The 461373-nt window shown below is 58.7% G+C and carries 396 protein-coding genes, 2 tRNA genes, 9 pseudogenes and 1 riboswitch (2 of these 408 cut by a window edge); of the genes and pseudogenes, 230 read left to right on the top strand and 177 right to left on the bottom strand.

Going from position 1 to position 461373, the window contains the following annotated elements; genetic code table 11:
* On the bottom strand, nucleotides 1–147 hold the 5' portion of the coding sequence (locus ACYZTM_RS09585) for a hypothetical protein (protein WP_131059403.1). 117 nt of this gene lie to the left of the window's left edge; 147 of the gene's 264 nt are visible here — the first part of the coding sequence; it begins with the start codon at nucleotides 145–147; its stop codon lies beyond the left edge, outside the window.
* Complete coding sequence (locus ACYZTM_RS09580) at nucleotides 137–928, bottom strand: MlaA family lipoprotein (RefSeq protein ID WP_461988354.1); 792 nt, start codon at nucleotides 926–928, stop codon at nucleotides 137–139. The genes ACYZTM_RS09585 and ACYZTM_RS09580 overlap by 11 nt, the downstream gene beginning before the upstream one ends.
* A gap of 168 nt (nucleotides 929–1096) precedes the next feature.
* Between ACYZTM_RS09580 and ACYZTM_RS09575 the strand changes: the two genes are divergently transcribed.
* Genes ACYZTM_RS09575 through ACYZTM_RS09565 form a run of 3 tightly spaced genes read left to right on the top strand, consistent with a single transcriptional unit; the run spans nucleotide 1097 to nucleotide 3541 of the window.
* Nucleotides 1097–1807, top strand: coding sequence for a response regulator (locus ACYZTM_RS09575; RefSeq protein WP_131059401.1), 711 nt, complete (start codon nucleotides 1097–1099; stop codon nucleotides 1805–1807).
* Nucleotides 1804–3144, top strand: coding sequence for a sensor histidine kinase (locus ACYZTM_RS09570; protein WP_461988352.1), 1341 nt, complete (start codon nucleotides 1804–1806; stop codon nucleotides 3142–3144). Before ACYZTM_RS09575 ends, ACYZTM_RS09570 begins: the two co-directional genes overlap by 4 nt.
* A 28-nt stretch (nucleotides 3145–3172) precedes the next feature.
* Nucleotides 3173–3541 carry a PH domain-containing protein gene (locus ACYZTM_RS09565; protein ID WP_131059399.1) on the top strand — a complete coding sequence of 123 codons (369 nt, stop codon included), beginning with the start codon at nucleotides 3173–3175 and terminating at the stop codon, nucleotides 3539–3541.
* A gap of 132 nt (nucleotides 3542–3673) precedes the next feature.
* Here the strand turns inward: ACYZTM_RS09565 and ACYZTM_RS09560 are convergent, their stop codons facing one another.
* From ACYZTM_RS09560 to ACYZTM_RS09540, 5 genes are all read right to left on the bottom strand, one after another.
* Nucleotides 3674–3895, bottom strand: coding sequence for a formate dehydrogenase subunit delta (locus ACYZTM_RS09560; protein WP_131059398.1), 222 nt, complete (start codon nucleotides 3893–3895; stop codon nucleotides 3674–3676).
* Nucleotides 3892–6774, bottom strand: a complete 2883-nt coding sequence (gene fdhF / locus ACYZTM_RS09555; protein ID WP_461988349.1) for a formate dehydrogenase subunit alpha — start codon at nucleotides 6772–6774, stop codon at nucleotides 3892–3894. Before fdhF ends, ACYZTM_RS09560 begins: the two co-directional genes overlap by 4 nt.
* Entirely contained in the window at nucleotides 6771–8330 is a 1560-nt protein-coding gene (locus tag ACYZTM_RS09550; protein WP_461988347.1) for a formate dehydrogenase beta subunit, read from the bottom strand. Before ACYZTM_RS09550 ends, fdhF begins: the two co-directional genes overlap by 4 nt.
* Nucleotides 8330–8806, bottom strand: coding sequence for a formate dehydrogenase subunit gamma (locus tag ACYZTM_RS09545; protein WP_461988345.1), 477 nt, complete (start codon nucleotides 8804–8806; stop codon nucleotides 8330–8332). The genes ACYZTM_RS09550 and ACYZTM_RS09545 overlap by 1 nt, the downstream gene beginning before the upstream one ends.
* Nucleotides 8807–9445: 639 nt before the next feature.
* Complete coding sequence (locus ACYZTM_RS09540) at nucleotides 9446–9757, bottom strand: DUF3077 domain-containing protein (protein WP_131059395.1); 312 nt, start codon at nucleotides 9755–9757, stop codon at nucleotides 9446–9448.
* Between the two features lie 160 nt (nucleotides 9758–9917).
* On the opposite strand from ACYZTM_RS09540, the gene ACYZTM_RS09535 reads away from it, so the two are divergent.
* The 4 genes from ACYZTM_RS09535 to ACYZTM_RS09520 all read left to right on the top strand — a co-directional run bounded on the left by ACYZTM_RS09535 (nucleotide 9918) and on the right by ACYZTM_RS09520 (nucleotide 13004).
* A complete protein-coding gene (locus ACYZTM_RS09535; RefSeq protein WP_461988342.1) occupies nucleotides 9918–10244 on the top strand; it encodes a hypothetical protein in 327 nt (108 codons plus the stop codon).
* 245 nt (nucleotides 10245–10489) lie between these two features.
* Nucleotides 10490–11626, top strand: coding sequence for an ImmA/IrrE family metallo-endopeptidase (locus ACYZTM_RS09530; RefSeq protein WP_461988340.1), 1137 nt, complete (start codon nucleotides 10490–10492; stop codon nucleotides 11624–11626).
* The gene (locus ACYZTM_RS09525) at nucleotides 11623–12120 is read left to right on the top strand and encodes a DUF4411 family protein (RefSeq protein WP_461988338.1); all 498 of its coding nucleotides are present in this window, start codon (nucleotides 11623–11625) and stop codon (nucleotides 12118–12120) included. The genes ACYZTM_RS09530 and ACYZTM_RS09525 overlap by 4 nt, the downstream gene beginning before the upstream one ends.
* 215 nt (nucleotides 12121–12335) lie before the next feature.
* Nucleotides 12336–13004 (top strand): hypothetical protein, encoded by a 669-nt coding sequence (locus tag ACYZTM_RS09520; RefSeq protein ID WP_461988336.1) that lies wholly within the window; start codon nucleotides 12336–12338, stop codon nucleotides 13002–13004.
* A gap of 293 nt (nucleotides 13005–13297) precedes the next feature.
* On the opposite strand, the gene ACYZTM_RS09515 is transcribed toward ACYZTM_RS09520, so the two are convergent.
* Entirely contained in the window at nucleotides 13298–13627 is a 330-nt protein-coding gene (locus ACYZTM_RS09515) for a hypothetical protein (protein WP_461988334.1), read from the bottom strand.
* Nucleotides 13628–13776: 149 nt separating this feature from the next.
* Nucleotides 13777–13861 (bottom strand) — tRNA-Leu (locus ACYZTM_RS09510).
* Between the two features lie 107 nt (nucleotides 13862–13968).
* Between ACYZTM_RS09510 and queA the strand changes: the two genes are divergently transcribed.
* The 6 genes from queA (at nucleotide 13969) to ACYZTM_RS09480 (ending at nucleotide 20055) form a co-directional block, all read left to right on the top strand.
* Entirely contained in the window at nucleotides 13969–15018 is a 1050-nt protein-coding gene (queA, locus tag ACYZTM_RS09505) for a tRNA preQ1(34) S-adenosylmethionine ribosyltransferase-isomerase QueA (protein WP_131059390.1), read from the top strand.
* Between the two features lie 14 nt (nucleotides 15019–15032).
* Complete coding sequence (tgt, locus tag ACYZTM_RS09500; protein ID WP_161781309.1) at nucleotides 15033–16148, top strand: tRNA guanosine(34) transglycosylase Tgt; 1116 nt, start codon at nucleotides 15033–15035, stop codon at nucleotides 16146–16148.
* A gap of 43 nt (nucleotides 16149–16191) precedes the next feature.
* Nucleotides 16192–16530: a preprotein translocase subunit YajC gene (gene yajC / locus ACYZTM_RS09495; RefSeq protein ID WP_131059389.1), complete on the top strand. Its 339-nt coding sequence runs from the start codon at nucleotides 16192–16194 to the stop codon at nucleotides 16528–16530.
* 63 nt (nucleotides 16531–16593) lie between these two features.
* Nucleotides 16594–18462 carry a protein translocase subunit SecD gene (gene secD, locus ACYZTM_RS09490; RefSeq protein ID WP_461988331.1) on the top strand — a complete coding sequence of 623 codons (1869 nt, stop codon included), beginning with the start codon at nucleotides 16594–16596 and terminating at the stop codon, nucleotides 18460–18462.
* A 9-nt stretch (nucleotides 18463–18471) separates the two neighbouring features.
* Complete coding sequence (gene secF / locus ACYZTM_RS09485) at nucleotides 18472–19386, top strand: protein translocase subunit SecF (protein ID WP_461988329.1); 915 nt, start codon at nucleotides 18472–18474, stop codon at nucleotides 19384–19386.
* Nucleotides 19387–19506: 120 nt separating this feature from the next.
* Nucleotides 19507–20055 carry a glycine zipper 2TM domain-containing protein gene (locus ACYZTM_RS09480; protein WP_010457893.1) on the top strand — a complete coding sequence of 183 codons (549 nt, stop codon included), beginning with the start codon at nucleotides 19507–19509 and terminating at the stop codon, nucleotides 20053–20055.
* A gap of 251 nt (nucleotides 20056–20306) precedes the next feature.
* Here ACYZTM_RS09480 and suhB read toward each other — a convergent pair whose 3' ends face one another.
* Nucleotides 20307–21125, bottom strand: a complete 819-nt coding sequence (gene suhB / locus ACYZTM_RS09475; protein WP_008014726.1) for a type III secretion system regulator SuhB — start codon at nucleotides 21123–21125, stop codon at nucleotides 20307–20309.
* Between the two features lie 305 nt (nucleotides 21126–21430).
* Between suhB and trmJ the strand changes: the two genes are divergently transcribed.
* The 21 genes from trmJ (at nucleotide 21431) to ACYZTM_RS09370 (ending at nucleotide 40376) form a co-directional block, all read left to right on the top strand.
* Nucleotides 21431–22201 carry a tRNA (cytosine(32)/uridine(32)-2'-O)-methyltransferase TrmJ gene (gene trmJ, locus ACYZTM_RS09470; RefSeq protein WP_461989121.1) on the top strand — a complete coding sequence of 257 codons (771 nt, stop codon included), beginning with the start codon at nucleotides 21431–21433 and terminating at the stop codon, nucleotides 22199–22201.
* 2 nt (nucleotides 22202–22203) lie between these two features.
* Complete coding sequence (gene cysE, locus ACYZTM_RS09465; protein ID WP_131059385.1) at nucleotides 22204–22980, top strand: serine O-acetyltransferase; 777 nt, start codon at nucleotides 22204–22206, stop codon at nucleotides 22978–22980.
* Between the two features lie 267 nt (nucleotides 22981–23247).
* A complete protein-coding gene (gene iscR / locus ACYZTM_RS09460) occupies nucleotides 23248–23739 on the top strand; it encodes a Fe-S cluster assembly transcriptional regulator IscR (protein WP_008042436.1) in 492 nt (163 codons plus the stop codon).
* A 50-nt stretch (nucleotides 23740–23789) separates the two neighbouring features.
* Nucleotides 23790–25004: an IscS subfamily cysteine desulfurase gene (locus tag ACYZTM_RS09455; RefSeq protein WP_131059384.1), complete on the top strand. Its 1215-nt coding sequence runs from the start codon at nucleotides 23790–23792 to the stop codon at nucleotides 25002–25004.
* A gap of 84 nt (nucleotides 25005–25088) precedes the next feature.
* A complete protein-coding gene (iscU, locus tag ACYZTM_RS09450; protein ID WP_007929523.1) occupies nucleotides 25089–25475 on the top strand; it encodes a Fe-S cluster assembly scaffold IscU in 387 nt (128 codons plus the stop codon).
* Nucleotides 25476–25509: 34 nt separating this feature from the next.
* The gene (iscA, locus tag ACYZTM_RS09445) at nucleotides 25510–25833 is read left to right on the top strand and encodes an iron-sulfur cluster assembly protein IscA (protein ID WP_003227904.1); all 324 of its coding nucleotides are present in this window, start codon (nucleotides 25510–25512) and stop codon (nucleotides 25831–25833) included.
* Between the two features lie 8 nt (nucleotides 25834–25841).
* Entirely contained in the window at nucleotides 25842–26363 is a 522-nt protein-coding gene (gene hscB / locus ACYZTM_RS09440; RefSeq protein WP_461989120.1) for a co-chaperone HscB, read from the top strand.
* 51 nt (nucleotides 26364–26414) lie between these two features.
* Nucleotides 26415–28277: a Fe-S protein assembly chaperone HscA gene (hscA, locus tag ACYZTM_RS09435; protein WP_461988322.1), complete on the top strand. Its 1863-nt coding sequence runs from the start codon at nucleotides 26415–26417 to the stop codon at nucleotides 28275–28277.
* A gap of 2 nt (nucleotides 28278–28279) precedes the next feature.
* Nucleotides 28280–28621: an ISC system 2Fe-2S type ferredoxin gene (gene fdx / locus ACYZTM_RS09430; protein ID WP_131059381.1), complete on the top strand. Its 342-nt coding sequence runs from the start codon at nucleotides 28280–28282 to the stop codon at nucleotides 28619–28621.
* Nucleotides 28622–28635: 14 nt separating this feature from the next.
* Complete coding sequence (gene iscX, locus ACYZTM_RS09425) at nucleotides 28636–28836, top strand: Fe-S cluster assembly protein IscX (protein ID WP_008147746.1); 201 nt, start codon at nucleotides 28636–28638, stop codon at nucleotides 28834–28836.
* Nucleotides 28837–28928: 92 nt separating this feature from the next.
* A complete protein-coding gene (gene ndk / locus ACYZTM_RS09420; RefSeq protein ID WP_007916882.1) occupies nucleotides 28929–29354 on the top strand; it encodes a nucleoside-diphosphate kinase in 426 nt (141 codons plus the stop codon).
* Nucleotides 29355–29382: 28 nt separating this feature from the next.
* On the top strand, nucleotides 29383–30525 hold the full coding sequence (gene rlmN / locus ACYZTM_RS09415; protein WP_054045377.1) for a dual-specificity RNA methyltransferase RlmN: 1143 nt from the start codon (nucleotides 29383–29385) through the stop codon (nucleotides 30523–30525).
* 17 nt (nucleotides 30526–30542) lie between these two features.
* Entirely contained in the window at nucleotides 30543–31301 is a 759-nt protein-coding gene (gene pilW, locus ACYZTM_RS09410; RefSeq protein ID WP_461988320.1) for a type IV pilus biogenesis/stability protein PilW, read from the top strand.
* Nucleotides 31301–32335 (top strand): RodZ domain-containing protein, encoded by a 1035-nt coding sequence (locus ACYZTM_RS09405; RefSeq protein ID WP_461988318.1) that lies wholly within the window; start codon nucleotides 31301–31303, stop codon nucleotides 32333–32335. The genes pilW and ACYZTM_RS09405 overlap by 1 nt, the downstream gene beginning before the upstream one ends.
* A gap of 3 nt (nucleotides 32336–32338) precedes the next feature.
* A complete protein-coding gene (gene ispG, locus ACYZTM_RS09400; protein ID WP_461988316.1) occupies nucleotides 32339–33448 on the top strand; it encodes a flavodoxin-dependent (E)-4-hydroxy-3-methylbut-2-enyl-diphosphate synthase in 1110 nt (369 codons plus the stop codon).
* A gap of 37 nt (nucleotides 33449–33485) precedes the next feature.
* Entirely contained in the window at nucleotides 33486–34775 is a 1290-nt protein-coding gene (gene hisS, locus ACYZTM_RS09395) for a histidine--tRNA ligase (protein WP_131059376.1), read from the top strand.
* A 42-nt stretch (nucleotides 34776–34817) separates the two neighbouring features.
* Nucleotides 34818–35459 carry a tetratricopeptide repeat protein gene (locus ACYZTM_RS09390; protein WP_131059375.1) on the top strand — a complete coding sequence of 214 codons (642 nt, stop codon included), beginning with the start codon at nucleotides 34818–34820 and terminating at the stop codon, nucleotides 35457–35459.
* Complete coding sequence (gene bamB / locus ACYZTM_RS09385; protein WP_131059374.1) at nucleotides 35452–36603, top strand: outer membrane protein assembly factor BamB; 1152 nt, start codon at nucleotides 35452–35454, stop codon at nucleotides 36601–36603. The genes ACYZTM_RS09390 and bamB overlap by 8 nt, the downstream gene beginning before the upstream one ends.
* Before the next feature lie 140 nt (nucleotides 36604–36743).
* Nucleotides 36744–38213: a ribosome biogenesis GTPase Der gene (gene der / locus ACYZTM_RS09380; RefSeq protein ID WP_008147761.1), complete on the top strand. Its 1470-nt coding sequence runs from the start codon at nucleotides 36744–36746 to the stop codon at nucleotides 38211–38213.
* Nucleotides 38214–38448: 235 nt separating this feature from the next.
* Entirely contained in the window at nucleotides 38449–39597 is a 1149-nt protein-coding gene (locus ACYZTM_RS09375; protein WP_131059373.1) for a pyridoxal phosphate-dependent aminotransferase, read from the top strand.
* A complete protein-coding gene (locus ACYZTM_RS09370) occupies nucleotides 39585–40376 on the top strand; it encodes an amidohydrolase (RefSeq protein ID WP_461988312.1) in 792 nt (263 codons plus the stop codon). The genes ACYZTM_RS09375 and ACYZTM_RS09370 overlap by 13 nt, the downstream gene beginning before the upstream one ends.
* 186 nt (nucleotides 40377–40562) lie before the next feature.
* Here the strand turns inward: ACYZTM_RS09370 and leuA are convergent, their stop codons facing one another.
* A complete protein-coding gene (leuA, locus tag ACYZTM_RS09365) occupies nucleotides 40563–42242 on the bottom strand; it encodes a 2-isopropylmalate synthase (RefSeq protein ID WP_131059371.1) in 1680 nt (559 codons plus the stop codon).
* Nucleotides 42243–42407: 165 nt separating this feature from the next.
* Here leuA and ACYZTM_RS09360 point away from each other — a divergent pair, with 165 nt between their 5' ends.
* The gene (locus ACYZTM_RS09360) at nucleotides 42408–42641 is read left to right on the top strand and encodes a hypothetical protein (protein WP_461988310.1); all 234 of its coding nucleotides are present in this window, start codon (nucleotides 42408–42410) and stop codon (nucleotides 42639–42641) included.
* Nucleotides 42638–42994: a hypothetical protein gene (locus tag ACYZTM_RS09355; protein ID WP_131059369.1), complete on the top strand. Its 357-nt coding sequence runs from the start codon at nucleotides 42638–42640 to the stop codon at nucleotides 42992–42994. The genes ACYZTM_RS09360 and ACYZTM_RS09355 overlap by 4 nt, the downstream gene beginning before the upstream one ends.
* Nucleotides 42995–43127: 133 nt before the next feature.
* Here the strand turns inward: ACYZTM_RS09355 and ACYZTM_RS09350 are convergent, their stop codons facing one another.
* The 3 genes from ACYZTM_RS09350 to ACYZTM_RS09340 all read right to left on the bottom strand — a co-directional run bounded on the left by ACYZTM_RS09350 (nucleotide 43128) and on the right by ACYZTM_RS09340 (nucleotide 46385).
* Complete coding sequence (locus ACYZTM_RS09350; protein WP_461988308.1) at nucleotides 43128–43949, bottom strand: peptidoglycan DD-metalloendopeptidase family protein; 822 nt, start codon at nucleotides 43947–43949, stop codon at nucleotides 43128–43130.
* Between the two features lie 3 nt (nucleotides 43950–43952).
* The gene (gene xseA / locus ACYZTM_RS09345) at nucleotides 43953–45332 is read right to left on the bottom strand and encodes an exodeoxyribonuclease VII large subunit (RefSeq protein ID WP_461988306.1); all 1380 of its coding nucleotides are present in this window, start codon (nucleotides 45330–45332) and stop codon (nucleotides 43953–43955) included.
* 102 nt (nucleotides 45333–45434) lie between these two features.
* Nucleotides 45435–46385: a LysR family transcriptional regulator gene (locus ACYZTM_RS09340; protein WP_461988304.1), complete on the bottom strand. Its 951-nt coding sequence runs from the start codon at nucleotides 46383–46385 to the stop codon at nucleotides 45435–45437.
* A gap of 100 nt (nucleotides 46386–46485) precedes the next feature.
* Between ACYZTM_RS09340 and ACYZTM_RS09335 the strand changes: the two genes are divergently transcribed.
* From ACYZTM_RS09335 to guaA, 4 genes are all read left to right on the top strand, one after another.
* On the top strand, nucleotides 46486–47253 hold the full coding sequence (locus ACYZTM_RS09335; protein ID WP_461988302.1) for a sulfite exporter TauE/SafE family protein: 768 nt from the start codon (nucleotides 46486–46488) through the stop codon (nucleotides 47251–47253).
* 194 nt (nucleotides 47254–47447) lie between these two features.
* Nucleotides 47448–47996 carry a sugar ABC transporter ATPase gene (locus ACYZTM_RS09330; protein ID WP_461988300.1) on the top strand — a complete coding sequence of 183 codons (549 nt, stop codon included), beginning with the start codon at nucleotides 47448–47450 and terminating at the stop codon, nucleotides 47994–47996.
* Nucleotides 47997–48244: 248 nt separating this feature from the next.
* The gene (gene guaB, locus ACYZTM_RS09325; RefSeq protein ID WP_109634587.1) at nucleotides 48245–49714 is read left to right on the top strand and encodes an IMP dehydrogenase; all 1470 of its coding nucleotides are present in this window, start codon (nucleotides 48245–48247) and stop codon (nucleotides 49712–49714) included.
* Between the two features lie 98 nt (nucleotides 49715–49812).
* The gene (gene guaA, locus ACYZTM_RS09320; protein WP_131059363.1) at nucleotides 49813–51390 is read left to right on the top strand and encodes a glutamine-hydrolyzing GMP synthase; all 1578 of its coding nucleotides are present in this window, start codon (nucleotides 49813–49815) and stop codon (nucleotides 51388–51390) included.
* Nucleotides 51391–51477: 87 nt separating this feature from the next.
* Here the strand turns inward: guaA and ACYZTM_RS09315 are convergent, their stop codons facing one another.
* Both ACYZTM_RS09315 and treR read right to left on the bottom strand, forming a co-directional pair.
* Nucleotides 51478–54522 (bottom strand): membrane-targeted effector domain-containing toxin, encoded by a 3045-nt coding sequence (locus tag ACYZTM_RS09315; protein WP_461988298.1) that lies wholly within the window; start codon nucleotides 54520–54522, stop codon nucleotides 51478–51480.
* Nucleotides 54523–54621: 99 nt separating this feature from the next.
* Nucleotides 54622–55326, bottom strand: a complete 705-nt coding sequence (treR, locus tag ACYZTM_RS09310; RefSeq protein WP_461988296.1) for a trehalose operon repressor — start codon at nucleotides 55324–55326, stop codon at nucleotides 54622–54624.
* Nucleotides 55327–55562: 236 nt separating this feature from the next.
* Here treR and treP point away from each other — a divergent pair, with 236 nt between their 5' ends.
* The 7 genes from treP to tadA all read left to right on the top strand — a co-directional run bounded on the left by treP (nucleotide 55563) and on the right by tadA (nucleotide 65128).
* On the top strand, nucleotides 55563–57005 hold the full coding sequence (treP, locus tag ACYZTM_RS09305) for a PTS system trehalose-specific EIIBC component (protein WP_461988294.1): 1443 nt from the start codon (nucleotides 55563–55565) through the stop codon (nucleotides 57003–57005).
* A gap of 111 nt (nucleotides 57006–57116) precedes the next feature.
* Nucleotides 57117–58763, top strand: coding sequence for an alpha,alpha-phosphotrehalase (treC, locus tag ACYZTM_RS09300; protein WP_461988292.1), 1647 nt, complete (start codon nucleotides 57117–57119; stop codon nucleotides 58761–58763).
* 105 nt (nucleotides 58764–58868) lie between these two features.
* Nucleotides 58869–60092 carry a carbohydrate porin gene (locus tag ACYZTM_RS09295; RefSeq protein WP_461988290.1) on the top strand — a complete coding sequence of 408 codons (1224 nt, stop codon included), beginning with the start codon at nucleotides 58869–58871 and terminating at the stop codon, nucleotides 60090–60092.
* A 62-nt stretch (nucleotides 60093–60154) separates the two neighbouring features.
* The gene (gene ptsP, locus ACYZTM_RS09290) at nucleotides 60155–62689 is read left to right on the top strand and encodes a phosphoenolpyruvate--protein phosphotransferase (RefSeq protein ID WP_461988288.1); all 2535 of its coding nucleotides are present in this window, start codon (nucleotides 60155–60157) and stop codon (nucleotides 62687–62689) included.
* Between the two features lie 2 nt (nucleotides 62690–62691).
* Nucleotides 62692–62982, top strand: a complete 291-nt coding sequence (locus tag ACYZTM_RS09285) for a PTS transporter subunit EIIB (RefSeq protein ID WP_461988286.1) — start codon at nucleotides 62692–62694, stop codon at nucleotides 62980–62982.
* A gap of 272 nt (nucleotides 62983–63254) precedes the next feature.
* On the top strand, nucleotides 63255–64631 hold the full coding sequence (locus ACYZTM_RS09280; RefSeq protein ID WP_461988284.1) for a multicopper oxidase family protein: 1377 nt from the start codon (nucleotides 63255–63257) through the stop codon (nucleotides 64629–64631).
* Entirely contained in the window at nucleotides 64631–65128 is a 498-nt protein-coding gene (tadA, locus tag ACYZTM_RS09275) for a tRNA adenosine(34) deaminase TadA (RefSeq protein ID WP_461988282.1), read from the top strand. The genes ACYZTM_RS09280 and tadA overlap by 1 nt, the downstream gene beginning before the upstream one ends.
* 133 nt (nucleotides 65129–65261) lie before the next feature.
* On the opposite strand, the gene cmoB is transcribed toward tadA, so the two are convergent.
* The 10 genes and pseudogenes from cmoB to ACYZTM_RS09225 form a co-directional block, all read right to left on the bottom strand.
* The gene (gene cmoB / locus ACYZTM_RS09270) at nucleotides 65262–66218 is read right to left on the bottom strand and encodes a tRNA 5-methoxyuridine(34)/uridine 5-oxyacetic acid(34) synthase CmoB (RefSeq protein ID WP_131059353.1); all 957 of its coding nucleotides are present in this window, start codon (nucleotides 66216–66218) and stop codon (nucleotides 65262–65264) included.
* Nucleotides 66215–66994, bottom strand: a complete 780-nt coding sequence (cmoA, locus tag ACYZTM_RS09265; RefSeq protein ID WP_461988280.1) for a carboxy-S-adenosyl-L-methionine synthase CmoA — start codon at nucleotides 66992–66994, stop codon at nucleotides 66215–66217. Before cmoA ends, cmoB begins: the two co-directional genes overlap by 4 nt.
* A gap of 169 nt (nucleotides 66995–67163) precedes the next feature.
* Nucleotides 67164–67652, bottom strand: a complete 489-nt coding sequence (locus tag ACYZTM_RS09260) for a hypothetical protein (protein ID WP_461988278.1) — start codon at nucleotides 67650–67652, stop codon at nucleotides 67164–67166.
* 146 nt (nucleotides 67653–67798) lie between these two features.
* The gene (locus tag ACYZTM_RS09255; RefSeq protein WP_461988277.1) at nucleotides 67799–68449 is read right to left on the bottom strand and encodes a lysoplasmalogenase; all 651 of its coding nucleotides are present in this window, start codon (nucleotides 68447–68449) and stop codon (nucleotides 67799–67801) included.
* Between the two features lie 2 nt (nucleotides 68450–68451).
* Entirely contained in the window at nucleotides 68452–68844 is a 393-nt protein-coding gene (locus ACYZTM_RS09250) for a protease inhibitor I42 family protein (RefSeq protein ID WP_461988275.1), read from the bottom strand.
* 159 nt (nucleotides 68845–69003) lie between these two features.
* Nucleotides 69004–69465, bottom strand: coding sequence for a hypothetical protein (locus tag ACYZTM_RS09245; protein WP_461988273.1), 462 nt, complete (start codon nucleotides 69463–69465; stop codon nucleotides 69004–69006).
* Nucleotides 69466–69636: 171 nt separating this feature from the next.
* A complete protein-coding gene (gene lon / locus ACYZTM_RS09240; protein ID WP_461988271.1) occupies nucleotides 69637–72054 on the bottom strand; it encodes an endopeptidase La in 2418 nt (805 codons plus the stop codon).
* A gap of 328 nt (nucleotides 72055–72382) precedes the next feature.
* A pseudogene (locus tag ACYZTM_RS09235) lies at nucleotides 72383–72759 on the bottom strand (DUF6124 family protein).
* A gap of 486 nt (nucleotides 72760–73245) precedes the next feature.
* Nucleotides 73246–75657, bottom strand: a complete 2412-nt coding sequence (locus tag ACYZTM_RS09230; RefSeq protein ID WP_461988269.1) for a glucose/quinate/shikimate family membrane-bound PQQ-dependent dehydrogenase — start codon at nucleotides 75655–75657, stop codon at nucleotides 73246–73248.
* A 216-nt stretch (nucleotides 75658–75873) separates the two neighbouring features.
* Nucleotides 75874–77256: a carbohydrate porin gene (locus ACYZTM_RS09225; RefSeq protein WP_131060938.1), complete on the bottom strand. Its 1383-nt coding sequence runs from the start codon at nucleotides 77254–77256 to the stop codon at nucleotides 75874–75876.
* 360 nt (nucleotides 77257–77616) lie between these two features.
* Here ACYZTM_RS09225 and ACYZTM_RS09220 point away from each other — a divergent pair, with 360 nt between their 5' ends.
* From ACYZTM_RS09220 to ACYZTM_RS09210, 3 genes are all read left to right on the top strand, one after another.
* Complete coding sequence (locus tag ACYZTM_RS09220; RefSeq protein WP_131060937.1) at nucleotides 77617–77847, top strand: VF530 family protein; 231 nt, start codon at nucleotides 77617–77619, stop codon at nucleotides 77845–77847.
* Nucleotides 77848–77849: 2 nt separating this feature from the next.
* Entirely contained in the window at nucleotides 77850–78503 is a 654-nt protein-coding gene (locus ACYZTM_RS09215; RefSeq protein WP_461988266.1) for a Pr6Pr family membrane protein, read from the top strand.
* Between the two features lie 195 nt (nucleotides 78504–78698).
* A protein-coding gene (locus ACYZTM_RS09210) for an IS3 family transposase (RefSeq protein WP_461983481.1) occupies nucleotides 78699–79879 on the top strand; the annotation gives its coding sequence in 2 pieces (ribosomal slippage) (nucleotides 78699–78951 and nucleotides 78951–79879; 1182 coding nt in all).
* A 93-nt stretch (nucleotides 79880–79972) separates the two neighbouring features.
* Here the strand turns inward: ACYZTM_RS09210 and ACYZTM_RS09205 are convergent.
* Together ACYZTM_RS09205 and ACYZTM_RS09200 are read right to left on the bottom strand one after the other, a co-directional pair.
* Nucleotides 79973–80758 (bottom strand): siderophore-interacting protein, encoded by a 786-nt coding sequence (locus ACYZTM_RS09205; RefSeq protein ID WP_131060934.1) that lies wholly within the window; start codon nucleotides 80756–80758, stop codon nucleotides 79973–79975.
* The gene (locus tag ACYZTM_RS09200) at nucleotides 80755–81333 is read right to left on the bottom strand and encodes a PadR family transcriptional regulator (protein WP_131060933.1); all 579 of its coding nucleotides are present in this window, start codon (nucleotides 81331–81333) and stop codon (nucleotides 80755–80757) included. Before ACYZTM_RS09200 ends, ACYZTM_RS09205 begins: the two co-directional genes overlap by 4 nt.
* 510 nt (nucleotides 81334–81843) lie before the next feature.
* Between ACYZTM_RS09200 and ACYZTM_RS09195 the strand changes: the two genes are divergently transcribed.
* The 5 genes from ACYZTM_RS09195 (at nucleotide 81844) to ACYZTM_RS09175 (ending at nucleotide 87551) form a co-directional block, all read left to right on the top strand.
* Nucleotides 81844–82335 carry a CS1 type fimbrial major subunit gene (locus ACYZTM_RS09195; protein ID WP_131060932.1) on the top strand — a complete coding sequence of 164 codons (492 nt, stop codon included), beginning with the start codon at nucleotides 81844–81846 and terminating at the stop codon, nucleotides 82333–82335.
* Between the two features lie 114 nt (nucleotides 82336–82449).
* On the top strand, nucleotides 82450–84972 hold the full coding sequence (locus ACYZTM_RS09190; RefSeq protein WP_461988263.1) for a TcfC E-set like domain-containing protein: 2523 nt from the start codon (nucleotides 82450–82452) through the stop codon (nucleotides 84970–84972).
* Nucleotides 84973–85010: 38 nt separating this feature from the next.
* Complete coding sequence (locus ACYZTM_RS09185; protein ID WP_461988261.1) at nucleotides 85011–85751, top strand: molecular chaperone; 741 nt, start codon at nucleotides 85011–85013, stop codon at nucleotides 85749–85751.
* 5 nt (nucleotides 85752–85756) lie between these two features.
* The gene (locus ACYZTM_RS09180; RefSeq protein ID WP_131060929.1) at nucleotides 85757–86248 is read left to right on the top strand and encodes a CS1 type fimbrial major subunit; all 492 of its coding nucleotides are present in this window, start codon (nucleotides 85757–85759) and stop codon (nucleotides 86246–86248) included.
* A 70-nt stretch (nucleotides 86249–86318) separates the two neighbouring features.
* Nucleotides 86319–87551 (top strand): hypothetical protein, encoded by a 1233-nt coding sequence (locus ACYZTM_RS09175; RefSeq protein WP_461989119.1) that lies wholly within the window; start codon nucleotides 86319–86321, stop codon nucleotides 87549–87551.
* Between the two features lie 44 nt (nucleotides 87552–87595).
* On the opposite strand, the gene ACYZTM_RS09170 is transcribed toward ACYZTM_RS09175, so the two are convergent.
* The 3 genes from ACYZTM_RS09170 to ACYZTM_RS09160 form a co-directional block, all read right to left on the bottom strand.
* Entirely contained in the window at nucleotides 87596–92416 is a 4821-nt protein-coding gene (locus tag ACYZTM_RS09170; protein WP_461988259.1) for an NEL-type E3 ubiquitin ligase domain-containing protein, read from the bottom strand.
* Nucleotides 92417–92825: 409 nt separating this feature from the next.
* Nucleotides 92826–95942, bottom strand: coding sequence for a transglycosylase domain-containing protein (locus tag ACYZTM_RS09165; RefSeq protein ID WP_131060926.1), 3117 nt, complete (start codon nucleotides 95940–95942; stop codon nucleotides 92826–92828).
* A gap of 379 nt (nucleotides 95943–96321) precedes the next feature.
* Nucleotides 96322–96780: an REP-associated tyrosine transposase gene (locus tag ACYZTM_RS09160; protein ID WP_131060925.1), complete on the bottom strand. Its 459-nt coding sequence runs from the start codon at nucleotides 96778–96780 to the stop codon at nucleotides 96322–96324.
* A 649-nt stretch (nucleotides 96781–97429) separates the two neighbouring features.
* On the opposite strand from ACYZTM_RS09160, the gene ACYZTM_RS09155 reads away from it, so the two are divergent.
* Nucleotides 97430–98851, top strand: a complete 1422-nt coding sequence (locus tag ACYZTM_RS09155) for an amino acid permease (RefSeq protein WP_461988256.1) — start codon at nucleotides 97430–97432, stop codon at nucleotides 98849–98851.
* Nucleotides 98852–99026: 175 nt separating this feature from the next.
* Here ACYZTM_RS09155 and ACYZTM_RS09150 read toward each other — a convergent pair whose 3' ends face one another.
* Entirely contained in the window at nucleotides 99027–100154 is a 1128-nt protein-coding gene (locus tag ACYZTM_RS09150) for an OpgC family protein (RefSeq protein ID WP_131060923.1), read from the bottom strand.
* Nucleotides 100155–100402: 248 nt separating this feature from the next.
* Between ACYZTM_RS09150 and ACYZTM_RS09145 the strand changes: the two genes are divergently transcribed.
* Entirely contained in the window at nucleotides 100403–101908 is a 1506-nt protein-coding gene (locus ACYZTM_RS09145) for a glucosyltransferase domain-containing protein (RefSeq protein ID WP_461988254.1), read from the top strand.
* Between the two features lie 119 nt (nucleotides 101909–102027).
* Complete coding sequence (locus tag ACYZTM_RS09140; RefSeq protein WP_131060921.1) at nucleotides 102028–102402, top strand: GtrA family protein; 375 nt, start codon at nucleotides 102028–102030, stop codon at nucleotides 102400–102402.
* Nucleotides 102403–102452: 50 nt separating this feature from the next.
* Here ACYZTM_RS09140 and ACYZTM_RS09135 read toward each other — a convergent pair whose 3' ends face one another.
* Both ACYZTM_RS09135 and ACYZTM_RS09130 read right to left on the bottom strand, forming a co-directional pair.
* Nucleotides 102453–104072 (bottom strand): FMN-binding glutamate synthase family protein, encoded by a 1620-nt coding sequence (locus tag ACYZTM_RS09135; RefSeq protein ID WP_461988252.1) that lies wholly within the window; start codon nucleotides 104070–104072, stop codon nucleotides 102453–102455.
* Between the two features lie 178 nt (nucleotides 104073–104250).
* A complete protein-coding gene (locus ACYZTM_RS09130; RefSeq protein ID WP_131060919.1) occupies nucleotides 104251–105051 on the bottom strand; it encodes a helix-turn-helix transcriptional regulator in 801 nt (266 codons plus the stop codon).
* A 124-nt stretch (nucleotides 105052–105175) separates the two neighbouring features.
* Here ACYZTM_RS09130 and ACYZTM_RS09125 point away from each other — a divergent pair, with 124 nt between their 5' ends.
* Together ACYZTM_RS09125 and ACYZTM_RS09120 are read left to right on the top strand one after the other, a co-directional pair.
* The gene (locus ACYZTM_RS09125) at nucleotides 105176–105997 is read left to right on the top strand and encodes a carbon-nitrogen hydrolase family protein (RefSeq protein WP_461988249.1); all 822 of its coding nucleotides are present in this window, start codon (nucleotides 105176–105178) and stop codon (nucleotides 105995–105997) included.
* A gap of 183 nt (nucleotides 105998–106180) precedes the next feature.
* Nucleotides 106181–107506, top strand: a complete 1326-nt coding sequence (locus tag ACYZTM_RS09120) for an APC family permease (protein WP_461988247.1) — start codon at nucleotides 106181–106183, stop codon at nucleotides 107504–107506.
* 184 nt (nucleotides 107507–107690) lie between these two features.
* Here ACYZTM_RS09120 and ACYZTM_RS09115 read toward each other — a convergent pair whose 3' ends face one another.
* The 5 genes from ACYZTM_RS09115 to ACYZTM_RS09095 are packed head-to-tail and all read right to left on the bottom strand — an operon-like array spanning nucleotide 107691 to nucleotide 116080.
* The gene (locus ACYZTM_RS09115) at nucleotides 107691–109097 is read right to left on the bottom strand and encodes an ATP-binding protein (RefSeq protein ID WP_461988245.1); all 1407 of its coding nucleotides are present in this window, start codon (nucleotides 109095–109097) and stop codon (nucleotides 107691–107693) included.
* On the bottom strand, nucleotides 109094–110905 hold the full coding sequence (locus tag ACYZTM_RS09110) for a DAHL domain-containing protein (protein WP_131060915.1): 1812 nt from the start codon (nucleotides 110903–110905) through the stop codon (nucleotides 109094–109096). The genes ACYZTM_RS09115 and ACYZTM_RS09110 overlap by 4 nt, the downstream gene beginning before the upstream one ends.
* Nucleotides 110902–111861, bottom strand: a complete 960-nt coding sequence (locus ACYZTM_RS09105) for a cytochrome-c peroxidase (protein ID WP_461988243.1) — start codon at nucleotides 111859–111861, stop codon at nucleotides 110902–110904. The genes ACYZTM_RS09110 and ACYZTM_RS09105 overlap by 4 nt, the downstream gene beginning before the upstream one ends.
* A 44-nt stretch (nucleotides 111862–111905) precedes the next feature.
* Nucleotides 111906–113780 carry a putative bifunctional diguanylate cyclase/phosphodiesterase gene (locus ACYZTM_RS09100; RefSeq protein ID WP_461988241.1) on the bottom strand — a complete coding sequence of 625 codons (1875 nt, stop codon included), beginning with the start codon at nucleotides 113778–113780 and terminating at the stop codon, nucleotides 111906–111908.
* Complete coding sequence (locus ACYZTM_RS09095; RefSeq protein ID WP_461988239.1) at nucleotides 113777–116080, bottom strand: EAL domain-containing protein; 2304 nt, start codon at nucleotides 116078–116080, stop codon at nucleotides 113777–113779. Before ACYZTM_RS09095 ends, ACYZTM_RS09100 begins: the two co-directional genes overlap by 4 nt.
* Before the next feature lie 254 nt (nucleotides 116081–116334).
* On the opposite strand from ACYZTM_RS09095, the gene ACYZTM_RS09090 reads away from it, so the two are divergent.
* The 4 genes from ACYZTM_RS09090 to ACYZTM_RS09075 all read left to right on the top strand — a co-directional run bounded on the left by ACYZTM_RS09090 (nucleotide 116335) and on the right by ACYZTM_RS09075 (nucleotide 119548).
* Nucleotides 116335–117714, top strand: a complete 1380-nt coding sequence (locus ACYZTM_RS09090) for an HD domain-containing phosphohydrolase (protein ID WP_461988237.1) — start codon at nucleotides 116335–116337, stop codon at nucleotides 117712–117714.
* A 220-nt stretch (nucleotides 117715–117934) separates the two neighbouring features.
* Nucleotides 117935–118369 (top strand): NUDIX hydrolase, encoded by a 435-nt coding sequence (locus ACYZTM_RS09085; protein WP_131060910.1) that lies wholly within the window; start codon nucleotides 117935–117937, stop codon nucleotides 118367–118369.
* Nucleotides 118370–118409: 40 nt separating this feature from the next.
* Complete coding sequence (locus ACYZTM_RS09080; protein WP_131060909.1) at nucleotides 118410–119048, top strand: LysE family translocator; 639 nt, start codon at nucleotides 118410–118412, stop codon at nucleotides 119046–119048.
* A gap of 2 nt (nucleotides 119049–119050) precedes the next feature.
* The gene (locus tag ACYZTM_RS09075; RefSeq protein ID WP_131060943.1) at nucleotides 119051–119548 is read left to right on the top strand and encodes a GNAT family N-acetyltransferase; all 498 of its coding nucleotides are present in this window, start codon (nucleotides 119051–119053) and stop codon (nucleotides 119546–119548) included.
* A 104-nt stretch (nucleotides 119549–119652) separates the two neighbouring features.
* Here ACYZTM_RS09075 and metR read toward each other — a convergent pair whose 3' ends face one another.
* On the bottom strand, nucleotides 119653–120570 hold the full coding sequence (gene metR / locus ACYZTM_RS09070) for a transcriptional regulator MetR (protein ID WP_461988234.1): 918 nt from the start codon (nucleotides 120568–120570) through the stop codon (nucleotides 119653–119655).
* Between the two features lie 120 nt (nucleotides 120571–120690).
* Here metR and metE point away from each other — a divergent pair, with 120 nt between their 5' ends.
* Complete coding sequence (gene metE, locus ACYZTM_RS09065) at nucleotides 120691–123003, top strand: 5-methyltetrahydropteroyltriglutamate--homocysteine S-methyltransferase (protein ID WP_461988232.1); 2313 nt, start codon at nucleotides 120691–120693, stop codon at nucleotides 123001–123003.
* Between the two features lie 239 nt (nucleotides 123004–123242).
* Nucleotides 123243–124277 (top strand): alpha/beta fold hydrolase, encoded by a 1035-nt coding sequence (locus ACYZTM_RS09060; RefSeq protein WP_131060906.1) that lies wholly within the window; start codon nucleotides 123243–123245, stop codon nucleotides 124275–124277.
* Between the two features lie 139 nt (nucleotides 124278–124416).
* On the opposite strand, the gene ACYZTM_RS09055 is transcribed toward ACYZTM_RS09060, so the two are convergent.
* Nucleotides 124417–124785, bottom strand: a complete 369-nt coding sequence (locus tag ACYZTM_RS09055; RefSeq protein ID WP_131060905.1) for a DUF6124 family protein — start codon at nucleotides 124783–124785, stop codon at nucleotides 124417–124419.
* 579 nt (nucleotides 124786–125364) lie between these two features.
* Between ACYZTM_RS09055 and ACYZTM_RS09050 the strand changes: the two genes are divergently transcribed.
* Nucleotides 125365–126030, top strand: coding sequence for a DsbA family oxidoreductase (locus tag ACYZTM_RS09050; RefSeq protein WP_131060904.1), 666 nt, complete (start codon nucleotides 125365–125367; stop codon nucleotides 126028–126030).
* A gap of 59 nt (nucleotides 126031–126089) precedes the next feature.
* Here the strand turns inward: ACYZTM_RS09050 and ACYZTM_RS09045 are convergent, their stop codons facing one another.
* The 9 genes from ACYZTM_RS09045 to ACYZTM_RS09005 all read right to left on the bottom strand — a co-directional run bounded on the left by ACYZTM_RS09045 (nucleotide 126090) and on the right by ACYZTM_RS09005 (nucleotide 135253).
* Complete coding sequence (locus ACYZTM_RS09045; protein ID WP_178083837.1) at nucleotides 126090–126419, bottom strand: GlpM family protein; 330 nt, start codon at nucleotides 126417–126419, stop codon at nucleotides 126090–126092.
* Nucleotides 126420–126427: 8 nt separating this feature from the next.
* Nucleotides 126428–127756, bottom strand: coding sequence for a two-component response regulator AauR (gene aauR / locus ACYZTM_RS09040; RefSeq protein ID WP_461988228.1), 1329 nt, complete (start codon nucleotides 127754–127756; stop codon nucleotides 126428–126430).
* Complete coding sequence (gene aauS, locus ACYZTM_RS09035; RefSeq protein ID WP_461988226.1) at nucleotides 127753–129654, bottom strand: two-component sensor histidine kinase AauS; 1902 nt, start codon at nucleotides 129652–129654, stop codon at nucleotides 127753–127755. The genes aauR and aauS overlap by 4 nt, the downstream gene beginning before the upstream one ends.
* Before the next feature lie 259 nt (nucleotides 129655–129913).
* The gene (locus ACYZTM_RS09030) at nucleotides 129914–130648 is read right to left on the bottom strand and encodes an amino acid ABC transporter ATP-binding protein (protein ID WP_131060900.1); all 735 of its coding nucleotides are present in this window, start codon (nucleotides 130646–130648) and stop codon (nucleotides 129914–129916) included.
* The gene (locus tag ACYZTM_RS09025) at nucleotides 130645–131316 is read right to left on the bottom strand and encodes an amino acid ABC transporter permease (protein WP_253405805.1); all 672 of its coding nucleotides are present in this window, start codon (nucleotides 131314–131316) and stop codon (nucleotides 130645–130647) included. Before ACYZTM_RS09025 ends, ACYZTM_RS09030 begins: the two co-directional genes overlap by 4 nt.
* Nucleotides 131316–132062, bottom strand: a complete 747-nt coding sequence (locus tag ACYZTM_RS09020) for an amino acid ABC transporter permease (protein WP_131060898.1) — start codon at nucleotides 132060–132062, stop codon at nucleotides 131316–131318. The genes ACYZTM_RS09025 and ACYZTM_RS09020 overlap by 1 nt, the downstream gene beginning before the upstream one ends.
* 193 nt (nucleotides 132063–132255) lie before the next feature.
* Nucleotides 132256–133170, bottom strand: a complete 915-nt coding sequence (locus ACYZTM_RS09015; protein ID WP_131060897.1) for a glutamate/aspartate ABC transporter substrate-binding protein — start codon at nucleotides 133168–133170, stop codon at nucleotides 132256–132258.
* 324 nt (nucleotides 133171–133494) lie between these two features.
* Nucleotides 133495–133905: a DUF4440 domain-containing protein gene (locus tag ACYZTM_RS09010; RefSeq protein WP_131060896.1), complete on the bottom strand. Its 411-nt coding sequence runs from the start codon at nucleotides 133903–133905 to the stop codon at nucleotides 133495–133497.
* On the bottom strand, nucleotides 133886–135253 hold the full coding sequence (locus ACYZTM_RS09005) for an MFS transporter (RefSeq protein ID WP_461988223.1): 1368 nt from the start codon (nucleotides 135251–135253) through the stop codon (nucleotides 133886–133888). Before ACYZTM_RS09005 ends, ACYZTM_RS09010 begins: the two co-directional genes overlap by 20 nt.
* A gap of 105 nt (nucleotides 135254–135358) precedes the next feature.
* Between ACYZTM_RS09005 and ACYZTM_RS09000 the strand changes: the two genes are divergently transcribed.
* Complete coding sequence (locus tag ACYZTM_RS09000; protein ID WP_461989118.1) at nucleotides 135359–136246, top strand: LysR family transcriptional regulator; 888 nt, start codon at nucleotides 135359–135361, stop codon at nucleotides 136244–136246.
* Between the two features lie 62 nt (nucleotides 136247–136308).
* Here ACYZTM_RS09000 and glpD read toward each other — a convergent pair whose 3' ends face one another.
* From glpD to ACYZTM_RS08980, 4 genes are all read right to left on the bottom strand, one after another.
* On the bottom strand, nucleotides 136309–137847 hold the full coding sequence (gene glpD, locus ACYZTM_RS08995) for a glycerol-3-phosphate dehydrogenase (RefSeq protein WP_131060894.1): 1539 nt from the start codon (nucleotides 137845–137847) through the stop codon (nucleotides 136309–136311).
* 297 nt (nucleotides 137848–138144) lie between these two features.
* Nucleotides 138145–138900 carry a DeoR/GlpR family transcriptional regulator gene (locus ACYZTM_RS08990; RefSeq protein ID WP_007916700.1) on the bottom strand — a complete coding sequence of 252 codons (756 nt, stop codon included), beginning with the start codon at nucleotides 138898–138900 and terminating at the stop codon, nucleotides 138145–138147.
* Between the two features lie 83 nt (nucleotides 138901–138983).
* On the bottom strand, nucleotides 138984–140489 hold the full coding sequence (gene glpK, locus ACYZTM_RS08985) for a glycerol kinase GlpK (protein ID WP_461988220.1): 1506 nt from the start codon (nucleotides 140487–140489) through the stop codon (nucleotides 138984–138986).
* 75 nt (nucleotides 140490–140564) lie between these two features.
* A complete protein-coding gene (locus tag ACYZTM_RS08980) occupies nucleotides 140565–141416 on the bottom strand; it encodes an MIP/aquaporin family protein (RefSeq protein WP_131060892.1) in 852 nt (283 codons plus the stop codon).
* Between the two features lie 370 nt (nucleotides 141417–141786).
* Here ACYZTM_RS08980 and ybaK point away from each other — a divergent pair, with 370 nt between their 5' ends.
* On the top strand, nucleotides 141787–142257 hold the full coding sequence (gene ybaK / locus ACYZTM_RS08975) for a Cys-tRNA(Pro) deacylase (RefSeq protein WP_461988218.1): 471 nt from the start codon (nucleotides 141787–141789) through the stop codon (nucleotides 142255–142257).
* A gap of 106 nt (nucleotides 142258–142363) precedes the next feature.
* Nucleotides 142364–143146: a PhzF family phenazine biosynthesis protein gene (locus tag ACYZTM_RS08970; protein ID WP_461988216.1), complete on the top strand. Its 783-nt coding sequence runs from the start codon at nucleotides 142364–142366 to the stop codon at nucleotides 143144–143146.
* A 115-nt stretch (nucleotides 143147–143261) separates the two neighbouring features.
* On the opposite strand, the gene ACYZTM_RS08965 is transcribed toward ACYZTM_RS08970, so the two are convergent.
* Entirely contained in the window at nucleotides 143262–144371 is a 1110-nt protein-coding gene (locus ACYZTM_RS08965) for an ABC transporter ATP-binding protein (RefSeq protein ID WP_131060890.1), read from the bottom strand.
* Nucleotides 144368–145288: an ornithine carbamoyltransferase gene (gene argF / locus ACYZTM_RS08960; protein WP_131060889.1), complete on the bottom strand. Its 921-nt coding sequence runs from the start codon at nucleotides 145286–145288 to the stop codon at nucleotides 144368–144370. The genes ACYZTM_RS08965 and argF overlap by 4 nt, the downstream gene beginning before the upstream one ends.
* A gap of 493 nt (nucleotides 145289–145781) precedes the next feature.
* Here argF and ACYZTM_RS08955 point away from each other — a divergent pair, with 493 nt between their 5' ends.
* The 5 genes from ACYZTM_RS08955 (at nucleotide 145782) to grxD (ending at nucleotide 149423) form a co-directional block, all read left to right on the top strand.
* On the top strand, nucleotides 145782–145988 hold the full coding sequence (locus ACYZTM_RS08955) for a hypothetical protein (RefSeq protein ID WP_131060888.1): 207 nt from the start codon (nucleotides 145782–145784) through the stop codon (nucleotides 145986–145988).
* Nucleotides 145969–146304, top strand: coding sequence for a hypothetical protein (locus tag ACYZTM_RS08950; RefSeq protein WP_131060887.1), 336 nt, complete (start codon nucleotides 145969–145971; stop codon nucleotides 146302–146304). Before ACYZTM_RS08955 ends, ACYZTM_RS08950 begins: the two co-directional genes overlap by 20 nt.
* A 146-nt stretch (nucleotides 146305–146450) precedes the next feature.
* Entirely contained in the window at nucleotides 146451–146741 is a 291-nt protein-coding gene (locus tag ACYZTM_RS08945) for a hypothetical protein (protein ID WP_131060886.1), read from the top strand.
* Between the two features lie 134 nt (nucleotides 146742–146875).
* A complete protein-coding gene (locus ACYZTM_RS08940; protein ID WP_461988212.1) occupies nucleotides 146876–148984 on the top strand; it encodes a molybdopterin oxidoreductase family protein in 2109 nt (702 codons plus the stop codon).
* 97 nt (nucleotides 148985–149081) lie between these two features.
* Nucleotides 149082–149423, top strand: a complete 342-nt coding sequence (grxD, locus tag ACYZTM_RS08935; protein WP_010457686.1) for a Grx4 family monothiol glutaredoxin — start codon at nucleotides 149082–149084, stop codon at nucleotides 149421–149423.
* 176 nt (nucleotides 149424–149599) lie between these two features.
* On the opposite strand, the gene bfr is transcribed toward grxD, so the two are convergent.
* Nucleotides 149600–150073: a bacterioferritin gene (gene bfr, locus ACYZTM_RS08930; RefSeq protein ID WP_010457685.1), complete on the bottom strand. Its 474-nt coding sequence runs from the start codon at nucleotides 150071–150073 to the stop codon at nucleotides 149600–149602.
* A 199-nt stretch (nucleotides 150074–150272) separates the two neighbouring features.
* Nucleotides 150273–150491: a bacterioferritin-associated ferredoxin gene (locus ACYZTM_RS08925; RefSeq protein ID WP_131060883.1), complete on the bottom strand. Its 219-nt coding sequence runs from the start codon at nucleotides 150489–150491 to the stop codon at nucleotides 150273–150275.
* 313 nt (nucleotides 150492–150804) lie between these two features.
* Between ACYZTM_RS08925 and ACYZTM_RS08920 the strand changes: the two genes are divergently transcribed.
* A complete protein-coding gene (locus tag ACYZTM_RS08920) occupies nucleotides 150805–151407 on the top strand; it encodes a peroxiredoxin (RefSeq protein ID WP_131060882.1) in 603 nt (200 codons plus the stop codon).
* A gap of 77 nt (nucleotides 151408–151484) precedes the next feature.
* Here ACYZTM_RS08920 and rnt read toward each other — a convergent pair whose 3' ends face one another.
* Together rnt and pyrC are read right to left on the bottom strand one after the other, a co-directional pair.
* Nucleotides 151485–152162, bottom strand: a complete 678-nt coding sequence (gene rnt, locus ACYZTM_RS08915; protein WP_131060881.1) for a ribonuclease T — start codon at nucleotides 152160–152162, stop codon at nucleotides 151485–151487.
* The gene (gene pyrC, locus ACYZTM_RS08910; RefSeq protein ID WP_131060880.1) at nucleotides 152159–153205 is read right to left on the bottom strand and encodes a dihydroorotase; all 1047 of its coding nucleotides are present in this window, start codon (nucleotides 153203–153205) and stop codon (nucleotides 152159–152161) included. The genes rnt and pyrC overlap by 4 nt, the downstream gene beginning before the upstream one ends.
* 157 nt (nucleotides 153206–153362) lie before the next feature.
* Between pyrC and ACYZTM_RS08905 the strand changes: the two genes are divergently transcribed.
* On the top strand, nucleotides 153363–154271 hold the full coding sequence (locus ACYZTM_RS08905) for a flagellar protein MotY (protein ID WP_461988208.1): 909 nt from the start codon (nucleotides 153363–153365) through the stop codon (nucleotides 154269–154271).
* A gap of 129 nt (nucleotides 154272–154400) precedes the next feature.
* Nucleotides 154401–155618: an argininosuccinate synthase gene (locus ACYZTM_RS08900; RefSeq protein WP_007898502.1), complete on the top strand. Its 1218-nt coding sequence runs from the start codon at nucleotides 154401–154403 to the stop codon at nucleotides 155616–155618.
* Between the two features lie 181 nt (nucleotides 155619–155799).
* Here the strand turns inward: ACYZTM_RS08900 and ACYZTM_RS08895 are convergent, their stop codons facing one another.
* Nucleotides 155800–156369, bottom strand: coding sequence for a hypothetical protein (locus ACYZTM_RS08895; protein WP_461988206.1), 570 nt, complete (start codon nucleotides 156367–156369; stop codon nucleotides 155800–155802).
* Nucleotides 156370–156976: 607 nt separating this feature from the next.
* On the opposite strand from ACYZTM_RS08895, the gene ACYZTM_RS08890 reads away from it, so the two are divergent.
* Nucleotides 156977–157603 (top strand): response regulator, encoded by a 627-nt coding sequence (locus ACYZTM_RS08890; RefSeq protein ID WP_461988204.1) that lies wholly within the window; start codon nucleotides 156977–156979, stop codon nucleotides 157601–157603.
* Nucleotides 157604–157674: 71 nt separating this feature from the next.
* Here the strand turns inward: ACYZTM_RS08890 and ACYZTM_RS08885 are convergent, their stop codons facing one another.
* From ACYZTM_RS08885 to metG, 8 genes and pseudogenes are all read right to left on the bottom strand, one after another.
* Nucleotides 157675–157854, bottom strand: coding sequence for a PA3496 family putative envelope integrity protein (locus ACYZTM_RS08885; RefSeq protein WP_007898493.1), 180 nt, complete (start codon nucleotides 157852–157854; stop codon nucleotides 157675–157677).
* 107 nt (nucleotides 157855–157961) lie between these two features.
* A complete protein-coding gene (gene nth, locus ACYZTM_RS08880) occupies nucleotides 157962–158600 on the bottom strand; it encodes an endonuclease III (protein ID WP_131060877.1) in 639 nt (212 codons plus the stop codon).
* 25 nt (nucleotides 158601–158625) lie between these two features.
* Nucleotides 158626–159135 (bottom strand): Rnf-Nqr domain containing protein, encoded by a 510-nt coding sequence (locus ACYZTM_RS08875; RefSeq protein ID WP_131060876.1) that lies wholly within the window; start codon nucleotides 159133–159135, stop codon nucleotides 158626–158628.
* Entirely contained in the window at nucleotides 159128–159739 is a 612-nt protein-coding gene (locus ACYZTM_RS08870; protein WP_461988201.1) for an RnfABCDGE type electron transport complex subunit G, read from the bottom strand. Before ACYZTM_RS08870 ends, ACYZTM_RS08875 begins: the two co-directional genes overlap by 8 nt.
* A complete protein-coding gene (locus ACYZTM_RS08865; RefSeq protein ID WP_131060874.1) occupies nucleotides 159736–160719 on the bottom strand; it encodes an RnfABCDGE type electron transport complex subunit D in 984 nt (327 codons plus the stop codon). The genes ACYZTM_RS08870 and ACYZTM_RS08865 overlap by 4 nt, the downstream gene beginning before the upstream one ends.
* Nucleotides 160720–161320: 601 nt before the next feature.
* A pseudogene (gene rsxB, locus ACYZTM_RS08860) lies at nucleotides 161321–161695 on the bottom strand (electron transport complex subunit RsxB); the annotation flags it as partial.
* Nucleotides 161696–161712: 17 nt separating this feature from the next.
* Nucleotides 161713–162282, bottom strand: a complete 570-nt coding sequence (locus ACYZTM_RS08855; RefSeq protein WP_461988199.1) for an electron transport complex protein RnfA — start codon at nucleotides 162280–162282, stop codon at nucleotides 161713–161715.
* Nucleotides 162283–162425: 143 nt separating this feature from the next.
* The gene (metG, locus tag ACYZTM_RS08850; RefSeq protein ID WP_131060871.1) at nucleotides 162426–164477 is read right to left on the bottom strand and encodes a methionine--tRNA ligase; all 2052 of its coding nucleotides are present in this window, start codon (nucleotides 164475–164477) and stop codon (nucleotides 162426–162428) included.
* 368 nt (nucleotides 164478–164845) lie between these two features.
* Between metG and apbC the strand changes: the two genes are divergently transcribed.
* The gene (gene apbC / locus ACYZTM_RS08845) at nucleotides 164846–165940 is read left to right on the top strand and encodes an iron-sulfur cluster carrier protein ApbC (protein WP_461988196.1); all 1095 of its coding nucleotides are present in this window, start codon (nucleotides 164846–164848) and stop codon (nucleotides 165938–165940) included.
* A gap of 132 nt (nucleotides 165941–166072) precedes the next feature.
* Here the strand turns inward: apbC and ACYZTM_RS08840 are convergent, their stop codons facing one another.
* Nucleotides 166073–166831 carry an SDR family oxidoreductase gene (locus tag ACYZTM_RS08840; RefSeq protein WP_077749886.1) on the bottom strand — a complete coding sequence of 253 codons (759 nt, stop codon included), beginning with the start codon at nucleotides 166829–166831 and terminating at the stop codon, nucleotides 166073–166075.
* Between the two features lie 166 nt (nucleotides 166832–166997).
* On the opposite strand from ACYZTM_RS08840, the gene ACYZTM_RS08835 reads away from it, so the two are divergent.
* From ACYZTM_RS08835 to groL, 4 genes are all read left to right on the top strand, one after another.
* Nucleotides 166998–167729 (top strand): HugZ family pyridoxamine 5'-phosphate oxidase, encoded by a 732-nt coding sequence (locus ACYZTM_RS08835; RefSeq protein ID WP_131060869.1) that lies wholly within the window; start codon nucleotides 166998–167000, stop codon nucleotides 167727–167729.
* A gap of 66 nt (nucleotides 167730–167795) precedes the next feature.
* Nucleotides 167796–168272, top strand: coding sequence for an FxsA family protein (locus tag ACYZTM_RS08830; protein ID WP_131060868.1), 477 nt, complete (start codon nucleotides 167796–167798; stop codon nucleotides 168270–168272).
* A 248-nt stretch (nucleotides 168273–168520) separates the two neighbouring features.
* The gene (locus ACYZTM_RS08825) at nucleotides 168521–168814 is read left to right on the top strand and encodes a co-chaperone GroES (protein ID WP_007948593.1); all 294 of its coding nucleotides are present in this window, start codon (nucleotides 168521–168523) and stop codon (nucleotides 168812–168814) included.
* A gap of 49 nt (nucleotides 168815–168863) precedes the next feature.
* Nucleotides 168864–170507: a chaperonin GroEL gene (gene groL, locus ACYZTM_RS08820; protein WP_129438004.1), complete on the top strand. Its 1644-nt coding sequence runs from the start codon at nucleotides 168864–168866 to the stop codon at nucleotides 170505–170507.
* 174 nt (nucleotides 170508–170681) lie between these two features.
* On the opposite strand, the gene ACYZTM_RS08815 is transcribed toward groL, so the two are convergent.
* Nucleotides 170682–171425 (bottom strand): phosphatase PAP2 family protein, encoded by a 744-nt coding sequence (locus tag ACYZTM_RS08815; RefSeq protein ID WP_461988194.1) that lies wholly within the window; start codon nucleotides 171423–171425, stop codon nucleotides 170682–170684.
* Between the two features lie 219 nt (nucleotides 171426–171644).
* Between ACYZTM_RS08815 and colR the strand changes: the two genes are divergently transcribed.
* The 5 genes from colR (at nucleotide 171645) to ACYZTM_RS08790 (ending at nucleotide 175366) form a co-directional block, all read left to right on the top strand.
* The gene (colR, locus tag ACYZTM_RS08810; RefSeq protein ID WP_007938890.1) at nucleotides 171645–172328 is read left to right on the top strand and encodes a two-component system response regulator ColR; all 684 of its coding nucleotides are present in this window, start codon (nucleotides 171645–171647) and stop codon (nucleotides 172326–172328) included.
* Nucleotides 172318–173592 (top strand): sensor histidine kinase, encoded by a 1275-nt coding sequence (locus ACYZTM_RS08805; RefSeq protein ID WP_131060866.1) that lies wholly within the window; start codon nucleotides 172318–172320, stop codon nucleotides 173590–173592. Before colR ends, ACYZTM_RS08805 begins: the two co-directional genes overlap by 11 nt.
* Before the next feature lie 157 nt (nucleotides 173593–173749).
* On the top strand, nucleotides 173750–174418 hold the full coding sequence (locus ACYZTM_RS08800) for a class I SAM-dependent methyltransferase (protein WP_461989117.1): 669 nt from the start codon (nucleotides 173750–173752) through the stop codon (nucleotides 174416–174418).
* Nucleotides 174419–174422: 4 nt separating this feature from the next.
* Nucleotides 174423–175136, top strand: a complete 714-nt coding sequence (locus ACYZTM_RS08795) for a lipopolysaccharide kinase InaA family protein (protein ID WP_131060865.1) — start codon at nucleotides 174423–174425, stop codon at nucleotides 175134–175136.
* A gap of 2 nt (nucleotides 175137–175138) precedes the next feature.
* Nucleotides 175139–175366 (top strand): hypothetical protein, encoded by a 228-nt coding sequence (locus ACYZTM_RS08790; RefSeq protein WP_131060864.1) that lies wholly within the window; start codon nucleotides 175139–175141, stop codon nucleotides 175364–175366.
* 189 nt (nucleotides 175367–175555) lie between these two features.
* Here ACYZTM_RS08790 and ACYZTM_RS08785 read toward each other — a convergent pair whose 3' ends face one another.
* From ACYZTM_RS08785 to ACYZTM_RS08750, 8 genes are all read right to left on the bottom strand, one after another.
* Nucleotides 175556–178591, bottom strand: coding sequence for a multidrug efflux RND transporter permease subunit (locus tag ACYZTM_RS08785; protein WP_131060863.1), 3036 nt, complete (start codon nucleotides 178589–178591; stop codon nucleotides 175556–175558).
* Nucleotides 178592–178604: 13 nt separating this feature from the next.
* On the bottom strand, nucleotides 178605–179753 hold the full coding sequence (locus ACYZTM_RS08780) for an efflux RND transporter periplasmic adaptor subunit (RefSeq protein ID WP_131060862.1): 1149 nt from the start codon (nucleotides 179751–179753) through the stop codon (nucleotides 178605–178607).
* A 206-nt stretch (nucleotides 179754–179959) separates the two neighbouring features.
* A complete protein-coding gene (locus ACYZTM_RS08775; RefSeq protein WP_461988189.1) occupies nucleotides 179960–181057 on the bottom strand; it encodes a DUF1513 domain-containing protein in 1098 nt (365 codons plus the stop codon).
* 14 nt (nucleotides 181058–181071) lie between these two features.
* Nucleotides 181072–182136, bottom strand: coding sequence for an imelysin family protein (locus ACYZTM_RS08770; RefSeq protein ID WP_461955458.1), 1065 nt, complete (start codon nucleotides 182134–182136; stop codon nucleotides 181072–181074).
* Nucleotides 182137–182162: 26 nt separating this feature from the next.
* On the bottom strand, nucleotides 182163–183590 hold the full coding sequence (locus tag ACYZTM_RS08765; RefSeq protein ID WP_461988187.1) for a di-heme oxidoreductase family protein: 1428 nt from the start codon (nucleotides 183588–183590) through the stop codon (nucleotides 182163–182165).
* Between the two features lie 199 nt (nucleotides 183591–183789).
* A complete protein-coding gene (locus ACYZTM_RS08760) occupies nucleotides 183790–185172 on the bottom strand; it encodes an IS4 family transposase (protein ID WP_461983473.1) in 1383 nt (460 codons plus the stop codon).
* 127 nt (nucleotides 185173–185299) lie between these two features.
* Nucleotides 185300–186649 carry an imelysin family protein gene (locus ACYZTM_RS08755; RefSeq protein WP_461988185.1) on the bottom strand — a complete coding sequence of 450 codons (1350 nt, stop codon included), beginning with the start codon at nucleotides 186647–186649 and terminating at the stop codon, nucleotides 185300–185302.
* Nucleotides 186650–186882: 233 nt separating this feature from the next.
* Nucleotides 186883–188934 (bottom strand): putative bifunctional diguanylate cyclase/phosphodiesterase, encoded by a 2052-nt coding sequence (locus ACYZTM_RS08750; RefSeq protein ID WP_461988183.1) that lies wholly within the window; start codon nucleotides 188932–188934, stop codon nucleotides 186883–186885.
* 519 nt (nucleotides 188935–189453) lie between these two features.
* Between ACYZTM_RS08750 and ACYZTM_RS08745 the strand changes: the two genes are divergently transcribed.
* Nucleotides 189454–190755, top strand: a complete 1302-nt coding sequence (locus ACYZTM_RS08745) for an IS4 family transposase (protein ID WP_461988181.1) — start codon at nucleotides 189454–189456, stop codon at nucleotides 190753–190755.
* A gap of 914 nt (nucleotides 190756–191669) precedes the next feature.
* Nucleotides 191670–192110, top strand: coding sequence for a DUF6124 family protein (locus tag ACYZTM_RS08740; RefSeq protein WP_461988179.1), 441 nt, complete (start codon nucleotides 191670–191672; stop codon nucleotides 192108–192110).
* 227 nt (nucleotides 192111–192337) lie between these two features.
* Here the strand turns inward: ACYZTM_RS08740 and ACYZTM_RS08735 are convergent, their stop codons facing one another.
* From ACYZTM_RS08735 to ACYZTM_RS08725, 3 genes are all read right to left on the bottom strand, one after another.
* Nucleotides 192338–192934, bottom strand: a complete 597-nt coding sequence (locus ACYZTM_RS08735; RefSeq protein WP_010457614.1) for a superoxide dismutase — start codon at nucleotides 192932–192934, stop codon at nucleotides 192338–192340.
* Nucleotides 192935–193110: 176 nt separating this feature from the next.
* Nucleotides 193111–193713 (bottom strand): LysE/ArgO family amino acid transporter, encoded by a 603-nt coding sequence (locus ACYZTM_RS08730; RefSeq protein WP_109634398.1) that lies wholly within the window; start codon nucleotides 193711–193713, stop codon nucleotides 193111–193113.
* Nucleotides 193714–193718: 5 nt separating this feature from the next.
* A complete protein-coding gene (locus tag ACYZTM_RS08725) occupies nucleotides 193719–194120 on the bottom strand; it encodes an ACT domain-containing protein (protein ID WP_131063266.1) in 402 nt (133 codons plus the stop codon).
* Nucleotides 194121–194216: 96 nt separating this feature from the next.
* Here ACYZTM_RS08725 and ACYZTM_RS08720 point away from each other — a divergent pair, with 96 nt between their 5' ends.
* From ACYZTM_RS08720 to ACYZTM_RS08705, 4 genes are all read left to right on the top strand, one after another.
* A complete protein-coding gene (locus ACYZTM_RS08720) occupies nucleotides 194217–195110 on the top strand; it encodes a LysR family transcriptional regulator ArgP (RefSeq protein WP_461988176.1) in 894 nt (297 codons plus the stop codon).
* A 54-nt stretch (nucleotides 195111–195164) separates the two neighbouring features.
* Entirely contained in the window at nucleotides 195165–196157 is a 993-nt protein-coding gene (locus ACYZTM_RS08715) for an NAD-dependent epimerase/dehydratase family protein (protein ID WP_131063264.1), read from the top strand.
* Between the two features lie 120 nt (nucleotides 196158–196277).
* On the top strand, nucleotides 196278–197150 hold the full coding sequence (locus ACYZTM_RS08710) for an ATPase (protein WP_461988173.1): 873 nt from the start codon (nucleotides 196278–196280) through the stop codon (nucleotides 197148–197150).
* Between the two features lie 220 nt (nucleotides 197151–197370).
* A complete protein-coding gene (locus ACYZTM_RS08705) occupies nucleotides 197371–198219 on the top strand; it encodes a cache domain-containing protein (protein WP_461989116.1) in 849 nt (282 codons plus the stop codon).
* A 123-nt stretch (nucleotides 198220–198342) separates the two neighbouring features.
* On the opposite strand, the gene ACYZTM_RS08700 is transcribed toward ACYZTM_RS08705, so the two are convergent.
* The gene (locus tag ACYZTM_RS08700) at nucleotides 198343–199860 is read right to left on the bottom strand and encodes an MDR family MFS transporter (RefSeq protein ID WP_461988171.1); all 1518 of its coding nucleotides are present in this window, start codon (nucleotides 199858–199860) and stop codon (nucleotides 198343–198345) included.
* Nucleotides 199861–199940: 80 nt separating this feature from the next.
* Complete coding sequence (pobA, locus tag ACYZTM_RS08695) at nucleotides 199941–201125, bottom strand: 4-hydroxybenzoate 3-monooxygenase (RefSeq protein ID WP_461989115.1); 1185 nt, start codon at nucleotides 201123–201125, stop codon at nucleotides 199941–199943.
* A 188-nt stretch (nucleotides 201126–201313) separates the two neighbouring features.
* Here pobA and ACYZTM_RS08690 point away from each other — a divergent pair, with 188 nt between their 5' ends.
* Nucleotides 201314–202210 carry a helix-turn-helix domain-containing protein gene (locus ACYZTM_RS08690; RefSeq protein WP_131063260.1) on the top strand — a complete coding sequence of 299 codons (897 nt, stop codon included), beginning with the start codon at nucleotides 201314–201316 and terminating at the stop codon, nucleotides 202208–202210.
* A gap of 9 nt (nucleotides 202211–202219) precedes the next feature.
* Here the strand turns inward: ACYZTM_RS08690 and ACYZTM_RS08685 are convergent, their stop codons facing one another.
* Both ACYZTM_RS08685 and ACYZTM_RS08680 read right to left on the bottom strand, forming a co-directional pair.
* A complete protein-coding gene (locus tag ACYZTM_RS08685; protein ID WP_165557521.1) occupies nucleotides 202220–202396 on the bottom strand; it encodes a hypothetical protein in 177 nt (58 codons plus the stop codon).
* A gap of 257 nt (nucleotides 202397–202653) precedes the next feature.
* Entirely contained in the window at nucleotides 202654–203559 is a 906-nt protein-coding gene (locus ACYZTM_RS08680; RefSeq protein WP_461988168.1) for a LysR family transcriptional regulator, read from the bottom strand.
* A 114-nt stretch (nucleotides 203560–203673) separates the two neighbouring features.
* Here ACYZTM_RS08680 and ACYZTM_RS08675 point away from each other — a divergent pair, with 114 nt between their 5' ends.
* From ACYZTM_RS08675 to ACYZTM_RS08665, 3 genes are all read left to right on the top strand, one after another.
* Nucleotides 203674–204561, top strand: a complete 888-nt coding sequence (locus tag ACYZTM_RS08675) for an MBL fold metallo-hydrolase (RefSeq protein WP_461988166.1) — start codon at nucleotides 203674–203676, stop codon at nucleotides 204559–204561.
* Between the two features lie 170 nt (nucleotides 204562–204731).
* Nucleotides 204732–205346, top strand: a complete 615-nt coding sequence (locus ACYZTM_RS08670; RefSeq protein WP_461988164.1) for an NAD(P)-dependent oxidoreductase — start codon at nucleotides 204732–204734, stop codon at nucleotides 205344–205346.
* A 96-nt stretch (nucleotides 205347–205442) separates the two neighbouring features.
* Nucleotides 205443–206825 carry an IS4 family transposase gene (locus tag ACYZTM_RS08665; RefSeq protein ID WP_461986711.1) on the top strand — a complete coding sequence of 461 codons (1383 nt, stop codon included), beginning with the start codon at nucleotides 205443–205445 and terminating at the stop codon, nucleotides 206823–206825.
* Between the two features lie 113 nt (nucleotides 206826–206938).
* Here the strand turns inward: ACYZTM_RS08665 and ACYZTM_RS08660 are convergent, their stop codons facing one another.
* Nucleotides 206939–207820: a LysR substrate-binding domain-containing protein gene (locus ACYZTM_RS08660; RefSeq protein ID WP_461988162.1), complete on the bottom strand. Its 882-nt coding sequence runs from the start codon at nucleotides 207818–207820 to the stop codon at nucleotides 206939–206941.
* A gap of 159 nt (nucleotides 207821–207979) precedes the next feature.
* Here ACYZTM_RS08660 and ACYZTM_RS08655 point away from each other — a divergent pair, with 159 nt between their 5' ends.
* The 6 genes from ACYZTM_RS08655 to ACYZTM_RS08630 all read left to right on the top strand — a co-directional run bounded on the left by ACYZTM_RS08655 (nucleotide 207980) and on the right by ACYZTM_RS08630 (nucleotide 215633).
* Entirely contained in the window at nucleotides 207980–209617 is a 1638-nt protein-coding gene (locus ACYZTM_RS08655; protein ID WP_461988160.1) for a 5-guanidino-2-oxopentanoate decarboxylase, read from the top strand.
* Nucleotides 209614–211074, top strand: coding sequence for an aldehyde dehydrogenase family protein (locus tag ACYZTM_RS08650; RefSeq protein WP_461988158.1), 1461 nt, complete (start codon nucleotides 209614–209616; stop codon nucleotides 211072–211074). The genes ACYZTM_RS08655 and ACYZTM_RS08650 overlap by 4 nt, the downstream gene beginning before the upstream one ends.
* Nucleotides 211075–211369: 295 nt before the next feature.
* Complete coding sequence (locus tag ACYZTM_RS08645) at nucleotides 211370–212473, top strand: extracellular solute-binding protein (RefSeq protein ID WP_131063254.1); 1104 nt, start codon at nucleotides 211370–211372, stop codon at nucleotides 212471–212473.
* 195 nt (nucleotides 212474–212668) lie between these two features.
* Nucleotides 212669–213577 (top strand): ABC transporter permease, encoded by a 909-nt coding sequence (locus ACYZTM_RS08640; RefSeq protein WP_461988156.1) that lies wholly within the window; start codon nucleotides 212669–212671, stop codon nucleotides 213575–213577.
* A complete protein-coding gene (locus tag ACYZTM_RS08635) occupies nucleotides 213574–214422 on the top strand; it encodes an ABC transporter permease (protein ID WP_131063252.1) in 849 nt (282 codons plus the stop codon). The genes ACYZTM_RS08640 and ACYZTM_RS08635 overlap by 4 nt, the downstream gene beginning before the upstream one ends.
* Nucleotides 214423–214577: 155 nt before the next feature.
* The gene (locus ACYZTM_RS08630) at nucleotides 214578–215633 is read left to right on the top strand and encodes an ABC transporter ATP-binding protein (RefSeq protein ID WP_131063251.1); all 1056 of its coding nucleotides are present in this window, start codon (nucleotides 214578–214580) and stop codon (nucleotides 215631–215633) included.
* Between the two features lie 124 nt (nucleotides 215634–215757).
* On the opposite strand, the gene ACYZTM_RS08625 is transcribed toward ACYZTM_RS08630, so the two are convergent.
* Entirely contained in the window at nucleotides 215758–216687 is a 930-nt protein-coding gene (locus ACYZTM_RS08625; RefSeq protein WP_461988153.1) for an AraC family transcriptional regulator, read from the bottom strand.
* 334 nt (nucleotides 216688–217021) lie between these two features.
* Here ACYZTM_RS08625 and ACYZTM_RS08620 point away from each other — a divergent pair, with 334 nt between their 5' ends.
* Entirely contained in the window at nucleotides 217022–217375 is a 354-nt protein-coding gene (locus ACYZTM_RS08620; RefSeq protein WP_131063249.1) for an antibiotic biosynthesis monooxygenase family protein, read from the top strand.
* A gap of 41 nt (nucleotides 217376–217416) precedes the next feature.
* A complete protein-coding gene (locus tag ACYZTM_RS08615; protein WP_131063248.1) occupies nucleotides 217417–217647 on the top strand; it encodes a hypothetical protein in 231 nt (76 codons plus the stop codon).
* On the opposite strand, the gene ACYZTM_RS08610 is transcribed toward ACYZTM_RS08615, so the two are convergent.
* The 9 genes from ACYZTM_RS08610 to ACYZTM_RS08570 all read right to left on the bottom strand — a co-directional run bounded on the left by ACYZTM_RS08610 (nucleotide 217648) and on the right by ACYZTM_RS08570 (nucleotide 237840).
* Entirely contained in the window at nucleotides 217648–218277 is a 630-nt protein-coding gene (locus tag ACYZTM_RS08610) for a flavin reductase family protein (RefSeq protein WP_131063247.1), read from the bottom strand.
* A gap of 239 nt (nucleotides 218278–218516) precedes the next feature.
* The gene (locus ACYZTM_RS08605; protein WP_131063246.1) at nucleotides 218517–219836 is read right to left on the bottom strand and encodes an MFS transporter; all 1320 of its coding nucleotides are present in this window, start codon (nucleotides 219834–219836) and stop codon (nucleotides 218517–218519) included.
* Nucleotides 219837–220137: 301 nt separating this feature from the next.
* Nucleotides 220138–221463 (bottom strand): sigma-54-dependent transcriptional regulator, encoded by a 1326-nt coding sequence (locus ACYZTM_RS08600; RefSeq protein ID WP_131062226.1) that lies wholly within the window; start codon nucleotides 221461–221463, stop codon nucleotides 220138–220140.
* The gene (locus ACYZTM_RS08595) at nucleotides 221457–223223 is read right to left on the bottom strand and encodes a sensor histidine kinase (protein ID WP_461988149.1); all 1767 of its coding nucleotides are present in this window, start codon (nucleotides 223221–223223) and stop codon (nucleotides 221457–221459) included. The genes ACYZTM_RS08600 and ACYZTM_RS08595 overlap by 7 nt, the downstream gene beginning before the upstream one ends.
* A gap of 86 nt (nucleotides 223224–223309) precedes the next feature.
* On the bottom strand, nucleotides 223310–226057 hold the full coding sequence (locus ACYZTM_RS08590; RefSeq protein WP_461988147.1) for an RHS repeat-associated core domain-containing protein: 2748 nt from the start codon (nucleotides 226055–226057) through the stop codon (nucleotides 223310–223312).
* A gap of 25 nt (nucleotides 226058–226082) precedes the next feature.
* Complete coding sequence (locus ACYZTM_RS08585) at nucleotides 226083–228743, bottom strand: RHS repeat-associated core domain-containing protein (protein ID WP_461988145.1); 2661 nt, start codon at nucleotides 228741–228743, stop codon at nucleotides 226083–226085.
* A gap of 57 nt (nucleotides 228744–228800) precedes the next feature.
* Nucleotides 228801–231569, bottom strand: coding sequence for an RHS repeat-associated core domain-containing protein (locus ACYZTM_RS08580; protein ID WP_461988143.1), 2769 nt, complete (start codon nucleotides 231567–231569; stop codon nucleotides 228801–228803).
* Entirely contained in the window at nucleotides 231566–236080 is a 4515-nt protein-coding gene (locus ACYZTM_RS08575; RefSeq protein WP_461988141.1) for a SpvB/TcaC N-terminal domain-containing protein, read from the bottom strand. The genes ACYZTM_RS08580 and ACYZTM_RS08575 overlap by 4 nt, the downstream gene beginning before the upstream one ends.
* A gap of 236 nt (nucleotides 236081–236316) precedes the next feature.
* Nucleotides 236317–237840: a fumarate hydratase gene (locus ACYZTM_RS08570; protein WP_461988139.1), complete on the bottom strand. Its 1524-nt coding sequence runs from the start codon at nucleotides 237838–237840 to the stop codon at nucleotides 236317–236319.
* A 497-nt stretch (nucleotides 237841–238337) separates the two neighbouring features.
* On the opposite strand from ACYZTM_RS08570, the gene ACYZTM_RS08565 reads away from it, so the two are divergent.
* The 3 genes from ACYZTM_RS08565 to ACYZTM_RS08555 are packed head-to-tail and all read left to right on the top strand — an operon-like array spanning nucleotide 238338 to nucleotide 241153.
* Nucleotides 238338–239444 (top strand): GGDEF domain-containing protein, encoded by a 1107-nt coding sequence (locus ACYZTM_RS08565; protein ID WP_461988137.1) that lies wholly within the window; start codon nucleotides 238338–238340, stop codon nucleotides 239442–239444.
* The gene (locus ACYZTM_RS08560) at nucleotides 239437–240372 is read left to right on the top strand and encodes an iron-sulfur-binding ferredoxin reductase (RefSeq protein ID WP_461988135.1); all 936 of its coding nucleotides are present in this window, start codon (nucleotides 239437–239439) and stop codon (nucleotides 240370–240372) included. Before ACYZTM_RS08565 ends, ACYZTM_RS08560 begins: the two co-directional genes overlap by 8 nt.
* A 31-nt stretch (nucleotides 240373–240403) precedes the next feature.
* Nucleotides 240404–241153, top strand: coding sequence for an enoyl-CoA hydratase-related protein (locus ACYZTM_RS08555; RefSeq protein WP_461988133.1), 750 nt, complete (start codon nucleotides 240404–240406; stop codon nucleotides 241151–241153).
* A 206-nt stretch (nucleotides 241154–241359) separates the two neighbouring features.
* Here ACYZTM_RS08555 and pyk read toward each other — a convergent pair whose 3' ends face one another.
* Nucleotides 241360–242811 carry a pyruvate kinase gene (gene pyk / locus ACYZTM_RS08550; protein ID WP_461988131.1) on the bottom strand — a complete coding sequence of 484 codons (1452 nt, stop codon included), beginning with the start codon at nucleotides 242809–242811 and terminating at the stop codon, nucleotides 241360–241362.
* Between the two features lie 232 nt (nucleotides 242812–243043).
* Here pyk and ACYZTM_RS08545 point away from each other — a divergent pair, with 232 nt between their 5' ends.
* The 3 genes from ACYZTM_RS08545 to ACYZTM_RS08535 all read left to right on the top strand — a co-directional run bounded on the left by ACYZTM_RS08545 (nucleotide 243044) and on the right by ACYZTM_RS08535 (nucleotide 244540).
* The gene (locus ACYZTM_RS08545) at nucleotides 243044–243334 is read left to right on the top strand and encodes a hypothetical protein (protein WP_461988128.1); all 291 of its coding nucleotides are present in this window, start codon (nucleotides 243044–243046) and stop codon (nucleotides 243332–243334) included.
* 219 nt (nucleotides 243335–243553) lie between these two features.
* Nucleotides 243554–243937: a tetratricopeptide repeat protein gene (locus ACYZTM_RS08540; protein ID WP_461955420.1), complete on the top strand. Its 384-nt coding sequence runs from the start codon at nucleotides 243554–243556 to the stop codon at nucleotides 243935–243937.
* 243 nt (nucleotides 243938–244180) lie between these two features.
* Complete coding sequence (locus ACYZTM_RS08535; protein WP_461988126.1) at nucleotides 244181–244540, top strand: PilZ domain-containing protein; 360 nt, start codon at nucleotides 244181–244183, stop codon at nucleotides 244538–244540.
* Between the two features lie 147 nt (nucleotides 244541–244687).
* On the opposite strand, the gene ACYZTM_RS08530 is transcribed toward ACYZTM_RS08535, so the two are convergent.
* Entirely contained in the window at nucleotides 244688–245059 is a 372-nt protein-coding gene (locus tag ACYZTM_RS08530) for a DUF6124 family protein (protein ID WP_461988124.1), read from the bottom strand.
* 462 nt (nucleotides 245060–245521) lie between these two features.
* On the opposite strand from ACYZTM_RS08530, the gene ACYZTM_RS08525 reads away from it, so the two are divergent.
* From ACYZTM_RS08525 to ACYZTM_RS08505, 5 genes are all read left to right on the top strand, one after another.
* Nucleotides 245522–248656 carry an Ig-like domain-containing protein gene (locus ACYZTM_RS08525; protein WP_461988122.1) on the top strand — a complete coding sequence of 1045 codons (3135 nt, stop codon included), beginning with the start codon at nucleotides 245522–245524 and terminating at the stop codon, nucleotides 248654–248656.
* A gap of 123 nt (nucleotides 248657–248779) precedes the next feature.
* The gene (locus ACYZTM_RS08520; RefSeq protein WP_461988120.1) at nucleotides 248780–252412 is read left to right on the top strand and encodes a Tc toxin subunit A; all 3633 of its coding nucleotides are present in this window, start codon (nucleotides 248780–248782) and stop codon (nucleotides 252410–252412) included.
* A 53-nt stretch (nucleotides 252413–252465) separates the two neighbouring features.
* A complete protein-coding gene (locus tag ACYZTM_RS08515) occupies nucleotides 252466–256569 on the top strand; it encodes a Tc toxin subunit A-related protein (RefSeq protein ID WP_461988118.1) in 4104 nt (1367 codons plus the stop codon).
* Entirely contained in the window at nucleotides 256562–261331 is a 4770-nt protein-coding gene (locus tag ACYZTM_RS08510; RefSeq protein ID WP_461988116.1) for an Ig-like domain-containing protein, read from the top strand. The genes ACYZTM_RS08515 and ACYZTM_RS08510 overlap by 8 nt, the downstream gene beginning before the upstream one ends.
* A 141-nt stretch (nucleotides 261332–261472) precedes the next feature.
* Entirely contained in the window at nucleotides 261473–262444 is a 972-nt protein-coding gene (locus ACYZTM_RS08505) for a hypothetical protein (protein ID WP_461988114.1), read from the top strand.
* Nucleotides 262445–262549: 105 nt separating this feature from the next.
* Here the strand turns inward: ACYZTM_RS08505 and ACYZTM_RS08500 are convergent, their stop codons facing one another.
* Genes ACYZTM_RS08500 through ACYZTM_RS08475 form a run of 6 tightly spaced genes read right to left on the bottom strand, consistent with a single transcriptional unit; the run spans nucleotide 262550 to nucleotide 269263 of the window.
* A complete protein-coding gene (locus ACYZTM_RS08500; protein ID WP_461988112.1) occupies nucleotides 262550–263878 on the bottom strand; it encodes a DUF58 domain-containing protein in 1329 nt (442 codons plus the stop codon).
* Complete coding sequence (locus ACYZTM_RS08495; protein ID WP_109634332.1) at nucleotides 263875–264876, bottom strand: AAA family ATPase; 1002 nt, start codon at nucleotides 264874–264876, stop codon at nucleotides 263875–263877. Before ACYZTM_RS08495 ends, ACYZTM_RS08500 begins: the two co-directional genes overlap by 4 nt.
* Entirely contained in the window at nucleotides 264873–266036 is a 1164-nt protein-coding gene (locus ACYZTM_RS08490; RefSeq protein WP_461988109.1) for a DUF4350 domain-containing protein, read from the bottom strand. The genes ACYZTM_RS08495 and ACYZTM_RS08490 overlap by 4 nt, the downstream gene beginning before the upstream one ends.
* On the bottom strand, nucleotides 266033–267577 hold the full coding sequence (locus ACYZTM_RS08485) for a DUF4129 domain-containing protein (protein ID WP_131062245.1): 1545 nt from the start codon (nucleotides 267575–267577) through the stop codon (nucleotides 266033–266035). The genes ACYZTM_RS08490 and ACYZTM_RS08485 overlap by 4 nt, the downstream gene beginning before the upstream one ends.
* Nucleotides 267564–268541: a stage II sporulation protein M gene (locus ACYZTM_RS08480; protein ID WP_461988107.1), complete on the bottom strand. Its 978-nt coding sequence runs from the start codon at nucleotides 268539–268541 to the stop codon at nucleotides 267564–267566. Before ACYZTM_RS08480 ends, ACYZTM_RS08485 begins: the two co-directional genes overlap by 14 nt.
* Nucleotides 268538–269263, bottom strand: a complete 726-nt coding sequence (locus ACYZTM_RS08475) for an RDD family protein (protein ID WP_461988105.1) — start codon at nucleotides 269261–269263, stop codon at nucleotides 268538–268540. Before ACYZTM_RS08475 ends, ACYZTM_RS08480 begins: the two co-directional genes overlap by 4 nt.
* Nucleotides 269264–269445: 182 nt before the next feature.
* Between ACYZTM_RS08475 and sbcB the strand changes: the two genes are divergently transcribed.
* On the top strand, nucleotides 269446–270876 hold the full coding sequence (gene sbcB, locus ACYZTM_RS08470) for an exodeoxyribonuclease I (protein ID WP_131062248.1): 1431 nt from the start codon (nucleotides 269446–269448) through the stop codon (nucleotides 270874–270876).
* Between the two features lie 99 nt (nucleotides 270877–270975).
* On the opposite strand, the gene mvaT is transcribed toward sbcB, so the two are convergent.
* Nucleotides 270976–271353, bottom strand: coding sequence for a histone-like nucleoid-structuring protein MvaT (gene mvaT / locus ACYZTM_RS08465; RefSeq protein ID WP_007933316.1), 378 nt, complete (start codon nucleotides 271351–271353; stop codon nucleotides 270976–270978).
* Between the two features lie 340 nt (nucleotides 271354–271693).
* Here mvaT and purU point away from each other — a divergent pair, with 340 nt between their 5' ends.
* Nucleotides 271694–272542, top strand: a complete 849-nt coding sequence (purU, locus tag ACYZTM_RS08460) for a formyltetrahydrofolate deformylase (RefSeq protein WP_461988102.1) — start codon at nucleotides 271694–271696, stop codon at nucleotides 272540–272542.
* A gap of 86 nt (nucleotides 272543–272628) precedes the next feature.
* Nucleotides 272629–272805, top strand: coding sequence for a hypothetical protein (locus ACYZTM_RS08455; RefSeq protein ID WP_165557493.1), 177 nt, complete (start codon nucleotides 272629–272631; stop codon nucleotides 272803–272805).
* On the opposite strand, the gene ACYZTM_RS08450 is transcribed toward ACYZTM_RS08455, so the two are convergent.
* The 5 genes and pseudogenes from ACYZTM_RS08450 to ACYZTM_RS08430 form a co-directional block, all read right to left on the bottom strand.
* Nucleotides 272792–273787, bottom strand: coding sequence for a lysylphosphatidylglycerol synthase transmembrane domain-containing protein (locus ACYZTM_RS08450; protein ID WP_461988099.1), 996 nt, complete (start codon nucleotides 273785–273787; stop codon nucleotides 272792–272794). The two genes, ACYZTM_RS08455 and ACYZTM_RS08450, sit on opposite strands and share 14 nt — an antisense overlap.
* Nucleotides 273784–274560, bottom strand: a complete 777-nt coding sequence (locus ACYZTM_RS08445) for a DUF2334 domain-containing protein (protein ID WP_461988097.1) — start codon at nucleotides 274558–274560, stop codon at nucleotides 273784–273786. Before ACYZTM_RS08445 ends, ACYZTM_RS08450 begins: the two co-directional genes overlap by 4 nt.
* The gene (locus ACYZTM_RS08440; protein ID WP_131062252.1) at nucleotides 274553–275674 is read right to left on the bottom strand and encodes a glycosyltransferase family 4 protein; all 1122 of its coding nucleotides are present in this window, start codon (nucleotides 275672–275674) and stop codon (nucleotides 274553–274555) included. The genes ACYZTM_RS08445 and ACYZTM_RS08440 overlap by 8 nt, the downstream gene beginning before the upstream one ends.
* Before the next feature lie 193 nt (nucleotides 275675–275867).
* Nucleotides 275868–276632 carry a methyl-accepting chemotaxis protein gene (locus tag ACYZTM_RS08435; RefSeq protein ID WP_427701491.1) on the bottom strand — a complete coding sequence of 255 codons (765 nt, stop codon included), beginning with the start codon at nucleotides 276630–276632 and terminating at the stop codon, nucleotides 275868–275870.
* Nucleotides 276633–276725: 93 nt separating this feature from the next.
* Nucleotides 276726–277757: pseudogene (locus ACYZTM_RS08430) on the bottom strand (HAMP domain-containing protein); the annotation flags it as partial.
* 188 nt (nucleotides 277758–277945) lie between these two features.
* Here ACYZTM_RS08430 and ACYZTM_RS08425 point away from each other — a divergent pair.
* Nucleotides 277946–279433 (top strand): helicase HerA-like domain-containing protein, encoded by a 1488-nt coding sequence (locus tag ACYZTM_RS08425; RefSeq protein WP_131062254.1) that lies wholly within the window; start codon nucleotides 277946–277948, stop codon nucleotides 279431–279433.
* Nucleotides 279434–279539: 106 nt separating this feature from the next.
* Here the strand turns inward: ACYZTM_RS08425 and ACYZTM_RS08420 are convergent, their stop codons facing one another.
* On the bottom strand, nucleotides 279540–279995 hold the full coding sequence (locus ACYZTM_RS08420) for a DUF721 domain-containing protein (RefSeq protein WP_461988094.1): 456 nt from the start codon (nucleotides 279993–279995) through the stop codon (nucleotides 279540–279542).
* A gap of 307 nt (nucleotides 279996–280302) precedes the next feature.
* Here ACYZTM_RS08420 and secA point away from each other — a divergent pair, with 307 nt between their 5' ends.
* From secA to ACYZTM_RS08400, 4 genes are all read left to right on the top strand, one after another.
* Entirely contained in the window at nucleotides 280303–283038 is a 2736-nt protein-coding gene (gene secA / locus ACYZTM_RS08415) for a preprotein translocase subunit SecA (protein ID WP_131062256.1), read from the top strand.
* Between the two features lie 122 nt (nucleotides 283039–283160).
* Entirely contained in the window at nucleotides 283161–284378 is a 1218-nt protein-coding gene (argJ, locus tag ACYZTM_RS08410) for a bifunctional glutamate N-acetyltransferase/amino-acid acetyltransferase ArgJ (protein ID WP_461988091.1), read from the top strand.
* A 180-nt stretch (nucleotides 284379–284558) separates the two neighbouring features.
* The gene (locus tag ACYZTM_RS08405) at nucleotides 284559–285191 is read left to right on the top strand and encodes a glutathione S-transferase family protein (RefSeq protein WP_461988089.1); all 633 of its coding nucleotides are present in this window, start codon (nucleotides 284559–284561) and stop codon (nucleotides 285189–285191) included.
* Nucleotides 285188–286138, top strand: coding sequence for a Nudix family hydrolase (locus tag ACYZTM_RS08400; protein ID WP_131062259.1), 951 nt, complete (start codon nucleotides 285188–285190; stop codon nucleotides 286136–286138). The genes ACYZTM_RS08405 and ACYZTM_RS08400 overlap by 4 nt, the downstream gene beginning before the upstream one ends.
* A gap of 99 nt (nucleotides 286139–286237) precedes the next feature.
* On the opposite strand, the gene ACYZTM_RS08395 is transcribed toward ACYZTM_RS08400, so the two are convergent.
* From ACYZTM_RS08395 to ACYZTM_RS08385, 3 genes are read right to left on the bottom strand one after another with little or no spacing between them, the layout of a single operon-like run.
* On the bottom strand, nucleotides 286238–286819 hold the full coding sequence (locus ACYZTM_RS08395) for a cob(I)yrinic acid a,c-diamide adenosyltransferase (RefSeq protein ID WP_461988086.1): 582 nt from the start codon (nucleotides 286817–286819) through the stop codon (nucleotides 286238–286240).
* Between the two features lie 3 nt (nucleotides 286820–286822).
* Nucleotides 286823–288859 carry a sensor histidine kinase gene (locus tag ACYZTM_RS08390; protein WP_131062261.1) on the bottom strand — a complete coding sequence of 679 codons (2037 nt, stop codon included), beginning with the start codon at nucleotides 288857–288859 and terminating at the stop codon, nucleotides 286823–286825.
* Nucleotides 288860–288904: 45 nt separating this feature from the next.
* Nucleotides 288905–289822, bottom strand: a complete 918-nt coding sequence (locus ACYZTM_RS08385; protein WP_131062262.1) for a putative 2-dehydropantoate 2-reductase — start codon at nucleotides 289820–289822, stop codon at nucleotides 288905–288907.
* A gap of 139 nt (nucleotides 289823–289961) precedes the next feature.
* Here ACYZTM_RS08385 and ACYZTM_RS08380 point away from each other — a divergent pair, with 139 nt between their 5' ends.
* Nucleotides 289962–290447, top strand: a complete 486-nt coding sequence (locus ACYZTM_RS08380) for a YajQ family cyclic di-GMP-binding protein (protein WP_054045015.1) — start codon at nucleotides 289962–289964, stop codon at nucleotides 290445–290447.
* A gap of 202 nt (nucleotides 290448–290649) precedes the next feature.
* The gene (locus ACYZTM_RS08375) at nucleotides 290650–291492 is read left to right on the top strand and encodes a mechanosensitive ion channel family protein (RefSeq protein ID WP_461988083.1); all 843 of its coding nucleotides are present in this window, start codon (nucleotides 290650–290652) and stop codon (nucleotides 291490–291492) included.
* A 143-nt stretch (nucleotides 291493–291635) separates the two neighbouring features.
* Here the strand turns inward: ACYZTM_RS08375 and ACYZTM_RS08370 are convergent, their stop codons facing one another.
* Nucleotides 291636–292997: an OprD family porin gene (locus ACYZTM_RS08370; protein WP_461988081.1), complete on the bottom strand. Its 1362-nt coding sequence runs from the start codon at nucleotides 292995–292997 to the stop codon at nucleotides 291636–291638.
* Nucleotides 292998–293873: 876 nt separating this feature from the next.
* On the opposite strand from ACYZTM_RS08370, the gene ACYZTM_RS08365 reads away from it, so the two are divergent.
* Together ACYZTM_RS08365 and ACYZTM_RS08360 are read left to right on the top strand one after the other, a co-directional pair.
* Nucleotides 293874–294299, top strand: coding sequence for an HIT domain-containing protein (locus ACYZTM_RS08365; RefSeq protein WP_461989114.1), 426 nt, complete (start codon nucleotides 293874–293876; stop codon nucleotides 294297–294299).
* A 3-nt stretch (nucleotides 294300–294302) separates the two neighbouring features.
* Complete coding sequence (locus ACYZTM_RS08360; protein WP_010457497.1) at nucleotides 294303–294509, top strand: SlyX family protein; 207 nt, start codon at nucleotides 294303–294305, stop codon at nucleotides 294507–294509.
* A gap of 61 nt (nucleotides 294510–294570) precedes the next feature.
* On the opposite strand, the gene ACYZTM_RS08355 is transcribed toward ACYZTM_RS08360, so the two are convergent.
* Nucleotides 294571–295173 (bottom strand): cold-shock protein, encoded by a 603-nt coding sequence (locus tag ACYZTM_RS08355; protein WP_074879478.1) that lies wholly within the window; start codon nucleotides 295171–295173, stop codon nucleotides 294571–294573.
* Nucleotides 295174–295480: 307 nt separating this feature from the next.
* Here ACYZTM_RS08355 and ACYZTM_RS08350 point away from each other — a divergent pair, with 307 nt between their 5' ends.
* The 19 genes from ACYZTM_RS08350 (at nucleotide 295481) to nadA (ending at nucleotide 310611) form a co-directional block, all read left to right on the top strand.
* Nucleotides 295481–295951 (top strand): Dps family protein, encoded by a 471-nt coding sequence (locus ACYZTM_RS08350; protein ID WP_461988079.1) that lies wholly within the window; start codon nucleotides 295481–295483, stop codon nucleotides 295949–295951.
* Between the two features lie 261 nt (nucleotides 295952–296212).
* Entirely contained in the window at nucleotides 296213–296551 is a 339-nt protein-coding gene (locus ACYZTM_RS08345) for a ribbon-helix-helix domain-containing protein (protein WP_461988077.1), read from the top strand.
* A gap of 136 nt (nucleotides 296552–296687) precedes the next feature.
* Nucleotides 296688–296909, top strand: coding sequence for an FmdB family zinc ribbon protein (locus ACYZTM_RS08340; protein ID WP_010208103.1), 222 nt, complete (start codon nucleotides 296688–296690; stop codon nucleotides 296907–296909).
* 96 nt (nucleotides 296910–297005) lie between these two features.
* The gene (gene aspS / locus ACYZTM_RS08335) at nucleotides 297006–298781 is read left to right on the top strand and encodes an aspartate--tRNA ligase (RefSeq protein ID WP_461988075.1); all 1776 of its coding nucleotides are present in this window, start codon (nucleotides 297006–297008) and stop codon (nucleotides 298779–298781) included.
* 119 nt (nucleotides 298782–298900) lie between these two features.
* Nucleotides 298901–299647: a YebC/PmpR family DNA-binding transcriptional regulator gene (locus ACYZTM_RS08330; RefSeq protein WP_056741401.1), complete on the top strand. Its 747-nt coding sequence runs from the start codon at nucleotides 298901–298903 to the stop codon at nucleotides 299645–299647.
* A gap of 135 nt (nucleotides 299648–299782) precedes the next feature.
* Nucleotides 299783–300307, top strand: a complete 525-nt coding sequence (gene ruvC, locus ACYZTM_RS08325) for a crossover junction endodeoxyribonuclease RuvC (protein ID WP_131059806.1) — start codon at nucleotides 299783–299785, stop codon at nucleotides 300305–300307.
* Between the two features lie 114 nt (nucleotides 300308–300421).
* A complete protein-coding gene (gene ruvA, locus ACYZTM_RS08320) occupies nucleotides 300422–301036 on the top strand; it encodes a Holliday junction branch migration protein RuvA (RefSeq protein WP_461988072.1) in 615 nt (204 codons plus the stop codon).
* Nucleotides 301037–302098: a Holliday junction branch migration DNA helicase RuvB gene (gene ruvB, locus ACYZTM_RS08315; protein WP_131059804.1), complete on the top strand. Its 1062-nt coding sequence runs from the start codon at nucleotides 301037–301039 to the stop codon at nucleotides 302096–302098.
* 127 nt (nucleotides 302099–302225) lie between these two features.
* Entirely contained in the window at nucleotides 302226–302693 is a 468-nt protein-coding gene (ybgC, locus tag ACYZTM_RS08310; RefSeq protein ID WP_131059803.1) for a tol-pal system-associated acyl-CoA thioesterase, read from the top strand.
* Nucleotides 302683–303378 carry a protein TolQ gene (gene tolQ, locus ACYZTM_RS08305; protein ID WP_008147369.1) on the top strand — a complete coding sequence of 232 codons (696 nt, stop codon included), beginning with the start codon at nucleotides 302683–302685 and terminating at the stop codon, nucleotides 303376–303378. Before ybgC ends, tolQ begins: the two co-directional genes overlap by 11 nt.
* A gap of 23 nt (nucleotides 303379–303401) precedes the next feature.
* Nucleotides 303402–303854 (top strand): protein TolR, encoded by a 453-nt coding sequence (tolR, locus tag ACYZTM_RS08300; protein WP_161807482.1) that lies wholly within the window; start codon nucleotides 303402–303404, stop codon nucleotides 303852–303854.
* Entirely contained in the window at nucleotides 303854–304933 is a 1080-nt protein-coding gene (tolA, locus tag ACYZTM_RS08295) for a cell envelope integrity protein TolA (RefSeq protein WP_131059802.1), read from the top strand. The genes tolR and tolA overlap by 1 nt, the downstream gene beginning before the upstream one ends.
* Before the next feature lie 29 nt (nucleotides 304934–304962).
* Complete coding sequence (gene tolB / locus ACYZTM_RS08290) at nucleotides 304963–306231, top strand: Tol-Pal system beta propeller repeat protein TolB (RefSeq protein WP_218568837.1); 1269 nt, start codon at nucleotides 304963–304965, stop codon at nucleotides 306229–306231.
* Between the two features lie 52 nt (nucleotides 306232–306283).
* Complete coding sequence (gene pal / locus ACYZTM_RS08285) at nucleotides 306284–306781, top strand: peptidoglycan-associated lipoprotein Pal (RefSeq protein WP_131059800.1); 498 nt, start codon at nucleotides 306284–306286, stop codon at nucleotides 306779–306781.
* A gap of 6 nt (nucleotides 306782–306787) precedes the next feature.
* Nucleotides 306788–307633, top strand: a complete 846-nt coding sequence (gene ybgF, locus ACYZTM_RS08280) for a tol-pal system protein YbgF (protein ID WP_131059799.1) — start codon at nucleotides 306788–306790, stop codon at nucleotides 307631–307633.
* 166 nt (nucleotides 307634–307799) lie between these two features.
* Nucleotides 307800–308447: a 7-carboxy-7-deazaguanine synthase QueE gene (gene queE / locus ACYZTM_RS08275; RefSeq protein ID WP_131059798.1), complete on the top strand. Its 648-nt coding sequence runs from the start codon at nucleotides 307800–307802 to the stop codon at nucleotides 308445–308447.
* 1 nt (nucleotide 308448) lies between these two features.
* A complete protein-coding gene (queC, locus tag ACYZTM_RS08270) occupies nucleotides 308449–309141 on the top strand; it encodes a 7-cyano-7-deazaguanine synthase QueC (RefSeq protein WP_131059797.1) in 693 nt (230 codons plus the stop codon).
* 63 nt (nucleotides 309142–309204) lie between these two features.
* Nucleotides 309205–309280, top strand: a tRNA-Lys gene (locus ACYZTM_RS08265).
* A gap of 272 nt (nucleotides 309281–309552) precedes the next feature.
* Nucleotides 309553–310611 carry a quinolinate synthase NadA gene (nadA, locus tag ACYZTM_RS08260; RefSeq protein WP_131059796.1) on the top strand — a complete coding sequence of 353 codons (1059 nt, stop codon included), beginning with the start codon at nucleotides 309553–309555 and terminating at the stop codon, nucleotides 310609–310611.
* 135 nt (nucleotides 310612–310746) lie between these two features.
* On the opposite strand, the gene ACYZTM_RS08255 is transcribed toward nadA, so the two are convergent.
* The 12 genes from ACYZTM_RS08255 to arcD (ACYZTM_RS08200) all read right to left on the bottom strand — a co-directional run bounded on the left by ACYZTM_RS08255 (nucleotide 310747) and on the right by arcD (ACYZTM_RS08200) (nucleotide 325366).
* The gene (locus tag ACYZTM_RS08255; protein WP_131059795.1) at nucleotides 310747–311235 is read right to left on the bottom strand and encodes an RDD family protein; all 489 of its coding nucleotides are present in this window, start codon (nucleotides 311233–311235) and stop codon (nucleotides 310747–310749) included.
* 95 nt (nucleotides 311236–311330) lie between these two features.
* The gene (locus ACYZTM_RS08250) at nucleotides 311331–311543 is read right to left on the bottom strand and encodes a cold-shock protein (RefSeq protein ID WP_002552288.1); all 213 of its coding nucleotides are present in this window, start codon (nucleotides 311541–311543) and stop codon (nucleotides 311331–311333) included.
* A 403-nt stretch (nucleotides 311544–311946) separates the two neighbouring features.
* Nucleotides 311947–313071 (bottom strand): glycine cleavage system aminomethyltransferase GcvT, encoded by a 1125-nt coding sequence (gcvT, locus tag ACYZTM_RS08245; RefSeq protein WP_461988066.1) that lies wholly within the window; start codon nucleotides 313069–313071, stop codon nucleotides 311947–311949.
* A 38-nt stretch (nucleotides 313072–313109) separates the two neighbouring features.
* On the bottom strand, nucleotides 313110–314486 hold the full coding sequence (locus ACYZTM_RS08240; protein WP_461988064.1) for an L-serine ammonia-lyase: 1377 nt from the start codon (nucleotides 314484–314486) through the stop codon (nucleotides 313110–313112).
* 159 nt (nucleotides 314487–314645) lie between these two features.
* Nucleotides 314646–317498, bottom strand: coding sequence for an aminomethyl-transferring glycine dehydrogenase (gcvP, locus tag ACYZTM_RS08235; protein ID WP_461988062.1), 2853 nt, complete (start codon nucleotides 317496–317498; stop codon nucleotides 314646–314648).
* 11 nt (nucleotides 317499–317509) lie between these two features.
* Nucleotides 317510–317893: a glycine cleavage system protein GcvH gene (gene gcvH / locus ACYZTM_RS08230; RefSeq protein ID WP_131059791.1), complete on the bottom strand. Its 384-nt coding sequence runs from the start codon at nucleotides 317891–317893 to the stop codon at nucleotides 317510–317512.
* Nucleotides 317894–318335: 442 nt separating this feature from the next.
* On the bottom strand, nucleotides 318336–319844 hold the full coding sequence (locus ACYZTM_RS08225) for a sigma-54-dependent transcriptional regulator (RefSeq protein WP_131059790.1): 1509 nt from the start codon (nucleotides 319842–319844) through the stop codon (nucleotides 318336–318338).
* A 224-nt stretch (nucleotides 319845–320068) separates the two neighbouring features.
* The gene (locus tag ACYZTM_RS08220; protein WP_461988059.1) at nucleotides 320069–320431 is read right to left on the bottom strand and encodes a DUF5064 family protein; all 363 of its coding nucleotides are present in this window, start codon (nucleotides 320429–320431) and stop codon (nucleotides 320069–320071) included.
* 12 nt (nucleotides 320432–320443) lie between these two features.
* Complete coding sequence (gene arcC / locus ACYZTM_RS08215; RefSeq protein ID WP_461988057.1) at nucleotides 320444–321373, bottom strand: carbamate kinase; 930 nt, start codon at nucleotides 321371–321373, stop codon at nucleotides 320444–320446.
* Nucleotides 321374–321564: 191 nt separating this feature from the next.
* A complete protein-coding gene (locus ACYZTM_RS08210; protein ID WP_131059787.1) occupies nucleotides 321565–322575 on the bottom strand; it encodes an ornithine carbamoyltransferase in 1011 nt (336 codons plus the stop codon).
* Nucleotides 322576–322645: 70 nt separating this feature from the next.
* On the bottom strand, nucleotides 322646–323902 hold the full coding sequence (arcA, locus tag ACYZTM_RS08205) for an arginine deiminase (RefSeq protein WP_131059786.1): 1257 nt from the start codon (nucleotides 323900–323902) through the stop codon (nucleotides 322646–322648).
* A 36-nt stretch (nucleotides 323903–323938) separates the two neighbouring features.
* A complete protein-coding gene (gene arcD, locus ACYZTM_RS08200; RefSeq protein ID WP_461988055.1) occupies nucleotides 323939–325366 on the bottom strand; it encodes an arginine-ornithine antiporter in 1428 nt (475 codons plus the stop codon).
* Between the two features lie 429 nt (nucleotides 325367–325795).
* Here arcD (ACYZTM_RS08200) and arcD (ACYZTM_RS08195) point away from each other — a divergent pair, with 429 nt between their 5' ends.
* Nucleotides 325796–327223: an arginine-ornithine antiporter gene (gene arcD / locus ACYZTM_RS08195; protein WP_461988053.1), complete on the top strand. Its 1428-nt coding sequence runs from the start codon at nucleotides 325796–325798 to the stop codon at nucleotides 327221–327223.
* Nucleotides 327220–328083 carry a DNA-3-methyladenine glycosylase family protein gene (locus tag ACYZTM_RS08190; protein WP_131059783.1) on the top strand — a complete coding sequence of 288 codons (864 nt, stop codon included), beginning with the start codon at nucleotides 327220–327222 and terminating at the stop codon, nucleotides 328081–328083. Before arcD (ACYZTM_RS08195) ends, ACYZTM_RS08190 begins: the two co-directional genes overlap by 4 nt.
* A gap of 121 nt (nucleotides 328084–328204) precedes the next feature.
* On the opposite strand, the gene ACYZTM_RS08185 is transcribed toward ACYZTM_RS08190, so the two are convergent.
* The 9 genes and pseudogenes from ACYZTM_RS08185 to gap form a co-directional block, all read right to left on the bottom strand.
* Nucleotides 328205–329536, bottom strand: coding sequence for a CoA transferase (locus ACYZTM_RS08185; RefSeq protein ID WP_461988050.1), 1332 nt, complete (start codon nucleotides 329534–329536; stop codon nucleotides 328205–328207).
* A gap of 177 nt (nucleotides 329537–329713) precedes the next feature.
* Nucleotides 329714–330241 (bottom strand): annotated as a pseudogene (locus ACYZTM_RS08180) (methyl-accepting chemotaxis protein); the annotation flags it as partial.
* A gap of 330 nt (nucleotides 330242–330571) precedes the next feature.
* Nucleotides 330572–331588: pseudogene (locus ACYZTM_RS08175) on the bottom strand (methyl-accepting chemotaxis protein); the annotation flags it as partial.
* 464 nt (nucleotides 331589–332052) lie between these two features.
* Entirely contained in the window at nucleotides 332053–332442 is a 390-nt protein-coding gene (locus tag ACYZTM_RS08170) for a YbaN family protein (protein WP_461988048.1), read from the bottom strand.
* 116 nt (nucleotides 332443–332558) lie between these two features.
* Entirely contained in the window at nucleotides 332559–333161 is a 603-nt protein-coding gene (locus ACYZTM_RS08165) for a biliverdin-producing heme oxygenase (RefSeq protein WP_461988046.1), read from the bottom strand.
* A 115-nt stretch (nucleotides 333162–333276) separates the two neighbouring features.
* Complete coding sequence (locus tag ACYZTM_RS08160; RefSeq protein ID WP_131059778.1) at nucleotides 333277–335841, bottom strand: TonB-dependent receptor; 2565 nt, start codon at nucleotides 335839–335841, stop codon at nucleotides 333277–333279.
* Between the two features lie 122 nt (nucleotides 335842–335963).
* Nucleotides 335964–336872 carry a FecR family protein gene (locus ACYZTM_RS08155; RefSeq protein WP_461988043.1) on the bottom strand — a complete coding sequence of 303 codons (909 nt, stop codon included), beginning with the start codon at nucleotides 336870–336872 and terminating at the stop codon, nucleotides 335964–335966.
* A gap of 195 nt (nucleotides 336873–337067) precedes the next feature.
* A complete protein-coding gene (locus tag ACYZTM_RS08150) occupies nucleotides 337068–337586 on the bottom strand; it encodes an RNA polymerase sigma factor (RefSeq protein ID WP_109634254.1) in 519 nt (172 codons plus the stop codon).
* Nucleotides 337587–337812: 226 nt separating this feature from the next.
* Entirely contained in the window at nucleotides 337813–338814 is a 1002-nt protein-coding gene (gene gap, locus ACYZTM_RS08145) for a type I glyceraldehyde-3-phosphate dehydrogenase (RefSeq protein ID WP_010457403.1), read from the bottom strand.
* Nucleotides 338815–339034: 220 nt separating this feature from the next.
* Here gap and edd point away from each other — a divergent pair, with 220 nt between their 5' ends.
* From edd to ACYZTM_RS08090, 11 genes are all read left to right on the top strand, one after another.
* Nucleotides 339035–340861, top strand: a complete 1827-nt coding sequence (gene edd / locus ACYZTM_RS08140; protein ID WP_461988040.1) for a phosphogluconate dehydratase — start codon at nucleotides 339035–339037, stop codon at nucleotides 340859–340861.
* Nucleotides 340858–341808, top strand: a complete 951-nt coding sequence (locus ACYZTM_RS08135; protein ID WP_461988038.1) for a glucokinase — start codon at nucleotides 340858–340860, stop codon at nucleotides 341806–341808. Before edd ends, ACYZTM_RS08135 begins: the two co-directional genes overlap by 4 nt.
* A gap of 158 nt (nucleotides 341809–341966) precedes the next feature.
* Entirely contained in the window at nucleotides 341967–342695 is a 729-nt protein-coding gene (locus ACYZTM_RS08130) for a response regulator (RefSeq protein ID WP_131059773.1), read from the top strand.
* A complete protein-coding gene (locus tag ACYZTM_RS08125) occupies nucleotides 342685–344154 on the top strand; it encodes an ATP-binding protein (protein ID WP_461988036.1) in 1470 nt (489 codons plus the stop codon). Before ACYZTM_RS08130 ends, ACYZTM_RS08125 begins: the two co-directional genes overlap by 11 nt.
* Before the next feature lie 262 nt (nucleotides 344155–344416).
* Nucleotides 344417–345676: a D-mannose isomerase gene (locus ACYZTM_RS08120; RefSeq protein WP_131059771.1), complete on the top strand. Its 1260-nt coding sequence runs from the start codon at nucleotides 344417–344419 to the stop codon at nucleotides 345674–345676.
* Nucleotides 345677–345793: 117 nt separating this feature from the next.
* Nucleotides 345794–347095 (top strand): ABC transporter substrate-binding protein, encoded by a 1302-nt coding sequence (locus ACYZTM_RS08115; RefSeq protein WP_131059770.1) that lies wholly within the window; start codon nucleotides 345794–345796, stop codon nucleotides 347093–347095.
* 155 nt (nucleotides 347096–347250) lie between these two features.
* Entirely contained in the window at nucleotides 347251–348159 is a 909-nt protein-coding gene (locus ACYZTM_RS08110; protein WP_010457390.1) for a carbohydrate ABC transporter permease, read from the top strand.
* Entirely contained in the window at nucleotides 348152–348997 is an 846-nt protein-coding gene (locus tag ACYZTM_RS08105) for a carbohydrate ABC transporter permease (protein ID WP_033056821.1), read from the top strand. The genes ACYZTM_RS08110 and ACYZTM_RS08105 overlap by 8 nt, the downstream gene beginning before the upstream one ends.
* A 2-nt stretch (nucleotides 348998–348999) precedes the next feature.
* Nucleotides 349000–350160 carry an ABC transporter ATP-binding protein gene (locus ACYZTM_RS08100; protein WP_461988033.1) on the top strand — a complete coding sequence of 387 codons (1161 nt, stop codon included), beginning with the start codon at nucleotides 349000–349002 and terminating at the stop codon, nucleotides 350158–350160.
* A gap of 174 nt (nucleotides 350161–350334) precedes the next feature.
* Nucleotides 350335–351681, top strand: coding sequence for a carbohydrate porin (locus tag ACYZTM_RS08095; RefSeq protein WP_131059768.1), 1347 nt, complete (start codon nucleotides 350335–350337; stop codon nucleotides 351679–351681).
* A 107-nt stretch (nucleotides 351682–351788) separates the two neighbouring features.
* Entirely contained in the window at nucleotides 351789–352643 is an 855-nt protein-coding gene (locus ACYZTM_RS08090) for a D-hexose-6-phosphate mutarotase (RefSeq protein WP_131059767.1), read from the top strand.
* 143 nt (nucleotides 352644–352786) lie between these two features.
* On the opposite strand, the gene ACYZTM_RS08085 is transcribed toward ACYZTM_RS08090, so the two are convergent.
* Complete coding sequence (locus ACYZTM_RS08085) at nucleotides 352787–353647, bottom strand: MurR/RpiR family transcriptional regulator (protein WP_178083825.1); 861 nt, start codon at nucleotides 353645–353647, stop codon at nucleotides 352787–352789.
* A gap of 228 nt (nucleotides 353648–353875) precedes the next feature.
* On the opposite strand from ACYZTM_RS08085, the gene zwf reads away from it, so the two are divergent.
* The 4 genes from zwf to ACYZTM_RS08065 all read left to right on the top strand — a co-directional run bounded on the left by zwf (nucleotide 353876) and on the right by ACYZTM_RS08065 (nucleotide 357735).
* Nucleotides 353876–355345, top strand: a complete 1470-nt coding sequence (zwf, locus tag ACYZTM_RS08080; protein ID WP_461988032.1) for a glucose-6-phosphate dehydrogenase — start codon at nucleotides 353876–353878, stop codon at nucleotides 355343–355345.
* On the top strand, nucleotides 355332–356045 hold the full coding sequence (pgl, locus tag ACYZTM_RS08075) for a 6-phosphogluconolactonase (protein ID WP_461988030.1): 714 nt from the start codon (nucleotides 355332–355334) through the stop codon (nucleotides 356043–356045). The genes zwf and pgl overlap by 14 nt, the downstream gene beginning before the upstream one ends.
* 17 nt (nucleotides 356046–356062) lie before the next feature.
* Complete coding sequence (locus ACYZTM_RS08070; protein ID WP_461955353.1) at nucleotides 356063–356728, top strand: bifunctional 4-hydroxy-2-oxoglutarate aldolase/2-dehydro-3-deoxy-phosphogluconate aldolase; 666 nt, start codon at nucleotides 356063–356065, stop codon at nucleotides 356726–356728.
* Nucleotides 356729–357009: 281 nt separating this feature from the next.
* Nucleotides 357010–357735 carry an intradiol ring-cleavage dioxygenase gene (locus ACYZTM_RS08065; RefSeq protein WP_461988028.1) on the top strand — a complete coding sequence of 242 codons (726 nt, stop codon included), beginning with the start codon at nucleotides 357010–357012 and terminating at the stop codon, nucleotides 357733–357735.
* A gap of 2 nt (nucleotides 357736–357737) precedes the next feature.
* On the opposite strand, the gene ACYZTM_RS08060 is transcribed toward ACYZTM_RS08065, so the two are convergent.
* Nucleotides 357738–358919, bottom strand: a complete 1182-nt coding sequence (locus ACYZTM_RS08060) for an aminotransferase class V-fold PLP-dependent enzyme (RefSeq protein ID WP_461988026.1) — start codon at nucleotides 358917–358919, stop codon at nucleotides 357738–357740.
* Nucleotides 358920–358941: 22 nt separating this feature from the next.
* Nucleotides 358942–359178, bottom strand: a complete 237-nt coding sequence (locus ACYZTM_RS08055; RefSeq protein WP_007949456.1) for a DUF3820 family protein — start codon at nucleotides 359176–359178, stop codon at nucleotides 358942–358944.
* A 203-nt stretch (nucleotides 359179–359381) separates the two neighbouring features.
* Here ACYZTM_RS08055 and ACYZTM_RS08050 point away from each other — a divergent pair, with 203 nt between their 5' ends.
* The 4 genes from ACYZTM_RS08050 to ACYZTM_RS08035 all read left to right on the top strand — a co-directional run bounded on the left by ACYZTM_RS08050 (nucleotide 359382) and on the right by ACYZTM_RS08035 (nucleotide 363070).
* Nucleotides 359382–359849 carry a ferritin-like domain-containing protein gene (locus ACYZTM_RS08050; RefSeq protein ID WP_461955350.1) on the top strand — a complete coding sequence of 156 codons (468 nt, stop codon included), beginning with the start codon at nucleotides 359382–359384 and terminating at the stop codon, nucleotides 359847–359849.
* Between the two features lie 168 nt (nucleotides 359850–360017).
* Entirely contained in the window at nucleotides 360018–362006 is a 1989-nt protein-coding gene (locus ACYZTM_RS08045) for an FUSC family protein (protein WP_461988024.1), read from the top strand.
* Nucleotides 361993–362199, top strand: coding sequence for a DUF1656 domain-containing protein (locus ACYZTM_RS08040; protein ID WP_008151119.1), 207 nt, complete (start codon nucleotides 361993–361995; stop codon nucleotides 362197–362199). The genes ACYZTM_RS08045 and ACYZTM_RS08040 overlap by 14 nt, the downstream gene beginning before the upstream one ends.
* 10 nt (nucleotides 362200–362209) lie before the next feature.
* Entirely contained in the window at nucleotides 362210–363070 is an 861-nt protein-coding gene (locus tag ACYZTM_RS08035) for an efflux RND transporter periplasmic adaptor subunit (protein ID WP_461988022.1), read from the top strand.
* A gap of 116 nt (nucleotides 363071–363186) precedes the next feature.
* On the opposite strand, the gene ACYZTM_RS08030 is transcribed toward ACYZTM_RS08035, so the two are convergent.
* The gene (locus ACYZTM_RS08030; RefSeq protein ID WP_131059757.1) at nucleotides 363187–363657 is read right to left on the bottom strand and encodes a MaoC family dehydratase; all 471 of its coding nucleotides are present in this window, start codon (nucleotides 363655–363657) and stop codon (nucleotides 363187–363189) included.
* A gap of 42 nt (nucleotides 363658–363699) precedes the next feature.
* A complete protein-coding gene (locus ACYZTM_RS08025) occupies nucleotides 363700–364644 on the bottom strand; it encodes an alpha/beta hydrolase (protein WP_131059756.1) in 945 nt (314 codons plus the stop codon).
* A 247-nt stretch (nucleotides 364645–364891) separates the two neighbouring features.
* Here ACYZTM_RS08025 and fadD2 point away from each other — a divergent pair, with 247 nt between their 5' ends.
* Together fadD2 and fadD1 are read left to right on the top strand one after the other, a co-directional pair.
* The gene (gene fadD2 / locus ACYZTM_RS08020) at nucleotides 364892–366580 is read left to right on the top strand and encodes a long-chain-fatty-acid--CoA ligase FadD2 (protein WP_131059755.1); all 1689 of its coding nucleotides are present in this window, start codon (nucleotides 364892–364894) and stop codon (nucleotides 366578–366580) included.
* Between the two features lie 414 nt (nucleotides 366581–366994).
* Entirely contained in the window at nucleotides 366995–368695 is a 1701-nt protein-coding gene (gene fadD1, locus ACYZTM_RS08015) for a long-chain-fatty-acid--CoA ligase FadD1 (protein WP_461988019.1), read from the top strand.
* 473 nt (nucleotides 368696–369168) lie between these two features.
* Here fadD1 and ACYZTM_RS08010 read toward each other — a convergent pair whose 3' ends face one another.
* A complete protein-coding gene (locus ACYZTM_RS08010) occupies nucleotides 369169–369546 on the bottom strand; it encodes a hypothetical protein (protein ID WP_461988017.1) in 378 nt (125 codons plus the stop codon).
* A gap of 199 nt (nucleotides 369547–369745) precedes the next feature.
* On the opposite strand from ACYZTM_RS08010, the gene ACYZTM_RS08005 reads away from it, so the two are divergent.
* The 3 genes from ACYZTM_RS08005 (at nucleotide 369746) to def (ending at nucleotide 371601) form a co-directional block, all read left to right on the top strand.
* The gene (locus ACYZTM_RS08005; protein ID WP_131059753.1) at nucleotides 369746–369937 is read left to right on the top strand and encodes a CsbD family protein; all 192 of its coding nucleotides are present in this window, start codon (nucleotides 369746–369748) and stop codon (nucleotides 369935–369937) included.
* Nucleotides 369938–370108: 171 nt separating this feature from the next.
* Nucleotides 370109–371065, top strand: a complete 957-nt coding sequence (locus ACYZTM_RS08000) for a YihY/virulence factor BrkB family protein (RefSeq protein ID WP_131059752.1) — start codon at nucleotides 370109–370111, stop codon at nucleotides 371063–371065.
* Nucleotides 371062–371601 (top strand): peptide deformylase, encoded by a 540-nt coding sequence (gene def / locus ACYZTM_RS07995; protein ID WP_461988014.1) that lies wholly within the window; start codon nucleotides 371062–371064, stop codon nucleotides 371599–371601. The genes ACYZTM_RS08000 and def overlap by 4 nt, the downstream gene beginning before the upstream one ends.
* 119 nt (nucleotides 371602–371720) lie before the next feature.
* Here the strand turns inward: def and ACYZTM_RS07990 are convergent, their stop codons facing one another.
* Nucleotides 371721–372146 carry a GNAT family N-acetyltransferase gene (locus tag ACYZTM_RS07990; RefSeq protein WP_131059750.1) on the bottom strand — a complete coding sequence of 142 codons (426 nt, stop codon included), beginning with the start codon at nucleotides 372144–372146 and terminating at the stop codon, nucleotides 371721–371723.
* Nucleotides 372147–372528: 382 nt separating this feature from the next.
* Between ACYZTM_RS07990 and ACYZTM_RS07985 the strand changes: the two genes are divergently transcribed.
* The 4 genes from ACYZTM_RS07985 to ACYZTM_RS07970 all read left to right on the top strand — a co-directional run bounded on the left by ACYZTM_RS07985 (nucleotide 372529) and on the right by ACYZTM_RS07970 (nucleotide 376217).
* On the top strand, nucleotides 372529–373470 hold the full coding sequence (locus ACYZTM_RS07985) for a fatty acid desaturase (protein ID WP_461988012.1): 942 nt from the start codon (nucleotides 372529–372531) through the stop codon (nucleotides 373468–373470).
* 172 nt (nucleotides 373471–373642) lie between these two features.
* Nucleotides 373643–374434 (top strand): phosphate/phosphite/phosphonate ABC transporter substrate-binding protein, encoded by a 792-nt coding sequence (locus ACYZTM_RS07980; protein WP_461988010.1) that lies wholly within the window; start codon nucleotides 373643–373645, stop codon nucleotides 374432–374434.
* Nucleotides 374435–374673: 239 nt separating this feature from the next.
* Nucleotides 374674–375207, top strand: coding sequence for a sigma-70 family RNA polymerase sigma factor (locus ACYZTM_RS07975; protein WP_461988008.1), 534 nt, complete (start codon nucleotides 374674–374676; stop codon nucleotides 375205–375207).
* Nucleotides 375204–376217, top strand: a complete 1014-nt coding sequence (locus tag ACYZTM_RS07970) for an ABC transporter substrate-binding protein (RefSeq protein WP_131059746.1) — start codon at nucleotides 375204–375206, stop codon at nucleotides 376215–376217. Before ACYZTM_RS07975 ends, ACYZTM_RS07970 begins: the two co-directional genes overlap by 4 nt.
* 142 nt (nucleotides 376218–376359) lie before the next feature.
* Here ACYZTM_RS07970 and gstA read toward each other — a convergent pair whose 3' ends face one another.
* Complete coding sequence (gene gstA, locus ACYZTM_RS07965) at nucleotides 376360–376959, bottom strand: glutathione transferase GstA (RefSeq protein WP_461988006.1); 600 nt, start codon at nucleotides 376957–376959, stop codon at nucleotides 376360–376362.
* 99 nt (nucleotides 376960–377058) lie between these two features.
* Between gstA and ACYZTM_RS07960 the strand changes: the two genes are divergently transcribed.
* The 3 genes and pseudogenes from ACYZTM_RS07960 to ACYZTM_RS07950 all read left to right on the top strand — a co-directional run bounded on the left by ACYZTM_RS07960 (nucleotide 377059) and on the right by ACYZTM_RS07950 (nucleotide 379636).
* Entirely contained in the window at nucleotides 377059–377955 is an 897-nt protein-coding gene (locus ACYZTM_RS07960) for a LysR family transcriptional regulator (protein ID WP_461988004.1), read from the top strand.
* A 361-nt stretch (nucleotides 377956–378316) separates the two neighbouring features.
* A pseudogene (locus ACYZTM_RS07955) lies at nucleotides 378317–379093 on the top strand (PAS domain-containing protein); the annotation flags it as partial.
* A complete protein-coding gene (locus tag ACYZTM_RS07950) occupies nucleotides 379067–379636 on the top strand; it encodes a methyl-accepting chemotaxis protein (protein WP_371928408.1) in 570 nt (189 codons plus the stop codon). The pseudogene ACYZTM_RS07955 and the gene ACYZTM_RS07950, both read left to right, overlap by 27 nt.
* Nucleotides 379637–379808: 172 nt before the next feature.
* On the opposite strand, the gene ACYZTM_RS07945 is transcribed toward ACYZTM_RS07950, so the two are convergent.
* The 3 genes from ACYZTM_RS07945 to ACYZTM_RS07935 all read right to left on the bottom strand — a co-directional run bounded on the left by ACYZTM_RS07945 (nucleotide 379809) and on the right by ACYZTM_RS07935 (nucleotide 381649).
* Nucleotides 379809–380357 carry a hypothetical protein gene (locus ACYZTM_RS07945; RefSeq protein WP_461989113.1) on the bottom strand — a complete coding sequence of 183 codons (549 nt, stop codon included), beginning with the start codon at nucleotides 380355–380357 and terminating at the stop codon, nucleotides 379809–379811.
* Between the two features lie 170 nt (nucleotides 380358–380527).
* A complete protein-coding gene (locus ACYZTM_RS07940; protein ID WP_131059741.1) occupies nucleotides 380528–381160 on the bottom strand; it encodes a glutathione S-transferase family protein in 633 nt (210 codons plus the stop codon).
* Nucleotides 381161–381217: 57 nt separating this feature from the next.
* A complete protein-coding gene (locus ACYZTM_RS07935) occupies nucleotides 381218–381649 on the bottom strand; it encodes a PACE efflux transporter (protein WP_461988002.1) in 432 nt (143 codons plus the stop codon).
* A 121-nt stretch (nucleotides 381650–381770) separates the two neighbouring features.
* Here ACYZTM_RS07935 and ACYZTM_RS07930 point away from each other — a divergent pair, with 121 nt between their 5' ends.
* Nucleotides 381771–382643, top strand: a complete 873-nt coding sequence (locus ACYZTM_RS07930) for a LysR family transcriptional regulator (RefSeq protein ID WP_461988000.1) — start codon at nucleotides 381771–381773, stop codon at nucleotides 382641–382643.
* A 133-nt stretch (nucleotides 382644–382776) separates the two neighbouring features.
* On the opposite strand, the gene gntR is transcribed toward ACYZTM_RS07930, so the two are convergent.
* Nucleotides 382777–383808, bottom strand: coding sequence for an HTH-type transcriptional regulator GntR (gene gntR, locus ACYZTM_RS07925; RefSeq protein ID WP_131059738.1), 1032 nt, complete (start codon nucleotides 383806–383808; stop codon nucleotides 382777–382779).
* Between the two features lie 374 nt (nucleotides 383809–384182).
* Here gntR and ACYZTM_RS07920 point away from each other — a divergent pair, with 374 nt between their 5' ends.
* Together ACYZTM_RS07920 and ACYZTM_RS07915 are read left to right on the top strand one after the other, a co-directional pair.
* Nucleotides 384183–384716: a gluconokinase gene (locus tag ACYZTM_RS07920; RefSeq protein ID WP_131059737.1), complete on the top strand. Its 534-nt coding sequence runs from the start codon at nucleotides 384183–384185 to the stop codon at nucleotides 384714–384716.
* Between the two features lie 82 nt (nucleotides 384717–384798).
* Nucleotides 384799–386151 carry a GntP family permease gene (locus ACYZTM_RS07915; protein WP_461987998.1) on the top strand — a complete coding sequence of 451 codons (1353 nt, stop codon included), beginning with the start codon at nucleotides 384799–384801 and terminating at the stop codon, nucleotides 386149–386151.
* Between the two features lie 117 nt (nucleotides 386152–386268).
* Here ACYZTM_RS07915 and alaC read toward each other — a convergent pair whose 3' ends face one another.
* Nucleotides 386269–387486 carry an alanine transaminase gene (gene alaC / locus ACYZTM_RS07910; protein WP_131059735.1) on the bottom strand — a complete coding sequence of 406 codons (1218 nt, stop codon included), beginning with the start codon at nucleotides 387484–387486 and terminating at the stop codon, nucleotides 386269–386271.
* Nucleotides 387487–387624: 138 nt separating this feature from the next.
* On the opposite strand from alaC, the gene ACYZTM_RS07905 reads away from it, so the two are divergent.
* The 11 genes from ACYZTM_RS07905 to ACYZTM_RS07855 all read left to right on the top strand — a co-directional run bounded on the left by ACYZTM_RS07905 (nucleotide 387625) and on the right by ACYZTM_RS07855 (nucleotide 398890).
* On the top strand, nucleotides 387625–388287 hold the full coding sequence (locus ACYZTM_RS07905; RefSeq protein WP_461987995.1) for a LysE family translocator: 663 nt from the start codon (nucleotides 387625–387627) through the stop codon (nucleotides 388285–388287).
* A 68-nt stretch (nucleotides 388288–388355) separates the two neighbouring features.
* The gene (locus tag ACYZTM_RS07900; protein ID WP_131059733.1) at nucleotides 388356–388841 is read left to right on the top strand and encodes a GyrI-like domain-containing protein; all 486 of its coding nucleotides are present in this window, start codon (nucleotides 388356–388358) and stop codon (nucleotides 388839–388841) included.
* A 263-nt stretch (nucleotides 388842–389104) separates the two neighbouring features.
* Nucleotides 389105–389203 (top strand): K(+)-transporting ATPase subunit F, encoded by a 99-nt coding sequence (gene kdpF, locus ACYZTM_RS07895; RefSeq protein ID WP_095130908.1) that lies wholly within the window; start codon nucleotides 389105–389107, stop codon nucleotides 389201–389203.
* Between the two features lie 167 nt (nucleotides 389204–389370).
* On the top strand, nucleotides 389371–391077 hold the full coding sequence (kdpA, locus tag ACYZTM_RS07890; protein ID WP_131059732.1) for a potassium-transporting ATPase subunit KdpA: 1707 nt from the start codon (nucleotides 389371–389373) through the stop codon (nucleotides 391075–391077).
* 10 nt (nucleotides 391078–391087) lie between these two features.
* The gene (kdpC, locus tag ACYZTM_RS07885) at nucleotides 391088–391783 is read left to right on the top strand and encodes a K(+)-transporting ATPase subunit C (RefSeq protein WP_461987993.1); all 696 of its coding nucleotides are present in this window, start codon (nucleotides 391088–391090) and stop codon (nucleotides 391781–391783) included.
* Nucleotides 391780–393849 (top strand): potassium-transporting ATPase subunit KdpB, encoded by a 2070-nt coding sequence (kdpB, locus tag ACYZTM_RS07880; protein ID WP_461987991.1) that lies wholly within the window; start codon nucleotides 391780–391782, stop codon nucleotides 393847–393849. The genes kdpC and kdpB overlap by 4 nt, the downstream gene beginning before the upstream one ends.
* Before the next feature lie 54 nt (nucleotides 393850–393903).
* Nucleotides 393904–396597 (top strand): DUF4118 domain-containing protein, encoded by a 2694-nt coding sequence (locus ACYZTM_RS07875; RefSeq protein WP_461987989.1) that lies wholly within the window; start codon nucleotides 393904–393906, stop codon nucleotides 396595–396597.
* A complete protein-coding gene (locus ACYZTM_RS07870; protein ID WP_131059728.1) occupies nucleotides 396594–397286 on the top strand; it encodes a response regulator in 693 nt (230 codons plus the stop codon). Before ACYZTM_RS07875 ends, ACYZTM_RS07870 begins: the two co-directional genes overlap by 4 nt.
* A 406-nt stretch (nucleotides 397287–397692) precedes the next feature.
* Nucleotides 397693–398211: a GNAT family N-acetyltransferase gene (locus ACYZTM_RS07865; RefSeq protein WP_461987987.1), complete on the top strand. Its 519-nt coding sequence runs from the start codon at nucleotides 397693–397695 to the stop codon at nucleotides 398209–398211.
* 78 nt (nucleotides 398212–398289) lie between these two features.
* On the top strand, nucleotides 398290–398556 hold the full coding sequence (locus tag ACYZTM_RS07860; protein ID WP_046049521.1) for a prevent-host-death protein: 267 nt from the start codon (nucleotides 398290–398292) through the stop codon (nucleotides 398554–398556).
* Nucleotides 398549–398890 (top strand): hypothetical protein, encoded by a 342-nt coding sequence (locus tag ACYZTM_RS07855; RefSeq protein WP_131059726.1) that lies wholly within the window; start codon nucleotides 398549–398551, stop codon nucleotides 398888–398890. The genes ACYZTM_RS07860 and ACYZTM_RS07855 overlap by 8 nt, the downstream gene beginning before the upstream one ends.
* A 54-nt stretch (nucleotides 398891–398944) precedes the next feature.
* On the opposite strand, the gene ACYZTM_RS07850 is transcribed toward ACYZTM_RS07855, so the two are convergent.
* Both ACYZTM_RS07850 and ACYZTM_RS07845 read right to left on the bottom strand, forming a co-directional pair.
* Nucleotides 398945–399550 (bottom strand): pyridoxamine 5'-phosphate oxidase family protein, encoded by a 606-nt coding sequence (locus ACYZTM_RS07850; RefSeq protein ID WP_131059725.1) that lies wholly within the window; start codon nucleotides 399548–399550, stop codon nucleotides 398945–398947.
* A 7-nt stretch (nucleotides 399551–399557) separates the two neighbouring features.
* Nucleotides 399558–400043 carry a GNAT family N-acetyltransferase gene (locus tag ACYZTM_RS07845; RefSeq protein ID WP_461987984.1) on the bottom strand — a complete coding sequence of 162 codons (486 nt, stop codon included), beginning with the start codon at nucleotides 400041–400043 and terminating at the stop codon, nucleotides 399558–399560.
* Between the two features lie 140 nt (nucleotides 400044–400183).
* Between ACYZTM_RS07845 and ACYZTM_RS07840 the strand changes: the two genes are divergently transcribed.
* The 3 genes from ACYZTM_RS07840 to ACYZTM_RS07830 all read left to right on the top strand — a co-directional run bounded on the left by ACYZTM_RS07840 (nucleotide 400184) and on the right by ACYZTM_RS07830 (nucleotide 402381).
* Nucleotides 400184–400609, top strand: a complete 426-nt coding sequence (locus ACYZTM_RS07840) for a YybH family protein (protein WP_131059723.1) — start codon at nucleotides 400184–400186, stop codon at nucleotides 400607–400609.
* An 81-nt stretch (nucleotides 400610–400690) separates the two neighbouring features.
* Nucleotides 400691–401035 carry a YciI family protein gene (locus ACYZTM_RS07835; RefSeq protein WP_131059722.1) on the top strand — a complete coding sequence of 115 codons (345 nt, stop codon included), beginning with the start codon at nucleotides 400691–400693 and terminating at the stop codon, nucleotides 401033–401035.
* Nucleotides 401036–401145: 110 nt separating this feature from the next.
* Nucleotides 401146–402381, top strand: a complete 1236-nt coding sequence (locus tag ACYZTM_RS07830; RefSeq protein WP_461987981.1) for an RNA polymerase sigma factor — start codon at nucleotides 401146–401148, stop codon at nucleotides 402379–402381.
* 93 nt (nucleotides 402382–402474) lie between these two features.
* Here the strand turns inward: ACYZTM_RS07830 and ACYZTM_RS07825 are convergent, their stop codons facing one another.
* Nucleotides 402475–403329, bottom strand: a complete 855-nt coding sequence (locus ACYZTM_RS07825) for a LysR family transcriptional regulator (protein ID WP_131059720.1) — start codon at nucleotides 403327–403329, stop codon at nucleotides 402475–402477.
* A gap of 90 nt (nucleotides 403330–403419) precedes the next feature.
* Here ACYZTM_RS07825 and ACYZTM_RS07820 point away from each other — a divergent pair, with 90 nt between their 5' ends.
* Entirely contained in the window at nucleotides 403420–403857 is a 438-nt protein-coding gene (locus tag ACYZTM_RS07820; protein WP_461987978.1) for a multidrug/biocide efflux PACE transporter, read from the top strand.
* Nucleotides 403858–403869: 12 nt separating this feature from the next.
* On the opposite strand, the pseudogene ACYZTM_RS07815 reads toward ACYZTM_RS07820, so the two are convergent.
* Nucleotides 403870–403992: pseudogene (locus ACYZTM_RS07815) on the bottom strand (SDR family NAD(P)-dependent oxidoreductase); the annotation flags it as partial.
* Nucleotides 403993–404158: 166 nt separating this feature from the next.
* Here ACYZTM_RS07815 and ACYZTM_RS07810 point away from each other — a divergent pair.
* Nucleotides 404159–405010: pseudogene (locus ACYZTM_RS07810) on the top strand (LysR family transcriptional regulator).
* A gap of 110 nt (nucleotides 405011–405120) precedes the next feature.
* Here ACYZTM_RS07810 and ACYZTM_RS07805 read toward each other — a convergent pair.
* The 4 genes and pseudogenes from ACYZTM_RS07805 to ACYZTM_RS07790 all read right to left on the bottom strand — a co-directional run bounded on the left by ACYZTM_RS07805 (nucleotide 405121) and on the right by ACYZTM_RS07790 (nucleotide 409295).
* Nucleotides 405121–405813, bottom strand: coding sequence for a TylF/MycF/NovP-related O-methyltransferase (locus tag ACYZTM_RS07805; RefSeq protein ID WP_461987976.1), 693 nt, complete (start codon nucleotides 405811–405813; stop codon nucleotides 405121–405123).
* Nucleotides 405762–406304 (bottom strand): annotated as a pseudogene (locus tag ACYZTM_RS07800) (hypothetical protein); the annotation flags it as partial. The pseudogene ACYZTM_RS07800 and the gene ACYZTM_RS07805, both read right to left, overlap by 52 nt.
* 131 nt (nucleotides 406305–406435) lie before the next feature.
* Complete coding sequence (locus tag ACYZTM_RS07795) at nucleotides 406436–408052, bottom strand: inorganic phosphate transporter (RefSeq protein WP_461987974.1); 1617 nt, start codon at nucleotides 408050–408052, stop codon at nucleotides 406436–406438.
* 220 nt (nucleotides 408053–408272) lie between these two features.
* Nucleotides 408273–409295, bottom strand: a complete 1023-nt coding sequence (locus ACYZTM_RS07790) for a transporter (RefSeq protein ID WP_131059717.1) — start codon at nucleotides 409293–409295, stop codon at nucleotides 408273–408275.
* A gap of 467 nt (nucleotides 409296–409762) precedes the next feature.
* Here ACYZTM_RS07790 and ACYZTM_RS07785 point away from each other — a divergent pair, with 467 nt between their 5' ends.
* Together ACYZTM_RS07785 and ACYZTM_RS07780 are read left to right on the top strand one after the other, a co-directional pair.
* Entirely contained in the window at nucleotides 409763–411385 is a 1623-nt protein-coding gene (locus ACYZTM_RS07785; RefSeq protein WP_461987972.1) for a methyl-accepting chemotaxis protein, read from the top strand.
* Nucleotides 411386–411619: 234 nt separating this feature from the next.
* Nucleotides 411620–411967 carry a hypothetical protein gene (locus ACYZTM_RS07780; protein WP_461987970.1) on the top strand — a complete coding sequence of 116 codons (348 nt, stop codon included), beginning with the start codon at nucleotides 411620–411622 and terminating at the stop codon, nucleotides 411965–411967.
* Here the strand turns inward: ACYZTM_RS07780 and ACYZTM_RS07775 are convergent.
* The 3 genes from ACYZTM_RS07775 to ACYZTM_RS07765 form a co-directional block, all read right to left on the bottom strand.
* Complete coding sequence (locus ACYZTM_RS07775) at nucleotides 411938–413155, bottom strand: GAF domain-containing sensor histidine kinase (protein ID WP_461989112.1); 1218 nt, start codon at nucleotides 413153–413155, stop codon at nucleotides 411938–411940. The genes ACYZTM_RS07780 and ACYZTM_RS07775 overlap by 30 nt on opposite strands.
* Before the next feature lie 137 nt (nucleotides 413156–413292).
* Nucleotides 413293–413598, bottom strand: a complete 306-nt coding sequence (locus ACYZTM_RS07770; protein ID WP_010457288.1) for a PepSY domain-containing protein — start codon at nucleotides 413596–413598, stop codon at nucleotides 413293–413295.
* 247 nt (nucleotides 413599–413845) lie between these two features.
* Nucleotides 413846–414979: a glycerophosphodiester phosphodiesterase gene (locus ACYZTM_RS07765; protein ID WP_461987967.1), complete on the bottom strand. Its 1134-nt coding sequence runs from the start codon at nucleotides 414977–414979 to the stop codon at nucleotides 413846–413848.
* A gap of 234 nt (nucleotides 414980–415213) precedes the next feature.
* On the opposite strand from ACYZTM_RS07765, the gene ACYZTM_RS07760 reads away from it, so the two are divergent.
* Nucleotides 415214–415540 (top strand): DUF2025 family protein, encoded by a 327-nt coding sequence (locus tag ACYZTM_RS07760; RefSeq protein ID WP_461987964.1) that lies wholly within the window; start codon nucleotides 415214–415216, stop codon nucleotides 415538–415540.
* A 128-nt stretch (nucleotides 415541–415668) separates the two neighbouring features.
* Here ACYZTM_RS07760 and ACYZTM_RS07755 read toward each other — a convergent pair whose 3' ends face one another.
* Nucleotides 415669–415998, bottom strand: a complete 330-nt coding sequence (locus ACYZTM_RS07755; RefSeq protein WP_461987962.1) for an antibiotic biosynthesis monooxygenase family protein — start codon at nucleotides 415996–415998, stop codon at nucleotides 415669–415671.
* Nucleotides 415995–416702 (bottom strand): CTP synthase C-terminal region-related (seleno)protein, encoded by a 708-nt coding sequence (locus ACYZTM_RS07750; RefSeq protein WP_131059712.1) that lies wholly within the window; start codon nucleotides 416700–416702, stop codon nucleotides 415995–415997. Before ACYZTM_RS07750 ends, ACYZTM_RS07755 begins: the two co-directional genes overlap by 4 nt.
* A 15-nt stretch (nucleotides 416703–416717) precedes the next feature.
* Between ACYZTM_RS07750 and ACYZTM_RS07745 the strand changes: the two genes are divergently transcribed.
* Complete coding sequence (locus ACYZTM_RS07745) at nucleotides 416718–417659, top strand: LysR family transcriptional regulator (RefSeq protein ID WP_131059711.1); 942 nt, start codon at nucleotides 416718–416720, stop codon at nucleotides 417657–417659.
* Between the two features lie 7 nt (nucleotides 417660–417666).
* Here the strand turns inward: ACYZTM_RS07745 and ACYZTM_RS07740 are convergent, their stop codons facing one another.
* Both ACYZTM_RS07740 and ACYZTM_RS07735 read right to left on the bottom strand, forming a co-directional pair.
* Nucleotides 417667–418206: a DUF1003 domain-containing protein gene (locus ACYZTM_RS07740; RefSeq protein ID WP_461987959.1), complete on the bottom strand. Its 540-nt coding sequence runs from the start codon at nucleotides 418204–418206 to the stop codon at nucleotides 417667–417669.
* A gap of 139 nt (nucleotides 418207–418345) precedes the next feature.
* Complete coding sequence (locus ACYZTM_RS07735) at nucleotides 418346–418954, bottom strand: TetR/AcrR family transcriptional regulator (RefSeq protein ID WP_131059709.1); 609 nt, start codon at nucleotides 418952–418954, stop codon at nucleotides 418346–418348.
* Nucleotides 418955–419166: 212 nt separating this feature from the next.
* Here ACYZTM_RS07735 and ACYZTM_RS07730 point away from each other — a divergent pair, with 212 nt between their 5' ends.
* Nucleotides 419167–420240, top strand: a complete 1074-nt coding sequence (locus ACYZTM_RS07730) for an MBL fold metallo-hydrolase (protein ID WP_131059708.1) — start codon at nucleotides 419167–419169, stop codon at nucleotides 420238–420240.
* A 116-nt stretch (nucleotides 420241–420356) separates the two neighbouring features.
* Nucleotides 420357–421886, top strand: coding sequence for an amidase family protein (locus tag ACYZTM_RS07725; RefSeq protein ID WP_131059707.1), 1530 nt, complete (start codon nucleotides 420357–420359; stop codon nucleotides 421884–421886).
* 90 nt (nucleotides 421887–421976) lie between these two features.
* On the opposite strand, the gene ACYZTM_RS07720 is transcribed toward ACYZTM_RS07725, so the two are convergent.
* The 3 genes from ACYZTM_RS07720 to ACYZTM_RS07710 all read right to left on the bottom strand — a co-directional run bounded on the left by ACYZTM_RS07720 (nucleotide 421977) and on the right by ACYZTM_RS07710 (nucleotide 423439).
* Nucleotides 421977–422249, bottom strand: coding sequence for an XRE family transcriptional regulator (locus ACYZTM_RS07720; protein ID WP_131059706.1), 273 nt, complete (start codon nucleotides 422247–422249; stop codon nucleotides 421977–421979).
* A gap of 11 nt (nucleotides 422250–422260) precedes the next feature.
* Nucleotides 422261–422578, bottom strand: a complete 318-nt coding sequence (locus tag ACYZTM_RS07715) for a helix-turn-helix domain-containing protein (protein ID WP_131059705.1) — start codon at nucleotides 422576–422578, stop codon at nucleotides 422261–422263.
* Nucleotides 422579–422671: 93 nt separating this feature from the next.
* Nucleotides 422672–423439: an AraC family transcriptional regulator gene (locus ACYZTM_RS07710; protein WP_461987956.1), complete on the bottom strand. Its 768-nt coding sequence runs from the start codon at nucleotides 423437–423439 to the stop codon at nucleotides 422672–422674.
* 112 nt (nucleotides 423440–423551) lie between these two features.
* Between ACYZTM_RS07710 and ACYZTM_RS07705 the strand changes: the two genes are divergently transcribed.
* From ACYZTM_RS07705 to ACYZTM_RS07695, 3 genes are all read left to right on the top strand, one after another.
* The gene (locus ACYZTM_RS07705; protein WP_461987954.1) at nucleotides 423552–424367 is read left to right on the top strand and encodes a sulfite exporter TauE/SafE family protein; all 816 of its coding nucleotides are present in this window, start codon (nucleotides 423552–423554) and stop codon (nucleotides 424365–424367) included.
* Between the two features lie 72 nt (nucleotides 424368–424439).
* The gene (locus ACYZTM_RS07700) at nucleotides 424440–424808 is read left to right on the top strand and encodes a hypothetical protein (protein WP_461987952.1); all 369 of its coding nucleotides are present in this window, start codon (nucleotides 424440–424442) and stop codon (nucleotides 424806–424808) included.
* Nucleotides 424809–424838: 30 nt separating this feature from the next.
* A complete protein-coding gene (locus ACYZTM_RS07695; RefSeq protein WP_461987950.1) occupies nucleotides 424839–425534 on the top strand; it encodes a DUF6933 domain-containing protein in 696 nt (231 codons plus the stop codon).
* Nucleotides 425535–425564: 30 nt separating this feature from the next.
* Here the strand turns inward: ACYZTM_RS07695 and ACYZTM_RS07690 are convergent, their stop codons facing one another.
* The 4 genes from ACYZTM_RS07690 to ACYZTM_RS07675 form a co-directional block, all read right to left on the bottom strand.
* The gene (locus ACYZTM_RS07690; protein WP_461987948.1) at nucleotides 425565–426551 is read right to left on the bottom strand and encodes a hypothetical protein; all 987 of its coding nucleotides are present in this window, start codon (nucleotides 426549–426551) and stop codon (nucleotides 425565–425567) included.
* Between the two features lie 181 nt (nucleotides 426552–426732).
* On the bottom strand, nucleotides 426733–428496 hold the full coding sequence (locus tag ACYZTM_RS07685; RefSeq protein ID WP_461987946.1) for an ATP-dependent nuclease: 1764 nt from the start codon (nucleotides 428494–428496) through the stop codon (nucleotides 426733–426735).
* 145 nt (nucleotides 428497–428641) lie between these two features.
* Nucleotides 428642–429361 (bottom strand): HNH endonuclease, encoded by a 720-nt coding sequence (locus ACYZTM_RS07680; RefSeq protein WP_461987944.1) that lies wholly within the window; start codon nucleotides 429359–429361, stop codon nucleotides 428642–428644.
* 110 nt (nucleotides 429362–429471) lie between these two features.
* Entirely contained in the window at nucleotides 429472–430005 is a 534-nt protein-coding gene (locus ACYZTM_RS07675) for a BRO-N domain-containing protein (protein ID WP_461987942.1), read from the bottom strand.
* 810 nt (nucleotides 430006–430815) lie between these two features.
* On the opposite strand from ACYZTM_RS07675, the gene ACYZTM_RS07670 reads away from it, so the two are divergent.
* The 4 genes from ACYZTM_RS07670 to ACYZTM_RS07655 are packed head-to-tail and all read left to right on the top strand — an operon-like array spanning nucleotide 430816 to nucleotide 433526.
* The gene (locus ACYZTM_RS07670) at nucleotides 430816–431052 is read left to right on the top strand and encodes a hypothetical protein (RefSeq protein ID WP_461987940.1); all 237 of its coding nucleotides are present in this window, start codon (nucleotides 430816–430818) and stop codon (nucleotides 431050–431052) included.
* A gap of 24 nt (nucleotides 431053–431076) precedes the next feature.
* Nucleotides 431077–431634 carry a hypothetical protein gene (locus tag ACYZTM_RS07665; protein WP_461987938.1) on the top strand — a complete coding sequence of 186 codons (558 nt, stop codon included), beginning with the start codon at nucleotides 431077–431079 and terminating at the stop codon, nucleotides 431632–431634.
* A complete protein-coding gene (locus ACYZTM_RS07660; protein ID WP_461987936.1) occupies nucleotides 431624–431851 on the top strand; it encodes an ABC-three component system middle component 6 in 228 nt (75 codons plus the stop codon). Before ACYZTM_RS07665 ends, ACYZTM_RS07660 begins: the two co-directional genes overlap by 11 nt.
* A complete protein-coding gene (locus ACYZTM_RS07655; protein WP_461987934.1) occupies nucleotides 431838–433526 on the top strand; it encodes a DUF2326 domain-containing protein in 1689 nt (562 codons plus the stop codon). The genes ACYZTM_RS07660 and ACYZTM_RS07655 overlap by 14 nt, the downstream gene beginning before the upstream one ends.
* A 65-nt stretch (nucleotides 433527–433591) precedes the next feature.
* Here the strand turns inward: ACYZTM_RS07655 and ACYZTM_RS07650 are convergent, their stop codons facing one another.
* A complete protein-coding gene (locus ACYZTM_RS07650; RefSeq protein WP_017340233.1) occupies nucleotides 433592–434842 on the bottom strand; it encodes a ribonucleotide-diphosphate reductase subunit beta in 1251 nt (416 codons plus the stop codon).
* Between the two features lie 539 nt (nucleotides 434843–435381).
* Entirely contained in the window at nucleotides 435382–435645 is a 264-nt protein-coding gene (locus ACYZTM_RS07645) for a DUF2790 domain-containing protein (protein ID WP_010457261.1), read from the bottom strand.
* 476 nt (nucleotides 435646–436121) lie between these two features.
* Here ACYZTM_RS07645 and acs point away from each other — a divergent pair, with 476 nt between their 5' ends.
* From acs to argR, 7 genes are all read left to right on the top strand, one after another.
* Nucleotides 436122–438077, top strand: a complete 1956-nt coding sequence (acs, locus tag ACYZTM_RS07640) for an acetate--CoA ligase (RefSeq protein WP_131059699.1) — start codon at nucleotides 436122–436124, stop codon at nucleotides 438075–438077.
* A gap of 696 nt (nucleotides 438078–438773) precedes the next feature.
* Nucleotides 438774–439547 carry an ABC transporter substrate-binding protein gene (locus tag ACYZTM_RS07635; RefSeq protein ID WP_131059698.1) on the top strand — a complete coding sequence of 258 codons (774 nt, stop codon included), beginning with the start codon at nucleotides 438774–438776 and terminating at the stop codon, nucleotides 439545–439547.
* A gap of 90 nt (nucleotides 439548–439637) precedes the next feature.
* Nucleotides 439638–440327, top strand: a complete 690-nt coding sequence (locus tag ACYZTM_RS07630) for an ABC transporter permease (RefSeq protein ID WP_131059697.1) — start codon at nucleotides 439638–439640, stop codon at nucleotides 440325–440327.
* On the top strand, nucleotides 440324–441022 hold the full coding sequence (locus ACYZTM_RS07625) for an ABC transporter permease (protein ID WP_131059696.1): 699 nt from the start codon (nucleotides 440324–440326) through the stop codon (nucleotides 441020–441022). The genes ACYZTM_RS07630 and ACYZTM_RS07625 overlap by 4 nt, the downstream gene beginning before the upstream one ends.
* 1 nt (nucleotide 441023) lies before the next feature.
* Complete coding sequence (locus tag ACYZTM_RS07620; RefSeq protein WP_131059695.1) at nucleotides 441024–442148, top strand: M14 family metallopeptidase; 1125 nt, start codon at nucleotides 441024–441026, stop codon at nucleotides 442146–442148.
* Between the two features lie 27 nt (nucleotides 442149–442175).
* Nucleotides 442176–442940: an ABC transporter ATP-binding protein gene (locus ACYZTM_RS07615; RefSeq protein ID WP_131059694.1), complete on the top strand. Its 765-nt coding sequence runs from the start codon at nucleotides 442176–442178 to the stop codon at nucleotides 442938–442940.
* A gap of 248 nt (nucleotides 442941–443188) precedes the next feature.
* A complete protein-coding gene (gene argR / locus ACYZTM_RS07610; RefSeq protein ID WP_131059693.1) occupies nucleotides 443189–444169 on the top strand; it encodes a transcriptional regulator ArgR in 981 nt (326 codons plus the stop codon).
* Nucleotide 444170: 1 nt separating this feature from the next.
* Here argR and ACYZTM_RS07605 read toward each other — a convergent pair whose 3' ends face one another.
* Entirely contained in the window at nucleotides 444171–449036 is a 4866-nt protein-coding gene (locus ACYZTM_RS07605) for a dermonecrotic toxin domain-containing protein (RefSeq protein WP_461987930.1), read from the bottom strand.
* A 286-nt stretch (nucleotides 449037–449322) separates the two neighbouring features.
* On the opposite strand from ACYZTM_RS07605, the gene ACYZTM_RS07600 reads away from it, so the two are divergent.
* The 7 genes from ACYZTM_RS07600 (at nucleotide 449323) to astE (ending at nucleotide 457187) form a co-directional block, all read left to right on the top strand.
* The gene (locus tag ACYZTM_RS07600) at nucleotides 449323–450543 is read left to right on the top strand and encodes an aspartate aminotransferase family protein (RefSeq protein WP_131059691.1); all 1221 of its coding nucleotides are present in this window, start codon (nucleotides 449323–449325) and stop codon (nucleotides 450541–450543) included.
* Between the two features lie 204 nt (nucleotides 450544–450747).
* Complete coding sequence (gene aruF, locus ACYZTM_RS07595) at nucleotides 450748–451767, top strand: arginine/ornithine succinyltransferase subunit alpha (RefSeq protein ID WP_461955279.1); 1020 nt, start codon at nucleotides 450748–450750, stop codon at nucleotides 451765–451767.
* A gap of 84 nt (nucleotides 451768–451851) precedes the next feature.
* Nucleotides 451852–452877 carry an arginine N-succinyltransferase gene (gene astA / locus ACYZTM_RS07590; protein WP_461987927.1) on the top strand — a complete coding sequence of 342 codons (1026 nt, stop codon included), beginning with the start codon at nucleotides 451852–451854 and terminating at the stop codon, nucleotides 452875–452877.
* Nucleotides 452874–454343, top strand: a complete 1470-nt coding sequence (gene astD, locus ACYZTM_RS07585; RefSeq protein ID WP_461989111.1) for a succinylglutamate-semialdehyde dehydrogenase — start codon at nucleotides 452874–452876, stop codon at nucleotides 454341–454343. The genes astA and astD overlap by 4 nt, the downstream gene beginning before the upstream one ends.
* Before the next feature lie 167 nt (nucleotides 454344–454510).
* Entirely contained in the window at nucleotides 454511–455857 is a 1347-nt protein-coding gene (astB, locus tag ACYZTM_RS07580; protein ID WP_131059687.1) for an N-succinylarginine dihydrolase, read from the top strand.
* Nucleotides 455858–455876: 19 nt separating this feature from the next.
* Complete coding sequence (locus ACYZTM_RS07575) at nucleotides 455877–456164, top strand: hypothetical protein (RefSeq protein ID WP_033056735.1); 288 nt, start codon at nucleotides 455877–455879, stop codon at nucleotides 456162–456164.
* Between the two features lie 12 nt (nucleotides 456165–456176).
* Nucleotides 456177–457187 carry a succinylglutamate desuccinylase gene (gene astE, locus ACYZTM_RS07570; RefSeq protein WP_461987925.1) on the top strand — a complete coding sequence of 337 codons (1011 nt, stop codon included), beginning with the start codon at nucleotides 456177–456179 and terminating at the stop codon, nucleotides 457185–457187.
* A gap of 122 nt (nucleotides 457188–457309) precedes the next feature.
* Here astE and ACYZTM_RS07565 read toward each other — a convergent pair whose 3' ends face one another.
* Nucleotides 457310–457819: a 6,7-dimethyl-8-ribityllumazine synthase gene (locus ACYZTM_RS07565; RefSeq protein ID WP_131059685.1), complete on the bottom strand. Its 510-nt coding sequence runs from the start codon at nucleotides 457817–457819 to the stop codon at nucleotides 457310–457312.
* 101 nt (nucleotides 457820–457920) lie between these two features.
* Nucleotides 457921–458091: riboswitch (FMN riboswitch) on the bottom strand.
* 195 nt (nucleotides 458092–458286) lie between these two features.
* Here ACYZTM_RS07565 and ltaE point away from each other — a divergent pair.
* Nucleotides 458287–459291 (top strand): low-specificity L-threonine aldolase, encoded by a 1005-nt coding sequence (ltaE, locus tag ACYZTM_RS07560; RefSeq protein ID WP_131059684.1) that lies wholly within the window; start codon nucleotides 458287–458289, stop codon nucleotides 459289–459291.
* 146 nt (nucleotides 459292–459437) lie between these two features.
* On the top strand, nucleotides 459438–461373 hold the 5' portion of the coding sequence (gene alaS / locus ACYZTM_RS07555; protein ID WP_461987923.1) for an alanine--tRNA ligase. 683 nt of this gene lie beyond the right edge of the window; the window shows 1936 of its 2619 coding nt (coding positions 1–1936); it begins with the start codon at nucleotides 459438–459440; its stop codon lies beyond the right edge, outside the window.

Here is a 461373-nt window from a genome sequence, read left to right as displayed (position 1 = left end):
CGGGCCGTAGTGTTCGGCGTAGCGGCTGAGCACCAGTTGGCGACAGTCCGGTGACAGGCGCAGGGTGATTTCCCGGCAGTGCAGATTGGCTGCGTCGTGTTGGGTCACCCGTTGTTGCAGAGTCAAACTATTGCCTTCAGAAACCATCGGCCGGTGCTCCTTCGCATAGAGGTTTGGTTGTTTGCGCTGAGCCTTGCTTGCCATCCGCCACGTAAGCAGCACGATGCTCGGCGACTACGTTGCGCAAGGCGCTGTAGTAATCCGGCAGTTTTTGCAGGCTGTCGGTCAGCGGTAACGCTTCTGCTCGACCATCGACGATGCCGCCGACCGTGTTGATGTTGGACAGCGTGTCCACGGTATCGCTGTTGCTGCCGAGCGGGTCGACCACAAAACTCAGCACTCGCCCGGCGGCGTCGCGGCTGTTTGAAGTGCCGAACACTGGCAGCTCGACGATCGGACCGTTGCCAATACCCCACACGCCAAACGTCTGGCCAAAGTCCGCGTCGTGACGCGGGATGCCGGCCATGCCGGAAACGTCGATCAAGCCCACCACGCCGACCGTGGTGTTCAACGCGAAACGCCCAAAGGTGTTGACCGAACGCATCGGGTTGCCTTGCAGCAGGTCATTGATAAAGACCTTCGGCTCGCCAAAGTTCGCCACAAAGTTATGCACACCCGTCTGGAAAAAGTCCGGCAAGTAACGATAGCCACGAGCGACCGGCGCCAGAGCGTAGTCGTCGACCACTCGATTGAACGCGAAGATGCCGCGGTTGAACGGTTCCACCGGGTCGTACACCGAATAGCTGATTTCGGCGCAGGTCACGGTGGCGGACGAAGGCGGTTGGCTGCTGCAACCGGCCAGCCCTGCGGCGAACATGGCGATCGAAGTGTTGCGGGCCAGCCAGGGAACACATTTGAAAGGCAACATGGACGCGAGTCTCGGGGAGGAATTCGCCGAGATGCTGAACCCCGAGCCTTGCGCAAAGATGTCTGGTTTATTGCGGCGCTGACGTTTTATTGCAGGATTGAAATATATGACGCGCTGCTGTGAATGGTTTTAGATGGCGGTTCCATTCGCTCCCTCAAGTGACCTTCGGTGAACAGCCTTTTAATTGTGGACGACGACCTTGAAGTCCTCGATCTGCTAAAAAAATTCTTCGTGCAGCACGGCTACAGCGTCGAAGTCGCCACCGACGGCGCGTCGCTGTGGGCGGCCATCGAGCGACAGCCGCCAGACCTGATCATTCTCGACGTGATGTTGCCCGGGGACAGCGGGCTGATCCTGTGTCAGCAACTGCGGATTCGCTACGCCATGCCTGTGATCATGCTGACCGCCATGGGCGAACTCAGTGATCGGGTCGTCGGGCTCGAGCTGGGCGCCGATGATTACCTGACCAAACCCTTCGACGCCCGTGAGCTGCTGGCCCGAGTGCGCGCCGTGTTGCGCCGCGTGGACGAGCGCCGCCCGGTCGTGCAGGAGCGCCCACGGCCGCTGATCGACTTCGCCGACTGGCATCTGGACGTCACGCGCCGTGAACTGCGCTCCCCAGACAACGTGATGATCCCGCTCTCGGCCGGCGAGTTCGACTTGCTGCTGGTCTTCGTCGAACACCCCCAGCGCATCCTCACCCGCGAGCGGTTGCTGGACCTGGCGCGCGGGCATTGCCATGACGCGTTCGATCGCAGCATCGATGTGCAAGTCAGCCGCCTGCGGCGCAAACTCGAATCCGACAGCAAACGTCCGGCGATGATTCGCACCGTGCGTAATGGCGGCTACCTGTTCACCCCCAGCGTGACCCGACGATGAGCTGGCTGAAGCAGATTCGCCGGGACACGGTGGCGCGCTGGATCGCTTTGACGATCATTCTGGCGATGCTCATTTCACTGGCGCTCAACGGGCTGTTTATCCAACTGGCCGGCGTGTGGGCGCGCCCGCCGCTGACCGAAACCGGGTTGCTGGAAAAAATGGCCGCCATCACCCGTATCATCCAGGCCGCCCCGGCACCACTGCGCAGCCAGCTGGCGCAATCCGTCAGCGATGACGGCTTCACCGTCAGTTGGCACCTTGATCGGCGCGAGCTCAATCTGCCGACGGTGGAGGATCTGGATTCGGAAGTCGGCTCGACCGTCCTGCAACCGTTGCTTAAATTCGCCGGTCGTATCCAGGTCTATGAGCCGGCCGACTGGACGGAAAACTCGGCGGACGGGCATTACGCGCTGCTGATCGAGTTGCCGGACGCCTCCTGGCTGTTGTTCGCCGCACACTCGCGCAATTGGGGCCTCGACGATACGCCACGCTACCTGATCGTCATCTTGTTGGTACTCATCTCTACCACCCTCGTCACACTGATCGCCACCCGCCGCCTCGCCACACCTTTGCAACACTTCGCCGACGGCGCCCGGCGTTTCGGCGTGGACTTCCGCGCGCCGCCCATCGAACCCCTCGGCCCCCAAGAAATTCGTCAGGCGATCCTCGCGTTCAACGCCATGCAGGCCCAACTGCAACACTTCATCCGCGACCGTACCCAAATGCTCGCCGCCATCTCCCACGACCTGCGAGCACCCCTGACGCGGATGCGTTTGCGCGGGGAATTCATTGAAGACAGCGAGCAACAGCAGCGGCTGTTTCGTGATGTGGATGAAATGCAGGCGATGATCAATTCGGCGCTGGAGTTCTTCCGGGATGATGCCCGGCTTGAGCCGGCGACCCAGTTTGATCTGGCGGAATTGCTGCAAACGTTGCTGGATGATTATCGGGATCAGGGTGTCGACATCGCGTTCAGCGGGCCGCTGCGACTGGTGTATTTCGGGCGACCGTTGGGGCTTAAGCGGGTGATGACCAATCTGCTCGATAACGCGATCAAGTACGCAAGTGAGCCGGCTATTGAACTGATACCTGCTGCCGGGGACGTGCGGATCAAAGTACTGGATCGTGGGCCGGGGATTCCCGAGTCGAGTCATGAACAGGTATTCACGCCGTTCTTTCGCCTGGAAGGATCGCGTAACAAACGTACCGGGGGAGTCGGGTTAGGATTATCGGCGGCGCGGGCTATTGTGTTGGAGCATGGCGGGGAATTGAAACTGCGCAATCGGTCGAAGGGCGGGTTGGAGGCGTTGGTGGTGTTGCCCGTGCATCCGGCTTAGATGTTCATTTGAAAACAGGGAATGGCAGATGATTGATTTCAACAACAAAGGCTTCTTCAAACTCAAGCAGAACGACGAATACGCCGAACGCGTTACTTCGCTGCTATTGGATGGGGAGCAGGTGATCGACTCCTACAAATCCATGCGCGATGGCGTGGTGTTTACCAACAAACGGATCATCGCGGTCAACGTCCAGGGCCTCACCGGCAGCAAGAAAGACTTTACCTCGTTGCCGTATAAAAACATCGTGGCGTATTCGGTGGAAACGTCCGGGACGTTTGACCTGGATTCCGAGTTGGAAATTTATTTTTCGTCGTTGGGGAAGGTGAAGTTCGAGTTCACCGGCAGGACTTCGATGGTGGAGATCTCGAAGCTGATCTCCCAACATCTGCTCTGAACACACACCCCCTGTGGGAGCGGGCTTGCTCGCGAAAGCGGAGTGTCAGTCACTGTAATGTCGCCTGACACTCCGCATTCGCGAGCAAGCCCGCTCCCACAGGTTTTCGGTCAATCTTGAGGTTGTGTGAACCTAAGCCTCCCACCCCGCCCCACTGACCGCCGCCTGCGCCAGCGGATGCAAGTCCGCCCCCTGATGCTCCGTCTGCCAGGCCAGCAACTCCTTGCGCATACCGGGCGTCCAGTACATCTGCAGATGATTACGCACACCAAGCACGGCCTGTTGCTGGTCCGGTTCGGTGGCGAAATACAGGGCGATCTGGTTGACCATCTTGATCAGGTTCTCCGTACTCATCGGCGTACCTCCGCTTTAGCGCCACGGGCCTGACGGCGATCCTTGAGCAGACGGTCCTGCTCGTCGCTGAAGGCCTGGTAGCGTTTTTGCCACTCGGAAGGGTGGTAGACGCGACTGACTTCCACGGCGGTGACCTTGTACTCCGGACAGTTGGTGGCCCAGTCGGAGTTGTCGGTAGTGATGACGTTGGCCCCCGATTCCGGGAAGTGGAACGTGGTGTACACCACGCCCGGGGCGACCCGTTCGGTGACCCGCGCACGCAGTACGGTCTGCCCGGCGCGGCTGCCGATGCCGACCCAATCACCTTCGTTGATGCCACGGCTCTCGGCGTCAGTCGGGTGGATTTCCAGGCGGTCTTCATCGTGCCAGGCGACGTTTTCGGTACGCCGAGTCTGGGCGCCGACGTTGTACTGGCTGAGGATGCGCCCGGTGGTCAGCAGCAGCGGATAACGATTGTTGACCTTTTCCTCGGTGGGCACGTAGCCGGTGAGCATGAAGCGCCCTTTGCCGCGCACAAATTGATCGATGTGCATGGTCGGCGTGCCGTCCGGCGCGGCGGCGTTGCACGGCCATTGCAGGCTGCCGTGGCTGTCCAGTGCGGCGTAGCTGACGTTGGTGAAGGTCGGCGTCAGGCTGGCGATTTCATCCATGATTTGCGATGGATGCGTGTAGTTCATCGGGTAGCCCAGCGCATTGGCCAGGGCCACGGTGCCTTCCCAGTCGGCCTTGCCGCCCAGAGGCTCCATCACCTTGCGCACCCGGGAGATGCGCCGCTCGGCGTTGGTGAAGGTGCCGTCTTTTTCCAGGAACGAACTGCCCGGCAGGAACACGTGGGCGAACCTGGCGGTTTCGTTGAGGAAAATGTCCTGCACCACCACACATTCCATGGCCGACAGGGCTGCGGTGACGTGCTGTGTATTCGGGTCGCTCTGGGCGATGTCTTCGCCCTGGCAATACAAACCCTTGAAGGTGCCGGCCAAGGCCGACTCAAACATATTGGGAATGCGCAGGCCCGGGTCGGGTTGCAAGGTGACGTTCCAAGCCTGTTCGAACTGCGTCCTTACCACCTCGTTGGAGATGTGCCGGTAGCCGGGCAGTTCGTGGGGGAAGGAGCCCATATCGCAGGAGCCCTGCACGTTGTTCTGTCCGCGCAGCGGGTTCACGCCGACGCCTTCGCGACCGATGTTGCCCGTGGCCATGGCGAGGTTGGCGATGCCCATGACCGCGGTGCTGCCCTGGCTGTGCTCGGTGATGCCCAAACCGTAGTAGATCGCCGCATTGCCAGCGCCCGCGTACAGACGGGCGGCGGCACGGATGTCGGCAGCGTCTACGCCGCAAATGTCGCCAAGCACTTCCGGCGCGTTTTCCGCGCGGCTGACGAATTCGCTCCAGCGGGCGAAATCGCTGCCTTCGCAACGTTCGTCGATAAAGGCCTGATCGAGCAGACCTTCGGTCACGATGATATGGGCCAAGGCGTTGAGCATGGCGACGTTGGTGCCCGGGCGCAGGGCCAGGTGCAGTTCGGCGCGGGCATGCACCGAATCCACCAGATCAATGCGCCGTGGGTCGATGACGATCAGCCGCGCGCCTTCACGCAATCGGCGTTTGAGCTGGGAGGCGAACACCGGGTGGGCGTCGCTGGGGTTGGCGCCCATCACCAGGATCACGTCGGCCTGCATCACCGAGTCGAAACTCTGGGTGCCGGCGGACTCGCCCAAGGTTTGTTTCAAGCCATAGCCGGTCGGCGAGTGGCAGACCCGCGCACAGGTGTCGACGTTGTTGTTGCCGAAGGCGGCGCGCACCAGCTTCTGCACCAGATAGGTTTCTTCGTTGGTGCAGCGGCTGGAGGTGATGCCACCAATGGAGTCGCGGCCGTACTTTTGCTGCAACCGGCGGAATTCACTGGCGGCGTAGGTCACCGCTTCGTCCCAGCTGACTTCCTGCCACGGGTCGTTGATGTGGCTGCGGATCATTGGCTTGGTGATGCGATCCGGGTGAGTCGCGTAACCCCAGGCAAAGCGGCCCTTGACGCAGGAGTGGCCGTGGTTGGCCTGACCGTTCTTGTCCGGAACCATGCGCACCAACTTGTCGCCTTTCATCTCGGCGCGGAACGAACAGCCCACGCCGCAATAGGCGCAGGTGGTGATCACGCTGCGTTCCGGCTGACCCAGTTCGACCACGCTTTTTTCCATCAGCGTCGCGGTCGGGCAAGCTTGTACACAGGCGCCGCAAGACACGCATTCCGAGTCGAGGAAATTCTCGCCACCGGCCGCTGCGACCCGGGATTCGAAACCGCGCCCGGTAATGGTCAAGGCAAAGGTGCCTTGGGTTTCTTCGCAGGCGCGCACGCAGCGGTTGCAGACGATGCACTTGCTCGGGTCGTAATCGAAGTAGGGGTTGGACGTGTCCTTCACGTCCGCCAGATGGTTGTCGCCTTCATAGCCATAACGCACTTCCCGCAGGCCGACCTGGCCGGCCACGGTTTGCAGCTCGCAGTTGCCGTTGGCCGAGCAGGTCAGGCAGTCCAGCGGGTGATCGGAGATGTACAACTCCATGACGTTGCGGCGCAGGGTCGCGAGTTTCGGCGTCTGCGTGTGCACGCTCATGCCTTCAGTGACCGGCGTGGTGCAGGACGCCGGATAGCCGCGCATGCCGTCGATCTCCACCAGGCACATGCGGCAGGAGCCGAAGGCTTCCAGGCTGTCGGTGGCACACAGTTTCGGAATGGTGGTGCCCAGCAGCGCGGCGGCGCGCATCACCGAGGTCCCTTCGGGCACGCTGATGCTGCGGCCATCGATGTTCAGCGTGACTTGCACGTCGCTGTCGCAAGCCGGGGTGCCCAGATCGATATCGGTTTTCGGGTCGAAGAGAGTAATCATTGCTCGGCCTCCGAGGCTTGCAGACCGAAGTCGGCGGGGAAGTGCTTGAGGGCGCTGGCGACTGGAAAGGAAACCATGCCGCCCAATGCGCACAGCGAACCGTATTGCAGGGTGTCGCACAGGTCCTTGAGGATGATCACCTGCGCATCGCGACCGCTCTGATCAGGTGCGGCCAGCAGACGGTCGATCACCTCCACGCCCCGGGTCGAGCCGATGCGGCAGGGCGTGCATTTGCCACAGGATTCCTCGGCGCAGAACTGCATGGCGAAACGCGCCATGTGGGCCATGTCCAGGCTGTCGTCCGCCACCACGATACCGCCGTGACCAAGCATCGCGCCGATGGCGGCGAAGGCCTCGTAATCCAGCGGCGTATCAAACTGCGAAGGCGGCACCCAGGCGCCGAGCGGGCCGCCAACCTGCGCGGCCTTCAGCGGACGGCCACTGGCGGTGCCGCCGCCGTAGTCTTCCACCAGTTCCCGCAGGGTCAGGCCAAAAGCCCGTTCCACCAGGCCGCCGTGACGAATATTGCCCGCCAGTTGAAAGGGCATGGTGCCCAGGGAACGGCCCATACCGTAATCGCGATAGAACTGCGCACCCTTAGCCAGAATCAGCGGCACCGAGGCCAGAGTCAGTACGTTGTGCACCAGCGTCGGTAGACCAAACAGGCCCTTCAACGCAGGGATCGGTGGCTTGGCGCGGACGATCCCGCGCTTGCCTTCGAGCGAGTCCAGCAGCGCTGTTTCCTCACCGCAGATATAAGCGCCGGCACCGACCCGCACTTCCATATCAAAAGCCTGACCGCTGCCGCCGACATTGGCGCCGAGGTAACCGGCGGTCCGGGCGATGTCCAGCGCCTGGCGCAGTGTGGCCACGGCGTCTGGATATTCCGAGCGTACATAGATGTAGCCGTAAGTGGCACCGACGGTGATGCCGGCAATGGCCATGCCTTCGATCAGCAGGAACGGGTCGCCTTCCATCAACATGCGATCGGCGAAGGTGCCGGAGTCGCCTTCGTCGGCGTTGCACACAATGTATTTTTGCGCAGCCTGGGTGGCGCGCACCGTGCGCCATTTGATCCCGGCGGGGAAGGCCGCGCCGCCACGTCCTCGCAGGCCTGAATCGAACACCTCAGTCGCAGCCCGTTCACCACCGAGGGTGACGGCTCTTTTCAAACCCTCGAAGCCGCCATGATCCACGTAATCTTCGAGATCCAGCGGCCGGGTAATGCCGGCGCGGGCGAACAGCAGGCGTTGTTGAGTCTTCAGATAGGGCAACTCTTCCACCAGGCCTAGGGCCAGTGGATGTGCGGACGGGTCGACTTGCAAGGCATCGAGCACTGACGGCACATCATCAGCCGTCAGCGGGCCGAAGCCGATTCGGCCTTGCGGGCTGTCCACTTCCAGCAGCGGTTCCAGCCAATACAGGCCGCGAGAGCTGGTGCGTTGCAACTCCAGGGGCACAACGCGTCCCTGGGCGTGGATGATAAAGGCCTCCGCAACCTCTTCGGCACCCACGGCACGGGCCAGCGAATCACGGGACAGATAGAAAGCCGGCATCAAGCGTCCTCCCTGCAAGCATCGAGCAGCGCATCCAGACGCTCAGCACTCAGCCGCGCATGCACCCGGCCATCCAATTCCAGAGCGGGCGAGCAGGCACACGCTCCGAGGCAATACACCGGCCGCAAACTGATGCTGCCATCGGCGCTGCTGCCGTGATCATCCAGTTGCAGACGTTCACGCAACTGCGCCGCAAGCTGCTCGGCACCGCGGCTTTTGCAGGACTCAGCCCGGCACAGACGCAGAATATGCCGGGCCGGCGGCGCGGTACGGAAGTCATGGTAAAAGCTGATCACCCCGCGAATCTCCGCCTGACTCTGATTGAGGGCGTGGGCAATCTCGGGGATGGCCGCATCGGGGATGTAACCGATGCGTTCCTGAATATCATGAAGGATGGGCAACAGTGCGCCCGGAGAGCCCTTGTGGCGCTCCAGCAGGGTGTTGACCACAGGCAGGTGCAAACTCTCATCAGGCATTCAGCAATCCTCACGGTCACGGACAAACCAGATGGTCGTCGGTCGTCCGAAAGTGTCGGCTGCGGCACTCACACCACGTCACGGTATCGTGGCAATTTCAGGCCGGTGGCCAGGGCACCCTGAGCGGGCATCTTGTTGTGCCCGACGCGGTCTTCGCCGCGCCTCTTAAAGGGCATAAAAGGCAGATTGCCACGCTGCCATTGATTTAACTGCACCAAAGCGACGTGTTCAGTTCTGCCTACGACTATCCATTAAGTCTAGATGAGTGGGGCGCGAGGCGTTCACACACTGGCCTAATGCCCGGAGGGCCTGTCGATGGGTGATGTATAGCAAGCATTACAGGTGAGAAACAGCATCAGATCCGTGGGCAATTCAGGGAGCAGATGCGTTGGTCTATCCCGCTGTAAACCAAAAGCCATTCACCCTGGGCTGAATAATAAAAAGCCCCAAAAACCTCGAGGCAAATCCCAAACCCCAATCAGCACACAAAACCCCTGTAGGAGTGAGCCTGCTCGGGATAGCGCCAGCCCAGACAACATCAATCCCAATGCGCCCGGCGCCACCCCAAGCAGCTCACTCCCCCAGAACGTCATACCAGCCACCGACCGGCATCAAAACCATCCCGCGATTGTTCAGCCACTACGATTCAGGCTTCTCCGCCGACCGCTTATCTGTCGATGCAGAACTCCGACCCCGCGTAAGCACCTTCACCGCATCATCAACCACCGCCTTACTCATCGCCGTCAAATAATGCGCGGCCCAGGCGTGGCGGTCGGTGTCTCTAGCGTAGGCAGCATCTTCGTTCAGCTTCTTCGCGAGAAACAGAAAGTCAGAAGCCATGGATAACGCATCGCCGAGGGGAACGCCGCGAGTGACGTGGAACAGGGCTTGGTCCGCGCAGTAGATGGCGGGAGTTAGGCCTATGGTTTTCAGCTCTGATTGATCGGTCATTTGCCACCTCCGATGACGGAGAGGCGATGAGAGAGGGTGGACAGTGGGGCATTACGCAACTGGGAGTCGCGTTGAGGGAAAAGCAAAAATTTGTACGGATTGATGCTGCGCATTATCAGACTCCTTGATATGTGAAGCTGCCGCATTCGTTTCCACACGAATGGGTGACAGCTGTGCGCAGGGTGGAAAACCGGGAATCAAGGAAACCGGCACGCCCGAAGACGTCCCACGCACAGCCGCCATAACTCACGCCGCAGGCATAAAAAAAGCGCCGGCAGACGTGATGGGGGCGCTGTTGCGCCTTGAATTACACGGGTTTCCACACCCGGTCGCTGAATTGGCAGCGACGGTGGGAGGTTATCGTGCAGTTCCTTTTCCTGCAACCTTCGAGAGTGCTGGGGACTATGTGGCCGGTCACCGCGGATACTCGGGTGATGAAGAGATGGCGGGCTGGAAAGAGATGTACTTGCGTCATGAAACGCATTGAAACAGGTCAATACCATCTGTCTACGGGTTACATATTTGCGCTTCGGGTCGTTGCGAATTTACCTCATAATCGCGCGCTCACCGTCGGTAGCTCCGCTTCTCGACTAATCTGTAGTCGCTGCAACCCGACCTTAAACAGCCAAGGAGAAAGGCAATGCCAGATAACTGGAACCAGCGTCAGTCGGCAGCATCTGCCAAGGATGCTCTCGAACGTTTGCTGGCCCCATCTGAATTGCCTGCGACCCTATGAGCCAAGCCGCCTTAGTCAATCCAAGTCTGCTCACATGGTCTCGTGAGCGTGCGGGTCTCTCCACTGAGCAGGTTGCTAAAAAGCTGCCAGTGAAACCTGATCGAGTACAGGAATGGGAGGCTGGCGAGACCAAGCCAACATTCCTTCAGGCTCAAAAGTGGGCGAGTCTCGCTCACGTCCCTTTCGGCTTCCTGTTTCTTCAGCAGCCGCCCGTCGAACAACTGCCTTTACCTGATCTGCGGACCGTCGGTGGGATTGCGCCTCAACGTCCCAGTCTGGAACTGTTGGACACCGTCAGGGATTCCATACGTAAGCAGGACTGGTACCTGGAGTATCTGCAACACCAAGAGCATCAGCCGCTGGCATTTGTGGGTCGCTTCAATTGCCGATCTCAAGTCGCAGAGGTAGTGGACGATATCCGTCGGATCCTCGGCGTGAACCCTGACATTGCTCGTTTGGATTACGACAAATACAGCCGTGCCTTGATCGAGGCAGCAGAAGCGGCTGGGATTTTGGTTATGCGCAGTGGCATTGCGCTAGGAAATACTCATCGCAAACTTGCAGTTAGCGAGTTTCGGGGCTTTGCCATCAGTAATGCCTACGCCCCCATTGTATTCATCAACAGTTCCGACGCCCCAACCGCCCGGCTGTTCACTTTGCTTCACGAACTGGCCCATATCTGGATTGGCAGCAGTGGCGTGTCTGACGGAAACACCGCCAATGGTCGAGACGAGGAAAGATTCTGCAATGCAGTTGCAGGTGAATTTCTGGCTCCCGAAGCCCAGTTCCGCGCCCTGTGGAACGCAGATGTTAACTGGGAAGACAATTTAGCTCCGCTTGCCACTCGGTTTCACATTAGTAAATTAGCTATCGGTCGCCGCGCGTTGGATCTGGGTTATATAAGCCAAACGCATTACAGCGCTTACTATCGAATGATCCTCAAGGCTTTCCAGGATGACAAAGGTGGAGCGGGTGACTATTACCGTAACGCCACCGCGAAAAACAGCCCTCGCCTAAGCAAGGCAGTGCTGACTGAAGCAATGAGTGGCCGGATGCTGCTACGCGAGGCGGGAAATTTGCTCGGCGTGCAACCTGCTAAATTAAGGACTCTCGCCAACAAGATTACGGAATGAATCATTTACTCGACGCTAACACGCTGATCGAAGCAAAGAACCGTTACTACGGGATGGCTATCTGTCCTGGATTTTGGCAATGGTTACTACTTAAGAATAAAGCATTGGCTTTAGCTAGCATTGCACCTGTAATGGATGAGTTAACAAAAGGGCATGACGATCTTGCGGGTTGGGCGAAGGACAATTCCGATTTCTTTCATTCCACTACCGATCAGGATACGCAACTGGCATTCGCGCAAGTTGCGGGGCTTGTGGCTGACCAATCGCCTAAGATGAAAATAGGCGCTATGGAAGAATTTTTAGCGGGTGCTGACCCTTGGTTGATTGCGAAAGCGATGACTACAGGGGCTACAGTCGTTACTCATGAAGTGCTGAATTTCGAGGCTAAGCGAAAATTCATAATTCCCAATATTTGGAAGGAACTGAATGTTCCTTTTTTGAATACGTTTGAGTTGTTGCATAGGCTTGAAGCAAGGTTTGTGTTGTCTGCTTGAAAAAAGTGCATTGCTGAAATCGTTTGGGCTTGAAATTCTTAACAGAGTGAATGGAAATAAATCTGTGCCCTTTTTCGCCTTTTTTCTGTCCCCTTTTTTCGGGCAGTTTGCATTTCATCTGGCGCAGAATCGTGGTGCTAGGAAACTGGTTTACCCGCGCGGGACGAAGTATCTTCTGACTCGCAAGGCAACCGAATCAATCGAAAGGGATATCCATGATCAATGATGAACTCGTTAGCGCGGTCACTTGGCATCTTGAGAGCGCCGCATTGTCTGCAACTGAAATCAATGCGTTCCGACCTCCAGCTGATAGCTTCCAAATGCGAATGCATTATTCACTTTACGTGACGAACCTTTTGTCGGCAGCCGACATGGTGAAGGAAGCACATGGTGAATCCTTTGAATCGGCTATAAAGGATAGTCTTCATGTTGCCAATTTTTCAGGAGAGGAGGTTCTCGGTTACCTTCGTGAGCTTCGGAACGGCATCGTGCACAGAGGAATTGATCCCACCGCTGGTGGAGAGGTGGTAGATGGAGTGGTTTGTGCAATAGCTCCGCCTCAAGTAGCGAACCGTAGCGGCAACATCACATATGCTGCCCCCATCCGGCGATTAGCGGATGTGTTTCGTCATTGCGATACAGCGATGAAGCCAGTGCTTGAGCGATTCCTTGAACCAATGCTTTTTGCTTTTACCTCGGTTTCGCCAGAAACATTGCTTGCGGAAGCTCGCGATGCATTGGGCTCCGTAACACATATGCCTGATTGGGCGGCAGAGCTGGCGCGTGAGAATCTTAACGTCGAGCTGCTAGAGGCAGCTCGACGCCATCAAAGTGAAAAGCTGAGAGGATTGTTACGGACGTCCTTCGGTAATCTATCCGCATAAGACCTTTCCTCGTGGGCCATCTAGCATTCATTTCAATAAGGTTCGTTTCACACTTGTTGTAGGTCCATAGCCTTAGCAACTGATGCTGGTGACAACCTCTACACTGAGGGCGCAGGCATCCCAGCAATTTCTGTCCGGCCTCGTCCTGAAACAGGTGTAAACCTATTTCGGGACGAGACATCCAAAGAAAAAGAGGAAATAAGGAAATGGGGATAGATTTACTATTGGATTGGGCGTGGCCACCAATGTCGGTCCAGTTGTCAGGCCCTACCGCTTTTTTATGTCGCCCGCCTTCATTGAATGTCTTTTAGATAACCCTTGAGGGCGATAAGCGGGGCATCAATCTGCTCCATGGTCCGGGCAGCACTGAAATCTGCCGCCAACCTATGCAGCTCACACCCCAGAACCGTATCCACACCGCCGATGGCTTCCAGTGCTAGCCCCACACACTCATCCACTTTCGCCTGAATCCCCTCAACATCCCCCCGACGCACCAACAACCCAAAAACCTCCCGCTCATAATCACTCATCATCAGATCATCCCGAAGAATCGGACTCGAATCCTCCGTCTCATAAGCAAGCTTGAGGCAGAACAGGGCGACGGTTTCCAGCAGCAGTTCCATGGGGTGAATCCTTGAGAAATGTCGTACCGGTCGTGAATGCGAAGATCAAAAGATCGCTGGCGAGCCAGCTCCTTCAGGACGGCGGTGGGTGAGGGCACTTTTCTACAGACGAAAAAAAAGGCCTTGCAAAGCAAGACCTTTCTTAATTTTGGTGCCCCGAGGGAGACTCGAACTCCCACTTCTTGCGAAAACGGATTTTGAATCCGCCGCGTCTACCAATTCCGCCATCAGGGCTCAATGGCGGCGAAGTATAGAGATGAGATTACCGTCGGTCAATCAGGTACATAGAGAATTTTCACTATTTCGGCTAGACTTCCGGCCCCTGCTAGACGAACCCCATCATGCGCGTTGCTGACTTTACTTTCGAACTCCCTGATTCGCTGATTGCTCGCCACCCTTTGGCCGAGCGTCGCAACAGTCGCCTGTTGACCCTTGATGGGGTCAGCGGCGCCCTGGCGCACCGTCAATTCACTGATTTGCTTGAGCATTTGCGCCCGGGCGATTTGATGGTGTTCAACAATACCCGGGTGATTCCGGCGCGGCTGTTTGGCCAGAAGGCTTCCGGCGGCAAGCTGGAAATCCTGGTGGAGCGGGTGCTCGACAGTCACCGCGTGCTGGCCCATGTGCGGTCCAGCAAGTCGCCGAAGCCGGGTTCGAAGATCCTGATCGACGGCGGTGGCGAAGCCGAGATGCTGGCACGTCACGATGCGTTGTTTGAGTTGGGCTTTGCCGAAGAGGTGTTGCCGCTGCTCGATCGCGTCGGGCACATGCCGTTGCCTCCTTATATAGACCGCCCGGATGAAGGCTCGGACCGCGAGCGTTATCAGACGGTGTACGCCGAGCGTTTGGGCGCGGTGGCGGCGCCGACGGCGGGGCTGCATTTCGATCAGCCGCTGATGGAGGCGATTGCCGCCAAGGGCGTCGAGACGGCGTTCGTGACGTTGCACGTGGGTGCTGGCACGTTCCAGCCGGTGCGGGTCGAGAAGATCGAAGATCACCACATGCACAGCGAATGGCTGGAAGTCGGCCAGGGCGTGGTCGATGCCGTCGCGGCTTGCCGCGCTCGCGGTGGTCGGGTGATTGCCGTGGGGACCACCAGCGTGCGCTCCCTGGAAAGCGCCGCGCGCGATGGCGTGCTCAAGCCGTTCAGTGGCGATACAGACATCTTTATCTACCCGGGCCGGCCGTTTCATGTGGTCGATGCCCTGGTCACCAACTTTCATTTGCCCGAATCCACGCTGTTGATGCTGGTTTCGGCGTTCGCCGGTTATCCCGAAGCCATGGCCGCTTATAAAGCCGCCGTCGAGCATCAATACCGCTTTTTCAGCTACGGTGATGCGATGTTTATCACCCGTAATCCCGCACCACGTGGCCCTGAGGACAAAGAATGAGTCGCCAAAGTCGTATGTCGTTTGAGTTGCTTGCTACTGACGGCAAGGCTCGTCGCGGTCGTTTGACCTTCCCGCGCGGTACCGTCGAGACCCCGGCGTTCATGCCGGTGGGTACTTACGGCACCGTCAAAGGCATGCTGCCGCGGGACATCACCGCGACCGGCGCGGAAATCATTCTGGGCAACACCTTCCACTTGTGGCTGCGTCCTGGCACCGAAGTGATCAAGAAGCACGGTGACCTGCACGATTTCATGCAGTGGAAAGGCCCGATACTGACCGATTCCGGTGGTTTCCAGGTGTTCAGCCTGGGCGCGATGCGCAAGATCAAGGAGGAGGGCGTGACCTTCGCCTCTCCTGTCGACGGCGCCAAAGTGTTCATGGGGCCGGAAGAGTCGATGCAGGTTCAGCGTGATCTGGGCTCGGACATCGTGATGATTTTCGACGAATGCACGCCGTACCCGGCTGACGAAGACGTCGCGCGGATTTCCATGGAGCTGTCGTTGCGTTGGGCCAAGCGTTCGAAAGAAGCCCATGGCGACAACACGGCGGCGCTGTTCGGCATCGTTCAGGGCGGCATGCACCAGGACCTGCGCATGCGCTCCCTGGAAGGTCTCGACAATATCGGCTTCGATGGCCTGGCTATCGGCGGTCTGTCGGTGGGCGAGCCGAAACACGAGATGATCAAGGTCCTGGATTATCTGCCGGGTCAGATGCCGGCTGACAAACCTCGTTACCTTATGGGCGTTGGCAAACCGGAAGATCTGGTTGAGGGTGTGCGCCGCGGTGTGGACATGTTCGATTGCGTGATGCCAACCCGTAATGCCCGCAATGGGCATCTGTTCATTGATACAGGCGTGCTGAAGATCCGTAACGCGTTCCATCGCCATGATGATTCGCCGCTGGATCCGACCTGCGATTGCTACACCTGCCAGAACTTCTCCCGTGCTTATCTGCACCATCTGGACAAGTGCGGCGAAATGCTGGGTAGCATGTTGAATACCATCCACAATTTGCGCCATTACCAGGTGCTTATGGCTGGTTTGCGCGAGTCTATTCAACAGGGTACATTGGCCGCCTTTGTCGATGCCTTCTACGCCAAACGCGGGTTACCTGTTCCGCCTTTGGACTGAGTTTTCTGACCCCAAGATTCAACATTTGCAACTGGAGTGCTAAATGAGCTTTTTTATCTCTAATGCCATGGCTGACGCTGCTGCACCGGCTGCTGCCGGCCCAATGGGTGGCGGTTTCGAGTGGATTTTCCTGGTCGGTTTCCTGGTCATCTTCTACCTGATGATCTGGCGTCCACAGGCCAAGCGCGCCAAAGAGCAGAAAACCCTGCTGGGCAGCCTGCAAAAAGGCGACGAAGTTGTGACCACCGGTGGTATCGCCGGCAAGATCACTAAAGTGGCTGACGATTTCGTGGTGCTGGAAGTCTCCGACACCGTCGAAATGAAGTTCCAGAAAGGCGCCATTGCCGCCACGCTGCCAAAAGGCACGCTGAAAGCGATCTAAGTTTCAACTTCTACTCAATCGACGGGGCGCGCAAGGCGCCCCGCGTCATAAGCGGGCGGCGTGATGCTGAACAAATACCCTCTGTGGAAATACATTCTGATCCTGGCGGTGCTGGCGGTCGGTCTGATTTATTCCGCTCCCAATTTATATCCTGATGACCCGGCCATTCAGGTCAGCGGTGCAAGCACTGCACTGCAAGTCAATCAGGCTGATCTGGATCGTGTGAGCGTTGCGCTCAAGGAATCCGGGATCAACGTCAAGGCGGCCACTCTGGCTGCGAATGGCAAGGGCGGTCTGATTCGTCTGACCAAGGCTGAAGACCAGCTGCCGGCCAAAGACGTCGTGCGCAAGGCATTGGGTGATGACTACGTCGTTGCACTGAACCTGGCGCAAACCACCCCGCAATGGCTGCGCAGCCTCGCCGCGCACCCGATGAAGCTGGGTCTGGACTTGTCCGGTGGTGTGCACTTCCTGCTCGAAGTGGACATGGACAAAGCCCTCGACGCACGCTTGAAAGTGTACGAAGGCGATGTGAAGAGCCTGTTGCGTAAAGAGAAACTGCGCTATCGCAGCCTGCCGCAAATCGACGGTGCCATTCAGTTGGGCTTCACCGATGAAGCCGCTCGCGAGCAAGCCCGCACGCTGATCCGCAAGAACTTCAACGATTTCGACATTGTTCCGGCCGACCTCAATGGTCAACCGGTGCTTCGTCTGGCGATGACCCCGGCCAAGCTGGCGGAAATCCGCGAATACTCCATCAAGCAGAACTTGACCACGGTACGTAACCGCGTCAACGAGCTGGGTGTTGCCGAACCGATCGTTCAGCGTCAGGGCGCCAACCGCATTGTGGTCGAGCTGCCGGGCGTGCAGGACACCGCAGAAGCCAAGCGTATCCTCGGCAAAACGGCCAACCTTGAGTTCCGTCTGGCGGCTGAGCCTGGTGCGTCGAAAGCCACCTCGGAAAGCTTCGAATTTCGTGAAGGCAATCGTCCGCCGGCACAGATCGAGCGCGGTCTGATCATCACCGGTGACCAGGTTACCGATGCCAAAGCTGGCTTCGGTGAGCAAGGCACGCCGGAAGTGAACATCCGTCTGGATGGCCACGGTGGCGAGCTGATGAGTCGTGCGACTCGCAGCAACGTCGGTCGCAGCATGGCGGTGATCTTCATCGAGCAGCGTCCGGTCACCACGTACACCAAGCAAATGGTGAACGGCGTCGAGAAAGACGTAGCGGTACAAACCTTTAAAGAAGAGAAGAAGATCATCAGCCTGGCGACCATTCAGTCGCCGCTGGGTGCTCAATTCCGCATCACTGGCCTGAACGGTCAGGGCGAGTCGTCCGAACTGGCGCTGCTGTTGCGTGCCGGTGGTCTGGCTGCACCGATGTACTTCGCTGAAGAGCGCACCATTGGCCCGAGCCTGGGTGCGGACAACATCGTCAAAGGTATCGATGCATCGCTGTGGGGCATGCTGTTTGTCTCGCTGTTCATCATCGCCATCTACCGCTTCTTCGGCATCATCGCCACTGTCGCGCTGACCGTGAACATGGTGTTGCTGCTGGCCCTGATGTCGCTGCTGGGTGCAACGCTGACCCTGCCGGGTATCGCCGGTATCGTATTGACCATGGGTATGGCGGTCGACGCCAACGTACTGATCTTCTCGCGGATTCGTGAAGAGATCGCGGCGGGCATGACCGTACAGCGGGCAATCAACGAAGGCTTCGGCCGGGCATTCACCGCGATTCTCGACGCCAACCTGACTACGTTGCTGGTCGGCGGGATTCTCTTTGCGATGGGCACCGGTCCCGTCAAAGGTTTCGCAGTGACCATGTCCCTCGGGATCTTTACCTCGATGTTCACGGCCATCATGGTGACCCGCGCGATGGTCAACCTGATCTTCGGCGGTCGTGACTTCAAGAAGTTGTGGATTTAAGGGGCTGCCATGTTACGTACAATCAACTTCATGGGCGTTCGCAACTTTGCGTTCGGCGTCACATTGTTCCTTACCGTGCTGGCTTTGTTCAGCGTCGCCACCAAGGGCATGAACTGGGGTCTGGACTTCACCGGCGGTACGCTCATCGAGCTGACCTACGAGCGTCCGGCCGATGTCACCAAGGTGCGTGAGCAACTGTCCACTTCGGGTTATCACGAGGCAATCGTGCAGAGCTTCGGTGCGACTACCGATTTGCTGGTGCGTATGCCGGGTGAAGACCCGCAGCTGGGCCATCAAGTGGCAGAAGCGCTGCTGAAAGTCGGCGGCGACAACCCGGCGACGGTCAAACGCGTCGAGTTCGTCGGCCCGCAGGTGGGTGAAGAGCTGCGCGACCAGGGCGGCCTCGGCATGCTGATGGCGCTGGGCGGCATCCTGATCTACCTGGCTTTTCGCTTTCAGTGGAAGTTCGCGGTCGGTGCCATCGTTTCGCTGATCCACGACGTGATCGTGACCATCGGTATCCTGTCGTTCTTCCAGATCACCTTCGACCTGACGGTGCTGGCGGCGGTACTGGCGATCATTGGTTACTCGCTCAACGACACCATCGTGGTATTCGACCGGGTTCGTGAGAACTTCCGTGTGCTGCGCAAGGCCAGTCTGATCGAGAACATCAACATCTCGACCACGCAAACCCTGCTGCGGACCATGGCGACATCGATCTCCACCTTGCTGGCGATCGCGGCCCTGCTGTTCTTTGGTGGCGACAACCTGTTTGGCTTCTCCATCGCGCTGTTTATCGGTGTGTTGGCAGGTACCTACTCGTCGATCTACATCGCCAACGTCGTGCTGATCTGGCTGAACCTGAGTACTGAGGATCTGATTCCTACAGTGGCTACCGATAAGGAAGTCGACGACCGTCCATAACGGCCATCGCTTCTCCAGTTGTCAGCCGAAAAAGGCGCGAGTTGAACTCGCGCCTTTTTTTATGCTCCAAGGCTGGGAGAAGCGCGGACATGTTCCGCGGGTGATGGTCAGGAGGTTCATGTGAACAAGTCGTTACTGGTTGGTGCGGTATTGGGTGCTGTCGGTGTAACTGCCGGGGGTGCTGTTGCCACCTACAGCCTGGTTAAAAGCGGCCCTGAGTATGCGCAAGTGCTAGCCGTTGAACCGGTCAAGACACAAATCAAGACGCCACGTGAAGTGTGCAAGGATGTAGCAGTGACCCGGCAGGCGCCGGTGAAAGATCAGCACCAGATCGCCGGTACGGTGGTGGGTGCGCTGGCGGGCGGTCTGCTGGGTAACCAGATCGGCGGCGGCACCGGCAAGAAAATTGCCACGGTTGCGGGCGCGGTTGGCGGCGGATATGCCGGCAACAAGGTGCAGGAGGGCATGCAGGAGCGTGACACCTACACCACGACGCAAACTCGCTGTAACACGGTGAATGACATCAGCGACAAGGTCGTTGGCTATGACGTTCGTTATTCGCTGGATGGCAAGGAAGGCAAGGTGCGGATGGATCGCGATCCGGGTAACCAGATTCCGGTCGACAAGGAAGGCAAGCTGGTTCTGTCGCAGAATGAGCAGGCTCATTAAATAGCTGCAATACAGTGTCAAAAAGAAGCACCCGGACGGGTGCTTTTTTTGTGATCGCGATTTATGCCTCACCACAGATCCCTGTGGGAGCGGGCTTGCTCGCGAAGGCGGCTTCACATTCAACACTGATGGTGACTGACACACTGCATTCGCGAGCAAGCCCGCTCCCACATTTGGTCGGTGGTGTTGTTGAGGGAGGATTCCAGGCATAAAAAAAGCACCCCGAAGGGTGCTTTTTTGTGACCGCTCGCTTAGCGTTTCAGCGAGGCTGGCAGGTGCGGCTGGATGGCCGTCAATACTGCTTTGAAGCACTTGGTGTTACCGGCAACGATGTGGCCTTTCTCAAGGAAGTCGTGACCGCCGGTGAAGTCGCTCACCAAGCCGCCGGCTTCCTGGATCAGCAGGGCACCTGCAGCCATGTCCCACTCGGACAGGCCCGATTCCCAGAAAGCGTCGAAGCGACCAGCAGCCACGTAGGCCAGGTCCAGGCTCGCCGAACCAGCGCGGCGGATACCGGCGGTCTGGCCGACCAGAGCGCGGAACATGCCCAGGTAGTTGTCGAGGTTGTCCATCTGGTCGTCACGGAACGGGAAGCCGGTACCCAGCAGGGCGCCGTCCAGGCTGGTGCGGCCGCTGACGCGCAGACGACGACCGTTCAGTTGAGCGCCACGACCACGGCTGGCGGTGAATTCTTCCTGGCGAACCGGGTCCAGAACAACAGCGTGTTCCAGGCGACCGCGGTATTTGCAGGCGATGCTGACAGCGAAGTGAGGAATGCCGCGCAGGAAGTTGGTGGTGCCGTCCAGCGGATCGATGATCCACAGGTATTCTTCGCCTTCGATCCCGGTGCCAGCGTGCATGCCGGTTTCTTCACCCATGATCGAGTGGTTCGGGTAGGCCTTGCGCAGCGCGTCGATGATTTTCTGTTCGGCAGCGCGATCAACCTCGGATACGTAATCCTTGGCGTCTTTTTCGTCGACCTTGATGGTATCCAGGCGCTCGATGGAGCGGAAGATCAATTCACTGGCGCTGCGGGCGGCGCGCAGCGCGATATTCAGCATGGGCTGCATGGATGTGTCACCTAAGGTTGTTAAAGAAAGCCGGGCATTCTATCAGAACTTTTCTACAGGTGAAGGTCGGTGTTCGCTTTCATAGCTTAACGGTGTGTCCCGCCTCGAAAATACGTTCACATTTTGACGAGTGGTCAATGTTGGCAGGCAAGGCGCCGCGCCGACTCATAGCGTGCTATGGGGAGAAGCGGCAACGCAGCATGCCAACATTGAACGCCGTCAAAAGTGAACAGTTATTTTTGAGGCGGGACACCCTGATGAACTGTAAGATTCTGCTCCCCATTTCTGTGTTCGAGACGCCTCCCGTGCTGCATAACATTCGTGTCGTCCTGGTCAATACCAGCCACCCCGGCAACATCGGCGGGGCTGCGCGTGCCATGAAGAACATGGGCCTGTCGCGGCTGGTGCTGGTCGAGCCGCGGCTGTTCCCGCACCACGAGGCTGACGCTCGTGCTTCCGGCGCCGGGGATATCCTTGAAAACGCGCAAGTCGTCGCCACCTTGGAAGATGCCTTGGTCGGCTGCAATCTGGTGCTCGGCACCAGTGCCCGTGACCGTCGCATTCCCTGGCCGTTGCTTGATCCCCGCGAGTGCGGTGTGAAAATGGTCGAGGAAGCGGCGTCGGGTGCCGAGATTGCCTTGGTGTTTGGTCGTGAAGATTCCGGCCTGACCAATGAAGAGCTGCAGCGATGTCATTATCACGTGCACATCCCATCAGACCCTGAGTTCAGTTCGCTGAACCTTGGGGCAGCGGTGCAGGTGTTGAGCTACGAAGTGCGCATGTCCTGGCTCGCGGCCCAAGGCCAGCCGAGCAAGGTCGAGAAGGATGAAGTGGCGTCCACCAAAAGTGGTGAGCTGGCGACCATGGATGAGCTGGAGCGATTCTATGAGCACCTGGAGCAGACCCTGGTGGCCATCGAATTCCTCGATCCGGAAAAACCACGGCACTTGATGGCGCGCCTGCGCCGGTTGTACGGTCGCAGCTCGGTCAGCCGGGCGGAAATGAATATATTGCGTGGCATCCTCACGGAAACCCAGAAAGCGGCCCGTGGCGAGCTTCTTAAGCGGAAGGATTAAAAATGTTCGAGCGTTTGCGTGAAGATATCCAGAGTGTTTTCCATCGTGATCCGGCAGCGCGCAACGCCTTTGAAGTTCTGACGTGCTACCCGGGCATGCACGCCATCTGGATCCACCGCCTGTCGTCGGCCCTGTGGGGGATGGGCTGGAAGTGGCTGGCGCGACTGGTGTCGAACTTCGGTCGCTGGTTGACCGGGATTGAAATCCATCCGGGCGCCAAGGTCGGTCGTCGCTTCTTTATTGACCATGGCATGGGCATCGTCATCGGTGAAACCGCCGAGATCGGCAACGACGTCACTCTTTATCAGGGCGTGACCCTGGGTGGCACCAGTTGGAACAAGGGCAAGCGTCACCCGACTCTGGAAGATGGCGTGGTAGTGGGGGCGGGCGCCAAGGTGCTCGGTCCTTTCACGGTGGGTGCGGGGGCCAAGGTCGGTTCCAACGCTGTCGTCACCAAGGCTGTTCCGGCCGGGGCCACGGTGGTGGGGATCCCGGGGCGGATCATCGTCAAATCCGATGAAGAGCAGGACGCCAAGCGCAAGGCCATGGCCGAGAAGATCGGCTTCGATGCCTACGGTGTTGGCGAAGACATGCCTGACCCGGTGGCGCGTGCCATTAACCAATTGCTGGATCACTTGCAGGCGGTCGATGGTCGTCTGGAGGGGATGTGCGGGGCGTTGAAGGATCTGGGCAGTAATTACTGTGCAAAAGAGCTGCCTGAGCTGCGCGAAGAAGATTTTGCCTGTGTGAAGGACAAGGATCAGAGTCAGGCCAGCTAGACCGAGTCGGTCCCTTCGCGGGCAAGTCGGATCGCCGCCCGCTCGCTCCTACAGGATCAGCGCAACCCCTGTAGGAGCGAGCGGGCGGCGATCCGACTTGCCCGCGAAGAACGATAACGCGGTACTGCTGGCTGTAACCGGCCCGCCTTTGCTATGATGCGGCCGCTCTTTTGCGGCTAATCCTGACTAAAGTACTAGGTCTTATAGTTGACTTAAATACTCGGGAATTGCATACTCGCCCCATTCCGAACTCCGTGGTAATTGTCCATGCGACTGACTACAAAAGGCCGATACGCCGTAACCGCCATGCTCGACCTGGCGTTGCACGCGCAGCACGGGCCGGTGTCCCTGGCCGATATCTCCGAGCGCCAAGGCATCTCCCTGTCCTACCTCGAACAGCTCTTTGCCAAATTGCGCCGCAGCAATCTGGTCTCCAGCGTTCGTGGTCCGGGCGGTGGCTACCAGTTGTCCCGCGACATGCAGGGCATCCAGGTCGCCCAGGTGATCGATGCGGTAAACGAATCGGTCGATGCCACCAAGTGCCAGGGCCAAGGTGATTGCCATCAAGGCGACACTTGCCTGACTCACCACTTGTGGTGCGATCTGAGCCTGCAGATTCACGAATTTCTGAGCGGTATCAGCTTGGCTGATCTTGTCACTCGCCGTGAGGTACAAGAAGTAGCCCAGCGTCAGGACCAGCGTCGTTGCAACAGCAAGACGCCACGCCTGGACAAGATTGAAGCGTCCGCCGTCGAATGACAGCCAAAGAGCTAGCGGCACGCCAGCCAGCCTGATTTAGGAGATAGTCCATGAAATTGCCGATTTACCTTGATTACTCTGCGACCACCCCGGTTGATCCGCGTGTTGCGCAAAAAATGAGTGAATGCCTGCTGGTCGACGGAAACTTCGGTAACCCGGCGTCCCGTTCTCACGTGTTCGGCTGGAAAGCTGAAGAGTCCGTCGAAAACGCTCGTCGTCAGGTCGCAGACCTGGTCAACGCCGACCCGCGTGAAATCGTCTGGACCTCCGGTGCCACCGAGTCCGACAACCTGGCAATCAAGGGTGCGGCGCATTTCTACGCCACTAAAGGCAAACACCTGATCACCACCAAGATTGAGCACAAGGCTGTCCTCGACACCATGCGCCAACTGGAGCGTGAAGGTTTCGAAGTGACCTACCTCGAGCCTCAGACCGATGGCCTGGTTACCCCAGCGATGATCGAAGCCGCCCTGCGCGACGACACCATCCTGGTCTCGGTCATGCACGTGAACAACGAAATCGGCACCATCAACGACATCGAAGCCATCGGCGAACTGACCCGTTCCAAGGGTATTCTGTTCCACGTCGACGCTGCTCAGTCCACCGGCAAGGTCGATATCGACTTGTCGAAGCTGAAAGTCGACATGATGTCGTTCTCCGCTCACAAAACCTACGGCCCTAAAGGCATCGGCGCACTGTACGTCAGCCGCAAGCCGCGTGTTCGCATCGAAGCGACCATGCACGGCGGCGGTCACGAGCGTGGCATGCGTTCCGGTACCCTGGCGACCCATCAGATCGTCGGCATGGGTGAAGCATTCCGTGTAGCCAAGGAAGACATGGCTGCCGAGAACGTGCGTATCAAAGCCCTGAGTGACCGTTTCTTCAAGCAGGTCGAAGACCTGGAAGAGCTGTACATCAACGGCAGCATGACCGCCCGCGTTCCGCACAACCTGAACCTGAGCTTCAACTACGTTGAAGGCGAGTCGCTGATCATGGCGCTCAAGGATCTGGCGGTTTCGTCCGGTTCGGCCTGCACCTCGGCTTCCCTTGAGCCTTCGTACGTACTGCGCGCCCTGGGCCGCAACGACGAACTGGCACACAGCTCGATTCGCTTCACCTTCGGCCGTTTCACCACCGAAGAAGAAATCGATTACGCCGCGCAGAAAGTCTGCGAGGCCGTTACCAAGCTGCGCACCTTGTCGCCGCTGTGGGACATGTACAAAGACGGTGTCGACATTTCGAAAATCGAGTGGGCGGCACACTGATTTCAAGTCGCCGCAAACCGGCCCTGCAGGATTTCGATTCGCAGGGCTCAAGAGCGACTCTCTGATGAGTGAGGATTAAGAACCATGGCTTACAGCGAAAAGGTCATCGACCACTACGAGAACCCGCGCAACGTCGGCAAGATGAACGCGGAAGACCCAGATGTCGGCACCGGCATGGTCGGCGCTCCAGCGTGCGGCGACGTGATGCGCCTGCAGATCAAGGTCAACGAGCAAGGCATCATCGAAGACGCCAAGTTCAAGACCTACGGTTGCGGTTCGGCGATCGCCTCCAGCTCCCTGGCGACCGAGTGGATGAAAGGCAAGACTCTGGATGAAGCAGAGACCATCAAGAACACTCAGCTGGCTGAAGAACTGGCCCTGCCACCAGTGAAAATTCACTGCTCCGTACTCGCTGAAGACGCTATCAAAGCGGCCGTTCGCGACTACAAGCAGAAGAAAGGCTTGATCTGACTTTCAAGATTTGGCGACGAGTAAGGAGTCACCGATGGCTATCAGCATGACAGAAGCGGCTGCTCGACACGTGCGACGCTCCCTTGACGGGCGCGGCAAAGGTGAGGGGATTCGTCTGGGTGTTCGCACCACGGGCTGTTCCGGCCTTGCCTACGTGCTGGAGTTTGTCGATGAGGTGGTTGCAGAGGATCAGGTGTTCGAAAGTCACGGCGAGAAAGTGATCATCGACCCGAAAAGCTTGGCCTACCTGGACGGCACCGAACTCGATTTCGTCAAGGAAGGGTTGAACGAAGGCTTCAAGTTCAACAACCCCAACGTGCGCGGTGAATGTGGCTGCGGCGAAAGCTTCAACATCTGAGGCTGCTCGTGGGTACTCCTTGTCATTACGCTTTATTTGAACTGCAGCCGAGCTTCCGTCTGGATCTCGATCAGTTGGCCACGCGCTATCGTGAGTTGGCGCGCGGTGTTCATCCGGACCGCTTTGCAGACGCTTCCGAGCGCGAGCAACGGCTGGCGCTAGAGCAATCCGCGAGCCTCAACGAGGCCTACCAGACGCTCAAAAGTCCCCCGAAGCGCGCGCGATACCTGCTCGCCATGGGTGGCCGCGAGTTGCCGCTGGAGGTCACGGTGCATGATCCGGAGTTCCTTCTCCAGCAGATGGAATTGCGTGAAGAGCTCGAAGACCTGCAAGACAGCGCCGACCTGGCGGGTGTTGCAGTGCTCAAGCGTCGCCTGAAGACAGCTCAGGATGAACTGAACGAAAGCTTCGCAGCCTGTTGGGATGATGCAGCGCAACGTGAACAGGCCGAACGCCTGATGCGGCGCATGCAGTTCCTCGACAAGCTCACCTACGAAGTGCGCCAGTTAGAAGAGCGCCTCGACGATTAACCCAGTGCCGCTCCGGTCGCACGCCTGATATACAGATAAGTCCTGATAACGATGGCCCTACTGCAGATCGCCGAACCCGGCCAAAGTCCTCAACCGCACCAGCGTCGTCTGGCTGTGGGGATCGACTTGGGCACTACCAATTCGTTGGTCGCTGCGTTGCGCAGTGGTCTTTCCGAGCCTCTGGCCGACGCCGAAGGGCAGGTCATCCTGCCGTCAGCCGTGCGCTACCACGCCGATCGTGTCGAGGTCGGCGAGTCGGCCAAACTGGCTGCCGCCACCGATCCTTTGAACACCGTGCTGTCGGTCAAGCGCTTGATGGGTCGTGGTCTGTCCGACGTCAAGCAATTGGGCGATCAACTGCCGTACCGCTTTGTCGGCGGCGAATCGCACATGCCGTTCATCGACACCATTCAGGGCCCGAAAAGCCCGGTCGAAGTCTCTGCCGATATCCTGAAAGTGCTGCGTCAGCGCGCCGAAGAAGCATTGGGCGGCGAACTGGTGGGCGCGGTGATCACCGTTCCGGCCTATTTCGACGATGCTCAGCGTCAAGCCACCAAGGATGCGGCCAAGCTGGCCGGTCTGAACGTGTTGCGTTTGCTCAATGAGCCGACTGCCGCCGCTGTGGCTTACGGTCTGGATCAGCACGCCGAAGGCCTGGTCGCGATTTACGACCTGGGTGGCGGTACGTTTGATATTTCGATCCTGCGCCTGACCGGCGGTGTGTTCGAAGTGCTGGCTACCGGCGGCGATAGCGCCCTGGGTGGCGATGACTTTGACCACGCTATCGCTGGCTGGATCATCGAGCGCGCCGGTTTGTCGGCTGACCTCGACCCGGGTGCCCAGCGCCATCTGCTGCAAACCGCATGCGCCGCCAAAGAAGCCCTGACCAATGTCGCGACTGTTGAAGTCGCTTACGGTGACTGGAAAGCGCCGCTGACTCGCGAAGCCTTCGATGCGTTGATCGAGCCAATGGTTGCCCGCAGCCTCAAAGCCTGCCGCCGCGCAGTGCGTGATTCCGGCATTGAGCTGGAAGAAGTGCACGCCGTGGTCATGGTTGGCGGCTCGACTCGCGTACCTCGCGTTCGCGAAGCCGTCGCTGAAGCCTTCGGTCGTCAGCCGCTGACTGAAATCGATCCGGATCAAGTGGTGGCCATCGGTGCTGCGATCCAGGCCGATACGCTGGCTGGCAACAAGCGTGATGGCAGCGAGTTGCTGTTGCTTGACGTGATTCCGTTGTCCTTGGGGCTGGAAACCATGGGCGGCCTGATGGAGAAGGTGATTCCACGCAATACCACCATCCCCGTCGCCCGCGCCCAGGACTTCACGACTTACAAAGATGGCCAGTCGGCCATGGCGATCCATGTGTTGCAGGGCGAGCGCGAGCTGATCAGCGACTGCCGCTCCCTGGCACGCTTCGAATTGCGCGGTATTCCGGCAATGGTCGCCGGCGCCGCGAAAATCCGCGTGACGTTCCAGGTCGATGCCGACGGTCTGCTCAGTGTTTCTGCCCGCGAGCTGGGTTCGGGCGTCGAGGCCAGCATCCAGGTCAAGCCGTCCTACGGCCTGACCGACGGCGAAATCGCCAAGATGCTCAAGGATTCGTTCCAGCACGCCAGCGACGACAAGGTTGCCCGAGTGCTGCGTGAGCAGCAAGTCGATGCCCAGCGCCTGATCGAGGCGGTGCAAGGCGCCCTCGATGTCGACGGCGAACGCCTGCTCGACGCTGAAGAGCGCATGGTGATCGAGTTGCAGATGCAGGAACTGACCGAACTGATGAAAGGTACTGATGGTTACGCCATCGAGCAGCAGACCAAGCGTCTGTCGCAAGTGACCGACGCTTTTGCTGCCCGCCGCCTGGATTCGACGGTGAAAGCCGCGCTGGCGGGGCGCAACCTGAATGAGATTGAGGAATAACGATGCCGCAGGTCATTTTTCTGCCACACGAAAAGTTTTGCCCGGACGGCATGGTCGTGGAGGCTGAGACCGGTACGTCCATCCTCGAGCTGGCGCATGAGCACCATATCGAGATGGAAAGTGCCTGTGGCGGCGTCTGCGCCTGCACCACCTGCCATTGCCTGATTCGCGAGGGCTTTGACTCGCTGGAAGAGGCTGATGAGCTGGAAGAAGACTATCTTGATAAGGCTTGGGGGCTGGAAGCTCAGTCGCGCCTGGCCTGTCAGGCAAAAGTCGGGACTGAAGACCTGACCGTCGAAATTCCGAAATACTCGCTCAACCATGCGGCCGAAGCGCCGCACTGATTCAAGGAAGCGTCATGAGTCTGAAGTGGGTTGATGTGCTGGAAATCGCGATCCAACTGGCTGAATCCAAGCCGGATGTGGACCCGCGTTACGTGAACTTCGTCGATCTGCACAAATGGGTGCTGGCATTGCCGGAGTTCAGTGATGATCCGACCCGCGGTGGCGAGAAGGTGCTTGAAGCCATTCAGGCCGCCTGGATCGAAGAAGCAGACTGAGTCTGCGCCGTACGCAGTTAGGCAATACCAAAGAACCCGCGTATAATTCGCGGGTTTAATTTTTCACAAATTACCGTTTCTGGAGTTACACCATGGCTGTTCAACGTACTTTCTCCATCATCAAGCCTGACGCTGTTGCAAAAAACGTCATCGGCGAGATCACCACTCGTTTCGAAAAAGCAGGCCTGCGCGTTGTAGCTTCGAAATTGAAGCAACTGTCCAAAGCTGAAGCTGAAGGCTTCTACGCTGAGCACAGCGCTCGTGGTTTCTTCGGCGACCTGGTTGCTTTCATGATCTCCGGTCCGGTTGTCGTTCAGGTTCTGGAAGGCGAAAACGCTATCGCTCTTAACCGTGAGCTGATGGGCGCTACCAACCCTAAAGAAGCTGCTGCCGGCACCATCCGTGCTGACTTCGCTGATTCCATCGACGCCAACGCTGTACACGGTTCGGACTCCGAAGCCGCTGCTGCTCGCGAAATCTCGTACTTCTTCGCAGCTACTGAAGTAACCACTCGCTAAGCATTGGCTTTTGAGTGAAGGTGAATCCATGACTACATCGACTGTTAAAACTAACCTGCTGGGTCTGACTCAGCTGGAAATGGAAAAATTCTTCGACTCAATCGGGGAGAAGCGTTTCCGTGCCGGTCAGGTAATGAAATGGATTCACCACCTTGGCGTCGATGATTTCGACGCCATGACGAACGTCAGCAAGGCCTTGCGCGACAAGCTCAAGGTCATTGCTGAAGTCCGCGGCCCCGAAGTGGTCAGCGAGGACATTTCCACCGACGGCACCCGTAAATGGGTGGTGCGCGTGGCGTCCGGTAGCTGCGTCGAGACCGTGTACATTCCCCAGGGCAAACGCGGCACTCTGTGCGTTTCGTCCCAGGCAGGCTGTGCCCTGGATTGCAGTTTCTGCTCCACTGGCAAGCAAGGTTTCAACAGCAACCTCACCGCCGCCGAAGTCATCGGCCAGGTGTGGATTGCCAATAAATCGTTCGGCAGCATCCCGGCGACCGCCGACCGTGCCATCACCAACGTGGTGATGATGGGCATGGGTGAGCCGCTGCTGAACTTCGACAACGTCGTGGCTGCCATGCATCTGATGATGGATGACCTGGGCTACGGGATCTCCAAGCGCCGCGTGACCCTGTCCACTTCGGGCGTGGTGCCGATGATCGATGAGCTGTCCAAGCACATCGACGTCTCCCTGGCGTTGTCCCTGCACGCACCAAACGACGCATTGCGTAACCAATTGGTGCCGATCAACAAGAAATATCCGCTTAAGATGCTGCTCGAGTCGTGCCAGCGCTACATGTCGTCCCTGGGCGAAAAGCGCGTGCTGACCATCGAGTACACCTTGCTCAAGGACATTAACGACAAGGTTGAACATGCCGTCGAGATGATCGAGTTGCTCAAGAACATTCCGTGCAAGATCAACCTGATTCCGTTCAACCCGTTCCCGCATTCCGGTTACGAGCGCCCGAGCAACAACGCGATTCGCCGTTTCCAGGATCAGCTTCACCATGCAGGCTTCAACGTCACCGTACGCACCACCCGCGGTGAAGACATCGATGCCGCGTGTGGCCAATTGGTAGGGCAGGTGCTGGATCGCACCCGTCGCAGCGAACGTTATATCGCCGTGCGCGAATTGAGCGCTGAGAACGATATGGCGCAAAACGCCGCGAAATAAATCAAGAGAGGATCTCTATGTCCCTGCGCTTCGCGCTGCTTTTGCTGTTGGCCAGCCTGTGTGCTGGTTGCGTCCTGTCGGGCGATTTCAACCCGATGAAGACCAGCAAAGGGCGCGATGAGGCGCGTACGGCCTACGTGCAACTGGGCTTGGGATACTTGCAGCAAGGCATGACCGAGCGGGCAAAAGTGCCGTTGAGGAAGGCCCTGGATCTGGATGACTCGGATCCGGATGCCAATGCGGCGCTCGGGCTGGTGTTTCAGGCTGAAATGGAACCTGAACTCGCCGACCAGCACTTTCGCAAGGCACTGTCTTCCCGTCCCAACGATGCGCGAATCCTGAATAACTACGGCAGCTTTCTTTACGAAGAAAAACGTTACAAAGAGGCCTACGAGCGCTTTGAACAGGCGGCCGCCGATACCCTGTATCCTGAGCGTTCGCGGGTGTTCGAGAACCTGGGCATGACCGCTTCGAAGCTGGGTCAGCGTGATCTGGCTCAGCAGCAACTGGAAAAAGCCCTGCGTTTGAACCGCCAACAACCGCGTGCATTGCTGGAAATGGCTGAGTTGTCCTTGGAAGACAGGCATTATGTGCCCGCGCGTGACTATTACGACCGTTTTAGCCTGCTCACCGAGCAAAATGCACGTAGTCTATTGCTCGGCGTTCGGCTGGCAAAAGTGTTTGAAGATCGCGACAAGGCCGCCAGTTTTGGCCTGCAACTAAAACGACTCTATCCCGGTACGCCGGAATATCAGCAATACCTGTCGGAGCAATGATGAAAGCGGCGCATCCCGAAGTTGTAGCAGCGAATCGCGTTAACCCCGGTGAAACTTTGCGCCAGGCCCGCGAAAGCAATGGCTGGTCGCTGGCCGAAGTGGCCCTCAAGCTCAACCTCACCGTTAATTCCTTGAGCAATCTGGAAGCCGGCGCGTTCGACAAGCTGCCGGGGCACACCTTTGCTCGCGGTTATATTCGCGCGTACGCCAAGTTGTTGGGCATGGACCAGACCGTTCTGGTCCAGCAGTTCGACCAATCCACCGGCACCGACTCCCAGGGCAGCAATGTCCACAGCCTGGGGCGTATCGAAGAACCGGTTCGGGTTTCCCACACTATTTTGCGCATTGTCAGCCTGCTGTTACTGATTGCAGTGATTGGCGGTGGTTTTATCTGGTGGCAGGATCAAACCTCCTTGCGCACCAAAGACTTGATCGGCCTCAGCCCGGAGCACGTTGAAGTCGAAGGCGCCGATGGCACCACCCAGATTCATCCGCTGGACGAGCCGGAAGACCAGGCCGTCGCGGAAGGTCAGACTGAAGGCGCCACCGCGCTTGCGTTGCCGCAAGCCGAGACGTCGACTGAAGCACCGGCCGAAGCTGAAGCTACTGCGCCTGTCGCCGCTCCGACTGCACCCGCTGCCCCAGCGCCTGCTGTACCGGCGCACAGCGCTGCGCCCGTTGTCGCGACTCCCGTAGCACCTGCTCCGACTGCCCCTGTTGTGTCGACCCCGCCTGCAAGCGCGTCGGTCACTCCGACCATTCCCGCTCCAGTGGCAGCTGCTCCAGTGGCCGGCCAAGGCCAGGTTCAACTGCAGTTCACCGCCGATTGCTGGACCCAGGTAACCGATGGCACCGGCAAGGTGCTGTTGAGTGGCCTCAAGCGTAAAGGCGAAAATGTTTCCGTCAGCGGCAAGCCGCCGTTTTCCGTACGTCTGGGCTTCGCCCGTGGCGCGCAGGTCAGCTACAACGGGCAGGCGGTCGATGTCGCTCCGTTCACCAGTGGCGAGACTGCTCGCCTGAAGTTGGGTCAATAAGTCATGCACGGCGAATCTCCAATCAAACGTCGCGAATCCCGCAAGATCTGGGTCGGTAACGTGCCTGTTGGCGGCGATGCGCCCATCGCTGTTCAGAGCATGACCAACAGCGACACCAACGACGTGGCCGCCACCGTGGCCCAGATCAATCGTCTGGAAGCGGCTGGCGTCGATATCGTGCGCATTTCCGTGCCGGACATGGACGCCGCCGAAGCCTTCGGCAAGATCAAGAAACTGGTCAAGGTGCCGTTGGTTGCCGACATCCACTTCGACTACAAGATTGCGCTGCGCGTAGCCGAACTGGGCGTTGACTGCCTGCGGATCAACCCGGGCAACATCGGTCGTGAAGACCGCGTGCGCGCGGTGGTCGATGCCGCCCGCGATCGCGGGATCCCGATCCGCATCGGCGTCAACGCCGGTTCCCTGGAAAAAGACCTGCAAAAGAAATACGGCGAGCCGACCCCGGCAGCGTTGGTCGAGTCTGCCTTGCGTCACGTCGAGCACCTCGAACGCCTGAATTTCCAGGACTTCAAGGTCAGCGTGAAGGCCTCCGACGTGTTCATGGCCGTCGCCGCCTACCGCCTGCTGGCCAAGGAAATCGTCCAGCCGCTGCACTTGGGCATCACTGAAGCCGGTGGTTTGCGTTCAGGTACAGTGAAATCCGCCGTGGGCCTCGGTATGCTGCTCGCCGAAGGGATTGGCGATACTATTCGCATCTCGTTGGCGGCCGACCCGGTCGAGGAAGTGAAAGTCGGCTACGACATTCTCAAATCCCTGCACCTGCGTTCCCGTGGCATCAACTTCATCGCCTGCCCGAGCTGCTCGCGGCAGAACTTCGATGTGGTCAAGACCATGAACGAGCTGGAAGGGCGCCTTGAAGATCTGCTGGTGCCGCTGGATGTCGCGGTCATCGGTTGCGTAGTCAACGGGCCGGGCGAAGCCAAGGAAGCCCATATCGGCTTGACCGGCGGCACGCCAAACCTGATTTACATCGACGGCAAGCCGTCGCAGAAACTGACGAATGAAAATCTGGTGGATGAGCTTGAACGCTTGATCCGCCAGAAAGCGGCCGAAAAGGTCGAAGCCGACGCGGCAGTAATCGTCCGCGGCTGAGCCCGACTGAAGAGCCGAACGAATTTAAGGATTTATAGTGAGCAAGTCTCTGCAAGCCATACGTGGCATGAACGACATCCTGCCCGAACAGACTCCCCTGTGGCGTCATTTCGAGGGTGCCGTCTCGCGTCTGCTGGATAACTACGGTTACAAGCAGATCCGCATGCCGATCGTGGAGTTCACCGAGCTGTTCAAGCGCTCCATCGGTGAAGTGACCGACATCGTCGAAAAAGAGATGTACACCTTCGACGACCGCAACGGCGATTCGCTGACCCTGCGCCCTGAAGGCACAGCGGCTTGCGTGCGTGCGGTGCTCGAACACGGCATCACCGGCGGTGGTCAGGTGCAGAAACTCTGGTACATCGGCCCGATGTTCCGTCACGAACGTCCGCAGAAAGGCCGTTATCGCCAGTTCCATCAGATCGGTGTCGAGGTGTTCAACCTCGACGGGCCGGACATTGACGCCGAACTGATCGTGCTGACCTGGCGCCTGTGGGGCGAGCTGGGTATCCGTGACGCGGTCAAGCTTGAGCTCAACAGCCTGGGCACCGCCGAGTCCCGTGGTCGTTATCGCGAAGCGCTGGTCGAGTTCCTCTCGGCCCACCTGGACAAGCTGGACGAAGACAGCCAACGCCGTCTGAAGACCAATCCGCTGCGGGTTCTGGATACCAAGAACGCCGACACTCAAGCAATCCTGGCCGACGCGCCGAAAATGGCCGACTACCTCGACGAAGAATCCCGTGTGCACTTCGAGGGCCTCAAGGCTCGTCTGGACGCCGCCGGTATTCCTTACGTGATCAACCCGAAGCTGGTTCGCGGGCTGGATTACTACAGCAAGACCGTTTTCGAATGGGTCACCGACAAGTTGGGCGCCCAGGGCACCGTATGTGCCGGCGGTCGTTACGACGGTCTGGTGGAACAGATGGGCGGTAAGCCGACAACGGGCGTTGGTTTCGCCATGGGCATCGAGCGTCTGGTGCTGCTTCTGGAAACTCTGGAGCAGATCCCGGAAGAGATTTCCCGTCAGGTCGACGTCTATCTCTGCGCATTCGGTGAGGCCGCCGAACTGGCGGCCCTGACGTTGAGTGAGAAGGTTCGTGATCAATTGCCCAACCTGCGCCTGCAAGTCAATGCCGGCGCCGGCAGCTTCAAAAGCCAGTTCAAGAAGGCCGACAAGAGCGGTGCGCTGTATGCGCTGATCCTCGGTGACGATGAAATGGCCCAGCAAGTGGTAGGTTTCAAACCCCTGCGTGGCCAGGGCGAACAACAAAGCATTGCCTGGGATGCGCTTGCTGCACACCTGGCCACCTGCGTCGTGCAGGGTTGAAGCTGTCATAAACAGCCGATTTAGCGATTAAGGAGTATTGGGGTGTCGAGTACCGAAGACGAAAACCTGGCGGATTTGAAGGACTGGTGGACACGCAACGGCAAGCCCCTGGTCACTGGCGGCCTGTTGGCGCTGGTCATCGTGTTCGGCTGGCAGGCTTTTCAAAAGTATCAGAGCAATCAGTCGCAAGGCGCCTCGATTCTCTATCAGCAATTGCTGGAAACCACGCTGACGCCTGACGGCAAGCCTGATGCCGCCCGTGTTTCGGACTTGGCCGGCAAGCTCAACAGCGAGTTCGGCGGCACCGCTTACGCGCAATACGGCAGCCTGTTCGTGGCGAAAGTCGCGGTCGACAGCGGCAAGCTGGACGACGCAGCCACCGAGCTGAAAGCCATTACCGACAAACCTGCCAACCCGGCGCTGGGCGAAATTGCCCGTCAGCGTCTGGCGCAGGTGCTGGCCGCGCAGAACAAGGTCGATGAAGCCCTGAAGCTGCTCGAAGGTGATGCCGACAAGGCGTTCCTGGCCACTCGCGAAGAGCTCAAGGGTGACCTGCTGGTGCAGTTGGGTCGTACCGACGAAGCAAACGCGGCGTATCAAAAAGCCAAGGCGGCACTGTCGGATGAAGCGGCGGTCGGTGGCCTACAAATCAAGCTGGACGACCTGGCCAAAGGGGATGCGTGACGTGATTCGTTGGAAACATGCAGCATTGCTGGCTCTGGCCATTTTGGCCGCGGGTTGCAGCAGCAACAGCAAAAAAGAACTGCCACCGGCCGAGTTGACCGACTTCAAAGAAGAAGTGGTTCTGCAAAAGCAGTGGAGTCGTTCGATCGGTGACGGTCAGGGCGAAACCTACAACATGCTGGTTCCGGCGATCGAAGGCGATACCATTTATGCCGCCGACGTCACTGGTGTGGTGATGGCGCTGGATCGCAGCAACGGCGACGTCAAATGGAAGAAGGACCTTGAACTGCCTGTTTCCGGCGCCGTCGGCGTGGGTTACGGTCTGGTCATGTTCGGCACCATCAAGGGCGAAATCGTTGCCCTGGACGCGATCAACGGTGAAGAGAAATGGCGCGCTCGCGTGTCCAGCGAAGTCCTCGCACCGCCGGCCAACAACGGTGACGTGGTTGTGGTTCAGACTCAGGATGACCGTCTGATCGGTCTGGATGCCGCCACCGGCAACCAGCGCTGGTTGTATGACAGCACCCCTGCGGTCCTGACCCTGCGCGGCACCAGCGCACCGATCGTCACCAACCGCCTCGCGGTGGCTGGCCTGTCGACCGGTAAAGTGGTCGCTCTCGATATTTCCAACGGCGTGCCGGTGTGGGAACAACGTGTTGCGATTCCACAAGGACGTTCGGAACTGGAACGTGTGGTCGATATCGACGGTGGCTTGCTGCTGTCCGGCGGTACCCTGTACGTCGCCAGCTACCAGGGTCGCGTTGCGGCACTGGACCTGGAAAGCGGTCGTCAGCTCTGGCAGCGTGATGCTTCCAGCTATGCCGGCGTCGCTCAGGGTTTCGGCAACGTTTATGTGAGCCTATCTTCGGGCACCGTTGAAGGCGTCGACGAACGTTCCACCACGGCTTTGTGGAGCAACGATTCGCTGGCCCGTCGTCAACTGTCGGCTCCGGAAGTGTTCTCCAGCTATGTTGCAGTCGGTGATATGGAAGGTTACCTGCATCTGCTGAGCCAGGTTGACGGTCGTTTCGTCGGCCGCGAGCGCATCGACAGCGACGGCCTGCGTGCCCGTCCGCTGGTGGTGGGTGACACGATTTATCTGTATGGCAACAGCGGCAAACTGGAAGCCCTGACCATTAAGTAAAGGTTTGACTATGCTTGGGGTTAGTTCCCCAAGCGGCCCCGTTCTGCGGGGCTCGCAGCGCTCACAGGCGCTGCCCCGAGCACCAGCCGCTGCCTCGCAGCGGCTTTTGTATTTTCTGAAATAACGAAGTGGAGAGCCGCATGGTTCCCGTAATCGCCCTGGTGGGCCGACCGAACGTCGGCAAGTCCACCTTGTTCAACCGCCTGACCAGGACTCGCGACGCCATAGTCGGCGACTTGTCCGGTCTGACCCGTGATCGCCAATACGGTGAGGCCAAGTGGCAAGGGCGTTCCTACATTCTGGTCGACACCGGCGGTATCTCCGGTGACGAGCACGGTATGGACGAAAAAATGGCCGAGCAGTCGCTGCTGGCCATTGAAGAAGCCGATGTCGTTCTGTTCCTGGTAGATGCCAAGGCCGGTTTCACCGCCGCCGACCAGATGATCGCCGAGCATTTGCGCAAACGTAACAAGCGTTCTTACGTGGTTGCCAACAAGGTCGACAACATCGACCCTGAAATGGCCCGCGCCGAATTCGCCCCGTTGGGCATGGGCCACGCGATCCCGATCGCCGGTGCTCATGGTCGCGGCATCACCCAGATGCTGGAAATCGCCCTGAGCGACTTCCCGAAAGACGATGACGAGCTGGAAGAAGGCGAGGAAGAGATCGTTGCCGAAGGCGAGGAAGCCAAGCGCATTCCTGGCCCAAGCGAAAAAGACGGGATCAAGATCGCTATCATCGGCCGTCCAAACGTCGGCAAGTCGACCCTGGTCAATCGCATGCTCGGTGAAGACCGGGTAATCGTCTATGACGAGCCCGGCACCACCCGCGACAGCATCTACATCCCGTTCGAGCGTAACGACGAGAAGTACACGCTGATCGACACCGCCGGTGTGCGCAAGCGCGGCAAGATCCACGAAGAAGTTGAAAAATTCTCCGTGGTCAAAACCTTGCAAGCGATCAAAGACGCCAACGTGGTGATCTTCGTGATGGACGCCCGCGAAGGCGTGGTGGACCACGACCTCAACCTGCTGGGCTTTGCCATTGAGTCGGGTCGTGCGCTGGTCATCGCGATCAACAAATGGGACGGCATGACGCCGAGCGAGCGTGACTTCGTGAAGGTCGAGCTGCAACGTCGACTGTTCTTCGTCGACTACGCCGACATCCACTTCATCTCGGCCCTGCACGGCACGGGCGTGGGCAACCTCTACGCCTCCGTACAGAACTCGTTCAAGTCCGCGGTCACTCGCTGGCCAACCAACCGCCTGACCACGATTCTGGAAGATGCGGTGGGTGAGCACGCGCCACCGATGGTCAACAACCGCCGGATCAAGCTGCGTTATGCCCACTTGGGTGGTGCTAACCCGCCGATCATCGTGATTCACGGTAACCAGATCGAGAAGGTGCCGAAGTCCTACGTTCGTTACCTGGAAAACACTTACCGTCGTGTGCTCAAACTGGTCGGTACGCCGATCCGTATCGAGTTCAAGGGCGGCGAGAACCCGTACGAAGGCAACAAGACCTCGCTCACCGACCGTCAGGTCAACAAGAAGCGTCGCATGATGTCGCACCACAAGAAAGCCGACAAGAAGCGCCGCGACAAGCGCTGATTCACGACTGCCGATGATCGTTCCCACGCTCTGCGTGGGAATGCCGCCATGGACGCTCCGCGTCCACCGCGTCTGTGACGCAGAGCGTCACGGGATGCATTCCCACGCAGAGCGTGGGAACGATCGAAATAGAGAAGGGCGCCGGTTGGCGCCCTTTTTTTATGGGCGCCGGATGGGCTATCCTCGGGCTCTCCCGCGCCGCCGTTAGAGCCGGGTGTAGAGCAGGGAATCACCGATGATCACCAGTAAGCTGCCGAATGTCGGCATCACTATCTTCACTCAGATGTCTCAGCTTGCGGCGCAAACCGGGGCGATCAACCTGTCCCAGGGTTTTCCCGATTTCGATGCCCCGCAAGCCCTGTGCGATGCGGTCGGTCGGCACATCGCCAGTGGCCACAACCAATACTCACCGATGACCGGTCTGCCGGCGCTGCGTCAGCAAGTGGCGGCGAAGATCGCTCGCAGCTACGGCGTCAATGTCGATGCCGACAACGAAGTGACCATCACGCCCGGCGCCACCCAGGCGATCTTTTGTGCGATTCAGGCGGTTATCCACAGCGGCGACGAAGTGATCGTGTTCGATCCGTGCTACGACAGTTACGAGCCGTCGGTTGAACTGGCGGGTGGTCGTTGCGTGCATGTGCAACTCGGTCTGAATGACTTTGCCATCGACTTCGAGAAGCTTGCCGAAGCGATTACGCCGCGCACGCGGATGATCGTTCTCAACGCCCCGCATAACCCGAGTGGCGCGCTGATCAGTCGTGCCGAACTGGATCAATTGGCGGCGTTGATTCGGGATCGCGACATCTGCATCGTCAGCGACGAAGTCTACGAACACCTGGTCTTCGATGGTGTGCCTCACGTCAGCGTGCTCAATCACCAAGAGCTGTATCAACGCGCCTTCGTGGTCAGTTCCTTCGGCAAGACCTACCACGTCACCGGTTGGAAAACCGGCTACGTGGTCGCCCCGCCAGCGCTCACCGCCGAGCTGCGCAAGGTGCACCAGTACGTCAGTTTCTGCGGCGTGACACCGCTGCAATACGCCTTGGCCGACTTCATGGCCGAACATCCTGAACACGTCGAAGAGCTGCCGGGTTTCTACCAGACCAAGCGCGATCTGTTCTGCGATCTGCTGGCGCCGTCGCGTTTCAGCTTTCAGCGGGTGACCGGCACGTATTTCCAGCTGGTCGATTATTCGCAGATTCGCCCGGACCTCAATGACGTCGAAATGGCGCTGTGGATGACCCGTGAACATGGCGTGGCGAGCATCCCGATCTCGGTGTTCTACCAGACACCCCCCGAGGGCCAGCGCCTGGTGCGCTTGTGCTTCGCCAAACGCGAGGAGACGTTGCGTGAAGCAGCGGCAAAACTATGCGTGATCTGAGTGCTCTGCCCAATCTGAATGTCGCGCTGATCCAGACCACCCTGGCCTGGCATGACCGCCAGGCCAACCTGGAGCATTTCGAGCAATTGCTTGAGCAGGCTCGCGGGGCGGATCTGATCATTCTGCCGGAGATGTTCACCACCGGTTTTTCCATGGAATCGGAAACCCTCGCCGAAGCGGAAAACGGTCCGACCAGCAAATGGCTGCGCGTCCAGGCGGCAAAATTCAACGCGGTGATCACCGGCAGCGTCATCGTCCAGGCTGCCGATGGCAGCCACCGCAATCGACTGCTGTGGGCGCGGCCGGACGGGGAAGTCTGGCACTACGACAAACGTCATCTGTTTCGCATGGCCGGCGAGCACAACCACTACACGCCCGGCGAGCGCCAGGTGCAGTTCGAACTCAAGGGCTGGCGAGTGCGGCCGCTGATTTGCTACGACTTGCGTTTCCCGGTCTGGAGCCGCGATGCACAGGACACCGACTTGCTGCTCTACACCGCCAACTGGCCGGGGGCACGGCGTCAGCACTGGAACCGCTTGCTGCCAGCGCGGGCGATCGAAAACCTTTGCTACGTGGCGGCGGTGAATCGCGTTGGTACTGACGGAAAGGGGTTTGCCTATACTGGCGACAGCCAAGTGCTGGATTTCCAGGGGGAGACATTACTCAGTGCAGGCGAAGCCGATGGCGTGTTTCAGGTCGTTCTGAATGCGGCAGATCTTCAGGCTTATCGAACACGCTTTCCGGCGAACCTGGATGCCGATACGTTCGAGTTCACCTGAGATTTCGCTGCCTGAACTGGCCCCTTCGCGAGCAAGCCCGCTCCCACAGTGGAGTTGTATTCACACAGATCTAATGTGGGAGCGGGCTTGCTCGCGAAGAGGCCATGACAGGCGACACAAAAAATACAGGCAAACAAAAAGGCCCCGAGGTTCTCACCCCGGGGCCTTTTGCATTGCAGCGAACGCTTACGCCGCTTTCGCTTCCGGCTGGCTCAGGGAGCGGTTCAGCGCGCTGAACAGGGCCTTGAAGCTCGCGGTGGTGATGTTTTCATCGATACCCACGCCGTGCACCGCACGTTCTCCGTTCACGCGCAGTTCAATGTAGGCCGCCGCCTTGGCGTTGGTGCCCGCGCCGATCGCGTGTTCGTTGTAGTCCATGATTTCCACGGGAATCGGCAGACCGGCGACCAGGGCTTCCAGCGCGCCGTTGCCCTTGCCGCGCCAGTGCAGGTTGGTTTCGCCCTGACCTTTGCCCGAGACTTCCACTTCCACGGCGCTGTGACCGTTCTCTTCCTGCAGGCGATGGCTGACCAGCGCATACGGGGTGTTGGCCTGCAGATACTCGCTGTGCAGCAAGGCGTGGATCTGCTGGGCGGTCATCTCAAGGCCCAGGCGATCGGTTTCACGTTGAACGACCTGGCTGAACTCGATCTGCATGCGACGCGGCAAGCTGATGCCGTATTCCTGTTCCAGCAGGTAGGCGATCCCGCCCTTGCCCGACTGGCTGTTGACGCGGATCACCGCCTCGTAGCTGCGGCCGATGTCGGCCGGGTCGATCGGCAAGTACGGCACTTCCCACAATTCGTCCGGTTTCTGCTGGGCGAAGCCCTTGCGGATCGCATCCTGGTGCGAGCCGGAGAACGCGGTGTGAACCAGGTCGCCGACGTACGGGTGACGAGGGTGCACCTGGATCTGGTTGCACTCTTCGACGACTTTGCGCACGCCGTCGATGTCGGAGAAGTCCAGCTCAGGGTGAATGCCCTGGGTGTAGAGGTTCAGCGCCACAGTCACGAGATCGACGTTACCGGTACGCTCGCCGTTGCCGAACAGGCAGCCTTCGACACGGTCGGCGCCGGCCATCAGGCCCAGTTCGGTAGCGGCAACGCCCGTGCCACGGTCGTTGTGGGTGTGCAGGCTGATGATCACGCTGTCACGACGGTTGATGTGACGGCCGAACCACTCGATCTGGTCGGCATAGATGTTCGGGGTCGCGCATTCGACGGTGGCTGGCAGGTTGAGGATCACCTTGTGCTCAGGTGTCGGGTTCCAGACTTCGATGACAGCGTCGCAGACTTCCTTGGCGAATTCGAGTTCGGTCGCGCTGAAGGTTTCCGGTGAGTATTCGAAGGTCCACTCGGTGTTCGGCTGCTGGGCCGCGTATTTGACGAACAACTTGGCCGCGTTCACCGCGATGGCCTTGACGCCGTCCTTATCCTGGTTGAAGACAATGCGGCGGAAGGACGGGGAGGTCGCGTTGTACAGGTGAACGATGGCTTTCTTCGCCCCACGCAGGGATTCGAAGGTACGCTCGATGAGGTCTTCACGGCCTTGGGTCAGCACCTGAATGGTGGTGTCGTCCGGGATGTGGTTGCCTTCGATCAAGGTACGCACGAAGTCGAAGTCGGTTTGCGAAGCGGCCGGGAACGAAGCTTCAATCTCTTTCACACCGACCTGCACTAGGGTTTTCCAGAAGCGCAACTTCTTGACCGCGTCCATTGGCTCGATCAGCGACTGGTTGCCGTCACGAAGGTCGGAGCTGCACCAGATCGGCGCTGCGGTGATGGTCTTCGATGGCCAGGTGCGGTCCGGGATATCGATGGTCGGGAACGCGCGGTATTTCGAAGACGGGTCTTTGAGCATGCTCATCGGGAAATCCTTATTGTGTGGGCCGAAAAAAGGCGGCCTGCCGGTGGATCAACTGTTCTTGGGAAAGGCTTGGGGCAAGGCACCGCGATTCAGCCTGGCAGTCGTGCGCTGACGAGGCACAGGCTGCGGTGCTGGCGAAGCTGAATGAGGGTGTGCGAGGTTTTCATGCCTTCAACCCTAACCGCCGTGGTTGAGGATGGCAAGCAGTCGAAAAAAATTGAGAGGAATACTCGAAAAAGCGCTTATACCGCGATTTTATTGCTTCGAGTGGCCGTGATTGTTTTTATGCTTGCGCGAGGTTTGAGCGTTGCGCAATTGAAAGTTGGCGGTCTTGTCTCGGTGGGTGCAGCTATTCTTAAAGCCTCAACCAGACGACTGGAATGCAGGAGTCGGCAATGAACGAGTCGGATTGGAAGCTTTACAGTGCGCTGCGCCCGAAGGCGCATGAACGGATGTGCATTCGGATCATGGAGGAGGTCGAGCGTACGGTTCTGGACACAAGCCTGGCGCCTTATGACCGGATAGAAGCCAGCGAAGAACTGCTGAAGGCCGGCCAAAAGGAGCTGTATTGGGCGTTTGGCGTTTTCAGGTTCTCACGCCATGAGGCCCGCTCTCACTTGCTGGGGTTGTGTGCCCGCGAGTTGATTACGGCTGAAGAGTTGGCTGGTTTCTCGGAAGACACTCAAACCTGGGTCAACCATTGTCTGGCGGACCGGGAGGTCCATGGGATTGAGGACCTGGAGGCTGAATGAGCCGCGTCCTTGAGATCGCCTTCGCGGGCAAGCCTCGCTCCTACAGATATTGGGTGATCACACGATTTGGGCACGACCCATATCCGTAGGAGCGAGGCTTGCCCGCGAAGAGGCCAGTAGTCATACGCAACAACTAAGGCTGAAATGCACCTATAAAGATGGCTGGATCAACCCGCGCATCATTCAAACTGACATTCCAGTGCATATGCGGCCCGGTCGCCCGCCCGGTGGCGCCAACCTTCCCGACCACTCCACCACGCGCCAGCTGCTGCCCCACCTTCACATCAATCTTCGACATATGGCAGAACATGCTGATAAAGCCCTGCCCATGGTCGACAAACACCGTATTGCCGTTGAAAAAGTAGTTGCCGATCAAAATCACCTTGCCCGCGGCCGGTGTCTTGATCGGTGTGCCGGCACCCACAGCGAAATCCAGGCCTGAGTGGGGATTGCGTTCCTCACCATTAAAGAACCGGCGCACGCCGAACTTGCTCGACAGCGGCCCGTTGACCGGTTTGTCCAGCAGCAGGTTGCTCGGGGTGTTCGGGGTGAAAGTGCGGTAGGCAGCGATCTGCTCGGCCAGTTCGCCTTCGATACGCTTCAGATTCTCCGGGTTCGGATTGACCTGCTGCGTGTTCTTCAGGGTGATGTGCTGTTCCGGGTACTTCTTGTTGCCGACCGTGAAACTCAGATTACGACCACCGCTGCTGACCTGTTGCGTGCCCCGTTTAACCGTCAACGGCACGCCGACAATCGCCAGCCAATTGCTTTGTTCCTTGACCACCAGCACCGGTTTGCCTTGATAACTGGCTTTTGGCGCCAGGGCAGCAGTGCCCAGATCCACCACGGCCACGCCGCCCGGCACCGGTTTGTTCAGCAGGCGTGTGATGTAACTGTCGGCGTGGGCATTGAAGGTCAGGCACAACAACAGCAGCGGAGCTAAAAAACGCGGCATGGATCAATCCAGTAAAGAAAGGGTGACAGGCGTCAGGTGATTGTCTTCGACCCGGACTTGCAGTTCGCCGTCGCCCAGTTTGGCTTTCAGCCGCTGACCGGTGTGGGTTTGCTCGGCGCTGCGAATCGCGTTGCCGCGTTCATCCAGCAAAATGCTGTAGCCACGGGCCAGCGTCGCGAGTGGGCTGACCACCTGCAGCGTCTGCACCTGACTTTGCAGCTGCAGACGACGGGACTTGAGGCCATCGCGCATGGCACGCGGCAGGCGCTCGGCGAAGCTGTCGAGGCGCTGACGAAGCATCGCCAGTTGCCGACCGGGATGTTGCCCGGCGAGGCGGGTTTCCAAACGGATCAGCCGTTCGCGGCGGGTATTGAGGCTGCGTTCGAACGCGCGGCGCATGCGCATGTCCAGGTCATCAAGGCGTTGCGCTTGCTGGCGCAGACGTTCGCCGGGATGACGAAGGCGACGAGACATGCCTTCCAGGCGCAGTCGATCACGCATCAAACGGTCGCGGATGCGCATCACCAGACGTCGATGCAGGCTTTCGACCCGACGGACCAGATCGCTGGAATCCGGCGCGAGCAGTTCGGCGGCGGCGGAAGGCGTCGGGGCGCGAACGTCGGCCACGAAGTCGCTGATCGACACGTCGGTTTCATGGCCGACGGCGCTGACAATCGGTGTCACGCAGGCATCCACGGCGCGGGCCACGGCTTCTTCGTTGAAACACCAGAGGTCTTCCAGCGAACCGCCGCCACGGGCTAGGATCAGCGCATCAAAACCACGGGCGTCCGCCAGTTTCAGCGCGCGGACGATCTGCGCAGTGGCTTCGCGGCCCTGCACAGCGGTCGGGATCAGCGTCAACTGGATCTGCGGCGCGCGGCGGCGAAATACACTGATGATGTCGCGAATCACCGCGCCAGTCGGCGAGCTGATGATGCCGATGCGTTGCGGATGCGCCGGCAGCGGAACTTTGCGTTCGGCACTGAACAGACCTTCGGCGCTGAGTTTTTCCTTCAACGCATCGAACGCCAGACGCAGCGCACCGTCACCGGCCGGCTCCACGGTATCGAGGATCAGCTGATAGTCGCCACGGCCCTCGAACAGCGAAACCTTGCCGCGCACCTTGACCGCCAGACCGTCTTTCAACGCCTGACGAACCCGTGCCGCGTTCTGCCGGAACAACGCGCAACGCACCTGGGCACCGCTGTCCTTGAGGGTGAAATACACATGGCCGGACGCCGGACGGGCGAGGTTGGAGATTTCGCCTTCGACCCAGATGTTGCTGAACACGTCTTCAAGCAACACCCGCGCACGGCCGTTGAGCTGGCTGACAGTCAGGACTTCACGGTCCAGGCCGAGTCTTGCAAAGGGATCTTTAATCATGGGGCGCAGTTTAAAGGCATTCGCATGCGAATCTCCATGAGCCAACGCAAATCCCCTTGTGGGAGCGGCGGTGCGGCGATCCGACTTGCTCGCGAAAGCGGTTTAACCTTCAACATCAATGTCGACTGACACGCCGCATTCGCGAGCAAGCCCGCTCCCACAATGATCCGCGCAGGTTTTGATGAAGTGTTGGACCAATGTGGTGGGATTTTGCTTGCAGGCTAGGGCGACGGTGCTGTGGCAATCCGGATCGGCCAAGGGCAGGAAGTGGATGTCGGGCGGCGCAATGTCCCGCATCGATTCCGGCAGCAGCGCAATGCCGAACCCGGCCTGAATCAATTGCAGTTGCGTGGTTTTGCGCGACACCACCCGCGCTGCTTTCGGGAAGAATCCCTGACGCATGCACAACTCGGCAGACAGGTAACTCAACCCGCCGCGCTGAGGATGAGGAATGGAGATAAACGCCTCATCCTTCAACTGCGCCAGATCGATGCCCTGAGTGGACTTATCCACAGCCAGCCGATGATTGGGGGGAACGGCCAGCAGCAATCGTTCGCTATACAAAGGAACAATCTGCACGCCTTCACGCTGGCGCAAAACCGGCAGGCGCAGCAGTCCGACATCCAGTCGATTGTCGGCCAACGCTTCAAGTTGCGCTTCGGAAGACAGCTTTGAGATGTCCATGGACACGCCGACATGCTGATCCAGATAGTCGCTGATGCCTCGCAGCAGGCGGCCACTCATGGGCACGGTGCTGGAATGGCTGAGGCGCAAGGTGCCGAGTTCTCCGTTGCCGACTTGGGTGGCCATCTCACTGGCTTTGGTCAGTTCGTTCAGCAGGTTTCGGGCCCGGGGCAGGAAGGCTTCACCGGCCGCTGTCAGTCGGGGCAGGCGTGCGGTGCGCTCGAACAACGGCGTTTGCAGCCGGCTTTCCATGGCCTTTATTTGCCGGCTCAGGGCTGACTGAGCGATGAACAGTCGTTCGGCGGCGGCGCTGAAACTCCCGCAGTCGGCGATTTCCACGAAGTAACGCAATTGGCGGGTTGAAAGCACCAGGCATGCCTTTTTGAGAGGGGTGGGTGGCTTTGAAGATATTAGTCGCAAGACTCGACGCTGGCTAAAGTCATCTCAGGTATTCAAGGAAGCTGTACAGATGAATGTGCTTGAGTTGTTGAGCCAATGGCCATTCGGCGCCACGGATTGGCTGGTGATCGGATTAGGCATCGCCCTGGCCTACATCGTGTTTGGCATCGCCGGGTTTGGTACCGCGTTGGTGGCGGGGCCGATTCTGATTCTGTTCATGCCGCTGTCGAAGATTGTGCCGTTACTGGTGTTGCTGGATTTCGTCGCAGCTTTCGGCAATCTGCTGCCTTCGCGGCGGGAGGTGGCGAAACCCGAGTTACTGCGGCTGCTGCCCTGCATGGCGGTGGGCTGCACGCTGGGGGTGATCTTTCTGCTGAATCTAAAATCCGATGTGTTGTTGCTGTTGATGGGGCTGTTTATCAGCGCCTATGCGATTTACAGCTTGTGGGTCAAAACCCGGCCGACGCAATTGTCCGCCGGTTGGGCCGTGCCGATGGGGACGGTGGGCGGAATGTTCGGGGCGTTGTTTGGCAGTGGCGGCTTTTTATATGCGATCTATTTGAACAGTCGGTTACCGAAAGAGGCGGCACGGGCAACCCAGAGTGCACTGATCAGTTGCAGCGCCGTGGTGCGCCTGAGTCTGTTTGCCGTCGCAGGTGTCTATGCCGAGCTACCCTTGTTGGTATTGGCGTTGTGTTTATTGCCGGCCATGGCATTGGGGTTGTGGATCGGCCGGTGGTTGACCATGAGATTGTCCCGCGAGACGTTCGTGCGGCTGGTGACCTGGTTGGTGCTGGCGAGCGGGGTTGCCTTGATCGGGCGTTATTTGAGTACTTGACCGGATTTCGTCAGGGATTAAGCTGCCGGCCGCTCCGACGCCTTCGCGGGCAAGCCTCGCTCCTACAGGACTGACACAAATTTTTCGAACGCCACCAGTCCTGTAGGAGCGAGCGGTGCGGCGATCCGACTTGCCCGCGAAAGCGTCAGCCGGTACGCCGCAGAAACATCCATTTGACGCAGTAGGCTTGCACCATGAATTCGCAAAGCATCATCGTCCCGAAAATCTCTACGCTGCCGGTGCACGAACCACGGGCCCGGGCGGTTGTGCGCTGGCTGGTGCGCAAGAACATCATCAAGGAAGAGCTGACCACCTGTGGTCGTACCGGTAACCGCATGGCCCACGCCATCGCCGACGGTGCCCGCGCGGTGGTGTTGCATCCGCAAGCGCTGCCGTTCAGTGAACCGATCAATGGCCTGGAGATCATCACCAAGCGTTGCATCTATACGCCGGCCAAGGGATTCCTGGAGGAGGCGGGCTGCGCCGAGTGCCGCAAGGAAGTCGGCGAAGCGCTGTTCGATAGCCTGGAAGACTGGATGCCGGGTCGTACCGATAACTTCACCTGCCCGGAATGCGGGCATGAAGACGACATCAACGGGTTTCTTTTCCTGCAGGAATGCGGTTTTTCCAACCTGGGGTTCATCTTCAACAACTGGGCCGAGGCCGGGTTCAAGCAGAGCTTTATCGATGAGTTTGCCGATTGGCTGGATCAGCCCGTCAGTTGGGTGAAAGTCGAGTTGTAACCGAAACCGAAACCGAAACCGAAACCGAAACCGAAACCGTAGGAGCGAGGCTTGCCCGCGAAGCTTTTAGCGTCAGTGATGACGCCTTCGTCGGAATGCCGCCCAGACCAAGCCTCGCTCCTACAGGATTTGCGTTCCAGACCCCCGTCGATCACCCGCATCGATAATAGACAGAGTTTTACATTGAACCCGAGGGGGTGTCTGACTATAATGGCGCGCTTCCATTTTCCCGCTCGGGAGCCCCCGCGATGCTGCGTATCAGCCAAGAAGCTCTGACATTCGACGACATTCTCCTAGTGCCTGGTTATTCCGAGGTGCTTCCTAACGAAGTCAGTCTCAAGACCCGCCTAACCCGTGGCATCGAGCTGAATATTCCTCTGGTTTCTGCCGCCATGGACACCGTCACTGAAGCCCGTCTGGCAATTGCCATGGCTCAGGAAGGTGGCATCGGCATCATCCACAAGAACATGACCATCGAGCAGCAAGCTGCCGAAGTCCGCAAGGTCAAGCGTTACGAAGCCGGTGTGGTCAAGGACCCGATCACTATCGAGGCCGACGCCACGGTTCGTGAACTGTTCGAACTGACCCGCCAGCACAACATCTCCGGCGTTCCGGTTTTACACAATGGCGACCTGGTCGGCATCGTCACTTCCCGTGACGTGCGTTTCGAGAACCGTCTGGAAGCCACTGTCCGCGAAGTGATGACACCTAAAGAGCGTCTGGTCACGGTCAAGGAAGGCGCCGACAAGAACGACGTTCGCGAGTTGCTGCACAAGCACCGCATCGAACGCGTCCTGATCGTCGACGACAAATTTGCCCTCAAAGGCATGATGACCGTCAACGACATCGAAAAAGCCAAGGCTTATCCGCTGGCCAGCAAGGACGATCAAGGTCGTCTGCGCGTTGGCGCTGCCGTCGGCACCGGTAAAGACACCGGTGACCGCGTAGCTGCTTTGGTCAATGCCGGCGTAGACGTGGTGGTGGTCGACACCGCACACGGTCACTCCAAAGGCGTGATCGACCGCGTTCGCTGGGTCAAGCAGAACTTCCCTGAAGTGCAGGTCATCGGCGGCAACATCGCCACCGGCGCTGCCGCCAAGGCCCTGGCCGAAGCTGGCGCCGATGCGGTCAAGGTCGGTATCGGCCCTGGCTCGATCTGCACCACCCGTATCGTCGCCGGTGTCGGCGTACCGCAAATCAGCGCCATCGCCAATGTCGCCGCTGCCCTTGAAGGCACAGGCGTTCCGTTGATCGCCGACGGCGGCATCCGTTTCTCCGGTGACCTGTCCAAGGCCATCGTAGCCGGTGCTTCCTGCGTGATGATGGGCTCGATGTTCGCCGGTACTGAAGAAGCGCCAGGCGAGATCGAACTGTTCCAGGGTCGCTCGTACAAGGCTTACCGCGGCATGGGTTCGCTGGGCGCCATGTCCCAGGCTCAAGGTTCCTCCGACCGTTACTTCCAGGACTCCTCGGCAGGCGCCGAGAAACTGGTTCCGGAAGGCATCGAAGGGCGTGTTCCTTACAAGGGCAGCCTGAGCGCCATCATCCATCAACTGATGGGCGGCCTGCGTTCCTCGATGGGCTACACCGGCAGCGCCGACATCGAAGAAATGCGCACCAAGCCTGAGTTCGTGCGGATCACCGGCGCCGGCATGGCCGAGTCCCACGTTCACGACGTACAGATCACCAAAGAAGCGCCAAACTACCGCGTAGGTTGAGGCTTCCAGCAAAAGTTAAGTAACCGGGGCTGTTTTATTCAGCCCCGAGTTGTTTCTGAATCACGACTGTTTCTGAATTACTTAGACGAGACTGAATCATGGCCCTCGACATTCACGCTCACCGCATCCTGATCCTCGATTTCGGTTCCCAGTACACCCAACTGATTGCCCGCCGCGTGCGTGAAATCGGCGTGTACTGCGAACTGCATCCGTTCGATATGGATGAAGACGCGATTCGCGAATTCGCTCCAAAAGGCATCATTCTCGCCGGCGGCCCCGAGTCCGTGCACGAAGCCAACAGCCCTCGCTGCCCGCAAGCGGTGTTTGACCTGGGCGTACCGGTCTTCGGCATCTGCTACGGCATGCAGACCATGGCCGAGCAACTGGGTGGCAAGGTTGAAGGTTCCGAACTGCGTGAGTTCGGTTACGCCCGTGTCGACGTGGTCGGCAAGAGCCGCCTGCTCGACGGCATCGAAGACCACATCGACGCGGACGGCCTGTTCGGCCTCGACGTGTGGATGAGCCACGGTGACAAAGTCACCAAGATGCCGCAGGAATTCCATATCCTGGCCAGCACCCCGAGCTGCCCGATCGCCGGCATGTTCGACGACGCTCGCGGCTACTACGGCGTGCAGTTCCACCCGGAAGTGACCCACACCAAGCAGGGCGGCCGCATCCTGTCGCGCTTCATCCTCGACATCTGCGGCTGTGAAGCGCTGTGGACACCGTCGAAGATTGCTGAAGACGCCATCGCTCAGGTCCGCGCTCAGGTCGGCACCGACAACGTATTGCTCGGCCTGTCCGGCGGCGTTGACTCCTCGGTCGTTGCCGCGCTGCTGCACAAAGCCATCGGCGACCAGCTGACCTGCGTCTTCGTCGACAACGGCCTGCTGCGTCTGCACGAAGGCGAGCAAGTGATGGCCATGTTCGCCGAGAACATGGGCGTCAAGGTGATCCGCGCCAACGCTGAAGATCAGTTCCTCGACAATCTGGCAGGCGAAAGCGACCCAGAGAAGAAGCGCAAAATCATCGGCCGTACCTTCATCGACGTATTCGATGCCCAGTCCAAAGAACTGGACAACATCAAGTACCTGGCCCAGGGCACCATCTACCCTGACGTAATAGAGTCGGCTGGCGCAAAAAGCGGCAAGGCTCACGTGATCAAGTCGCACCACAACGTGGGTGGCCTGCCAGAAGAAATGAACCTCAAGCTGGTTGAACCCCTGCGCGAGCTGTTCAAGGACGAAGTCCGTCGTCTGGGCCTGGAACTCGGCCTGCCGTACGACATGGTCTACCGTCACCCGTTCCCGGGCCCGGGCCTGGGCGTGCGGATCCTCGGTGAAGTGAAGAAGGAATACGCCGACCTGCTGCGTCGTGCCGACCACATCTTCATCGAAGAACTGCGCAAGGCTGACTGGTACCATAAGGTCAGCCAGGCCTTCGTGGTGTTCCAACCGGTGAAATCGGTTGGCGTGGTCGGTGATGGCCGTCGTTACGCCTGGGTCGTTGCCCTGCGTGCCGTGGAAACCATCGACTTCATGACCGCGCGTTGGGCACACCTGCCTTACGAACTGCTGGAAACCGTCAGCGGCCGGATCATCAACGAAATCGAAGGCATCTCCCGCGTCACCTACGACGTGTCGAGCAAGCCGCCAGCGACGATCGAGTGGGAATGATCCCGGCTTCAACTGATCGCCCGTAACACCTGAAAGGCCCTGTGAGCGTAAGTTCACGGGGCCTTTTGCGTATCAGGTTCTACTGGGTTACACAGGCAGACGGCCTTCGAGTGTCATGCCCATGCGGTTGAGTGCTCGTGCAAGAAGGCCAACATTCTGGAAGTTGACCTGATGCAGATCGGTCCACGCGGGACGGTTGATCAGAAAGCCGCCACCCTCCGTTCGCTCAATCATCGTACGCACAATCACGCCGGTCCTGCTGCGATGGATCAACGTCCAGAAGTCCTCTGATTGCTCGATGGTGAACATGCCTGGGCGGTACAAGAGCCGGAGGAGTGCTTCCTGTGTTCGTTGAATGACTGGAGTGGGCATTTCCAGGCTGAAGTCGGCATACAAAGTATCAAAGTCTCCGCTCATTTGCGGTTGTGGCGGCTGAACGTCACGGCCCACCTCGATGCCATGGTCGATCTCGATGTGCAGACTCTGGTCAGGACGAACTTCTTCGATCCGCAAACCGATGCCCCCCTCCGTTTCGCTGATGCCGGCAATGCCCCTGAACGTGTTGGTGTTTTCCTGGCCGGTCAGCACCACCCATTTTCCCGGGCTGTAGGCTTCGTTGGCCTGGATGATCGTGTGAGTGAGGTAGTTCTTGATGGATTGTTGCGACAGGGTGCCAAAGGACGCGCCTTCGTACCGATAGCTTGCCAGGCAATCAGTGGCCTGGATTCGAATGCCGTACTGTTGGGCCGTACGCACAACTTCCAGTGGTGTGAACTGCCCGGCGGGATCGCTCTGAAGCTGTTTCAAATACAGTCCCAACATGCCTTCCATTTTTCCTGTTTCGGCGAATTTGTTCAGGTCGACTTGGCTGAAGTCGTTAAGCAGACGGTGCATGTAGATCGTCTTGACGCCTTGTTTTGCCAGTGTCGGCATGTTTTCGATAAGGAACCGCATGCTCGCAATGCGATCCTGACTTTCACCGACGACGAGCCCGGGCGCGACATCGAATATCTTCTCAATGAGTTCCGGGACGGTCGTGGATGGCGTGATGACGGGCTGTACCGGACGCGCGGGCAACGAGGCGAAAAAATTCCTTGGGGTATGGAATGTGCGCGCATCTCTCACCAGTGCTGTGCGCCGTTGGGCGACGAACTCATCGTAAACAGTGACTCCTTTGATGGTCCCGTCGGGAAGGTTGACGATTTTGACGTGCGTTTCTTTTTTGCCCAGTGCCAGGAAGTTCATCGAACGCCCATTGGGAGTGTCGTATTTCGTCAGGTGTCGGAGCAAATCAGCCGGTGGCCGGGCTTGGGTGGATCCCGTGGAGGATCCGGGAACGGGTTCGACGAGGTCTTTGCTGCCGCCCTTTAACCCACTTTTCGGCGCCAGTTCCCATTCACCCTCGGCATTCAGGCGTACAGGCATGGAACCTGAAGAAGCGAGAGGCTTTTGCGGATCAATGATCGCCCATGTGCCGCCGCCGTTGATGTCGGCTTCGTAGCGAACGTAGTAAGCCTGGTCGTTCATCATGATGGCGGTGGAAGGGTTGGAGTCCAGCGAGTAGATGCCCTGGAATTTTCCGCTCGTGGCCAGAGGCGTCTGGCTTTCCAGGATTTCATTGCTTTGCCAGTGCTCTGGCACTTCAATGGCTTGCCCGGAGTCCTTCGGCAGCGGAGTGAATTCTTCCAGTTGACGGATTATTCCCTGAGAATCACCGGACGCTTGTGGGGCTTGTGCATCGACAGATTCATCCGGATGACCGGTGGCCCTCAGGTCTGCCATCTCAGCCGCTTCGGTTGCGTCGACCGAAGCTCCCGCGCCCTCCAATACACTGACTTCCTTGAGCAGCGGGATGTTGAACAGGGCATTGATGCCGTCGAGCACCGCGCCGATGACGCCGGCCTTGCGTTCCGCCGCCGTCTTGCCATTGACTGCTTTGTCGATGTTCAAGCCCATCGCCGCGATACTGGCCCCGATCACCGTCAATGCGATGGGCCAGCCCAGAACGGTCAATGGACCAAACACATGCAGACCGGCAGTCAGGTAGCCCAGCCAAAGCTGTTTGCGCATCTGTCCATGGGTCACCAGTGTCAGGTCAACCTCTTCCAGCATCGTGCCCTGGACTGCCCGGCTCTGCCAGGTGAAGGCATCGCCGTCGATGGTGATGTCTTTTTGATTGATCAAGTGGTGGTCGTACTTGCCCCAGGTGCCAACCAGCTGGTTCATCAGCGGGGTGATGTTGTCGTGGACTTCTTTACGGACCGACAGCGGGAAATGGGTCATGAACTCGGTGCGTGGCTGCTCTTCATTCATTTGAAGCAGGATCCACCAGTGCATGTCCGTCAGTGTCGGATGCACGTGGAAGGGCTGCGCGGCGCCGGGGACGTAAGTGATCTGCCGACCTTTTTGGTCAACAATGCGCAGAATATCGGTGGCGACATGCCCGGCGACATCCAGGGCGCAGACACGAAGATCCTCAGGCGTAGCGGTTTGCGCTTGCAGGGCCGACAGGGTAATCGGCCAGGCCGTGCCACCGGTGACGGCCCTTACGATGGTCTGGAAATCTTCCTCCTCCAGTTGACCGTTTTGCCGCGCCTCGACGGCCTTGCTGAGGTAGTTACATTTGGCCAGGGCCCGGAAGTCATCGAAATGTGTCGTCCAGAAAGCATTCAGTTTGTTCAGATAGCGATCACTGAGGTTCATCTCCCACAGGTCCGTGAGGGCCTTGCTGGGGTACATCCGCACTTCATTGGTTTCATTGAAAATACTGGCGTTTGCATCTGCAGTGTAAAACCCGCCATTACTGTTCAGTTCGAGGGCGTCGTCTTGATCGGTCACGCGGTACCCGTGGATGACCAGCTGCGTCAGGGTCAATGATTCGCAGGGTTTGGGGGCGTGCTCCCAACTCAGAAAGGCCTTGGTGCTGCTGGCCGAGACATTGTCGAACCGATGCCACCAGACCTGATCCGGGTCTAGGTCGGTGATGCCGTGTTTCTTCAGGATTTCGCTGGCCACCGCATGGGCCTCTTCTTTCAAGCCCGGGCAGGCTGTCACGACGACGGGGGCAATCGTTTTCAGCTGCTCCTTGTCGGCGGCATTGGGTAACGCTTCGGTACTCTGATCAACTGGCATGCTCTCGCTCCTTGAGAAATGGGCCGTGAGGATTACCCATTTGCTCAAGGCAAGTGCACTACATAGTTATGCCCACATGCATTTCGTGACCGTGTAGGGTCAGCGCCGTGCCACGTCCGAAAAGTAGAATTTGTCGAGGGTATGCCGTGATTCGGTGTACTCGAACTGGCGACCGTCCTGCAGGAAGGTCTGGTTGCTGACCACGATCACATGGCTCTGGCCGTCGAGGTCCAGGTGGTGCTGGTCGTCCTTGCTCCGGGGCACCGCTTCGATGGTGCGCTGGGCGTAGGCGATTTGCAGTTGCAGGGTCTGTTCGATGAAGGCGTAGATCGACTGCTCGGCGATGTCGCGGGACAGGCCGGGAATCACATCGCTGACGAAATGGTTGATGTCGAGGATCACGCGCTTGCCGTCGATCCGCCGCACTCGCTTGATGCGCGTGATCAGGCTGCCTTCTTCAGCCTTGAGGTGTTCGAGCAGCGAGCCTTCGAGGGGGATTTGTGTGAATTCGACCACCTCGGTGCTGACGTCGTTGCCCAGTCGCGGCCAGGTCTCCTGGAAGCTGACGATGCCGCCCAACTGGAATTCGATCGGGTTGGTCGACAGCACGAAGGTGCCTTTACCGTGGACTTTCTGGGCGAAGCCGCGCTCCTGCAATTGCTCAATGGCCTTGCGCACGGTGCCGCGGCTGGCTTGATAGCTGTCCATCAATTCGGTTTCGGAAGGCAACCGGGCGCCGCGTTCCAGACGTTCGGTCGTGATGCTGGCAAGCAGATCGCTGTAGATCTGGTTGTATTTACTCATGGGGATGGCTCTGTGCCGCGATGTGCTCAAGGTTTCGAACCTTAAGGGCAGGGTAGGGGTTTGTCCATGCGGGTTTAGGTTTCATCGTTCCGGGAGGTAGGAAAAATCGCCGACTGTCGGGTTGGAGGTAAACAAAATCAAACTCGTCTGTACGAGTTGTTGCTTTAACTCGTACAGACGAGTACTTTTCGCTTCGGCGTGCTGCCAAAAACAAAAAACTACAGCGGAAGAAAAGCATGAGCCACGACTATCCGAACATCGCCAGCGAGCTGCTGCAAAGCCTCGGTGGCAGCGACAACCTCGAGCAGGCCGCGCACTGCGTCACACGCCTGCGCCTGGCCCTCAAGGACCCGAGCCTGGTCGACAGCGCCACGCTGAATCAGATTGATCTCGTGAAAGGCTCATTCTTCACCGGTGGCTTGTTCCAGGTGGTCATCGGCCCCGGCGAGGTTGAAAAGGTCTACGCCGAACTGCGTCGTCAAACCGGTCTCGCCGCTTCAACCATCGCCGACGTTAAACAAAAAAGCGCCGACAAGATAAACGCCATGCAGCGTCTGGTGCGGGTGTTTTCCGACGTGTTCATGCCGATCCTGCCCGCATTGATCATTGCGGGGCTGTTGATGGGCATCAACAACCTGATCGGCGCCAAGGGCATGTTCATCGAGGGCCAGACCCTGCTGGACGCCTATCCGAAACTTGACGGGCTCTGGAGCCTGATCAACCTGATGGCCAACACCTCTTTTGTGTTCCTCCCGGCGCTGGTGGGCTGGTCGGCGGCCAAGCGGTTTGGCGGCAGCGAAATCCTTGGCATCGTGCTCGGCCTGATGCTGGTTCATCCCGATCTGCTCAATGCCTGGAACTACGGCAAGGCAGTCGCCGGTCTCGACGGCCAGAGCCTGCCGTACTTCGATATCCTTGGTTTGTTCCAGATCGAGAAGGTCGGTTATCAGGGGCAGATCCTGCCGATCCTGCTGGCAGCCTACGTGATGAGCGTTATCGAAAAATGGCTGCGGGCGCGGGTGCCGAACGCGGTGCAATTGCTGGTGGTGCCAATCACCACCATCGTGGTCACCGGCGTGTTGGCACTGGCCGTGATTGGCCCTGTGACCCGGCATCTGGGCATTCTCATCACCGAAGGCGTGGTGACCCTGTTTGACCTGGCACCGATGGTCGGCGGCGCTATTTTCGGTTTGCTCTACGCGCCGCTGGTGATCACCGGCATGCACCACATGTTCCTCGCGGTCGACTTGCAACTGATCTCCACCCAGGGCGGCACGTTCATCTGGCCGATGATCGTCATGTCCAATCTCGCTCAGGGCAGCTCGGCATTGGCGGTGTTCTACATGACCCGCAATGTGCGCGACAAAAGCATGGCCTCGACCTCGGCAATTTCCGCTTATTTCGGCATCACCGAGCCGGCGATGTTCGGGGTCAACCTGCGCTACAAGTTTCCGTTCTATGCGGCCCTGACCGGGTCGGCCCTGGGCTGCATCTTCCTGTCGCTGAACAAGGTCCAGGCCTCGGCAATCGGTGTCGGTGGCTTGCCCGGTTTCATCTCGATCATTCCGCAGTTCATTCCGATGTTCGTGATCGGGATGGTCATCGCCATGGTTGTGCCGTTTGTTTTGACCTGCGGGTTGAGCATGAAGATTGTTCGGCCGGGGTATCGGGTTGCCTGACAAACCGCATTCGCGAGCAAGCCCACATTGGAATGCGATCAATTGTAGGAGCGAGCCTGCTCGCGAAGAGGCCCTCATGGCCAGTACCAAACCCATTGAAGGAACTCAGTCATGCAAGACTGGCAACGTTCGGTGATCTACCAGATCTACCCGAAGAGTTTTCACAGCCACGCCGGCAACCCCACGGGTGATTTGCTCGGCGTCGTGGCCAAGCTCGATTACCTGCACTGGCTGGGTGTCGATTGCCTGTGGATCACGCCGTTCCTGCGTTCACCCCAGCGCGACAACGGTTATGACATCAGCGATTACTACGGCATCGACCCGAGCTACGGGACCATGGCCGATTGCGAATTGCTGATCGCCGAGGCCGGCAAGCGCGGGATCAAGTTGATGCTCGACATCGTGGTCAACCACACGTCGATCGAACACACCTGGTTCCAGCAGGCCCGCAGCAGCCTCGACAACCCGTACCGCGATTTCTACATCTGGCGCGATCAGCCCAACAACTGGGAATCCAAGTTCGGCGGTTCGGCGTGGGAATACGAGGCGCAGACTGGTCAGTACTTCCTGCATCTGTTCGATCACACCCAGGCCGACCTGAATTGGGACAACCCGAAGGTACGCGCCGAAGTCTTCAAAATGATGCGTTTCTGGCGCGATAAAGGCGTGGGCGGTTTCCGTCTGGATGTGATCAACCTGATCTCCAAACCGGCGGATTTCCCCGAGGACGACACCGACGGTCGACGCTTCTACACCGACGGCCCGAATGTGCATGAGTACTTGCAGCAAATGCACCGCGAAGTCTTCGAAGGCTACGACCTGATCAACGTCGGCGAGATGTCCTCCACCAGCCTGGAACACTGCATTCGCTACTCGAAACCGGATTCGAAAGAACTGTCGATGACCTTCAATTTCCATCACCTGAAGGTCGATTACCCGAACCTGCAGAAGTGGATTCGCGCTGACTTCGACTTCCTCCAGCTCAAGCGCATTCTGTCCGACTGGCAGACCGGCATGCAGGCTGGCGGTGGCTGGAACGCGCTGTTCTGGTGTAACCACGACCAGCCGCGCGTGGTCTCGCGTTTTGGCCATGACGGCGAGCATCGCGTGGTGTCGGCGAAGATGCTCGGCACCGCGCTGCATTTCCTTCAGGGCACACCGTTTGTGTACCAGGGCGAAGAACTGGGCATGACCAATCCGGGGTTTGATCACATTGATCAGTACCGCGATGTCGAGACGCTGAACATCTTCCGCCTCAAGCGCGAGGCGGGAGCCGATGATGCCGAGAACATGGCGGCGATCATGCAGAAGTCCCGGGACAATGGCCGTACGCCGATGCACTGGAGCGCCGAGCCGAACGCAGGGTTCAGCGCCGCAGAACCTTGGATTGGCGTGCCGGCCAACGCGGCGCAGATCAACGTCGCCACTCAGTTCGACGATCCGGACTCTGTGCTACATCACTACCGTCAGTTGATTGCCCTGCGTCGCAGCGAAGCGCTGATGTCTGATGGCGTCTACCGGCAATTGCTGCCGGAGCACACGCAAATCTGGGCGTATGTGCGTGAAGGTAATGGCGAGCGTTTGCTGGTACTGAACAACTTCTATGGCACGCCGTGCGAAGTGGAACTGGCGGATGAAGTGATCAGCGACGCGATGGCTCAACGCTTGGTCATCAGCAACTACCCGGACTGTCCGCCGCGAAACCAGCAGATTCTGTTAAGGCCCTATGAGTCATTCGTTCTGCACCTGACCGACTGACCGACCACTAAAAAACACCGACTTAAAAAACACGCAGAACGCTGCGCGGGGAAGTTTTGCGCGCCGAATTTGCGGAACAACACAATAAAAATAATGGGGTGGTTCTTGAAAACAACAATAAATCGCAGCCTTGTCGCCGCGAGCGTGTGCCTGGCGTTGCCATTATCGGCGCAGGCCCTGGAATTCGGCGGTTACCTGCGCAGCGGCGTCGGAACATCGGTCAACAGTGGTAAACAGCAGTGTTTCCAGCTGCCTGGGGCGCAGACAAAATACCGCTTGGGCAACGAATGTGAGCAGTACGCCGAACTCGAACTACGTCAGGATTTGTACACCCTGGACGACGGTTCGGTGCTGAGCGTCGACGGCATGGCTTCGCTGTATAACCAGTACGACAAGGACCTGACGTTCAACGGCGATAACGGCTCGGTGCGCATGCCGCAGCTGTACGCGCAGTGGTCGAACATGCCCAGCCTCAACGGCGGTTCGCTGTGGGCCGGCCGGCGTTATTACAAGAGGAACGACATCCACATTTCCGACTTCTACTACTGGAACCAGAGCGCCACGGGGGGTGGTATCGAGGATGTGCTGATCGGCGATCTGAAGTACAGCTACGCTTTTTCGCGCAAAGACAATCTGTACCAGAAGGACTACATCAACCGTCACGATTTCAACGTCGCCGGCTTCGATACCAACCCCGGTGGTGAACTGGAACTCGGGCTGAGCTACATCGATAAACCCGACAGCCGAGAGGCTCATCGCGGCTGGGCAATCACCGCGCAGCATGTGCAAAAAGGTTTTCTGGGCGGCAAGAACAAACTGGCTTTCCAGTACGGGGAAGGCCCAGGCACCGGATTGGGTTATACCGGTAACGTAAAGCTGGACGACAGCAACAAAAGTTACCGGGTGGTGGAGTTCTTCGACTGGCAAGTGACGCCGCGATTTGGCGGGCAAGTCGAGGCGGTTTACCAGAAAGACATTCGCCCGGACGGCGCCGATCAGAACTGGGTTTCCTTGGGGATTCGTCCGGCGTACGCGATCACCGAGCAGTTCAAACTGGTGGCCGAACTGGGTCACGATCAAGTCGAAGCCATGGGCGGCACGCGCAAGCTGAGCAAGTTTACCTTCGCCCCGACGTGGTCGCCCAAAGGCCCGGAATTCTGGGCTCGGCCCGAGGTGCGTCTGTATTACACCTATGCCAGCTGGAACGAGGCGGCCAAACGGGCGGCCAATGAACTGGCGGCGGGTTCGGCGTTGTCCGATACCGGCGCCTTCGGCACGGCGCGGCACGGTTCGAATGTCGGATTGCAGGTCGAGTATTGGTGGAAATAAGCGATGCTGTCGGAGCCTCGCGCTCCATCGGCACTTCAAAGAACAAAACAGCAGGTGACGTCATGGCCACACCCCAACAATTGCAACTGCACGCCCCCCTGTCCGGCGTATTGATGCCACTGGACCTCGTGCCCGATCCGGTGTTTTGCAGCCGGGTCATCGGCGATGGCCTGTGCATCGATCCGACCTCAACTACCTTGTGCGCGCCGTTGGCAGGGGTTGTCAGCAATGTGCAGGCAAGTGGGCATGCGGTCAGCATCACCAGCGAAAATGGTGTGCAGGTGTTGCTGCACATCGGCCTCGACACGGTGAACCTGGCAGGGAAGGGGTTCACGCGGCTGGTGGAGGAGGGCCAGCACGTTGACGTTGGGCAGTCGCTGATCGAGTTCGATGCCGATTTTGTTGCATTAAATGCCCGCAGCTTGCTGACGTTGATGCTGGTGGTCAGCGGGGAGCCGTTCACTTGGCTGACGCCTGAAACCGGTCTGGTAGAGAGTGGCCAGCCGCTACTGAGTTTGAACCCTGTCGAGCAAACAGCGGATGTGCCGGTACCGGAAGAGGACGAAGCACTGTTTTCCAAACCGCTGACACTGGCCAACCCGAATGGCTTGCACGCCCGTCCGGCGGCGGTGTTCGCCCAAGCGGCGAAAGGTTTTTCGGCGAGCATTTACCTGCATAAAAAGCAGGAGAGTGCGAACGCGAAATCCTTGGTGGCGATCATGGCGTTGCAAACGGCTCACGGTGACGTTTTGCAAGTCAGCGCGGCCGGTCCGGACGCTGAAGCGGCGATCCAGACGCTGACTGAACTGCTGGCGAGTGGATGCGGTGAAGCGGTGGCGGCCTCGGCGCAGGTCGAGGTGCATGCGATCGAGGCTTCATCGCTGACGGTGCTGCGTGGGGTTTGCGCATCGCCCGGATCAGCGTTTGGCCAAGTGGTGCAGATAGCCGAGCAAAACCTCGAAGTGAAGGAGCTTGGCGCCACGCCGCAGGTTGAACGCGATCAGCTGTCTCGTGCCTTGGCCGAGGCGCTGGTGGCCCTACAACAATTGCGTGATAACGCCATTGGCGACGCGCAGGCAGACATCTTCAAGGCACATCAGGAACTGCTCGAAGATCCGGGTTTGTTGGACATGGCTCACGTGCTGATCAACGAAGGTAAAAGCGCCGGGTTTGCCTGGTGCACGGCCACCGAGTCGACGGCTAACCTGTTCAAAAGCCTAGGCAACGCCTTGCTCGCGGAACGGGCGGCGGACTTGGCCGATGTGAGTCAGCGGGTGCTAAAGCTGATCCTCGGTGTGCGGGATCAGGCGATGGAGCTGCCTGAAGGGGCGATCCTGATCGCCGAACAACTGACACCGTCACAAACCGCCGGGCTCGATACCCGCACGGTGCTGGGTTTCGCCACGGTCGGCGGCGGCGCCACCAGCCACGTCGCGATCCTCGCCCGGGCGTTCGGTATACCGGCGATCTGCGGGCTGCCTGTGCAAGTGCTGGCGCTGGTCAACGGAACCCAGGTGTTGCTCGATGCCGACAAGGGCGAGCTGCAGCTGGATCCGGATCTGCAGGCTATTGAGCAGCTGCAAGCCAAGCGGCAGCTTCAACAGCAACGCCAGCAGCATGAGTTGGCGCACGCGACGCTGGCTGCCTGTACCCGCGATGGTCATCATTTTGAAGTGACCGCCAACATCGCTTCGCTGGCTGAAGCCGAACAGGCCATGGCGTTGGGAGGCGAGGGCGTCGGCTTGTTGCGCTCGGAGTTTCTTTATCTGGACCGCAATCATGCGCCGAGTCATGACGAGCAAGCGTCCACCTATAGCGCCATCGCCAAGGCGCTCGGGCCGGCGCGTAATCTGGTGGTGCGCACGCTGGACGTCGGCGGCGACAAACCTCTGGCCTACGTGCCGATGGACAGCGAAACCAATCCCTTCCTGGGCATGCGCGGGATTCGTTTGTGCCTGGAGCGTCCGCAGCTGCTGCGCGATCAGTTCAAGGCCATCCTGAACAGCGCCGGGCTGGCCCGGCTGCACATCATGCTGCCGATGATCACGCAGCTTTCGGAGTTGCGCCTGGCCCGGCAACTGCTTGAAGAAGAGGCGCTGGCATTGGGACTCACGGCACTGCCCAAGCTGGGGATCATGATCGAAGTGCCGGCGGCGGCACTGATGGCGGACCTGTTTGCGCCCGAGGTGGATTTCTTCTCTATCGGCACCAACGACCTCACCCAATACACCCTGGCCATGGACCGCGATCACCCGCGTCTGGCCAGTCAGGCCGACAGCTTCCATCCGGCGGTTCTGCGGTTGATTGCCTGCACCGTGAAGGCCGCGCACGCCCACGGCAAATGGGTCGGGGTGTGTGGCGCCATGGCCTCCGAGACACTGGCCGTGCCGCTATTGCTGGGGCTTGGGGTGGATGAGCTGTCAGTGAGTGTGCCGTTGATTCCGGCCATAAAGGCAGCCGTTCGCGAAGTGGATTTGGTGAGTTGCCAGGCCATCGCCCAGCAAGTGCTGGGCCTGGAAAGTGCCGGGCAGGTGCGCGAGGCGTTGCGGCTGTATCACGAGGCGACGGTCGATACTTCACTGGTTCTGGAGAACTGAACATGTTCGAGAAAATGCAGCGAGCGTTCTGGAAAGCATTGACGCCGGATCTGGTGGTGGATGAGCCGAAAGCCATTGTTCAGCCGGTGTCCGGTTTGCCTGCAAATGTCGTAGCCGCGCTAGGTGGCGTGGAAAACCTCAAGTCGCAGCAGCCGGTTGCACTGACCCGGGTTCGGGTGGAGTTGCGGGACGTAGCGCGGATAGATCGGCAGGCATTAAATGTGGCAGGTGTGCCGGGCGTCATGACGCTGGATGACGGGGTGGTGCATTTGATCACCGGCCTACAGCCATAGCTGAAAACCCTGTGGCGAGGGCTACGAAGCAGTCGTAAACCGGTCAGCGCGATTTATCTGAAATACCGTAGTGGATGGTTTTAGGGTCGCTTCGCAACCCAACGGGGATAAATCCCCTCGCCACAAAAGCCCCCTCACCACAGATATTGCCAACCAGGCTTTGAGTGCGGCCATCCGCCGCCCCACCCTTACTGTTTCTCAACCGCAGGTGTATCGTATTCGCCTTTTACAGGCCCACGGGTCTGTCGCTGATACGTGAGGTAGTTGAGTTCATGTCCTTTACCCGTCGCCAAATCCTCGGTGGCCTGGCCGGTCTTGTTGTCGTTGGTGTCGGGGCGGGGGGCGCGTCGAGGTACTGGCTGGGCAAGATGGCCGACGCTGACGCCGGCCATGACTATGAGCTGATCGCTGCACCGCTGGACGTCGAACTGGTCGCCGGGCACAAGACCGAGGCCTGGGCGTTCGGTCCGTCGGCGCCGGGCACTGAACTGCGGGTTCGTCAGGGCGAATGGCTGCGGGTGCGCTTCCTCAACCATCTGCCGGTGGCGACCACCATTCACTGGCACGGCATCCGCCTGCCACTGGAAATGGACGGCGTGCCCTATGTATCGCAGCTTCCGGTATTGCCGGGCGAATACTTCGACTACAAATTCCGCGTGCCAGACGCCGGTAGCTACTGGTATCACCCGCACGTCAACAGCAGCGAAGAACTCGGCCGCGGCCTTGTCGGCCCGCTGATTATCGAAGAGCGCGAGCCCACCGGTTTCAAGTACGAGAAAACCCTGAGCCTCAAGAGCTGGCACGTCGACGAAGAGGGCGCGTTCGTGGCCTTCAGCATTCCTCGCGAAGCCGCCCGTGGTGGCACGGCGGGGCGCCTGTCGACCATCAACGGTGTCTCGCAAGCGGTGATCGACCTGCCCGCCGGGCAAATTACCCGCGTGCGCCTGCTCAACCTCGATAACACGCTGACCTATCGCCTCAACATTCCCGGCGTCGAAGCGCAGATCTATGCGCTGGACGGCAACCCCGTGGAGCCGCGCCCAATGGGCAAGGAATACTGGCTCGGCCCGGGCATGCGCATCTGCCTGGCGATCAAGGCACCGCCCGCCGGTGAAGAATTATCCTTGCGCAACGGTCCGGTTCGTCTGGGTACGTTCCGTTCGGTGGCGAACACTGAGGCACCCACTGAATGGCCGCCCGCACTGCCTGCCAACCCGGTGGCCGAGCCGGACCTGGCCAATGCCGAGAAACTCAACTTCAATTTCGAATGGGTGGGCTCGGTGTCGGTCAACGTCGAAAACGGTAGGCCACCAAGCTTGTGGCAAATTAACGGCAAGGCTTGGGACATCACGGACAAGACCTGCGCCGACCGCCCGATTGCCAAGCTCGAGAAGGGCAAGAGCTACATTTTTGAATTGAAGAACATGACTCAGTATCAGCACCCGATTCATCTGCACGGCATGAGTTTCAAGGTCATCGCCTCGAACCGGCACAAGGTCATTCCGTACTTCACCGACACTTACCTGCTCGGCAAGAACGAGCGCGCACAAGTCGCGTTGGTGGCGGATAACCCCGGCGTATGGATGTTCCATTGCCATGTGATCGACCACATGGAAACCGGCCTGATGGCCGCCATCGAGGTGGCCTGATGCGTCAGATACGTCCCGCCGCGATCATCGACCGCAGCCGCGACCGCGACTTCATGCGCGAAGCACTGGCCCTGGCCGCACAAGGCGCGGCGCTGGGTGAAGTGCCCGTGGGCGCGGTGCTGGTGCAAGACGGCGAGATCATCGGCCGAGGCTTCAACTGCCCGATCAGCGGCCACGATCCGAGTGCTCATGCCGAGATGGTCGCGATCCGCGCTGCGGCGTTGGCGGCCAGCAACTATCGCCTGCCGGGCAGCACGCTGTACGTGACACTTGAGCCGTGCAGCATGTGCGCCGGGCTGATCGTGCATTCGCGGATTGCACGGGTGGTGTATGGCGCATTGGAGCCGAAAGCGGGGATCGTGCAGAGTCAGGGGCAGTTTTTTACCCAGGGATTCTTGAATCACCGGGTGTTGTTTGAGGGCGGGGTGTTGGCGGAGGAGTGCGGGGCGGTGTTAAGCGAATTCTTCAAGGCCCGGCGCGCCAAACCAACAGACTGAACACCCAACCCCTGTAGGAGTGAGCCTGCTCGCGATAGCGGAGTATCAGTCAATAGTGATGTCGACTGACACACCGTTATCGCGAGCAGGCTCACTCCTACAGGGGATCTCCTATGGATAGGAGATTGGTGTTTTATTTTCGAGCGACAATGACGGCCCGCATCGGCGCCGGCAGCCCTTCAACTGTCTTGCTGTGATCCTCGGGATCCAGGAAATCGCTGAGCGACTGATACTTCATCCACTCCGTCCCGCGCTGTTCTTCGACCGTGGTCACGCTCACGTCGACACAGCGAACATCCGTAAACCCGGCGCGGCGCAACCACAATTCCAGCGCCGGCACCGACGGCAAGAACCACACGTTACGCATCTGCGCATAACGGTCGTCCGGCACCAGCACCTGCTGCTGATCGCCTTCAATCACCAGCGTCTCCAGCACCAACTCACCACCCTTGACCAGGCAATCCTTCAGCGCCAGCAAATGCTCGATCGGCGAACGACGGTGATAGAACACGCCCATGGAAAACACCGTATCGAAGCCTTCCATGTTTGGCGGCAGGTCTTCGAAAGGGAAGGGCAGGTGCCAGGCATTGGGTTCTGACAAGTAACGCTGCACCGCCTGGAACTGGCAGAAGAACAGCCAGTTCGGGTCGACACCGATCACGCTGTCGGCGCCGGCACCGAGCATGCGCCACATGTAGTAACCGTTGCCGCAACCGACATCAAGGATGCGTTTGCCCTTCAGGTCCAGATGCGGAGCCACCCGTGACCACTTCCAGTCCGAACGCCATTCCGTGTCGACATGCACGCCAAACAAATCAAACGGCCCTTTGCGCCACGGCGACAACCCCATCAGCGCAGTACGCATTTGCGCACGGGTCTCAACGTCGCAATCGGTGTCCAGCGTCAGGCCATTCAACAAGTCGACTTCGCTTGGCTGTATCTTCGGCAAAGCGTCCAGCGCACTTTGCCAGCGCTCCAGATCGCCGTGACCCTTTTCCATTTTCTTGTCGAGTTGCGCTTGCAGGGTGTTGGCCCATTCGGCCAGCGGGGTGCCAGCCAGACGGCGGGCGAGGGGGGACAGATCAATCATGGCAAGGCAATCAACGAGGCAAAGTTAAGACACTGGAACCACGGCACGACTTTCGAGAACCCGGCAGCCAACAGGCGCTCGCGATGTTCTTCGAGGCTGTCGGGCTTCATGACGTTTTCGATGGCGCTGCGCTTCTGGGCGATTTCCAGTTCGCTGTAGCCGTTGGCGCGTTTGAACGCGACATGCAAGTCAGTGAGCAGCGCGTGTTCTTCGAGATCGTTGAAGCGCAGCTTCTCCGAGAGGATTAACGCGCCGCCGGGCAGCAGCGATTGGCGGATACGCGAGAGCAACGCGGTGCGCTGGTCCGGGGCGATGAATTGCAGGGTGAAGTTCAGCGCCACCACCGAGGCTGGCTGGAAGTCGAGGGCGAGGATGTCGCCTTCGATCACCTCCACCGGCAGCAACTCCTGGAACATCGAGTCCTGACCGTTGAGGTATTCGCGGCAGCGTTCGACCATCGCCGCAGAGTTATCCACAGCGATGACGCGGCAACCGTCGGTGCGCACATGACGGCGCAACGCTTGAGTCACGGCACCCAGGGACGAGCCGAGGTCGTAGAGCACGCTGTTGGGCTGGGCGAATTGCGCAGCGAGCACGCCGAGGTTCTCAACGATGGTCGGATAACCCGGCACCGAGCGCTTGATCATGTCCGGGAACACCCGCACCACGTCCTCGTTAAAGGCGAAGTCAGGCACCTGGGCCAAAGGCTGGGCGAAAAGGCGATCGGGGTCTTTGCTCACGGCGGTTCCGGCGGCGAAGGAGGGAAAGGCCGGCATTTTAGCCAAATTGACGGGGGGATGCTTGGGTTGTCTGATAAAGCGTGTGAGATGCCCGACGGGGATTAGGAGTCGTTAGGTCAGGGAGCAGTCGGTGGGGAACACGATAGATAAAAACAAATGGCCAAATCCCGAAATTGAGGCTTGGCCATTTATCATTCAGAGGTGATTACTGCTGTTTAAACAACACGATATAGGTAGATTTACCAGCGATTTTGAGTTCTTCATTTCGCTCATTTACGCCTTTGAAATCAAAGCCGATTAGATAATGCAGTTTCTCAGAACTGCTCTCAACCGTTTCTACCGTGAAAGAGCCGCTAGTGGGCTTATATGCAAAAGAAGTGGTAAAGCCAGGGATGGTTCCCGTTTCGAAATAATAGGCATCTTCGAAGGGGAAGTTTTGATCTGCGACTGAATAGGTGCCGGATTTGATATTTTTATCAAATACCAGCACCAGGCCTTTTTTGCTTCTATGTGAGTAGTCTTGTGTGTTAGCGCGAGTGACCAGCGCGATTCGATCACTGTTGGAATCGGCATCGAACTCGACAATTTGACTTTCAAACTTCACCCGATTTGAAACTGTCGCTTGAGTTTCTGCGCTGACGGTAATAATTGGATCTGCAGAAGCGAGTGTGTTTTTACTTTTAAAAAAACTCATAAGATTCTTCCATGTATTAGATGTGTGGTGGGTTAACGCCGCACAAAGAATAAGTTTTCAAGAATCACTAGGCTACTGTCAGATCTGACAGTTTTTTATAACGTTTGGCGATGGGGCATATTTTTTATGTCATTACGATAAACAGTTTATTCCGTTCCACCTACGGTGCCTTTCCTACCAAACGCCGACGCTGCAATTCCCCATTGCCCGAGCCAATAACTAAGGATGATCACATACGGCGCCGCATCGAACGGCATAACAAAGCGACTGATCCCGATCACGCTGTCGGAAAACACAAACGCCACCGCGCCGGCCGCCGCCAGCAGTGCCGAGCGTTTGGGCACTTCGGTCCCGAGCCGGGCCAGCGCGCGCCAGAGCATCGCGCTGATGGCCAGACCGTAAACAATCACCGGGATCAACAATGGGCCCAGTCCGTGGGAAATCAAAATCCCCAGCAACACCGCGCCAACACCCAGGGCAATCAGCAATGGCAACAACGCCAGCCGCCGGCAATCGCTCAAATAGGCTTTCAGATAGGCCAGGTGGGCGACCAAAAATGCTCCGAGGCCGAACACAAACAAATCCCCCGGCCATGCCAGCAACACATCGCCAAGCAGGGAGAAAATCAATCCCAGGCTGATCCAGCGCCGGTACTCACTGGGCGGTGCGTCGTGCAACCAGCCGAGCAAGGCCAACACCGGCAAAGGTTTGACCAGCAGGCAGAGCAGCGCGGCATGCACGCTCAAGCCATACAGAAAGGTCACCGCGCCCATCAGCGCCAGAATCAGCCAGCCCACGATCAGTTAACCGCGATCGCGCAGTCGAAGGTTTTCACTGCCGGCACTTCCGGTGCCCAGGGCTGTGAATAGGTCAAACGCAAGCGGCCCGTACCGACGGCAAACGCCTGAAAGCGCCAGGTCGAAAGGCCGGCACTGCCGACGATGCCGGCGTCTTCCGGGTTGCTGTACACCTCGGGGCTGAGCGCATGCAGCACGCCACCGGCCGAATCCTGGATCGCCCAGCGATAACCCGTGGTCGGGTTGCTAGGCAAGGTCACGATCAGGTTCTGACCGCTGCGCAGTTGCACCGGGCATTCGCTTTGTTTTTCCACGGTCAGGTTCTGTTTTGGTTGCGTGGAGCACGCGGCCAGCAGGGAGAGGACGAAGGGGACAAACAGGCGAGTGGGGGACATAAGGTCAGTGGCTCCGGCGTTCACGACGAACGGCGAGCATAACTTAAGATGAGACAAAGTGTGACATTGGCAGCGCGGATGACCTTGCAGTATTCCTTCACACGGTCTGCCGGCGTTCTGCCGGCCAACAAAAGTGGTGCGCGCAGGCCGGCGCAAAGTCTAAATAGCGAGCTGGACGTCGGTGATAAAAACATGACCTCGGCCAGTCAGTTCACGAATTTCATTATTAGCACGGCTTATGGCAAGAATTTTGAACTCGATCACGTTATACCGATGTTTGTTCGGCGTTATTTTCATTGTTTCGATGGTGCCGGTGTAGTTGATGATTTCGAAATCATAGGGGGAATTCCCTATTTTTGTGGTGAGGGTTTCCCAGTAACCAGAGATTCTGGGGATTTCACCGGATGGAAAGTTAATCGTCAGCTTTCTTTCGCTGGAAAGACCTTTATCTTTATAGCAGTCAATATAAAAACCTGGGCTGAATCTATTCAATGAATAGACCATGGCGGTGGTGATAAATGTGGTCATTGGTAAGGGGGAAGCAGCGTTAGTAATGTCTTTTGTTTCAATTGTTAGTTGTCCGTCAACTAGTACCTCATCAGTTGCATTTGGGTTTGCCATAACTCACTTCCTTCGATTGAAAAAGCCGAACAGAAAGTGTGCTGGGAAAATTATGAATGGGTAACTGTCAGATATAACAGTTTTTAAGTCTGATTTGTTTGGTTTTTTTGCTTGCTTATAATTAAACGCGCTCACTGCCCAAGACGGTGGGCAGTGGCGCATTCAAATCGTTTAAAACAATATCTTCGCCACATCCGCAAACCGCTTGGCAAAGTGCACAGTAATCCCTTCCTTCAGGTAATCCGGCAGTTCGTCAAAGCTTCCACGGTTAGGCTCCGGCAGAATCAACTCAAAAATCTTCTGCCGCCGCGCCGCGATCACCTTCTCACGCACTCCGCCAATTGGCAGTACATGCCCGGTCAACGTCAGTTCTCCCGTCATGGCCACGCCTTTTTTCGGTGCCTGGTTGCGGGCGAGGGAGAGCAGGGCGCTGGCCATGGTCACGCCGGCGCTCGGGCCGTCTTTCGGGGTGGCGCCTTCCGGGACGTGGAGGTGGACGAAGGCCTCGTCGAAGAATTTCGGATCACCGCCAAACGACTTAAGGTTCGAGCTGACGTAGCTGTAGGCGATTTCCGCCGACTCTTTCATCACGTCGCCCAATTGCCCGGTGAGTTTGAAGCCACGGTTGAGCGTGTGGATGCGCGTGGCTTCGATCGGCAAGGTCGCGCCACCCATGCTGGTCCAGGCCAGCCCCGTGATGACGCCGGTGCCGGACAGCACTTGTTCGTTGCGGAACACAGGATGGCCGAGTGAGGCTTCGAGGTCTTTCGGGGCAATTTTGATCACCGCTTTCGGCTCGTCGATCAATTTCACCACGGCTTTGCGCACCAGTTTGCCCAATTGTTTTTCCAACTGGCGCACCCCGGCTTCACGGGCATAACCGTCGATCAATGCCTTCAACGCGCTGTCGCTGATGCTCAGGCTGCCCTTGGACACGCCGGCCTTTTCCAGCTGCTTGGGCCACAGGTGACGCTTGGCGATGGCGATTTTTTCTTCGGTGATGTAACCCGACAGGCGAATCACTTCCATCCGGTCCAGCAACGGGCCGGGGATCGAGTCTAGGGTGTTGGCGGTGCAGACGAACAGCACTTTCGACAGATCCAGACGCAGGTCCAGGTAGTGATCGAGGAATTCGACGTTCTGTTCCGGGTCGAGGGTTTCCAGCAGCGCCGAGGCCGGGTCGCCTTGGTAGCTTTGGCCCATCTTGTCGATCTCGTCGAGCATGATCACCGGGTTCATCACTTCGACGTCTTTCAACGCGTGCACGAGTTTGCCCGGTTGCGCGCCGATGTAGGTGCGGCGGTGGCCCTTGATCTCGGCTTCGTCGCGCATGCCGCCGAGGCTGAAGCGGTAGAACGGCCGGCCGAGGGATTCGGCGATGGACTTGCCGACGCTGGTTTTACCCACGCCCGGCGGGCCGACCAGCAAGACGATGGAACCGCTGATCTCGCCTTTATAAGCACCGACGGCGAGGAATTCGAGGATGCGGTCCTTGATGTCGTCGAGGCCGGCGTGATGTTTGTCGAGCACCTTGCGTGCGTGTTTGAGGTCGAGTTTGTCCTCGCCAAACACGCCCCACGGCACCGATGTCGCCCAGTCGAGGTAGTTGCGGGTGACCGCGTACTCCGGCGAACCGGTCTCGAGGATTGACAGCTTGTTCATTTCTTCTTCGATGCGTTTTTGCGCCTGGGGCGGCAGCACTTTGCCAGTGAGGCGTTGCTCGAACTGTTCGATGTCGGCGCTGCGGTCGTCTTTGGTCAGGCCCAGCTCTTGCTGGATGACCTTGAGTTGTTCCTTGAGGAAGAACTCGCGCTGATGCTCGCCGATCTTGCGGTTAACTTCGGCGGAAATTTCTTTCTGCAAGCGCGCGACTTCGACTTCCTTGCGCAGCATCGGCAGGACTTTTTCCATGCGCTTGAGCATGGGTACGCAATCGAGCACTTCCTGCAGATCGTTGCCGGTGGCCGAGGTCAGGGCGGCGGCGAAATCGGTCAGCGGCGACGGATCGTTGGGGCTGAAGCGGTTGAGGTAATTCTTCAGCTCTTCGCTGTACAGCGGGTTGAGCGGCAGCAGTTCCTTGATCGCGTTGATCAGCGCCATGCCGTAGGCCTTGACCTCGTCGGTCGGCTCGGTGGGCTGGTGCGGGTATTCGACTTCCACCAGGTACGGCGGGCGATGGTGTTTGAGCCAGCTGCGAATGCGTACGCGGGTCAGGCCTTGGGCGACGAATTGCAGTTTGCCGTTTTCGCGACTGGCGTGGTGCACCTTGACCAGCGTGCCGTACAGCGGCAGGGCCGAGGTGTCGAAATGGCGCGGGTCTTCCTGGGGCGTGTCCATGTAGAACAGGGCCAGGGAGTGGTGATCGGATTTGCTCACCAGGTCGAGGGTTTCGGCCCAGGGTTCTTCATTGACGATGACCGGCAGCACTTGAGCCGGGAAGAACGGGCGGTTGTGGATCGGGATGATGTAGACCTTGTCCGGCAGGTTCTGGCCGGGCAGGGCGAGGCCTTTGCCGGTGGAGTGGTGTTCGGCGTTCTCTGGGTCGGCGTATTCGCTCGGGTCTTCGGGGAATTCTTGCTGGTCGCTCATGGGGCACCTGCGCAATTGGGTATGGGTGTTAGATGGGGCGGGTGGGGGGTGGTTTCAATGGCGGGGGATATTTCTGGGTGTGTGTTCAGGGTTTGGACAGGTGCTTCTTTTGAACTTGGCTGCCGCCAGCCGAGCTGATTCCTCAGAGGTACACGAAGCCCTGTAGGAGCGAGGCTTGCCCGCGAAGGCGGCCTGACAGCCGACCAACCTCTTGCTGATGCACCCAATTCAACTGTGGGAGCGAACTTGCTCGCGATAGCGATCGTCATTCAACATTGATGTCGATCGACGCACCGCCTTCGCGGGCAAGCCTCGCTCCTACGGGGGATTAGCTGTGCGGCTGAGGTTTTGGTACGGCGACGTTATCCAGCATCCGGTTTGCTGCCAGTTCGGCCAGCATGACGATCTGTTGAATCGCCATCGCCTTGTGCCGGTGCGGGCCTTCCAGGTAGTCGGCGAAATCACTCGCCATCACACTGGCCTGGGCCAATGACTCGCAAGTATGGGCCAACAGGTCTTCGTCTTTGATGTCCGGTGCAATTACAAACATGGTGCTGGGTTTGCGGATGGCAGGGGATTTGAGGGCGGCGGGGTTGGGTAGTGATCCAACGCGCGCTCGGCGGCTTCGTTGAGTTTTTTTGAATCGACGGATTCGTAGGGGGAAACGTCGTCGGTATGCGGGGGATTTGGGGTTTCTTTGAACATGGTGAAGCTCCATTCGGGGACAGGGAGTTCGCCACGACTACGACCAAGCAGTTGGGTGGCGAACCGTACGCAGGTTGGTCGACCAGGGAATGGAACCCGGCAGGGCCGAAGCCCTCCCACGCACAGCTCGCCATGAAGCAAGCACGAAAAGTGCGCCATTCTAAACCTGGGCGACCAAACCCGGCCGCTGAATTTGCAGCGACCTCGAAAGCCTATCGTCCGGGCTTCTGACACTACAACCGATAGAACCTGTCGGAATCGTCCTCCCGAACAGCATCCGCTGTAGGACGTTCGCAGTATTTCTCAGGCCAACCTCGGCCAAATGTGGGAGCGGGCTTGCTCGCGAAGGCTGTTTAACATTCAACATGGAAGTCGCCTGAAACACCGCTTTCGCGAGCAAGCCCGCTCCCACATTTTGATTTGCAGCGATGCAAAAAAAGGCGACCCCCTCGCAGGAGTCGCCTTTCCTTTATCTGTCTCTACAATTTATTCCGACAGTTTGTACGCAATCACATAGTCACCTTGCTTGGTGCCCAGCGAACCGTGGCCGCCCGCAACGACCAGCACGTACTGCTTGCCGTCCTTGCCGGTGTAGGTCATCGGCGTGGTTTGCGCGCCGGCTGGCAGGCGGCCTTCCCACAGTTGCTTGCCGTTTTTTACGTCGTAGGCGCGCAGGTACTGGTCGAGCGTGCCGCTCAGGAAGCCAACGCCACCGGCAGTGGTGAAGGGGCCACCCAGGCTAGGCACGCCCATGCTCAGCGGGATCGGAACCGGAGAGCTGTCGCGCACGGTGCCGTTCTTGTGCTTCCACAGGACTTTCGACGTGGTCAGATCGATTGCCGCCACGTAGCCCCACGCCGGTGCCTGGCACGGCAGGCCCATTGGCGAAAGCAGGGCTTCGAGGACCACGCCATACGGCGCGCCTTTGTTCGGCTGCACGCCTTCGGTTTCGCTTTTACGTGGGCCTTGGGCGGCGATTTCGGCGGCCGGGATCATTTTCGATTTGAACGCCATGTAGCTCGGGTTCACGAAAGCGATCTGACGCACCGGGTCAACCGAAATGCCGCCCCAGTCGAACACGCCGAAGTTGCCTGGGTAAACGATCGAACCCTGCAGCGACGGCGGCGTGAACGGGCCGTCGTAGCGCATGGATTTGAAGTCGATCCGGCAGATCAGTTGGTCGAATGGGGTCACGCCCCACATGTCGCGCTCTTGCAGCGGCGGCGGCATCAGGTTGAGGTCGGATTTCGGTTGGGTCGGCGAGGTGTGATCACCTTCGACAGCGCCTTGCGGAACCGGCACTTCGTTGATTGGCACGATCGCTTTGCCGGTGCTGCGGTCCAGCACGTAGATGCTGCCTTGCTTGGTGGACACGAGTACCGCTGGCTTCACGCCGTCAGCGGTTTTCAGGTCCATCAGGGTTGGCTGGCCACCGACGTCCATGTCCCACAGGTCATGGTGGGTCAACTGCATGTGCCAGCGCACTTTACCGGTGGCGATGTCCAGTGCGGTCAGGCCGGCGGCGTGCAGTTCTGACTCAGGGGTGCGCGCGCCACCGAACTGGTCCGGGGTCTGGTTGCCCATCGGCAGGTAGAGCATGCCGAGTTTTTCGTCGACGGCGAACATGGACCACATGTTCGGCGAGTTGCGGGTGTAGACCTTGCCTTCGGCAATCGGCGTGGTGTCGTCCGGGTTGCCGCTGTCCCAGTTCCACACCAGTTTGCCGGTGTGCACGTCGAACGCGCGGATCACGCCGCTTGGCTCGTCGATGGAAACGTTGTCGGTGACGTGGCCGCCAATCACCACCAGGTCTTTAGTGACGGCTGGAGGCGAGGTGGAGTAGTAGCCGCCGGCATTGAAGCCGCCGATGTTGGCGGAGAGATCAACCTGGCCTTTGTTGCCGAAGTCTTCGCACATCTTGCCAGTGTCGGCGTCGAGTGCGATCAGGCGGGTGTCGGCCGTTGGCAGGAAGATCCGGCGTGGGCAGACCGTGCTGACCGGCGCAGGGCTGGCGGTGCCCGTCGGGCTCTGCTCGGATGCGTAGGCGGCGTCATCGTGATACGTCACGCCACGGCAGGTCATGTGCGCCCATCCCTTGAAGTTCGCCGCGTTTTGCGTGGAGAGCTTCGGATCGAAACGCCAGATTTCCTTGCCGGTGTCCGGATCAAGGGCGATCACCTGGCTGTGCGGCGTGCACACGTAGAGCATGCCGTTGACTTTCAACGGGGTGTTTTCGGCGGTGGTTTCGCCCGGGTCGTTCGGCCCAGGCAGGTCGCCGGTGCGATAGGTCCAGGCCGGTACCAGTTTGTTCACGTTTTGCGGGGTGATCTGCGCCAGTGGCGAGTAACGATCGCCATGGGCGCTGCGGCCGTAGGAATTCCAGTCACCGTCGGGCATGGCCGGTGCGATGTTGGTCATGCCCGGCACGCTGTCGCGGTCCAGTTGGCCTTTGATTTCACCCGGGTTGGTGAATTGGCTGGCCAGCGCAGCAACGGCGGCCAGCACCACGGCCACGCTCAGTGCGCCGGTGCCCATCGGCGCAGGACCGGTAATCAGCAGCGGACGGCGCAACCACGGCAGCAGCATGACGAGGCCCAGCGCAAACAACATCGCCAGGCGCGGCACCAGTTGCCACCAATCGAGGCCGACTTCCCACAAGGCCCAAACGGTGCTGGCGAACAGCACCGCCGCGTAAAGGCCCAGCGCAGCGCGGCGTGCCAAGATCAGCAGCACGCCGGTCAGCGTCAGGCCGATACCGGCCAGCAGGTAATACAGCGAGCCGCCGAGCATGCTCAGCTTGATCCCGCCGACCAGCATGACCAGGCCCATTAGCAGAAGCAGAATGCCGAGCAGGGTCGGCAGTAGACGGCTTCGACTCAAAGCACCATCAGTGCTCATAGTGTGGTTCTCCGTGACGTTTCAAGTAGTCCCACGCAAGTTCACTGTAGATGACGATCCCGCGTGGGCATGGTTCATATAAAAAACTGGTTGGTTGTCGCGATCCCTGTAGGAGCGAGGCTTGCCCGCGAAGGCGGTTTCACAGTCGACATCAATGTTGAACGTGAGATCGCCTTCGCGGGCAAGCCTCGCTCCTACCGGGTAATGCGGTGGTTGTTAGAACGATGACTGGATCTTGATCCCGCCAATCAACGCGTCATCGACTTTGTCCACGCCACCGGGGTGGCGGATGTATTGCAGGTTCGGGCGCACGGTCAGCCAGTTGGTGACGTGCACGCCGTAATAGAGTTCGGCGCTGTATTCGGTGTCCTGCGGTGGCAGGAACGAGGGGTCGTCGTAGTCGAAGACGGCGCGGGCCTGATTGGTCGCTTCGGCGTTCTTGCGATAGGCCGGGTTGACGTGAACCCGGGCGAGGGCGAACCCGATGTCGTCCTTGGCGCGCGCATCGAACAGGCCTTTGTAGACGACGCCTGCCTGGACATAGTTGTCGATGGCGTTGGTCTTCTTGTCGTGCATCGTGCCGTTGGCGAACACGCTCAAGCCGCGAGAGTTGTCGCTGGCGCGGCTGGTGATTTGTTGCTGAACACCCAGCCAAACGCCGTGCTTGCTCGATGCGCTGCGGTACGCCTCGCCACTCAGGGCTGCCGGCTGGCCATTGCTGTCCTTGTAGGCATCCGTGGCCTTCGCGTTGCTGTAGTAATAACCGGCGCGGTATTCGCCCGGCAGGCCGTTGAGCTTTGGCGACCACACCAGCTCGACCGGCAAAATCGCGCCCTGGGTGCCGCTGCCGCTGAGCTTGAAGCCGTTGTCGCGTTCGAGGTTCGACGGGTTCTGCTCATACGCGCCGACTTGCGCGTACAACTCCGGCGTCAGGTGATATTTCACGCGCATCGCCCACTGGCTGACCGGCCAGTTGTACCAGATACCGCCGACCCAGTTGCCGACCTGCGAACCGCAAAACGCCAGGTTCTGGAAGTCGCAGGGGAAGCTGTTGAAGTCCTCGCCCTCGCCGAAGCGGCCGACCTTGATGTCGAGCTTCTGGTCGAAGAATTTCTGCTGATACCACATCTGCGTCAGGCGCCAGGTTTGCCCACGCCCCCAGACTTCCTGAGCCGAAGTGAAGCCGCCGACGCGCGGGTCGTTGATCCGGTCGTTGCTGATGTTGTTGCCGCTGCGCTCGGTGATGGTCAGCTGAAATTCAGCATCGTCCCAGCCCAGAATCTTCTGCAAGTCCAGATGCGTGCCAAAACCAAACTGGTCGCTGTAGCGCGCGGTGCGATCGTGATCGTAGCCACCGTGCAGATTGCTGCCCATTTCGCCGGTGTAATCGACTTTGAAGTCGTAGCCTTTTTCCGAAAGTTCGGTGCGCGTGCCGTTCCAGTCGCCGAGCATCCAGGGGGATTCGCTATCGAAAGCGGGAGCAGCCTGGGTGCAGGTGGCAAGGCCAAAAGCGCTGAACCCAGCGATCAGGGTCAGGGTTTTTCGACTGGCAATAGCGGTGCAGACAGCGCTGTCTCGCGGAGTTGGGAAATCAGGCATAGAGAAGGAATTCTTGATCTTTTTCTGGGGGGTGAACGGAAAGCGGCACTATGTCGCGGGCAGATGAAGCGTTTCAGCTTGACGGGCGCAAGGATAATGTCCTGTTACAAATAGAGAAAGCGCTTTTGCTGACATGGAGCGTTTCGGATTTGGTAACAGTCCGTGGGAAAAAATCGCAGCCTCGTTTCACTCGACAGCTCCTACAGGTGAACGCCAATGTAGGAGCTGTCGAGTGAAACGAGGCTGCGATCTTTTGCGTTTCACCTACATTTAGCTGACAGCACACAGATCGCTTCCCCCCAAGGAAGCCCTCGGCTAAGGTGCGCGGCTTCCCATCCTTACATCGCTCGAAGGCCCGGCATGACCGAACAGAACAACAACCCGCTGCACGGCGTGACGCTGGAGCAAATCCTCAATGCCCTGGTTGAACATTACGAATGGTCGGGGCTGGCCGAGCGCATTGATATCCGCTGCTTCAAGAGTGACCCGAGCATCAAGTCGAGCCTGACGTTCCTGCGCAAAACTCCGTGGGCCAGGGAGAAGGTCGAACACTTGTACGTAAAGCTGATGCGCACCAAGCGCCCGCTCTGAACATGATCAGCCTATCGACGCCAGGTTCTGCCGCGAGGCGTCGTTTTGTTGCGGTGGCCGCAGTGCTGGGCTGGTCGGGGCTGGCGATTCAGCTGTACCTGATTCTGTACTCACGCTGGACGCTGGAAGCCAGTCTGCTGGGTGGGCTGCTGAGCTTTTTCAGTTACTTCACCGTGCTGACCAATACGTTGGTGGCGGTGGTGTTGACCTGTGAGTGGACCCCTCGCGAATCGGCGGCGCGATGCTGGTTTTTACAGCCGTGGGTCAGCAGCGCGATTGCCGTGAGCATCGTGGTTGTCGGCCTGGCGTATAGCGTGTTACTGCGCCACTTGTGGCACCCCGAAGGCTGGCAGTTGCTGGCGGACGAGCTGATGCATGACGTCATGCCGCTGCTGTTTCTGGCGTATTGGTGGTTGTGTGTGCCCAAAGGCACATTGCGGTTGCGGCATATCGGCCTGTGGGTGATTTATCCGCTGGTGTACTTCGCCTATTCGCTGCTGCGTGGTCACGAGCTGGCGGTTTATCCCTATCCGTTCATTGACGTCGGCACGCTGGGTTATCCACAGGTGTTTGTGAATGCGGGGGGATTGTTGGCGGGGTTTGTTGTGATCGCGTTGTTATTGATCGCCCTTGATAGATGGCGCGCTCCAAAGTGAACACTTGTGGCGAGGGGACTTGTCCCCGTTGGGTTGCGCAGCAGCCCCAAAATCTCGGCAGCTGTCGAAGGTTTTGGGGAGCGCTTCGCACTCCAACGGGGACAAGTCCCCTCGCCACAGAAGCGCCTCAGTGTAGTGGTTTAATTTCCCCGGACACCTCGATAGGTGGAAAATGCATCTATCGAGGAGATTTTCATGACCGACAAACGCAGAACATTCGACGACAGCTTCAAGCTGGAAGTCGTGAAGATGATCAAGGATCAGGGCCTGAGCGTTTCACAGGTTTGTCGTGATCTTAATATCGGTGATACGGCCGTTCGGCGCTGGGTACAGCAGTACGAGGCCGAGCAGTTGGGACAGGCCGGGATGGGCAAACCGCTGACGTCCGAGCAGCAGCGTATTCGGCAGTTGGAGCAAGAAAACCGCCAGCTCAAGATGGATAACGATGTATTAAAAAAAGCTACTGCCTTCTTTGCCCGCGAGCTGAAGTAACGTACCGATTGGTTCGGCAGCTGCAACAGAAGGCTTATTCGGTGGCGCATGTCTGTCGGCTACTGGGTATTAGTCGATCCGGTTTCTACGAGGCCAACAAGCGCGCTGAAGTTCCGGCATCGGTTTGTCCGATCACGGTTCAGCTCAAGGCGTCGTTTGCCAAGAGTGGCGGCTGCTATGGCAGTCGCCCGTTGCGTAAAGCTTTACGCGCCAAGGGCATAGAAATAGGCCTTTATAAGATCCGCCGCTTGATGCGTACCAATGGCCTGCGTTCGGCCTGGAAGCGTAAGTTTGTGCACACGACCGATAGCAAACACAACCTGCCGATTGCCGAGAATGTGCTGAATCGCCAATTTGAACCCGAGGCAGCGAACAAGGCCTGGGTGGCAGACATTACCTACATCCGGACCCGTAGCGGCTGGTTGTACCTGGCCGTGGTGCTGGACTTGTTCTCACGCAAGATAGTGGGCTGGTCCATGGCCCCGAACATGCCGGCTGAGCTGGTGTGCAGTGCAATGCAGTTGGCGGTTGCTCAGCGTCAACCGCCACCGGGCCTGATCGCGCACTCGGATCGTGGCAGCCAGTACGCGAGCGCGAGCTACAGATCCCTGCTGGCAAGAAATGACATGCAGCAAAGCATGAGCCGTAAAGGTAACTGCTGGGACAACTCAGTGATGGAGCGCTTCTTCCTGAGCTTGAAAATGGAGCGGGTATGGCGGCGCGATTACGCCAACCACGCCGAAGCGATACGTGACATTACTGAATACATCGTTGGGTTTTACAACAACGAGCGGCTGCACTCGAAACTCGGGTATCTGCCACCGACCGTTTACGAACGGGAGATGGCGTCGAAATCACCTATCGAGGTGTCCGGAATTAGTTGACCACGACACAGTACAGAGTTCTCCTTGCCTCAGAAAACCCTTTGCCACAAAGCCCCCTCACCACAGGAAACTTGGCAGCCACAAGAGCTGCGGTCATTCCTCGTCGCTGTCATCCAGGCGCCAGTAACCCACGGCTTTGACAAATTGCTCGTTCAAACCGTGCTCATCAAGCAAAACTCGGCGGATCTGCCGTGACACCTTGGTCTCGGTCGCCACCCACGCATACAGATTGCCGCTCGGCACGTGCAGTTGCTTCACGGTGGTCAGCAAATTGTCTTTGTCGCCCTCGCGCAAGACCCAGATCACATTGACCTGTGCGGCGCTTTCCAGTCGCTGCTGCTCGGCGCCGTTCTCCACTTCCACAATCACCAACGCACGCCGATTGGCCGCCAGACCTTCGAGCCGACGGGCGATGGCGGGCAGGGCGGTTTCGTCGCCGATCAACAAGTAGCTGTCGAACATGTCCGGCACAATCATCGAGCCGCGTGGCCCGCCGATGTGCAGGAACTGGCCAGGTTTGGCCTGCTCGGCCCAGGTCGCGGCGGGGCCGTCGCCGTGCAGGACGAAATCGATGTCCAGTTCCAGGGCATCGAGGTCGTAACGACGGGGCGTGTAGTCGCGCATTGCTGGCATCGGCCCGTTGTCTTTACCGGCGCCGAGCACCAGTGTTTCCAGTGCCGCGTGCTCCGCCGCGTTTTGTGGGAACAGCAGTTTGACGTGGTCGTCCGTACCGAGGCTGACGAAACCGGCCAGTTCCGGGCCGCCCAGGGTAACCCGGCGCATCCGCGGGGTCAGGTCGACCACGCGCAGCACTTCCAGGCGACGGCGTTTGATCTCATGCATGACACGGTGAATGGATTGCACGATCACTTCAGTCATTCGGCTTTCTCCTGAACGGGTTGAACGGCAGGGCCATCGACGATGGCTTTGGCGGTGTTATTGAGCAGGTCGCGAACCCGCAGGATTTCTTCGGGGCTCCAGCGGCCGTGGTGCATTTGCAAGGCGTGACGCAAGTTGTGCACAGCCTCGTGGATCTCGGCCGGACGATCATGGCCGCGCAATGAGCGCTTGCTGACCTCGATGCGCATCCGCACGCCGTCCAGCGCAATCGCCTGCTCGGTCAACGACAGACGTCCGGCGTCGGTGATGCTGTAGCGTTTTTTGCCGCCCTCGGCGTCGCCCAGAATCATTTCGCTTTCTTCGAGAAAGGTCAGGGTCGGGTAGATCACGCCGGGGCTGGGGCTGTAGGCGCCGTCGAACATGCTTTCGATCTGGCGGATCAAGTCATAGCCATGGCAGGGCTGCTCAGCGATCAAAGCCAACAGCAGCAGTTTCAGGTCACCGGGGGCGAACACCCGGGGACCGCGTCCACCTCGTTCACGGCCGGGGCCTGGGCGTTTTTCGAAGCTATCGCGGCTGTCGCTGTGGTCTCGATGGGAATGATGGTCTCTCATTTTGCGTCTTCTCTCGTCGTGTTTAGATACAACTTAAGATATATCTTTAGGTCTGCGCAAGCGTTCTGGACCAACGGTCGGCCTCGGGCGCCGCTTGAGGGCCAGGCGCAATCAGCGACGAGGAAGGATGCATGGGTTGCTCTTTTAGAGTAATTAAACTAATTATAGAAGTTCATGGGTTGGTAATTAATCCACCCGCATGACATAAGTAGTCTCGGTCTTACGGAAGTTTGATTGGTTCTAGTCTGTGTGCTTTTTAAGTTAAAACTGTGTGTAGTATTTATCTGAGGGTCAAACAATCTAATTAGTGATTTTCCAACTTTTTTCCTGCTGTTCGAAAGCCATTGTTACTACATGTTCTTCGGAAGTTGCGTACTTACTTTCTCAAGGGATTGGACGATCATTCTCCGGCGTCGAAAGTTAAGTGAAATCGCCAACACAGGAGTGAATGGCGATGGCTTGTTCAGACTTTCCTCGGTCCAATCCTTTGAAAAAGACAGGTACTCAATAATGTTCAAGAAGCTTGCAATCGCCGTTCCGATGACCCTCCTGGCCCTGAGCGCTTCGATGGCGTTCGCTGCGGAAGAATCGCGCACCTCCATCAACATTACCGCTGAAATCCCGAGCAAGGTTTTCCACGCTCAGCCTGTAGACAAAGACTTCGGAAAAGACGAGAAAATGCAGTACGTCGTAGGGACTGGCGTCCTGTCGGAGGTCCGCGGTACCTTTGATATTCAACACACCAATGGCTCGGTAGGCGCATACGTTGTCGGCGGTCCTACGCCGCTGTTCAACGGTAATGCGACCTTGAACATACCTCTGACTTACACCTTCAACGGCAAGGAATTGACCGCCGATTCTCAGGAAGTGGTTGGTGACGTCGAGTCCAACGGTGGTATGCGCGCAGACCTGGTCATTACTGCCGCTAAACCGGGCAACAATCAAGTCGGTGTCTACACCGCCAACCCGGTCGTCATGTTTGATGCCATTCCGCGCATCTAAACCAAAGCGCGTTCTGTAAGTAAGTTCTGTCTTACTTGGCAACGTTCACCGATCGATAGGGTTTCGCCCCTGTCGATCGGGTTTCAACGAATTTATCTTTAGAGTATTTCGTTCATGTTCCCGATGACTCCCATCGCGACGGCGCTTGCCCTATGTTTTTGTGCAACTGCCCTGGCCACGCCAGCGGATAACGGTACTACACCGCGAAGTCTGCTGGCGCAGGCAAAGGGTTTGCCGAGCGAGTTCGAAGAGCATTTCTTTGATGTGCCGCTGGCGGTGCGCGTGGAACTTGATCAACAGTTTCTCGGTGAGGCGATGGTCGTGCTGACCCGCGACGATCGCATCACCCTCGTTGACTTCTCCGATGTCAGCGACAGCACGATCAAGCCCAGTGAACGTGACATCTGGGCCAATTATCTGAAACAAGGCGTGGTGCTGGGTACCTGTCAGGCCAACTGCCCCGAACAATTGCTGGCGGTCCACTACAGCCTGGAAAACTCCCTGGTGTCGATCCTCACAGAAAACGCTGAGCGCGATGATCAAGTGCAGCTGTATTACAACCAGCCCGAAGGTGGCAGCACCGGGTTGATCGTGCGCAACCAGCTGAACCTTAATGGCGGCCAGAACCAGGACCTCGGTGGTCGTTACGGTCTGGAAGCCAGCAGCAGCCTCGGTAACTGGACCCAAGCCGTCAATTTGCAGCTGTCCCGCCTGGGCGGTGTGGACAACCAGACCTATCACGCCGTGCATGAGCTCTTCACCCAGCGCGAACTGCAAGGCAGCTTTCTGCGGCTGGGCTTATTCACACCCAACTCGGAAGGCCTGACCCGTCAGCCGCGCTCATTTGGCGCCAGCCCCGACACCGCAGTGGGCGTCATGTACGGCAGCTCCGACAGCCTGGCCATCAGCAACCCGAAACCGGCGGTCTACCCGATCTACGTCACGGCCAATCGCCAGGGCTCGGTGGAAATCTACCGCGACGGTTTGCTGATCAACACGCAGGCGATGCCGGCCGGTTTGCAGACCCTCGATACGCGGCCATTGCCCGGTGGCATCTATGAAGTGGAAGTGCGCCTGATCGAAGACGGCCAGATCACCTCCAGCACTCAGGAACTGGTCTACAAACCCAACAACTGGCGCAATCATGACGAGCGCTGGCGCTACAACCTGTTCGCCGGGCGTGAATCGAAAGTGCTCAGCAACTGGGATGAGCAGGCCGACGGCGACATGACCGCCGGTGCCGCCTTCAACTTCCTGTTGCACCCGCGGGTGATCCTCGGCCTGTCGGGTCGACAGGTCAAAGACACCCTGCAATACGGCACATCGGTCGACTGGGCCATCGTCAATAACGCCAGCGTCTATGCCAACGTCTATCAAACGCAGGACTACGGCACCGGCCTCGACGTGCAGGGGCTCTATTCCTACGGCAGCGGCAGCATCGTCGCCAGCCATAACCGCAGTTGGCTCGACACTACGCGACTCTACGACACCCTGCCCGACGGCACGCGAGTGCGGCAGCGCAACGTGTTTATCGGCCAGACCAGCAACTCTTCCTTGTCGGTGAATCATCGACTCACCAGCAAAAGTTCGGTCAACGCTCGGGTGTCCCACAGCGAAGGCAATACCGAAGGTGTCGGCGTTGATTTGGGTTGGAGCCAACGCACGCAACTGTTCGGCAGCGACGCCAATTGGCGTTTGTCGCTGTTCGACAGGCCGGGCAGTTTCAGCTCCGGAGATGATCGAAATCGTGGCCTTGATTTGAGCGTGAACATCGCGCTGGTCGGTCCGGGAGAACAACTGTCCGGCAGCATCGGCACCCGCACCGATCGCGACGGCGGGCGGGATAACAATGCCTCGATCACCTACCGCAAAAGTTTGCAGGACCACCTGCTGCAAAGCGTTTCCGCCACGGCGATCACCGACACCTATGGCATCGGTTTGAACGCGCTGGCGACGATGCAATCGGACCTGGTCAACGGCGACGGCTTTATTCAGCGCTCGTCCTACAACAACGACCTCACCGGCGGCCTGAACCTTGACAGCACTGTGGCGGTTGGCGGGCAAAAAATGATCATGACCAGCCAATACCAGCGCGACGGTGCGGGCATGATCATCGATGTCGAATCGGACATCGACGACATTACCCTGCGCGCCGACGATTTGAGCGGCGGCAGTGCGGTACTCAAGCCCGGGCGCAATTTCGTACCGATCACGGCTTACAAAAGCAGCTCCGTCAGTTTCGATTTCGAAGGCAATCACGTCCCCGCCGCGACCATCCAGCCGGCCCGTTCCAGCTATCACCTGAACAAGGGCGGCGTGGATTATCGGCAGATTCGTGTGATGCGAACCCTCACCGTACTCGGCCGCCTGATCGACCCCCAGGGCAACCCGCTCAAGGGCCATCACATCATCAACCACGCCAGTCGCGGGGTGAGTGAGGTGGACGGCTTCTTCTCCATGGAAATGAACGCCGGCTCACCGACCCTGGAAGTGCGCTACGGCAATCAGTTGCTGTGCCAGTTCCGACTCGATCCGAGCAGCGGTCGCACGGAAAACAATGTGCTGATGATCGGCGATCTGCGTTGCACGCCGGACACATTGGCGGACCTGACGCTTGAGACGCCGACGGCAGGCTGATGCCCGGCGAAACGCATTTTTCTATGAGGTAAATGACGATGAAACGTCGGTTGGTACTGATTGGTTTTTGTTTGTTCACCCAGACGGCGCACGCCGGGCCGAGCATCAACATCGGCTCGGTTTACGACTACCTGGACGGCGACAAAAGTACGTTCTTGAAACGCGTCTTCAACGGTGGTGACAGCACCGCCTTCGTCAAGGTCAACATCCTTGAAATCCTTTACGACGCTGAAGGCAAATCCCAGGAAGTGCCGCTCAAATCCAGTGCCGACGGCACCGCCCGGGATGGCTTGATGGCCAGCCCGGCGCGGCTGATCGTGCCCGCCAGTGGCATGCAAGGCACGCGCTTGCTGTACATGGGCGAACGCGACAAAGAGCGTTATTTTCGTGTGCGTTTCGTGCCGGTGGTGCCCGAGAAAGAAGACGAATTCGCGGTCTCCGTTGAAGACCGTGAGGCATACAAGAAAACCCTCTCCGCCGGGGTCACGGTGCTGGCCGGTTATGGCGCGGTGTTTTTCGTCCGGCCCAAGGACACGCGTTACGCCAGCGTGATCGAAAACGATGCGGCCAGGTACCGGATCCGCAACAACGGCAACACCGTGGTGGTGATCGATGAGTTCAAGGATTGCTCGGTCAAGAACGAGCAGGACTGCCAGCCAACCACCAAGCATCACATCCTGGCAGGGCGCAGTTTCGAGTTCGAGAAACAGGCCGGTCGCGAGTATCGCTTCACTTTGGTTGAAGGCGCGAGCAGCAAGAAACTCGATGTGAAAGGCTGATGACCATGTTCAGAAAACTCACGGTTCTGATGGTGTTGGCAGTGGCCTGCCATTCAGCGTTTGCCGCCCGCGAAGTGCAGCACTTCGAAGTGTTCGTGACGATCCCGAGCCAGGCGTTCTACGTCATTCCCGCAGATCCCGACTGGATTCACCGTGAACAGCCATTGCCGTGGAATCTGGCGACCTCGACCCTGGGTGGCTTGCGCAAGTATTTCGATGTGAAGAATGAAGCCGGCTCCATCGAAGCCCGCCTTGAGGGCAGGCCCTACTTGTCCAACGGGACGGATGCCCATGACATTGGTTTGCGTGTCACGTTCAACGACAAGTTGTTAAGCGAGGGGGAAAGCCGCGAGGTGGTTTCGCTGAGCGAAGCGGCGCAGGGCAAGCGGGTTTTACTGCAAATCGTGCCGGTGCCACCTGCCGATGGGGTTTATAAGCCCGGTAACTATTTTGGCAGCGTCAACATGGTTTTCAACGCGGTGTTGCCGGGAGAGTGAAGCCAGGAGGGATCAGCCATTCATGATTTAAGGAGAATCGATGAATTTTTCAGTTGGACGATTATTTCAAATGCCGGGTGGCTGTGCAGTGATCAGCCTGATGTTCGCTGTGTTTTCACTGCCTGTGCAGGCGGCAGTCCTGGAGATTGAAGCGGAATTCGTGCCGGATTCGGCAAAGCCGCAGAAAAATGAATTCGTCAACAAGACGCCTTCGGAGGGGTTTTGTCGGCAGGTCCCGGCGGCCTGTGAGCCTTTTGGACTTTTCAGTCTCGGTGCGCCCATTGCTTTCACGGCCAATGCGCCGATTCTGGCCAATCATGCCGACCCTCGCCAAGGCGGTATGGCCAAGGTTCCCTCAGCGTGGAGAGAAGTACGTGTTACGCATGAATCGGGAGATTCAAAAGTGCTTTCCGTTCGGATCGGAGGTATTGGTCACGAAGCACAAGTTCCACGCCCCGTTACCGAATTGACCGGGGGCGGGTACTGGGATCAACTTTGGGCAGGAGGGGGCTGGGCCTACGCCCCGAGTCCTTGCCAGGGTGTGGGTTGGTATTCCCATGGTCCCAGGGGTTACAACAGTTTTTGGAGAGTTCCGGTTGGTGCTGGCGTGTGCAGCAAAAAGGCACTTTTCGACATCCCGATGTCCTTCCGGTATCTGTACTTCGTTTTCGCCTATGAACTGCGCACACCCGATCCGCTGAACATGGTCGCGGGCAAATACAACGGTTCGATTACCTACAGGGTCGGTCCTCATCAGGATTTCGACATGGGTGATGTCATGATTCCGGCTGACAATCAACTGACCCTCAATTTCTCCCTGGATGTTCGGCACACCCTCAAGGTCGAGATACCGCCGGGTGGCAATCGCGTTGAACTGGTCCCGCAGGGCGGTTGGCAAGCCTGGCTGACGCAGGGACGCAAGCCGACACGGTTGTTTCGGGATCAGACGTTCAATGTGTCTTCGTCGAGTCGCTTCAAGATGAGCCTGGACTGCCAGTACAGCCTGGATGGCAACCGCTGCTCGGTGCGCGATCCGGTTTCAGGTCATGTCGTGCCACTCGACGTCAGCCTGACTCTGCCCAATGGTCTGGTGGATGCCGCCGCTCAACCGGTCAGTCGTCGACCGTTGCGGCGCGACGGCAGTGGCACTGAGCTTTTCCAGCCGCGCTTTTATGTCGATCGCAAGCCCGGAACGTTGCACTTCGAGATTGCGCCGGACGAGGTCGACGAAATGCTCAAATCCGGTATCGCCAGATCTTATTCGGGCAATGTAACGGTCATCTGGGATTCGGAAGTGGGTTAAGGGTTGAACCCTGATGCAGCAACGGGTGCATCAGGGTTTGCCGATTACTGCTGTGCGTCTTTTTGCAGCGCTGCGCGGGTCAGCTTCCTGCTCAGCTCTTTTTCTTCGTAGCCCATGTCGTGAAGCAATCGGCCGTAGACCTCATCGGTCATGTCTTGATCGGTAAGCACCACACTGTCATCGACACCCAGTCGTCGTGCGAGGTCTAGCAGGCGCTGTTTGAGGGCTCGTCGCTGCGCAATCTGCAGGCCTTTGGAGCTCGCCCAGGCCTGTTGTGCTTCGCGCAACTCCTCCAGCAAGTCGCTCTTGGTTTCGTAAAACCGGGTATTGCGACTGAACTCGTTCGGGTACGTGTCATGCAAGTATTTCTGCCAGAACGGCTGATCGATCATGTCGTTGATCAACCCTTCGCCGGCCTCCATCGACATCACCGTATTGAAGGCGGTGTCGAGGGTTTTGGCGCTCACTTTGGCCAGTGGGCGATGCAGCATCGACTCCGATTGCCACGGTAAACCGAGGCGTTGAGCCAGGCCGGTTTCGTAAGCGAGGTACACCTCCACCTCATCGGGGTTGCCCTCACGGCTGCCGAAATCGGCACGGGCAATGTCATCCACGCGCGCCAGGCGAGCGGCGCCTTTTGCCAGGTTCACCAGTTTGCTTTCCAGGACGGCGTTGGACGTCGATAAGGCATAGGCTTCGGAGGCGAGCACCTTGATGCCCATGTGGTTGAACACCTGAGCCCCGGCATCGGCGCACGTAGTGGGCGCCTTGGCCATTTCGAACAGTTCCTTGCGCAACTCGGTGTCCAGGTCGATGGCTTCGATCATGCGCCATACCCGGCTGCTGAGCTGTTGACGCAAATCACCACCGGCTTTGTAATCGGCCGAGCGTGTCTGTTTCTGGATCAAGGCAAAAAAATCTTCAGAGCCCGGCTCGGTCATCAAATCGTGCCAGGCTTCCTCCCGGAAAGTACCCAGCCCTGAGACCTCGGCACTCCACCAGACAGAGTCGTCGTTCATCGGCCACAGGTTCATCGCGTCTCTTGCAGCGTCGGCGTAGACCTGCTTGGGAGCGATGCCGACTGACCGTCGATATGCCTTGAAAATGACCAGGTTTGCGTCCGAGAGATGCTTTTCGTACAAGCGGGTTCGCGCCACAAGGAAGGCATCCTCCGAGCCGGGCACAACGGTCGGAATCACGCTGATCGGGTTCTCCTGCAAATCCAGAAAGAAGCCACGCGGTCGGCGCTTGCTGGAGGGTCCGAGAAGCCCATCGGGCCAGGTGGTTGCCCCGGTGTTGCTCAAACTCAGGATCCTCAGTTTGGGCATGCGCCCGACGTTCGGGAGCCTGCCCAGTTGCGTGTTGTCATCGAGCCTGAGTGTTTCCATGTGGGTCAGGTTTCGCAGTTGCTCGACGGCCGACGGGGTCAACCTGATGTCGTTGTTCATCAGCCGCAACGTTCGCAGGTAGTGCATCTTGCCGATGGTTTCGGGGAGTCGCGTCAACCCGCAGCTGCGTGCGCTCAGTTGCCGGAGATGAGAAAAGTCACTCAACAGGTTGGAGGAGGTTTCGGAAAAGTTTGTGCGGTCCAGATTCAAGGTGCTGATCTGATCGAGGTAGTGCTTGATGTCCGGCAGTTCCTTCCACCAGCGTTCGAGATCGGGCATATCGAACTCTACGGACAGGTCCAGCGCATAACCGCCGTCGGCAGTGATACTGCGTTCACCAAATACCGTGGGTTTTCTTGAGAAGCAATCGATGAGTCGATCGGCAATATGCAGCCCGCCACCGCGCACGAACCCTTGTCGATCAGGCCCCCACGCGTCAGGTCGCTGGTTTTGCCACCGATGGAGCAGCTTTTGAAGGTCATACAGCTCTCGGTCCAGCCTCGCCAGAGTCTGACGCCCTTGCTCTGGCGAACCCAGGGATCGAACGAAGGTATTGACCTCTCGTTCGTTGAAGTGGGGGTACAAATCCTCCACCCGTTGGGTGAGTGTGGCGCCGGTGGTCGAAAAACCGGGGCCGCGCAGCAGCGTCATGTCTTCATGGTTCGCCACCGGACGGATCGGTGGTGCGGCGAGCGCGGTGCGGCGCTGCGCAGGTGTCTCGGTCTTTGCCATCACCCATTGCTTGAAAAATTCACCCTGGCCCGGCCGATAACCCAGCTGCGCTCGTTTGTTTTTCGGCAAAGCGTTGAGGACGGCTTCATAAAAATCAGCGGCGTCGTGCAGTTTGTGGTTGTCGGCGTCCCAGACTTCAAACAGGTTCCCCTCATCCTTGACCAGCATCCGAACCGTCGACGCGTCCTGCGCACCCACACTGCTGCGCAAGGGGCCAGCATCGCTGCCTTCGCGAACCTCGATGCGCAATTGCGCGAACGTGTCGGTATGAATCCTCAGTGCGTTCAGCACCAGGCGTTCGGTTTCCGCCACCCACTGCGCGCCGTCGTGAAAACCTTCATAGGCATGGTTCGTCCGGACTTCGAAGGCGGCGTCACGCGCACGGCTTTTGAGGCTCAACGGTAGGCGCTGCTCCTGGTTCATGCGCTTGAGGTCGGCCGCGTCGGCATTGTTGAGCAGCGTCTGTGCCGCACGGGTTGGCAGCTCGGGAAATGTCTGGCGAATGAGTCGGATCTGAGGATCGTCGGACGCTTGCGCACCGTGGTAAAGCTGATTGACGATGTCAGCGCTCAGTCGATTGGCTTCGTCCGCCAGTCGATCACGCAACGCTTGCACCCGTTCACTTTTGGCGGTTGACCGACCGAGCATGGCTTGCCGCTCGTCTTCGCTGAGAAACTCGACAAGGCGCGGCGCAAATTGCTCGCTCATCAGGTTGGACAAACTGGTGGACAGCGTCTGCTCGTCGGTTGCATCGGCATTGCCATACTGGCGGAACCGGCCGGTCCTGTCGGCGTTTTCGTAGACCTTCAGGGCTTTGTCCGCGGGCCAGCCGTCCAGGTAAGTCGTCAGCGGTTCAAACCAGTAGGACGACGGATCCAGGGGCAAACCTGATCGGATTTTTTCAATGGCCTGGCGGGTCTGGCGCTGATTTTTCAAGCGGGTGAGGCTGTCATCCAGTAACGGTGGCGGGGCCGTGTTGTCGACGTACATCCGGCGCAGCGCAGCGTCGTCGGTGCCGCTGGCGATACGAACGTCTTCGAGTTCTGCGTCGCTGAAGCCGTCCACGGAGTGGCCCAGACGCCGCATCAATGTCGGGCGTTCCCATACGCGCGGGTTTTCGGCTTCGTGGGTCCAGGCGCCGCGGCCGTTGTGTTTCAACTCGGGTAAATAAGCAGTGTCGCGATGGGGGTGTTTGACGCGGTAGTCACCGGTTTGCGGGTCCTTTTGCACGGCGTAGTGCTTGTCATCCAGTGGCAGAATGTCCTGGCCTTCGTGGGCGTGAAACCCCTGCGCGTCTGGGCTGGAATCAGCCGGTAACTTCACATCGGGTAGCTCGTAAGGTGTGAGGTCGGGATGCCACAGACGAGGTTCGCCATTGGGCAGTGTCACCGGTTTCATGCCTTCGATCAGCGGCGACAGTTTCAGGCGTGCAAGCTCACCGATCTTCGCGCCGGCGGCAAACGCCACCAGCGAAAGAAAGTCTGTGACTGCTCCGGTAATATGCTCGGCGGCTTCGGTCCACAGCCCCAATGCCATGTCGACGATGCCTTCGAGGACGTCGCTGGTCATCTGATACACGGAGTAGACCATCATCAATTCACCCAGCCCCGGAACGAACGGCGTGACCACCATCAGGGCGATGTTGAAGAGGTCCGAGGCTATTTTCTTGAAGTTCTCCCACCAGGCCCATCGGGCATCGGTATCGGCATCGGCGGTGGACACGGCGATGTGTCGGGCGTCGTTGAAAACCTTGTTGAGCTTTTGCTGAAAGAGGTACTCCCAGAGTTCGCCAGGAATCGGTGCGGCTTTGAAATGCAGGCTAGGATGGGTGACGGCAACTTCCCGCCAGCTCGGCCCTTGCTCCAATGGCTCTTTCTGATGCCATTTCACTTCGAACAGGCGTTGTTGCAGCCCGCCGAAAAAATGCCCTCGGTCTGATTGATCGACGAACCGGCTGAAGAATTGCTGGTAGGTCATGCCGGTGGACGACACGACGTCGTTGTCGCGTAGCTGACGCGTCAGTTCATCCATGAAAGCGACGGTCGAGGGGTACTCTTTCAGTGGGTGCTCAGGGTCTTGCGGGACGTAGACAATCACCGGTGTCACGTCGCGGATGCGTTGTTCCGGCATGGGCGTGATCAACACGATTCCGGTCAGCAAGCTGTCAAGGATGGACAATTCTGCGAATTGCATCACCCGGCCTTTACGGGTGAGATTGCGCTGGCCATCGAGCATCTTCAGGACGAGGTCGCTGGCATCGGCATCGATGTCTCCCGTCAGAACGGCCAGTTGAGCGGCCGCTTTGAACGCGGCTTTCTCGCTCTCGACGATTTTGAGTTTCAAGTAACCCAGGGCGAGGCCGTCACTGGGCAGCAACTGCTCTTCGAGGTATTTCTTATAGCGCGCGCCAATGTCCAGCTGGCGACACAGGGTCTGAAACTGCGCGATGGACATTTTGCGTTTGATCGGCAGGATATCGAAGTGCCCACGCGCATCGGGCTGGCTGATGAAGTTCGAGTCTGCCTCGCAGGTCTCGTGGCTCGCGAAGTTGTGCAGGGCCGCATCCAGCAGTGAAACGGTTCGGGTCACCACACCGCCGAGATCGCTGGCATACCAGGGCAGCTTTTTCGGTAGATAGAGATACAAACAAGTTGTCGTTACATCGACGTCGACCCCGAACTGTTTCAGTAACGCCTCGGTCAGTAACGGTTCGGCGAACTCATACACGCCTTGTACTTTATCCATTACCCGGTCGACTGCGTTTTGAGCGGACCAGAGTTCAAGGTTGGCGTCTTGTAACGGCGTGTGATCGAAATCTTTTGTGGTCTGTACCCAATGCCCTGAAGCCGTTTGTGTGAGGCTCAGTTCCCGAATCCGTTGCAGTGATGCGCCTTTGAACGTTGGGTTGATTCGGCTGTTGATGAACCCGTAGTGGCGACCTTTATTGTTATCGGCCCCGGGTGTCGGTAGCGCTGATATACGTCCGTGTAAGTCAGTCATGCTTTTAATAAACCTTGAGCGTTAAGTGGAGTGACCAGCCTAACGCCCGGGGCTCAAAGTAAAAGTCTCAATTACAGCTGCTAAATAAGTGTTCGTCCTCGTAAAGCATTGGAATTTTCAATGCCGAAAACAATTAATTACCGCCATTGTTTTATCAGCGTCGCGCTACCTCCACCGGCAGACATTGCGTATGCGTCCCCGGTTGCAGATACGGCGTGAGAATCGGTGCCATGCCCTTGAGTACCTGCACGGGCAGCGCCGAGGTGAACTTGAAGGCTTCGGCGGTGCGCCCCGGTACGAAGGCGGTCAGCGTTCCGAAGTGGTTGTCACCGATGAAAAACACGAAGGTGGCCGTGCGGTTGATCGACTTCGAACTCAGGATCCGCCCGCCGGAACCAATGGCTTCGATGCGGTTATCCCCGGTCCCGGTCTTGCCGCCCATGGCCAATGGTTTGCCATCGGGTGTGATGAAACTGCCGGAAACACGTTTGGCCGTACCGGCATCCACCACTTGCGACAGGGCCTCGCGCATGGCCGTGGCGACTTCGGACGGCATCACCCGTTTACCGGCGTCCGGGTCGTTGATCAGTTTGGTTTCGTACGGCGTATTGGCCGCGAAGTGCAGGGTGTCGATGCGCAATGTCGGCATGCGCACACCGTCGTTGAGGATGGTGCCGATCAACTCGCCCAGCGCCGCAGGACGGTCGCCGGAGCTGCCGATGGCAGTGGCCAGCGACGGCACCAGGTGATCGAACGGGTAACCGACTTTCTGCCAGCGCTGATGAATGTCGAGGAAGGCTTCGATCTCCAGCATGGTGCGGATACGGCTGTCGCGGGCGCCCTTGTGACGACTCTTGAACAGCCAGCTGTAGACTTCCTGACGCTCGAAATGGCTGGCCTTGACGATCTGGCTCCATTTCGCATCCGGGTTATTCAGCAGGTAGCCCATCAGCCACAGGTCCAGCGGGTGAACCTTGGCGATGAAGCCCTGATCCGGCAGGTCGTAGGCGCCGGGGCTGTAATTTTCGTAGAGCCGTTGCAGGCGTTCGTCGGTGAGTTTTTCGGTGAGCTTCGCGCCTTTGAGGTGCGAGCGCACGAAGGTGTTGAAGCTTTCCTGGCTGGCCTGCGGCAGCAAATAACGATGCACCGCCGCCATACGAATCGGGGTCGGGCGCATGCTGTCGAGGAAGGTATCGAGCCGCGCCTGGGTGTCCTTGTTTTTGTACTTCTTCCAGAACTTGAGCAGGAATGAAGTACCTTCGCGATCGGCGAAATTGGCCAGGTATTCCTGACGCCGCGGGTCACGATCGTCCTTGAGCAATTCGGCGCTGTTGTTGGGGCCGGAATACGTGGTGTAGCGCACCAGGTCACGCATCAGGCGAATGAACGGCAGGTTGATCGATTCCCGCAGGGCATCGCGCAAGGTGGGAATGCGGCCGTTGTCTTCCTTGCGGAAGTTGACGAAGGTGTGCAGCCCGCCGCCGGTGAAAAAGGCTTCGCCGGGGCTGGCGGAATATTTGCGGTCCAGTGCGGCGCCCAGCATGGTCGACAGATTGCGGTCCTTGTTCTGAATCAAGTAATCGACGGCCCAGCGGCTCAGGCGATCCTGATCCGGGACGTCGACTTTCTTCAATTCCGGGACCGTCATTTCGGCGTACTTATCGTGCAGCTCGGCCATGACTTGCAGGTAGGTGGTGAGCACGCGCATTTTCGCGGTAGAGCCCAGTTCCAGCTTGCTGCCTTCGTTGATGTCGAACGGCTGGTCGGTGCTGTCGGTCTGCACCCGCACACGCGCACCGTCCGGTGTCAGTTCAAACAACGTGAAGCTGTAGCGCACTTGGGTGGTGCTGGTGGGGGTGAGCAAGCGTTCGCCCATCAGACCGATTTGGGTCGCAAACGCCGGGTCGGCCAGGTGCTTGAGGTACTCGGTGGTCTGGGTTTGCAAATCGCCTTGCAGGGTGCTGGTGGCGGAGAGGTCGAGGCGGTCGAGATCGTACAGGGGACGATTGAGCAGCCCGCCCAAGCGGCTGCGCGCCACGCTGATGCCTTTGTTGGTTTCAATCGGCTGAATGGTCGGCTGGGTTTGCCAGTCGCGATAGATCACTTTGCTGGCCATGGCTGCCGCTGCGAAGGACGCATCGATCACACCATTCGCCGCCAGCAGGCGGATGTGGCTGTCGGTGAGGTCGGCCAGTTCATCATGGCCCTTGGTCAGGTAGTGAGAAGGGCGACGCTGGGCGATCATCAGCGAGAGCATTTCACGCAGGGCCAGACCTTTTTCGGCCATGCTCTTGGGATCCGTGTCGGTGTTGGCCAGCCGTTCGTTGGCCTTGTTGAAATCGGCCCCGTACCAGACGCGCAACCCTTCGGCCATGCCATGCACTTCACCGTGGCCCGGTACCGCCGACAGCGGCACGCTGTTGAGGTAATCGCGAACCACATTTTGCCGGACCTGCAAGGTTTCGGGGCCCGGTTGATAAGCCCGCACGGTGGCGGAAATCATCTGCCGGATCTTTTCCGCGCCCGACACCGTCAGGCCGTCGGGTGAGTGTCGGTATTTCTCAAGTTGCGTCGCCAGCGTGCTACCGCCCGCCGACTGGCCCGGCAGGTGAATCAGCTTGGCCACCTGGGACCACACCGCCATGCCGAACCGCGGCCAGTCCACAGCGGGGTTGGCCAAGGGCTGACGAGGATCGAGCAAAAAGCGGTTTTCGATAAACAGCAGGCTGCTGACCACCACCGGCGGGATCGCGTCGAAGCTTGAATAGAGTTGTTGCGGGTATTTGTACTGGTACAGCGGTGCCGCACGGCAATCGGTAATCGACAATCCAGCCTGTATTTTTTCCGCGTAGGGCACGAAAAAGCCGTTGTCGGTGTAGTCCATCAGCTTTTGAGAGAAGCGGGTTTGTGACGCAATGACGTAGTCACGCTTGATCAAACGCGGCAGGAATTCATTCAGGGAGCTGTAGCCCAGACGCAGATCGAAAGGGCCAGCGCCTGGATAGCGAATGGCGTCGCTGGGGCCGGGTCTCATTTCATAACTCAGGGACGCGGCGAATTTGCTCACCTCACGGGATTGAAACTTCGAGGTGCGCATCTCCTTGGCGGCAGCGAGCCCCAGGACAATCAGGATAATCAACAGCAACAACCAGAAAGCCCCCCAGCCGTGCTTCGTACGACTGCTAGAGGGTTTTTCAGGTATAGGCGCTTCATCCACACGTTCAGTCGGAACCACAGTTTTACTCGTATCGGTTTGCCATAACGCGCCCATAGTCGACTGATCCATTCACGCAGATTGATCGGACTTGTCTGAAGCTTAGTCGGTGGTTGGCGATGGTGAAAAAATTGTGAACATACAAATTTCGAATTCTCATCGTTAAGTGCCTGTGGAAAGGAGCGTTTGTGGTGCTGGAGCTTTTTGTGACAGGGATTTATGTGGGGAGGGGAATTTTTGTGGCGAGGGGATTTATCCCCGTTGGGCTGCGAAGCGGCCCCAGCGTCTTTTCAGACAGACTAAGTTGTCTGGATTTACGACTGCTTCGCAGCCGAACGGGGATAAATCCCCTCGCCACAAATGCAGGTGTTCGCGCTTAAGTGAACAGCATTACCCTCGCCACGGGGAGTTCGGTAGCCACAGAAGGGGAGTGACGTTACAACCAGCAGGCATCCCAGAGTGGGTAATCACCGATTTTTTCTACCAATCCTGCGCGCAACGGGTTGGCAACAATGTAGCGAGCGAACGGAAGAATTTCTTCTCCATCGCGGATTGCGCGGTCGTGATAGCCGGTTTGCCACAAAGAGCCACTTCGGCCGGTCGTTTTGTTCACTGCCTGGGAGCATCGTGCTTTGGTAGCACTGACGACATCCCCTAATTTGCCATCTTGCAATTGCATCAGCCAATGAAAGTGATCGGGCATAACCACCCAGGCGATTGAGTTCACCAGCCCGGAGTCGTGAACCCGTCGCATTTCTGCAACAAGCAGGCGACCTAATTGCCAGTCAGAGAAAATGGGTTGGCGATCATGGATGACTGCGGTGATGAGATAAGCACGACCGGTTTCGGAGTGTCGGCCCAAGCGCAGACGATGCGAGTTAGGTTGAGTAGGCAATCCATTGCTTCCTTGCAAGACAGTTGAGTGACGCTTTCAGGCTAGTAGGCAGTGATCTGTATCGACGTTGAGACTGTTAAGAGAAATTTCTGATTCTTGTGAAGGATTTGGCGATGAGGACTTTTGTGGCGAGGGGATTTATCCCCGTCGGGTGGCGCAGCCGCTCCAAAACCAGCAATCGCGGTCTATCAGATGTACCGAGTGCAACGGTTTTTACGACTGCTGCGCAGCCGAACGGGGATAAATCCCCTCGCCACGACAGCTATTTCACCAAAAAGGTGTGGGTCGGCCTGGAATGCCTTTGCCAGACACGTCGAACGGTAAATAAGGCCGGAGCAGGGACATGACGATGCACCAATGCTGTGCAATACTCGGCGCCGTTTCAGCTGGTGAAAAATCCTACAAAGCCCAGGTAATGCCCCTCCGCGAACCGGGCTTTTCCCGGGGGTTCTGGCTGAATGTTGTGGTTTATAGAGTGAAAAATCCTGTACGAAGCTTTTTATACTGCACGCCCCGCTGATCTTGCAGGTTTGTCCTGCAAGACGGGTTTGCTCACGAAGCAGGCCCGGTTTCTCAGAAGCAATGGCTTACCGGTCAGCGCTTTGTTACTCGGTGGTCATATCCAATAACAAGACGAGGTTGTATCCCTATGCCAGTCGGCAATCACCTGCCCCACGGCGAGACCGCTCAGGGCGGCCCGCTTAAACGCGAACTCGGCGAACGGCATATTCGCTTGATGGCGCTCGGCGCCTGTATCGGTGTCGGTCTGTTCCTCGGTTCGGCCAAGGCCATCGAAATGGCCGGCCCCGCCATCATGCTGTCCTACATCATCGGCGGTCTGGCGATACTGGTGATCATGCGCGCCCTCGGCGAGATGGCCGTGCACAACCCGGTCGCCGGCTCCTTCAGCCGTTACGCCCAAGACTACCTCGGCCCCTTGGCGGGCTTCCTGACCGGCTGGAACTACTGGTTCCTGTGGCTGGTGACCTGTGTCGCGGAAATCACTGCGGTGGCGGTGTACATGGGCGTCTGGTTCCCCGATGTGCCGCGCTGGATCTGGGCACTCGCCGCGTTGATCAGCATGGGTTCGATCAACCTGATTGCGGTGAAAGCCTTCGGTGAATTCGAGTTCTGGTTCGCTCTGATCAAGATCGTCACCATCATCGCGATGGTGGTCGGCGGCATCGGCGTGATCGCATTCGGCTTCGGCAACGACGGCGTGGCGCTGGGGATTTCCAATCTCTGGGCCCACGGCGGCTTCATGCCCAACGGCGTGCAAGGCGTGTTGATGTCCCTGCAGATGGTGATGTTCGCCTACCTCGGCGTCGAGATGATCGGCCTGACTGCCGGTGAAGCGAAGAACCCGCAGAAGACCATTCCTAACGCGATCGGCTCGGTGTTCTGGCGGATTCTGCTGTTCTACGTCGGCGCGTTGTTCGTGATCCTGTCGATCTACCCGTGGAACGAAATCGGCACTCAGGGCAGTCCGTTCGTGATGACCTTCGAACGCCTGGGCATCAAGACCGCGGCCGGCATCATCAACTTCGTGGTGATCACCGCTGCGCTGTCGTCGTGCAACGGTGGCATTTTCAGCACCGGGCGCATGCTCTACAGCCTGGCGCAGAATGGCCAGGCCCCGGCCGGTTTCGCCAAGACCTCGAACAACGGCGTGCCACGTCGTGCGCTGCTGCTGTCGATCGGCGCGTTGTTGTTGGGCGTGTTGCTCAACTACCTGGTGCCTGAAAAAGTCTTCGTCTGGGTGACGGCGATTGCCACCTTCGGCGCGATCTGGACTTGGGTGATGATCCTGCTGGCCCAGCTCAAGTTCCGCAAAGGCCTGAGTGCCAGCGAACGTGCCGGCTTGAAGTACAAAATGTGGCTGTACCCGGTCAGCTCGTATCTGGCGCTGGCGTTCCTGGTGCTGGTGGTCGGCCTGATGGCGTACTTCCCGGACACCCGCGTGGCGCTGTATGTCGGCCCGGCGTTCCTGGTATTGCTGACTGTGGTGTTCTACGTGTTCAAGCTGCAACCGACCAATGTGTCGCAAGGTGCGGTGCGCTCGGCTTCGTAAAGTCGTCACGCCTGAAACGCAAAAGCCCCGGTCCATTGGCCGGGGCTTTGTTGGCTGACGAAATTACCTGTGGCGAGCGAGCTTGCTCGCGCGGGCACGTAGCGGCCCTGAAAACTTACGACTGCTTCGCAGCCGAGCGCGAGCAAGCTCGCTCGCCACAAAGGCTTGGTGTGCCTCAGTTGACCGGCACCGTTTGAATCGGTGCGGTCAGGCGTTTGTTGAAATCCAGCCAAACCCCCAGCAACCCCATCAACCCGGCCCCCACCAACGCTGTGAAGATTTGCATGGCAAACGCATCATCGGTCAAGGCATTGACCATGTCCGCCAACGGCGCGAGCAACACTCCAAGGCAAAACACTTCCAGCGAGTAACGCCCCATGCGACTGCATTGCTGTGCCAGCCAGTTCTGCGTCCAGCCAGTGTCCGGCAACAGTTTCGCCGTGACATACGCCAGCGCCAGAAAGTGCAGCAGGCGCACCGGCGACAGGTCGGTCTTGCTGATCGGGTACAGCAAGTTGCTCAGGGTGGCCGGTACCATCGAATCATGCAGTTGCGGCCACCGCCATAATACGGTCAGCACCCCGGCAACGCCGGCGTACAACGCCGCACTCACAAACAAAGGCTGGCGCAGCAAGGGGCGCCTGTCGCGCAAGCCTGGGCGCTGCGCGTGAATCGCAGCGGCACCGCCGAGTACGAACAATAGTTGCCAGGCGACGGGGTTGAAGTACCACACGCCGTCCTTGATGGCAGCCAGATTCCAGCCGAACAACGGCACCGTCAGGTACACCGCAAACGACATCGCCACCACCACCCATGGCTTGCGCACAAATATCGGCAGCACCAGCGGCAAGCCTGCCAGCAGCACGATGTAGAGCGGCAACGGATCCATCAGGTTCGGTTTGAAGCGCAACAGTAACTCATCGATCAAGGCTTGCTGCGGATTGCTGATGAAGTGGTGCATGCCCATCTCCTCCACCAGATCTCGGGTTTCCACGTGGCTGTTGGCGAAGAACACGATGCCCATCAGCATCGCCAGCAGAAAAATATGCACCACATACAGTACCCAGGCACGACGCAGGATTTTTACGCAGGCAATCAAGTAACCGTCGCGGGCAAGGATCTTGCCGTAGGCCAGAACGGCGGCGTAGCCGGCGAGGAACACGAAGATTTCGGCGGCATCACTGAAACCGAAGTTACGCAGGGTGATCTGACCCAACGGGTTGTGGGGCACGTGATCCCAGAAAATGAAGATCAGTGCAAGGCCACGGAAAAAGTCGATCCGGTGATCGCGTTCAGTCGTCATGGCTGCGGGCTCTTGAACGGGTTTTGAAGCAGGAGCGCCGGCGACACAAAAGGTTGCGCGCCGCACATTGGCGGCGCGCAGGGTGCAGGGATTCGCCGGCAATTGCAAAGTGCGGATATTACGGAATGTCTCAGTGCATCGCTGAGGGAGCAACCGCCTGTCTAAAAGCCGCGCAGGTCCGCGATCTCTGACTACCGTCGGTTTCTAAGCTTTATCGATTGAAGGCGAAATTCCCAAGAGGCGCCGGCATGCGGATCAGCGAATGGCTCGACAAAGAGCTCACAGGCCGTCAGGTCTGGTTGATGTTTTTTTTTGCGACGCTGATTTACGTCCTGCCGTTGATCCTCGCGGATTTTCCCTACATCGATGACAACTGGCGTGCCCTGGCCGCCGGTACTGGTTGGGCAGGGGAGGGGCGGTTGTTCGCACAGTGGTTCTACAACCTGCTGACCTTCAGCAGTGCTGCGCCGAACATCTTCCCGTTACCGCTGTTGATCGCCACGCTGGCGATGAGTACGGCCCTGACCCGACTGACGTTCCACTACTTCCCCGAGCCGACATTTGCCCATTGCCTGGTGGTGCTGCCGCTTTGGTACAACCCGTTTTTCCTGCAAAACCTGTCGTATCAATACGACGGACCGACCATGGCGCTGAGCCTGGTGGCGGTGATCTACGCGATCACCTTTCAAAGCCACTCGCGCGTCCAACGACTGCTGATACCTGCCGCGCTGATTGCATTGGCCATCGGGCTTTATCAGGTCAGCTTCAATGTGCTTCTCGGGCTCTGTTGCCTGGAGCTGTTGCGGGGGGCGGACGACAAATTGCCATGGCCCGCGTTTTACCGATTGATAGGCTACAAAGTGGCGCAGGTGGGGCTGGCGGGGTTGATCTATTTCGCCACGGCCTATTCCTTCATGACTCAGGGCCGTACTGCGTTGTTGAACGGGGCAGCGGCACCGTTGCAGCAAATTGAAACCAATGCGGGCCGGGTGCTGGAAAAAATCGTGTTGCTGTTCCATGGCGGGTTTGCCTGGGTGTTCGCTGTGCTGTTGCTGTGCGCCATTGTCGGTGCCGTGCGTGTAGGGCAACGCGTACTGGAGCGTGAGGACAGAGGCCTGAACAAAACCGTGATCGGCCTGCTGTGCCTGTTGATCTTGCCCGTCCTGATGGTGCTGGTGCCGGGGGCTTCATTGTTTTTCCGCGACTTCAATGAAGGCGCCCGCACCTTGATGGGCTTTGCAGTCGTGCTGGTGCTGCTGTTCTACCTGAGCCATCGGGCGCTGGCGCCGGTGCATGGAAAGCTGCCGTTGCTGTTGCTGGTTCCGCTGTTGGCGATGCTTTCGCTTTCCTTCGCTTATGGGCGGGTGCTGACGTTACAAAAAACCTTCGCGACCCAAGCGTTGTATGCCTTGAGTGCCGACATTGCTTCCCGCCCGGCGTTGCGCGATGCCAAGCGTATTTACATGTCGGTGACGTATTCCGATCACTGGTTGGTGAGTGCCGCCGGCTCGTTCAAGCAGATGCCGGTTTTGCATTACCTGCTGAACATCGACTTTTACATGCTCGCTGAAAACCTGCCCAAAGCAGGCATTACCAATGTGGTCAGGGAAAAGGAACGGCGCAACGCCACGCTGGTGGGTTATCAGGGTTATCCACCGCTGGTGGACAGTCTGTTCTATCGGGTTTATCTGCTGGGGGATTACGGCTTTATCGTCATGAAAGAACCCGCCCGTATTCCCTCTCTCCAGTGGTGAACCCCGTGCCCATTGGTCTGGAATGCCGCGCTACCTGTTAGTTCTTACAGTAGACACACACCTGCCCCCGACTTTAGGTTTGAAACCTACCTGAAACGGGAACAGTTCAAGGAACGAACATGAAAGCCTTATGGAAAGCACTCTCCACTTACGCGGTCGTTGGCGTGGCCAATACGCTGATTCATTGGCAGATATTTTACGTACTGACTACCGCGGCCGAGTTTAGCCAGGCCTCCAGTAATTTTTCGGCGTTTTGTGTGGCAGCAACGTTCTCATTCTATGTGCATGCGCTTTACACGTTTGAGGCCGGGGCGTCGGTGGTTCGTTATCTGATCTATGTGTTCTTTATGGGGGTAATGAGTTTTGTGGTCGGACATTACGCCGATGTCTGGAAAATCCACGGGTTGGTGACCGTCGCGTCGTTCTCGCTGTTGAGTCTGATCTGCGGGTTCTTCTTTTCCAGATTTGTCCTGTCTGGCGAGCGCGAAGCGTGAAGGTGTCGCTGATGCCAGCCTCTCCATAAGGCTGGCATGCAGAGCAATCCTTACGCAGCAATCACCTCGTTGGGCTCAAAACTGTCCGCCCGCGCCATCTGCCACATCCGCGAGTAAAACTCGCCATTCACCTCGCCCGTCAGCAACTCCCCCGGTTTCAAGAACACGTGCAACTGCGAGAACAGCTTGATCTCGGTTGCCGACATGCGCCGCACCAGATGCTTGGCCGACAGCTGTGAAGGATGGTCAAGACCGGCGGCCGCGAGCATTTCCGCCAAGGCCTTGAGCGTGTTGCGGTGAAAGTTGAAGACGCGCTGGGCCTTGTCCGGGACCACCAGCGCACGCTGGCGCAGGGTGTCCTGAGTGGCGACGCCGGTCGGGCATTTGTTGGTGTGGCAGCTTTGCGACTGAATGCAGCCGATGGCAAACATGAAGCCGCGCGCCGAGTTGGCCCAGTCGGCGCCGATGGCCAGGACGCTGGCGATGTCGAAGGCGCTGACGATCTTGCCGCTGGCGCCGAGTTTGATTTTGTCCCGCAGGTTCAGGCCTACCAACGTGTTGTGCACGAACAGCAGACCTTCGCGCATCGGCACGCCGATGTGGTCGGTGAACTCCACGGGTGCCGCGCCTGTCCCGCCTTCCTTGCCGTCGACGACGATGAAGTCCGGGAGAATGCCGGTTTCCAGCATGGCCTTGGCGATGCCCATGAATTCCCATGGGTGGCCGAGGCAGAACTTGAAGCCCACCGGTTTGCCGCCGGACAGTTCACGCAACTGCTGGATGAAGTGCATCAGTTCGATCGGCGTGGAAAACGCGCTGTGCCGCGACGGCGAGATGCAGTCTTCACCCATCAGGATGCCGCGGGTTTCGGCGATTTCCTTGGTGACCTTGTGCTTGGGCAGAATGCCGCCATGACCGGGTTTGGCGCCCTGGCTCATTTTGATTTCGATCATCCGCACTTGCGGCGTTTGCGCCTGGGCGGCGAAGCGCTCCGGGTCGAAGCGTCCGTCAGGGGTGCGGCAACCGAAGTAGCCGCTGCCGAGTTCCCAGGTCAGGTCGCCGCCGTTTTCCCGGTGATAAGCGCTGATGCTGCCTTCGCCCGTGTAATGGGCGAAGTTGCCGAGTTTGGCGCCCTGATTCAACGCGCGAATGGCGTTGGCGCTGAGCGAGCCGAAGCTCATGGCCGAGATGTTGAACACCGAGGCCGAGTACGGCTGGGTGCATTGCGGTCCGCCAACGATGACGCGAAAAGCACTCGGATCGCTCAATGGAGCGGGGCGCATCGAGTGGCCGATGAATTCGAAACCCGATTGGTACACATCGATCAGCGTGCCGAAGGGTTTGTCGGCGCTTTCATTCTTGGCCCGGGAATAGACCAGCGAGCGCTGGGCCCGGGAGAAGGGCAGGGCGTCGCTGTCGGATTCGAGCAGGTACTGGCGGATCTCTGGGCGAATGCCCTCCACCAGATAGCGGATGTTGCCCAGGATCGGGTAGTTGCGACGCACCGCGTGAGGGCTTTGCAGCAGGTCGAACAGGCCCACGAGGCTCAAGACACCGGTCACGGCGGTGATCGGCCAGAGCCAGTCGTGTTCCAGGAAGGGCAGGCTGGCGAGGGTGAATATCACGCAAGCGGCAAAGAAGGCGTAGCGGCTCAGGAGTGACAGGCTCATACGGGTTCCTTGGGTTCGGTCTCAATTGTTGTCAGCACGGTGGATTGCCTGGATACACCCGATCCCTGTGGGAGCGGGCTTGCTCGCGAAAGCGGTTTGTCAGCCCGCATCAATGTTGAATGTGATGGCCTCTTCGCGAGCAAGCCCGCTCCCACAGAAAAGCAAGCGCATCGTGCAATCAGGCATTCTGCGCCTGGAGGAAAATCGAAAACAGCTCGGACTGGGATTTGATCCCCAGCTTGCTGTACATGTGTTTCTTATGGACTTTCACGGTTTCAGCAGAGATTTCCAGCTTACGGGCGATTTCTTTACTGGAGCAACCGCTGAGCATCAATCGGCCGACATCCAGTTCCCGGGCGGTCAATTGCGCACCCTTGAGTTGTTGCACCGAAGCCTCCAGCTGAACGCGCCAGTCGCCCTTGACCGGCGCCGGCGCGAGGGCCACGGCTTCGTTGATTTCGTAGGGCAGGCGCTGGCGCAACAGGCCGAGCACCCAGGGCTGGATCAGCGACAGCAAGGCAATCTGCTGGCCGCTGAAACGCTGCTTGCTGCCCAACGACAGGCACAGCGTGCGGTCGCCTTCGAGCTGGCAATTGAACTGGATTTCATCGGCCACCACATTCAGACGAAAGTAGCGTTGGTAATACTCGGTCAGCTCGAAATGCTCCGGCGCCACTTCCGACAGGCGATAGAGCCCGGTGCGCGACTGTTCGCGGCAAGCGATGTAGAACGGGTCGAGCAGGTACAGGCCGCGCAGGTAATCCTGGAACAACTGATCAGGGCTGCCGTCCTCGCCCGGGCATTCGGCGAACACTTGCGGGTGCTGGTCTGCGCTGAAAAGCAGCGCCACCCAGCTGTCGAAGGTCACGTACTGATCCAGCAGGCGCACCAGCTGCGTCCAGAAATTGGGCTTGTCCAGGGCGTCGATCAGTTGTCCGACCGAGCGGTGCCAAGCGATATCGTCTAATGAAAGTGTCATGCCTCTACCCCTATCGGGTTACCCCAGCGGCGTGATTCCCCGGCCGGTGGCTTGCTGCGCATACTGGCGCACAGACACAGACCGGGCAATCTTTCTGCCGCCCGGCCCATAACAAGGACTACCCATGAAAGTCGAACTCGCCCAGTTGGCGGGCCGTGACAACGGCACCGCGTACAACCTCGAACGGGCCTTGGCCGCCATCGCTGCCTGCCACGTCGATACGCAGCTGATCGTATTTCCGGAAACCCACCTGATGGGCTTTCCGTCCGCCGACACCGTGGCCCAAACCGCCGAACCGCTGGACGGACCGGCGGTCAGCTCCGTCGTGGCGGCTGCCCGCGAGCGCAACATCGCCGTGGTGATCGGTATGGCCGAGAACGACAACGGCCGCTTCTACAACACCACGTTGCTGATTACCCCTGAAGGCATCGCCCTGAAATACCGCAAGACCCACCTTTGGGCGTCGGATCGCGGCGTGTTCGAGGCAGGCGACCGTTACGCCACCTGCGAGTGGAACGGCGTGCGGGTCGGCCTGCTGATTTGCTACGACATCGAATTCCCGGAAACCGCCCGTGCCCTGGCGCAACTGGGCGCTGAATTGCTGATCGTCACCAACGGCAACATGGACCCTTACGGCCCGACTCACCGCACCGCGATCATGGCGCGGGCCCAGGAAAACCAGGCGTTTGCGCTGATGGTCAACCGGGTGGAAGAGAGCGATGACGGGTTGGTGTTTGCCGGTGGCAGTGCGCTCGTCGATCCGTTGGGCACCTTGTTGTTCGAGGCCGGGCGGGAGGAAGGGCAGTTTGCGGTTGAGCTGGATTTCAGCCGGTTGGAGGCGGCACGCAAGGACTATCGGTATCTGGATGATCAACGGCTGAAGTTGCCGGGTGAGATTGTCGAGCGGGCTTCTGGCGTGCGGGAGTTGCTGATTCCTTCGCGCTGACCACCGATCGTTCCCACGCTCTGCGTGGGAATGCATCAACGGACGCTCTGCGTCCGCTTTTGGGACGCGGAGCGTCCCCGGCTGCATTCCCACGCGGAGCATGGGGACGATCAGGCAACACCCGAAATTTTTGCGCCGAACTCGGCTCTGCCCATAAATCTAATAAATTCGGAGTAGTCGCTCATGGCTCGTTTGCAACGCACCCTGTCATTGGGTTCGGTGGTGCTGTTCGGCATCGCCTACATGACGCCGATCATTGTGCTCGGCACATTTGGCATCCTCGCTCAATCCACCGCCGGCATGGTCCCGGCCGCTTACCTGGCAGCGCTGGTGGCGATGTTTTTCACCGCCATGAGCTACGGCCGAATGGCCTCGGCGTTCCCCGTCGCAGGCTCGGCCTACAGCTATGTACGCAAGGCCATCAGCCCGAAACTCGGCTTCATCGCCGGTTGGGCGGTGCTACTTGATTACCTGTTCCTGCCCATGGCGATCTGGCTGATCGGCGCCGCCTACCTCAACTCCGCGTTCCCGGCCGTGCCGCAGTGGACCTGGGTGCTAACGTTCGTTGGCATCACCAGCGCGATCAATATCGTCGGCCTGAAACTGGCCAATGGCATCAACGCCTTGCTGATGCTAGTGCAATTCCTGGTGCTGATTGCCTTCGTCGCGCTGTGCATTCACTACGTCGGTGGCGATGCGAGTACACCGTTGTGGTCGATGAAGCCATTCTTCAACGGCGACATGCAGATGCCGCTGATCATGAGCGGTGCGGCCATTGCCTGTTACTCGTTCCTCGGTTTCGACGCGGTCAGCACCCTGACTGAAGAAACCCGCGATCCGCGCCGCACCATCCCGCGGGCGATCATGTTGATTACCCTGATCGGTGGCCTGATCTTCGTCAGCGTCTCGTACTTTGTGCAGATCGCGCATCCGTCGTTCCAGTTCGACAGCGTCGACTCGGCGGCTTATGAAATCGCCCGCAACATTGGCGGCGACCTGTTCGTGTCGATCTTCCTGATCGGCCTGATCGTCGGCCAGTTCGCCTCGGGCCTGTCGGCTCAGGCCAGCGGTTCGCGTCTGTTGTTCGCCATGGGCCGCGACGGTGTGCTGCCCAAATCGTTCTTCGGCACCTTGCACGAACGCTTTGGCACCCCGGTCAACAGCATCCTGTTGTGCGCCGTGGTGGCCTTGTTGGCACTTAAACTCGACGTCACCACCTCGACCTCGTTCATCAACTTCGGCGCGTTCCTGGCGTTCAGTCTGGTGAACCTGTCGGTGATCTTTCACTACTGGATCGGCGGTGAGAACAAAGGCCTGCGTGAATTCGTGTTGTTCCTGTTGTTCCCGTTCATTGGCCTGGCCGCGGATTTGTGGCTGATGGTCAGCCTCGATCACCTGGCGATTTACCTGGGCCTGAGCTGGCTGGCGATTGGCGTGGTGTACCTGGCGGTGCTGACCGGTGGTTTCCGCCGCCAGCCACCGGAGATGGATTTCCAGGAGACCACCTGACCCCCGGACAATGCATAACCCTGTGGGAGTGAGCTATGTGGTGAGGGGATTTATCCCCGTTGGGCTGCGAAGCGGCCCCGGCATTTCAAAGTCAAACCGCATGCAATGGGTTTACGACTGCTGCGCAGCCGAACGGGGATAAATCCCCTCACCACAAGGCTCACTCCCACATTTATTACGGTGTTCAGGCAGAAGGTTTTGTCTGGTGCACGGGTAGCTCGACCCGGAACGTACTCCCTGCACCCACCTCACTGCACACCGAAATATCCCCCCCATGCTTCTTCACAATCCCATAAGACAGAGACAATCCAAGCCCCGTCCCCTGGCCCACCGGCTTGGTGGTGAAGAACGGGTCAAAGATTTTCTGCAGGTTGTCCGGCGCAATTCCCGACCCGGTATCTGCCACTTCAATCCACACCCGTTCACCCTCAAGCCCGGTGCGCAGGGTGATGGTGCCGCGCTGCGGACCCATCGCCTGGGACGCGTTGACGATCAGGTTCATGATCACCTGATTGATTTGCGACGGCAGGCATTCGATGTCGGGCAGCGGCTGATACGCCTTCACCACGTCGGCTTTGTACTTGAGTTCATTGGCGACGATGTTCAGGGTCGATTCGATGCCCTGTTGCAGATTGGTCCACTGCCATTCCTGGTTGGAGTCCACGCGGGAGAAGTCCTTCAGGTCTTTGACGATCTGCCCGACGCGGTTGATGCCCTCCTTGGATTCCTTGATCAGCAACGGAATGTCGTCGCGCAGAAACTCCAGTTCGATCCGTTCACGTAGCTGCCCAAGCTGTTCGATCACCTCGTTTGAAGCAATCGCTTCTTCGGCCTCGCGATAGGCGTCGAGCATTTCCTGCAGTTGCTTGAAGTAGCCATCAAGGCTGCCGAGGTTGGAGGAAATGAAGCCGATGGGGTTGTTGATTTCATGGGCGACGCCGGCTGCCAATTGCCCCAGTGAGGCGAGTTTTTCCGATTGCACCAGTTGCGATTCAAGCTGTTTGCGCTCGTCGATTTCTCGCTGCAACGCCTCACTGGCCTGTTTGAACTCGGTGGTGCGCTGGTCCACCAGATGCTCCAGGTGGCTCATTTGCACAAACGCGCGCTCGGTCATCTCCCATTTGGTCAGCAGGGTGTTGGCCATCTGCTGGACTTCGATGTTGTCGAACGGTTTTTTCAGGATCAACAAGCGGTCATGGGCCTGGAGCCGGTCCAGCAGTTCATCCCAGGAATAGTCGGAGTACGCGGTACACACCACCACTTGCAGGCGCGGGTCTTCCTGCCACAGGTGTTCGATGGTCTGCGCGCCGTCCCAACCCTCAGGCATGCGCATGTCCACGAACGCGAGGGCGTAGGGGCGGCTTTCCTGCAAGGCCTGAGTGAGTTTGCCCAGGCCTTCCTGGCCGCCATACGCCGAATCCAGTTCGAACAGGGCCGTGGTGGCTTTGACTTCACTGCCAAACAGCGTGGCCTCCATCTCGTCCAGTTCGACGTGCTGCACCGAAACCGGTGTGAGGATCTTGCGAAAGTCATCATGAATCGACGGCGTGTCGTCGATCAGCAGAATGCGCCGGTTCGAAAGTTCACTCATGCCTCCTCCGTGACGGTTTTCAGCGGGATCTGCAGGGTGAACTGCGCACCTTTGCCAGGCCCGTCACTGTGGGCGCTGAGGTGGCCGTTCATTTCGATCGCCGCCAATGCGCAACTGTGCAAACCAAAGCCGTGACCTTCCTTGCGGGTGGTAAACCCGTGGGCAAAGATTCGCGTCATGTTCTCCGGCGCGATGCCTTCGCCATCATCCTTGACGCTGATTTGCAGGGTGGCGTCTTCGACGATTTTTACCCCCAGGGTCATTTGTCGCGGACGATTACTGAGGTCGGACATGGCGTATTTTGCATTGCTGATGAGGTTGATCAGGATCAGCAGCAAGCGGTGCTTGTCCCCCATGACCTGCGGCACCTCGTTGTACTCCTTGACCACCGTGACGTGATGCCGGGTCAGGGCGCCGGAGTTCATGCGCAAGGCGTCTTCCAGCAGTTCGCTGATGTGCAGCGGTTCCATCAGGCTGTTGGCGCCGGCGTAGGACTGCTGGGTGGCGACGATGTCCTTGATGTGGTCGACGCTTTTGGTCAGTTGGGCCAGTTCCTCGGTCATGCTTTGCTGTTCGAGGGCAATGGCGTCGACCAATTGATTCAGGTAGCCGGGCAGTAACTTGCCTTTCTCGTCCAGGGTTAAAAAGGTGCCCAGGTCGCCTTGATGTTCGTTGATCAGCTGCATCGCCTTGCCCAGCCCCTGGGCCTTGCTGCTGCGCAGTTTGCGACTGACCAGGTCGGCGGAAATGTTCACGCTGTTGAGCACGTTGCCGACGTTGTGCAGCACATTGGTGGCGATTTCGGCCATGCCGGCCTGGCGCGCGGTGTCCAGCAGTTCGCTCTGAGTATCCTTGAGCTCGCGGGTGCGCTCTTCGACCCGTTTTTCGAGGTCATCATTGGCGGTTTGCAGGGCTTTGTTGACGCGATTGATCACCGTGAAACTGCGCATCAGGTGAATCGCCAGGTACACCAGCAACAGCACCAGCAGCACCGAAAACACCAGCATGTAGAAGTGATAAAGCTGGTCGATCGCGTCGGTGAGCTGCTGATCGTTGTTCAGCAGATCGGTGATGTCGTCCAACCGTTCCGCCACGGGAATGGCCTCGATGTTTTCCAGCAACCTGTTGACCACCGGCTGTTCCCGCAGGATCAGCGCGATGTGCTTGTCGAGAATATCCAGCGGACTGTGGAATTGCTCCGGCAGTCGCAGTTTATTCACTTTCAGTTTGCTCAGGCCCACCAGAATTTCGGCGGCCTTGTCGTCAGAGGTGACCATGGCGAACTCCATGGTGCTCAGTACCAGGTCATACGTGTCGTTGGCGATGTTTTGCAGTTGCAGTTTGTCTCCGTCCTGCAACTGGGCGAGGGGTTCCTGAATGTCGTCCTCGGCGGTCGGCAGAAACGCCAGTGAGTTGCGCAACACGGCATTGTGCGACTTGAACTGTTCCACCAGTCGGGTCTTTTCCTCGATGGCGCTCAGGTACGCATCATGGCTGGTGAGCCAAACGGGCGAGTCGTTGCGGCCGTGATTCGACTCCATCGTGTCGAACCGCTCCCACAGTTTCGTCATCTCGGTCAGCGGTGCGACCAGCGGATCGTAGTTATGGTTGATGGCAATCCTGGTCTTGAGGATTTCCGTTTCCCATTGCGCGTTCAGCTGTTTCATCCGGGAAACCAGATCCCGGGATTCGGTGTAGGTCGACGTCTGGTTCGAACTGGATTTGAGGTACAGAAACAGCAGTATCGAGGCCAGTATCAGGGCCACGATACCGAGGAGCGCCAGGCTGCGTCGGCGGGACATTTTCATAACGGTTTGCCCTCCCATTCACCGGTCAGGGTCTTGAGGAATTGGATGATCAGCACCTTGTCCTCTGCGGAGGGGATGCGCCCCAGCTGAAACGTGAACATCACGTCCACGGCCTCTTCGAGGGTTTTGGCCGAACCGTCGTGAAAGTACGGCGCGGTCACCGCAACGTTACGCAGGCTCGGGACCTTGAACACATTGCGGTCCTCTTCGTCCTTGGTCACCAGGTAGCGGCCCAGGTCGGTTTCAGTCGAGTTGCCTCGCGTCTTGAAGTAATCGCCCATCACCCCGAACTTCTGGAACATGTTGCCGCCGATGTTGACCCCTTGATGGCAGGTGATGCAGCCGTAGTCCTTGAAGCGTTGATAACCGTATTTCTCCTCGCGAGTGAGAATGTCGGTGTCGCCCAGCAGGTATTGGTCGAAACGCGAGTTGGCGCTGATCAGCGTGCGCTCGTAGGTGGCCAGGGCGTTTTGCACATTGTTCATGGTCACGCCGTCCGGGTAGGCGTCGCCGAACGCGGTTTGATAAGCCGGATCGGCAGACAGCGTTTGCACCACGAGTTCCCAGTTGCTGCCCATTTCACTGGGGCTCTGCACCACGGTGTGGATTTGGGTTTCCAGGGTGTCGGCGCGACCGTTCCAGAACTGCCGGAAGTTCAGGCTGGCGTTGAACACGCTGGGGGTGTTGATGGCGATTGGATGGCCGTTGAAGCCGATGGAAAACGCCTTGTTGTCGGCACCGCCGCTCTCCAGTTGGTGGCAGCTGGCGCAGGACAGGCTGCTGTTGACCGACAAACGTGGTTCATTGAACAACTGGCGACCCAATTCGACCCGCAGAGGATTTTGCTGTGGGACGGCCGGCAGCGGTTTGAGCGGCTCGTTCAGTGGTGCACCGCTGGCGATCAAACAAAACCCGAGCAAGGGCAGCAGAAGAAGACGATAGGAGGATGGCGACATCTGATGATTCCTTGGCTGATGGCCCGTGTGTCGCTGCTTATCGGTCATGTGGCGGCAGGAGGAGGGGATTTCACCGACGTCAGGTATTGCACAAAGTCATCCGGCGCCACGGCTTTGCTGAAGTAGTAACCCTGGCCTTCCTCGCACTGATGGGCCTTGAGGAAATCCAGCTGTTCGAGGGTTTCCACCCCTTCGGCGATGATGGTCAGCTTGAGGCTCTTGCCCAGGCTGATGATGGCGCTGACCAGCGCCGCGTCGTTGCTGTCACGGCTCAGGCCGCGAATGAACGACTGATCGATTTTCAGCACGTCGATGGGAAAACGCCGCAGGTAACTCAGGCTGGAATAACCGGTGCCGAAGTCGTCAATGGCCAGTCGCACCCCCATTGCCTTGATCCGGTTCAGGGCGGTGACCGTGGCATCGATGTTTTGCATCAGCACGCCTTCGGTGATTTCCAGCTCCAGCAGGGACGGGTCCAGACCGGTTTGTTCGAGGACCTGTTCAATGCCTTCGACAAAGCCTCGCTGACGGAAATCGATGGCCGACACATTCACCGACATGCACAGCTTCGGCAGCCCGGCTGCCTGCCAGGCGCAGGCTTGTCGACAGGCCTGGGCCAGCACCCATTTGCTCAACGGCACGATCAAGCCGCTGTCTTCGGCCACCCCAATGAAATCCGACGGATAAACCCAGCCGTGCCCCGGTTTCTGCCAGCGAATCAAGGCCTCTGCACCGACCACCTCGCCGGTGCTCAGGTCCAGTTTTGGCTGGTAATGCAGGACAAATTCGTCCCGCTCCAGTGCCAGGCGAATACCTGATTCGATGCTCTGCTGATCCCGGGCGCGCTGGTTCATCTCGTCGATGAAAAAGCGGAAGTCATTGGGGCCGCTTTCTTTGACGTTGCGCATCGCGGTTTCGGCTTTCTTGATCAGTGCGATGGCATCGAAGCCGTCATCGGGGTAGATGCTGATGCCCAGGCTGGCGGTCACGCTCAGGTCATGGCCGGCGATGTGCTGGGGCGTGCAGATGGCGTTCAAGAGTTTTTCGGCGATGCCTTTGGTCTGTTGGGGATGGCGGATATCGGCGAGGATCACCACGAATTCGTCAGCGCCGTAGCGAAACACCGAATCGGACTCGCGCACCGTGGACACCAGGCTATGCCCGACCCGTTTGAGCATCTCGTCACCGGCCGGATGGCCCAAGGCATTATTGATGCGCTTGAAGCGATCAAGACCCAGAAACATCACCGCCAGTTGCTTGTCATGGCGGCGCGACAACGCCAGCGACTGGTTCAGCCGATCACCGAGCAGCGTGCTATTGGGCAGATCGGTCAATACGTCGTATTGCAACAGGTGAGACACCTTGAGCAGTTCGTGGACCCGCGCCTCGATGGTTTGCTCCAGGCTCTGCACTTTCGTCTCCGCGTCGTGCGTCATCTGCCATTTCCAGGTCAGGGCGCTGGCCATCTGACGGATTTCCAGACTGTCGAAGGGCTTTTTCAACACCAACAACTGGTCGCCGAACTCCAGCCGTTCAGCCATGTCTTCCCAGCTGTAATCCGAAAAAGCGGTGCATAGCGCGATTTGCAGATGCGGGTCGATCTTCCAGAGTTGTTCGATGGTTTCCAGCCCGTCCCAACCTGGCGGCATGCGCATGTCGGTGAACGCCATGGCGTACGGGCGTCCTTCGGACTGGGCACGTTTGACCAGTTCGAGGGCTTCCTGGCCCTGATAGGCGGAATCGAGCTGGAAGGTGAGGCGAGCCCGTTGTTGCGTGCCGAACAACGCCTCTTCGGTGCCGGCCAGGGTCTGTTCACCTTCGGTATCGGGTCCGAGGATCTTGCGAAAGTCCTGATGGATCGAGGGCGTGTCGTCGATGATCAGGATGCGCCGGTTGGTCTGGACGGACGAAGATTTCATTCCTTGTCCTCCGTGGTATGCGGGTTGTCCAGGATCGGTCCGGTGTAGTGACTTGTGGGTATGATGCTGCCGGTTTTGAGCAATTGAGCGGCCTGTTGGCTGCTGACCGCTTTACTGAAGAAGTAACCCTGAGCGTTCATTGGCGAGCCTGTGGCCATCAGCGAACTGCGCTGTTCCTGGGTTTCGACGCCTTCAGCGATGATTCCGATCCCTACCTCTCGAGCGAAATTAATAATCGCGCGCAACGTGTTGGCGCTGGCCGGGTCACGAGCCGCGGTGTCGATGAAGGCCTGGGCGAGTTTCAGGTGATTGACCTGGTAGGTCTTGAGGTAGTCGAACGAGGAGTATTCGGTGCCGAAGTCGTCGATGGCGATCTTCACCCCCAGCTCCCGCAGGCGCGGCAGCACGTCGTTGTGGGTCCATTTGGTCTGGGCCAGGGTCGCTTCGGTGACATCGAAGCGCAGGTCCCAGGCGCACAGTTCCCAGCGCGCGGTGGTGCGCAGCACGTCATAGATCAGTTCGGGCCCGCTTTTCAGCTGAGCCAGGGACAGCTTGATGGCAATGACCGGCGGCGCCATGCCTTCGTCGCGCCACTGGCGCATTTGCTGGCAGGCGCGATCCAGCACCCAGTGACCGAGGGCGATGATAACGCCGGTTTTTTCCGCGGCCGGCAGGAACGCCGGGGCTTCCAGCAATCCACGCTCGGGGTGATTCCAGCTGACCTGGGCTTCCATGCCGAGGATCTTGCCGCTGCTCAGGTCAACTTCCGGCCAGTAACGGAGTTCGAGTTCTTCATGTTCAATGGCGGTTTTCAGATCGTTGGCGATGGTCATGCGCTCGACCACCTCCTGATTGATCTCCTCGGAATGGAAGTGATACTGGTTGCGGCCCTTTTCCTTGGAGCGATAGAGCGCCATGTCGGCCTGGTTCAGCAGGCCGTCGGCGCTGGTGATGAGCGGCGAGTAGCTGCTGATGCCGATGCTGACCGAAACACGTACGTCATTGCCGGCCAGGGAATAGGGCAGCACCAGCGCATCGCGGACCTTGGCGGCCAGTGCCGCGGAGTGCGTCGGGTCGCTGACGTCCAGTTGCAGGATGGCGAACTCGTCGCCGCCGAGACGGGCGACCACATCGTTTTCGCGTACACAGGCCTTGATGCGCCGGGCGACTTCCTGCAGCAACAGGTCGCCCACCGGATGACCGAGGGTATCGTTGATTCGTTTGAAGTGATCCAGGTCCAGGTAGAACATCGCAAACGGTGTGGCGCCCCGACGCGCGGCGGCGAACGCCTGGTGCAGGCGTTCGATCAGGGTGGCACGGTTGGCCAGCCCCGTGAGCCCGTCGGTGCGGGCCAGCAGGGCGATTTTCTCCTCGGCGACCTTGCGTTCAGTGATGTCGATGATGATGCCTTCAACTTCCAGCAAACGCCCCTCGTCGTCACGCACCGGGATATAGCGGTTTTCGACCCAGCGCCAGGCACCGTCGCCGGTGCGCATCCGGAACTCGATGGACGCGCCCGCCGCATGGCGGTCCAGCACCCGGGCCATGGCCGTGTCGACCTTCGATTGGTCGTCCGGGTGGATCAACTCCTGGGCCCAATTGGCCGAGGCGACCAGGTTCGCCGCGACGTGACCGTATTTGGTGATGTTGTGGGAGATGTACATCAGCGGAAACAACGGTTCGCCCCGCAGGCGATACAGAATGGTCGGGCTGTTCTGCACGATGATGTTGGCGTCGGACAGCTCCCGGGTGCGTTCTTCGACGGCCTGTTCCAGCAGCGACATCTTCAGCGCTGCGTCTTCGGTCATTTGCCATTTGGCGGTCAGTGCGCTGGCCATCTGCCGGATTTCGATGGCATCGAAGGGTTTTTTCAGAATCAGCAGGCGATCGCCCAGCTCCAGGCGTTCATCGATGTCTTCCCAGGAATAGTCGGAATAGGCAGTACACAGCGCCACTTGCAGCTTGGGGTCGATCTGCCACAGTCGTTCGATGGTTTCAAGACCGTCCCAGCCCGGCGGCATGCGCATGTCGATAAAGGCCATCGCGTAGGGCAGGTCGTTGGCCAACGCTCGCTCGACCTTGCCCAATGCTTCAAGGCCCTGAAATGCCGAATCGAGCATGAAACTTTGCAGTGTTGCCGTCGCTTGAGTCCCGAACAGGGCGTTTTCGGCGCTGATCAGGTCGTTGTCATCGATCGATGGCGGGCTGAGGATCTTGATGAAGTCCGCATGGATCGAAGCGGTGTCGTCGACGATAAGAATCCGACGGTTGGTACGCGCCAGCAGCGTATTCATAGGCATACGCCGGGAGCGGAGGCGTGGAGCGGTGTGCTCATAGGGGCATCCTTTCCCTGATCACGTGGCAACGGTACAGATAATGGATCCGAGTTAGCAGAGCATAGTCGCCCGCGCAGCACTTCGCCCGGGTGACTGAAACGAATCATTTCCAGGGGGCTTGCTGGAAATCATCTAGCCTGTAGCTCAGGCAGGGCCAGAAACGGAATGTTTTGGCTGATGACTGACGCAACAACGCCCGTTTCGCTTGAGGTAATGCCATGGAAGAGCAACTCCCCACGCCTGTCACCTATAAACCTACAATTCTGCTGGTCGACGATGAGGAATCGATCCTCAACAGTCTGCGCCGGCTCTTGCGCGGCCAACCCTACGACGTGCTGCTGGCCACCAGCGGTGCCCAGGCCCTCGAAATCATGGGCAAACAGCCCGTCGACCTGGTGATGAGCGATGCGCGCATGCCCAATATGGACGGCGCGACGCTGCTGGCGCACATCCACCAGCGCCATCCCGACACACTGCGCATTTTGCTGACCGGTTATGCCGACCTGACGATGATCGTCAAAGCGATCAACGAGGGGCAGATTGACCGTTACATCAGCAAACCCTGGCACGATGAGGAGTTGCTGCTGACGTTGCGACAATCCCTCGCGTACCAGCATTCCGAGCGCGAACGGTTGCGCCTTATGCAGGAGACGTGGGATCGCAACGAGGAATTGAAGCTGCTCAACGCGACCCTGGAAAAACACGTCGCGTCCCGCACCTCCGAGCTGCAGCAGACCGCCGACATGCTCGACCTGGCCTACGAAGAGCTCAAACACAGCTATGTCACCGGCACTGAGGTGTTTTCGTTGCTGGCTAACCTGCGTTTGCCGCCGGCCAAGCAGACGAACCGGCAGATCATCGAACTGGTGCGGGTGTACTGCAAACGCCATGGCCTGGACGAGGGCAGTACCCGCGACCTGACCATGGCCGCGGCGCTTTACAACATCGGCAAGCTGAGCTGGACCGACAGCATGATGACCGCGCCTGCGGACCTGCTGCACCACAGCGATCAGGAACGCTATCGCGGTTACCCGAAGCAGAGCGAATCGTTGCTGATGACCCTCGACCCAATGAAAGATGCCGCTCGCCTGATCCTTCACCATCAGGAACGCTGGGACGGCACTGGTTTCCCCGACCGGCTCAAGGGCGAGGCGATTCCGCTGGGTTCGCGGTGGCTGAAACTGGCGGTGGATTTCATCGAGTTGCAGCGTGGGCTGATCCTCGAGCGCCAGATGAACAGCGATGAAGCATTGGTCTACATCCGCCAGTACGCCGGCAAACTTTACGATCCGGCCCTGGTCGAGGACTTTATTCAGGTCTGCGCCGCCTACCTGAGCGATGTGTCGCTGGTCGATCCGACGGTTAAGGTGTTGACCACCCGGGACCTGGCGGCCGGCATGATTCTGGCGCACAACCTCAATGCCGATAACGGCATGTTGCTGCTCAATGCGGGCAAGGTGCTGAGCGGACCGCTGGTGGAGAAGCTGATCGCGTTCGAGGCGATGGAAGGGGCGAAATACAGTGTTTTTGTGAAGGTGCCGGAGAAAGGAGAAGCCGCAATCCTCGAAGAGAACCGGGCAATCCAGGCCCAACACTGATCCCGTGTAGGAGCGAGCCTGCTCCGGGCGGCGTTCCGACGATGACGGACTGACATTCACCATTGATGTCGACTGAAAGACCGCTATCGTCGGAACGCCGCCCGGAGCAGGCTCGCTCCTACAATGGGTTCGGCAGTGCCAGGCAGATATTTTTTCCCAGTGACGACGCCCCGACACCCATGTGATCCTTGCGGTTTTTACCCAAGGCCAATCCTGATCCATGACGCTTTCATCTGCCGCTTCCCCCCGCATCATCCGCATTGCCGCCGCCCTGCTGATCGGCCCCGACGGTCGCACGCTGTTGGTCCGCAAGCGCGGCACCGAAGCCTTCATGCAACCTGGCGGCAAGATCGAGGCCCACGAGCAACCGGTTCATGCCCTGGCCCGTGAACTGGAAGAAGAACTTGGGCTGGTCATCGACCCCGCGCACGCCACCTACCTGGGACCCTTCTCGGCACCGGCCGCCAACGAGCCGGGTTTTGTCGTACAGGCCGAACTCTTTCAACTGACCATCGATTCAGACGTATCGCCTGCGGCGGAGATCGAAGAGGTGCGCTGGATCGATCCGGCCACCGACGGCGATCTCACGCTGGCGCCATTGACACGGGACCTGATCCTGCCGTTTTATCGAGCTTCGCTGACCGCGACCGTCTGATCATTCACGGCTACTTATTTTACGGACCAGGACTGCCCCCATGATCCCGCTTCAAGATTTGCTGATATTCGCCGCTGCCGCGTTGCTGATGGTGCTGACGCCGGGGCCGAACATGATTTACCTGATCTCCCGTTCGATCTGCCAGGGACGCAAGGCCGGCGTGACCTCATTGCTCGGCGTGGTCGCGGGGTTTTTCGTGCATTTGTTCGCCGCCGCGGCCGGTTTGACCGCCGTGTTTCTGGCCGTGCCGATGGCGTACGAAGTGCTGAAGTGGGCCGGTGCGCTGTACCTGGTCTGGCTAGCCTGGCAGGCGGTCAAACCCGGAGCGCGTTCACCCTTCGAAGCGCAGCAGTTGCCGCCTGACTCGTCGCGCAAATTGATCACCATGGGGTTTCTCACCAGTGCCCTGAACCCGAAGATCGCGGTGTTTTACCTGTCGGTGTTTCCGCAATTCATCTCGCCTGAACATGGCTCCGTATTCACCCAAAGCATCGTGCTGGGCCTGACCCAGATCAGCGTCAGTTTCTGCGTCAATCTGCTGATCGCGATATTCGCTGCGGGCATCGCGTCCTGGTTCGTCAACAACCCGACCTGGCTGGCGGTGCAGCGTTACTTCATGGGGTTTGTTTTGTCGGCGCTGGCGGTGCGGCTGATGCTTGAGCAACGACGGACAGCTTGACCATGTGGATTGAACAACTGGATGCCAGCCATGCCCTGGACTATCGGGCACTGATGCTTGAAGCCTACGACCTGCATCCGCAGGCCTTCACCTCAAGCGTACGCGAGCGCGCCGCGATGCCGCTGAGCTGGTGGGAATCGCGCCTGACCAGCCAACTGGATGTGGTACTTGGGGCGTTTGAAGAGGGCAAATTGGCGGGCATCGTCGGCCTGGCCTTCGAACCCCGGGAAAAGGCTCGGCACAAGGCGACGTTGTTTGGCCTGTACGTGTCTGGAAAGGTCCGGCAGCGTGGGTTGGGTCAGCAACTGGTGCAAGCCGCCCTGGCCGAAGCGCAAAACCATCAAGGCCTGCGGTTGATCCAGCTGACCGTCACCGCCGGCAACGAGGCCGCGTTCAACTTGTACCAGCGATGCGGCTTCATCCAGTTCGGCCTCGAACCCATGGCGGTACGCGTCGGCGAAGACTACTTCGACAAAATCCACATGTGGCGTGAAATCTAAGGATCACATAGATCCTGTAGGAGCGAGGCTTGCCCGTGAAGGCGTCCTTGAGGCCGGCAAAAAGCTTCGCGGGCAAGCCTCGCTCCTACAAGTCCTTCGTTGCTTTATCGGACGGCACTGACCCCGTCGAGTGTCGAGAACGATGTGTCTTTGGCCGTCAGCAAGAAGTCGCGCATGTACGGCGCATCCAGCATGTCCGCCCGAATCCCCGCATACAGCGTCGCAAACAATCCCTTCTCGCCCAGCCGCTTGGCCTTCACGTAACCCCGTGAGCTGTATTCGTGCAGCGCCCAATGGGGCATGCCGCACACGCCGCGTCCGCTGGCCACCAATTGCATCATCATCACCGTCAGTTCCGAGGTGCGGACCTGCGCCGGTTCGATGTCGGCCGGTTCGAGGAAGCGGGTGAAAATGTCCAGCCGATCGCGTTCCACCGGGTAGGTAATCAGCGTTTCCGTGAGCAGATCTTCCGGAACGATGTAGGCCTTGCTCGCCAGACGGTGCTGGTTGGCCACCGCGAGCATCGCTTCATACGTGAACAACGGCACGTACGTGATCCCGGCCAGTTCCAGCGGATCGGAGGTCACCACCAAATCCAGATCGCCACGGGCCAGGGCCGGCAGCGGGGCGAAGGAGAAGCCAGAGGTCAGGTCCAGCTCGACTTCCGGCCAGGCATCGCGGAACTGATCGATGGTCGGCATCAGCCACTGGAAGCAACTGTGGCACTCAATCGCCATGTGCAAACGGCCCGCCGTGCCGCCCGCCAGACGCGCGATATCACGCTCGGCGCCACGCAGCAGCGGCAGGGTCGCGTCCGCCAGTTGAAGCAGGCGCAAACCCGCGCTGGTGAACCGCACCGGTTTGGTCTTGCGCACAAACAGCGGCATCCCCAGCCGTTCCTCAAGCTCCTTGAACTGGTGGGACAGGGCTGACTGGGTCAGGTGCAGCCGGTCGGCGGCATCGACCAGGCTGTCCGCCTCGCGCAAGGCGTGCAGGGTCTTCAGGTGACGGATTTCAAGCACCGAGTGGCTCCATGAGGAAAACTTGTGATCAACACGAAAAGGTTGAGTTTGTCTCATGTTGGGTTGGCTGTCGACAATGGCGCCATGTTTTACAGCTTCTTTTATAGAGAGAAACTCACCATGGCTCTGGCCCACACACTTGGTTTTCCGCGCATCGGCGCTGACCGCGAACTGAAAAAAGCCCTTGAATCCTACTGGAAGGGCGATCTGGATCAGGACGCGCTGAAAAGCGTCGGCCGCCAACTGCGCGCCACCCACTGGCAGTTGCAGAAAGACGCCGGCATCGACCTGCTGCCCGTCGGAGACTTCGCCTGGTACGACCAGGTGCTGACCCATTCCCTGACCTTCGGTGTGATCCCCGAGCGTTTCGACAGCGCCAAGGACTCCCGCGGCCTGCCGACCCTCGACACCCTGTTCGCCATGGCCCGTGGCGCTACCGCGGCCTGCTGCGGCGCTGAACACACCCCGTTGCAATACGCCCAGGAACTGACCAAGTGGTTCGACACCAACTACCACTACCTGGTCCCGGAATTCAGCGCTGACCAACCATTCAAACTGAGCTGGGAACAGCTGTTCGACGAAGTCGACGAAGCCAAGGCGCTGGGCCACAACGTCAAACCGGTGATCATCGGCCCGCTGACTTACCTGTGGCTCGGCAAAGCCAAAGGCAACGATTTCGACAAGCTCGATCTGCTGGAGCGCTTGCTGCCGATCTACGGCGAAATCCTTGGCCGCCTCGCCGCGCAGGGCGTGGAATGGGTGCAGATCGACGAACCGATCCTGACCCTCGACCTGCCACAGTCCTGGAAAAACGCTTTCGAACGCGCTTATCACATCCTTCAATACTCGCCGCTGAAAAAACTCGTGGCGACCTACTTCAGTGGCCTGGAAGACAACCTTGGCCTGGCGGTCGGCCTGCCGGTGCAAGGCCTGCACATCGACGCGGTGCGTGCGCCGGATCAACTCGGCCAGGTGCTGGATCGTCTGCCGACCTACAAGATTCTGTCGGTGGGCTTGGTCAACGGCCGCAACGTCTGGCGCTGCGAACTGGAGCAAGTCCTCGCGCAACTGCAACCGGCCCAGGAACGCTTCGGCGACAACCTGTGGGTCAGCAGTTCCTGCTCGCTGCTGCACAGCCCCGTGGACCTGGAACGCGAAGACAAACTCGACCCGGAACTGAAAAGCTGGCTGGCGTTTGCGGTGCAGAAGTGCGGGGAAATCGCCGTGCTGCGCGATGCCCTCAACGACCCGCAATCATCCAAGGTGCAAGCTGCCTTGGCCGAGAGCCGAGCGATTCAGGCCAGCCGCGCCGAGTCGCCGCGTATCCATAAAGCCCAAGTGCAGGCGCGCATCAACGCTATCGGCGCGGCGGACAGCCAGCGTCATTCGCCGTTTGCCAAACGCATCGAGCAGCAACGTGCACGCTTGAAACTGCCGGCGTTCCCGACCACCACCATCGGCTCGTTCCCGCAGACCGGTTCGATCCGTCTGGCACGCCAGGCCTTCAAGCAAGGCAAGCTGTCGGCCAACGATTACACCGACGCCATGCACAGCGAAATCCGCCATGCGGTGCAAGTCCAGGAACGCCTGGGCCTGGACGTGCTGGTGCACGGCGAAGCCGAGCGCAACGACATGGTCGAGTACTTCGCCGAGCAATTGGACGGCTACCTGTTCACCCGTTTCGGCTGGGTGCACAGCTACGGTTCGCGCTGCGTCAAACCGGCGATCATCTACGGCGACCTGAGCCGCCCGACCGCCATGACCGTCGACTGGATCACGTATGCACAGAGCCTGACCGACAAGGTGATGAAAGGCATGCTCACCGGTCCCGTGACCATGCTGATGTGGTCGTTCCCCCGCGAAGACGTCTCGCGCAAAATCCAGGCGCAGCAGTTGGCCCTGGCCCTGCGTGATGAAGTGGTCGACCTGGAAAACGCCGGCATCAAAATCGTGCAGATCGACGAAGCCGCATTCCGCGAAGGCTTGCCGCTGCGCCGGGCGCAATGGCAGGAATATCTGGATTGGGCGGTGGAAGCCTTCCGCCTCAGCGCCTCCGGCGTTCGGGACGAAACCCAGATCCACACCCACATGTGCTACAGCGAATTCAACGACGTGATCGAGTCCATCGCCGCGATGGATGCGGACGTGATCACCATCGAAACCTCGCGTTCGGACATGGAATTGCTGGAAGCCTTCGAAGCGTTCGACTACCCGAACGACATCGGGCCGGGCGTCTATGACATCCACTCGCCACGGGTGCCGGACACGGCCGAGATGGTCAAATTGATGAGCAAAGCCGTGAAGCGCATTCCGGCGGAGCGGTTGTGGGTGAATCCGGATTGCGGGCTGAAGACCCGGGCGTGGCCGGAGACAGAGGCGGCGTTGGTGAACATGGTGGCGGCGGCAAGGCGATTGCGTAGTCAGTTGGCCTGATTTGATCTGATCGTTCCCACGCTCTGCGTGGGAATGCAGCCCAGGACGCTCCGCGTCCCTGTCGAAGCGGACGCGGAGCGTCCATTGAGGCATTCCCACGCAGAGCGTGGGAACGATCTTCTGTCCGAATACGACCGCTCGGCAATCTTCATCAAACTGTCACGTAACTGTGGCAGCGCGCTTGATCAAACTTCATCAAACTCGCGCTCTACTGGGGTTCTGCGTTTCGGTGTTTTTTCATGCGTGCACGATTTTTATCAACAGCGGCCTTCCTGGCCGCGTTGTTGTTTGGATTACCGTCTTTCGCGGCGTCTCGTTGCGATGTCAACGTTCCCACCCAACAGGCCGATCTGGCGCAGGTGAGCCTGGCGTACCAGAGCATCGGCCGTGCGTCCGACCCGGCGTTGCTGCTGGTGATGGGCCTGGGCGGGCAGTTGATTCACTGGCCGGACGAGGTGGTGGTCGCGTTGTGTCAGCAGGGTTTTCGGGTGATTCGTTATGACAATCGCGATGTCGGCCTGTCGACTTGGCGGCAAGCCCCTGCCGACGCCAACCTGTCTTTCGAAGTGCTGCGCTACAAACTCGGTTTGCCGGTGGCGGCGCCGTACACCCTGACAGACATGGCGGACGATGCCTTTGGCCTGATGGATGCGTTGAAGGTTGAGCAATTCCACGTATTGGGCGCGAGCATGGGCGGGATGATTGCCCAGCACATGGCGGCGATGGCACCGCAGCGGGTCGAGAGTTTGACCCTGATCATGACCAGCTCCGGGGCCGAAGGCTTGCCGGCGCCGAGTGCGGCGTTGGTACAGTTGTTGTCCCGTCGTGGCGCGCCGAATCGCGAAGTGGCGCTGGAGCAACAGGCTGATTTACTGGCCGCGTTGGGCAGCCCGACCGTCAGCGATGATCGGCAGGCCTTGCTGCATCAAGCGGCGCTGTCCTATGACCGGGCATTCAACCCGGAAGGCGTGAAGCGCCAGATCATGGCGATCCTTGCTGAGCGCAGTCGTGTGGCATTACTCAACCAACTGCGCGTCCCGACGTTGGTGGTCCACGGCACGGCCGATCCGTTGTTGCCGGTGATGCATGGCGTACATCTGGCGGCGCATATCCGTGGCAGTCAGTTGAAGCTGATTCCAGGGTTGGCGCATCGGTTCCAGGAAGCGTTCAAGGCACCGTTGCTGGCGGCGGTGTTGCCGTACTTGCAGGCCCATCGCGAAGACACCTCGCATTGGGCACAGATTGATCCCGTGCCGGTCCCCAATCTCCTATAACCCACAATCCCAATGTGGGAGCGGGCTTGCTCGCGAAGGCGTCGTGTCAGTCGCCATCTGCTTGACTGATACACCGCTTTCGCGAGCAAGCCCGCTCCCACATTTTGATCTTCTGTGCTAGTGAAACATCGGCAGCCAGTCAGGTCGCGGCGCTTGGTGGAACGAAGTTATCCAGCATCCGGTTCACCGCCAGTTCACCCAGCATCACGGACTGCTGAATGCCCAGCACGGTGTTGCGCTGCGGCCCTTCCAGCAACCCGGCGAAATCACTGAGCATTACGCTGGCTGACGCCAGGGATTCGCAGGCGTTGGCCAGCAGGGTTTCGTGATCGATGTCGGGGGCGATGGTGTAAATGGTGCTGGGCCGGCGTGGGGTGTCTTTGGGGATGACCGGTTTGAGGTAGTAATCGAGGGCGCGGTCGGCGGCATCGTTGAGTTTTTTGGAGTCTGGGGTTTCGTAGGGGGAGACGTCGTCGGTTTCTGGTGGATTTGGTGTGATCTTGAACATTGGATTGGTACTCCTGTTAATAGAGCCGCAACCTGTCTCGCTACTAAACGGAAGGGTGGCAGCTGTGCGCAAGTTAGTAGACCGGCCACCAATCCAAAACCGGCGCGTCCGAGGACGCCATGCGCACAGCTACCATCAAGTGCAGGCGAATGCCTGAATAGATGACGCATGTACGTCCGAATTGGAAAAGCCGGGCTACTAAACCCGATCACTGGGAATCAGTGACACGAACCAAGTTACCGACGGCCCCCCAGGCGCACAAGCCGGCGGATTCTGACGTGGTTGTAGGCGACGGCGCAAGGCGCTGTAGCTTTCAGGAAGTAACCTTAAACAGAACTAAACACCCCCTCCCAAACACTGAAAATCCCTTGTGGGAGCGGGCTTGCTCGCGAAGGCGTCGAGTCAGTCGCTATCTGCTTGACTGATACACCGCTTTCGCGAGCAAGCCCGCTCCCACAGGGAATAGTGGAATGACTGCCACCTCTGTCCCACAGGCGAATTCAGCAACGGCTCCCACCTCAGTGCTGTCAGGTGTATCGTTCAAACTTTCCGCCGCCTTTCCAGCCTGCGAGGTGAATGATGAGTACCCCCCTGAAAATCGATTTCGTCAGCGACGTGTCCTGCCCGTGGTGCGTGGTCGGCCTGTATGGCCTGACCCGGGCCCTGGATTTGCTGGGCGATGAGGTCCAGGCCGAGCTCCGTTTCCAGCCGTTTGAACTGAACCCGAAGATGGGGCCGGAAGGGCAGAACATCACCGAACACATCAGCGAAAAGTACGGCTCGACCCCTGAGCAATCGCAGAAGAACCGCGAGATGATCCGCGCCCGTGGCGCCGAGGTCGGGTTTGCGTTTCGCACGGATGGCAACAGCCGCATCTACAACACCTTTGATGCCCATCGGTTGCTGTTCTGGGCGGGGCTGGAAGGGTTGCAATTCAATTTGAAAGAAGCGCTGTTCAAAGCGTACTTCACCGATGGCGGTAATCCGTCCGATCACCAGCAGTTGGCGCAGATTGCGGAAAGCGTCGGGTTGAATCGGCAGCGGGCGGCGGCGATTCTGGCGTCCGATGAGTTTGCCAAAGAGGTGCTTGAAGAAGAGCAGCTGTGGCTGTCGCGCGGGGTGAGTTCGGTGCCGACGGTGGTGTTTAACGGGCAGTATGCGGTGAGCGGTGGACAGCCGGTGGAAACCTTTGTTGGAGCGATCCGGCAGATCATGAGCGAATCAAAAGGCGGCACCGTTAGCTGATCTCGCGGCGAGCCGTATTACTGTGGGAGCGAGCTCGCTCCCACAGGGGTTGGCGGTGGTCAGGCGTGGAGGCGGACCCACACGGTGACAAGCACGGTGGCCGCCATCAACCACGCCACCGCCGCCACGGCCAACGAAGCCTCCAACCGCATCCGGTCGACCATCACATACAACGTCGCCAGATAAACGAAGTACGGAATGATCGACCACATCCCGAACACGATGGTGGTCTTCAAATCATCCACCGAACGTCCCTTGCCGACGATGTAATGCGCAATCAGCGCAAAGGTCGGAAACAGCGGCACCAGGCCTGCGATGTAATAGTTTTTGGTCTTGGCCAGTGCCGCGAGGATGAGGACCACTGCGGCACCCAACGCCGCTTTCAGAATCAGGTCCATCAGTGGCTCAGCCCGTACTTTTTGACTTTGTCGAACAGCGTGGTCTTGGCCATCCCCAGTTCCAGGCTGGCCTGGGTCAGGTTGCCGCCGCTGCGTTGCAATGCGTCGCCGAGCAAATTGCGTTCGAACGCTTCCACCGCTTCGGCGAAGGCCAGGCCCTGATTGTTGCCGCTGGCGCCGGACTTCTTGAACGCCGGCAGGCCGAGGGCAAAACGCTCGGCGACGTTGCGCAGTTCGCGCACGTTGCCGGGCCAGTCGTGGCTCATCAGGTTCGACAGGGTCTGGTTGTCCAGCTCCGGCACGGCGCGGTCGAAGCGCAGGGACGACTGCTGCAGGAAGTGTTCGAACAGTTGCAGGATGTCTTCGCGACGTTCGCGCAGCGGTGGCAATTCGAGCGTCACCACGTTCAGGCGGTAATACAGGTCGCTGCGAAACTCGCCGGCCTTGCTCGATTCGTCGAGGTCGGACTTGGTCGCCGCAATGACTCGGCAATCCACGGCCACGCTCTGGTTCGAACCCAGGCGTTCAAGGGTGCGTTCCTGCAACACCCGCAGCAGTTTGATCTGCAAGGGCAGGGGCATGCTTTCGACTTCGTCGAGGAACAGCGTGCCGCCGTCAGCGTGTTCGATCTTGCCGATGCGCCGTTTGCCGGCACCGGTGAAAGCATTGGCCTCATGGCCGAAAATTTCGCTTTCGAACAGGTTCTCCGGCAGGCCGCCGCAGTTCAGCGCGACGAACTGTTTGGTGTGCCGGCGGCTGAAGTCGTGCAGGCAACGCGCAACCAGTTCTTTACCAGTGCCGGTCTCGCCCTCGATCAGCACGTTGGCCGACGTATCGGCGACGTTGGCGATCAATTCGCGCAGGTTCTGCATGGCCGGCGAGCGGCCGATGATGCGGCCTTCCAGGGAATCGCGCTCCGCCAGTTGCCGGCGCAACGAAGAGACTTCCCGGGCCAGGCTGCGTTGCTCCAGCGCGCGACGGGCGACATCCACCAAGCGTTCCGGCGAGAAGGGTTTCTCCATGAAGTCATAGGCGCCTTTCTGCATTGCGCCCACGGCCATGGAAATGTCGCCGTGACCGGTGATCAACACCACCGGCAGGCTGCGGTCGCGGGCCTTGAGTCGGGTCAGCAGTTCCAGGCCATCGATGCCCGGCAGGCGAATGTCGCTGATGACGATGCCGGCAAAGTTGTCGCCGACCCGCTCCAGCGCTTCTTCGGCACTGCCCACGCCCACGCAGGGGATGTCTTCCAGGGTCAGCGCCTGCTGGCAGCCGAGCAGCACATGGGGGTCGTCTTCGACGATCAGCACACTAAGGTCGTTGTTCATATTGGCTCGGCGTGAGTGGGGCTTACCAACGGTAAACTGAGGACGAAGGTGGTGCCACCGCTGGCCGGGTGTTCGACACCCAGATGCCCTCCGGTGGCGGCGGCCAGGCTGGCGGAAAGGGTCAGGCCGAGGCCCAGGCCTTGTTCGCCGGGTTTGGTGGTGAAGAAGGGTTCGAACAAGTGCTTGCGCGCTTCGGCGTCGATGCCGTGGCCGTTATCGCGTACGCGCAGGCGATATTTGCCATCGAACGCTTCGCCTTCGAGCCACAACTCGGGCAACGGTTGAGCCTGCATGGCGTCGAGGGCGTTGCCGATCAGGTTGACCAGAATCTGCTCCAGGCGGGTCTGGTCGATCTGCACCTGCACATCGTTGAAGTCACGATGCACTTTCAGGTGCGCGCTTTCCACGCGACCGCCCAGCAGTTGCAAGGCAGCATCCACCGCTTTGCCGAGGCTGGCCCGGCCTTTGTCGTCACCGCGACGGGCGAAGGAACGCAGGCTGGCGGTGATCCGGCCCATGCGATCGATCAATTCATTGATGGTCTTGAGGTTGGTGCTGGCGACGTCCAGCTGACCGCGTTCGAGAAAGCGCACGGTGTTGCCGGACAAGGTGCGCAGCGCCGCCAGCGGCTGGTTCAGTTCGTGGGCGATGCTGGTCGACATCTGCCCGATGGCGGCGAGTTTACCGGCCTGCACCAGTTCATCCTGGGCGCGGCGCAACGTCTCTTCGGCCTGACGCCGTTCGCGGATCTGGCCTTTGAGTCGTTCGTTGCTGGCGCGCAGGTCGGTGGTGCGTTCGGTAATCCGACGTTCAAGTTGATTGTTGGCTTCCTGCAGGGCTTCACGGGCAGCGAGGCGGGTGGCGATCACCTTGCGCCGCTCGTTCCAGGCGATCAGCAGGAACGCCACGAGGGCAAACGCCACCGCCACCAGAATCCCCTGATTGATCGCTTCACGGCGCAAATCCTGGAGCGGCGTGAGCAGGGTGAAGTTCCACGGGGTGTCGCTCAAGGGGCGGGTTTGCGAGAGGTAGCTGATGTCTTCTTCGTCGGATTCCACTTCGCTGTTGGCGGGGAAGGTCAGTTTTTCCTCGCCTTCGGCCAGTTGTTCCCGGGCCAGCGGCTGCAATTCGTTCAGCGGGAACCAGTAGTACTGAAGACTGCGGGCGAGTTTTTCCTTGGTTTCGTCGCTCAACGGAACAACCGACTTGAGCCGCCGTGCCGGATCGCTGGACAGAATAATGATGCCGTTCTCGTCGCTGACGAAGGCTTCGAGGCGCGCGCGCTGCCAGCGTTCTTCCATGGCTTCGAGGCGCACTTTGACCACCGCGACGCCGATGATCTTGCCGTGTTCTTCCAGGCCGTGGGCCAGGTAGTAACCGGGTTCGCCGCTGGTGCTGCCGATGCCGTAGAAGCGTCCCGACTGACCGCGCACGGCGTTCTGGAAATAGGCGCGAAAGGATAGGTCTTCACCCAGGTAACTGTCGACATCGCGCCAGTTGCTGGTGGCCATGACGCGGCCGGTGGTGTCCATCACGTAGATAGCCCGACTGCGGCTGCGCCGGTTCAGGCCTTCGAGGTAGTCGTTGACGGTCTGCCGGTGTTCCGGTGACGGGGCGGCCAGCAGTTTTGAAACACTGGATTCAAGTTCCAGCAGGCTGGGGAGGTAGGTGTACTTGCTGATCTCGCTCTCGACGGCGCGGGCGTGCAGTTCGAGCTGACGCTGGCCGTTCTCGCTGAGGCTGCGAATCCCGTAGTGTTCACTGACCCAGAAGCCGAGGTAACCCAATCCGATCATCAGGGCGATGACCAGCGGCGGCAGGAACAGATGGCGAATCAGACGGGGTTTCACGGCGAGTGATGGCGGCGCGGCGCGATAGAGAGTGGGGTCGCATTTCATCACAGATGCCTTGGGTCAACCACAACACAAATCTCCATATCGCCGCCGGCCCCTTGTGGGAGCTGGCTAGGGCGGTGAGTGGGTTTCTGTGGCGAGGGGATTTATCCCCGTTGGGCTGCGAAGCGGCCCCAGCATTTCATAGTTAAACCGCATGCGATGGGTTGACGACTGCTGCGCAGCCGAACGGGGATAAATCCCCTCGCCACAAAACCACCTCACCACAAAAGCCCGCTCCCACATTTGGGGAGCGGTGTTTTTCTTAGTGCTGCAGAATCTTGTTAAGGAAATGCTGTGTACGCTCGGCGCGGTGGGTGATGTCGCCGAAGAACTCTTCTTTCTTGCAGTCTTCGATGATCTTGCCCTGGTCCATGAAGATCACACGGTCCGCCACTTTGCGGGCAAAGCCCATTTCGTGGGTCACGCACATCATGGTCATGCCTTCGTGGGCCAGTTGCACCATCACGTCGAGCACTTCGTTGACCATTTCAGGGTCCAGCGCCGAGGTCGGTTCGTCGAACAACATGACGATCGGGTCCATCGCCAGCGCACGGGCAATTGCCACACGCTGTTGCTGGCCACCGGAGAGCTGGCCCGGGTGCTTGTGGGCGTGAGCCGACAGGCCGACGCGCTCAAGCAGTTGCAGGCCTTTCTTGGTGGCTTCTTCCTTGCTGCGGCCCAACACCTTGATCTGCGCGATGGTCAGGTTTTCAGTGATGGTCAGGTGCGGGAACAGTTCGAAATGCTGGAACACCATGCCGACGCGCGAGCGCAGTTTCGGCAGATTGGTCTTCGGGTCGGCGATGGACGTGCCATCGACCACCACGTCGCCTTTCTGGAACGGTTCCAGGGCGTTGACGCATTTGATCAGGGTGGATTTGCCGGAGCCGGACGGCCCGCACACCACGATCACTTCGCCTTTTTTGACCTCGGTGCTGCAGTCAGTCAGTACCTGGAAGTCGCCATACCACTTGTTGACATTCTTGATAGAGATCATACGGCAAACCTTTTTTGCAGACGCTTGACCAGCAGCGAGGCGGCAAAGCTGATTGTGAAGTACACGAGACCTGCGAAGATCAGGAACTCATTGGAGCGACCGATGATGTCGCCACTGGCACGCGAGGCATTGAGGAAGTCCACCAGGCCGACCGCGTAGACCAGCGAAGTGTCCTGAAACAGGATGATGCTCTGTTGCAGCAACAGCGGGGTCATCTTGCGGAACGCTTGCGGCAGGATGATCAAACGCATCATCTGGCCATAGCTCATGCCCAGGGCTTGCGCGGCGCCCATCTGACCCTTGGGGATCGACTGCACACCGGCGCGGACGATTTCGCAGAAGTACGCCGCTTCGAACATCATGAAGGCCACGATGCAGGAGGCGAACGCGCCGATCGGGGTGTCTTCGCCGGTGATCCAGCGCAGCACGAACGGCACCGCCAGGTAGAACCAGGTGATGACCAGCAGCAACGGGATTGAACGGAAGTAGTTGACGTAGGCACCGGCGATGTTCGACAGCAGCTTGCTGTGGGACAGGCGCATCAGCGCCAGGATGGTGCCGAGGATGATCCCGCCGACGACGCCCAGCGCCATCAATTGCAGGGTCATGACCATGCCGTTCCACAAACCCGGCAGGGACGGGATGATGCCCGAGAAGTCGAATTCCATCATTTACCCCCTACGGAGATCAGGCCCGGTACGGCGACTTTCTTCTCGACCCCACGCATCAGCAGCATCAGGCTCATGTTCAGGGTGAAGTAGATCAGCGTCGCCAGGGTGAAAGCTTCGAACAGGTTCGCGGAAAACTCGGCGGTCTGTTTGGTCTGTGCGAGCAATTCCATCAGGCCGATCAGCGAGGCGACGGAGGTGTTCTTGAACACGTTCAAGAATTCCGAGGTGAGCGGCGGAATGATGATCCGGTAGGCCTGGGGCAGCAGCACGTTCCAGTAGATCTGTGGCAGCTTGAAGCCCATGGCGCGAGCGGCAGCTTCCTGGCCTTTGGGCAGCGCCTGAATGCCGGTGCGCACTTGTTCGCAAACGCGGGCGGTGGTGAACAGGCCCAGGCAGACAACAACGCTGAGGAACGCCGAGGTGGTCGGGTTCAGGTCCTGTTTGTACCAGTCCTGCAGGTTTTGTGGCAGCAGATCGGGTACCAGGAAGTACCAGATGAACAGCTGAACCAGCAGCGGCACATTACGGAAGAGTTCGACGTAGCAGGTCGCGATGCCCGATACGATGCGATTCGGCACGGTGCGCATGACGCCCAGGATCGAGCCCAGCGTCAGCGCGATGATCCAGGCCACGATGGCGATGGCGATGGTCCAGCCCAAACCGGTGAGGTACCAGTCGAGATAAATCTCGCTGCCCACGCCGGTGGACTTGAAGAACACGCCCCAGTCCCAGTTGTAATTCATTAGGGTCTCCCCTCAGATCGATCGATGTACAAGTGCCCGCCTGGGGAAGCTCCGTTCCCGCCCTGATCTTGTTGATCAGGCACACACGAGCGGCTCGACAGCCACCGGTTCGAGTGTTTCCAAAAATGCCAGCAGGGAGTGACTACCTCCTGAAAGGGCAGCGGCCCTTTCAGGAGATAAGGTTAGTCAGAAATCAGGATTTCTTGTCGTCAGCCGCTTTATCGGTCGGATTGGCGATCAGGGCCTTGAGCTCGTCGCTCATCGGGAAGTTCAGGTTCAGGTTTTTTGGCGGGATTGGCGACATGAACCATTTTTTGTAGATTTCGTTGATCTCGCCCGACTTGTAGGTCGCAACAATCGCGTCGTCCACGGCTTTCTTGAACGGTGCGTCGCCCTTGCGAACCATGCAGCCATAGATTTCGTAGGACTGCGGGTCACCGGTCACTTCCCAGTCGCTGGCCTTCTTGGCTTTGGCCGCTTCACCGGCCAGCAGCGCGTCGTCCATCATGAATGCGACGGCACGGCCCGATTCCAGCATCTGGAAGGATTCGCCGTGGTCTTTGGCGGAGATGACGTTCATGCCCATCTGCTTGTCGGCGTTCATCGACTTGAGGATACGCTCGGACGTGGTACCCGCGGTGGTCACGACGTTCTTGCCTTTCAGGTCGTCGAAATTCTTGTACGTTGAGTCTTTCTTGGAGAGAAGACGCGTACCGATTTCGAAGATGCCGACGGAGAAGTCAACTTGCTGCTGACGTTCCACGTTGTTGGTGGTGGAGCCGCACTCGACGTCCACGGTGCCGTTTTGCACCAGCGGGATACGGGTTTGCGAGGTTACGAGGTTGTATTTGACCTGGAGGTTCGGCATGTCCAGGTCTTTCTTGATGGCTTCGACGATTTTCAGCTGGATATCGTGGGAGTAGCCAACCGGTTTGCCGGAAGCGTCCGCGATATAGGAAAAAGGAATGGAAGCGTCACGATGCCCGAGGGTGATGGTGCCGGACTCTTTGATCTTCTTCAGTGTGCCGGTGAGCTCGGCAGCGAAAACTGGAGTGCTAATCAGAGCGGCAGCAATGGCTGCGCCCAGGATATGGGGAACGATGCGCATCAAATTTTCCTCGACATTGTTTTTTTTATGGAGCCAGTTCATCGGCCCTTTTGTGCTTCGAATGCCTGACGGCTCCTGAAGTGTGGTTGCATCAGACATTCGTCCAAGAGTGTAGAGCATGACTCGTGCCAGGCCAGGCGATATAGATCAAGTTATTGATTTATAAGGGTATTAAATATTTATGGCGGTAGTTTTTGGCGAAGGTTAATCCGGTTAACCGAATTGACCGACAGGTCGCGTTCGGAAAACCGAATGGTGTTCGGGGCCGCTAATGCTATTGATCAGGTAATAGAAGCGACAATGATTGTGTCGTTCACCCAAAAATCAGCTTTCCTGGCTTAGCGGCGTTTCATGCAGGTAGATCCATTGGGCGTTGTGGTGATGCAGGCCAATGATCGCCACCGAAATCCGTGAGCTTTCGCGCTGGTCGAGGCGATGGGTTTCCTTGTAGCGGATCGCCACGCTGGCGCCTTCTTGCCACACCGTCTGCAGGTCGCTGATGAAGATTTCCAGGCCCGGTTTGGCGCCGATTGCACCCTTGAACATCTGTTCGACCGTCGCCCGGCTGACGATGGCGGCCGAGGTGGTGACCATGGTGAAGTGCTCGGCGAATGCCGACATCAGCGGCTCGAGCACAGCCTGCCCCTTACCGTTGGCGTCGGTGAACAGGGTGTGGATCAGCTCGTGCACGTGATGAATGCTGTGGTGCGCCTGTTCAACTATTTTGTTGTGCATGACAGTCCTTTTGAGTGTTCAACTGACTCAGTTGAAAGAGTGGGAACAGGCCCACCAGCGCGGCGATGGCGAACGTCACGTGGTAGGCCTGGGTGGTATCGAAATGCTTCAAGAGCAGGTTGAAAACCATCAGGAAGAGGGCGGCGCCGATGCTGAATGACATCTGTCGGTTGATGTTCCAGATGACACTGGCCTTGTGCGTGTCACTGCCCTCGAAGTCCATCAACGACGTGGTTTGTGCTGTGTTGGCACCCATGCCGCCGCCAATCCCCATCAAGCTGTAGGCGATGACAATCACCAGAAGGTCTGAGGGATTGTTCACCAGTAACAGGGTGGCGATGCCGGCACTGTGCAACAGCATGCCGAGGGCAAACAGGCGCTTTGCGCCCATCCGGTTGTAGACCCGGCCACAGATCAGCATCGCGATGAACGCGCCGATGGCGTAGAGGATCATGAACATCCCTGTCAGGCGGGCGCTGAAGTGCAGGGTGTTTTGCAGGAAGAAGATGCTCATCAAGTTGACCCCCGTGAACACACCGGGGATCGCGTAATAGATAAAGATCGAGGTGCTGAGTTTTTTGCTTTTGAGCAGGCTCAGTTCAATGATCGGGTTTTTGCATGTGCGGTAATGCAGCCCGTACAGCACGACGAAAGCAACGCCGGCCATGACGAAGAGGGCGGCCACCCATGCCGGAGCATCGCCGCCGTACAACGACATGCCCATCAGCAGGCTGCCGAGTGCCGCGCTGACCAGCAGCAAGCCTTTGATGTCGGGCCGGGGCAAACTCGTCGGCCGCGCTTCGTTGATCCAGAACCAGGACAGCAACGCCGCGATCAGCGAGAACGGGATGTTGCTGTAGAACACCCAGCGCCAGGAGCTGCTGTCGACGATGACACCGCCGATGGTCGGTGAAATAGCGGGGGCTATAAGGGCAACGGCCATGACCAATGTGGATATTTTCGCCCGCTGCTCACCCTTGAACAGGTTGAACGTCAGCGCCTGGCCGACTGGAATCAACAGGCCACCGCCAATCCCCTGGACGAAGCGCCAGATCACCAGCTCGTTGAAACTGTTGGCCAGCCCGCACATCCACACGGAACCTGTGAACACGAGCATCGAGGCGGTGAGGATTTCCCGGCTGCCAAAACGACCGGCCAGCCAGGTGCTGACCGGAATGATCAGCGTCAGCCCCAGAATATAAGCATTAGCCACCCAGGCAACGTCTGAAGTACTAACGTGCAGCGCCGCCGATATACTCGGTAATGCGACCGCTGACATAAAGATGTTAATGCAGTCTATAAAAAATCCGATCAGAAATATCAGTGCAACTTTGTAGCGATAAGTCATGGTGTTTCCCCTTTGCCGCAAAGCATAGGGGCGGTGGACTTGAACTGTCGATACGACTATCCTTGAAACAATGTTTGACAGGATTTAACAGTGAGCCATATTGCTATGCACACTCATCTTAATCGGGTCCAGACATTTCTGGCTGTGGTTGATTTTGGTTCTTACACCAAGGCGGCCAATTACCTGAGCATCAGCAAAGCCATGGCCAGCCTGCATGTCAAGGCGCTGGAGGACGTGCTGTCGGCGACGCTGTTGATTAGAAATACCCGAAATATATCCCTCACCGAAATCGGTCAGGACTTTTATGAAGAGTTCAAAGGCATTGTCGCGGATATCGATAACGCCTTTGATAATGTCTTAAAAGGGCATAACCGAGTCTCCGGAAAGTTGCGCTTCAGTTCCACCAGTGAATACGGTGAGGCTTATATTCTGCCGTTGATACCACAATTCATAGAGCGCTACCCGGAGATAAAACTCTGTTATAACTTTAACTCGTCACTCAATGACCTGGTGGCGGAAAAGTTAGACCTGGTTATCCGTTTAGGCAACTTGGCGGACTCGGCATTCAAGAGCCGTAAACTGGCGGATTATGAAGTTGTCCTGGTGGCTACCGAGACGTTTCTTGCGCGTCACCCGGTGCAAAACCCTCAAGACCTGAATGCGCTGCCGTGGATTGCCAACAGCAACTTGCAGGCACCGACCCAGTGGACGTTGCGCCATCCACAATTGGGGACTGTCGAGATCAACGGGATCAATCAGTATGAATCCAACTCTTCCACGGCCATCCGCTCCATGACGTTGTCGTCGCTGGGCGTCTCAGTGCTGCCCGCGTGGGTGGTCAAGGACGACATCGCCAGCGAGAGGCTGATCCGTCTGTTGCCCGACTATTCGCTGCCCTCGCAGTCCGTCAACGTGGTGTTCCCCAACAGCCCGCATCTGCCCCACAAATCGAGGGCGTTCATTGATTTCCTGCTGCTGCATCTGGCGCAGTAAATACCTGTAAAAAAGCCCCTGAATCGTGAGATTCAGGGGCTTTCGTTTAAACGAATAGGCGATCAGGCCGCTTCGATCTTGCTGCGGTTCTGCTCGACCTTGCTCAGGTAATCCGCCAGTTTCTGCTGTTCGGCGGGGGTGGTGAACAAGCCCAGCTTGCTGCGACGCCACAGAATGTCATGGGCGGTGGTCGCCCACTCTTCGCTGCACAGGTAATCGACTTCGCGGGTATAGAGACCGCCGCCGATGTGTTCGCCCAGGTCGCTGAGGTTCTGCACGCCTTCCAGCATGCGCCAGGTGCGGCTGCCATAAGTGGTTGCCCAGCGGCGAGAAATTTCAGTCGGGACCCAGTCGAACTTGTCGCGAATCAGCGAGCTCAACGCCTGCGGGGTGGTCATGTCTTCACCGCCCGGCAATGTCGCGCTAGCGGTCCAGGTTGGCTTGATGTGCGTGAAGTACGGCGCCAGTTGTGCCAGCGCCGACTCGGCCAGTTTGCGGTAGGTGGTCAGCTTGCCGCCGAACACCGACAGCAACGGCGCTTCTTCGCCAGTGCCCGAGAGCGCCAGGGTGTAGTCGCGGGTGACGGCCGACGGGTTGTCGGATTCGTCGTTGCACAGCGGACGAACACCGGAATAGCTGTGCAGGATATCGTCGCGGCTGATCTGCTTCTTGAAGTGGGCGTTGACCACTTTGAGCAGGTAATCGGTTTCGCCTTCGGTAATCGCCACTTTGGCCGGGTCGCCGGTGTATTCACGGTCGGTGGTGCCGATCAGGGTGAAGTGGTTCAGGTACGGAATGGTGAACACGATGCGCTGATCTTCGTTTTGCAGAATGTGCGCGTGTTCGCCTTCATACAGTTTCGGCACGATCAGGTGGCTGCCCTGGATCAGGCGAATGCCGTACGGCGATTCCATCTTCAGGTCGTCACGAATGAACTTGGCGACCCACGGGCCGGCAGCGTTCACCAGAGCCTTGGCGCGAATCGAAAACAGGCTGCCATCGGCGCGTTCCAGGTGCAGATGCCACAGGCCCTTGGTGCGACGGGCGCTGACGCAACGGGTCTGGGTGTGGACGTGGGCGCCTTTCTCGCGGGCGGCCATGGCGTTCAGCACCACCAGGCGCGCATCGTCGACCCAGCAATCGGAGTATTCGAAGCCTTTGGTGATTTCGCTTTTCAGCGGGCTGTCCGGACCAAACTTCAGGCTTCTCGAACCTTCGAGTTTTTCCCGCTTGCCGAGGTTGTCATACAGGAACAGGCCGGCGCGAATCATCCACGCTGGACGCAGGTGCGGACGGTGCGGCAACACGAAGCGCATTTGCTTGACGATGTGCGGCGCCTTGGCCAGCAACACTTCGCGTTCGGCGAGGGCTTCGCGTACGAGGCGGAATTCGTAATGTTCGAGGTAGCGCAGGCCACCGTGGATCAGCTTGCTGCTGGCTGACGAAGTGTGGCTGGCCAGGTCATCCTTTTCGCAAAGGAACACCGAAAGGCCGCGGCCGGCGGCATCCGCTGCGATCCCCACGCCATTGATCCCGCCACCGATGACGGCGATGTCGTAGACCTCTGCGAGAGGGGGCGTAGGCAAGGTAGAAGTGGGCATCGGCTGGCCTCGGGCTCTTTTGATTTTCTGTATTGGAATACGAACATTAATGTTCATTTGCGAAAATAGTAGCCCATTAAACCGCCCACAGCCAGTCAACTTCGATTGAAAATACTGATCGAAGGGCCGAGAAAGGAAAATTTACGAACATTTAGGTGCGCGATAAGGCGCGAAAGGTATGCCGTATGGGCGATCGTATTCGCGAGCAAGCCCGCTCCCACAGGGATTGCGCGGATCCTGTGGGAGCGGGCTTGCTCGCGAAGGCGTCAGTACAGCCGCCAAAGAGGTTGGGGGAGGTTAAACGACTTCGAGTCGAATCTTGTGCTGACTCAACAACTGCGCCAAGGCAGGCACAGGCTGCTGATCAGTGACCAGGCAATCAATCAGACTGATCGGCCCCAAACGAATCATGGCGTTGCGCCCGAATTTGCTGGAGTCAGCCGCCAGAATCACTTGCCGGGCATTGGCGATGATCGCCTGGGATACCCGCACTTCCTGGTAATCGAAGTCCAGCAGGCTGCCGTCTTCATCGATACCGCTGATGCCGACCAGGGCAAAGTCGACCTTGAACTGGTTAATGAAGTCGACACTCGCCTGACCGACCACACCGCCGTCGCGCCGCACATTGCCGCCAGTCAGCAGAACGTCAAAGTCGTCCTTGGCGCTGAGCATCGAGGCCACGTGCAGGTTGTTGGTGATGATTTTCAGGTGGTTGTGATTGAGCAACGCCCGGGCAATCGATTCGGTGGTGGTGCCGATATTGATGAACAGCGAGGCGTGATCCGGGATCTGAGCCGCAATGGCTTCACCGATACGTTGCTTTTCATCGCGCATCTGGTCGGCGCGCATGGCGTAGGCGGTGTTTTCGACACTGGAATCGTAGGCTGCGCCGCCGTGGTAGCGACGCAACAAATTGGCTTCCGCGAGCTGATTGATATCGCGGCGGATGGTCTGCGGTGTAACGACGAACAGCGTAGCCATTTCCTCGATGCTGACATAGCCGCGTTCGCGGACCAGTTCGAGGATTTGCTGCTGACGGGGAGGCAGATTCATGGGGCTTCCTTTGGCTGCCGTGCAAAATTTGCCCATGATGCCGCAGGAATCCGCTCCCGACCAGTTACAACCCTGTTGTTGGCTTATTCAGCGCCTTCATGCGGTTCCCAGTCGCGGGTGCGGCTGACAGCTTTTTTCCAGCCGGCGTAGAGTTTTTCCTTGGCGGTTTCGTCCAGGGTCGGTTCGAATTCGCGTTCGATCACTGCCTTGCCACGCAACTCATCCAGGCTGCCCCAGAAGCCGCACGCCAGGCCGGCCAGATATGCCGCGCCCAGTGCGGTGGTTTCGCGCATTTGCGGACGCTCGACCTGAGTGCCAAGGATGTCGGCCTGGAACTGCATCAGGAAGTTGTTCGCGACCGCGCCGCCGTCCACGCGCAGGGATTTCAAGCGTTCGCCGGAATCCTGTTGCATGGCGTCCAGAACGTCGCGGGTCTGGTAGGCAATCGACTCCAGTGCTGCACGAATAATGTGATCTACGCGAACGCCGCGAGTCAGACCGAACAGGGCGCCACGGGCGTACGGGTCCCAATATGGCGCGCCGAGACCGGTAAAGGCTGGTACCAGATACACGCCGTTGCTGTCCTTGACCTTGTTGGCGAAGTATTCGGTGTCGTGGGCGTCGTTGATGATTTTCAGTTCGTCACGCAGCCACTGAACGGTCGAACCACCGTTGAACACCGCGCCTTCCAATGCATAAGCCACTTCGCCACGCGGGCCGCAGGCGATGGTGGTGAGCATGCCGTGCTTGGACTTCACGGCTTTGTCGCCGGTGTTCATCAGCAGGAAACAGCCGGTGCCGTAAGTGTTTTTCGCCTGGCCTGGCTCGACGCACATCTGGCCGAAGAGGGCCGCTTGCTGGTCGCCGGCGATACCGCCGATGGCGATGCCGCTTTTGGTGTGGCCGTAGATTTCGGACGAGGACTTCACTTCCGGCAGCATCTCGCGCGGAATATCCAGCACCTCCAGCATCTTCGTGTCCCACTCAAGCGTGTGGATGTTGAAGAGCATGGTGCGCGAGGCGTTGGTGTAGTCGGTGACGTGCACCTTACCGCCGGTAAATTTCCAGATCAGCCAGCTGTCGACGGTGCCGAACAGCAGTTCGCCTTTGCGCGCGCGTTCGCGGCTGCCTTCGACGTTGTCGAGGATCCACTTGAGTTTGGTGCCGGAGAAGTACGGGTCGATGACCAGGCCGGTGGTGTCGCTGATGTATTGCTCGTGACCGTCGCGCTTGAGTTGCTGGCAGATCTCGGTACTGCGGCGGCACTGCCAGACGATCGCGTTGTAGATCGGGCGGCCGGTGGTCTTGTCCCAGACCACGGTGGTTTCGCGCTGGTTGGTGATGCCGATGGCCGCGACCTGGTCGTGATGCAGGCCGGCTTGAGCCAGGGCCTCGACCATCACGGCGCTTTGGGTGGCAAAGATTTCCATCGGGTCGTGTTCGACCCAACCGGCTTGCGGGTAATGCTGGACGAATTCGCGCTGGGCGGTGCAGACCACGTTCGCGTCACGGTCGAAAATGATCGCGCGGGAGCTGGTCGTACCCTGATCAAGGGCAATGATGTAGTTCTTATTCTGAGTGTCGGTCATGTCGATTGCCTTGGACGAAAAAAGGGAGTGAGGTCCGGCGCGCGATCTTATGGGCAGGATCACACGCCTACGGTATCAAGAAGTTCTTGGTTTGCCGTCAATGGCCGGTGTTGCGTCCTTTGTAGCAGGTGTGGCGTTGGGCAGATGACGGGCAATCAGCCCGCGATAAGCTGCAGCGCCGAGGCAGGCACCGACAATCGGTGCAAAAATTGGAATCAGGAAATACGGGATATCGCGCCCGCCAGTGAGGGAAATTTCACCCCAACCGGTGAGGAATGTCATCAGCTTCGGACCGAAATCACGCGCCGGGTTCATCGCAAAACCGGTCAGCGGACCCATCGAGCTGCCAATCACTGCAATCAGCAGGCCGATCAGCAACGGTGCCAGAGGCCCCTTTGGCAGACCATTGTTGTCGTCGGTCAGAGACATGATCACGCCCATCAGGATGGCGGTGATGATCACTTCAACCAGGAAAGCCTGGGCGGTGGACAGGGCCGGGTTGGGGAAGGTGGAGAACACCGACGCCAGTTCGAGGCTGGCCTGGGTGCCACGAACCATATGGTGAGTTTGTTCGAAATCGAAGAATAAATTGCTGTACAGCGTGTAGACCAAAAATGCCCCGCAGAACGCGCCAGCAATTTGAGCGAGGATATAAAACGGCAGTTTGCGCTTTTCGAAGTCAGCGAAAATGCTCAGGGCAATGCTCACGGCAGGATTGAGGTGAGCCCCGGAAACCCCGGCGGTCAGGTAGATTGCCATGCTCACGCCGACGCCCCAGATGATGCTGATTTCCCACAAGCCAAAGCTGGCACCCGCGACCTTGAGCGCAGCAACGCAACCAGTGCCAAAAAAGATAAGCAGTGCAGTGCCCAGAAACTCGGCCATGCATTGGCTTGAGAGCGACGGTTGATGTAAAGCAGTTGTCATTGAAAACCTCATTTTTGTTGTTGTCTGGCGCTTCTTTCGTCATGGCCAAAGCGCGTTTTCCACCGAGGCAGAATCCCCATCCTGTTCTCGGTCTACTGCTGGGTGTTGCGATGACACATTCGTACAGTATTCAGATTCGAAAAAATATAGACAAGAAACGCCGCTGTCAAAGGTCGAAAGTGAACCGTCAGTCACAATTCAACTATTAGTCACGTGAATGAACGTATCGTTCACGCAGCGGCCTCAACCTGGACGAACGGCGCAAGGCACTGCCAAGCCTTTGAAACAGTTGCGCAATAGAGCCTTTTGCCGATCAATGTCCTAGAATCCAGCGCAGGATTTTTCTACTGCCGCCCAGTCTGGAGCTGCCATGACCCCCGCATTGGATTTGTTGAAAAAAGTTCGAGCCGAACATCGCGTGCACAGTTATGAACATGATCCGAAGGCTGCGTCCTATGGGCTGGAGGCCGCGGAGAAACTGGGACTGGACCCGGCGCAAGTGTTCAAGACCCTGCTGGCAGCCAGTGAGAAAGGTGAATTGTTGGTGGCGGTGGTGCCGGTCGTCGGAAGTCTGGACTTAAAGCATCTGGCTCATGCAGCGGGCGTGAAAAAAGTCGAAATGGCCGATCCTACCGCTGCGCAACGCGCGACGGGTTATCTGTTGGGCGGTATCAGTCCGTTGGGGCAGAAGAAGCGTTTGCGCACTTTCATCGACAATTCGGCTCAGCCCTTTGCCAGCATTTTTGTCAGCGCGGGGCGACGAGGGCTGGAAGTCGAATTGGCACCCGCGGTGCTGGCCGAACATACCCAGGCAAAGTTCGCTGATATCGGCCGTGCCTGACGAGGGCTTCCGGCCCGGCGCTGTATGGTGGAAATTGACGGGCTCTGTCACTGGTGTCGGGTTGTCGGCAGCTTCATGCTCCGTGGCCTGACAAAGGGAGAAGGTTATGCAGCTTGAGTTTCATCAGGTCGATGCGTTCAGTGATCGGCCGTTCAGTGGCAACCCGGCGATGGTGTATCGGCTCGAAGCCTGGCTCGCCGATGAGTTGATGCAGAAGATCGCCGCCGAGCACAACCTCGCCGAAACCGCCTTCATGGTGCGTGAAGGGCAGGGCTGGCACATTCGTTGGTTTACTCCGGCCACTGAAGTGCCGTTGTGTGGTCATGCGACCTTAGCCAGCGCGTATGTGTTGTTCGAAATCCATAAGGAACCGGTCGAGCGCCTGGACTTCATCTGCAAATCCGGCTCGTTGAGTGTGAGTCGTGAGGGTGGACGGTTGTGGCTGGATTTCCCGGCCATCGTGCCGTCTGAAGTGGGCGTGACCCTGGATGTCGAACGCGCCTTGGGCGTCGGAGTAGTCGATGTGCTGGGTTCAAATGAATTGTTCGTGGTGCTGGAGTCCGAGCAGGCTGTACTCGATTGTCAGCCAGACATGGTCGCGCTGGCCAAGCTGCCGTGGCCGGGCGCAATCGTCACCGCCAAGGGCAGCAAGCATGATTTCGTGTCCCGATATTTTGCCCCGGCGATCGGCATCAATGAAGACCCGGTGACCGGTTCGACCCATTGCAGTCTGATCCCGTATTGGTCGAAGCGGCTGGGCAAGTCGAGTCTCAGCGCTTATCAGTGCTCGAAGCGAGGCGGGGAGTTGTTCTACCGGCTGGAAGGGGATCGAGTGAAGATTGGCGGGAATGCGACGCTGGTTGCGAGTGGAACACTGACGTTAGGCTGACGAAAATCCAATGTGTGTGCGGGCTTGCTCGCGAAAGCGGTGTGACAGTCAATGATGATGTTGACTGATACACCGCTTTCGCGAGCAAGCCCGCACACACATTTGTACGTGTGTATCAGCTGGCGGTGCTGTAGCGGCGGACACCGGACTCTACTACCGGAATCTGCGCCGCCGTGCTGCCCGACGCCTGGAACAACACAAGGTGTTCAGCCTCGACGCGAATACCGACCTCGGCACCGACTTGATGATCAGCATGGCTCGGGAAAATCGACTCCAGTTGTGCACCGGTAGGCATCTGCAAACGGTACAACGTGGACGCACCCTGGAAAGACTTGCCGACAATCCGCGCCTTCAAACCACTGTCGGGTGCGTAAACGATATCGTCCGGGCGCAATAACACGTCCACCGCGCTGCCAGTCGGCCAGGTATAGGCACGATTGCCGCGCAGTTCACCCAACTCGGTCAGCACCGATTCCGGGCTGCTCAACTGGCCGCGGATGAAATATCCCTGGCCAATGAAGCTGGCCACATAAGGCGTCAGCGGTTCGTGATACAGGTTGTAGGGCGTGTCCCACTGTTCCAGCCGGCCTTCCTTGAAAACCCCCACGTGATCGCTCACCGCGAAGGCTTCCTCCTGGTCGTGGGTCACCAGAATCGCGCTGGTGCCTCGGGCCTTGAGAATATCGCGCACCTCATGGCTGAGCTTGCGCCGCAGTTCGCCATCGAGGTTGGAGAACGGTTCGTCGAGCAACAGCAATTGCGGTTCCGGTGCCAGTGCGCGGGCGAGTGCGACACGCTGTTGCTGGCCACCGGACAACTCATGCGGGAAGCGCTTGCCCAGGTTTTTCAGGTTGACCAGTTCCAGCAGTTCTTCGGTGACGCGATCCTTTTGTGGATGCTTGCGGATTCCGAAGGCGATGTTTTCGGCCACGCTCAAATGTGGAAACAGCGCGTAGTCCTGGAACACCATGCCGATGCGGCGTTTCTCAGGGGCGAGGGTGAAACCGGCGCGTGAGATAGTCTCGCCCGCCAGCGTGATTTCGCCTTCGTGTACCGGTTCGAAACCGGCAATCGCCCGCAGCGTGGTGGTCTTGCCACAGCCCGAAGAGCCCAGCAGGCAACCGATATCGCCGGCATTCAAGTGCAGGTTGAGGTTCTGCACCACTCGCTGGTCTTGATAGCCGCAGGCGAGGTTGCGCAGGTTGAGCAGTAATGGATGGCTCATGCGTGGTGGTACGAAGGCGGGACGAGAAACTCGAGCAGGGCCTTTTGAGCGTGAAGACGGTTTTCCGCTTGATCCCAGGCCACGGAGCGCTTGTCATCGAGCACGTCGAGGCTGATTTCCTCGCCACGGTGGGCCGGCAGGCAGTGCATGAACAATACATCCTCGGCAGCCAGGTCGAGCAGGGCGCGGGTGACCTGGAACGGCGCGAACAGCTTCAGGCGTTTGGCGGTTTCTTCTTCCTGGCCCATGGAGGTCCAGACGTCGGTACTTACCAGATGAGCGCCGCGCACGGCCTCCTTCGGATCGCGGACGATGGTCACGCGATCACCGGCCTTGGCCACGAATTGCGGATTGGGTTCAAAACCTTCAGGGCAGGCGATGCGCAACTGGAAGTCGAACTGGATCGCCGCTTCTATATAGCTGTTGCACATGTTGTTGCCGTCGCCGATCCAGGCCACGGTCTTGCCCTGGATCGAGCCGCGATGTTCGAGGAATGTCTGCATGTCGGCCAGCAACTGGCACGGGTGCAGGTCGTCGGACAGGCCGTTGATCACGGGTACGCGGGAGTTGGCGGCGAATTCGGTCAACGTGCTGTGGGCAAAGGTACGGATCATCACGGCGTCGAGCATGCTCGACATCACGATGGCGCAGTCGCCGATCGGCTCGCCACGGCCCAGCTGTGTGTCGCGCGGCGACAGGAAGATTGCCTGGCCACCGAGCTGGATCATGCCGGCTTCGAACGAAATACGGGTACGGGTCGAGGATTTCTCGAAAATCATCCCGAGCACGCGGTTTTTCAGAGGCTCGAACAGTACGCCGCGGTTACGCAGGTCCTTGAGCTCAACGCCTCGACGGATCACGCTGACCAGCTCTTCGGGCGTGCAATCCATCAGGGAGAGAAAGTGCCTTGCGCTCATCATTGACTACCTTTTTGCAACAGACCGCAGATACTCAAAGCCTTGTTTAACTGAAAAACGGGCGAGACCTGCGGCGTAAGCCGCACGGGGCGACGAAATAGGGGAGGCGCGATATTGACATTAAATGTCGCGTTTTTCCAATAGGGGCTGTTTTTACAGCTTCCAAACATGTTTCAAGCTTTACAACCCTTTGAGCTGTGCGCCGTGGCATTGATCCAGGTTGCGCAGGCCCAGAGCAACATTTGTACACGTTGCCGAAGCTGGAATGCAATAAATGCCGTGATCAGCTCGCCATCCGGCCAAGAGTGACAGACCCGTTGAGCAGGCTCTCTGCCCTCGAACTGCGCTGCGTCAGTGGCGCCGTTTCAAGGTGGCGGAGTCGTTTGCTGTTACGTTTTCAGGTGCCGGGTATTGGGTTGCGCTCAGGTATTATCCGCCCCATTGCGGATTCTCGACTGAGTAAAGTCAAACACTCCCAGGGAGGGAGCGCTGTATGGCGATCAATAAAACCGGACACGCTGGCCTTACACGACTTCGTCGTGTTTCCCCCGCATTCGATATGGCAGTGATTTCCACGGTCATGGGCTTCGCGATTATCGCCAGCACGATTTACCCGGGCGTTCCGAGTGCGGTGGTTGGCGCCATCGTCGGCGCTTTTATCGGCGTGAAGAATTTCAAAGATGACGCGATTGCAGATTGATTCGACCCAGTTTTTGGTATTGGGGGGATTGATCGCAATTGGAATCTATCTGGGGGCTTCACTACTCGCCCGATCGACGCCCGACCTGAAGCATGGCGCTGCCTTGGTGGTCGCGTGGTTCACAGTGGTGAGCGTCATTGATATTGCTTTGCAGGTCTATCAAGCCGAGCCTCATCAGTTGGGTATCCTTGCAAACCAGAAAGCGATCATCCTGATCGGGTCCGGCGTCATGCTTTGGCTGGCTGTCGGCGGAATATGGACGGCATTGACCTCACCACTTAAAAAGAAGGCGTTGAAGATTTCTCAGCCTCAGTGAGGTTTCAGTGAAGATGTCTGTACGGCCGTACTCATGTTTTTACAAAGCTTTAAGGCGCCGGCTGTCACTGTGTCTGGCTTGAAACATTTGCTTATGCAAAGTGCTGGGTTATAACTAACTCACGAGCGACGCAGGAAGCCTTCGGAATGGAATCGAAAGAACAGCTATTAATGGATTTACTCGGCCTCACGGCCCGTTCCTTGACCCACCTCACTGCTTCCATGACGTCGATGTCCTTCGAATTGATGCGCAGTGAAGACGAAGTGACCAAGGCGGCCGGTCGACGCATGATCGACCGCATGGCCACCATCAGCGCCGGGCTCGACGAGCATTGGCGACTGATCGGCGAGCTCACCGGCGTACATGTCGCCCAGGAACAGATCGAAACCATTCAGGAAATCCAGTTGCAGGCGTCACCCAGGTTGCCGCCGAACTGATTGTGCGCGGCCATCGGCTGGCCTGATGGTGGCCGATTCACAAGACGAACGTCGCTGGCGCAGTCGCGGGTCACGCGCCATAGTTTTGTTCCCGCGGCTGATATTGCCCGCCCAGAACAAAACAGAGACTGGCCATGACCAAGACTCTCCATTACCGTGCCTGCCACCTGTGTGAAGCCATCTGCGGCCTGACCATCGAGACCTCCGAGGTCGAAGGCAGCGGCGTGCAGATCACCTCGATCAAAGGCGATCCGCTGGATACGTTCAGCCGTGGGCACATCTGCCCCAAAGCGGTTGCCCTGCAAGACATTCAGAATGATCCGGATCGCCTGCGTCAGCCGATGCTGCGAGTGGGCAGCGAATGGCAGCCTATCGAATGGGAAGACGCCTTCAGCCTTGTCGCTGAACGCCTGGCGGCGATTCAAGAGCATCACGGGCAGAACGCGGTGGCGGTTTATCAAGGCAACCCCAGCGTGCACAACTATGGCTTGATGACCCACAGCAACTACTTCCTGGGCCTGCTGAAAACCCGCAACCGGTTTTCCGCGACCTCGGTCGATCAGTTGCCTCATCACCTGACCAGCCATTTGATGTACGGCCACGGCTTGCTGTTGCCGATTCCGGACATCGACCATACCGATTTCATGCTGATTCTTGGCGGCAATCCACTGGCTTCCAATGGCAGCATCATGACCGTGCCGGATGTGGAAAAACGCCTGAAGGCGATTCAGGCTCGGGGCGGCAAAGTGGTGGTGGTCGATCCGCGTCGCAGTGAAACGGCAGCGATTGCCGATCAGCATCTGTTCGTGCGCCCCGGTGGCGATGCAGCGCTGTTGTTCGGGTTGCTCAACACCTTGCTCACCGAAGGCCTGACCCGCGACAGCCATTTACCGGTGGATGGTCTGGATGACGTGCGGCAGGCGATCGCAACATTTACAGCCGACACCATGAGCCCCTTGTGCGCGGTGCCGGCAGAACAGATTCGCCAACTGGCCCGGGATTTTGCGGCGGCGCCGACAGCGGTCTGCTATGGCCGGATGGGCGTCTCGACCCAGGCTTTCGGCACGCTGTGTCATTGGCTGGTGCAACTGATCAACCTGGTCACCGGCAACCTCGACCGCGTTGGCGGTGCGTTGTGCACCGAACCTGCGGTGGATCTGGTGGCCTCGACGTCGGGCGGGCATTTCAATCTGTGGCAGAGTCGCGTGTCCGGGCGTCCCGAGTACGGCGGCGAGTTGCCGGTGTCGGCCCTGGCAGAAGAGATGCTGACGGGTGGGGAAGGGCAGGTCCGTGCGCTGATCACCGTGGCTGGCAATCCGGTGCTGTCCACGCCCAATGGCCGGCAACTGGAGCAGGCCCTGGACGGGTTGGAGTTCATGGTCAGCATCGACCTGTACATTAATGAAACCACGCGCTATGCCGACCTGATCCTGCCGTCGACCTCGGCGTTGGAAAACGATCACTACGACACTACGTTCAACATGTTCGCGGTGCGTAACGTGACCCGTTTCAACCGGGCGATCCTGGGCAAACCCGAAGGTGCGTTGCATGACTGGGAGATCTTTGTCGGCCTGGCCCAGGCCTTTGCGGCGAAGACCGGCAAGGAGCTGAAACCGACCATTCCACCCGCGCAGATGATCGATCGTGGTCTGCGGATGGGGTCTTATGGCGATGCTTCGCCACACAAGCTTTCGTTGGCGACGCTGTTCGATCACCCGCATGGCGTCGATCTGGGGGCGCTCAAATCCAACCTGGCCCCGCGTTTGAAAACCGCCAACCAGCGAGTCCAGGCCGCACCGGCTGCGATCCTCGCCGACCTGGCCCGCTTCGCCGCGCTGCAAGCACCGGCCGCCGATGAATTGCTGATGATTGGCCGCCGTCATGTGCGCAGCAACAACTCGTGGATGCACAACTATCACCGTTTGGTGAAGGGCAAGCCGCGCCATCAATTGTTGATGCACCCGGACGACCTGGGCAGTCGTGGACTCAACGATGGGCAGCGCGTGCGGGTCAGTTCGCGGGTCGGCGTGATTGAAGTTGAGGTGGTCGCCAGCCTGGATATGATGAAAGGCGTGGTCAGCCTTCCTCACGGTTGGGGCCATGCGCGCCCGGGCGTGCAGATGACAATCGCCAGTGGTCAGCCGGGCTCCAGCGCCAATGACCTGACCGATGAATGTCAGCTCGACGAGTTGTCGGGGAATGCGGCGTTGAACGGTGTTCCGGTGACCGTGGCGGCGGCTTGATCGTGTCTGTCGGGGAGACCGAGCATGGCGCTCGGCTTTCCGTTACAATGCGCCACCGTGCCGACCCTTGAGTCGGAAAGTTCAGCCGAGGTGCTCCATGGATATCATCGAAACGATTAAAGAGCAGATTGCTAACAACACCATTCTGCTTTACATGAAAGGTTCGCCGAATGCCCCGCAGTGTGGCTTCTCCGCAAAAGCCGCGCAGGCCGTGATGGCATGTGGTGAAAAGTTTGCGTACGTGGACATCCTGCAGAACCCGGAAATCCGCGCCAACCTGCCAAAATACGCCAACTGGCCAACCTTCCCGCAACTGTGGGTCGGTGGTGAGCTGGTCGGCGGTAGCGACATCATGACTGAAATGTCTGCTGATGGTTCGTTGCAGGCCACGATCAAAGCGGCTGTTGAAGCAGCTGCTGCCAACAAGACCGAAGCCTGATTCGGTACCTTTTGTAGAAGCGAGGCTTGCCCGCGAAAAGGGCGCCTCGGTCTATCAGGAAACACCGCGTCATCGTTCTTCGCGAGCAAGCATCGCTCCTACAAGATCATTAAAAAGCCCCGCCTCTTTAAAAGAGTGCGGGGCTTTTTATTGTCTCGAGTTGAGCGGGCGCTAACTTACTCTTCGCCCATCTGCGATTGCAGATAGTTCTCAAGACCGATTTTATCGATCAGGCCCAGTTGGGTTTCCAGCCAGTCGATATGTTCTTCTTCGGATTCAAGAATGTCTTCGAGCAGTTCGCGGCTACCGAAGTCGCCAACGGTTTCGCAATGAGCGATAGCGACCTTGAGGTCGGCATGACCGGTTTTTTCGATCCGCAGGTCACACTCAAGCATTTCCTGGGTGTGTTCGCCGATCTGCAGCTTGCCCAGGTCCTGGACGTTCGGCAGGCCTTCAAGGAACAGGATGCGCTTGATCAGCTTGTCGGCGTGTTTCATCTCGTCGATGGATTCGTGGTACTCGTGCTTGCCGAGCTTGTTCAGACCCCAATCTTCGTACATGCGCGCATGCAGAAAGTATTGATTGATCGCGACCAGCTCATTGGCAAGGATCTTGTTGAGATGCTGGATGACTGTAATGTCGCCTTTCATGATGGGGTCCTGCCTTGTATTAGCTGTTTATAAGGCTGAGTTTGAGCCGCACAACTAAGAGTGTCAAACCTAAGTTGTTGAAACTTAAGTGAAAATTAATCGGAATAAGAATGTTTGTGTTCCGCGTCTAGCGCGTAAGCAGTTGATTTTCAGGCATAAAAAAACCGGACATCAAGTCCGGTTCTTTGGAATACGGTATTTACGCGGCAGTAAATTCTACAGGGAAAGGAATCGCACCCTGGGCCGATTGTAATTTGGTCAGGGTTTCACGCACCACTTCCTTGGCAAGGCAGGCGCATTTACCGCATTGACTGGCTACGCCGGTAGCCTGACGGACTTCTTTATAGCTGCAGCAACCGTCATAGATTGCATCGCGGATTTGACCGTCGGTGACGCCAGTGCAGAGGCAGACATACATAAGTGAGAACCGTCGCTGGTTGTGACTCAATTGCGATGGATCTTAATGTTAACGAGAATGATTGTCAAAGTGGTTTCTGAAAGCTTTGCGTTATAAGCGCGTGAGACTGACGAACGGTTTTCCCTAGGCGATCTGCCATTAGCTGTCGCGCCAGCCAATTTGATGCACCGGTGAAAAACCGTTGAGGACAGCTCAAAAACGCCGTGTATGATGGTCGGTCCTTGCGAAGGGGGTCGTGTCACAGGGCTGTCGCCTGAGGGTGGCAGGCTGACGCGAACCCAGTTCTTCGCGTTAATAGACCAGGAGATATTCAATGAGCGTACTCGTAGGCAAACAAGCCCCGGACTTCACCGTACCTGCCGTTCTCGGCAATGGCGAAATCGTAGACAGCTACACCTTGTCCTCGGCCATCAAAGGCAAATACGGCCTGGTGTTCTTCTACCCACTGGACTTCACCTTCGTTTGCCCATCCGAGCTGATCGCTCTGGACAACCGCATGGCTGACTTCAAGGCTCGTAACGTTGAAGTGGTCGCGGTGTCGATCGATTCGCACTTCACCCACAATGCATGGCGCAACACCCCGGTGAACAATGGCGGCATCGGCCAGGTTCGTTACACCATGGCTGCCGACATGAAGCACGAAATCGCCAAGGCCTACGACGTTGAGTCCGAAGGCGGCGTGGCTTTCCGTGGCGCGTTCCTGATCGACGATAAAGGCGTTGTCCGTTCGCAGATCATCAACGACCTGCCGCTGGGCCGTAACATGGAAGAGCTGATCCGTCTGGTCGACGCGCTGCAATTCCACGAAGAGCACGGCGAAGTTTGCCCTGCCAACTGGAAAAAAGGCGACAAAGGCATGAACGCTTCGCCAGAAGGCGTCTCGGCTTACCTGACCGAGCACGCTGCGGCGCTGTAAGCCCAGGCGTCAGGCATAAAAAAACCGGCAGATGAGGCCGGTTTTTTTATGGGCGGGATTAAATCCAGCGACCGTGATCAGTCGTTGAAGTCTTCCCAGCCGCCCATTTGTTTCCAGCGATTGACGATGCCGCAGAACAGCTCGGCCGTCTTCTCGGTGTCGTAGCGTGCCGAGTGAGCCTCGCGCCCGTCAAAGTCGATGTCCGCCGCCTGGCAGGCTTTGGCCAGTACGGTTTGACCGTAAGCCAGACCGGCGAGGGTCGCGGTATCGAAGCTGGAGAACGGATGAAACGGGTTACGTTTCATGTCCAGACGCGCGACAGCGGCGTTGAGGAAACCCAGATCGAAGCTGCTGTTGTGCCCGACCAGAATGGCCCGTTTGCAGCCGTTGGCTTTCAGGGCTTTGCGGATGCCACGGAAGATGTCGGTCAACGCGGCTTCTTCGCTCACTGCCATTCGCAGCGGGTGATCAAGTTTGATCCCGGTGAATTCCAGCGCGGCCGCTTCAATGTTCGCGCCTTCAAAAGGCTCGACACGGAAAAAATAGGTGTGATCGGGGAACACAAACCCTTTTTCATCCATGGCGATAGTGGTCGCGGCGATTTCCAGCAAGGCGTCAGTGGCAGAGTTGAAACCACCGGTTTCAACGTCGACAACAACTGGCAGGTACCCACGGAAGCGAGCAGCCATCGGGTGGCGGGAACCACCTCCGCCGCCTTGACCGTCCTGTTCGTCGTCGAAATGGTCTTCACTCACGCGTGTTCCTCCAGCAGGCGCCAGCGCAGTTTTTCACCGGCGCGCAGCGGGATTACGGTCAGCTCGCCAAATGGCAGGCTGGTTGGGGCGGTCCACTCATCGCGGACCAGGGTGATGCGATCGGTGTTTACCGGCAAGCCATAGAAGCGCGGGCCGTTGAGGCTGGCGAAGGCTTCGAGCTTGTCCAGCGCGTTGCGTTGTTCAAAGGCTTCGGCGTACATCTCGATCGCCGCATAAGCGGTGTAGCAACCGGCACAGCCGCAGGCCGCTTCTTTGGCGTGCTGGGCATGCGGCGCCGAGTCGGTGCCGAGGAAGAACTTGTCGCTGCCGCTGGTGGCGGCGTCGAGCAGGGCTTCCTGGTGGGTATTGCGCTTGAGGATTGGCAGGCAATAGAAGTGCGGCCGAATCCCGCCCACCAGCATGTGGTTGCGGTTGTACAGCAGGTGATGCGCGGTGATGGTCGCGCCAACGTTGGCCGAAGCCTCGTTGACGAACTGCACGGCGTCCGCGGTGGTGATGTGTTCGAACACCACTTTGAGCGTCGGGAAACGCTCGACCACACGGCGCAGGTGCTCATCGATGAAGATTTTTTCGCGATCGAAAACGTCGACATCGCCACGGGTGACTTCACCGTGAACCAGCAAGGGCATCCCGACTTCGGCCATGGCCTCAAGTGCAGGGAAAATCTTGTCGATGCTGGTGACACCAGAGTCCGAGTTGGTGGTCGCGCCGGCCGGGTACAGTTTGGCGGCGTGAATGAAACCGCTGGCCTTGGCCTCGCGAATTTCTTCGGGCTGGGTTCGGTCGGTCAGGTACAGCACCATCAACGGTTCGAAACGACTGCCGGCCGGGCGTGCAGCGAGAATCCGCTGGCGATAGCCGTCGGCTTCAGCGGCGTTACGCACCGGAGGTACCAGGTTGGGCATGATGATGGCGCGACCAAAGGTGCGCGCGACATCCGCAACGGTATTGGTCAACACAGCACCATCGCGAAGATGAATATGCCAGTCGTCGGGACGCAGCAGGGTCAGGCGGTCGGACATGAGGGGATTCCAGGCGGGTCAAACTGAGGGGAATGCTACCGGAAAAGACTCTCTCAGGCACTCGCTATCAAGTTTTGCAGGAACCTTCCGATATCCAACAGGTACGCCGCAAACATGTGTGTCGGTCTTTTTGTTGTAGGAGCCAGTGGAGCCTCCCGTGCGCCAGCGTTATTTAGCCTTGCTCAGTGTGTTTGCCAGCCTCCCTGCGATGGCGCTCACTTTCCAGACCCGTCTGGAGAGCATCGAGTGGACGGTCGAAGGTGACAAGTTCGAATGCCGCCTGACTCAACCGATTACCGATTTCGGTTCGGGCGAATTCGTGCGCCGTGCCGGCGAGCAGGCGACGTTTCGTCTGAAAGCCTACAACGCGATTATCGGCGGTGGGTCCGCGACCCTGCTGGCGGCCGCTGCGCCGTGGCAGCCGGGACGTGGCGACATCAACCTGGGTTCGGTGAGAATCGGCAGCGGCAACGTGTTGTTCAACAGTTCGCAAGTTCAGGCCGGGCGCCTGATCAGCGGGTTGATGGACGGCCGCAGTCCGGTCATTCGGCATTCCTCAGGCGATGGCCGCGTGTCTGAAGTGCGCCTGTTGCCGGTCAAGTTCAACAAGGCGTTCAACGACTATCAGGTGTGCGTTGCGAAACTGCTGCCGAAGAATTTCGAGCAGGTCAAACAGTCCGAGATCGGCTTCCCGGGCGAAGGCGTCGATCTCGATCCGCAAGCCAAGTCTCAGTTGCAGGTGATGCTGGAGTTCATGAAGGCTGATCCGACGGTCAATCACATCGAACTCGACGGACACTCCGACAACAGCGGCAATCGCCTGACCAACCGCGAGCTGTCACGCCGCCGGGCGTTGGCGGTGATGGACTATTTCAAGGCCAATGGCATCCAGGAATCGCAGATCACCATGCGTTTTCACGGTGAGCGTTACCCTGTGGCGCCGAACACCAGCGGCACCAACCGCGCGAAGAATCGCCGGGTCGCAGTGCGCCTTGAGCGGGTGGCACCGACCGAGAAAGTGGCGCCTCAAACCACGACGCCGGGAAGCGCCCCGGCGACTTCCTGAACCCGCTGAAATCGTCGCTCGCTCGACAGAGTCTGTCGCTTCGTCGTCATAAGCTGTCGCGCCTCTGTAAATTATTCCGTATGACCGGTAGACTTCACGGCTTTCCGTAGAACCCCGTGGAGTGATGGCATGGCGGACGTAAACAAGGTCGTTCTGGCGTATTCCGGCGGCTTGGACACTTCGGTGATCCTCAAGTGGCTGCAGGATACTTATAACTGTGAAGTGGTGACCTTTACCGCTGACCTGGGTCAGGGCGAAGAGGTCGAACCTGCACGCGCCAAGGCACAGGCCATGGGCGTGAAAGAGATCTACATCGACGATCTGCGCGAAGAATTCGTGCGCGATTTCGTTTTCCCGATGTTCCGCGCCAACACCGTTTACGAAGGCGAGTACCTGCTGGGTACTTCCATCGCTCGTCCGTTGATCGCCAAACGCCTGATCGAAATCGCCAACGAAACCGGCGCTGACGCCATTTCCCACGGCGCCACCGGCAAAGGTAACGACCAGGTTCGTTTCGAACTGGGCGCCTACGCCTTGAAGCCAGGGGTGAAAGTGATCGCTCCGTGGCGCGAATGGGACCTGCTCTCCCGTGAAAAGCTGATGGATTACGCTGAGAAGCACAACATCCCGATCGAGCGCCACGGCAAGAAAAAATCCCCGTACTCGATGGATGCCAACCTGCTGCACATCTCCTATGAAGGCGGCGTGCTGGAAGACACCTGGACCGAGCACGAAGAAGACATGTGGAAATGGACCGTCTCCCCGGAGAAGGCTCCAGACAAGGCGCAATACCTGGAACTGACCTACCGCAACGGCGACATCGTTGCACTGGACGGTGTCGAAATGACTCCGGCCACCGTGCTGGCGACCCTGAACCGTATCGGTGGCGAACACGGTATCGGCCGTCTCGACATCGTCGAGAACCGTTACGTGGGCATGAAGTCCCGTGGCTGCTACGAAACCCCTGGCGGCACCATCATGCTGCGCGCTCACCGTGCGATCGAATCGATCACCCTGGACCGCGAAGTGGCTCACCTCAAAGACGAGCTGATGCCTAAATACGCCAGCCTGATCTACACCGGTTACTGGTGGAGCCCTGAGCGTCTGATGCTGCAACAGATGATCGATGCTTCCCAGGCACACGTGAACGGCGTTGTGCGCCTGAAGCTGTACAAGGGCAATGTGATCGTCACCGGTCGCAAGTCCGACGAATCGTTGTTCGATGCCAATATCGCCACCTTCGAAGAAGACGGCGGCGCCTACAACCAGGCCGACGCGGCGGGCTTCATCAAGCTCAACGCCTTGCGGATGCGCATTGCTGCAAACAAAGGCCGCAAGCTTTTCTGAGACTTTTGAAGCTGCAACGACGGTAATGGAAATGTGGCCTTGTCGATGACAAGGCCACATATTTGAAAAAGGGAATATTCCTGCCGGGCATTATGTTTCAGCTTTCTTGTTGTTACATATACGATTTTGTCTGCTTTCGCTCTCTGATCGTCCTTCGAGATCTGTCTTCTGCTATCGGTACTCAAGCCATAGTCGTCATGCCATGTGAGCTCAAATTGTAAGCAACCCAGAACGTAGTGCTGTTGCGCTTCTTTGTTTGTTTCGAATGCTTGTGTGCGCCTTCCTTTAGTAATGCCTCTGAATTGGTACACGTGAGAAACACAATCACACGTGCAGGGTTTTGCTGTGGTTGCCGGACCTTCTCCATCAAGGTGTTGAAATCCATTTTGCTACTCATCCATCGTGCGTCGATGATGTGCAGATCCTTTAGCAAGATCGTTGAGCGTACGTGATGGTCAGTCACATGCGCTGGTGTGTTGCTTTGCGAGTGATCGGCATCGGTCATGGCCTTTATGAAGTGCTTTCCTTTCTCGAAATCAGAGGGCGCGTAAAGCGATCGATAGTTGAAGTTGAGTGTGGCGAAGAATAGAAAGAGCAAATAAAAAGGGAAGCTGATAAGAAACCAGATATAGATTTCTCGTTCCTCATTGTCGAGAAAGGGAAGAGAAATAGCAGCCGATGTCTCAGACATCGTTGCAAATATCGCAATGATTGTCATGGGGTTGGTAATTTTTGTTTTGAATTTTGTCATATTTTTTGCTCATGAAAGAATGTCTTTTCTCGATAGATTTATGGAGAGTCTCCGGGCTTTGGTAAGTTGGGTGTAGCAGGGGAGGCGTTGTACTTTTTTGGTGGTGTCCTTTAGTTGGTTTATTAGTGGTTGCCATAGTAGCTGTATTGTTTGTGGGTCGGGTACTGTTGTTATTCTTGTTTTAATAGGTGTTGGTCGGTTTTTTGTTTTTGAAGTGTTGCTTTATGTTGGGTTTGTTGTAATGGGTTAAGTGGGTTGAGTGGGTAAGTTTTGGTTTTAACTATCTAGTGTGAATCTTGATTTGACAAGATCGGTTACTTTTCTAGCGTAGCTCAATCGTCAGCGCTTGTCGGATCACTCGGATAGAATCCTGTTTCTTTGATTTCCCGATGTAAATCGATACAAAAATATTCTAAAAAGCGCAGCGCTGACAGGACGGTAAAATTTAAGACACACAGTATTTGTCTGATTTTTGTAGGACTTATCCTTCTTGTTTGTAGGGAATGTCTCTCGGTGCAGGTGGCCAAGGGGGGCGGCATGCCACGGATGAAACGACTAGGCTATTGTGCGGGCTCTAAAAATTCGAACAGCGAAATTGGACTTGCCCATGAATAAAGTGCTGATCGTGGATGATCACCCCGTCATTCGTCTTGCGGTACGTATGCTGATGGAGCGTCATGGCTACGAAGTCATTGCAGAAACAGATAACGGCGTGGATGCGTTACAACTAGCCCGCGAACTTATGCCGGATATTGTCATTCTGGATATTGGAATACCCAAGCTGGATGGGCTGGAAGTCATAGCGCGCCTGACATCGACGGCGATTCCTATTAAAGTTCTGATATTGACCTCTCAGGCCCCCGGGCATTTTTCCATGCGTTGCATGCAGTCGGGTGCTGCGGGATATGTCTGCAAACAACAGGATCTCACTGAATTGCTCAGTGCGATAAAGGCCGTACTCTCTGGCTACAGTTACTTTCCGAATCAAGCGCTGCACACCGTGCGCTCAAGTCTTGGGAATGCCAGTGAAGCCGATATGGTTGATCGTCTGTCCGGGCGCGAAATGATGGTGCTGCAACAGTTGGCCCGAGGAAAGACAAACAAGGAGATTGCCGATGGAATGTTCCTCAGCAATAAAACCGTCAGTACTTACAAGACCCGCCTGTTGTTAAAACTCAATGCTCGCTCCCTGGTCGACCTGATTGAGCTGGCTCAACGCAATGGACTGGTATGAGTGCAGTGGAGATTGAGGGATTGGCACTTAGTAAAAAGCCTCCGTTTCGGGAGGCTTTTAGGTGTCAAAGGTCAAAGGTCAAAATCGTAATCGGCCAATTGCTTTTGCAGTCGGCGCTCCTCCAGCAGATTGTCGATGGTGCGGCGTTTGCTCAGGTTGGTCTTCGCCACTTCAACCACCGGTTCGGCGTCATCGGCCTCAACGGGTGTGAAGTCGTCTTCTACGTCCAATTGCTCTTTGCCAGTGCTCATAAGGTTAACTCCAGGCTAAGACTGCCTTTGGCGCCCCTTATATCGACAATCTCCCGGCGGGTAAAAAAGATTTTTTCAATCGATACATCAGTAAATCTAATAGCGCCTCAATCGTCCGAGGTCTTTTGCTTGTATTCGCACAGGTCTTCGATCCGGCAGCTACCGCAACGAGGCTTGCGGGCCAGGCAAACGTAGCGTCCATGAAGGATCAGCCAATGGTGGGAATCGAGCAGGTATTGCCTGGGGACAAACTTCATCAGCTTCATCTCTACCTCGACCACGTTCTTGCCTGGCGCAATGCCCGTTCGGTTGCTGACCCGGAAAATGTGGGTGTCCACGGCCATGGTCAGCTGGCGAAAAGCCGTATTGAGTACCACGTTGGCGGTCTTGCGGCCGACGCCGGGTAGCGCTTCCAGTTCCTCTCGGGTTTGCGGTACTTCACCGCCATGGCGCTCCACCAGTAAACGACAGGTTTCGATCACGTTTTTCGCTTTGCTGTTAAACAGTCCGATGGTCTTGATGTATTCCGATAGCCCTTCAACCCCCAAGGCATGAATCGCCGCCGGCGTATTGGCCGCCGGGTAGAGTTTGGCGGTGGCCTTGTTCACGCCGACATCGGTCGACTGGGCAGAGAGAATGACGGCAATCAGCAATTCGAACGGCGAGGAATAGGCCAGTTCGGTCTTCGGTTCCGGGTTGTCTTCGTGAAACCTGCGGAAAATTTCCAGACGTTTTGCGGCATTCATGGGCAGTGCGTTTCCTCGAAATCAGTCAGTGTGAGGGAGTCGGGCGGTTCCAGGCCTGCCAAGCGGCAATCAGCAGTCCCAGGAGAATGAATCCGCCAGGGACCAGCGTGGCCAGGTGCAGGCCGCCGTTGCCGATAAGCTCGCGCAGCAGGCCAAGGCCCACCATCAGCGCGCCAAACAGGCTACATAAGCGCAGGCGATCAAGTCGTGACGCCTGGAAAAAACCACTGTGTTCCAGCACCACGCATTGCACGGCGATCAATCCTGCGTAGATCCCCACATGCTGATGCCATTGAAGTGACCCGACCTGCGCGGCAAGTTCCGCACAACTGGTCAACGTGGCAGCCAGCAGGAGGCTGGCAAGCAAGCGGGTGGACGGGATCAGCCGTGATCGCAAGGCCGCCATGCTGACACCATAAGCACCGATTACCACGATGAACATCAGCCACAGGCCCAGGGCCGTCAGCCAGGCGTCCGTAGCCCCGATCAGAGGCGCAAGCATCAGTGAGTTGCGCAGCGTCGATGACTTATTCATGAGTGCTGCTCCCGATCAGCGCTTGCGGGTGTTCATCGAAGTAGCGCAACGCGTCATGGACGGCGCTGATCACCGCTCTTGATGTAATGGTCGCGCCCGCTATCTGATCGAATTGACCCTGGTCTTTCTTCAAAGCCCAGCCCGTGTCGGCGGGGTCGGTTCGAGACTTGCCGGTGAATACCTGAAGCCAGGCATTGGGCCAGTCTGCAATCTTGCCGCCCAGCGCAGGGGTTTCCGATTGCTTGAGGGTTTTGACCCCCAGCAACTTGCCGTTTGCGCCGATGGCGATCAGCAACTCGATGGAGCCCTCGTAGCCCCGCGTCTGGCTGCGCAGCAACACCGCGCGAGGTTGGCCGGCCTTGGTCGCCAGATAGCCACCCAGCAGCATGCTGTTAGCCAAGCGGATGTCTTCGAGGGCCAGCGGCTGGTCCAGCGGTTGATTGTCGTAGCTGTCTGGCGCAAGCAGGTCCAGCAGGTTGCGGCTGTCGATCAAGCGCTGCTGCGCGCTGATGAGCGGTGCTCCGGTGTGTTGCGCGAAGTACGTCGCGCCAATCCCCAGCCCGGCCAGCAGCACCAGCACCACAACACTCGTCGCTCGGTTCATGGGGCAACCTGCTCCTGCCTGGACGCGACAAACCGCTCCAGCGCCGGGACACAAAGGTTCATCAGCAACACGGCGAACGCTACGCCGTCCGGGTAACCACCCCAGGTTCGAATCAGGTAGGTCAGTAATCCCACGCCGGCACCGAACAGGAGTCGGGCACCGGGGCTTTTCGCGCCGGACACCGGCTCAGTGGCAATAAAGAATGCCCCCAGCATGGTCGCGCCGGTGAGCAGGTGAAACAGCGGTGAACCATGGGAGTCGGAGCCCGAACCGTTCCAGCACAGCAGGCTGATAATGAACAGGCTGGCGAGCATGCCGACCGGAGCATGCCAAGTGAACACCCGCTGTTGCAGAAGGAACGCACCCCCAACGAGAAAGGCCAGGTTGACCCATTCCACGCCGCGTCCGCCGAAATGGCCGAACGCCGGGTTGCCGGCGAAGAGCTCGTCCATGGTCAGGCTTTTGTTGATCCGCAGGCTGTCCAGCGCCGTGGCCTGGACCCAGGCATCCGGCGTCTGCCCGAAGCCGAAGACCTGCTGCAAACTATCAAGCAGATTCATGCCGTGCGATGACGGCCATAGGGTCATCTGCTGAGGAAAGGCCACCAGCACCAGGGCAAAGCCAAGCATCGCCGGGTTAAGCGGATTCTTGCCGACGCCGCCGTAGAGGTGTTTGCCGAGTAGCGCGAACGCCGCCGCACTGACCGTCAGCCACCACGGGCAATAAGGCGGCAAGGCCAGTGCCAGCAACGTCGCGCTGACCAGGGCGCTGCCGTCGCTCAGGGTCGGTTTGATCGATCGCTTGCGCAGTTGCAACACCGCTGCTTCAACGGCCAATGCCGTGACGGCCGCGAGAATCAGGTTGATCAACACGCCCCAGCCATACAACCAGAACAACACCAGCATTCCCGGCACGGTGGCCAGCAACACCAGCTTCATGGCCTGCTGAAGGCGTTCGTCCACCGATTCAAGGGGCGACATAGACATCCACCTGGCGCTCGGCGTCCTTCACCGCGAGTTCCAGCGCTGCAATCTGTTCAGGCGCGGCTTCACTGGTTTGCGCTTTCTTGAGTTCGGCGCGGCGCATGGCCAGCTGGATCTTCGCCCGTTTCAGCTCGGCGTCCTTCGCTGGAGCGACTGGCGTCGGAGTTGGCGGCGCGTTGCTTTCCAGCTGCGCCAAAGCTTGCTCGGCCGCTTCGAACTGCTGTTGCAGCACGATCAATTGCGACTGCTGCTCGAAGGTCGGTGGATGCCCGAAGGCCTTGAGCGACTTGTTCAGTTGCGCGCGACTCATCGCCACATCAATCTTGGCTTTTTTCAACGCCGCATCGGCGTTTGCCGCTTTTTGCGCGCGCACCCGCTCAAGCGCTGCCTGAACCGGGTCGAGCGTCGTCACTTCGTTGTGCGGCACGGCGCGTTGGGCACGGGCCTGACGTTCGGCGAGTCTGTGTTCTTCTTCACGCCGTAAGCGAGCGTTGCGTTGTTCGAATCGGCGCCGTGCGTGATCGCGCTTGGCCGTCCGGGCGCGTTGTTCCTCAAGGCTGAACGCCAGGCCGCCGACAATCGGTAGCACCGTGGCCAGCGGCAACGGCCGCATCTCGATGCAATCCACCGGGCAGGGCGCCACGCACAGGTCGCAACCAGTGCATTCATCGACGATCACCGTGTGCATTAATTTCGCCGCACCGACAATGGCATCCACCGGGCAGGCCTGGATGCATTTGGTGCAACCGATGCATTCGGCTTCGCGAATATAAGCGATTTGCGCCGGTGCCGAACCGCGACTGACGTCCAGTTCCAGCACCGGTACGTGCAGCAAGTCAGCCAGTGCCGAGATGGTTTCGCTGCCCCCTGGCGGGCACTTGTTGATCGGCTCGCCGCTGGCGATGCCTTCGGCGTACGGCTTGCATCCGGGGTGGCCGCACTTGCCGCATTGGGTCTGCGGCAAGAGGGCGTCGATGCGTTGAATCAGACTCATGTTTTGATCAGTCCACTGAATCCGAGAAAAGCCACTGCGATCAGCCCGGCGCCGATCAACTCGATCGGCAGGCCACGAAAAGGCAGGGGGATATCATTATCGAGTGTGCGTTGGCGCAAGTCGCTGAACAGGCTCAGTATCAGCCAGAAACCCAGCCCGGCACCCAGGCTCAGGGCCATGGCGTGGAAGAGTCCTTTGTCGTCTTGAGCGTTGAGCAGCGTCAGGCCGAGTACGCCGGCGTTGCCCAGCAGCAGGGGCCAGAGGCCATCGAACGCAAGCTTTGGAAGTGACCGAGAAAGCACTTTCAGCAGCGGGCCAATCAGCAAAACGCTTAAAGGCAGGAATACGAAAAGGCGCAGCGACGTCAGCTCCAGCGGGATCAGCAGCCAACGGTAGGCCAAGTAGCCCAGCGTGCCGACGATCAGCATCAAGCAAGCCGTCGCAAGGCCCAGCGCGTGGACCTGCCGATGCTCGTTGCCCAACAGCGGATCGACGCCCAGCGGCCAGTGCAACACGAGGTTGTTGATCAGGGCTGCACTGATAAGCGTAAGAACAATTTCGGTCATGATCGTGCCGGCAAGAACGGGGCTTTTTAACAGGGAGGTCTAAAAAGCTTAGGCATTATCCGGCAAGGACGGAGGGTGGGCCAGACATGAAAAATCCCACAGTCGCGCCAGGCACGACTGTGGGATCGATTTACCGCAGAACCTTACTTGATGCGCTGACCCGGCTTGGCGCCGCTGTCGGGGCTGAGCAGGTAGATTTCTTCACCACCAGGGCCGGCGGCCATCACCATGCCTTCGGAGATCCCGAACTTCATTTTGCGCGGCTTGAGGTTGGCAATCATCATGGTCAGGCGGCCATCGAGCTTGGACGGGTCCGGGTAAGCGCTCTTGATCCCGGAGAACACGTTGCGTTGCTCGTCACCGATGTCCAGGGTCAGGCGCAGCAGTTTGTCGGCACCTTCCACGTGTTCGGCCTTGAGGATCAGGGCGACGCGTAGGTCGACAGCGGCAAAGGCATCGAACTCGATCTCTGGCGACAGCGGATCCTTGGCCAGTTCGCCGTTGCCGGCAGGCGCAGCATCACCGGTGTCGGTCTGGCTGGCGGTCAGGTCTTCTTTCGAGGCGTCGCTCATAGCTTGCACTTTTACCGGGTCGATACGGGTCATCAACGGCTTGAACTCGTTCAACTGATGGTTGCTGAGCAAGGTGGCGTGGTCGTCCCAGGTCAGCGGCGCGACGTTCAAGAACGCCTCGGCATCGGCGGCCAGTAGCGGCAGAACCGGTTTGAGGAAGATTACCAGTTGGCGGAACAGGTTGACGCCCAAGGCGCAGATGGCCTGGACTTCGTCCTGCTTGCCTTCCTGTTTGTTCAGCGACCACGGCGCCTTGTCGGCGATCCAGGCGTTGGCGCGGTCGGCCAGGCCCATGATCTCGCGCATGGCACGGGCGAAGTCGCGAGCCTCGTAGGCTTCGGCAATGCTTGGCGCAGCGGCCAGGAACGCTTCGGTCAATTCTGGCGCGGCGTTGCCGGCTACCAGCAAACCGCCGTTACCCTTTTGGATGAAGCCGGCGCAACGACTGGCGATGTTGACGACTTTACCGACCAGGTCGGAGTTGACCTTCTGCACGAAGTCCTCGAGGTTCAGATCAAGGTCGTCGACGCCACGGCTCAGCTTGGCCGCGTAGTAGTAGCGCAGGTATTCCGGCGACAGGTGGTCCAGATAAGTCCGGGCCTTGATGAAGGTGCCGCGGGATTTGGACATTTTCTGACCGTTGACGGTCAGGTAGCCGTGCACGTTGATGCCGGTCGGTTTACGGAAACCGGCGCCTTCAAGCATGGCTGGCCAGAACAGCGCGTGAAAGTTGACGATGTCCTTGCCGATGAAATGGTACAGCTCGGCGGTGGAGTCCTTGCCCCAGAACGCGTCGAAGTCCAGCTCCGGCGTGCGATCGCAGAGGTTCTTGAAGCTCGCCATGTAGCCGATTGGTGCGTCCAGCCAGACGTAGAAGTACTTGCCCGGCTCGTCTGGAATCTCGAAGCCGAAGTACGGCGCATCGCGGGAGATATCCCACTGCTGCAGGCCGGCATCCAGCCATTCGGCGATTTTGTTCGCCACGGCGTCTTGCAGGGTGCCGCTGCGGGTCCAGGCTTGCAGCATTTCCTGGAAGTCCGGCAGCTTGAAGAAGAAGTGCTGGGAGTCCTTGAGCACCGGGGTGGCGCCAGAGATCGCCGATTTCGGATCCTTCAGGTCGGTCGGTGCGTAGGTCGCACCGCATTTTTCGCAGTTGTCGCCGTACTGGTCTTCAGTGCCGCATTTCGGGCAGGTGCCCTTGATGAAGCGGTCGGCCAGGAACATTTTCTTTTCCGGGTCGAAGTACTGAGTGATCGAGCGCTGGGCAATGTGCCCGGCGTCGCGCAGCTTCAGGTAGATCTGGCTCGACAGCTCACGGTTTTCTTCGGCATGAGTGGAGTGGAAATTGTCGAAGTCCACCAGGAACTCGGCAAAGTCGGCGCTGTGTTCAGCCTGGACATTGGCGATCAGTTGTTCCGGGGTAATGCCTTCCTTTTCCGCGCGCAGCATGATGGCCGAACCGTGGGCGTCGTCGGCGCAGACATAAATGCATTGATTGCCGCGGTGCTTCTGAAAGCGCACCCACATATCGGTCTGGATGTATTCCAGCATGTGGCCAAGATGGATCGAACCATTGGCATAGGGCAGGGCGCTGGTAACGAGGATCTTGCGTGGCTCGGACATGGGGCTCGGCTACTTGATGAAACGGAGGTCGGCCACTATAAAGCGCCGGCGCATATTTTTCACCCCCGAGGCCTGAGGGCTTATTGTTACAAAGGGGCTTTTGTGGCGAGGGGATTTATCCCCGTTCGGCTGCGCAGCAGTCGTAACACCATCGCACACAATGCACCTGGTAACACCGGTGTAGCCGATTTCGGGGCGGCTTCGCCACCCAACGGGGCGGTGCGACGTTTCGCTAAATCCCCTCGCCACAGGCAAGCCCCCTCGCCACAAAATTGCGTTCACAACAAATGATCTTCAGACATGCCGACTTGGGCGCGGAACGGTTAGGATACCCGCCTGATTTTTCAGTCTTGCTATCGGAGTTGCCCATGAGCGCCGTCAATCGCGCAGCGGTGGAAGCCGTCCTTCGCCAATACACCGACCCTTACTTGAACCAGGATCCGGTCAGCGCCGGGTGCGTGCGTGGCATTGATATCCAGGGCGATCGCGTCAGCGTTCAACTGGAGCTGGGTTATGCCGCCGGTCTGTTCAAAAGTGGCTGGTCGCAGATGCTGCAAATGGCGATCGAAGGCCTCGACGGCGTGACGACCGCTCGCGTTGACATCACCAGTGTGATCGCCGCGCACAAGGCCCAGGCGCAGATTCCGGGCCTGGCCAACGTCAAGAACGTGGTGGCCGTGGCTTCCGGCAAGGGCGGCGTGGGTAAATCCACCACCGCCGCCAACCTCGCATTGGCCCTGGCCCGTGAAGGCGCCAAGGTCGGGATTCTCGACGCGGACATCTACGGTCCGAGCCAGGGCATCATGTTCGGCATCCCTGAAGGCACCCGACCAAAGGTCAAGGATCAGAAGTGGTTCGTGCCGATCGAATCCCATGGCGTCGAAGTGATGTCCATGGCCTTCCTGACCGACGACAACACCCCGATGGTCTGGCGCGGGCCGATGGTCTCCGGCGCGCTGTTGCAACTGGTCACGCAAACCGCCTGGGGCGACCTGGATTACCTGGTCATCGACATGCCGCCAGGCACCGGTGACATCCAGTTGACCCTGGCGCAGAAAGTCCCGGTGGCCGGTGCCGTCATCGTCACCACCCCGCAAGACCTGGCGCTGCTGGACGCACGCAAAGGCGTGGAGATGTTCCGCAAGGTCAACATCCCGGTGCTGGGCGTGGTGGAAAACATGGCCGTGCACATCTGCTCCAACTGCGGGCATGCCGAGCATCTGTTCGGTGAAGGTGGCGGGGTGAAGTTGGCCAATCAGTATGGCGTCGAACTGCTGGCGTCGTTGCCGCTGGCAATGGCTATCCGCGAGCAGGCCGATGGCGGCAAGCCAACGGTGATCGCCGAGCCGGACAGCCCGATTGCGCTGGTGTACCAGGAACTCGCCCGCCACGTCGGCGCGCGGATCGTGTTGCAGGAAGCGGTATCGCCGGCGATGCCGAATATCACCATCAGCGACGATTGATCCGCTGAAGAAACGCGGTCCAATTGTGGGAGCGGGCTTGCTCGCGAATGCGGTGTGTCAGTCAGCTTATCCGTTGAATGACACACCGCATTCGCGAGCAAGCCCGCTCCCACATTGGTTTTGCGGTGTTGGTTAGATCCGCAACCCACCATCCATTTCCAGAATCCGGCCGGTGTAGTAGTCGTTCTCGAAAATGTACGCCGCCGAATGGGCGATCTCTTCCGGTTTGCCCATGCGCTTGAGCGGAATCCCGGCCGTCATCTTCTCCAAGGCTTCAGGCTTCATGCCCAACGTCATCTCGGTTTCGATAAAGCCCGGCGCAATGCCCGCCACGCGAATGCCATAACGCGCCAGTTCCTTGGCCCAGGTTACGGTCGCCGCAGCCACGCCAGCCTTGGCGGCGGAGTAGTTGGTCTGGCCGACGTTGCCGGCACGGGAGATCGAGGAGATATTGATGATCGCGCCACTGTTGTTCAGCTCGACCATTTTTGCCGCGACTTCACGGGTACACAGGAACACGCCAGTCAGGTTGACGTCGATGACGGCCTGCCATTGGGCCAGGCTCATCTTGGTCATTTCGCCATCCTTGACCTTCAGTAGCAGGCCGTCGCGCAGGATCCCGGCGTTGTTGATCAGGCCATGAATCGCGCCGAAATCTTCGGCCACCTGGGCGACCATGTGCGTCACTTGCTCTTCATTGGCGACGTTGCACAGGTAAGCGCGAGCCTCTACGCCCTTGGCTTTGCACGCCGCGACGGTGTCGTCGAGCTTTTCCTGGTTCAGGTCCACCAGCGCCAGCTTCGCGCCTTTACCCGCGAAATACTCGGCCATGGAACGGCCTAAACCCTGGCAACCGCCCGTGATAATGATTACTTTGTCAGTGAGTTGCATTCGCATGCCCCAATAGCAGGTTCAGAGTGGTTTCCTTCCTAGAGGGCCTCTCGATCTGCACCTGATGTGGTCTGGTTGCACATGAGAACTGCCCCGATGGCGTCCTGGAACTTATCCCCAGGCGCCTGTCCGTTTTTTCGACGGATTCTATATAAGGAGTCATAAATTGAGCGTTGAAGCGGCCAAGAATGCCCGAGAATTGCTTCTCAAGGAATACCGTGGGGTGCTGTCGACGCACTCCAAGTCGATGCCCGGCTTCCCGTTTGGCTCCGTGGTTCCGTACTGTCTGGACGAACAGGGCCGGCCGCTGATCCTTATCAGCCGTATCGCCCAGCACACGCATAACCTGCAGAAAGATTCGAAATGCTCACTGTTTGTGGGCGAACGCGGGGCCGAAGACGTGCAAGCCGTTGGTCGCCTGACCTACCTCGCCGAGGCAGAAAAGCTCGAGGATGAGGCCGCCATCGAAGCGGCGGCTGACCGTTACTACCGCTATTTCCCGGATTCGCAGAGCTACCACAAGGCCCACGATTTCGATTTCTGGGTACTCAAGCCCGTGCGCCACCGCTACATCGGCGGTTTCGGCGCGATTCACTGGGTCGATCAGCTGACCCTGGCCAACCCGTTCGCCGGCAAGGCCGAACTGAGCATGGTCGAGCACATGAATGCCGATCACGCCAAAGCCATCGCTCACTACGTCGAACTGGCGGGGCTGCCGAAAACCGAGCCGGCGCAACTGGCGGGCATCGACACCGAAGGCATGCACCTGCGCATAGGTCAGGCCCTGTATTGGCTACCGTTTCAAGCGCCTTGTAATACGCCGACACAAGTGCGGGAAGCCTTGGTTTTCCTGGCTCACGCCGAGCATTGGCCGAAAAATGAAGTGGCCGATGCTTGAATTCACGAAACGGCGACGTCATCTAGGGAAGACTGGCAAGGCATTCTTGCGTTGAGGAACCATTTGATGCGCCCTTTTTTATTGCTCTTTGTACTGTTTCCGGTGTTGGAGCTGTTCGTATTCGTCAAGGTCAGCGGGGCCATCGGGTTTTTCCCGGCCCTGCTGCTGATCATTCTCGGCTCGATGCTCGGCGTTTTCGTGCTGCGTATCGCCGGTCTGGCCACCGCGTTGCGTGCTCGTGAAAGCCTGAACCGCGGCGAGCTGCCGGCCCAGACCATGCTGGAAGGTTTGATGCTGGCCCTGGCGGGCGGTCTGTTGATCCTGCCGGGCTTCGTTACTGATGTTCTGGGTCTGATCATGCTGCTGCCGATCTCCCGTCGATTGCTGGCCAATAAAATGCGCCAGCGCGCCGAAGAGGCGGCGATCCGTCAGCGTGCGTTCGCCGACGATCTTCAGCCAGGTAGCGGTCCTGCTCAACGCGCGCCGCTGGGCCGTGAGCCCAACGTGATCGAAGGCGAGTTCGAACACCGCGATTCCAAGTAAAGCGTTTCAGCTGCACGGCACCTTCGGGTGTCGTGTTCGTTTTCAGGGCCATTGATGCAAAAAATTTCAATCCCCGCCCTTGTAATAAGCTTATGCGCCCTTATGTAACGGTCACCGCAAGGTTTCTGGCGATCATGCCAGACAGACTTCCGCGGTTCGCTTGACGAACCGCACCCGGCACCGCCGGATTTGTTAAACCCGCCGGGAATACACCGGCCGATGAAAACCACAATTAGGAGAGATCGACAATGAAGCTTCGTCCTCTGCATGACCGCGTCGTCGTCCGTCGCAGCGAAGAAGAAAAGAAAACCGCTGGCGGTATCGTCCTGCCAGGTTCGGCTGCTGAAAAGCCAAACCAGGGCGAAGTCCTCGCTGTAGGCCCAGGCAAAGTTCTGGACAACGGTGAAGTGCGTGCGCTGTCCGTGAAAGTGGGTGACAAGGTTGTGTTCGGCCCTTACTCCGGCAGCAACACTGTGAAAGTTGACGGCGAAGACCTGCTGGTCATCGGCGAAAGCGAAATCCTCGCTGTCGTCGAAGGCTGATTCCCCGCTCATTTTCCCGCTACTACAAAGTATTTAAGGAATATCGATCATGGCTGCTAAAGAAGTTAAATTCGGCGATTCCGCCCGTAAGAAAATGCTCGCCGGTGTCAACGTCCTGGCTGACGCAGTAAAAGCGACCCTGGGCCCTAAAGGCCGTAACGTGATCATCGAGAAGAGCTTCGGCGCTCCGACCATCACCAAGGATGGCGTTTCCGTAGCAAAAGAAATCGAGCTGAAAGATCGCTTCGAAAACATGGGCGCGCAGCTGGTCAAAGACGTTGCCTCCCGTGCCAACGATGACGCAGGCGACGGCACCACCACCGCCACCGTTCTGGCTCAGTCGATCGTCAACGAAGGCCTGAAAGCCGTCGCTGCCGGCATGAACCCGATGGACCTCAAGCGCGGCATCGACAAAGCGACCATCGCCATCGTCAAAGAGCTGAAAGCCCTGTCCAAGCCTTGCGCTGACACCAAGGCAATCGCTCAGGTCGGCACCATCTCGGCCAACTCCGACAACTCCATCGGCGACATCATTGCCGAAGCCATGGAAAAAGTCGGTAAAGAAGGCGTGATCACCGTTGAAGAAGGCTCGGGCCTGGAAAACGAACTGTCGGTTGTCGAAGGCATGCAGTTCGACCGTGGTTACCTGTCCCCGTACTTCGTCAACAAGCCAGAGACCATGACTGCCGAGCTGGACGGTCCGCTGATCCTGCTGGTCGACAAGAAAATCTCGAACATCCGTGAACTGCTGCCAGTACTGGAAGCCGTTGCCAAAGCAGGTCGTCCACTGTTGATCGTGAGCGAAGACGTTGAAGGCGAAGCCCTGGCGACTCTGGTTGTGAACAACATGCGCGGTATCGTCAAAGTGGTTGCCGTCAAGGCTCCAGGCTTTGGTGACCGTCGCAAGGCCATGCTGCAGGACATCGCTGTCCTGACCGGCGGTACCGTTATCTCCGAAGAGATCGGTCTGAGCCTGGAAAGCGCTACCCTGGAACACCTGGGTAATGCCAAGCGCGTAGCCGTAACCAAAGAAAACACCACCGTCATCGACGGCGCCGGCGTTGAAGCTGATATCCAGGCTCGCGTTCTGCAAATCCGTCAGCAAGTGGCCGACACTTCGTCCGACTACGACCGTGAAAAACTGCAAGAGCGTCTGGCCAAGCTGTCCGGCGGCGTTGCAGTGATCAAGGTTGGCGCTGGTTCCGAAGTTGAAATGAAAGAGAAGAAAGCCCGCGTTGAAGACGCCCTGCACGCTACTCGTGCAGCCGTTGAAGAAGGCGTGGTACCTGGCGGTGGCGTAGCGCTGATTCGCGCTCTGCAAGCCATCAGCGAACTGAAAGGCGACAACGCTGATCAGAACGTCGGTATTGCTGTACTGCGTCGCGCTATCGAATCGCCACTGCGTCAGATCGTTGCCAACTCCGGCGACGAGCCAAGCGTAGTCGTCGACAAGGTCAAGCAAGGTTCGGGTAACTTCGGTTACAACGCTGCTACCGGCGAATACGGCGACATGATCGAAATGGGCATCCTCGACCCTACCAAAGTGACTCGCTCTGCTCTGCAGGCTGCGGCGTCCATTGGTGGCTTGATGCTGACCACCGAAGCCATGATCGCTGATGCTCCGGACGACAAACCAGCTGGCGGCGGCATGCCAGACATGGGCGGTATGGGCGGCATGGGCGGCATGATGTAAGCCAGCCTTACCCCGTACGTAAAAACCCCGCCGGCGATGAGCCAGCGGGGTTTTTTATTGCCCGTCGCAAAGATGTGTTGTTTGTGAGGGCCTCTTCGCGGGCAAGCCTCGCTCCTACTGCTAACGGTGCGCCACGCTCTTGTAGGAGCGAGGCTTGCCCGCGAAGGCGTCAGTTCAAACGCCGACCGGTTCTGCCTTGCTAACCTGATCTGCCTTCGCTTCCGGTCGGTACAGGATGTAGTAATACGACCCCAGACAAATCAACCAGCAAAAAATCGCCGTCCACACGTTATGCGAAAAGAAGTGCGCCCCCTGCATCATCCGGCTCACGGAAAACACCGTCCCGAGTGCAAACGCAATCACAAACGCCTGGCGCGCCAGACGCGGACGCCGGTCACGCAGTACAAAGAACAGCGCAAACAGCGTAAACCCGGTTGCCGCATGACCCCCAGGCCAGCAGCGGCCAGGCTTGTCGGTGGGCGGGCGCGGGCTGAGCAGTTCGCTGTAGGTTTCGTGGCCGCCGAATTGCTCGAGACTCCACGGGCATTGCACCGCCGTCACCGCTTTGACCGGCGTCACGAACGAGGTCGCCAGCGCCAGAGACAACACCAGGCAGCCCAGTTCCCGTTTGAACGGTTTGAGCCTGTCCACGAAAAAGGTGCCCATGAAGCCGAAGATGGCAAACACCGAAAACGCGATGACCACTTGCTTGGCGCGGTCATGCAGAATGTTTTCAAGGAAGTAACTGTGGCGCCCGATGAAATCCCCGGCGACCGGGTCGTAGAACAGTTTGGCCAGGTTCATGTCCAGGGACGTCAATTCGAGCAGCAGCAGAATGATCGCCGCAGTGGCAGGTACGCCCAGGCACACCCAAAAGTTGAGTGGTCTGGAAGCGGGGCGGGCAGCGGTCGAAGCCATGGCAATTCCTTGGTCGGTGAAGGGGTCTGGAGAGCGCATCCGCGCGGAGTCTGAGCCCGGTGCTGTCGTCAGCGTGTGAATCGATAGTGAAAAACTTGTTAAGCCGTCATCGGCTTTTTCAATCGGATTTACAACTGCACGCAGTCCTAGCCCTGAGCCACACTTGGCCTTAAGCTGCGCGGGCCATGACGGCCGTTACTGTGTACGGAGGAGGTGCCCATGCGAATTTTATTGGTTGAAGACAACCGCGATATCCTGGCCAATCTGGCCGATTACCTGGGGCTCAAAGGCTACACCGTGGATTGCGCGCAGGACGGTTTGTCGGGCCTGCACCTGGCGGCCACCGAGCACTACGACTTGATCGTGCTCGACATCATGTTGCCCGGCATCGACGGCTACACCCTGTGCAAACGCCTGCGCGAAGACGCCCGTCGTGACACGCCGGTGATCATGCTCACCGCGCGCGATCAGCTGGATGACCGGCTGCAAGGTTTCAAGTCCGGTGCCGATGACTACCTGATCAAGCCGTTCGCCCTGTCCGAACTGGCGGCGCGCATCGAGGCGGTCATGCGTCGTGCCCAGGGTGGCGGTCGTCGAGCCTTGCAGGTTGGCGATTTGAGCTACGACCTCGACACCCTGGAGGTGACCCGCGAAGGTCGTCTGCTGAAACTCAACCCGGTCGGCCTGAAGTTGCTGGCGGTGCTGATGCAGAAAAGCCCGCATGTACTGCGCCGCGAAATTCTCGAAGAGGCCCTGTGGGGCGATGACTGCCCGGACAGCGACAGCCTGCGCAGTCACGTCCATCAACTGCGTCAGGTGATCGACAAGCCATTCGCCAAGCCTTTGCTGCACACCGTGCACGGTGTGGGCTATCGCTTGGCCGAGGGCCGAGATGGAGTTTAAGCAGAGCCTTGCCCAGCGGATCATCATCGCTTTTGCGTTGATGAGCGCACTGGTGGCGGGCGCCTTCGCCATGGGCATCGTGGCGACCGTTCACCTGGTGGAAGAAAAGCTGATTTCGGCCGGGCTGGGTGGCGATTTGCAGCGTCTGTTGCTGATGGACAGCGTCTCGGACTGGAGCCATCGCCCCGAGCCGGACCAGCTGTTCTATTTCAGCGGCGGGCCGGGGGACTTCGAGTTGCCCAAGGATTTGCGGCACCTGGACTCCGGTTTCCACGAGGTCTTTCGCGAGCAACTGTCGTATCACGCGATGGTCGAAATCGTCGATGGCCGGCGGTACGTATTGCTGCAGGACCAAAGCGATTTCGAGGAGCGTGAGCGGGTGCTGTTTGCCGTGGTGCTGGTGGGCTTCGTGCTGAGCCTGGCCCTGGCGGTCTTTCTCGGCTGGGTCCTGGCGCGCAAAGTGATGGCGCCGGTGGTGCGGCTGGCCCGCCAAGTGCGTCATCGCGATCAATTGCTGGGGCTGGCGCCGCCTTTGGCACCGGATTATGCCGCCGATGAAGTGGGCGAGCTGGCCGTTGCCTTCGACGCCACCCTTGGGCGTCTGCGACAGGCGTTGACCCGTGAGCGATTGTTTACCAGTGACGTCAGCCACGAACTGCGCACACCGTTGATGGTGCTGGCCAGTTCCTGTGAGCTGCTCCTGGAAAACCCCGGTATCGACCAGCGCGGCCGTGCCCAGGTCGAGCGAATCGCCCGTGCGTGCGCAGAGATGCGCGAGTTGGTGCAAACGTTTCTGATGTTGGCCCGAACCCAACGAGAAGACGCCAGCATCGCGCCGCAGCAGACGCTGAGTCAGATCGCCGACGGGCTGCTCAACCAGTGGCGCGAACCGATTGAAGCCAAGGGCCTGAATTTGATCTTCGAGCCGGGCAATCCACTGGGCACGTGCTACAACGCAACCCTCTTGCACGCCGTGATGGGCAACCTGTTGCGTAACGCACTGCATTACACCGAACACGGTTTCATCCGCTTGACCCTCACGGACACGGGGTTCACGGTTGAGGACAGCGGTGTGGGCATTCCCGAGGAAAAACGCGAGGCGATGTTCGAACCTTTCGTGCGCGGCAGCGAAAAGCGCGGCGAGGGGCTGGGTCTTGGGCTGTCACTGGTGCAACGGATCTGTGAGAACCAGGGCTGGAACGTCAGCCTGACCAACATGGAGCCCAATGGCTGTCGTTTTGAAGTGGCGTTGAGTCAAGGATAGCGGTGCTCAGAAATCGAGACGTCGAGCCAAGACTACACTCTGAAAAACCTTGAAATAATTGCGCGTTTACATAACAATTTTTTCACAAAGGTATGACCTGACGCTGACACTACGCTACCTAAGGTAGATGTCATCAGAAGTACAGGAGACCTTGATGATGGACGGCCCGATCAAACTGGATTTTTCCGAAAAATACGACGATCAACACGCTCAACGATACTTGCGAAAGCATCAGGATGGCCTCGGCCGTCGACTGTCCCACTGGCGGGACGAGCAGTTGGCGCGAAAGGCGTTGGCGCTGGTCGGTGAGCCTGGGCTGGTCCTTGATTTGCCTTGCGGTGCGGGGCGTTTCTGGCCATTGCTGGCGGAAAAGGCCAACCGCGCGATCATCGGGGCCGACAACTCCGAGTCAATGCTGAAGATTGCCACCCAGGCGCAACCTGCCGACGTGGTGAAACGGGTGCAGCCCTTGCACACTTCTGCATTCGACATCGCCTTACCCGACAACGCCGTCGACAGCATTTTCTGCATGCGTTTGCTGCATCACATCGGTGAAGCCGAGCATCGACTGGCCATCCTGCGCGAATTTGAACGAGTCACGCGTGACAGCGTGATCCTCTCGTTGTGGGTGGACGGCAATTTCAAAGCCTGGAAACGCAAACGCTTAGAGCAGCGGCGTGGGCAGGAAGGTTACCAAAACCGATTTGTGTTACCGGCGGCCACGGTAGAAAAGGAGTTCGAGCAAGCGGGGTTCCGTATTCAGGAACAACTGGACTTTTTACCGCTCTATGCCATGTGGCGAGTTTACGTATTACGCAAGAGGTAACAGGATGGCAGTGCAATGTGCAGCAGAAACGGATGTCGCTTCTCAGGACCGCTTCGACTATTTCTGGAATCAGCGCGGTGAATGGGTAGAAGAACCCAACGTCCGTCGCGGTGGAGAAAGTGGCGTGGAGCGTGTCATGGGCAGTGATGGCCAGCTGCTCTACGCCAAGCGGCAGACCGGGCATATCTATCGCAGCTGGCAGCACCCGTTCGGCCGCCCGACCGTGTTGCGCGAGCAGGATGCGCTCATTGGCCTGCGCGCGCTTGATGTGCGAGTTCCGGAAATCGTTTTCTGCGGCGCACAACGCGACCCCGTGCACAAATGGCGCGCATTGCTGGTGACCAAGTCGCTGGACGGCTTTGAGGAGCTCGAACACTGGTACGCCGGCGGCGGTCGCGAGCGCCACGGCGAGGTGGTGCATGATCGCGTCTTGAAGGAACTGGCCGACAATCTGGCCCGCATGCACAAGGGCCGTTGGCAGCACAGCTGCATCTATATCAAGCACGTATTCGTGCGGGTTACCGGCGAAGACGACTCGGCCAAGGTCGAGATTGCCTTGATCGACCTGGAGAAGTGCCGACAGCGTTTGACCGCCTATCGCGCGGCCGCCCATGACCTGAAGCAACTGCGTCGCCACTCGTCGTTCAGCACGACAGACTGGCGCAAACTCGTCTATTTTTATGAGACGGCGTTTGGCAGCGCTATCAAAGGTTTATAGCAATGAAACTAGAAATTGCGCGAGGTGTTTTTTTGATAGGAGCCTTGGCAGTTGCTTCATTGGCGGTGGCGGCGTGGGAGCAGCCCCGCACGCAAGTCCTCAGTTCAGTGAGCGCTGATGCTCACTGTCCGTTGCCACGGGTTGCCAGGGCATCCGTGGCATCCCAACCCGATCATGATTTATTGCTGTTCATGTTCGGACTTTCTCAAGGAATGAGGCCACAGAGTTGAACAGATTGAAGCCCAAATAAAAGGCCTCGCCAAAATGCGAGGCCTTTTTTTGTGCCCGAATTTCAATCCCCACACCGTCCAGTGTGGGAGCAAGCCTGCTGGCGATGGCGGTGTGTCATTCAACACAATGCTGAATAGCGGACCGCTATCGTCGGAACGCCGCCCGGAGCCGGCTCACTCCCACAGGGGTTATGGGTTCGCTTTAGAGTCGGGTTTGGCCAGCAAGGTGTAGATGCAAGGCAGCACGAACAATGTGAAGAGCGTCCCGATCGACATCCCTGTGGCGATCACCATCCCGATATCGAACCGGCTGACCGCCCCCGCGCCCGTGGCGATGATCAACGGCACCATGCCGAACACCATTGCCGCCGTGGTCATCAACACCGGACGCAGCCGAATCGCCGCCGCTTCTTCCACCGCCTCGCGTGGGGTCAGGCCTTTCTCTTTACGCAGCTGATTGGCGAACTCGACGATCAGAATGCCGTGCTTGCTGATCAGGCCGATCAAGGTCACTAACCCCACCTGGGTATAAATGTTCATGCTCGACCAACCCAGGAACAGCGGAATCAACGCGCCGCAGATCGACAGCGGCACGGTCACCAGAATTACCAGCGGATCGCGGAAGCTTTCGAACTGGGCCGCCAGCACCAGAAAAATGATCGCCAGTGCCAGGGCGAAGGTCACCCACAGCGCGCTGCCTTCCTGAACGTATTGCCGCGACGCGCCGGCGTAATCCATGGCGAAACCGGCCGGCGCTTCTTCCAGCGTGATCTGCCGCACGGTGTCGATGGCTTCACCCATGCTGACCAGCGGCACCCCGGACAGGATCGCCGAGTTGAGTTGCTGGAACTGGTTCAACTGCCGTGGACGCGCGCGGTCGGAAACGGTGATCAGGGTCGACAGGGCCAGCAGTTCGCCTTGGGTGTTCTTCACGTAATAGTTGTTCAACCAGTCCGGGTTGTCCCGGAAAGGTCGTTCGACCTGAGCGATGACTTTGTAGCTGCGACCCTCAATGGTGAAACGGTTGATCTCCGCCTGTCCCAGCAACGTCGCCAGTGTTCCACCGAGGTCCTGCATGGACACGCCCATCTGTGCGGCCTTGGCACGGTCGATATCCACGACCACTTCGGGTTTGTCGAAGGCCAGGTCGACGTCGACGAAGGCGAACTTGCCGGACTCCATCGCCCGTTTTTTCACCCGGTCCATCACTTGCAGCAGCGCTTCGTAATCGTTGGCCGTGTTGATGACGAACTGAAACGGCAACCCTTCGCCAGTGCCGGGCAGGGAGGGCAGGTTGAAGCCGAAGATCTGCAAACCCGAGATGCTCTCCAGTTTGCGCTGGACCTCGGGCAGGATTGCCATCTGCGTGCGGTCGCGTTCGTTCCACGGCTTGAGCAGGAAACCACCAATCCCCGATTGCACGCCGCTGAATCCATTGATCTGGAACGAGGAGTAGTACTCGGGAAACTCCTTGAAAATCGTGATGAATTCGTCGGTGTAGGTGTTCAGGTAGTCGAGGTTGGCCGGTTGCGGGGCGTTGGCCAACATGAAAATGATGCCCTGATCCTCGTCGGGAGCGAGTTCCGACTTGGTGAACTTGAGTAGTACCGGAATCAGGCACAGCACGATCACCGCAAACACCAGCACCACCGGCCGGGTGTTGAGGGTGCCGTGGAGCATGCTTTGGTATCGGCGCTTGAGGCCTTCGAAAATCAGGTCCAGGCGATGGGCCAGACCGCTCGGGTTTTCATCGTGGCGCAGGAGCAGGGCGCACATCATCGGCGACAGGGTCAGTGCGACCACGCCAGAAATTACCACCGCGCCGGCCAGCGTAAGGGCGAACTCCTTGAACAGCGCCCCCGTGAGCCCGGTCAGGAAGCCGATGGGTGCATACACGGCCGCGAGGGTGATGGTCATCGAGACCACCGGCATGGCAATCTCCCGGGCGCCCTCGAGGGCCGCATCCAGCGGCGTCTTGCCTTCCTCGATGTGCCGGTGAATGTTTTCCACCACCACAATGGCATCGTCCACCACCAGCCCGATGGCCAGCACCATCGCCAGCAGAGTGAGCAAGTTGATCGAGTACCCCATCATCTGCATGAAGAACATCACGCCGATCATCGACAGCGGAATGGTCACCACCGGGATCACCACCGAACGCAGCGCCCCGAGAAACAGAAACACCACCACGATCACGATCAGCACGGCTTCGAAGAGGGTTTTCACCACTTCGTCGATCGAGGCCTGGATGAACAGCGTGGCGTCGTAGGCGATTTCACCCTTGAGGTTCGGCGGCAGCTGGGCTTCCAGGTCCGGCATGATCTTGCGCACTTCCTTAATCACGTCCAGCGGGTTGGCGCCCGGCGTGGCCTTGATGCCGATGTACACCGAGGGGGTGCCACCAAAGGAACTGATGGAATCGTAGTTTTCCGCGCCCATCTCGACTCGCGCGACATCGCTGAGCAGCACGCGACTGTCGCCATCGACCTTGAGTGGAATCGCGGCAAACGCTTCAGCGGATTTCAGTTCGGTGTTGGCGTTGATGCTGGTAACGACGTACTCGCCTTTCACTTCACCGGCGGCGGAGAGGAAGTTGTACTGGCGCACCGCGTTGGTCACGTCGCTGGCGCTGAGGCCGAAACCGGCCAGCTTCACCGGGTCCAGCCACAGGCGCATGGCGAACACCTGGTTGCCGAGAATCTCGGCTTCAGCCATGCCCGGCAAGGTCGCCAGTTTCGGCTGGATGACCCGCGACAGGTAGTCGGTAATCTGCGGGTTGCTCAGTTCCTTGCTGAAGAAACTGATGTACATGAGCGCCGAGGCATCGGCGGCTTCCTTGCTCAGCACCGGGTCTTCGGCGTCCTGAGGCAGCTGGTTCTTCACCTCGTTGGCCTTGGCCAGCAGTTCGGTGAACAAGCGGTCGCTGTTGGCGCCAATGCGCGCGTAGATTGAGATCACCGAGAAGTTCTGGCGACTGACCGAAGTCATGTAATCGATACCCTCGGCGCTGGCCAGGCTTTGCTGCATCGGTTGGGTGATGTAGCCCTGAATGGTTTCGGCGTTGGCCCCGGGGTATGCCGTGGTCACCGTGATCAGGGCGTTTTCCATTTGCGGGTATTGGCGCAGCGGCAGCTTGCTCCAGGCCTGGAAGCCCAGCAGCACAATCAACAGGCTGACCACGGTGGCGAGCACCGGGCGGCGGATGAACGGGTCGGTAAAAGCCATGTGGATTCCTTGATCAGTCAGCGCGAGGCTGGCTGCTCTTCTCGGCTAGGGTCTTGTCGTCGCTGATGGCAATGTGTGCGCCGTTGTCCAGTTTGATCTGACCGGCCGTGACCACTTTTTCGCCGTTCTGCACGCCTTTGGTAATCATCACCAGCCCGTCGCGGCGCTCGCCGGTTTCGATGAAACGCCGTTCGGCGATCAGGATCGGCTGGCCGTTGTCGTCTTTTTCGAGGCTGCCGTCTTCGGCTTTTTTCTGCGCGACGACGTAGAGCGAGTTGCCGTACAGCGTGTACGTGATCGCGCTTTCCGGCACGACGATGCGCAGCTGCGGGTCGGGCAGCATCACTTGCAGGCTGGCGAACATGCCCGGCAGCAGTTTGCCGTCAGGGTTGGCCAGGGTCGCGCGGACCTGCACGTTGCGGGTGCTGTTTTCGACTTTCGGGTTGATTGCGCTGATGGTGCCGGGGAAGGTCTGTGTCGGGTAGGCCGAGACTATGATCTGCACCGACTGGCCGACGCCGATCTTCGGCACCGACTGCTCGGGCACAAAGAAATCGACGTAGAGGCTGCTGATGTCTTGCAGGGTGGCGATCATGGTGCCGCTGGCGACGTAGTCGCCGACATCGACCTGACGAATACCGATGGTGCCGCTGAACGGGGCGAGAATGCGCTTTTTCGCCAGCGATGCCTTGAGCTGGTTAACCGTGGCCTGATCCTTTTTCATGATCGCCGTGAGTCGGTCGAACTCACCTTTGGAGATCGCCTGGCTGCCCACCAGTTGGCTGCCGCGGTTGTAATTCACTGTCGACAGCCCGAGGTCCGCCATCGCGGTTTCCAGCAACGCCTTTTCCACGCCGCTGTCGAGCTGCACGATCGGCTGGCCGGCCTTGACCTGCTGCCCGGACTCGAACTGCACATCCATGACGGTGCCGGCAATCTCCAGGCTCAGGTCGACCCCTTGCAGCGCCTTGAGGGTGCCGACGCTTGGCAGGCGGGCTTGCCACGGGCGTTCGGCGGCAGTAGCCGCGGCGACACTGATCGGCGGTTTCGGCGCGGAAAAGCCTTGGATCATCGTGTAGATGGAGAAGGCTTTGTAACCGGCCAGGACCAGCACGATCAGCAGAACAACACCCAACATGATCAGCATGCGGCGACGCAGCATATTTCCACTTCCTTGGAGAAAATCAGGTGAGACAGTGGGGCACATTACTCCGAGTGTGGCGGTGAATCCAACTGCCACTTATTACAGGATGGCGCAAAACCTGTAGGAGCGAAGCTTGCTCGCGAAAGCGGTGTATCAGTCAGCATTTAAGTTGGCCGACATACCGCTTTCGCGAGCAAGCTTCGCTCCTACAAGGGGCGGGGGAGTCAGATGAGGTGCAGGTGGTTGTCCCAGAGCCCTGCGGGAAGATCGAGCGGTTTTGCAACCAGATTTGTCTGGCGGCAATCGTAGTACCGGCAGCGTCCCTGACCCGACGTCACGACAAACCCATCCGCCACCGCACCCACCCCGGCGCAATCGGGAAGCGGCGCATCCAGTCGCACTTCGCCGCTGTCCATGTCCCAGATAAAAAAGCGGTTGCCCCGTGGCGCGGTCAACGCGATCAGCCGCAACTCACTGTGGACCGCAACGCTGGCGGTGTAATGCCCCATCGCCTGCAACTGATGCTCGGGCACCGGAAACGCCACGAACGGTTGCCCGGGACGTTTGATCGCCAGCAGTTCCGAAGACTCGTGGGACGGTCCCATGAACTGCTGACCGGCGACGATGGTGCCGTCGCTGGCGATTCCCAAATGCCGTACGCTGTTCATCTGCTGGGCGAGGGTTTCCTTGCTCAGCAGGGTGCCGTCGCGTTGCATCAACACCAGGCTCGGCTCCATGGCATTGAGGTTCATCTCGACCCGGCTTTCCGCCTCGGTGCGAATGCCGCCGTTGGCCACCACCAGCGTCTCGCCATCCGGCATCCACGACACCTGATGCGGGCCGATGCCATGGGTGGAAATCTCGCCGCTGTGCACCAGCCGTTCACCTTCGAACTTATACACGCCCAACAATCCGCAACCCGGATCGGAGGTGTCGTTTTCGGTGGCGTACAGCCAGTCGCCGCTCTTGTGAATCACCGCGTGACCGTAGAAATGCCGGTTCGGCAACGAAACCACGGTTTGCAGCAGCGCGCCGTCGCGCAGGTCGATCAGGTAACTCTCGGTGCCTGGGCGGCGGGCGATGAACAGTGCGATCGGCAGCGTCGGGTGGTTGATGATGTCGTGGCAACGCTGGCCGACCTGGGTGGCAAACACCCGGGTGCCGTCCAGCCGATAACCGACGGCGTAATGCTTGCCGTCGCCATCGTCCCGCGCCGAAAGCAGCAGCGGGCTTTTGTCCTTTTGCTTGAACAGCGTCCAGCCGCCCAGTGTCACTGCTCCCAGCAGCAAACTACCTAAAGTCAGAGCCTGACGTCGCAGCATGGCACTCGCCCTCATCAGTCACCGTCGTTGGCGTTGAAGCCCAGTTGGATGCCCAGCGCCTTGGCCAGTTCGCCTTCGTGCAGGCGATGGACGACGTTGAGGCTGTCGTAGATATCGTTGAGTTGCTGGCGACCGGCATCGTCGTTGAGCATCTCGGTCAGCGGACGCTGATTGCTGGCGAACAGTTTCAGGGACGCGGCGTAAGCGGCATCGATCTTGTCGGCCAACGGTTTCTGCTCGCTTGGCAACAGGCCGCGCAGGCCTTTGTTGTCGACGCCTTCCCACACGGTTTTGGCGGCGGCGAGGCTGGCTTCAAGGCCCGTCAGGGACGACTGGCTGCGCCATGCATCGGCCTGGAACGGTTGCGGTACGCCCTTGCTCTGGCGGCCCATCGGCGTGCCGAGTTTTTTCTTCAAAGTGTCGAGGGCGGTGACCTGCACACGCAGCAGATCGGCGATGGCCTCGTGGGAGTCGGCGTAGCGCTGGTTGGGGAATTTGCTCATCTGCGCGAGCATGCCGTCGGTGTTGTTCCAGCTTTGCAGAATCTCTTCGGCCAGCAGTTTCTGACGCTCGCCAATCGCCTTCAGCAGTGGGCAGTACTTGGCTTTTTGCGCGTCGTTGGCCACGTCCGGCTTGCTGTCGAACAGAATGTATTCATAGGCCGAGAGGCCTTGCACCACGACGCTGGACTTGGCCAGGGCGGCGGCATCGATCTGCGGCTGCGCGGTGACCAGCTGCTCGACCTGACGGCCGACCAGGTTTTTCTTGTCCGGCCAGAACTGCACCTGCCAGGCGCGATTGCCTTCGGCCAGCGGCCCGATCAGCAGCGGTTGCAACTCGGCCCAGGCTTTCTGTGCGTGCAGGAAGTCGGCGCGGGCGGTGTCGAGGTTTTCCTTGCCTTCGCAGTAGGCGAGCGCACTGACGGCCAATTGGCGGTCGGCTTCAACCCAACGGGTGTAGGTCGGCAGGATCACCGATTTGGCGATGGCGGCCGAGGTAACGGCTTGCGGGTCCTGTGGCGAGCAAGCGCCGAGGGCGAGTGCGGCAAGGCTGGTGAACAACAATTTGGGACGGAACATGTCGGGCTCCCGCTATGGAATACGTATTAAAGGGAATTCAAAAACGCCAGCAACGCAGCGCGCTGCTCGGCATTGAAAGACAAAACCTGTTGCTGGGCCGCTTGCGCTTCGCCGCCATGCCAGAGCACGGCTTCAAGCAGATTGCGCGCGCGGCCGTCATGCAAGAACTGGGTGTGCCCACTGACCGCCTGCGTCAGGCCGATGCCCCACAACGGCGGGGTGCGCCAGTCGCGGCCACTGGCCTGGAATTCGCTGCGGTTGTCGGCCAGACCGTCGCCCATGTCGTGCAGCAGCAGATCGCTGTAAGGGCGAATCACTTGATTCGCCAATTCAGGTTCGGCGGCGTTGGCGGCGGTGGTGTATTTCGGTGTGTGACAGGATTGGCATCCGGCCTGGAAAAACAGGTTCTTGCCGGCCAGCACTTCGGGCGCGTTGACGTCGCGCCGGGCCGGTACAGCCAGGTTGCGGCTGTAGAACAGCACCAGGCGCAGGATGTTATCGCTGACTTCCGGCTCGCCATTCGGGCCGTTGCCGTTCGGCGCCTGTTTGCACGCGGTTTGCGCGTCGGTGCAGTCGTCGATGGGCCTCAGGCTGGTGGTCAGGCCCATGTCGCCGGAAAACGCGTGAACGTTCTGTTGATTGAGGTTCGGTTGCCCGGCTTTCCAGCCGAAGCGGCCGAGAACGGTCTTCTGCTGCGTGTCGTCCCAGACCCGGTTCGGACGTCCGGCGATGCCGTTTTTATCCTTGGCCTGAGCTTCGGCGTTGGCCAGGATCGCCTCGTCGGGGATGGCTTCGAGCAAGCCCAGGCCAATCATCGGCGGGGCCACGCGCGCCGAGAAACGGGTGTCGGGGTGCATCGGGCCGTAACCCAGCTGGGTAATGTTCAGGCTGGGCTTGCGTAACTCGATTTCGGTGCCGTCCTTGAAACGGACCGGCACGGGCGTGTAATCGACGCGTACTTTGCCTTCCGGGGTCACGCCGGGCACGGCCATGTCCTGGAACTGACCGCCGTAGACCGGCTCGGGGACCACGCCGAGCTGCTCGATGACTTTGGCATAGGCAGGCGCGTCCGGGATCGACAGGCGCACCAGCATCGATACCGCGTTCACTGCATCGGGCGTCGGCGGATGACCGCGGCCGTCCTTGATGTGGCAGCCCTGACAGGCGTTGGTATTGAACAGGGGACCGAGGCCGTCCCGGGCGGTGGTGGTCGAGGGGGCGATCACCCAGGGGTTGCGGAAGAAGCTGTTGCCGACGCTGAAATCCACGCGCCGAGACGGCGACAGGTTCGCGGAGGGCAGGGAGAAGGAATTCTGATCGGTCTTGCGCACGGTCGCTGCGCCACCGGACCGGGCTTCACCGGGTTCGGCCTTGGTAAAACGCGGGGCGTCATCGCAGGCACTCAGGCCCAGGGCCAGAAACAGTGCGGACAAGCGAAGAAGCAGCGAGGGCATCAGACATCCTGCAAGACGAGCAAAACAAGGGCGCAAAGTCTAACAGGGCAGGGGAGATTGAATAAGAGGAATTATCGTTTGGTTGATGTGCATCAGTTGATCGTTCCCACGCTCTGCGTGGGAATGCAGCCCGTGACGCTCTGCGTCACATCAAACGCCGAACGCGGAACGTCCGTTGAGGCATTCCCACGCAGAGCGCTCATCGTTCTACACAACTCTCGATGAGCGCACGCTGGGCTTCTAATGCGATAACAAACTCACGTATTCGTTGCATCCCTATCCACATGGCTTTAGGACCGGGAGGTCCGTCATTTTTGCGCCCTAAGTAACCTCCCAGGCTTGTGACCAGTAAAACCATCTCGCCCAAAGAAGGAGGTGCAGAGGGCGGTTGACACCGTTTGACCACGATATAGGCCGCTTTCCACTCCGAAGCCTCAAACACCATCTCGCAGCTTAAATCCGGACAAGCACGTCCCAGCATCAGGCCGTAAAGCACGCGCCATGTCGTGATCAAGTACAAACCAATGCAGGGTAACAACCGTTCCTCGGTTTCCAGCTGCAATCGACTGACCTGACAGCCATTCTTCAGCACATTGAAAAACACTTCGATAGACCAGCGTACCCCGTACCATTCAACCACGGTGCTCGCCTGTTCCAGGCGGGTGACCGGTAGACTGGTCAACAGCATCCACTCCAGAGGCTCAACGCCGTCTATGGCGTTTTCTTCACGGGCCAAAACAGCATTGATCGAGACACTGGGCAATTTATAACCCGACCTGTCGGGGGCGCGCAGGGTCACGGTTGCTGCGCGCAATGTGACATCAGCCAGCCGGGCGGGGCGTTGGACGCGCGCTTTGACTTCAACCTTGAGTGTTCCCAAAGAGGGTGCCTGATCCAGTACCGACCACAACTTCCCGTTGTCAGGCCCTGACAAGCGCCTGTCTTGAGCCGCCCGCACGATCCATTGGGCCTGCGTGTCTGGAGCGAATTGCTGATAATCAATAAACCATTCGTACAGATCACCCTCAGCATCGGCGAGGTTGACCACCAAGGTCTGCGGTAGCTGCCCCTGAATCGCGCAACTGGTTTGATAACTGTCAATCCAGCGCTGACTCTCTTTCTCATCAATCCCTTTATCTCGGCGCTCATGGCGGGGGCTTGGTTTATCGCGGCTCCACCACTGAGCATCGACGACGCCCAGACAAATACGTTCGGGGGTAAAGGCAATAGTTGGGTGCAGACGTCGAGAAAACTTCTTCTGCGCCTTGATCGTGCCCATCCCTTTGGGACCGAGATTGACCCATTTGTCCATCTCGGTCGTGTCTTGCGCCAACAGCACCACGGGACTGTTTTGCATCCGTTGCAGGGTCGCGTCCTGATGGGGCCGCAACACCTTCTGGAACGTGACTTTCTCATTATCAAGAAATCGATAAGCCGCCGTCGTTTCTGCCAGCCCTCGACAAGCAGTTGGGATGCTGTTGCCGGGATGATCGGCTAGGCGTCCTAAAAAGCTGGCGAGCCTGGCATTTAAACGGCCATCACCCAAGTCGGCGGTTTTCATTTCGTCCTGTGCCCAATTCAATCATCGCTCTCCATTTCTCCGAGTTTCAAAAATACTTGAAAACAGAGTTATGTAGAACGATGAGCGCAGAGCGTGGGAACGATCGGCGACCCGAAGGTCGCCTCTTTAGTCACTCAGCCAGCGTTGATCAGAACTCGTGATCAGCGTTGTCCGGGTTCAGGTCGGTGATGCCCAGTTTGCCAGCGGCGGCTTCGATCGAACCGGTCTGCTTGACCAGGGATGCGATAGCGTCACGGACGATCTGGTTGCCAGCGGTGTTGCCGGCGGCGATCAGCTGGTCGTAGTGCTCACCCTTGTTGGCGTGATCGACGATGACCTGCATTTTGGCTTCGGTGGCGGCCAGGTCGGCTTTGAGCGCGGTGTCGGCAGCCGGGTCGGCCTTGGCCACCAGGGACGACAGGCTGGCGCCGGTCATTTTGGTGCCGTCGACGCGGGTGTATTCGCCCAGGTAGACGTTACGAACGCCCTTGGCATCGTAGAACTGCGAGTTATGGGTGTTGTCGCTGAAGCAATCGTGTTCGTCTTCAGGGGAGTTGGCTTCCAGGGAAACCTTCATGCGCTCGCCCGCCAGTTCGCCCAGGGACAGGCTGCCCATGCCGAACAGCATTTTGCGCAGGCCGGTATCAACCGGTTCCGCTTCCAGAGTGGCGCGGTAGTTGTCGGCCACGTTCGGCTTCCAGTTACCGACCATTTCTTCCAGGTCGCTGACCAGCAACTGGGTCACGGACTTCAGGTAAGCGCGACGACGATCGTTGTGACCGCTAGTGGCGCCTTTGCCTTCCAGGTAATCGGAGGCTGGACGGTTGCCGGCGCCAGGGCCGGTGCCGTTCAGGTCCTGGCCCCAGAGCAGAAATTCGATGGCGTGGTAGCCGGTCGCGACGTTGGCCTCGGAACCGCCCAGCTCGTTCAGGCTGGCGAGTTTTTCCGGGGTGATGTCTTTGACGTCGATCTTGTCTTCGCCGACCTGAACCTGGACGTTGGCGATGATATTGGCCGTGGCGCCCGGGTTACCCAGTGCGTGCTCGTAGGACTTGTCGACGTAGTCGATCAGGCCTTCGTCCAGTGGCCAGGCGTTCACCTGACCTTCCCAGTCGTCGATGATGGTGTTGCCGAAGCGGAACACTTCGCTCTGCAGGTAAGGAACGCGGGCAGCAACCCAGGCAGCCTTTGCGGCTTTCAGGGTGGCGGCGTTCGGCTTGGCGAGGAAGGCGTCGACGGCGGTTTGCAGGGTTTTCGCGGTGGATTCGGCATCGCTGTAAACGGCGAAGACGATGTCGGCGTAATGCGCGACAACGGCTTTGGCGGCGGCTTCGTCGACTTTGCTGGTAGCGGCAGGGGCGGCTGCTGGAGCAGCAGCGGTGCTGGCAGCTGGCGTCGGCGCAGGCGCAGCGGCGGTCTTGTCTTTGCCTTCGCCACAACCGGCGAGGGAAATAGCGATGGCCAACAGACTGGCGGTAGCCAGAGGCATACGAATCATGGCGAACATCCTGCTTCGAGAGGGGGTGGTATGGCGCAGCGAGTGCGCAAAACTGCGACATAATGCAAATCTTTCGCATTATGTGTAAAGGGTTGTAGCTGGAAATATTTCTTATTCACACGAGTTGTGTCGTGGATCAAAAGATCGCAGCCTCGTTTCACTCGACAGCTGCTACAGAAGCACACGGACCCGTAGCAGCTGTCGAGTGAAACGAGGCTGCGATCTTTTGATATCTACAAAATAGCCGCGTTACTGCGCTGTGCCTGTTTCAGGTAGGCACTCAATTCCCGTGCCGGCAGCGGCTTGCTGTAGTGATAGCCCTGACCTTCGTGGCAGCCTTCGGAGATGATGTAGGCTTCTTGCTCGGCGGTTTCCACGCCTTCGGCAATCACCTGCATGCCCAGGCTCTTGCCCAGCTGGATGATCGCCCGAACGATGGTGGCATCGTCGTCGTCATCGAGCAGGTCCTGCACAAAGCTCTTGTCGATCTTGATCTTGTCCAGCGGCAGGCTTTTCAGATAGCTCAAGGACGAATAACCGGTGCCGAAATCGTCGATCGCAATCAATGCACCGGAGCGACGCAAGCTCAGCAGATGCTGGGCGGCGGTGCTGATGTCTTCCATCAGGCCGGTTTCGGTAACTTCCAGCTCCAGGCTGCGAGGGGGAAGTCGGTACATCTGCAGCAGGTTGTTGACCACCCGCGGCAGCTCGGCGTGGTGCAGTTGCACCGTGGACAGGTTCACCGCCATGCGCAGGTCGATGAAACCCTGGTCATGCCATTCGCGCAGTTGTTTGCAGGCCTGATCCAGCACCCATTCGCCGATGGCGATGATGGTTCCGTTCTGCTCGGCCAACGGGATGAACAGGTCGGGCGGCACCAGGCCATGCTCGGGATGCTGCCAGCGAATCAGCGCCTCGACGCCCACCACCCGGTGATCGCGGTAGCTGATTTGCGGTTGGTAGACGAGGTAGAACTGGTCCCGGCGCAGGGCGTCGCGCAGGTCTTTTTCCAGTTCCCGGCGGCGGCGCATCTCGGTGTCGACGCTGGCGATGTAGAACTGATAACGGTTGCGCGAGCGGGTTTTCGCCAGCGTCATGGTCTGCTCGGCTTTTTGCAGCAGTTTCTCGGTCCTGTCGCCGTCCTCGGGAAACAGGGTGATGCCGATGGTCGCGCGCAGGCGGATTTCCTGATGATCGAGGGCAAACGCCGCTTCCAGGTCATCGAGAATGCTTTGCGCCAGTTCGGCGGCTTCATAAGGTTGTTCGATATCGGCCTGGACCAGGGCGAACTGATCGCCACCGAGACGGGCGAGGGCGCCGAGGCGACCACTGTGAGCGCGCAGGCGATCGGCCAGGGCCAGCAGCAGCTGGTCGCCGGTCTGATAGCTGAACTGTTCGTTGATGCCTTTGAAGTCGTCCAGACCCACTACCAGCACCGCAACCCGACGTTGCAATTTACCGGCGTCGACCAGGATCTTGTCCAGTTGCTGCTGCAATTGCTGACGGTTCGGCAGACCAGTGAGGAAGTCGTACTGGGCCATGCGCAGCAGGCTGTTTTCCGCTTCGTGGCGCAGGTGAGTGTTGCGTTCGATGGATTCGAGCAACTGGTTGGCGGTGTTGATCCAGATACCCAGTTCGTTCTTTTCGTGGCCCTTGAGCAGCGGAATCTTGTGTGCGCTGGGGCGGTCCGGATTGATTTCGGTCAGGTGTTCAATGATTCGCGACAGCGGTTTGGTCAGCAGCCAGTGGTAGACCAGGTACAGCACCAGGCCCATGGCCAGGGCGCGTAACACGCCGGAGATGAAGATGATCACCGAGAGGACTATGAAACCCTGACCGTAGGTGGCGGTGTCGAGGGTGATGCTCAGGTCGCCGTAATATTCGCTGTACGGGCCGCGACCTACCAGTTGGGTGGTGAAGGTGCGCTCTTTGCCGAGGATCAGGTCGGTCAGCCAGCGGCTGTTTGAATGCTGCAACTCACGGGACTTTTGCGCGAGCATGGCTTCGTTGGGATGGCCGATGGAGGCCTGGCGCACGGCGGCGTCCTGGAACAGGCCTTCGATGACTTGCATGCCCATTTCCCGGTCCAGGCTGTAGACGGCCTGGGTGGAGGGGTCGCGGAACATGTCGAGGATGCGCTCGGCATCGCTGGCCACGGCCTGGCGTGTTTTATAGGCATCGAAAACGATCTGCGCGCAGCTCAAGACCACGCCGACGATCAATGCCGACAGGAGCACGACCCGGAGCAACTTCACCGACAAGCTGTTCTTGAGTTCCAGCTTCAAAGGGTTATTCCTTGTTCCGTGCGGGTAGCATCAAGTTGCCATGAGTATTGGCAATCCCGTGATGGCAGTCAAAGGGACAATCAATCTCAGGGTTTTTTGCCGGTAGCTTGGCAGAAATGCTGTTGTTTTGAGTATTTGCCCTATTAGTACTGTGTCGGTAGTGGGGTCCTTCAACTTGAGGGGGATTGGGACTATTTTTCCGTTTGTTGATGGTAGCCTGCTGTGGCGTGGGGGCAAGGGGCTGAATGCTGGTTTCATTGTCGGACATTGGCCTGGTTTCTGCGGGTGCACACATTTCTACTGTGGGAGTGAGCCTGCTCGCGATGGCGGCCTGGTAGCCGACCAGTCTCTTGCTGGTGTACATATCCATTCCTGCGGTAACGGCGGCTGGCGGTTTCGCCCTTACGGCCAGCCCTTTCAAGGTCTTCGTTTAGAATCTCCCAAAACTCCAGTCAGGGCGACGAGACGATGTGGGAAGAGGTTTTAGCGCGGTTCGAGAAAAAAGCACCGGCCAGTGTCATGGCCAAATTGGTGTTGGAGCAGGCTGTTACAGCTGAGTGGGTCGATCAGGTGTTCGAAGAGCATCGTCAACGACAGTACCCGCGTGAGCTTTTATTTTCGACCATCGTTGAGCTTATGTCCCTTGTTTCACTGGGTTTGCGGCCGTCGCTACATGCCGCCGCACGGCAGATGGATCTTCCTGTCAGCTTGGCGGCGCTCTATGACAAGGTCAGCCGCACAGAGCCTGCGCTGCTGCGCGCCTTGGTAGCCGGCAGTGCACAACGTTTGGCACCGATGATTGAAGAGTTGGGCTGTTCGGCCATTTTGCCTGGCTGGCAACTGCGGGTCGTTGACGGCAATCACCTGCCTTCCAGCGAAAAACGTCTGAGCGCTTTGCGCCGTGAACGAGGCGCCGCCCGGCCTGGTTTTTCGGTCGTGGTTTACGACCCTGATCTCGACCAGGTCGTCGATCTTCAGCCCTGTGAAGATGCTTATGCCAGTGAACGCGTCGGTGTGCTGCCGTTGCTGCAAAACGCCAGTAGGGGCCAGTTGTGGATGGCTGATCGGCTCTATTGCACGCTCCCGGTCATGGAGGCCTGCGAAGACGCTGGCGCTTCTTTCATTATTCGTGAGCCGAGTAAGCATCCGCGCCTGCTTCAGGAAAGCGACTGGCAAGAACCTGTCGCGGTCGAGGCGGGAAGCGTGCGCGAGCAAACCATCGAAGTGAAAGGCGGACGTCAGTGGCGGCGTGTTGAACTGAACCTGCAAAAAGCTACCGACTCAGGCGACACCATGCTGTTGTTCTGGAGCAACTTGCCCGACACCATCACCGCTGAGCAAATCGCCGATTTGTATCGTCGTCGCTGGAGTATCGAAGGGATGTTCCAGCGCCTGGAATCGGTGCTGGACAGTGAAATCGAAAGCCTGGGCAACCCCAAGGCGGCTCTGCTGGGATTTGCCGCGGCCGTGTTGGCTTACAACGTTTTGTCAGTGCTTAAGCGCAGCGTTGAACAGGCTCATCGCCAGACGCGACCAGAGGGATGGGAGGCATCGATTTTCCATTTGGCAGTGCAAGTGCGCAGTGGTTATGAGGGCATGCAGATCGCGTTACCGTCGGATTATCTGTCACTTCAATCGACCACAGAAACGCTGGCACAGCGCTTGTTGACGCTGGCAAGGAATATCAAGCCCAAACAGGTTGCCAAAAGCATACGCGGCCCCAAAATCGCCAAGCCCAAGGAGTGGCTGGAGGGAAAGGCTGCGAATGCTCATGTGTCGACCGATCGAGTGCTCAAAGCCCATAAAGGGAAAACACCTTGAAAGGGCTGGCCCTTACGGCGAGGCACTTTTTTCAAACGCCAAAAAAGTACCCAAAAAGGCTCGCCCCAAGCGTCCGGCCCCTCGCCTGGGCTCGGCGTACCTTCGCTCCGGTATCCATCCGGGGACACTGCCCTCCGGTCTGCTTCGCGACGACCTACATGCAGCGTGTTCGACTGCGTCGAACGGCGCTGCGCGCCACTCCCCGGATGAACACCTCCACTCAGCCTCCCGAAAGGGGCGGGCAGATCAAAATCAAAAGCAGGCGAGCTAACGCTCGGCCTGTTGAGTGGTGAGAAGCAAAAGCCGCACGCCGCTCTGCTTTATGTAGGAGCGAGGCTTGCCCGCGAAGGCGGCCTGACAGCCGACCAATCTCTTGCAGGTGTTCACCGAACCCTGTGGGAGCTGGCTTGCCTGCGAAAGCGGCCTGACAGCCGCCATTATCTTGCAGATGTACATCAATCCATTGTGGGAGCGGGCTTGCTCGCGATGGCGGCCTGACAGCCGACCAATCTCTTTCTGCTGTCCCGATTGATCGTTCCCTACGCTCCGCACGGGAATGCAGCCAGGGACGCTCCGCGTTCCATTATTGTGTGTTGAAAGATGTGTAAAAAGCACAGCGATTTCCCACGCACTTTTCAGGTTGCCGGGTAGGAAGCAGTCTCTCTAACCTCTGGCTGTCGCTGAAACTCAGCGATCGGGTGTGAGAGCCCGGTAACTTATGGTCATCCAGTGTCTGTACAACGCATAATCGCCGCCAGCTTACTCGCTGCCAGTAAATGCGTTATGGCGGCTGTGTGCGGGCGGACTTCGGTCCGGCCGGGTGTCCATAACCGGTCTTCTCACCTCGCACATAGCTGCCACCTCTTCGCCGTGTGAGAAGCGGCAAGTGGAGGCTCCAACGCTGGAGAAATTCAATGGACAAATTAATTCCCGACCCACCCTTCAACACCACCACCACCACCACCACCACCACCACCACCACCACCACCACCACCACCACCACCCCCACCACCACCCCCACCACCACCCCCAACACCGAAGCCTCCGAAGCCGAAGCGCTCCTCAGAGACCGCGAAGCCATTAAACGCGCCCTCGATTACTACCTCGACCCGCCCGACCAATACATCGAAAAACCCCGTCGCCCCAGCACGATGTTCATGATCGCCCCAGAAATGGACAGCGAAAGTCTCCTGGTCCAAGCCTGTGAGTCCCTGGCCTCGGCCAGTGTCATGGCCAGTGATTTCGCCGCAAACCTGATCGGCCCGCAGCGGCACACGGTGCTGGCGCTCCAGCAGATCATCATGCTGGCGGAGTTGGCGGTGAACCGAGCCTTGGATAACGTCGATCCGGCGTAGTAGTTCAAAGACCGCGTTATCGTTCATCGCGAGCAGGCTCGCTCCTACAGGAGATCGAGTGGGTTTCATAAATGGTGTGTCCACCCGTACCCACTATAGGAGCGAGCCTGCTCGCGAGGCGGCCGGACAGCCGACCCATTTTTCAAGGCCGCTCAGGGCTCTCTGACTGTTCTCCAGCCCATAAAAAAACCCGGCATAAAAGCCGGGTTTCTTGTCTGGCATCGATCTTAAGCCTTGAAGGTTTTGCCTTCAAATTGCTCAGCCACGAATTTCCAGTTGACCAGGTTCCAGAACGCTTCGACGTATTTCGGACGAACGTTGCGGTAGTCGATGTAGTAAGCGTGTTCCCAGACGTCGCAGGTCAGCAGCGGGGTGTCGCCGCTGGTCAGCGGGTTGCCGGCGCCGATGGTGCTGGCCAGGGCCAGGGAACCGTCAGCCTTTTTCACCAGCCAGCCCCAACCGGAACCGAAGGTGCCGATGGAGGTTTTGCTGAATTCTTCTTTGAACTTGTCGAACGAACCGAAGGAAGCGTTGATGGCTTCAGCCAGCGCGCCGGTTGGTTGACCACCGGCGTTTGGCGCCAGGCAGTTCCAGTAGAAAGTGTGGTTCCAGACCTGAGCGGCGTTGTTGAAGATACCGCCCGAGGAAGATTTGACGATTTCTTCCAGAGTCTTGCCTTCGAACTCGGTGCCTGGCACCAGGTTGTTCAGGTTCACGACGTAGGTGTTGTGGTGCTTGTCGTGGTGGTATTCCAGAGTTTCCTTGGAAATGTGCGGCTGCAGGGCATCGTGTGCGTAAGGCAGCGGCGGCAATTCGAAAGCCATGATGATTCTCCTAATCAGGTCAGTTGCGGTGAGCGCAAGGCCGATCACGGGCGGCCAGACAAGCGCCGGGGAGTTTGTACTCTTTGCGGCGCATCGGATCGGATCATAGCACCGGGGGTGCGGCATAACCACGCAACAACTGTGTGGAATAGAGGTTCCAGAGCCTTTTGGAATAATCAGGGCGCTACGATTAATTGAAACGCCACTGCAAACATCATCACCGCCACCAACAGATCGAGAATCCGCCAGGTGCTGGGCCGGGCCAGCCAGGGTGCCAACCATGCGGCGCCCAGTGCCAAGGTGAAAAACCACAACAACGACGCGCTCGCGGCCCCCACCACATAAGCGCCGGGCTCGGTTTGCTGCGCGCCGAGAGAGCCGATCAACAGCACCGTATCCAGATAAACGTGCGGGTTGAGCAGGGTTACGGCCAAGGCGCTGAGCATCACCGCGCGCAGTGAGCGCACCGTCTGGTTTTCACCTTGTTGCAGGCTTTGTTTTGAACAGGCCCGACGCAGCGCCTGACTGCCATACCAGATCAAAAATACGGCGCCTCCCCAGCGGGCGACCGCCAGCAGGGTCGGGTTTTGCGCCAGCACCGTCGCCAGCCCGAACACCCCGGCGGCAACCAATAAGGCATCGCAGGTCACGCACAACGCCGCCACCGGCAGGTGGTGTTCACGCCGCAGGCTTTGCGCCAGCACAAACGCATTCTGGGTGCCGATTGCCATAATCAGCCCCGCGGCCACCAGCAGGCCGTTCACATAGCTTTGCCACATAAGGTTTACTCCGCGTTGGCCGCCAGATCCCGCAGTACTTGCAGGGCGCGTTGGGCATCGGCCTGACCGACGAACAGGTGATCGTGGTAGTAACCGGCGATCACGTTGCAACTGATGCCGGCCTGGCCCAATGCCGTGGCGAAGGCGGCGGTCAGGCCGACGGCTTCGAGGGCCGAGTGCACGTTCAAGGTGATCCAGGCCGCGACGTAGTCGAAGCTGAAACCGGCCTGTTCGGCGTGGGAACGTTCCAGAATCACTGTCAGGCCTTCCTGCTCGCGAAAGCTGCCGACGATCTCGAGACCGGCGGGCAACTGGCCGTCGCGCAGCGTGCAGAACACGTATTCGCCGTCGTTGAGCTGCGGGCTCATGCTGCGCAGCAGCGTTGCCAATGAAGTTTCGCCAGCCATGTCGGTGATCCTTGTTCAAGAGTTCTTGCTGGCCATTCTCCAGTGCAACGCTGTATAAGAAAAACCAATCATGCTGATCGCTCATTAGGAAAACTGATGTTCGACTATAAATTGCTTTCTGCCTTGGCCGCGGTGGTCGAGCAGGCTGGATTTGAACGCGCCGCGCAGGTGTTGGGTTTGTCGCAGTCGGCGATCTCCCAGCGCATCAAACTGCTGGAAGCACGGGTCGGCCAGCCGGTGTTGGTGCGGGTCACACCGCCGGCGCCCACCGAGATTGGTCGGCGGTTGCTCAACCATGTCCAGCAGGTGCGTTTGCTTGAACGCGATCTACAGACGCTGGTCCCGGCGCTGGATGAAGAAGGCCTGCCGGAGCGTCTGCGCATCGCCCTTAACGCCGACAGCCTTGCCACGTGGTGGGCCGCAGCCGTCAGTGATTTCTGCGCTGAGCAACACCTGCTGCTGGATCTGGTCGTTGAAGACCAGACGGTCGGACTCAAACGCATGCGTGCTGGGGAAGTGGCCGCGTGTATCTGCGCCAGCGAGCGTCCAGTGGCTGGCGCGCGCAGCGTGTTATTGGGCGCCATGCGTTATCGAGCGCTGGCCAGCCCGGCGTTCATCGCGCGGCATTTTCCTGAAGGCGTGCGGGCTGATCTGCTGGCGAAGACCCCGGCGCTGGTGTTCGGCCCGGACGATTTCCTACAGCATCGCTACCTCGCGTCCCTCGGTGTTGATGGCGGTTTCGAGCACCATTTATGCCCATCGTCTGAAGGCTTCATTCGTTTGACCGAAGCCGGACTTGGCTGGGGCCTGGTGCCTGAATTGCAGGTGCGCGAGCAACTGGAACGCGGTGTATTGCAGGAGCTTTTGCCAGATAAGCCCATCGATGTGCCGCTGTACTGGCATCATTGGCGCAACGGCGGTCAGCTTCTGGGGTTGTTGACCGATCAATTGGTGCGCTCATCCAGGCAATGGCTGGTGCCGTTGGACTGACGGGCAGCGTCAAGACTCACGCATTACGCAAAACGAAAGACATCGGAGCTCTACATGAAAATTCTGGTCACCGGCGCAAGCGGCTTCATTGGCGGACGCTTTGCGCGTTTCGCCCTGGAGCAGGGCCTGGACGTGCGGGTCAACGGTCGCCGGGCCGAAAGCGTCGAACACCTGGTGCGCCGTGGCGCCGAGTTCATCCAGGGCGACTTGAGCGACCCGGAACTGGCGCGCGAGCTGTGTTCCGATGTCGAAGCCGTGGTGCATTGCGCCGGCGCGGTCGGTGTGTGGGGGCGTTATCAGGACTTTCACCAAGGCAACGTGCAAGTCACCGAAAACGTGGTCGAGGCCTGTCTGAAGCAGCGCGTTCGACGCCTGGTGCATTTGTCGTCGCCGTCGATCTACTTCGATGGCCGTGATCATCTGGGGCTGACCGAAGAACAGGTGCCTAAACGGTTCAAGCATCCCTATGCCGCCACCAAATTCCTCGCCGAGCAAAAAGTCTTTGGTGCTCAGGAATTCGGCCTCGAAACCCTGGCCCTGCGCCCGCGCTTCGTGACGGGGGCGGGTGACATGAGCATCTTCCCGCGACTGCTGAAGATGCAGCGCAAGGGACGCCTGGCGATCATCGGCAACGGCCTGAACAAGGTCGATTTCACCAGCATGCAAAACCTCAATGAAGCGTTGCTGAGCAGCTTGCTGGCCAGCGGCTCGGCACTGGGCAAGGCCTACAACATCAGTAACGGCACGCCGGTGCCGCTGTGGGATGTGGTCAACTACGTCATGCGCAAAATGGAAGTCCCACAAGTGACGCGCTACCGTTCCTACGGTCTGGCCTACAGCGTTGCCGCGCTCAACGAAGGGGTATGCAAGTTGTGGCCGGGCCGTCCCGAGCCGACGCTGTCGCGACTGGGCATGCAGGTCATGAACAAAAATTTCACCCTGGACATCAGCCGCGCCCGGCATTATCTGGATTACGATCCGAAAGTCAGTCTCTGGACGGCCCTTGATGAATTCTGCGGCTGGTGGAAGGCCCAGGACATTCGCTGACTTTCCAGTTGCCCGTCTGCCAGCACTGAACCGAGTTTGGCGTTGAGGGTCAATCGGTGCGGCAGTGGGGTTTATACTCGCCGCATACAGCCATCACCGCGTTCTACAAAGGTTGACTCAATGTCCATGCGTAACGATGCCAACGACGACTTCGATTTACCGAGCCTGCGCGCAGACGTCCCCGATGACGATGATTTTCCGACCACTGCTCGCACCTCCGTGCACTCGCGGACGGCGCCGGTCGTCAAAGTCAAAAGTGCCAGCACCGGTCCTCTGTGGGCCTTGGTAGGCGCTTTGTTCTTTGCGTTCGCCGGGCTTGCCTGGTGGAGCTTTCAGCAGATTTCGCTGATGGAACAGCAACTGGTGGCCACCCAGGAAAGTTTCGCGCGCATCAGTGAGGATGCGGCGGGGCGGTTGCAGGATATTTCCGGCAAGGTTGTCGCCAGCCAGACCAACGTCACCAGCGACAGCGAAGCCTTGAAGCTGCAAATCAAGCAGCTGGAAACCCAACTGCTGGATCAAGGCAAGCAGCAGCAAGGCGTTGTCGGTCAGACCAGCGATCTGGACAAGCGTCTGGCACAGATGACCGCGCAAACCACCGATCTGGACAAGCGCCTGGCGCAGATGACCGCCCAGAGCACCGAACACCAGACCGCCAATACGCAATTGCAGGCGCAGGTCAACGCCTTGAGCACCGAGTTGGCCGCGCTGAAAAGCGCCCCGGACGACAGCAGTAAATTCGACGCCCAGCTCAAAAGCCTCGGCGCCGACATCGTTGCACTGAAGAAACAAGGCAACCCAAGCGCCGCCATCGAGCGTCTGGAACAGGACATGATCGTGCTCAAAAGCGAGCAGGACAACCGCCCAACTCCTGCGCAAGGCACCACCAATACGGCGGAGTTCGACGCCTTCCGCGGGCAGACCACCCGCAACATCAACACGCTTCAGGCGCAGATTCAGAATCTGCAGCAACAACTGCGCGCCCGGCAGTAAGCCTTAAACAGTCCGATGTAGCAGCTGTCGAGCGCCAGCGAGGCTGCGTTCGGCGGCGAAGCCGTCGCGAGATCAGGCGATATGTTTTTCAGGTAAATCTCGTTCTCAGGATTTACGACTGCTTCGCAGCCGGACGCAGCCTTTGCGCATTCCTGAATGTTCGTACATATCCCATTGCCGTCTACGCTCTTGAAACACCGACAAGAACGAGGGATGCATGATGGGGGTTCTGCACAAATTAGCCGTGCTGGGCGGGATGCTTTTGCTGTGTCTGGGGCAGGTTCAAGCCGCCACAGTGGAAAAGGACGACAGCCAGGCCGCCAAAGCCTTGCTGGAAAAAGCCCTGGCGTATTACCACGACAACGGCGACAAGGCCTTCGCAGCCTTCAGCCGCCAGGGCGAGTTTGTTGACAAGGATCGTTACGTCTTCGTGGTCGATACCAAGGGCGTGATGCTCGCCAGCGGCGGGCCGTCTTCGGCGTTGATCGGGCGGGATGTGTCCGAAACCCTCGGCCCGGATTTGCAGAAGGCCTTCAAGGACGCCTTGAACGTGCCGGAGGGCAATGGCATTCAACAGGCTGAATACCGCTGGCAGAACTGGTCCGACGGCAAGGTCGAGCGCAAACATGTGTTCTATCAGCGCGTTGGCCAGCGGATTCTGGCCGTGGGTTACTACCTGCCACGGGCGTCGGCGGAGCAGGCGATGGCCTTGCTGAACAAAGCAGCAACCGAACTGGCCAAGGACGAGAAGGGCACGCTGACCGCGATCAATTCCCTCAAGGGCGGGTACTTGCAGGATGACCTGTACGTGTTCGTCGTTGACCTGAACACCCAGCGTTACGTGGCCCACGGCACCAATCTGCGGCTGATCAATACCGACTTCGGCAAGATCAAGGACCCGGAAGGAAAACCGGTGGGCGAGCCGATCCTGGCATTGATTGCCAAACAGGATGACGGCGAATACGAATACCGCTGGAAAAACCCGGTGACCGGCAAGGTTGAAGACAAGCATGCCTACCTGAAAAAGGTCGGGCATTTTCTGGTGGCTGTCGGGTATTACAGCCCTTGATTCATTGGTGTCTGTGAGGACGCCTTCGCGGGCAAGTCGGATCGCCGCATCGCTCGCTCCTACAGGTAAAGCGCAATCCCTGTAGGAGCGAGGCTTGCCCGCGAAGGCCGCAACTCGGTCTATCTATCGAACCTTATCCTCACGCCCCCGCAACATCATATTCGGCATCGCAACCGCCGCCGCCAACCCCAGCAGCGACACCGCCGCACTGACCATCAACAAATGCTGGAAGGTCAGCAGCAACTCGGCGCGCAAGGCGTTCTGCGCATCCCCCGGCGCAGCGTTCAAACCATCCAGCAACACATTCCCCGAACTGCCCTCGGCAATCAGCGACGAACCGGCCAGGTGGGCGAAGCTCGAATCTTGCAGCAACGCCAGTAGCAGCGCCGACATCAACGACACACCCACCGCGCCGCCCAGCGAGCGGAACAGATTGGTGGTGCTGGTGGCGACGCCGATATCCCGTTGTTCCACGGAGTTCTGCGTCCCGACCAGGGACGTCGGGAATTGCATGCCGCCGGCGATCCCACTGAGCAACATAAACAGGCTGCTGAGTACGAAAGCCTGGGGCGGACTGAACGCCATGCCGAGAATCGAGATCGGCATGAGGAGGGCGCCGGCCAGGATCATCGGTTTGTAGCGCCCGGTCACCGATGTCCGGCGTCCGGCAAAATAAGCCCCGATCGGCAAGCCCATGGCCAGCGGCAACAGGTGCAGCGCGGCGCTGTCGGCCCCGGCGCCGGTGACGCTCTGAAAGCGCAGCGGTATCAGCACGATCAGCGAGATGGCCTGGAAACTGGTGAAGAAAATCGTGCACCAGCACAGGATCGCGTTGCGGTTGGCGAACAGGTGCATCGGCAGCAACGGCTCCCGCGCCCGGCGTTCATGCCAGACAAACAGCGCCAGCACCAACACCGCACACCCGAGCAGGCCCAGCACTTCGGCGCTGCGCCACGAGTGGCCCTGACCGACTTGGGTGATGCCCAGCAGCAAGGCCGTCAAACCGATGATCATCAGCAACGTGCCGAGATAGTCGATGATCGGTTTGCGTTGTGGCACGGGCAAACCCACCAGCGTGCGATTGGCCACCAGCCAGGCGCCCAGGCCCAGCGGCAGGTTGATCAGAAACACCCAGCGCCATGACAGGTATTCGGTCATGTAGCCGCCGAGCACCGGGCCGGCGACACTGGCCACGGCGTACATGCTGCTGAAATAACCCTGATAGCGACCGCGCTCCCTGGGCGGAACGATATCGCCGATGATCGCCTGGCTGACCGAAATCATCCCGCCCGCGCCGATGCCTTGAATGATCCGCGCCAGCACCAGTTGCTCCATGCTCTGGGCCATGCCGCAGAACAATGAAGCGAGGGTGAACAGCCCCATGCCGAACAGCATCAACTTGCGTCGCCCGTACAGATCGCCGAGTTTGCCGTAGATCGGCACCGCCACGGTCATCGCCACCATGTAGCCGGAAATCACCCAGGCTAGCAGGCTGACGTCCTTGAATTGCGCGGAGATGGCCGGCATTGAGACGGCGACGATGGTCTGGTCCAGTGCGCCAAGAAAGATCGCCAGCATCAGCGCGATCAACACGCTGCGAATGGCCGGTTTAGGCGTTTCAGGCCGGTTGAGATTGGTCACGGGTAAAAACCTGCGGGCGGTGATTGACCCGCAAGGGGCAAAGCGAGCGGGGATGCTCGCCAGTGTAAGTCGGTAGCAGGCTATTCGATAGCCTCGCAAGGAAGGCCGACGTAATTTTCTGCAATCGTTTTTCGACCCGCTTCGGAGTGGACGAAGTAGTCCAGTTCCGACTCGCTGATGCGCTGACTGAAGGCATCGTGATCGTCGAAACGGTGCAGCATCGAGGTCATCCACCAGGAAAACCGTTCGGCTTTCCAGACCCGGCGCAGGCAGATTTCGGAGTACTTTTCCAGCAGATCCAGACGCCCCTCTCTGTAAACCTTCAGCAAAATAGTGAACAAGGTGCTGACGTCGCTGGCCGCCAGGTTCAGGCCTTTGGCGCCGGTAGGCGGGACGATGTGCGCGGCGTCGCCGACCAGGAACATCCGCCCGTACTGCATCGGTTCGACCACAAAACTGCGCAGCGGCGCGATGCTTTTTTCGATCGACGGCCCGGTCACCAAGGCGTTGGCCAGCGCAGAAGGCAGACGCGATTTGAGTTCATCCCAGAAGCGCTGATCTGACCAATCCTCGACCTTCTCGTCCGCCGGCACCTGGAGGTAGTAACGCGTGCGGGTCGCCGAGCGCATGCTGCACAGGGCAAAACCGCGCTCGTGGCGGGCGTAGACCAACTCCTCGTGGACTGGCGGCGTATCGGCGAGAATGCCGAGCCAGCCAAACGGGTAGACCCGCTCGAAGACCTTCAGGCACTCCGTGGGAACCGACTGCCGCGCCACCCCATGGAAACCGTCGCACCCGGCGATGTAGTCGCAATCGAGGCGCCAGGTTTCGCCATCCTTCTCAAACGTCACGAACGGTTCTGCGGTTTTCATCCCGTGCGGTACGACGTTGGCGGCCTGGTAAATGGTCTGCGCGCCAGCCTCCCGACGAGCGGCCATCAGGTCGCGGGTAACCTCGGTCTGGCCATAGATCATCACGGTTTTGCCACCGGTCAGCGCCTGCAGATCGATGTGCACCCGGCGCCCGTCGAGGGCCAGTTCGAAACCAGCATGGACCAGCCCTTCGGCGTCCATGCGCTGACCCACCCCGGCCTGCCGCAACAGCTCTACCATGCCTTGTTCGAGGACACCGGCGCGGATTCGCCCGAGCACATAGTCGGGGGCCTGGCGTTCGAGGATCAGGGTGTCGATTCCGGCGTTATGCAGCAACTGGCCGAGGAGTAAACCGGCGGGACCGGCGCCAATGATGGCGATTTGGGTTTTCAGCATTTTCATTGTTTTTATGACTCGCAAGCTTCACGCGACCAAGGCCGGTGAATGATTTTTATGGATCGAGTGCTTGCATTTTTCCCTTGCGGGTCTGTCAATTGAAGGTGAAAACTGAGCCGATACCTGTACATTCTGCCAATCGGTGCGATTATCGCCCGTAACCCTTTGAGGCCTGGATTGAAGTGATGAACAAGCCTGACCTGCCTTCGATTCCAGTGTTCAAGCTCTACGGTGAAAGCCTGGACTGGCCGACCCCCGACTTGCTGCACTGTGAAACCATTTCCAAACGCAGCCGCGAACACCAATGGGAAATCAAACCCCACCGTCATGCTGATTTGTGCCAGTTGCTCTTCGTATTCAAAGGTCAGGCAGAGCTTGAAATCGAAGGCAAACAGACGCAACTGACTGAACCGGCCATCCTGATCCTGCCGCCGTTATCGGTGCATGGTTACCGGTTTTCCGAGGACGTCGAAGGGTTCGTCGTGACCCTCGCCGCGCCGCTGGTTGCCCATCTTCAGGCGCAACTGGGCAACTCGGTGAACACCCTGTCCCAGGCCGAAAGTTACCCGGCGGGCAAGGAAAGCGACTACCTCAACAGCCTGTTTTCGGCGCTACAGGACGAATACACCGGCCACCAGCCTGCGCGCGAGATGCTCATGCATTCGCTGGTCAGCGTGATCATGGTGTGGGTCAGCCGTCAGGTGATTTCGCGCCGCGCCGCCAGTCAGCGTCCGCAAAGGGCCCGGGAATACCTCAACGGATTTATCCAGCTGGTGGAAGAGACGTACCGTCAGCACGTCAAGGTCGAGGATCTGGCGCATCGGCTGGGGATTTCCGTGTCCCACCTCAATGGCACCTGCCGTGAGCTGGCGGGGCAACCGGCGTTGCAGATCATGCACGAGCGTCAGTTGCTGGAGGCCAAGCGCTTGTTGACCTACACCAGCATGACCATTTACGAAATGTCTGACGTGTTGGGGTTTTCCGATCCGACCAACTTCACGCGCTTGTTCCGACGCCGGGTGGGGATCTCGCCCAAGGCTTTTCGCGACCGCTTGAAGGCCGATCAGGACAACGAGGCCTGACCGCCTTCGTCATCTAAGGGCGTTGAGGGTCGCGTTGTGGGGAATGCAGCGCTCGAAGTTACAGCTCGCGTAATCGCGGGGCAGTTGTCGCAACTGCTCGACACGCCAGGCGGCGGTGCCATACAGCGCCAGCGTCGCGGCGCAGGTGAGGAAAATGGCGAGGTATCTTCTTGTTTTGATGTTCATGGCGTTGACCTCTGAACGAATACCCTTCGGTATTCCTTTCAGCATAGGTCAGCGCGGGTGAGTTGCCAGTAACACGTCTTGCGTATGTAACCCGCCATTCAGAACACTGATATCCCCTGTAGGAGTGAGCCTGCTCGCGATAGCGGAGTGTCAGGCAACAGTGATGTTGAATGTCGGACCGTCATCGCGAGCAGGCTCACTCCCACAAGGGATTGGTGTCGAACACAAAGACTGCGGTATCCCACATGGGAACTCGGTTACAGGCCGATATCCCACGCCGGCTCTTCGGGGAATCTGAGCACCAGGAAATCCAGCATGCTGCGCAGCGCCGCCGGCATGTGTTTGCGTGAGGCATACACCGCGTACACGCTCATCTGCCTCGGCTCGGCCTGGGGCAGCAGGCGAATCAACTCGCCACTGTGAATATGCACACCCGCCTGATAACTGGGCAGCATCGCCAGACCTGCACCGGCGATGGTTGCGCGCAGCAGCGTACTGGCCTCGTTGGCGCTGATGTTGCCCTGTACCGGCACCGACACCGGCTCGCCGTCCTCTTCGAAATGCCAGAGACTTTTGCCGAAGTAGGAGTGGGTCAGGCAGTTGTGCTGGCTCAGGTCCTCGACCCGTTGCGGCGTCGGGTGTTCGCGCAGGTAAGCGGGGGAGGCGCAGATCACCGAGCGGCAGACCGTCAGCCGCCGGGCGATCAGGTTCGGGTCCAGGTCGTTGCTGGTGCGGATCGCCAGGTCGATGCGTTCATCCACCAGGTTCACGGTGCGGTCGAGCATCTGCATGTCGATGCTGACACCGGGATAGCGTTTGACGTAAGCCGCCATGGCATCCGCCAGTTGTGCCTGGCCGAACGAGGTGCTGACGCTGATGCGCAGCGGGCCGCGGGGTGCCTCATCCGGCTCGCTCACAGCCGCTTGCATGTCGGTGGACAAGTCGAGCATCTGCCGACAGCGAGGCAGGATTTCACTGCCGGCGGCGGTCAGGCTCAATTTGCGCGTGGTGCGGTGCATCAGACGTGCGCCGACCCAATCTTCCAGCTCCGCCAGATAACGCGAAACCACCGGCCGTGACAGGTCCAGATGATCGGCGGCGGCCGATTGGCTGCCGAGGTCGACCACTGAGACGAACACCCGCATTGCTTGTAGACGATCCATGATTTGCCCGCTTTCAGAAACAAACTATGTTCAAGCATCGCATTTTTTGTACTGAGTCAGGCAACTAAGCTCTGTCCCATCGCCAAACACGGCATTCGGACCACGGAGCAACAGATGATCAGCTTCACCTCTCTCAAGCGCATTTTGCTGGCCACCGCCACCCTCGGCTTCGCGGCCCACGCCGCTGCGGCATCGACCCTGACCCTGGACGTGTACAACCCGGGTGACAAAGCGATCTTCCCGGTGACCTCGGTCCTGGTCAGCGGCGAAAAAGAAGCGATTCTGGTGGACGCGCAATTCGGCAAGTCCCAGGCCGAGCAGGTGGTCGAAAAGATCCGCGCCAGCGGCAAGCAACTGACCACCATCTACATCAGCCACGGTGACCCGGATTACTACTTCGGCCTCGACACCCTGACCGCCGCGTTTCCGAACGCCAAAGTGCTCGCCTCGCAGCCAACCGTTGATCACATCAAGCACACCGTCGACGGCAAACTGGCGTTCTGGGGGCCGAAAATGGGCACCGACGTGCCGGCCAAAACCATCGTGCCTGGCGTGCTCAAGGGCGACAGCCTGATGCTCGAAGGGCAGAAGTTGCAGGTGGTGGGCCTGGACGGCAAGCAGCCGGATCGGACCTTTGTGTGGATCCCGTCGATCAAGGCAGTGGTCGGTGGCGTGGTGGTCGCAGAAAACATCCACGTGTGGATGGCCGACACCCAGACCGCGCAATCCCACGCCGATTGGTTGAGTACGCTGCACGCCATCGAAACCCTGAAACCGAAAACCATCGTACCGGGTCATTACCTGGGTAAGAGCGCCCGTTCGCTGGCCGCCGTGCAGTTCACCGCCGATTACATCAAGGCCTTCGACGAAGAAACCGCCAAGGCCAAGGACTCCGCCGCGCTGATCGCCGCGATGAAAAAACGCTTCCCGGCAGTGGGCGAAGTGAGCTCGCTGGAACTGAGCGCCAAAGTCGCCAAGGGCGAGATGAAGTGGGGTGAATGAGTGATCGTTCCAACGCTCTGCGTGGGAATGCAGCCCGGGACGCTCCGCGTCCCATCAACAGCCGAACGCGGAGCGTCCGTTGCGGCATTCCCACGCGGAGCGTGGGAACGATCAAAGCCCTCTTGCCACGCAAATTTGCAAAGATTCACTCAAGCCAACTGGAGAACATCATGAGCAAAATCGCAATCATCGGTGCCACCGGCCGTGCCGGCAGCCAACTGCTGGAGGAAGCCCTGCGTCGTGGTCACAGCGTCACGGCCATCGCCCGGGACACGTCGAAGATCGGCCCGCGTGCGGGTGTGGTCACCAGGAATGTTGATGCCCTGGATGCCGAAGCGTTGCAATCCGCCGTCGAAGGCCATGACGTGGTGATCAGTGCGGCGCACTTCGCGACCCTTCCTGCCAGCGCCGTCGTCGGGCCGGTGAAAAAGGCCGGGGTGAAACGTTTGCTGGTGGTGGGCGGTGCGGGTTCGTTGTTGCTGCCGGACGGCACTCGCGTCATCGACAGCAAGGGCTTCCCGGAGGCGTACAAGGCTGAGGCCAGCGCCGGGGCTTTGTTTCTGGAGAACCTGCGTCAGGAAAAGGATTTGGACTGGACCTTTCTGTCACCGTCGGCGGAGTTTGTCGAAGGTGAGCGCACGAGCTCGTTTCGCGTTGGGAAGGATGATTTGCTGGTGAGCAGTGCAGGGCGGAGCTGGATCACGTTCGCCGATTACGCGATTGCGATGATTGATGAAGTGGAAGTGCCGAAGCATTCACGGCAGCGGTTCACTGTCGGATACTGATCCCCTTTCACTGATCGTTCCCACGCTCTGCGCTCATCGTTCTACATAACTCTGTTTTCAAGTATTTTTGAAACTCGGAGAAATGGAGAGCGATGATTGAATTGGGCACAGGACGAAATGAAAACCGCCGACTTGGGTGATGGCCGTTTAAATGCCAGGCTCGCCAGCTTTTTAGGACGCCTAGCCGATCATCCCGGCAACAGCATCCCAACTGCTTGTCGAGGGCTGGCAGAAACGACGGCGGCTTATCGATTTCTTGATAATGAGAAAGTCACGTTCCAGAAGGTGTTGCGGCCCCATCAGGACGCGACCCTGCAACGGATGCAAAGCAGTCCCGTGGTGCTGTTGGCGCAAGACACGACCGAGATGGACAAATGGGTCAATCTCGGTCCCAAAGGGATGGGCACGATCAAGGCGCAGAAGAAGTTTTCTCGACGTCTGCACCCAACTATTGCCTTTACCCCCGAACGTATTTGTCTGGGCGTCGTCGATGCTCAGTGGTGGAGCCGCGATAAACCAAGCCCCCGCCATGAGCGCCGAGATAAAGGGATTGATGAGAAAGAGAGTCAGCGCTGGATTGACAGTTATCAAACCAGTTGCGCGATTCAGGGGCAGCTACCGCAGACCTTGGTGGTCAACCTCGCCGATGCTGAGGGTGATCTGTACGAATGGTTTATTGATTATCAGCAATTCGCTCCAGACACGCAGGCCCAATGGATCGTGCGGGCGGCTCAAGACAGGCGCTTGTCAGGGCCTGACAACGGGAAGTTGTGGTCGGTACTGGATCAGGCACCCTCTTTGGGAACACTCAAGGTTGAAGTCAAAGCGCGCGTCCAACGCCCCGCCCGGCTGGCTGATGTCACATTGCGCGCAGCAACCGTGACCCTGCGCGCCCCCGACAGGTCGGGTTATAAATTGCCCAGTGTCTCGATCAATGCTGTTTTGGCCCGTGAAGAAAACGCCATAGACGGCGTTGAGCCTCTGGAGTGGATGCTGTTGACCAGTCTACCGGTCACCCGCCTGGAACAGGCGAGCACCGTGGTTGAATGGTACGGGGTACGCTGGTCTATCGAAGTGTTTTTCAATGTGCTGAAGAATGGCTGTCAGGTCAGTCGATTGCAGCTGGAAACCGAGGAACGGTTGTTACCCTGCATTGGTTTGTACTTGATCACGACATGGCGCGTGCTTTACGGCCTGATGCTGGGACGTGCTTGTCCGGATTTAAGCTGCGAGATGGTGTTTGAGGCTTCGGAGTGGAAAGCGGCCTATATCGTGGTCAAACGGTGTCAACCGCCCTCTGCACCTCCTTCTTTGGGCGAGATGGTTTTACTGGTCACAAGCCTGGGAGGTTACTTAGGGCGCAAAAATGACGGACCTCCCGGTCCTAAAGCCATGTGGATAGGGATGCAACGAATACGTGAGTTTGTTATCGCATTAGAAGCCCAGCGTGCGCTCATCGAGAGTTGTGTAGAACGATGAGCGCTCTGCGTGGGAATGCAGCCCGTGACGCTCCGCGTCACTGGACGCGGAGCGTCCCTAGAGGCATTCCCACGCGGAGCATGGGAACGATCGGCGTGTCAGGCTTTCGGGGCTCAGCGACTCTGAGCCTGCTCCACCAACCACCCCATCAATTCGCGCAACTTCGGCGAAGGTCCGGGTTTTTCCGGGAACACCAGGTAATACGCCAACCCCGTCTTCACCTTCAACTCAAACGGCATGACCAGCCGCCCGGCGCTCAGGTCGTCGCCAATCAACGACCAATCCCCGATCGCCACACCGGTCCCCTGGGACGCCATGGACATCGCCAGGTCCAGGGTTTCGAAATGCTGACCCTTGCCGACATTGCTCAAGCGAATATCCGCGCTGGCCAGCCAGGCTTTCCAGTCGCGTTCGTCGCGAGTCGGATGCAACAGCATGTGTTTTTCCAAATCCCCCGGCGCCTGCAACGGCACCGGCCCTTCGAGATACGGTCGGGAGCAGACCGGCGTCAGTTGCTCATCGAACAGCCGATGGGACGCCAGCGACGTCTCCGGCGGTACGCCATAGATCACCGCCGCATCAAACTGCTCGCGATGAAAATCCACGCCGTGTTTCACCGTGGTGGTCAATTCCACCGGCACATCCGGGCGCTCCCTTTGCCACTGCACCAGGCGCGGCAACAACCAGCGCATCACGCAGGTGGGGGCCTTGAGTTGCAGGGTTTTGCGCTTCTCGCCGATCTGCTCGACCGCCTCGTCGATCAAGCCGAAAATCTGCTGGACCCGGGGCAGCCACTCCCGTCCTTCGGCCGTCAGGTCGAGGCCGCGGGCCAGGCGGATAAACAGTTCATAACCCAGATGTTCTTCCAGCCCGGCGATCTGCCGACTCACCGCACCTTGGGTGATGTACAGCTGTTCGGCCGCCCGGGTGAAGTTGCAGCACTGCGCGGTGATCAGAAAAGTGTGCAGCGCCGGCAGGGGAGGCAATCGTTTCATTGAGATCCAAGGTATGACGTGAGGACATGGCTAGTATGATTTTTTATCCATTGTTGCGGCTACGTGTCGCCCGTTCCAATGAGGCCATCCCTGGACTTGCCCACGCATCATAAACACTGCGCAGGCCCGGCGTCTCAAACGAACAAGAAGGGCAAAGACATGGCGACGTGCGGCGAAGTATTGGTCAAGTTACTCGAAGATTACGGGGTCGAGCAGGTGTTCGGCATTCCCGGGGTTCATACCGTGGAGCTGTATCGCGGGCTGGCCCGTTCGAGCATCAACCACGTCACGCCGCGTCACGAACAGGGCGCCGGTTTCATGGCCGACGGTTATGCGCGCACCAGCGGCAAACCGGGTGTGTGCTTCATCATCACCGGTCCCGGCATGACCAACATCACCACCGCGATGGGCCAGGCTTATGCCGACTCGATCCCGATGCTGGTGATCTCCAGCGTGCAATCGCGCAGCCAGTTGGGTGGCGGTCGCGGCAAGCTCCACGAGCTGCCGAACCAGAGCGCTTTGGTCGGCGGTGTGGCAGCGTTCTCCCACACCTTGATGTCGGCGGCGGAATTGCCGGGCGTGCTGGCGCGTGCATTTGCACTGTTCCAGGCCGGTCGTCCGCGTCCTGTGCACATCGAAATTCCGCTGGATGTGCTGGTTGAAGAAGCCGACGACCTGCTCGCCAGTCTCCCGGTGAACATCGACCGCGCCGGTGCTTCGCCGAGTGCGATCAGCCGCATGACCGCGCTGCTGGCCGGTGCCAAACGCCCACTGATTCTTGCCGGTGGCGGTGCCATCGATGCGGCCGCCGAGCTGACCGAACTGGCCGAACTGCTGGACGCGCCGGTGGCCCTGACCATCAATGCCAAAGGCATGCTCGAATCCAATCACCCGTTGCTGATCGGTTCGACCCAAAGCCTGGTCGCGACCCGTGCCTTGGTCGCCGAAGCCGATGTGGTATTGGCCATTGGCACCGAACTGGCCGAGACCGATTACGACGTCACGTTTGCCGGCGGCTTCGAGATTCCCGGCGCGTTGCTGCGTGTAGACATCGACCCCGACCAGACCGTGCGCAATTACCCGCCGAAAGTCGCCCTGGTGGCTGACTCGCGCAACGCCGCGCAGGCCTTGCTGAGCGAGCTGTCCAAACACTCGCTGGCCGAGCGCCGCAACGACTGGGGCCAGGTCCGCGCTGCCCGTCTGCGCGAAGACCTCGCCGCCACTTGGGATGCGCCGACCCTGGCCCAGACCCGCTTCCTCGAAACCGTGCTGCACGAATTGCCGGACGCCGTCTTCGTCGGCGATTCGACCCAGCCGGTGTACACCGGCAACCTGACCTTCAACCCGGAACGCCCGCGTCGCTGGTTCAACTCATCCACCGGCTACGGCACCCTCGGTTACGCCTTGCCGGCGGCGATTGGCGCCTGGCTCGGCGGTAGCGTTGAAGGCGGTGCGCGTCCTCCGGTGGTGTGCCTGATCGGTGACGGCGGCCTGCAATTCACCCTGCCGGAACTGGCGAGCGCCGTTGAAGCGCGCACCCCGGTGATCGTCCTGCTGTGGAATAACCAGGGCTACGAAGAGATCAAGAAATACATGGTCAACCGCGCCATCGAGCCGGTGGGCGTGGACATCTACACCCCGGACTTCATCGGTGTGGCCAAGGCGCTGGGCTGTGCGGCTGAAGCAGTCAACGGTGTCGAGCAGCTGCGCAGTGCCTTGCGTACCGCCGCTGATCGCCAGGGCCCGACCCTGATTGAAATCGATCAGACCCAGTGGATGAAGGCGGTGTCGAAATGAGCTTTCCGACGACTCTGGACGGCCTTTATATCGATGGCCAATGGTTGGCGGGCAACGAACACTTGCGCGTGATCAACCCGGCCACGGAAGCCCTGTTGACCACCGTGAATGGCGGCGATGAAAAAGCCGTCGATCAAGCAGTCACCGCCGCCACCAAGGCTTTCGGCGAGTGGTTGAAAACCACCGGCACCGAACGCGGCGCGATCCTGCGCAGAATCGCCGCAGGCGTTCAGGCCGGGCGTGAACACTTGATGAAGTTGCAATCGAGCAACAACGGAAAACCGCTGTTCGAAGCCGCCATCGACGTCGATGACGTGATCGCCACGTTCGAGTATTACGCCGGTCTGGCCGAAGGCCTCGATGCCAAGCAGGACGGCAACGTCGAGCTGCCCATCGACGATTTCAGCGCTCGTGTGCGCCGTGAACCGTGCGGTGTGGTCGGCCTGATCGTGCCGTGGAATTTCCCGATGGTCACCACCGCCTGGAAACTTGCCCCGGCCCTGGCGGCTGGTTGCTGCGTGGTGCTCAAACCTTCCGAAGTCACGCCGCTGCCGGAGCTGGAACTGGCCGCGATCATCGCTGAAGCAGGCTTGCCATCCGGTGTGTTCAACCTGGTCTGCGGCACCGGCCTGGCCGTCGGCGCGCCGCTGTCGGCCGACCCGCGCATCGCCAAAATCTCCTTTACCGGCAGTAACGCGGTCGGTGTGCAGGTCATGCAACGGGCGGCGGAAACCGTCAAAGGCGTGAGCCTGGAACTGGGCGGCAAATCCTCGCTGCTGGTGCTGGTGCTGGTGCTGGCCGATGCCGACATCGGCCTGGCCGTGGAAGTGGCCTGTGGCGGCGGTTTCTTCAACGCCGGGCAGATGTGCTCGGCCACCAGCCGCGTGTTGGTCGCTGATGAACTGGCGGATGAATTCCTCCTTCGTTTGAAGGCCCGCGCCGAAGCCATTCGCGTTGCCGACCCGTTCGACCCGAACGTGGAAATGGGCGCCCTGGTCAATCAAGCGCAATACCAGCGTGTGCTGGGCCACATCGATCGCGGTTTGAGCGCGGGCGCCAAACTGATTTGCGGTGGCAATCGTCCGGCAGACCTGTCGCGCGGTTATTTTTTGCAGCCGACGATTTTCACCGAAGTGCCCCTCGACAGTGCGTTGTGGTGTGAAGAGATTTTCGGGCCGGTGATCTGTGTACGCAGTTTTGCCTCTGAAGCCGAGGCGATTGCCTTGGCCAACGACAGCCAGTTCGGTCTGGTGGCCAGCGTGGTTACGCGCGACGTGGAGGCGGCGGATCGCGTCGCCAACGCTTTGCAAGCGGGGCTCGTGTGGATCAACGCGCCGCAGGTGATCTTCCCGCAGACCGCCTGGGGTGGCTACAAACAGAGCAGCATCGGCCGCGAATTGGGGCCGTGGGGTTTGCAGGCTTTCCAGGAAATCAAACACGTGATTCGAGCGATCTGACGCCTTTCACTGTAGGAGCGAGCCTGCTCGCGAAGGACGTCAACGATGACGCAAGGTGCCTGAATGAACGCGGCGCCCGTGCGCCTTTCGCGAGCAGGCTCGCTCCTTCATGAGGCATGCGCTGGCGTCATGGCTTCAATGAGTTTTTATCGATAGTCAGGTGTTTTGCACGACTTCAGGATGAACCCGCTGGTTCAGCCAAACCCCCGAAAATACGAGGGATAAAGCTGATCCGGCCGCGCGGATGCAACAGTTTCGACCTGCCTTATACCTACAAAAACAAAGGGAGTCCGTAATGGGCGAGCATGATCTGAACAGACGTCAATTCATCAAAACCGTGGGCGTGGCCTCGGTGGCAGCGGCGGCCATGAGCTTGCCCTTCGTCAAGGCCAATGCCAGCGACACGCGCTTCCAGGGCAAGACCCTGCGCTTGCTGACCTGGTCCGATGACACGGGCCTGGCCGCATTGCGCAACATCGCGGCAACCTTCGAAGACAAGTACGGCTGCAAGGTCATTGCTGACCGCACCGGCAGTACCTCGGAAATGGTCGCCAAACTCAAGGCAGCGGGTGATCGTCCGCAGTACGACATCATCACCCTGGCCGGCGTCGGCGCCGAAGGTCTGGCCGCGGCCAACCTGCTGGAAAAACCCGACCTCAACCGCATCCCCAACCTGGTCGACGTACCGGAAAAATACCGCACCGGCGCCAATGGCCACGGCATCGGTTACCTGTTGTGGTGCAACAGCCTGGTCTACAGCACCCGCACCATCAAGGAAGCCCCGGACAGTTACGCCGCCCTGTGGGACGCCGAGCTGTCGCCGAACATCTTCCTGCCGCCGCCGAACTGGACCGAGGCCATGGACCTGATCATCATCGCCGCCAAACTGGCCGGTGGTGACGAGCACAACATCGAGCCGGGCTTCAAGAAACTCGCCGAGCTGAAAGATCGTGTGGTGACCCTGGGTGAAAACCCGAACCAGATTGCCGAGCTGTTCCGCACCGGTTCCCTGGACATGGGCGGCTTGTACGCGCCGGCCTTCTTCCCGAAACAGATCCGCGATCCGGCCTACGGCCTGGGCGCCACCTTCGGTATGAAGGAAGGTTTCTACACCGACCTGATGCTGTCGGTGATGCCGAAGAATCGTCCGGGCGATACCGATCTGGTCTACGCCTTCATCAACCACTCTCTGGACCCGCTGGTGCAGGGCAAGATGGCCGAGGACATCTACAACGGCCCGGTCAACGCCAAGGCGATCATCTCCGCGGAAGCGCGCAAGAGCCCGTACATCCTCACGCCGGAGCAGATTGCCGAGAAAGCGATCATGCACGACAACGCCTTCCTGGCCTCTGTGCATGACCAATGGATTCGTCGTTACACGGAAATCTTTTCTTCCTGATCGAGTGGCGAACACAACTCTTCTGGAACACCACAGATCCATTGTGGGAGCGGGCTTGCTCGCGAATGCGTCAGCACATCCAACATCAATGTGACTGACACACCGCTTTCGCGAGCAAGCCCGCTCCCACATTAGAAATGCGGTGTTTTCAATAGTTGTGTTTGCCAGCTGCTTTCCATTGACGAGACCCTTGCTATGGAACACCAACCTCTGACTCATCCGGTCGCCGCCGCTCCATCGCGCGCCAATCGGGGGGGTTCGCCGACGACGCGCGCCTGGTTTTTCCTCTCGCCGTCGATGCTGTTTCTGGGCGTATTGATCGCCGCCAGCCTCTTGGTCCTGCGCATGAGCGTGGGCACCAAGGGCGCGGAATGGACCGGGTTCAGCCTGGCCAGTTACGCCCAATTGCTGGAACCCTATTACCTCAAGTCCTTGCTGCTGACCCTGCGCCTGGCGCTGATCAGCGCGGCGATCGCGGTGGTGCTGGCGATTCCGGTGGCCTACACCATGTCGCGGCTGACCTCACCCTTCGTGCGACGGATCTTCCTCGCCGCAGTGCTGCTGCCATTGCTGGTCAACCTGCTGCTGCAAAGCTACGGCTGGCTGGTGATTCTCGGTCCTGGCGGGATGCTCAATCAGGCGCTGATGGGCCTGGGCCTGATCAAGCGCCCGATCATGCTGCTGTACAACCAGAACGGCGTGCTGATGGGCCTGGTGCAAACCGCTTTCCCGTTGGCCGTGCTGCCGATTGCCAGCGCCATGCGCGGCGTCGCCCGTACTTATGAAGAAGCCGCTGCAACCCTGGGCGCGAGTCGCTTTCAGGTGTTCCGCCAGGTGGTGCTGCCGATGAGCATGCCGGGGATCATCACCGGCGCGACGTTGGTATTCGCTTACAACGCCAGCAGCTTCGTGGTGCCGTTGCTGCTCGGTGGCCGGCGCGTGCCGATGCTGGCGGTGATGGTGCATGACCAGATCGCACCGCTGATGAACTGGCCCGCCGCCTCCGCTGCCGGCGTGGTACTGATCGTCACCACCCTCGCGATTATGACCTTGTCCGAATTCATCACTGGCCGTCGTCGGCGCATGCTGGAGGCTTCGCAATGAGCACGTTGACCCAAAAGCGTTATGGCCTGCTGCCCGGCGAGACCGGCAAATTTGCCGGCATTCTCTCGGGCTTCATTCTGCTGCTGGCGGTGTTGCCGATCCTGACCATGATCGTCATGTCGTTCAGCGGTGCGTCGAACCTCGACTTCCCGCCGAGCAGTTACAGCCTGCAATGGTACAAGGCCGCCTGGCACACCTTCGTCTCGCCGGATTCCAGCGATGTGCTGAGCCTGGGCAAAGCCATGACCACCAGCCTGATGGTGGCGTGCCTGACCATGATCTTCGCGACCATTGTGGCGGTGCCGGCAGCCTACGCGCTGACCCGTTGCGAATTCCGCGGCAAAGCCGTGGCGCTGCAATTGATGTCGCTGCCGCTGGTGTTTCCAATGGTGGTGTTGGGGTTGGCGTTGTTGCTGGTGTTCGACAGCCTGCCGTTCCAGATGACCACCTCACGGCTGGTGATTGCCCACGTGATTCTGGCCTTGCCGTTCGTGGTGAAAAACTGCACCGCGGCGATGCTCTCCATCGGCAGTGAAGTCGAAGAGGCCGCGCAGATGCTCGGTGCCTCGCCGACCCGGGCGATTATCGATGTGGTAGTGCCGCTGATGAAGTCGGGGATTCTGGCGGGCATGCTGCTGGCGTTCATCGTCTCGTTCAACGAATTCACCGTGACCTATTTCCTCTACACCATCGACGTCATGACCGTGCCGATCTGGATGTACAGCCGCACCGTGTCTTCGCTCGACCCCACCGTTTTCTCGTTTGCCGTGCTGATCGTGCTGATCGACTTCGTCCTGATCTGGGCGTTGGAGAAGCTAGTCGGTGAAGGTGGCGTTTCGTTCTAGCTTCTGCCTGGAGGTGCCTGCGCTCGATCATGCTGCGTTAAAAGTCCGCTCAGAATGCTCATTGACTAAAGTCAACTCCGCTTCTTCGCAGACTTTTGCCTTGCCTGATCTTCGCTCGGCCACCTCCAGCCAGAACCTTATTCTTGAGGTGCAACATGACTGGTCTGATTCTGGAAAACGTCGAGAAACATTACGGCTCGGCCTGCGCGGTAAAAGATGTAAACCTGCATTTGCCCGAGGGCAAACTGGTGTGTTTTCTCGGCCCTTCGGGCTGCGGCAAAACCACGTTGCTGCGCATGATTGCAGGGCTCGAAACCCTGAGCGGCGGCGAGATTCGCCTGGATGGTGAAGACATCGGCCACACCCCGGCGCATCAACGTAATTTCGGCATGGTGTTCCAGTCCCTGGCGCTGTTTCCGCACATGACGGTGGGGGAGAATATCGCCTATCCGCTGAAACTGCGGGGTGTCAGCAAGGCTGATCAGCAGGCGCGGGTGGTGGAGTTGCTGGAGCTGATTCAGCTGCAGGAAATGATTGATCGCCCGGTGGCCAAACTCTCCGGCGGGCAACGCCAGCGCGTGGCGATTGCCCGGGCGATTGCCAACCACCCGAAAATCCTCCTGCTGGATGAACCGCTGTCGGCGCTCGACGCCAAGCTGCGTGAGTCGATGCAGGTGGAAATCCGCCAGCTGCAACAGCGCCTGAACATCACCACGATCATGGTGACCCACGACCAGCGCGAAGCCATGACCATGGCCGATATTGTGGTGGTACTCGGGGAGCATCGGGTGCAGCAGGTGGGCACGCCGATTGAAATCTACCGGCACCCGGCCAACGAATTTGTCGCGGACTTTATCGGCTCGGGCAATATCTTCCCGGCCACGGCGCTGGGCAACGGCAAGATTGGTTTGCCGGGTGGCGATGCGCTGGAGGTGCCGATCTGCAGCAGCATTGTGGTCGGTGAGAAAGTGAAAATGCTGATTCGCCCGGAGGACCTGCAACTGTCGCATCCGCAGGCGACGGCGGGGAACCGGTTGCTCGGTACAGTGACGTTTGTGCGTGATATCGGCGCGACGATTGAAACGACGGTGGAGTGTTCCGGGGTGTCGTTTACGGCGTTGAGTACGCCGTGTCAGGGGTTTGGGTTGAGCATTGGCAATCCGGTGTCGGTGACGTTGCCGGCTGAGGCTTGCCGCGTGCTCGGCGCCTAAAACTCGCCAACAACCTGTAGGAGCGAGGCTTGCCCGCGAAGAACGATAACGCGGTTTGCCTGATACTCCGCGTTATCGTTCTTCGCGGGCAAGCCTCGCTCCTACAGGGTTGTGGTGAAACCACTTAAACCGACAACCGCAACCGCGCCAAATCCCGGAGCGGCGGCGCCCCGAACAACCGGCTGTATTCCCGGCTGAACTGCGAAGGGCTTTCATACCCTACCCGATACCCCGCCGCCGACGCTTCCAGCCCTTCGGCCAACATCAATCGCCGCGCTTCTTGCAGGCGCAACTGCTTCTGATACTGCAACGGACTCATCGCCGTCATTGCCTTGAACCGATGATGCAACGTCGACACGCTCAGGTTCACTTCTTTCGCCAGATCATCAATGCGCAGCGGTTGCTCATAATTGCCGTTGAGCCACTTGATCGCCTGGCTGATGCGGTGGCTTTGGCTATTGGCGATGGCAATTTCATACAGCCGATGCCCCTGCTGACTGCGCAACAACCGATAAAGAATCTCCCGACGAATCAGCGGCGCGAGCATGGCGATGTCTTTCGGGGTCTCCAGCAACCGGGCCAGGCGCAATACCGCATCGAGCATTGCCGTATCGATCCGCTCGACATACAAGCCACGCCCGGTTGGCCGGGTGGGCACACCGAGCGGGCCGGCGTCGGCGATCAGCGCGGTGATTTCTGCCGGATCAATGTCCAGCCGCACGGCGAGGATCGGTTCTTCAGACGTGACATTCACCACGCGCCCGCTCAACGGCATCGAGACCGAGACCACCAGGTAGTTCAGCGGGTCGTAATTGAAGTATTCGTCGGCCAGCCGAACCTCCTTGCGCCCCTGCGCCATGATGCACAACGCCGGTTGGGCCAGCACTGGGGCAAAGTCGTGGGACTGGCTGTGGCGCGACATGAACAGCGAGCCGACGGCAGTGGCATAAGTGCCATCGTCCGTGGTATTGCGACGGATGATAGTGGCCAGTTCCGCGCGCTGTTTCTCCATGTCGGCATCCAGCGGGGCTTGAAAGTGATCGAACGACGACATGCCGGGCATCCTCGCTGAGGGGTGGTAATGAGCCGAGCTTAAGTTTGTGCAAGACGAAGCGGTAGACACATCCTGCCTCAACCTTGCCTGATTCTGCATTGAGTGGATTAGCGGTGCCTCTATGGCTGCGCCCGCCAAGGGAAACTTGCTTGATAGCCGTGTTTAATCGGTATGAAGACTTTTACAGGTTGTTACAGGTTATTCGAAAAGCCGCGCAGGATTGTGCAAAAAGCCGGCAGGAATCGACTAACCGCGCTTCCCCCGGCGCGCTTAACCTTTGATCCTGTCGCAGCCCGTCCCACGGCTGCCACTCGATTACCTGGGAGGGTTGAACATGTCTACGCAGATCCCCGTCAGTCATATGGCTTTTGTCCGTGCCCGCGCCGGGCGTTCGGCGGAGCTTGGTGTGCGCTTGAGCGCGTTGATCGAGCCGTCCCGCAGCGCACCGGGTTGCCTGAGCTTTTCCCTGCAGCATTCACAATGCGATCCGGAATTGTGGCTGGTGTCCGGTTTCTGGACGCATCAGCAAGCGATGACGGCCTACTTCAGCACCCCGGCGATGGAGATTTTCGCCGAGCTGGTGCAGGAGCTGGTGGTCAACAGCCTGGATTTTCATACCTTCAAGGACGTGTCGGCCGACCAGGCGCTGTGGCAGTCCCGGTCACGGGTACACAAAATGGCGGGTTGAGGGTTTAATGGCTCCATTCTCAATCAGCCAGGATCCGCGACATGGCACGTAAAGCCTTTGAAACCTTCGAAGCCGTATCCGCCGTTGTACCGGGCGAGGGTGGTTACCACGCCGCGATCGCTGTCAAAGCCATCGGTGGTACCGGTGCGCCACGTTTTCACAAAGTACTTGAAGGGCAAATCTTCAAGACTGCCAACGAGGCAGATCTGGCCGCCGCCAAAGAGCTGACTCGCCTCAAAGACGTCAAAGAAGACGCCGACCTGCTCTGGTAATCACTTGACCGCCCCCGGGCGGAACATCTTGAACAATGCCTCTGGTCCCAACTGAAAGTAATCCGCTGGCCCGCCGCCGCGCAGAATCGGTTCTGCCGCGGCGGTGTCGTACACCCCATCCTTCAATAGCCACTTGGCGATATGCACGGCGACCACTTCGCCCAGAATCAGCCAGCTCGGCACCACGTTCCCGTCCGCCCGCTGCAGCTGAATGATCTGCGTGACCTTGCACTCGAAGGACACCGGGCTTTCGGCCACCCGCGGCACTTGAATGATTTTCGAAGCGACTGGAGTCAGGCCGGACAGTTCGAACTCGTTGACCTCGGGCGGGACCATGGCGCAGCTCTGGTTCATCTGCTCGGCCAGCGGGCGGGTGGCGAGGTTCCAGGCGAATTCACCGGTCTGTTCGATGTTGTTCAGGCTGTCTTTACGGCCGACGCTGGAAAACCCGATGATCGGCGGAATGTAGTTGAACGCGTTGAAGAAGCTGTAAGGCGCCAGGTTCAAGCGGCCGTTGGCGTCCTGTGAGGAAATCCAGCCAATGGGGCGGGGGCCGACGATGGCGTTGAACGGGTCATGGGGCAAGCCGTGGCCGTTGGCGGGTTCGTAGAAATGGATGTCGTCGGGCATGAAGGGATTCCTGAGCGTTGTGCGGATGGCGTCATAGTGCAAGGACAAATACCTAATTTCCAGTCGACGCGATCCCTGTAGGAGCGAGGCTTGCCCGCGAAGGCGTCGTGTCAGCCACATCGATGCTTAATTTGAAATCGCCTTCGCGGGCAAGCCTCGCTCCTACAGGTACTGTGTCGACAATGAAAAAAGGGGTAGACCCGTTAAGGTCTGCCCCTGTTTTTATTGCGCGGGCTGACTCAGTCCGTCTCGATCCGCGAATGCTTGCGGGTGTCTTTCATGGTGATGTACACCAGCAACGACACGGCAATACACGCCGTCACATACCAGTAGTAACCGGTCTCCATACCAATGCTCTTGAACCACAGCGCGATGTATTCAGCGGTGCCGCCGAAGATCGACACGGTCAGCGCGTATGGCAGGCCGACGCCCAGCGCACGAATCTCGGTCGGGAACAGTTCGGCTTTGACCACCGCGTTGATCGAGGTGTAACCGCTGACGATGATCAGCGCCGCCATGATCAGGAAGAACGCGCCCCACCAGCTCTGAATCGTGTGCAGGGTGGTCAGGATCGGCACGGTGAACAGCGTCCCCAGAATGCCGAAGGCAATCAGGATCGGACGACGACCGACTTTATCCGACAGCCCGCCGATGATCGGTTGCAGGCACATGAACAGGAACAGCGTGGCAGCGGAAATGGTGGTCGAGTCGGAGATGCTCATGCCGACGGTGTTCACCAGGTATTTCTGCATGTACGTGGTGTAGGTGTAGAACGCCAGGGTGCCGCCCATGGTCAGGCCGACCACGGTCATCAGTTCCTTGGGGTGGCGCATCAAGGTGCGCATCGCGCTTTCCTTGGCCTTCTCTTTCTTGGTGAACGACTCGGTTTCTTCCATGCCACGACGCAGGTACAGCGCAACCACGGCACACAGCGCGCCGATGGCGAACGGGATGCGCCAGCCCCAGGCGTACAGCTCTTCGGTGGTCAGGACTTGTTGCAGCACGATCAACACCGCCAACGCGATGAGCTGACCGGAAATCAGGGTCACGTACTGGAAGCTGGAGTAAAACCCGCGACGTTCCTTGGTCGCCATTTCACTGAGGTAGGTCGCCGAAGTACCGTACTCGCCACCGACCGACAGGCCTTGCAGCAGGCGGGCGAAAATCAGCAGGATCGGTGCGCCTATGCCAATGGTTTCATAACCGGGGCTCAGGGCAATCAGCAGCGAGCCGAAGCACATCAGGTACACCGAAGCCATCAGTGCTTTCTTGCGACCGGCCTTGTCGGCGTACAGGCCCATCAGCCAGCCACCGATCGGGCGCATCAGGAAGCCCACGGCGAAGATCGCAGCGGTGTTCAGCAGTTGTGCGGTGGTGTCGCCTTTGGGGAAAAAGGCCTTGGCGAAATACAGGGAGAAGGCAGCGTAGACGTACCAGTCGTACCACTCGACCATGTTGCCGACAGAGCCGCTGAAGATCGACTTGATGCGACTGGCGGTGGTTCTTTCTTTGGCGGGCACGGCAGCCGACCCAAGGGGCAGGGCGTTGGAGTTATCCATTGAAGGATCCTTCGTTTAATTGTTTTTGTGGAGCGCGTTGAAACGCAGCCTGACTGGGCTATAGCAGGAGGTGTGCCAAGGGGAGGAAGGCCGGTTTAGAGGGGGTAGGACGTTTTGTTGAGCGGATATCCGCTCATGGCAGGCAAGGTCACAAGCGGATTTCCGCGCATTGCCAGCCCCTGTAGGAGCGAGGCTTGCCCGCGAAGCAGCCACCGCGGTCTATCTGACGAACCGCGTTATCGTTCTTCGCGGGCAAGTCGGGTCGCCGCACCGCTCGCTCCTACAGGTTTTGTGTGATCAGTTAGAGGAACATCTCGCGCGTCAGTCCATGCCGCTGCATCTTTTCATTGAAGGTCCGGCGCGGCAGTTGCAGCTCTTCAAGCACTGCTTTCACATCGCCCTTGTGCCGGGTCAACGCCGAGCGCAGGCAATGCGCTTCAAATGCTTCAGCCTGCGCCGCCAGCGACTGCCCGGGATCGATGCCTGCAGGTGCAGGCTCTCCCAGCCCCAGCACCTGACGTTCGGCAACGTTCGCCAGTTCGCGCACATTGCCCGGCCAGTCGTGGCTCAGCAGATGGCTCAACTGCGGGCCACTCAACGGTGGAAAAGTCCGGCCCAAGCGCTCGGCGGCATTCTGCGCAAACGATTCGAACAACAACGGAATGTCTTCACGCCGTTCACGCAAGGGTGGCAGGCGCAACTCAGCCACGTTCAACCGATAAGCCAGGTCTTCACGAAAACGCCCGGCCCGTGCCTCATCCAGCAGATCAGGTTTGGTCGCGGCAATGATGCGTAAATCCACGCGAATGCTCTGATTGGAGCCCAATCGCTCAAGCTTCTGCTCCTGCAACACCCGCAGCAATTTCACTTGCTGGGCCAGCGGCATGCTTTCGATTTCATCGAGAAACAGCGTGCCGCCGTCCGCGTATTCAAGCTTGCCGATACGCTTGCCCGTAGCGCCGGTGAACGCGCCGCTCTCGTGACCAAACAACTCGGCCTCAAACAACTGCTCGGGAATCGCCGCGCAGTTCAACGCCACAAACGGCTTGTCGGCGCGCGGCCCGAAGTCGTGCAAGCACCGGGCAACCAACTCTTTGCCGCTGCCGGTTTCACCCCGGATCAACACGTTGACCGGCAGCGCCGCCAGATCCAGCACCTGCCGACGCAACGTCTGCAAGCCACGGGACACGCCCAGCAGCGTCGCGTCGAGTTTGGCGCGGTTGTCGGCCAGCTCATGCAAGGCGCGGTTTTCCAGCACCAGCCGACGCTTGTCCAAGGCCCTGCGCAAACTGCTCAGCAGGGTTTCCGGGCTGAAAGGTTTTTCGAGGAAGTCATAGGCGCCGTCGCGCATGGCTTCAACCGCCATCGGCACATCGCCGTGGCCGGTCAGCAGAATCACTGGCAAGTCGGCATCGCGCCGCTGAACTTCGGCCAGCAGTTCAAGCCCGGTCATGCCCGGCATGCGCACGTCGCTGAGGATCACGCCGGGGAAATGACTGGGCAATTGCGCCAGGCACTCATCGGCGCGGCTGAACAGCTGCACCTCGAAACCCGACAGGCTCAGCCATTGTTCAACGGCGCTGCGAATGCTGCTCTCGTCGTCGACCACCATCACTGAATTCAGCATGGGCTGTGAGCCTCCAGGTCGATGGGCAAGGTCACCGTGAATACGGCGCCGTTGGCGTGATTGTCGGCGCTCAGGCGTCCGCCCGATTCGTGAACAATGGCGAACGATACCGCCAAGCCAAGGCCCAAACCATCACCCACCGGTTTGGTGGTGAAGAACGGATCGAACACGTTCGGCAGATGCTCTTCGGCGATGCCGCCACCGTTGTCGGTGACGGTGAGGCGCCAGAGTTGCTCGTCGGCTTCGAGGCGGATTTCCAGGCGTTTGCAGGGTTTGTCCTGCATCGCATCCAGCGCATTACGCAGCAGATTGATCAGCACCTGTTCCAGCCGAATCGCATCGCCGCGCACCCATGCCGGACGCGTCAGGTGCAGCACGGTGCTGACCTGCTCATCTCGCAGACGCGCGTCGAGCAATTGCAGCGATTGGTCGACCACCGCCGCCAGATCCAGGCGCTCGCGCAAACCGCTGGGGCTTTTACGGGCAAAGGTTTTCAGGTGGCCGGTGAGGGCGGCCATGCGCGTCAGCATGTCGTCCACCGGTTTCAACGCTTTGTAAGCGTCGTCGACCCGGCCGTGATCGAGCAGCAGCCTCAGAGTCGCAAGCTGCATGCGCTGGGCGGTCAGCGGCTGATTGATTTCATGGGCGAGGGCGGCGGACATCTGGCCGAGGGCCGCGAGTTTGGCCGATTGCACCAGACCGTCCTGAGCGGTGCGCAGGTCGCGGGTGCGCTCTTCTACCAATTGTTCGAGTTCTTCACGGCTGCGCTGACGCAACTTGGCCAGGCGCCAGCGCTGGTTGAGGAACAGCAACAGAAACACCAGCGCCAACCACAACCCGGCAGCGGCGAGCGCGGCGTTGCGGCCGTCTTCGAACGCGACTTGCGGGCGGCGCAGCAAGTGCAAGGTCCAGCCTTCCGTGGTCAGCGGCAGGGATTCCCACAGGTAATTCGCCGTGCCGTCAGGACCGACGACGCGCGCCAGATCACTGTTGTCGTCGAAGCGCTGCAGCGATTGATAATCCAGCGGTGTCAGCGGTTGTTTGTCGTATTGGCGAGTGATCTTGAGCTCGGCATGATCGCTGTCGCTCAAGGGTTTCAACAGGCGATAGCGCCAGCCCGGCTGGTTGGCGATGAAAATGATTCCGCGTGCATCGCTGACCAGCAGCGTGTCGCTGCCTTGGCGCCATTCGCGCTCCAGTTCCGGAAACTCAAGCTTGACCACCATCGCGCCGAGGAACTCGCCGCTGTCGCTGGTCACCGCGCTGGACAGGAAATACCCCGGAATCCCACTGGTCACCCCCACCGCATAAAAGCGCCCGGTGCCCTGGGTGCGGGTCTGGCTGAAGTAGGGGCGAAAACCGTAGTTGTGGCCGACGTAACTGTTGGGCAAACGCCAATTGCTGGCGGCCACGGCGAGGCCCGTACGGTCGAGCAGTTCCAGGGTCGAGGACTGTGCAGCGCCGTTGATTTTTTCCAGTTTGCGGTTTAGCGCAAGCTGCTGTTCGGGGCTCACTTCACCGTTCAGCGCGCCGCGCAGCTCTGGGTCCAGCGCCAGCACGGCGGGGAGGGCGCGGTAGCGATCAATCAGGGTGTGCAGGGAGTTGGCGTACAACGCTAGTTGCTGATTGGCGCGGGCGGCGTCCTCGACCAGGGCCTGGCGTTCGGCGTGACGCATAGCGAAGCCGGCCGCCAGTGCGGTTCCCGCGAGGATCAGCAAGGTGTATAGCGTCAGGCGTAACGTGCGCGAACGAGCAAGCATGGTGTTTGAAACAATCAGCAATAGGGGCGCGCACCATAACATGACGTCGCCCCGAGAAATCAGGGGCGGCGTCAGGGTGCAAGCGGTCAGGCAGCACTTTTTTCGATGAGGTACTGAGAGACTCTTCCGACCAGGTTCCTGGCTTGCTTGATTCCGCTTCGTGCGACTTTGAACTCATGCTCAATCTTCGACTTATCAACGGGGCCCGAATTCATCGGCATGTTCAGGGCGCCGATCAGCCTGTCATCGCTTGCGGCAGCGCCCGCCAGCGTTTCAAAGGCTTCGTTGACTTGCGCTTCTACGTCATTGAGATAGGTGTCCAGCGCATCGAGGTTGGCCGTTATCTTGTCGAGATCGCCTTGGCCAAGGGAATCATTGAGCGCTTCGGTCAGGTGTGCAGCCTGACGCGCGATGACCAAAGTTTGTTTGAGGTAAGGCACGTTGAGGTGTTTACCGATGACTCGGGTAGTCGTTTCGATCGCCGCTTTTGTGAGGCCAGCCGAATTTTCCGGGCTGAAGCTTTGCACCACAGCCTTCACGCTGAAAGGCTCGGCGCGGGATTTGCTTTTAATGTTACTGACCGAGAAACCTGTCGGATCCGGTGTGATGGCATAGCCCAGTCCCGTTTCCTCGCCGATTCTGTCCATGAATTTGGCCGCCGCTTCAGCGGCAAAAATACCTCCGACAGCCGCTGCTACCGGCACCGCGACGGGTGCCGCCGGGCCCGTCATGCTGCCGATGCCTGTACCCACTGCCGCGCCAGCTGCCCCCGCATGAAAAGTGGCGACAAACGATGCGATGGTAAATATCAGTTTCTTGCCGGCGGATTTGTAGATGTCGCGGGTTCGAGTGAGGTTGTAGAGCTGATGATTGAGTTTCTGCATCTCGCTATTAACGGTTGATAGCGTGTTTGAGGTGTCGATGACTTGCTGGTTTGCAGCCTCCTCTTTGTGCGTGCCGCCGTTATCCAGGTAGCGCATCGGGTTGTTGGTCACAAACGCATACAGATTCAGCCCGTCCACTTCCCCCGCCGGGTCTGCGCTCACCCAACGCTGCAACCACGGCGCGTAATAACGCGCTCCGTAGTAATAAAGCCCGCATTCATCCATTTCCTTGCCCGAATACCGGATGGTTTTGTAGCCAACCTCCAGTAAAGAAGCGGCCGTCAGCCAGGCGCTGCCGCCGAACGGGTAGTAACCTTCGTGGCTGATCATTCGGGCGTTCTGGTCAAGTTCGATGAGGCAGGAGCCCAGTTCGTCGTCGAGGCTGTAGCGCAACTGATCCTGTTCGATACCGTCGGGTTTTTTGTCGACCCAATGCAGGCAACGCACGCTGCCACGGCCCCCCGGCAAGGTGATGACGTGCAGTTCCTCGCCGTTGTCGCGGGTGCGGATTTCCAGCCCCGGCAAGTAGACCACTTGACGAAAATGCGTGAGGGTCGCGGCTTGCCATTCATGGCGCTTGAACACCCGTACGCCCTGGCTGTAGCGAAAGACTTCTTCATCGCTGGGGCCGTTGTCACGTTCAACCAGCATCGCGCTGGCCAGTTGATCGCGGCTGTTCCAGTGCAGGGATCTTCCCGGGGCCGAGGCCAGGAGGTTGCCGTTACGGTCGAACAAGGTGTCAAAAACCGGATCGGGGTCACCTTCTTTCCAGTGCACCCCGCGGTTGCTGGTCGGGTCGATGAACATTTCGTGGGTGTAACCGCCCACCGCACGTTCATGGATCAACTTGATCAGGTTGCCGCCGGTGTCGTACTCGTATTTCTGTGTGTAGTTGAGGTGGTTGATGGGATCACTCGGCGATGGGCGACCGGGCAGGGCAGGGCTCGGGTCGGCGTCGCGGCCGGTGGCGCTGGTCAGCTGATACAGCGAGTTGTAGGTGAATTGGCAGCAGCCATCGATGACCTGGTTCTTGAAGTACACCGTTTTAAACGTCAGATCGTTGATGCGCTCGACGTTAGCGACCCGGTCATACACGTACTGAAAATGCTGCAGCAGGGCCTGGCCGGGCACACCGGCCTTCAACGTAGTGAGACGGCCATCGGCGTCATCGTAAATCCAGGTACTGACCACCTTGTTGCCAGCGTGTTGCTCAATGATCTGGCCGGCGGCATTGTAGCAGGCGCCTTCAAGGACGGGCTGCCAGGCCTCGGTGGGAGCGAGCCGCAGCTGAACCTGTTGCAGCTGCCCGGCGCGGTCGTAGTGCATCCGTTGCTGATGATCACCGGCATCGGTCTGTGTCAGCAGCGCGCCGAGCGGGCTGTAGGTGCGGCTGCCGGGAAAAGTGCCGGCATCGGTGATCGTCCGGCTGTCGCGCAACGGTTGGCCGCGCAGGCTGAAGCTGCTTAAGCCGAGACGGCCCGAGGGATCGACCTGCTCGATCAGCTGGCCGCACAGGTTGAACGCTTTATCGGCTGTGGCATCGGCGTAGCGGAAGGTTTCGACATTCGGTTGGTCGTTTTCATCGACAGCAATTACGCGCAACTGATCGTCGTAAACGGTGCACCAATGGTTGCCCTGTGCGTCCCAGCGCTGGAGGATTTCGCCGGCCAGCCCGGGCAGGCTGATCCGCCAACCGGCGTCGACGCTGCTGACCTTGACCGGTTGCTCGATAAGGCCATAGACCATGGCCAGGTTGGGCTTGAGCGCATCGGCCAGTCGCGGGTCCCGTTGCGCCACCATCTTCCCGAGAACGTTATAGACGTTCAGGGTGGTGAGGGTTTGCAAGGCGCCACCGGCGACACTGCGCAAGTAATCAATCTGGCGCACCGGCAGCCCCCGCGGCTCATGGGCAATGACCGAGGGGGTGCGATAATGCACGTTCTGGCTCATAGGGCTGGTTCGCAAGTGCGTCGGTTCATGCGGCTGACTCAGAGACTGCTCTGTGCATCTTCTGGATGAGCTTTCTGGGTTTGGGCACGGGTCTCTCTACCACAGTCTCCACAACTTCCTGGGCCAGTTCGGTCAGCCGTTGGGTCACGCCCTCTGCTTCGCTTGGGAGGTCCGCAGCGGCTTTCGCCAATTCCAGCACTTTGGTGATCGCTTCAAAAGGTTCGATGCCGGTGTTGATCAGCGCCATCACTTCACGTTGACTGGGTGAGGCGAGTTCTTCCAGTTGTTTGTAAAACACGTTCTGCATTCGCTCTGGGTAGCTATTGATGGCTGCCATGCCATTTTTTATTTTTTCGAGTACATCGCCGGCACCACTGACAAGGTCATGGGCACCGTCGACCACTTTCTTCGTGGTGTCGGCCGCGGTACTCAAGCCATCTCTGATTTCCTGGGTATGCAGCGTTTCTGCAAGTTTTAAACTTTTCTTGAAAAAGTAATACCGCAGTAACGGCATCGCTATGGCACCGACAACCATACCGACAGCAGCACCAATCGCAGTGCCGACGCCCGGCACCACTGTGCCCATCACTGAAGCCACGGTGGAGCCCGCAGCGATACCGGTGAAAATCGATTTGAGTCCATATTTGGACTTGAGGAATTTGCCCAGCGTCATGCTCTCTCGAACTTCGGCAATATCGGCGCCTTCGGGAACGAGGCCATCGAATTCCGTTGCGAGATTTTGGATCTGGTCGGCGGCATTTTTGGCTTTGTCAAGGACGCCAACAAAACCCTTGGCCAGTTCAACCACGCGCTTCCTCGCACCCGACTTGTCGGTGTACAGCAGCGGATTGTTGCCGACCATCACGTACAGATTCGGCCCATCCACATTCCCTTCAGGGTCCGGGCTAACCCAGCGCCATAGCCAGGGCGCGTAATAGCGCAGCCCGAAATAATAAAGCCCGGTGACGTCCATTTCCTTGCCTGAATAGCGAATGGTTTTGAAACTGGCTTCCAGCGCCGAGCGCGCGGCCCACCAGGCGGTACCGCCGAAGGGGTAATACACTTCGTGGCTGATCAAGCCGCCGAGGTGGTCCAGTTCCAAAACGCAGGAACCGAGGTGATCATCAAGGCTGTAGCGCAACTGGTCGGGATGCTCGTGGGTGACCCAGTGCAGGCAACGCACGCTGCCGTAGGCGAGGGGCAGGGTGATCACGTGCAATTGTTCGCCATTGCTGCGGGTGCGGATTTCCAGGTCTGGCAGGTACAGAACGGTATGACTGTGGGTGACCGAGGGGGTATGCGTCACATGGTGTTTACGGATCCGTTCGCCTTGACTGTAGTGGTACGTTTCGACGTCATCTGACAGCTCATTGTCATGGATGACTAACGTCACCTTCTCCAGTTGATCGCGGGCATTCCAGTGCAGCGGCTGATGACGCTGTAAATACAATTGATTGCCGCCCGGGTCGAACAGTGTTTCAAAGTCCGGCTCCGGCTGGTCTTCCTCCTGACGCACCCCGCGGTTGCTGGCGGGATCGATAATCATCCGGCGGGTAAAGCAGTGGTTGTCGCGCACATGGTGGAGCTCTTTCAGGTTGTTGCTCGTGTCGTAGATGTACCTTTCGGTGTAGTTGAAGCACGGGCCCGGATCGAGTGGGGTGATCACATCAGGCAAGCCCGGCCGATCATGGGGGATTTCACCCTCGAAGCCGCTGGCGCTGGTCAGTCGGTACAACGAGTCATAGCCGAAGTTACGGTGCCCTTCGACGCACTGGTTGGCGAAGTGCACTGTGGCCAGGGCGTGATCTTCGATGCGCAGGATGTTACCCATCCGGTCATAGAAGTAATGCAGGTTTTGCCGTAATGCTTCGTCGGGTTTACCGGCCTTCAGGGTGCAGAGGCGACCGTCGGCCGGGTCATAGCTCCATTGACTGAGCACACCGTTGCCGGCGGTTTGTTGCACAATTTTGCCCGCGGCGTCGTACTGCGCATCCGCCAGAACACACTGCCGCTCGCCACCATTGAGTTGCAAAAAAACCTGTTTGAGGTGCCCGGCAATGTCGTACAGCAGCTGTTGCCGGTGCCCGCCGGCATTGGTCTGGGTCAGCACGACGTTCAGCGGGCTGAAGGTCCGGGAAGTCGAGTGCGCATCGGCCTCGACAATCGTTCGGGTTTCGAGCTGTGGCTGACCTTGCAGGCTGAAGCTGCTCAAGTCGAGCCGGCCCGAGCGATCGACCAGCGCGACCATTTGGCCACGCTGGTTGAGCGTGGGGTCGCCTGTTGCATCGGCATAGCGAAAGGTTTCGACGTTCTGCTGGTCGTTTTCATCGACGGCAACGACGCGCAACTGGCCATCGTACCGGGTGCGCCAATGATTGCCGCGCGGGTCCCAACGTCGAAGCTCTTCGCCCGCCAGACCCGGCAAGATCAAGCGTTTGCCGGCGTCCACGCTGTTGATGCTGATGGCTTCGCCAGAGAGGCGATAAACATTGCTTAAGCAAGGGATGGACAGTCGCGGGTCCCATTGCTCGGTCATCTGCCCGGCGGGGTTATGGAGCTGCCGGGAGATGAGTGATTCCACGGCGTCACCGGCCTTCTTGCGTAGATAGGCCACCTGTCGAATCGGCAGGCCTCTAGGGTCAGTGGCCGCAAGATTGGGGGTGCCCGAATGGATAGCCGTGTTCACGGGCGGCTACTCCGGGGTTTTGAGTGCGGGACGGCACCATAATGCATCGTTCTTCCCTTATGCCTTTGCATGTGGTCGCTTCCCGGTGCGCGACTGCTTCATCAAATACTGGTTATCTGTCGTGCCCATTTCCTTGTATTCCGCCATGCCTGTTCTAGCTCGACGTATTAAGTCCTGCGTATTTGAATGCCGTTGTGTCAACTCGCTGAAGTGAATAGCTTCAAGCTCACTTTTAGGTGTCATGTAATTGACATTGGGAAGCACGTCCGCAGGGTAAATGACGCTGGTTCCCAGTGCCTTGAAGGCTGCCTTGGCCGAGGCATAGCGTTCATTGTCGGTGGATTCCCACTCGTTCAGCATGCTCTCTATTTTGTTGATCTTGACCGGATCCAGCCGGTTTTTGATGTCCTCGGCTTCCTGGACCCTTGAGCCCATTGCCAGGACGGCTCCCACTCCTGGAACCACTGAGCCCACCACGTTGTTGAAGAAAATATTGATTCCAGTACCCAGCCAGTCAATGGGGTCGTCGCTTGTGTCCAGATCAAGTCCATGGTCGATCGCCTTGATGGACATGGTTGATGTCTGCGGTATCAGAGGGCCAATCAATCCGGAGGTCGAAATAACAGAGGGGCTCGTACGGCCGGCCACTTCACCCCCGAAGTTTCCGATGGTCAGGCCGCCGGAAAACGGCATGACCTCTTGAGAACTGAAGCTGCCCGCCGCGGTGTGTTGAGGCACCAGGCTGCCCAGGTTTTCGCCTGCCACGTATCCGCCGGCGAAACCGATTGCCGCATTGATGGACTCACCCACCAGGTTTTTTGCAAGCGATGTTGCAATGTTGGATTTATGAATGATGTTGTCGATTTGCCCCAATGTTTGAGCCGCATGACCTTCAAGGACAGAAATGAACTTTGAATAGTTAAGGATGACACTATCTTCTTTTTTTTCACCGGATTGATCCACGTATCGCAGTGGGTTGTTCCCCACAAACGAATACAGATTCAAACCATCGACACTTCCCGCCGGGTCAGCGCTCACCCAACGCTGCAACCACGGCGCGTAGTAACGCGCGCCGTAGTAATAAAGCCCGCATTCATCCATTTCCTTGCCCGAATACCGGATGGTTTTGTAGCCGACCTCCAGTAAGGAAACCGCCGTCAGCCAGGCGCTGCCACCGAACGGGTAATAACCTTCGTGGCTGATCAGGCGGGCGTTCTGGTCAAGTTCGATGAGGCAGGAGCCCAGCTCGTCGTCGAGGCTGTAGCGCAGCTGATCCTGTTCGATACCATCGGGTTTTTTGTCGACCCAATGCAGGCAACGCACGCTGCCACGGCCCCCCGGCAAGGTGATGACGTGTAGCGTTTCGCCGTTGTCGCGGGTGCGGATTTCCAGCCCCGGCAAGTAGACCACTTGACGAAAATGCGTGAGGGTCGCGGCTTGCCATTCATGGCGCTTGAACACCCGTACACCCTGGCTGTAGCGAAAGACTTCTTCATCGCTGGGGCCGCTGTCACGTTCAACCAGTGTCGCACTGGCCAGTTGATCGCGGCTGTTCCAGTACAGGGGGCGTCCCGGGGCCGAGGCCAGGAGGTTGCCGTTACGGTCGAACAAGGTGTCAAAAACCGGATCGGGGTCACCTTCTTTCCAGTGCACCCCGCGGTTGCTGGTCGGGTCGATGAACATTTCGTGGGTGTAACCGCCCACCGCACGTTCATGGATCAACTTGATCAGGTTGCCGCCGGTGTCGTACTCGTATTTCTGTGTGTAGTTGAGGTGGTTGATGGGATCACTCGGCGATGGGCGACCGGGCAGGGCAGGGCTCGGGTCGGCGTCGCGGCCGGTGGCGCTGGTCAGCTGATACAGCGAGTTGTAGGTGAATTGGCAGCAGCCATCGATGACCTGGTTCTTGAAGTACACCGTTTTAAACGTCAGATCGTTGATGCGCTCGACGTTAGCGACCCGGTCATACACGTACTGAAAATGCTGCAGCAGGGCCTGGCCGGGCACACCGGCCTTCAACGTAGTGAGACGGCCATCGGCGTCATCGTAAATCCAGGTACTGACCACCTTGTTGCCAGCGTGTTGCTCAATGATCTGGCCGGCGGCATTGTAGCAGGCGCCTTCAAGGACGGGCTGCCAGGCCTCGGTGGGAGCGAGCCGCAGCTGAACCTGTTGCAGCTGCCCGGCGCGGTCGTAGTGCATCCGTTGCTGATGATCACCGGCATCGGTCTGTGTCAGCAGCGCGCCGAGCGGGCTGTAGGTGCGGCTGCCGGGAAAAGTGCCGGCATCGGTGATCGTCCGGCTGTCGCGCAACGGTTGGCCGCGCAGGCTGAAGCTGCTTAAGCCGAGACGGCCCGAGGGATCGACCTGCTCGATCAGCTGGCCGCACAGGTTGAACGCTTTATCGGCTGTGGCATCGGCGTAGCGGAAGGTTTCGACATTCGGTTGGTCGTTTTCATCGACAGCAATTACGCGCAACTGATCGTCGTAAACGGTGCACCAATGGTTGCCCTGTGCGTCCCAGCGCTGGAGAATTTCGCCGGCCAGCCCGGGCAGGCTGATCCGCCAACCGGCGTCGACGCTGCTGACCTTGACCGGTTGCTCGATAAGGCCATAGACCATGGCCAGGTTGGGCTTGAGCGCATCGGCCAGTCGCGGGTCCCGTTGCTCCACCAGCCGTCCGATAACGTCATGGCGTTGCCGGGTGATGAGGGGCTCAAGCGCGTCACTGGGGCTCTTGCGCAGATAAGCAATATGACGCGCTGCCAATCCACGCGAATCAATGGACTCTATTGAGGCGGTGTTCCAGTGAACAGAAGTGCTCATTGCATGACTGCCTTGATCGCTTTCGGCGGTGGCGCAATGTACGTGTCATTAAAGTCCAGACGGGTCGTGTACCAGGGGTGGATGATTGTGTACGCGACGTCGCCTTTGGCGTTGATGATCTTGATCAGGCGCCCCAGCATATCGTAGAAACTTTTATCGTGATGGCCGAATTCCTTGAAGCAAGCGTCATCGATGTAGCCATAAGCATTGGCGAAATAGGGGCGATAGGTGCGTACGGGTAATCCCTTGTTGTATTCAACGCGTTCGCTGATGCGCCAGCGCGGGTCGGCGTGCGCCACCTTTGGTTTGCCGTTTTCGATCACCAGTTCGCCGCCTTCTACGACATAGGCATCCCCCGGCTCAACCCTTTGCTGGGTTTGCAGGGTGCGGCCGAAGCCATCGACGATTGTCAGGATGATGTGGATCTGGTGCGGTTCGTCTTGATCGTAGTAGTAACGATCAGCGCTAAGAACGACGCTGTGCACCGGAATGCGCGTGACGCTGAGCAGCAGGTCCCACAACGCCTGTTCGGCCGGTGTCCGGGACTTGAGCCTGCTCAGGCGCAGTCGGGCACTGGCGCGGATGTGCAGGCTTGGCAACACGTAACCTTTTGCGGTCCATTCGTTCAGCCAGTCGAGTGTTTGCCTGACGGAGTCGGGGAGACGGCACATCCAGCTGAACAAGTCCTTGCGAAAGGTACTGGCGGCGTCTTGAAGCGCTTCCTCGGGGAATTCGATGGCCGTGCCCGGGCTCGCGTCGACGGGGCGGATGTAGTCGGCGATGGGTTTGAAGCCGGCGGGAACGCCGGACTCTGTTCCGTGATGGGTGACGGTGTGCGGACCTGACGGGTCGTAAAGGGCTTCTTCAACGTTGTCGTTGGCATCGGTGATCTGCCTCGGTTGCCCAGAGCAGTAATCGAACACAACGCGCGTGTTACAGCCATCCGGCCGCTCGACGCTGATGGTCTTCAGGCTGTAGTCGTCGTATTGCGCCTTGGTAATGCCGTGGCTGAGCGTTTCGTTGTATTGCGTCACTCTGTGGAAGTGATTGAGGTCTGCGTACGTGGCAAACGTGTAGAGGGCGGACCAAAGATTTTGCTGTTTATCCTCTTCTTCGTCGGCTTCTTTGTCCGTACCAAGAAACAGCTTCATGCACAGATAACCAATCTTCGTCAGCTCTGCCCGGATATCGATCGGCGGATCCACGTCGCCGTAGACTTCCAGCGCAGCCTTGTTCAGTTGAGCGATTTCCAGCGCCCACTTCAAGGCCTCAAACCCGGCAGTGCCATCCGGTAACTTTTCGTTGGCCGCGGTGACGTAGCGTTGCACCGATTGTGAAGTCAACTCCCGCTGCGCCACCCATTCGGCTGAGGGGAACAGAACAATGAAGTGTTCATAGGAAATCGTTTCCGGACTCAAACCCGCAGGTGCAGCGCCTTTGGGCAATACCAGCGCATTACCGCGTTGCCGCCAGGGCAGACCAAGCCTCCAGCCTTGCAGATTGAACAGGTGAATAAACTCGGCACGGGTTTCGCTCAAGTAGTAGAACTGCTGAGCCCGATCATGAGCATCAGTCCACCATTTCCGTTCATCGACGTCGGTAAAAGGTGGCTCGTCTGTCTCGGTCCTGCGCCGGGCATAGCTGACTGTGATGCTGTGGGTCGTCAGCCCATAGGCGTCCCGGTTCAAGTTGATGGCATGATGGCACAGCGGGTCGTCGACAAAACGCTCATAGTGGCATTTGATCTCTTCCAATGGCGACGCCATCAACACCGCATCGGGATTGTGTTCGCCACGCTCACGTACTTCACGGACGATGTATCGGTACTCGACAACCAGGAAGGGAAGCGTCGGCGGCTGGTCATCCGCGGCATAGGTTTCCATTCTGAGCACAGAGCCTGCGAGGGCTCGGGCGATTTCGTGAGCGGTGGCTTCATCGGCAGGTGTAATGAGTTCTTCGACCTCGTCGCCCGGGTGATATCGACAAAACAGCGTGTCGCCCAGCGGAGGTGCCTCATCATCAAGATCGAAGTAACCGTCGCGAGGCCTGTCGATCTGTTTGCCGGTATGAAACCAGGTGCACACCAGTGCCGGCGCGGTAAAGCTATCGTCTTCGCCCGAGCCGGTTTCACTGTCGGTCTGATGCAGCCGCCCGAAGCCACGCAATTCTCGATCCTGATGGTCGTACCAGGCCTCGAAATAACTGAAAAACTGATTCAGGCTATTGCCGGTGATTTCATCCCGCTGGGTTTGTTGACTGACGACTTGCACCGCGAAAGGCAGGTAACAGACGGGAAGGCGATTGAGTTCGAGAGTTTGCTGTTTTTCATCCAGCCAGTACTGCGCGGAACTCCTGTGCACCACCTCCGTGCTGCACCCCATGTTGTTATTGCTGGAGATCATCAAGTACGGCTTGGCGCTGACAAAATCATAACGCCAGTGTCGGGGTTTCATGTGCGGCACGGTCAGGATCAGGCTGGCACAGCCGAGCCCTTGCAGGTCGGCGAATGTGACCTGACACAGGTTGTCGTAACGCACGCCTTCGGGCCAGGGGACTGAGATGGGGGTCGGTTCAAAACCATTGCCACCGCGGTTGAGGTAAATGTCGAAGCTGTCGGATTTCAGATAGATGAGCGCGGGGGCTCCGGATCCGTTCAGATCCGCAATTCGCACCCGCCCTGCGTCGAACGTTGCGTATTCGAAACTCGGGCCGCTGATGACAAAGCCCTTGCCAAATTGTCCGTGCCCCAGGTTTGGCCAGCATTTGATTTCGTCGTGTCGAATGCGGCACAACTCGGTCATGTCACTGCTCAGCAGATTGCTCAAAAACACCAGTTCGCTGCGTGAGTTGCTGAACAATGGCAAACGGTCGTCTGTCGGCTCATGAGGGACATCCTCGCCCTTGGCAAAGCCAACCTCACGCTGATTGGCGTAAAGGCGCACGGAGTTGGGACCGATCAGCACCAGCGAGCTGAGACCGTCGCCCGTCAAATCGGCCAGCTGCGAAAGGGTATTAAAAAACTCGATAGGGAAGGCCGAAAACGGTATGAAGCCTGACCAGGTTCGATCCGGGTTCAGCGTATAAAAACCGCACATTCCGGGTTGAGCGACAATCCAGTCCAGACGACCGTCGCCGGTGATATCCATGAGGGCTTGATGCGCGGGTTTATTGCGGTCGGCCACCGGGATTTTCGTCAGCGCTGTCCACGGTCCGTAGTGGATGTCGTCGGGGCCTGTTGCGGCGCGCAAGGGCTCGCGGTAGTACCAGCATTGGTCATAACGACACAGAAAGCCCGGCAGGCCTTCACCGAACAGGTCGACGCATTGATAGAACTGGCCGTCTTCGATACCCGGCATGTTCTCGAACGGGAAGAAGGCACTCGGCTCTTTATTGAGTTCGAACGCCGAATAGTCGAACTCCACCGGTGGCATGTTTTCCACGGTGCCGCTGGCGTCATACGCCTGATAATGCGCCGCCGCGATCTGGCTATAGGACCAGGGGGTGGTATTGTCCGCGTACTCCAGCAGCAAACGGCGGACCAGCACAAGCCTGGGATCCAAATCCGGGAAGTTGTGGAACATCAGCACTTGCTGGCAGAGGCGGCGTGTACCCACTTCAAAGCCCTGTCGATAGGACGAAAAAGGGTCGTTACGGATCAGCCAGCCTCTGGGCGTCGGAGTGTCATAAACAGGTTTTTCATTCAGGTCCCACGCGCGTTCGCCATAGTCGAACACCAAGTGGAAATGCCATGCAGGCGTCGGAGTTTTCGGCATGACCCAGCCGTACAATTGGTCGTATGCCGCAACGTTGCCATACAGCACGCGATGCAAGTAGCGTTGGGCCCGGTAGTCATGCGGGGCAGACGCTTGGTCTGGGTCGTCGTCTGTTATGTACTCGTAACAGATATGTTCGCCCAAAGCATTCATGCTCTCCTGCAACAACCAGGCAACAATCCGCTCCGGGTTCAGCGGGTCAGCCTTGCGCGCGCTCTCGGTTTTGCCAAACAGGTGCAGGCTGCCGTCGGCCCCGTGCACTAGCCAGAAACCTATGGGGCTGGCATCGGAACACCAGTATTCAATCAAATCAAAAGTGCTTTCGACCCGTGGCCTATATCGCACCACGCGGTGATTGCCGATGGGCATACCACGGTATTCAGACTCTTCCCTGGCCTCGATCTCACCGTTGACGCCGCGCTCGGCCATCAACTCCTCGCCCAAATGGCCAATGAACACATCATCATTGTTATAACGCGGCACACCTTTGCTGGTCTGGCGGGTGATGGCGCTGAGGTTCAATAGCCAACCGATGCCAAACGGCCCGTTACCCGACTGACTGTTGTAACTCAATGAGAGTACGGGGTCCCAGCCGCGTCCGGGTGACAACGGCAGCGACAGTGCGAAGGAAGCGCCTCCCGTCCAGCCGACCTTGCCCCATTCTTTACCGATGCTGGTGACTGAAGCACTCTTGGTTATCGAGGGTTCAATAATGCTCAGGGACGCTTGGTCTTCCATGGGGCTGATCCTGTTTTGGCCTTGCGCTCGCCCGTGGCAACGGTGTCGCTTGATGGATCAGACGCTAACAAGATGGGAGCCCTGCGTAACCTGTCAGATCTGACAGGTCAGGAGGGTTTTTCTAGATCAAATGGCTGTAAGAAGAAGGCTTTTAATGCCATTTGGATTATTTGCAGGCAAAAAAACGGCCGGGTCGTCCATTCAGACGAGCCGGCCGTGTCGGTCAGTTGAAGCGCTTACTGCACTTCGACCGCCAGGCTTTCACTGATCTTTTGCTGCCAGATGGCAGGACCGGTGATGTGTACCGACTCGCCCTTGCTGTCGACAGCAACTGTCACAGGCATGTCTTTGACGTCGAACTCGTAGATCGCTTCCATCCCCAGTTCGGCGAACGCCACCACGCGGGATTTCTTGATGGCTTGCGCCACCAGGTAAGCCGCGCCACCCACCGCCATCAGGTAAACGGCTTTGTGGTCCTTGATCGCTTCGATCGCGGTCGGGCCGCGCTCGGATTTGCCGATCATGCCCAACAGGCCGGTTTGCTCGAGGATCTGACGGGTGAACTTGTCCATCCGCGTTGCAGTGGTCGGGCCAGCCGGGCCAACCACTTCTTCGCGCACCGGATCAACCGGGCCGACGTAGTAGATGAAGCGACCCTTGAGGTCCACCGGCAAAGTTTCACCCTTGTTCAGCATCTCGACCATGCGCTTGTGCGCAGCATCGCGACCGGTGAGCATTTTGCCGTTCAGCAGGACGGTTTCGCCCGGCTTCCAGCTCTGCACGTCTTCCGGGGTCAGGGTATCGAGGTTGACGCGACGGGCCGACGGGCCGGCTTCCCAGACGATTTCCGGGTAGGCATCCAGCGGTGGCGCTTCGAGGGCCGCCGGGCCGGAACCGTCGAGCACGAAGTGCGCGTGACGGGTAGCAGCGCAGTTCGGGATCATGCACACCGGCAACGAAGCGGCGTGGGTCGGGTAATCCATGATCTTCACGTCGAGCACGGTGGTCAGGCCACCCAGGCCCTGGGCGCCGATGCCCAGTTGGTTGACCTTCTCGAACAGCTCCAGGCGCATCTCTTCGATACGGTTGGACGGGCCACGCTTTTTCAGCTCGTGAATGTCGATGGATTCCATCAACACTTCCTTGGCCATCACCGCGGCTTTCTCGGCGGTGCCGCCGATGCCGATGCCGAGCATGCCCGGTGGACACCAGCCGGCGCCCATGGTCGGAACGGTCTTCAGTACCCAGTCGACGATGGAGTCGGACGGGTTGAGCATGGCCATTTTCGACTTGTTCTCGGAACCGCCGCCCTTGGCCGCCACGTCCACTTCCACGGTGTTACCCGGAACGATGGAGTAGTGGATAACGGCCGGGGTGTTGTCCTTGGTGTTTTTACGAGCGCCCGCCGGGTCGGCGAGGATCGAGGCACGCAGGACGTTTTCCGGCAGGTTGTAAGCCCGGCGCACGCCTTCGTTGATCATGTCGTCCAGGCCCATGGTGGCGCCATCCCAGCGCACATCCATGCCCACGCGGACGAAGACGGTGACGATGCCGGTGTCCTGGCAGATCGGACGGTGGCCGGTGGCACACATGCGCGAGTTGATCAGGATTTGCGCCATCGAATCGCGAGCTGCCGGCGATTCTTCGCGCAGGTAGGCCTCGTGCATCGCCTGGATGAAGTCAACGGGGTGGTAATAGGAAATGAACTGCAGGGCGTCGGCAACGCTCTGAATCAGGTCGTCTTGCTTGATCACGGTCATGAGTCGCGCTCCTCTAAAATTCGGGAACATTCAATAAGGTGCTTGCAGCTGGGGTGCATCGGTCGGTTGCAAGCACCTTTCAAGGCACGCCGGGGCTGCTGGCGCGACGCTAAAAAGGCGCGGCAGTATAGCGCGCCTCGGTTCCGGGCACACCCGCCGGCAGTCAATCATGTGGTGAGGTGATTTAGCGAACCGTCGCACCGCCCCGTTCGACTGCGAAGCAGTCGCCAATCCGACACACGCGGTATATCTGATGCATCGAGGTGCAGCTTTTGGGGTGGCTTCGCCACCCAACGGGGCGGTGCGACGTTTCGCTAAATCCCCTCGCCACAGGAAGCTCCCGCACCACAGGTTTTGCGTCATTCAGGGACATGCTTTTGACGCCAGTTTTCTGCCCCGAAAATTGAATGGTCATTTATCAGACACCCCACTAAAGTGGCATTCGGTCTGTAGAGTAGGACACTCGATCAGCCTCCTTTCGCACGGTGAGTCAACGATTGACCCATAACGCCATCCAACGGCTTTTGCTCAAACGCTTTGCCCTCGCAGCCGGCACCTACGCCCTGGCTTTGGTATTGCTGTGGCTGGCGTTTTTCACCGGACATTACGACGAACCCCTGGCCAGCGTGGCCATCGGCAGCGCGCTGGTGGTCATCACTCAGGCGGCGTTGTTCGCGGTGTTTTACAGTGGCTGCAACCTGCGATTCTCCGACCCGAGCCTGACCGAAGCGCAAGTGTTGATGGGCCTGGGTTGGCAGACATGGCTGATTGCCAATCTGGATGAGGCACGCGGTGCGTTCCTGGTGTTCTACCTGCTGATCATGTTGTTCGGGCTGTTCCATCTTTCCCGTCGTGCGTTTGTGCGGTGCGCGCTGTTGGTGTTTTTCAGTTTCAGCGCGATCACGCTGTGGGAGGGCTACCACTTCCGGTTGCCCGACCCGGCGCTCGCCGCGTTGCAGGTGTGCGTGCTGTTTATCGTGCTGATCTGGCTGGAGCTCTACGCCCGTTATGTTCAGGCTTCGCGCCAGCGTATGCGCCAACGACGGTTTGCCTTGCAAGCGCACCAGGACACCCTGCGCGGGATGATGCGCCAGCTCGAAGACCTGGTCGCCACCGACGAACTCACCGGGCTGTTCAACCGCCGACATTTCCTGCGCCTGGCCTCTCGCGAGCTGAATGCGATGGAAGCGGGCGTGGTGCATGGCCTGGCGTTGATCGACCTCGACCACTTCAAACGCATCAACGACATTCACGGCCACGCCGCGGGCGATCAGGTGCTGCAAGCCTTTGCCGGCGTGGCCACCGCCTGCCTGCGCGAGGGTGACGTACTGGCCCGTTGTGGTGGCGAAGAGTTCGTGGTGCTGTTGCCCGACTGCAACGCCGAACGCCTGACGTCCTGTTGTGAGCGGCTGCGCATTGCGTTCACCGATGTCGAGCTGATCGGCCTCAACGTCGCCCATCTCAGCTTGTCGGCGGGCATGACCTTGCTGGAGCTGGGCGATGACCTCGACGACGCCTTGCAGCGCGCCGATCAGGCGCTCTACCGCGCCAAGCGTGACGGTCGCAACCGATGCGCGGCGGCGTGGGAGAACGTCGATGCCTGAGTTGCGCGTCGGCGAGCGCCGCTGGTCGGTGGCGCCGGGCAGCAACCTGCTCGACGCCCTGAATCAGAACGGCGTGGTCGTGCCTTACAGTTGCCGTGCCGGCAGTTGCCATGCGTGCCTGGTGCAATGCGTTCGAGGCTTGCCCAGTGACAGTCGTCCCGATGCCTTGAGCGCTGATCAGCGACAGCAAGGCTGGCGCCTGGCGTGTCAGTGTCAGGTGGTCGAAGACTTGCAAGTGCACACCTTCGATCCACAAGTCGACGGCCGCCCGGCCCAGGTCGCTGCGGTCGATTGGTTGAGCACCAGCGTGCTGCGTTTGCGTCTGACACCTGAGCGACCGTTGCGCTACCGCGCCGGGCAGCATCTGGTGTTGTGGGCGGGCAACGTCGCACGGCCTTACTCCTTGGCCAGCCTGCCGGAAGAAGACCGCTTTCTGGAGTTTCACCTCGATTGTCGGCAGCCGGGGGAATTCAGCGACGCGGCCCGACAGCTTAAAATCGGCGACCCGATCCGCCTCGGCGAACTGCGCGGCGGGGCGCTGCACTACGATCCCGACTGGAACACCCGGTCCCTTTGGCTGATGGCCGCTGGCACGGGGTTGGGGCCGCTGTTCGGTGTGTTGCGCGAAGCGTTGCGTCAGGATCACCAAGGCGCCATCCGCGTCATTCACCTCGCCCATGACGCCAGTGAGCATTACCTGGCCAAACCCCTGCAAGCCATGTGCGATGTGCGTGAAAACCTCAGTCTCGAATGCTGGACCCCGGCCGAGTTGCCGCAGGCGTTGGCGCAACTGCGGCTTGTTTCCCGACAAACACTGGCCTTAGTCTGCGGAGCCCCCGACAGTGTCGACGCCTTCGCCCGGCGTTTGTACCTGGCCGGATTGCCGCGCAACCAACTGCTGGCGGATGTCTTTGTTCCCCGTGGTTGAGCGCTGACCGTTTAACGACGCGAGACTCGCCATGACCGATGCCATCCAGCTTGAACGCGAACGCGGCCTGCTGACCCTGCGCCTGAACCGCCCCGACAAGAAAAACGCCCTGACTCGTGCGATGTACAGCCACCTGGCCGAAGCGCTGAAACAGGCCGACACCGACCCCGAAATCAACGCCGTGCTGATCACCGGCAGCGCCGAGTGCTTCACCGCCGGCAACGACATCGCCGACTTCATCCAACAACCGCCGAGCAACCTCGACAGCCCGGTGTTCCACTTTATGCTCAACTTGCTGGAGTGCCGCAAACCAGTGATTGCCGCTGTGGCGGGTGCCGCGGTGGGCATTGGCACGACGATGTTGCTGCATTGTGATCTGGTGTATGTCAGCCGTGATGCTCGGTTGCGGATGCCGTTCGTGAACCTTGGATTGTGTCCGGAGTTTGGTTGCAGCCTGATCCTGCCGCGTCTGCTCGGGCATGCCAAAGCCGCGGAGTTGCTTCTACTCGGTGAGAGCTTCAGCGGTGAACAGGCCGCCGCTTGGGGCATTGCGACCGAAGCGTTGGACAGTGGCGAAGACGCGTTGGCCAAGGCACGGGAGATGGCGTTGCGGTTCGAATCGTTGCCGCCGGAAGCGGTGCGGATCAGCAAGCAATTGATGAAAGCGCCGGACCGGGAATTGCTGCGTAAAGTGATAGAGGAAGAGGGTGCGTTGTTTACCCAGCGGTTGCGGTCGCCTGAGGCGATGGCGGCGTTGTCGGCCTTTATTCGCCGACATTGAAGATGCGGTGACCGAGCTGACGCCTTCGCGGGCAAGTCGGATCGCCGCACCGCTCGCTCCTACAGTGGATTTTCGGCGCTCACATAACCTGTAGGAGCGAGGCTTGCCCGCGAAGAGGCCCGCCTAAACACCACACATCCCAAACTGGAAACCAAAAAGCCCCGCCATTCACATGGCGGGGCTTTTGTTTTTCAGCAGCCGGTCACTCAGACCATCGGATCGCCAACGTGCAGGATTTTCATCCCGTTGGTGCCGCCGATGGTGTGGTAGCTGTCGCCCTTGGTCAGGATGACCCAGTCGCCTTTCTCCACGACGCCGCGTTTGAGCAACTCGTCGATCGCAGCCTGGCTGACTTGCTCAGGCGGCAGCGATGCCGGGTCGAACGGTACGGTGTAGACGCCACGGAACATGGCCGCGCGGGCCTGGGTTTCGCGGTGCGGGGAGAACGCGTAGATCGGGATGGAAGAGCGGATGCGCGACATGATCAACGGCGTGTAGCCACTTTCGGTCAAGGCGATGATCGCTTTCACGCCCGGGAAGTGGTTGGCGGTGTACATAGCCGCCAGGGCGATGCTCTGGTCGCAGCTTTCGAAAACCTTGCCGATGCGGTGGCTGGAGGTCTTGCTGGTCGGGTGCTTTTCAGCGCCGACGCAGATGCGCGCCATTGCTTGCACGGCTTCCAGTGGATACAGACCGGCAGCACTTTCTGCCGAGAGCATCACGGCGTCGGTGTAGTCGAGCACGGCGTTGGCCACGTCGGACACTTCGGCGCGAGTCGGCATCGGGTTCTGGATCATCGACTCCATCATCTGGGTCGCGACGATCACAGCCTTGTTGTGGCGGCGTGCGTGCAGAATGATTTTCTTCTGGATGCCCACCAGCTCGGCGTCGCCGATTTCCACACCGAGGTCACCACGAGCAACCATGACGGCGTCGGATGCTTTGATCAGGGCATCGAGGGTGTCATCGTCGGCCACGGCTTCGGCGCGTTCGATCTTCGCCACCAGCCAGGCAGTACCGCCGGCCTCGTCGCGCAGTTGACGGGCGTATTCCATGTCGGCGGCGTCACGCGGGAAGGACACGGCGAGGTAGTCGACCTGCATTTCGGCAGCGAGCTTGATGTCGGCCTTGTCTTTCTCGGTCAGGGCCGGCGCCGTCAGGCCGCCGCCACGACGGTTGATGCCTTTATGGTCGGACAGCGGGCCGCCGATCAGCACGGTGCAGTTCAGCTCGGTGGCGGTCGCGGTATCGACGCGCATCACCACACGGCCGTCGTCGAGCAGCAGCTCGTCGCCTACGCCGCAGTCCTTGACCAGGTCCGGGTAGTCGATGCCGACCACTTGCTGGTTGCCTTCGGTCAGAGGATGGCTGGTGGAGAAGGTGAATTGATCACCGATCTTCAGCTCGATCTTCTTGTTGGCAAATTTGGCGATACGGATTTTCGGGCCTTGCAGGTCACCCAGCAGGGCGACGAAGCGGCCGTGCTTGGCCGCGAGGTCCCGCACCAGCTTCGCGCGAGCCTTGTGCTCGTCGGGGGTGCCGTGGGAGAAGTTCAGGCGGGCGACGTCCAGGCCAGCCAGAATCAGCTGTTCGAGAACTTCCGGCGAGTTACTGGCCGGGCCAAGGGTAGCGACGATTTTGGTACGACGGACGGACATGCAAAGACTCCTGAGTTCAAGCGCTGAGTGAGGCTACTATGCTCCGGGGATGTAGTCATTGTTCGTTTGCACTACTTATTCGTTTTTATCTTGAAACGAACATTCTTGAAAATGACGAACGCGATTTACCGTTTGTCGGAACTGTTATTTCTTACAGCTAGGCGCCCGGGTTGGGTGCGGGTTGAATGCTCTGCAACCTCGTCAAACGGTGATGGGGCAAGGAGATGAAAATATGTCCACGGAAAATAAGTCGCTGCCTGTTCCGGTAATTCATAAACCGACAGAAGGCTCCCTTGTGACACACACGGTTTCGGTACATGGAACCGCAGAGGCGGGCCAAAAGGTTCAAGTCTCTAAGGCAGATGGAAGCATGCGATTTTTTGATGCTCAGGTGGGCAAAGACGGTAGTTGGGAAGGCACATTGCCCAAGGACCTGAAGGGCGAAGTAGTGATTACAGCTCGCTTGATCGGTGACAATGAGTCTTCTCCCTGGGCGCCGGTGCGACGATTCAAGGTCGAATGACCGCGCTCCTGTTCATGATAAAAGCCTACTGAGCCATCGTGGTTCAGTGGGCTTTTTTTCGCCTGATCCGAGTGCAATTGTTAAAGTTCGACCCGTCTCTATATCGAGTGAAAACTGGCACAGTGCGGCTGTCGCTGCCACTACACTTCATGTTCATCACCACTTTCCTGAAGATTTCCGCCAACGGGTCGATACAGAGCTCAAGACAGGAGAACCCCCATGCGATTCGTGCCCATTGCCGCCCTTGCCCTCAGCGTCCTCAGCGTCACGGGCTGCACCCGTTGGTCGATGAACCATCATTTGAATAACGCCTACAGCGCGTACGATCGCGGCAATTGCGAGCAGGTGATGCTTGAACTGTCGAAAGTCGAACGCTCCAGCCGTGCGCGGCCTTATGTGTGGCCGGAAGTGTCGATGATGCGCGGCCTGTGCCTGGAACGGCAGAAGCTGTTCATTGATGCGGCGCAGACGTACCAGTACATCATCGCGTCCTACCCGCAGAGCGAATACGCCTACCGCGCCCGTGCGCGTCTGGAAACCTTGCAGAGCCTGGGCCATTACCCGATGCGCAGTGCGGCGGCCGTGCGCCCGACGCGGTTCTGATTGCAGCGCTCATGCAAAGGCTGGCCGCCCTGCGGTGGTGAGCTATAGTCGAAGAGATCGGTTTTAGAGCCTTGTTTCTAAACCGAGGTCATACCTGTGATCGGCAGCAATAAGCGTCAGCGGTTTCATGGACTGACGCACCGGGATCGGGGAGAGCGAGCCAGGCTTTTCGACAAGAGCAAAAACGGCACGTTCCGAAGCATTAGTTCGGCCCTGCTTAAGGGCCTTGCTGGGCCATTGCGCATGATTACCGACCGCCGGATCGAGCGGCATCAACTGCCGTATTTTCTGAAAGTGTTCAACAGCATCACCGACAAACCCATCGGCTTTCTGGGCAATGTGTCCGCCGACGGGCTGATGCTCATCAGCCAGTTGCCCATGATGGTGGGCGTCGACTTTGACCTGCGTCTGAAAATCCCCGCCCGCGACGGTTGCCAGCTGGTCATTGACCTGACGGTGTGTTGTCTGTGGTGCCACGAAGACGAAACCCCCCACCATTACGACGCCGGGTTCAGCCTGCAACGGGCACCGCCGGAGTATGGGCAATTGGTGGAGGCGTTGACGCAGTACTTCAGCTTTCAGCCGTTGCCTGCCTCGGCGTGAGGTGAATCGTCAAAAGCATCGCGAGCAGGCTCACTCCTACATGGGCATCGGGTGTTCACAAATATTGTGGTCACCAAAGATCCCCTGTGGGAGTGAGCCTGCTCGCGATGGCGTCAGCCCAGACAACAAAAAATGACAGGCTGAACGCTACGTCGTCTTGATCGCCTTCTCGTTATCCAGCGACCGCTCCACCAGCATCAACCCCAACTCACTGATCCGATAAATCGCCATCGCCAGATGCCGCGGCTTGTCCTCCAGGCTGTCGGCCAGGTCGAGCAGCAACGTGCTGACCGTGGAAAAGGTTTCGTAGGTCTCGATGTTCAACGCTTCGGGGTTGGCATCGGCGACAACGGTGAACATTTTCATGGCACGGTCCTGGGAAGAGCGAAGGGATTCGATGTTGGGCTTGAGGTAATGGTCCAGCGCCCTGTCGGCGGCGGCGTGGAGCTTTCTTGAATCGAGGGTGGCGTAGGGGGAAACCGGGTCGGTTTCGGGGGGATTTGGAGTTGCTTTGAACATATTTTCGTACTCGATTGGGGCTGCCACGACCTCGCGACTAAACGAAGGGGTGGCGGCTGTAAGCAGGTTAGTCGACCGGTGAGTACGAGAACCGGCGCGCTCGAGAGCGCCCTGCGAACAGCCACCATCGAGTGCGGGGATAGGGATTACCCGACTGGATGACGCTTGTGCACATCGTACAAAAACCGGGCGACTAAACCCGATCGCTGATTGGCAGCGACGCGGATCAAGTTACGGGGCAAGGTCAAGGTGCACAAGCCGGCGGATTCTGGCGGATGTGTAGTCCGTTGCGCAAGACGCTGTAGTCACTTGGCGAAGGCCTGAAGGATCTGGGCGAAGCCCCGTTCAACGGCCCGTGCCGTTCGTCGGAACTGTCAGATTTTACAGGTAGGCAGCGATCTGGTTCGCGGCGTAGAAAAGGAGCCTTGAGATTTCCACAGCAGGCGGCGGCGGAGCGTGATCATGACTGAAGACGAAAGCAAGATGAATGGGACTGAGCATCGGGAGGTTGAAGAGCACAGCGGAGGGGAGCTTTCGGTGTCGGCCGACATTGAAATCCCGGACAGCGCTGGGACCATTTCGCCTCTATCTATACGTGAAGTGAGCCCCTGGATGATCGTGGATCCCAATCAGACGTTCCAGTTCCATTTGGACGCGGAAGGTAGCCACCAAGTATGGATAAAGGTGTCCATAGCTGGCAGTAGGGAATGGATTCATGAAGGCGAGTTCCAGGTAGGGTTTAGATGGAACATCCGTCGAATTACCTATTCAACAAACAAATTTGGCTTTACAGAGTTATGGCATTATTGGCAGTACTATAATCAAAACTCATCTTGGTTAGTCATTCCTCTTGTGCTGAGTCGCTTGCCCGTTATTGATGCGTTGTCAGTGTTTACCAATACCATCAAGGGTTCGGGTGGCGATGCCACGGAGTTGGCAGTCTGGGTCAGTAACGGTAGTCAGTTATCCGGTCGTGTAACGGGTGGTACTAGATGGTCGATACCTCTATGGTCCGAAGTGCACCCAGGAACTTTCCCTATCACCGTTGAACAATCCTGCGCCGGGTATTCCACACGGTGGTCTGAAATAAAAACAATTACTTATTTCGCGCCCCCGAAAGTCACTACGCCTGTAGATAACACAGCATTCAAACTCGATTCGAATATATCAGTGAGTGGCACCTGGGGAGCACCGGGTGAACAGATTCAAGTCTTGACCGAAAACGGATTGAAATTGTTGGGGCAGACCCATGCTAGTGGTTCCGGCAGCTGGGGGCCGATAACATTTTATGGCCGGGAACATTATCCTCTTGGCGGCTGGGTAGTCCTCCAAGTGGGCCACAAGAGAGGAAGCAGGGAGGGCTGGAAGGCAGTAAGAGTGTTTCTTGCGCCCCCTCCGACGCTCAATGCTGACCCCGATCCGCAGGATCAGACCTTCAATGTTTCTGGTCTCGGAGGCGCCCCGGGCTTGGAAATGCAAATACTCAAGGACTTGGGGGACAACACGCCTGTTGGAAAAGCTACGCTGCAAACGGATGGAGCCTGGACGGTTTCCGTCACCGTTCCGGCCGGGCGGATCAGTCTTGTGGCCGAGCTGGTGCTGGACAGTTTTCGTTCTGGGCGTAGCGTCCCCCAAGCGTTCAACGTCCGCCCTCCCGCATTAACCACTGTTACCGTCACCTATCCCACCGAAACCACGGTGAAGTTTTCCGGCAGCGGCCATACCGGCGCGACGGTCGATATCAAGATTGTCAGCGGCCCGGGCGGAACGGTGCCGCCCTCTGTCCAGGTGAAACCCAATGGCGTATGGGACACGACGGCAACAAACTGGACGACTGGCCTGTACACACTGACGGCAATTCAAAAAGTTTCCGACAACGCCAATGACTGGATTGAATCGCAGCCGTACCCGTTCACCGTCGACAGGCAACTGGAAGATCCGACCAATGTGCAGTACACGAAGGACTACCAGCCAACCTTCTCTGGCAATGGTAATACCGACGCTACGGTCAGGATCGCTAACCCCGGTTACATCACCACGGCTGCCCCCGATACGATTGTTGTCAATGGCCAATGGTCGAGCAAGGCTTCAGAAGTGTGGGGCCCGACATTCAATCGGGACGTTCATATCAAGCAATTCTTGAATGGTCAGCAGTCGCCGACCTGGGTCCCACTGTATGTTTGCATCCCGCCATTGGCACCGGATATCAGCAAGGTGGACGTGGTTGGCTTGCTAGTCGCCGTTTCGGGCACCTGCTGGCAGAATGCTGAGGTTGAGCTCACGTTCAGCGACCGCGATAGGACATTTGCTGCCGAGGTGACCGGTACAGACTGGGTTTTTCAGCGCGCGGAACACTTTGAACCAGACATCCTCCATACCGTCACGGTAACCCAGACCGCGGCCGAACAGACCTCATTGCCCGCATCCGAAACCTTTCAAACCGTTTTGCCCATTCCCCAGCCGGTCATCACTGACCCTGCCCCCAACGCAGAGGTTGGCCGCGACATGACTGTCCAGGGGAATAACGGCCTGGAAGGGGCCACGATGCAACTGCGCGATACCCGATTCGGTGCAGCGCTGGGTGAACCCAAATTGCTGACGGAGAATGGTGAATGGTCAATCGACCTCACCGAACTCCAATCTCGTCAGTACATCATCGACGCTCAACAAACGCTCAATGGGCGGGAGTCGTTGCGCAGTGATCCGCGCACGTTTCAAGTCGTGCTATTGCCACCGGTCATTACGGTGCCAACTGAAAACGAAAATCTGCCACGAACCTCGATCCTGGAGGGCAGGGCCATGCCGGGCGGACGGGTCGAAGTTTGGCAACAGGGCGCAACCGAGCCTTTGCTGACGAACATTGCGGTGGGCAACGACGGCAGCTGGAAAGCCGAGGTGACGTTGCCGGTGGGGGTTACAACCATCTGGGCCAGGCAAACGTTTGAAGGGCAGACGTCAAAAGACAGCCAGCCATCGACCTACAACGTGGTGCCGGCAAAGCCGAGTATCGAAACCCCGGCGGCGGACGAACACGTCGGTCGGTGGGTGGTGGTCTCAGGCTTCGGCGTGCCGGGGGACACGGTGGCTGTGAAGCTGATCAACCCGGGACGTACGGTGTTGAGGCAGAGTCCGGTGCTGGAAGATCGCACGTGGTCGGTGACGGTGGAATTCGATCAGCCCGGTGGCCGCTACAGTCTGGTGGCCGTGGCCTCGTGCGACGGGTTCGAATCCGCCGATTCCCTCGAGCGACCGGTCGTGCTGGGTACGTACTTGCCTGTTATCGAGTCGCCTGAAGCGGGACGTTGGGTCAGTCACCCGGTCGAGTTCAAAGGCCAGGGCAGGGAGGGGGGCGGGGAAGTTGTGAGCTGGTTCAACCCCGAACTGAAATGGGCCGTGAATATTCGAGTCTTTAGGGATTGGCAGGGCGTGGCCTCGCAACTGCTGCCCCTTGGCGGCCAGTGGTGCCGGTTCAAGCAAACCCTTACGGACAGCGAGGAGGGTGCGACGGTTTCCGACTGGGCCGAGAGCAAACGCTTCGAAGTCGTGCCTGCCCCGTCAACGGAACCCGGATACCCAACACCCGATGAACGGTCATAAAAACTGTCATTTCTGACAGTAGACGATGGCTGTGTTCTGGTGCCAAATCTGTTTCATCAAACGCACAGCCTGACAGGGTTGTCAGGCTGTTGCGGGCTGCTATTGACCCAAGGAATCCAAACCATGGCTGACTCGCCCAACCGCCCCGCCGTGCAACTGTTCGACGAAGTGATTAATCCGAAAACACGCGAACAATATTCCGGGTTGCGAACCTACCTCCAGGAGGGTGGATCAATCTTTTCTCTGGTGGAAAAGGGGCTTGAGGGGCTGGTCCAGGACCATGGGGTCAGCCCGCCGGACGCACAGCAGTTGCTGCGACGGTTCAACAGCATGGCCATCTATGTGCGCCGACAGTTTATCGAGCACTCGCTGACGGGCAGTGAAAAGGCAGCAACAGGGGCATCGAGCGGGCTGTTGTCGTTTGTTCAGGGGCCAAGTTATGAGTGGTTATTCGCTACCCAATTTGACGCACTTTGTCCACCGGATGCCTTGGAGTCGATCGCATCGCCGGTGGCTTATCTGATCGAACTGCTGCGATGGATCAACGACCGTATCGAATCTGTTGGCGTGAAGGCGGAAATATATCCCCTGCATGATCGCCGCACAGACCTGAAACACCTGTCTGTGGACTTCAATGCGGTGCACAAGTCGGTGTCCTCGGTCGACATCATCGTTTCGGTGCTGGAAGCATTCATCGCCAAACATGAGCCGCAGACGAAGCTTGAAGACGCGTTGATTGAGGCGCGCTACCCGAACGGACTGCCTTACTACCAGCATTGGGTCACCCTGGATGACATTGCGCTGCACCGTGGTCTGTCGGTGGGTGATTTTGATCACATGGTTGACCCGAACTTCCCTTTTTTTCTGCAAACGCAGGCATGGGATGACGATGCAGGACGCGCGCTGGCCCATGCATCGCGGCTGGGGCCTTATCAGCGCAAGCTGCTGACGGAGCCTCCGAATGATCCTGAAGTGCGGGATGCTTTTTATCTGACTAACTTCGGTGCCGGAGACGTGGAGTGGCAGAACCTGAATCAAGTGCCGTTCTTCGGTGAGCGGACAAAACTCGATACGTCGAGAATCGAGGCGTTGCTGTCAGTAGGCATTTTCGAGCCTGAGCGCTCAACCAATGTGACCTACGACCCGGCTATGCCTGCCGGCCCGGAAGGCGAGCGTTCCGGTTCGGTTTACCTCAATGCCCATGCATCCCCCGCTGTCAGTATTACGAATGTCGGAGAGGGGCCTGGTTTCATGCATCGATTGTCAGAGGATCCCGCAACCAACCAGGGTCTGGCCCGATATGACCGATTGAACCGCAAGTTGCGCCTGGACATTTGGCTGGGCATGCGAAGCGACGAGGTTGATGCCTTGCTGGCTGCTGCCATCAGGGCGGATGTGCGCGGCGGCGCGCATAAAGACGCGTGGTGGATATCACCCAACGTGGTGCATGCACTGGGGCTTTTTCAGTCTTTGCGCGAGCGCTACGGCTGTACGGCGCAGGACTTCGCGGTGTTTATCGATGAATTGTCGATTTACGGTCGCGGGGACGCGCTCTCGCAGTTCGACCAGGTCTTCAATAGCCAAGGGCTTTATCGCCAGCCCTTGAAGCTCGATAACCTGGAGTTCCCGGTACTGCCCGCAGAGGGGGCGACCGACTTGACGGTCAACCAACTGTGCAGCGGGCTCGGCATTGATCTGCAAACATACGCTTACCTGGCCTTGGCGATTGCTCAGGCCCATGACCTCACAGACAAAACCAGACTCAAACGTAGCGCGGCGATCATTTCAAGTTTTTACCGCCTGGTGGGGCTGGCGCGAATGTTGGGCATCACACCGGTAGAAGGCGTGTTGATGCTGACGTTGCTGGGCGGGGAGAGCTGGGTCAAGGGGCTGGCTGGGCTTCCCCAAATCAACAACGTCACAGGCGGCACGCCGGATGTGCTGAACCTGATCCACGCCATGCATTCCTGCGTGGACTGGTGCCAGGCTCGTGATATCCCGGTGCTGTGGATGCTACAGCAGGTGTCTGAACCGCGCCCCGGCGCTGCCTCGGAACTTGAACTGCAACTGTTCGCGCAGGTCAGCAACCTGCTGCCGGCCGCGTTGTTGACCAACGCCGGGTTGTTAGCGGCCGGGGTGCCGTCGTTGCCGGCTGCCGATTGGCTCGATCTGCTGCGGGGCGTGGCCGATGCTGATGGTCTGGTGCTGGCACCGCCCACGACTGAATCTGAATACCTGGCCTATGCTCGCAAAGAAATTGAAAAGGCGGTCAAGGACGGCTTGGGCGACATCGAGACCACGTTGCGCGCGACCATTGTCGAACAAATGTTCGGCGTGCTCGTGCAGGCCCGGGACGCTCAGGTGTCGGTGGCCAAGGAGTGCCTGGCGGTGTATGCCGGTGTTGACGCAGAGCAAGCCATACGGGTGCTCGAATGGGCCAATGCACCGATTTATCAGTTACTGCGTCTGGTGGTCGAGCACACTGGCACGGCATCTGAAGAACCGGCGCGAGGGCGCAACGAACAGCCTGATCCATTGCTCACGTTGCTGGCCGATGTGCGCCGTCGCAGTGTGGTGGTGGCCAAACTGAATTTGAGTGCCGTCCTGCTAAAGGACTACCTGGATTACGGTTATCGAGCCTGGATAGGTCAGGAAGACAAGTATGCGTTCTCGGTGACAACGCTTTACTACCTCACCGTACTCACCCGAGCGTTTGAACTGAGCGAACAACCGGCGCAGAAACTGCTCGACTACCTGCGTCAGGCCAACACATTGCCGAATGTGGCCGGTGACGCGTTGGCCCTGGCCCAGCAGGCTTCGTCCATCAAACTGGCCGAGTTTTTTGGCTGGAGCGTTCAGGAAGTGCGCGAGTGTGTCAGTCGGATTGATCCGACACTCAAGGTCCTGAAAAACCTGAGACAGCTGGACCTGTTGGTGCGCATCCGCGTGCTGTCGGCGCGCAGCAATATGGATGCCCTGACGATTTTTCTGATCGGCAGTTTGCCTGAGTCCGTTGATACGGACGCTGATAAGCGGGCGTATGCCGCCGCCGCCGAGCACGCCTTGCTGAGCCTGTCCGAATCGAGCGTGCCCCTTGTTCAAACTTCCAGCGATCTGAAGCAACTCGTCGACATGACATGCACCGTGGAAAACAACAACTACGTGGTGGCCAATAAACCTGACGAAAAAATCATTTTTTTGGTAACCCTCAAGGATGCGGCAGGAGCTCCGTTGAAAGGGGTCAACGTTTACTGGCGCGCCACCCTGGGGACCATTGCTACAAAAGCGACCGAAATGGATGGAACACTCAGAGCGGAGTTTATCCCTGGCAGCGTGATGGGCACGGAAAGTCCGCGGTTCTGGCTGGACCTGTTCGACGCGGTGAATGCCCCCACCATTCACGTCACGGCCGACACCTTATCCCTGACCTTTCCGCCACCACTCATGTCCCCGATACCGTTGAACCCCGTAGCACCCGGTGACGAAGTCGAACTCTTTGGCACGCTGCTGGACGAGTACAAAAATCTTGGAAAAAACCAACTCGTGCGGTGGTCTGCCGAAGCCAAGCAAGGGGGTGAGGGCAAAACAGTCATTATCCGGCCCGCTCAGGTTTACACCAACCAGGATGGGCTCACGCGAGTGTTTGTCACCAGCGAAACCGGCGGAACATTCACCGTCAGCATTTTAATCGAGGGTAGTGCAGCAATAGCCCATTTCGAGCCCATTATTTTCGAAGTCAATGGAAACCCTGGATGAAGGTATCGCTTGCTGACGTGCGCACCCCGGTCAAAAGCTAAGGAGAAAGGATCATGGCATCGAATAACATTGGTCAGCTGCTGGAAAAACGTCGCTTGGCGTTGGTGGAATACTGCATCGGGAACGTCAAAAACCCAGGAGAGAAGCCTTACGCCTTCGTGAAAACACCGGAAGACCTGTTCGAACTGCTGCGCATGGATCCGCTGGACAGCTACCCGGTGCAGAGCTCCTGGGTCGCTGAAGCGACGAGTTGTGCGCAGCAGTTCATACATGCGGCGTATCGCAAACTGGAGCCCGGTTACACAAAGCATCCGTTCGGCAAACCGGACCTGGACACCTGGGAGCTCTACAACAATTACCCGGACTGGGCGGCGCTGCAATACATCGAGTGCTACCCGGAAAACTTCATCAACCCTTTTGTGCGCCAGCGCAAGACCAGCCTGTTCAAAGCCCTCGAAAACAACCTGAACCAAAGCAGTCTGAACACTGACTCGGTTCAAGCGGCGCTGCAGGGCTATCTGCACACGTTCGAGAAGACCTGCGATCTGGACGTGATCAGCGGCTACATGGGCGGCTACAAAGGGGATGTTTCACGCCCGCCAATGCCCGCTCGAGCGGATTACTTTTTTGTGGGTTGCACGCGGACTACGCCTGCCCATTACTTCTGGCGCAAGGCTGAAGTTGAACTCGGCACCCAGCAAACCGCCATCAATCCGGCGGCGTGGAGTGAATGGCTGCCGATGGACATTCCCTCCGGCGCGAAGGTACTGGACATTCGTCTGGTGTCCTGGAATGGACGGTTGTGTGTGGTGTGGGCCGATTGGCGCGACAAGCCCGTCGATCAACCGGCTGATTCGAATCTGCTCTACCGACTCGATATCAACCTGGCCTTCATGACGCAAAACGGCCAGTGGTCCGCACCGTTGAACCTGCATGCTTCTGCACATGAGCATGACCTCTCCGCGGGCGCCCGGCTGATTGCGACTGTGTTGGTCAGTGAACAACATCCCAAGGGCAATTTGGGGGTGCTGTTGACGAGAGGCGAGGTGGGGAAGGAGTCCCTCAAGGTCGCGGTGATACGGGATGTACTGATGCGTCCCGTGGACGATGTTGACAGCAGTTGGTTGGACGTCGCGGCGGATCGATTTGCTACCTCTTTGACGGTGCAGCATACGTTGATCAGTCAACCGAACATTGTTGTTACCGATGCCCCTGCGGGCAACGTGACGCCTTATCTGGGGCTACGGGCCATTGTGATACCCGGTAATAACGAAGATGTACTTTTGATCCAGGGTTTTTGCAGGCGAACGATTTGGGACGAAGGTTCAATGCTCCTGGATTTGACCTTGAAAAATCCGGCTGCCGAAGACCCTACACCGATTGAAGAACGCTTTCCGGCCGCAGGTAATTGGAGCACCAAATGGCAGGCCTTTAAACGGACGAAAGGAGGTTGGACTCAGCCGGCTGTCCTTGAATTTGGTTCTCGCGCTGCAGATGGTAGTGGACGCAAAAACTTTTCAATAACGATCGCCAACCTTGCGCACTTCACCCCTCCGGCCCTGCTTAAAAACACTCTCGATGCAGCGCAGTTTCTCTCGCTCGACCAGGCGGATCTGGCGCTGAAATACGTGCGCCTGAACTCGCTGTTCGGTCCCGAACTCGTACAGCGTTCCATCATTTCCGTCGATGCCGTACTGGATTGGAACACACAGTTCCTGCCGGAACCGCCCCCGACCTCAGTGACGTTCCCCGAGCCGAATGGTGCATTTGACGGCGCCAACGGGTTGTTTTTCTGGGAACTGTTTTTTCACCTGCCGCACCTGGTGGCCACACGCTTGCGTGATGAAAACCGTTTTGCGCAAGCGCAGAACTGGTTGCGATACGTGTTTGATCCACAAGCCATCGCGGAGCCCGATGCGCCAAATCCAAAACCGCTGTACTGGCGCTGCCGGCCGTTGACGAACCCCGGTAATCCCGGCGCTGAAATCCAGAACCCGACCGATCCGGACGCCATCGGCTATTCAGCCCCCCGGCATTTTCAGATTCTGGTATTTACCGAGTACGTCAATAACCTGATGGCGTGGGGCGACTGGTATTACCGTCAGCTGACCCGTGACAGCCTGGTGGCGGCCAAGTTGTGTTACGTCCAGGCCGGGTTTCTGATGGGCAAGGCACCCTCGGTGCGCACCGTGAACAGTTGGCAAACGGCGACGGTTGGAACACTTTTGGGCAGCAGCGCTTCGCGCCCGGCGCTGGATCAATTTGAACAAACGCTCGATTTCCACCTGGCGGATATTCCTGCTGCCTCCGACGCCATACCCCAATTGGGGCTATTAGCGAACGGACCGTTCAAACTGCCGATCAACCAGAAACTGCTGGATCTGTTTGAACATCCCAAGCAACGACTGCGCAACCTGCGCAACAATCTCAGCCTCGACGGCAGGCCGCTGGAAGTCCCGCTCTTCAGCCCGCCGACAGACCCAAACCAATTGCTGCGCGATCTCGCGGACGGTGGCGTTGCCGGGCCGAGACCGATGGGGGGGCGGCTGGTGGTGGGTGCTTTTCGTTGGCGCGTTACGTTCGAGGCGGCGTTACGTGCCGTGCAGACCTTGCAGGATTACGGCAATCAGGTGCTGAACCTGCTTGAACGTCGGGATCGGGCGGAGCAGGAGGAATTGCAACAAAACCATTTGGTGGAACTGGGCACCTATGCCGAAACCGTGCAACGGCAAACCATCGACCAACTGGAAGCGAGTGTATCTGCGCTGTTGAGCAGCCGAGAGGTGGCACAAGAGCGGGCCGATGTGTATGCGCAACTCCATGATGAAAACGTATCGAAGGTTGAATACGACGTCATGGAGAGCCTGCTTCAGTCAAAAGTACTGGCGCTCACCTCTTCAGCGATTAAGCCTGTTGGTGCAGTGATTGCCTCTTTGCCCAATATTTTTGGCATGGCGGCCGGCGGACATGAGCCGGCTAAAATTGTCGATGCAGTGTGCTATGGATTGGACATCGCCGCATCGGTGCTGCAAATCGATGCGGACAAACAAGCCACCACCGAAGCCTACCGCCGCCGTCGCGACGAATGGGAATTGCAGCGCAATCAGGCACGGGCAGAGGTTCGGGCGATCAACAGTCAGATCGCCGCGCAGGAAAATGCTGTACTGGCGGCCCGGACCAGCCTGGATCAGACCCTTCGGGCCAACAGTCAGGCGTTGACGGTCTACAACTTTCTCAAGAAGCGGGCAACCAATGCTGAACTGTTCGGTTGGCTGTTGGGCCAACTCAAGACGTTGCATTATCAGGCTTACGATGCGGTGGTCAGCCTGTGCCTCAGCGTCCAGGCCTCGCTCAATGCCGAAACCGGCGATTACGACTCGCAGATTCCCTTGCCCCAGGTGTGGCAGGACAGTCGTCACGGCCTGACGGCAGGCGATCATCTGCGTGGGCATCTGCTGCGTATGGAACGCGAATACCTGCAACGCCATGAGCGGCGCCTGGAGCTGATTAAAACCATCTCATTGCGTCAGTTGTTTGAAGACACCCTCGATCCGCAGACTGGAATAGCGGACTGGAGTGCTGCATTGGCGCAGTTGCGCAGCAGCGGATCGCTGGAATTCAAGCTCACCCAATTGCTCTTCGATCGCGATCATCCGGGGCACTACTGCCGGCAGATCAGTTCGGTTGAAGTCGATCTGCCGGTGCTGACCGGGCCTTACGAGAATGTGCGGGCCACGGTGCTTCAGATCAGCAGCATGATCGCGACCAAGGCAACCGCGCAATCAGTCAAGTACCTGCACAAACCTGAAGCCGCTGTGGCCCCGGCCGATGTGCAAATAAACCTGCGCAGCGGCCAGCGAATAGCCCTGTCGATGGGCATTGCCGACAACGGCATGGTCGCGATGAAACCCGATGAAGGTTTGCTCAACCCTTTCGAAAACACCGGGGTGGTCTCGCGCTGGATGTTGAATTTTCCCTGGGCAAGCAAAGAGCCGCAGCTGTCGATGCTGGCCTCTCTGAACGACGTCATCTTGCGTATTCGTTACACGGCCAAAGTCGGCGAACCGACCTTCACCCGCAAAGTGGAAGACATGGTGACCGAGGCCACAAAGCCCGGGCAAAACAAACAGGACAAAGGAGCAGGCAGCCATGCGTGAACCCAACATTCAAGCCGATGAAAGTCTGGTTCGCGACGGGGAGTTCGCCGAGGCGTTCAAGCATTGGAAAAAAGGCCCGAACAATCCGAATTGGCTAGGTACAGTGAGTGAGTTTTATGAGGACGAGAGCATCCGTTTTCTGGTTGCTGGTAATGAGTCTTCGGTCAGTCAGGATGTAGCACTCCCCAAGAACTCCGGCACTGATGCACGGTATGTCCTGAGCTTTCTGTGCGAGACACGACATACCGAAGCGGGTTTGATGCGGATCAGCATCAAAGGGTCGGAGGAAAAGCAGGAGATCAGCCTTGAGCCGGGCAAGCAACGTAATCAGGAGCAAGATCAGGTGCGTCTGGCCAGCGGGCAGTCGCTTGAGTTCATCCCTGTCAAGTACGAAGTAGAACTGCTGCTACCGTTGAAAAGTCAGGACGTGATTACCCTTGGTGTATTCAGCCCCAGGAACGAACCTTCGGACTATGTATCGAAGATCTGCATCACCCGGATCAAGCTCGCCTTGCATCTGGGGCCGGTAGAGGTGCAAACACGGTTGTTCGACAACAACCCCGTCCCAATTAGCGGGTCTTTGTATCTGTGCGTGGACGCCTCTCACACGTTGAAGTTCGAGCTTGCGAATAAAAACGTGTGGCAGGGCACCAACGCTGCGCTGATCAGCGAAAACAACCCGGATGACGCGATTCTCGCGACGCCGGACTGGGGCGTCGATCAGCCGGTTGAGGATGAGTGGGAGATCAATTGCCCGTGGATGGAGGTCAACGAACCCATCCTCCTTTCGCTGATCCTGCATAACCAATACACCGCCGACCCATACCGGATGAACGTATCGCTCGGGCACCATCGATTGGCGTTCCGTGAGGTGGTTGAGGCGGCTTATTACCCGGTGCTTGAATTCGGCCAGGGTGTACGGCTGGGGGTCCAGGTGATTTCGTATTACACCTCGCTGCCTGTCAGCGGGAGGCCGGTGACCTGGACGCTTGGCGGTCAACAGGTAATGGGTGTGACCGATACCAATGACGAAGGCTGGGCGTACTTTGAGTTTCAGCCGGTGCAAGCGGGTGACGTCGACATCGAAGCATCGGTCGAGAGTTTGTACTTCGCCACTGGCGTCGTTACTCACAACTTTGAAGTGCAAGTGTTGGCCACGGATCCATGGAAGGACATATCAGCGGTCGTCGAGGGCGTTGCGACGCGTTGGGAAGAAAAAATCGGCTACCCCAATCGGGGTTCTGATTATGCCCTTACCGTCAAACTGGCTCTCACCAGTCCGTTAATGGGGACAGACTTTGAATTGCTTTGGAGCGGGGACTCCCACGATCAACTGGGCGTTGTCGTCAGCCCGGTGCTTGAGGATTCAGTGCCGGTCATCGGCGGTGAAGTGGTCTGGACGCTGACGAGCGAGGATCGCTTGGACGGCCGGTTCGAGCTGTCGCTGGTCTGCTCGAAATTGCTGCTGCCTTCGCCGAAAAAAACCATGTCGTTGGCGCGTAACGTGGTCAGGATTGGCGAGGTGCGTGAGGCGAACAAGGTAACGGTGGTGGATGAACACGACAGTGCGCTGTTGCGCGTTCAGGTGGTGCACGATCTTGACGGCACGGCGGGCGAACCGGTAGTCAATGCATTGGTTGACTGGACGGCGTTCGGGGAAACGATCTTGACCCGCACGGGCGCGGGTGGCTGGGCCAGTTATCTGTGTACGCCAACAAGCGCCGGGGATCATGTCGTCACTGCCAGCGTGCGCGCTCATGCGGAAGCCGTTGCAGTTGAGCGGCCATTCAATGTGACGGCGATTGCGACCAGCCCTTGGAAGAGTAGGGTCAAGATCCTGCTTGATGGGCAGGAAGTCGAGCAGGTTGAGGTTGGAGTGCTCTGTCGACGTGGACAGACCCATACCTTGAAGGTCGAGCCGGTCACAGGCAGCCCATGGGGCGGCAAAAACATCAGCTTGCACTGGCGAGGTGTCGCGTCGGATATCGGCCTGGTGCCCACTGATCTGGGGGTGCCCAAACCTCTATCGGCAACAGGTGTGGAGTGGACGCTCGTTTCAGCGGCGGGTACCAGCATCAGCAGCCTGTTTGATCTGGAGCTGCGCCTTGAGGGGGAGCCGACTGTTCGAGCGCTCTTCGGGCGATTGGTGTCGGTGGATCTGAAAGAGGAAACCAGCCTGGTACTCGATCAGATAAAAGCAGCGCTTGACGGCCAGTCTCTCTATCCGTGCCTGGAGGCGCAGCACCGTTTTAACGTATTGCCCAATGCGCTGAGCCCGCTGGTGGGATTGATGGCATCGCTGACATGGTCGGGAACACCTGCCGATCAACTGGGCGCAACAATCGAACCCGCTTCGGGTAGTGCACAACCGATCAGCGACGGGGGCGCCGGATGGAAATTGGACTTTACCAATAGCAAGCGGGAGGGACAGTTTGCCCTGACGTTGGCACTGCCTCAGCTGGATTTTGTCGCCACCGCGACCCCGATGTCGCTGGCGCATAACAAAGTCAGGATTGAGAAGTGGTACGAGCCGGCGGTGGATCCGGTTGTCGGGCAAGAGCCCGCCAGTCTGTGGGTTCAGGTGTTCTCTCATTTCACCGGGAGAGCTGTAGGTGAGGTGCCGGTGAAGTGGAAGGACGCAAGCGTGGTGTCAACGGATGAGGAGGGCTGGTCCGGGTTTGATTTTTCGCCAGTTGATGCCGATCAGGAGCATCAGGTGAAGGCTGTGGTGGAGAGCCCTTACGACGGTTATCGAGAGCAATGTCTCATGACAGTCCGTGCGCTGGCGAGCGATCCGTGGGCGGGATTGAGGGTCAGTTTTGACAAACAAGCGTTTCAGCCCTGGGGCCAAAAAACCTGTTTTCCGCGTCGCAACGGTGAACACTCGATCGATTTGGAAGCGGCAGAAAACAGTTCATTGTTTGGTCGTGTCTTGACGCTGGGAATGACCGGAACCGGACCTGCTGCACTGGGTATCAGCTTTTTGTCAGAAGGGCTCGGGGTGCGTCGACCGTTTTACGACGTGGGATTGCAGTACCTGTTCAGGGTGGGCGATCTGAAGGACGGTAGTTTTGCATTTCGCCTGTCGTCCGAGCGGCTGGCGAGCCTGTCGCCGGCGAACGCGATGTCCGTTGGGGAGGGCTCGCAGGTGCTGAAAATCAGCAGCAACAGCAGCGCTTTCCAGACACTGGACTGGGGGCAAGCGTTTGTCGGAACGGTCACAGTAGTGTCGGTTATCAGTGGCAGGCCGATGGTGGGTTGGACGGTGACTTGGCGTAGCCCGGATCTTGGGGTTGTGACGTCAGTGACAAACTATTACGGCATAGCAGAAATTCGTTTCCCCCCGACAGCTCCCGGTGCGGCCGTGCTGATCGCGACGGTGGGGGATGAAGAATATTCAACATCGGTAGCGTTTTCGTATTTCTTGAACGAGCCTCGGGAAATACAGTCGCTCTCCAGCCCTAAACCAAATGGTCATCTGGGAGAGTTGGTTACAGCGGTGGTAAATGTAGTTTCGGCGATGACAGGCGAACCTATACAGGACGTTGAGGTGATGTGGGATTACCCCGAGAGGTTGATTGCTCCGACAAGAACTGATGCAGAAGGGAACGCTCAAGTGTCTTTCAGGATGCCTGGCATAAGGAGGGGGCTTCTACAAGCTACCGTTCCGGGGGGGTATGCTGGGTGGGAAGTTAAATCTATTGAGTTTGAGCTGGTGCCGAGTTTATCTTCTACTTCTACTTCTACTTCTACTTCTACTTCTACTTCTACGTCTACGTCTACGTCTACGTCTACTTCTACTTCTACTACAACTTTAACTTGGTTGCAGGAGTTCAGGCCTTGCATTAATGGTGTGGAGGTAGATTGGTTTGACGTGAGGCTGGATTTAGTAGCGGGAGAGGTTTGCACACTTAAACTGGACTATAAATACAGTTGGCTGATTGGCGCCCCAGAAGGATTTATTGATTTGGAATGCACTCCGATCGCTGAGGAGCAAGGTCTGGTTTTTGATCCGCCCTTGGGACAACTACGTGAGATGTCTAAGGAGACCACCTCCTTGAGTTGGTCTATTTCTACGGAGCATGCGCATAGCGGCCCTTTTGTATTGCAATTTGCCCTTCCGAAGTTTGATCAGCTGCCGAAATCACCACCATTGCCGGGGGCGGTAGTTAATTTTGCACAAGAACTGGAGGTTAAATTCGACGAGTTTCCGGTTACTTTCGGAGCGAGTGCCTTTCCCTGCCATGGCGCAAGGCATACTGTCACTCTGCGTCCCACACCTTCCAGTCAGTTTCTGGGTAAGCCTATAAAACTCGTATGGGGCGGGGAGCCCGCCGGAAATCTCGGCGTAGTGGTCACACCTTCGCTAGGGAATGTTCAGCTGCTGACGCTGGAGGGGAAGACGTGGGAGCTGAATTGTCTCACGACTACGAGAAAAGGGGATTTTTCCTTGCAACTAACGTTAGTGGACACGGGGGTGAAGTCTTTGCCATTAGCCATGTCGTTGGGCCATAACCTTGTGGGTGTCGATCGTTGGGTTACAGAGGAACACCGATGGCCAGATATTGTCTGGTATAAGCAACACATTCGGGCGACATCCGTGTTTACGAAAAAGAGGGCAGCGGGGGTCCAAGTCACCAAGGCTGGTTCCAGCGAAACTTTTGCGTACACGGATTCATCGGGTGTGACTGCTACAACAATTACTACACAAGGAGGGGGGCGGCTGGAGATTTACAATCGATACGACAGTACTGTTGTTTAGTACCAGTTTCTGGTTTTGCCAGTTAATTAATATTTTTTCTTGGAAGATGCGTTAATTGCTTGATGCTTATAAGTATCCCATCTTATTTAGTGTCAGGTGTCGTGCCGCGAAGTATCTATTGAGTTTAGTTTGGAGTGAGATATGTCTAATTTTACTTGGTTGCAGGAATTCAGGGTTTACGTTAACGATGTGGAGGTAGATTGGTTCGACGTGAGACTGAATTTAGTAGCGGGAGAGATTTGCACACTTAAGCTGGACTATAAATACAGTTGGCTGATTGGCCAGTCAGAAGGGTTCCTTGCTTTGGAGTATTCCCCGAACGCAGAGGGGCAAGGTCTGGTATTTGATCCGCCATTGGGACAACTGTGTGAGATGGCTAAGGACACCACCTCCTTGAGTTGGTCTATTTCTACCGAGTATGCGCATAGCGGCACTTTTGAACTGCACTTTGCCCTTCCGAAGTTTGAACAGCTCGCGAAATCACCGCCATTGCCGGGTGTGGTAGTTGATTTCGCCCAAGAACTCGAGGTTAAATTCGACGAGTTTCCGACTGCGTTCGGAGCGAGCGCCTTTCCCTGCCATGGTGCAACGCACACCGTCACCGTGCAGCTCAAACCCTCCAGTTCATTGCTTAACACGCCGGTGAAACTGTTATGGGCTGGTGAGCCTGCCACCGCTCTAGGCGTAGTGGTAACCCCCTCGGTGGAGGACGTCCAGTTGCTGGGTCCGGACGGGGCATCGTGGACGCTGAATTGCCTCGATACTATCGAGAACGGAGACTTTTCATTGCAGTTGATGTTCGTTGAGTGGGGTCGAGAGTTGTTGCCATTAACCATGTCGTTGGGGCATAACCTGGTAACGGCTAAACGCTGGAGTGAGTCGACTGAGTCACTTCCAGGATACCCGCGGAAACTGGAAAAAATTCGTGCGATTTCCTCATTTCTGAAAATCCCGGTTAGTGGCGTTCTGGTCAACCTCCAAGAGGGTAGCCATCGATTTTATGATAGGTACTCTGACGTAATCGGTGAGGTTTCTAGCTCAAATGTTGATGAGGATGTGTATATCAGTATGCGCATCGTAAACACGTACGACAGTAGCGTTGTCGGGTACTAGTGGCCATAACAGAAACCCTGTTTACCCAAAATTCGGAACATGCTGTGGAGCACCTGAAAACAGCCTGGTCCGGGATTTGGACACCCGCCGATTTGCGCGCCGTTATTAGCCCCCCGCCTTCTTCCATGCCAGATATCGCGTCACTAATGCCGGCCCCAGCTCCCCGGGCCGGGCATCCACCACCGGCACTCCATGAGCACTCAACCGCTCATGGAGCTGCGCTCGGTCATTCAAGTAAGCCACCGTCCCGCAATAGGCCAGCGCTTCCGGCAAGGTCTGCACCGGCGCGTGCCGCAAATTGTCGAGCAAGTCTTCGCGCAGACTCGCCACCAACACCCGATGCAGTTTGCTCAGGCGTTTGACGGCTGTGAGCAGTTCTTCGTCGTCTTCGTCTCGCAGGTTGGTGACCAGCACCACCAGCGCCCGGCGTTTTTGTCGGGCCAGCAGTTGCGTGGCGGCGGCCTGGTAATCGGCGGGGCGCTGGGTGCTGTCGAGGTCGTAGACGGTGTTGAGCAATACGCTGAGCTGGCCCGGGCCTTTGACCGGGGCGAGGTAGTGCGGTCGATCACTGGCGAAGGTGCTCAGGCCTACCGCATCGCCTTGGCGCAGGGCGATGTAGCTGAGCAACAGGCAAGCATTGAGTGCGTGATCGAAATGAGCGAGTTCGCCGTCCTGGCTGCGCATCCGGCGGCCGCAATCGAGCATGAAGATGATTTGTTGGTCGCGTTCGTCCTGGTACTCACGGGCGATGGGCGTTCGTTGGCGGGCGGTGGCTTTCCAGTCGATCTGGCGCAGGCTGTCGCCTTCGCGAAATTCGCGCAGTTGATGGAATTCCAGGCCCAGGCCACGACGTTGGCGCTGGCGCACGCCGAGTTGGCTGAGCCAGTTATCCACCGCCAGCATTTCACCGCCGTAGAGGCGGGCGAAGTCGGGGTAGACGCGGGTGCTGTCGACCACGTTGAGCAGGCGTTTGTCGGACCACAAACCCAACGGGCTCGGCAGGTTGATTTCGCAGTGTTCAAAGGTGAAGTGGCCGCGCTTTAGTGGGCGCAATCGATAGCCGACCTGGCTCTGCTGGCCGGGTTGCAGTTCGGCAGAGAGCGGAAGGTTTTCGAAGCTCAGGCCGTCGGGCACGTGGTCGAAGATGAGTACGTTCAGCGGTTCAGTGAAATCATGATCGAGCTCCAGTCGCACTTCGCTCCATCGACCGAGCGCAAGGCTGCCAGGCATTTGTCGCTTAATGCGTGGTGAGGGCAAACGCTTGAGGCGAACAGCGTCGAGAACGGCCAGGGCCAGCAGCGCCAGCAACAATCCCCAGTTGATCGACAACAGCCTCGAAGGTACGTCGAATTCCAGTCCCCGCAATGTGCCCAGCACGATGCCGATGGCCAGCAGGATGGCGAGCCAGATCAGCAACAGGCGTGACGGTTTCACAAACGTGGCGCCGGCACTTGATCGAGCAATTGCTTGAGCACTTGATCGACGTCCAATCCTTCGATGTCGAGTTCCGGCGCAATGCGCACGCGATGACGCAGCACGGCCAGGGCGCAACCTTTGATGTCATCGGGAATCACGAAGTCGCCACCGCGCAGCAGCGCCCGGGCGCGGGCGCATCGCACCAGCGCAATGGAGGCGCGTGGCCCGGCGCCGAGGGTCAGGCCTGGCCAGGTGCGGGTGGTGCGGGCCAGGCGAACGGCGTAATCGAGGACCTGATCGTCCAGCGGCAGATCACTGGCAATGCGCTGCAAGGCCAGCACGTCCTTGGCTTGCAACACGGTGCGCAGCGGTTGCACGTCGAGCATGTCGGCGCGGGTCGAACGGCTGACCTGACGGACCATGTTCAGCTCTTGCTCGGCGTCGGGGTAATCCATGCGCACCTTGAGCATGAAGCGGTCGAGCTCGGCCTCGGGCAGTGGATACGTGCCTTCCTGTTCGATCGGGTTTTGCGTGGCAAGCACCATAAACGGTTGCACGATGGGCAGGGCGCGGCCTTCGAGGGTGACTTGGCGTTCCTGCATGGCTTCAAGCAGCGCGGCCTGGGTTTTCGCCGGGGCGCGGTTGATCTCGTCGGCCAGCAGCAGGTTGGTGAACAGCGGCCCTTTGCGCAGTTTGAACTGCTCGGTGTTCAGGTCGTAGACCGCGTGCCCGGTGACGTCGCTGGGCATCAGGTCCGGGGTGAACTGGATGCGCGCGAACTCACCGCCGAAGCAGCGGGCGAGGGCGCGCACCAGCAGCGTTTTGCCCAAACCCGGCACGCCTTCGAGCAGCACGTGGCCGCCAGCGATCAGCGCGGTGAGGACGTCGTCGATCACGCTGTTCTGGCCGATCACGGCTTTCTGCAACTCATTGCGCACGGCCTGGGCCAACTGACTGGCGCGCTGGCGTTGCTGGGCGGCGTGGGTCGCGCTGCCGGGCTCGATCTGTTGACTCATAGCGTGTTCCTCAAGGTTTGCAGGTGGGCGACCTGACGACTGAAGTCAGCGCTGGACAGCCGCTGTTTCGGTCGCGGGCTCATTGCCTGGCTAATGGCGCGAGTGGGTTGGCCAGTCAGGCGCGCGAGCACCAGCCATTGCTCGGCAACACCGAGTTGTTCGAAACCGGGATGACGGCGCCGCACACGCCGCAGGATGTCTTGTTGCAAGGCTTGCAGCAGGTGCTGCTGGCCGTTGCGGCGCAACATGAAATCGGCGCTGGCGCGCAGGTGTTCCTGAAGTTGCCGGCGACCTTTCGCAGCAGGCTCCAGCAGCGGACCATGGCGCACCGCGACATGCCAGAGGGCAAGACCGATCAGGGCGATGAGGGCGACCAACGCCTGAGGGAAATTTCGCAGCAGCAACGTCAGGAGGCTGTCGTGATCGGAGTTGAACAGCAAGGTCACGCTCGTGTCGGCGGTCAGGTACCAGAGCAGCCAGGCGTTGTCGTATTGGCCGATGGCCGGGTTTTTCCACAGGTCGGCGTCGGTGACCACGATGATCGAACCGAGCCCGTGGTTCAGCTGCATCATGTGCGTGGCTTTGCCACTGTTGGCCCAGGCCTGGGCGAGGTTTTTCGGGTCTTCGAGATGGAACGCGGTATCGAAGCTGGCGTAGGCGGGCGCGTCCTCATCTTCCAGGTACAGCTTGGTCAGTTTGGGGTAGGGGTCGTCGAGGGGATCCGGCGGTGGATCCTTGAGGTCTTTGCTCAGCGACTGGTGCAACTGCACGCGATCGAGCAGCAGGTCATTGCTCTGGCCGGCCTTTTCATCCCACAGCGACTGGGCGACAAACAGCAGACGCCCGCCGGCCCGGGTCCAGTTCATCACTTGATCAATCTGGCGTGGCGTCATGTTGTAGCGATCACCCAGCAACAACAGACTGTGCTGATGCGGATCGAGGGTGGGCAGCACGTCGAGGCTGTTGGCATGGCCGACGGTCAGGCCCTGCTTACGCAGGAAATGCTCGGCGGCCAGATAGGGATTGGCCTGGGCTTCGGGTGTGGGGCCGTGATCGATTTCTGCCTGATAGGGCGTGGCCTTCAGGTACAGATAAACACTCAGCGCGCCCACCAGCACGGTGATGAACACACCGACAGAAAGCCACAAGCGCCGGCTCAACGGGCCACCCCCGGGCCGAACAATGTTCGCCAGCCGTCACACAGTTCCTGTTGCAAATGCGCGGGTGGCAGGCGATGCCCGTAGGCCATGTTCTGCCAATGCCCGGTCAGGGTTTTACTGAAGGCGAGCAAGGCCGGTTGGTGCAATTGCTCTACGCGTTGCAGCACCTCGCCTTCGGTGTCGGCGGGTTTCAGCGCCATGTTGTGGTCGTGCAACAAATGGCTGAGCAGGGCGCGATAGAGCAACCCGAGCGCCGCGCGCGGGTTGGTTTGCCAGAGGCTTTCGGCGCTGGCGGCAATGTCGGCGGGCAAGGTTTCGCGGCTCAGGTCCAGGCCGAACGCTTGCTGTGGTAACGGGCGTGCGGCTTTACGGTTTAATGTCGGCCGACGGCTGACGAATGCCAGCAACCAGTCGCGGTAACGCCAGATCAGCAAGCCGATGCCACCGATTACCGCCCCCCATAACAGTACTTCAATCAGGTTGGCGAGAAAGCCGAAACGCTGGCTGTCGAGCAGGCTGGCGAGTGCCTTCAGCCATTCAGGTGTTTTCCCGTCGTCCGGGGTTTTGGTGTCGGGTTTGTCTTCGCCAAATCGATAGCGGGTCACCGTTTCCTTGTTCTTGAACGGCGGCTGATCGAGGAGGGTTTTGATGCTGTCTCTGGAGGCCTGGCTGGTCAGCGGTTGGTCCAGCAGGCGTGGGCTGTCCGGGGTAATGATCGGGTCGGCGGCCCAGACGTTTTGTGCGGCCGGCACCAGCAGGAGCGCCGCCAAAAACAGAGTGATCGCCGTGGTGTTGAGGCGTTGGCGCAATCGGCGGAACACCAGTTCGATGTCCCAGGCTTCGAGTACCGTGCGCCGATTCAGGTAAAGGCTGAAACCGCAGGCTACATAGATCGGTTCCCAGACAATCAGCACCAGCACATAAAAGGCATTGGTCAGGTGTTCCAGCCAGTGCCAGTCCTGGGTGGCGGCGGTGATCAAGGTCTGCCAGCTCCAGTCGAGTTCGACCTGCTGTGGCAGGAACATATAGAACAACACCATCAAGCCAATCCACAGCGCACTTTCCAGATGCACACCGATGATCGTCAACCACTGCGCGGCGCCGGCGTTGCGCTGCAGCAGCACCCTCAAGCGCTGTTGTCGTTCGTCACCCGCCAGGCCTTCGAGTTGCACCACCGGCATCAGAAAACTGCGGCTCAGACTCAGGCGTCGCCAGGTCAGGCTGGCCAGCAGTTGTGGCTTGAGCAGGCGCGGCCATTGGCGCAGCGCCTGTTTCAAGGTGGGCGTTTCACCGAACATGGCTTTGGACAGGATGTACAACGGCAGTCGCTCGAACGCTGGTTTCAACCACCAGAAAATGAACACGGCGAGGGAGGGTGAGTCCCACAGAAACAAGGTGAGCAGGGCGAAGATCGGCACGGTGATGATGGCCCAGCTGGTCATCAGCAATCGTCGATGACGCTGGCTCAGCAGCACGCCCAGGTCCATGGCTTCCCAGGAGGTGCGCGGGCGGATCACAACCGTGGCGTCACTCAGGCGCATGGCGGGTTCGTCCGGCAAACAGCAGGTAAGTGGCCACCAACAACCAAAGCGCCACGCCGACCAGGTATTTGGTCATGGGCGCCGGCGCGGTCATCGACGACCAGTAGGCTTCGATGAATGCGGCAATCAGCAGAAACAGCATGACACCGCAGATCAGCAACACGCTTTTACGCGCTGCCAGTCGCAAGGCTTCGGCGCGGGGCAGTCGCCCCGGTGCGATCAACGCCCAGCCCAGTTGCAGGCCGGCGGCCCCGGCCAGGGCGATGGCGCTCAATTCGAACGCGCCGTGACCGATCACGAACGACCAGAAGGTTTGCCCGAAGCCGATGTGCGTCAGGTGCCCGGCCACTGCGCCGATCATCAAACCGTTGAAGAGCAGGAAAAACACGCTGCCCAGACCAAACAGCAAACCGCTGGCGAAGGTCTGAAAGGCGATGCCGATGTTGTGCATGATGTAGTAACCGAACATCACCCAGTCTTCACTGGCGGCGCGTTCCGCCGAGCGACCCAAATGACCGGCGACCGGGTCGTACATGCTCTGCATCTCAGTAACCTGCTCGGCCGGGATCAGGTTGTAGACCAGGTCCGGGAACAGATACACCAGCAGCGCGAAGCCGATCAGGCTGCCAAAAAACATCAGGCCGGCGGCGAGCACGAAGCGCCATTGTTCGCGCACCAGTCGCGGAAATCCGGCAAGGATGAAGCCCAGTATGTTGGCGCCCAGTCGACTGCGATGCCGATAAAGCTGTTGATGCCCGCGTAGCACATGTTGCTGCAACGAGTCGATCAGGAAACTGCTGTAGCCGCGCTCCTGAGCCAATGCCAAATGCTGGCAGAGCCGCCGGTAGTCTTTCGGGAAACCGGCGATCCCTGGAGCTTCCTTGCCGCGCTCCAGCTGTTCGAGCATCAGGGAAAACTGCTCCCATTCGGCCTTGTGGCGATTTTCGAAAAGGCTTTGCTTCATGCGGGCCCCAACAAACCACGGGCGATGCCGTTGAGTTCCGCTACGGCGAGTGGTGCAGAAACCTGCAACGGTTGGGCAAGGATGGACGCGAGTTCATGGGTCCGCGCCTCAGAGAGCTCACCCTGGCGTTCGGCAAACCCGAGGATGGCGCGTTGTTCCGGCAGCGTCAGGGCAAACGCCGCGCGTCGAGGCGGGACGTCGGGCAGTTGTGGTCGGGTCAGCGGTTGTTCGCGGTAGATGACCAGTGTGCCAGCCGCCAGGTCACCGAGGCGTTTGAAGGAGGGGTGTTGCAGGCAGCTGATGGCCCCGAGAAAGTAGCCAAATGGCAACAGGTCGACGAATCGCAACAGGTTACGCAATAGCGAAGCAGACCAACCGATCGGGGTGCCGTCGTCCTGTACCACGCGCAATCCCATCCATTGTTTGCCCGGCGACCGGCCCTGATTGAGCACCTCGAACAGCACCATGTACCACCAGCTCACCCCGAACAACAGAATCGAGCCCAGCCCTGCGCCAAGTTTGCCGAGAAACGCCAGAACGATAAACAGCACGCCGAGAATCAGCCCGCGCAACCCGAGGTCGATGGAGAAGGCCAGCGCACGCACCATCAACCCGGCCGGGCGCAGTGGCAAGTCGATGCCTTCGGGCGTTTCGACTTGATACCGCGTGTCCAGTGGCGGGGACAGCGTCGCTTTCCTTGGCAGTGCTGTGGTCTCGAGCATGGGCAACCTTGATGTGGCCTGTTCGGGATTCGATATCCGTCCGATGCTAGCAGCCTCTCGGGGGAAAACGACATAACTATGTATTGCACGGTGAGTGGCCAGAGGTGGTTGAATGACAGATTACTGGCCGGGGCGGGATGTGAACGCCTAGACTTTGCCGATCTTCAGTTCAGGAACAGCCCGTGACCTCGATCTTCTGGTACGACTATGAAACCACTGGCATCAACCCCCGATGCGACCGCCCGCTGCAGGTGGCGGGAATTCGCACCGACTTCGATCTCAATGAAATAGACGAGCCGGTCAACCTGTTTTGCCAGCCCAGCGACGACATCCTGCCGCATCCGGCCGCTTGCGCGATCACTGGCATTACGCCCGGTCAACTGGCCGAACACGGTTTGAGCGAAGCCGACTTCATGACCCGGGTGCATGCTCAACTGGCGGCGCCGGGTACGTGCGGGGCGGGTTACAACACGTTGCGTTTCGATGACGAGATGACCCGTTACAGCCTGTACCGAAATTTTTTCGACCCGTATGCGCGCGAATGGCAGGGCGGCAACAGCCGCTGGGACCTGATTGATGTGGTGCGTGCAGCCTACGCCTTGCGTCCCGATGGCCTCGTCTGGCCAACCGATGATGAAGGGCGGGTGACGCTCAAACTCGAACGGCTGACCGCCGCCAATGGCATTGACCACGGCAATGCCCACGAGGCGCTGTCGGACGTTCGCGCCACCATCGCCCTCGCTCGTCTGATTCGCGAGAAGCAGCCGAAGTTGTATGACTGGCTGTTTCAGTTGCGCGGCAAACAAAAGGTGATGGATCAGATTCGGCTGTTACAGCCAATGGTGCATATTTCCGGTCGATTCTCGGCGGCTCGCAGTTATGTGGGGGTCGTGCTGCCACTGGCCTGGCATCCGCGCAACAAAAACGCCTTGATTGTCTGTGATCTGCATCTGGATCCCCAGGGCTTGCTCGATCTGGATGCAGACACCTTGCGTCAGCGGCTGTATACCCGCCGCGATGACCTGGCCGACGGCGAACTGCCGGTGCCCCTCAAACTCATTCATATCAACAAGTGCCCGGTGGTGGCGCCGTTGTCGGTACTTCGCCCTGACGATCAGCAACGGCTGGGGCTGGACATGGCGCTTTATCAGGATCGCGTACTGCGACTAAGTGACGCACAACAAGTTTGGCGGGATAAAGTGTTGGCGATTTATGCCGGCGAAGATTTCACTCCGAGCCAGGACCCCGAGCAACAGTTATACGATGGTTTTATCGGTGATCGTGATCGTCGGCTATGTGAGCAAGTCAGGGCCGCCGACCCTGCCCAATTATCACAAGAGCAATGGCCTTTCGATGACGAACGTTTACCGGAATTATTGTTTCGATATCGAGCACGCAACTTCCCTGATACGTTGAGTTTCGAGGAGCAAGAGCGCTGGCGAATATTCTGTCAGCAACGTTTGTCGACCCCCGAGTGGGGCGCGCCAAATACGCTTGAAAGTTTTGTAGACGCCGCGGCCCAATTGAACATTACTGCTACATCGTTTCAGCGAGAGGTGCTGAATGAATGGCAGAATTATGTCCAGGGATTACGCAAACGTTTGAATCTTTGAAAATGAAAAATGCCCGGTGCTTTATACCGGGCATAAAAAACGCCAGCATCAGCTGGCGTTATTTTTTGTCGCGGATAAGTCTTTGACAACCTCTGGGGATTAGCCCAGCAGGGTAGCCCAGCCCTCAACCACGTCACCGCCCCACTTGGCTTTCCACTCTTTCAGAGTCTTGTGGTTGCCACCTTTGGTTTCGATGACTTCGCCGTTGTGCGGGTTTTTGTATTGTTTAACTTTGCGAGCACGCTTGGTGCCGGTAGTTTTTACTGCGCCGCCGCGTGGTGCTTTGGTCTTGGACTCTGGATCCAGCAAAGCGATGATGTCACGCAGGGACTTGGAGTATTCGCCCATCAGGGTGCGCAGTTTGCCTTCGAATTCCAGCTCGGTTTGCAGTTTGTCGTCTTGGGACAGGTTCTTCAAACGGGCTTGCAGCTCTTTGATAGCTTCTTCGGTGGCACGATATTCGTTGATCAAGGACATGAGGACTACCTTATGTTGGGCGCGGGATGGCAGGGTGACAGTGCCGCAATAATAGTCAGGGTGTTTCATCAAGTAAACATTTAACCGGTGTTTTAGTTAAATTAGTTGTGGTGAATAGGGCGCAAATTGAACGCAGAGTTAAAAGTGTGATGCAGTCATCACAGATATTCACAATTGAACGCTTGAAGAAAGACTACAAGAACACCATCGCGCGGGCGGTGAGGTGCTGCCGAAAGCTGTTCCACTGACCCGTGTGCAGCGCAATGCGTCATCAATACTGCAGTTTTGCTGCGCAATCGCTAGAATGGCGGCCTTTGCGAAGTTCTGGAGTTTCCCCCTCATGCGCACTTTTCGGCTGGTGATTGCTTGCCCGGACCGCGTCGGCATCGTTGCTAAAGTCAGTAACTTTCTGGCGTCACATAACGGCTGGATCACTGAAGCGAGCCATCACTCGGACAATCTGAGTGGCTGGTTCTTCATGCGTCACGAAATTCGTGCCGATTCGCTGCCTTTCGGTATTGAAGCCTTTCGCGAAGCGTTTGCACCGATTGCCGAAGAGTTCTCGATGAACTGGCGCATTACCGACACCGCGCAGAAAAAGCGCGTTGTGTTGATGGCCAGCCGTGAGTCCCACTGCCTGGCTGACTTGCTGCACCGCTGGCACAGTGACGAACTGGACTGCGAGATCTCCTGCGTGATTTCCAACCACGACGACTTGCGCAGCATGGTCGAGTGGCACGGCATTCCTTATTACCACGTACCGGTCAATCCACAGGACAAAGAGCCGGCCTTCGCCGAAGTCTCGCGGCTGGTCAAACATCACGATGCTGAAGTGGTGGTACTTGCCCGTTACATGCAAATCCTGCCGCCCGCGTTGTGCAGTGAATATGCGCACAAGGTCATCAACATCCACCACAGCTTCCTGCCGTCGTTCGTCGGCGCCAAGCCGTATCACCAGGCTTCCATGCGTGGCGTGAAGTTGATCGGCGCGACTTGCCACTACGTCACCGAAGAGCTGGATGCCGGTCCGATCATCGAGCAGGACGTGGTGCGCGTCAGCCACAGTGACAGCATCGAAGACATGGTGCGTTTCGGCCGTGACGTCGAGAAGATGGTGTTGGCCCGCGGTCTGCGTTATCACCTGGAAGACCGGGTGCTGGTGCACGGCAACAAGACCGTGGTGTTCTGACAGTCACACAACACGGTTGAAATTCGAAGGGCCTGGGCGTTCAATTGCTTCAGGCCCTTCGCCGTTTCTGCAATGAGGACATGACCATGGCCGATCCGCTCGACAAAGCCACCTCCAAGGCCCCCGCCACGTTGGGGGAAGGCTGTCTAAGTCGCTACGACCCGGATGACATGAGCGCCGAAGACGGCACGGAATTCCCCGGTGCCGCCGAGTTGTGGGAGCAGTTGCAGCAAGAACCCGACGACAAGCCTAAGCCTGCTTGAACTTCATCAGCTTCTTGAGCAGCGGCCGTCCCAGCATCAGCAAAAACACCGGGCCACCCACCACCAGGTAGAAGTAATACGTCACCGCCCGCCAGATCAGAATCGCCGCCGCGGCGGTGGATTTCCCCACCATGGGCGCCAACAGCGCCGCCGACGTCAACTCCGCCGCACCGGCACCGCCCGGTAACAGACTGAATTGCCCGGCACTCAGCGAAAGCATCTGGATCAGGAAACACCAGGCCCACTGTAAATCCGCCCCGAGCCCGCGCAACGCCAGATACAGCACGCTATAACGAAGGAGCCAATGGACGCAGGTCAGGGCAAATACCTTGATCAATGTCAGAGCCGGCAACTTCAGCGTGTCAGTGAACGCCGCCAGAAAGTGCAGCAGCTTTCGCGCCCAGCGCAGGCGCGTGGTGCCTTCGACATTGAGGCGAACGAGCAGCCGCCCACTCAGGCGAATCAGCATTCGATGGTAGCGGGCCACCACCACGCAACTGAGCAACCCGCCGAACATCGAGATGGCACTGACGATCAGCAACCATTCCAGGCGCTCGCTGAGGTGCTGGAACAGCGCATAAATCAGAATCCCGCTCAACGCGCAGAGGAAAAACAGCAGGTCGCTGAGCTGGTCCATGGCGAACACCGCGCTGCCCCTTGCCGGGCGCACGCCGTTGCGCGCCAGCAGCGCCATGATGGTCAGCGGGCCACCGCTGCCGCCGGGTGTGGCGCAGTAGGCGAACTCGGCGGCCATCACCACGCCGAGGCTTTTGATCCGGCCCACCTTGTCGCACTGATCGCCCAGCAACAGGCGCAGGCGCTGGGTGTTCACCCCCCAGCACAGCAAGATCATGCCGAACATGATCAGCAATTCATTCAATGGAAAGTTTTGCAGCCGCGACCATGTCTGGTTGCCGCCCAGCAGCAACGGAATCAACACTGCGGCGAGCAGGGCGATAAACAGCAGAATCCCCCGGCTCATGCGACGCGACCAAGACGGTCACTGTGCCGCGAGAGCCACTGGGCCTTGGTCATCGGCACGCGACCTTGATCGAGCAAGCGCCTGAGGGTTTGCAGCCAGTAATGGCGCGAAAACCCATGACGCATGTCCACCGGGTGCAGGCCGAGACGAATCACCGGCGCTTGCCGCCAACGCTGTTCCCGCTGATCGCTGACGAGTTTCGACAGGCCCCGACGCCAGGCGCTGCGCGCGCTCCAGACCAGTCCCGGCGCATCGATGGCAGTGAGATCCGGCAGACGATAGAGATGCTGAGGATCGCTGGTGTAGCTCAGCGGTAACTGGCGCAACGCTTGACGAGTGCCTTCGCTCATCAGCCAGGCCGGGGCGACGAAGCCTTCCAGCGGCCAGCGATAGCGATGGAACACTTCTATTCCGGCCCGCAGACGGGCGAGGGCGGCGGCTTGCGACAAGCTGTAAAACTCGCCTTCGTGGGTGTAGATCCGGCGCATGAACCAGTCTCTGGGGTTGCTGGGAGGAGGGTCTTCATCGCAATGAAAGTAGCCGTGCAATGCCAGTTCGTCACCTCGGGCGACTCGGCTGGTGAGCAAGCGTCTGAATCCCGGGTTCTCGTCCAGATCGTTGTGCTTATGGAAATTCGGCACCACCAGCCAGGTCATCGGCACCTCGCCCAAGGCATCGACGGCTTCGACAAAAGGCTGGTAATCGGCCCAGGTTTGCGGCGCAACGTCGTGCAGCACGAGTAACACGCTGGGCGGGTTCATGGGCTCAACCATTGGCGGTCAGCGGCCATGGGCTGCCGAGAACAGCGTGATAGTGACCCAGCAGGCTGTTGACCACGGTGTCCCAGGCGTAATGCTGTTCAACATGACTGCGAGCTCGTTTGCCTAGAGCGGCGCTCCCCTGACTGAACAGCTCGCGGACGGCGTTGGCCATCGCCAGGGGATTGTTCGGCGCGCACAGCAGGCCGCATTGATCGGTCACGATTTCCTGAAAAGCCCCGGCAGCCACGGCCACGACCGGAATGCCGCTGGCCATGGCTTCGAGGATTACCAGTCCGAACGTTTCCTGATCTCCGGCATGCAGCAGCGCGTCAGCGCTGGCCATTAACCGCGCGACTTGGGTGGCCGGGCAGAACTCATCGACGACGGTAACGTTGTCCGGCACCACGGCGGGCATCGACGAGCCGACCAGAAGCAAGTGAAAACGAGGCCCGAGACGCTTCATGCAACTGAGCAGGACCGGCAGGTTCTTTTCCTTGGAGCCACGGCCGGCGAAGATCAGCAGATGGGTGTTTTCATCGATGCCCAGTTCAGCCCGCAAGCCGCTGTCCCTTGCCCCGGGATTAAATATTTGCAGATCGACGCCCAGCGGCTGCACGAACACATTCTTCACCCCCAGACCGATCAACTTGTCGGCCATGACCTGACTCGGCGCCAGCACCCGGTCGAAGTTGCCGTACAATTTTCTGACATAGGCTTCGACATTCGGGGTCACCCAATTGCCCATGCGATTGCTGACCAGCAGCGGCAGGTCCGAGTGATAAAACCCGATTACCGGCACATCCAGTTGCCGGCGCGCATCCAGGGCCGCCCATGCGGTGAGGTAAGGGTCACCGACTTCGATCAGATCGGGCTGTAAGTCTTGCAGGACATTTCGCCAGGGGGCCAGACGGAGGGGGAAACGATACCCCTTGCCGAAGGGCAGGGCCGGGGCTGGAACGGTGAAAACGCCATCCTGTTCACTCAGGTGTGCCCCCGGGATCAGCAAACTGTGGCGAATGCCTGGCTTGATACTCAGGCGACGGTGCTTGGCATCCAGATACGTGCGCACGCCTCCGCTGGCAGGGGCGTAGAACATGGTTATGTCCGCGATATGCACAATGAGCATCCCTCCGGTCCGTTGTTCTCCCTTGGTTGACCTTTATGAAGGATAGATGTTCGGTTGGGGTTTTGTGGCGGGGGGATCCAGCGAGGTTTTTGCGGTGTATTTCAGACCGTCTTCGCGGGCAAGCCTCGCTCCTACAGGTTCACACGAATCCTTGTAGGAGCGAGGCTTGCCCGCGAAGGGGCCGGTTCAGACACTAAATACGGAAACTGCCCACCAACTGCTTAAGACGCGCCGCCTGCTGCTCAAGGTCCGAGCAAGCCCGCAACGTCGACTGCAAGTTCTCCACACCTTCCTGATTCAGCGTATTGATCTCGGTAATGTCGACATTGATCGACTCCACCACCGCCGTCTGCTCCTCAGTCGCCGTCGCCACCGACTGGTTCATCCCGTCAATCTCACCAATACGCAATGTCACGCTGTTCAACCGCTCGCCCGCCAGGTTGGCGATTTCCACGCTGTCCTGGCTGTGGCGCTGGCTGTCGCTCATGGTGCTGACGGATTCACGAGCGCCGACTTGCAGCTCCTCGATCATGGTCTGCACCTGTTGCGCCGATTCCTGCGTGCGATGCGCCAGGTTGCGCACCTCATCTGCAACCACGGCAAAACCCCGTCCGGCTTCACCGGCACGGGCCGCTTCGATGGCGGCGTTCAGCGCCAGCAGGTTGGTTTGCTGGGAGATGCTGGTGATCACTTCGAGAATTTGCCCGATGTTCACGGTTTTGCTGTTCAGCGATTCGATGTTGGTACTCGAAGCGCTGAGCATGCTCGACAGCTGATTCATCGCTTTGATACTGCGATCCACCACTTGTTGACCGTCCTCGGCCAGGCTGCGGGCATCGCTGGCCTGACTGGAAGCCTGGGCGGCGTTGCGGGCGATTTCCTGTGCGGCGGCGCCGAGCTGGTTGATCGCCGCAGCCACGCTGCTGGTGCGCGAGGCTTGCTGGTCGGAGTTGAACATCGACGAGTTCGAGGCGGCTACCACCCGCAGCGCGACTTCGTTGACCTGGCCGGTGGCCGAGGACACTTCACGGATCGAACCGTGAATACGTTCCACGAAACGGTTGAACGCGGTGCCGAGGACGCCGAATTCGTCGTTGTTTTCAATGGTCAGGCGCTTGGTCAGGTCGCCTTCACCGTCGGCGATGTCCGCCATGGCGCGGGTCATGACGTGCAGCGGCTGGATCAGGATGCGGATCAACATGCCCAGCAGCGCAATGATGATCGCCACGGCGATGATGGTCGCGACGACCGCCGAGGCGCGGAATTCGCTGAGCATCGAGAAGGCTTTGTCTTTATCGATCGACAGGCCGATGTACCAGTTGACCGACGGCAGGCCTTTGATCGGGGTGAAGGTGACGATACGAGTCTTGCCGTCGACCTCCACTTCACTGAAGTCGGTGCTGATACGCGGGGTGTTTTTCGGGTACGCCTCGCTCAGGGACTTCATCACCAGGGCTTTGTCCGGGTGCACCAGGATCTTGCCGTCGGCGCTGACCAGGAAGGCGTAGCCCATGCCGGAAAAGTCGCGGGCGCTGAGGGTGTCGATCAGGGTTTGCAGGCTCAAGTCGCCGCCCACCACGCCCACGCTTTGTCCGGCCTTTTTCGAGGCGGTGGCGATGGAGATGATGGTCTGGCCGGTCGCTGCATCGATGTAAGGTTCGGTCAGGGTCGCCGTGCTGCTGATTTCGGCGCCTTTGTACCAAGGGCGCACCCGAGGATCGAAGCCGGCGGGCATTTTTGCGTCCGGGCGAATCGTGAAGCTGCCGGTGGCATCGCCCAGGTAGGACGCCATGAAGGTCGACGTCAGGGCTTTCTGCTCAAGCAGGCTGGCGACATTGGACTGTTCAGGATTGATGGCTATGTTTTGAGCAAGGTTATCGATCAGCTGGATACGACCGGCCAGCCAGGTCTGGATGTTGTTGGCGGTGACGTCTCCCATCTCATTGAGGTAATTGTCCAGGTCTTCGCGAATGGCGTTGCGCTGCAGGTAGTCGTTGTACAGCGTGAACGAGGCGAAGGCGGCAATAACGATGAGTGCGGCGGCAAGCAAAATTTTATGGCTGAAGCGCAGGTTTTTGTTCATGGCTTGGGGTTCCGCTAAGGTCTTAATGTCCTGAGCGTGCTTTTATATAGGCACGCAAAATGGGCAATGTTGAAAAAAAGCTGATATTTCCATCCTCTCCTTAGGGAATTACCGACGCTATTTTCGGATTGGTCTTACAACTATTTGTATCGGCCGTGCAGGATCAAAGATTAACCATGGGTGACAAAATGCCTGACTCATCGCAACTCGTTATCGGCGCTGACCTTGCCGGCCAGCCTGTCTCTCAGGCCATGCGCCTGGCGAACCGTCACGGTCTGGTCGCGGGCGCTACCGGCACCGGTAAAACCGTTACGTTGCAGCGGCTGGCCGAAGCGTTCAGCGACGCTGGCGTGGCGGTGTTTGCGGCAGACATCAAGGGTGACCTGTGTGGCCTGGGTGCCGCCGGCAACCCTCAAGGCAAAATCGCCGAGCGGATCGCCGGGATGCCGTGGCTGAACCACAAACCTGCGGCGTATCCGGTGACCTTGTGGGACATTCACGGTCAGTCCGGTCATCCATTGCGCACGACCTTGAGTGAAATGGGGCCGTTGCTGATTGGCAGCCTGCTGGAGCTGACCGACAGTCAGCAGTCGGCGCTGTATGCCGCGTTCAAGGTGGCGGACCGCGAAGGGCTGTTGCTGCTGGATCTCAAGGATTTGAAGGCGCTGCTCAATCACCTGCGTGACAACCCCGAATTGCTGGGGGACGACGCGGCGTTGATGACCACCGGTTCCAGTCAGGCGCTGTTACGGCGTCTGGCGACCCTGGAACAACAAGGCGCCGAAGCGCTGTTCGGCGAACCGGCGCTGCAACTCGAAGACATTCTGCAACCGACGTCCGATGGACGTGGGCGTATCCACTTGCTGGATGCCAGTCGTCTGGTCCACGAAGCGCCGAAAGTGTATGCGACGTTCTTGCTGTGGCTACTGGCTGAGTTGTTCGAGCAACTGCCGGAGCGTGGCGATTCGGACAAACCGCTGCTGGCGCTGTTTTTCGACGAAGCGCATTTATTGTTTGCTGGCACGCCCAAGGCTTTGCAGGATCGTCTGGAGCAGGTGGTGCGGCTGATTCGTTCCAAAGGCGTGGGCGTGTATTTCGTCACGCAATCGCCGGGTGACTTGCCGGATGACGTGCTGGCTCAGCTCGGCCTGCGTATCCAGCACGGTTTGCGCGCCTTCACCGCCAAGGAGCAGAAATCCCTGCGAGCGGTGGCGGAAGGCTTCCGGCCGAACCCGGCGTTCGACGCCTTGTCGGTGCTGACTGAGCTGGGGATCGGCGAGGCGCTGGTCGGCACCTTGCAGGACAAGGGCACGCCGGAGATGGTCCAGCGTGTATTGGTCGCCCCGCCGCAATCGCGGATCGGGCCGTTGACCGAAACCGAGCGCACGATGCTGATCGCCGGGTCGCCGTTCAAAGGGCGGTATGACAAGCCGGTTGATCGGGAATCGGCTTATGAAATATTGATGGGCCGTAAAGGTCTGGCGCCGGAGCCTGACGTCGCTGCGGGCAAGCCTGCGGCCGAAGAGCCAAGTTTCACCGACAAGGCCGGGGAATTCCTCGGCACGGCGGCGGGGCAGGCGCTGAAATCGGCGATGCGCCAGGCGGCCAATCAATTGGGCCGACAGCTGGTACGCGGGTTGATGGGCTCGCTACTCGGCGGCAGCAAACGCCGCTAAATACCTGTGGGAGCGGGCTTGCTCGCGAAGACTGAGTGTCAGTCGACATCACTGTTGAATGACACACCGCATTCGCGAGCAAGCCCGCTCCCACAGGAGATGTGCGTCAGGTTTTGGGTTTGGCGTGCGCCGCAAGGCGTTCCAGCGCCGCCCGCAGATTCGGATCGCTGATCCCATCGGCCGTGGCTTGAATGGTCGCGCCCGCGTCAATCGACAAACTGATGGTATGCCCCGCCGCCCCTTGCTGGACGGTCGGTGGCTGCACTTTGAACAAAATCCGCGTCAGGCTGGCGAATTCGTCGAACATCTGTAACTGGCGTTGCAGACGTTTTTGCTGATAACGCAGGCGGGTGGCCCAATGACCGTCGGTGACGATCAGCAACAAACTGCCTTCGCGCCACGAGGCCACATGGCAATGCTCGCGCGCAGCAGGCTGCAACTGGCTTTCGAGCAGACGTTGTAAATGACCCAGGCGTTGAGCGTGGCTGAAAATGGCTTTCAGCGGCTTGGCTTCGCGAAGCAGAACGGCGGGTGCTCTGGCCGTGAGAGGGCGAAATGCCATGATCAGACACCTGAAGTAACAGAGCCGCCATGGTAGCAGAAAGCACCACCTGCACCCGACCCATTGCTTTGCGAGCGCTTTACCCATTAAATCAACAAGTAACTTCTGCCGTGAATGGCTTGAAGTTGCGCAAAAAGCCCTTATTTTAAGTGAGCCCCGTTACAACGCAGTGCATGCATCGTGGAATAACGCCACTTTCCTCACCATCGTTTCCGGGTAGAATACTCGTTCGCATGCGGCCATGAGGGCTGCACGGGCGACTCACGGGGCCGCCCTCCATCCCTTTAGTGTGGAAGATCCTGCCGATATGTTTGCGCCTTTGTTAAAGAAACTTTTTGGAAGCAAGAACGAGCGTGAAGTCAAACGCATGCTCAAGACGGTGCAATTCGTCAATGCCTTCGAAGAGCAAATGGTGGCCCTTTCGGACGATCAATTGCGTGCCAAGACAGATGAGTTCAAGGCCCGCATCGCCAAAGGGGAAACCCTCGACAAGCTGTTGCCCGAAGCCTTTGCGGTCGCCCGCGAAGCCGGCAAGCGTGTCATGGGTATGCGCCACTTCGATGTCCAGCTGATCGGCGGCATGACCTTGCATGAAGGCCAGATCGCGGAAATGCGTACTGGTGAAGGCAAGACCCTGGTGGCAACACTGGGCGTTTACCTCAACGCACTGTCTGGCAAGGGCGTGCACGTTGTGACGGTGAACGACTACCTGGCCCGTCGTGACGCCAACTGGATGCGTCCGCTCTACGAGTTCCTCGGGATGTCTGTCGGTGTGGTGACGCCGTTCCAGCCGCCGGAAGAGAAACGTCTGGCCTACGCCGCCGACATTACCTACGGCACCAACAACGAATTCGGTTTCGACTACCTGCGCGACAACATGGCGTTCAGCATGGAAGAAAAATTCCAGCGCGAACTCAATTTTGCCGTGATCGACGAAGTAGACTCCATCCTCATCGACGAAGCCCGTACCCCGCTGATCATTTCCGGTCAGGCCGAGGACAGCTCCAAGCTGTACATCGAGATCAACAAACTGATCCCGCAGTTGGAGTTGCACGTCGAAGAAGTGGAAGGCGAAGTCACCAAGGCTGGCCATTACACCGTTGACGAGAAGACCCGTCAGGTCGAACTCAACGAAGCCGGTCACCAGTTCATCGAAGACATGCTCACCCGCGTCGGCCTGCTGGCTGAAGGCGAGAGCCTGTATTCGGCGCATAACCTGGGTCTGCTGACTCACGTTTATGCCGGTCTGCGCGCTCATAAACTGTTCAACCGCAACATTGAATACATCGTGCAGGACGGTCAGGTTGTCCTGGTCGACGAACACACCGGTCGTACCATGCCGGGTCGTCGTCTGTCCGAAGGCCTGCACCAGGCCATCGAAGCCAAGGAAAACCTGAACATCCAGGCCGAGAGCCAGACCCTGGCCTCGACCACGTTCCAGAACTACTTCCGTCTTTACAACAAGCTGTCCGGCATGACCGGTACTGCGGACACCGAAGCGTTCGAATTCCACCAGATCTACGGTCTGTCGGTGATGGTTATCCCGCCGAACAAACCGCTGGCGCGTAAAGACTACAACGACCTGGTGTTCCTGACCGCCGAAGAGAAATACGCGGCGATCATCACCGACATCAAGGAATGCATGACCCTGGGCCGTCCAGTGCTGGTGGGTACTGCAACCATCGAAACTTCCGAGCACATGTCCAGTCTGCTCGAGAAGGAAGGCATCGAACACAAGGTCCTGAACGCCAAGTTCCACGAAAAAGAAGCCGAGATCATTGCCCAGGCCGGTCGCCCGGGTGCGCTGACCATCGCCACCAACATGGCCGGTCGTGGTACCGACATTCTGTTGGGCGGCAACTGGGAAGTGGAAGTCGCGACCCTGGAAAACCCGACCCCTGAACAGATTGCCCAGATCAAGGCCGACTGGCAGAAACGCCACCAGCAAGTGCTGGAGTCGGGCGGCTTGCAGGTGATCGCTTCCGAGCGTCACGAATCGCGCCGTATCGACAACCAGTTGCGTGGTCGTGCCGGTCGTCAGGGTGACGCCGGTTCCAGCCGTTTCTACCTGTCGCTGGAAGACAGCCTGATGCGCATTTTCGCCTCTGACCGGGTGAAGAATTTCATGAAGGCCTTGGGCATGCAGTCCGGTGAAGCGATCGAGCACCGTATGGTGACCAACGCCATCGAGAAGGCTCAGCGCAAGGTTGAAGGTCGTAACTTCGACATCCGTAAGCAACTGCTCGAGTTCGACGACGTCAACAACGAACAGCGTAAAGTGATTTATCACATGCGTAACACGTTGCTGGCTGCCGACAATATCGGTGAAACCATCGCCGACTTCCGTCAGGACGTGCTCAACGCCACCGTCAGCGCGCACATTCCACCGCAATCGCTGCCTGAGCAGTGGGACGTGGCCGGTCTGGAAGCCGCGTTGCAGAGCGACTTCGGTGTGGCGTTGCCGATCCAGAAATGGCTCGACGAAGACGACCACCTGTACGAAGAAACCCTGCGCGAGAAGCTCATGACCGAGCTGCTTGCCGCGTACAACGAGAAAGAAGAGCAGGCGAGCGCCGAAGCGCTGCGCACCTTTGAGAAGCAAATCGTTCTGCGTGTGCTCGACGACCTGTGGAAAGACCACCTGTCGACCATGGATCACCTGCGTCACGGCATCCACTTGCGTGGTTATGCACAGAAGAACCCGAAGCAAGAGTACAAGCGCGAGTCGTTCACGCTGTTCTCCGAGCTGCTGGATTCGATCAAACGCGACTCGATCCGTGTGCTGTCGCACGTTCAGGTTCGCCGTGAAGATCCGATCGAAGAAGAGCAACGCCTGCGTCAGGAAGCCGAGGCACTGGCGGCGCGCATGCAGTTCCAGCACGACGAAGCGCCGGGTCTTGAGCAACCGCAATTGCTTGGTGAAGAGGTCGACGTAGCCCTCGCCACCGCACCGGTTCGCAACGAACAGAAGCTGGGTCGTAACGAACTGTGCTACTGCGGTTCGGGCAAGAAATTCAAGCATTGCCACGGGCAGATCCAGTAAAACCCGTTTCATACGCTGAAATACCCGCGCCGCGACCGGCATCAGCCGTCGCGGCGTTTTGCCATTTAAACCACCGTTCTTCCTGAAAGCGGTGCTGACATCATTTATTAAGGAGCGCATTCATGGCTGTTGGTCTTGGTCCTTTGCCAACGTTGCACCCGGTTGCCGGTTTTGAACTCGGTATCGCCTCGGCCGGCATCAAGCGCCCGGGGCGCAAGGATGTCGTGGTCATGCGCTGCGCCGAAGGCTCCACGGTCGCGGGCGTGTTCACCCTGAACGCGTTTTGCGCAGCTCCTGTGATTCTGGCCAAGCAACGTGTGCAAGGCCCGGTGCGTTACCTGCTGACCAACACCGGCAATGCCAACGCTGGCACCGGCGAACCTGGCCTGGCCGCTGCCGAGCGCACGTGCGCCAAACTGGCTGAATTGACCGGCGTTGATGCCAGCCTCGTGCTGCCGTACTCCACCGGTGTGATCGGCGAGCCGCTGCCGGTCGAGAAGATCGAAGGCGCGCTGCAAGCGGCGCTCAATGATCTGTCGGTCAACAACTGGGAAGCTGCCGCCACCGGCATCATGACCACCGACACCTTGCCCAAAGGTGCCAGCCGCCAGTTCCAGTATGACGGCGTGACCATCACCGTCACCGGCATCAGCAAAGGCGCGGGCATGATCCGCCCGAACATGGCGACCATGCTCGGCTACATCGCCACCGACGCCAAAGTCTCCCGCGAGGTGCTGCAAAACCTGCTGCTGGATGGCGCGAACAAGTCGTTCAACCGCATCACCATCGATGGCGATACCTCGACCAACGACTGCTGCATGCTGATCGCCACCGGTCAGGCTGCGCTGCCGGAAATCACCGAAGCGAGCGGTGAGTTGTTCGCCAAGCTGAAACAAGCAGTGTTCGAAGTGTGCATGGACGTGGCCCAGGCCATCGTGCGTGACGGCGAAGGTGCGACCAAGTTCGTGACTGTCGAAGTCAACGGCGGCGGCAATCACCAGGAATGCCTGGACGTCGGTTACACCGTGGCGCACTCGCCGCTGATCAAGACCGCACTGTTCGCGTCCGACCCGAACTGGGGCCGCATCCTCGCCGCCGTCGGCCGTGCCGGCGTGCCGAACCTGGACGTGAGCAAGATCGACGTGTTCCTCGGCGACGTGTGCATCGCCAGCCGTGGCGCTCGCGCCGCGACGTACACCGAAGCCCAGGGCGCGGCGGTGATGCAGCAGGAAGAGATCACCATCCGTATCGAACTGGGTCGCGGCGATTGCAGCGAAACCATCTGGACCACCGACCTGTCCCACGAATACGTGAAGATCAACGCCGAGTACCGTACTTAAGACCGAGTCGCCCCGTTCGCGGGCAAGCCTCGCTCCTACAGGATTGATGTCGTTCACATAATTCGCGAACGGCCTGTTCCGTGTAGGAGCGAGCGGTGCGGCGATCCGACTTGCCCGCGAAGGCGGCCGACCAGACACTAAAGCTTCTGGCCTGTTCCACTTACCAAAAGGCGCCCGAATATGAGCCTCCACCTGATCATCGGCGACAAACTGCTTTCCTCCTGGTCCCTGCGCGGCGCTCTGGCCCTTGACCTCACTGGCGCCCCGTACACCGAAGAACTGATCAAGCTGAATCAGCCAGACACCCGCGAACGACTGCTCAAGCACTCGCCGACCGGTAAAGTCCCGCTGCTGAAAACCGAGCACGGGACCATCGCCGACTCCCTGGCGATTGCCGAATACCTGGCGGAGCAATTCCCCGATGCCGGTCTCTGGCCCAAAGACACCGCCGCCCGTGCCCAGGCGCGTTCGGCCTGTGCACAGATGCACGCCGGGTTCTTTGCCGTGCGGGGCAACATGCCGTTCGACTTGAGCCGCGATGCTCCGCTGTCGCCGACGCCTCCTGACGTGCAGGCGGAAATCAAGCGCATGCTGGCGTTGTGGGCAGAATGCCGTGCGGTGGCGACTGAGTCCGGGCCGTTCCTGTTTGGCCGCGCGACCCTCGCCGACGCCTTTTTCGCACCGATTGCCGTACGCCTGCGCACTTATCAGGTGAAGTTGCCGGCAGTGGACGAAGCCTATGTCGAAACCCTTTACCAATGGCCGTCGTTCAAGGCCTGGCAGAAGGCAGGTCTGGAGGAGATTGGGCAGTGAAACGAGTACACGTAGCCGCCGCCGTTATCCGTGACAGCAGTGGCAAGATTCTTATCGCACGGCGTGCCGACACCCAGCATCAGGGCGGTTTGTGGGAATTCCCCGGGGGCAAGGTCGAGGGTGACGAATCCGTCGAAACCGCCCTGGCTCGCGAGCTCCAGGAAGAGCTGGGCATTGTGGTCAGCGCCGCGCGACCGTTAATCAAGGTTCGCCACGATTACCCGGACAAGCAAGTGTTGCTGGACGTCTGGGAAGTCTCGGCCTTTACCGGCGAACCCCACGGTGCCGAAGGCCAGCCACTGGAGTGGGTGGCTCAGCGCGATCTGCTGAATTACGAGTTCCCGGCGGCCAACCAGCCGATCGTTGCGGCTGCACGACTGCCTGGCGAATACCTGATTACCCCGGAAGACCTGGAAACCCCGGCCTTGCTGCGCGGTATCCAGAAAGCCATCGCCGGCGGCATCAAGTTGATCCAGCTGCGCGCGCCCAACGGCTACGATCCGAAATACCGGGATCTGGCGGTGGATGCGGCGGGGCTGTGTGCCGGTAAGGCGCAGTTGATGATCAAGGGGCCGTTCGAGTGGTTGGGCGACTTCCCGTCCGCGGGCTGGCACATCACAGCAACACAGTTGCGCAAATACGCGGCAGCGGGTCGACCATTACCGGCTTCGCGCTGGTTGGCGGCGTCCTGCCACAACGCTGAAGAACTGGCGCTGGCCGAGCAAATGGGCGTGGACTTTGTGACCTTGTCGCCGGTGCAGCCGACGCTGACTCACCCGGATGCGCTGCCGTTGGGTTGGGAGCAGGCTTCGGCGCTGATCGAAGGCTTCAGCAAGCCGGTGTTCTTGCTCGGTGGTGTTGGCCCGGCACAGGTTGATAAAGCCTGGGCGGCAGGCGCCCAAGGTGTGGCGGGGATTCGGGCGTTTTGGCCTGATTCTTTGGTGTAGCCACTGGCCTCTTCGCGGGCAAGCCTCGCTCCTACATTGGGTCGCGGGTGATTCCGTAGGAGCGAGGCTTGCCCGCGAAGGCGTCTGTAAAGGCGCCGATTATTCGTGAGGCTTAGCGGCCGGCTGCCAAAGAATCTCCGCAATCCGCTGGCGCTTGGCAATCACCCTTGCCACCACAAACAACACATCCGACAACCGATTGATATACGCCAACCCGACCCCGGCCAACGGTTCAATCGCATTCAAATGCTGACACCGCCGCTCCGCGCTTCGTGCCAGGCTTCTGCACACATGGGCCTGGGCAATCAGCGCTGAACCACCCGGCAGGATGAAATTCTCCAGCGGCCCCAGCTCTTCATTCCACACATCGATCGCCGCTTCCAGGCGTTCGATTTCCGCTGCATTCAAAGCCTGATACACCGGCATCGCCAACTCGCCACCCAGGTCGAACAACCGATGCTGGCAGGGCGCCAGAACCTCAATTACCTCGTTCAAACCCGGATATGCAGCACTTTCTGCCGCCAACCCGGCCAACAGTACGCCCACCTGGCTGTTCAGCGTGTCGACTTCGCCAATGGCCTCGATCCGCGGGTGGTCCTTGGGCACGCGGCGGCCATCGCCGAGTCCGGTTTCACCTTTGTCGCCGGTGCGGGTGTAAATCTTCGACAAGCGAAAGCCCATGGGTTACCTCGATAGCTGATTGAGTTCTTGAGAGATGACGGGGCTGCCCGCCAGCGGCAGGCGCAAGGTGAAACAGGTGCCTTGGCCCAATGTCGACTGCACCTCCATCTGACCCTTGTGGTTATTGGTGATGATGAAATACGAAACCGACAAGCCAAGGCCCGTGCCCTGACCGATTTCCTTGGTGGTGAAGAACGGCTCGAAGGTGCGTTTGCGCACGTTCTCGCTCATGCCGATGCCGTTGTCCTCGACCTGGATTTCGGCCCACGGCGGGTTCAGCCGGGTACGCAGAATGATTCGCCCCGGTTCGCGGTCGTCTTCACGTTGGTGAATGGCCTGGGCGGCGTTTTTCAGCAGGTTAAGCAGCACTTGTTCCAGTTCGTTGGCCGTGCCGGGCACCGGACCCAGTGCCGGGTCGAACTGACGGGTGATCGCCTGGCCCTTGAAGTCGAAACCGATGGCCAGGTCGAAGTCGTTACCGGCGATTTCCACTGCTTGATCAATCAGCGCCGGCAGGTCGCACGGGGCCATTTGCCGGGTACTGCGGCGGCTGAAGCTGAGCATGTGGGTGACAATCTTCGCCGCCCGGGCGCCAGCCTGTTGAATGCCATCAAGCAGCTGCGGTACTTCGCGTGCTTGCAGGTATCTGTTGACCGTTTCCAGGGAAATGCCGGCTTGCTCGGCCTGCTCGAGGTTCTTCGGCAGGTCAGGCGACAGTCGTCGTCGAATGTTCTGCACGTTGTGCAGGATCGCGCCCAACGGGTTGTTGATTTCGTGGGCCATGCCGGCGGCGAGGCCACCGACCGAGAGCATTTTTTCCGACTGCACCATCATTTCTTCCAGCGACAGGCGCTGGGTGATGTCGTCGATCCGGATCACCACACCACGCCCGGCCCCGCCCATCAGTGGGTAGAAGGTCAGCGCGTAATGCTTGGGTTCATCGTCCTTGAACCAGGTGACGCGCTCAATCTTCGCCACCGTGTGCTGCTCGACGGTTTGCTTGAGCTGCGGCAGAAACGGTTTCAGCGGCTCGAAAGCGAGGAAGATCGGCTGATTCAAGGCTTCGTCCAGACGGGTGCCGGACAGGGCGCTGGCCTCCTGATTCCACTGGGTTACGTAGAGCTGCTCGTCGAGGGCGATCAGCGCCGACGGCATGGAGTCGATGATGCTGTTGAGGTAGTTCTGGAAGCCGGTGAGTTTCTTCTCGATCTTGCTGCGCACCTGAACTTCGAGTTCCAGTTTGCGATTGGTGTGGCGGGTTTCTTCGGCCAGGCCTTGCGCCTGATCGTAGGCTGCCTGGGAGTCATCCCGGGCACGCTTGAGCTGCTGCTCCCGGGCTTCGATCCGCGAAAGCATGGTGTTGAACGCCTCGGCGAGGCTGCCGATTTCGTCGTGGTTGCCACGGGAGGCGCGCAGGGCGTAGTTCTCTTCGCGGGTCACTTGCCGGGACAACTCTTCGAGCTGATGGATCGGCCGGGTAATCAGGCGTTTGATCTGCCGGGCGATCACCAGCCACAACAGCACACTGAAGATCAGAATGCCCAAACTGGCGGTCAGGGTCCCGGTGTAGAACGCCACCGGCAATTCGCTGCTGGCCACCAACAACAGATGCCCCGGCGCGGTACCGGGGCGGGGCAGGGTGATCACTTGGTTGCTGCGAAACTCGGTGGCCTGCCAGGATTCGATGTGCCGATAGCGATCCGGCAGGTGCAGCTTTTCGCCATGCTGCAATTGCGCCAGGCGCTCACCCTTGCCGTCATACAGGGCGGCCGCTCGCAGCGGTGAATAACTGTTGAGTTCGTTGAGCAGGCGTTCGGCGCTTTGCGGCGACGTCAAGGCGTCGGCCACCAGGCTCGGATTGGAGACGAGTCGGCCGATGGTCTGCAAGGCCTGAGGCGCCATGCTTTCCTGAGAGATGTAATACGCGGCGCTGATAAACGTCAGGTTGGCGACCAGCAGGATGGTGATCAACAACACGAGCAGGGCGGCCAGCAGTTTCTGGCCGACGGGAAGGTTTTCGAGACGCTGGCGCAATGGCATCAGGTTCATCGCAGAAAAGGAACAAGTGGCCAGCGTAGCCGCTGCTCAGTCGCTGGGCAATCCAAGGCTGTGCAGATGGGTGATCAACCTCGATTCAAGCTGATTGAGATGAGGCAGGTTTAGCCGGTGCCGCGAGGCCACTTTGCAGACATAGCCCAACAGGTAGCTGATTTCGGTTCGGCGCTGGCTCGCGACATCCTGGTGCATCGAGGAGTAGTTGGCCGCCGTGGCATGGATCACCCGTTCGACTTCCTGTTGCAGGTCCTCGGCCGCTGCCGGTTGACCGCAACGTTCCAGCAGGTCAGTCAGTTCATCGCAGAGGGTGGCGACTTCGCAATGATGTTCCTGCAAACCGCCGTTGCGGCAATCGTGCAGCACCGTCAGCGGGTTGATCGCACAGTTGAGCGCCAGTTTTCGCCACAGCCTTGTCAGAATCTCGATGCTCCACTCGTGAGGAATACCAGCGGCAGACAAGTCGTCCAGCCAGATCGGTGCCACCGGATGGCCGGCATCCCCCAGCCAGGTGTAGCCGTGACCGGCAAACACCACGCGCCAGTCGCCGTCGCGAAACGCGCCTTCGGTGCTGGAAGCGCATACGCAACGCGCCTGTGGAACCTGCGCGGCGACGGCGTCCTGACTGCCGAGGCCGTTCTGCAACAGGATCAGCTCGGCATCAGGCGTCAGACGCGGCGCCAGTTGGGCGACGGCCTTTTCGGCATCGTAGGCTTTGCAGGCCACCAGCAGACGGTGGATCGGTTCGCTGCTGTGCGGTGTTTCACCGGGGATGTCATAGGTGTTGGCTTCGCCGTGCTCGACCAGCGTCAGCCCGCCTGCCGCTCGATACGCCTGCAAGCGTTGTTCGTCGCGCACGATCAATTTGACCGGCACTCCGGCCCGCGCCAGGCGGGTGGCCCACAAAGTGCCGAGGCTGCCGGCGCCCAATACATGCCAAGTGGTGGACATCAGCTTTTTGCTCGGTTTGGTGCAGGCATGTGAGGCTCGCAGTATCGGTTGGAAAAGACCCGTTATAATGAGCCCGATTTTAACCGCAAGCCAAGCGCGCTCCATCGCTATCGAGCGCGCCTTTTATTGGAGAGATTACATGCCGTCGTTCGACGTGGTATCCGAACTGGACAAACACGAAGTCACCAACGCGGTCGAGAACGCCGTCAAGGAACTCGATCGTCGTTATGACCTGAAAGGCAAGGGCACCTTTGAATTCAAGGAAAAGGACCTGACCGTCAACCTGACCGCCGAGGCCGACTTCCAGCTGGAAGCGATGATCGAGATCCTCAAGCTGTCCCTGGTCAAGCGCAAGATCGACGTGCAGTGCCTTGAGGTCAAGGATGCCTACGCGTCGGGCAAGCTGATGAAACAGGAAGCGGTCCTCAAGGAAGGCATCGACAAAGAGCTGGCGAAGAAAATCGTCGCTCACGTCAAGGACGCCAAGCTCAAGGTCCAGGCTTCCATTCAGGGCGAGCAAGTGCGCATTACTGGCAAGAAGCGTGACGATTTGCAGGAAGCCATCGCAGCCCTGCGCGCCAAGACTTTCGATATGCCGCTACAGTTCAACAACTTCCGCGACTGATGCGGGAACCTGTGGGGCCTGTGGGAGCGGGCTTGCTCGCGAAGAGGGCGTATCAGTCGACATCACTGTTGAATGACACACCGCTTTCGCGAGCAAGTCGGATCGCCGCACCGCCGCTCCCACCTTGATTGTGTTTAACCGGCGGGCCTTTTCTGCCGCTTATTTTTCGCGTGCCGGATGGCCGGGAATCAGGAGAAAGTAGATGGATTTGAATACTGAAGTGGACAACCTGGTCAAGGCGTCTCAAGCCTGGATACCGATGATCATGGAATACGGCAGCCGCGTGTTGCTGGCGGTGATTACCCTGGCCATCGGCTGGTGGCTGATCAACAAAGTGGCGCAAAAGCTCGGTGGCCTGCTGGCACTGCGTAACGCCGACCTCGCGTTGCAAGGCTTCATCAGCAGCCTGGCGAATATTATTCTCAAGGTTTTGCTGATCGTCAGCGTGGCCTCGATGATCGGTGTAGAAACCACGTCGTTCGTTGCAGCCATCGGTGCAGCAGGTCTGGCCATCGGTCTGGCCCTGCAAGGCAGCCTGGCGAATTTCGCCGGCGGCGTGTTGATTCTGTTGTTCCGCCCGTTTCGCATCGGTGACTGGATCGAAGCCCAAGGCGTTGCCGGTACAGTCGACAGCATCCAGATTTTTCACACTGTGCTGCGCACCGGCGATAACAAAACCATCATCGTGCCTAACGGCAATCTGTCGAACGGCATTATCACCAACACAAATCGTCAGCCAACCCGCAAAGTAGTGTTTGATGTGGGCGTGGACTACGAAGCGGACTTGCAGAAGGCCCGGGAAGTATTGCTGGAGCTGGCCAAGGACGAACGTATTCTGACTGAGCCGGCTCCGCAGGCAGTCATTTCTACGCTGGGTGACAGTTCGATCACTGTTTCGCTGCGCGTATGGGTAAAAACAGCTGATTACTGGGATGTGATGTTCATGTTCAATGAACAATCCCGTGATCGTTTGAAGACGGCCGGTATCGATATTCCGTTCCCGCAGCGAGTTATTCGTGTGGTCCAGGAAGCAGCAGTGAATTGAGGTGTGTTGTTACCAAAGTCTGACTTAACGGTCAGGCTTGTTGGGTAGCAAGCTAATCATTAACGTCTTGCGCAACGCGGTTAAAAAAAGGCCCATCCGAAGATGGGCCTTTTTATTTGTTACCGCAAACTAACTGGATGCGATTACAAAATCGACAGTGGATAGTCGACGATCACACGGAACTCTTTCACGTCGCCTTCACCTTCGTCGGCGTTAGCAAAGTGCCAAGCTTGACGGAAGCGGACGGACAGATCTTTTGCCGGGCCAGACTGAACAACGTACTTGGCTTCGAAGTTGGTTTCGTTGTGCTTGCCATCTTCACCGTACATGCCGGTGTAAGTGCTGTTTGTTGGAGTGTTGGTGCCGTCGATGTCCCAACCTTTCACGTAACGGGTCATGAAGCTCAGACCTGGAACGCCGTACTCGGCCATTTTCAAGTCATAACGGATCTGGGCAGATTTCTCGTTAGGAGCGTTGAAGTCGGAGTACTGGATGGAGTTGGCGAGGAAAATCGAGTCGCCGCCGCGGTTGTTATCGCCCACACCGATGTAGTCGAACGGGGTATCGCCGTTAACCTTTTGGAAGGCCAGGGTGATGGTGTGTGCTTTCAGGAACGAGAGAGCAGTAGCCAGCGAGAACGTTGTGTTGCTGATGTCGCCGGCGTTCGCGTTACCGGTATCGGTGGTGCGGTAGATGTTGAAGTCGGTGTTCAGCGACGTGTCACCACCAAACGGGGTGGTGAGGTTCACGTTGGCGTAGTACTGGTTCCAGATGTCTTCCAGCTTAGAGCCATACAGCGATGCGGAAAGATTATCGGTGATGCCGTACTTGCCACCAAAATAGTCGATCGACTTGGCTGCTACGCCATTGCCACCATTCGCGTAGGTTGCATACAGCTCGCCTTGGCTATCGTTTTTGTCCTGGCTGGACGCCGAGTAGAAGTGACCGGCTTCGAGGTCAAGGTCTTTGACTTCGCTGCTCTGCAGTTGGAAACCGGTAGCCACTTGAGGAAGGATACGGGAACCGCCAATAGCGAACACCGGAGAAGTGCTCGGGCTCATTTCGCCGAATTTCAGCTCAGTTTTGGAGACGCGGAATTTAATGGCCGCGCCGGCTTTACCCTGGCTGTCGTTGACTTCGCGGGCAAAACCGTTGGCTTTGCGGGTGTCGCTACGGCTCATGTTACCCGAACCGGAAGTGCCATCGCCGCCATCCAGTTTGATGGCCAGGTAACCGAATGCATCAACGCCAACGCCAACAGTGCCTTGGGTGTAACCGGAGTTGTAGGTGCCCCAAAGACCTTGAGTCCAGTCTTTGACGTCGCGGCCACCGTCTTTGTTGTCACGGTTGAAGTAGTAGTTGCGAACCAGCAAGTTCAACGAGCTGTCTTCAACAAAACCTTTGGCTTCAGCCTGGTCACTTACGAAAGGTGCGGCCATAGCCACTTGAGTACCGGCTGCTGCTGCAACTGCCAGTGCGATCATGCTCCACTTCATCACGCGCATCGTGATTTGCTCCTTTGGTTTTTAGAAGAGTACTGCCGTCCCACCTGTTTTATTATCTGGGCGGCTCTTTCTTTTTGTGTCGGCGCAAAGTTATATCACGCCGACCATGTTGGCGATACTTGCGTATCTAACCTTGCAGCTTCTTTACGACCCTGTCGCAAACAGCTGGGTAGATGTCGCAAATTTAAAGCCTCGACGCAAGCAGATTGGCAACTTTGGCGTTGTTTTCCAAGGCTTGTGCATCGGTAAAAAGAGTCCCTGGTGAAACGTTTGAATCTCCATTGGGCAACCCTGCCACTGTTCTTATTTGCCTTGGGGCTTCCACTTCCAGCGGAGGCTTCCAGGGCGATGTGGGTGTGAATGCAACAAGCGTGCACAAACCAGAATTCTGCTGCTTTTTTTTTCTGGGAGCCTGCCTGTCGCTGTAAAAACCTCGTAAAACCGGGGGCTTCGAGCGCGTTTTTTGTACGCTTGACGCCGTGCATTGCATAGTGTTGCAACCCTGGAGCCGATCGCATGACAATGAAAAATGTTACCGGTTCACCCCTTCGGTGAGTAATTCACGGATGCTGACGCATTCAGCGTAGACGCACTGTGCGGTTTTGGTGCAAAAAATCTTAATCACTGTGCTGAATTCACACAGTGCACTCATGGCGACGGCTGGAACTATTCATTGGAAATCAGTCATTTCGCCTTTGCGGTTGCGATCTTCGGTTCTGTGTTGGTGCGTCTCGATCGAAAATGGCCCATCTCGGGGCGTTCGTTCAGCGTGATGCCAGCGGTGATCACGGGTATGCTGCCGTCCTGTCGCTTGGCGCGCAGCCCTTCTGGATGGGCGCTAAGCTGAAAAATGATGACCAGGCGGGAGTGCGCAGAGTGTTCGCTTTAGATCCACGACTTCAACAAGACACGCTACCGATCGGGGATTTCCCGCTGTGCCGGCTGCTGTTATCCAATGATTCGAACTACCCCTGGTTCATCCTGGTGCCACGCCGCAACGATATCAGCGAGATATTTCAGTTGGGTGTCGCAGATCAACAGCAGCTGTGGCAGGAAACGACCGCGCTGGCGCAGTTGCTCAAGGATTCGTTCGACGCCGACAAGATGAATGTCGCGGCGCTGGGTAATGTCGTCAGTCAGTTGCACATGCATGTCATTGTGCGCAAACGCGAGGACGCCGCCTGGCCAGCCCCGGTCTGGGGCAAACACCCGGCCGTGCCTTACAGCGCAGCGCAGGTCGCGACCATTCGCGAGCGGCTGCGTCTGGTGTTAACCGAAGACTTTACGTTTCTGGAGGGTTGAATCATGAGCCTGGAAGATCGCGTTACCGATCTGGAGAGCCAACTGGCGTTTCAGGATGACACCATCCAGTCGTTGAGCGATGTGCTGGCGACGCAGCAGCGCGCCGTTGAGCGTCTGCAATTGCAGATGGCCGCATTGCTCAAGCGCCAGGAAGAAATGGCCGGCCAGTTCGAAACCTTCGAAGAAGAAGCGCCACCACCGCATTATTGAAACCGCAGGCAATAAAAAACCGCGAACAGCTTAGCTGCTCGCGGTTTTTTTTAGCCTTGAATCAGCGACGCGGCAATGCGGCGATCACGTCTTCGGCTTGCAGCCCTTTGTCACGATTCATGACGGAGAACTCCACGCGCTGGCCTTCGACCAGCACACGGTGACCTTCGCCACGAATGGCCCGGAAATGCACGAAAATATCATCGCCGGAATCACGGGAAATAAAGCCGAAGCCCTTGGAGGTGTTGAACCACTTGACGGTGCCGGTATCGCGGTTGCTCATGTCGTAGCTTGGCGAGGCGGCGGCCGGTGAAGATTTGTAGAAGCTGATAGCCAGGTGCAGAAGAACGGCGATCAGGGCCGCTACCAGGCTGAACAGAACGGCAGGTTGACCGGCAATGACAGGCATTGGCGCGAGCAACGTCAGGGTTTGCAGGACGACGGCCAGGACCAGCAAGGCGCTGACCAGGTTTTGCAGTTGATGACGTGGGCCTTTGTTCCAGTAAGGGATAACGGGAGCAAGGGTGAGGTTGAGCAAGCCGAAAAAGGCCAGGTACAGTGCATCGGGTTGTTGCAGGTAAGGTACTGCTTCGGATCGCAGGCTAGGGATGAAGGACAGCAGCAGGGCTGCTGCGCCCATTAGCAGGTGGACGATTTTCAACATTTTGATTAACTCACGTTAAGACGGATCACAAGGAAGAGCTGATTGAGCACGGTTCGCTTCAGGACAATAAGAGGCGTTGGACACGTACCCGGTACCAGCCTATGCGCAGCCCCCGGAAAATAGGTGGTCGCGACACACTGTCTATTTAACAGCAAAGCCTGCAGCTACTCAAATCAGGCAGTCCGGCGGTGCTTCGCGGGGCGATTTGTCGCAGGCCATTGTGCAATCCCGGGCTGCGATGGGGTGGCAGGCTTGCTAGAGTGGTCTTGCACCTGTTGGATGAACTCATCACCTTTAGGGGATAAACATGGCAATCGATATCGGTATCAGTGAAGAGGACCGCAAGTCCATCGTCGACGGGCTCTCGCGTCTGCTGTCGGACACTTATGTTCTGTATTTGAAAACCCATAACTTCCATTGGAATGTCACCGGTCCCATGTTTCGGACCCTGCACCTGATGTTCGAGGAGCAATACAACGAGTTGGCCCTGGCCGTCGATTCGATTGCCGAGCGCATTCGCGCCCTCGGGTTTCCGGCGCCAGGCGCCTATTCGGTTTACGCGCAGCTGTCTTCTATAAAGGAAGAAGCCGGCGTACCCAGCGCCGAAGACATGATCAAGCAGCTTGTCGAGGGGCAAGAGGCGGTGACACGGACGGCGCGCGGGATTTTTCCGCTGCTGGAAAAAGTCAGCGACGAGCCGACGGCTGACCTGCTGACCCAGCGCATGCAGGTCCACGAAAAAACCGCGTGGATGTTGCGGTCTCTGCTGGATCAGTAATCGTCAGTACGCGAATGATGCCCATAGGGTGTTGTTCGCGGTCTTTGACTTCCTCAAATCGCTTTTGCGCTCGTTAAAACTCGTCTGGTTGTGTAGGAAAACGGCCGGCCTAGGACGCTCTCCATGATCGCCCTTCAGCTGTTGGCTTATCCTACGTCGATGGTCATAAAGTCATCTGGATATACCTTTGCGCCTGCGCTTTTATAAGGCCACGGAGAGTGCTCTTACAGAAGCCAGGGATGACAAAGGAGTGTCAACGATATGGATTATGGAGACAGGCGAAGCGAGGGGAGGGTCGGTCCGGTCAAGGACATAAGGATTGATCCGTTTGTCAGCGAATTTGATATGGGGCTGGCCCAGCCGCTGTCCCGGTCGGTGCGGTTGAATGGCTTTGCCACCTGCTTGCGGCTTGAACAGGTGTACTGGGATATTTTGGGCGATATGGCCAAGGTCAATTGCTGTACGGTCAGTGCGCTGCTGTCCCATGTGGACCGCGAAGTGCACTTGCGTCATGGCGGGGTCAAGAACTTCACCGGGCTGGTGCGGGTTGTCTGCGTCGTGCACAGCCTGAAAGAAGGAGGCTACGCCGCAATGCCCTAGCCACAGCGGTGGATCGGGCAGAGTGTCGGTCTGTGCAGTCTTACGGCTGCACAGGCTGCATTTAATGGATATAATCCCGCTCTTTGCCGCAAAACCCAGCGTGCGCGGTAGCAATCTGATCGCCGAGACAATCCCCATGCCGATGTACGACTATCAATGTGCTTCCTGTGGTCATCAGTTGGAAGCCATTCAAAAGATCAGCGCAGCACCGCTGGTCGACTGCCCTGCCTGCCAGGCGCCAGAGCTTAAAAAGATGCTGTCCATGCCGGGCTTCCGCCTGAGCGGCAGCGGCTGGTACGAAACCGATTTCAAGACCGGTTCCAAGAAGAATCTGGCCGGCGGCGACAAAGCTGACTAAGGTCTGGAACCTGAGTTGAACGACTACGCGCGAGCTCTTGCAACCTCTGCAAGGCCTCCAACCGAATTTCGAATTACGAGAAGTGAAACCACTACCATGATGCGCAGCCATTATTGCGGCCAACTGAACGAAGCCCTGGAAGGCCAGGAAATTATCCTTTGCGGATGGGTTCACCGTCGCCGCGACCACGGTGGGGTGATTTTCCTCGATATCCGTGATCGTGACGGTCTGGCCCAGGTGGTGTTCGACCCGGACCGCGCTGAGAGCTTCGCCGCCGCCGATCGCGTGCGCAGCGAATACGTCGTGAAAATCACCGGCAAGGTTCGCCTGCGTCCGGCCGGTGCCACCAACGCCAACATGGCGTCGGGCATGATTGAAGTCCTGGGCTACGAGCTGGAAGTGCTGAACGAATCGGAAACCCCGCCGTTCCCGTTGAACGAGTACTCCGACGTCGGCGAAGAAACCCGCCTGCGTTATCGCTTCCTTGACCTGCGTCGCCCGGAAATGGCCGAGAAGCTGCGTCTGCGTTCGCGCATGACCACCAGCATCCGTCGCTACCTGGACGAGAACGGCTTCCTCGACGTCGAGACGCCGATCCTGACCCGCGCCACCCCTGAAGGTGCTCGCGACTACCTGGTACCGAGCCGTACTCACGCCGGTTCGTTCTTCGCCTTGCCGCAATCGCCGCAGCTGTTCAAGCAACTGCTGATGGTGGCCGGCTTCGACCGTTACTACCAGATCGCCAAGTGCTTCCGCGACGAAGACCTGCGTGCCGACCGTCAGCCTGAATTCACCCAGATCGACATCGAAACCAGCTTCCTCGATGAAAAAGACATCATGGGCCTTACCGAAGGCATGATCCGCAACCTGTTCAAGGAAGTGCTGGACCTGGAATTCGGCGAATTCCCGCACATGACCTTCGAAGAAGCCATGCGTCGCTACGGTTCCGACAAGCCGGACTTGCGTAACCCGCTGGAACTGGTGGACGTTGCCGACCAGCTTAAAGAAGTCGACTTCAAGGTTTTCAGCGGTCCTGCCAACGATCCGAAATGCCGTGTCGCCGCCTTGCGCGTACCGGGTGCGGCGAGCATGCCGCGCAAGCAGATCGACGACTACACCAAGTTCGTCGGCATCTACGGTGCCAAGGGCCTGGCGTACATCAAGGTCAACGAACGCGCGAAGGGCGTCGAGGGGCTGCAATCGCCTATTGTCAAAAATATCCCTGAAGCCAACCTCAATGTGATCCTTGATCGCGTTGGCGCGGTCGACGGCGACATCGTATTCTTCGGCGCCGACAAGTCGAAGATCGTCAGCGAAGCCTTGGGCGCGCTGCGGATCAAGGTCGGCAACGATCTGGACCTGCTGACCTGCAAGTGGGCGCCAATGTGGGTCGTCGACTTCCCGATGTTCGAAGAGAACGACGACGGCAGCTTCAGCGCCTTGCACCACCCGTTCACCGCGCCGAAGTGCACCCCGGAAGAACTGGAAGCCAACCCGGCAACCGCATTGTCCCGTGCCTACGACATGGTCCTGAACGGCACCGAGCTGGGTGGCGGTTCGATCCGTATCCACCGCAAGGAAATGCAGCAGACGGTGTTCCGCCTGTTGGGTATCAATGAAGCAGAACAGGAAGAGAAATTCGGCTTCCTGCTCGACGCCCTGAAATACGGCGCGCCGCCCCACGGTGGCCTGGCCTTCGGTCTGGACCGTCTGGTAATGCTGATGACCGGTGCCCAGTCGATCCGTGAAGTGATCGCCTTCCCGAAAACCCAGAGTGCTGCCGACGTGATGACGCAAGCCCCGGGTGTTGTAGATGCCAAGGCATTGCGCGAGCTGCACATTCGTCTGCGCGAAACGCCAAAGGCTGAGTAAGGCTGACCGCAAAGGCGCATCCTTCCGGGATGCGCCTTTCCTTTAGGTCGAGATTTTTTGTTGCTGGCCGACACAGCGTGCGCGGCGGGCAATGTTTCAAAGAGAATTCGGAGCGAGATATGGCGGGTCATTCCAAGTGGGCGAACATCAAGCACCGCAAAGAACGTCAGGATGCCAAGAAGGGCAAGATTTTCACCAAGTGGATTCGTGAACTGACCGTTGCTGCCCGTCAGGGTGGCGGTGATCCGGGTTCCAACCCACGCTTGCGTCTGGCGCTGGACAAGGCCCTTGGCGCGAACATGAGTCGCGACATCATTGATCGCGCAGTTGCCCGCGGTGCCGGTGCTGCCGATACCGACGACATGGTCGAGCTAAGCTACGAAGGCTACGGCCCGGGCGGCGTGGCGGTGATGGTCGAGTGCATGACCGACAACCGTAACCGCACCGCAGCTGCTGTTCGCCATGCGTTCAGCAAGTGCGGCGGCAACCTCGGCACCGACGGTTCGGTGGCGTATCTGTTCGAACGCAAGGGGCAGATTTCCTTTGCGCCGGGCGTTGATGAAGATGCGCTGATGGAAGCGGCCATGGAAGCCGACGCCGATGACGTGGTCACTCATGAAGACGGCTCGATTGACGTGTTCACCTCGTTCGCCGGCTTCTACTCCGTGCGTAACGCGCTGGAAGCAGCGGGTTTCAAAGGCGATGACGCGGAAATCGTGATGCTGCCCACCACCAGCGCCGAACTGGATCTGGAAGGCGCCGAGAAGGTGCTCAAGCTGATCGACATGCTCGAAGACCTGGATGACGTGCAGAACGTCTACTCCAACGCGGACATTCCAGAGTCGGTGGCCGCACAGCTGGGTTAAGGGCGAGTAAGATCCAATGTGGGAGCAGGCTTGTCGGGTCGCCGCATCGCTGCGATGCGGCGACCCGACAAGCCTGCTCCCACATTTGTTATTCGCTGTATTGAATATCGTGCTCTTACCAGACCCGCAGGCGTTATGACTTTAATTCTTGGTATCGACCCCGGTTCGCGCATCACCGGTTATGGCGTGGTACGTGATACCGGGCGTGGCTGCGTGTACGTGGCGTCGGGCTGCATTCGCACGGGGACCGGCGAGTTGCATGAGCGTCTGCAAATCGTCTATCGCGGTGTGCGCGAAGTCATCCAGACCTACGGGCCGGTGACCATGGGCATTGAAAAAGTCTTTATGGCGCGCAATGCCGACTCTGCCCTCAAGCTCGGTCAGGCCCGGGGCGCCGCGATTGTCGCGGGTGCCGAAGAAAGCCTGGAGATCGCTGAATACACCGCGACCCAGGTCAAACAAGCCGTTACCGGCACCGGCGCCGCCAATAAAGAGCAGGTGCAGATGATGGTCATGCACATGCTGAAATTGACCAGCAAGCCGCAAATCGATGCTTCGGATGCCCTGGCCATCGCCATTTGTCATGCTCATACCCGTTCCAGCCTGTTGCCCCATGGCCTGGGAACGGCACGCAGTCGTGGCGGGCGCCTGCGTCTCTGATAGCATCAGCAGTCATTTTTAGGGAATGAGGGTTTTGCGCCTGTGTTGCCGGCGCAAACCCTTGTTCTGTCAGTCGCCAGTCATTGATCTGGCCAACGCTCAAGGATCTGAAACGTGATTGGACGCTTGCGCGGCACACTGGCTGAGAAACAGCCGCCGCACCTGATTCTGGATGTAAACGGTCTGGGGTATGAGCTGGAAGTGCCCATGACCACGCTGTATCGCTTGCCGTCGGTCGGTGAACCGCTGACCTTGCACACCCATTTGGTCGTACGCGAAGACGCGCAGTTACTCTATGGCTTCTTCGGCAAGCGTGAGCGAGACTTTTTTCGCGAGTTGATCCGTCTCAATGGTGTAGGGCCGAAATTGGCCCTGGCGTTGATGTCGAGCCTGGAAGTGGATGAGCTGGTGCGTTGCGTGCAGTCCCAGGACACCTCGGCGCTGACCAAGGTGCCGGGCGTGGGCAAAAAGACGGCCGAGCGCTTGCTGGTGGAACTCAAGGACCGCTTCAAGGCTTGGGAAACCGTGCCGGCAATGTTCGCCCTGGTGCCGAACCAGCCGGGTGTGCCGGATGCGGCTCCGGTCGCCACCGCCGAAAATGATGCGGTCAGCGCGCTGGTTTCCCTGGGCTACAAGCCGCAGGAAGCCAGCAAGGCGATTTCCGCGATCAAGGAGAAAGGTTTGAGCAGTGAAGACATGATTCGTCGTGCCCTGAAGGGAATGATCTAAGTGATTGAAGCTGATCGACTGATTACCGCCACGCCTGGCCCTCGCGACCGCGAGGAAGTCCAGGACCGGGCGATTCGTCCTGTCAGCCTGGCCGAATACATTGGCCAGCCGACCGTTCGCGAACAAATGGAGTTGTTCATCCAGGCGGCTCGCGGGCGTAACGAGTCCCTGGACCACACGCTGATTTTCGGCCCGCCGGGTCTGGGCAAGACCACTTTGGCCAACATCATTGCCCAGGAAATGGGCGTGTCGATCAAAAGCACTTCCGGGCCGGTTCTTGAGCGTCCGGGTGATCTGGCCGCACTGTTGACCAATCTTGAGCCTCACGACGTGCTGTTCATCGATGAAATCCATCGGCTGTCGCCTATCGTCGAAGAGGTGCTGTACCCGGCCATGGAAGATTTCCAGCTCGACATCATGATCGGTGAAGGGCCGGCCGCGCGTTCGATCAAGCTTGATCTGCCGCCGTTCACCTTGGTCGGCGCGACGACGCGGGCCGGGATGTTGACCAATCCGCTGCGCGACCGTTTCGGGATCGTCCAGCGCCTGGAGTTCTACAACACCGCTGACCTGGCAACGATTGTCAGTCGTTCGGCGGATATCCTCGGCTTGCCGCTGGACCCGGAAGGCGCCTTCGAAATCGCCCGCCGTGCCCGTGGTACACCGCGAATTGCCAACCGCTTGCTACGCCGGGTTCGGGATTTCGCCGAAGTTCGCGCCAAGGGCCACATCACCAAACCGATCGCCGACCTGGCCTTGAACCTGCTGGATGTCGACGAACGTGGCTTCGATCACCAGGATCGACGTCTGTTGTTGACCATGATCGAGAAGTTCGATGGCGGGCCGGTCGGGGTCGACAGCCTCGCCGCAGCCATCAGTGAAGAGCGCCACACCATTGAAGACGTGCTGGAGCCGTACCTGATCCAGCAGGGCTACATCATGCGCACACCCCGGGGGCGGGTGGTGACGCGGCATGCGTACCTGCACTTCGGTTTAAACATTCCGACACGTATGGGCGAGATGCCCGTGGTAGACGAGTTCCTCGATGCCGTGGACGATTAATAACCTTTGCGCGCTGATTTTTTCGGAGTTTGTGCGGTCCTAGGACCGTACTTTCGCCAGAAAGCCGTGAATCAATGAAAAACAGTTGCCTGGCCGGATTGGCAACCTGAGGAGTAAGCACTAGAGTATGCGCGCGCAAAACGGGCTTGAGCCTTTCGCACTTCGTTGTCGCGTTTATTACGAGGACACCGATGCGGGTGGCATCGTGTATTACGTTAATTACCTCAAGTTTATGGAACGGGCTCGAACCGAGCGGCTCCGGGAGCTGGGCTTTGCCCAATCGGCGCTTGCAGGGGAGGACCTGTTGTTCGTCGTGCATTCCAGCGAAGCGCGTTACCACGCGCCGGCGCGACTGGACGACGAGCTGCTGGTAAGCGCTGAAGTAATCGAATTGAACCGTGTCAGCCTGCGCTTTAAACAGCAGGTCAGGCGAGCTACGGATAATGTGCTGCTCTGCGAAGGGCAGTTTCTGGTGGCCTGTGTGCGCACTAACAGTTTAAAACCCCGGGCCATTCCCGAAGCTCTACGTGCGGCCTTTGCCGACGTGAGCGGCGCGGGTACACACTCAAAGCAGGAGATAAAGCGTGGAAGCTAACGTCGTCGACCATTCCTCCATGTGGAGCCTGGTCAGCAATGCCAGTATCGTGGTGCAACTGGTAATGCTGATCCTGGTAGCCGCATCGGTGACCTCATGGATCATGATCTTTCAGCGCAGCAACCTGCTGCGCGCCGGTCGACGTGCCCTGGAGAGCTTTGAAGAGCGCTTCTGGTCGGGTATCGACCTGTCCAAACTCTACCGTCAGGCCGGCAGCAACCCTGATCCGGATTCGGGCGTCGAGCAGATCTTCCGTGCCGGTTTCAAGGAATTCTCCCGTCTGCGTCAGCAGCCTGGCGTTGACCCGGAAGCGGTCATGGAAGGCGTGGCCCGTGCCATGCGCGTCGCCATTTCCCGTGAAGAAGAAAAGCTCGAGCAGAGTCTGCCGTTCCTTGCCACCGTTGGTTCCGTCAGCCCGTACATCGGTCTGTTCGGTACCGTCTGGGGGATCATGAACTCCTTCCGTGGCCTGGCCACTGCCCAGCAAGCGACCCTGGCCACTGTGGCTCCGGGTATCGCCGAAGCACTGATCGCCACCGCGATCGGCCTGTTCGCGGCCATCCCGGCCGTTATCGCTTACAACCGTTTTGCTGCTCGCAGTGAGACCCTGCTGGGCCGTTACTACACCTTCGCCGATGAATTCCAGGCGATCCTGCACCGCAAAGTGCACACCAGCGAAGAATAAGCAGGTAATTTCCAATGGCTTTAATCGCTCGAGCTCGCAAAAAGCGCAAGCCGGTTGCCGAGATGAACGTGGTGCCTTACATCGACGTGATGCTGGTGCTGCTGGTCATCTTCATGGTGACCGCTCCGATGCTCAATCAGGGCGTGAAAGTTGATCTGCCCAAGGTTTCCAGCGAAGCCTTGCCGCAGGACAACAACACCCAGGTCCTGACCATTTCGATCAAGGCTGACAAGACCTATTACTGGAACCTTGGCAGCGAAGTCGACACCGAAAAACAGCAGGACAAGGCCATGACCTTGCCGCAAATGACTGACGCGGTGACCAAGATCATTCGCGCCGGGACTGAAGGCGGCAAGCGTACCCAGGTGTTCATCCGCGGCGACAAGACCGTCGATTACGGTTCCGTGATGGGCGCCATGGGCGGGTTGCAGAAAGCCGGGGTCGGTAATGTTGGCTTGATTACCGAGGCACCCTGATGCAGCAAATGCGAGAGCCGTCCGCCTCGGAAAGCTACTTCTGGCCTAGTGTCCTGGCGATTGTCTTGCACGTGCTGGTGTTCGGCATGCTGTTCGTCAGTTTCGCCTTCACACCGGAGCTGCCGCCGGCCAAGCCGATTGTCCAGGCGACCTTGTACCAGCTGAAATCGAAAAGTCAGGCGACCACCCAGACCAATCAGAAGATTGCGGGTGAAGCGAAGAAATCCGCCGCGCGTCAGACCGAAGTCGAACAGATGGAACAGAAAAAGATCGAACAGGAAGCGATCAAGGCCGCGGAACAAAAGAAGGAAGATGCGGCTCAAAAAGCCGAAGAATCCAAGAAGGCCGACGAGACGAAGAAAGCGGACGAGGCAAAAAAGGCTGATGAAGCCAAGAAAGCCGATGAAGCGAAGAAGACTGCCGAAGCCAAAAAGGTCGAAGAGAAACAATTGGCTGATATAGCCAAGAAGAAATCTGAAGAAGAAGCCAAAAAAGCTGCTGAAGAAGAGGCCAAGAAAGCGGCCGCTGAAGAAGCAAAGAAAAAGATTGTCGAAGACGCGAAGAAGAAAGCCGCGGAAGACGCCAAGAAGAAATCTGAAGCTGAAGAGGCGAAGAAGAAAGTCGCCGAAGACGCGAAGAAGAAAGCTGCTGCCGATGCTGCAAAGAAGAAATCGCAGGAAGCGGCACGTAAATCTGTCGATGAGAAAAAGGCTCAGGCCCTGGCAGATTTGCTTTCCGACACGACGGAGCGTCAGCAGGCCTTGGCGGATGAACAGGGTGATGAAGTCGCGGGTAACTTCGACGATCTGATTCGCTCGCGCGCTTCTGAAGGTTGGGCGCAGCCACCGTCGGCCCGCAAGGGCATGAAAGTGATCCTGCAAATCAACATGCTGCCTGATGGAACAATCTCCGGCGTATCGGTTGCCAAATCCAGCGGTGATGTACCGTTCGACAGTTCAGCGGTAGCGGCGGTAAAAAATATTGGTCGATTGACCGAAATGCAGGGTCTGAAGCCAGCTGATTTCGCACCCTATCGTTCATTCAAGATGACATTCACACCTGAGGATCTAGCCTTGTGAGAAACCTTCTTCGAGGACTGCTTGTTGTCATGTTCTGCTTTGCAGGACTGGCCACCGCAGATGAAAAAAATATCCTGGTCAGCAGTGGTAGCTCCCAGGCAACTCCAATTGCCGTAGTGCCATTCGGTTTCCAGGGTGGCACCGTGCTGCCGGACGACATGGCCGAGATCATCGGCAACGACCTGCGCAACTCGGGTTACTACGCGCCGATTGCAAAGCAGAACATGATCAGCCAGCCGAGCCAGGCCAGCGAAATCATTTTCCGCGACTGGAAGGCTATCAACGCTCAGTACATTATGGTCGGCAGCATCGTTCCAGCGGGCGGTCGCCTGCAGGTTCAATACGCTCTGTTCAACGTCGCCACCGAGCAGCAAGTGCTGACCGGCAGCGTGTCGGGCAGCGTCGATCAACTGCGCGACATGTCGCACTACATCGCCGACCAGTCGTTCGAAAAACTTACCGGTATCAAAGGTGCGTTCTCGACTCGTCTGTTGTACGTGACGGCCGAGCGTTTTTCCGAGAAGAACACTCGCTACACGCTGCAACGTTCGGACTATGACGGTGCCCGTGCCGTGACCCTGCTGCAATCGCGCGAGCCGATCCTGTCGCCGCGTTTCGCACCGGATGGCAAGCGCATCGCTTACGTCTCGTTCGAGCAGAAGCGTCCGCGTATTTTCATGCAGAACATCGACACCGGTCGCCGTGAGCAGATCACCAACTTCGAAGGCCTGAATGGCGCGCCAGCCTGGTCGCCGGATGGCAATCGCCTGGCATTCGTACTGTCGAAAGACGGTAACCCGGACATCTATGTGATGAACCTGGGGTCGCGTCAGATCACTCGCGTCACCAATGGTCCTGGTATCAACACCGAACCGTTCTGGGGTAAGGATGGTTCGACCATCTACTTCACCTCCGACCGTGGCGGCAAGCCACAGATCTACAAAACCAGCGTCGGTGGTGGCGGTGCGGAGCGTGTGACCTTCATTGGTAACTACAACGCCAACCCTAAACTTTCGGCTGATGAAAAGACCCTGGTGATGATCCACCGCCAGGATGGCTTCACTAATTTCAAGGTGGCGGCCCAGGATTTGCAGCGAGGTAGTGTAAAGATCCTCACTGATAGCACTCTGGACGAGTCACCTACTGTTGCGCCCAACGGCACCATGGTAATCTACGCCACCCGCCAGCAGGGCCGGGGAGTCTTGATGCTCGTGTCCATTAATGGACGCGTAAGGCTCCCGCTTCCTACCGCACAAGGCGAAGTCAGAGAACCTTCCTGGTCCCCTTACCTGAACTGACGCGGCGCTACACGTTGTACTTAACACACTGGGGTTCATTAGGAGTTTCACGATGGAAATGCTGAAGTTTGGTAAATTTGCTGCGCTGGCTCTGGCCATGGCTGTAGCTGTAGGTTGCTCGTCCAAAGGCGGCGACAACGCCGGTGAAGGCGCTGTTGATCCAAACGCTGGTTACGGCGCTAACACTGGTGCTGTTGACGGCTCCCTGAGCGAAGAAGCTGCTCTGCGCGCAATCACCACCTTCTACTTCGAATACGACAGCTCGGACCTGAAGCCAGAAGCCATGCGCTCCCTGGACATTCACGCCAAAGACCTGAAAGCAAACGGCGCTCGCGTTGTTCTGGAAGGCAACACCGACGAACGTGGTACTCGTGAGTACAACATGGCACTGGGCGAGCGTCGTGCGAAAGCCGTTCAGCGTTACCTGGTACTGCAAGGTGTTTCCCCAGCTCAGCTGGAACTGGTTTCCTACGGCGAAGAGCGTGCAGTTGCTACCGGCAACGACGAGCAGTCCTGGGCTCAAAACCGTCGCGTCGAACTGCGTAAGTAATTCGTCATGCGAACGTGCCGTCGTGCTGTAACTGTTTTGGCTCTCAGCCTCGCACCGCTTGCGGTGTGGGCTGCGGTTCCTGTGGTCGATAACGACTCCGGCTATAACAATAGCGGGACTAGTTATCCGCCTGCGGGTTACGGTACGAACGGCGCCTATGCCGGGGGAGGGGTTTCGGCCCCTGTCTCGGCACAGGGCGAGCTGTTCAACCAACTGCAATCCATGCAGGAGCAGATCTCGCGCCAACAAGGCATCATCGAAGTTCTGCAAAATGATGTAGCGCGCATGAAGCAAGAGAACCTGGAGCGATATCAGGATCTTGATCGGCGCATAGGAACCGGCGTTGCACCAGCCGCGACTCCTGAAAATTCTTCCACCGGTGGCAGTTTGAATGCCCCCGGTGCAGCAGCAGGCGCAGGAGCGGCAGCAGGAACGGCAGTCGCTCAAGCACCTGCCGCGGGTGGCGAGCCGGCTGATCCAGCGAAGGAAAAACTGTATTACGATGCAGCCTTCGACCTGATCAAAGCCAAGGATTTCGACAAGGCCAGCCAGGCTTTTGCCGCATTCCTGCGCAAGTACCCGAACAGCCAATACGCGGGCAATGCCCAGTACTGGTTGGGCGAAGTGAATCTGGCCAAAGGCGATCTGCAAGGTGCGGGTCAGGCTTTTGCCAAGGTTTCGCAGCTGTACCCCAAGCATCCCAAAGTGCCTGATTCGCTGTACAAGCTGGCTGACGTAGAGCGCCGCCTCGGTCACACCGACAAGGTCAAAGGCATTCTGCAACAGGTCGTGTCCCAATATCCGGGTACCTCCGCTGCTCAGCTGGCTCAGCGTGATCTGCAGAAAATGTAAGGCTGCTTGACTCGTTTTGAAGAAACCCGCGCCTGTCGCGGGTTTTTTCGTTAGAATTCACGCCCTTTTTATGAAACACGCTTTTTGGGATCTGCGCGGTGGCGGGGTTCCTTGAAGTGCCTGACGGAGGCGGACAGCCTGTTTAGCTGTTATGCCCGTGGCGACTATGCAAGACACATTGAGAATCACCGAAGTTTTCTACTCGTTGCAGGGTGAAACGCGGACTGCCGGGCTGCCCACTGTTTTTGTGCGCCTGACCGGTTGCCCGTTGCGTTGCCAATATTGCGACAGCGCCTACGCGTTCACCGGCGGCACCGTTCGCCCGCTCGACGATATCCTCGAGCAAGTGGCCGGTTTCCGTCCGCGTTACGTGTGTGTTACCGGTGGCGAGCCGCTGGCACAACCCAACGCCATCCCATTGCTCAAGCAGTTGTGTGACGCCGGTTACGAAGTGTCGCTCGAAACCAGCGGCGCGCTCGACATCTCGGCGGTCGATCCACGGGTCAGTCGCGTCGTCGACCTGAAAACCCCGGGTTCGAAAGAAGCACATCGCAACCGCTACGAGAACATCGAACTGCTTACGCCCAACGACCAGGTTAAGTTTGTCATCTGTTCGCGGGAAGACTACGACTGGGCCGTGTCCAAGCTGATTCAGTACGGCCTCGACAAGCGTGCCGGCGAAGTGCTGTTCTCGCCAAGCCACCATGACCTGAATGCGCGGGACCTGGCTGACTGGGTGGTAGCGGACAACCTGCCAGTGCGACTGCAATTGCAGCTGCATAAATATCTTTGGAATGACGAGCCGGGGCGCTGAGATGACTGAACAACTGAACACTGCTGAAAAACGTGCGGTCATCCTGCTGTCCGGCGGGCTTGACTCCGCGACGGTCGTGGCCATGGCCCGCGCAGAAGGCTACAGCTGCTACACCATGAGCTTCGATTACGGTCAGCGCTCTCACGCCGAACTGCACGCAGCCGAACGTGTCGCCCGGGATTTGGGTGTGGTGGAACACAAGGTGATCGGCCTGAACCTCAACGGTATCGGCGGTTCGGCACTGACCGACACCAGCATCGACGTGCCGGAAGAGGCGGGCGAAGGTATTCCGGTGACTTACGTGCCAGCACGCAACACAGTGTTTCTGTCCCTGGCGCTGGGTTGGGCTGAAGTGCTCGGCGCGCGTGACATCTTTATCGGCGTTAACGCGGTGGATTACTCCGGATACCCGGACTGCCGTCCTGAGTTCATCGAGTCCTTCGAGCGCATGGCCAATCTGGCGACGAAGGCCGGTGTAGAGGGCAATGGCTTCCGTATCCAGGCGCCACTGCAGAACCTCAGCAAGGCGCAGATCGTCCAGGCCGGCGTGAAGCTGGGGGTCGATTATGGGCTGACCGTTTCTTGCTATCAGGCCGACGATAAAGGCTACGCATGCGGCAAATGCGACAGCTGCCGACTGCGTGCAGAAGGCTTTGCAGCGGCCGGCGTGAGCGACCCAACCCCTTATTTTTGATTTATTTCAAATTAGGTGTTGAATAGTCCTTAAAAATCAGTATTATACGCGCCACCACACAGCGGGTCGTTAGCTCAGTTGGTAGAGCAGTTGGCTTTTAACCAATTGGTCGTAGGTTCGAATCCCACACGACCCACCATTTTTGTAGCAGTTTTAAAAGTCTGGAAGGCCCACGCAAGTGAGGATTTCCGGATTTTTTTTTGCCCACGATTTGAGCTCGGCTCAACGCGGGGCTGCACCGCGTGACGCAGGTCAGAATCATCTTTTGCATCCCTCGGATATTCTGTAGCCTTGCGCATCTTCAACGCTGTCCGTGCCTGATGATACTCACTTTCCCGGCGGTACCCTGTAGGGTCCGGAGCCGGGTGTATACTCGACTTTCGCGCGAAAGCGCCTGCAGGTCTTGCGAACATGACGCAGATTTCCGAACGCCTTCTGGTTCAAGCCCACCTCGATGCCAAGCAGCCCAAGCCGCTGACCGTCGAGGAGGAAGCTTTTTACCGTGCCGCCATCGCTGCCGAGCTCAAGGCTCAGGACGCGGTGCTGGTTGCTCACTTCTATTGCGATCCGGTGATTCAGGCCCTGGCCGAAGAAACCGGTGGATGCGTCTCCGACTCGCTGGAGATGGCCCGCTTCGGCAGTGCTCACCCGGCCAAGACCGTGCTGGTCGCCGGTGTGAAATTCATGGGCGAAACCGCCAAAATCCTTAATCCTGAAAAACGCATTCTGATGCCGACCCTGGAAGCGACTTGCTCACTGGACCTGGGTTGCCCGGTGGATGAGTTCTCGGCGTTCTGCGATCAACATCCGGAGCGTACGGTGGTGGTGTATGCCAACACCTCGGCGGCGGTCAAAGCCCGTGCGGATTGGGTAGTGACGTCCAGCTGCGCGCTGGAGATCGTCGAAAGCCTGATGGATAACGGCGAAACCATCATCTGGGGCCCGGACAAGCACCTGGGCACCTACATCCAGCGCCAAACCGGCGCGGACATGCTGCTGTGGGACGGTGCCTGCATCGTTCACGAGGAGTTCAAGTCCAAGCAGCTCGAAGACATGAAGGCGCTGTACCCGGATGCAGCAATTCTGGTGCACCCGGAGTCGCCGACCTCGGTAATCGAACTGGCGGATGCCGTCGGTTCCACCAGTCAGTTGATTGCGGCAGCACAGAGCCTGCCAAACAAGACCCTGATCGTGGCCACCGATCGCGGCATCTTCTACAAGATGCAGCAGCTGTGCCCGGACAAAGTCTTCATCGAAGCCCCAACGGCCGGCAACGGCGCAGCGTGCCGCAGTTGCGCACATTGTCCGTGGATGGCGATGAACACCCTTGAGCGCACGCTGAAGTGCTTGAAGGAAGGGACGAACGAGATCTTTGTGGATCCGGCGTTGATCCCGCAGGCGATTCGGCCGTTGAAGCGCATGCTCGATTTCACCCAGGCGGCGCGGATGAAGTTAGTCGGCAACGCCTGAAATCTACCCGTTAAGTCGCAAAACCTGTGGGAGCGGGCTTGCTCGCGAAGAGGGTGTATCAGTCGACATTGATGTTGTCTGACACACCGCTTTCGCGAGCAAGCCCGCTCCCACATTGATTTGTGTATGGCTGGATTATTTGGTTTTCTTCGGAATCCGTACCAGCTGGGTATCGGAGTAGATGTCATGCCAGCTGCGTTTCTGTTTATCGAACAGCGACCAGATGAACCCAAGCCCAACGCACAACAGCGACGCGATTGACACCACAAAGCGCAGCAACGCTTGCCACAAGCTGATCGACGAGCCATCAGCGTTCTGCACGCGAATGCACCACACCTGCATGCCCAGGGTCTGACCGGACCAGGTCCAGAACTTGGCAAAGAAACCGAACAGCACAAACAGCAGCACAGTCGACAGCAGCGGATCTCCATCCAGCGCACCGGCTTCGGTCAACGTGCGCATTTTGTCTTCGCCGATGATCGCCATCTGGATCATCTTGTAGAGGCCGCTGGTGACGATCAACAGAGCAATACACAACAGAAAGTCATAGAACATCGCTGCCAGACGACGACCCAGGGTGGCGGCGGGGAATTCGCCCTCGGGTTTGAGCAGGTGTTTCGACATGGCAGCCTCTGGGCGGAAAAAGAAGCCATTTTACGGATTTACGCGCACAAAAAAGCCCCTGATGTCAGCATCAGGGGCTTTTTCGTTACAGAAGATTAGGCTTCTGCTTGTACTTCGTCAGCCTGCATGCCTTTCTGGCCTTGCACAGCGACGAACGTCACTTTTTGGCCTTCTTTCAGGCTCTTGAAGCCGTTGCCCTGAATAGCGCGGAAATGCACGAACAGATCCGGACCGCTTTCTGGAGTGATAAAACCAAAACCTTTCTCGTCGTTAAACCACTTGACGGTACCGCTCTGACGATCAGCCATTTCTTATTTCCTTTGACGCTAAAATTAATGACAGTCTCCTTCTCATGAAAGAGTACTGGGGCTGGTTGCAGGAGAGTAAGAAGACGTCGAACGGGATGTAGCTAACTTGTAGGCTACTGCCCAGGTCACGATTCCAGGCGACCCATGCAAACACAGTGAACAAACTCTACGCCAACTACGGGAGAAAAAACAAGCCCCGTGAGAGGCCCGGTTTTGCTCAGGTTTATGGCAGTAGTGTGTCCACTAGTGCTGGCTTATTCGATAGGGTTGTTCAATTGTTTTCGAACGTTATAAGCAACGTTCATATTCGAAGCTTGCCGATAAGGTATGCACTATTTTATGGCGGTTGCGTTACACATTAGTGCACTGTTAACGCAACCGCGTTACTTATAGAAACAGTCAATCAACCGCGATAGTAGCGTTGCGCAACAAATGGCATTTTGCTTACAAGCAAAGGCACCTTTTTCCCACGAACAATCGCCCATACGGGGGTGTCGATCGCGATGTAAGCGCTGTCGAGGTAACCCATGGCCAATGGCGCGCCGAGGGTCGGGCCGAAACCACCGCTGCAAACGGCACCGATGATGTCGCCCGCTTCGTTGACGATTTCTGCGCCTTCACGCACCGGTGTGCGTTCCTGAGGCAGCAGGCCCACACGCTTGCGGCTGACGCCGGCTTGTTGTTGAGCGAACACAGTCTCGGCGCCAGGGAAGCCGCCGGCCCGTGCGCCATCGGCACGACGTGGCTTGGAGATGGCCCACAGCAGACTGGCTTCGATCGGGGTGGTCTCGGTGTTCATGTCGTGGCCGTAAAGGCACAGGCCGGCTTCGAGGCGCAGCGAATCGCGAGCGCCAAGGCCGATGGCCGCCACTTCTGGTTCGGCCAGCAGGGCGCGAGCCAGGGCTTCGGCGTTGGCAGCCGGTACGGAAATTTCGAAACCGTCTTCACCGGTGTAGCCCGAACGGCTGACAAAGCACTCGACACCCACCAGTTTCACGCGGGTGAACTGCATGAAGGTCATCTTCGCCACTTCGGGCGCCAGGCGCGCGAGCACGGTGACTGCGGCCGGACCTTGCAGGGCCAGTAGCGCGCGTTCTTCGAACAGCGGCTCGATCGTACACTGGTCGCCAATGTGCTTTTGCAGGTGCGCGAGGTCTTGATCCTTGCACGCGGCGTTGACCACCAGGAACAGCTCATCGTTACCCAGGTTGGCGACCATCAGGTCGTCGAGGATGCCACCGGTTTCGTTGGTGAACATCGCATAGCGCTGCATGCCCACCGGCAGGTCGATGATGTCCACCGGCACCAATGTCTCCAAGGCCTTGGCGGCATTGGCGCCGGTCAGACGGATCTGGCCCATGTGCGAGACATCGAACAGCCCGGCCTGATCACGGGTGTGCTGGTGTTCTTTCATCACGCCCAGCGGGTATTGCACCGGCATGTCATAGCCGGCGAACGGCACCATGCGCGCGCCGAGTTCGATGTGCAGTACGTGCAGCGGGGTTTTCAGCAATTGTTCGGTGGACATATTCAGCTCCTGAAAAAGTGTGCGGATGCGCGTGAGCATTAGCACTCGATAATGTTGACCGCCAAACCGCCACGGGCGGTTTCCTTGTATTTGCTTTTCATGTCGGCGCCGGTCTGGCGCATGGTGCGGATAACCTTGTCGAGTGAGACGAAGTGCTGACCGTCGCCGCGCAGGGCCATGCGCACCGCATTGATGGCTTTCACCGACCCCATGGCGTTGCGCTCGATGCAAGGCACTTGCACCAGCCCGCCAATCGGGTCGCAGGTCAGGCCGAGGTTGTGTTCCATGCCGATTTCGGCAGCGTTTTCCACTTGCTGCACGCTGCCGCCGAGTACTTCGCACAAGGCGCCGGCCGCCATGGAACAGGCCACGCCGACTTCGCCCTGACACCCGACTTCAGCGCCGGAGATCGAGGCGTTTTCTTTATAGAGAATGCCGATCGCGGCGGCGGTCAGCAGAAAGCGTACGACGCCGTCTTCGTTGGCGCCGGGGATGAAGCGCATGTAGTAATGGAGCACCGCCGGGACGATCCCCGCGGCACCGTTAGTGGGCGCAGTGACGACGCGTCCGCCGTTGGCGTTTTCTTCGTTGACCGCCAGGGCGTACAGGTTGACCCAGTCCAGCACGGACAGCGGATCGCGCAATGATGATTCCGGGTTCTTGCACAGTTGCCGATGCAAAGCGGCGGCCCGACGTTTGACCTTCAAACCGCCAGGCAAGATCCCTTCATTGCGGCAACCGGCAGCCACGCAGTCCTGCATCACTTGCCAGATATTCAGCAGGCCGGCGCGGGTTTCCGCTTCCGGGCGCCACGCACTTTCGTTGGTCAGCATCACCTGGCTGATGGACAAGCCGTAGGTGGCGCAATGACCGAGCAGGTCCTTGGCGCTTTTGAACGGGAAGGTCAGCGGCGTGGCGTCTTCAACAATGCGGTCGGCGCCGGCGGCGTCTTCATCGACCACGAATCCGCCGCCGACCGAATAGTACTCGCGGCTGCGAATCTGCAAGCCGGCAGCATCGAACGCGCGAAAGATCATGCCGTTGGGGTGATAGGGCAACGGTTTGCGGATCATCGCCAAATGTTCTTTCTCGTTGAACGCAATGCTGTGTTCGCCGAGCAGGTTCAAGCGACCATTGCCGCGAATCTCTAAGAGACGGGCGGCGACGGTTTCGGTGTTCACGGTGTCCGGGTGTTCGCCTTCCAGGCCGAGCAACACGGCTTTGTCGCTGCCGTGGCCTTTGCCGGTGGCGCCGAGCGAGCCGTAGAGCTCGACTTTGACGCAGGTGGTTGCCGCCAGCAGCCCTTCACGGCGCAGCCCTTCAGCGAAACGCGCGGCTGCGCGCATCGGGCCGACGGTGTGGGAACTGGAGGGGCCGATGCCAATCTTGAACAGGTCGAACACGCTTAACGACATGGTTGTTCTCCGGTTTCTTGTTATGAGGCGCACCCTGAACCCGTAGGAGCGAGGCTTGCCCGCGAAGAGGCCATCACGGCCGCTAAAAGCTTCGCGGGCAAGCCTCGCTCCTACAGGTCATGGTGTCCTGATGGGGGCGAGTAACCCGCCCCCTATAGATCAAGCGTAGCTTTCGATCGATGGGCAAGCGCAAACCAGGTTGCGATCACCAAACACGTTGTCGACACGACCGACCGGTGGCCAGTACTTGCCTTCGATCAAAGACGCGACCGGGTAAACCGCTTGTTCACGGCTGTACGGATGCGTCCACTCGCCAACGATTTCCGCAGCGGTGTGCGGAGCGTTTTTCAGTGGGTTGTCGTCCTTGTCCAGCGTGCCGTTTTCCACCGCGCGGATTTCTTCGCGGATGCGGATCATGGCGTCGCAGAAGCGGTCCAGTTCTTCCTTGGATTCGCTTTCGGTCGGCTCGATCATCAGCGTGCCGGCGACCGGGAACGACATGGTCGGGGCGTGGAAGCCGAAGTCAATCAGGCGCTTGGCGACGTCATCGACGCTGATGCCGCTGCTGTCTTTCAACGGACGCAAATCGAGGATGCATTCGTGCGCCACCAGGCCGTTGCTGCCGGTGTACAGCACGGGATAGTGCTCTTCGAGGCGACGGGAAATGTAGTTGGCATTGAGGATCGCCAGTTGCGAAGCACGTTTCAGACCCGCGCCACCCATCATTCGAATGTACATCCAGGTGATCGGCAAAATGCTTGCGCTGCCGAACGGTGCCGCGCAGACCGCGCCTTCCTTGCGTTCCATCTGGGCGTGGCCCGGCAGGAACGGCGTCAGGTGCGACTTGACGCCAATCGGGCCGACGCCCGGGCCGCCACCGCCGTGGGGGATGCAGAAGGTTTTGTGCAGGTTCAGGTGGCTCACGTCGCCGCCGAATTTGCCCGGGGCGCAGAGGCCGACCATCGCGTTCATGTTGGCGCCGTCGATGTACACCTGGCCGCCGTTGTCATGAATGATGCCGCAGATGTCGCGGATGCCTTCTTCGAACACGCCGTGGGTCGACGGATAGGTGATCATCAATGCCGCGAGGTGTTCGCGGTGCTCGATGGCCTTGGCGCGCAGGTCTTCGATGTCGACGTTGCCACGGGCATCGCAAGCCGTGACGACCACGCGCATGCCGGCCATGTTGGCGGTGGCCGGGTTGGTGCCGTGGGCGGACGACGGGATCAGGCAGATGTCGCGACGGTCTTCGCCACGGCTCTGGTGATAGGCGCGGATCGCCAGCAGACCAGCGTATTCACCCTGCGAACCGGCGTTCGGTTGCAGCGAGATCGCGTCGTAACCGGTGGCAGCGCAGAGCATTGCCTCCAGTTCGTCGGTCAGTTGCTGATAACCGGCGCTTTGCTCGGCCGGGGCGAACGGGTGCAGGGCACCGAATTCGGCCCAGGTCACCGGGATCATTTCGCTGGCGGCGTTGAGTTTCATGGTGCACGAACCCAGCGGGATCATGGTGCGGTCCAGCGCCAGGTCCTTGTCGGCGAGCTTGCGCAGGTAGCGCATCAGCTCGGTTTCCGAGTGGTAACGGTTGAACACCGGGTGGCTGAGGATTGGCGACTGGCGAACCAGCGCGGCCGGGAGGGTACTGACCACGGAGGCGGCGAGGGCGGCGAAGTCCGGCAGCGCTTTGCCGTCGGCCAACAGCGTCCACAGGTTTTCCACGTCAGCTTGCGACGTGGTTTCGTCGAGGGACAGACCCAGACGTTCGGCATCGACGACGCGCAGGTTGATCTGCTGGGCGTGAGCGTTGTCGTGCAGCTTGGCGGTGTTAGCTCCGGTCTTGATCGTCAGGGTGTCGAAGAAGCTTTCTTGCTCTACGTTCAGACCGATTGCTTTCAGGCCTTGGGCCAGAATGGCGGTCAGGTGATGCACGCGGTTGGCGATCTGCGTCAGGCCTTTCGGGCCGTGGTACACGGCGTACATGCTGGCGATGTTGGCCAGCAGCACTTGCGCGGTGCAGATGTTGCTGGTGGCTTTCTCACGGCGGATATGTTGCTCGCGGGTTTGCATCGCCAGGCGCAGGGCCGGCTTGCCGAAACGGTCGACGGAGACACCGACCAGACGGCCCGGCATGTCGCGCTTGAACGCATCCTTGGTGGAGAAATACGCCGCGTGCGGGCCGCCGAAGCCCAGCGGCACGCCGAAACGTTGCGCGCTGCCGATGGCGACGTCGGCGCCGAATTCGCCCGGAGGGGTCAGCACGGTCAGGGCCAGCAGGTCGGCGGCCACCGCGACCAGCGCGTTGGCGGCGTGGAAGCGTTCGGTCAGTTCGCGGTAATCAAAGACGTCACCGTTGCTCGCCGGGTATTGCAGCAGGGCGCCGAAGAACGGCGTCACGTCAGTCAGTTCAAGCTCGTCACCCACGACAACGTCGATGCCCAACGGCTCGGCACGGGTGCGCAGCACGTCGAGGGTTTGCGGGTGGCAATGGCTGGAGGCGAAAAACGCGTGGCTGCCCTTGTTCTTGCTCAGGCGTTTGCAGAAGGTCATGGCTTCGGCGGCGGCGGTGGCTTCATCCAGCAGCGAGGCGTTGGCGATTGGCAGGCCGGTCAGGTCGCTGATCAGTGTCTGGAAGTTCAGCAGCGCTTCAAGACGACCTTGGGAAATTTCCGGCTGGTACGGGGTGTAGGCGGTGTACCAGGCCGGGTTTTCCAGCAAGTTGCGCAGGATCGGCGACGGCGTGTGCGTGCCGTAGTAGCCCTGGCCGATGTAAGTCTTGAATAGCTGGTTTTTGCCGGCGATGGATTTGATCAACGCCAGGGCATCAGCTTCGCTCAGGCCGTCTTCGAGGCCGAGGACGCTGGTGCCTTTGATGCTGTCGGGAATGACGCTGGCGCTCAGGGCTTCCAGCGAATCAAAACCGAGGCTGTTGAGCATGGCTTGCTCGTCGCCGGAACGCGGGCCGATGTGGCGGGCGATGAATTCGTTGGCGGTTGTCAGGTTTACTTGAGTCATGTCAGCGCTCCTCAGGCTTCTGCGTTGGCTTTGATCAGACGGTCGTAGGCGTCCTGATCCAGCAGTTTGGCGACAGCCGAGGTGTCGCTTGGCTGGAAGCGGAAGAACCAGCCTTCGCCCATCGGGTCTTCGTTGACCAGTTCAGGGCTGCTGTCGAGTGCCGGGTTTACTTCCAGCACTTCACCGTCGAGTGGCATGTACACGCCGCTGGCGGCTTTTACCGATTCCACGGTGGCGGCTTCAGCGCCTTTATCGTAGGACTGCAGCTCAGGCAGTTGTACGAAAACCACGTCGCCCAGAGCGTTCTGTGCGAAAGCAGTGATGCCGACAGTGACGCTGCCGTCAGCTTCAGTGCGCAGCCATTCGTGATCTTCAGTAAAACGCAACTCGCTCATGGAAACTCCTAAGGGGGGCCAGACTCGTCTGGTGGACGCGATTGAATGCTTGGGCTAAAGCCCTGCTTTATAGGTGGCAACTAAGCAAGATCGCGGCCAATGTAATTTATTCTTTATAAATCAATGCCTTGAGGTGTATTTCTGAAGAGGGGGATTCTGTGGGTGTAGCGAAATCGCTACACCTGAAAGCGAAGAAAAAAGCGTAGGTGGATCAAAGCCTTGCACAGCGGTGATCAGGAGAGGGTGTATCGATATCGTTCCGCTGTAGCGCTTTCAGTACAGATGGAGGTCGTTTTTAAGCAGGTTTTCAAGCCGGATACAAAACCTGTGGGAGCCAGCCCTGCTGGCGATTAGGTTCTGTCAGTCGACATCTTTTTTGCCTGCCACACCGCAATCGCCAGCAGGCTGGCTCCCACAGGGGTCACGGTGTGTTTGGGCGATTTCAGGGCTTGTTGGGAATGCCGTACTTGCGCAACCGATGGGCAATCGCGGTGTGGGAAGTTTGCAATCGACTGGCCAGTTGCCGTGTCGAGGGGTAGCTGACGTAGAGTTTTTCCAGCAAAGTCTTTTCGAACTCTTCCATCGCCTGCTCCAGGCTGTCGACATCGCTGTCACTCTGGCGCGCCACGGAAGTGCCGGCGATGTCGAGGTCGCCGATGTCGACCAGGCTGCTTTCGCAGATCGCCGCCGCGCGGAAGATCACGTTCTGCAATTGCCGCACGTTGCCCGGCCAGCGGTTACCCAGCAGCGCAGGATAAGTGCCCGGCGCCAGGCGACAGACCGGGCGCTGGATCTGCGCGCAGGCTTGCTGCATGAAATAGCGCGCCAGCAACAGGATGTCCTGGCCGCGTTCGCGCAGGGGCGGGACTTCGACATTCAGGACGTTGAGGCGATAGAACAAGTCTTCGCGGAACGAACCTTCGCTGACCATTTTTTCCAGATTGCGGTGAGTCGCGCTGAGGATCCGTACGTTGACCTTCACTTCGCGATCACCACCGACCCGACGGAAGCTGCCGTCGTTGAGAAACCTCAGCAACTTCGCCTGCAAGTACGGCGACATCTCGCCGATCTCGTCGAGAAATACCGTGCCCTGGTTCGCCAGTTCCATCAGCCCTGGTTTTCCGCCCCGTTGTGCGCCGGTGAAGGCGCCGGGGGCGTAGCCGAACAGTTCGCTTTCGGCGAGGTTCTCCGGCAATGCCGCGCAATTCAGTGCCAGGAACGGTGAACTGTGTCGGGCGCTGATGGCGTGGCAGGCCCGCGCCACCAGCTCTTTGCCAGTGCCGGTTTCGCCCTGGATCAACAACGGTGCATCCAGTGCCGCCACACGCTGTGCGCGTGCCTTGAGCGTACGAATCGCCGGGGACTCGCCCAGCAGCGCGTCGAACCCTTCGGCATGGTCGTGGTGCAGCGCCGAGAGGCGCTCACCGATGCGGTTCGGTTGATACAGGGTCAGCAGGGCGCCAGCGTCGGTGATCGGGGTGGCGTCCAGCAGCAGGGTCTGGCCGTTGACGGTGATCTCGCGCAGCGGCAGGCGAAAGCCGTGTTCCAGCAGTGCGCCGAGCAACGCCGGGTCGGCAAACAGGTCGGCGACGCTTTCACCGGCCGGTTCACGACCATACAAAGCGATCAACGCCGGGTTGGCCAGCAACACCTTGCCGTCGCTGTCTAGGGCCAGCACCGGGTCGGTCATGGCGGCGAGCAGCGCATCGAGCTGCAAGTGCCGACGTTGCCCGGGAAGGATGTCGACCACCGTCATCGCTTGCACGCCACGCACGCTGAGCAACGCGTCCCGCAGCTCTTCGAGCACTTCCGGGCTCAGGGTCGGGGCATCGATGTAAACGTTGGGCGGGACCATTTCCACCGCATCCAGATTGAGATTACGCCCACCGAGCAGGGCCAGGACTTCCTGGGTGATGCCGACGCGGTCGATGAAGCTGACGTGGATACGCATGGGGCGGTTTTTTTAATCTGACGTGCGGAGGGTGGCAAGTATGCCTTGGGGCGAGCGAATGGTGAAATCCTGCGCAGGTCTTCAGGACGACACCGAACTCAATGTAGGAGCGAGACCGGCTTGCCGGCGATGGCGGAGTATCAGTCACCATCAATGTCGACTGATACTCCGCCATCGCGAGCAGGCTCGCTCCCACAGGTACAGCGTTCATCCAGGGAATAGAGTTACTCGAAGTTCTCGAGGTTTATCGGGTCCCCGGATTTCATATCCAACTGCTTCCGGATGTCTTCAAACATTAAATCGTAATGCTTGTGAATCGAGCCGATCTGGCTATGTGTCTTCGGGATTCCGTACTTCTCGGCGATCTTTGTTACGTTGTTGGCGAAGTTGTAGGCCTCCTCCTTGGGCAGGAAGAAGGGCTCTGACATGTCCTTGCCCTGAATGCTGCCATGCATGGTGAACTGGATGCCTTTTTCCCCTTTGTCGTTCTGGCTGACCTCATAGTCGAGGTGCACGTTGTAGTTGACATCATCCGGGGTCAGCGCGTGGCGCTCGATGTGCAAGTGACCGGGCTCAAACGTTGCCATTGACGTTTCTCCTTACCAGTAAGTTATGCCAGGTGTCGCCGTGCTGATGCGGGTGCCGGCCGTGCCCTGGACGATCGCTTCGATGTCCGAGAGTGAACCGATCACCGCGGTTTTTCCAGTATGGCGGGCGAACTCGCAGGCGGCCTGGACCTTCGGTCCCATGGAGCCGGCCGCAAAGCCGAGTTTTTCCATGTCGTCGGGGTGGGCCTGGGCGATGGCTTTCTGGGTCGGTTTGCCGTAATCGATGAACGCTGCGTTGACGTCGGTGGCGATCACCAGCAGATCGCTTTCAAGCTGTTCGGCCAGCAGCGCCGAGCAAAGGTCCTTGTCGATCACCGCTTCCACACCTTGCAGCTTGCCGTGGGCACCGTACATGGTCGGAATGCCACCGCCGCCCGCACAAATCACGATGCTGCCTTTTTCCAGCAGCCACTTGATCGGACGGATTTCAAAGATACGTTTCGGTCTTGGACTGGCCACCACGCGACGGTATTTGTCGCCGTCCGGAGCAATCGCCCAGCCTTTCTCGGCGGCGAGTTTTTCCGCTTCGGCCTTGGCGTAGACCGGGCCGATGGGTTTGGTGGGGTTCTGGAAGGCCGGGTCGTTGGCGTCGACTTCAACCTGGGTCAGCAGGGTCGCGAAGGGCACTTCGAAGTCGAGCAGATTGCCCAGTTCCTGTTCAATGATGTAGCCGATCATGCCTTCGGTTTCGGCACCGAGCACATCCAGCGGATAAGGTGAAACCGAGGTGTAGGCGGCGGCTTGCAGCGACAGCAGGCCGACCTGCGGGCCATTACCGTGGGCAATCACCAATTCGTTGCCGGCATAAATCTTGGCGATCTGTTCGGTGGCGATCCGGATGTTGGCGCGTTGATTGTCCGCAGTCATGGGTTCACCACGGCGGAGCAGGGCGTTACCACCCAGAGCAACGACGATACGCATAATGCAGTCCTTCTAAAGCAGAGAAATTGCGAGCGACTCGGCCTCCCTGTCGAAACCGGATCAAGTGTGGGAGCGGGCTTGCTCGCGAAAGCGGTGTGTCAGTCGATATCAATGTTGCCTGTTACACCACTTTCGCGAGCAAGCCCGCTCCCACCTTGACCGTGTTTCGTCAGCAGGAGCGAAGTCGGGCCTTAGATATCCGCCAACGCCGACACCAGGATCGCCTTGATGGTGTGCATGCGGTTTTCCGCTTGCTCGAAGGCGATGTTGGCCGGCGATTCGAAGACTTCTTCAGTCACCTCGACGCCGTTGGCCAGGTTCGGGTAGCGTGCGGCGATGTCTTTGCCGACCTTGGTTTCGCTGTTGTGGAACGCCGGCAGGCAGTGCATGAACTTCACGCGTGGATTGCCAGAGGCTTTCATCATGTCGGCGTTGACCTGGTACGGCAGCAACTGCTCGATGCGCTCGTCCCACGCTTCCACCGGCTCACCCATCGACACCCAGATGTCGGTGTGGATGAAGTCCACGCCCTTGACCGCTTCTTTCGGGTCTTCGGTGATGGTGATGCGCGCGCCACTTTCTTCGGCGAAGGCTTTGCACTGAGCGATGAAATCAGCGTGCGGCCACAAAGCTTTGGGTGCGGCGATGCGCACGTCCATGCCGAGTTTGGCGCCGATCATCAGCAGCGAGTTGCCCATGTTGTAGCGCGCGTCGCCGAGGTAGGCGTAGCTGATGTCGTGCAGCGGCTTGTCGCTGTGCTCACGCATGGTCAGGGTGTCGGCGATCATTTGCGTCGGGTGGAATTCAGCGGTCAAACCGTTGAACACCGGCACACCGGCGAACTTGGCCAGCTCCTCGACGATTTCCTGTTCGAAGCCCCTGTACTCGATGGCGTCGAACATCCGCCCCAGCACGCGGGCGGTGTCTTTCATGCTTTCCTTGTGGCCGATCTGCGATGACACCGGGTCGATGTAGGTGACGTGGGCGCCCTGGTCATGGGCCGCGACTTCGAAGGCGCAACGGGTGCGAGTCGAGGTTTTTTCGAAGATCAGCGCGATGTTTTTGCCTTTCAGGTGCGGACGCTCGGTGCCGGTGTATTTGGCGCGCTTGAGGTCGCGGGACAGGTCCAGCAGGTAATTCAGCTCGCGAGTCGTGTGGTGCATCAGCGAGAGCAGGCTGCGGTTGCGCATATTGAAAGCCATGATTGGATCTCCTTTGGTTTCGGTTATCCGCCTGCTTCACGCTTTATGAGCGCGAAGCAGGGCATAAGAATTAATAGTCGATAGGGTCGCGAATGATCGGGCAGGTCATGCAATGGCCGCCGCCACGGCCGCGCCCCAGTTCTCCGGCGCTGATGGTGATGACTTCGATACCGGCCTTGCGCAGCAGGGTGTTGGTGTAGGTGTTGCGGTCATAACCGATCACCACCCCCGGCTCCACGGCCACCACGTTGTTGCCGTCGTCCCATTGCTCGCGCTCGGCGGCGAAGCTGTTGCCGCCCGTTTCCACCACGCGCAGCGCCTTGAGATTGAGGGCTTTGGCCACGGTGTCGAGGAAGCTGGTTTCTTCGCGGCGAATGTCGATGCCGCCCGGCTTGCCTTCATCAGGGCGCAGGGTGAAGGCGACGATCTGGTTCACCACTTCCGGGAAGATCGTGACCAGGTCTCGGTCGCAGAAGCTGAACACCGTGTCCAGGTGCATCGCCGCGCGGGATTTCGGCAGGCCGGCGACGATGACTTTCTCGACAGCTTTGTTCTTGAACAGGTTCACCGCCAGTTGGCCGATGGCTTGGCGGGATGAGCGTTCGCCCATGCCGATCAACACCACACCGTTGCCGATCGGCATCACGTCGCCGCCTTCAAGGGTGGAGCTGCCGTGTTCCTGGTCCGGGTCGCCGTACCAGATTTCGAAGTCGGCGTTGGTGAACTGTGGGTGGAATTTATAAATGGCAGTGGCCAGCAGGGTTTCCTGGCGGCGCGCCGGCCAGTACATCGGGTTCAGCGTCACGCCACCGTAGATCCAGCAAGTGGTGTCGCGGGTGAACTGGGTGTTGGGCAGCGGCGGCAGAATGAAGCTGGAGTGGCCGAGGAAGTCGCGGAACATCTGAATGGTCTTGCCGCCGAAGCTGTCCGGCAAGTCGTCAGCGGAAACGCCGCCAATCAGGAACTCGGCGATATGGCGCGGCTCCAGGCTGCGCAACCACGAACCCACTTCGTTAATCAGACCGAGGCCGACCGAGTTGGCGGTGACCTTGCGGTCCAGAATCCAGTCGAGCGCTTCGGGGATGGCGACGATGTCAGTCAGCAGGTTGTGCATTTCCAGCACGTCGATCCCGCGTTCGCGCATTTTGGTGACGAAATCGAAATGGTCACGCTTGGCTTGGGCGACCCATAGCACATCGTCGAAAAGCAGTTCGTCGCAGTTGTTCGGGGTCAGCCGCTGATGGGCCAGGCCGGGGGAGCAAACCAAGACTTTGCGCAGTTTGCCGGCTTCGGAATGTACGCCGTACTTAACTTTTTCCGTGGACATTACTGTGATCCTCCAGATGACAAAACAAGTCGTGTGTTACAGGGTCAGGAAGCCGTCATACAGTCCGTAAGCCGCCACCAGGGCGCCCGCGACGACTGCGGTGAAAATCAGCTTCTCGACGTTGGTGAAAACCGGTTTGTTGACTTCAAGCTTGGCCTTGGCGAACAGGATCGCGCCGGGGGCATAGAGCAGGGCAGAGAGCAGCAGGTATTTGATGCCGCCGGCATAGATCAGCCAGATCGCGTAAATCAACGCGACGGCGCCGATGAACAGGTCTTTGCTGCGTTCGGCCGCTGCGTTTTCATAGCTTTCGCCGCGCACCGCCAACAGCAGGGCGTAAGCCGCTGACCACAGGTACGGCACCAGAATCATCGAGGTGGCGAGGTAGATCAGCGACAGATAAGTGCTGGCCGAAAACAGGGTGATGATCAGGAACAGCTGCACCATCGCGTTGGTCAGCCACAAGGCGTTGACCGGCACATGGTTGGCGTTCTCCTTGCGCAGGAAGGCCGGCATGGTGTGGTCCTTGGCGGCGGCAAACATGATCTCCGCACACAGCAACACCCACGACAGCAACGCGCCGAGCAGGGAAATGATCAGGCCGACGCTGATCAGCACCGCGCCCCAGTGACCGACCACGTGTTCCAGCACCGCCGCCATCGACGGGTTCTGCAGTTTGGCCAGTTCCGGTTGGGTCATGATGCCCAGCGACAGCACATTCACCAGCACCAGGAACAGCAGAACGGTGATGAAACCGATCACCGTGGCCTTACCCACGTCGCTGCGTTTTTCTGCGCGGGCCGAGAAGATGCTCGCGCCTTCGATGCCGATGAACACCCAGACGGTGACCAGCATCATGTTGCGCACCTGGTTCATCACGCTGCCCAGGTCCGGGTTTTTCACACCCCAGATGTCAGCGGTGAAGATGTCCAGTTTGAACGCAAAAATCGCGATCAGCACAAACAGCACCAGCGGCACGATCTTGGCGACGGTGGTCACCAGGTTGATGAACGCCGCTTCCTTGATCCCCCGCAGCACGAGGAAGTGCACACCCCAGAGCAGCACCGATGCACCAATAACGGCAGCCACGGTGTTGCCTTCGCCGAAGATCGGAAAGAAGTAGCCGAGGGTGCTGAACAGCAACACGAAGTAACCGACGTTGCCCAGCCAGGCACTGATCCAGTAACCCCAGGCGGACGAGAAACCCATGTAGTCGCCGAACCCGGCCTTGGCGTAGGCGTAGACACCGCCGTCCAGGTCAGGTTTTCGGTTAGCGAGTGTCTGGAAGACGAAAGCCAGGGTCAGCATGCCGACGGCGGTAATGGCCCAACCGATCAGCACGGCACCGACGTCGGCACTGGCGGCCATATTCTGCGGCAGGGAAAAAATCCCGCCACCAATCATTGAGCCGACAACCAACGCAACCAGTGCGCCCAGCTTTAGTTTTCCGGGGGATTCAGACATTGCATGACTCCAATGCAGGAGAAGAGAGACAACAGATTAATTCTGTTAGCTATTCAATCAGCTGACTTAGATCAGTGCATAGGCACATTCCATTGTTAATGAAAGACTTATGAATCTTTCCCGGGCATAACGGTATCGCCGGAAAAGCCCTGCCCAGAGGCCTCGGCCAGATCAAGCAGGTATAACGCATAGTGCATGGGGTTTTTAAGCTAGTCCGTTTTCAGGATTTCGCAAATTTTCGCCATCTGTTTTCAGTACAGAATTGATTTATCAGGATTGACATACAAAACTGTTATACACCGATTGCCATAGAATCATCGGCTACAAATAAAAGACGTTATTCGCCGTTATTTAATAGACGGTATAACCCGTTATCCATTTAGTTAAAGTTATCCATCTGTGGCGATGCGGTGAAAAAGGGGATGCAGGATGTCGCAACCGACGCAAAAACTTCACCTGAGTGCGCTGATTGCTCTGGTGGTGGGATCGATGATCGGCGGCGGGATTTTTTCCTTGCCGCAAAACATGGCAGCGCGTGCCGATGCCGGGGCGATCTTGATTGGTTGGGCGATCACCGCTGTGGGCATGCTGACCCTGGCCTTCGTGTTCCAGACCCTGGCCAATCGCAAACCTGAACTGGACTCCGGGGTGTACGCCTACGCCAAGGCCGGGTTCGGCGATTACATGGGATTCTCATCGGCCTGGGGCTACTGGATCAGCGCCTGGCTGGGCAACGTCGGTTATTTCGTGTTGCTGTTCAGCACCCTCGGTTATTTCTTTCCGGTGTTCGGCCAGGGCAACACGCCGATCGCCATCGGCTGCGCCTCGGTGCTGCTGTGGGCCGTGCATTTTCTGGTGATGCGCGGGATCAAGGAGGCGACCTTCATCAACCAGCTGACCACCGTGGCCAAGATCGTGCCGCTGATCATGTTCATCGTGATCGCCGCAGTGGGCTTCAAGGCAGACATCTTCACCCGTGACATCTGGGGCCGTAGCAACCCGAATTTTGGCGGCGTTATGGACCAGGTGCGCAACATGATGCTGGTCACCGTATTCGTGTTCATCGGCATTGAAGGCGCCAGTGTGTACTCGGCGCGAGCGGCGAAACGCTCGGACGTCGGTCGGGCGACGGTCATCGGTTTTCTCGGCGTGTTGGCCTTGCTGGTGCTGGTGAACGTGTTGTCCCTGGGGATCATGAGCCAGCCCGAATTGGCCACCTTGCAGAACCCGTCGCTGGCGGCGGTGCTGGAGCACATCGTCGGCCCTTGGGGCGCGTTGCTGATCAGCATCGGCCTGGCGATTTCGCTGCTCGGTGCGTTGTTGTCCTGGGCGCTGCTCTGCGCTGAAATCCTCTTCGCCACGGCCAAAGACAAAACTATGCCAGCCTTCCTGACCAAGGAAAACGCCAACCAAGTGCCGGTCAATGCGTTGTGGCTGACCAACGTGATGATTCAGATTTTCCTGTTGATCACGCTGTTTTCCGCCGGGACGTACACCAGCCTGATCTACCTCGCGTCGTCGATGATTCTGGTGCCGTATCTGTGGTCGGCAGCGTACGCGGTGCTGTTGAGCGGACGCGGCGAAACCTACGAGCACGCGTCGGCCGAGCGGACCAAGGACCTGATGATCGGCGGCATCGCCCTGGGTTACGCGGTGTGGTTGTTGTATGCGGGAGGGGTGAAGTACTTGCTGCTGTCGGCGCTGTTGTACGCGCCGGGGGTGATCTTGTTTGCCAAGGCAAAACACGAACAAGGGAAACCTTTGTTTACTCATATCGAGAAAGGAATTTTCACCTGCGTCATCAGCGGCGCAGGGCTGGCGGCCTACGGGTTGTACAGCGGGTTACTGTCGTTGTGAGGTTGTTGCTGGCGTATCAACCACCTTATGACTGGCCGGCGATGCTGGGTTTTTTGTCGGCGCGGGCTGTGGCCGGAATGGAAACAGTGGTCGATGGCGTTTACTCGCGCAGCATCGGGTTGAACGGTGTACACGGCAGGTTTTCGATCAGGCCGGTGGCGGGCGATGCGCTGGAAGTGACGCTGGATTTTCCTGATCCGACGGCCGTGCCGCAGATCGTCACGCGTCTGCGGCGGATGTTTGACCTGGATGCGGATTTGCCTGCGATCCATCGGCAGTTGGCGGGTGATCCGTTGATGGAACGGTTGATGGCCGAACGTCCAGGGCTGCGGGTGCCGGGCGCGTGGGATGGGTTGGAGTTGGCGATTCGAGCGGTGCTCGGCCAACAGATTACCGTGGGCGCGGCGATCAAGCTGGCGGGGAAACTGGTGGCGCAGTATGGGCAGCCCTTGCAGCCGCCGATGCCGGAATTGACTCATGTGTTTCCTGATGCAGCGGTGTTGGCGGTAGCGGATCTGGCGACGTTGGGGATGCCGAAAAGTCGTGGGCGTACCTTGTCCGGCGTGGCTCAGGCGCTGCTGGATGATCCCTTGCTGTTTGAGCCGGGACGGGAGGGCGGCGTGGCGCGGTTGCTGGCGTTGCACGGGATTGGCGACTGGACGGCGCAGTACATTGCGTTGCGCCAGTTGCGGGAGATGGATGCGTTTCCGAGTGGCGATGTGGGGTTGATCAATGCGCTGGCGGCGCTGGAGGGTGGGCCGGTGACCGCGCGGGATTTGTTGAGGCGGGCTGAGGCTTGGCGACCTTGGCGAGGGTATGCGGCGCAGCATTTGTGGACATCGCTGAATCGACTTGACTGACTCGATCCAAGATTTTCAGTGACTTTTCGGGCCTCTTCGCGAGCAAGCCCGCTCCCACATTGGATCGGTGTCGATCACGGAACCTGTAGGAGTGAGCCTGCTCGCGATAGCGATTTGACAGTCACCACCACTGCGCGCGATGCGAACCCAGTTCCGAGGCCGGAAGCGCCCACTGCAACGGCGTCCCGGTGATTTTCAGCGGCACATGAAGCCGATGCGCCGGCCCCCAAGGCGTCTGCTCAACCACTATCCCTTGATCGTTTTCATCTTCTGCCCGAAGCGCTTCTTCCGTCTCGGCACCTTGTTCAATCAACAACTTCGCCGTGCGCGCCAACGACAACCGGGCCGACCCACCACGCCCCAACAACATGATCGCCGCAGCCGCCATCAAATACCCGGTCGCATGATCAAGCGCCTGAACCGGCAGCGGTGTCGGCTTGTCCGTTTTCTTCCACTGCATCCCCGCGTCGGCAATCCCGCTGCTCATCTGCACCAGGCTGTCGAAGCCGCGGCGGTTCTGCCACGGGCCGCTCCAACCGTAGGCGTTGAGGCACACGTCAATCAGGCCCGGCGCCAGTTTTTGGCGCTCGGCGACACCGTAACCCAACTTTTCCAGCGCATCGGAGCGGTAGCCGTGGAGCACGATATCGGCGTCCTTGAGCAGGCTTTCGAACACGGCGCGATCTTCGTTGTTGTGCAGGTCAAGCCGCGCACAACGTTTGCCCAACGTGACTTCCGGTACCACACCGGGTTCGTTCCAGGTCGGCGGGTCGATGCGTAAAACAGCGGCACCGAGGCCGGCGAGAAAACGGCTGGCAACGGGGCCAGCGAGCACGCGCGTGAGGTCCAGCACCTTGATCCCGGCCAGCGGTTGCGCCACTGAACCTTTCCACGATTTTGGCTGTTGAGGGGGGGCGGTGCTGAACTGAATCAACGGTTCGGCGGTCACCGCCAATCCTTGGGGATGCGCCTGCCATTGCGCCCAGTTACGCATCTCGGCGGCGCACCCACCGGCCTCGATCACGGCCTGTTCCAGATCGGTTTTAGCCCATTGCGCAACCTTGCTCGCCATCGCCGCACGGTCGGCACAGGCGCCGAGCACGCTTTCGGCGGCGGCGCGGTGATGCGGTGCGTTGGTGTGCAAACGGATCCAGCCGTCCTGGGTCGCGTAGTCACCGGCCACCGGGTCCCACAGCGGTGGCACGCTCCAGCCCACAGGGCGAATTGAGGTGGCGAACCAGAAAGAGGCCAGGCGGCGGTCGACTTCAAGGCTGGGTAAACGACCGGTGTGTTGCTGCAACCATTCGCTGACTGCCTGGCCGGCAGCGGCGATGCTGGCGCAGGCCAGGTCAGTCACGGCAAACGCCGAGGGCAGGGCGCCGCTCGACGTAAAAGGAATCGGCGTGTGAGGTAAGCCGAGTGCGGCTTGAATGGACGTGAGTAAACCAGTCATCGAAGGCCCTCCGGAGCGAGAGCCCGAGCATAGATCAAAACACTGCCCGCCCGGATGAAAATCCCCCTGTGGGAGCGGGCTTGCTCGCGAAGGGGCCATCAGCTTCAATATCAATGTTGACTGATACACCGCTTTCGCGAGCAAGCCCGCTCCCACAGGGGGGTTGCGGTGTGTCAGTTACACCCGGAACTGATCCATCAATTTCATCTGGTGGGTGGTCAGGGAGTTGAGTTGGCTGCTGATCTGCGCCGATTCGGTGGCCTGGCCGGTCAGGGTTTCGGTGACGGTACGGATCGCCGAGACGTTGCGGTTGACCTCTTCGGCCACCGCGCTTTGCTGTTCGGCAGCGCTGGCGATTTGCAGGTTCATGTCGCTGATCACGGTGACCGCGTCGCTGATTTTGCTCAACGCCTGCACCGCTTGCTGGATCTGCCCGGCGTTGCTGTGGGCCTGGGTCTGGCTCGAATGCATGGTGGCGACCACGCCGCGGGTGCCGGTCTGGATGCGCTCGATCACGATGCGGATTTCTTCCACCGAATCCTGAGTGCGTTTGGCCAGGTTGCGCACTTCATCGGCCACCACCGCAAAACCACGACCGCTCTCGCCGGCACGTGCGGCTTCGATGGCCGCGTTGAGGGCCAGCAGATTGGTCTGTTCGGCGATGCTGCGGATCACTTCCAGTACCGAGCCGATTTGCTCGCTGTTGACCGCCAGCGCTTCGACTTCGGTCACGGCCTTGCTGACTTCGTCGGCCAGTTGATTGATGTCGCGGGTGCTGCGTTCGATGATCGACATGCCGTCGCGAGCCGATTGATCGGCACCTTTAGCGGCATTGGCGGCATTTGACGCGCTGTTGGCGACGTCGTGGGCGGTGGCGCTCATTTCGTTGGAGGCGGTGGCGACCTGGTCGATTTCGCGGAACTGCACCTGCATGCCTTCGCTGGTCTGACGGGCGATTTCCGAAGACTGGTCGGCGGTGCCACGGGCGTCGGTGATGCTTTGTTTGATCTGCGCGATGGTCGGTTGCAGCTTGTCGAGGAAACGGTTGAACCAGCTGACCAGTTCACCCAGTTCGTCCTTCTTGCTGTAGTGCAGACGCTGCGTCAGGTCGCCGTCGCCGCTGGCAATTGCCTTGAGCATTTCGGCAACGCTGTTGATCGGCCGGGTCACGCCCGAGGCGGTGAGCCAGATCAGCAAAAGACCGACCAGGCCGGCCGCGACAGCCACCAGCACCGCTTTGATCGTGCCGCTTTGCTGGGCTTCATCGAGTACCGCTTGCAGTTTGACCGAATCGGCCAGCAGCACGTGTTTGGGCAGGTCGATCACTACGCCCCAGGCTTTGGAGTCGGCAATCGGACTGACCGGGTACACCGCACGGATCAAGTCGCCTTGTTCGAGAATCTTCGGTGCGCCGCCGCTGAGCAATTGCAGGACTTCCTTGCCATCCGCGCCCAGCGTGTCGCCGATGCTTTTGCCGACCTTGCTCGCGTCAACGCTGTAACCGGCGAGCACGCCGCTGCCGGAGACGATCAGCATGTGCCCGGCGTTGTTGAACAGATCACGCTGGGAATCGACAGCGGCTGCCTGCAGAGCGTCGAGCGCGATGTCGACACCGACCACGCCGATGGATTTACCGTCCACCAGAAGCGGTACGGAAATGGTGGTCATCAGCATTTCCTTGCCGCCGACGGTGTCGGCATACGGGTCCAGCAAGCAAGTGCGCTTGCTGTCGCGAGGGCAGGTGTACCAGCTGTTGTAAGGCGTACCGCTGAGGCTCAAGGTGGTTTTGGTCATGTCGTCTTCGACCATGACCGTGTTGATCCCGGCACCACCGGCGCGGCTCCAGTAACTGGCGAAACGACCGGCTTCGTTGGACTGGCGAGCCGCGTCATTGGTGAACTCGCTGTCCTTGCCGTCGAGGCCATTGGGCTCGAACGCCAGCCAGATCCCTAGCACCTTGCTGTTGCGCTCGAAAGCGGTTTTCAGGCTCTGGTTCAGCTCTTCACGCAGGACACCGGCCTCAAGCGAGCGCTTGGCGGCCAGGGTGCGCATGTCCTTGATCTGGTCCGCCAGGGCAGTTACCACCAGCAAACTTTCACCGAAGGTCTTCTGCACCCGCACCGCTTGTTCGGCGGCCTTGGCCTCAAGCAGGTCCTGCACGCTGGCGGTGAGCATCTTGCTGCTGGCGGCGCTGACCAGTTCATCGTTCTGATTGGTCTGGTGGAAGTTCATGCTGACGATCAGCACGACCACGCCCAGCAGGCACAGGCCGGACAGCAAGACGATTTTCAGGCGGATGGAGAGAGAGTCGAACATAGGGCGAACTCGCGAAGGGATGAAGTGTTGGCTGTGAGTCGAGGTCGACCCGGTTCGCCAAATCCATTCAGCGCCATTCACTGCACATCGGCGTGGGGCGAGGATGCATGATGGTGGCTCCGACGAACGGTCATGGTTAAACGTTTGCGCGGGAAAATTTGCCGCAAAGCGGATTAAAACGGGGAAAAATCGTGTTGGAATCAGGAGGGTCGCGACAGTGATTCCGGTCGCGACCAGATCCACAGATTACCCAGGCTCATGCCCGCAATGGCCAGGTAGATCGGCCAGCCATGATCGAGCATCACCAGCATCAACCCGGCACACAGCAGCATGCTCACGGTGGCACTGACCTTGGCTCGACGCGCGATGATTTTGCCGTTGCGCCAGTTGCAGAGGATCGGCCCGAACAGCCGATGGTTTTCCAGCCAGGCACTCAGGCGCGGCGAACTCTTGGTCGCGGCCCAGGCGGCGAGCAGGATGAACTCGGTGGTCGGCAGGCCGGGGATGACGATGGCGATCAGACCGATGCCCAGGCTGACATAGGCCAGCAGGCCGAAGAGGAGGCGGACGAGTGTTGAAGTGTGGCTCATAGGGTCTACGGTTGATTTGTAGGAGCGAGGCTTGCCCGCGAAGAAAGCGCCGCGGATTTTCAGACAGACCGCGTTATCGTTCTTCGCGGGCAAGCCTCGCTCCTACGAAAAGCATGTCAGGCGAGTTCTGTGGTGTAAGCCTGTTCCAGCAACACGGTGAAGCGGTTGAATGCATCGACAGCCGCTTGCTCGATTTCAGCTTCTTCCTGAGCGCTGAACGCCAACGAGTCCAGGGTTTTGACGAAGCTTTTCCAGCCTTCTGCGCGGCCGCCGGCCGGTTCGCCGAGGTGGCGGGCGCCAAACGTTTCGCTCAGGCCCAGACCGACAGCACGCTTGATCAGGAACGCTGCGCCGAGCTTCGAACCTTCGGAAACGAACAGCCAACCCAGCGCTTCGGCTTTGCTCGGGTTACTCACCGCGCCAGCCACCGGTGCCGGCACTTCAGTGTCCAGATCCGCCAGGTCAGCCTTGGCCGCTTCGGCCCGGCAACGCGCCGACAAGTCCGGGATCACACCCGTCAGCTCGGCATCGTTGTACAGCGACACCAGTTCCGACTGGAACAGATACTGCGCCACCACGAAACGGGCGAAATTGGCCTGGGTTTCGAACGGGGCGTGAGCTTTTACCAAGGCATCGAGTTTGGTGTGAGGCTCGTTGGTGATCTGGTTCAAGCGTTGCGAACGCAGAGCAGGGCGTTGAGCAGTGTCCTGAGTGGTCATGAGAAATCCTTGAGAAAAAGAGGCGCTTGGTAACGAGACGAATTAGAAGGTGCAGGACAGTAAAAAAACCTCACTGCACCACTTCTATAAAAGCGGCGCAGTGAAGTGATCAGGGTCAGATATCCCAGACCAGATTGATCGCGAAGTTGCGGCCCGGTTGGGTCAGGCGATCGAGGTTGGCCGGTTGCGTCACCGAGGCCTCGCCGACGCTGTCGTAACCGCGCACGTCATCCCACTGCCAGTATTTCTTGTTGGTCAGGTTGTACAGGCCGGCGTTGACGGTCACGTCGTCGGTCACCTTGTAGAAACCGGCCAGGTCGAGCACGCCATAACCCGGTGTCTTGAACTGGGTGCTGGTGCCGTCCGGGGTTTTGAAGCTGGTGCTGTCGACGCGGGTCTTGCGTTTGACCAGGGTCCAGCTCAACAGCGCGCCGTAGTTATCCTGGTCGTAGCCGAGGCCGAACACGCCGGTCAACGGGTTGATGCTGTTCAGCGGCTGACCGTTGTCATCGTTGCGGCCGTAGAGGTAGGCCACCGAGCCTTGGGTATAGAGGCCGGTCGGGGCGCCGAAACTGTCGAGGTTCAGGCGACCCTTGAGCTCCACGCCTTTGATGGTGGCGTGGGCAATGTTATTGCTCTGGAATGTGGTTTCGGTGTAGCCGGGGGTGATGGCGTTCTCGTCGATAAAGTCGCGGTATTTGTTGTAGAACACCGCCACATCGAACGTGCCTGCGTCGAATTGACCGCGCAGGCCGGTTTCATAGCTCTTGCTCTTTTCCGGTTCCAGGTCCGGATTGGGCGCGACCTGATAGCCGCCCGCCAGGTTTTCGAAACGACCATACAAAGCCTTGGCGGTCGGCGTGCGGAAGCCTTCGGCGTATTGGCCGTACCAGGTGTAGTTGTCGTTGAAGCTGTAAGTGGTGCCGAATTTTGGCGACAGACGATGCCAGGTTTTAGTGCTGTCGCTCACCACGCCGTTGCCGCTCTGGTCGGCGGTGGCCAGGAACTCGTCGGTGATGTGCGGCTTGAGTTCGGTGTAGTCGTAGCGCGCGCCGGGCAGGAAGGTCCAGTTGCCCCAGCTGATCTGATCCTGGGCGAACAGGCTGTAGCTGTTGATGGTCGGGTCCGGGAAGTCGCTGGCCGGTTTCAGGGTGTCGGCGGCACTCGGCGCACCGATGACCCGGCAAGCACCGGCCACCGTCAGGCAAGTGCCGCTGCCGGTACGCAGGCCGGTGACTTTGTCCTGCTTGATGGTGGTGCCATAGGTGACAAGGTGATCGGTGTCGGCGATGGCGAACGACTTGTCAGCCTGGGCATCGAACACCCATTGGCGATCCTTGTAATTGGTATCACGGTTACGCAACACGGTACGCGACGGCGCGTAGATTTCTTCGGTGCTCTGGTCGGTCTTGGCGATCTGGTAGTTCAGCGACCACTTGATGTTGTCGGCCAGCAGACTGTCCAGGCCAAAGCTGTGCTCCAGGCCGAAGCGTTCGCGGGTGACCGTGTCGTTGCCGGTGCGGGATTTATAGAAGCCGAAACCGCGTCCCGCGTTGAACGGGCCGCCGACTGCGCTCAATTGATTGGTGTCGCGGTCGTCCTTGTAGTGCTCGTAGGTCAGGCCGAAGCGTGCGTCGGCGGCATAGTCCCAGCCCAGTTTGGCCAGCACGTTGGTGGTGCGCACGTCCTCGGGGTTGGCTTCGGTGCGGTTCAGGCCGATGCCGCCGGTTTCGCCGTAGGATTCGGTTTCATGACCGTTGCGTTGGCTCAGGTGCAGCAAGCCGTCGAAGTCGCCGGTGCGACCGGCGACCGTGCCGGAGGTCAGCCAGCTGTCATCCGCCGAGCTGTAACCGGTTTTCAGACGTGCGCCGACGTCCTTGCCCGGTTTGATGATGTCGTCCGGGTCCAGCGTGTAGTAGCTGACCGCGCCGCCGATGGCGTTGCTGCCGTAAAGCACCGACGCCGGGCCACGCAGGATTTCCACGCGTTTGACGATCTCGGGGTCGACGTAGTTGCGGTTGGTCTGGGCGTAGGGGCCGTTGAAGAAACTGTCGGGCACTTGCACGCCGTCGATCTGGGTCAGGACGCGGTCACCGTCGATGCCGCGGATGTTGTAACCCGTGAGACCCGAACGCTGGCCCGCGCCGCCCACCGATACGCCCGGTTCGTAGCGCACCAGATCCTTGATGTTATTGACGTTGTTGCGGTCCAGGTCTTCGCGGGTCTGGACCGTTACCGTGCTCGGCACGCTGCTCACGTCCTGTTCATTACGGGTGGCGCTGATGGTCACCTGATCCAGGTTGAGCGCGTTACTGTTGCTGCGCTTTTCCAGCACGATGTTGTTACTGCCCAGTTTGCGATAGCTCAGGTTGGTCCCCACCAACAGGCGATCGAGGGCTTTTTCCGGCGGCAACGAACCGCGCACACCCGGCGAGGCCACACCGTCCGCCAGTTCGGCGGGCAAGCCGACTTGCCAGCCTGTCACCGCCGTAAAGGCATTCAGTGCCGAGACCAGCGACTGCTGCGGGATGGCAAACGAGTAATCGCCCATGTTGCGGGTCGGCTGCCCGGCGGCAGTGGCGGCCATCAGCGGTGCGCTGCCGGCCATCAGGATGGCGGCCGTCAGCAGCGACAACACGCGGGAAGGTAAAGAGGACTGGCGGGTATGGCGAGAGGACATCGATAGCGCTCCGTGTCGCACGAATCTTTATAGGTGCTGATTGGCATGTCGAGATGCGAATCAATTGCATTGGCTATAACGAGACGAACGAGCTTCAGCTATCGAGTAAAAATAATTCTCATTTAGTTCAAGATCACCATAGCGGGGAATTCCTGAAGGCGTGCCGAGGTGATGTGAGCCAGGGAGCGGACCACGTCCAGCGGTTGGTCGAGCCGGTAATTGCCGGTCACGGCGACGTCGGCCAGCTGCTCGTTGTTGTTGATGATCCAGCCCGGATAATAACGGCGCAGTTCCGCCAGCACCTGGCTCAGCGGGCAGTTCTCGAACACCAGTCGGCCCTGGACCCACGCCAGGTCCGTGGCAGCATCGAGCTTGGCCGGGCGGTCGAAACCGTTGGGGCCGATGCGGATGCTTTCGCCGGCAGACAGTCGCACCCGGGCATCGTCGCGGGTGGCCCGCAGATCGACATCGCCACGCTGCACCCGAACCTGTGCCACGCCATCCAGATAGCGCACGGCAAACGCGGTATCGCGCACGCTGGCCTTGACCGGTCCGGCATCGATTTCCAGTGGCTGGCCGCGATTGGCCGGCACCTCGAAAAAAGCCTCGCCCTGATACAGCCGGGCCACGCGCTGTTGATCGTTGATGGTGCTGGAAAACGCCGAGTTGGTATTGAGCAGGACTTTCGAGCCGTCCTCCAGTTGCAGGCGCTGGCGTTCACCGACCACGGTCAAGTGATCGGCCTGGAGGCGCATCGGCAGGTTGCTGAAACTGAACAAACCGAGGATCAGCACGGCAGCCGTGGCGAGCGGTTTCCAGTGCGGACGCAGGCGCGACAGGACCGTCACTTTCGTCGGCCGGGCGGCCAGGCTTTTTGCGCATTGCACCACTTGCGGACCATCCCAGATCGCCTGAGCCTTGGTGAACGCTTGGGCATGCAACGGATCGGCGGCCAGCCAGTCATGAAACTGTCGGGTCTGTTCCTCGCTCGGACTGCCCAGCACGATCAGCCAGTCCAGAGCCTGGTCCATCGCGCTTGCGGCATCCTGCGCCGGGGAGGGCGGAGGGGGGGCGGGGGGAGGCACTGAAAGCGTGTCCGTCACGGTGTTTCCTCGGCAGTGTCTGTGCACGGCTGTTTTATGAGTGAAGCTTGAAAGTGGGCAAGGTTAGCAAAGCCCGAGGGTCAGCGCAGTCGATCCCGGCAGGTAGAGAGTAAACCTACAGACTCAATCGCCGTTTAACCGTTCGGCAACGCCGATGCAGATCGCCATGATCAGCTTCAGTTCTTTCTGCACGGTACTCAAAGAGACGTTGAGCTTTTCGGCGATCTCCAGATAACTGTGCCCGTGCAGCCGGCTGAGGATGAAAATCTGCTGCTGCCGATGGCTGAGTTCACTGAGGCTCACGTTCAAACGCTCCAGCAATTGTTCGGCATGGGCAGCATCCTCGGCACTGCTGGCGGGGGCGGCAACGCTTTCCACCACGTCCAGTGGCACGTCGTCGAGCATCGTGCGCGACTGAATGCGCCGCGCGCGCAAATGGTCCAGCGCCAGGTTGCGGGCGGTCTGGAAAACGAAGGGTTCAAGGTGATCGATGGCCCGTTCACTGAGCGCCCGGGTCACTCGCAGGTAGGTCTCCTGTAAGAGGTCCTCGGCGGTGCTGTGATTGTTGACCATCCGCTCCAGCGTGCGCAGCAGAGAAACTCGCTGGGCGATGAAGACGTGATTGAAGCGAGATTGACTCACGGGAGAACCTGATCCATTTCGAGCGAATGATAATGCTTATCATCCGCTCGAGTGGTCAAGTGCTGATTTGTGAGTTACCTGTAATGCACATCAAACCCTGTGGGAGCGAGCTTGCTCCGGGCGGCGTTCCGACGATAGCGGTGTATCAGCAAACATCAACGTCGACTGAAACGCCCTCATCGCGAGCAAGCTCGCTCCCACAGGGAATGTGCCACACGGTCTCGGGTCACTCTGCGTTGCACAGCGCCAGGCAGTTATCGAGCATGCGGTTGGAGAAGCCCCACTCGTTGTCGTACCAGGCCAGTACCTTGAGCAGCTTGCCGCTGGACTTGGTGTGGTTGGCGTCGAAGATCGATGACAGCGGGTTGTGGTTGAAGTCGCTGGAGACCAGCGGCAGGGTGTTGTAGCCGAGAATTTTCGAATGCTGGCTGGCTTCTTTGAGCAGCGCGTTCACTTCATCGGCCGACGCTTCGCGCTTGAGCTGCACGGTCAGGTCCACCAGCGACACATTGATCACCGGAACACGCACCGCCATGCCGGTCAGTTTGCCTGCCAGTTCCGGTAGCACCAGGCCGACCGCTTCAGCGGCGCCGGTCTTGCTCGGGATCATGTTCTGGGTGGCCGAGCGGGCGCGGTACGGGTCGGTGTGGTAGACGTCGGTCAGGTTCTGGTCGTTGGTGTAGGCGTGGATCGTGGTCATCAGACCGCTTTCGATCCCCAGTTCGCGGTGCAGCACTTGAGCCACCGGGGCCAGGCAGTTGGTGGTGCACGACGCGTTGGAAATGATCTGGTGCGATTGGCGCAGAATGTCGTGGTTAACCCCGTAAACCACGGTGGCGTCGGCGCCTTTGGCTGGGGCCGAAATAATCACTTTGCGCGCGCCGGCCGTAATATGCGCGGCGGCTTTGGCACGGTCGGTGAACAGACCGGTGCATTCGAACACGACATCAATCTTTTCCGCGGCCCAGGGTAGCTCGGCCGGGTTGCGAATGGCGCTGACGGCGATACGGTCGCCGTTGACGGTCAGGCTTTCCTGATCGTGCTGGACATCGGCGTCGAACGTGCCGTGAACAGTGTCGTACTTGAGCAGATGAGCGTTCATCGCGCTGTCGCCCAGGTCATTGATGGCAACGATCTGCAAGTCTTGGCGATAGCCTTGGGTATACAGTGCGCGGAGGACGTTACGGCCAATTCGGCCAAAACCATTGATTGCGATTCGAAGAGTCATTTAACAGGGTCGCCGTCGTTTTGTTGTTGGAATTACAAGATTATTCGCATAAAAATAGAAAACAAGCCTTTTTAATGGCAATATTTTGTTCAATCTACAACGAGTGACCTGAATCAACTGGTCCGACCGATCAAGAAAACCGTCTGTCATCCCATCGACACCGGCGCTTGCTCAGCATAGACAATCAGGTCGCCACATCCGTTAGCCTGGAGTTCTACACATGCATCCCCGCGTAATTGAGGTCACCGAACGGCTTATCGCCCGCAGCCGTGCAACCCGCGAGGCTTACCTTGCGCTCATTCGCGGTGCAGCCAGCGACGGTCCGATGCGCGGCAAGCTGCAATGCGCCAACTTCGCCCACGGTGTGGCCGGTTGCGGCACCGAAGACAAGAACAGCCTGCGGATGATGAACTCCGCCAACATTGCGATTGTTTCGTCATATAACGACATGCTCTCGGCGCATCAGCCGTACGAAGTCTTCCCTGAACAGATCAAAAAAGCCCTGCGCGAGATCGGCTCTGTCGGCCAGTTCGCCGGCGGCACTCCTGCGATGTGCGATGGGGTGACCCAGGGCGAGCCGGGCATGGAACTGAGCCTGCCAAGCCGCGAAGTGATCGCGCTGTCCACCGCCGTGGCACTTTCCCACAACATGTTCGATGGCGCGCTGATGCTCGGCATCTGCGACAAGATCGTGCCGGGCCTGATGATGGGCGCGTTGCGCTTCGGTCATCTGCCGATGATCTTCGTACCGGGTGGACCGATGGTCTCCGGCATTTCCAACAAGCAGAAAGCCGATGTGCGCCAGCGCTATGCCGAAGGCAAGGCCAGCCGCGAGGAGCTGCTGGAATCGGAAATGAATTCCTACCACAGCCCCGGCACCTGCACTTTTTACGGCACCGCCAACACCAACCAGCTGCTGATGGAAGTCATGGGTCTGCACTTGCCGGGCTCTTCTTTCGTCAACCCGAACACCCCGCTGCGCGATGCCCTGACCCGCGAAGCGGCGCATCAGGTCACGCGCCTGACCAAGCAAAATGGCAACTTCATGCCGATCGGTGAAATCGTCGATGAGCGTTCGCTGGTCAACTCTATCGTGGCGCTGAACGCGACTGGCGGCTCGACCAACCACACCCTGCACATGCCGGCCATCGCGATGGCTGCCGGTATTCAACTGACCTGGCAGGACATGGCCGACCTCTCCGAAGTCGTGCCGACCCTGAGCCACGTCTACCCGAACGGCAAAGCCGACATCAACCACTTCCAGGCGGCGGGCGGCATGTCGTTCCTGATCCGCGAACTGCTGGAAGCCGGCTTGCTGCACGAAAACGTCAACACCGTGCTCGGCCATGGCCTGAGCCGTTACACCCAGGAACCGTTCCTCGATAACGGCGAACTGGTCTGGCGCGAAGGCGTGACCGACAGCCTCGATGAAACCATCCTGCGCCCGGTTTCGCGTGCGTTTTCGCCAGAAGGCGGACTGCGCGTAATGGAAGGCAATCTCGGTCGCGGTGTGATGAAAGTCTCCGCCGTCGCTTTGGAAAACCAGATCGTCGAAGCGCCGGCGATGGTGTTCCAGGATCAGCAGGATTTGGCCGATGCGTTCAAGGCCGGTTTGCTGGAGAAGGATTTTGTTGCGGTGATGCGCTTCCAGGGTCCGCGTTCCAATGGCATGCCGGAACTGCACAAGATGACGCCGTTCCTCGGCGTGCTGCAGGATCGCGGCTTCAAAGTGGCGCTGGTGACTGACGGGCGCATGTCCGGCGCGTCGGGGAAAATCCCGGCGGCGATTCATGTCAGTCCCGAAGCTTATGTCGGCGGCGCTCTTGCGCGGGTGCAAGAGGGCGATATCATCCGCGTCGATGGCGTCAAAGGCACCCTGGAGCTTAAGGTGGACGCCGAAGAATTCGCAGCGCGCACCCCGGCCAAGGGCTTGTTGGGCAATAACATTGGCAGCGGGCGCGAACTGTTTGGTTTCATGCGCATGGCCTTCAGCTCCGCAGAGCAGGGCGCCAGCGCCTTTACTTCTGCCCTGGAGACGCTTAATTGAAACTGGCTTTGGTCGGTGACATCGGTGGGACCAACGCACGTTTCGCGTTGTGGAAAAACCAGCAGCTGGAAGCGATCCAGGTGCTGGCAACAGCCGACCACGCCAGCCCGGAAGAGGCGATTGCCCTCTACCTGAGCGGGCTTGGCCTGGCGTTGGGTTCGATCGGCTCGGTGTGCCTGTCGGTGGCCGGCCCGGTGAGCGGTGACGAATTCAAGTTCACCAACAACCACTGGCGGCTCAGCCGCAAGGGTTTCTGCAAGACCTTGCAGGTCGAACAATTGTTGCTGGTCAATGATTTCTCGGCGATGGCGCTGGGCATGACCCGTTTGCAGCCGGACGAGTTTCGGGTGGTCTGCGAAGGCACGCCGGAACCGTTGCGCCCTGCCGTGGTGATCGGTCCGGGCACAGGCCTGGGTGTTGGCACGTTGCTGGACCTGGGCGAAGGCCGTTTCGCCGCATTGCCGGGGGAGGGCGGTCACGTCGATTTGCCCTTGAGCAGCCCGCGTGAAACGCAACTGTGGCAACACATCTTCAATGAGATCGGGCATGTCAGCGCTGAAACCGCGTTGAGCGGCAGCGGTTTGCCTCGGGTCTACCGGGCGATTTGTGCGGTGGACGGCCATGAGCCGGTGCTCGATACCCCGGAGTCGATTACCGCTGCCGGTCTGGCCGGCGATCCGATTGCGCTGGAAGTGCTGGAGCAGTTTTGCTGCTGGCTCGGCCGTGTGGCTGGCAATAACGTGCTGACCACAGGTGGACGCGGTGGCGTGTACATCGTCGGCGGGGTGATTCCACGGTTTGCCGATTTCTTCGTCGAAAGCGGTTTCGCCCGATGCTTCGTCGACAAAGGCTGCATGAGCGATTACTTCAAAGGCATCCCCGTGTGGCTGGTGACGGCGCCGTATTCTGGCCTTGTTGGCGCGGGTGTGGCTCTCGATCAGGCTTAAGACCGAGTCGACTCATTCGCGGGCAAGCCTCGCTCCTACAAGGTCCGCGTAAATCCTGTAGGAGCGTGGCTTGCCCGCGAAGAGGCCGGAACAGACAACATAGATTTACGCACGATCAGGCATAATCCGCCCAATTCCAACAACAAGGACGCCGCCCCGTGAGCTCAGTCAGGTCGATTTTGTTGGTCGATGACGATCAAGAGATACGCGAGTTGCTGGACACCTACCTGACCCGCGCCGGTTTCCAGGTCCGTACCACGCCCGATGGCGCAGGCTTTCGCCAAGCGATGAATGAAGCGCCGAGCGATCTGGTGATCCTCGACGTGATGCTGCCGGACGAAGACGGTTTCAGCCTCTGCCGCTGGATTCGCCAGCACCCGCGCCAGGCGCAGGTGCCGATCATCATGCTCACCGCCAGCTCCGACGAGGCCGACCGCGTTATCGGCCTGGAGCTGGGCGCCGACGATTACCTCGGCAAACCCTTCAGCCCCCGTGAATTGCAGGCACGCATCAAGGCCCTTTTGCGCCGCGCCCAGTTCGGTCAGGAGCGCTCCGGCGGTGAAGTGCTGGCGTTCGACGACTGGCGGCTGGACATGGTCAGTCACCGGTTGTTCCACATCGACGGTGAAGAAGTGATTCTCTCAGGCGCCGATTTTGCGCTGCTGAAACTGTTTCTCGATCATCCTCAGGAAATCCTCGATCGCGACACCATCGGCAACGCCACCCGAGGCCGCGATTTGATGCCGCTTGATCGCATCGTCGACATGGCGGTCAGCCGTTTGCGTCAGCGTCTGCGCGATACCGAAAAGCCGCCGCGACTGATCCGTACCGTGCGCGGCAGCGGCTACCAACTGGCAGCCAATGTGGTTGCCAGCAATGGCCACTGAGTTTTTCCGCACGCTCGCCGCTCGCGTGCCGGTGCCGCGTTCGCTGCTCGGGCGCATGTTGCTGCTGACTCTGTTGGCCGTGTTGTTCGCGCAGACGTTGTCGAGCGTGATCTGGGTGTCGCAACTGCGCGCCACCCAGCTCGAAGGCCTGGTCACCAGTGCCCGCAGCCTCGCCCATTCGATGACGGCCAGCGTCAGTTACTTTCGCTCGCTGCCGGTCGCATTTCGTCCATTGGTGCTCGATCAATTGCGCAGCATGGGCGGCACCCGTTTCGTGGTGACGCTCAACGACAAGCCCTTGGGCATGGAAGTGCTGCCTATCACCCCGCGCAAGGAAGCCGTGCTCAAGGCGGTGGACCAGGTGTTGCGCGAGTCTCTCGGCCAAGACACGGATATTTCGGTGACCTTCGTCAGCCCCGAAGACCTGCGGATCTTCAACAGCGGGCTGAAACTCGATGAATTGCCGCGCTCATGGGCGCATTACGCGCTCACCCTGGAGCCGGTGAACCCGCCCGTGCTGGTCACGCAAATCCAAATGGCGCCGGGCGAGTGGCTGTACATCGCCTCGCTCTTGCCCGAGCCTTACACCAGTCTTGAAGAGCAAGGCCTGCCGGCGCAGCAAGTCTGGTTCATCGTCCTCACCAGCGGTTTCTTGCTGTTGTTCATCGGCCTGCTGGTGCACTGGCAGAGCCGTCCGCTCAAGCGTTTGGCGCGGGCGGCGCGGGACATGTCTCTCGGTGCCGAAGTCGAGCCGATGGCCGAGGGCGGCGGCAGTGAAGTGGTCGAAGTGGGCCGCGCCTTCAATGCGATGCGCGAACGCATCAGCCGCTACCTGACCGAGCGCAGCCAGTTGTTCAGCGCCATCTCCCACGACTTGCGCACGCCGATCACCCGGCTGCGGCTGCGGGTCGAATTGCTCGAAGACGAACAGCTGCAAGCCAAGTTCGGCCGCGATCTGGATGAATTGGAGCTGCTGGTCAAAGGCGCGCTGCAATGCGTGAAAGACACTGACATCCACGAAAACATCGAGCCGGTGGACCTCAATCATGTGCTCGACTGTCTGGTGGAGCCGTATCTGGCGCCCAACGGCAATGGTCGTGTGACTCAGCAGGGCCGGGCGCTGGCGGCGTACCCGGGCAAACCGCTGGCGCTCAAGCGTTGCATCGGCAACCTGATCGACAACGCGTTGAAGTATGGGCAGAACGCACATTTGCATATCGATGACGACGAGAGCGCCTTCATCCTGCATGTCGATGATGAAGGGCCGGGCGTGCCGGAGCAGCGGATGGAGCAGGTGTTCGAGCCGCACTTCCGGCTGGCCGGGCAGCAGCAGGGTTATGGCTTGGGCCTGGGGATTGCGCGCAACATTGCGCACAGCCATGGCGGTGAGGTCAGCCTGCAAAACCTGCGTGAAGGCGGGTTGCGTGTGACGTTGCAGTTGCCGCGTAGTGTTGATTAGCTGTGGCGAGGGGATTTATCCCCGTTGGAGTGCGAAGCGCTCCCAAAACAGTCACCGCGGTTTACCTGAAGAAAAGAGGTGGCAGTTTTTTACGACTGCTTCGCAGCCGAACGGGGATAAATCCCCTCACCACAGGTCATCACTCGCCACAGAATCGGGGTGAATGTCACAATCCAGTGACATAACTCGCCCCCTTCGTTACAAGCCCGCCCCCGCCCGTTGTTTAGACTGCCCCCAGTCATAACAACAAAAAAGGCACCCCATGGACACCTTCCAACCTGCTTTCAGCAGTTGGCTCAACGCACCTGCCCACCAGCAATGGCTCGCCGCCGAAGGCTTGCGCCTGCTGGCGTTTGCCAAGGCTTCAAAGCTTGCCGAAGGCTTCGGCAATCTCGACGAAAAGGGCCGCCTGGCGGCCAACGCCCAAGCCGAAACCATGAACACCGCACGCATGACCCACAGCTTCGCCATGGCGCACATCCAGGGCTTGCCGGGTTTTGCCGAGCTGGTCGATCACGGCATAAAAGCGCTCAGCGGCCCGTTACGCGATGCCGAACACGGTGGCTGGTTTGCAGTCGCCCATCATCGCGACGGCAACACCGGTAAGGCCGCTTACCTGCATGCCTTCGTTGCGCTGGCCGCCAGTTCCGCAGTGGTCGCCCGGCGCCCTGGTGCACAAGCGTTGCTCGACGATGCGATAAATATCATCGACACGCACTTCTGGAGCGAGGAGGAGGGTGCCATGCGCGAATCCTTTGATCGCGACTGGAGCGGCGAAGAAGCCTACCGCGGCGCCAACAGCAACATGCACGCCACCGAAGCCTTTCTCGCCTTGGCCGATGTCACCGAAGACAACCGCTGGCTGTGCCGCGCTCAACGCATCGTTGAACGAGTGATTCATGTTCACGCTGCCGCCAACGATTACCTGGTGGTCGAGCATTTCGATCGCGACTGGCAACCGCTGCGCGAGTACAACCATGACAACCCGGCCGACGGCTTCCGCCCCTACGGCACCACGCCAGGTCACGGTTTCGAATGGGCGCGGCTGTTGCTGCACCTCGAAGCCGCGCGGGTTCAGGCCGGGATGCTCACGCCGGGTTGGCTGGCCACCGACGCGCAGAAACTCTTCGATCACAATTGCCGTCACGGCTGGGATGTCGACGGGCTGCCCGGGATTGTCTACACCCTGGACTGGGATAATCGAGCGGTGGTTCGTCATCGCTTGCACTGGACCCATTGCGAAGCCAGCGCTGCCGCCAGCGCGCTGCTTAAACGCACGGGCGACGAGCAATACGAAACCTGGTACCGACTGTTCTGGGAATTCTGTGACAGTCATTTCATCGACCGCTGCGATGGCAGTTGGCACCATGAACTCGATCCGCAAAACCGCCCGAGCGCCGATATCTGGGCCGGCAAACCCGATCTGTATCACGCTTGGCAAGCCGTTCTGATTCCGCGCCTGCCGTTGGCTCCGAGCATGGCGACTGCCTTGGGGCAGAAGTCCCAGAGCGCTCCTGTGTAACCATGTGGTGACATTTAAGCGTCCCTTCGTTACCTGCGAGGGGATAACTCCTGTTTAAAATCCTATGCAGCGCAAGCACCAGACTTGCATGCATAACAACAAGAAAGGTAATTCTAGATGAATGCGATTTCTCGCCTCGCTACTGTCATTTCTCTTGCCTCATTGCTCCCTGTTTCTGCATTCCCTGTCAGTGCGCTTGCCGCCGATTCCAAAGGTTCGGTAGAAGTCGTTCACTGGTGGACCTCTGGTGGCGAAAAAGCTGCCGTCGATGTCCTCAAGGCCCAAGTCGAAAAAGACGGTTTCACCTGGAAGGACGGTGCAGTCGCCGGTGGTGGCGGTGCTACGGCCATGACCGTACTCAAAAGCCGCGCCGTTGCCGGTAACCCGCCGGGCGTAGCGCAGATCAAAGGCCCGGACATTCAGGAATGGGCGTCTACCGGTCTGCTCGACACCGACGTCTTGAAAGACGCTGCCAAAACAGAGAAGTGGGACAGCCTGCTCGACAAGAAAGTCTCCGATACCGTGAAGTATGAGGGTGACTACGTGGCCGTGCCGGTGAACATTCACCGCGTCAACTGGCTGTGGATCAACCCGGAAGTCTTCAAGAAAGCCGGCATCGAGAAAGCGCCAACCACCCTTGAGGAATTCTACGCAGCCGGTGACAAGCTCAAGGCAGCGGGCTTCATTGCCCTTGCCCACGGCGGCCAGCCTTGGCAGGACAGCACCGTGTTCGAAGCGGTGGTCCTTTCGGTCATGGGCGTCGACGGCTACAAGAAAGCTCTGGTAGACCTGGACAACGCTGCACTGACCGGTCCTGAAATGGTCAAGGCGCTGACCGAACTGAAGAAAGTCGCGACCTACATGGACGCCGACGGCAAGGGCCAGGACTGGAACCTGGAAGCGGCCAAGGTCATCAACGGCAAGGCCGGCATGCAGATCATGGGTGACTGGGCCAAGAGCGAGTGGACAGCGGCCAAGAAAGTCGCTGGCAAGGACTACGAGTGCGTAGCCTTCCCGGGCACCGACAAGGCCTTCACCTACAACATCGACTCCCTGGCCGTGTTCAAGCAGAAAGACAAGGGCACTGCTGCCGCTCAGCAGGACATTGCCAAGGTCGTGCTGGGTGAGAACTTCCAGAAAGTCTTCAGCATCAACAAGGGCTCGATTCCGGTTCGAATCGACATGCTGAGCGACATGGGCAAGTACGGTTTCGACTCCTGCGCCCAGACCGCTGCCAAGGACTTCCTGGCGGACGCCAAGTCCGGCGGCCTGCAACCGAGCATGGCGCACAACATGGCGACCACGTTGGCGGTGCAAGGCGCGTTCTTTGATGTGGTGACCAACTTCATCAACGATCCGAAAGCCGATCCTGCGACTGCCGCCAAGCAACTGGGCACTGCCGTCAAAGCTGCCAAGTAACCGTTAGCCGCGCAGGCCCCTGTGGGAGCGGGCTTGCTCGCGAAAGCGGTGTGTCAGGTAACAGATGTATCAACTGACACGACGCCCTCGCGGGCAAGCTCGCTCCCACAAGGGAAAGCGCTTGTAATCCTTTTCTCTTCGTACGGGATTTCCCCATGAGTTCTGTTGCTGTGTTCAGCAAGGCCTCGCCGTTCGATGCACTGCAGCGCTGGCTCCCCAAACTGGTGCTGGCGCCCAGCATGTTCATCGTCCTGGTGGGCTTCTATGGCTATATCCTGTGGACGTTCATCCTGTCGTTCACCACGTCGACCTTCCTGCCGACTTACAAATGGGCGGGTCTGGCACAGTACCAGCGGCTGTTCGACAACGACCGTTGGTGGGTAGCGAGCAAGAACCTGGCGGTTTTCGGCGGCATGTTCATCGGCATCACCCTGGTGATCGGTGTGCTGCTGGCAGTGTTTCTTGATCAGCGTATTCGTCGCGAAGGTTTCATTCGCACCATTTACCTGTACCCGATGGCGCTCTCGATGATCGTCACCGGTACTGCCTGGAAGTGGCTGCTCAACCCGGGCATGGGCCTGGACAAATTGCTACGTGACTGGGGCTGGGAAGGCTTTCGTCTGGACTGGCTGATCGACCCGGATCGCGTCGTGTATTGCCTGGTAATCGCTGCGGTATGGCAAGCCTCGGGCTTCATCATGGCGATGTTTCTCGCTGGTTTGCGTGGCGTTGATCAATCGATCATCCGTGCCGCCCAGATCGATGGCGCGAGCATGCCGCGCATTTACCTGAAAGTGGTGTTGCCCAGCCTGCGCCCGGTGTTCTTCAGCGCAGTCATGATCCTGGCCCACATCGCGATCAAGAGTTTCGACCTGGTGGCGGCAATGACCGCCGGCGGACCGGGTTACTCCTCCGACTTGCCCGCGATGTTCATGTATTCCTTCACCTTCAGCCGCGGCCAGATGGGCATGGGCTCGGCCAGTGCGATTCTGATGCTCGGTGCGATTCTCGCAATCATCGTGCCTTACCTGTACTCCGAGCTGAGGACCAAGCGTCATGACTAGTTTCGCTGCCAAACCTTCCATCAGCCTGAGTCGCATCGCGATCTATGGCGTGCTGATCCTTGCGGTATTCCTTTACCTGATACCGCTGGTGGTCATGCTGTTGACCAGTTTCAAGACCCCGGAAGACATCAACTCCGGCAACCTTTTGAGCTGGCCGACCGTGGTCAGCGGCATTGGCTGGGTCAAGGCCTGGGGCACGGTCGACGGGTATTTCTGGAACTCGATCAAGATCACTGTCCCGGCCGTGATGATCTCCACCGCCATCGGTGCGCTGAACGGCTACGTGCTGTCGATGTGGCGCTTCCGTGGCTCGCAGTTGTTCTTCGGTTTGCTGCTGTTCGGTTGCTTCCTGCCGTTCCAGACCGTCCTGCTGCCGGCCTCGTTCACCCTCGGCAAGATGGGCCTGGCCAGCACCACCACGGGCCTGGTGTTCGTGCACGTGGTCTACGGCCTGGCGTTCACCACGCTGTTCTTCCGTAACTACTACGTCAGCGTTCCCGATGCGCTGGTGAAGGCGGCGCGTCTCGATGGCGCCGGTTTCTTCACCATCTTCCGCTTGATCATCCTGCCGATGTCCACCCCGATCATCATGGTCTGCCTGATCTGGCAGTTCACCCAGATCTGGAACGACTTCCTGTTCGGCGTGGTGTTCTCCAGCGGTGATTCGCAACCCATTACGGTGGCGTTGAACAACTTGGTCAACACCAGTACCGGGGCCAAGGAATACAACGTTGATATGGCGGCGGCGATGATCGCCGGGCTGCCGACCCTGCTGGTCTATGTGGTCGCAGGCAAGTATTTCGTGCGCGGGCTGACGGCCGGCGCAGTCAAGGGGTAATCATGGCTACGCTCGAACTTCGCAATGTAAACAAGACCTATGGCCCCGGCCTGCCGGACACCCTCAAGAACATCGAACTGTCGATCAAGGACGGTGAGTTCCTGATTCTTGTCGGGCCTTCGGGTTGCGGCAAGTCGACCCTGATGAATTGCATCGCCGGCCTTGAGACCATCACCGGCGGCGCGATCATGATCGGTGATCAGGACGTCAGCGGCATGAGCCCCAAAGACCGCGACATCGCCATGGTGTTCCAGTCCTACGCGCTGTACCCGACCATGAGCGTGCGCGAGAACATCGCCTTTGGCTTGACGATCCGCAAAATGCCCGCCGCCGACATCGAAGCGGAAGTGGCGCGGGTGTCCAAGCTGCTGCAGATCGAACACCTGCTCAACCGCAAACCCGGCCAGCTCTCCGGTGGTCAGCAACAGCGCGTGGCCATGGGCCGTGCCCTGGCGCGTCGGCCGAAGATTTACCTGTTCGACGAACCGCTGTCCAACCTCGACGCCAAGCTGCGTGTCGAGATGCGCACCGAAATGAAACTGATGCACCAGCGCCTGAAAACCACCACGGTCTACGTGACCCACGACCAGATCGAAGCGATGACCCTGGGCGACAAAGTGGCGGTGATGAAGGACGGGATCATCCAGCAGTTTGGTACGCCGAAAGACATCTACAACAACCCGGCCAACCTGTTCGTGGCGAGCTTCATCGGCTCGCCGCCGATGAACTTCATCCCCCTGCGTTTGCAGCGCAAGGACGGCCGTCTGGTGGCACTGCTCGACAGTGGTCAGGCGCGCTGCGAATTGCCAATGGGCATGCAGGACGCCGGCCTTGAAGACCGCGAAGTGATCCTCGGCCTGCGCCCGGAACAGATCGTGCTGGCGAACGGCGAGCCCAATGGTTTGCCGACCATTCGCGCCGAAGTCCAGGTCACCGAACCGACCGGGCCCGACACCTTGGTGTTCGTCAATCTCAATGAAACCAAAGTCTGTTGCCGCCTGGCACCGGACGTCGCGCCCAACGTGGGCGAGACCCTGACCCTGCAATTCGATCCATCGAAAGTGCTGTTGTTTGATGCCAAGACCGGTGAACGCCTGGGGGTGGCCGGTCAGCCTAAAACCGAGACTCACAGCGCCAACGTCACCCAATTCAAAAGCCGCTGAAGATAAAAAACTGTAGGAGCCAGGCTTGCCGGCGAAGGCGATTTCAGGGACGCCTTCGCCGGCAAGCCTGGCTCCTACAGGGGGGGATATGCGGTGAGCGGCCTGTCGCTCTCCGCACCTGATGTAACCGCGTTAAATAAAAACAGTTAATAACAATAAAACGAGGATGTAGGGATGAAGAAGAAGAACAACGCTCAGCTTATCTGCCAGTTGTCAGCCGTTGCGGCCATGATGCTGGCCGGTAGTGTGCAAGCGGCTGACGCGTTCAGCGCCGATTCCGAATGGATGACCGGTGATTGGGGGGGCGAGCGGACCAAGCTGATCGAGCAGGGCATCGACATCAAGATGGACTATGTCGGTGAAGTGGGCGGCAACCTCCACGGTGGCTACAACAACGACAAGACCGCGCGTTACGCCGACCAGTTTGGTCTGGGCGTGGCGCTGGACCTGCAAAAGCTTTGGGGCTGGGATAACACCCAGGCCAAGGTCCAGTTCACCAACCGTAACGGCGAAAACATCTCCAATGACCGTGTCGGCGACCCGCGTGCCGGCACCTTGAGTTCCTCCCAGGAAGTCTACGGCCGTGGCCACATGGTCCGTCTGACCCAGTTGTGGATCAAGCACCAGTTCCTCGACGGCAAACTGGACGTCAAAGCCGGTTACTTCGGCGAAGGCGAAGACTTCAACACCTTCCCTTGCGAGTTCCAGAACCTGGCGTTCTGCGGTTCCCAAGCGGGTAACTGGGCCACCAACATCTGGTACAACTGGCCGGTCATGCAGGCTGCGGTCCGCGTGAAGTACAACATCTCGCCTGAGTTCTATGCGCAGATCGGCGCGTACAACCAGAACCCGTCGCAACTGGAGCACGGCAACGGCTTCAAGCTCAGCGGCAGTGGCACCAAGGGCACCGTCTTGCCGGTCGAACTGGTCTGGTTGCCTAACCCTGGCAACCTGCCGGGCGAATACCGTGTCGGTTACTACAAAAGCACGGCCAATGCCGATGACGTCCGTAAGGATGCCGATGGCAATGATGCAGCAACCAGCGGTAATGCCTATCGCAGCCACGATAGCAAGCACGGTTACTGGTTCGTGGCGCAGCAACAACTCACCAGCCACAACGGTGACGCGTCCCGCGGTCTGAACATCGCAGCCAACGCGACGTTCCACGACAAGGACACCAACTTCGTCGACAACTACCAGTCGCTGATGCTGGTGTACAAGGGCCCGTTCGATGCACGTCCGAAGGATGACTTCGGTATCGGTGCCGCCCGTATCCATGTCAACGATGACGTGAAGAAAAACTCAGAGCTGGTCAACGCCTCCAACAATGTCACTGACTATCAGGACCCGCTGTTCGCGCCGCTGCGTAACACTGAGTACAACTACGAGATCAACTACGGCTTCCACGTTACCAACTGGCTGACCGTGCGTCCTAACCTGCAATACATCACTCACCCGGGCGGTGTCGATGAAGTCGATAACGCGCTGGTCGCCGGCCTGAAAATTCAGTCGGTGTTCTAACGCTGTTGCGATAAGCTCCTCTCTATGTGCGCATTTCTGCGGACAGCCTTGGCTGTCCGCTTTTTTTTGGGGCGGCGCACCCCGGGTGATTTTCAGGACCGTGGCACATGCATGAGCATCCGCTACAACGCTTCTTCAAATCCTTGCGCGAACGTCCGGTGTTTGCGTGGGAGCGCTATCAGAAGCGCGATGTGCTGGTGATCGACCATCCGCTGTGTCAGGCGGTGTTCAGTCGGCAGGGCGCGCAGTTGCTGCACTTCCAGCCAAAGGGCCAGAAACCCTGGCTCTGGTGCGCAGCGAAGTGGCCGCAAGTCGGCGCGATTCGTGGCGGCGTGCCGGTGTGCTGGCCGTGGTATGGCCGTCATCCGAGCGAAAATGCCTGGCCTTCCCATGGCTGGGCGCGGTTGATCGACTGGAAGCTGCTCGACAGCAGCCATGACGACGATGGGGTGCGGCTGCATTGGCAGCTTCAACTCTGCGACTGGCAAGTGGACTTGCACGCACACCTTGGCGAACGCATGGATCTGCGCCTGAGCACTGAGCATCAGGACAGCCTGCCGTGCCAATTAAGTCAGGCGTTGCATGCCTATTGGCGTATTGGTGATGTCGGTGAGATAGCGCTGTCTGGGCTCGACGGTGCGCAGGGTTACGACCAGTTGAACCGTCAGGTTTGCCAGCAGGAAGGCGAGTTGAGGGTCGACGGTGGCTGTCAGCGGGTGTTCCAGCATGACGGGGAATTGCAGCTCAAGGACCATGCCTGGCAGCGGGAATTGTGTATTGATACCGGTGACCATGCGGACACGGTGGTCTGGCATCCCGGCTCGCGGCCGTTGCTGGGGGTGAGTTGGAACGAGATTTCGGAGTTTGTGTGTGTCGAGGCGGCGAGTGGCGGGACGGACAGTTTGAGCCTGGCGCCGGGGCAGAAGGCTCATTTGAGTTTGCAAGCGAGGGTTGGCGCTTAGCTCGCGGTGTTGCAACTGACGCCTTCGCGGGCAAGCCTCGCTCCTACAGATTTCGGTGGGCAGCGAAATCGGTGGTCGACGTAAATTCTGTAGGAGCGAGGCTTGCCCGCGAAGAGGCCAGAACAGGCAATAGAGATCCTGGGCTAGTTAAACTCATCCCCAACCGGATACCGGCTAGCATTCAAGCTCTCTTTGATCTTGCGCAAATGCGGCTGGAAATCCACGCCCCGGCGCAAGGTCATGCCGGTCGCCAGCACATCCAGCACGGTCAGTTGAATGATCCGCGACGTCATCGGCATATAGATGTCGGTGTCTTCCGGCAGTGGAATGTTCAGGCTCAACGTACTGGCCTTGGCCAGCGGCGAGTTCTCCGCGGTCAAGCCGAGCACCGAAGCGCCGTTTTCACGGGCGATACGCGCCACTTCCACCAATTCACGAGTGCGGCCGGTGTAGGAAATGATCACGAACAACTCGCCGGTATGCGCCACCGACGCAATCATGCGCTGCATCAGCACGTCGGCATGGGCGGTGACGGCCAGGTTGAAGCGGAAGAACTTGTGCTGCGCATCCAGCGCCACCGGGGCTGAGGCGCCGAGGCCGAAGAAGTGGATCTGCCGGGCCTGGATCAACAGGTCGACGGCGCGGCTGATCAGGTTCGGATCCAGCGCCTGCAAGGCACTGTCCAAAGAAGCGATGGCGCTGCCGAAAATCTTCTTCGTATAAGCTTCAGGATTGTCATCGGCCTCGACCGCACGGCTGACATAGGCCGCGCCACTGGCCAGACTCTGGGCCAACTGAAGCTTGAGTTCCGGGTAGCCGCTGACGCCGAACGAGCGGCAGAAACGGTTGACCGTCGGCTCGCTGACCTTGGATGCCTGGGCGAGGGCGGCGATGCTGAACCGGGTGGCCTGCTGTGGGTTGAGCAGGATCACTTCGGCGACTTTGCGTTCAGCCTTGTTCAGGTCTTCAAGGCGATTCTGGATCTGTTCCAGTAAATTTCGCACGCGGTCCATTTCATGTTCCTTAGGTCAGCAGCGCAAATAAGCGTTCGGCTAATGCAAATTGGGCCTTTGATACGGCCCGTAACGGTGGCCTATCCTACTGATGGCTCCGACCGACCACCACTCGGAATCTGTATTTTGCGAAAATGTTGTGGTTATTACTACATTTTCCCTTGAGTGATGCCTTGAAAAAAGGTATTTGTAGCTTAACTTGATAAAAGAACAAACATCATGCCTTCGATTACGGTTGAACCGTGCACCTTTGCCTTGTTCGGCGCCCTTGGCGATCTGGCCCTGCGCAAACTGTTTCCTGCCCTTTATCAACTCGATGGCGCAGGCCTCTTGCACGAGGATACGCGCATTATCGCGCTGGCCCGTGAGCCTGGCAGCCAGCAGGAACACCTGGTGTTCATCGCCTCCGAACTGCGCCGTTACGTGGGTGCCAAAGAGCTGGACGAAGCTGTGGTCGAACGCTTCCTCGCACGTTTGAGCTACCTGCATGTCGACTTTCTCAAGGCTGACGATTACGTCGCCCTGGCCGAAATGGCTGGCAGCGCTCAGCGTGTGATTGCCTACTTCGCCACGCCGGCTGCTGTTTACGGTGCGATCTGCGAGAACCTGGCGAAGGTCGGCCTGACCGAAAACACCCGCGTGGTGCTGGAAAAACCCATCGGTTCGGACCTGGAATCCTCGCGCAAGGTCAACGACGCCGTGGCGCAGTTCTTCCCGGAGAACCGCACCTATCGCATCGACCACTATTTGGGCAAAGAGACCGTCCAGAACCTGATCGCCCTGCGTTTCGCCAACAGCCTGTTCGAAACCCAGTGGAACCAGAACTACATCTCCCACGTGGAAATCACCGTGGCCGAGAAGGTCGGGATCGAAGGTCGCTGGGGCTATTTCGACAAGGCCGGTCAGCTGCGGGACATGATCCAGAATCACCTGCTGCAACTGCTCTGCCTGATCGCCATGGACCCGCCGGCCGACCTGTCCGCCGACAGTATTCGTGACGAGAAAGTCAAAGTGCTCAAGGCGCTGGCGCCGATCAGCCCGGAAGGCCTGACCACTCAGGTCGTGCGCGGTCAGTACATCGCTGGTTACAGCGAAGGCAAATCGGTTCCCGGTTACCTGGAAGAGCCGAATTCCAACACCCAGAGCGACACCGAAACCTTCGTCGCCCTGCGTGCCGACATCCGCAACTGGCGCTGGGCCGGCGTGCCGTTTTACTTGCGTACCGGCAAGCGCATGCCGCAGAAACTGTCGCAGATCGTCATCCACTTCAAGGAACCGTCGCACTACATCTTCGCCCCCGAGCAGCGCCTGCAAATCAGCAACAAGCTGATTATCCGCCTGCAACCGGACGAAGGCATTTCCTTGCGCGTGATGACCAAAGAACAAGGCCTGGACAAGGGCATGCAGCTGCGCAGCGGTCCGTTGCAGCTGAACTTTTCCGACACCTATCGCAGCGCGCGGATTCCCGATGCCTACGAGCGGTTACTGCTGGAAGTGATGCGCGGCAATCAGAACCTGTTTGTCCGTAAAGATGAAATCGAAGCTGCGTGGAAGTGGTGTGACCAGTTGATCGCCGGGTGGAAAAAATCCGGTGATGCGCCCAAGCCGTACGCGGCCGGGTCCTGGGGACCGATGAGCTCCATTGCTCTGATCACGCGGGATGGGAGGTCGTGGTATGGCGATATCTAATTTGCAACTGCCTCAGGGCGTCAGCGCCCATGAGTTCAAGAGCCCGGTGCTGCTGGCCGATGGTTTGGCGCTGAATGTGGCCAAGCACCTGAGTGACGCCATCGACGCTCGCGGCACTGCGACGCTGGTGGTGTCCGGTGGCCGCAGCCCCATAGCGTTTTTCCAGAACCTGGCCAAGCAGAAACTGGACTGGTCCAAGGTTGTCATCACCCTGGCCGACGAGCGCTGGGTGCCGGTGGAGCATGCCGACAGCAACGCAGGTCTGCTCAAGCGTTATCTGCTGCAAGGCCCGGCGGCCAAGGCTCAGTTTCTGAGCCTTTACAGCGCCACCGCGAACCTTGAGCTGGCAGCCGAGCAGGCCGACCGCTTGCTCGCCGAGTTGCCGCCGATCGACGTGCTGATACTCGGCATGGGCGATGACGGTCACACGGCTTCGTTGTTTCCCAACAGCCCGAACCTGGCCGACGCCTTGAAAGTCGACGGTACACGTCGTTGCTATCCGATGCTGGCGCCGACCGTGCCGCATCAGCGCCTGACCATGAGCCGCGCGCTGCTGGCCTCGGCCAAGACCACCGTTCTATCGATTTCCGGTCAGTCCAAGATGACCACCCTGAGTGCCGCATTGGCCGGTGACGATGTCGCCGCCATGCCGATTCGCGCGTTTCTGCAACCTACGTTAGAGATTTACTGGTGCCCATGAGCCAAGGATCAGCCGCTATGACAATGACATCCCCGACCGTTTCCATGGCGGACAAAGTTGCCCTGATCGACAGCCTCTGCGCCAAGGCGCGGATCCTGCCGGTCATCACCATCGCGCGCGAACAGGACGTTTTGCCACTGGCCGACGCCCTGGCCGCCGGTGGCCTGACAGCGCTGGAAGTGACGCTGCGTTCGCAGTTCGGTCTCAAAGCCATCCAGATTCTGCGTGAGCAGCGTCCGGAGCTGGTGACCGGCGCCGGTACGGTGCTGGATCGCACCATGCTCGCCGCGGCCGAAGCCGCCGGCTCGCAGTTCATTGTCACGCCGGGCATTACCCGTGACCTGCTCGAAGCCAGCGTCGACAGCCCGATTCCGCTGTTGCCAGGTATCAGCAACGCTTCCGGCATCATGGAAGGTTATGGTCTGGGGTATCGCCGCTTCAAGCTGTTCCCGGCGGAAGTCAGCGGTGGCGTTGCCGCCATCAAGGCCCTCGGCGGCCCCTTCGGTGAAGTGAAATTCTGCCCGACTGGCGGCGTCAGCCCGGCCAACATCAAGAGCTACATGGCGTTGAAAAACGTGATGTGCGTGGGTGGTAGCTGGATGCTTGATCCCGAGTGGATCAAGAACGGCGACTGGGCCCGCATTCAGGAATGCACCGCCGAGGCACTGGCGCTGCTGGACTGATCAGCTTTTACCCAACACTTCGTTGTGTGTTCTACGGCTTTACGGTGCGCTTGGTCGGTGCACCGTTTTTTTTGCCTGATGAATCCCCCTGTAGGAGCGAAGCTTGCTCGCGATAGCGGCAGACCAGTCAACATTGATATTGAATGTAACGCCGCCATCACGAGCAAGTCGGATCGCCGCACCGTTCGCTCCTACAGGGGGACATCACGCGATACATAGTTACCGCATCTCGCCGCGCGACCAGCGTTAACCTGCGTTCATCTTATGGAAGAGAGAACGTCATGGACGACAACAACTCCGTTGCACCCACCCCCCCGGTTTACCTGCTGTCTCCCGAGCAAATCGCCGGCCCGTATTTCCGCAATCCGAAACTGATTCGCCGCAACATCAGCGAAAGCGCCGATGGCATTCCCTTGGTGCTGCGACTGACGATTGTCGATGCCATGACCGGCCAGCCTGTGACCGGGGCCCTGGTCGACATCTGGCATTGCAATGCGCGCGGTGCGTATTCGGGCTGGAGCAAGATCAATCCGGACAAGGAAGTCGATGTCGGTGACATCGGCTCGGTCCCGCGCACCGACGACGACACCTATCTGCGTGGCGGGCAATTCGCCGACAAAAAGGGCGTGGTGCGATTTACCACCATCTACCCGGGGTTCTATGCCGGTCGAGCCATGCACATTCATGTCGCGGTACGCATCACGTCCGGCAACAATTTCCTCGACGAGCGACACGTCGCCTGGGTCGGCCAGCTGTACTTTCCCGAACCCGCCTCGCGCTCGGTGCTCAATGCCCGGGAGTACAACGGCCGATCCTCCTCACCGCTGACCAACAATGAAGACGTTCATTACCGGCATCAGGGCGGCGAGGCCTCGACATTAACGGTCCACACCCTCGGTCGGGACTCGAACGAGGATGGCTTTTTCGGCCACACCACCATCGGTATCGATACCTTCGCCGCGTCGACGCAAATCAAACCGGAGGACTTCGACAAGTACACGGTATGACGTCAGCGCAGTTCGGTCAGCGCCCGGGCTAGCAAATCCATGTCGGCAGCGGTGGTCGTGAGCCCCGGCGTAATGCGAATGCATGGCCCGCTCGCCGCGCCGCTGCGGACCACGGTGAACAGGTTGTAGTCACTGAGCAGCCGCTCGACCATCGCCTGTTGATCGGGATGACGGGTAAAGCGCATCGAGGTAATGCCGCAATACAGTCGCGGGTCATCGGGTGTCATGACATCAATCCCCGACAGCTCGCGAACCGCGCTGACCCACCGGTTGCGCAGGTAGTTGAGCCGTGTGCTCTTGGCCGCAGCCCCACCCATGGCGAGATGCTCCTCGAACACCAGCGACAGCGTCAGCAGCGCAGGGATGTTCGGCGTGCTGTACGGCGTGCGGGCGCGAATATCGGTGACCGGGAAATGCATCTCGCCCATGTCCGGGTCGATGTCGGCCAGGCGCTCGGGGGCTATGTAGATAAAGCCGAGCGTCAGCGGTGCGCCGATCCACTTGTGCAGGTTGAAGCCGGCGAAAGAAACGCCCAGTTCATCCAGGTTGAACTCGATCTGGCCCAGGGCGTGCGCGCCATCGAGGATCACGTCGATTCCGTGTTCCTTGGCGGCGGCAGCGATAGCCTGCACCGGCATGACCAGTCCGGTGCGGTGGGTGACGTGGGTCAGGGCCATTAATTTGAGCTTTGGATAACGCACGAATGCGTCGCGATAGGTGGCCACCAAGCTGTCGTAACTGGCGGGATGCGCGTGGTCGATCTCGATCACTTCCACGCCGCGGTGCCGGGCCAGCCAACGCATTGCACCTTTGACCGTGTCGTACTCCAGATCGCAAATCAGCACCTGATCGCCCGGTTGAAGGCAATTGTAACTGCGGATCAGCGATTGCAATCCGTCCGAGGCGTTGCGGGTGAGGGCCACGGTGTCGGCGGGAACGCCCATCATCCCGGCAAGCTGTGCCCGGATCTTAAGGCTTTCGACCTGTTCGAAACGCTGGCGCACATGCACCGAGTTGCTGCGGTTGATCAGCTCGATGTTGCGCTGGTACTCCTCGACCACGGTGCGTGACATGCGCCCGAAGTAACCGTTTTCCAGGTTGATAGGCCCGGGTTCGACAGCGTAGCGGTCGGCGAAGGTCTTCCAGAAGTGTTCATCACGGGCGCGACGGGTGTTATCGGGCATGGGCTACTCGGTTTCGGCAATTTCAGTGGCGCGGGGCAGGTTTGCCGTGTTTGGCACGCAGTGGTTCGAGCAGTTCCGACAGACCGTTGTGATCGATCTCCTGCATCAGCGCCAGTAAACCGCCCAGTTCGCCATGCGGGAAACCTTCCCGGGCGAACCAGTTCAGGTATTGGCCGGGCAGGTCGGCAATGATTCGACCCTTGTATTTGCCGAAGGGCATTTCACGGGTGATCAACAGTTCGAGTTTTTCTGGGTTCATCATGGGTCGTCTGAATTCATTCGATCGGGAAAATACAGGCATTCTGCATGCAGGCCAATTGACAGATCATGCAAAAAAAGCGGATACAGATTTCGTCGTTAAACCTATGTCGTTGAAATGTAACGAGTAAATTATCTGTTCGAAGCTGGCATGCAGGGTGCAACAGCTATTGCATCTTTCATCAACCCGCAAGGAATTGAAAAATGACCGACATGAATAAAGAAGCGATCTCTGTACTCAACGACCTGATTGAAACCAGCAAAGACGGTCAGGAAGGGTTCAAGACTTGCGCTGAAGACATCAAACACCCTGAACTCAAAACCCTGTTCGTGCAACGCTCCACTGACTGCGCCACCGCAGCTGCCGAACTCCAGAGCGCCGTGCGTTCGATGGGTGGCGATCCGGAAACTTCCACCAGCGTCAGCGGTGACCTGCACCGTCGCTGGGTCGATGTGAAAGCGATGTTCACCGGCAAGGATGAAGAAGCCGTGCTGAACGAAGCCGAACGCGGTGAAGACCATGCACTGAAGGCTTACAAAGAAGCCATGGAAAAAATCAACAAGCACAACCTGGTGGGCATTCGTGACATGGTTGAACGTCAGTACCACGGCGTGCAACGCAATCACGATCAGGTGAAAGCCCTGCGTAACCAGGCTCGCGCACGCTCTTAAGCGCTCGTGGCCTGTCAAAAACGCCAGCCAGTCTGGCGTTTTTTTGTGCCCGGGAATTAACGCTGGACGGGTTTTAGATAGCTAGCTAATAATTGTTTTCCAAATGGCTATTCAAATGACGTAGACGAACCCGACTATCGTTAAGTCGCCCTTTCAAGAGTGCTTTTCGTGCCTATCACTTTGCAGGCGTTATTCGCGCCGGACCGCCGCGCACTACAGTTCGCGATCAAGACCCTGATCGGCGGCGGCCTGGCACTGTGGCTGGCATTGCGCTGGGGTCTGGAGCAACCCGCCTGGGCGCTGATGACGGCGTTCATCGTCGCTCAGCCACTGTCCGGAATGGTGGTGCAGAAAGGGCTGGCGCGGCTGTTGGGTACGCTGGTCGGAACGATCATGTCGGTGGTGTTCATGGGCTTGTTCGCCCAGACGCCCTGGCTGTTTTTACTGGCATTGGCGTTGTGGCTCGGGCTGTGTACGGCGAGTTCGACGTTGCTGCGCAGTGCCTGGTCCTATTCCTTTGTGCTGGCCGGTTACACGGTGGCGATCATCGCGTTGCCGGCCATTGCTCATCCATTGACGGTGTTCGACCAAGCCGTGGCGCGCTGTACGGAAATCTGTCTGGGCATCCTTTGCGCCACGGCGGCCAGCGCGTTGCTGTGGCCGATGCGGGTCGAGCGGCAACTGGCGAATCAGGCACGAGCCGCCTGGAACAGCGGGATGAATGCTGCGCGTGCCACCCTGGCCGGCGATGCTCAGGCGCGTAAAGGCTTGCTGGAAATCCTCGGACGAATTGTCGCCGTCGATGCCCAGCGAGAGCATGCCTGGTTTGAAGGTGGCCTCGGTCGGCAACGCGCATGCGCCATCAGCGGTTTGAGTCAGAAGCTGTTGATGCTGCTGCGTATCGCCCGTTCGGTGCGTCGGCAGTGGAAGCAGTTGGTGCCACAGGAAGCCGCGCAACTGTTGCCTTGGATGACCGAGGTTCAGGCTGCGCTCAGCGGTGCCGATACCTCGACCCTGCAAGCGTTGCGGCCGAGGTTTCTCGATGCTTCCCATGATCCGCACATCAGCTCCGCGCAGAGTTATTGCCTGGCCCGTTTCACCTTGCTGCTCGATACCGCAATAGCGGCGACGGCGGCGTTGAAAGCGGTGGAGGAGGGCCGCGCAACGGTCGATCCGCCACGCACCCTGACGCCGCACCGCGACCTGTCATTGGCGCTGGTTTTCGGCGCGCGCAGTGCCTTGGCGTTTCTGGTGGTGTCGTGCTTCTGGCTGGCGACGGCCTGGCCCGCCGCGGCCGGAGCATTGGTGCTGACCTGCGTGGTGTGCAGCCTGTTTGCCAGTCGCGAGAACGGTGCGCAGATTGGCATGAGTTTTATGCGCGGGATTTTTCTGGCGATTCCAGCGGCGTTCTTCGTCGGGCAGATTCTGTTGCCGCAATGGAGCGGATTTGCATTGCTGTGCATGGGCATGGGCGTGCCGTTGTTTCTCGGTGCGCTGGGCATGGCCAAACCGCAGATTGGCGCCACGGCCACTTCGTTCTGTCTGCACTTCATCGTGCTGGTGTCGCCGCTGAACGCGATGAAATTCGACGTCGCCACGTTCTTCAACAGCGCCCAGGCGATGGTGGTCGGTGTCGGCGCGGCGGTACTGGCGTTTCATTTGCTGATCCTGCGTAACCCTGTGTGGCATGGCCGCCGCTTGCTGGCGGCGACGCTCGACGATCTGGTACGGCTGACCCGACGCAACCTGCGCGGTGCCGAAAGCTGGTTCGGCGGGCGCATGGCCGACCGTTTGCTGCAACTGGCGCGGCACTATCCCGAGTTGCCGGAACCGGCGCGAAGCCGCTGGGATGACGGCTTGCTCGGTCTCGATATCGGCGATGAGTTGCTGCATCTGCGGTTGAGTCTGGCGGTGGCTCAGGCGCCGGTCAGCGCGCCACAGCGACGTTATCTCGAGCAGCTGGAAAAAGTCCTCGAGCACGGCCCCGCAGGCGACTGCGCCGATGCGCTGGAACAACCCAGCGAAGAATTCTTGAAGGCCTTGTACGCGTTGCCGCCCAGCGACGCGGTGAAACTGGCCCAGGGTGCTGTGCTGCAATTGCAAAGCAGCTGGCGCGCCTGGTGCCGTCAACAGGAGCAAAGCCATGGGCTTGCGTGAGTGGTCGGTGGGCGGCGTGCTGCTCAGTCCGTTTCTGATTTATGTGCTGCTGGCACTGCTCGTCACCGGAGCCTTGCGCATGCTGTTGCGCCTGACACCGGTCGGCCGTTGGATCTGGCACGAAGCACTGTTTGATTGCGCCTTGTACGTCTGTGTATTGACCCTCATCACCGTCGTCCTCGGACCATTATAAGGAGTTGAAAATGCGTACTCCCGTACGTGTCGCGGTAACCCTGTGCCTGGTGGCGGTGGCGATCTTTGCCGGCTTCCATTTGTGGCAGTACTACATGCTCACGCCCTGGACCCGGGATGCGCGGATCCGCGCCGACGTGGTGGTGATCGCCCCGGACGTCTCGGGTTGGGTGCGTGAACTCAAGGCGTTCGATAACCAGCAGGTCAAGGCTGGCGATCTGTTGCTGAGCATCGATCGTGATCGTTTCGAAGCGGCGCTGGAGAAGGTCCAGGCGGTGGTGCAGACCCGCCAGCAGCAACTCAATCTGCGCGAACGCGAAGCCAGTCGCCGCGCCAGCCTCGGACCGCAAGCAATCAGTGCCGAGTTGCGCGAGAACGCGCAAATCAACGCCGGCATCGCTCGTGGAGAATTGCGTGAGGCTCAGGCGGAAGCCAAGGTCGCCGAACTCAATCTCGCGCGCAGCCAGGTCCATGCGCCCCGCAGCGGCCACATAACCAACCTGCGTCTGGCCCAAGGCAATTACGTGCATGCCGGGCAACCGGTGATGGCGTTGATCGATGATTCGACCTTCTATGTACAGGCCTATTTCGAGGAAACCAAGTTGCCGCGGATTCGTGTCGGCGATCCGGTGAAGGTCTGGTTGATGAGCGCGGGGGAAGCGCTGGACGGGCATGTGGAAAGCATCAGCCGCGGGATCACCGATCGTAACACTACGCCGGACGGGCAGTTGCTGGCGGAGGTGGAGCCGACGTTTAACTGGGTAAGGCTGGCGCAGCGGATTCCGGTGCGGATCAAGATTGATAAGTTGCCGGAAGGGATGAATTTGAGTTCTGGGATGACGGCGAGTGTGCAGGTGCACGAAGGGCAGTGATACCGAGATGTCACCCTTCGCGAGCAGGCTCACTTCTACATTAGATCGCAGTCATTCTGAGAGAATGCGGTCGAATGTAGGAGTGAGCCTGCTCGCGAAATGCGCCGATAGGCGCTTCAGCCAACGCTGATCGCCGGCAGGGTAGGCAACGTCACGGTCTGCTGCTTGCGCGGCGCCAGAATCTCGGCCTCGCCATCCACCACCAATTCATCGCGCTGGTTGAACACCCGAGTGGCAATCCGCACACGAAACTTCGGCAGTTTCTCCAGGATCTCCAGGCGCACGGTCAGGGTGTCGCCAATCTTCACCGGCTTCTGAAAACTCATCTGCTGACCGATATAAATAGTCCCCGGCCCAGGCAACTCGCAAGCGACGGCAGCGCTGATCAGCGCCCCGCTGAACATGCCGTGGGCGATGCGCTCCTTGAACATGGTGCCAGCGGCGAATTCGGCGTCCAGGTGCACCGGGTTGTGATCACCGGACATCGCGGCGAACAACTGAATGTCGCGCTCTTCGACTGTCTTGCTGTAGCTGGCGGTCTGGCCGACTTCGAGGGCTTCGTAAGGGGTGTTGGTAACCTGGGTCATCTGTTTCAATTCCTGTGACGAATAAAAAAATCCACAAAAAAACTATTCCGATCTGGGTGGCCGACGGTGGCTTAGCGCCTGGGCGATCCAGTTCAACACGTCATTGATCACTTCATCGCGGTTGCTTTCGTTGAACAGTTCATGCCGTGCCTGCGGGTAAATAGTCAGTTGCAGGTGCTGGCTGCCGGCCGCGCGCAGCGCATGGGCCAGATCTTTCAGACGTTTGCCTTCGCTCACCGGATCACATTCACCGCCAATCACCAGCAACGGCAGGCCGGGATCAATCTGAGCGAGATTGGACGCTTTGCTGATTTGCTGCAAGCCGCCGAGCAAATCGATCCACAGCTGATTGGTACAACGAAAGCCGCAGAGCGGGTCGTTGGCGTACAGATCAACTTCCGCCGGATCCCGGCTGAGCCAGTCGAACCGCGTGCGCGCCGGTTTGAATTTTTTGTTGAACGAGCCAAACGACAACCACTCGATCAGCGCGCTGCGGCCCTTGCGCCCTTGGCGCAGGCCTTCGAGCCGGGCAATTTGTCGCGCCGCGCGATAAAGCGCGATCGGCTGGAAGTTCGAACCGCTGAGCACCGCGCCGTGCAGGCTGGCGCTGTGATGCAGCAGATAGGCCTGGGCGATGTAGCTGCCCATGCTGTGGCCGAGCAGCACGATCGGTGCGCCGGGATGTTGCTGGCCGATGTGTTGGTTGAGGCTGGCTAGGTCGCCGACCACTTTGCACCAGCCATCGTCGTCGGCGAAATGGCCGAGTGTCCCGTTTTCGGCAGTTTTGCCATGTCCACGCAGGTCCGGCGCGTAGACGCCGTAACCCTGCTGGCAGAGTTTTTCCGCGAGGCGGGCGTAGCGACCGCTGTGTTCCGCCATGCCATGGGCCAGCAGGATCACGGCTTTTAAAGGTGGATCGGGCAGCCACTGGTTGACGTAGAGGCGGCTGCGGTCACTCGCGGTCAGCCAAAAAGTGTCGTGGATCATGGCGATTCCTTTGCATGGGGCTGCCGGGTGGGAAAACAGCTTCGATGCATTGTATAGCGCATCCTGCGCCTGCCGTCTGATCAGGCCACGCCGCTGCAGCAAGATTCATGCGGTCAATGACGGCCGTTGGCATATTTGCCTGATTCGCTATAGCTGCTAGTGTCCGTGAAGCCCCGTTCTTCGCTCTTTGTTTTGAAGAAGGACAGAAAAGCGGCTCGGATAGGCTCAGGTAAAGAGGACAAGAACAATGCAACCTGATTTCTGGAATGACAAACGCCCGGCCGGTGTGCCCCTGGATATTGACCTTGGGGCCTATAAGTCGGTGCTTGAGGTGTTCGAGCGTTCCTGCAAGAAATTCGCTGATCGCCCCGCCTTCAGCAACATGGGCGTGACCCTGACCTACGCCGAACTGGAACGCTACAGCCTGGCGTTCGCCGGTTACCTGCAAGCCCACACCGACCTAGTGCCGGGGGATCGCATTGCGGTGCAGATGCCCAACGTCCTGCATTACCCGATTGCCGTGTTCGGTGCCTTGCGCGCCGGGCTGATCGTGGTCAACACCAACCCGCTGTACACCGCGCGGGAGATGCGTCATCAGTTCAAGGACTCCGGCGCCCGGGCGCTGGTGTACCTGAACGTGTTCGGGCAAAAGGTCCAGGAAGTGCTGCCCGACACCGATATCCAGTACCTGATCGAAGCGAAGATGGGCGACTTGATGCCCAGTGCCAAGGGCTGGCTGGTCAACACCATGGTCAGCAAGGTCAAGAAGATGGTCCCGGCGTATTCCTTGCCGCAGGCGATTTCCTTCAAGAGTGCGCTGCGTCTTGGCCGGGGCCTGGGCATCAAGCCGCTGAACGTCAGCCTCGACGACATCGCGGTGTTGCAATACACCGGCGGCACCACGGGCCTGGCCAAGGGCGCGATGCTGACCCACGGCAACCTGGTGGCGAACATGCAGCAGGCCCGGGCGTGCCTCGGGCAGTTCGGCAGCGACGGTCAGCCGCTGCTGCGCGAAGGTCAGGAAGTGATGATCGCGCCGCTGCCGCTGTACCACATCTATGCGTTCACGGCGAACTGCATGTGCATGATGGTGACCGGTAACCACAACGTGCTGATCACCAATCCTCGCGACATCGGCGGCTTCATCAAGGAGCTGAAGAACTGGCGGTTCTCGGCGCTGCTGGGGCTGAACACGCTGTTTGTCGCGCTGATGGATCACCCGGACTTCAAGACCCTGGATTTCTCCAGCCTCAAACTCACCAACTCCGGCGGCACCGCGCTGGTAAAGGCCACCGCCGAACGCTGGGAACAGCTCACCGGTTGCCGCATCACCGAAGGTTACGGCCTGACCGAAACCTCACCGGTGGCCTGCACCAACCCGTACGGCGACAAATCGCGTATCGGCACGGTCGGCCTGCCAGTGCCGGGCACCACGCTGAAAGTGATCAACGATGAAGGCGTCGAGCAGGCCTTGGGCGAACGCGGCGAACTCTGCATCAAGGGCCCGCAGATCATGAAGGGCTACTGGCAGAAACCGGAAGCCACCGCCGAGGTGCTGGATGCCGAGGGCTGGTTCAAGTCCGGTGATATCGCGGTGATCGACCCGGATGGTTTTGTGCGCATTGTTGATCGCAAGAAAGACATGATCATCGTCTCGGGTTTCAACGTGTACCCGAACGAGATCGAAGACATCGTGATGGCTCACCCGAAAGTCGCCAACTGCGCGGTGATCGGCGTGCCGGACGAGCGTTCGGGGGAGGCGGTGAAGTTGTTTGTGGTGGCCCGCGAATCGGGGGTCAGCCTTGAAGAGCTGAAGGCTTACTGCAAGGAAAACTTCACGGCGTACAAAGTGCCCAAGCACATCGTGTTGCGTGAGTCGTTGCCGATGACGCCGGTCGGGAAAATTCTGCGACGGGAACTACGTGATATCGCCTAGCCGTTGAATGGCCGCGCTTCGCGCGTTCGCGGGCAAGTCGGATCGCCGCATCGCACGCTCCCACAGGGTTTTGTGTCGTTCACCGATACTGTGAACACCACCGAACCCGTAGGAGCGAGGCTTGCCCGCGAAGCTTTTAAAGATCTGAAGCCCCGGTTTCAGAGGCTTTTCAGGGTGGTATAGAATCTTTGCTCTAAAATGACCGCTAGCAATTCTTGAGTCACTATTGTGACCATAGAGGCCGTTTTTGGCTCTGGTCGACCCTTGGCAAAGCTGCTACTCTCGGCGCGCTTTGTGACTTCTCGGGCTTGTAAAAGCGCCGGACTCACCAACAAAAAGATACCAACAAACACACACCAATAATAATCGCATCAAATGCGGTGCTGAATTCGCGTTGCTGAGGAGTGGGCTTCCATGAACGAAGACTTTTGGAAGGATAAGTACCCTGCCGGGATTGCTGCCGAGATCAATCCTGACGAGTATCCGAATATTCAGGCAGTGTTGAAACGATCCTGCCAGCGCTTCGCCGACAAACCGGCATTCAGTAACCTGGGCAAGACAATTACCTACGGTGAACTGTACGAATTGTCCGGTGCCTTTGCCGCTTACCTGCAACAGCATACCGACTTGCAGCCGGGCGATCGAATCGCCGTGCAACTGCCCAACGTGTTGCAGTACCCGGTCGCTGTGTTCGGTGCCATCCGCGCCGGGCTGATCGTGGTCAACACCAACCCGCTGTACACCGCGCGGGAAATGGAACATCAATTCAACGATTCCGGTGCCAAAGCCCTGGTCTGCCTGGCCAACATGGCGCATCTGGCCGAGACCGTGGTGCCGAAAACCGGCGTCAAGCACGTGATTGTCACCGAAGTGGCGGACCTGCTGCCACCGCTCAAGCGCCTGCTGGTCAACAGCGTCATCAAGTACGTGAAGAAGATGGTCCCGGCGTATCACCTGCCCAAGGCCATCAAGTTCAACGACGTGCTGAGCAAGGGCCACGGCCAGCCAGTGGCAGAAGCCAATCCGGCCAGCAGCGACGTTGCCGTGTTGCAATACACCGGTGGCACAACCGGCGTGGCCAAGGGCGCGATGCTGACCCATCGCAACCTCGTCGCGAACATGCTGCAGTGCAAGGCGCTGATGGGTTCCAACCTCAACGAAGGCTGCGAGATCCTGATCACGCCGCTGCCGCTGTACCACATCTATGCGTTCACCTTTCATTGCATGGCGATGATGCTGATCGGCAACCACAACATCCTCATCAGCAACCCGCGCGATTTGACGGCGATGGTCAAGGAACTGTCGAAGTGGAAGTTCAGCGGTTTCGTCGGCCTCAACACTTTGTTTGTGGCGCTGTGCAACAACGAAAGCTTCCGCAAGCTGGATTTCTCCGCACTGAAAGTCACCCTGTCCGGCGGCATGGCCCTGCAACTGGCCGCGGCCGAGCGTTGGAAAGCGGTCACCGGTTGCGCCATCTGCGAAGGTTACGGCATGACCGAAACCAGCCCGGTAGCCACCGTGAACCCGATTCAGCACATTCAGATCGGCACCATCGGTATTCCGGTGCCGTCGACCGTGTGCAAAATCATCGACGATGCCGGCGTTGAGCAGCCGTTGGGCGAAATCGGCGAACTGTGCGTGAAAGGTCCGCAAGTGATGAAGGGCTATTGGCAGCGTCAGGACGCCACCGATGAAATGCTCGACAGCGAAGGCTGGTTGAAAACCGGTGACATCGCGCTGATCCAGCCTGACGGCTACATGCGCATCGTCGATCGCAAGAAAGACATGATCCTGGTTTCCGGTTTCAACGTGTACCCGAACGAACTGGAAGATGTGCTGGCGACCCTGCCGGGCGTGCTGCAATGCGCGGCCATCGGTGTGCCGGACGAGAAGTCGGGCGAGGCGATCAAGATCTTCATCGTTGCCAAACCGGGCGTGACGTTGACCAAAGAGCAGGTGATGGAGCACATGCGTGCGAACGTGACCGGCTACAAGGTCCCGCGTTCCGTGGAGTTCCGCGACGCGCTGCCGACCACCAACGTCGGCAAGATCCTGCGTCGTGAATTGCGCGACGAAGAGCTGAAAAAGCTCAACGCCAAGAAAGTCGGCGCGTAACCGACAAAAAGCCCCGCAGATGCGGTAATGCTGTTCACTTAAGCGCGGGCACTCATTTGTGGCGAGGGGATTCATCGAAACGTCGCACCGCCCCGTTCGGCTGCGAAGCAGTCGTAAATCCACACAACTCGGTCTGTCTGAACGGGCGCAGGGGGCCGCTTCGCAGCCCAACGGGGATGAATCCCCTCGCCACAGGTTCTCGCTCGACTGATGATTGTCTTAAGTGAACAGCATTACCGCATCTGCGGGGCTTTTTGTGGGTACTGAAGTCAGAGTGCTTGGGTGAAGGAATTTATCTGTGGCGAGGGGATTTAGCGAAACGTCGCACCGCCCCGTTCGGCTGCGTAGCAGTCGTAAACCCGGTGAACGCAGTGTTCCTGCTGGAATGCGGTTGCAGGTTTTTGGGGCCGCTGCGCGACCCAACGGGGATAAATCCCCTCGCCACAGGTTTCTCTATATTGCTTGAGAGAATGTTACAGGCGGAACGGCGCGAAATTGACGTTGGTGCCCGCCGGGCGCATGTCTTGCAGGTACGAATCCTTGTCCGCGCTCAGTTCCAGGCTCAAAGCGGCTTTGCGCTTGCCTTCGTTGCGCACCACCAGGCCTTCAAGCTTCTCGCGCAGGAACACCGTCGGCACTTTCAGGTGCAGCAGTTCGTCAGTGTCTGGCGTGTGCATCAGCAGGTGAACCCATTCGTACTGACCAATGGCCAGGCGCGCCACCGGGATATCGAACCACCAGATGTTGCGGTTGCGGTTCAGTTCGCTGAAATGGCAGTTGTTGACGCCAAGCACAGCACCGCCGAGTTCCTGGTTTCTGCGGGCAATGGCCTGCTTTTTATCGAGTTTCATAACATTCCTACGGGATTGGATCTTCAGCGCATGGCCTGAATACGTTGCGCATTCTCGGGGGTTGGTCGGCAAACATAAAGCCTGATCTGCACTGAACGATGAAATGTGTGGCTGAAAATAAATGAAACTCCGTGCAAACGCCTCCGGTCAATCTTTGTGTAACGACCTTTCTCATTGATTTGTTCACAGGAGAAACACCATGAGCAGCACTGGCGATAAAGTAAAAGGCATGGCCAACGAAGCCGCCGGCAACGTTAAGCAAGGCGTCGGCAAGGTCACTGACAACACCAAACTGCAAGCCGAAGGCAAAGTGCAGGAAAAGAAAGGCGAGGCCCAGCAAGCGGTCGGTAAAGCCAAGGACGCTATCAAGAAAGGCGTCGACAAGGCTTGATTCGGCCTTTGGTGAGCAACATGAACGGCCATCCACGGATGGCCGTTTTTGTGTCAGCCTGAACTTGCGCACGGAAATTGTTTCAAAGTCGCCAAGTAGGCTACTTTGATGTAGAAAACGGCCCCTGAGTCGCCACGACTTCTACCCATTTTGCGGCGAAAGGAGACGCTAATGATTTTCCCGGACATGAAAGGTCTGCCCATCCATCGCGTGATGGTGCGCACGGTCACCGAGTTCGTCGACGACGAGATGTCGACCTATGCCTCGGCGCTGGCCTATCAGATGTTGTTCTCGCTGTTCCCCTTCATTCTTTTTCTCATCGCCCTGATCGGTTTCCTGCACCTGCCGGACTTTTTCTCGTGGCTGCGCCTGCAATCCGAGCTGGTCCTGCCACCCCAGGCTCTGGAACAGGTGAACCCGGTGATCGACCAACTCCAGCAGTCCAAGGGTGGCTTGCTGTCGATTGGTATCGTGATTGCCCTGTGGACCGCGTCCGCCGGCGTGCGGCTGATGATGAGCGCAATGAACGCCGCTTACGACGTGGTCGAAGGCCGGCCCGCGTGGAAGCGTTTTCCGCTGTCGATTATCTACACCGTCGGCATTGCCGGCATGCTGCTGGTCGCCGCCGCGCTGATGGTGCTCGGGCCGCAACTGATGGGCTGGATTGCCGCGCAAGTCGGCATGGAAGACTTCATCGTGACCCTGTGGACCATCGTTCGCTGGCCAGTGGTCGTGATTTTGCTGATGGTGGCCGTGGCGCTGATTTATTACGTCATGCCCGACGTCAAACAGGAGTTTCGTTTTATCACCCCAGGCTCGGTGCTGGCGGTGGTGGTGTGGATCCTCGCCTCCGTGGGCTTTGGTTTGTACGTCAAGGAGTTCGCCAACTACAACGCCATGTATGGCAGTATCGGCGCGATCATCGTGCTGTTGCTCTACTTCTATATTTCCGCCGCGGTGTTGCTGCTGGGCGCCGAGATGAATGCGGTGATCGAGCACATGTCGACCGAAGGCAAGAATGACGGCGAAAAAGTCCCGGGCGAGAATGACCAAGAACACAAACAGCATGTTTCGGGACTGGGTCGGGATCACTCGATCAAGCCCACCACTGACGAAGTCATCAAATGATCCGTGAAATTCTGAAAATGGGCGATGAACGCCTGCTGCGTGTTGCCCCGCCGGTTCCGGCTGAAATGTTCGACAGCCCTGAGCTGTGGCAGTTGATCGACGACATGTTCCAGACGATGGAAAGCGTCGGCGGCGTTGGCCTGGCCGCGCCGCAGATCGGAGTTGATCTGCAATTGGTAATCTTTGGTTTCGAGCACAGCGAACGCTATCCGGATGCTGAAGCGGTGCCGCAGACCATTTTGATCAATCCGCTGATCACGCCGTTGAGCCCAGTGATGGAAGAGGGTTTTGAAGGGTGCCTGTCAGTGCCTGGCCTGCGTGGTTCGGTGGATCGCTATCAGCAGATTCGCTACGAAGGTTTTGATCCCAAGGGCCAGCCGATTGTGCGGATGGCCGAGGGATTTCATGCGCGAGTGGTACAGCATGAATGCGATCACCTGATCGGCCGGCTGTACCCGTCGCGGATTACCGACTTCAGCAAATTCGGGTTTACCGAGGTGATGTTCCCGGATCTCGACCCCAACGCCGACGACTGATCCGAAAACACCACAACCCCCTGTGGGAGCGAGCCTGGTCGCGAAAGCAATGGGTCATTCAACATTGATGTCGTCTGACACTCCGATTTCGCGAGCAGGCTCGCTCCTACAGGGGGCCATCAGTCTGAAGTGTGCTGTTTAGCCAGGCCCATGGCGATCATCGGTTTGCTGCGCGCGTAACGGCTCAAGCGTTCGGTCATGGCGTAAGGCATGTGCGGATCGAAGGAAAACCCTTGGCGTTCATAAAAGCCACGCAAGTCGGGATGGCAGAACAGCCAGACCGGTTGATCAAGACCGCTCACCGCTTCGGCGATCAACGCCGCCGCGATCCCTTGTTGCCGACAGGCCGGATCGACGAACAACCCCGTCAACCAATGCCCGCCCGAGACCGGCCGCAAACACAGCGCGCCAATGATCTCTTCGCGCCTGGCGACCCACAGCTGAGCGTCGCGGACCGCTTTCATCGACGATTGGTGGGCGCGATAAAACTTGTTCATCAACGGCCATAACGGCTCGGCGAGCAGGGTGTACTGGGTGTCGGGCATGGGTCGGGTCTGCCGGTGCGCAAAGCGGGGGATTATAAAAGAACGCGCGGCCGGGGATAGGTGTATACCTGATCTCACATCCCGTATGAGTGGAGTACGTATCATGGCCAAAGGCATGGATTCAAAAAAAGCAGCAAAGAAGAAGCCGGCGAAAACCGCCGATGAAAAGCGTGCAGACAAGAAGGCCAAGAAGGTGGATGTGTTCGGTCATTGATCACGCGTTAATTGATCGTTCCCACGCTCTGCGTCGCTCTGCGTGGGAATGCAGCCCGTGACGCTCCGCGTCACTGGACGCGGAGCGTCGGAACGATCACCAAATAATCTGCAAGATTTTCCTGCGCCATTGCACAGAGGGGGACTGGTCCCCGATCTGAGCAACGCCATGTCCCATTACTTCGATGCTGCCCACCGAGAAGAAATCGAAACCCTGCGTCAACGCCTGACCGCTCGCACCGAGTGGCCGACCTGGCTGTTGCTGATCGGCGTGTATGGCGGTTGGTTCAGCATTGTCCTGACGAGTGAACGGTTGGGACTTTGGTGGAGCACTGTTCTGCTGATTCCGCTGGTGGTGCTGTGGTTGTCGGTGCAGCACGAATTGCTTCACGGGCATCCCACCCGTTGGACATCGCTGAACAAAATCCTCGGCTACGCACCGCTCGCCGTCTGGTATCCCTACACCTTGTATCGCGACAGCCATTTGCTGCATCACTGCGACGAAGACCTGACCCTCCCAGGTGTCGATCCGGAAAGCCGTTACCTGACGGCCGAGCAGTGGCAGGGCAGTTCGCTCTTCGAACAAGGCCTGCACTGGCTGAACAAAACCGTGCTCGGTCGCTTCATGCTCGGCGCGCCGCTGGCCCTGCTGGCACTGGCGAAGGAGGAATTGCAGCGGTTGATTAACGGTGAGCGGCAAGCGTGGTTGATGTGGCTGACCCATGGTGCGCTGACCCTGCTGATGCTGGTGTTCATCGCGCGCTACAGTGTGCTGCCGGTCTGGCATTACCTGTCGCTGATCAGCGTGCCGGCACTTTCGATTGCCATGATTCGCTCCTACTATGAACACCGCCCGCACACCGAACCCGAGCAACGCACTGTACTTAACGAAGCGGCCTGGCCGTGGCGCTGGCTGTTCCTGAACCTCAATTTTCACCTGGTGCATCACGACTTGCCGGGTTTGCCCTGGTACGACTTGCCACGCGCCTACCACGCGCGCCGCGAGCAATGGCTGGTGCGCAGCGGCGGGTTTCTGGTGCAGGGTTATGGGCAGTTGTGGCGGGAGAATGGAGTGAAGGCCATTGATAGCCCGCGGCATCCATTCCACTGATCGCGAATTGAGCTCTACTGTGTGGACAAAGATTTAATGGGCAACATTGAACCCTGTGGGAGCGAGCTTGCTCGCGATGGGGCCATAACTTCCACATTGATGTTGCCTGACACACCGCAATCGCGAGCAAGCTCGCTCCCACAGGAGAATTTTGTTGTTGGGGAGATTTTTGATGACTGAACACATCGCCGAATTACTGATGTACGTCGCCCCCGAGCCCATACGCCAGGCCAACGAGCGCTGGCTTTCGCGAATCCTTGAACACATGGGCCATGCCCGTTTGAGTGCCGAAGGCCTGACGCTGCCCGAACTCTGGCTCTCGCCGGATCTGCTGCTGACCCAAACCTGCGGCTACCCGCTGATGACCGCATTGCGCGGCAAAGTCCGGGTCGTCGGCCGGCCTCGTTATGAACTTCCCGACAGTAGGGGTGGCAACCATTGCAGCTTGCTGCTGTGCCGCGCCGATGATGCACGGCGAACCTTGCCGGCCTTTCGTGACAGTCGCGGGGTGATCAATGGCGAAGATTCCAACAGCGGCATGAACCTTTTGCGGCACCGATTGGCACCGCTGCATCGCGACGGGCAGTTTTTTTCCAGTGTCGCCATCAGTGGCAGCCACCGGGAGAGCCTGCGCTGGCTGCGCGAAGAGCTTGCAGACCTGGCGGCCATCGACAGCGTGACCTTCGCCTATCTGGCGCGACATGCCGACAAAGAGGTCGCGGGTCTGCGCGTCGTGGCCCGAAGTGCGTTCAGTCCGACCTTGCCGTTCATTACGGCTGCGACGCGGACTGATGAACAGGTTGAAGCGCTTCGCCAAGAAATGAACACCTCATTGCACGAGTTGCCCGATGTCGCGGAAATCCTCGGCCTGCAAGAAGTGCTGCCGGCCACCGAAGCCGACTATCAAATCATTCTCGATTATCAGCAGGAAGCTGAAGCGCTGGGGTATGGGTGGTTGCGTTGACCGATAGATTTTTCGCGGGCAAGCCTCGCTCCTACAGGTTGGGTGTCGATCATCCATATCGCGGTCGACACCTAACCTGGAGCGAGGCTTGCCCGCGAAGGCGATTGATCAAGCGCCATTTAAATTCTTTTAAGGAATATAAAAATACTTTTTAAGTATTTTTAAAGAATAAGGCTCCTTGCTAGGATCGCGCCACCGGATCACCGGACATTCAGCGACCCCTAACCCTTGGAGCCTCTATGTCCGGCACTGACGTCTCCCATCGCAACAACGTGGGCGGATTGTTCCGCGCTCATTACCCCTGGCTGTGCGCACGCTTGCGCCGGCATTCAGGGGCCGGTTTCAGTGTCGAAGACATCGCCGCCGAAACCTTCGTGCAACTGCTCGAATCTCCAAGGCTGACGCCGATCCGCGAGCCACGCGCCTTGCTCACCACCATTGCCCAACGGTTGATTTATCAGCAATGGCGCCGTCGTGATCTGGAGCATCAGCACCTCGATCAGTTGCAACACATCGATTCACAGACTGTGAAATCGCCTGAAGAGCTGGTGCAACTGAGCCAGGCATTGCAGGTCCTGGACCAGACGCTTGGGAGTTTGCCGGGCAAGGTCAGGGCGACTTTCCTGTTGGCGCGAATCGACGGTTTGACCTACCCGCAAATCGCCGCCGAACTGGGGATTTCCCAGCGCTCGGTCAGCGTCTACGTGACCCGCTCCCAGGCATTGTGCGCCCAGCACAGCGTCAACCAACCCCTGACCCAGAGGTCCGCATGAGATCGATCAAAACCCTGCTTGGCAGTTCGCTGCTGGCCCTGAGCCTTGTAGCTACCCATGTTCCGGCAGCCGAAAAAACCGCGCCGATTCACTTCGGTGACATCACCTGGGAGAGCGGAAGCCTGATCACCGAAATCCTGCGACTGATTGTCGAGAAGGGTTACGGCTACCCGACCGACACCTTGCCGGGCAGCACCGTCAGCCTCGAAGCGGCGTTGGCCAGGAACGACATTCAGGTGATCGGCGAAGAATGGGCCGGGCGCAGTCCGGCGTGGGTCAAGGCGTCAGCCGAGGGCAAAGTGTTTGGTTTGGGTGACACGGTCAAAGGCGCCACCGAAGGTTGGTGGGTGCCCGAATACGTGATCAAGGGCGACCCGGAACGCGGCATCAAACCGTTGGCCCCGGAGCTGAAATCCGTTGCCGACCTGGCCCGTTACAAGGACGTGTTCCGCGACCCGGAAGACCCAAGCCGCGGGCGGTTCCTCAACAGCCCGACCGGCTGGACCTCGGAGATCGTCAACAGCCAGAAACTCAAGGCTTATGACCTGACCTCCAGCTACGTCAACTTCCGTACCGGCTCCGGGGCTGCGCTGGATGCTGAGGTTGCCTCATCGATCCGCCGTGGCAAACCGGTGCTGTTTTACTACTGGTCGCCAACACCGCTGCTGGGTCGATTCAAACTGGTGAAACTCGACGAGCCGCCGTTCGATGCCGAAGCCTGGAAGACCCTGGCCGATGCCAATAACCCGCACCCAAAAGGCACGCGCTCGATGCCGGCAAGCCTTGCGATTGGCGTGTCCGCGCCGTTCAAGGCGCAGTACCCGGACCTGGTGGCGTTCTTTGAAAAAGTCGATTTTCCGATCGACTTGCTGAACCAGACGCTGGGGCAGATGAGCGAAAAACGCCAGCAACCGCGACAAGTGGCTGAGGCGTTTTTGCGCGATCAGCCGCAGATCTGGAAAGCTTGGGTACCGGGGGAGGTGGCGACCAAGGTGGGGGCGAGTTTGTAAGTTTGTCTTATGTTTTTGCGGTGTCTGAGCTACCGCATTCGCGAGCAGACTCACTCCTACAGTGGATCTCGGGTGTACACAAATACTGTGTCCGCTGAAGATCCCCCTGTGGGAGCGAGCTTGCTCGCGATGGTCTCAAGGCTTACAAAGATTCAGCAGCCAGCGCCGCCTTAACGGCTGGCTTCTGGTCAACCCTGGCCTGAAACCGCACCAACGCCGGCCACGGATCCAGATCAATCGCAAACAGCGGCGCCCAACGCAACACCGTAAACAAATACGCATCTACAACGCTGAACTCGCCCATCAAATAATCCTGCCGCTCCAGCGTCTGGCTCAGCACCGCCAACCGCTTGAACAGCTTCTCTTTGATCTGCGCCTTCACCTCATCCGTAAACTGCGAATTGAACAGCCAACCCAACCCTCCATGAATCTCCGTCGAGACGAAATTCAACCACTCCTGCAGCCGTACCCGCTCGAACGTCCCGTTCGCCGGAGCAAGGTTCGACTCGGGTTGCAGATCCGCCAGGTATTGCAGGAGTGCCGGTCCTTCAGTCAGCACCTCGCCGTTATCCAATTGCAAGGCAGCGACATAACCTTTTGGGTTGATCGCGAGGAAGTCAGCGCCGGTCTTGGTTTTCTTGGTCCTGTTATCGACACGTACCAACTCGAAGGGCAAATCCAGTTCACGCAGCACAATGTGCGGCGCCAGCGAGCAGGCGTGTGGGGCGTAATACAACTTCATCGGCAGAGCTCTGGTTGGGGATTTGCGCCAGTGTCATAGTGCGCGGCACCCTCGGTAAAATTAATCTTTCAGAGCACTGCCATAAGGAAAGCTACTGCCATGATGAATCTGATGCACTGGCGAATGGTGGTGGCGGTGGCCGATACCGGCAACATCACCCGGGCTGCCGAGCGCGTCGGCATGACCCAGTCAGGGGCCAGCCAGGCGTTGGCCCTGATCGAAGACACCCTGGGCGTTCAGCTGTTCAGTCGAGAGAATCGCCAGACCCTGCCGACGGCCATCGGCCTTCCTGTGATCGAGCATGCGCGGAGCATGCTCGAAGCTCTGGAATCGATTCGCAGCACCGTCGATGCCGCCAAAGGCATTCAACGCGGCACTATTCGCCTGGCCAGTTTTCCCATGGTGCTGGCAACGTTCCTGCCGCCGCTGCTGCGCCAGTTCAATCGGCTGTATCCCGGTATTCAAGTGGTGGCGCTGGAAGTCAGCGACGATGAAGTCGAAACGCTGCTCGGTGCCGGGCTGGTGGATGTCGGCGTGGTGTTAAACCCGGCACCTGAGCGCAATGCCGGTCATTTGGGGCGTGACACCTGGATGGCGGTTCTGCCGGGCGGCCATCCTTTGGCGCGCCGTTCGAATGAAGAAGGCGTCACCCTCGCGGAGTTGGCGGAGCAACCTTTTGTGCTGGCCACGGGCGGTTGCTCGACCAACGCCCGCAGCCTCGCCGCTGATGCCAGGCTGCACTTGCGTGACGTTCGGGTCGAGGTCCGGGAATGGAGCAGTGCCTTCACGCTGGTCCGGGAAAACATCGGCGTGACGCTGGTGCCCGAGATGACGCTGCCCAGCAATCGACAAGGCTTGCGCGTGGTGCCGGTCCATCCGCGCATCGATCGTGAGTTTGCCTTGGTGGCCGCATTGAACAAGAAACCTTCTGCGGCCGTACTGGCGTTGCTGGACATGCTTGCTGAACCGATTTTGTCCCCAATACTGGCCGACTAGTGGCCTTGCTTCCCTGAAGTGGCTGTCTAAGCTGATTCGTAGCTAACCATGTCGCTCGCCATATGAAGAGGGCGCAGCAAGAGTGCGCAACTCAAGCACCGACACGGAGCAACAAAGGAGCTGGCCGGTAAAGGGAGTTACTCATGAAAACGTTAGGGCTGGCCCGGTCCCGGGCTATCAAGAGAAGGATGTCTTGATAAGAGCGTTGCTGCATGGACTCTCCGATTAAACATCATTGATCACCTGACTATTCCTCCCCTGGAGGAACGCGTGTGCCTGTTCCATAGAGCGATGTGGTGGATCCGTTGAAAGACCAAAGAGCTTTCATCAATCAAAAAAACGCGCTGAAGGTGATACGACCATGTTTAACCTACATCACAAGGCTGACCTGCTGGAAATCCAACGATTCAGCTGTGCGCTGACCGAGGCCAACGCCAAGTTGGCGGCTGTCAGTCGATCGATGGCGATGATCGAGTTCACCCCGGAAGGCATCGTGCTCGATGCCAACGACAACTTTTGCAGCGTCATGGGTTACAGCGCCGACGAAGTGCGTGGCAAACATCACCGAATCTTTTGTGAAGAAGCGTTCTACCGGAGTGAGGAATACGCGAAGTTGTGGCGAGACCTGGCCCGTGGCGAACCGATCAGCGGGACTTTTTTACGCTTGAACAAGAGCGGCAAGGAGATCTGGCTCGAAGCCAGTTACATGCCGGTGTTCGGTCCCGATCGCCAGGTTAAAAGCGTGATCAAAGTCGCCTCGGACATATCTGCGCGGATCTGTCAGGAGCACGAAAACCTTAGCCTGCTGGCGGCGATAGGCCGTTCCATGGCCGTGATCGAGTTTTCTCCCGACGGCAAAGTCATCACGGCTAATGAAAACTTCCTGAAGACGATGCATTACTCGCTCAACGAAGTGGTGGGTCAGCACCACAGCCTGTTTTGCCACCGCGCCGAAGCCGAGTCGCAGGCTTACAAAGCGTTCTGGGCTTCACTCAATCGCGGCGAATATCACTCCCATCGTTTCGAACGCAAAGACAAATACGGCCATACCGTATTTCTTGAAGCCTCCTACAACCCATTGTTCGACGCCAAGGGCCGGCTGTACAAAGTGGTGAAGTTTGCCAGCGACATCACCCCGCAAGTCACCACTTTGCAGACCGCTGCGGAATCGGCTCACAGCACCTCGGTGCAAAACGATGCCTGTGCGCAGAAAGGTTCTCAGGTGGTGCAGCAAACGGTGCAGATCATTCAGGACATCTCCCGGGACTTGAACGAAGCCGCGCTCAGTATCGATGCGGTCAGCAAACAGTCCGACATCATCGGCACCATCGTCCAGACCATCCGCGGCATTGCTGACCAGACCAACTTGCTGGCGCTCAACGCGGCCATCGAAGCCGCGCGAGCTGGGGAGCATGGGCGAGGGTTTGCCGTCGTGGCCGACGAAGTGCGCAGCCTCGCGGCACGCACGAGCCAGGCGACGCTGGAGATTGTCGACGTGGTGCGCAAGAACCACGATCTGTCGTTGAGTGCGGTGTCGAGCATGCAGTCGAGCTTGAGCCGAACCGGACTCGGGGTGGAACTGGCGAACGAGGCGGGGGAGGTGATCCTGGAGATTCAGCAGGGATCGCGGCATGTGGTGGATGCGATCAGTCAGTTCAATTCGACGTTGCAGCTGAACTGACTGATCACGCCGGACCTGTGTAGCAGCTGGCGCAGCCTGCGTTCGGCTGCGAAGCAGTCGTAAAATCGGAACTCGCGGTGCGTCAGGTGTACCGCGCAAGTAAGGTTTACGACTGCTGCGCAGCCGAACTCAGGCTGCGCCAGCGGCTACATAAAGCGCATTGTCCACGCTATTAAAGCGAGGCGAGGAGTTTGTCGACCACCTGGCTGCTGCCTTTTTCACTGCTGGCGTTTTCTTTCTCGGCCTGCGCCAGTTTGATCTTGTCCTCCATGCGCTCGGCGATCTCTTTAGCGATTGCCTGTTGTTTTTCCGGCGGCATTTGCTCGACTTCTTCTTTCGTCAAACCCATCTCTTCCAGAATGGCGTCTTGTATGCGCTCTTCCGGCTTTTTACTCATGTATTCCTTGAAGGCGTCCGCGGCCGGGCTGTCACTGGACCTGAATTGGACATCGGCGGGCAGTTTGAATGACTCTGCTGCTTGCAATGCCACGCGGGTTTTCGCGAAGGCTTCATCAACGTTGTCGCTGATCTTGCTCGCCTCACTGACGTGTTGCGTAGCCTGCTGGGTCGCGGATGTCTGGACCTGCGACTGCACATTGGTTTGTAGGGCTTGCATCATCGAGCCCTGAAGGTCGCTTCCGGCCGCGGCTTCGGCGAGCGAATCCTTTCCCCACCGCTTGGGCAAGGGGTAGTTTTGCATTTGTTTTGCACTGACCAACATGATGAGTAGTCCTTGTAGGTATGTGTGGTGCAGTGCTTTCGGCAAATAGTATGCCTATATAGAAAATTATCTATATATCAGCTAGTTATGGTCTTGTGGTCAGGCGGTCAGGCGGTCAGTGCAGGTTTTGCGGTTAGCCTTTGCCGCCTGGCGGCAAGCAAGACATGTCATCAAGGCAAGCCGTTGCAGCCGTGTTTGAGGAAGCCCGGGCGTTGTGCCAGTCGCTGAAAATACTCGTCGATGGCCGGGTAGTCGGGCCGCTCCATCGGGGTCATCAGCCAGCGGTTGACTGACAGCCCGATGACAATGTCGGCCAGGGTGAAGCGTGGCCCGGCGACGTAAGCTTTAGTGGTCGCGAGCTGACGCTCGAGGATGCCCATCTTCTGGTTCCAGGTACGTACACCGGCAGCGATGTGATGCGGGTCCTGGAACTCCGGATCTTTGCGGACCAAGGCCGTGAATGCGTAACTCCATGAGGCATTGAGTTCGGTGGCTTGCCAATCCATCCACTGCTCCACCCGAGCGCGCGCAGCCGGTTCGTGGGGTAGCAGATCGGTATTTTGGTGTTTGCCGGCCAGATAACGGCAAATGGTATTGGACTCCCAGAGCACGCCGGCTTCATCGATGATCACCGGCACCAGCGCGTTAGGATTGAGCCGGAGAAACTCCGGCGTGTGGGTGGACGCATAACCGCCGCCCCAGTCCTCACGTTCATAGGCAACAGCCAGTTCCTCACAGGTCCACAGGACCTTTCTGACGTTGATGGACGATGCTTTACCCAGAATCTTCAGTACATGTTCCATTGAGCTACTCCATTAGCGATTCGACGCTTCAGGAATCTGACAGACATTTTGCGGTTTTCAAACCGGATCCGGCAGCGCCGAGGCCGGCAAACCAAACGTGCGATCAAACAGCCAGTTGAACGCGAAGGTGTAGCACGGGATGAAAATGATCAGCGCCAAGTCCAGCAGGAAAGCCTGCACCAGGCTGATGTTCATCCACCAGGCGATCAGCGGGATGAGAAACACTATCAAGGTTAGTTGAAATCCCACGGCATGGGCGATGCGCCGTTTAACGGTGCGCGTGCGCGATGGCTGACGGCGCTCCCAGCGCTCGAACAGCGTGGTGTAGATGAAGTTCCAGGTCACCGCGATCGTGGTGATGATCACGGCCAACGGGCCGGTGCTGCCCGGCGATGTGCCGGACAGCAGCGCCAGGCCCAGCGCCGAGAACGTCATGCCGATGACTTCGTACAGCGACACGTAGACCAGTTTGCGTTTAACGCCTTGCATGGGAATTTGCCTCTTTCTCACGAACTTGAAGCCAGGAGCACTGGCGTAGGCGGCGAAAGATAGCTTCAATAGGGCTGACAGAAAAAGTCAGCAGCTTTCAGTTTAATTGATAGGACGATGGATGAATTTCAACAGCGACAGCATCGAGTTGTTCCTTGCCGTGATCGAGCGTGGCTCGTTTTCCGCGGCGGCTCGTGCGCTGGGTAAAGTGCCGTCGGCGGTGAGCATGGGCATTGCCAACCTCGAAGCCGAACTCGGTTATCCGTTGTTTGATCGCAGCCATCGCGAACCGGTGCCGACGGCGATGGCCAGTGCTTTGGTGCCGCACGCGCGGTTGATCGCCGAACAGCTCAAGCAGCTGCAAGTGCATGCGGTCGAGCTGTCGCTGGGGTTGGAAAGCAAGTTGTCGATTGGCGTCGTGGCGGACATCGACAAACGCCGTTTGCTGGCCGCGATCAAGGTCATCGCCGAGCGTCATCCGCTGTTAGAAATAGAAGTGCTCAGCGCGCCGCAGGACGATGTGTTGGCGATGCTGCACAGCGGTCGCGTCAGCGTTTGCCTGGCGTTCGCCGGGTTGAGCATGAATGTGCTGGAACGTTTCCAGTTCGTCGGCACCGAGCGGATGATCGCCACGCTCGCGGCGGACAATCCGCTGTTTCAGGGCAAGGATTTGTATCTGGAGGATCTGGTTCGCGTACGGCAAATCATCGTTGCCAGCCGCGACCTGCCGATCAGCGAACCCCGGCCCTTGGTCGCCGAATCCTATTGGCGCACCGACACCCTGGCCATGGCGCTGGAAATGGTTGAGGCCGGGTTGGGTTGGGGTAATTTTCCGTTGTCGGTGGTGCAGCCGTTGCTCGACGCTGGAGGGCTGAAGCGTCTGAGTTTCAGGAACATCGAGAACGGTTTGGTGCTGCCGGTGCACGCGGTGTGGCTCAAGAGCCAGCCGTTGCAGAAAGGCGCGTTGGCGTTCGTCGAGTTGATGGGACGCTGAGTACGCGGTGACCCACTGTGGGAGCGACGGTGCGACGGTGCGACGATTCGACCTGCTCGCGATGAGGTCGGTACATCCAACCTCTATGTTGACGGGTAGACTGCACTCGCGAGCAGGCTCACTCCCACACTGGTTATGTACTCTCGCGCACCTTCAACTCAAACCCCATGTCCTGCACCGGTTTGGCCACCGCATTCCCCGCCAGCAACGTCAACATCAACTCCGCCGAACGCCGGCCAATGGCCTCACGCGGGGTGCTGATGCTGCTCAGGCGCGGCACCATGTGCGCCGAGGCGGGTAGGTCGTTGAAGCCGAGGATCGCCACACGTTCGGGGATTTTGATCCCGCAGCGCATGGCTTCAAGCAGTGCGCCCTGGGCCAGGTCGTCGTTGCCGAAGAAGATCGCATCCACGTCGGGATGACTGGCCAACAGTTGCAGAAACAGTTCGCCGCCCAGACCGACGGACGACGCGCGTGGCGTCAGCACTTCCAGGTCAGGATCATACAGACCGGCCTTTTGCAGGGCTTTGCGAAAACCTTCGCCGCGCAGCAAGGTGCGTTGATCCAGTTGCGCGCCGATGTAGGCCAGGCGTTTACGCCCACGGGACAGCAAATGTTGCGCCGCCGTTTCACCCGCCGCGAGCTGCGAAAAACCCACGCAATTGAGGCCGGCCGCGCTGTCCAGTTCCATCATGTACACGCACGGAATGTTGCTCGCCTCGATCATCCGGCGCGAACTTTCCGTGCGGTCGAAACCGGTCAGCAGTAAGCCACGGGGCTGATAAGCCATGTAATTGCGCAGCAGGTTTTCTTCTTCATCACGTGAGTAATGGAAGTTGCCGATGAGCACTTCGAAGCCCTTGGGGCGCAAAACCTGATGAATGGCTTCCAGCGTATCGATGAACAGCAGGTTGGACAGTGAAGGCACCAAAACCACCACCGAATGGCTCTGGGCCGAGGCCAATGCGCGGGCGGCAGGGTTGACCACGTAGTTCAGTTCAAGGGCCGCTTTCTGCACTTTTTCCACCAGTTCGGTGGCCACCGTGCTGACGCCGCGCAAGGCGCGGGAAGCGGTGATCGGGCTGACACCGGCCAGGCGTGCCACTTCGTTCAGGGTAGGGCGGCCAGTGGTGCGCGTATTTTTATCGTTTTTAGGAGAGATCATCGGACGGCTTGCCAAACAAAATTCGAGGCACTAAGGTAGCGCTGTCTCGACGCAGCTGCAAATGCGTGAACGGGGTTTGCCTGATCCCCGTTTTTTGGCGTTGGAAACGAACATGCTGCAACCCACAAAAATGACAAGAAGGCGTCGGCAACTTCTGCGTTTGCTTGAGTGTCCTGTCTCACAAATACTGTTCCATTTTGACGGCGTCTGTTGTCGTCATGCTGCGTTACCGCTCCTCGCCATAGCCAGCTATGACTCGTCGCGGTGCCTTGCCTGACAACAACAGCCACTCGTCAAAAAGGAACGTATTTGTGAGACAGGACACTAATGTCCTAACTGGCAAAGGTAGCGCTGTCTGCGCGCTGAGGTGTTACATGAATCATCCCATCACCGCCCTGGTCATCATGGGCGTTGCCGGTTGCGGCAAGACTTGCGTCAGCGAGGCCTTGTGCCAACTCAGCGGCGCGACCGCCATTGAAGGCGACACTTTCCACCCTGCCGCCAATATCGAAAAGATGAGCGCGGGGATCCCCCTGAACGACGAAGACCGTGCCGGCTGGCTCGACAGCCTGTGCGATGAACTGCGCCGCGTCGACGCCCAGGGCCAGCGCCCGGTGCTGACGTGCTCGGCCCTTAAACACATTTATCGCGAACGCCTGCGCAGCGCCTTGCCGGGCCTGGGCTTCGTGTTCCTGGAACTGACCCCTGAAGTCGCCGCCGATCGTGTCTCCCATCGGCCGGGCCACTTCATGCCTTCGACCTTGATCGACAGCCAGTTCGCCACGCTTGAATCGCCCGTTGGCGAACCCTTGACCCTGGCTCTGGACGCTTCGAACCACAGCGTCGAGCAACTGGCGCAACAGGCGCATGTCTGGTGGCTGGAACATGGCCTGAAACGCGCGTCATGATTTTTGCCCCGAGAGACAGCGCTGTCCTTATGGCTTGCGAATTACCCGCATTAATAACAACAACAATCAGGAGACACCCCTAATGTTTGGCATGTCCCACGAGACGTTCCTGCTGCTCGATGCAGTGGTCACGGTGATCGGGCTTATCGTCCTGATCACCAAGTTCAAGTTCCACCCCTTCATTGCCCTGATCATCGCCGCAGCCTTTCTCGGGCTGACCTCCGGCATGCCGATCGGCACCATCATCAAGGCGTTCCAGGACGGCTTCGGTGGGGTGCTCGGTTTCGTCGGGATCATCTTGGCGCTGGGCACCATGCTCGGCAAAATGATGGCCGAGTCGGGCGGGGCGGATCAGATTGCCCAGACGCTGATTCGTGCGTTCGGCAAGGACAAGGTGCAGTGGGCGATGATGTTCGCCGCGTTCCTGGTCGGCATTCCACTGTTCTTCGAAATCGGCTTCGTGCTGCTGATCCCGCTGGTGTTCATCGTTGCCCGGCGTACCGGTGTGTCGATCATCAAGATCGGAATCCCGTTGCTGGCCGGTCTGTCCGCGGTGCACGGTCTGGTTCCGCCGCACCCGGGTCCGTTGCTGGCCATTGGCGTGTTCGGTGCCGACATCGGTAAAACCATTCTCTACGGTCTGATCGTTGCGCTGCCGACGGCGATCATTGCCGGCCCGATCTACGGCACGTTCATTGCCAAATACATCCCCGGTCATCCGAATCAGGAACTGGTGGATCAACTGGCGCGTGAGAACGATTCTGCCGATCTCCCGAGCTTCGCCATCACCCTGATCACCGTGCTGTCGCCGGTGTTCCTGATGCTGCTCAAGACCTTTGCCGATGTGGTGCTGCCGGACGGCAACTTCTTCCGCACCTTTATGGACCTGATCGGTCACCCGATCTCGGCACTGCTGCTGGCGTTGCTGCTGTCGCTGTACACCTTCGGTTACAAGCAGGGCATTGGCTCCAGCCAGATGCTCAAATGGCTGGATGCGAGCCTCGCGCCAACCGCCGCGATCATCCTGATCATCGGTGCCGGTGGTGGCTTCAAGCAGATGCTGGTGACCAGCGGCGTTGGTAATGTCATCGGCAACATGGCAGTGGAAGCGCAGATCTCGCCAATTTTGCTGGCGTGGCTGGTGGCGGCGGTGATCCGTATCGCGACCGGTTCGGCAACCGTGGCGACCATTACCGGCGCGGGCATTGTGGTGCCGGTGGTGGGGATGATTCCGGGTGTGAACCGTGAGCTGCTGGTACTGGCCACCGGTGCCGGTTCGTTGATCCTGTCTCACGTCAACGACGCAGGTTTCTGGCTGGTGAAGCAGTACTTCAACATGACCGTGGCGGAAACCTTCAAGACCTGGACCGCGATGGAAACCATCCTGTCCATCGTTGCGCTGGGCTTTATCCTGCTGTTGTCGATGTTCGTCTAAGTAACACCACAAAACTAATGTGGGAGCGGGCTTGCTCGCGAATGCGGTGTGTCAATCAACATCAACGTTGACTGACACGCCCCTTCGCGAGCAAGCCCGCTCCCACATTGTCATGTGTCAGGCTGTAGTTTTGCTAATCAGCCCATCCGCCCTGAACATCCCGCGAATCCCGCGCACAGCCTGACGAATCCGGTCCTGGTTTTCGATCAGCGCAAAGCGCACATGATCATCCCCATACTCACCAAACCCGACACCCGGCGAGACGCAGACCTTGGCCTCGGCGAGCATTTTCTTGGCGAATTCCAGCGAGCCCATGTGTGCGTACGCTTCGGGAATCTTGGCCCAGACATACATCGACGCTTTCGGGTTTTCAACCATCCAGCCCAGCTCATGCAGGCCTTTGACCAGCACGTTGCGGCGCTGCCGATACTGCTCGGCGATGTCTTTGACGCACTGCTGATCGCCTTCCAGCGCCGCAATGGCCGCGACCTGCAGCGGGGTGAACGTGCCGTAGTCGTGGTAACTCTTGATCCGCGCCAGGGCGTTGACCAGCTCAGCGTTGCCGACCATGAAACCGATCCGCCAGCCCGCCATGTTGTAGCTCTTGGACAGGGTGAAAAACTCCACCGCGATGTCCTTGGCGCCCGGCACTTGCATGATCGACGGGGCTTTCCAGCCGTCGTAGACGATGTCGGCGTAAGCCAGGTCGTGCACCACCAAGACGTCGTACTGTTTGGCGAGGGCGATCACCCGCTCGAAGAAATCCAGCTCCACGCATTGAGCCGTGGGGTTCGACGGGAAGCCGAGGATCATCATTTTCGGTTTCGGGATCGAACCGCGAATGGCGCTTTCCAGTTCGGCGAAGAAGTCCACGCCCGGGATCAGCGGCACCGAACGCACCTGGGCGCCGGCAATCACGGCACCGTAGATGTGAATCGGGTAGCTCGGGTTCGGCACCAGCACGGTGTCGCCCTGGTCGAGGGTGGCCAGCATCAAATGCGCCAGGCCTTCCTTGGAGCCGATGGTGACAATGGCTTCGCTTTCCGGGTCGATGTCGACCTCGTAGCGATCCTTGTACCAATTGGAAATGGCCCGGCGCAGACGCGGAATGCCCTTGGACGTCGAGTAACCGTGGGTGTCTTCGCGCTGGGCGACGGTGACCAGTTTTTCGACGATGTGCGGCGGAGTAGGGCCGTCAGGGTTGCCCATGCTGAAGTCGATGATGTCTTCGCCACGACGACGGGCGGCCATCTTCAGCTCGGCAGTGATGTTGAATACGTAAGGGGGGAGTCGATCTATGCGCGCAAAGCGGCGCGGCGAACCTGGGTTAGCCATTGTTGCCTCGGTAACGTGAGCGCCCGGAACCGTCCGAGCGACGCTGGCCACTGCGGTGGCCTGTGGCGGAATGTAAGGGCTGTTGTGGCACACTGTCCAGCCACTATGTAAACAAATTTGTCCGAAGGAAATCGGTTGATGGAATTTACCAGCGGCTTTCTGCTGAGCCTTTCGCTGTGCCTGGATATCGGCGTGGCCAATATCGCGATGATCACCCTGGCCATGCAACGCGGCTATTTTCAGGGCTTTGCCCTGGGGTTGGGGACGTGTGTCGGCGACCTGATTTACGCAGTGCTGGCGCTGGCGGGCATGACCGTTTTGCTGCAATACGAAACCGTGCGCTGGGTGCTGTGGATTGGCGGCTCCGCTTTGCTGGTGTATTTCGCGGCGAAAATGATCTACTCGGCGATTCACCATGAGGCGGTGCTGGCTCAGTCCGCCGAGGTGGGTCAGAACTCTCACCGGAAGGAGTTTTTCCGCGGGATCTTTCTCGCCATGTCGTCTCCCAGCGCCATCCTCTGGTTCGCGGCGGTGGGCGGCACGCTGATCGCGCGTTCCGGTGGCGGTGATGCTGTCAGTTCGGCGCTGTTTCTCGGTGGGTTTCTCTGCGCCGGCGTGCTCTGGTGTATCGCGCTGTGCTTCGCCGCGAGCCATGGCGGCAAGTTGCTGGGTGACAAATTGCTGCGTTACTCCTACATGGCATCGGCGGCGATCTTCTGTTATTTCGCGGTCTACGTGATTCTATCGGGTTATAACGAGTTCGTCGGTGCAAGCGCCGTCGAACAGTTGCACGCCCTGTAATTGGGCGAATCGGGTTTGGCCTCTATACTTCCAGCCGAACCCACTTTTTTTGTTCCAGGAGTTGAGTCATGGATGAGCAAACAGACGTCAAATTGGCCGAGCCACGCTTCGAGAGCGGGCATTTTCTGCTCATTGCCGGGCTTGGCGGGCGATTTACCCAGCAAACCACTAAAGGCATTCCTGATCTCTGGGAAAAATTCATTCCCGAGATTGGCAAAATTCCCGGTCAAAAAAGCGAAGTGACCTACGGCATTTGTTGCAATCCGGATGGCAAGGGTGGTTTCGAGTACATTGCAGGCGTCGAAATAAGCAAACTCGACGATCTGCCCGAAAAGTACCGCTGGGTCGAAGTTCAGCCCCAGCATTACGCAGTGTTCGAGCACAAAGGCACACTGGACCAGTTGCCCGCGACCTTTCAGTACATTTGGAAAACCTGGCTGCCGCAATCCGGTAAAGAAGCGGCGGACGCCCCGGAATTCGAACGCTACAGCGAAGACTTCAACCCGAAGCTCAACACCGGTGTGCTGGAAATCTGGTTGCCGCTCAAATCGTAATGAACCGAGCCTGGAACGGGCACTTCACAGTGCCCGTTCGTGACTGTCGTTGCCCCCTCGTATCACCTCCCGCCTACTGCCCGTTTCGCTCGATCTATACGCCGTCTTAATACCGCTGCCCCCAATCAGTGTCCGTCCTTGATACCCCCTCACATAACCTGCACAGCGCAGATAAGAGCGCGTATTCAGTGCGTTTTTTGTTCTGACGCGCTCTGCCGGGACCCGCTTGCGGGTGTCCTTTCGTTTTGTCAGGGGGAGCTGTCTTGTTAACACTCGAGTTCATTTACATCGCCAGCGGCCTGTGCGCCGCCCTGTTGTTCGCCTACCTGGGTTACGCCCTTATCCGTGCAGAGAAGTTCTGATGGCCGCAGTCATTGCGGCACAGGCGTTTTTATTCGCCCGCCAGGGCGGTCTTGAGAAAGGAAACCGGCAATGTACGACCTGATTTTCATGGGGGTTAGCGTGGTGTTTTTTGCTGCGACAGCCATGGTCATCGTCGCCATGGGCAAGATTTGAACGGAGCATCGACATGTTGAGCACTATGCTGGAATTTGCGGTGATTCTCGGGTTGATGACCGGGCTCGCCGTTCTGATGGGGAAGTGGCTGACGCGAGTATTCACCGGGCGAAACCATGCCTTGGCGGAGCGCGCCACGTATCGTTTGCTGGGGATCGATTCGACCGAAACCATGGGCTGGGCACGTTACGGCTTGGCCCTGTTGTTGTCGAACGCGGCAATGATGTTGCTGGGCTACATCGTGTTGCGCCTGCAAGGCTTCATGCCACTCAACCCCTTGGGGCTGAGCGCGCAAACACCGGATCTGGCGTTCAATACCGCGGCGTCTTTTATCACCAACACCAACTGGCAGGCTTATTCAGGTGAGACCAGCCTGTCCAACTTCAGCCAGATGGCCGTCATCACCTTCCTGATGTTCGTCGGCGCAACAGCGGGCGTTGTGGCTGCCGCGGGATTCATTCGCGGCCTCAGTCGTTCTAACTCCGCTGACATCGGAAACTACTGGGTGGACTTCACTCGCACCCTGTACCGGGTCATGCTGCCACTGTGTTTTGGCATGGCGCTGGTTTATGTCTGGCAAGGCATGCCACAAACCCTGAACTCCCAGGCCCTTGCCACTACGCTGGAAGGCGCACAGCAGCAATTGATCGTCGGCGCGGTGGCGAGCTTCGAGTCAATCAAGCACATCGGCACCAACGGTGGCGGCTTTTTCAGCATGAACGCCGCGCATCCGTTCGAGAACCCGACCCCGCTGACGAACATGCTGCATATCCTCAGCATGCTGCTGATCCCGTCAGCGCTGACGTACACCTTCGGCAGTATGCTGATGCGTCGGCGTCAGGGCTGGGTGTTCTTTGGCACGTTCCTGGTGATGTTCGTCGGCTTTCTGAGCATCGTTTACACCGCCGAACAAAGTGGCAACCCGCTGTTGACCCGGGTGGGTGCGGATCAGGTGCTGTCAGCGACCCAGAGTGGCGGCAACATGGAGGGCAAGGAGCTGCGCTTCGGGATTGCCGACACCAGCCTGTTCGTGACCACCACCACCGGCGCAACCACCGGCTCGGTGAACGCCATGCATGACTCGCTGACGCCCATGGGCGGCTTCGTACCGCTGGCGCAGATGATGCTCAACTGCGTGTTCGGTGGCGACGGCGTGGGCTTTATCAACCTGATCCAGTACGCGCTGCTGACGGTGTTTCTGGTGGGCATGATGATCGGTCGCAGCCCCGAATTCCTCGGCAAGAAGATTGAGGCGCGGGAGATCAAGCTGGTCATGCTCTCGGTGCTGGCGCACCCCATCTGCATTCTCGGCTTCACCGCCCTGGCGGCACTCTGGCCCGACACCCTCAATAGCCTCAACAACCAAGGGCCTCATGGCTTCAGCGAGGTGCTGTATGCCTACACCTCGGGCACTGCCAACAACGGTTCGGCGTTCGCCGGGCTGAATGCCAATACGCCGTTCTTTAACACCACCATCGGTCTTGCCATGTTGCTCGGACGCTTCTTCACGATGCTGCCGATGCTCGCGGTTGCCGGTTCCCTGGCGATGAAAAAGAACATCCCGGCCGGTGCCGGCACCATCCCGACCGCCACGCCGCTATTCATGTTTCTGGTGGTGTTCGTGGTGTTGGTGGTGGGCGGCCTGACTTTCCTGCCGGCGCTCGCGCTCGGCCCGCTGGTCGAGCAACTGCAGTTGCTGTCCGGCCAGACCTACAAGTGAGGGGGATGTGATGACTCAAGTACAAACACAAACAAAGGTGCAATTTCTGTTTGTCGGCCTGTTGCGCCCGGTGCTGATTTCGGCGGCGTTCTTCATGTTGCTGACCGGGCTGGTGTATCCGTTGTTCACCACGCTGGTGGCCAACGTGCTGTTCCCGTTTCAGGCCCAGGGCAGCCTGGTTGAACGGGACGGGCTGGTGATCGGTTCGGCGGTGATCGGCCAGCATTTCACCCGCCCCGAGTATTTTCAGGGCCGTGCGAGCATGACCCTCGGCACTGACCCACTGGACCCGAGCAAGAGCGTGGCCCAGCCGTACAACGCAGGTTCCAGTGGTGCCAGCAACCTTGGCCCGACCAGCCAGAAGTTGATCGACACCGTGGCCATGCGCGTCGAAGCCTACCGCCGGCAGAACGGTCTGGCAGCAGATGCTCAGGTGCCGGTGGATGCGGTCACCGCGTCGGCGTCAGGTCTGGACCCGCACATCTCGGTGGCCAACGCACAGATTCAGGCATCGCGTGTCGCACGCCTGCGTCACCTGCCGGAAGCCGATCTGTTGAAGCTGGTGAATGCCCACACTGAGCAACGCACCTTCGGCCTGCTCGGCGAGCCCCGGGTCAATGTGCTGCAACTCAACCTCGCGCTGGATGCTCTGCCGCCTGCGCATCAGCCATCCCTTGCGGCCAGTGAACAAGAGAAACAACCATGAGTAAGCAAGTTCGTTTGCCTTTGTTCGACCGTGGATTGTTGCTCACGGCGTGCCTGGATGCTTTCAAGAAATTGCTGCCCCAGGCGCAGTGGAAGAACCCGGTAATGTTTGTGGTGTACCTGGGCAGTATTCTCACCACGCTGTTGTGGGTTCAATCACTGGTCGGCAAAGGGGAAGCCCCCAGTGGTTTCATTCTCAGCATCACGCTGTGGCTGTGGTTCACCGTGCTGTTTGCCAACTTCGCCGAAGCCCTGGCCGAGGGGCGTAGTCGGGCCCAGGCGGCCAGCCTGCGTGGGATGAAGCGTCAGACCCTGGCCAAGCTGTTGCAGCAACCCCGGCACGGTTCCGCCTGGAGGCCAGTGCCTTCCAGCGAACTGCTCAAGGACGCTGTGGTGTTGATCGAGGCGGGCGATTTGGTGCCCCTCGATGGTGTGGTGATCGAAGGTGTGGCGTCGGTGGATGAAAGCGCGATCACCGGGGAGTCGGCACCGGTGATTCGCGAGGCGGGCGGCGACTTTTCATCGGTCACCGGGGGCACAAAAGTGCTGTCGGACTGGTTGGTGGTGCGTATCAGCGTCAATCCCGGCGAGTCGTTTCTGGATCGCATGATCTCAATGGTCGAATCCGCGAAGCGCCAGAAGACGCCCAACGAAGTCGCGCTGACCATTCTGCTGGTGGGGCTGACGTTTCTGTTTCTGTTGGTGATCGTGACGCTGGGCCCGTATTCGATGATGGCGGTGACCATGAGCGGCGGCGACGTGGTCAGCGCAACGGTGCTGGTGGCGCTGCTGGTCTGCCTGATCCCCACGACCATTGGCGGCCTGCTGTCGGCGATTGGTGTGGCGGGCATGAGCCGGATGATGTCGGCCAACGTCATTGCCACCTCTGGGCGGGCTGTGGAAGCGGCGGGTGACGTTGATGTCCTACTGTTGGACAAAACCGGCACCATTACCTTGGGTAATCGCCAGGCCAGCAGTTTCCTGCCAGCTCCCGGAGTCAAGGAGTCGGAACTGGCGGACGCCGCGCAGTTGGCCTCGCTGGCCGACGAAACGCCGGAAGGACGCAGTATTGTGGTGCTCGCCAAGCAGAAGTTCGACCTGCGGGCGCGGGACCTCAATGCCCTGGGGGCGAGCTTCGTGCATTTCACCGCGCAAACCCGTATGAGCGGCGTCGATCTGGCCGGCGGCCGGTGCATCCGCAAGGGCGCGGCAGATGCCATTCGCCAGCACATCGAGGCGCTGGGCGGCAGCTTTCCGTCGGCATTGCAGAGCAAGGTCGATGAAGTCTCGCGCCGTGGCAGTACGCCGCTGGTCGTGTGCGATGGTCAACAGGCATTGGGCGTGGTCGAGCTCAAGGACGTGGTCAAGGGCGGTATCAAGGAGCGCTTTGCCGAACTGCGGCGCATGGGGATCAAGACGGTCATGATCACCGGCGACAACCGCCTGACGGCGGCAGCGATTGCCGTGGAAGCCGGTGTTGACGACTTTCTGGCCGAGGCCCGGCCGGAAGACAAGCTGCAACTGATCCGCGACTACCAGGCGCAGGGCAAGCTGGTGGCGATGACGGGAGATGGCACCAACGATGCGCCGGCACTGGCCCAGGCGGACGTGGCCGTGGCCATGAACAGCGGTACTCAGGCCGCCAAGGAAGCGGGCAACATGGTCGATCTGGACAGCAACCCGACCAAGCTGATCGAGGTGGTTGAAGTCGGCAAGCAGATGCTCATGACGCGCGGCGCGTTGACTACTTTCAGCGTGGCCAACGATGTGGCCAAGTATTTTGCTATCGTACCGGCCGCATTCGTCGCGACCTACCCGCAACTGGGCGCCCTGAATGTGATGCACCTGAGCAGCCCGAACTCGGCGATTCTCAGCGCGGTGATCTTCAATGCCCTGATCATCGTGTTTCTGATCCCGCTGGCGCTCAAGGGCGTGACCTATCGAGCCATCGGCGCGGCGGCGTTGCTCAATCGCAACCTGCTGATCTATGGGCTGGGTGGCGTGCTGGTGCCGTTCGCGGGGATCAAGGTGATCGACATGCTGTTGACCGGGCTTGGCCTGGTTTGAAAGGACTGACTGCGCGGCGCCGTGTGTGGCGCCGCGCAGTTCAAAAGGATTGCCATGCTCGTAACTGATACGTTCACCGCTTCACGTGACGGCCGCCCTGATCCCGACGCGCTGCTGGAGAAGCTCCACCAAGACGAACAGGCCGCCCTGCGCGGAAAACTGCGCATCTATTTCGGCTCCAATGCCGGAGTGGGGAAAACCTGTGCCATGCTCATTGCGGCTCAACGCGAAGTGACCCAGGGCCGTGACCTGGTGGCTGGCGTGGTCGAAACCCATGGCCGCCGGGAAACCGCTGAACTGCTCACCGGCCTGGAACTGCTGCCGCGCTACAACGTGATGCATCGCGAGTGTGCCCTCAGCGAGTTCGATCTGGATGCCGCGCTGGCGCGACGTCCGGCGGTGCTGCTGGTGGATGAGCTGGCCCACAGCAACGTTCCCGGCTCGCGTCACCCCAAACGCTGGCAGGATGTCGAAGAACTGCTGCGCGCCGGCATCGACGTCTGGACCACCCTCAATGTCCAGCACCTGGAAAGTCTCAACGACATCGTCAGCGGGATCATCGGCATCCGGGTACGCGAGACCGTACCCGATCATCTGTTCGACGCTGCTCATGAAGTGGTGGTGATCGACCTGCCACCCGATGACCTGCTGCGCCGTCTCAAGGAAGGCAAGGTCTACCTGCCGCCCCAGGCCGAGCGCGCGTCCCGGCATTTCTTCCGCAAGGGCAACTTGCTGGCCTTGCGCGAGCTGGCGCTGCGGCGTACCGCTGATCGCGTCGATGCACAGATGCGCGACTATCGCCGCGAGCGGTCCATCAACACCCTTTGGCCCGCGCGCGAGCGTTTGCTGGTCGGAGTGGCAGGGCACCCTTCGGATGATCGTCTGGTTCGTGAAGCGGCGCGTCTGGCACAAAAGCTTGAGGCGGACTGGATTGTCGTCCATGTGCCTTCGGTGCAGCGCCGTGGCGCAGATGCGAGCCGCTATGCCGCCGCCATGAAGGCCTTGGCGCTGGCCGCCGAATTCGGTGCCGACACCGCCACGCTGTCCGGCATGGACGTGGCCGAGGCGCTGGTGGCGTTTGCTCGTGAACACAACGCCAACCGCCTGGTGTTGGGGCATTACCCGCGCAAGGTCTGGCAGTTCTGGCACCAGTCGGTCAGTGACCGCATCAGCCGTCGCCATCCCGAGATCGATCAGATTGTCATCGCTCATGGCCCGTTGCCCATGGTGGTTGCGGTTGCGGTGAATACTGATGCAGCGCTGCCACCCAGCAGGGCACCGGCGTATCTGTGGGCCAGCCTGGCCTGTTTTGCCGCCACGGCGGTGGCTGCCTTGCTGTTGCAGGTGTTTGATCTGGCCAACGTGGTCATGCTGTTTTTGCTCACGGTGGTGCTGGTCGCCCTGCGTTACGGGAGAGGGCCAGGTGTCTGGGCAGCGATGCTGGCGGTGCTGTGTTTTGATTTCTTTTTCGTCCAGCCACGCTGGTCGTTCACGGTCAACGACACCCAGTACTTCTTTACCTTCGCCCTGATGCTGGGTATTGCGTTGATCACCGGGCAGCTCACGGCACGCTTGCGTCATGAAGCCCGCACCGCCGCCGGTCGTGAGCGGCGCGCGACGTCGTTGGCCAGGCTGGCGCGCGACTTGTCGGCGGCGCTGACGGTGGAACAGATCACGGAGGTGGCACTGCGCACCTTCAGCGGCGTGTTTGAAGCGCGGGTCGGGCTGACACTGCCAAACGCCACAGACAGTGTCCACGCTCGGGGCGCCGGAGCATTCCCGATCGATGAAAGCATTGCCCAATGGGTTTACGACCATGGCCAACCCGCGGGTCAGGGCACCGATACACTGGCGGCCGCCCAAGGCCGCTATTTGCCATTAAAGGCGCCCATGCGCGTACGCGGCGTGTTGGTGCTCGAACTGGCTGAACCCGAGCGATTGAACGAGCCGGAAGAGCAGCGCCTGCTTGAGGCCTGCATGAGCCAACTGGCAATCGCGCTGGAGCGGGTGCATTTCGTCGAGGTGGCGCAAAGCACCTTGGTGCAGATGGAGGGTGAGCGCATGCGCAATACCCTGCTGGCCGCGATCTCTCATGACCTGCGCACGCCGCTGACCACCATTATCGGCGCGGCAGATGCAGCGGCGCCCCATGCGCCGCCCGGACCACTGGCGCAGTTGCTGGGCGGTATCCGCGATCAGGCCAGCTCCATGCAGCGGTTGATCGAAAACCTGTTGGACATGGCCCGGATGCAGGAACGCGGTGTGCGCCTCAACCGGCAATGGCACTCACTGGAGGAAATTGTCGGCAGCGCTTTGCGTCAACTGCGCGAGCCGTTGGCGCGGCATGTGGTGCGCACCGCGCTGTCGCCGCGGTTGCCGTTGGTGGAAGTCGATGCGCTGTTGATCGAGCGTGTTCTGGTCAACCTGCTGGACAACGCCGCCAAGTACACCCCGGCCGGAACGCTGGTGCAGGTGGCGGCCCGGCAAGAGGAGGACAGCATTGTGCTGGAGGTGATCGACGCCGGTCCCGGTTGTCCTCAGGGCAGCACGCCTCAGAGCTTGTTCGAACCGTTCACTCGGGGTCAGCAGGAGTCGGCCGTTGCCGGCATCGGCCTTGGGCTGGCGTTGGCAAAACGTATTGTCCAGGCCCATGGCGCAACGATCGAGGCTCAGCCTCAGGCCACCTCGGGCATCCGCTTTGTGATCACTCTACCGGCGGGTCACCCGCCTTCCATGGAATCGCTATGACCAGTGCACGCATCCTCATTGTCGAGGACGAGGCCAACATCCGCCGTTTCGTCGGTATCGCGCTGCAAGACGAAGGTTTTCAGGTGTTCGAGGCCGACAACGTCAAACGCGCCCTGATCCACGCCGCCAGTCGTCAACCGGATCTGGTGATTGTCGATCTGGGCTTGCCCGACGGTGACGGCAAACAATTGATCAGCGAGTTGCGGGGCTGGATGACGGTGCCGATTCTGGTGCTGTCGGCCCGTGATCGTGAAGAGGAGAAAGTGGCCGCACTGGATGCGGGGGCGGACGACTATCTGGTCAAACCCTTCGGCGTGCCCGAGTTGCTCGCGCGTATCCGCGCCCAGTTGCGTCGGCATGTGCAAAACGGGACCACCGCGGTCACCAGCAAGGTGACTTTTGGCATGATCGAAGTGGACCTGGCCACGCACGAGGTCCGGCGCGAGGGCCAATCGGTCCATCTGACGCCCATCGAGTATCGCCTGCTTTGCGCGCTGATTCGCGGACAAGGCCGGGTCATGACCCATCGCCAGTTACTGCTGGAAGTGTGGGGGCTGGATTACGTCGATCGTGCTCACTACCTACGGGTGCACATGGCGCACTTGCGGCAGAAACTGGAGGCCGATGCGGCCCAGCCGCAGCATTTCATCACCGAATTGCAGGTGGGATATCGCTTGGTGGGGCTGTAAAGCACGGCGGACGCTGGTCGCATCGCGTGGCCGTGTGTCGCTCACTTGTCTTTCTTGATCCTGCGCTCGTGCAGGAAATCGATGTACAGCGTGATGAAACCGAACGAGGTAATGCTGAACAACACGAGTAGGCCGATTTGAGTCGAGCTCATGATCACAGTCCTGTGAGTGGGACGAGGAGGGCTCAACCTGCCGTGGCTGGGCGACCTCAATCGTCGAGGCACAGATAAATAATACGAACCCGAGGCATTGAGTAGCGGTTATATGAAAGCTTTACGGTGCCGTCCTTTAACCCTATGCACTTTATACGAGCGCTGGGTATCGGGCGTTCAAGGGCCAGTCAGTGTTGTTAGAATCGGCGAGCGATACTCTGTCTTCTCACTTGCCCCAAGGTTGCTGTTGCGCCATGAACTTGTCGAACCCTGTCATCCGAAACGTCCTGCCTGCTGACCTGGACCGCTGCTTCGCCATCGAAACCGTTGCCTACGAAGGCGACGAAGCCGCCACCCGGGAAAAAATCGCCACCCGCATCGCCACCTGGCCCGAGGGTTTCATCGTCGCCGAAGTGGACGGCGTTGTAGCCGGTTTCATCAATTCCGGAGCGGCGTTTGAAGTGGAAATGTCAGACGAAGCGTTCAAGGAACTGATCGGCCACGACCCGGCCGGCCCGCACGTGGTGATCATGTCGGTGGTGGTGCACCCGGATTATCAGGGGCAGGGGTTGGCGAAGCGTTTGATGGGCGAGTTCATCGAGCGCATGCGGGGTTTGGGCAAGACCACCATCCATCTGATGTGCAAGGAGCGGCATATTCCGCTGTATGCCGGGTTTGGGTTTGCCTACATCAAGCCTTCCGCCTCCGATCATGGCGGGATGGCGTGGCATGAGATGGTGTTGGAGCTGGGACAAGAGCAAATGAGTGCTTGAGATAAGTTTTTTAATGGCCTAAATTCAGACCTTGTTGCGTTGGCCATCCTGTTCGGGTGGTGAGCAGAGGAATGAATGATGCGAGTTGAAACTATCAGTTTTGTTAAAAAGAATGCGGCCGCGCTGGATCTTTCCGAGCCGATGCTCGTCACTCAGAATGGCGTTCCGGCTTATGTGATTGAATCCTACGAGGAGCGTAAGCGGCGAGATGAGGCCATCGCGCTGATCAAGCTTCTTTCGTTCTCCTCTCGCGACAAGGAGCAGGGAAAGCTGATTTCTGGCGACACTTTGCTGGCCAGGCTGGCGCAGCGGCGCCAATTGCAGCAAGACGATAACGATGCCTGAGGCCTTCAGGGTAGAGTTTGCGACCGCTGCGGAGCATGGGGTTATTTCGCTGGAGTACTATCTGACGCAGCAATGCGGCCGCAAAAAAGCGGCGGAGATGGTAGATCAACTGGTGATGCAGATCGTTACGGCTCTGAGCAGTCAGGCCCATGTTTACGGTGTTTGCCAGGAAGCGGCGTCGCTTGGCGTCACTCATTTTCGTGAGTACTTGCCTATGGGGCAGCGGGTTTTGTATGAGGTGTTCCCGAGTGAAAACCTTGTAGTGGTCGCGTTGGTTATCGGTCAGCGTCAAAGTATCGAGAAGCAGTTGCTCGACTACTGCCTTCTCCTCTGACAACTAGTCAAATCCCAAAAGGGTTGCCTCAAGGCAACCCTTTTTCGTGTTCGATCAGTAGAGGCTGTCATGCACTCTCGCCGGCGCTTCCCGGTCATACGTCTCGGCATCGAACTGCCCATCGTTCAAACGCTTGTGAAACGCCCCCGCCGTCGGCAGCGCCGAGCGCTCCAGATGTTTCTCAGGGTTCCACAAGTCCGAGCGCACAATCGCTTTCGAACAATGAAAAAACGCTGCTTCCACCGTCACCAGCATCACCGTGCGCGCCGGTTTGCCACTGACCGCAAAACTCTCCAGCAACGCCGGTTCCGCGCTGATTTTCGCCGTGCCGTTGACCCGCAACGTCTCGCCGATTCCGGGAATGATGAACAGCAGCGACACCCGCGAATCGAGCACCACATTGCGCAACGTGTCGATACGGTTGTTGCCCGGACGGTCCGGGATCGCCAGGGTCTGCGGGTCAATGATCCGCACAAACCCCGGCGTATCACCCCGGGGCGAACCGTCCATGCCATCAGGGCCGACCGAGCTGATAATTACCAGCGGCGAGGCGCGGACCATCGCCTGATAGTCCTCGTTCAGAAAGGGAATCTGCTTGCGCACGGCGCGGTCGTGGGGTTGGCCGTAGATGGCTTCCAGTGCTTCGATGCTGTCGAGCATAACCACCTCAGAAAATCAGACTCATGCGCCGTTCGTAACCGATCCGGCCCCGGTAAGCCTCGCCGCTGTCGACCCAGCCGAATTTCGCATAGAGCGCGATGGCTGCCTCGTTGTCCGCGTCCACCGAGAGCTCCAGCGCTTTGATCTCAGGAAACGCCTGCCGAGCCACGTCGGGCAGGGCTTGCAGGCAGGCTTTTCCATAGCCTTTGCCCTGAGCGCGGTGATCGACTTGCAGTGCATGCAAGGTCGCGCTGTGTTCGTCGGCCCATGCCGGCAGCACGGGCGGGCGTTTCAGCAGCAGGAAGGCCACGGGAACCTCTTCGGCCAGCAGCGCAAATCCCTGGACGCCGGGGCCGGGCTTGGACAGCAAGGTGTGCAATGCACCGTGGATGTCGCCGGAGAATTTGATCTGTTCTTTATGAACTTCGATGGCCTCGACCTGCTGGCGCTGGCGCGCGTTCAGGTTTTCGTAAGGCACGAGTCGGGCTGTCACTGGAGTGTCCTTTTTCCAACAAAAGATGTTTCGGATTCTAACGAGTTTGCGTTCATGGATTATTTTTATTTCGACTGTCGATTTGGCTGTTCGCCAGACGACTAAGGGTGTCTTCACAACAAAAACCACGGAGAACCACCATGACGGCTACAGCTGAAATCCAGGCCCTGATCGACAATTATCGCCAAGCGGTAATCGCCAAGGATGTCGAGAAACTCATGTCCTTCTACGCCGACGAAATCGTCTCCTACGACGCGGTCAAAGCCCTGCAATTCCGGGGCAAGGCGGCTTACCGGGCGCATTGGGAGGAATGCATGGAGATGTGCCAGGGTGCGCACAAGTTTGACTTCGACCATATGAACATCGTCGCGGACGAGCACATCGCCTTCGCCCACTGGCTGGCCCATTGCGGCGGCACCAACGATAAGGGCGAAACCCAGGCCTGCTGGATGCGCGTCACCGCCTGCTATCGGCGCGACGCGGGGCAATGGCGCATCGTCCACGAACACTGGTCGGCCCCGTTCGACATGATGAGCGGCACGACGCTGTTCAACCTTGAACCCTGAACATCGGGCTGCTTCGTCGGGAATGTCGCGAAAGCGCCCATCTGCAGCCATAGTTGATCAGCTCGATCCGGGAGAGCCCACATGAAGTATTTATGCCTGGTCTACAGCAACGAACAGGCGTTGCACTCGCAGCCCGACAGCCCCCATGACGCCGAGTGCATGGCCTATGCCGAGTCGATCGAGGGCAGCGGCCGGATGATCGCGGCAGAGGCGCTGGAGTCGGTGCAAACCGCGACCACCGTGCGCATGCGCAACGGCAAGATGTCGATCACTGATGGTCCGTTCGCCGAAACCAAGGAGCAGTTGGCTGGTTTCTACCTGATCGATGCCAAGGACCTCAATGAAGCCCTTCAGGTCGCCGGCAACATCCCGGCGGCCCGGGTCGGCAGTGTCGAGGTGCGGCCCGTTCGCCAGTTGAATCCCTGAATAACAAGCACAAGACAGGAGATCCCCATGAGTCCACAGCCCTATAAGCAACAGCCTGCCGAATTCGGCGATCAATTGGTGACGTTGGTGACTGAAGGCATGCCGGACTGATGCCAGACGTTTCGGTCACGGCGCGGGTCGAGCAGGTCTACCGTGAGGACTCACGGCGGATTCTGGCGACGTTGATCCGCTTGCTCGGCGATTTCGACCTCGCCGAAGAAGCCTTGCACGAGGCTTTTTTCATCGCGGTCGAGCGGTGGCAGCGTGACGGCGTGCCGGACAATCCACGTACTTGGCTGGTGTCCACCGGACGCTTCAAGGCCATTGATGTGTTGCGTCGGCGCGCGCGTTTTGCGGCGTCCAGGCCAATGTTGATCGCTCAACTGGAGGAGCTGGAGCAGGCCGACTGGAGTGATAAAGACGTGGAAGATGATCGCTTGCGGCTGATCTTCACCTGTTGTCACCCGGCCCTCGCGTCGGACGCCCAGGTGCCGTTGACCTTGCGCGAAGTGTGTGACCTGACCACGGAGGAAATTGCCCGCGCATTTCTCTCGGCGCCGGCAACCATTGCCCAGCGCATCGTGCGCGCCAAAGCGAAAATCCGTGACGCCAAAATCCCTTATCAAGTGCCGACGCTGGCAGAACTGCCCGAGCGTCTGGACAGTGTGCTCAGGGTCATTTACCTGGTGTTCAACGAAGGTTACTCGGCGTCTGTCGGTGCAGAGCTGACCCGCGAGGACCTGACGCGCGAGGCGATTCGGCTCGGGCGGTTATTGATGGAGTTGCTGCAGGAATCGGAAGTGATGGGGTTGCTGGCGTTGATGCTGTTGCATGAATCACGACGCCCGGCCCGAACGTCGGCGAGCGGTGAGTTGATTTTGCTGGATGAACAGGATCGCTCGTTGTGGGATGCCGGGATGATCGCCGAAGGTTGCGCGCTGGTGGAAGCGGCGCTGACCACTGGCCGGTTCGGGCCTTATTGCCTGCAAGCAGCGATTGCGGCGGTGCATGCCGAAGCGACTACGGCGGGGGAGACTGACTGGCAGCAGATTGTGGGTTTGTATGACGTGCTGTTGACGGCAGTGCCTTCGCCGGTGATTGAGTTGAACCGTGCGGCGGCGATCTCCAGGCGGGATGGACCGTTGGCGGGGCTGGTGTTGGTTGAAGGGATTCTGGATCGGGGGGATTTGCTGGATTACCACTTGGCGCATTCGGCGCGGGCGGATTTTTGTCGGCAGTTGGGGCGGGTTGAGGAGGCGCGTGCGGCGTATGAGCGGGCGCTGGAATTGACGCAGCAAGTGCCGGAGCGGCGGTTTATCGAGGCGCGGATCAAGGCTTTGAAATGAGGTGAATTTGCCGACCTCTTCGCGAGCAAGCCCGCCCCCACAGGGTTAGCGCAGAACCTGTGGGAGCGGGCTTGCTCGCGAATGGCGGCACCGCTATTCCAGCATCTTGCTGAGTAACCAACTCCCCGCCGGCCCCGGCGGATGCAGCCGTGACCACAAGGCATCGACAAACACCGGTTTCGGCCAGCCGCGCACGTCGAGTTCAACCAGTGTCCCCGCGCCAAACCGCCCCACCAGCCAACGCGGCAACGGCGCCCAACCGAACCCGCCCTGGGCCATTTCCAGCAGCATCAGGTAACTCGGCGCCGACCAGACACGTCCCTTCGCACGGCTCTCGTACGGATTGACGATCGTCGCCAGGCGCAATTCCCGATGCAGTTGCAACAGGTCTTGATCGATGTGGCCCAGCGCGGCCAACGGATGTTCACGGGACACGAACAGGGCGATCTCCGTCCGTTCCTCCACGGTCGAGCTGACCAGATCCGGCGGGTAACTGTCCTGCTTTTCAGCGAAGGCCACATGCGCCCGACCGCTCTGCACCAATGCCACCAAGTCATCGCATTCAGCGATCAGGCATTCGAGTTCGAGGTCTGGATAACGCTGCTCGAAAGCACTCAGCGCCGCTTCGAAACGGTCGGACTGATACGTGTCGGAAATCGCCACGGTCAGTTTCGGCTCAACCCCTTGGGACAATTGCCTGGCGGTCATTTCCAGGCGGCTGGTGGCAGCCAGAATCTCCTCGGCTCGTTGCAGCATCACGTGCCCGGCCGGGGTCAGGCTCGGTTTGCGGCTGCTGCGGTCGAAGAGGGTCAGGTTCAGATCGATTTCAAGGCTCGCCACTGCAGCACTGATGGTCGACTGACTGCGCCCCAGTTTGCGCGCCGCTGCGGAAAACGAACCCTGCGTCGCCGCCTGGACAAACGCCTGCAACACTTCCTGAGAAGCCATGAACTATCGCCTTGATCGATGGTTATTGGTTATGAAGTATCGACGCGAGGCCGGATCATGGCAACCACAGTCACTCAGGGAGTCCTGATCATGAACGCCAACAAATCCATCACTGAACGTATTTTCCAGGCCATCGGTTTCGAAGTGCTGGCCATCCTGATCTGTACGCCGCTACTGGCGTGGATCATGGACAAACCGATGCTTGAAATGGGCGTCGTCACCTTGGTCATTGCCGCCCTGGCGCTGGCCTGGAACGTGGTCTTCAACGGCTTGTTCGACCGCTTGCTCAAACGCTTCGCTATCGTGCACAACGCTTGGGTACGCGTTGTTCATGCGTTGATGTTCGAAGGCGGATTGGTCGCGATGGGAGTGCCGTTGATCGCCTGGTGGCTGAACGTCAGCCTGTGGCAGGCGTTCCTGCTGGACATCGGCGTGTTGCTGTTTTTCCTGCCGTACACCTACGTTTATCACTGGGCGTATGACGTGGTGCGGGAGCGGCTGGTCATGCGCCAGTCTGTCTCGGGATAAGCAAAAGATCGCAGCCTCGTCGGCCTTGCTGTTATAGGTGCCGATAATGTCGACGCCTTGGGCGGCCAGATGCAGAGCTGCGTTTTTACCGAGGCCGCGGCTGGCGCCAGTGATCAGTGCGATTTTACGGCTCATGGGACTTCCTCAAGGGTGGTGAGTAACGGTGTGGAGGAAGTTTATTTATCCGGCCTATGGTGATAAACAGACCGAAACTGGAATCACTGGTCGGATAAACCGAACAATAGAGGGTCGGCCCATGAACAAACTGGAACTGCTGCGCTCCTGAGTTCGTGTCAGCGAAATGTCGAGTTTTACCCTGGCGGGCGAAAGTCTGGGTGTGCCGAAGTCGACCGTCTCGGAGCACGTTCAAGCGTTGGAAGCCTTGTTGGGGACGCGCCTGTTGCAACGCACGACGCGCCGGGTTCAGGCGACGCAGGACGGCCTGGTGCTGTACGAGCGCAGCCGGGACTTGTTGTCGCACATGGATGAAATCGAAGGGCTGTTTCGTCAGGATGCGGCCTCGCTCACCGGGCGGATTCGCTTTGACATGCCGAACTTTCTGGGCCAGCAAATGGTGCTGCCGCGCTTGCCGGAATTCATGGCGCTGCACCCAACTTGGAACTGGAAATCAGCACCACTGATCGCCGGGTTGATTTGCAGAGGGAAGGCTTTGATTGCGTGGTGCGGGTCGGTGCGCAGCCGGATCAATCAGTGGTCGCGCGTCACGTGTGTGATTTTGCGATGATCAATTGCGCCAGTCCCGCCTACTTGCAGCGCTATGGCATGCCGGAAAGTCTTGAGGATCTGGCACAGCATCGCCTGGTCCATTACGTCGGCGTACTGGGTTCGCGCTCGGAGGGTTTTTTGTACGAGGTGGACGGCACGTTGCATCGATTGCCGATGGCGGGCAGCGTCACGGTGAACAGCACCGATGCTTATGAAGCGGCGTGTCTTGGGGGGGGGCGGTCTGATTCAGGCGCCGATCAAGGGCATGCAACCGCACTTGCTCAGCGGTGAAATGATGGCGGTGTTACCGCAGTTCAGCGCGCCGTCCATGGAGGTCTCGCTGCTCTACGCACGGCAACGGCATTTGCCGCGGCGGGTGCGAGCGTTCATGGACTGGCTGGCCGGTGTCATCCAGTCCACAACATAACCGCTTCCTGTAGGAGCGAGGCTTGCCCGCGAAGAATGCACCGCGGTCATAACCCAATGACCGCGTTATCGTTCTTCGCGGGCAAGCCTCGCTCCTACAAGGGGGATGGGTTAGACGTGGAAATAGCCTACACAGGAGTCAAACGGCAGGCGTTTGAGTTCGATCTTGTTCAGGTCCAGCACTTCGCGCAGGGCTTTGGTTTCGCCCGGGAAGTTGCGGTAGGCCACTTCGTCCAGTACCACGATGGCGCCTTTTGGCATGTACGGCAGGAAGGTTTCCAGCGCGACTTTGGTCGATTCGTACAGGTCGGTGTCGAGGATCAGCATGGCCACGACCAGGTCCGGACGGGTCTTGACCCATTCAGGTACGGTTTTGACGATGTCGCCTTTGACCAGCTCGCAACGCGGGATGCGGTTGACCGGGCGCAGCAGGTCGTTGGCGTCGATCATGTCCTGGATCAGCGACTGGTCGGTGTCGGAGAACATGGTCTCGTTGACGTCGGCCGGGTCTTCTTTCTTGTCGATGCTCTGGAAGCCTTCGAACGTGTCGAAGCCCACGATCGAACGGTTGATCGCGTACGGCTCGAGAATCATCGACAAGTGCATGTACAGCATCAGGGCGTTGCCCTTGTACACGCCGCACTCGATGATCGCGCCCGGTACTTCAGCGACTTTCTTGACAGTTCCATACGCGACAGCGCAGCGGTGACGCCGATGCGGTTGGCGAAGACGAACGGCGCGTCGGCCACGTGGTTGTCCTTGGCCTTGTGCCGCTGGTTGTTGATCCTGTCGTTGAGGCTCCATTCGCTGGAGGTGTTCTTCACCGGCACGTCGAAGTAACCGGCGTTGATCATCATGGTCTGGTCGGGGCGGATGGTGTGCACCAGCATCCAGGTGTTGATCTGGCAATCGACGCTGCCGTACCAGGTGTCGCGATGCGGTTTGTAGGCATAGCTGACACCGGCGTGCAGGTAGTCATAGTTCGGCACCACGCGAATGCGCGGCACGTCGAAAATGTACTTGCGCGGGTCGACGCCGATCTCGTCGATAAACGACAGGATAAGGTCCTTGGGGCGCTGGCTGTTGGTGAACTGGCCCTTGAGGCGCGTCACCAGTACCACGAATTCTTCCACCGGCATCAGCGTGTGCAGCGCCTGGTGATGGGTCTCGCCGTCGAAGGCGGCGGTGATGCTTTCCTGGGCGAACGCACACAGCTCTTTGGCTGCGCGCAGCTGGGTGTTCAGGAAGATGTCGCCGGCATAGATGGCTTCTTTGGCCTGAGTTTGCGACGAAATGCGTTCTACAGGCGATAAAAACCCTGTAGGAGCGAGGCTTGCCCGCGAAGAACGATAACGCGGTCTAATTGAATGACCGAGTTATCGTTCTTCGCGGGCAAGCCTCGCTCCTACAGGGGTTTGTGTTGCGGTTAGAACATTTGGGTGAACAGCCAGTAAAGGCTGCCCGACAACAGAGTCGCTGCCGGCAAGGTCAGCACCCAGGCCATCAGCAGGTTGCGGATGGTCCTCATCTGCAAGCCGCCGCCGTTGGCGACCATGCTCCCGGCGACCCCCGAGGACAACACGTGAGTGGTCGACACCGGCAATCCGAACATGTCGGCCGCGCCGATGGTCAGCATGGCCACGGTTTCCGCCGAGGCACCCTGGGCGTAGGTCAGGTGGGTCTTGCCGATCTTCTCGCCGACCGTCACCACGATGCGCTTCCAGCCGACCATGGTGCCCAGCCCGAGCGCAATCGCCACGGCGATCTTCACCCACAGCGGAATGAAGCGCGTCGAGTTGTCGATCTGTTGCTTGAACAGTTGCAGTTTGCTGCTGGTGTCGGCGTCGAAGTTGCCGACCTTGTTCTTGTCCATCAGGCGAATGGTTTCGCTGGTCAGGTACATGTCGTTGCGCACGTTGCCCACGGCCTCGGCGGGGACTTTGGACAGCGAACCGTAACCCTTGACCTGCGCACCGATGCTGCCAGTGAGGGCTGCGAGGGCAGGGATCAGTTGTGGCGTGGCTTCCTTGCTGCGCACGTATTCAGAGAGCACCGGACGCGGATCGGCCGGGGCCGGCATCGGTGCGCTTTTCACCAGCGCTTGCTGGGTGACTTCGGCGACGGCGGCGAACTGCAGCGCCTGGTCGGCCGGCATGGTGCGGTTCAGCGCATAGGCCATCGGCAGCGTGCCGACCAGAATCAACATGATCAGGCCCATGCCTTTCTGGCCGTCGTTGGAACCGTGGGCGAACGAGACGCCGGTGCAGGTCACAATCAACATGCCGCGAATCCACCACGGCGGTGGCGTGTCGCCGACCGGTGCCTTGTACAGCGCGCGATTCTTGACGAACGCACGCAAGACCAGCAGCAATAACGCGGCAAAGCCGAAGCCAACCAGCGGTGACAATAGCAACGCATAACCGATCTTGGTCGCCTGTGCCCAGTCCACGCCGCTGGTGCCGTCATGGCCATGCATCAGGGCATTGGCCACGCCGACACCGATGATCGAACCGATCAAGGTGTGTGACGAGGAGGCCGGCAAACCCAGCCACCAGGTGCCGAGGTTCCACAGGATCGCCGCGATCAACAGGGCGAAGATCATCGCGAAACCGGCGGAGGACCCGACTTGCAGAATCAGCTCCACGGGCAGCAGGGCGATGATGCCGAACGCCACCGCACCACTCGACAGCAGCACCCCCAGAAAGTTGAAGAACCCGGACCAGGCCACGGCGAAATTCGGCGGCAGCGAGTTGGTGTAAATCACCGTGGCCACGGCGTTGGCGGTGTCGTGGAAACCGTTGACGAACTCAAAGCCCAGAGCGATCAGCAATGCCACGCTCAACAGCAGAAACGGCGTCCAGGTGGTGACCACCGTGCCGAGTTCGTGCATGTCGTGCATCAGGCTGTAAGCGGTGAACAACAGTCCGCTGGCCAGTACCCCGAAAAACACCACGAGGGTGAACAGGCTGGGTTTTTTATCGAGTTGCGGTCTGGCGCTACTGGCGGGAGCCTGCGTTTCGGCTGTGTAGGAAGGCGTAGCCATGACGGACATTCCTGAGGAGGGAAGGTGTGTTCGTCATGATCGTTGCCAAATGTTACAGAGAAACTGCCCTGCGTCAGGATTTGGGGTTTTTGCTTATCCGTTAATCAGAATTCACCACGGTCCCTGTAGGAGCGAGGCTTGCCCGCGAAGGCGGTATATCAGGTAAAACGCCTTCGCGGGCAAGCCTCGCGCCTACAAGTGGAGTGCCGGATTTGAAAGATTAATAATCCTGGCGCTTACGAAACGCCCAACGCCCCGCAATCACGGTAAACGTCGCGACCAGCGCCACCAGAATCCAGAACCCCTCCGGATCCCCCGAAAGCGGCACCCCGCCGACGTTCATGCCAAAGAAGCCGGCAATGATGTTGATCGGCAGCGCCAGCACCGTCACCACGGTCAGGGTGAACAGCGTGCGGTTGCTCTGCTCATTCAAGTTGGCCGCGATCTCTTCCTGCAACAACTTGATCCGCTCACCGAGCGCCGTGAGGTCGTTGATGATCAGCGCAAACTCCTCGGTGGACTTTCGCAGCTCCTTGACGTCCTCCTTCTGCAACCACTGCGGCGGCCGGTTGAGCAATCGCAACAACGACCCCGGCTCCAGCGCCAACAAGCGTTGCAGGCGCACCAGTACCCGGCGATTGGCACCGAGTTCGGCACGGTTGGTGGACAGCCGCGACGACAACAACTCATCTTCGATCTGATCGACACTGAGGCTGGTCTTGCGCACGATCTGGGTCAGCACTTCGCCCTGATCGCGCAGCAAATGCACCAGCAATTCCAGCGGTGAACGAAAGCACTCGCCGGCCTTCACCGAGGAACGCAGCTTGTCCACCGAGTGCAGCGGTTGCAGGCGGGCGCTGATGATCAGCCGACTGCGGGCACAGACCCACAGCGTCGACACATCGGACGAAACCATGCTGCTGAGGTTAAACACCACATCGTTGACCACCGCCAGCAACGCCGAATCCACATGCTCGATCCGCGTGGATCGTGAACCTTCGTGCAAGGCTTCGAAAAACTCGTCCGGTAATTCCAGATGGCTTTTCATCCAGCGCTCGCACGCGGCATGCGCCAGGTTCAGGTGCAGCCACAGAAACTCGTCACCCTCGTCCGGCTGTTGAAGGCATTGCAACGCCTTGGCCGAATCAATCTCCCGACCACGCTCGCCGGGGCGAAAACTGAAACCGTAGAGCAGACCGAAGAGGTCCGGGGCGCGATGGCTTTGGTCGATGCTGTGGTTCATGAGGGCTCGCTGAAGGAGGCGCGGTCGGTCGCTTGTGGCTCGCGGAAGGAAGCACTGTCGGTCGCTTTATGTAGCAGCTGGCGAAGCCTGCGTTCGGCTGCGCAGCAGTCGTCAAACCTGAGCATGCGGTCTTCCTGACGCAACGCATCGCCTGATTTCACGACTGCTGCACAGCCGCCTCGGCTTGGGCGAGTCCATTCAATTACAAGGTCGCGTTACGGCGGGTTTTACAGGTTCACTTGAGCCGCATCATCGCAAGCCTGGATGACGTTTTTGTGACGATAAAATAACCGCAAACGATTGCATTGCCGGTGGTCGGAATTGATTCAAGAACCGCTCTGGCACGCCGATCTTGCTTAAGTTACCTTGCGCGGCTTCGGCCAAGAGCCAAGTTTCAGACAGGGATGTCCGGACACCTTTCACGCTGTGTTTGCTGCGTGTCTCACCCCTGTCATGAGTATCACTCGATGCTGCAAAAATCCCTGAGAGCACAAATCCTCGCCTTGCTGAGCGGCAGCCTGTTGGCGATGCTGTTGATCGCCCTGGCTTGCTTTCACTTCCTGTCCAGCGGCGTTCAGAGCTATGCGAATCTGATCGACGGTCCGTTGCACACCTCGCAATTGATCGACGAAGCCAACCTGCAATTCAAGGTGCAGGTGCAGGAATGGAAAAACGTCCTGCTGCGTGGCAAGCAACCGGCTGACCTGGACAAATACTGGAAGCAATTTGAAGACCGTCAGCGCGATGTGCAAAGCATTCTCGGTGTACTGGCCGGCCAGAAGGGTATTGAGCCGCAACTCAAGACCCGCATCGAACGCCTGCGCGACGAACACCGTCAGCTGGGCGCCGCCTATCAGAAGGGCCGTGATGCGTACGTGGCGGCTGGTGCCGACCCGACGGCGGGCGATAAGGCCGTCAAAGGCGTGGACAGGGCAACCAGCGATCAGATGAGCGAACTGGTCAGCGAATTGCGCAAGCAGGGCGTCGAGCAATCGAAGCTGATCAGCGTCGACGCCGATCGCACGGTATTGCTGGGGCTCATCGTGATGCTCGCCTCGGGTCTGTTGATCGGGCTGTTGAGCCTGTGGCTGGTCAACCGCAACCTGGTCGAACCGATTCGCAAACTGATCGAGTACGTGGCGCAACTCAGCCAGGGCAAGTTCGCCGAGCGCGTGGCCAGCACCCGTCAGGATGAGCTGGGCAAGCTGGCGGTCGCGGCCAACACCCTGCGTGATTTTCTCGCCGAAACCTTCAGCCGTTTGCAGCGCAGCGCCAAGGATCTGGACAGCGCCAGCGGTGAGCTGAATTCGATCGCCGGCCTCATGGCCAGCGGCACCAACGAGCAGTTCAACCGCACCGATCAGGTGGCCACGGCAATGAACGAAATGTCTGCCACCGCACAGGAAGTCGCACGTCACGCCGCCGATGCGGCACGTGCCGCCGATGATGCCGACCAGTCCGCCCAACACGGCGAAAAAGTCATGCAGGGCACCATTCACACCATCACCCAGATGCGCGGCGAAATCGCCAACACCGCCACGGTCATCCGCCAACTGGAAACCGACAGCGGACGCATCGGCAAGGTGCTGGAAGTGATTCGTGGCATCGCCGAGCAAACCAACCTGCTGGCGCTCAACGCAGCGATCGAAGCGGCCCGTGCCGGTGAAGCCGGACGCGGTTTTGCCGTGGTGGCCGATGAAGTGCGCAGCCTCGCCCAGCGCACGGCGGCGTCGATCATCGAGATCAACCAGATCATCCAGACCGTGCAAACCGGCGCGGTGGACGCGGCTCAGGCGATTGAAAGCGGGCAGTCGCGCAGTGAAGAAAGCGTCGAGCAAGTGACCCAGGCCGGCGCGATGCTGGAGCGGATCACCCTCGCCGTGGAAGCCATTCGCGACATGAACCGCCAGATCGCCACCGCCGCCGAAGAGCAGACTTCAGTGGCCGAGGACATCTCGCGCAACCTCACCGAAATCACCAGCATCGCCAGTACCAATCTGGACAACGTGCAGCGCACAGAAGCGGCCGGCCGCAATTTGCACGGGTTGTCGGGGCAGTTGAATGAAGTGACGGCGCGGTTGAGCGCGTAATGGAAAGGGCTGTGTACCGGGTCGGTTATCGAGTCGGTACACAGTAATCCCAAGGGCGGATAACCGAAGTCGAAGGCGGTTAGTTCAGTGTGCATAACCGTTGGTCGGATTTGCCGTTTTAAACCCCTTGATTCAGGAAGTACCTGTTAGATCTGACAGTAGACGATTGAGGCTCCCGAGGGCTTGATGAGCGAGGCAGCGCCCTTGCGCTATTTCTCGATCAGGAGTTTTCCCATGTCTACACATGAATTGTTGAGCAAGTTGGTCATTCCGAGCATGAAGCCAGTCGAGGGCCAGGAATACGAAGGTGAGGTGTCCGTACCCACTGAACCAGGTCTGCGTGCATTCATCGAAAGCGGTCAAGGTTTGAAAACGGGTGATCATGTTGTGGTTGAGTGGAAATCCACAACATCAACCCAAACTGTTTTCGATCACAAAGTCACTGCGATCGAAGAGGAAAACCCGGTACATTTTTATGTACTGAAATCCTTCGTTTTGGCGGGGTTAGCGACAATCCGTTATGAAGTGACCAGAGGCGATATGATCTTTCGCTCAGAGCATCTGGTCATCCTGGTCAAGTGATTCGACTCTGGATATTGCCGCCGGCAGGCTGAACGTAAACAGCGTGCCGTCCAACTCCGTCGAGCGTACTTCCAGCTTCCCGCCATGGGACTGCGCAATCTGACTGGCAATGTACAACCCCAACCCGAGGCCGGTCTGCGGTGTTCCGCTGGCCGGTCGCGAATAGGGGCGGAACAAATGCGGTAGCGCGGCCTCGGCAATCTGCCCCTGATTTTTCACGCTCAGTACAAACTGTTCATCCTTGATCTGCGCGCTGACGTCTACCGCGCCGTCAGGATCGCCGTGGGCAACGGCGTTCGCCACCAGATTGGAAAGCAGTTGCGCGACCCGCTCGCGATCGCACGCAATGCTGTGCAGGTCGCCAATGGAGGTGCGAAGGGTGCGTTCGGGGTGGACGCTCTGGACTTCAGAAATCACATGCCGCAATGCGTTCTCAAGATCCGGGCACGGCTCGACGTTTACCGGGATACCCTGACCCAAAGCGCCGCGGGCGAAATCCAGTACGTCATCGACCAGTTTGGTCGCACGTCGGGCGCTGGTGAGGATGTGCCGGGCCCGTTGCTGATTGGCTGGGTCGGGGAGTTTGCGCAGGAGCATTTCGGCGCCGGCGCTGATGGCGAACAAGGGGTTGCGCAGGTCATGACCGAGCACGGCGATGAATTGCTCGCGCAACTCGGCGGTTTTGCGTTCCGCCCTCAATGCCGCTTCGGTTTTTTGCAGGTTCTCTTCGGCCTCGATCTGCAGCGCCAGCATCCGCGCAAAGGATTCCATGGTGCTCTGGATCGTGCTGGACGTGAGCGGCGCAGGATTGGGGTCAAGGGCGCAGATGGTGCCGAAAAAGCGTCCATCGGTGCGGAAGATCGGCACCGCGATGTAGCTTTCGAATTGATAGAGGCGAGGCGTGTGGTGATCACGGTAGAGCGGGTCTTCACTGGCGTTGTCGATCACCACCGGATGATGCGCCTGGCGAATTTCGTGGCACAGGGTCGTGACCACATCCAACTCGCCGCCGACTTGCAAACCGAAGTCCAATTGATCGAGTACAGCGCACGCGGTCCACGAGTCTTCGGTGACACGCGCCACTGCGGCGAAGCGCAACCCCGTCAACTCACGGATCACCTGGAGAATCGCCGGCACCGCGCTGATCCGACTGATCGTGGCAATGTCTGCTGCCGCTGTTTGCCCCATATCAATCAATATCTGCGTGAACACCGTTGAGGGATTCTAACGGGCCGGTGCCGCGTTGGCGCGCCTTCATTGTGTGAATCCGACATGCAAAAAAGCCGCGCGATCCGAAGATCGTGCGGCTTTGTTTTATACGGGTATCAGGTGTCTTGCTTGTCGCTCAGGACTTTACCGGTGGTGGCATCGAAGTCGACGTCAAATTCTTTGCCGTCAGCGGTTTTCAGTTCCACTTCGTACTCGTAGTTGTTGAAGTGGTTGTCCAGGTCGGTGTCGGTGATGGTCGCACCCGGATGCAGTTTCAGCGCCGCCTGGTTCATTTCTTCCAGTGGCTTGATCTTCCCGCTCTTGACCAGCTCAGGGATCTGGTCGACGCGAACGTCAGCCTGCGCCAGGCCAGCAGTGAGGGTCAGGGCAGCGGCAGTGAACAGGGCAGTCAGGGTTTTCATGAGATTCTTTCCTTGGGGTGATCTGTTTAAGTGGGGCCAGATTAACGACGGCAACTTAATTCAGCCTTAATTCCAATGACCGTGTCGTTTGGAAGCTTTCGCGGGCAAGTCGGATCGCCGCCCGCTCGCTCCTACAGGATCCGGGTTTGCCACAAAAATATCGGCATCCAAAAATCCTGTAGGAGCGAGCGGGCGGCGATCCGACTTGCCCGCGAAGAAGTCGACGCGGTGTCGTGTCAGCGACCGATTAGTAGCCGTTGTTCTGCAGCAATTGCGCGACGGTGCCCGCCGCCGGGCGTTTATAAAACTTCAGCAATTCGCTGGCGCGGTTGGTGAAGATGCCATCGACGCCGGCCTCCATGACTTTCTGGTAATCAACCGCTTCGTCGATGGTGTAGACGTGTACCAGCAGGCCCTGATCGTGGGTGTACTGGTTCATCCACGGTTGCACCAGGTCCGAATAGCTCTGATCGCCACCCTTGGTCAACGCGGCCGAAGGGCCGGTACCAATTGCACCCTGGGCCTTGGCGTACTCGACCCACTGCTGGAATTCGGCTTTGTCTTTCGGTTCCTGTTTGGCGTAGTAAGTCGCCTTGTCCTTGTCCTTGTCGCCGGACTCGGCAAACGTCACTTTGGATTTCGGTTCGATACTGCCTTCGCCGACCCACAGCAACAGGATCTTCGGCACTTGCGGCATTTCCTTCTCAAGCAGTTCGAGGCTGCTCTTCTCGAAGGTTTGCAGCACGACTTTGCCTTTGCCCTGGCCGACGGACAGATTGCTTTTCGCCAGTTTGGAACCGGCCGGGCTCAGCCAGCCGCGATCCTGCAATTTATCCTTGAGGTCGCTTTCGATACCGGGAAATTGCTTCGGCTCTTTTGTTTCGATGTACAGGCCTGGCTTGTGCAGCGGATTGCCCTGGGCGATGTCGATGATTTCGTCGAGGGTCAGAATCTTCAGGCCGACGAAGGAGGGGCGTGCGCGATCCGGGTAGGCGGTGTTGAACCAGCTGCCGGCATCCAGGGTTTTCAGTTCGGCGATGGTGAACGCGTTGGCCGGGCTGTCCTTGCGATCGGGGAATTTTGTGGCGACGTCGGTGGTGCGTTGCAGGTTGTTGTCGTGCAGGGCGAACAGCACGCCGTCCTTGCTGCGTTGCAGATCCATTTCCAGGTAGTCGACGCCCAGATCACGGGCCAGTTTGTAGGCCGCTGCGGTGGATTCCGGTGCATCGAACGAAGCGCCGCGGTGGGCGATGACCGCCGGATGCGGGATGCCCAAATGGGTCGCCAGAGCTGTCGGGCTGGGCTCGTTGGCGGCCTGTGCCTGGCCGAGGCCGAGCAGCATGCTCAGCAGCAGGGCGCTTTTGGTGAAGGTAACTGGCATGGTCGAGGTCCTTTCGCGTTGAGTTTTCAAAGACGTCTCTTTTAACAACTGAGCGCCGCCAGCGCTATCGCCAGACCGACATAAACGTGTTTAAAGCAGATTTTTTCAGCGCTTTTGTGCAGTTCTTTGCAGTACTCTTGGCCCTGGCGTTTCCCCGGCAGAGGGAAATCCGATTGCTCCCCTTGCGTGTAAACCATCGTTCACCGGTCGTTAACGACCTTTTGTGAGGTTTATATGCGCATCACTTCCGAGCTTATCTGCCAGGCCGCCGACCAACTCAAAGGCTTCGTCGGCCTCAATCGCAAGACCGGCCACTACATTGTGCGTTTCAGCGAAGACTCGTTTGGTATGGACGTGGCTGATGACGGGATTATTCCCACGAGTGAATTTGTCTGGTCAGAGGGGCCGGCGCAGGCCATGACGCTCAAGCGTGAGTTGATTCAGTTGTTGCTGGATCAGAATATTGATGACCGGATTAATGTGACCGAGCCGTTGCGGGTGTACATGAATCGGCGGGAAGTGCCGGAGATTTCGGCGGTGCGGAGTCTTGTTCAGGGCTGAGGTTTTTGTGTTGTTTGCTCTGGCCTCTTCGCGGGCAAGCCGGATCGCCGCACCGCTCGCTCCTACAGGTTATCGGTGCCCTCTGTAGGAGCGAGGCTTGCCCGCGAGACGGCCTAAAGAACACCGCATCATGTTGCTGTCTTGAACGCATACGCCCGCTCAACCCTGCACACCCGCGTATGACACGCCGAATACCACGTCGACCGCCCACGCTCGCGAATCTCACTGTGCTCGGGATGATGCTTCCACGCCAGTATCGCCGCCTCGCTGGCCCAGTAAGACACCGTAATCCCCAGCCCATCCCCGCCCCGAGCCGATTCCACACCGAGAAACCCCGGCTGCTCACGGGCGAGTTCCACCATGCGTTCGGCGGCCTCGGCGTAACCGTGATCGCCGTCGGTGCGCAGCGAAGTAAAAATCACCGCGTAGTAAGGCGCCGATGGTGTATCGGCGATCATGATTTTTGCCTTTTGCAGGCTTCGATCAAGGCGCGGACCAGCGGCGGCAGCGTGCCTTTGAGCGCGGCGCGTTCAGGTTGGAACAGGGTGGCGACAAAGAACGGATGACCTATGAGTTCCACCGCCCGCAAGTCGCCGGTCGAGTCATGGCCAACGGCGTACAGTTTTTGCGTCAATAACTCACGTTCGAATTGCGGATTCACGCCATAGCGGCAGCGATATCCCTCAACGATATCAGCGCTTTCATACGCCTTGGCGATCAACGAGCTATCAACCAGGTGAATGCTGTCCGTCGCTTCCACCAATGAACAGGCCAGCGGCGTGAGTAACGGGCGCGTTGCATCGGGATGGGTTTCGCCGTGTTCGGCGTCTTCCCAACCCAGCACATTTCGAGCGAACTCAAGCACGGCGTGTTGAAACCCGCCACAGGTGCCGAGGAACGGTCGCTGCTGTTCACGGGCAAAACGGATCGCCCGTAACGCGCCGTCCATGTCGCGGTAAGGACTGGCGGGCACGCACCAGAAGCCATCGAAATCCTTCAGGGGCGTGTCGGCATTGATGCTGTCGGTGGCCAGCCATTGGAATTGCACGTCCAGCTTCAGCCGTTCGGCAGCCATGCCGAGGGCCACGGGAATGGCTTGGTGGGCGGTGACCTGTGGGTCGTAGTCACCGATCAGGGCAATGCGGATTGCGGTGGTTTCCATGAGTGATCTCGACGCTTGTTGATTCCTGGCACCCACTATAGATTGGCGTTCACGCATTCAATATTGGCGTTATCCCAAGTGATCAATGCAGCGACGCACTATCGACTCGACTATCCAGACCTAGCGCTGATCCTCGCCTTGGTGCGCGGCGGCTCTCTGGCCCGGGCATCCGCGTTGTTGAAGGTTGACGTTTCGACGGTGTTTCGCGCCGTTCGCCGACTGGAAGCCGCGCTGGGCCAGCAACTGTTCGAAAAAAGCCGCGCCGGTTACCTGCCGACCACGCTCGCACAGACCTTGTCCGAACAAGCTGAGCGGGCGGAACAAGCGCTGGAAGCGGCGCGTATTGGCGTGGAGCAGGGCGGTGAAGTCATCAGTGGCACGGTGCGGTTGACCTGTACCGATTCTGTCCTGCAAGGGTTGTTGCTGCCGGCGCTGGCGCAGTTCATGCCGTCCTACCCGGCGCTGACCCTCGAGCTGAGCACCTCCAACGACTTTGCCAACCTCAGCCGTCGCGATGCCGACATCGCCTTGCGCCTCACCCGCACGCCGCCCGAGCATCTGGTCGGTCGACGTCTGGCGGATATTTCCTATCGGGTCTGTGCCAGCGCGGCGTACTTGAAATCGGTCGATCCTGAAGACTTGGCCTCACTGACCTGGATCGCGCCGGATGACTTTCTTCCCGACCATCCCACCATTGCCTGGCGGCGCCAGCAATTGCCCGGCGTGACGCCTGGTTATCGCTGCAACAGCATGCTGTCGGTGACCGAATTGGTGCGGGCCGGACTGGGCGTCGCGGCGTTGCCAGACTTTTTGATCGGTGACGAATTGCAACCATTGACTGGCCCGTTGCACGGTTACGACACCGCACTCTGGTTGCTCACCCGACCGGACTGCCGTGCGTTGCGCTCGGTGGTGACGTTGTTCGATGAGTTGGGGCGGGCGCTTCGATTGCCGTGACCGGGCGCTAAACTTTTGGCTGATCCTTGCGCACGAAATGCTGATGCATTTCCGACGTCAGGTTTTCGATGCGTTCAGTCAGGGTCTTGGTCATTTCCGTCAGCCGAGTGTTCTGCTCGAGCAACGCCATCAGTTGCGCGGTGTTCTGCGCCGATTGTGCCAGGCGTCCGGTGTTGGCTACCGCGAGGGATTCCCGGTGCAGGGCGTCGGCGTCGGACTGGGCTTTGTCCCGCGCCGCCTGCCGTGTCTGGGCCAACAGAATCAGCGGGGCGGCGTAAGCCGATTGCAGGCTGAAGGCCAGGTTGAGCAGGATGAATGGATAAACGTCGAAGTGGGTCACGCCAAAGATGTTGAGACACACCCAAAGCACCACGATCAGCGTCTGGGCGCCAAGAAAGGTCGGCGTGCCGAAGAACCGCGCAAATGCCTCGGCGCGCAGGGCAAACTTGTCGTTGCCGAACGTCGGCGCCAAGTGAGCATGAGCGCGGTGAAAACGCAGGTGGTCGACGGGAGCGGCGGGGGCGGTTTCGTTGGTCGTCGTGGTCATGATGCTCTCTGCAGGGCGCTGGGACTGAGGCTCACTATAGCCCCAGCGTCAGTTTCATCCTGAAACACATTGCAGCGTTGTATTCAGAGCGACCCTTGACCGGTCAATCGGCAGACGTTGTCATTTATTGCAGATCGATTCAGCGCTGATAACAGGCGAGGAACATGTCCAGCGCCGACTCCACCACGGTTATCTGCATCTCGTCCGACAGCGCCGGGAGCCCCATGGAAATCTGCGGCCAGAACGCAAAGGATTTGAGCATTCCCTGAATTTGCTGCGCGGCAAACTCGGGATCGACCGGTTTCAATCGACCGTCTGACTGGGCGGCGCGGATCCACACGGTCAGGCCTTCTTCACGCTCACCCATTCGGGCAACCATGTTCTGCGCGCGCTCGGGAGAATGAATGGTGGCGGCGATCGCCACACGCGCCAGGTCGAGGAAGTTGTCATCGCCCAGCATCTGCAGTTTGGCCTTCAACATCAGGCTCATTTGATCGCGCAGCGGCAGGTCAGGGCGGTAGGACGTTTCCTGCTCTGCGGTCACTCGTGCCCACAATTGATTGAGGATTTCGGCGAACAACTCTTCCTTGCTGGGGAAGTGGTTGTACACCGTGCGCTTCGACACGCCGGCAGTGGCGGCGATCTTGTCCATGCTGGTGATGTCGAAACCGTTGGCACGGAATTCGGCAATCGCCGCCTGGATGATGGCTTCGCGTTTACGGTCGGTGAGGCGCTGTGGAGCTGTCATAAGTACGCTTCGGCAGGAAGATAAAGAGAATTACACTCAGCAGTTTACTTGTGATCGGGTTTGATGCAACCTTGAAACTACACTGTGCAGTGTAATGTTTTGTTAATCCTGCACAGGGAAAAATAGAATCTCCGGCTGATGCGTGCGTGCTTTGGCCATTTATTCCCACCGTGAAAAACCGCTTTGTGCGGTTTTTCTGGAGTTACTCAGTCATGGCCAACTCGATTTCCCCTACGGACAACGCCTCCACGCCTGAAGCATCCCGTCAGGCAGAAGGGCTCTTCCGCAATCATGCGCCCGTGCAACGTGAAGGCTTTCGGAAAATGGTGCGCATCATGTGGAGCATGATTTTCCACAAGCCGCGCAACACTCGCCCGACAGCGCCCGTCCCGGTGCAAGCCCTGACCCAGGCCGCGCTGATCGCTGCACCCAACCACAGCGTCTATCGCCTCGGCCACTCCACCGTCCTGCTGAAACTGCGAGACAAATTCTGGATCACCGACCCGGTCTTCGCCGAACGCGCCTCCCCAGTACAGTGGGCCGGTCCCAAGCGTTTCCACCAACCGCCGATCAGCCTCGAAGAATTGCCGCCGATCGAAGCGGTGATCCTGTCGCACGACCACTACGACCACCTCGATTATCAAGCCGTGCTCAAACTGGCGGACAAGACCAAGTACTTCCTGACGCCACTGGGCGTGGGCGACACCCTGATCAAGTGGGGAGTCGATGCCAGCAAAGTGCGCCAACTGGATTGGTGGCAGGGCACGGAAGTCGATGGCATGCAGTTCATCGCCACACCGTCGCAGCACTTCTCCGGTCGTGGCCTGTTCGATGGCAACAGCACGCTCTGGGCCTCGTGGGTGATGATCGACGGCGACACGAGGATCTTCTTCAGCGGCGACAGCGGTTATTTCGATGGCTTCAAACGCATCGGCGAACAGTACGGCCCGTTCGACCTGACCCTCATGGAAAGCGGCGCCTACAACGTCGAGTGGCCTCACGTTCACATGCAGCCTGAAGAAACCCTGCAAGCGCATATCGACCTCAAAGGGCGCTGGTTATTGCCGATTCACAACGGCACCTTCGATTTGTCGATGCACGCCTGGTTCGAGCCTTTCGACCGGATCCTCGCATTGGCCTGGGAGCGCAATGTGTCGATCACCACACCGCAAATGGGTGAGGCGTTCAACGTGAAGTACCCGCAGAGGGGGAACGCATGGTGGTTGGAAATGGAAAGTACGGTGAAGGAAAAAGGGCATTTGGCTTGTAGCGGCTACAAGTATTGATGAAGTTTCCTACATAGGCGGTTCCTTGTAGCTGACAGCCGTTTCCTATGGCTTCGGTAGGCTTTGCAGCGGGTGAAATGACTCACTCGTGATTAGCCATAACAAGGAAGCTGTAAATGAAGGATTTTTTAAGAAACCGCATGACGGCACTGGCGCAGATCGTTCTGCTATCGGCCACCGGGTCTGCATTTGCAGACAGCAAAGGGGCAGTCACTGCTCAGACGCTCGAATATGCGAGCGTCAGCGAGCTCACTGAGCGGATGGAACGTAACGAACTTACCTCAGTAACGCTGGTGGAATATTTGCAGGCGCGCATCAGCACGCTGGATAAGCAAGGGCCGATGATCAACGCGATCATTGAGCTCAACCCTCAAGCCATCGACATTGCCACCGCGTTAGACCTGGAGCGTCAGGCTGGAAAAGTGCGTGGCCCGCTGCACGGCATTCCAGTTCTGCTCAAGGACAACATCGACACTGCGGACCAGATGCAAACGAGCGCGGGCTCATTGGCCATGGTCGGCCAGCCTGCGGCAAACGATGCGTTTGTCGTAAAACAACTGCGCGATGCAGGTGCCGTCATTCTCGGTAAAACCAACATGAGCGAATGGGCCTACGTTCGGGAAATGGGCTTGCCACATGGTTGGAGTGGCCGAGGTGGCCAAGGTAAAAATCCCCACGTATTAAGTGGCGAAATCTGCGGGTCCAGCTCTGGTTCAGCAGCAGGTGTAGCTGCCGGTTTTGCACCGTTGGCCATCGGCACTGAAACCAACGGCTCGATCACTTGCCCTGCTTCGGCCAACGGGGTAGTTGGCGTCAAGCCGACACTGGGATTGTTCAGCCGATCAGGCATCATTCCCATCACACGTCTGCAAGACACCCCCGGCACCCTTACGCGCACCGTTCGTGACGCCGCACTGATGTTCAATGCCCTGCAAGGCGCCGATGTCACGGATGCCGCAACCGGCGATGCTCCGATGGGAGTCGACTACACCACGCTGCTCGCCACGGATACATTGAAAGGCAAAAGAATCGGTTACCCGACCGAGTACGTCGGTACGAACGGCTCTGTTCTTCAACCTGGCGTTAAGTTCCTGATGGCATTGGCCACACTGGAAGAGCAAGGCGCTACCCTGGTGCCGTTGAAAGTACGACTGCCGGATATCGATGGCTACTTCAACACCCTCATGGCTGGCATGAAACATGAACTGCCCGAGTACCTCGTCAGCCGCCAAGGATTGCCGATCCAGACCCTTCAACAGTTGATCGACTTCAACGTACTCAATCCGGGCACCGAAGGATACGGGCAGCAGATGCTGAAGGACATCAACGAACTGGACATGACCCACTCGCAGGCAACTGAGTTGTTCGGCATCCTCAATGCCAGTTTCAAGGCTGCCATTGATGAGCAATTGGCTGAACATAATCTGGATGCGTTGTTCGCCGATGCCGATGGCTATTCGCAATTCAGCGCCGCAGTGGCTGGCTACCCTGGCATTACCGTCCCGTCGGGCATGAACAACGATGAGTTGCCGACCTCTGTGTTCTTTTTCGGCCAGCGCTGGAGTGAACCTCAACTGCTGGCGCTGGCTTACAACTATGAACAAGCATCGTTAGAACGCCAGAATCCGGCGTTTAAAGAGCAGTAGGATCTAGTGATGTTGGCGATACGGGTCTGGCATCGTGCATGGGCAGGGAGGCCATCTCACCCTACTCATGGAGGCGTGATCAATTACGCCTCAGAACGCTTGATCCGCCGCCGTCGGGTCGCTCGCCATGGAGCGGCCCGCGATCTTCGCCACGGTCAGATCGCGCACGTTCCCATCGAGAATTTCATCCAGTTCACTCGCTGACAGCCCCAGCCTTTGCGCCGCTTCCGCCTTGCCCAACTGACCGGTGTCGAGCAGCATGCCAATCTTCATGAGGTATTCGGCCTTGGCCCTCATCTGCCCCGCATCGGCATCACCCAAAGACGGATTGCCGCGCCTGTCGCATTCATCGATTCCATTCATCAGTTGACCCCTCACTCGACCATCGCATAGTCCGCCCGACCCACCGGATCAGGCGTCGACCCTTTAATATTCATCCCCCGACCCGGCGCAAATCCCGGGAAGAACACCAACCCCTCCGATTCAAACCGATACGCCAGCGCCAGTCGGGTGACATCCAGTACATCGCGTTCGTCCTCAAAACGCAGAATGGCGTCCACGGATACCCCGGATTCCTCCGAGAGCTCTTCCACACTCCAACCCAGCATCGCTCGGGCCTGGGCGCAGTGGGCCGGGGTGAATTGGAAAAGGGCGATACGTTCCAGGGTGATTTTCATCGCAAGAGAGGCCATGGTGTTCTCCGGGCTCGAGAGTGCTAATCCAAAAAGTACTGTTGTTTTGTACAGTTGTTTTGCGCCCGGATCAAACTCATTTTTTGATTTTTGCTATGTCGCCCCCTCCATCCAGACGGACGGTGCCTGCCCCAATACGCGGCGAAACATGGTCGAGAAAGCCGCCGGGCTGTCATAACCGAAATCCAGCGCAATCCGCGTCACCGGCGTACCCGCCGCCAACCGCGCCAAGGCCAGCACCACGCAGGCCCGCTGGCGCCATTGGCTGAAACTCAGACCAGTCTGTTGGCGAAACAGCCGATTAAAAGTACGCAGGCTGATGTGCAACTGATCAGCCCATTGCTGAGGCGATTGATGCGCGTCGGGCCGCTGCAAAAAGCCTTGGCACAACCCCAGCAACCGCGCATCGACCGGTAAAGGAATGTGCAACGGCAAGTGAGTACTGCGCGCCAGTTCATGCAGCAGCAAGTCGATCAGCGCGCCATCGCGCCCGGCCTCGTCATACGCCAGCGGGATCTCCACCGCCTCCATCAGCAAGTGCCGCATCAACGGCGACACACTGATCACCTGGCAACGAACCCCCAGATCCACCCTCCCGGGTTCGATGTACAAGCTCCGCGTGCTCACCCCCAGCATCAACACCTCATGCGCCACCCCCGCCGGAATCCACACCGCCCGCTGCGGCGGGACCACCCAGTTGCCGTCGTGCGTGCTGACCTGCATCACTCCCGTGGCGCCGTACAGGAGTTGTGCCCGCCGATGTGTATGACGGGGCAACACGTGACCGTGGGAATAATCCGTACCGATCGCCACCACTGAGCGCGGTGTGTCATCCAGCAGATTGATCGAAATGTTGCGCATTGAGCAGCTTCCAGCAGTTGGCGTAAACGCGAACATTATTGGCTGACTTGCTGAAGCAGGCCAAGGCGCATCGCTCTATTGTCAGCGGCTCTCAATTAATGGACGACGCGTGATGTTTTATCTCTTGCTGGCATTTTTCGGGTGCATGACTGGCGTTACTGCGGTGTTGTTCGGCTTTGGCGGTGGCTTTGTTGTGGTGCCATTGCTTTACCGCATGCTCGTGGTTAGCCATGGTGCCGATGACCCGATCGGCCAATCGGCGATGCACATTGCCGTGGCAACTTCGACCTGCGTGATGATCGTCAACGCATTGGTTGCCACGGGAAAGCATCACCGCGCGGGTAATCTCATTCGCCATTACCTGTGGCCGTTGGGTGGGTTTATCGGATTGGGCGCGGTGGTCGGAGCGGTCGCCGCGATGTGGGTAAGTGGAGAGGTGATTCGTTATGCCTTCATCGCGTACTTGGGCGTGACCATTGTGGATTGCCTGTTCAGACGCGGTTTTCTGACAGCGTCCGACACCGCAATCCCACGGCGGTTGGGGAGGGCAGAAGTGTCTGGTGGTGGCGTAGGAATCGGCGCGATCGCGACGTTTCTCGGCGTGGGCGGCAGCGTCATGACCGTGCCGTTGTTACGACGTTGTGGGTTGAGCATGTCTCAGGCAACGTCCATGGCTAATCCGCTAAGCCTGCCCGTGGCGCTGGCTGGGACGGTGACTTACATGGCGATGGCGGGGCTCACCGGGTTTGATCTGGGACCGTGGTTTATCGGCTATGTGGATCTGCTGGCGTTTGCAGTGTTGACGATGGGATCGTTGGTGGGCATTTGGTTGGCCACGCCGTGGATCGGGCGGATACCGGACCGAATGCATGCGCGGGTGTATGTAGGTTTGCTAGTTTTGGTGATGCTGAGTATGTGTGCCGACTAGGGTTGGAATCAGCAGGCCAATTCGCAAGAAAATTCCCTTCGCATTGTTCAATATTTCTCGCAGGAGAATGTAATGTCGATCCTCGAAAGCGACTGGAAGAAATTCAAGGAACTGCGCAAAATCGCACTCGACCGATTTTGCCAAGGTGTTCTTGCCGATGCGAAAGCGATTACCCAACACGGGGCGCTGTCTGCTCACGCTCGGTACGGAATGCTTTACGGCTTGATCCACAATCGGAACAAGGACATGGCCCTCGCTTTTGACCGATACAGCCAATCCCGTTCAAGTGCTTTCACCGCTTTGAGGTTGTTTGTCATGCATGACTTGCTGACCGACGCAGAGTTATCAGTTCTGAGCGAAGAGGCGCTGGATTACATCTCGGATGTTGTTCGCCAGCCTTATGAACTTGAATGGGTCGACGAAATTGTGCGACAGGACTGACACCCGTACAGACGAATTAAAGGACTTAGGATGTTGATCTTCAATTGCACCGAAGCTGCCAGCAACTTCTTCAGTCGTGTCCATAAGGGCAAGAAAATCTCACCTGTGGAGAAACCGCCATCGCCCGTGATTGAGGACGATGAGGCAGTCGAATCCGCCGAACAGTGGCTGGTCCACGCCATCACCGTCCAACGCAAGCACGTGTTGTTCGTCATCCATGTGCAAACCCGTTATTGCATGATTTTCGCGGACGCGAAAAAAGCGGATATCGAAGGATTTGTTCACCGCTTTGCCGAGCGCTGGATAGACGGCCTGATGCGCCATGCGGGGCAGCACGACATCCTTCGCTGGATAGATGACGAGCCGATGATGGAGCGTTTCCTGAAGAGTTGCGGCAAGTACGTGTTTTACAAGCGCGGTCATCGCGGTGCGCAAAAGCACCTCAATGAAATCGCCTGGGTTTTCGAGGACTGCGCCGCCGAATGGGGTACGTTGCCTTCGGACGAGTTCTCGGCTGCGCGCTTCGATGGCGATATGAACGACACCCCAAGAGGTAGCAAAGGGCACAAGGATTACTACTTTCCCGATGAGGAAATGATCGTTCATTGGTTGCGCCATTATGGCGGCTTGGATGAGCCTGCGGTTCAGGCAGCCCGTGAGCGGCGCAAGGAAGTGAAGCGAGAGATACGGGAGTTCGAAAGGCAGCTTAATCTCGAAGCGCAATGAGCCGTCGTGATAACGCCGTGGCCCAATCTTTTAACCCTTGAGCCCCGGCGCCTCACGAATAATGAAGTGATCCAGGTTCTCGATATTCGCACTGAACACCCCGAACGTCTGCTCGGGGTTTTTCTTGCTCGGCACCTGCTTCAACTCCGGCGTCACGCCATAAAAGAAGCAATACAACTCCGCTTCACTGTCGATGGCATGCTTAATTTCTTCCAGAAACGCTTTGCGCTTGCGGTAGTTCTCGATCAGCTTCTTGCTCAAGTAAACGTTGACTGAATACGGCTTCTTCTTCGCCTCATCCGCCTGCTTGAACCAGACCTTCTGTTCGAAGTCGATGCGAAAGCTCTGGGTGTAATCCTTGATTTCCTTGATCTTGCCCCAGTAAATCAGCCCCTTGTTGTCCGTCAGGTATTCGATCTTCTTGAAGAACGACCCATAAGGCGCCGTGTGCTCGCCAATCTTCAGCGGCATGCGCTTGAGCAGGTCCTTGTCTTCGAAGTTCGACACAAAACACTCCACCGGATGGGCGAAGACACTGGTCTTGTCCGGCGCTGTTTCATGGCTCGGGTGTTCTGCGTTGCTAGCCACAGTGGTTGGCTTCGGATCGTCCCGCACCACATTCGCCGCCACCGCCGGGCTCGACGGCTTACGCACATACTCACGCCGAGTCAGCAACAACTCCGACGGGAAATGCTCCTCGCGACTGTCATCCGTTTCCGCACCGTCCGCATCCACACCTGACGTCGGCGCCTTGAGACTGACATAAGGACAATCTGCCACATGCCGGGTGCTGGGCGTGTTCTTGAAGTGCGGGGTGCGCACGTAATTCACGTTCTTGGCATTGAAAGTCGTCAACACATTCGCCGCATCGAATGCCGCCCTGCATGCGTCATTGGGACATTGGAAGTGTTCTTTGGCGGAGTCGAACTCCATGGTCTCGTCGAAATTGAGATCGCGCACGTCATAGATCGACAGCTTGTCGTCGAGGCTGAGGCAGTAGGCGAGGTCGAATTTCATATGTATCTGAGCCTTTAATTTTTCTGTTAGAGGAAGAACTGAATTCAGTATTGTTTAGTGTTAGTGTTCTTTCCTAAATATTCGTTTTAGGTGTTTGTGAGGCTTGGCTAGAGGTGGCAGTTCCAAATAATTACAGTAGCGCTGTATGGTTTTTATTAAATAGTTATAATGGGCGATGCTGTCATTGATTTTTAACTAGCTCAAGTATTTTTGTTACGGTGTCTAATATTTTTTTTCTGGTGTGTTGGTCTAGATATTCTAAAGTGATTATTTCTTTCTCTACGTTTATTGAGAAGTTGTAGGCGAGAATTGGTTTTGAAAATGTGCCATTTTTAATGATGTCTGTCGGGTTTTCATGATTTTCATTGTTTGTATGCTCACTGTTGAGTACGAATTTAAGAAAGTCGTTAAGGCTGAATATGTCCTCAATGCCTTTACAATCTTTAATCTTGTAAAGCTTTTGGTTTGCGATGTTCTGATCGTCGCCACAAAGTTCTCTTTTTAATTTGTTATATATACTTCGACCTTGTGCATCATCGTCGATAACTACAGAAAATTTCAACCCCCATCCTGTGAACATGTTGGCGAGAACCGGGATTTTGCTTGCTCCCGTAGCTGCAATAAAGTGGACGTTTTCTAACACGTTCGAAAGTTTAAAAAAGGCTTTGAGGTAATAATATCCGCTTACTTCTTCGAGGATTATATTTCCGGATTTTCTAATTACGTTTTGATGAGTAAAATCTGAACCTATTGCCATAAGTATTGGTGATAAAGTATCGCTGGAGGCTGCGCCCAAGCGATGTGCATCGATTACTTCGGTTGGCGTTTCTAAGTGATCATCTTTTCTTTGGATAGCATAAACTCGGTAAAGTTTATCGTGTTCGATGAGTGAGGGACTGTGAGTGCTGTAGGTTATGGGGACTTCATGACTAAGTGTATTAATTAGTTTCAGAACGTCATGCTGAGCGTTGGAGTGAAGGTTGGCACCCGGTTCGTCCAACAAAAAGTGTAGGTTTTTATTTAGCTTTTGAGACGCTTTTAATTGTAGGTAGAAAGATATAAACCAGCGAACGCCAGCGCTTCTTTGATTCGGATGAAGCTTGTGGATACCGTCGGTTACCCAAAATGCTAAGTAGGGTCTTCCTGCATTTTTTTCATTTGAAGTGTTATGGTGGTCGAGAGAGAACTCGATTTTTATTTTAGTGTTGGTATCGATGTTTTGATTCCAGAACTCAGAAAAATCCTGGTTTATTTTATTTGTTGCTCTAGTTATTCGAGTATGTGTCGATCGGTTGTTTTGATGGGTAAAATCCTTGATGTTTATCTCCGCAATAGATAGTAGGTTGGTAGCAGCAATTTTCCCTTCTCCTACAAGTTCATTGTTTTCGTCAATATCAATAGTATTTGGTAATAAACCAGAGTCGGATTGGAATATAGTAAAGGTTGGAGCTATGCGGAATAGCCCCTCGGCAGCAAGTACGTTTAAATGAATTCCGTATGTGTTTTCGTTATCCAGATCGAGAAAATCTTGTGCAGGGATTTCAAGCTCTGGCTCTACGACTGTAATGTCTGCTTTGAATGATGTTTCCTGGTCGTGGTCTGTTGTTATCCACTTGAATGACATTTGCGTCCTGTTTCTAATGCTTTGTAGATGTGTTAGAGTTTTTTCAATGTCCTCTTTAGCCATGTAGTCTATCAGTACATTTTTTAATTCTGTCGGTTCTATCTCTATATCAAAAAGAATTTCTGGTAAATCACAGTCGAATCTCAAGTCGTCGGTTGTAATATTTTTTTGACTAAATGTGGTATGTAGAGCGTCCAAAATGGCACTTTTTCCTGACTCGTTCTGACCAACTAAAACTGTGACTCCATCTGCAGAAAAAGTGCGCCAACCTGTATCGATAATTGAACGAAAATTTTTTATTCTGAATTTTGATATTTTCATACTTTCCTGCTTTTTTTTGGTGGATCTATTTTTTGATGATGGAAATGTGGCGATTTTTATTGTGTAATTGTTTTGGTTGTAAAGATGTGAAGAAATGGATTCAACTTTGTACCTTTAGGGCGTGACGTATGAGCGTTCATGGTTTCTAGTAGTCCTCCCTTTTCAAACGTTTAACTTTTCCGTAAAGAGTCAGTATGAACTCATTCCTATCGCTCGAGTGATGGCAGCGTCGATGACAATTAGGGCACAACGCTACGGCGTTGCTTGGACGATCTGATCCCCGCTCTGACAAATGCTTAACGTGATGAACCTCAAGAAACGGCCTGCCATCCTTTTCAAACGGAGCAGGCTCGCCACAGCCTTCGCATCTACCTTCAGCCTGCTGGCGAACCCAAGCTCTCACCTCAGGATCGCGAACATAAGACTTTCCGCTGGACTGAGTCTGCTCTGGTCTTTCAATGCCTTTCGGCACATCTTTAATCGGTTGTCGCTCAAGTTTGGTGGCTCGCAGCTCCAGCGTTGCGTCGTCTGCCGTCGGGGCAAAATCCTCGGGCGTCAAGGTGCTTGGGACGTTGAGCGCTTCTCGAATGCTTCGCGCAACATTCGCGCCGACATTCTTGGCGGGTTTGTAGCCCTCAATGCGATCTCGACCCAGTTCGACCAACACGGTAGAGATGTTCTGCATCCGAAACTCAACCGACCCTTTTGTCCGACCGGCTAAGGCTCCCTCACGCAGGATGCGATTTTCGTCAGTCTTCACGACTTTCTGACCGTTCTGCTCGCGGGACAGCATGCAGAGATAGGAATCGACCGCCGCCTGAATCTCAATGTCAGTCCAATCGCTGTTGCTCTTTTCCGTATCCATACAATCGCCGAGGGTTGAAACCCCTCGGACGATACTGAGTGGCCATTACGACTGTCTACGAAAATTCCTACAGAAAATACCGACTCTTCTTTCAGTCAGTCCTACAAAGGCTAACCAACCGAATGCTTTGAAGACTGAAGAGCCTCCAAAACCTTTCGCCACCAAGGCTTAACCACCGGCACCCGCCGTCGCGTGCGATTGAGCAACAGATAAGGCATATCCCTCAGCCGAATCCAGCCTTCATCCTGCCAATGCAACAGACTCAACGACATCTCCGGCCAATCCAACAAACTCAACATCGGTCGATCCGCATTCTTTGACGGCGCCGCATCGCGCAAGGCCGGCACCACTTGATGAGTCAGCCACTCGCGCAACAACCGATTCCCCGGCGCATAGTGATAAACCAACAATGCATACACGCCGGACTCACTGAGCATCAGTCGCTTCTCTGGTTGGCCGTGGTAGCGAATCAGCAACGTATGCCGCTGATCCTCGTCCAGTTTGCTGACCACGCGATCGTTTAGATGGAAACCCATCAAACGACCCAGATCGCGGGCGCAGAACCATGGCTGGTTTTCAAGGAGGAGGGCGTGAAGGTCGAGGTTTTGGCGGATGAAGACGGTGGGGATGAATGGATCAGACATGGCGAGCCTCCAGGGATGGAAGCGCATAGAGAATGAAGCAGCTAACGCGGACTTCCTTCGGAGAGAAGGAGAGATTTTTAGGCATATCCTTTACCTCTGTGTGATGTCAGCTTTCTTAGGGCTGGGTGCCGGGAGTTAAGAAACCCCACACAGCGGGCCGGACATATTCCCCTTTCGGGTCTTGTATTCGCCCACTCCCGGCTTAACAGAGTTTTTGATGCGCACGGGGAGGCCGTAGGCACAAAAAGCCGCTGCTGTCGGGTGCGGTCGATCCGCTGTGTGTGGTGTTTCTTAGGCACCGGTGCGAAAGCCTAGGGGGTCGAGCCAACGTGGTCAATCGTTCAAGCTTGATAAATATCTTGATGTTAAAAAATTGCAGAGTTTTAGCTTCTCGTCGTAGCTTGGTCGACTTTGTGGCGTAGGAACGTTCTGTTTCTAATGACGTGTTGCTGAACTCGTGCCTACCTCTCTGTGAATTCGCTGGAGGTTGTGTATCTAAAAAGAACGCTTGTGAGCATGACTATGGTTCTCAAAAGCGCAGTACAACCACTTAGCTTTTCACGACGGATGGTAGGCGGGCATAGAGACCTGAGGAACAATTTAGGTACGCGAGTGTTGATTTTTTGCGAATAGTAATTTGTGATGTCGTTGTAGTGGCACGAAGGGGGGTGCCCGGTGTATTCTCGTCTAAATTCATGGCTATTTTAAGAAAATATCAGGAGGCGATATGTGATTATTTAAGTGGTTGGTTTAAAAATTTACTTGTATTTTTGTAGTGTGCGGCGAGTCTTGTTTGTAAGGGGTGAATATATGGAAGCGATTATCGATTTTTTCAAGTCTGATCTTGGTGTTTCGATTTCTTGGGTCTGCACTGTGGTAGGTACCCTTTTTGGGTTTATTAAGGCTAAAGAGAATAAGTTATTAAAGGTTAAGGTTGAGAGATTGGAGGTAAGTATAAATAATCTGGGTGATGATACTGTTACTCAGTCCGGCGATGGGAATGTTTACACCAAGCAGAACTCTGGTGGTATGAAGATTAATATGTAATTTTCGAGTGTTTTGGGGTTGGCAATGAATGGTGTTACGAAAACAGTAGCTATAACTCATTTGGCTGGAAATGTTAATATCGGTGACGCCCCTGAATATCAGATCAATTCTGCTATTAATGAGTTGCTAATATGTCTGGCGAGTAAGGCGTCTCCATATGTTCGACTAAATCGAAAGCCAACTGCAGAGACGATAAGAAAAATTGATCATAATAATCTTAGGGCTAAGTCGAATATAATAAAACAATATCTTGAGCATTCCTCGAAGATAGAAGAGGCCTATGTAGATGTAGATGCACTCATTCCCTTTGGTAAGGATATGATTCTACAGAATCTCAATGGGTTTTATTGTGCAGCTCTTGATGAGTTGAATATAGAATACGTGTGCGAGGCTGTTGATATGAATAAGATCCGCACTAATTCTATTTTTATTGTCGATTTTGTGATAAGTAAGCTGCGAAATTTTGTCTACGAGTCGATGAATAAGCCAGCATACAAGGAGAATGTCGAGCTGGGAATTAATGTGGTTGTAGCTCACGCGTTTATTGAGTGTGTGGTTATGGAGAATCCAGATGCTCCCTAGTCCAGGTTGTGATCCCGAAATTAACGTCGTAGTGCTCGGTGCAAAAATTCTTAAAAAGATTTCATCTGAAGATATTGAAGTTGACTGGTTATTAGTGGTTTTTTCTTTAGAGGTTGGAGTTTCAGTCGATCATATTATTTTGTGTATTGATTGGCTTTATATGATTGGTGCGGTTTATATCGATGGTGAAAGGATTCGTGCATATGAAATTAATTAGTATCGAAATAAAGGTTGATGGGGAGTCTCGCCGGATAGTTAGGTTTCATGATGGCCTCAATCTAGTAACAAATCGGAGAGGTGTAGGGAGATCTGGGAATAGTGTGGGTAAATCCACTCTCTCTAGAGTTTTTGATTTTTTATTTTTAGGTTCAATCGACTCAATTTATATAGATGAGGAATTTAAGCGTCCGAATCAAGAGATTGAGGGTTTGTTTATTGCTCATTATGTCGTTGCGGAATTAGCGTTTTTAGGTGTGGATGGAAAGTTGCATCAGTTGGAACGGAATTTTTCAATAGGTGATAAGAACTCTCGTTTCATCTTTGATGGTAGAGTTGTTGATGCGAAGGAGTATGAAAGCAGCATACAAAAATATTGTTTTGATATTTTTACACGTAGACCCACCGTAAGATCTGTTGCTGCTAAGTTTGTTAGAAATGATAGTCATCGCATGCTTAATACAACTCATTTTTTGGATGTGCGTGCTGCTGGTAAAGAGTATGGTGAGTTGTATTTGTACCTTTTTGGCTTTCAGAACACCGAGTTACTAACTCAGAAGCGGGACGCAAGTAATACGGTTGGCCGACGTAAGCGACAGTCTCAAGCCCTAAATGCTTTGGTTAAAGAACAAAAACCGACGACTGAAATTGGAAATATTAAAAGATTGGCTGTTAAGTTGGAGGACGAGCTTCTTAAGTTTGACTATTCTCCAGAATACTCGAATCCTGTAGAGTTGTTGCAGGAAATACAAAAGACGGAGGATGACGCTTTAAGCCGATTGCTGGCGGTTGATAGAAAACTGTTGAATATCGCAAAGACTGTCGAAATTCTGGAGGCTGAGGAAGGTGGCTATCTAGGTTCTGAATTGAGGGCAATATATCAATATGCTGGTGTTAATGTTGATAGTGCTATTAGAGACTTAGAGTCGGTTGTTGGTCTTCATGAAACACTGGTTGGCCGGAAGAAACAGTTCTTAGAGATTGGACTGTCTGGCTTGATAAATGAAAAAGATGACTATAGTGACCTGCTGATGAGTCTTCAGGAAAGGAAGTTAAGAGTCTTTTCTGATATGAGGTCTGCTGACAGCATAGCAAGTATTACAGAAAAGTTAAGGGAGTTGGGGAAGGTAAAGGTAGAACTTGGTAAGCTTGAAGGTTTGATGCTTCAGCAAGGTAAGGCTAAAACTGAATTGGTATTGGCCGAAGAGCTATTGTCATCAGTTGTTGAAGAGATTGTTAAAGAGCTTAAGACCGTTTATGAGTTCGAAAAAGTTCTGGATTTAGAGTTCAAGGCCATTACTCGTGTTGTTCATGGGGAGGAATATGGGGTTGGATTTGAATTTGATGCCGCGTCGGGTACAAGTTCTGTGGTTATAGAAAATGAAGTAACAAATCCGGAAGGTGGTAAGAAGAAGGCGGAAGTTATTGCTTTTGATTTTGCTTATATTAAGGCTGTAAATCTGCTGGGTATAAAGCGACCTAAATTTGTGTTTCACGACAGCATAGAAGATATCGATCAAAAGCAAGTTGAAGAGATATTTGTTTTGTCGAAAACATTACCGGGTCAGCAAATTTTGTCTATGCTTTCTGATAAGTTTAGTGATGAGGTATATAAAAAATACGAGCGAGATGTGATTCTATATTTGGATGATGGGGATAGATTTTTCAAAATATAGAGTTTTTTTTGTAAAAAAGGGCTCTTTAAGAGCCCTTTGTAATTAAGTGTTTTGTTCTGGTTGCATCAATCCCAGCTCAACGCCCCACCAGTCTGATACTCAATAACCCGAGTCTCAAAGAAATTCTTCTCTTTCTTCAAGTCCATAATCTCGCTCATCCAAGGGAACGGGTTAGTCGTCCCTGGGTACTCTTCCTTCAACCCAATCTGCGACAGACGACGGTTAGCGATGAACTTCAGGTAATCCTCCATCATCGCCGCATTCATGCCGAGTACGCCGCGAGGCATGGTGTCCCGCGCGTATTCAATCTCCAGTTGAGTCCCCTGCAGAATCATCTGGCTCGCTTCTTCCTTCATCTCGGCATCCCACAAGTGTGGGTTTTCGATTTTGATCTGGTTGATCACGTCGATGCCGAAGTTCAGGTGCATGGATTCATCGCGCAGGATGTATTGGAACTGCTCGGCGACGCCGGTCATTTTGTTGCGGCGGCCCATGGAGAGGATTTGGGTGAAGCCGCAGTAGAAGAAGATGCCTTCCAGAACGCAGTAGTAGGCGATCAGGTTGCGCAGCAACTCTTTGTCGGTTTCAACGGTGCCGGTTTCGAACTTCGGATCGGAGATCGAGCGGGTGTATTTGAGGCCCCAGGTGGCTTTTTTCGCGACCGATGGGATCTCGTGGTACATGTTGAAGATCTCGCCTTCATCCATGGCCAGCGATTCGATGCAGTACTGGTAGGCGTGGGTGTGGATCGCCTCTTCGAAGGCTTGGCGCAGGATGTACTGGCGGCATTCCGGGTTGGTGATCAGGCGGTACACGGCCAGGACCAGGTTGTTGGCAACCAGGGAGTCGGCGGTGGAGAAGAAGCCGAGGTTGCGCATCACGATGCGGCGTTCGTCGTCGGTCAGGCCTTCCGGGTCTTTCCAGAGGGCGATGTCGGCGGTCATGTTGACTTCTTGCGGCATCCAGTGGTTTGCGCAGCCGTCCAGGTATTTCTGCCAGGCCCAGTCGTACTTGAAAGGTACGAGTTGGTTGAGGTCGGCGCGGCAGTTGATCATGCGCTTTTCGTCGACGGCGACGCGGGCGGAGGCGCCTTCGAGTTCGGCGAGGCCTTCGGCGATGTCGAGGTTGTCCAAGGCAGCTTTGGCACGGGCGATTGCGGCAGAGTCGTTCGCGGTAACGGCGCGAGCTTCTTGAGCGGCGACACCACCAGCGGTGTCGAGTCGGTCCATGTTGGCTTCAGTCGCGTGGCCGGCGTTGGCGCCTTTTACCACGGTCTCGCCGCTGTCTTCTTTGTCGAATTCGTCCCAGCTCAGCATGACGTGTCGTCTCCTGCGTGAGGGCCAGTTGCCCGTGTGAAAACTGATTGGTTGTTTTTCACACGGCCGTACTGGCCGCGTTGGATAGCGTTTTTTGCAGCGGTACACGCAGGCAAATAAACATAATTTTGTACGGGGTTCTGAGAGCCACTGATGGGCGCAGTGAGCGACAAACGCTTCTGCGGGGCTTCAGACTGGCTTTCGTTCCTGTAAGGGAATATTGCAGGCCCGTTTAAGGCCGCATTATAAGGAAATTTTTGCCGGCGTGGTGCGGCGAATCGGCTCATGGAGTGGCCGAAAGGGATGGTTTTTGGAGCAAACCGAGGGATTACAGGGCTTTGGCCGGTACAGATTTTTTTTCGTTAATTTTGACGCTGAATCAAATTTGTTCAAAAAACAGCCAAAAACGGCGTTCTTCACTACATCTTGTGGTTTGCAAGGGATTTCGCCGCTTCAAAACACAACTGAGCCCGACCGAAGCCGGGCTGGAATCAACCGTCAGCGATCAGCTGAAAGGGGCTGACTCGGTGCAGTCTCGATCAGCCATTGGTGCAGCCGTTACCCATGATGCTGTAGCGCAGGATGTGGCGTTGACCTTGGGAGTCGTCGTATTCCATTTTCACCGGAACAACTTCGCACACATTAGGGACTTCACTCATGGAGATAACTTTGGCGATGTCCAGGTGAGTGGAGTAAGTGTATTCCTCGATGGCTGGTTTTTGCTGTGCGACATCAGTCGGGACCTCGTCTGCCATGGCGGTTGCGCACAGGCTGGAGAGGGCCAGAACTAATAAAGCTTTCATTTCAGATTTACCTTTTAGAGGTCGAATGGGGTCACGCAACCTTTTCGGGGTTGCGTGTGGAGCTTGATTAAAGGGTTTTGGATTAACTGCCTTCGTGGGGGCTGTAACTTGGTTAATCACGTTGCCTTGTTGGCGAGACGGATTTTAGGCGTGGGGTCTGCATTCATATAGGTGGGCTTTTGATAAACACCTTTGACAGATTCTGTAACAATCACCGAATAAGGTTGTGTTAACCGTTTGTTTGCGGTTTTGACGACGTGGTTTTTCGGGTGGACCGCGTTATCGTTCTTCGCGGTCAAGTCGGGTCGCCGCACCGCTCGCTCCTACAGGGGGTTGCGTACGTTTAGACGGCGTATTCCAGGCTTATCACGATAATTTGTAGGGGCTTGTTACTACCATCGTCGAATGGTTCTATAGGCCCGGCCCGGCTACAACTGGGGTCATACAAAAACAACTATTCCACCGAGGTAAGAAAGATGAGTGCGGCTTCTCTGTATCCCGTTCGTCCCGAGGTAGCAGCCAACACGCTGACCGACGAGGCAACCTACAAAGCCATGTACCAGCAGTCCGTCGTCAACCCGGACGGATTCTGGCGCGAGCAAGCCAAGCGCCTCGACTGGATCAAGCCTTTCACCACGGTGAAACAGACGTCTTTTGACGATCACCATGTCGACATCAAATGGTTTGCCGACGGCACCCTGAACGTTTCCTACAACTGCCTCGACCGTCATCTGGCCGAGCGCGGCGATCAAGTCGCGATCATTTGGGAAGGGGATGATCCTGCCGAAAGCCGCAACATCACCTACCGCGAGCTGCACGAACAAGTCTGCAAGTTCGCCAACGCCTTGCGCGGCCAGGATGTACACCGCGGCGACGTGGTGACTATCTATATGCCGATGATTCCCGAAGCCGTGGTCGCCATGCTGGCTTGCACCCGGATCGGCGCGATTCACTCGGTCGTCTTCGGTGGTTTCTCGCCGGAAGCCCTGGCCGGTCGCATCATCGACTGCAAATCCAAAGTGGTGATCACCGCTGACGAAGGCATTCGTGCCGGCAAGAAGATCCCGCTCAAGACCAACGTCGACGACGCGCTGACCAACCCGGAAACCAGCAGCATTCAGAAAGTCATCGTGTGCAAGCGCACCGGTGGCAACATCAAGTGGAACCAGCATCGCGACATCTGGTACGAAGACCTGATGAACGTGGCGGGCAGTGTCTGCGCGCCGAAAGAGATGGGTGCCGAAGAAGCGCTGTTCATCCTTTACACCTCCGGTTCCACCGGCAAGCCTAAAGGCGTGCAGCACACCACCGGCGGTTATCTGCTTTACGCCGCCATGACTCACGAGCGCGTGTTCGACTACCGCCCGGGCGAAATCTACTGGTGCACCGCCGACGTCGGCTGGGTCACCGGCCACACGTATATTGTCTATGGGCCGCTGGCCAACGGCGCGACCACGGTGCTGTTCGAAGGCGTGCCGAACTATCCGGACATCACCCGGGTGGCGAAGATCGTCGACAAGCACAAGGTCAACATCCTCTACACCGCGCCAACCGCGATCCGCGCGATGATGGCGTCGGGCAAAGCCGCCGTTGAAGGCGCCGATGGCAGCAGCCTGCGTCTGTTGGGTTCGGTCGGTGAGCCGATCAACCCGGAAGCGTGGGACTGGTACTACAAGAACGTCGGCCAATCCCGTTGCCCGATTGTCGATACCTGGTGGCAGACCGAAACCGGCGGCAACATGATGAGCCCGCTGCCGGGCGCTCATGGCCTCAAGCCGGGTTCCGCGGCACGTCCGTTCTTCGGCGTGGTGCCGGCGCTGGTGGACAACCTGGGCAACATCCTCGAAGGCGTTGCCGAGGGCAACCTGGTGATTCTCGATTCGTGGCCAGGCCAGGCGCGCACCCTGTACGGCGACCATGACCGCTTCGTCGACACCTACTTCAAGACCTTCCGTGGCATGTACTTCACCGGCGACGGCGCACGTCGCGACGAAGACGGTTACTACTGGATCACCGGGCGTGTGGACGACGTGCTCAACGTGTCCGGCCACCGCATGGGCACCGCCGAGATCGAAAGCGCGATGGTTGCTCACCCGAAAGTTGCCGAGGCGGCCGTGGTTGGCGTGCCGCACGACATCAAGGGGCAGGGCATCTATGTCTACGTCACGTTGATCGGTGGCGAAGAGCCGAGCGAGCAATTGCGTCTGGAACTGAAAAACTGGGTGCGTAAAGAGATTGGTCCGATTGCTTCGCCGGATGTGATTCAGTGGGCGCCGGGGCTGCCGAAAACCCGTTCGGGCAAGATTATGCGTCGGATTCTGCGCAAGATTGCTACCGCCGAATACGATGGGTTGGGGGATATCTCCACCCTGGCGGATCCGGGTGTAGTGCAGCATTTGATTGATGAACACAAGATCATGAACGTCGCTTAGTTCGCGTTCGGCGTCATCGAAGCCCCATCAGGTGTTGAGCCTGGTGGGGCCTTTTATTGCCTGAGGTTTTTGTGTGGGCAGTGCTGGCCTCTTCGCGGGCAAGCCTCGCTCCTACAGGTTTTGGTGTTGTTCACAAATTATCTGATCGACTCAATCCGTAGGAGCGAGGCTTGCCCGCGAAGGCGAACTGTCAGACACCCCATAAACAACGCCCAATAATTATCGGCTTCTTCCGTAGGCCAATTCCCACTGTTACCCGCCCCCATTCAAGTAACTGAATGTGTAACCGCCCATCCCGATACGGGGCATTGGGAAACGCATAGCCCCATTCCCGGGCCTCTCCGACCCCTGTAAAAAATAAGACATAACGCTGTGCTTGCCGGATTAGAAGGGTTTGCCAATAATAGGCCCGCAATTTGCAACATAGATCGGTTCACTGTCTTTTGCTCTTGCATGAATTTGCAAGGCTGTCAACGCGCTAAAGCGGCTTTCTCGGTGCTTCTGTAATTAGTTGTCGCATTGAAGAAATATCGGCTTCGGGCCTGTCGTTAGAATGCCGATCACTCGCTCGTTGTTGCTCGCGTTGAAAAAAGCGCGCGGTTCCTACGACGCAGCATCGCTTTGCGGTTCCACTCATTCGCATATTGGGCTGTCGCTCACTCTGCCGTTTTAGCCCTTTACCGATGGAGTCCCAACATGAAGAAACTCGTGCTGATCGGCGCCCTGGCACTGTCCGTGCTGTCCCTGCCAACCTTCGCCGATGAAAAGCCTCTGAAAATTGGTATCGAAGCGGCTTACCCTCCGTTCGCTTCCAAAGCGCCGGACGGCAGCATCGTTGGTTTCGACTACGACATCGGCAACGCCCTGTGCGAAGAGATGAAGGTCAAGTGCGTGTGGGTCGAGCAAGAGTTCGACGGTCTGATCCCGGCGCTCAAAGTACGCAAGATCGACGCGATCCTGTCGTCCATGTCGATCACTGAAGACCGCAAGAAATCCGTGGACTTCACCAACAAGTATTACAACACCCCGGCACGCCTGGTCATGAAGGCGGGCACTCAAGTCAGCGAAGGCCTGGCTGAGCTCAAGGGCAAAAACATCGGCGTGCAACGTGGTTCGATCCACGAGCGTTTCGCCCGCGAAGTCCTGGCCCCGCTGGGTGCCGAGATCAAGCCGTACGGTTCGCAGAACGAAATTTACCTCGACGTGGCCGCTGGCCGCCTCGACGGCACCGTGGCAGACGCTACGCTGCTGGATGACGGTTTCCTGAAAACCGACGCCGGCAAAGGTTTCGCCTTCGTTGGCCCGGCCTTCACCGACGTCAAATACTTCGGCGACGGCGTGGGTATCGCGGTTCGCAAGGGTGACGCGCTGAAAGACAAGATCAACACCGCGATCACTGCCATTCGCGAGAACGGCAAGTACAAGCAAATCCAGGACAAATACTTCGCCTTCGATATCTACGGCAAGTAACAGTCCCGGCGACAAGTCCGAAATGGCGCAAGCAACAGGATCTCTGAGGTTTGCGCCATTTTTTCATCCCAACTTTCGAGGACCTGAATCATGTTGAAAGGCTACGGGGCTGTCATCCTCGATGGCGCATGGCTGACGCTTCAGCTCGCCTTGTCGTCCATGGTCTTGGCCATTTTTCTGGGTCTGATCGGCGTCGCGCTGCGTCTGTCCCCGATTCGCTGGCTGGCCTGGCTGGGCGACCTGTATTCCACGGTGATCCGCGGTATTCCCGACCTGGTGCTGATTCTGCTGATTTTCTACGGCGGTCAGGACCTGCTCAACCGTGTCGCGCCGCTGCTCGGTTTTGACGACTACATCGACCTGAACCCGTTGGCCGCCGGTATCGGCACCCTGGGCTTCATCTTCGGTGCGTACCTGTCGGAAACCTTCCGTGGCGCCTTCATGGCAATCCCGAAAGGTCAGGCAGAAGCCGGCATGGCGTACGGCATGAGCAGTTTTCAAGTGTTCTTCCGGGTGTTGGTGCCGCAGATGATTCGCCTGGCGATTCCGGGTTTCACCAACAATTGGCTGGTACTGACCAAGGCCACCGCGCTGATTTCGGTGGTGGGTCTGCAAGACATGATGTTCAAGGCCAAGCAGGCGGCAGATGCTACCCGCGAGCCTTTCACCTTCTTCCTCGCAGTGGCGGCGATGTACCTGGTCATCACCAGTGTCTCGTTGCTGGCATTGCGTCACCTTGAGAAGCGCTACTCGGTAGGCGTAAGGGCGGCTGATCTATGATCTTCGACTACAACGTCATTTGGGAGGCCTTGCCGCTGTACTTCGGCGGTTTGCTGACCACCCTAAAATTGCTCGCGCTGTCGCTGTTTTTCGGCCTGCTGTGCGCCTTGCCGCTGGGTTTGATGCGCGTCTCCAAGAATGCAGTCGTCAATTTGACGGCTTGGCTCTTCACCTACGTGATCCGCGGCACGCCGATGCTGGTGCAGCTGTTTTTGATCTACTACGGTCTGGCGCAGTTCGAAGCGGTGCGTGAAAGCGTCTTTTGGCCGTGGCTGTCCAGCGCGACGTTCTGTGCGTGCCTGGCCTTCGCGATCAACACCAGCGCCTACACCGCGGAAATCATCGCCGGCAGCTTGCGGGCTACACCGAACGGCGAGATCGAAGCCGCCAAGGCGATGGGCATGTCGCGCTACAAAATGTACCAGCGCATCCTGCTGCCGTCGGCCCTGCGTCGGGCGCTGCCGCAGTACAGCAACGAAGTGATCATGATGCTGCAGACCACCAGTCTGGCGTCCATCGTGACCCTGATCGACATCACCGGTGCCGCGCGTACGGTCAATGCTCAGTTCTACTTGCCGTTCGAGGCGTACATCACGGCGGGTGTGTTCTACCTGTGCCTGACCTTCATTCTGGTGAAGCTGTTCAAACTGGCCGAGCGCCGCTGGCTGGGCTATCTGGCCCCGCGGAAGCACTGATATGGAACGCATCGATCATTCATTGCCGTGGAGCCACCTGGGCAGCGAACGCCAGATTTCGGTGTTCTGTTTCGGCAATAGGGAGCGCAGTGGCGGGCGCAAGGCTTACATCCAGGCCAGCCTGCACGCCGATGAATTGCCGGGCATGCGCACGGCCTGGGAGCTGAAAAAGCGCCTGACCGAACTCGAAGCCCAAGGCTTGCTGAACGGTGTGATCGAACTGGTGCCGGTGGCCAATCCGCTGGGCTTGGGTCAATTGCTTCAGGGCAGCCATCAAGGTCGTTTCGAAGCGGGCAGCGGCAAGAACTTCAACCGTGATTTCGTCGAACTGAGCGCGCCAGTGGCCGCAGCGCTGGAAGGGCGCCTGGGCGATGATACTCACGCCAATATTCAGCTGATCCGTCAGGCCATGAGCGATGCGCTGGCCGCGTTGCCGCCGGCTGCGAGTCAGTTGCAAGGCATGCAGCGCATTTTGCTCAGCCATGCCTGCACCGCCGATGTCGTCCTGGATCTGCACTGCGATTGCGAAGCGGCGCTGCACATGTACGCCTTGCCGCAGCACTGGCCGCAGTGGCGTTCGCTCGCCGCGCACCTGAATGTGAAAGTGGGTCTGCTGGCGGAAGATTCCGGCGGCAGCTCCTTTGACGAAGCCTGTTCGCTGCCGTGGTTGCGACTGTCGCGTCTGTTTCCTGATGCGCAGATTCCCCTGGCCTGCCTGGCGACTACTATTGAATTAGGTGGTCAGGCCGATACCGGTCGCGCCGAAGCCTGTGCTTACGCCGAAGGCATTCTGGCGTTCCTCGCCGAACAAGGCTTGATCAGCGGCGAATGGCCAAAACCTGCCCAGGACGCGTGCGAAGGCCTGCCATTCGAAGGCACTGAATTGCTGTTCGCGCCGCACCCTGGCGTGATCAGTTATTTGCGTAAACCCGGTGAATGGATCGAAGCCGGCGACGAGATTTTCGAAGTGATCGATCCGTTATCGGATCGGGTCAGCACGGTGTGTGCTGGTACGTCCGGGGTGCTGTTTGCCATTGAACGGCTGCGTTATGCCCAACCCGGTTTCTGGCTGGCCAAGGTGGCGGGGCGCGAAGCGCTGCGTCACGGGCGCTTGCTCAACGACTGACTGACTGTTTTTGTGAGAACCGACCGCATGTACAAACTTGAAGTCCAAGACCTGCATAAACGCTATGGCAGTCACGAAGTGCTCAAGGGCGTGTCCCTGAAAGCGGCGGCTGGCGATGTGATCAGCATCATCGGCTCCAGTGGCTCCGGCAAAAGTACTTTCCTGCGCTGCATCAACCTGCTGGAGCAGCCACACGCGGGCAAGATTCTGCTCAACAACGAAGAGTTGAAGCTGGTCGCCAACAAGGACGGCGCGCTGAAGGCGGCCGACCCGAAACAGCTGCAACGCATGCGTTCGCGCCTGTCGATGGTGTTCCAGCATTTCAACCTGTGGTCGCACATGACCGCGCTGGAAAACATCATGGAAGCGCCGGTCCACGTACTCGGCATGTCCAAGGCCGAAGCCCGCGAGAAGGCCGAGCACTACCTGAACAAGGTCGGCGTGGCTCATCGTAAAGATGCTTACCCGGGCCACATGTCCGGCGGCGAACAACAGCGTGTCGCGATTGCCCGTGCGCTGGCGATGGAACCTGAGGTGATGCTGTTCGACGAACCGACCTCGGCGCTCGACCCGGAACTGGTCGGCGACGTGCTGAAAGTCATGCAGTCCCTGGCGCTGGAAGGCCGGACCATGGTGGTAGTCACGCACGAAATGGGCTTCGCCCGTGAAGTGTCGAACCAGCTGGTGTTCCTGCACAAAGGTGTCGTCGAAGAAAGCGGCAACCCGCGTGAGGTGCTGGTCAATCCACAGTCTGAACGTTTGCAACAATTCCTCTCGGGCAGCCTGAAGTAAACCGAACTCCCGTTGCGCACCGGGATAGTGCATGCTTCGCAAGCTAAAGGCTGGCCCCGACCCCCTGTAGGAGCGAGGCTTGCCCGCGAAAGCGGTGGTTCAGTCAACATCATTGCTGTCTGAACCACCGCTTTCGCGGGCAAGCCTCGCTCCTACAGGGGATCTCTGCTGGTTTTGAGATTTGTGTTCATTTACGGGCTAGCATTGGCCCATGCCTTCATCACTGTTTTCGTTTCGGATTGCCCGCCATGACTGCCCATCGAATTGGTTTCCTGATTTGGCCCAGCACTAAAGCACTGACGCTTGCGCTGGCTGAGGAGGCCTTGCGTGTTGCCCAGCGTGTGCATCCGGACGTTGTCTACGAACTGTCGTTTTTGCAGGCCGAACCGCCGACCGAAGGCGCCTGGCAATTGCCGGGTGAGCCGTGGGCCGGCAAGCTCGAAAACTTCCAGAAGCTGTTTCTGCTCGCCGATGAGCCGCCGACCACCCTCGCGCCGGCGCTCAGCAGTTCGCTGAAGCAGCTGGTGCGAGCCGGTTGTGTGATCGGTGCTTTGTCCGCCGGTGTCTACCCGTTGGCGCAATTGGGTTTGCTCGACGGTTACCGCGCTGCCGTGCATTGGCGTTGGCAGGACGATTTCGCCGAGCGCTTCCCGAAAGTCATCGCCACCAGCCATCTGTTCGATTGGGATCGCGATCGCCTGACCGCGTGCGGCGGCCTGTCGGTACTCGATCTGTTGCTGGCGGTGCTGGCCCGTGATCACGGTGCCGAACTGGCCGGCGCTGTGTCGGAAGAACTGGTGGTCGAGCGCATCCGTGAGGGCGGCGAACGTCAACGCATTCCGTTGCAGAACCGCCTGGGCTCCAGCCATCCGAAGCTCACCCAAGCGGTGTTGCTGATGGAAGCCAACATCGAAGAGCCGCTGACCACCGACGAAATCGCCCAGCACGTGTGCGTATCCCGTCGACAGCTGGAGCGGATCTTCAAGCAATACCTCAACCGAGTGCCGAGCCAGTACTACCTGGAACTGCGCCTGAACAAGGCCCGGCAGATGTTGATGCAAACCAGCAAGTCGATCATCCAGATCGGCCTGTCGTGTGGCTTCTCCTCGGGGCCGCATTTCTCCAGCGCCTACCGCAACTTCTTCGGCGCCACGCCGCGGGAAGATCGCAACCAGCGGCGCAGCAGCAGTCCATTTGAGTTGTCGTCGGTGCCGTCCGAGCGCGGCTGAATTACTCGTCGATCTCGGAGCCCTCAGAGGTGGAAACCTGCATTTCACCTCGGTTGATCACTTCTTCTACGCCAAAGTCAGCCCCTGTGTGTTCGAAGTAACTGATCAGCCGTAACAGGCTTTCCTCGGTAAACGGGTTGCCTCTCAACGTGATGTTCTCTGCAGTTTCAGCGGGCAGCTCCATCAGGTCACTGGGCACCTCGGTGATTGCATTCGTGCTCAGGTCTGCCCAGTCCAGGTCAGTCAGTTGGAACAGACCGTCCGGTAGTTGCGTGATGCCGGTGTCGTTGAGCAGGACCGTCGAGAGCTCCGGCATCTGACTCAGATCAGGGGTGCGCCCCAGTGGGTTGAAGCCCAGGTCGAGGTAATCAAGCTGCTCCATTCCAGCCAATGCGTTTGCCGTCTCTGCTGACAGACTGACCCGGCAATCGGGAAGCGACAGTGAGCGCAGACGTCCCATCTTGAACACCGCGTCGGGAATGTTGCCAAGGTCACATCCGCGCAGCCTCAGGCTTTTGAGGTTGGGAAAGGACTCGAGGAAACGCCCGATGCGCGTTACGCCATCGGCACTGCGGACCTCCAGTGCGGAAACATGCCTGAAGCCCGCACTCAGGGTCGGCAGTTCTCCATTGATGACCGGGCGGACAGTGAGTTCGAAAGTCGGCTCAAGCGATTCATTGAAATCATCCAGTTCGGACTCATGCTGCCAGCACTTCTCAAGCGCCTGCTTGAATTCGTCACGGTTGGCTTGCTCGGCAAACAGTTGGTCGGCGCTGAAAGGTTCGCCGGTATCGGGATGCCGGTCCGGAATGTCGGCGGTCCAGGCAGACAGATTATTTCGCAGTTGGGTGAGCTCTTCCTCAAGGCGCGTCAGATAGGTGCGGCCATCCTCCAGCGTTCCCGGCAACTCATACACGAACTCGCTGGCCTGTTCGACTTCCATGCCGGGGTACAACGCCTTGACGCGATCAATATCTGCCTCGGGGGCATAGACGCCCATGTCATAAGCGGTCTCGAAGTGGTGTTGCTTGATCAGTTCCCGAGACCTGATCGAAAGCGGATTGTGCGTGAGGTGTACGCCGCGCTTTTCGTACAGCGAGCTCTCGAATAACCCGGCAGGCAACTCGCTGATGCGGTTGTTCATCAGCAGGAGGGCGTCGAGCTTTGGGTGTTGCAGAACGCTGGCCGGAATCTCTGTCAGGTGGGTGTCGCTCAGATCCAGATGCGCCAGCTCGCTCATCGTGTCGATGCGCGGCAGGGTTTCAAACGGATTCTTGTACAGGTCCAGCATGCTCAGCTTGTTCAATGACGTCAGTTTCGACCACGTGGCCGCGTCGACCCTGATGCCGCAATCGCTTAACACTAAGGCACGAAGGTCTGGCATTCGGCTAACGGCGTCGGGGAGGGTGGCCAGGGAGAAGCGGCGTAATTCCAGACGGCGTAGTCCACTGAAGCCCTGTAGAAAACCCGGAATACCCTGCGCGGCACGATTGCCTTCCAGGGACAGCAGCGATACGTGACTGAAATCGGCACTCAATGATGGCAAGTCACCGACGATCGGCTCTGCAAACCTGAGCGTGTACCGGCTAATCCCATCCGGCGTGTCGAAGTCCCGGTCGGACTGCCGCCGCCAGCTGCGCTGGATTTCCTGAGCCAGCAATCGGCGATTGTTTCTCTCGGCCTGTTGATCCAGCTCGCTGAGTGGGCGGCCGGTTTCAGGATGAACAGTGGGTGCGTCATTTACCCACGCGTGCAGATCCTTATGCAGTCGGGCCAACTCCCTGCTCAAGCGTGAAAGTTCTACGCGAGCGCCATCGGGATGAAGTTGCAGCGCCTGGACAAAGGACTGCATTTCCTCTTGAGGCAGGTTGGGGTAAACCTCGCGAACCCGATCGTTGAGCGTAGGTGTCTCGCGGTTGACTCGACTGTAACCCTGCGTACCACCGGGCAGGCGCATGGTGGTGGGGTCATAAAACGGTTTTCGACGGGGATTTTTTGCGAACAGCGTGCGTAATGTCGGTTGCTCCAGCGCGTGTTCGGCGATGCGCTGTTTAAGTGCCCGGGCGTCTGTGATCGAAGGGTTCAGCTTATTGCGCTGTGCATCCGGCAGCGCCTGGAACAGGGCGTGGTAAAAATCACCGGACGTCGATTCATTGTCTGGGTGAACCTGGTAAGTCCCGTCTTCAGCGCGAACCAGTGTTTTTAGCATTGGCGCATTGGGCAGGCCAATGCTGTCGCGCACGGTTCCCTCGGCAGAGTAATCCCGCACTTCGATACGCAGCTCGGCCGGCAAGCCGGGCAATGAGTTCAGGCTTTGCAAGGCCAGTCGGTGGGTGTCGGTGTTGTCCAGCGCTTCGGAATAAAAACCTTCACAGGCTCGGGTTGCACGCACGGCCTCCATGGCTTTCAGTGCCGCGTCCTTGAGTCGCTGGGGCGTGTTGCCGTTGTGCAGCTGTTTTAATTCAGTGCCGCAGGCATTGCTCACCAGTTCCTGGGCGATATCGCTCGGTAACCCCGGCACGTCGTCGAGCAGTCGCTGAACCCGCGGATCGTTGGTTTTTTCCTCTGCTCGATAACGCAAATCGAACAGCGATTTTTGGTGGTTCCGGGCGAGTTCGACGGTCCGTCGTCTGAAGGCTGGCGTTTGGGCTTGCGGTGTCGGCATGGGGGTGTCGACAGGCCAGTCGTCGTAACCGCTCAGGAGTTGATGTTGCAGGGCCGTGTCAGCCTTTCGATAGTGCTCGGGTTGATCACTGCCGATCTGCTCGATAAAGGTTTCAATGTCCCGATTGATCCTGAAGCGTTTGATCGTGTCGGTCAGCAACGAAGGCGGGCGATAATGCTCGACATGCATTTCGCGCACGGCATTGTCGTGGAAACCGCTGACCCGCAGGATCTGTTCGCGCTCGGCGCCGCTGAACGACTCGACACCCTGGCCGAGACGACGCATGACCGTTTCCCGGTCCCAGTTCAGCGGCTGTTCCATTTCTGTGTGCCAGGCACCGTGATTGTTATGCAGCAGAGACGGCTGGTAAGCATCGGCCCGGGTCGGATGCTCAATCTGAAACGCGCCCGAGGTGCCATCGGATTTCACGGCGTACAGTTTTCCTTCCAGCGGCAGCAGCATCTTGCCCGCGTGGTGATAGAGGCCATGCTGATCGGGTTTTGCGCCTTCGGGCAGCTTGTGTGCCTGTTCGTAAGGTGTGAGATCCGGCTTCCAGTAGCGGGTTTTCCCATCTGACGTTGCGACGGGTTTGAGCGGGTCGACCAGCGCGACAGCTTCGCGCGAAAGCAGGCGGCTAAAGGCGCCGGCAGCGATAGCGCCGCCGACCGCGAATGTGCCCACCTCAACCACTGTTTCGACAAACGTCATCAGATGCCCGAAAGCTTCTGTTTTCAGCCCTTCGGCCAAATCCACAATGCCTTCGAAGGTTTCGTCGAGTAACTGGTAAGCCATGTAGCCCAGCATCAATTCGCCGAGAAACGGGACGAACGGCAATGCAACGAACGTCGCGATTTCAAGGAGTGTGGAAGCCACTTTGCTGAAGGCGTCCCACAAGGCCCATCGCGCGTTTCGGTCGGCAGCGGCGGTGGAAACGGCAAGCGTACTTGCATCGTTGAGGATCTTGTTCAGCTGTCGCTGATAAAGATGATTCCACAGGTCCGCGCTGAACGGCGTCATCGAAAACCGCAGATTGGGCCTGTCGACGGGCGTTTCGCGCCAGCTCGGCAGTGGGTCGCCACGCTTGTGTTGATGCCAGGTCACGCTCTGGAGACGACGGTTGAGATCAGCGAAGAAATGGCCCCTTTCCTTGTGTTCGACGAAGCGGCTGAAGAACGTCTGGTAAGCAGGCGTGCGCAGCTTTCGGGTCAGTTCGGTCATGAACGCCAGGGTGTTCGGGTATTCCTTGAGCGGATGCTCTGGATCGTCGGGAATGTAGGCGATGATCCGTGTTCCCTTGCGTGCGCGCTCTAGGCTCGCTGCGAAAATGACAATCCCGGTCAGAGAGGAGGACATTAGGGTCAGGTCATGACCGTACAGCGGCTGGCCATCCAGTCGCGCACCCGAACGTCCTTCCAGAATGCGCAGGATCGAGAGATGGGCATCCTCTGGAATGTCCTTGCGGATATAAGCCATTTGCAGCGCAGCTTTGAGTGCCGCTTTGTGCGAGCTGATTACCTTCGATCTCACCACCGCACCGGCGACCGGGTTGGTCAGTCCCAGATTGTCTTTGAGGTACGTGTTGTACCGGGCGCCGATATCCAGTTCCCGGCACAGCCGCGCAAAGGCCGCGACGGTAAGCTTCTGTTTGACCGCGGGCAGCGTATCGAACTGCCCTGTGGGCGACGGTTCGGTAATGAACGTCGAGGCGGACTCGTAAGCATCAGACGCCGTTTCCGATTCCTGAAAGTTATGCAGGACGGCGTCGAGCAGCGACACGGTCCAGGTGCGCGCGGCGCCGGTCTTGATCCCGAACCAAGGCACGGTTTGTGGGATGTACAGGCGCAGGAAAGTGGTTTTAACGTCCAGTTCCAGATCAAACCGGGTTTTCAGGGCGGCGCTCAGCAGTGGTTCGGCAAAGGCTCGTGCGCCTTGCAGTTTCGACAGCGTTGCGTCCAGGTGATTTCGATGGGTCCAGTGTTCCTGACTGAGCTTTTTCAGCGACTGGTGTTGCAGAGATGTCGCAGTGCTATGCCCGCTCGACTTCGTAAGCTTGGCGTTTTTCAGGGCACTGCGGGTGCCGGACGATGCTTCTAAAACCCAAGCCGGCAAATTGTTGAACAGGTGATGGTAGTGATCGTCCGGCTGCGTGGCAGATTCACTGCCGGCAGCATTAGAAGGACGATCGTTTTCGTGTCGACTCATGCGCTATTCCCTTAGCGTTTGGATGAGTCGCCAGCAAAACAGACGATGATTCGTTCCGTGCGGTACATATTTACCGCACCGTTCCACAAGCCTGCCTATAACCTGTGCTGGCGGTTTAAACTGCGCCTTTGCGACCCTATATGTCGCATTGCCGTAAACCCGGGGAAAACCGGGGTTTGCGCTATAAGAAGTTGTCGCTTGGCGGCAAGGCCGGGCTGAAAACTGTCCTTACAATCCCCCCATCGCTCGCCAGTTTCCGGCGAGTGTTCCTCATCAGGAGACTCCGATGTCCGTTGAGCACGCTGCGGTAGAACGCGCCGATTTCGACCAGGTAATGGTTCCCAACTACGCGCCTGCCGCCTTCATTCCTGTGCGTGGTGCCGGTTCCCGTGTCTGGGACCAGTCTGGCCGCGAGCTGATCGACTTCGCCGGCGGGATTGCCGTTAACGTATTGGGCCATGCGCACCCGGCGCTGGTCGGTGCCTTGACCGAACAGGCGAACAAGCTGTGGCACGTGTCCAACGTGTTCACCAATGAGCCGGCCTTGCGCCTGGCGCATAAGCTGATCAACGCCACCTTTGCCGAGCGCGCTTTCTTCTGCAACTCCGGCGCCGAAGCCAACGAGGCCGCCTTCAAGCTGGCCCGTCGCGTCGGCTTCGATCGTTTCGGCAGCGAGAAGTACGAAATCATCGCCGCGCTCAACAGCTTCCACGGTCGTACCCTGTTCACCGTGAACGTCGGTGGCCAGTCGAAGTATTCCGATGGCTTCGGTCCGAAGATCACCGGTATCTCCCACGTGCCGTACAACGATCTGGCCGCTTTGAAAGCCGCCATTTCCGACAAGACCTGCGCTGTGGTGCTGGAGCCGATTCAGGGCGAAAGTGGTGTCATCCCGGCCGAACTTGAGTACCTGCAAGGTGCCCGCGACCTGTGCACCGCGCACAACGCGCTGCTGATCTTCGACGAAGTGCAGACCGGCATGGGTCGCACCGGCCATTTGTTCGCCTACCAGCATTACGGCGTGGTCCCGGACATCCTGACCAGCGCCAAGAGCCTGGGCGGCGGTTTCCCGATCGCGGCGATGCTGACCACCGAAGACCTGGCCAAACACCTGGTCGTCGGCACTCACGGCACCACCTACGGCGGCAACCCGCTGGCGTGCGCTGTCGCTGAAGCCGTGATCGACGTGATCAACACTCCTGAGGTGCTGGCCGGCGTGAATGCCAAGCACGACAAGTTCAAGGCTCGCCTGGAGCAGATCGGCGAGAAATACGCCATTTTCACCAAGGTCCGCGGTATGGGCCTGTTGATTGGTTGTGTGCTGAGCGATGCCTGGAAAGGCAAGGCCAAGGACATCTTTAACGCCGCCGAGCGTGAAGGCCTGATGATTCTGCAAGCCGGCCCGGACGTGGTGCGTTTCGCGCCAAGCCTGGTGGTTGAAGACGCAGACATCGATCAGGGCCTGGATCGTTTCGAACGCGCCGTGGCCAAGCTGACGCAAGCCTGATAGACCCTTCGGCGCCTGACATTTCAGGCGCCGAACCCAATTTTCATGCCGGACCCGCTTTTCTGTAGGAGCGATGCTTGCCCGCGAAGGGGTCGTGTCAGCCATCATCATCATCGGCTGACACACCGCCTTCGCGAGCAAGCTTCGCTCCTACAAGGGTTCGGCTTATTTTCCCCAAAAGAGTTACGAGAAAGGAGTGACACCATGCTGGTGATGCGCCCCGCGCAAATGGCTGATCTGGGCGAGGTACAGCGTCTGGCTGCGGACAGCCCGATTGGTGTCACTTCCTTGCCGGATGACGTTGAACGCCTGAGCGACAAGATCGCGGCAAGCGAAGCGTCGTTTTCTGCTGAGGTCAGCTTCAACGGTGAAGAGAGCTACTTCTTCGTCCTCGAAGACTCGGCCACCGGCAAATTGGTCGGTTGTTCGGCCATCGTTGCCTCCGCCGGTTATTCCGAGCCGTTCTACAGCTTCCGTAATGAAACCTTCGTGCACGCCTCCCGCGAGCTGAAGATTCATAACAAGATTCACGTGCTTTCGCAGTGCCACGACCTGACCGGCAACAGCTTGCTGACCAGTTTCTACGTGCAGCGCGAGCTGGTGGGTTCGCCTTGGGCGGAACTCAATTCCCGTGGTCGTCTGCTGTTCGTCGCCAGCCATCCGGAGCGTTTTGCCGATTCCGTGGTGACCGAGATCGTCGGTTACAGCGACGAAAATGGCGACTCGCCGTTCTGGGATGCCATCGGTCGCAACTTCTTCGACCTCAACTACGCCGCGGCCGAGCGCCTGTGCGGTCTGAAGAGCCGGACGTTCCTCGCTGAATTGATGCCGCATTACCCGATTTACGTGCCGTTGCTGCCGGACTCCGCGCAAGAAGCGATGGGCCAGGTGCATCCACGGGCGCAGATCACCTTCGACATCCTGATGCGCGAAGGCTTCGAGACCGATCACTACATCGACATTTTCGACGGTGGCCCGACGTTGCATGCCCGCGTCTCGGGGATCCGTTCGATCGCCCAGAGCCGTGTAGTACCGGTGAAAATCGGCGAGCCGGTCAAAGGCGCCGGTCGTCAGTACCTGGTGGCCAACGCCCAGTTGCAGGATTACCGCGCCGTGTTGCTTGAGCTCGATTACGCGCCGGGCAAGCCAGTGACCCTGGATCTGGAAGCGGCCGAAGCCCTGGGCGTCGGTGAAGGTGCGAGCGTGCGCCTGGTGGCGGTTTAACGCCTGCTTTAATTCCTGGATAGAAATGTCTGGAAAGCAGCGAAGTTTCACGGGTGGCGTCAGCGGCCCGTTTGAGGAGATAGCATGATCGTTCGTCCCGTACGCAGCAGCGATTTACCCGCTCTGATCGACCTGGCCCGCAGCACCGGCACCGGCCTGACCACTTTGCCGGCCAACGAAGAACGTCTGGCCCATCGGGTCGGCTGGGCCGAGAAGACCTTCCGCGGCGAAGCCGGGCGGGGCGATGCGGACTACCTGTTCGTACTCGAAGACGATGACGGCCGCGTGGTGGGCATTTCCGCCATTGCCGGCGCCGTCGGCCTGCGTGAGCCTTGGTACAACTTCCGGGTTGGCCTGACCGTCAGCGCCTCGCAAGAGCTGAACATTTACCGCGAGATCCCGACGCTGTTCCTGGCCAACGACCTGACCGGCAACTCCGAATTGTGCTCGCTGTTCCTCCACGCCGATTACCGCACGGGCCTCAACGGCCGCATGCTGGCCAAGGCGCGGATGCTGTTCATCGCCGAGTTCTCACAGCTGTTTGGCAACAAGATCATTGCCGAGATGCGCGGCGTGTCCGACGAAGCCGGGCGCTCGCCATTCTGGGAAAGCCTGGGCCGTCACTTCTTCAAAATGGAATTCAGCCAGGCCGATTACCTGACAGGCGTGGGCAACAAGGCGTTCATCGCCGAACTGATGCCCAAATTCCCGCTGTACACCTGCTTCCTGTCGTCAGACGCGCGCAATGTCATCGGCCAGGTCCACCCGGACACCGAGCCGGCGCTGGCCATGCTCAAGAGCGAAGGTTTCAGCTACCAAGGCTATGTCGACATTTTTGACGCCGGCCCAGCGGTCGAGTGCGAAACCGGCAAGATCCGCGCCGTGCGCGACAGCCAGGCGCTGGTGTTGGCCATTGGCACGCCGGGTGATGACGCTACACCGTTCCTGATTCACAACCGCAAGCGCGAAGACTGCCGGATCACTGCCGCGCCAGCACGCTTCGCCGCCGGCACGTTGGTCGTCGATCCGCTGACCGCCAAACGCCTTCAACTCAACGCCGGCGATCAAGTGCGCGCCGTTCCGTTGTCTGCTGCCAGGGAGTCGAAATAATGAATTCGCTATACATCGCAGGTGAATGGCTGGCCGGTCAGGGCGAAGCGTTCCAGTCGCTGAACCCGGTGACCCAGCAAGTGTTGTGGACCGGCGAAGGCGCTACTACCGCTCAGGTCGAGTCGGCCGTGCAGGCTGCACGTCAGGCGTTCCCGGGCTGGGCCCGTCGTACCCTGGAAGAACGCATTGCTGTGCTTGAAGCCTTTGCCGCCGCGCTGAAGAACCACGCCGACGAACTGGCCCGCACCATTGGTGAGGAAACCGGTAAACCGTTGTGGGAAGCGGCGACCGAAGTGACCAGCATGGTCAACAAGATTGCGATTTCGGTGCAGAGCTACCGCGAGCGTACCGGCGAGAAGAGCGGCCCACTGGGCGACGCCACCGCCGTGCTGCGCCATAAGCCGCACGGCGTGGTGGCGGTGTTCGGGCCTTACAATTTCCCGGGTCATTTGCCGAACGGGCACATCGTGCCGGCGCTGCTGGCCGGTAACAGCGTGCTGTTCAAGCCAAGCGAACTGACCCCGAAAGTCGCCGAGCTCACGGTTAAATGCTGGATCGAAGCCGGCCTGCCGGCGGGCGTGTTGAACCTGCTGCAAGGCGCTCGCGAAACCGGTATCGCCCTGGCGGCGAACTCGGGCATCGACGGTTTGTTCTTCACTGGTTCCAGCCGCACCGGCAATCACCTGCACCAGCAATTCGCCGGTCGCCCGGACAAGATCCTCGCGCTGGAGATGGGCGGTAACAACCCGCTGGTCGTTGATCAGGTCGCAGACCTCGATGCTGCCGTTTACACCATCATCCAGTCGGCGTTCATTTCTGCCGGCCAACGTTGCACCTGTGCCCGTCGCTTGCTGGTGCCGCAAGGCGCCTGGGGCGACACGTTGCTGGCGCGTCTGGTAGCGGTCAGTGCGACGATTGAAGTCGGTGCGTTTGATCAACAACCGGCGCCGTTCATGGGCTCGGTGATTTCCCTCGGTGCGGCAAAAGCGCTGATGGATGCGCAAGAACACTTTCTGGCCAACGGCGCCGTGGCGCTGCTTGAAATGACTCAGCCTCAGGCGCAAGCCGCGTTACTGACGCCGGGCATTCTGGACGTGACGGCAGTCGCCGATCGTCCTGACGAAGAGCTGTTCGGTCCGCTGCTGCAAGTGATCCGCTACGCTAATTTTGAAGCAGCGATCGCTGAAGCCAACGACACCGACTATGGCTTGGCGGCCGGGTTGCTGTCGGATTCCGAAGCGCGTTATCAGCAGTTCTGGCTGGAAAGCCGTGCCGGCATCGTCAACTGGAACAAGCAACTGACCGGTGCCGCAAGCAGCGCGCCATTCGGCGGCGTCGGCGCCTCGGGCAACCACCGCGCCAGCGCCTACTACGCCGCGGATTACTGCGCGTACCCGGTGGCCTCGCTGGAAACGCCGAGCCTGGTGTTGCCTGCCTCGTTGACGCCCGGCGTGCGAATGGCGTAACGGCCATTCGCGGGCAAGCCTCGCTCCTACGGGATTTGTGGTGTGTGCCGATCATGCGGACGACACAAAACCTGTAGGAGCGAGGCTTGCCCGCGAAGGCCGCGACTCGCTCTTACTGAACAGTTACCAGATGCCTATAACAACAGATTCTCGTGGAGCCCTCGCTGATGAAATCCTATGAAGTCAATTTTGACGGTCTAGTGGGGCCGACCCATAACTACGGCGGTTTGTCCTACGGCAACGTCGCTTCCCAGAGCAACAGCCAGCAGTCTTCGAACCCGAAGGAAGCCGCGCTGCAAGGCTTGGCGAAAATGAAAGCGCTGATGGAAATGGGCTTCCAGCAAGGCGTTCTGGCACCCCAGGAACGTCCTGACGTCGCCGCCCTGCGCCGCTTGGGTTTCAGCGGCACCGACGCGCAAGTGATCGAACAAGCCGCCAAAGACGCGATGCCATTGCTGGTCGCCAGTTGCTCGGCGTCGAGCATGTGGGTGGCCAACGCCGCCACAGTCAGCCCGAGTGCCGACACTGCCGACGGTCGAGTGCATTTCACTGCCGCCAACCTCAACTGCAAATACCACCGCAGCATCGAACACCCGACCACCAGCCGCGTGCTGGGGGCGATGTTCGCTGACCAGAAGCACTTCGCTCACCACGCCGCTTTACCGGCAGTGGCACAGTTCGGCGATGAAGGCGCGGCCAACCACACCCGTTTCTGCCGTGAATACGGTGAAGCCGGCGTCGAGTTCTTCGTGTTCGGTCGCAGTGCGTTCGACACCCGCTACCCGGCGCCACAGAAGTACCCGGCGCGCCAGACCCTCGAAGCCTCTCAAGCCGTTGCTCGCCTGCACGGCTTGAGCGATGACGGCGTGGTCTACGCCCAGCAGAACCCTTCGGTGATCGATCAGGGCGTGTTCCATAACGACGTGATCGCGGTGGGTAACGGTGAAGTGCTGTTCTATCACGAGGACGCGTTCCTCGACACCGACCAGATGCTCGCTGAACTGCAAGGCAAACTCGCAAAATTCGGTGGGAAATTCCAGTCAATCTGCGTACCGCGTTCGGCCGTAACCGTCGAAGACGCCGTTCGTTCCTACCTGTTCAATAGCCAGTTGTTGACGCGTCCTGACGGTTCGATGCTGTTGATCGTGCCGGAAGAGTGCCGTGGCAACGAGCGCGTCTGGCAATACCTGCAAGGCCTGACCAGCTCCGGCGGCCTGATCCGCGAAGTGAAGGTTTTCGATCTGAAACAAAGCATGCAAAACGGCGGTGGCCCGGCGTGCCTGCGGTTGCGTGTCGCACTGAACGAAACCGAACTGGCGGCCGTCAATCCAGGGGTTATCATGACGGCACCGTTGTACGGCACGCTGACCGAGTGGGTCGACAAGCACTACCGCGACCGCATGACCGAAAACGATCTTGCGGACCCGCAATTGCTGCTTGAGTGCCGGACGGCACTGGATGAACTGACGCAAATCCTTAAACTGGGCGCGGTTTATCCATTCCAGATCAATTGAACGTCGAGAGCGTAAAAACATGAGCGATACCCTGCAGCTGATCCTTGAAGACACCGACGGCACGCAACTGGAAACCTCCTGCACCCGCGTCGCGGTCATGTGGCAAGGTAAAGAGCTGTGGATCCAGCAGGACGGCCGCGGCCAACTGCTGATCGGCGTGGATGTTGAAGAAGGTGACGCTGAATACGCCAACCTGCTGCTGCGCCCATTGGCGACTAATCTGGTAAGTCTGCAACTGGAAATGGAACCGGCTGAAGTCGGCGACGAAGACCACGTGCATGGCCCGGATTGCGCACACGACCACTAAGGAAACCGCTCTATGCTCGCCCTCGGCAAACTGCTTGAACTGACCCTCGCCGGCCGCGAACCGGCGGAGAAGACTCAACTGACTGTCGAAGGCGTGCGCATGCGCTGGTTGAGCGAAGGTGCGCTGGAAGTCCGGCCACCTGAGGCTCGCAACAACGGCCAGGACCTGCTGCTATCAGCCGGTATCCACGGCAACGAAACAGCGCCGATCGAGCTGCTCGATCGCCTGTTGCATGAAATTGCCCGCGGCGACTTGAAGCCGCGCGCACGTATTCTGTTCCTGTTCGGTAATCCGGAAGCGATTCGCAAAGGCGAGCGCTTTATCGAACAGGACGTCAATCGGCTGTTCAACGGCCGTCACGAACAAACCAGTGGCTCTGAAGCCCTGCGCGCGTGTGAGCTTGAGCGGCTGGCGGCGAGTTTCTTCAGCCTGCCGGACCGCAGCCGTCTGCACTACGACCTGCACACCGCGATTCGTGGCTCGAAAATCGAACAGTTCGCGTTGTATCCCTGGAAAGAAGGGCGCCAGCATTCACGCCTGGAACTGGCCCGCTTGCGTGCTGCCGGCATGGAAGCGGTGCTGTTGCAGAACAAGTCGTCGATCGTTTTCAGCTCTTACACCTACGACAAACTGGGTGCCGAGTCTTTCACCCTTGAGTTGGGTAAGGCGCGGCCATTCGGGCAGAACGACGGGGTTAACGTCTCACTGCTCGAGACCCGCCTCAAACAGATCATCGAAGGTAGCGAGCCAGCGGTGACTGAAGAATGCCTGGACGGTTTGCAGTTGTTTAGCGTGGCGCGGGAAATCATCAAGCACAGCGATAGCTTCCGCCTGAACCTGCCGGCGGACATCGAGAACTTTTCGGAATTGGATGTAGGTTACGTGCTGGCCGAAGACATCGCCCAGACCCGCTGGATCATCGAAGAGAAGGGCGCCCGGATCATCTTCCCGAACCCCAAAGTCAAAAACGGCCTGCGCGCCGGCATCCTGATCGTGCCGACCACCGACGAAAACCTGGCCTGAAAATTATCGCCGCCCCCAGTAGGAGCGAGGCTGGCCCGCGAAGGCGATTTCATAATCAACAGTGATGTTGAATTTAAAATCGCCTTCGCGGGCAAGCCTCGCTCCAGGGGCTGGTTCGGTGTTTAGACGGCTACCGCACGCGGCTCGCTACGACACAACGCACGCATCTTGTGCAGCGTATCCGCACAGGTCTTCGCCGCTTCCTGACCTTTATGCACGAAATGCTCGAAGAAGAACTTCTGATGCTCTTCGCCGGCATGGAAGTGGTGCGGGGTCAGAACGACCGAGAACACCGGCACTTCGGTTTCCAGCTGAACTTGCATCAGGCCGCTGATCACCGACTGGGCGACGAATTCGTGGCGGTAGATCCCGCCGTCGACCACCAGTCCCGCCGCTACGATGCCGGCATAACGACCGGACTTGGCCAGCAGTTTGGCGTGCAGTGGAATTTCAAAGGCGCCGCCGACTTCGAAGAAATCGATGTCGGATTCCTGATAACCCTGAGCAATCATCTCGGCAACAAAGCCTTTACGGCTCTGATCAACGATTTCCTTGTGCCAGCAGGCCTGGATGAACGCAACGCGCTCGCCCTGATGGTGTTTGCTTTTGCTATCGATTGCGGTGGGTTGCATGTTCTGACTCCTGTTTATGAAAAAACAGGGCATATGAATCGAATGGGATTAAAGGGTACGCACGCTCGCACGAATGCCCGCGGACGGCCCTTTGGCGCCAATCCCGTTCTCTCTTCATCCGGACTATGACCGTCGGCCCCGGGATCACACCGGGTCTGCTGACCTTGCCGCCAGTCACCGCCGAAGCCGTACTGTCACCAAGCGCTCGCGGGCTATGCGCATTGAGCGCAATTACCGCCGGTGGGGAGTTGCACCCCGCCCTGAGAACGTTTTGCCGCCAGATTGTCTGGCGGCGAAGCTTTTTAACACATATTTCCGAGCCGTGCATTGCTGCTATCTGATGATTGCTATCGACTTTTTTGCTCGCTTGACGCCTCTTTTCCTTCGTCCGGGGTTGATTAATCGTCGTCATGACCTCAGTAATTCCTGACTGAAAGGGATTTTCCCTGCTTACCGAGGCCAGATTCATGAGCGTTATCGATCTTCGCAGCGACACCGTTACCCAACCGACCGCCGGGATGCTCGACGTGATGGCCAGTGCGGCCACCGGTGACGACGTCTATGGCGAGGATCCGACGGTCAATCGTCTGGAAGCGGAATTGGCAAAACGACTGGGTTTTGCCGCTGCGTTGTTCGTGCCAACAGGCACCATGAGCAACCTGCTGGGGTTGATGGCTCATTGCGAACGCGGTGACGAGTACATCGTCGGCCAGCAGGCGCACACGTATAAGTACGAAGGTGGCGGTGCGGCGGTACTCGGCTCGATCCAGCCGCAGCCGCTGGAAGTGCAGTCCGACGGCTCGCTGGACCTCGCGCATGCTGCCGCCGCGATCAAACCGGACGACTTCCATTTCGCCCGAACGCGGTTGCTGGCGCTGGAAAACACTATGCAGGGCAAAGTCCTGCCGCTGGAGTATCTCGCCCGGGCGCGCAGCTTCACCCGTGAGCATGGGCTGGCCCTGCACCTGGACGGCGCCCGGCTCTACAACGCGGCCGTCAAGTTGGGTGTTGATGCCCGCGAGATCACTCAGCACTTCGATTCGGTCTCGGTCTGCCTGTCCAAGGGCCTGGGTGCGCCGATCGGTTCGGTGTTGTGCGGCTCGGAGGCGTTGATTGGCAAGGCACGTCGCCTGCGCAAGATGGTCGGTGGCGGCATGCGCCAGGCAGGTCTTTTGGCGGCGGCGGGGCTTTATGCGCTGGATAACAACGTTCAGCGTTTGGCCGATGATCACGCCAACGCGCAATTTCTGGCCGACGGACTGCAAAAGGCCGGTTACGAAGTCGAACCGGTGCAGACCAACATGGTTTATGTGCAAATGGGCGACAAGGCCGAGGCGATCAAGACCTTTGCGGCCGAGCGCGGCATTAAGCTGAGCGCTGCCGGGCGTCTGCGGATGGTCACGCACATGGACGTCAGCGGCGCTCAAATCGAGCAAGTGATCGCGGCATTCGTCGAGTTTTCACGCAACTGACAGCGTTAGCCGTCCAATTGACCGTTTCTATCGTATAAACACGCTGTACCCCGCGCGCTGGGCCGATATAATGCGGCCCTTTGCCGTCGCTTCGTCTGTTGACGTTTCGCACAGGCCTTTGGCCGCAGCCTCCGTGGAAGAACCTAATGAAAAGCGCAGAAATCCGTGAAGCCTTCCTTCGCTTCTTCGAAGAGCAAGGCCACACCCGTGTAGCCTCCAGCTCTTTGATTCCGGGCAACGACCCAACCCTGCTGTTCACTAACGCGGGGATGAACCAGTTCAAGGACTGCTTCCTGGGCCAGGAAAAACGTGCCTACACCCGTGCGACCAGCAGCCAGAAATGCGTGCGCGCCGGTGGCAAGAACAGTGACCTGGAAAACGTCGGTTATACCGCTCGTCACCACACATTTTTTGAAATGCTCGGTAACTTCAGCTTCGGTGACTATTTCAAGCACGATGCGATTACCTTCGCCTGGACGTTCCTGACCGGCGTTCTGAAACTGCCGAAGGAAAAACTCTGGGTCACTGTCTACGCCTCCGACGACGAAGCGTATGACATCTGGACCCAGCAAATCGGTGTGCCAGCCGAGCGCATGATCCGCATCGGCGACAACAAAGGCGCGCCTTACGCGTCCGACAACTTCTGGACCATGGGCGATACCGGCCCGTGCGGACCATGCACCGAGATTTTCTACGATCACGGCGACCACATCTGGGGCGGCCCACCGGGTTCGCCGGAAGAAGACGGCGACCGTTACATCGAGATCTGGAACAACGTGTTCATGCAGTTCAACCGCACCGCCGACGGCGTGTTGCATCCGTTGCCAGCGCCGTCGGTGGATACCGGCATGGGCCTGGAGCGGATCAGTGCGGTGATGCAGCACGTGCATTCGAACTATGAAATCGACCTGTTCAAGAATCTGCTGAGCGCGTCGGCCGAGGCTATCGGTTGCAGCAATGGCGATCAGTCTTCGCTCAAGGTTGTTTCCGACCACATTCGTTCGTGCGGTTTCCTGATTGCCGACGGCGTGCTGCCGTCCAACGAGGGGCGCGGCTACGTATTGCGCCGGATCATTCGTCGCGCTTGCCGCCACGGCAACAAGCTGGGCGCAACCGGCAGCTTCTTCTACAAAATCGTCGCGGCGCTGGTCGCCGAGATGGGCGAAGCTTTCCCGGAGCTCAAGAAGCAGCAGAGCAACATCGAGCGCGTGCTCAAGGCCGAAGAAGAGCAGTTCTCCAAGACGTTGGAGCATGGCCTGAAGATTCTCGAGCAGGACCTGCTGGAACTCAAAGGCACTGTGGTGCCGGGCGACGTGGTGTTCAAGCTCTACGACACCTATGGTTTTCCGATGGACCTGACTGCGGACATCGCTCGCGAGCGCAACCTGACCGTCGACGAAGCCGGTTTCGAGCGTGAGATGGAAGCCCAGCGTGTTCGCGCGCGTTCGGCCAGCTCGTTCGGTCTGGACTACAACACGCTGGTCAAGGTTGACGTGGCCACCGAGTTCACTGGCTACAAGGCCACCAGCGGTTCGGCGAAAATTGTCGCCCTCTATAAAGAAGGCCAGTCGGTCGACGTATTGAGTGAAGGCGAAGAAGGCGTGGTCGTTCTCGATCAGACGCCGTTCTACGCTGAATCCGGCGGCCAGATCGGCGATTGCGGTTATCTGCAATCGAGCAACGGTCGTTTCGACGTGCGTGACACCACCAAGACCGGCGGCGCGTTCCTGCACCACGGCGTGTTGGCATCGGGTAACCTGACCATCGGCTCGCCGGTTGAAACCCACGTTGAAGCCGACGTGCGCCATGCGACCTCGCTGAACCACTCGGCGACTCACTTGCTGCACGCCGCGTTGCGTCAGGTGCTGGGCGATCACGTTCAGCAGAAAGGCTCGTTGGTCGACAGTCAGCGCCTGCGCTTTGACTTCAGCCACTTCGAAGCCATCAAGCCTGAGCAACTGAAGGCCCTGGAAGACATCGTCAACACCGAGATTCGCAAGAACTCCGCGGTTGAAACCGAAGAAACCGACATCGAAACCGCCAAGCAAAAAGGCGCCATGGCGCTGTTTGGCGAGAAGTACG

Source organism: Pseudomonas sp. MDT2-39-1 (assembly GCF_054898085.1).
This window is presented reverse-complemented; position numbering and strand designations above follow the sequence as displayed.

Excerpts from the sequence above, each read along its gene's own strand:
- ACYZTM_RS09580 (WP_461988354.1), bottom strand. The coding sequence starts at position 928 with ATGTTGCCTTTCAAATGTGTTCCCTGGCTGGCCCGCAACACTTCGATC.
- ACYZTM_RS09570 (WP_461988352.1), top strand. The coding sequence starts at position 1,804 with ATGAGCTGGCTGAAGCAGATTCGCCGGGACACGGTGGCGCGCTGGATC.
- ACYZTM_RS09565 (WP_131059399.1), top strand. The coding sequence starts at position 3,173 with ATGATTGATTTCAACAACAAAGGCTTCTTCAAACTCAAGCAGAACGAC.
- ACYZTM_RS09560 (WP_131059398.1), bottom strand. The coding sequence starts at position 3,895 with ATGAGTACGGAGAACCTGATCAAGATGGTCAACCAGATCGCCCTGTAT.
- fdhF (WP_461988349.1), bottom strand. The coding sequence starts at position 6,774 with ATGATTACTCTCTTCGACCCGAAAACCGATATCGATCTGGGCACCCCG.
- ACYZTM_RS09550 (WP_461988347.1), bottom strand. The coding sequence starts at position 8,330 with ATGCCGGCTTTCTATCTGTCCCGTGATTCGCTGGCCCGTGCCGTGGGT.
- ACYZTM_RS09545 (WP_461988345.1), bottom strand. The coding sequence starts at position 8,806 with ATGCCTGATGAGAGTTTGCACCTGCCTGTGGTCAACACCCTGCTGGAG.
- ACYZTM_RS09540 (WP_131059395.1), bottom strand. The coding sequence starts at position 9,757 with ATGACCGATCAATCAGAGCTGAAAACCATAGGCCTAACTCCCGCCATC.
- ACYZTM_RS09535 (WP_461988342.1), top strand. The coding sequence starts at position 9,918 with ATGGGTGACAGCTGTGCGCAGGGTGGAAAACCGGGAATCAAGGAAACC.
- ACYZTM_RS09530 (WP_461988340.1), top strand. The coding sequence starts at position 10,490 with ATGAGCCAAGCCGCCTTAGTCAATCCAAGTCTGCTCACATGGTCTCGT.
- ACYZTM_RS09525 (WP_461988338.1), top strand. The coding sequence starts at position 11,623 with ATGAATCATTTACTCGACGCTAACACGCTGATCGAAGCAAAGAACCGT.
- ACYZTM_RS09520 (WP_461988336.1), top strand. The coding sequence starts at position 12,336 with ATGATCAATGATGAACTCGTTAGCGCGGTCACTTGGCATCTTGAGAGC.
- ACYZTM_RS09515 (WP_461988334.1), bottom strand. The coding sequence starts at position 13,627 with ATGGAACTGCTGCTGGAAACCGTCGCCCTGTTCTGCCTCAAGCTTGCT.
- queA (WP_131059390.1), top strand. The coding sequence starts at position 13,969 with ATGCGCGTTGCTGACTTTACTTTCGAACTCCCTGATTCGCTGATTGCT.
- tgt (WP_161781309.1), top strand. The coding sequence starts at position 15,033 with ATGTCGTTTGAGTTGCTTGCTACTGACGGCAAGGCTCGTCGCGGTCGT.
- yajC (WP_131059389.1), top strand. The coding sequence starts at position 16,192 with ATGAGCTTTTTTATCTCTAATGCCATGGCTGACGCTGCTGCACCGGCT.
- secD (WP_461988331.1), top strand. The coding sequence starts at position 16,594 with ATGCTGAACAAATACCCTCTGTGGAAATACATTCTGATCCTGGCGGTG.
- secF (WP_461988329.1), top strand. The coding sequence starts at position 18,472 with ATGTTACGTACAATCAACTTCATGGGCGTTCGCAACTTTGCGTTCGGC.
- suhB (WP_008014726.1), bottom strand. The coding sequence starts at position 21,125 with ATGCAGCCCATGCTGAATATCGCGCTGCGCGCCGCCCGCAGCGCCAGT.
- cysE (WP_131059385.1), top strand. The coding sequence starts at position 22,204 with ATGTTCGAGCGTTTGCGTGAAGATATCCAGAGTGTTTTCCATCGTGAT.
- iscR (WP_008042436.1), top strand. The coding sequence starts at position 23,248 with ATGCGACTGACTACAAAAGGCCGATACGCCGTAACCGCCATGCTCGAC.
- ACYZTM_RS09455 (WP_131059384.1), top strand. The coding sequence starts at position 23,790 with ATGAAATTGCCGATTTACCTTGATTACTCTGCGACCACCCCGGTTGAT.
- iscU (WP_007929523.1), top strand. The coding sequence starts at position 25,089 with ATGGCTTACAGCGAAAAGGTCATCGACCACTACGAGAACCCGCGCAAC.
- iscA (WP_003227904.1), top strand. The coding sequence starts at position 25,510 with ATGGCTATCAGCATGACAGAAGCGGCTGCTCGACACGTGCGACGCTCC.
- hscA (WP_461988322.1), top strand. The coding sequence starts at position 26,415 with ATGGCCCTACTGCAGATCGCCGAACCCGGCCAAAGTCCTCAACCGCAC.
- fdx (WP_131059381.1), top strand. The coding sequence starts at position 28,280 with ATGCCGCAGGTCATTTTTCTGCCACACGAAAAGTTTTGCCCGGACGGC.
- iscX (WP_008147746.1), top strand. The coding sequence starts at position 28,636 with ATGAGTCTGAAGTGGGTTGATGTGCTGGAAATCGCGATCCAACTGGCT.
- ndk (WP_007916882.1), top strand. The coding sequence starts at position 28,929 with ATGGCTGTTCAACGTACTTTCTCCATCATCAAGCCTGACGCTGTTGCA.
- rlmN (WP_054045377.1), top strand. The coding sequence starts at position 29,383 with ATGACTACATCGACTGTTAAAACTAACCTGCTGGGTCTGACTCAGCTG.
- pilW (WP_461988320.1), top strand. The coding sequence starts at position 30,543 with ATGTCCCTGCGCTTCGCGCTGCTTTTGCTGTTGGCCAGCCTGTGTGCT.
- ACYZTM_RS09405 (WP_461988318.1), top strand. The coding sequence starts at position 31,301 with ATGAAAGCGGCGCATCCCGAAGTTGTAGCAGCGAATCGCGTTAACCCC.
- ispG (WP_461988316.1), top strand. The coding sequence starts at position 32,339 with ATGCACGGCGAATCTCCAATCAAACGTCGCGAATCCCGCAAGATCTGG.
- bamB (WP_131059374.1), top strand. The coding sequence starts at position 35,452 with ATGCGTGACGTGATTCGTTGGAAACATGCAGCATTGCTGGCTCTGGCC.
- der (WP_008147761.1), top strand. The coding sequence starts at position 36,744 with ATGGTTCCCGTAATCGCCCTGGTGGGCCGACCGAACGTCGGCAAGTCC.
- ACYZTM_RS09375 (WP_131059373.1), top strand. The coding sequence starts at position 38,449 with ATGATCACCAGTAAGCTGCCGAATGTCGGCATCACTATCTTCACTCAG.
- ACYZTM_RS09370 (WP_461988312.1), top strand. The coding sequence starts at position 39,585 with ATGCGTGATCTGAGTGCTCTGCCCAATCTGAATGTCGCGCTGATCCAG.
- leuA (WP_131059371.1), bottom strand. The coding sequence starts at position 42,242 with ATGAGCATGCTCAAAGACCCGTCTTCGAAATACCGCGCGTTCCCGACC.
- ACYZTM_RS09360 (WP_461988310.1), top strand. The coding sequence starts at position 42,408 with ATGCCTTCAACCCTAACCGCCGTGGTTGAGGATGGCAAGCAGTCGAAA.
- ACYZTM_RS09355 (WP_131059369.1), top strand. The coding sequence starts at position 42,638 with ATGAACGAGTCGGATTGGAAGCTTTACAGTGCGCTGCGCCCGAAGGCG.
- ACYZTM_RS09350 (WP_461988308.1), bottom strand. The coding sequence starts at position 43,949 with ATGCCGCGTTTTTTAGCTCCGCTGCTGTTGTTGTGCCTGACCTTCAAT.
- xseA (WP_461988306.1), bottom strand. The coding sequence starts at position 45,332 with ATGATTAAAGATCCCTTTGCAAGACTCGGCCTGGACCGTGAAGTCCTG.
- ACYZTM_RS09335 (WP_461988302.1), top strand. The coding sequence starts at position 46,486 with ATGAATGTGCTTGAGTTGTTGAGCCAATGGCCATTCGGCGCCACGGAT.
- ACYZTM_RS09330 (WP_461988300.1), top strand. The coding sequence starts at position 47,448 with ATGAATTCGCAAAGCATCATCGTCCCGAAAATCTCTACGCTGCCGGTG.
- guaB (WP_109634587.1), top strand. The coding sequence starts at position 48,245 with ATGCTGCGTATCAGCCAAGAAGCTCTGACATTCGACGACATTCTCCTA.
- guaA (WP_131059363.1), top strand. The coding sequence starts at position 49,813 with ATGGCCCTCGACATTCACGCTCACCGCATCCTGATCCTCGATTTCGGT.
- ACYZTM_RS09315 (WP_461988298.1), bottom strand. The coding sequence starts at position 54,522 with ATGCCAGTTGATCAGAGTACCGAAGCGTTACCCAATGCCGCCGACAAG.
- treR (WP_461988296.1), bottom strand. The coding sequence starts at position 55,326 with ATGAGTAAATACAACCAGATCTACAGCGATCTGCTTGCCAGCATCACG.
- treP (WP_461988294.1), top strand. The coding sequence starts at position 55,563 with ATGAGCCACGACTATCCGAACATCGCCAGCGAGCTGCTGCAAAGCCTC.
- treC (WP_461988292.1), top strand. The coding sequence starts at position 57,117 with ATGCAAGACTGGCAACGTTCGGTGATCTACCAGATCTACCCGAAGAGT.
- ptsP (WP_461988288.1), top strand. The coding sequence starts at position 60,155 with ATGGCCACACCCCAACAATTGCAACTGCACGCCCCCCTGTCCGGCGTA.
- ACYZTM_RS09285 (WP_461988286.1), top strand. The coding sequence starts at position 62,692 with ATGTTCGAGAAAATGCAGCGAGCGTTCTGGAAAGCATTGACGCCGGAT.
- ACYZTM_RS09280 (WP_461988284.1), top strand. The coding sequence starts at position 63,255 with ATGTCCTTTACCCGTCGCCAAATCCTCGGTGGCCTGGCCGGTCTTGTT.
- tadA (WP_461988282.1), top strand. The coding sequence starts at position 64,631 with ATGCGTCAGATACGTCCCGCCGCGATCATCGACCGCAGCCGCGACCGC.
- cmoB (WP_131059353.1), bottom strand. The coding sequence starts at position 66,218 with ATGATTGATCTGTCCCCCCTCGCCCGCCGTCTGGCTGGCACCCCGCTG.
- cmoA (WP_461988280.1), bottom strand. The coding sequence starts at position 66,994 with ATGCCGGCCTTTCCCTCCTTCGCCGCCGGAACCGCCGTGAGCAAAGAC.
- ACYZTM_RS09260 (WP_461988278.1), bottom strand. The coding sequence starts at position 67,652 with ATGAGTTTTTTTAAAAGTAAAAACACACTCGCTTCTGCAGATCCAATT.
- ACYZTM_RS09250 (WP_461988275.1), bottom strand. The coding sequence starts at position 68,844 with ATGTCCCCCACTCGCCTGTTTGTCCCCTTCGTCCTCTCCCTGCTGGCC.
- ACYZTM_RS09245 (WP_461988273.1), bottom strand. The coding sequence starts at position 69,465 with ATGGCAAACCCAAATGCAACTGATGAGGTACTAGTTGACGGACAACTA.
- lon (WP_461988271.1), bottom strand. The coding sequence starts at position 72,054 with ATGAGCGACCAGCAAGAATTCCCCGAAGACCCGAGCGAATACGCCGAC.
- ACYZTM_RS09230 (WP_461988269.1), bottom strand. The coding sequence starts at position 75,657 with ATGAGCACTGATGGTGCTTTGAGTCGAAGCCGTCTACTGCCGACCCTG.
- ACYZTM_RS09225 (WP_131060938.1), bottom strand. The coding sequence starts at position 77,256 with ATGCCTGATTTCCCAACTCCGCGAGACAGCGCTGTCTGCACCGCTATT.
- ACYZTM_RS09220 (WP_131060937.1), top strand. The coding sequence starts at position 77,617 with ATGACCGAACAGAACAACAACCCGCTGCACGGCGTGACGCTGGAGCAA.
- ACYZTM_RS09215 (WP_461988266.1), top strand. The coding sequence starts at position 77,850 with ATGATCAGCCTATCGACGCCAGGTTCTGCCGCGAGGCGTCGTTTTGTT.
- ACYZTM_RS09205 (WP_131060934.1), bottom strand. The coding sequence starts at position 80,758 with ATGACTGAAGTGATCGTGCAATCCATTCACCGTGTCATGCATGAGATC.
- ACYZTM_RS09200 (WP_131060933.1), bottom strand. The coding sequence starts at position 81,333 with ATGAGAGACCATCATTCCCATCGAGACCACAGCGACAGCCGCGATAGC.
- ACYZTM_RS09195 (WP_131060932.1), top strand. The coding sequence starts at position 81,844 with ATGTTCAAGAAGCTTGCAATCGCCGTTCCGATGACCCTCCTGGCCCTG.
- ACYZTM_RS09190 (WP_461988263.1), top strand. The coding sequence starts at position 82,450 with ATGTTCCCGATGACTCCCATCGCGACGGCGCTTGCCCTATGTTTTTGT.
- ACYZTM_RS09185 (WP_461988261.1), top strand. The coding sequence starts at position 85,011 with ATGAAACGTCGGTTGGTACTGATTGGTTTTTGTTTGTTCACCCAGACG.
- ACYZTM_RS09180 (WP_131060929.1), top strand. The coding sequence starts at position 85,757 with ATGTTCAGAAAACTCACGGTTCTGATGGTGTTGGCAGTGGCCTGCCAT.
- ACYZTM_RS09175 (WP_461989119.1), top strand. The coding sequence starts at position 86,319 with ATGCCGGGTGGCTGTGCAGTGATCAGCCTGATGTTCGCTGTGTTTTCA.
- ACYZTM_RS09170 (WP_461988259.1), bottom strand. The coding sequence starts at position 92,416 with ATGGATAAAGTACAAGGCGTGTATGAGTTCGCCGAACCGTTACTGACC.
- ACYZTM_RS09165 (WP_131060926.1), bottom strand. The coding sequence starts at position 95,942 with ATGGGCGCGTTATGGCAAACCGATACGAGTAAAACTGTGGTTCCGACT.
- ACYZTM_RS09155 (WP_461988256.1), top strand. The coding sequence starts at position 97,430 with ATGCCAGTCGGCAATCACCTGCCCCACGGCGAGACCGCTCAGGGCGGC.
- ACYZTM_RS09150 (WP_131060923.1), bottom strand. The coding sequence starts at position 100,154 with ATGACGACTGAACGCGATCACCGGATCGACTTTTTCCGTGGCCTTGCA.
- ACYZTM_RS09145 (WP_461988254.1), top strand. The coding sequence starts at position 100,403 with ATGCGGATCAGCGAATGGCTCGACAAAGAGCTCACAGGCCGTCAGGTC.
- ACYZTM_RS09140 (WP_131060921.1), top strand. The coding sequence starts at position 102,028 with ATGAAAGCCTTATGGAAAGCACTCTCCACTTACGCGGTCGTTGGCGTG.
- ACYZTM_RS09135 (WP_461988252.1), bottom strand. The coding sequence starts at position 104,072 with ATGAGCCTGTCACTCCTGAGCCGCTACGCCTTCTTTGCCGCTTGCGTG.
- ACYZTM_RS09130 (WP_131060919.1), bottom strand. The coding sequence starts at position 105,051 with ATGACACTTTCATTAGACGATATCGCTTGGCACCGCTCGGTCGGACAA.
- ACYZTM_RS09125 (WP_461988249.1), top strand. The coding sequence starts at position 105,176 with ATGAAAGTCGAACTCGCCCAGTTGGCGGGCCGTGACAACGGCACCGCG.
- ACYZTM_RS09120 (WP_461988247.1), top strand. The coding sequence starts at position 106,181 with ATGGCTCGTTTGCAACGCACCCTGTCATTGGGTTCGGTGGTGCTGTTC.
- ACYZTM_RS09115 (WP_461988245.1), bottom strand. The coding sequence starts at position 109,097 with ATGAGTGAACTTTCGAACCGGCGCATTCTGCTGATCGACGACACGCCG.
- ACYZTM_RS09110 (WP_131060915.1), bottom strand. The coding sequence starts at position 110,905 with ATGAAAATGTCCCGCCGACGCAGCCTGGCGCTCCTCGGTATCGTGGCC.
- ACYZTM_RS09105 (WP_461988243.1), bottom strand. The coding sequence starts at position 111,861 with ATGTCGCCATCCTCCTATCGTCTTCTTCTGCTGCCCTTGCTCGGGTTT.
- ACYZTM_RS09100 (WP_461988241.1), bottom strand. The coding sequence starts at position 113,780 with ATGAAATCTTCGTCCGTCCAGACCAACCGGCGCATCCTGATCATCGAC.
- ACYZTM_RS09095 (WP_461988239.1), bottom strand. The coding sequence starts at position 116,080 with ATGCCTATGAATACGCTGCTGGCGCGTACCAACCGTCGGATTCTTATC.
- ACYZTM_RS09090 (WP_461988237.1), top strand. The coding sequence starts at position 116,335 with ATGGAAGAGCAACTCCCCACGCCTGTCACCTATAAACCTACAATTCTG.
- ACYZTM_RS09085 (WP_131060910.1), top strand. The coding sequence starts at position 117,935 with ATGACGCTTTCATCTGCCGCTTCCCCCCGCATCATCCGCATTGCCGCC.
- ACYZTM_RS09080 (WP_131060909.1), top strand. The coding sequence starts at position 118,410 with ATGATCCCGCTTCAAGATTTGCTGATATTCGCCGCTGCCGCGTTGCTG.
- ACYZTM_RS09075 (WP_131060943.1), top strand. The coding sequence starts at position 119,051 with ATGTGGATTGAACAACTGGATGCCAGCCATGCCCTGGACTATCGGGCA.
- metE (WP_461988232.1), top strand. The coding sequence starts at position 120,691 with ATGGCTCTGGCCCACACACTTGGTTTTCCGCGCATCGGCGCTGACCGC.
- ACYZTM_RS09060 (WP_131060906.1), top strand. The coding sequence starts at position 123,243 with ATGCGTGCACGATTTTTATCAACAGCGGCCTTCCTGGCCGCGTTGTTG.
- ACYZTM_RS09055 (WP_131060905.1), bottom strand. The coding sequence starts at position 124,785 with ATGTTCAAGATCACACCAAATCCACCAGAAACCGACGACGTCTCCCCC.
- ACYZTM_RS09050 (WP_131060904.1), top strand. The coding sequence starts at position 125,365 with ATGAGTACCCCCCTGAAAATCGATTTCGTCAGCGACGTGTCCTGCCCG.
- aauR (WP_461988228.1), bottom strand. The coding sequence starts at position 127,756 with ATGAACAACGACCTTAGTGTGCTGATCGTCGAAGACGACCCCCATGTG.
- aauS (WP_461988226.1), bottom strand. The coding sequence starts at position 129,654 with ATGAAATGCGACCCCACTCTCTATCGCGCCGCGCCGCCATCACTCGCC.
- ACYZTM_RS09030 (WP_131060900.1), bottom strand. The coding sequence starts at position 130,648 with ATGATCTCTATCAAGAATGTCAACAAGTGGTATGGCGACTTCCAGGTA.
- ACYZTM_RS09025 (WP_253405805.1), bottom strand. The coding sequence starts at position 131,316 with ATGGAATTCGACTTCTCGGGCATCATCCCGTCCCTGCCGGGTTTGTGG.
- ACYZTM_RS09020 (WP_131060898.1), bottom strand. The coding sequence starts at position 132,062 with ATGAATTACAACTGGGACTGGGGCGTGTTCTTCAAGTCCACCGGCGTG.
- ACYZTM_RS09015 (WP_131060897.1), bottom strand. The coding sequence starts at position 133,170 with ATGCGCATCGTTCCCCATATCCTGGGCGCAGCCATTGCTGCCGCTCTG.
- ACYZTM_RS09010 (WP_131060896.1), bottom strand. The coding sequence starts at position 133,905 with ATGCACAACAAAATAGTTGAACAGGCGCACCACAGCATTCATCACGTG.
- ACYZTM_RS09005 (WP_461988223.1), bottom strand. The coding sequence starts at position 135,253 with ATGACTTATCGCTACAAAGTTGCACTGATATTTCTGATCGGATTTTTT.
- ACYZTM_RS09000 (WP_461989118.1), top strand. The coding sequence starts at position 135,359 with ATGCACACTCATCTTAATCGGGTCCAGACATTTCTGGCTGTGGTTGAT.
- glpD (WP_131060894.1), bottom strand. The coding sequence starts at position 137,847 with ATGCCCACTTCTACCTTGCCTACGCCCCCTCTCGCAGAGGTCTACGAC.
- ACYZTM_RS08990 (WP_007916700.1), bottom strand. The coding sequence starts at position 138,900 with ATGAATCTGCCTCCCCGTCAGCAGCAAATCCTCGAACTGGTCCGCGAA.
- glpK (WP_461988220.1), bottom strand. The coding sequence starts at position 140,489 with ATGACCGACACTCAGAATAAGAACTACATCATTGCCCTTGATCAGGGT.
- ACYZTM_RS08980 (WP_131060892.1), bottom strand. The coding sequence starts at position 141,416 with ATGACAACTGCTTTACATCAACCGTCGCTCTCAAGCCAATGCATGGCC.
- ybaK (WP_461988218.1), top strand. The coding sequence starts at position 141,787 with ATGACCCCCGCATTGGATTTGTTGAAAAAAGTTCGAGCCGAACATCGC.
- ACYZTM_RS08970 (WP_461988216.1), top strand. The coding sequence starts at position 142,364 with ATGCAGCTTGAGTTTCATCAGGTCGATGCGTTCAGTGATCGGCCGTTC.
- ACYZTM_RS08965 (WP_131060890.1), bottom strand. The coding sequence starts at position 144,371 with ATGAGCCATCCATTACTGCTCAACCTGCGCAACCTCGCCTGCGGCTAT.
- argF (WP_131060889.1), bottom strand. The coding sequence starts at position 145,288 with ATGAGCGCAAGGCACTTTCTCTCCCTGATGGATTGCACGCCCGAAGAG.
- ACYZTM_RS08955 (WP_131060888.1), top strand. The coding sequence starts at position 145,782 with ATGGCGATCAATAAAACCGGACACGCTGGCCTTACACGACTTCGTCGT.
- ACYZTM_RS08950 (WP_131060887.1), top strand. The coding sequence starts at position 145,969 with ATGACGCGATTGCAGATTGATTCGACCCAGTTTTTGGTATTGGGGGGA.
- ACYZTM_RS08945 (WP_131060886.1), top strand. The coding sequence starts at position 146,451 with ATGGAATCGAAAGAACAGCTATTAATGGATTTACTCGGCCTCACGGCC.
- ACYZTM_RS08940 (WP_461988212.1), top strand. The coding sequence starts at position 146,876 with ATGACCAAGACTCTCCATTACCGTGCCTGCCACCTGTGTGAAGCCATC.
- grxD (WP_010457686.1), top strand. The coding sequence starts at position 149,082 with ATGGATATCATCGAAACGATTAAAGAGCAGATTGCTAACAACACCATT.
- bfr (WP_010457685.1), bottom strand. The coding sequence starts at position 150,073 with ATGAAAGGCGACATTACAGTCATCCAGCATCTCAACAAGATCCTTGCC.
- ACYZTM_RS08925 (WP_131060883.1), bottom strand. The coding sequence starts at position 150,491 with ATGTATGTCTGCCTCTGCACTGGCGTCACCGACGGTCAAATCCGCGAT.
- ACYZTM_RS08920 (WP_131060882.1), top strand. The coding sequence starts at position 150,805 with ATGAGCGTACTCGTAGGCAAACAAGCCCCGGACTTCACCGTACCTGCC.
- pyrC (WP_131060880.1), bottom strand. The coding sequence starts at position 153,205 with ATGTCCGACCGCCTGACCCTGCTGCGTCCCGACGACTGGCATATTCAT.
- ACYZTM_RS08900 (WP_007898502.1), top strand. The coding sequence starts at position 154,401 with ATGGCGGACGTAAACAAGGTCGTTCTGGCGTATTCCGGCGGCTTGGAC.
- ACYZTM_RS08895 (WP_461988206.1), bottom strand. The coding sequence starts at position 156,369 with ATGACAAAATTCAAAACAAAAATTACCAACCCCATGACAATCATTGCG.
- ACYZTM_RS08890 (WP_461988204.1), top strand. The coding sequence starts at position 156,977 with ATGAATAAAGTGCTGATCGTGGATGATCACCCCGTCATTCGTCTTGCG.
- ACYZTM_RS08885 (WP_007898493.1), bottom strand. The coding sequence starts at position 157,854 with ATGAGCACTGGCAAAGAGCAATTGGACGTAGAAGACGACTTCACACCC.
- nth (WP_131060877.1), bottom strand. The coding sequence starts at position 158,600 with ATGAATGCCGCAAAACGTCTGGAAATTTTCCGCAGGTTTCACGAAGAC.
- ACYZTM_RS08875 (WP_131060876.1), bottom strand. The coding sequence starts at position 159,135 with ATGAATAAGTCATCGACGCTGCGCAACTCACTGATGCTTGCGCCTCTG.
- ACYZTM_RS08870 (WP_461988201.1), bottom strand. The coding sequence starts at position 159,739 with ATGAACCGAGCGACGAGTGTTGTGGTGCTGGTGCTGCTGGCCGGGCTG.
- ACYZTM_RS08865 (WP_131060874.1), bottom strand. The coding sequence starts at position 160,719 with ATGTCGCCCCTTGAATCGGTGGACGAACGCCTTCAGCAGGCCATGAAG.
- ACYZTM_RS08855 (WP_461988199.1), bottom strand. The coding sequence starts at position 162,282 with ATGACCGAAATTGTTCTTACGCTTATCAGTGCAGCCCTGATCAACAAC.
- metG (WP_131060871.1), bottom strand. The coding sequence starts at position 164,477 with ATGTCCGAGCCACGCAAGATCCTCGTTACCAGCGCCCTGCCCTATGCC.
- apbC (WP_461988196.1), top strand. The coding sequence starts at position 164,846 with ATGAGCGCCGTCAATCGCGCAGCGGTGGAAGCCGTCCTTCGCCAATAC.
- ACYZTM_RS08840 (WP_077749886.1), bottom strand. The coding sequence starts at position 166,831 with ATGCAACTCACTGACAAAGTAATCATTATCACGGGCGGTTGCCAGGGT.
- ACYZTM_RS08830 (WP_131060868.1), top strand. The coding sequence starts at position 167,796 with ATGCGCCCTTTTTTATTGCTCTTTGTACTGTTTCCGGTGTTGGAGCTG.
- ACYZTM_RS08825 (WP_007948593.1), top strand. The coding sequence starts at position 168,521 with ATGAAGCTTCGTCCTCTGCATGACCGCGTCGTCGTCCGTCGCAGCGAA.
- groL (WP_129438004.1), top strand. The coding sequence starts at position 168,864 with ATGGCTGCTAAAGAAGTTAAATTCGGCGATTCCGCCCGTAAGAAAATG.
- ACYZTM_RS08815 (WP_461988194.1), bottom strand. The coding sequence starts at position 171,425 with ATGGCTTCGACCGCTGCCCGCCCCGCTTCCAGACCACTCAACTTTTGG.
- colR (WP_007938890.1), top strand. The coding sequence starts at position 171,645 with ATGCGAATTTTATTGGTTGAAGACAACCGCGATATCCTGGCCAATCTG.
- ACYZTM_RS08805 (WP_131060866.1), top strand. The coding sequence starts at position 172,318 with ATGGAGTTTAAGCAGAGCCTTGCCCAGCGGATCATCATCGCTTTTGCG.
- ACYZTM_RS08800 (WP_461989117.1), top strand. The coding sequence starts at position 173,750 with ATGGACGGCCCGATCAAACTGGATTTTTCCGAAAAATACGACGATCAA.
- ACYZTM_RS08795 (WP_131060865.1), top strand. The coding sequence starts at position 174,423 with ATGGCAGTGCAATGTGCAGCAGAAACGGATGTCGCTTCTCAGGACCGC.
- ACYZTM_RS08790 (WP_131060864.1), top strand. The coding sequence starts at position 175,139 with ATGAAACTAGAAATTGCGCGAGGTGTTTTTTTGATAGGAGCCTTGGCA.
- ACYZTM_RS08785 (WP_131060863.1), bottom strand. The coding sequence starts at position 178,591 with ATGGCTTTTACCGACCCGTTCATCCGCCGCCCGGTGCTCGCCACCGTG.
- ACYZTM_RS08780 (WP_131060862.1), bottom strand. The coding sequence starts at position 179,753 with ATGCTGCGTCGCCGCATGCTGATCATGTTGGGTGTTGTTCTGCTGATC.
- ACYZTM_RS08775 (WP_461988189.1), bottom strand. The coding sequence starts at position 181,057 with ATGCTGCGACGTCAGGCTCTGACTTTAGGTAGTTTGCTGCTGGGAGCA.
- ACYZTM_RS08770 (WP_461955458.1), bottom strand. The coding sequence starts at position 182,136 with ATGTTCCGTCCCAAATTGTTGTTCACCAGCCTTGCCGCACTCGCCCTC.
- ACYZTM_RS08765 (WP_461988187.1), bottom strand. The coding sequence starts at position 183,590 with ATGCCCTCGCTGCTTCTTCGCTTGTCCGCACTGTTTCTGGCCCTGGGC.
- ACYZTM_RS08755 (WP_461988185.1), bottom strand. The coding sequence starts at position 186,649 with ATGATTCGTATGCCTCTGGCTACCGCCAGTCTGTTGGCCATCGCTATT.
- ACYZTM_RS08745 (WP_461988181.1), top strand. The coding sequence starts at position 189,454 with ATGGCCAAATTGGTGTTGGAGCAGGCTGTTACAGCTGAGTGGGTCGAT.
- ACYZTM_RS08740 (WP_461988179.1), top strand. The coding sequence starts at position 191,670 with ATGGACAAATTAATTCCCGACCCACCCTTCAACACCACCACCACCACC.
- ACYZTM_RS08735 (WP_010457614.1), bottom strand. The coding sequence starts at position 192,934 with ATGGCTTTCGAATTGCCGCCGCTGCCTTACGCACACGATGCCCTGCAG.
- ACYZTM_RS08730 (WP_109634398.1), bottom strand. The coding sequence starts at position 193,713 with ATGTGGCAAAGCTATGTGAACGGCCTGCTGGTGGCCGCGGGGCTGATT.
- ACYZTM_RS08725 (WP_131063266.1), bottom strand. The coding sequence starts at position 194,120 with ATGGCTGGCGAAACTTCATTGGCAACGCTGCTGCGCAGCATGAGCCCG.
- ACYZTM_RS08720 (WP_461988176.1), top strand. The coding sequence starts at position 194,217 with ATGTTCGACTATAAATTGCTTTCTGCCTTGGCCGCGGTGGTCGAGCAG.
- ACYZTM_RS08715 (WP_131063264.1), top strand. The coding sequence starts at position 195,165 with ATGAAAATTCTGGTCACCGGCGCAAGCGGCTTCATTGGCGGACGCTTT.
- ACYZTM_RS08710 (WP_461988173.1), top strand. The coding sequence starts at position 196,278 with ATGTCCATGCGTAACGATGCCAACGACGACTTCGATTTACCGAGCCTG.
- ACYZTM_RS08705 (WP_461989116.1), top strand. The coding sequence starts at position 197,371 with ATGGGGGTTCTGCACAAATTAGCCGTGCTGGGCGGGATGCTTTTGCTG.
- ACYZTM_RS08690 (WP_131063260.1), top strand. The coding sequence starts at position 201,314 with ATGAACAAGCCTGACCTGCCTTCGATTCCAGTGTTCAAGCTCTACGGT.
- ACYZTM_RS08685 (WP_165557521.1), bottom strand. The coding sequence starts at position 202,396 with ATGAACATCAAAACAAGAAGATACCTCGCCATTTTCCTCACCTGCGCC.
- ACYZTM_RS08680 (WP_461988168.1), bottom strand. The coding sequence starts at position 203,559 with ATGGATCGTCTACAAGCAATGCGGGTGTTCGTCTCAGTGGTCGACCTC.
- ACYZTM_RS08675 (WP_461988166.1), top strand. The coding sequence starts at position 203,674 with ATGATCAGCTTCACCTCTCTCAAGCGCATTTTGCTGGCCACCGCCACC.
- ACYZTM_RS08670 (WP_461988164.1), top strand. The coding sequence starts at position 204,732 with ATGAGCAAAATCGCAATCATCGGTGCCACCGGCCGTGCCGGCAGCCAA.
- ACYZTM_RS08660 (WP_461988162.1), bottom strand. The coding sequence starts at position 207,820 with ATGAAACGATTGCCTCCCCTGCCGGCGCTGCACACTTTTCTGATCACC.
- ACYZTM_RS08655 (WP_461988160.1), top strand. The coding sequence starts at position 207,980 with ATGGCGACGTGCGGCGAAGTATTGGTCAAGTTACTCGAAGATTACGGG.
- ACYZTM_RS08650 (WP_461988158.1), top strand. The coding sequence starts at position 209,614 with ATGAGCTTTCCGACGACTCTGGACGGCCTTTATATCGATGGCCAATGG.
- ACYZTM_RS08645 (WP_131063254.1), top strand. The coding sequence starts at position 211,370 with ATGGGCGAGCATGATCTGAACAGACGTCAATTCATCAAAACCGTGGGC.
- ACYZTM_RS08640 (WP_461988156.1), top strand. The coding sequence starts at position 212,669 with ATGGAACACCAACCTCTGACTCATCCGGTCGCCGCCGCTCCATCGCGC.
- ACYZTM_RS08635 (WP_131063252.1), top strand. The coding sequence starts at position 213,574 with ATGAGCACGTTGACCCAAAAGCGTTATGGCCTGCTGCCCGGCGAGACC.
- ACYZTM_RS08630 (WP_131063251.1), top strand. The coding sequence starts at position 214,578 with ATGACTGGTCTGATTCTGGAAAACGTCGAGAAACATTACGGCTCGGCC.
- ACYZTM_RS08625 (WP_461988153.1), bottom strand. The coding sequence starts at position 216,687 with ATGTCGTCGTTCGATCACTTTCAAGCCCCGCTGGATGCCGACATGGAG.
- ACYZTM_RS08620 (WP_131063249.1), top strand. The coding sequence starts at position 217,022 with ATGTCTACGCAGATCCCCGTCAGTCATATGGCTTTTGTCCGTGCCCGC.
- ACYZTM_RS08615 (WP_131063248.1), top strand. The coding sequence starts at position 217,417 with ATGGCACGTAAAGCCTTTGAAACCTTCGAAGCCGTATCCGCCGTTGTA.
- ACYZTM_RS08610 (WP_131063247.1), bottom strand. The coding sequence starts at position 218,277 with ATGCCCGACGACATCCATTTCTACGAACCCGCCAACGGCCACGGCTTG.
- ACYZTM_RS08605 (WP_131063246.1), bottom strand. The coding sequence starts at position 219,836 with ATGGATAACTCCAACGCCCTGCCCCTTGGGTCGGCTGCCGTGCCCGCC.
- ACYZTM_RS08600 (WP_131062226.1), bottom strand. The coding sequence starts at position 221,463 with ATGCTGAATTCAGTGATGGTGGTCGACGACGAGAGCAGCATTCGCAGC.
- ACYZTM_RS08595 (WP_461988149.1), bottom strand. The coding sequence starts at position 223,223 with ATGCTTGCTCGTTCGCGCACGTTACGCCTGACGCTATACACCTTGCTG.
- ACYZTM_RS08590 (WP_461988147.1), bottom strand. The coding sequence starts at position 226,057 with ATGAGCCAGAACGTGCATTATCGCACCCCCTCGGTCATTGCCCATGAG.
- ACYZTM_RS08580 (WP_461988143.1), bottom strand. The coding sequence starts at position 231,569 with ATGAGCACTTCTGTTCACTGGAACACCGCCTCAATAGAGTCCATTGAT.
- ACYZTM_RS08575 (WP_461988141.1), bottom strand. The coding sequence starts at position 236,080 with ATGGAAGACCAAGCGTCCCTGAGCATTATTGAACCCTCGATAACCAAG.
- ACYZTM_RS08570 (WP_461988139.1), bottom strand. The coding sequence starts at position 237,840 with ATGACCGTGATCAAGCAAGACGACCTGATTCAGAGCGTTGCCGACGCC.
- ACYZTM_RS08560 (WP_461988135.1), top strand. The coding sequence starts at position 239,437 with ATGCCTGAGTTGCGCGTCGGCGAGCGCCGCTGGTCGGTGGCGCCGGGC.
- ACYZTM_RS08555 (WP_461988133.1), top strand. The coding sequence starts at position 240,404 with ATGACCGATGCCATCCAGCTTGAACGCGAACGCGGCCTGCTGACCCTG.
- pyk (WP_461988131.1), bottom strand. The coding sequence starts at position 242,811 with ATGTCCGTCCGTCGTACCAAAATCGTCGCTACCCTTGGCCCGGCCAGT.
- ACYZTM_RS08545 (WP_461988128.1), top strand. The coding sequence starts at position 243,044 with ATGTCCACGGAAAATAAGTCGCTGCCTGTTCCGGTAATTCATAAACCG.
- ACYZTM_RS08540 (WP_461955420.1), top strand. The coding sequence starts at position 243,554 with ATGCGATTCGTGCCCATTGCCGCCCTTGCCCTCAGCGTCCTCAGCGTC.
- ACYZTM_RS08535 (WP_461988126.1), top strand. The coding sequence starts at position 244,181 with ATGATTACCGACCGCCGGATCGAGCGGCATCAACTGCCGTATTTTCTG.
- ACYZTM_RS08530 (WP_461988124.1), bottom strand. The coding sequence starts at position 245,059 with ATGTTCAAAGCAACTCCAAATCCCCCCGAAACCGACCCGGTTTCCCCC.
- ACYZTM_RS08525 (WP_461988122.1), top strand. The coding sequence starts at position 245,522 with ATGACTGAAGACGAAAGCAAGATGAATGGGACTGAGCATCGGGAGGTT.
- ACYZTM_RS08520 (WP_461988120.1), top strand. The coding sequence starts at position 248,780 with ATGGCTGACTCGCCCAACCGCCCCGCCGTGCAACTGTTCGACGAAGTG.
- ACYZTM_RS08515 (WP_461988118.1), top strand. The coding sequence starts at position 252,466 with ATGGCATCGAATAACATTGGTCAGCTGCTGGAAAAACGTCGCTTGGCG.
- ACYZTM_RS08510 (WP_461988116.1), top strand. The coding sequence starts at position 256,562 with ATGCGTGAACCCAACATTCAAGCCGATGAAAGTCTGGTTCGCGACGGG.
- ACYZTM_RS08505 (WP_461988114.1), top strand. The coding sequence starts at position 261,473 with ATGTCTAATTTTACTTGGTTGCAGGAATTCAGGGTTTACGTTAACGAT.
- ACYZTM_RS08495 (WP_109634332.1), bottom strand. The coding sequence starts at position 264,876 with ATGAGTCAACAGATCGAGCCCGGCAGCGCGACCCACGCCGCCCAGCAA.
- ACYZTM_RS08485 (WP_131062245.1), bottom strand. The coding sequence starts at position 267,577 with ATGCGCCTGAGTGACGCCACGGTTGTGATCCGCCCGCGCACCTCCTGG.
- ACYZTM_RS08480 (WP_461988107.1), bottom strand. The coding sequence starts at position 268,541 with ATGAAGCAAAGCCTTTTCGAAAATCGCCACAAGGCCGAATGGGAGCAG.
- ACYZTM_RS08475 (WP_461988105.1), bottom strand. The coding sequence starts at position 269,263 with ATGCTCGAGACCACAGCACTGCCAAGGAAAGCGACGCTGTCCCCGCCA.
- mvaT (WP_007933316.1), bottom strand. The coding sequence starts at position 271,353 with ATGTCCTTGATCAACGAATATCGTGCCACCGAAGAAGCTATCAAAGAG.
- purU (WP_461988102.1), top strand. The coding sequence starts at position 271,694 with ATGCGCACTTTTCGGCTGGTGATTGCTTGCCCGGACCGCGTCGGCATC.
- ACYZTM_RS08455 (WP_165557493.1), top strand. The coding sequence starts at position 272,629 with ATGGCCGATCCGCTCGACAAAGCCACCTCCAAGGCCCCCGCCACGTTG.
- ACYZTM_RS08450 (WP_461988099.1), bottom strand. The coding sequence starts at position 273,787 with ATGAGCCGGGGGATTCTGCTGTTTATCGCCCTGCTCGCCGCAGTGTTG.
- ACYZTM_RS08445 (WP_461988097.1), bottom strand. The coding sequence starts at position 274,560 with ATGGTTGAGCCCATGAACCCGCCCAGCGTGTTACTCGTGCTGCACGAC.
- ACYZTM_RS08440 (WP_131062252.1), bottom strand. The coding sequence starts at position 275,674 with ATGCTCATTGTGCATATCGCGGACATAACCATGTTCTACGCCCCTGCC.
- ACYZTM_RS08435 (WP_427701491.1), bottom strand. The coding sequence starts at position 276,632 with ATGTTCAACTCCGACCAGCAAGCCTCGCGCACCAGCAGCGTGGCTGCG.
- ACYZTM_RS08425 (WP_131062254.1), top strand. The coding sequence starts at position 277,946 with ATGCCTGACTCATCGCAACTCGTTATCGGCGCTGACCTTGCCGGCCAG.
- ACYZTM_RS08420 (WP_461988094.1), bottom strand. The coding sequence starts at position 279,995 with ATGGCATTTCGCCCTCTCACGGCCAGAGCACCCGCCGTTCTGCTTCGC.
- secA (WP_131062256.1), top strand. The coding sequence starts at position 280,303 with ATGTTTGCGCCTTTGTTAAAGAAACTTTTTGGAAGCAAGAACGAGCGT.
- argJ (WP_461988091.1), top strand. The coding sequence starts at position 283,161 with ATGGCTGTTGGTCTTGGTCCTTTGCCAACGTTGCACCCGGTTGCCGGT.
- ACYZTM_RS08405 (WP_461988089.1), top strand. The coding sequence starts at position 284,559 with ATGAGCCTCCACCTGATCATCGGCGACAAACTGCTTTCCTCCTGGTCC.
- ACYZTM_RS08395 (WP_461988086.1), bottom strand. The coding sequence starts at position 286,819 with ATGGGCTTTCGCTTGTCGAAGATTTACACCCGCACCGGCGACAAAGGT.
- ACYZTM_RS08390 (WP_131062261.1), bottom strand. The coding sequence starts at position 288,859 with ATGCCATTGCGCCAGCGTCTCGAAAACCTTCCCGTCGGCCAGAAACTG.
- ACYZTM_RS08385 (WP_131062262.1), bottom strand. The coding sequence starts at position 289,822 with ATGTCCACCACTTGGCATGTATTGGGCGCCGGCAGCCTCGGCACTTTG.
- ACYZTM_RS08380 (WP_054045015.1), top strand. The coding sequence starts at position 289,962 with ATGCCGTCGTTCGACGTGGTATCCGAACTGGACAAACACGAAGTCACC.
- ACYZTM_RS08375 (WP_461988083.1), top strand. The coding sequence starts at position 290,650 with ATGGATTTGAATACTGAAGTGGACAACCTGGTCAAGGCGTCTCAAGCC.
- ACYZTM_RS08370 (WP_461988081.1), bottom strand. The coding sequence starts at position 292,997 with ATGCGCGTGATGAAGTGGAGCATGATCGCACTGGCAGTTGCAGCAGCA.
- ACYZTM_RS08360 (WP_010457497.1), top strand. The coding sequence starts at position 294,303 with ATGAGCCTGGAAGATCGCGTTACCGATCTGGAGAGCCAACTGGCGTTT.
- ACYZTM_RS08355 (WP_074879478.1), bottom strand. The coding sequence starts at position 295,173 with ATGTTGAAAATCGTCCACCTGCTAATGGGCGCAGCAGCCCTGCTGCTG.
- ACYZTM_RS08350 (WP_461988079.1), top strand. The coding sequence starts at position 295,481 with ATGGCAATCGATATCGGTATCAGTGAAGAGGACCGCAAGTCCATCGTC.
- ACYZTM_RS08345 (WP_461988077.1), top strand. The coding sequence starts at position 296,213 with ATGGATTATGGAGACAGGCGAAGCGAGGGGAGGGTCGGTCCGGTCAAG.
- ACYZTM_RS08340 (WP_010208103.1), top strand. The coding sequence starts at position 296,688 with ATGCCGATGTACGACTATCAATGTGCTTCCTGTGGTCATCAGTTGGAA.
- aspS (WP_461988075.1), top strand. The coding sequence starts at position 297,006 with ATGATGCGCAGCCATTATTGCGGCCAACTGAACGAAGCCCTGGAAGGC.
- ACYZTM_RS08330 (WP_056741401.1), top strand. The coding sequence starts at position 298,901 with ATGGCGGGTCATTCCAAGTGGGCGAACATCAAGCACCGCAAAGAACGT.
- ruvC (WP_131059806.1), top strand. The coding sequence starts at position 299,783 with ATGACTTTAATTCTTGGTATCGACCCCGGTTCGCGCATCACCGGTTAT.
- ybgC (WP_131059803.1), top strand. The coding sequence starts at position 302,226 with ATGCGCGCGCAAAACGGGCTTGAGCCTTTCGCACTTCGTTGTCGCGTT.
- tolA (WP_131059802.1), top strand. The coding sequence starts at position 303,854 with ATGCAGCAAATGCGAGAGCCGTCCGCCTCGGAAAGCTACTTCTGGCCT.
- tolB (WP_218568837.1), top strand. The coding sequence starts at position 304,963 with ATGTTCTGCTTTGCAGGACTGGCCACCGCAGATGAAAAAAATATCCTG.
- pal (WP_131059800.1), top strand. The coding sequence starts at position 306,284 with ATGGAAATGCTGAAGTTTGGTAAATTTGCTGCGCTGGCTCTGGCCATG.
- ybgF (WP_131059799.1), top strand. The coding sequence starts at position 306,788 with ATGCGAACGTGCCGTCGTGCTGTAACTGTTTTGGCTCTCAGCCTCGCA.
- queE (WP_131059798.1), top strand. The coding sequence starts at position 307,800 with ATGCAAGACACATTGAGAATCACCGAAGTTTTCTACTCGTTGCAGGGT.
- queC (WP_131059797.1), top strand. The coding sequence starts at position 308,449 with ATGACTGAACAACTGAACACTGCTGAAAAACGTGCGGTCATCCTGCTG.
- nadA (WP_131059796.1), top strand. The coding sequence starts at position 309,553 with ATGACGCAGATTTCCGAACGCCTTCTGGTTCAAGCCCACCTCGATGCC.
- ACYZTM_RS08255 (WP_131059795.1), bottom strand. The coding sequence starts at position 311,235 with ATGTCGAAACACCTGCTCAAACCCGAGGGCGAATTCCCCGCCGCCACC.
- ACYZTM_RS08250 (WP_002552288.1), bottom strand. The coding sequence starts at position 311,543 with ATGGCTGATCGTCAGAGCGGTACCGTCAAGTGGTTTAACGACGAGAAA.
- gcvT (WP_461988066.1), bottom strand. The coding sequence starts at position 313,071 with ATGTCCACCGAACAATTGCTGAAAACCCCGCTGCACGTACTGCACATC.
- ACYZTM_RS08240 (WP_461988064.1), bottom strand. The coding sequence starts at position 314,486 with ATGTCGTTAAGCGTGTTCGACCTGTTCAAGATTGGCATCGGCCCCTCC.
- gcvP (WP_461988062.1), bottom strand. The coding sequence starts at position 317,498 with ATGACTCAAGTAAACCTGACAACCGCCAACGAATTCATCGCCCGCCAC.
- gcvH (WP_131059791.1), bottom strand. The coding sequence starts at position 317,893 with ATGAGCGAGTTGCGTTTTACTGAAGATCACGAATGGCTGCGCACTGAA.
- ACYZTM_RS08225 (WP_131059790.1), bottom strand. The coding sequence starts at position 319,844 with ATGCGTATCCACGTCAGCTTCATCGACCGCGTCGGCATCACCCAGGAA.
- ACYZTM_RS08220 (WP_461988059.1), bottom strand. The coding sequence starts at position 320,431 with ATGGCAACGTTTGAGCCCGGTCACTTGCACATCGAGCGCCACGCGCTG.
- arcC (WP_461988057.1), bottom strand. The coding sequence starts at position 321,373 with ATGCGTATCGTCGTTGCTCTGGGTGGTAACGCCCTGCTCCGCCGTGGT.
- ACYZTM_RS08210 (WP_131059787.1), bottom strand. The coding sequence starts at position 322,575 with ATGGCTTTCAATATGCGCAACCGCAGCCTGCTCTCGCTGATGCACCAC.
- arcA (WP_131059786.1), bottom strand. The coding sequence starts at position 323,902 with ATGTCCACGGAAAAAGTTAAGTACGGCGTACATTCCGAAGCCGGCAAA.
- arcD (WP_461988055.1), bottom strand. The coding sequence starts at position 325,366 with ATGTCTGAATCCCCCGGAAAACTAAAGCTGGGCGCACTGGTTGCGTTG.
- arcD (WP_461988053.1), top strand. The coding sequence starts at position 325,796 with ATGTCGCAACCGACGCAAAAACTTCACCTGAGTGCGCTGATTGCTCTG.
- ACYZTM_RS08185 (WP_461988050.1), bottom strand. The coding sequence starts at position 329,536 with ATGACTGGTTTACTCACGTCCATTCAAGCCGCACTCGGCTTACCTCAC.
- ACYZTM_RS08170 (WP_461988048.1), bottom strand. The coding sequence starts at position 332,442 with ATGAGCCACACTTCAACACTCGTCCGCCTCCTCTTCGGCCTGCTGGCC.
- ACYZTM_RS08165 (WP_461988046.1), bottom strand. The coding sequence starts at position 333,161 with ATGACCACTCAGGACACTGCTCAACGCCCTGCTCTGCGTTCGCAACGC.
- ACYZTM_RS08160 (WP_131059778.1), bottom strand. The coding sequence starts at position 335,841 with ATGTCCTCTCGCCATACCCGCCAGTCCTCTTTACCTTCCCGCGTGTTG.
- ACYZTM_RS08155 (WP_461988043.1), bottom strand. The coding sequence starts at position 336,872 with ATGGACCAGGCTCTGGACTGGCTGATCGTGCTGGGCAGTCCGAGCGAG.
- gap (WP_010457403.1), bottom strand. The coding sequence starts at position 338,814 with ATGACTCTTCGAATCGCAATCAATGGTTTTGGCCGAATTGGCCGTAAC.
- edd (WP_461988040.1), top strand. The coding sequence starts at position 339,035 with ATGCATCCCCGCGTAATTGAGGTCACCGAACGGCTTATCGCCCGCAGC.
- ACYZTM_RS08125 (WP_461988036.1), top strand. The coding sequence starts at position 342,685 with ATGGCCACTGAGTTTTTCCGCACGCTCGCCGCTCGCGTGCCGGTGCCG.
- ACYZTM_RS08120 (WP_131059771.1), top strand. The coding sequence starts at position 344,417 with ATGGACACCTTCCAACCTGCTTTCAGCAGTTGGCTCAACGCACCTGCC.
- ACYZTM_RS08115 (WP_131059770.1), top strand. The coding sequence starts at position 345,794 with ATGAATGCGATTTCTCGCCTCGCTACTGTCATTTCTCTTGCCTCATTG.
- ACYZTM_RS08110 (WP_010457390.1), top strand. The coding sequence starts at position 347,251 with ATGAGTTCTGTTGCTGTGTTCAGCAAGGCCTCGCCGTTCGATGCACTG.
- ACYZTM_RS08105 (WP_033056821.1), top strand. The coding sequence starts at position 348,152 with ATGACTAGTTTCGCTGCCAAACCTTCCATCAGCCTGAGTCGCATCGCG.
- ACYZTM_RS08100 (WP_461988033.1), top strand. The coding sequence starts at position 349,000 with ATGGCTACGCTCGAACTTCGCAATGTAAACAAGACCTATGGCCCCGGC.
- ACYZTM_RS08095 (WP_131059768.1), top strand. The coding sequence starts at position 350,335 with ATGAAGAAGAAGAACAACGCTCAGCTTATCTGCCAGTTGTCAGCCGTT.
- ACYZTM_RS08090 (WP_131059767.1), top strand. The coding sequence starts at position 351,789 with ATGCATGAGCATCCGCTACAACGCTTCTTCAAATCCTTGCGCGAACGT.
- zwf (WP_461988032.1), top strand. The coding sequence starts at position 353,876 with ATGCCTTCGATTACGGTTGAACCGTGCACCTTTGCCTTGTTCGGCGCC.
- pgl (WP_461988030.1), top strand. The coding sequence starts at position 355,332 with ATGGCGATATCTAATTTGCAACTGCCTCAGGGCGTCAGCGCCCATGAG.
- ACYZTM_RS08070 (WP_461955353.1), top strand. The coding sequence starts at position 356,063 with ATGACAATGACATCCCCGACCGTTTCCATGGCGGACAAAGTTGCCCTG.
- ACYZTM_RS08065 (WP_461988028.1), top strand. The coding sequence starts at position 357,010 with ATGGACGACAACAACTCCGTTGCACCCACCCCCCCGGTTTACCTGCTG.
- ACYZTM_RS08060 (WP_461988026.1), bottom strand. The coding sequence starts at position 358,919 with ATGCCCGATAACACCCGTCGCGCCCGTGATGAACACTTCTGGAAGACC.
- ACYZTM_RS08055 (WP_007949456.1), bottom strand. The coding sequence starts at position 359,178 with ATGAACCCAGAAAAACTCGAACTGTTGATCACCCGTGAAATGCCCTTC.
- ACYZTM_RS08050 (WP_461955350.1), top strand. The coding sequence starts at position 359,382 with ATGACCGACATGAATAAAGAAGCGATCTCTGTACTCAACGACCTGATT.
- ACYZTM_RS08040 (WP_008151119.1), top strand. The coding sequence starts at position 361,993 with ATGGGCTTGCGTGAGTGGTCGGTGGGCGGCGTGCTGCTCAGTCCGTTT.
- ACYZTM_RS08035 (WP_461988022.1), top strand. The coding sequence starts at position 362,210 with ATGCGTACTCCCGTACGTGTCGCGGTAACCCTGTGCCTGGTGGCGGTG.
- ACYZTM_RS08030 (WP_131059757.1), bottom strand. The coding sequence starts at position 363,657 with ATGACCCAGGTTACCAACACCCCTTACGAAGCCCTCGAAGTCGGCCAG.
- ACYZTM_RS08025 (WP_131059756.1), bottom strand. The coding sequence starts at position 364,644 with ATGATCCACGACACTTTTTGGCTGACCGCGAGTGACCGCAGCCGCCTC.
- fadD2 (WP_131059755.1), top strand. The coding sequence starts at position 364,892 with ATGCAACCTGATTTCTGGAATGACAAACGCCCGGCCGGTGTGCCCCTG.
- fadD1 (WP_461988019.1), top strand. The coding sequence starts at position 366,995 with ATGAACGAAGACTTTTGGAAGGATAAGTACCCTGCCGGGATTGCTGCC.
- ACYZTM_RS08010 (WP_461988017.1), bottom strand. The coding sequence starts at position 369,546 with ATGAAACTCGATAAAAAGCAGGCCATTGCCCGCAGAAACCAGGAACTC.
- ACYZTM_RS08005 (WP_131059753.1), top strand. The coding sequence starts at position 369,746 with ATGAGCAGCACTGGCGATAAAGTAAAAGGCATGGCCAACGAAGCCGCC.
- ACYZTM_RS08000 (WP_131059752.1), top strand. The coding sequence starts at position 370,109 with ATGATTTTCCCGGACATGAAAGGTCTGCCCATCCATCGCGTGATGGTG.
- def (WP_461988014.1), top strand. The coding sequence starts at position 371,062 with ATGATCCGTGAAATTCTGAAAATGGGCGATGAACGCCTGCTGCGTGTT.
- ACYZTM_RS07990 (WP_131059750.1), bottom strand. The coding sequence starts at position 372,146 with ATGCCCGACACCCAGTACACCCTGCTCGCCGAGCCGTTATGGCCGTTG.
- ACYZTM_RS07985 (WP_461988012.1), top strand. The coding sequence starts at position 372,529 with ATGTCCCATTACTTCGATGCTGCCCACCGAGAAGAAATCGAAACCCTG.
- ACYZTM_RS07980 (WP_461988010.1), top strand. The coding sequence starts at position 373,643 with ATGACTGAACACATCGCCGAATTACTGATGTACGTCGCCCCCGAGCCC.
- ACYZTM_RS07975 (WP_461988008.1), top strand. The coding sequence starts at position 374,674 with ATGTCCGGCACTGACGTCTCCCATCGCAACAACGTGGGCGGATTGTTC.
- ACYZTM_RS07970 (WP_131059746.1), top strand. The coding sequence starts at position 375,204 with ATGAGATCGATCAAAACCCTGCTTGGCAGTTCGCTGCTGGCCCTGAGC.
- gstA (WP_461988006.1), bottom strand. The coding sequence starts at position 376,959 with ATGAAGTTGTATTACGCCCCACACGCCTGCTCGCTGGCGCCGCACATT.
- ACYZTM_RS07960 (WP_461988004.1), top strand. The coding sequence starts at position 377,059 with ATGATGAATCTGATGCACTGGCGAATGGTGGTGGCGGTGGCCGATACC.
- ACYZTM_RS07945 (WP_461989113.1), bottom strand. The coding sequence starts at position 380,357 with ATGTTGGTCAGTGCAAAACAAATGCAAAACTACCCCTTGCCCAAGCGG.
- ACYZTM_RS07940 (WP_131059741.1), bottom strand. The coding sequence starts at position 381,160 with ATGGAACATGTACTGAAGATTCTGGGTAAAGCATCGTCCATCAACGTC.
- ACYZTM_RS07935 (WP_461988002.1), bottom strand. The coding sequence starts at position 381,649 with ATGCAAGGCGTTAAACGCAAACTGGTCTACGTGTCGCTGTACGAAGTC.
- ACYZTM_RS07930 (WP_461988000.1), top strand. The coding sequence starts at position 381,771 with ATGAATTTCAACAGCGACAGCATCGAGTTGTTCCTTGCCGTGATCGAG.
- gntR (WP_131059738.1), bottom strand. The coding sequence starts at position 383,808 with ATGATCTCTCCTAAAAACGATAAAAATACGCGCACCACTGGCCGCCCT.
- ACYZTM_RS07920 (WP_131059737.1), top strand. The coding sequence starts at position 384,183 with ATGAATCATCCCATCACCGCCCTGGTCATCATGGGCGTTGCCGGTTGC.
- ACYZTM_RS07915 (WP_461987998.1), top strand. The coding sequence starts at position 384,799 with ATGTTTGGCATGTCCCACGAGACGTTCCTGCTGCTCGATGCAGTGGTC.
- alaC (WP_131059735.1), bottom strand. The coding sequence starts at position 387,486 with ATGGCTAACCCAGGTTCGCCGCGCCGCTTTGCGCGCATAGATCGACTC.
- ACYZTM_RS07905 (WP_461987995.1), top strand. The coding sequence starts at position 387,625 with ATGGAATTTACCAGCGGCTTTCTGCTGAGCCTTTCGCTGTGCCTGGAT.
- ACYZTM_RS07900 (WP_131059733.1), top strand. The coding sequence starts at position 388,356 with ATGGATGAGCAAACAGACGTCAAATTGGCCGAGCCACGCTTCGAGAGC.
- kdpA (WP_131059732.1), top strand. The coding sequence starts at position 389,371 with ATGTTGAGCACTATGCTGGAATTTGCGGTGATTCTCGGGTTGATGACC.
- kdpC (WP_461987993.1), top strand. The coding sequence starts at position 391,088 with ATGACTCAAGTACAAACACAAACAAAGGTGCAATTTCTGTTTGTCGGC.
- kdpB (WP_461987991.1), top strand. The coding sequence starts at position 391,780 with ATGAGTAAGCAAGTTCGTTTGCCTTTGTTCGACCGTGGATTGTTGCTC.
- ACYZTM_RS07875 (WP_461987989.1), top strand. The coding sequence starts at position 393,904 with ATGCTCGTAACTGATACGTTCACCGCTTCACGTGACGGCCGCCCTGAT.
- ACYZTM_RS07870 (WP_131059728.1), top strand. The coding sequence starts at position 396,594 with ATGACCAGTGCACGCATCCTCATTGTCGAGGACGAGGCCAACATCCGC.
- ACYZTM_RS07865 (WP_461987987.1), top strand. The coding sequence starts at position 397,693 with ATGAACTTGTCGAACCCTGTCATCCGAAACGTCCTGCCTGCTGACCTG.
- ACYZTM_RS07860 (WP_046049521.1), top strand. The coding sequence starts at position 398,290 with ATGCGAGTTGAAACTATCAGTTTTGTTAAAAAGAATGCGGCCGCGCTG.
- ACYZTM_RS07855 (WP_131059726.1), top strand. The coding sequence starts at position 398,549 with ATGCCTGAGGCCTTCAGGGTAGAGTTTGCGACCGCTGCGGAGCATGGG.
- ACYZTM_RS07850 (WP_131059725.1), bottom strand. The coding sequence starts at position 399,550 with ATGCTCGACAGCATCGAAGCACTGGAAGCCATCTACGGCCAACCCCAC.
- ACYZTM_RS07840 (WP_131059723.1), top strand. The coding sequence starts at position 400,184 with ATGACGGCTACAGCTGAAATCCAGGCCCTGATCGACAATTATCGCCAA.
- ACYZTM_RS07835 (WP_131059722.1), top strand. The coding sequence starts at position 400,691 with ATGAAGTATTTATGCCTGGTCTACAGCAACGAACAGGCGTTGCACTCG.
- ACYZTM_RS07830 (WP_461987981.1), top strand. The coding sequence starts at position 401,146 with ATGCCAGACGTTTCGGTCACGGCGCGGGTCGAGCAGGTCTACCGTGAG.
- ACYZTM_RS07825 (WP_131059720.1), bottom strand. The coding sequence starts at position 403,329 with ATGGCTTCTCAGGAAGTGTTGCAGGCGTTTGTCCAGGCGGCGACGCAG.
- ACYZTM_RS07820 (WP_461987978.1), top strand. The coding sequence starts at position 403,420 with ATGAACGCCAACAAATCCATCACTGAACGTATTTTCCAGGCCATCGGT.
- ACYZTM_RS07805 (WP_461987976.1), bottom strand. The coding sequence starts at position 405,813 with ATGGAGCCTCAACGACAGGATCAACAACCAGCGGCACAAGGCCAAGGA.
- ACYZTM_RS07795 (WP_461987974.1), bottom strand. The coding sequence starts at position 408,052 with ATGGCTACGCCTTCCTACACAGCCGAAACGCAGGCTCCCGCCAGTAGC.
- ACYZTM_RS07790 (WP_131059717.1), bottom strand. The coding sequence starts at position 409,295 with ATGAACCACAGCATCGACCAAAGCCATCGCGCCCCGGACCTCTTCGGT.
- ACYZTM_RS07785 (WP_461987972.1), top strand. The coding sequence starts at position 409,763 with ATGCTGCAAAAATCCCTGAGAGCACAAATCCTCGCCTTGCTGAGCGGC.
- ACYZTM_RS07780 (WP_461987970.1), top strand. The coding sequence starts at position 411,620 with ATGTCTACACATGAATTGTTGAGCAAGTTGGTCATTCCGAGCATGAAG.
- ACYZTM_RS07775 (WP_461989112.1), bottom strand. The coding sequence starts at position 413,155 with ATGGGGCAAACAGCGGCAGCAGACATTGCCACGATCAGTCGGATCAGC.
- ACYZTM_RS07770 (WP_010457288.1), bottom strand. The coding sequence starts at position 413,598 with ATGAAAACCCTGACTGCCCTGTTCACTGCCGCTGCCCTGACCCTCACT.
- ACYZTM_RS07765 (WP_461987967.1), bottom strand. The coding sequence starts at position 414,979 with ATGCCAGTTACCTTCACCAAAAGCGCCCTGCTGCTGAGCATGCTGCTC.
- ACYZTM_RS07760 (WP_461987964.1), top strand. The coding sequence starts at position 415,214 with ATGCGCATCACTTCCGAGCTTATCTGCCAGGCCGCCGACCAACTCAAA.
- ACYZTM_RS07755 (WP_461987962.1), bottom strand. The coding sequence starts at position 415,998 with ATGATCGCCGATACACCATCGGCGCCTTACTACGCGGTGATTTTTACT.
- ACYZTM_RS07750 (WP_131059712.1), bottom strand. The coding sequence starts at position 416,702 with ATGGAAACCACCGCAATCCGCATTGCCCTGATCGGTGACTACGACCCA.
- ACYZTM_RS07740 (WP_461987959.1), bottom strand. The coding sequence starts at position 418,206 with ATGACCACGACGACCAACGAAACCGCCCCCGCCGCTCCCGTCGACCAC.
- ACYZTM_RS07735 (WP_131059709.1), bottom strand. The coding sequence starts at position 418,954 with ATGACAGCTCCACAGCGCCTCACCGACCGTAAACGCGAAGCCATCATC.
- ACYZTM_RS07730 (WP_131059708.1), top strand. The coding sequence starts at position 419,167 with ATGGCCAACTCGATTTCCCCTACGGACAACGCCTCCACGCCTGAAGCA.
- ACYZTM_RS07725 (WP_131059707.1), top strand. The coding sequence starts at position 420,357 with ATGAAGGATTTTTTAAGAAACCGCATGACGGCACTGGCGCAGATCGTT.
- ACYZTM_RS07720 (WP_131059706.1), bottom strand. The coding sequence starts at position 422,249 with ATGAATGGAATCGATGAATGCGACAGGCGCGGCAATCCGTCTTTGGGT.
- ACYZTM_RS07715 (WP_131059705.1), bottom strand. The coding sequence starts at position 422,578 with ATGGCCTCTCTTGCGATGAAAATCACCCTGGAACGTATCGCCCTTTTC.
- ACYZTM_RS07710 (WP_461987956.1), bottom strand. The coding sequence starts at position 423,439 with ATGCGCAACATTTCGATCAATCTGCTGGATGACACACCGCGCTCAGTG.
- ACYZTM_RS07705 (WP_461987954.1), top strand. The coding sequence starts at position 423,552 with ATGTTTTATCTCTTGCTGGCATTTTTCGGGTGCATGACTGGCGTTACT.
- ACYZTM_RS07700 (WP_461987952.1), top strand. The coding sequence starts at position 424,440 with ATGTCGATCCTCGAAAGCGACTGGAAGAAATTCAAGGAACTGCGCAAA.
- ACYZTM_RS07695 (WP_461987950.1), top strand. The coding sequence starts at position 424,839 with ATGTTGATCTTCAATTGCACCGAAGCTGCCAGCAACTTCTTCAGTCGT.
- ACYZTM_RS07690 (WP_461987948.1), bottom strand. The coding sequence starts at position 426,551 with ATGAAATTCGACCTCGCCTACTGCCTCAGCCTCGACGACAAGCTGTCG.
- ACYZTM_RS07685 (WP_461987946.1), bottom strand. The coding sequence starts at position 428,496 with ATGAAAATATCAAAATTCAGAATAAAAAATTTTCGTTCAATTATCGAT.
- ACYZTM_RS07680 (WP_461987944.1), bottom strand. The coding sequence starts at position 429,361 with ATGGATACGGAAAAGAGCAACAGCGATTGGACTGACATTGAGATTCAG.
- ACYZTM_RS07675 (WP_461987942.1), bottom strand. The coding sequence starts at position 430,005 with ATGTCTGATCCATTCATCCCCACCGTCTTCATCCGCCAAAACCTCGAC.
- ACYZTM_RS07670 (WP_461987940.1), top strand. The coding sequence starts at position 430,816 with ATGGAAGCGATTATCGATTTTTTCAAGTCTGATCTTGGTGTTTCGATT.
- ACYZTM_RS07665 (WP_461987938.1), top strand. The coding sequence starts at position 431,077 with ATGAATGGTGTTACGAAAACAGTAGCTATAACTCATTTGGCTGGAAAT.
- ACYZTM_RS07660 (WP_461987936.1), top strand. The coding sequence starts at position 431,624 with ATGCTCCCTAGTCCAGGTTGTGATCCCGAAATTAACGTCGTAGTGCTC.
- ACYZTM_RS07655 (WP_461987934.1), top strand. The coding sequence starts at position 431,838 with ATGAAATTAATTAGTATCGAAATAAAGGTTGATGGGGAGTCTCGCCGG.
- ACYZTM_RS07650 (WP_017340233.1), bottom strand. The coding sequence starts at position 434,842 with ATGCTGAGCTGGGACGAATTCGACAAAGAAGACAGCGGCGAGACCGTG.
- ACYZTM_RS07645 (WP_010457261.1), bottom strand. The coding sequence starts at position 435,645 with ATGAAAGCTTTATTAGTTCTGGCCCTCTCCAGCCTGTGCGCAACCGCC.
- acs (WP_131059699.1), top strand. The coding sequence starts at position 436,122 with ATGAGTGCGGCTTCTCTGTATCCCGTTCGTCCCGAGGTAGCAGCCAAC.
- ACYZTM_RS07635 (WP_131059698.1), top strand. The coding sequence starts at position 438,774 with ATGAAGAAACTCGTGCTGATCGGCGCCCTGGCACTGTCCGTGCTGTCC.
- ACYZTM_RS07630 (WP_131059697.1), top strand. The coding sequence starts at position 439,638 with ATGTTGAAAGGCTACGGGGCTGTCATCCTCGATGGCGCATGGCTGACG.
- ACYZTM_RS07625 (WP_131059696.1), top strand. The coding sequence starts at position 440,324 with ATGATCTTCGACTACAACGTCATTTGGGAGGCCTTGCCGCTGTACTTC.
- ACYZTM_RS07620 (WP_131059695.1), top strand. The coding sequence starts at position 441,024 with ATGGAACGCATCGATCATTCATTGCCGTGGAGCCACCTGGGCAGCGAA.
- ACYZTM_RS07615 (WP_131059694.1), top strand. The coding sequence starts at position 442,176 with ATGTACAAACTTGAAGTCCAAGACCTGCATAAACGCTATGGCAGTCAC.
- argR (WP_131059693.1), top strand. The coding sequence starts at position 443,189 with ATGACTGCCCATCGAATTGGTTTCCTGATTTGGCCCAGCACTAAAGCA.
- ACYZTM_RS07605 (WP_461987930.1), bottom strand. The coding sequence starts at position 449,036 with ATGAGTCGACACGAAAACGATCGTCCTTCTAATGCTGCCGGCAGTGAA.
- ACYZTM_RS07600 (WP_131059691.1), top strand. The coding sequence starts at position 449,323 with ATGTCCGTTGAGCACGCTGCGGTAGAACGCGCCGATTTCGACCAGGTA.
- aruF (WP_461955279.1), top strand. The coding sequence starts at position 450,748 with ATGCTGGTGATGCGCCCCGCGCAAATGGCTGATCTGGGCGAGGTACAG.
- astA (WP_461987927.1), top strand. The coding sequence starts at position 451,852 with ATGATCGTTCGTCCCGTACGCAGCAGCGATTTACCCGCTCTGATCGAC.
- astB (WP_131059687.1), top strand. The coding sequence starts at position 454,511 with ATGAAATCCTATGAAGTCAATTTTGACGGTCTAGTGGGGCCGACCCAT.
- ACYZTM_RS07575 (WP_033056735.1), top strand. The coding sequence starts at position 455,877 with ATGAGCGATACCCTGCAGCTGATCCTTGAAGACACCGACGGCACGCAA.
- astE (WP_461987925.1), top strand. The coding sequence starts at position 456,177 with ATGCTCGCCCTCGGCAAACTGCTTGAACTGACCCTCGCCGGCCGCGAA.
- ACYZTM_RS07565 (WP_131059685.1), bottom strand. The coding sequence starts at position 457,819 with ATGCAACCCACCGCAATCGATAGCAAAAGCAAACACCATCAGGGCGAG.
- ltaE (WP_131059684.1), top strand. The coding sequence starts at position 458,287 with ATGAGCGTTATCGATCTTCGCAGCGACACCGTTACCCAACCGACCGCC.